The 458,221-nt window shown below is 57.9% G+C and carries 444 protein-coding genes, 3 tRNA genes, 1 other RNA gene, 1 pseudogene and 2 riboswitches (2 of these 451 only partly in view); of the genes and pseudogenes, 247 read left to right on the top strand and 202 right to left on the bottom strand.

All coding sequences use genetic code 11. From position 1 onward, the window contains the following. Positions 1-1,433, top strand: partial view of a putative bifunctional diguanylate cyclase/phosphodiesterase gene (locus PG871_RS06855; protein ID WP_270727577.1) — the 3' portion only. 166 nt of this gene lie to the left of the window's left edge; only the last 1,433 of its 1,599 coding nucleotides appear in the window; its start codon lies beyond the left edge, outside the window; its stop codon occupies positions 1,431-1,433. A 40-nt stretch (positions 1,434-1,473) separates the two neighbouring features. On the opposite strand, the gene PG871_RS06860 is transcribed toward PG871_RS06855, so the two are convergent. Further along, positions 1,474-2,583, bottom strand: coding sequence for a M24 family metallopeptidase (locus PG871_RS06860; protein WP_270727580.1), 1,110 nt, complete (start codon positions 2,581-2,583; stop codon positions 1,474-1,476). Between the two features lie 159 nt (positions 2,584-2,742). Between PG871_RS06860 and PG871_RS06865 the strand changes: the two genes are divergently transcribed. The 18 genes from PG871_RS06865 (at position 2,743) to PG871_RS06950 (ending at position 24,050) form a co-directional block, all read left to right on the top strand. After that, a complete protein-coding gene (locus PG871_RS06865; protein ID WP_270727583.1) occupies positions 2,743-3,429 on the top strand; it encodes a D-lyxose/D-mannose family sugar isomerase in 687 nt (228 codons plus the stop codon). 288 nt (positions 3,430-3,717) lie between these two features. Next, the gene (locus PG871_RS06870) at positions 3,718-5,307 is read left to right on the top strand and encodes an arylsulfatase (protein WP_443020480.1); all 1,590 of its coding nucleotides are present in this window, start codon (positions 3,718-3,720) and stop codon (positions 5,305-5,307) included. A gap of 66 nt (positions 5,308-5,373) precedes the next feature. Then, the gene (locus PG871_RS06875; RefSeq protein WP_270727587.1) at positions 5,374-7,065 is read left to right on the top strand and encodes an alkaline phosphatase family protein; all 1,692 of its coding nucleotides are present in this window, start codon (positions 5,374-5,376) and stop codon (positions 7,063-7,065) included. A gap of 26 nt (positions 7,066-7,091) precedes the next feature. After that, positions 7,092-8,069 (top strand): AAA family ATPase, encoded by a 978-nt coding sequence (locus PG871_RS06880; protein ID WP_270727589.1) that lies wholly within the window; start codon positions 7,092-7,094, stop codon positions 8,067-8,069. A 9-nt stretch (positions 8,070-8,078) separates the two neighbouring features. Further along, positions 8,079-9,023 (top strand): DUF58 domain-containing protein, encoded by a 945-nt coding sequence (locus PG871_RS06885; RefSeq protein ID WP_270727592.1) that lies wholly within the window; start codon positions 8,079-8,081, stop codon positions 9,021-9,023. Next, positions 9,023-9,505, top strand: coding sequence for a DUF4381 domain-containing protein (locus PG871_RS06890; RefSeq protein ID WP_270727594.1), 483 nt, complete (start codon positions 9,023-9,025; stop codon positions 9,503-9,505). The genes PG871_RS06885 and PG871_RS06890 overlap by 1 nt, the downstream gene beginning before the upstream one ends. Further along, positions 9,502-10,488, top strand: a complete 987-nt coding sequence (locus PG871_RS06895; RefSeq protein ID WP_270727596.1) for a VWA domain-containing protein — start codon at positions 9,502-9,504, stop codon at positions 10,486-10,488. Before PG871_RS06890 ends, PG871_RS06895 begins: the two co-directional genes overlap by 4 nt. Next, positions 10,485-12,029: a vWA domain-containing protein gene (locus PG871_RS06900; RefSeq protein WP_270727598.1), complete on the top strand. Its 1,545-nt coding sequence runs from the start codon at positions 10,485-10,487 to the stop codon at positions 12,027-12,029. The genes PG871_RS06895 and PG871_RS06900 overlap by 4 nt, the downstream gene beginning before the upstream one ends. Then, positions 12,026-13,276, top strand: a complete 1,251-nt coding sequence (locus PG871_RS06905; RefSeq protein ID WP_270727601.1) for a hypothetical protein — start codon at positions 12,026-12,028, stop codon at positions 13,274-13,276. The genes PG871_RS06900 and PG871_RS06905 overlap by 4 nt, the downstream gene beginning before the upstream one ends. A gap of 182 nt (positions 13,277-13,458) precedes the next feature. Beyond that, on the top strand, positions 13,459-15,393 hold the full coding sequence (locus PG871_RS06910) for a multiheme c-type cytochrome (protein WP_270727603.1): 1,935 nt from the start codon (positions 13,459-13,461) through the stop codon (positions 15,391-15,393). Positions 15,394-15,550: 157 nt separating this feature from the next. Continuing rightward, complete coding sequence (locus tag PG871_RS06915; RefSeq protein WP_270727606.1) at positions 15,551-16,654, top strand: MHYT domain-containing protein; 1,104 nt, start codon at positions 15,551-15,553, stop codon at positions 16,652-16,654. Positions 16,655-16,801: 147 nt separating this feature from the next. Beyond that, positions 16,802-17,656 carry an FAD binding domain-containing protein gene (locus PG871_RS06920; RefSeq protein ID WP_270727608.1) on the top strand — a complete coding sequence of 285 codons (855 nt, stop codon included), beginning with the start codon at positions 16,802-16,804 and terminating at the stop codon, positions 17,654-17,656. 22 nt (positions 17,657-17,678) lie between these two features. Then, entirely contained in the window at positions 17,679-18,173 is a 495-nt protein-coding gene (locus tag PG871_RS06925) for a (2Fe-2S)-binding protein (protein ID WP_270727611.1), read from the top strand. Next, a complete protein-coding gene (locus PG871_RS06930) occupies positions 18,170-20,596 on the top strand; it encodes an aerobic carbon-monoxide dehydrogenase large subunit (RefSeq protein WP_270727614.1) in 2,427 nt (808 codons plus the stop codon). Before PG871_RS06925 ends, PG871_RS06930 begins: the two co-directional genes overlap by 4 nt. Positions 20,597-20,651: 55 nt before the next feature. Continuing rightward, complete coding sequence (locus PG871_RS06935; protein WP_270727616.1) at positions 20,652-21,527, top strand: AAA family ATPase; 876 nt, start codon at positions 20,652-20,654, stop codon at positions 21,525-21,527. Next, entirely contained in the window at positions 21,524-22,711 is a 1,188-nt protein-coding gene (locus tag PG871_RS06940) for a vWA domain-containing protein (protein ID WP_270727620.1), read from the top strand. The genes PG871_RS06935 and PG871_RS06940 overlap by 4 nt, the downstream gene beginning before the upstream one ends. Beyond that, positions 22,708-23,487, top strand: coding sequence for an XdhC family protein (locus tag PG871_RS06945; RefSeq protein WP_270727623.1), 780 nt, complete (start codon positions 22,708-22,710; stop codon positions 23,485-23,487). The genes PG871_RS06940 and PG871_RS06945 overlap by 4 nt, the downstream gene beginning before the upstream one ends. A gap of 110 nt (positions 23,488-23,597) precedes the next feature. Beyond that, positions 23,598-24,050, top strand: coding sequence for a CoxG family protein (locus PG871_RS06950; RefSeq protein WP_270727625.1), 453 nt, complete (start codon positions 23,598-23,600; stop codon positions 24,048-24,050). 155 nt (positions 24,051-24,205) lie between these two features. On the opposite strand, the gene eda is transcribed toward PG871_RS06950, so the two are convergent. Genes eda through gap form a run of 4 tightly spaced genes read right to left on the bottom strand, consistent with a single transcriptional unit; the run spans position 24,206 to position 29,176 of the window. After that, positions 24,206-24,853 (bottom strand): bifunctional 4-hydroxy-2-oxoglutarate aldolase/2-dehydro-3-deoxy-phosphogluconate aldolase, encoded by a 648-nt coding sequence (eda, locus tag PG871_RS06955; RefSeq protein ID WP_270727626.1) that lies wholly within the window; start codon positions 24,851-24,853, stop codon positions 24,206-24,208. A gap of 4 nt (positions 24,854-24,857) precedes the next feature. Beyond that, a complete protein-coding gene (edd, locus tag PG871_RS06960) occupies positions 24,858-26,666 on the bottom strand; it encodes a phosphogluconate dehydratase (RefSeq protein ID WP_270727629.1) in 1,809 nt (602 codons plus the stop codon). 41 nt (positions 26,667-26,707) lie between these two features. Further along, on the bottom strand, positions 26,708-28,162 hold the full coding sequence (gene zwf, locus PG871_RS06965) for a glucose-6-phosphate dehydrogenase (RefSeq protein WP_270727632.1): 1,455 nt from the start codon (positions 28,160-28,162) through the stop codon (positions 26,708-26,710). 6 nt (positions 28,163-28,168) lie between these two features. Then, positions 28,169-29,176: a type I glyceraldehyde-3-phosphate dehydrogenase gene (gene gap / locus PG871_RS06970; RefSeq protein ID WP_270727633.1), complete on the bottom strand. Its 1,008-nt coding sequence runs from the start codon at positions 29,174-29,176 to the stop codon at positions 28,169-28,171. A gap of 157 nt (positions 29,177-29,333) precedes the next feature. Here gap and PG871_RS06975 point away from each other — a divergent pair, with 157 nt between their 5' ends. Beyond that, the gene (locus PG871_RS06975; RefSeq protein WP_270727636.1) at positions 29,334-30,323 is read left to right on the top strand and encodes a LacI family DNA-binding transcriptional regulator; all 990 of its coding nucleotides are present in this window, start codon (positions 29,334-29,336) and stop codon (positions 30,321-30,323) included. On the opposite strand, the gene PG871_RS06980 is transcribed toward PG871_RS06975, so the two are convergent. From PG871_RS06980 to PG871_RS07000, 5 genes are all read right to left on the bottom strand, one after another. After that, a complete protein-coding gene (locus tag PG871_RS06980; protein WP_270727641.1) occupies positions 30,320-31,030 on the bottom strand; it encodes a CbiX/SirB N-terminal domain-containing protein in 711 nt (236 codons plus the stop codon). The genes PG871_RS06975 and PG871_RS06980 overlap by 4 nt on opposite strands. After that, the gene (locus tag PG871_RS06985) at positions 31,027-31,587 is read right to left on the bottom strand and encodes a DUF4202 domain-containing protein (RefSeq protein ID WP_270727643.1); all 561 of its coding nucleotides are present in this window, start codon (positions 31,585-31,587) and stop codon (positions 31,027-31,029) included. The genes PG871_RS06980 and PG871_RS06985 overlap by 4 nt, the downstream gene beginning before the upstream one ends. A 151-nt stretch (positions 31,588-31,738) precedes the next feature. Then, positions 31,739-33,952 carry a hybrid sensor histidine kinase/response regulator gene (locus PG871_RS06990; RefSeq protein WP_270727645.1) on the bottom strand — a complete coding sequence of 738 codons (2,214 nt, stop codon included), beginning with the start codon at positions 33,950-33,952 and terminating at the stop codon, positions 31,739-31,741. A 1-nt stretch (position 33,953) separates the two neighbouring features. Next, entirely contained in the window at positions 33,954-35,135 is a 1,182-nt protein-coding gene (locus PG871_RS06995) for an FIST N-terminal domain-containing protein (protein WP_270727648.1), read from the bottom strand. 68 nt (positions 35,136-35,203) lie between these two features. Next, entirely contained in the window at positions 35,204-35,872 is a 669-nt protein-coding gene (locus PG871_RS07000) for a response regulator transcription factor (protein ID WP_270727651.1), read from the bottom strand. 179 nt (positions 35,873-36,051) lie between these two features. Here PG871_RS07000 and PG871_RS07005 point away from each other — a divergent pair, with 179 nt between their 5' ends. Next, positions 36,052-36,801 carry a YbaY family lipoprotein gene (locus tag PG871_RS07005; protein ID WP_270727652.1) on the top strand — a complete coding sequence of 250 codons (750 nt, stop codon included), beginning with the start codon at positions 36,052-36,054 and terminating at the stop codon, positions 36,799-36,801. 93 nt (positions 36,802-36,894) lie between these two features. Continuing rightward, positions 36,895-37,080, top strand: a complete 186-nt coding sequence (locus PG871_RS07010) for a CTP synthetase (protein ID WP_270727655.1) — start codon at positions 36,895-36,897, stop codon at positions 37,078-37,080. On the opposite strand, the gene PG871_RS07015 is transcribed toward PG871_RS07010, so the two are convergent. Beyond that, positions 37,065-37,835 (bottom strand): alpha/beta fold hydrolase, encoded by a 771-nt coding sequence (locus PG871_RS07015; RefSeq protein WP_270727657.1) that lies wholly within the window; start codon positions 37,833-37,835, stop codon positions 37,065-37,067. The two genes, PG871_RS07010 and PG871_RS07015, sit on opposite strands and share 16 nt — an antisense overlap. Before the next feature lie 74 nt (positions 37,836-37,909). Here PG871_RS07015 and PG871_RS07020 point away from each other — a divergent pair, with 74 nt between their 5' ends. Next, positions 37,910-38,284, top strand: coding sequence for a hypothetical protein (locus PG871_RS07020; protein ID WP_270727659.1), 375 nt, complete (start codon positions 37,910-37,912; stop codon positions 38,282-38,284). Here PG871_RS07020 and PG871_RS07025 read toward each other — a convergent pair. Together PG871_RS07025 and PG871_RS07030 are read right to left on the bottom strand one after the other, a co-directional pair. After that, the gene (locus tag PG871_RS07025; protein ID WP_270727661.1) at positions 38,281-39,129 is read right to left on the bottom strand and encodes a DUF817 domain-containing protein; all 849 of its coding nucleotides are present in this window, start codon (positions 39,127-39,129) and stop codon (positions 38,281-38,283) included. The genes PG871_RS07020 and PG871_RS07025 overlap by 4 nt on opposite strands. Next, positions 39,129-40,313 (bottom strand): winged helix-turn-helix domain-containing protein, encoded by a 1,185-nt coding sequence (locus PG871_RS07030; protein WP_270727663.1) that lies wholly within the window; start codon positions 40,311-40,313, stop codon positions 39,129-39,131. Before PG871_RS07030 ends, PG871_RS07025 begins: the two co-directional genes overlap by 1 nt. Positions 40,314-40,647: 334 nt before the next feature. Between PG871_RS07030 and PG871_RS07035 the strand changes: the two genes are divergently transcribed. Beyond that, positions 40,648-40,842: a hypothetical protein gene (locus PG871_RS07035; RefSeq protein ID WP_270727666.1), complete on the top strand. Its 195-nt coding sequence runs from the start codon at positions 40,648-40,650 to the stop codon at positions 40,840-40,842. Positions 40,843-41,013: 171 nt separating this feature from the next. Here the strand turns inward: PG871_RS07035 and PG871_RS07040 are convergent, their stop codons facing one another. Together PG871_RS07040 and glyA are read right to left on the bottom strand one after the other, a co-directional pair. After that, entirely contained in the window at positions 41,014-41,802 is a 789-nt protein-coding gene (locus tag PG871_RS07040) for a GNAT family N-acetyltransferase (RefSeq protein ID WP_270727668.1), read from the bottom strand. Positions 41,803-42,063: 261 nt separating this feature from the next. Further along, the gene (gene glyA, locus PG871_RS07045; protein ID WP_270727671.1) at positions 42,064-43,356 is read right to left on the bottom strand and encodes a serine hydroxymethyltransferase; all 1,293 of its coding nucleotides are present in this window, start codon (positions 43,354-43,356) and stop codon (positions 42,064-42,066) included. 182 nt (positions 43,357-43,538) lie between these two features. Between glyA and PG871_RS07050 the strand changes: the two genes are divergently transcribed. After that, positions 43,539-44,300 (top strand): NAD kinase, encoded by a 762-nt coding sequence (locus PG871_RS07050; RefSeq protein ID WP_270727674.1) that lies wholly within the window; start codon positions 43,539-43,541, stop codon positions 44,298-44,300. Positions 44,301-44,518: 218 nt separating this feature from the next. Beyond that, complete coding sequence (locus PG871_RS07055; protein ID WP_270727677.1) at positions 44,519-45,691, top strand: DUF3179 domain-containing (seleno)protein; 1,173 nt, start codon at positions 44,519-44,521, stop codon at positions 45,689-45,691. Between the two features lie 33 nt (positions 45,692-45,724). On the opposite strand, the gene PG871_RS07060 is transcribed toward PG871_RS07055, so the two are convergent. Further along, positions 45,725-46,597 carry a helix-turn-helix domain-containing protein gene (locus PG871_RS07060; protein ID WP_270727680.1) on the bottom strand — a complete coding sequence of 291 codons (873 nt, stop codon included), beginning with the start codon at positions 46,595-46,597 and terminating at the stop codon, positions 45,725-45,727. Between the two features lie 95 nt (positions 46,598-46,692). On the opposite strand from PG871_RS07060, the gene PG871_RS07065 reads away from it, so the two are divergent. The 6 genes from PG871_RS07065 to PG871_RS07090 all read left to right on the top strand — a co-directional run bounded on the left by PG871_RS07065 (position 46,693) and on the right by PG871_RS07090 (position 54,733). Next, on the top strand, positions 46,693-48,336 hold the full coding sequence (locus tag PG871_RS07065; RefSeq protein ID WP_270727684.1) for a sulfatase-like hydrolase/transferase: 1,644 nt from the start codon (positions 46,693-46,695) through the stop codon (positions 48,334-48,336). Continuing rightward, positions 48,333-49,601 (top strand): alkyl/aryl-sulfatase, encoded by a 1,269-nt coding sequence (locus PG871_RS07070; protein ID WP_270727687.1) that lies wholly within the window; start codon positions 48,333-48,335, stop codon positions 49,599-49,601. The genes PG871_RS07065 and PG871_RS07070 overlap by 4 nt, the downstream gene beginning before the upstream one ends. Beyond that, the gene (locus tag PG871_RS07075) at positions 49,598-51,712 is read left to right on the top strand and encodes a TRAP transporter permease (RefSeq protein WP_270727690.1); all 2,115 of its coding nucleotides are present in this window, start codon (positions 49,598-49,600) and stop codon (positions 51,710-51,712) included. Before PG871_RS07070 ends, PG871_RS07075 begins: the two co-directional genes overlap by 4 nt. Positions 51,713-51,714: 2 nt before the next feature. Next, on the top strand, positions 51,715-52,695 hold the full coding sequence (locus PG871_RS07080; protein ID WP_270727693.1) for a TAXI family TRAP transporter solute-binding subunit: 981 nt from the start codon (positions 51,715-51,717) through the stop codon (positions 52,693-52,695). A gap of 106 nt (positions 52,696-52,801) precedes the next feature. Next, the gene (locus PG871_RS07085) at positions 52,802-53,569 is read left to right on the top strand and encodes an SDR family oxidoreductase (RefSeq protein WP_270727696.1); all 768 of its coding nucleotides are present in this window, start codon (positions 52,802-52,804) and stop codon (positions 53,567-53,569) included. Positions 53,570-53,836: 267 nt separating this feature from the next. Next, positions 53,837-54,733 (top strand): sterol desaturase family protein, encoded by an 897-nt coding sequence (locus tag PG871_RS07090; protein WP_270727699.1) that lies wholly within the window; start codon positions 53,837-53,839, stop codon positions 54,731-54,733. Positions 54,734-54,784: 51 nt separating this feature from the next. On the opposite strand, the gene PG871_RS07095 is transcribed toward PG871_RS07090, so the two are convergent. From PG871_RS07095 to mdh, 9 genes are all read right to left on the bottom strand, one after another. Next, positions 54,785-55,270 carry a hypothetical protein gene (locus PG871_RS07095; RefSeq protein WP_270727703.1) on the bottom strand — a complete coding sequence of 162 codons (486 nt, stop codon included), beginning with the start codon at positions 55,268-55,270 and terminating at the stop codon, positions 54,785-54,787. A gap of 188 nt (positions 55,271-55,458) precedes the next feature. Continuing rightward, the gene (gene lpdA / locus PG871_RS07100) at positions 55,459-56,856 is read right to left on the bottom strand and encodes a dihydrolipoyl dehydrogenase (protein ID WP_270727705.1); all 1,398 of its coding nucleotides are present in this window, start codon (positions 56,854-56,856) and stop codon (positions 55,459-55,461) included. A 227-nt stretch (positions 56,857-57,083) separates the two neighbouring features. Beyond that, positions 57,084-58,577 carry a 2-oxoglutarate dehydrogenase complex dihydrolipoyllysine-residue succinyltransferase gene (odhB, locus tag PG871_RS07105; RefSeq protein WP_270727708.1) on the bottom strand — a complete coding sequence of 498 codons (1,494 nt, stop codon included), beginning with the start codon at positions 58,575-58,577 and terminating at the stop codon, positions 57,084-57,086. Positions 58,578-58,580: 3 nt separating this feature from the next. After that, positions 58,581-61,541: a 2-oxoglutarate dehydrogenase E1 component gene (locus PG871_RS07110; protein WP_270727711.1), complete on the bottom strand. Its 2,961-nt coding sequence runs from the start codon at positions 61,539-61,541 to the stop codon at positions 58,581-58,583. Further along, the gene (locus PG871_RS07115) at positions 61,538-62,368 is read right to left on the bottom strand and encodes a sulfotransferase family 2 domain-containing protein (RefSeq protein WP_270727713.1); all 831 of its coding nucleotides are present in this window, start codon (positions 62,366-62,368) and stop codon (positions 61,538-61,540) included. Before PG871_RS07115 ends, PG871_RS07110 begins: the two co-directional genes overlap by 4 nt. Continuing rightward, the gene (gene sucD, locus PG871_RS07120; RefSeq protein WP_270727715.1) at positions 62,310-63,197 is read right to left on the bottom strand and encodes a succinate--CoA ligase subunit alpha; all 888 of its coding nucleotides are present in this window, start codon (positions 63,195-63,197) and stop codon (positions 62,310-62,312) included. The genes PG871_RS07115 and sucD overlap by 59 nt, the downstream gene beginning before the upstream one ends. A 5-nt stretch (positions 63,198-63,202) precedes the next feature. Continuing rightward, complete coding sequence (gene sucC / locus PG871_RS07125) at positions 63,203-64,399, bottom strand: ADP-forming succinate--CoA ligase subunit beta (protein ID WP_270727719.1); 1,197 nt, start codon at positions 64,397-64,399, stop codon at positions 63,203-63,205. A gap of 235 nt (positions 64,400-64,634) precedes the next feature. After that, positions 64,635-65,426 (bottom strand): hypothetical protein, encoded by a 792-nt coding sequence (locus tag PG871_RS07130; protein WP_270727721.1) that lies wholly within the window; start codon positions 65,424-65,426, stop codon positions 64,635-64,637. Between the two features lie 119 nt (positions 65,427-65,545). Further along, on the bottom strand, positions 65,546-66,508 hold the full coding sequence (mdh, locus tag PG871_RS07135) for a malate dehydrogenase (RefSeq protein ID WP_270727726.1): 963 nt from the start codon (positions 66,506-66,508) through the stop codon (positions 65,546-65,548). A gap of 212 nt (positions 66,509-66,720) precedes the next feature. On the opposite strand from mdh, the gene PG871_RS07140 reads away from it, so the two are divergent. Further along, positions 66,721-66,924, top strand: a complete 204-nt coding sequence (locus tag PG871_RS07140) for a hypothetical protein (RefSeq protein WP_270727728.1) — start codon at positions 66,721-66,723, stop codon at positions 66,922-66,924. Positions 66,925-66,973: 49 nt separating this feature from the next. Next, on the top strand, positions 66,974-67,714 hold the full coding sequence (locus PG871_RS07145; protein ID WP_270727730.1) for a sulfite exporter TauE/SafE family protein: 741 nt from the start codon (positions 66,974-66,976) through the stop codon (positions 67,712-67,714). Here the strand turns inward: PG871_RS07145 and PG871_RS07150 are convergent. Next, entirely contained in the window at positions 67,711-68,022 is a 312-nt protein-coding gene (locus PG871_RS07150; protein WP_270727732.1) for a hypothetical protein, read from the bottom strand. The two genes, PG871_RS07145 and PG871_RS07150, sit on opposite strands and share 4 nt — an antisense overlap. Before the next feature lie 237 nt (positions 68,023-68,259). Between PG871_RS07150 and PG871_RS07155 the strand changes: the two genes are divergently transcribed. From PG871_RS07155 to PG871_RS07220, 14 genes are all read left to right on the top strand, one after another. After that, on the top strand, positions 68,260-69,114 hold the full coding sequence (locus PG871_RS07155; protein ID WP_270727733.1) for an HpcH/HpaI aldolase/citrate lyase family protein: 855 nt from the start codon (positions 68,260-68,262) through the stop codon (positions 69,112-69,114). 39 nt (positions 69,115-69,153) lie between these two features. After that, the gene (locus PG871_RS07160; RefSeq protein WP_270727736.1) at positions 69,154-69,705 is read left to right on the top strand and encodes an NnrU family protein; all 552 of its coding nucleotides are present in this window, start codon (positions 69,154-69,156) and stop codon (positions 69,703-69,705) included. A gap of 4 nt (positions 69,706-69,709) precedes the next feature. After that, positions 69,710-69,913 carry a DUF1737 domain-containing protein gene (locus tag PG871_RS07165; protein WP_270727738.1) on the top strand — a complete coding sequence of 68 codons (204 nt, stop codon included), beginning with the start codon at positions 69,710-69,712 and terminating at the stop codon, positions 69,911-69,913. Further along, positions 69,913-70,944, top strand: a complete 1,032-nt coding sequence (locus tag PG871_RS07170; RefSeq protein ID WP_270727740.1) for a MaoC family dehydratase — start codon at positions 69,913-69,915, stop codon at positions 70,942-70,944. Before PG871_RS07165 ends, PG871_RS07170 begins: the two co-directional genes overlap by 1 nt. Positions 70,945-71,028: 84 nt before the next feature. Next, a complete protein-coding gene (locus PG871_RS07175) occupies positions 71,029-71,658 on the top strand; it encodes a DUF1194 domain-containing protein (RefSeq protein ID WP_270727741.1) in 630 nt (209 codons plus the stop codon). A gap of 264 nt (positions 71,659-71,922) precedes the next feature. Continuing rightward, a complete protein-coding gene (sdhC, locus tag PG871_RS07180) occupies positions 71,923-72,306 on the top strand; it encodes a succinate dehydrogenase, cytochrome b556 subunit (protein ID WP_270727744.1) in 384 nt (127 codons plus the stop codon). Positions 72,307-72,317: 11 nt separating this feature from the next. Next, complete coding sequence (gene sdhD / locus PG871_RS07185) at positions 72,318-72,689, top strand: succinate dehydrogenase, hydrophobic membrane anchor protein (RefSeq protein WP_270727746.1); 372 nt, start codon at positions 72,318-72,320, stop codon at positions 72,687-72,689. Positions 72,690-72,700: 11 nt separating this feature from the next. Then, on the top strand, positions 72,701-74,506 hold the full coding sequence (gene sdhA / locus PG871_RS07190; RefSeq protein ID WP_270727748.1) for a succinate dehydrogenase flavoprotein subunit: 1,806 nt from the start codon (positions 72,701-72,703) through the stop codon (positions 74,504-74,506). Positions 74,507-74,515: 9 nt separating this feature from the next. Beyond that, a complete protein-coding gene (locus PG871_RS07195; RefSeq protein ID WP_270727751.1) occupies positions 74,516-75,346 on the top strand; it encodes a hypothetical protein in 831 nt (276 codons plus the stop codon). A 57-nt stretch (positions 75,347-75,403) separates the two neighbouring features. After that, entirely contained in the window at positions 75,404-76,183 is a 780-nt protein-coding gene (locus PG871_RS07200; RefSeq protein WP_270727754.1) for a succinate dehydrogenase iron-sulfur subunit, read from the top strand. 241 nt (positions 76,184-76,424) lie between these two features. Further along, positions 76,425-76,574: a hypothetical protein gene (locus PG871_RS07205; RefSeq protein ID WP_270727756.1), complete on the top strand. Its 150-nt coding sequence runs from the start codon at positions 76,425-76,427 to the stop codon at positions 76,572-76,574. A gap of 114 nt (positions 76,575-76,688) precedes the next feature. Further along, complete coding sequence (locus PG871_RS07210) at positions 76,689-78,329, top strand: FAD-binding dehydrogenase (protein ID WP_270727759.1); 1,641 nt, start codon at positions 76,689-76,691, stop codon at positions 78,327-78,329. Positions 78,330-78,352: 23 nt separating this feature from the next. Further along, positions 78,353-79,207, top strand: coding sequence for an urea carboxylase-associated family protein (locus PG871_RS07215; protein ID WP_270727762.1), 855 nt, complete (start codon positions 78,353-78,355; stop codon positions 79,205-79,207). Between the two features lie 252 nt (positions 79,208-79,459). Next, entirely contained in the window at positions 79,460-79,981 is a 522-nt protein-coding gene (locus PG871_RS07220) for an NADAR family protein (protein ID WP_270727765.1), read from the top strand. 263 nt (positions 79,982-80,244) lie between these two features. On the opposite strand, the gene deoD is transcribed toward PG871_RS07220, so the two are convergent. The 3 genes from deoD to PG871_RS07235 all read right to left on the bottom strand — a co-directional run bounded on the left by deoD (position 80,245) and on the right by PG871_RS07235 (position 83,572). Beyond that, positions 80,245-80,949 (bottom strand): purine-nucleoside phosphorylase, encoded by a 705-nt coding sequence (gene deoD, locus PG871_RS07225; RefSeq protein ID WP_270727767.1) that lies wholly within the window; start codon positions 80,947-80,949, stop codon positions 80,245-80,247. 135 nt (positions 80,950-81,084) lie between these two features. After that, positions 81,085-81,405, bottom strand: coding sequence for an H-NS histone family protein (locus PG871_RS07230; protein WP_270727770.1), 321 nt, complete (start codon positions 81,403-81,405; stop codon positions 81,085-81,087). A gap of 187 nt (positions 81,406-81,592) precedes the next feature. Further along, positions 81,593-83,572 carry a protein meaA gene (locus PG871_RS07235; protein ID WP_270727772.1) on the bottom strand — a complete coding sequence of 660 codons (1,980 nt, stop codon included), beginning with the start codon at positions 83,570-83,572 and terminating at the stop codon, positions 81,593-81,595. Between the two features lie 195 nt (positions 83,573-83,767). Here PG871_RS07235 and PG871_RS07240 point away from each other — a divergent pair, with 195 nt between their 5' ends. Both PG871_RS07240 and ccrA read left to right on the top strand, forming a co-directional pair. Continuing rightward, positions 83,768-85,129: a 1-acyl-sn-glycerol-3-phosphate acyltransferase gene (locus PG871_RS07240; RefSeq protein ID WP_270727775.1), complete on the top strand. Its 1,362-nt coding sequence runs from the start codon at positions 83,768-83,770 to the stop codon at positions 85,127-85,129. A 148-nt stretch (positions 85,130-85,277) separates the two neighbouring features. Beyond that, on the top strand, positions 85,278-86,564 hold the full coding sequence (gene ccrA, locus PG871_RS07245) for a crotonyl-CoA carboxylase/reductase (RefSeq protein WP_270727777.1): 1,287 nt from the start codon (positions 85,278-85,280) through the stop codon (positions 86,562-86,564). A gap of 110 nt (positions 86,565-86,674) precedes the next feature. On the opposite strand, the gene PG871_RS07250 is transcribed toward ccrA, so the two are convergent. Then, positions 86,675-87,298 (bottom strand): hypothetical protein, encoded by a 624-nt coding sequence (locus tag PG871_RS07250; protein WP_270727779.1) that lies wholly within the window; start codon positions 87,296-87,298, stop codon positions 86,675-86,677. A 174-nt stretch (positions 87,299-87,472) separates the two neighbouring features. Between PG871_RS07250 and PG871_RS07255 the strand changes: the two genes are divergently transcribed. The 3 genes from PG871_RS07255 to PG871_RS07265 are packed head-to-tail and all read left to right on the top strand — an operon-like array spanning position 87,473 to position 89,950. Beyond that, positions 87,473-89,005, top strand: coding sequence for an ATP-dependent DNA helicase (locus PG871_RS07255; protein WP_270727782.1), 1,533 nt, complete (start codon positions 87,473-87,475; stop codon positions 89,003-89,005). After that, entirely contained in the window at positions 89,002-89,730 is a 729-nt protein-coding gene (locus PG871_RS07260) for an SDR family oxidoreductase (protein WP_270727785.1), read from the top strand. Before PG871_RS07255 ends, PG871_RS07260 begins: the two co-directional genes overlap by 4 nt. Before the next feature lies 1 nt (position 89,731). Continuing rightward, positions 89,732-89,950, top strand: a complete 219-nt coding sequence (locus tag PG871_RS07265; protein WP_270727787.1) for a DUF6500 family protein — start codon at positions 89,732-89,734, stop codon at positions 89,948-89,950. An 11-nt stretch (positions 89,951-89,961) separates the two neighbouring features. On the opposite strand, the gene PG871_RS07270 is transcribed toward PG871_RS07265, so the two are convergent. The 15 genes from PG871_RS07270 to PG871_RS07340 form a co-directional block, all read right to left on the bottom strand. Then, positions 89,962-90,729 carry a TIGR02186 family protein gene (locus tag PG871_RS07270; RefSeq protein ID WP_270727789.1) on the bottom strand — a complete coding sequence of 256 codons (768 nt, stop codon included), beginning with the start codon at positions 90,727-90,729 and terminating at the stop codon, positions 89,962-89,964. Further along, positions 90,729-91,643 (bottom strand): sulfite exporter TauE/SafE family protein, encoded by a 915-nt coding sequence (locus PG871_RS07275; RefSeq protein ID WP_270727790.1) that lies wholly within the window; start codon positions 91,641-91,643, stop codon positions 90,729-90,731. Before PG871_RS07275 ends, PG871_RS07270 begins: the two co-directional genes overlap by 1 nt. Positions 91,644-91,823: 180 nt before the next feature. Then, positions 91,824-92,834 (bottom strand): ABC transporter permease, encoded by a 1,011-nt coding sequence (locus PG871_RS07280; RefSeq protein WP_270727792.1) that lies wholly within the window; start codon positions 92,832-92,834, stop codon positions 91,824-91,826. After that, on the bottom strand, positions 92,834-93,928 hold the full coding sequence (locus PG871_RS07285; RefSeq protein ID WP_270727795.1) for an ABC transporter permease: 1,095 nt from the start codon (positions 93,926-93,928) through the stop codon (positions 92,834-92,836). The genes PG871_RS07280 and PG871_RS07285 overlap by 1 nt, the downstream gene beginning before the upstream one ends. Beyond that, entirely contained in the window at positions 93,921-95,498 is a 1,578-nt protein-coding gene (locus PG871_RS07290; RefSeq protein WP_270727798.1) for an ABC transporter ATP-binding protein, read from the bottom strand. Before PG871_RS07290 ends, PG871_RS07285 begins: the two co-directional genes overlap by 8 nt. Beyond that, a complete protein-coding gene (locus PG871_RS07295; protein WP_270727799.1) occupies positions 95,495-95,851 on the bottom strand; it encodes a molecular chaperone GroEL in 357 nt (118 codons plus the stop codon). Before PG871_RS07295 ends, PG871_RS07290 begins: the two co-directional genes overlap by 4 nt. 84 nt (positions 95,852-95,935) lie before the next feature. Beyond that, a complete protein-coding gene (locus PG871_RS07300) occupies positions 95,936-96,925 on the bottom strand; it encodes a BMP family lipoprotein (protein ID WP_270727801.1) in 990 nt (329 codons plus the stop codon). Positions 96,926-97,082: 157 nt separating this feature from the next. Then, positions 97,083-97,505, bottom strand: a complete 423-nt coding sequence (locus PG871_RS07305; RefSeq protein ID WP_270727803.1) for a GNAT family N-acetyltransferase — start codon at positions 97,503-97,505, stop codon at positions 97,083-97,085. Then, positions 97,498-98,088 (bottom strand): tRNA (adenosine(37)-N6)-threonylcarbamoyltransferase complex dimerization subunit type 1 TsaB, encoded by a 591-nt coding sequence (gene tsaB, locus PG871_RS07310; protein WP_270727805.1) that lies wholly within the window; start codon positions 98,086-98,088, stop codon positions 97,498-97,500. Before tsaB ends, PG871_RS07305 begins: the two co-directional genes overlap by 8 nt. A 9-nt stretch (positions 98,089-98,097) precedes the next feature. Then, positions 98,098-98,538, bottom strand: coding sequence for a GFA family protein (locus tag PG871_RS07315; protein WP_443020470.1), 441 nt, complete (start codon positions 98,536-98,538; stop codon positions 98,098-98,100). Further along, positions 98,528-99,091: a NifU family protein gene (locus tag PG871_RS07320; RefSeq protein ID WP_270727810.1), complete on the bottom strand. Its 564-nt coding sequence runs from the start codon at positions 99,089-99,091 to the stop codon at positions 98,528-98,530. The genes PG871_RS07315 and PG871_RS07320 overlap by 11 nt, the downstream gene beginning before the upstream one ends. Positions 99,092-99,197: 106 nt before the next feature. Next, positions 99,198-99,653 (bottom strand): universal stress protein, encoded by a 456-nt coding sequence (locus PG871_RS07325; RefSeq protein WP_270727812.1) that lies wholly within the window; start codon positions 99,651-99,653, stop codon positions 99,198-99,200. Positions 99,654-99,777: 124 nt separating this feature from the next. Then, complete coding sequence (locus PG871_RS07330; protein ID WP_270727814.1) at positions 99,778-100,641, bottom strand: branched-chain amino acid aminotransferase; 864 nt, start codon at positions 100,639-100,641, stop codon at positions 99,778-99,780. A 192-nt stretch (positions 100,642-100,833) separates the two neighbouring features. Further along, positions 100,834-102,720, bottom strand: coding sequence for a PhoX family protein (locus PG871_RS07335; RefSeq protein WP_270727816.1), 1,887 nt, complete (start codon positions 102,718-102,720; stop codon positions 100,834-100,836). A gap of 165 nt (positions 102,721-102,885) precedes the next feature. Further along, positions 102,886-103,371: a VOC family protein gene (locus tag PG871_RS07340; RefSeq protein WP_270727818.1), complete on the bottom strand. Its 486-nt coding sequence runs from the start codon at positions 103,369-103,371 to the stop codon at positions 102,886-102,888. 250 nt (positions 103,372-103,621) lie between these two features. Here PG871_RS07340 and PG871_RS07345 point away from each other — a divergent pair, with 250 nt between their 5' ends. The 4 genes from PG871_RS07345 to PG871_RS07360 all read left to right on the top strand — a co-directional run bounded on the left by PG871_RS07345 (position 103,622) and on the right by PG871_RS07360 (position 107,299). Next, complete coding sequence (locus PG871_RS07345) at positions 103,622-104,431, top strand: amidohydrolase family protein (RefSeq protein WP_270727821.1); 810 nt, start codon at positions 103,622-103,624, stop codon at positions 104,429-104,431. Next, positions 104,428-104,820 carry a hypothetical protein gene (locus tag PG871_RS07350; protein WP_270727824.1) on the top strand — a complete coding sequence of 131 codons (393 nt, stop codon included), beginning with the start codon at positions 104,428-104,430 and terminating at the stop codon, positions 104,818-104,820. The genes PG871_RS07345 and PG871_RS07350 overlap by 4 nt, the downstream gene beginning before the upstream one ends. 68 nt (positions 104,821-104,888) lie before the next feature. After that, on the top strand, positions 104,889-105,953 hold the full coding sequence (locus tag PG871_RS07355) for a cytochrome-c peroxidase (RefSeq protein ID WP_270727825.1): 1,065 nt from the start codon (positions 104,889-104,891) through the stop codon (positions 105,951-105,953). Positions 105,954-106,375: 422 nt separating this feature from the next. Further along, positions 106,376-107,299 carry an alpha/beta fold hydrolase gene (locus PG871_RS07360; protein WP_270727828.1) on the top strand — a complete coding sequence of 308 codons (924 nt, stop codon included), beginning with the start codon at positions 106,376-106,378 and terminating at the stop codon, positions 107,297-107,299. Between the two features lie 61 nt (positions 107,300-107,360). On the opposite strand, the gene trpS is transcribed toward PG871_RS07360, so the two are convergent. Continuing rightward, a complete protein-coding gene (gene trpS, locus PG871_RS07365) occupies positions 107,361-108,398 on the bottom strand; it encodes a tryptophan--tRNA ligase (RefSeq protein WP_270727830.1) in 1,038 nt (345 codons plus the stop codon). Positions 108,399-108,505: 107 nt separating this feature from the next. On the opposite strand from trpS, the gene PG871_RS07370 reads away from it, so the two are divergent. Further along, the gene (locus PG871_RS07370) at positions 108,506-109,192 is read left to right on the top strand and encodes a rhomboid family intramembrane serine protease (RefSeq protein ID WP_270727831.1); all 687 of its coding nucleotides are present in this window, start codon (positions 108,506-108,508) and stop codon (positions 109,190-109,192) included. Between the two features lies 1 nt (position 109,193). On the opposite strand, the gene PG871_RS07375 is transcribed toward PG871_RS07370, so the two are convergent. The 4 genes from PG871_RS07375 to PG871_RS07390 all read right to left on the bottom strand — a co-directional run bounded on the left by PG871_RS07375 (position 109,194) and on the right by PG871_RS07390 (position 115,282). Continuing rightward, complete coding sequence (locus tag PG871_RS07375) at positions 109,194-109,718, bottom strand: HdeD family acid-resistance protein (RefSeq protein WP_270727832.1); 525 nt, start codon at positions 109,716-109,718, stop codon at positions 109,194-109,196. 89 nt (positions 109,719-109,807) lie between these two features. Further along, on the bottom strand, positions 109,808-111,352 hold the full coding sequence (gene murJ, locus PG871_RS07380) for a murein biosynthesis integral membrane protein MurJ (RefSeq protein WP_270727834.1): 1,545 nt from the start codon (positions 111,350-111,352) through the stop codon (positions 109,808-109,810). Further along, positions 111,349-114,156 (bottom strand): [protein-PII] uridylyltransferase, encoded by a 2,808-nt coding sequence (locus PG871_RS07385; protein WP_443020471.1) that lies wholly within the window; start codon positions 114,154-114,156, stop codon positions 111,349-111,351. The genes murJ and PG871_RS07385 overlap by 4 nt, the downstream gene beginning before the upstream one ends. Further along, positions 114,116-115,282, bottom strand: a complete 1,167-nt coding sequence (locus tag PG871_RS07390; protein WP_270727836.1) for a penicillin-binding protein activator — start codon at positions 115,280-115,282, stop codon at positions 114,116-114,118. Before PG871_RS07390 ends, PG871_RS07385 begins: the two co-directional genes overlap by 41 nt. A gap of 94 nt (positions 115,283-115,376) precedes the next feature. Here PG871_RS07390 and rsmI point away from each other — a divergent pair, with 94 nt between their 5' ends. The 3 genes from rsmI (at position 115,377) to gshB (ending at position 117,699) form a co-directional block, all read left to right on the top strand. Beyond that, positions 115,377-116,243 carry a 16S rRNA (cytidine(1402)-2'-O)-methyltransferase gene (gene rsmI, locus PG871_RS07395; protein WP_270727838.1) on the top strand — a complete coding sequence of 289 codons (867 nt, stop codon included), beginning with the start codon at positions 115,377-115,379 and terminating at the stop codon, positions 116,241-116,243. 45 nt (positions 116,244-116,288) lie between these two features. Continuing rightward, a complete protein-coding gene (locus PG871_RS07400) occupies positions 116,289-116,702 on the top strand; it encodes a YraN family protein (RefSeq protein WP_270727840.1) in 414 nt (137 codons plus the stop codon). 61 nt (positions 116,703-116,763) lie between these two features. Beyond that, positions 116,764-117,699: a glutathione synthase gene (gshB, locus tag PG871_RS07405; RefSeq protein ID WP_270727842.1), complete on the top strand. Its 936-nt coding sequence runs from the start codon at positions 116,764-116,766 to the stop codon at positions 117,697-117,699. Here the strand turns inward: gshB and PG871_RS07410 are convergent. The 4 genes from PG871_RS07410 to cobU all read right to left on the bottom strand — a co-directional run bounded on the left by PG871_RS07410 (position 117,696) and on the right by cobU (position 121,310). Then, positions 117,696-119,207: a YifB family Mg chelatase-like AAA ATPase gene (locus PG871_RS07410; RefSeq protein WP_270727843.1), complete on the bottom strand. Its 1,512-nt coding sequence runs from the start codon at positions 119,205-119,207 to the stop codon at positions 117,696-117,698. The genes gshB and PG871_RS07410 overlap by 4 nt on opposite strands. 84 nt (positions 119,208-119,291) lie before the next feature. Next, positions 119,292-120,158 carry a glutathione S-transferase gene (locus tag PG871_RS07415; RefSeq protein ID WP_270727844.1) on the bottom strand — a complete coding sequence of 289 codons (867 nt, stop codon included), beginning with the start codon at positions 120,156-120,158 and terminating at the stop codon, positions 119,292-119,294. A 58-nt stretch (positions 120,159-120,216) separates the two neighbouring features. Beyond that, the gene (locus tag PG871_RS07420; protein WP_270727845.1) at positions 120,217-120,792 is read right to left on the bottom strand and encodes a histidine phosphatase family protein; all 576 of its coding nucleotides are present in this window, start codon (positions 120,790-120,792) and stop codon (positions 120,217-120,219) included. After that, positions 120,789-121,310, bottom strand: coding sequence for a bifunctional adenosylcobinamide kinase/adenosylcobinamide-phosphate guanylyltransferase (gene cobU / locus PG871_RS07425; RefSeq protein WP_270727846.1), 522 nt, complete (start codon positions 121,308-121,310; stop codon positions 120,789-120,791). The genes PG871_RS07420 and cobU overlap by 4 nt, the downstream gene beginning before the upstream one ends. A gap of 136 nt (positions 121,311-121,446) precedes the next feature. Between cobU and PG871_RS07430 the strand changes: the two genes are divergently transcribed. The 5 genes from PG871_RS07430 to PG871_RS07450 all read left to right on the top strand — a co-directional run bounded on the left by PG871_RS07430 (position 121,447) and on the right by PG871_RS07450 (position 127,210). Continuing rightward, positions 121,447-122,253 carry a ChaN family lipoprotein gene (locus tag PG871_RS07430; protein ID WP_270727848.1) on the top strand — a complete coding sequence of 269 codons (807 nt, stop codon included), beginning with the start codon at positions 121,447-121,449 and terminating at the stop codon, positions 122,251-122,253. 71 nt (positions 122,254-122,324) lie between these two features. Continuing rightward, positions 122,325-123,515, top strand: coding sequence for a bifunctional phosphopantothenoylcysteine decarboxylase/phosphopantothenate--cysteine ligase CoaBC (gene coaBC, locus PG871_RS07435; RefSeq protein ID WP_270727849.1), 1,191 nt, complete (start codon positions 122,325-122,327; stop codon positions 123,513-123,515). A 49-nt stretch (positions 123,516-123,564) separates the two neighbouring features. Beyond that, the gene (dut, locus tag PG871_RS07440) at positions 123,565-124,032 is read left to right on the top strand and encodes a dUTP diphosphatase (RefSeq protein WP_270727851.1); all 468 of its coding nucleotides are present in this window, start codon (positions 123,565-123,567) and stop codon (positions 124,030-124,032) included. Continuing rightward, the gene (locus PG871_RS07445) at positions 124,032-125,093 is read left to right on the top strand and encodes a HesA/MoeB/ThiF family protein (RefSeq protein ID WP_270727852.1); all 1,062 of its coding nucleotides are present in this window, start codon (positions 124,032-124,034) and stop codon (positions 125,091-125,093) included. Before dut ends, PG871_RS07445 begins: the two co-directional genes overlap by 1 nt. Positions 125,094-125,197: 104 nt before the next feature. Continuing rightward, on the top strand, positions 125,198-127,210 hold the full coding sequence (locus PG871_RS07450; RefSeq protein WP_270727853.1) for a M3 family metallopeptidase: 2,013 nt from the start codon (positions 125,198-125,200) through the stop codon (positions 127,208-127,210). A 71-nt stretch (positions 127,211-127,281) separates the two neighbouring features. Here PG871_RS07450 and PG871_RS07455 read toward each other — a convergent pair whose 3' ends face one another. From PG871_RS07455 to PG871_RS07480, 6 genes are all read right to left on the bottom strand, one after another. After that, on the bottom strand, positions 127,282-127,908 hold the full coding sequence (locus PG871_RS07455) for an inner membrane-spanning protein YciB (protein ID WP_270727854.1): 627 nt from the start codon (positions 127,906-127,908) through the stop codon (positions 127,282-127,284). Between the two features lie 10 nt (positions 127,909-127,918). Further along, positions 127,919-128,821, bottom strand: a complete 903-nt coding sequence (locus tag PG871_RS07460; protein ID WP_270727856.1) for an EamA family transporter — start codon at positions 128,819-128,821, stop codon at positions 127,919-127,921. Between the two features lie 10 nt (positions 128,822-128,831). Further along, on the bottom strand, positions 128,832-130,088 hold the full coding sequence (gene ftsY / locus PG871_RS07465; protein WP_270727857.1) for a signal recognition particle-docking protein FtsY: 1,257 nt from the start codon (positions 130,086-130,088) through the stop codon (positions 128,832-128,834). A 50-nt stretch (positions 130,089-130,138) separates the two neighbouring features. Continuing rightward, positions 130,139-130,816, bottom strand: a complete 678-nt coding sequence (locus PG871_RS07470) for a lysoplasmalogenase (protein WP_270727859.1) — start codon at positions 130,814-130,816, stop codon at positions 130,139-130,141. Between the two features lie 117 nt (positions 130,817-130,933). After that, the gene (locus tag PG871_RS07475) at positions 130,934-131,185 is read right to left on the bottom strand and encodes a DUF6552 family protein (RefSeq protein WP_270727861.1); all 252 of its coding nucleotides are present in this window, start codon (positions 131,183-131,185) and stop codon (positions 130,934-130,936) included. Then, positions 131,175-131,879: an SDR family oxidoreductase gene (locus PG871_RS07480; RefSeq protein ID WP_270727864.1), complete on the bottom strand. Its 705-nt coding sequence runs from the start codon at positions 131,877-131,879 to the stop codon at positions 131,175-131,177. Before PG871_RS07480 ends, PG871_RS07475 begins: the two co-directional genes overlap by 11 nt. Before the next feature lie 99 nt (positions 131,880-131,978). Here PG871_RS07480 and PG871_RS07485 point away from each other — a divergent pair, with 99 nt between their 5' ends. After that, a complete protein-coding gene (locus PG871_RS07485) occupies positions 131,979-132,851 on the top strand; it encodes a LysR substrate-binding domain-containing protein (protein WP_270727866.1) in 873 nt (290 codons plus the stop codon). Positions 132,852-132,899: 48 nt separating this feature from the next. On the opposite strand, the gene rnpB is transcribed toward PG871_RS07485, so the two are convergent. From rnpB to PG871_RS07525, 8 genes and pseudogenes are all read right to left on the bottom strand, one after another. Beyond that, positions 132,900-133,274, bottom strand: an RNA gene (rnpB, locus tag PG871_RS07490) — RNase P RNA component class A. A gap of 53 nt (positions 133,275-133,327) precedes the next feature. Beyond that, positions 133,328-133,804 (bottom strand): annotated as a pseudogene (locus PG871_RS07495) (N-acetylmuramoyl-L-alanine amidase); the annotation flags it as partial. 3 nt (positions 133,805-133,807) lie between these two features. Beyond that, complete coding sequence (locus tag PG871_RS07500; protein ID WP_270727869.1) at positions 133,808-134,632, bottom strand: hypothetical protein; 825 nt, start codon at positions 134,630-134,632, stop codon at positions 133,808-133,810. Between the two features lie 39 nt (positions 134,633-134,671). After that, positions 134,672-136,159, bottom strand: coding sequence for an Asp-tRNA(Asn)/Glu-tRNA(Gln) amidotransferase subunit GatA (gatA, locus tag PG871_RS07505; protein WP_270727870.1), 1,488 nt, complete (start codon positions 136,157-136,159; stop codon positions 134,672-134,674). A 46-nt stretch (positions 136,160-136,205) separates the two neighbouring features. Continuing rightward, positions 136,206-136,493: an Asp-tRNA(Asn)/Glu-tRNA(Gln) amidotransferase subunit GatC gene (gene gatC, locus PG871_RS07510; RefSeq protein WP_270727872.1), complete on the bottom strand. Its 288-nt coding sequence runs from the start codon at positions 136,491-136,493 to the stop codon at positions 136,206-136,208. A 269-nt stretch (positions 136,494-136,762) separates the two neighbouring features. Then, positions 136,763-137,452 (bottom strand): glutathione S-transferase N-terminal domain-containing protein, encoded by a 690-nt coding sequence (locus PG871_RS07515; protein ID WP_270727875.1) that lies wholly within the window; start codon positions 137,450-137,452, stop codon positions 136,763-136,765. Positions 137,453-137,478: 26 nt separating this feature from the next. Beyond that, a complete protein-coding gene (locus tag PG871_RS07520; protein WP_270727878.1) occupies positions 137,479-137,883 on the bottom strand; it encodes a hypothetical protein in 405 nt (134 codons plus the stop codon). A gap of 35 nt (positions 137,884-137,918) precedes the next feature. Then, positions 137,919-138,386, bottom strand: coding sequence for an alpha/beta hydrolase (locus tag PG871_RS07525; protein WP_270727880.1), 468 nt, complete (start codon positions 138,384-138,386; stop codon positions 137,919-137,921). A gap of 111 nt (positions 138,387-138,497) precedes the next feature. Next, a riboswitch (SAM riboswitch) is annotated at positions 138,498-138,575 on the top strand. 65 nt (positions 138,576-138,640) lie between these two features. On the opposite strand from PG871_RS07525, the gene metZ reads away from it, so the two are divergent. The 4 genes from metZ (at position 138,641) to PG871_RS07545 (ending at position 144,309) form a co-directional block, all read left to right on the top strand. Next, positions 138,641-139,828 carry an O-succinylhomoserine sulfhydrylase gene (gene metZ, locus PG871_RS07530; protein ID WP_270727883.1) on the top strand — a complete coding sequence of 396 codons (1,188 nt, stop codon included), beginning with the start codon at positions 138,641-138,643 and terminating at the stop codon, positions 139,826-139,828. A gap of 175 nt (positions 139,829-140,003) precedes the next feature. Next, on the top strand, positions 140,004-141,101 hold the full coding sequence (gene folE2, locus PG871_RS07535; protein ID WP_270727886.1) for a GTP cyclohydrolase FolE2: 1,098 nt from the start codon (positions 140,004-140,006) through the stop codon (positions 141,099-141,101). 143 nt (positions 141,102-141,244) lie between these two features. Continuing rightward, on the top strand, positions 141,245-142,693 hold the full coding sequence (locus PG871_RS07540; RefSeq protein WP_270727889.1) for a TrkH family potassium uptake protein: 1,449 nt from the start codon (positions 141,245-141,247) through the stop codon (positions 142,691-142,693). Next, positions 142,693-144,309, top strand: coding sequence for a 5-guanidino-2-oxopentanoate decarboxylase (locus PG871_RS07545; RefSeq protein WP_270727891.1), 1,617 nt, complete (start codon positions 142,693-142,695; stop codon positions 144,307-144,309). The genes PG871_RS07540 and PG871_RS07545 overlap by 1 nt, the downstream gene beginning before the upstream one ends. A 247-nt stretch (positions 144,310-144,556) precedes the next feature. Here PG871_RS07545 and PG871_RS07550 read toward each other — a convergent pair whose 3' ends face one another. From PG871_RS07550 to PG871_RS07560, 3 genes are read right to left on the bottom strand one after another with little or no spacing between them, the layout of a single operon-like run. Continuing rightward, positions 144,557-145,966, bottom strand: coding sequence for a TRAP transporter large permease (locus PG871_RS07550; protein ID WP_108816869.1), 1,410 nt, complete (start codon positions 145,964-145,966; stop codon positions 144,557-144,559). Then, a complete protein-coding gene (locus PG871_RS07555) occupies positions 145,966-146,631 on the bottom strand; it encodes a TRAP transporter small permease (RefSeq protein WP_108838290.1) in 666 nt (221 codons plus the stop codon). The genes PG871_RS07550 and PG871_RS07555 overlap by 1 nt, the downstream gene beginning before the upstream one ends. Positions 146,632-146,687: 56 nt before the next feature. Then, on the bottom strand, positions 146,688-147,689 hold the full coding sequence (locus tag PG871_RS07560; RefSeq protein WP_108816905.1) for a DctP family TRAP transporter solute-binding subunit: 1,002 nt from the start codon (positions 147,687-147,689) through the stop codon (positions 146,688-146,690). Positions 147,690-147,860: 171 nt separating this feature from the next. Between PG871_RS07560 and PG871_RS07565 the strand changes: the two genes are divergently transcribed. The 4 genes from PG871_RS07565 to PG871_RS07580 are packed head-to-tail and all read left to right on the top strand — an operon-like array spanning position 147,861 to position 151,657. Continuing rightward, complete coding sequence (locus tag PG871_RS07565) at positions 147,861-148,766, top strand: alpha/beta fold hydrolase (RefSeq protein WP_108838289.1); 906 nt, start codon at positions 147,861-147,863, stop codon at positions 148,764-148,766. Further along, on the top strand, positions 148,763-150,142 hold the full coding sequence (gene leuC, locus PG871_RS07570) for a 3-isopropylmalate dehydratase large subunit (protein WP_108838288.1): 1,380 nt from the start codon (positions 148,763-148,765) through the stop codon (positions 150,140-150,142). Before PG871_RS07565 ends, leuC begins: the two co-directional genes overlap by 4 nt. Next, entirely contained in the window at positions 150,139-150,753 is a 615-nt protein-coding gene (gene leuD, locus PG871_RS07575; protein WP_108816873.1) for a 3-isopropylmalate dehydratase small subunit, read from the top strand. The genes leuC and leuD overlap by 4 nt, the downstream gene beginning before the upstream one ends. Positions 150,754-150,772: 19 nt before the next feature. Beyond that, positions 150,773-151,657 carry a LysR family transcriptional regulator gene (locus tag PG871_RS07580; RefSeq protein WP_108816874.1) on the top strand — a complete coding sequence of 295 codons (885 nt, stop codon included), beginning with the start codon at positions 150,773-150,775 and terminating at the stop codon, positions 151,655-151,657. 348 nt (positions 151,658-152,005) lie between these two features. On the opposite strand, the gene PG871_RS07585 is transcribed toward PG871_RS07580, so the two are convergent. After that, positions 152,006-153,769: a serine protease gene (locus PG871_RS07585; RefSeq protein ID WP_270727911.1), complete on the bottom strand. Its 1,764-nt coding sequence runs from the start codon at positions 153,767-153,769 to the stop codon at positions 152,006-152,008. Positions 153,770-153,921: 152 nt separating this feature from the next. Here PG871_RS07585 and PG871_RS07590 point away from each other — a divergent pair, with 152 nt between their 5' ends. The 9 genes from PG871_RS07590 to glmM all read left to right on the top strand — a co-directional run bounded on the left by PG871_RS07590 (position 153,922) and on the right by glmM (position 165,713). Further along, positions 153,922-154,851, top strand: coding sequence for a glycine--tRNA ligase subunit alpha (locus PG871_RS07590; protein WP_270727913.1), 930 nt, complete (start codon positions 153,922-153,924; stop codon positions 154,849-154,851). Beyond that, positions 154,848-155,375 (top strand): DUF6446 family protein, encoded by a 528-nt coding sequence (locus PG871_RS07595; protein WP_270727914.1) that lies wholly within the window; start codon positions 154,848-154,850, stop codon positions 155,373-155,375. Before PG871_RS07590 ends, PG871_RS07595 begins: the two co-directional genes overlap by 4 nt. A gap of 4 nt (positions 155,376-155,379) precedes the next feature. After that, the gene (gene gltS / locus PG871_RS07600; RefSeq protein WP_270727916.1) at positions 155,380-156,594 is read left to right on the top strand and encodes a sodium/glutamate symporter; all 1,215 of its coding nucleotides are present in this window, start codon (positions 155,380-155,382) and stop codon (positions 156,592-156,594) included. 9 nt (positions 156,595-156,603) lie between these two features. After that, positions 156,604-158,829 (top strand): glycine--tRNA ligase subunit beta, encoded by a 2,226-nt coding sequence (glyS, locus tag PG871_RS07605; RefSeq protein WP_270727918.1) that lies wholly within the window; start codon positions 156,604-156,606, stop codon positions 158,827-158,829. A gap of 81 nt (positions 158,830-158,910) precedes the next feature. Beyond that, positions 158,911-161,451: a putative PEP-binding protein gene (locus PG871_RS07610; RefSeq protein WP_270727920.1), complete on the top strand. Its 2,541-nt coding sequence runs from the start codon at positions 158,911-158,913 to the stop codon at positions 161,449-161,451. A gap of 150 nt (positions 161,452-161,601) precedes the next feature. Next, positions 161,602-162,243, top strand: a complete 642-nt coding sequence (locus PG871_RS07615) for a cell wall hydrolase (protein WP_270727922.1) — start codon at positions 161,602-161,604, stop codon at positions 162,241-162,243. 143 nt (positions 162,244-162,386) lie between these two features. Beyond that, on the top strand, positions 162,387-163,319 hold the full coding sequence (locus PG871_RS07620; protein ID WP_270727924.1) for a dihydroneopterin aldolase: 933 nt from the start codon (positions 162,387-162,389) through the stop codon (positions 163,317-163,319). A 38-nt stretch (positions 163,320-163,357) separates the two neighbouring features. Next, a complete protein-coding gene (gene folP / locus PG871_RS07625) occupies positions 163,358-164,377 on the top strand; it encodes a dihydropteroate synthase (protein ID WP_270727926.1) in 1,020 nt (339 codons plus the stop codon). Next, positions 164,367-165,713: a phosphoglucosamine mutase gene (gene glmM, locus PG871_RS07630; protein ID WP_270727929.1), complete on the top strand. Its 1,347-nt coding sequence runs from the start codon at positions 164,367-164,369 to the stop codon at positions 165,711-165,713. The genes folP and glmM overlap by 11 nt, the downstream gene beginning before the upstream one ends. Here the strand turns inward: glmM and PG871_RS07635 are convergent. The 3 genes from PG871_RS07635 to ilvC form a co-directional block, all read right to left on the bottom strand. Then, positions 165,710-166,630, bottom strand: a complete 921-nt coding sequence (locus tag PG871_RS07635; protein ID WP_270727931.1) for a DMT family transporter — start codon at positions 166,628-166,630, stop codon at positions 165,710-165,712. The genes glmM and PG871_RS07635 overlap by 4 nt on opposite strands. A gap of 1 nt (position 166,631) precedes the next feature. After that, positions 166,632-166,976: a hypothetical protein gene (locus tag PG871_RS07640; RefSeq protein WP_270727934.1), complete on the bottom strand. Its 345-nt coding sequence runs from the start codon at positions 166,974-166,976 to the stop codon at positions 166,632-166,634. Between the two features lie 160 nt (positions 166,977-167,136). Further along, the gene (ilvC, locus tag PG871_RS07645; RefSeq protein WP_054004008.1) at positions 167,137-168,159 is read right to left on the bottom strand and encodes a ketol-acid reductoisomerase; all 1,023 of its coding nucleotides are present in this window, start codon (positions 168,157-168,159) and stop codon (positions 167,137-167,139) included. Between the two features lie 142 nt (positions 168,160-168,301). Between ilvC and PG871_RS07650 the strand changes: the two genes are divergently transcribed. The 4 genes from PG871_RS07650 to PG871_RS07665 all read left to right on the top strand — a co-directional run bounded on the left by PG871_RS07650 (position 168,302) and on the right by PG871_RS07665 (position 171,244). Further along, positions 168,302-168,757 (top strand): Lrp/AsnC family transcriptional regulator, encoded by a 456-nt coding sequence (locus PG871_RS07650; RefSeq protein ID WP_270728743.1) that lies wholly within the window; start codon positions 168,302-168,304, stop codon positions 168,755-168,757. Continuing rightward, complete coding sequence (locus PG871_RS07655) at positions 168,754-169,212, top strand: Lrp/AsnC family transcriptional regulator (protein WP_270727937.1); 459 nt, start codon at positions 168,754-168,756, stop codon at positions 169,210-169,212. The genes PG871_RS07650 and PG871_RS07655 overlap by 4 nt, the downstream gene beginning before the upstream one ends. Before the next feature lie 149 nt (positions 169,213-169,361). Beyond that, positions 169,362-170,021: a GGDEF domain-containing protein gene (locus PG871_RS07660; protein WP_270727940.1), complete on the top strand. Its 660-nt coding sequence runs from the start codon at positions 169,362-169,364 to the stop codon at positions 170,019-170,021. Positions 170,022-170,119: 98 nt separating this feature from the next. Further along, a complete protein-coding gene (locus PG871_RS07665) occupies positions 170,120-171,244 on the top strand; it encodes an aminotransferase class V-fold PLP-dependent enzyme (RefSeq protein ID WP_270727943.1) in 1,125 nt (374 codons plus the stop codon). Here the strand turns inward: PG871_RS07665 and PG871_RS07670 are convergent. From PG871_RS07670 to PG871_RS07685, 4 genes are all read right to left on the bottom strand, one after another. Beyond that, the gene (locus PG871_RS07670; protein WP_270727946.1) at positions 171,241-171,945 is read right to left on the bottom strand and encodes a M50 family metallopeptidase; all 705 of its coding nucleotides are present in this window, start codon (positions 171,943-171,945) and stop codon (positions 171,241-171,243) included. The two genes, PG871_RS07665 and PG871_RS07670, sit on opposite strands and share 4 nt — an antisense overlap. 3 nt (positions 171,946-171,948) lie before the next feature. Beyond that, a complete protein-coding gene (locus tag PG871_RS07675) occupies positions 171,949-173,160 on the bottom strand; it encodes a UbiH/UbiF family hydroxylase (RefSeq protein WP_270727948.1) in 1,212 nt (403 codons plus the stop codon). A gap of 74 nt (positions 173,161-173,234) precedes the next feature. Then, positions 173,235-173,414: a hypothetical protein gene (locus PG871_RS07680; protein WP_054004013.1), complete on the bottom strand. Its 180-nt coding sequence runs from the start codon at positions 173,412-173,414 to the stop codon at positions 173,235-173,237. Positions 173,415-173,550: 136 nt separating this feature from the next. Next, positions 173,551-174,195: a pyrimidine 5'-nucleotidase gene (locus PG871_RS07685; RefSeq protein WP_270727952.1), complete on the bottom strand. Its 645-nt coding sequence runs from the start codon at positions 174,193-174,195 to the stop codon at positions 173,551-173,553. Between the two features lie 101 nt (positions 174,196-174,296). Between PG871_RS07685 and PG871_RS07690 the strand changes: the two genes are divergently transcribed. Beyond that, complete coding sequence (locus PG871_RS07690; protein WP_270727954.1) at positions 174,297-174,935, top strand: GntR family transcriptional regulator; 639 nt, start codon at positions 174,297-174,299, stop codon at positions 174,933-174,935. Here PG871_RS07690 and PG871_RS07695 read toward each other — a convergent pair whose 3' ends face one another. Together PG871_RS07695 and carA are read right to left on the bottom strand one after the other, a co-directional pair. Next, positions 174,936-176,849 (bottom strand): glycosyltransferase, encoded by a 1,914-nt coding sequence (locus tag PG871_RS07695; RefSeq protein WP_270727957.1) that lies wholly within the window; start codon positions 176,847-176,849, stop codon positions 174,936-174,938. Positions 176,850-176,922: 73 nt separating this feature from the next. Beyond that, entirely contained in the window at positions 176,923-178,080 is a 1,158-nt protein-coding gene (carA, locus tag PG871_RS07700) for a glutamine-hydrolyzing carbamoyl-phosphate synthase small subunit (RefSeq protein WP_270727960.1), read from the bottom strand. Between the two features lie 199 nt (positions 178,081-178,279). Between carA and PG871_RS07705 the strand changes: the two genes are divergently transcribed. Further along, entirely contained in the window at positions 178,280-178,744 is a 465-nt protein-coding gene (locus PG871_RS07705) for a GatB/YqeY domain-containing protein (protein WP_270727962.1), read from the top strand. 75 nt (positions 178,745-178,819) lie between these two features. On the opposite strand, the gene PG871_RS07710 is transcribed toward PG871_RS07705, so the two are convergent. From PG871_RS07710 to PG871_RS07725, 4 genes are all read right to left on the bottom strand, one after another. After that, positions 178,820-180,133: a calcium-binding protein gene (locus PG871_RS07710; protein ID WP_270727964.1), complete on the bottom strand. Its 1,314-nt coding sequence runs from the start codon at positions 180,131-180,133 to the stop codon at positions 178,820-178,822. A 124-nt stretch (positions 180,134-180,257) separates the two neighbouring features. After that, positions 180,258-181,055, bottom strand: coding sequence for a phytanoyl-CoA dioxygenase family protein (locus PG871_RS07715; protein WP_270727968.1), 798 nt, complete (start codon positions 181,053-181,055; stop codon positions 180,258-180,260). A gap of 116 nt (positions 181,056-181,171) precedes the next feature. Continuing rightward, positions 181,172-181,999 (bottom strand): IclR family transcriptional regulator, encoded by an 828-nt coding sequence (locus PG871_RS07720; RefSeq protein WP_270727970.1) that lies wholly within the window; start codon positions 181,997-181,999, stop codon positions 181,172-181,174. A gap of 38 nt (positions 182,000-182,037) precedes the next feature. Next, positions 182,038-183,690, bottom strand: coding sequence for a long-chain-fatty-acid--CoA ligase (locus tag PG871_RS07725; RefSeq protein WP_270727972.1), 1,653 nt, complete (start codon positions 183,688-183,690; stop codon positions 182,038-182,040). A 219-nt stretch (positions 183,691-183,909) separates the two neighbouring features. Here PG871_RS07725 and PG871_RS07730 point away from each other — a divergent pair, with 219 nt between their 5' ends. The 4 genes from PG871_RS07730 to PG871_RS07745 are packed head-to-tail and all read left to right on the top strand — an operon-like array spanning position 183,910 to position 189,039. Further along, the gene (locus tag PG871_RS07730) at positions 183,910-184,665 is read left to right on the top strand and encodes an SDR family NAD(P)-dependent oxidoreductase (RefSeq protein WP_270727974.1); all 756 of its coding nucleotides are present in this window, start codon (positions 183,910-183,912) and stop codon (positions 184,663-184,665) included. Between the two features lie 21 nt (positions 184,666-184,686). Further along, complete coding sequence (locus tag PG871_RS07735) at positions 184,687-186,774, top strand: 3-hydroxyacyl-CoA dehydrogenase NAD-binding domain-containing protein (protein WP_270727976.1); 2,088 nt, start codon at positions 184,687-184,689, stop codon at positions 186,772-186,774. A 4-nt stretch (positions 186,775-186,778) separates the two neighbouring features. Continuing rightward, complete coding sequence (locus tag PG871_RS07740; protein WP_270727977.1) at positions 186,779-187,966, top strand: acyl-CoA dehydrogenase family protein; 1,188 nt, start codon at positions 186,779-186,781, stop codon at positions 187,964-187,966. 2 nt (positions 187,967-187,968) lie between these two features. Beyond that, the gene (locus tag PG871_RS07745; RefSeq protein WP_270727980.1) at positions 187,969-189,039 is read left to right on the top strand and encodes an acyl-CoA dehydrogenase family protein; all 1,071 of its coding nucleotides are present in this window, start codon (positions 187,969-187,971) and stop codon (positions 189,037-189,039) included. Between the two features lie 61 nt (positions 189,040-189,100). Here the strand turns inward: PG871_RS07745 and PG871_RS07750 are convergent, their stop codons facing one another. The 4 genes from PG871_RS07750 to PG871_RS07765 form a co-directional block, all read right to left on the bottom strand. Further along, positions 189,101-189,556: a YHS domain-containing (seleno)protein gene (locus PG871_RS07750; RefSeq protein WP_270727982.1), complete on the bottom strand. Its 456-nt coding sequence runs from the start codon at positions 189,554-189,556 to the stop codon at positions 189,101-189,103. Positions 189,557-189,643: 87 nt separating this feature from the next. Then, positions 189,644-190,402: a hypothetical protein gene (locus tag PG871_RS07755; RefSeq protein WP_270727984.1), complete on the bottom strand. Its 759-nt coding sequence runs from the start codon at positions 190,400-190,402 to the stop codon at positions 189,644-189,646. A gap of 109 nt (positions 190,403-190,511) precedes the next feature. Next, a complete protein-coding gene (locus PG871_RS07760; protein ID WP_270727989.1) occupies positions 190,512-191,714 on the bottom strand; it encodes an acetyl-CoA C-acyltransferase in 1,203 nt (400 codons plus the stop codon). A 91-nt stretch (positions 191,715-191,805) separates the two neighbouring features. Then, positions 191,806-192,288 carry a MaoC family dehydratase gene (locus PG871_RS07765; RefSeq protein ID WP_270727991.1) on the bottom strand — a complete coding sequence of 161 codons (483 nt, stop codon included), beginning with the start codon at positions 192,286-192,288 and terminating at the stop codon, positions 191,806-191,808. Positions 192,289-192,582: 294 nt separating this feature from the next. Here PG871_RS07765 and PG871_RS07770 point away from each other — a divergent pair, with 294 nt between their 5' ends. From PG871_RS07770 to uvrC, 8 genes are all read left to right on the top strand, one after another. Beyond that, a complete protein-coding gene (locus PG871_RS07770) occupies positions 192,583-193,443 on the top strand; it encodes a crotonase/enoyl-CoA hydratase family protein (RefSeq protein ID WP_270727994.1) in 861 nt (286 codons plus the stop codon). Positions 193,444-193,533: 90 nt separating this feature from the next. Next, on the top strand, positions 193,534-194,052 hold the full coding sequence (locus PG871_RS07775) for a CoxG family protein (RefSeq protein WP_270727996.1): 519 nt from the start codon (positions 193,534-193,536) through the stop codon (positions 194,050-194,052). A gap of 188 nt (positions 194,053-194,240) precedes the next feature. Further along, positions 194,241-195,170 carry an ABC transporter ATP-binding protein gene (locus tag PG871_RS07780; RefSeq protein ID WP_270727998.1) on the top strand — a complete coding sequence of 310 codons (930 nt, stop codon included), beginning with the start codon at positions 194,241-194,243 and terminating at the stop codon, positions 195,168-195,170. Further along, positions 195,167-195,928: an ABC transporter permease gene (locus tag PG871_RS07785; RefSeq protein ID WP_270728000.1), complete on the top strand. Its 762-nt coding sequence runs from the start codon at positions 195,167-195,169 to the stop codon at positions 195,926-195,928. Before PG871_RS07780 ends, PG871_RS07785 begins: the two co-directional genes overlap by 4 nt. A gap of 100 nt (positions 195,929-196,028) precedes the next feature. Further along, a complete protein-coding gene (locus PG871_RS07790; protein WP_270728007.1) occupies positions 196,029-196,826 on the top strand; it encodes a S49 family peptidase in 798 nt (265 codons plus the stop codon). A 173-nt stretch (positions 196,827-196,999) separates the two neighbouring features. Continuing rightward, positions 197,000-197,956 (top strand): calcium/sodium antiporter, encoded by a 957-nt coding sequence (locus PG871_RS07795; protein ID WP_270728009.1) that lies wholly within the window; start codon positions 197,000-197,002, stop codon positions 197,954-197,956. A gap of 22 nt (positions 197,957-197,978) precedes the next feature. Beyond that, complete coding sequence (locus tag PG871_RS07800) at positions 197,979-198,758, top strand: SDR family oxidoreductase (RefSeq protein ID WP_270728011.1); 780 nt, start codon at positions 197,979-197,981, stop codon at positions 198,756-198,758. Between the two features lie 366 nt (positions 198,759-199,124). Then, a complete protein-coding gene (uvrC, locus tag PG871_RS07805; RefSeq protein ID WP_270728014.1) occupies positions 199,125-200,999 on the top strand; it encodes an excinuclease ABC subunit UvrC in 1,875 nt (624 codons plus the stop codon). Positions 201,000-201,009: 10 nt separating this feature from the next. On the opposite strand, the gene PG871_RS07810 is transcribed toward uvrC, so the two are convergent. Next, complete coding sequence (locus tag PG871_RS07810) at positions 201,010-201,924, bottom strand: tyrosine recombinase XerC (RefSeq protein ID WP_443020472.1); 915 nt, start codon at positions 201,922-201,924, stop codon at positions 201,010-201,012. Continuing rightward, positions 201,921-202,631 (bottom strand): DUF484 family protein, encoded by a 711-nt coding sequence (locus PG871_RS07815; protein WP_054004036.1) that lies wholly within the window; start codon positions 202,629-202,631, stop codon positions 201,921-201,923. The genes PG871_RS07810 and PG871_RS07815 overlap by 4 nt, the downstream gene beginning before the upstream one ends. A 189-nt stretch (positions 202,632-202,820) precedes the next feature. On the opposite strand from PG871_RS07815, the gene PG871_RS07820 reads away from it, so the two are divergent. The 5 genes from PG871_RS07820 (at position 202,821) to PG871_RS07840 (ending at position 209,305) form a co-directional block, all read left to right on the top strand. Further along, positions 202,821-205,028: a primosomal protein N' gene (locus PG871_RS07820; RefSeq protein ID WP_270728746.1), complete on the top strand. Its 2,208-nt coding sequence runs from the start codon at positions 202,821-202,823 to the stop codon at positions 205,026-205,028. Positions 205,029-205,185: 157 nt separating this feature from the next. Then, the gene (locus tag PG871_RS07825) at positions 205,186-206,418 is read left to right on the top strand and encodes an MFS transporter (RefSeq protein ID WP_270728017.1); all 1,233 of its coding nucleotides are present in this window, start codon (positions 205,186-205,188) and stop codon (positions 206,416-206,418) included. Positions 206,419-206,421: 3 nt separating this feature from the next. Next, complete coding sequence (locus PG871_RS07830; protein WP_270728019.1) at positions 206,422-207,789, top strand: MATE family efflux transporter; 1,368 nt, start codon at positions 206,422-206,424, stop codon at positions 207,787-207,789. A gap of 30 nt (positions 207,790-207,819) precedes the next feature. Then, positions 207,820-208,689 (top strand): 50S ribosomal protein L11 methyltransferase, encoded by an 870-nt coding sequence (locus PG871_RS07835; protein ID WP_270728022.1) that lies wholly within the window; start codon positions 207,820-207,822, stop codon positions 208,687-208,689. Positions 208,690-208,957: 268 nt separating this feature from the next. After that, positions 208,958-209,305, top strand: coding sequence for a hypothetical protein (locus PG871_RS07840; protein ID WP_270728024.1), 348 nt, complete (start codon positions 208,958-208,960; stop codon positions 209,303-209,305). A 171-nt stretch (positions 209,306-209,476) separates the two neighbouring features. Here PG871_RS07840 and PG871_RS07845 read toward each other — a convergent pair whose 3' ends face one another. Beyond that, positions 209,477-209,665 carry a DUF1127 domain-containing protein gene (locus tag PG871_RS07845; RefSeq protein WP_270728027.1) on the bottom strand — a complete coding sequence of 63 codons (189 nt, stop codon included), beginning with the start codon at positions 209,663-209,665 and terminating at the stop codon, positions 209,477-209,479. Between the two features lie 333 nt (positions 209,666-209,998). Here PG871_RS07845 and ruvC point away from each other — a divergent pair, with 333 nt between their 5' ends. The 19 genes from ruvC (at position 209,999) to folD (ending at position 227,633) form a co-directional block, all read left to right on the top strand. Next, the gene (ruvC, locus tag PG871_RS07850; RefSeq protein ID WP_270728029.1) at positions 209,999-210,505 is read left to right on the top strand and encodes a crossover junction endodeoxyribonuclease RuvC; all 507 of its coding nucleotides are present in this window, start codon (positions 209,999-210,001) and stop codon (positions 210,503-210,505) included. Next, positions 210,502-211,209: a Holliday junction branch migration protein RuvA gene (ruvA, locus tag PG871_RS07855; protein ID WP_270728031.1), complete on the top strand. Its 708-nt coding sequence runs from the start codon at positions 210,502-210,504 to the stop codon at positions 211,207-211,209. The genes ruvC and ruvA overlap by 4 nt, the downstream gene beginning before the upstream one ends. 3 nt (positions 211,210-211,212) lie before the next feature. Beyond that, complete coding sequence (gene ruvB, locus PG871_RS07860) at positions 211,213-212,238, top strand: Holliday junction branch migration DNA helicase RuvB (RefSeq protein WP_270728034.1); 1,026 nt, start codon at positions 211,213-211,215, stop codon at positions 212,236-212,238. A gap of 65 nt (positions 212,239-212,303) precedes the next feature. Further along, positions 212,304-212,633 (top strand): hypothetical protein, encoded by a 330-nt coding sequence (locus tag PG871_RS07865; RefSeq protein WP_270728037.1) that lies wholly within the window; start codon positions 212,304-212,306, stop codon positions 212,631-212,633. Beyond that, positions 212,630-213,256, top strand: coding sequence for a hypothetical protein (locus PG871_RS07870; RefSeq protein ID WP_270728040.1), 627 nt, complete (start codon positions 212,630-212,632; stop codon positions 213,254-213,256). Before PG871_RS07865 ends, PG871_RS07870 begins: the two co-directional genes overlap by 4 nt. 258 nt (positions 213,257-213,514) lie before the next feature. Continuing rightward, complete coding sequence (locus PG871_RS07875) at positions 213,515-214,696, top strand: mechanosensitive ion channel family protein (protein ID WP_270728042.1); 1,182 nt, start codon at positions 213,515-213,517, stop codon at positions 214,694-214,696. Between the two features lie 72 nt (positions 214,697-214,768). Beyond that, positions 214,769-215,155, top strand: coding sequence for a tol-pal system-associated acyl-CoA thioesterase (gene ybgC, locus PG871_RS07880; protein ID WP_270728043.1), 387 nt, complete (start codon positions 214,769-214,771; stop codon positions 215,153-215,155). A gap of 111 nt (positions 215,156-215,266) precedes the next feature. After that, positions 215,267-215,941: a protein TolQ gene (tolQ, locus tag PG871_RS07885; RefSeq protein WP_270728046.1), complete on the top strand. Its 675-nt coding sequence runs from the start codon at positions 215,267-215,269 to the stop codon at positions 215,939-215,941. A gap of 3 nt (positions 215,942-215,944) precedes the next feature. Continuing rightward, the gene (tolR, locus tag PG871_RS07890; RefSeq protein ID WP_270728049.1) at positions 215,945-216,415 is read left to right on the top strand and encodes a protein TolR; all 471 of its coding nucleotides are present in this window, start codon (positions 215,945-215,947) and stop codon (positions 216,413-216,415) included. Positions 216,416-216,429: 14 nt separating this feature from the next. Then, positions 216,430-217,524, top strand: a complete 1,095-nt coding sequence (locus tag PG871_RS07895; RefSeq protein WP_270728051.1) for an energy transducer TonB — start codon at positions 216,430-216,432, stop codon at positions 217,522-217,524. Next, positions 217,521-218,846 carry a Tol-Pal system beta propeller repeat protein TolB gene (gene tolB, locus PG871_RS07900; protein WP_270728054.1) on the top strand — a complete coding sequence of 442 codons (1,326 nt, stop codon included), beginning with the start codon at positions 217,521-217,523 and terminating at the stop codon, positions 218,844-218,846. Before PG871_RS07895 ends, tolB begins: the two co-directional genes overlap by 4 nt. A gap of 75 nt (positions 218,847-218,921) precedes the next feature. Then, positions 218,922-219,422, top strand: coding sequence for a peptidoglycan-associated lipoprotein Pal (gene pal, locus PG871_RS07905; RefSeq protein WP_270728058.1), 501 nt, complete (start codon positions 218,922-218,924; stop codon positions 219,420-219,422). 18 nt (positions 219,423-219,440) lie between these two features. Further along, entirely contained in the window at positions 219,441-220,277 is an 837-nt protein-coding gene (gene ybgF / locus PG871_RS07910) for a tol-pal system protein YbgF (protein WP_270728060.1), read from the top strand. Then, positions 220,274-221,506 carry a tRNA lysidine(34) synthetase TilS gene (tilS, locus tag PG871_RS07915; protein ID WP_270728062.1) on the top strand — a complete coding sequence of 411 codons (1,233 nt, stop codon included), beginning with the start codon at positions 220,274-220,276 and terminating at the stop codon, positions 221,504-221,506. The genes ybgF and tilS overlap by 4 nt, the downstream gene beginning before the upstream one ends. A 107-nt stretch (positions 221,507-221,613) precedes the next feature. Then, complete coding sequence (gene ftsH / locus PG871_RS07920) at positions 221,614-223,536, top strand: ATP-dependent zinc metalloprotease FtsH (RefSeq protein ID WP_270728064.1); 1,923 nt, start codon at positions 221,614-221,616, stop codon at positions 223,534-223,536. An 85-nt stretch (positions 223,537-223,621) separates the two neighbouring features. Next, on the top strand, positions 223,622-223,963 hold the full coding sequence (locus PG871_RS07925) for a nuclear transport factor 2 family protein (RefSeq protein WP_270728066.1): 342 nt from the start codon (positions 223,622-223,624) through the stop codon (positions 223,961-223,963). Positions 223,964-224,133: 170 nt separating this feature from the next. Beyond that, complete coding sequence (locus PG871_RS07930) at positions 224,134-224,733, top strand: MOSC domain-containing protein (RefSeq protein WP_270728068.1); 600 nt, start codon at positions 224,134-224,136, stop codon at positions 224,731-224,733. Between the two features lie 177 nt (positions 224,734-224,910). Beyond that, the gene (locus tag PG871_RS07935; RefSeq protein WP_270728070.1) at positions 224,911-226,587 is read left to right on the top strand and encodes a formate--tetrahydrofolate ligase; all 1,677 of its coding nucleotides are present in this window, start codon (positions 224,911-224,913) and stop codon (positions 226,585-226,587) included. A 143-nt stretch (positions 226,588-226,730) separates the two neighbouring features. Then, positions 226,731-227,633, top strand: coding sequence for a bifunctional methylenetetrahydrofolate dehydrogenase/methenyltetrahydrofolate cyclohydrolase FolD (folD, locus tag PG871_RS07940; RefSeq protein ID WP_270728072.1), 903 nt, complete (start codon positions 226,731-226,733; stop codon positions 227,631-227,633). A 66-nt stretch (positions 227,634-227,699) separates the two neighbouring features. Here folD and PG871_RS07945 read toward each other — a convergent pair whose 3' ends face one another. The 14 genes from PG871_RS07945 to PG871_RS08010 all read right to left on the bottom strand — a co-directional run bounded on the left by PG871_RS07945 (position 227,700) and on the right by PG871_RS08010 (position 241,185). Next, positions 227,700-228,128, bottom strand: coding sequence for a PaaI family thioesterase (locus tag PG871_RS07945; RefSeq protein ID WP_270728074.1), 429 nt, complete (start codon positions 228,126-228,128; stop codon positions 227,700-227,702). 118 nt (positions 228,129-228,246) lie between these two features. After that, positions 228,247-228,909 carry a ligase-associated DNA damage response endonuclease PdeM gene (pdeM, locus tag PG871_RS07950; RefSeq protein ID WP_270728075.1) on the bottom strand — a complete coding sequence of 221 codons (663 nt, stop codon included), beginning with the start codon at positions 228,907-228,909 and terminating at the stop codon, positions 228,247-228,249. Between the two features lie 108 nt (positions 228,910-229,017). Beyond that, the gene (locus PG871_RS07955; protein WP_270728078.1) at positions 229,018-231,441 is read right to left on the bottom strand and encodes a ligase-associated DNA damage response DEXH box helicase; all 2,424 of its coding nucleotides are present in this window, start codon (positions 231,439-231,441) and stop codon (positions 229,018-229,020) included. Then, complete coding sequence (locus tag PG871_RS07960) at positions 231,438-231,773, bottom strand: ArsR/SmtB family transcription factor (protein WP_270728080.1); 336 nt, start codon at positions 231,771-231,773, stop codon at positions 231,438-231,440. Before PG871_RS07960 ends, PG871_RS07955 begins: the two co-directional genes overlap by 4 nt. Positions 231,774-231,833: 60 nt before the next feature. Beyond that, positions 231,834-233,063, bottom strand: coding sequence for a mandelate racemase/muconate lactonizing enzyme family protein (locus PG871_RS07965; RefSeq protein WP_270728083.1), 1,230 nt, complete (start codon positions 233,061-233,063; stop codon positions 231,834-231,836). 3 nt (positions 233,064-233,066) lie between these two features. Next, complete coding sequence (locus PG871_RS07970) at positions 233,067-233,435, bottom strand: hypothetical protein (protein ID WP_270728084.1); 369 nt, start codon at positions 233,433-233,435, stop codon at positions 233,067-233,069. 23 nt (positions 233,436-233,458) lie between these two features. Further along, complete coding sequence (locus tag PG871_RS07975; RefSeq protein WP_270728085.1) at positions 233,459-234,550, bottom strand: Zn-dependent alcohol dehydrogenase; 1,092 nt, start codon at positions 234,548-234,550, stop codon at positions 233,459-233,461. 88 nt (positions 234,551-234,638) lie between these two features. Beyond that, a complete protein-coding gene (locus tag PG871_RS07980) occupies positions 234,639-235,841 on the bottom strand; it encodes a TCR/Tet family MFS transporter (protein WP_270728087.1) in 1,203 nt (400 codons plus the stop codon). A 118-nt stretch (positions 235,842-235,959) separates the two neighbouring features. Further along, positions 235,960-236,670: an alpha/beta fold hydrolase gene (locus tag PG871_RS07985; protein WP_270728088.1), complete on the bottom strand. Its 711-nt coding sequence runs from the start codon at positions 236,668-236,670 to the stop codon at positions 235,960-235,962. Then, entirely contained in the window at positions 236,663-237,451 is a 789-nt protein-coding gene (gene pcaD / locus PG871_RS07990) for a 3-oxoadipate enol-lactonase (protein ID WP_270728090.1), read from the bottom strand. The genes PG871_RS07985 and pcaD overlap by 8 nt, the downstream gene beginning before the upstream one ends. Further along, complete coding sequence (locus PG871_RS07995; protein WP_270728091.1) at positions 237,451-238,650, bottom strand: endonuclease/exonuclease/phosphatase family protein; 1,200 nt, start codon at positions 238,648-238,650, stop codon at positions 237,451-237,453. The genes pcaD and PG871_RS07995 overlap by 1 nt, the downstream gene beginning before the upstream one ends. A 29-nt stretch (positions 238,651-238,679) precedes the next feature. Then, on the bottom strand, positions 238,680-239,654 hold the full coding sequence (locus PG871_RS08000) for a threonine ammonia-lyase (protein ID WP_270728093.1): 975 nt from the start codon (positions 239,652-239,654) through the stop codon (positions 238,680-238,682). 12 nt (positions 239,655-239,666) lie between these two features. Next, entirely contained in the window at positions 239,667-240,497 is an 831-nt protein-coding gene (locus tag PG871_RS08005) for an alpha/beta fold hydrolase (RefSeq protein WP_270728095.1), read from the bottom strand. A 4-nt stretch (positions 240,498-240,501) separates the two neighbouring features. Continuing rightward, a complete protein-coding gene (locus PG871_RS08010; protein WP_270728097.1) occupies positions 240,502-241,185 on the bottom strand; it encodes a haloacid dehalogenase type II in 684 nt (227 codons plus the stop codon). Between the two features lie 139 nt (positions 241,186-241,324). Between PG871_RS08010 and PG871_RS08015 the strand changes: the two genes are divergently transcribed. Then, positions 241,325-241,753 carry an FKBP-type peptidyl-prolyl cis-trans isomerase gene (locus PG871_RS08015; protein WP_270728098.1) on the top strand — a complete coding sequence of 143 codons (429 nt, stop codon included), beginning with the start codon at positions 241,325-241,327 and terminating at the stop codon, positions 241,751-241,753. A gap of 97 nt (positions 241,754-241,850) precedes the next feature. After that, the gene (locus tag PG871_RS08020; RefSeq protein WP_270728100.1) at positions 241,851-242,921 is read left to right on the top strand and encodes an NAD(P)H-dependent flavin oxidoreductase; all 1,071 of its coding nucleotides are present in this window, start codon (positions 241,851-241,853) and stop codon (positions 242,919-242,921) included. A gap of 210 nt (positions 242,922-243,131) precedes the next feature. On the opposite strand, the gene PG871_RS08025 is transcribed toward PG871_RS08020, so the two are convergent. The 5 genes from PG871_RS08025 to fabA form a co-directional block, all read right to left on the bottom strand. Next, complete coding sequence (locus PG871_RS08025) at positions 243,132-243,923, bottom strand: enoyl-ACP reductase FabI (RefSeq protein ID WP_270728102.1); 792 nt, start codon at positions 243,921-243,923, stop codon at positions 243,132-243,134. Positions 243,924-243,930: 7 nt separating this feature from the next. Then, entirely contained in the window at positions 243,931-245,160 is a 1,230-nt protein-coding gene (gene fabB / locus PG871_RS08030) for a beta-ketoacyl-ACP synthase I (protein ID WP_270728105.1), read from the bottom strand. A 124-nt stretch (positions 245,161-245,284) separates the two neighbouring features. Then, complete coding sequence (locus PG871_RS08035) at positions 245,285-246,091, bottom strand: crotonase/enoyl-CoA hydratase family protein (protein ID WP_270728106.1); 807 nt, start codon at positions 246,089-246,091, stop codon at positions 245,285-245,287. Between the two features lie 151 nt (positions 246,092-246,242). Further along, positions 246,243-246,734 carry a DUF3124 domain-containing protein gene (locus PG871_RS08040; protein ID WP_270728108.1) on the bottom strand — a complete coding sequence of 164 codons (492 nt, stop codon included), beginning with the start codon at positions 246,732-246,734 and terminating at the stop codon, positions 246,243-246,245. A gap of 405 nt (positions 246,735-247,139) precedes the next feature. After that, complete coding sequence (gene fabA, locus PG871_RS08045) at positions 247,140-247,646, bottom strand: bifunctional 3-hydroxydecanoyl-ACP dehydratase/trans-2-decenoyl-ACP isomerase (RefSeq protein WP_270728110.1); 507 nt, start codon at positions 247,644-247,646, stop codon at positions 247,140-247,142. Positions 247,647-247,842: 196 nt separating this feature from the next. Here fabA and irr point away from each other — a divergent pair, with 196 nt between their 5' ends. Together irr and PG871_RS08055 are read left to right on the top strand one after the other, a co-directional pair. Continuing rightward, positions 247,843-248,259: a Fur family transcriptional regulator Irr gene (gene irr / locus PG871_RS08050; protein ID WP_270728113.1), complete on the top strand. Its 417-nt coding sequence runs from the start codon at positions 247,843-247,845 to the stop codon at positions 248,257-248,259. A gap of 96 nt (positions 248,260-248,355) precedes the next feature. After that, on the top strand, positions 248,356-249,342 hold the full coding sequence (locus PG871_RS08055) for an NADPH:quinone reductase (protein ID WP_270728116.1): 987 nt from the start codon (positions 248,356-248,358) through the stop codon (positions 249,340-249,342). Here the strand turns inward: PG871_RS08055 and PG871_RS08060 are convergent. Both PG871_RS08060 and PG871_RS08065 read right to left on the bottom strand, forming a co-directional pair. Continuing rightward, positions 249,332-250,027, bottom strand: a complete 696-nt coding sequence (locus PG871_RS08060; protein WP_270728119.1) for a hypothetical protein — start codon at positions 250,025-250,027, stop codon at positions 249,332-249,334. The two genes, PG871_RS08055 and PG871_RS08060, sit on opposite strands and share 11 nt — an antisense overlap. Positions 250,028-250,126: 99 nt before the next feature. Beyond that, on the bottom strand, positions 250,127-250,996 hold the full coding sequence (locus PG871_RS08065; protein ID WP_270728120.1) for a hypothetical protein: 870 nt from the start codon (positions 250,994-250,996) through the stop codon (positions 250,127-250,129). 123 nt (positions 250,997-251,119) lie between these two features. Here PG871_RS08065 and miaB point away from each other — a divergent pair, with 123 nt between their 5' ends. The 8 genes from miaB (at position 251,120) to metK (ending at position 259,035) form a co-directional block, all read left to right on the top strand. Further along, entirely contained in the window at positions 251,120-252,457 is a 1,338-nt protein-coding gene (gene miaB, locus PG871_RS08070) for a tRNA (N6-isopentenyl adenosine(37)-C2)-methylthiotransferase MiaB (protein WP_270728123.1), read from the top strand. 228 nt (positions 252,458-252,685) lie between these two features. Further along, entirely contained in the window at positions 252,686-253,261 is a 576-nt protein-coding gene (locus PG871_RS08075) for an OmpA family protein (RefSeq protein ID WP_443020473.1), read from the top strand. Between the two features lie 12 nt (positions 253,262-253,273). After that, on the top strand, positions 253,274-253,570 hold the full coding sequence (locus PG871_RS08080) for a hypothetical protein (RefSeq protein ID WP_270728125.1): 297 nt from the start codon (positions 253,274-253,276) through the stop codon (positions 253,568-253,570). Between the two features lie 184 nt (positions 253,571-253,754). Beyond that, entirely contained in the window at positions 253,755-254,780 is a 1,026-nt protein-coding gene (locus tag PG871_RS08085; protein ID WP_270728126.1) for a PhoH family protein, read from the top strand. Between the two features lie 48 nt (positions 254,781-254,828). Then, entirely contained in the window at positions 254,829-255,320 is a 492-nt protein-coding gene (ybeY, locus tag PG871_RS08090) for an rRNA maturation RNase YbeY (protein WP_270728128.1), read from the top strand. 30 nt (positions 255,321-255,350) lie between these two features. Continuing rightward, the gene (locus tag PG871_RS08095; RefSeq protein ID WP_270728131.1) at positions 255,351-256,235 is read left to right on the top strand and encodes a hemolysin family protein; all 885 of its coding nucleotides are present in this window, start codon (positions 255,351-255,353) and stop codon (positions 256,233-256,235) included. Further along, entirely contained in the window at positions 256,228-257,760 is a 1,533-nt protein-coding gene (lnt, locus tag PG871_RS08100; protein WP_270728134.1) for an apolipoprotein N-acyltransferase, read from the top strand. The genes PG871_RS08095 and lnt overlap by 8 nt, the downstream gene beginning before the upstream one ends. A 36-nt stretch (positions 257,761-257,796) precedes the next feature. Beyond that, positions 257,797-257,845, top strand: a riboswitch (SAM-SAH riboswitch). A gap of 8 nt (positions 257,846-257,853) precedes the next feature. Next, positions 257,854-259,035 (top strand): methionine adenosyltransferase, encoded by a 1,182-nt coding sequence (gene metK, locus PG871_RS08105; RefSeq protein ID WP_270728137.1) that lies wholly within the window; start codon positions 257,854-257,856, stop codon positions 259,033-259,035. A gap of 179 nt (positions 259,036-259,214) precedes the next feature. Here the strand turns inward: metK and PG871_RS08110 are convergent, their stop codons facing one another. Continuing rightward, positions 259,215-259,433, bottom strand: a complete 219-nt coding sequence (locus PG871_RS08110) for a hypothetical protein (RefSeq protein ID WP_270728140.1) — start codon at positions 259,431-259,433, stop codon at positions 259,215-259,217. Between the two features lie 417 nt (positions 259,434-259,850). On the opposite strand from PG871_RS08110, the gene PG871_RS08115 reads away from it, so the two are divergent. From PG871_RS08115 to PG871_RS08130, 4 genes are all read left to right on the top strand, one after another. After that, positions 259,851-260,711, top strand: coding sequence for a bile acid:sodium symporter family protein (locus PG871_RS08115; RefSeq protein WP_270728142.1), 861 nt, complete (start codon positions 259,851-259,853; stop codon positions 260,709-260,711). A 62-nt stretch (positions 260,712-260,773) separates the two neighbouring features. Beyond that, positions 260,774-261,496, top strand: coding sequence for a tRNA (guanosine(46)-N7)-methyltransferase TrmB (gene trmB, locus PG871_RS08120; protein ID WP_270728145.1), 723 nt, complete (start codon positions 260,774-260,776; stop codon positions 261,494-261,496). Between the two features lie 126 nt (positions 261,497-261,622). After that, on the top strand, positions 261,623-262,969 hold the full coding sequence (gene aroA / locus PG871_RS08125) for a 3-phosphoshikimate 1-carboxyvinyltransferase (protein WP_270728149.1): 1,347 nt from the start codon (positions 261,623-261,625) through the stop codon (positions 262,967-262,969). 4 nt (positions 262,970-262,973) lie between these two features. Next, positions 262,974-263,582: a (d)CMP kinase gene (locus PG871_RS08130; RefSeq protein WP_270728151.1), complete on the top strand. Its 609-nt coding sequence runs from the start codon at positions 262,974-262,976 to the stop codon at positions 263,580-263,582. Positions 263,583-263,586: 4 nt separating this feature from the next. Here PG871_RS08130 and PG871_RS08135 read toward each other — a convergent pair whose 3' ends face one another. Next, a complete protein-coding gene (locus tag PG871_RS08135) occupies positions 263,587-263,976 on the bottom strand; it encodes a winged helix-turn-helix transcriptional regulator (protein WP_270728153.1) in 390 nt (129 codons plus the stop codon). 146 nt (positions 263,977-264,122) lie between these two features. Here PG871_RS08135 and PG871_RS08140 point away from each other — a divergent pair, with 146 nt between their 5' ends. From PG871_RS08140 to PG871_RS08160, 5 genes are all read left to right on the top strand, one after another. Continuing rightward, positions 264,123-264,758, top strand: a complete 636-nt coding sequence (locus tag PG871_RS08140) for a nitroreductase family protein (RefSeq protein WP_270728156.1) — start codon at positions 264,123-264,125, stop codon at positions 264,756-264,758. Positions 264,759-264,882: 124 nt separating this feature from the next. Next, positions 264,883-265,128, top strand: a complete 246-nt coding sequence (locus PG871_RS08145) for a DUF6525 family protein (RefSeq protein ID WP_270728157.1) — start codon at positions 264,883-264,885, stop codon at positions 265,126-265,128. 364 nt (positions 265,129-265,492) lie between these two features. Then, positions 265,493-266,428 (top strand): aminotransferase class IV, encoded by a 936-nt coding sequence (locus PG871_RS08150; protein ID WP_270728160.1) that lies wholly within the window; start codon positions 265,493-265,495, stop codon positions 266,426-266,428. Positions 266,429-266,899: 471 nt separating this feature from the next. Then, complete coding sequence (gene rpsA, locus PG871_RS08155) at positions 266,900-268,564, top strand: 30S ribosomal protein S1 (RefSeq protein ID WP_443020481.1); 1,665 nt, start codon at positions 266,900-266,902, stop codon at positions 268,562-268,564. A 162-nt stretch (positions 268,565-268,726) separates the two neighbouring features. Beyond that, positions 268,727-269,137, top strand: a complete 411-nt coding sequence (locus tag PG871_RS08160; protein ID WP_270728163.1) for an SMI1/KNR4 family protein — start codon at positions 268,727-268,729, stop codon at positions 269,135-269,137. Positions 269,138-269,173: 36 nt separating this feature from the next. On the opposite strand, the gene PG871_RS08165 is transcribed toward PG871_RS08160, so the two are convergent. Both PG871_RS08165 and PG871_RS08170 read right to left on the bottom strand, forming a co-directional pair. Continuing rightward, entirely contained in the window at positions 269,174-269,947 is a 774-nt protein-coding gene (locus tag PG871_RS08165) for an isocitrate lyase/PEP mutase family protein (protein ID WP_270728166.1), read from the bottom strand. Next, positions 269,944-271,017 carry a bifunctional transcriptional activator/DNA repair enzyme AdaA gene (locus PG871_RS08170; protein WP_270728168.1) on the bottom strand — a complete coding sequence of 358 codons (1,074 nt, stop codon included), beginning with the start codon at positions 271,015-271,017 and terminating at the stop codon, positions 269,944-269,946. The genes PG871_RS08165 and PG871_RS08170 overlap by 4 nt, the downstream gene beginning before the upstream one ends. Positions 271,018-271,353: 336 nt before the next feature. Here PG871_RS08170 and ihfB point away from each other — a divergent pair, with 336 nt between their 5' ends. The 5 genes from ihfB (at position 271,354) to PG871_RS08195 (ending at position 274,593) form a co-directional block, all read left to right on the top strand. Beyond that, positions 271,354-271,635 carry an integration host factor subunit beta gene (gene ihfB / locus PG871_RS08175; protein ID WP_054004158.1) on the top strand — a complete coding sequence of 94 codons (282 nt, stop codon included), beginning with the start codon at positions 271,354-271,356 and terminating at the stop codon, positions 271,633-271,635. 3 nt (positions 271,636-271,638) lie between these two features. Then, entirely contained in the window at positions 271,639-271,989 is a 351-nt protein-coding gene (locus PG871_RS08180; protein WP_270728170.1) for a lipopolysaccharide assembly protein LapA domain-containing protein, read from the top strand. Between the two features lie 38 nt (positions 271,990-272,027). Continuing rightward, the gene (locus PG871_RS08185) at positions 272,028-272,699 is read left to right on the top strand and encodes a phosphoribosylanthranilate isomerase (RefSeq protein WP_270728173.1); all 672 of its coding nucleotides are present in this window, start codon (positions 272,028-272,030) and stop codon (positions 272,697-272,699) included. Positions 272,700-272,862: 163 nt separating this feature from the next. Next, positions 272,863-274,119: a tryptophan synthase subunit beta gene (gene trpB / locus PG871_RS08190; protein WP_270728176.1), complete on the top strand. Its 1,257-nt coding sequence runs from the start codon at positions 272,863-272,865 to the stop codon at positions 274,117-274,119. A gap of 153 nt (positions 274,120-274,272) precedes the next feature. Continuing rightward, positions 274,273-274,593 (top strand): hypothetical protein, encoded by a 321-nt coding sequence (locus PG871_RS08195; RefSeq protein WP_270728178.1) that lies wholly within the window; start codon positions 274,273-274,275, stop codon positions 274,591-274,593. Between the two features lie 12 nt (positions 274,594-274,605). Here PG871_RS08195 and PG871_RS08200 read toward each other — a convergent pair whose 3' ends face one another. Further along, the gene (locus PG871_RS08200; protein ID WP_270728180.1) at positions 274,606-274,986 is read right to left on the bottom strand and encodes a DUF2237 family protein; all 381 of its coding nucleotides are present in this window, start codon (positions 274,984-274,986) and stop codon (positions 274,606-274,608) included. A 125-nt stretch (positions 274,987-275,111) separates the two neighbouring features. Between PG871_RS08200 and PG871_RS08205 the strand changes: the two genes are divergently transcribed. Further along, complete coding sequence (locus tag PG871_RS08205; RefSeq protein ID WP_270728182.1) at positions 275,112-276,476, top strand: FAD-dependent oxidoreductase; 1,365 nt, start codon at positions 275,112-275,114, stop codon at positions 276,474-276,476. 75 nt (positions 276,477-276,551) lie between these two features. Here PG871_RS08205 and PG871_RS08210 read toward each other — a convergent pair whose 3' ends face one another. The 3 genes from PG871_RS08210 to pth all read right to left on the bottom strand — a co-directional run bounded on the left by PG871_RS08210 (position 276,552) and on the right by pth (position 279,556). Then, positions 276,552-277,718: a serine hydrolase domain-containing protein gene (locus tag PG871_RS08210; protein WP_270728184.1), complete on the bottom strand. Its 1,167-nt coding sequence runs from the start codon at positions 277,716-277,718 to the stop codon at positions 276,552-276,554. Positions 277,719-277,784: 66 nt separating this feature from the next. After that, on the bottom strand, positions 277,785-278,849 hold the full coding sequence (locus PG871_RS08215; protein WP_270728186.1) for a DUF2332 domain-containing protein: 1,065 nt from the start codon (positions 278,847-278,849) through the stop codon (positions 277,785-277,787). Then, positions 278,846-279,556 carry an aminoacyl-tRNA hydrolase gene (gene pth, locus PG871_RS08220; protein WP_270728188.1) on the bottom strand — a complete coding sequence of 237 codons (711 nt, stop codon included), beginning with the start codon at positions 279,554-279,556 and terminating at the stop codon, positions 278,846-278,848. The genes PG871_RS08215 and pth overlap by 4 nt, the downstream gene beginning before the upstream one ends. 90 nt (positions 279,557-279,646) lie before the next feature. Here pth and PG871_RS08225 point away from each other — a divergent pair, with 90 nt between their 5' ends. Beyond that, positions 279,647-280,336: an FkbM family methyltransferase gene (locus PG871_RS08225; protein WP_270728190.1), complete on the top strand. Its 690-nt coding sequence runs from the start codon at positions 279,647-279,649 to the stop codon at positions 280,334-280,336. Positions 280,337-280,373: 37 nt separating this feature from the next. On the opposite strand, the gene PG871_RS08230 is transcribed toward PG871_RS08225, so the two are convergent. The 4 genes from PG871_RS08230 to PG871_RS08245 form a co-directional block, all read right to left on the bottom strand. Then, positions 280,374-281,522 carry a M24 family metallopeptidase gene (locus tag PG871_RS08230; protein ID WP_270728193.1) on the bottom strand — a complete coding sequence of 383 codons (1,149 nt, stop codon included), beginning with the start codon at positions 281,520-281,522 and terminating at the stop codon, positions 280,374-280,376. Positions 281,523-281,669: 147 nt separating this feature from the next. Continuing rightward, positions 281,670-282,317 carry a 50S ribosomal protein L25/general stress protein Ctc gene (locus PG871_RS08235; RefSeq protein ID WP_270728195.1) on the bottom strand — a complete coding sequence of 216 codons (648 nt, stop codon included), beginning with the start codon at positions 282,315-282,317 and terminating at the stop codon, positions 281,670-281,672. A gap of 130 nt (positions 282,318-282,447) precedes the next feature. Beyond that, entirely contained in the window at positions 282,448-283,062 is a 615-nt protein-coding gene (locus PG871_RS08240) for a hypothetical protein (protein WP_270728197.1), read from the bottom strand. A 68-nt stretch (positions 283,063-283,130) separates the two neighbouring features. Next, the gene (locus PG871_RS08245; RefSeq protein WP_270728200.1) at positions 283,131-284,297 is read right to left on the bottom strand and encodes an alpha-hydroxy acid oxidase; all 1,167 of its coding nucleotides are present in this window, start codon (positions 284,295-284,297) and stop codon (positions 283,131-283,133) included. A gap of 145 nt (positions 284,298-284,442) precedes the next feature. Between PG871_RS08245 and PG871_RS08250 the strand changes: the two genes are divergently transcribed. Together PG871_RS08250 and PG871_RS08255 are read left to right on the top strand one after the other, a co-directional pair. After that, a complete protein-coding gene (locus PG871_RS08250; protein WP_270728202.1) occupies positions 284,443-284,988 on the top strand; it encodes a heme NO-binding domain-containing protein in 546 nt (181 codons plus the stop codon). A gap of 95 nt (positions 284,989-285,083) precedes the next feature. Next, the gene (locus tag PG871_RS08255; protein WP_270728203.1) at positions 285,084-286,361 is read left to right on the top strand and encodes an ATP-binding protein; all 1,278 of its coding nucleotides are present in this window, start codon (positions 285,084-285,086) and stop codon (positions 286,359-286,361) included. A 146-nt stretch (positions 286,362-286,507) separates the two neighbouring features. Here PG871_RS08255 and trpA read toward each other — a convergent pair whose 3' ends face one another. Both trpA and PG871_RS08265 read right to left on the bottom strand, forming a co-directional pair. Next, positions 286,508-287,299: a tryptophan synthase subunit alpha gene (gene trpA, locus PG871_RS08260; RefSeq protein ID WP_270728205.1), complete on the bottom strand. Its 792-nt coding sequence runs from the start codon at positions 287,297-287,299 to the stop codon at positions 286,508-286,510. 183 nt (positions 287,300-287,482) lie between these two features. Next, entirely contained in the window at positions 287,483-287,896 is a 414-nt protein-coding gene (locus PG871_RS08265) for a VOC family protein (protein ID WP_270728208.1), read from the bottom strand. A gap of 96 nt (positions 287,897-287,992) precedes the next feature. Between PG871_RS08265 and ychF the strand changes: the two genes are divergently transcribed. Both ychF and PG871_RS08275 read left to right on the top strand, forming a co-directional pair. Continuing rightward, positions 287,993-289,090: a redox-regulated ATPase YchF gene (gene ychF / locus PG871_RS08270; protein ID WP_270728211.1), complete on the top strand. Its 1,098-nt coding sequence runs from the start codon at positions 287,993-287,995 to the stop codon at positions 289,088-289,090. A gap of 259 nt (positions 289,091-289,349) precedes the next feature. Next, a tRNA-Ser gene (locus tag PG871_RS08275) sits at positions 289,350-289,439 on the top strand. Between the two features lie 61 nt (positions 289,440-289,500). Here PG871_RS08275 and PG871_RS08280 read toward each other — a convergent pair. The 11 genes from PG871_RS08280 to PG871_RS08330 form a co-directional block, all read right to left on the bottom strand. Continuing rightward, on the bottom strand, positions 289,501-289,851 hold the full coding sequence (locus PG871_RS08280; RefSeq protein ID WP_270728214.1) for a hypothetical protein: 351 nt from the start codon (positions 289,849-289,851) through the stop codon (positions 289,501-289,503). Between the two features lie 393 nt (positions 289,852-290,244). Further along, complete coding sequence (locus PG871_RS08285; protein WP_270728218.1) at positions 290,245-291,231, bottom strand: aldo/keto reductase; 987 nt, start codon at positions 291,229-291,231, stop codon at positions 290,245-290,247. Positions 291,232-291,319: 88 nt separating this feature from the next. After that, positions 291,320-292,609 carry an L-fuconate dehydratase gene (locus tag PG871_RS08290; RefSeq protein ID WP_270728220.1) on the bottom strand — a complete coding sequence of 430 codons (1,290 nt, stop codon included), beginning with the start codon at positions 292,607-292,609 and terminating at the stop codon, positions 291,320-291,322. Beyond that, entirely contained in the window at positions 292,609-293,451 is an 843-nt protein-coding gene (locus tag PG871_RS08295; RefSeq protein ID WP_270728222.1) for a fumarylacetoacetate hydrolase family protein, read from the bottom strand. Before PG871_RS08295 ends, PG871_RS08290 begins: the two co-directional genes overlap by 1 nt. Before the next feature lie 18 nt (positions 293,452-293,469). After that, on the bottom strand, positions 293,470-294,222 hold the full coding sequence (locus PG871_RS08300) for an SDR family oxidoreductase (protein WP_270728225.1): 753 nt from the start codon (positions 294,220-294,222) through the stop codon (positions 293,470-293,472). A 1-nt stretch (position 294,223) separates the two neighbouring features. Next, positions 294,224-294,556, bottom strand: a complete 333-nt coding sequence (locus PG871_RS08305; protein ID WP_270728226.1) for an L-rhamnose mutarotase — start codon at positions 294,554-294,556, stop codon at positions 294,224-294,226. Further along, positions 294,553-295,662, bottom strand: a complete 1,110-nt coding sequence (locus PG871_RS08310; protein ID WP_270728229.1) for a mandelate racemase/muconate lactonizing enzyme family protein — start codon at positions 295,660-295,662, stop codon at positions 294,553-294,555. The genes PG871_RS08305 and PG871_RS08310 overlap by 4 nt, the downstream gene beginning before the upstream one ends. Before the next feature lie 4 nt (positions 295,663-295,666). Beyond that, entirely contained in the window at positions 295,667-296,755 is a 1,089-nt protein-coding gene (locus tag PG871_RS08315) for an ABC transporter ATP-binding protein (protein WP_270728231.1), read from the bottom strand. Between the two features lie 5 nt (positions 296,756-296,760). Further along, positions 296,761-297,624 (bottom strand): carbohydrate ABC transporter permease, encoded by an 864-nt coding sequence (locus PG871_RS08320; RefSeq protein ID WP_270728234.1) that lies wholly within the window; start codon positions 297,622-297,624, stop codon positions 296,761-296,763. Between the two features lie 5 nt (positions 297,625-297,629). Further along, a complete protein-coding gene (locus PG871_RS08325; protein WP_270728237.1) occupies positions 297,630-298,523 on the bottom strand; it encodes a carbohydrate ABC transporter permease in 894 nt (297 codons plus the stop codon). A 70-nt stretch (positions 298,524-298,593) separates the two neighbouring features. Further along, on the bottom strand, positions 298,594-299,916 hold the full coding sequence (locus PG871_RS08330; RefSeq protein ID WP_270728238.1) for an extracellular solute-binding protein: 1,323 nt from the start codon (positions 299,914-299,916) through the stop codon (positions 298,594-298,596). A gap of 183 nt (positions 299,917-300,099) precedes the next feature. On the opposite strand from PG871_RS08330, the gene PG871_RS08335 reads away from it, so the two are divergent. Continuing rightward, entirely contained in the window at positions 300,100-300,897 is a 798-nt protein-coding gene (locus PG871_RS08335) for an IclR family transcriptional regulator (RefSeq protein ID WP_270728241.1), read from the top strand. Between the two features lie 43 nt (positions 300,898-300,940). Further along, positions 300,941-301,771 (top strand): amidohydrolase family protein, encoded by an 831-nt coding sequence (locus PG871_RS08340; RefSeq protein WP_270728244.1) that lies wholly within the window; start codon positions 300,941-300,943, stop codon positions 301,769-301,771. 139 nt (positions 301,772-301,910) lie between these two features. Here the strand turns inward: PG871_RS08340 and uxuA are convergent, their stop codons facing one another. The 8 genes from uxuA to PG871_RS08380 all read right to left on the bottom strand — a co-directional run bounded on the left by uxuA (position 301,911) and on the right by PG871_RS08380 (position 310,762). Beyond that, on the bottom strand, positions 301,911-303,110 hold the full coding sequence (gene uxuA / locus PG871_RS08345; protein ID WP_270728246.1) for a mannonate dehydratase: 1,200 nt from the start codon (positions 303,108-303,110) through the stop codon (positions 301,911-301,913). Further along, positions 303,107-304,210, bottom strand: coding sequence for an ABC transporter ATP-binding protein (locus PG871_RS08350; protein ID WP_270728248.1), 1,104 nt, complete (start codon positions 304,208-304,210; stop codon positions 303,107-303,109). Before PG871_RS08350 ends, uxuA begins: the two co-directional genes overlap by 4 nt. Before the next feature lie 14 nt (positions 304,211-304,224). Continuing rightward, positions 304,225-305,277 (bottom strand): carbohydrate ABC transporter permease, encoded by a 1,053-nt coding sequence (locus tag PG871_RS08355; protein WP_270728251.1) that lies wholly within the window; start codon positions 305,275-305,277, stop codon positions 304,225-304,227. Beyond that, a complete protein-coding gene (locus PG871_RS08360) occupies positions 305,270-306,238 on the bottom strand; it encodes a carbohydrate ABC transporter permease (RefSeq protein WP_270728254.1) in 969 nt (322 codons plus the stop codon). Before PG871_RS08360 ends, PG871_RS08355 begins: the two co-directional genes overlap by 8 nt. Positions 306,239-306,313: 75 nt before the next feature. Next, on the bottom strand, positions 306,314-307,600 hold the full coding sequence (locus tag PG871_RS08365; RefSeq protein WP_270728257.1) for an ABC transporter substrate-binding protein: 1,287 nt from the start codon (positions 307,598-307,600) through the stop codon (positions 306,314-306,316). Between the two features lie 29 nt (positions 307,601-307,629). Beyond that, a complete protein-coding gene (locus tag PG871_RS08370; RefSeq protein ID WP_270728258.1) occupies positions 307,630-308,709 on the bottom strand; it encodes a Gfo/Idh/MocA family protein in 1,080 nt (359 codons plus the stop codon). Then, positions 308,706-309,725, bottom strand: coding sequence for a Gfo/Idh/MocA family protein (locus PG871_RS08375; RefSeq protein WP_270728260.1), 1,020 nt, complete (start codon positions 309,723-309,725; stop codon positions 308,706-308,708). Before PG871_RS08375 ends, PG871_RS08370 begins: the two co-directional genes overlap by 4 nt. Then, entirely contained in the window at positions 309,722-310,762 is a 1,041-nt protein-coding gene (locus PG871_RS08380; protein ID WP_270728262.1) for a Gfo/Idh/MocA family protein, read from the bottom strand. The genes PG871_RS08375 and PG871_RS08380 overlap by 4 nt, the downstream gene beginning before the upstream one ends. 179 nt (positions 310,763-310,941) lie before the next feature. Between PG871_RS08380 and PG871_RS08385 the strand changes: the two genes are divergently transcribed. From PG871_RS08385 to PG871_RS08400, 4 genes are all read left to right on the top strand, one after another. Then, complete coding sequence (locus PG871_RS08385; protein ID WP_270728263.1) at positions 310,942-311,679, top strand: GntR family transcriptional regulator; 738 nt, start codon at positions 310,942-310,944, stop codon at positions 311,677-311,679. Further along, the gene (gene uxaC, locus PG871_RS08390; protein ID WP_270728266.1) at positions 311,676-313,073 is read left to right on the top strand and encodes a glucuronate isomerase; all 1,398 of its coding nucleotides are present in this window, start codon (positions 311,676-311,678) and stop codon (positions 313,071-313,073) included. Before PG871_RS08385 ends, uxaC begins: the two co-directional genes overlap by 4 nt. Before the next feature lie 8 nt (positions 313,074-313,081). Further along, entirely contained in the window at positions 313,082-314,383 is a 1,302-nt protein-coding gene (locus tag PG871_RS08395) for a mannitol dehydrogenase family protein (RefSeq protein ID WP_270728268.1), read from the top strand. 152 nt (positions 314,384-314,535) lie between these two features. Continuing rightward, positions 314,536-316,239: a thiamine pyrophosphate-binding protein gene (locus PG871_RS08400; RefSeq protein WP_270728271.1), complete on the top strand. Its 1,704-nt coding sequence runs from the start codon at positions 314,536-314,538 to the stop codon at positions 316,237-316,239. Between the two features lie 100 nt (positions 316,240-316,339). Here PG871_RS08400 and betC read toward each other — a convergent pair whose 3' ends face one another. The 9 genes from betC to PG871_RS08445 form a co-directional block, all read right to left on the bottom strand. Beyond that, the gene (betC, locus tag PG871_RS08405; protein WP_270728273.1) at positions 316,340-317,875 is read right to left on the bottom strand and encodes a choline-sulfatase; all 1,536 of its coding nucleotides are present in this window, start codon (positions 317,873-317,875) and stop codon (positions 316,340-316,342) included. 260 nt (positions 317,876-318,135) lie between these two features. Continuing rightward, positions 318,136-319,548: an HlyD family efflux transporter periplasmic adaptor subunit gene (locus PG871_RS08410; RefSeq protein ID WP_270728276.1), complete on the bottom strand. Its 1,413-nt coding sequence runs from the start codon at positions 319,546-319,548 to the stop codon at positions 318,136-318,138. Then, on the bottom strand, positions 319,545-321,620 hold the full coding sequence (locus PG871_RS08415; protein WP_270728279.1) for an ATP-binding cassette domain-containing protein: 2,076 nt from the start codon (positions 321,618-321,620) through the stop codon (positions 319,545-319,547). Before PG871_RS08415 ends, PG871_RS08410 begins: the two co-directional genes overlap by 4 nt. A gap of 11 nt (positions 321,621-321,631) precedes the next feature. Next, positions 321,632-324,052 (bottom strand): calcium-binding protein, encoded by a 2,421-nt coding sequence (locus tag PG871_RS08420; RefSeq protein ID WP_270728281.1) that lies wholly within the window; start codon positions 324,050-324,052, stop codon positions 321,632-321,634. Positions 324,053-324,465: 413 nt separating this feature from the next. Continuing rightward, positions 324,466-326,307 carry a glycosyltransferase gene (locus PG871_RS08425; protein WP_270728282.1) on the bottom strand — a complete coding sequence of 614 codons (1,842 nt, stop codon included), beginning with the start codon at positions 326,305-326,307 and terminating at the stop codon, positions 324,466-324,468. Beyond that, positions 326,304-327,836 (bottom strand): hypothetical protein, encoded by a 1,533-nt coding sequence (locus tag PG871_RS08430; RefSeq protein ID WP_270728283.1) that lies wholly within the window; start codon positions 327,834-327,836, stop codon positions 326,304-326,306. Before PG871_RS08430 ends, PG871_RS08425 begins: the two co-directional genes overlap by 4 nt. Before the next feature lie 82 nt (positions 327,837-327,918). Then, positions 327,919-329,130: an NAD-dependent epimerase/dehydratase family protein gene (locus PG871_RS08435; protein WP_270728284.1), complete on the bottom strand. Its 1,212-nt coding sequence runs from the start codon at positions 329,128-329,130 to the stop codon at positions 327,919-327,921. Positions 329,131-329,275: 145 nt separating this feature from the next. Further along, a complete protein-coding gene (locus tag PG871_RS08440) occupies positions 329,276-331,786 on the bottom strand; it encodes a hybrid sensor histidine kinase/response regulator (RefSeq protein WP_270728287.1) in 2,511 nt (836 codons plus the stop codon). Positions 331,787-331,816: 30 nt separating this feature from the next. Then, positions 331,817-332,290, bottom strand: coding sequence for a molybdopterin-dependent oxidoreductase (locus PG871_RS08445; RefSeq protein ID WP_270728290.1), 474 nt, complete (start codon positions 332,288-332,290; stop codon positions 331,817-331,819). Between the two features lie 160 nt (positions 332,291-332,450). On the opposite strand from PG871_RS08445, the gene PG871_RS08450 reads away from it, so the two are divergent. From PG871_RS08450 to PG871_RS08475, 6 genes are read left to right on the top strand one after another with little or no spacing between them, the layout of a single operon-like run. Continuing rightward, positions 332,451-333,068: a response regulator transcription factor gene (locus PG871_RS08450; protein WP_270728293.1), complete on the top strand. Its 618-nt coding sequence runs from the start codon at positions 332,451-332,453 to the stop codon at positions 333,066-333,068. Positions 333,069-333,093: 25 nt separating this feature from the next. Then, the gene (locus PG871_RS08455) at positions 333,094-333,642 is read left to right on the top strand and encodes a hypothetical protein (RefSeq protein WP_270728296.1); all 549 of its coding nucleotides are present in this window, start codon (positions 333,094-333,096) and stop codon (positions 333,640-333,642) included. Next, entirely contained in the window at positions 333,639-334,292 is a 654-nt protein-coding gene (locus PG871_RS08460; protein WP_270728298.1) for a MotA/TolQ/ExbB proton channel family protein, read from the top strand. The genes PG871_RS08455 and PG871_RS08460 overlap by 4 nt, the downstream gene beginning before the upstream one ends. Next, on the top strand, positions 334,285-334,650 hold the full coding sequence (locus PG871_RS08465; RefSeq protein ID WP_270728301.1) for an ExbD/TolR family protein: 366 nt from the start codon (positions 334,285-334,287) through the stop codon (positions 334,648-334,650). Before PG871_RS08460 ends, PG871_RS08465 begins: the two co-directional genes overlap by 8 nt. Before the next feature lie 4 nt (positions 334,651-334,654). Further along, positions 334,655-335,032 carry an ExbD/TolR family protein gene (locus PG871_RS08470; protein WP_270728304.1) on the top strand — a complete coding sequence of 126 codons (378 nt, stop codon included), beginning with the start codon at positions 334,655-334,657 and terminating at the stop codon, positions 335,030-335,032. Next, positions 335,029-336,162, top strand: a complete 1,134-nt coding sequence (locus tag PG871_RS08475; protein WP_270728307.1) for a cell envelope integrity protein TolA — start codon at positions 335,029-335,031, stop codon at positions 336,160-336,162. Before PG871_RS08470 ends, PG871_RS08475 begins: the two co-directional genes overlap by 4 nt. 174 nt (positions 336,163-336,336) lie before the next feature. Here PG871_RS08475 and PG871_RS08480 read toward each other — a convergent pair whose 3' ends face one another. Together PG871_RS08480 and PG871_RS08485 are read right to left on the bottom strand one after the other, a co-directional pair. Beyond that, entirely contained in the window at positions 336,337-336,519 is a 183-nt protein-coding gene (locus PG871_RS08480) for a hypothetical protein (protein WP_270728309.1), read from the bottom strand. Positions 336,520-336,879: 360 nt separating this feature from the next. Beyond that, positions 336,880-336,954 (bottom strand) — tRNA-Gln (locus PG871_RS08485). A gap of 198 nt (positions 336,955-337,152) precedes the next feature. Between PG871_RS08485 and PG871_RS08490 the strand changes: the two genes are divergently transcribed. The 3 genes from PG871_RS08490 (at position 337,153) to hisD (ending at position 342,418) form a co-directional block, all read left to right on the top strand. After that, positions 337,153-338,382 (top strand): acyl-CoA dehydrogenase family protein, encoded by a 1,230-nt coding sequence (locus tag PG871_RS08490; RefSeq protein ID WP_270728312.1) that lies wholly within the window; start codon positions 337,153-337,155, stop codon positions 338,380-338,382. A gap of 245 nt (positions 338,383-338,627) precedes the next feature. Then, complete coding sequence (locus PG871_RS08495) at positions 338,628-341,063, top strand: GcvT family protein (RefSeq protein WP_270728315.1); 2,436 nt, start codon at positions 338,628-338,630, stop codon at positions 341,061-341,063. A gap of 77 nt (positions 341,064-341,140) precedes the next feature. Beyond that, on the top strand, positions 341,141-342,418 hold the full coding sequence (hisD, locus tag PG871_RS08500) for a histidinol dehydrogenase (protein ID WP_270728318.1): 1,278 nt from the start codon (positions 341,141-341,143) through the stop codon (positions 342,416-342,418). 15 nt (positions 342,419-342,433) lie between these two features. On the opposite strand, the gene PG871_RS08505 is transcribed toward hisD, so the two are convergent. The 3 genes from PG871_RS08505 to carB form a co-directional block, all read right to left on the bottom strand. Continuing rightward, positions 342,434-343,678: an Hsp70 family protein gene (locus PG871_RS08505; RefSeq protein WP_270728320.1), complete on the bottom strand. Its 1,245-nt coding sequence runs from the start codon at positions 343,676-343,678 to the stop codon at positions 342,434-342,436. Positions 343,679-343,805: 127 nt separating this feature from the next. Next, positions 343,806-345,974 (bottom strand): methyl-accepting chemotaxis protein, encoded by a 2,169-nt coding sequence (locus tag PG871_RS08510; RefSeq protein ID WP_270728323.1) that lies wholly within the window; start codon positions 345,972-345,974, stop codon positions 343,806-343,808. A 256-nt stretch (positions 345,975-346,230) separates the two neighbouring features. Next, a complete protein-coding gene (gene carB / locus PG871_RS08515; RefSeq protein WP_270728325.1) occupies positions 346,231-349,572 on the bottom strand; it encodes a carbamoyl-phosphate synthase large subunit in 3,342 nt (1,113 codons plus the stop codon). 442 nt (positions 349,573-350,014) lie between these two features. Here carB and aspS point away from each other — a divergent pair, with 442 nt between their 5' ends. From aspS to PG871_RS08535, 4 genes are all read left to right on the top strand, one after another. Further along, positions 350,015-351,871: an aspartate--tRNA ligase gene (gene aspS / locus PG871_RS08520; protein ID WP_270728328.1), complete on the top strand. Its 1,857-nt coding sequence runs from the start codon at positions 350,015-350,017 to the stop codon at positions 351,869-351,871. A gap of 163 nt (positions 351,872-352,034) precedes the next feature. Next, the gene (locus PG871_RS08525; RefSeq protein WP_270728330.1) at positions 352,035-353,429 is read left to right on the top strand and encodes a DUF1800 domain-containing protein; all 1,395 of its coding nucleotides are present in this window, start codon (positions 352,035-352,037) and stop codon (positions 353,427-353,429) included. A gap of 23 nt (positions 353,430-353,452) precedes the next feature. Beyond that, positions 353,453-354,682, top strand: coding sequence for a DUF1501 domain-containing protein (locus tag PG871_RS08530; protein ID WP_270728331.1), 1,230 nt, complete (start codon positions 353,453-353,455; stop codon positions 354,680-354,682). Positions 354,683-354,757: 75 nt separating this feature from the next. Next, the gene (locus PG871_RS08535; RefSeq protein WP_270728332.1) at positions 354,758-355,483 is read left to right on the top strand and encodes a GNAT family N-acetyltransferase; all 726 of its coding nucleotides are present in this window, start codon (positions 354,758-354,760) and stop codon (positions 355,481-355,483) included. A 6-nt stretch (positions 355,484-355,489) separates the two neighbouring features. Here PG871_RS08535 and PG871_RS08540 read toward each other — a convergent pair whose 3' ends face one another. Then, positions 355,490-356,209 carry a response regulator gene (locus tag PG871_RS08540; protein ID WP_270728335.1) on the bottom strand — a complete coding sequence of 240 codons (720 nt, stop codon included), beginning with the start codon at positions 356,207-356,209 and terminating at the stop codon, positions 355,490-355,492. 165 nt (positions 356,210-356,374) lie between these two features. Here PG871_RS08540 and mce point away from each other — a divergent pair, with 165 nt between their 5' ends. Together mce and PG871_RS08550 are read left to right on the top strand one after the other, a co-directional pair. Then, on the top strand, positions 356,375-356,779 hold the full coding sequence (gene mce, locus PG871_RS08545) for a methylmalonyl-CoA epimerase (protein WP_270728337.1): 405 nt from the start codon (positions 356,375-356,377) through the stop codon (positions 356,777-356,779). Positions 356,780-356,833: 54 nt separating this feature from the next. Next, entirely contained in the window at positions 356,834-357,133 is a 300-nt protein-coding gene (locus tag PG871_RS08550; RefSeq protein WP_270728340.1) for a DUF1467 family protein, read from the top strand. Here PG871_RS08550 and PG871_RS08555 read toward each other — a convergent pair. Genes PG871_RS08555 through PG871_RS08565 form a run of 3 tightly spaced genes read right to left on the bottom strand, consistent with a single transcriptional unit; the run spans position 357,084 to position 359,538 of the window. Next, positions 357,084-357,800, bottom strand: coding sequence for an EI24 domain-containing protein (locus tag PG871_RS08555; protein ID WP_270728342.1), 717 nt, complete (start codon positions 357,798-357,800; stop codon positions 357,084-357,086). The genes PG871_RS08550 and PG871_RS08555 overlap by 50 nt on opposite strands. Then, positions 357,785-358,363 carry a nitroreductase family protein gene (locus PG871_RS08560; protein ID WP_270728344.1) on the bottom strand — a complete coding sequence of 193 codons (579 nt, stop codon included), beginning with the start codon at positions 358,361-358,363 and terminating at the stop codon, positions 357,785-357,787. The genes PG871_RS08555 and PG871_RS08560 overlap by 16 nt, the downstream gene beginning before the upstream one ends. Before the next feature lie 53 nt (positions 358,364-358,416). Then, positions 358,417-359,538 carry a class II histone deacetylase gene (locus PG871_RS08565; RefSeq protein WP_270728751.1) on the bottom strand — a complete coding sequence of 374 codons (1,122 nt, stop codon included), beginning with the start codon at positions 359,536-359,538 and terminating at the stop codon, positions 358,417-358,419. A 73-nt stretch (positions 359,539-359,611) separates the two neighbouring features. Here PG871_RS08565 and PG871_RS08570 point away from each other — a divergent pair, with 73 nt between their 5' ends. Then, complete coding sequence (locus tag PG871_RS08570; RefSeq protein WP_270728345.1) at positions 359,612-359,869, top strand: DUF167 domain-containing protein; 258 nt, start codon at positions 359,612-359,614, stop codon at positions 359,867-359,869. Here the strand turns inward: PG871_RS08570 and PG871_RS08575 are convergent. Next, on the bottom strand, positions 359,866-360,105 hold the full coding sequence (locus PG871_RS08575) for a hypothetical protein (protein ID WP_270728348.1): 240 nt from the start codon (positions 360,103-360,105) through the stop codon (positions 359,866-359,868). The genes PG871_RS08570 and PG871_RS08575 overlap by 4 nt on opposite strands. A 102-nt stretch (positions 360,106-360,207) precedes the next feature. Between PG871_RS08575 and PG871_RS08580 the strand changes: the two genes are divergently transcribed. The 5 genes from PG871_RS08580 (at position 360,208) to PG871_RS08600 (ending at position 362,167) form a co-directional block, all read left to right on the top strand. Then, positions 360,208-360,942, top strand: a complete 735-nt coding sequence (locus PG871_RS08580) for a M48 family metallopeptidase (RefSeq protein WP_270728351.1) — start codon at positions 360,208-360,210, stop codon at positions 360,940-360,942. 2 nt (positions 360,943-360,944) lie between these two features. Then, positions 360,945-361,298, top strand: coding sequence for a YigZ family protein (locus PG871_RS08585; RefSeq protein WP_270728354.1), 354 nt, complete (start codon positions 360,945-360,947; stop codon positions 361,296-361,298). Between the two features lie 64 nt (positions 361,299-361,362). Continuing rightward, positions 361,363-361,626: a DUF6455 family protein gene (locus PG871_RS08590; RefSeq protein ID WP_270728356.1), complete on the top strand. Its 264-nt coding sequence runs from the start codon at positions 361,363-361,365 to the stop codon at positions 361,624-361,626. Further along, positions 361,623-361,898, top strand: coding sequence for a DUF6455 family protein (locus PG871_RS08595; protein ID WP_270728359.1), 276 nt, complete (start codon positions 361,623-361,625; stop codon positions 361,896-361,898). The genes PG871_RS08590 and PG871_RS08595 overlap by 4 nt, the downstream gene beginning before the upstream one ends. Then, complete coding sequence (locus tag PG871_RS08600) at positions 361,895-362,167, top strand: DUF6455 family protein (protein WP_270728361.1); 273 nt, start codon at positions 361,895-361,897, stop codon at positions 362,165-362,167. The genes PG871_RS08595 and PG871_RS08600 overlap by 4 nt, the downstream gene beginning before the upstream one ends. A 12-nt stretch (positions 362,168-362,179) precedes the next feature. On the opposite strand, the gene PG871_RS08605 is transcribed toward PG871_RS08600, so the two are convergent. The 5 genes from PG871_RS08605 to PG871_RS08625 all read right to left on the bottom strand — a co-directional run bounded on the left by PG871_RS08605 (position 362,180) and on the right by PG871_RS08625 (position 365,840). After that, positions 362,180-362,560, bottom strand: a complete 381-nt coding sequence (locus PG871_RS08605; RefSeq protein WP_270728362.1) for a thiol-disulfide oxidoreductase DCC family protein — start codon at positions 362,558-362,560, stop codon at positions 362,180-362,182. Positions 362,561-362,600: 40 nt separating this feature from the next. Further along, a complete protein-coding gene (gene rimO, locus PG871_RS08610) occupies positions 362,601-364,013 on the bottom strand; it encodes a 30S ribosomal protein S12 methylthiotransferase RimO (protein ID WP_270728363.1) in 1,413 nt (470 codons plus the stop codon). 140 nt (positions 364,014-364,153) lie between these two features. Then, complete coding sequence (locus PG871_RS08615; protein ID WP_270728364.1) at positions 364,154-364,798, bottom strand: SDR family NAD(P)-dependent oxidoreductase; 645 nt, start codon at positions 364,796-364,798, stop codon at positions 364,154-364,156. A gap of 30 nt (positions 364,799-364,828) precedes the next feature. Continuing rightward, positions 364,829-365,293: a DUF1178 family protein gene (locus PG871_RS08620; protein ID WP_270728365.1), complete on the bottom strand. Its 465-nt coding sequence runs from the start codon at positions 365,291-365,293 to the stop codon at positions 364,829-364,831. A 73-nt stretch (positions 365,294-365,366) separates the two neighbouring features. Continuing rightward, positions 365,367-365,840, bottom strand: coding sequence for an NUDIX hydrolase (locus tag PG871_RS08625; RefSeq protein WP_270728368.1), 474 nt, complete (start codon positions 365,838-365,840; stop codon positions 365,367-365,369). 702 nt (positions 365,841-366,542) lie between these two features. Between PG871_RS08625 and mraZ the strand changes: the two genes are divergently transcribed. The 9 genes from mraZ to PG871_RS08670 all read left to right on the top strand — a co-directional run bounded on the left by mraZ (position 366,543) and on the right by PG871_RS08670 (position 376,178). Next, complete coding sequence (mraZ, locus tag PG871_RS08630; protein ID WP_270728753.1) at positions 366,543-367,034, top strand: division/cell wall cluster transcriptional repressor MraZ; 492 nt, start codon at positions 366,543-366,545, stop codon at positions 367,032-367,034. A 2-nt stretch (positions 367,035-367,036) separates the two neighbouring features. Further along, a complete protein-coding gene (gene rsmH / locus PG871_RS08635) occupies positions 367,037-368,023 on the top strand; it encodes a 16S rRNA (cytosine(1402)-N(4))-methyltransferase RsmH (RefSeq protein ID WP_270728372.1) in 987 nt (328 codons plus the stop codon). After that, positions 368,023-368,370 carry a cell division protein FtsL gene (gene ftsL, locus PG871_RS08640; RefSeq protein ID WP_270728374.1) on the top strand — a complete coding sequence of 116 codons (348 nt, stop codon included), beginning with the start codon at positions 368,023-368,025 and terminating at the stop codon, positions 368,368-368,370. Before rsmH ends, ftsL begins: the two co-directional genes overlap by 1 nt. Beyond that, positions 368,367-370,151, top strand: coding sequence for a peptidoglycan D,D-transpeptidase FtsI family protein (locus tag PG871_RS08645; protein ID WP_270728376.1), 1,785 nt, complete (start codon positions 368,367-368,369; stop codon positions 370,149-370,151). Before ftsL ends, PG871_RS08645 begins: the two co-directional genes overlap by 4 nt. Positions 370,152-370,169: 18 nt before the next feature. Next, the gene (locus PG871_RS08650; RefSeq protein ID WP_270728378.1) at positions 370,170-371,651 is read left to right on the top strand and encodes a UDP-N-acetylmuramoyl-L-alanyl-D-glutamate--2,6-diaminopimelate ligase; all 1,482 of its coding nucleotides are present in this window, start codon (positions 370,170-370,172) and stop codon (positions 371,649-371,651) included. Next, a complete protein-coding gene (locus tag PG871_RS08655; protein ID WP_270728380.1) occupies positions 371,648-373,090 on the top strand; it encodes a UDP-N-acetylmuramoyl-tripeptide--D-alanyl-D-alanine ligase in 1,443 nt (480 codons plus the stop codon). The genes PG871_RS08650 and PG871_RS08655 overlap by 4 nt, the downstream gene beginning before the upstream one ends. Further along, on the top strand, positions 373,091-374,173 hold the full coding sequence (mraY, locus tag PG871_RS08660; protein ID WP_270728382.1) for a phospho-N-acetylmuramoyl-pentapeptide-transferase: 1,083 nt from the start codon (positions 373,091-373,093) through the stop codon (positions 374,171-374,173). It begins immediately after the preceding gene. A 165-nt stretch (positions 374,174-374,338) separates the two neighbouring features. Continuing rightward, a complete protein-coding gene (murD, locus tag PG871_RS08665; protein ID WP_270728384.1) occupies positions 374,339-375,739 on the top strand; it encodes a UDP-N-acetylmuramoyl-L-alanine--D-glutamate ligase in 1,401 nt (466 codons plus the stop codon). Between the two features lie 121 nt (positions 375,740-375,860). After that, positions 375,861-376,178: a hypothetical protein gene (locus tag PG871_RS08670; protein WP_054001858.1), complete on the top strand. Its 318-nt coding sequence runs from the start codon at positions 375,861-375,863 to the stop codon at positions 376,176-376,178. A 5-nt stretch (positions 376,179-376,183) separates the two neighbouring features. Here PG871_RS08670 and PG871_RS08675 read toward each other — a convergent pair whose 3' ends face one another. Beyond that, on the bottom strand, positions 376,184-377,365 hold the full coding sequence (locus PG871_RS08675) for an NAD(P)/FAD-dependent oxidoreductase (protein WP_270728390.1): 1,182 nt from the start codon (positions 377,363-377,365) through the stop codon (positions 376,184-376,186). A gap of 172 nt (positions 377,366-377,537) precedes the next feature. On the opposite strand from PG871_RS08675, the gene ftsW reads away from it, so the two are divergent. The 16 genes from ftsW (at position 377,538) to PG871_RS08755 (ending at position 395,117) form a co-directional block, all read left to right on the top strand. Next, positions 377,538-378,704: a putative lipid II flippase FtsW gene (gene ftsW, locus PG871_RS08680; protein WP_270728392.1), complete on the top strand. Its 1,167-nt coding sequence runs from the start codon at positions 377,538-377,540 to the stop codon at positions 378,702-378,704. Continuing rightward, on the top strand, positions 378,701-379,795 hold the full coding sequence (locus tag PG871_RS08685) for a UDP-N-acetylglucosamine--N-acetylmuramyl-(pentapeptide) pyrophosphoryl-undecaprenol N-acetylglucosamine transferase (protein ID WP_270728395.1): 1,095 nt from the start codon (positions 378,701-378,703) through the stop codon (positions 379,793-379,795). The genes ftsW and PG871_RS08685 overlap by 4 nt, the downstream gene beginning before the upstream one ends. 4 nt (positions 379,796-379,799) lie before the next feature. Then, complete coding sequence (murC, locus tag PG871_RS08690) at positions 379,800-381,206, top strand: UDP-N-acetylmuramate--L-alanine ligase (protein ID WP_270728398.1); 1,407 nt, start codon at positions 379,800-379,802, stop codon at positions 381,204-381,206. Positions 381,207-381,280: 74 nt separating this feature from the next. Further along, a complete protein-coding gene (locus PG871_RS08695; RefSeq protein ID WP_270728400.1) occupies positions 381,281-382,486 on the top strand; it encodes an APC family permease in 1,206 nt (401 codons plus the stop codon). Continuing rightward, positions 382,483-382,740 (top strand): DUF2484 family protein, encoded by a 258-nt coding sequence (locus PG871_RS08700; RefSeq protein WP_270728403.1) that lies wholly within the window; start codon positions 382,483-382,485, stop codon positions 382,738-382,740. Before PG871_RS08695 ends, PG871_RS08700 begins: the two co-directional genes overlap by 4 nt. Further along, positions 382,737-382,982: a DUF2484 family protein gene (locus PG871_RS08705; protein ID WP_270728406.1), complete on the top strand. Its 246-nt coding sequence runs from the start codon at positions 382,737-382,739 to the stop codon at positions 382,980-382,982. The genes PG871_RS08700 and PG871_RS08705 overlap by 4 nt, the downstream gene beginning before the upstream one ends. Next, positions 382,982-383,290 (top strand): hypothetical protein, encoded by a 309-nt coding sequence (locus PG871_RS08710; RefSeq protein ID WP_270728409.1) that lies wholly within the window; start codon positions 382,982-382,984, stop codon positions 383,288-383,290. Before PG871_RS08705 ends, PG871_RS08710 begins: the two co-directional genes overlap by 1 nt. Before the next feature lie 69 nt (positions 383,291-383,359). Next, positions 383,360-384,286 carry a UDP-N-acetylmuramate dehydrogenase gene (gene murB, locus PG871_RS08715; protein ID WP_270728411.1) on the top strand — a complete coding sequence of 309 codons (927 nt, stop codon included), beginning with the start codon at positions 383,360-383,362 and terminating at the stop codon, positions 384,284-384,286. A 160-nt stretch (positions 384,287-384,446) separates the two neighbouring features. Beyond that, a complete protein-coding gene (locus tag PG871_RS08720; RefSeq protein ID WP_443020482.1) occupies positions 384,447-385,325 on the top strand; it encodes a D-alanine--D-alanine ligase in 879 nt (292 codons plus the stop codon). Next, positions 385,313-386,182, top strand: a complete 870-nt coding sequence (locus PG871_RS08725; protein ID WP_270728416.1) for a cell division protein FtsQ/DivIB — start codon at positions 385,313-385,315, stop codon at positions 386,180-386,182. Before PG871_RS08720 ends, PG871_RS08725 begins: the two co-directional genes overlap by 13 nt. Position 386,183: 1 nt before the next feature. Further along, a complete protein-coding gene (gene ftsA, locus PG871_RS08730; RefSeq protein ID WP_270728418.1) occupies positions 386,184-387,518 on the top strand; it encodes a cell division protein FtsA in 1,335 nt (444 codons plus the stop codon). Between the two features lie 350 nt (positions 387,519-387,868). After that, entirely contained in the window at positions 387,869-389,557 is a 1,689-nt protein-coding gene (ftsZ, locus tag PG871_RS08735; RefSeq protein WP_270728420.1) for a cell division protein FtsZ, read from the top strand. A 205-nt stretch (positions 389,558-389,762) separates the two neighbouring features. Further along, entirely contained in the window at positions 389,763-390,686 is a 924-nt protein-coding gene (lpxC, locus tag PG871_RS08740) for a UDP-3-O-acyl-N-acetylglucosamine deacetylase (protein ID WP_270728422.1), read from the top strand. 109 nt (positions 390,687-390,795) lie between these two features. Next, positions 390,796-391,650, top strand: coding sequence for an outer membrane protein assembly factor BamD (locus PG871_RS08745; protein ID WP_270728425.1), 855 nt, complete (start codon positions 390,796-390,798; stop codon positions 391,648-391,650). 36 nt (positions 391,651-391,686) lie between these two features. Next, complete coding sequence (recN, locus tag PG871_RS08750; RefSeq protein ID WP_270728426.1) at positions 391,687-393,333, top strand: DNA repair protein RecN; 1,647 nt, start codon at positions 391,687-391,689, stop codon at positions 393,331-393,333. Positions 393,334-393,428: 95 nt separating this feature from the next. Then, complete coding sequence (locus PG871_RS08755; protein ID WP_270728428.1) at positions 393,429-395,117, top strand: chloride channel protein; 1,689 nt, start codon at positions 393,429-393,431, stop codon at positions 395,115-395,117. A gap of 27 nt (positions 395,118-395,144) precedes the next feature. Here PG871_RS08755 and PG871_RS08760 read toward each other — a convergent pair whose 3' ends face one another. From PG871_RS08760 to metF, 7 genes are all read right to left on the bottom strand, one after another. After that, entirely contained in the window at positions 395,145-395,795 is a 651-nt protein-coding gene (locus PG871_RS08760; protein WP_270728431.1) for a DUF3299 domain-containing protein, read from the bottom strand. Between the two features lie 36 nt (positions 395,796-395,831). Then, positions 395,832-397,154 (bottom strand): ABC transporter permease, encoded by a 1,323-nt coding sequence (locus PG871_RS08765; RefSeq protein WP_270728432.1) that lies wholly within the window; start codon positions 397,152-397,154, stop codon positions 395,832-395,834. Next, a complete protein-coding gene (locus PG871_RS08770) occupies positions 397,148-397,834 on the bottom strand; it encodes an ATP-binding cassette domain-containing protein (protein WP_270728433.1) in 687 nt (228 codons plus the stop codon). Before PG871_RS08770 ends, PG871_RS08765 begins: the two co-directional genes overlap by 7 nt. A gap of 49 nt (positions 397,835-397,883) precedes the next feature. Continuing rightward, a complete protein-coding gene (locus PG871_RS08775; RefSeq protein WP_270728434.1) occupies positions 397,884-398,228 on the bottom strand; it encodes a DUF427 domain-containing protein in 345 nt (114 codons plus the stop codon). An 81-nt stretch (positions 398,229-398,309) separates the two neighbouring features. After that, entirely contained in the window at positions 398,310-400,118 is a 1,809-nt protein-coding gene (locus tag PG871_RS08780; RefSeq protein WP_270728436.1) for an aminopeptidase P family protein, read from the bottom strand. A gap of 214 nt (positions 400,119-400,332) precedes the next feature. Beyond that, the gene (locus PG871_RS08785; protein WP_333559660.1) at positions 400,333-400,749 is read right to left on the bottom strand and encodes a PaaI family thioesterase; all 417 of its coding nucleotides are present in this window, start codon (positions 400,747-400,749) and stop codon (positions 400,333-400,335) included. A 150-nt stretch (positions 400,750-400,899) separates the two neighbouring features. After that, positions 400,900-401,766 (bottom strand): methylenetetrahydrofolate reductase [NAD(P)H], encoded by an 867-nt coding sequence (metF, locus tag PG871_RS08790; RefSeq protein ID WP_270728442.1) that lies wholly within the window; start codon positions 401,764-401,766, stop codon positions 400,900-400,902. Positions 401,767-401,864: 98 nt separating this feature from the next. Here metF and PG871_RS08795 point away from each other — a divergent pair, with 98 nt between their 5' ends. After that, positions 401,865-402,770, top strand: a complete 906-nt coding sequence (locus PG871_RS08795) for a LysR family transcriptional regulator (protein ID WP_270728755.1) — start codon at positions 401,865-401,867, stop codon at positions 402,768-402,770. Between the two features lie 155 nt (positions 402,771-402,925). Next, entirely contained in the window at positions 402,926-403,960 is a 1,035-nt protein-coding gene (locus PG871_RS08800; RefSeq protein ID WP_270728444.1) for a Hint domain-containing protein, read from the top strand. Positions 403,961-404,079: 119 nt separating this feature from the next. Here PG871_RS08800 and PG871_RS08805 read toward each other — a convergent pair whose 3' ends face one another. Beyond that, the gene (locus PG871_RS08805; RefSeq protein WP_270728446.1) at positions 404,080-405,120 is read right to left on the bottom strand and encodes an NADP-dependent oxidoreductase; all 1,041 of its coding nucleotides are present in this window, start codon (positions 405,118-405,120) and stop codon (positions 404,080-404,082) included. A 184-nt stretch (positions 405,121-405,304) separates the two neighbouring features. Here PG871_RS08805 and PG871_RS08810 point away from each other — a divergent pair, with 184 nt between their 5' ends. Then, positions 405,305-406,096 carry an inositol monophosphatase family protein gene (locus tag PG871_RS08810; protein ID WP_270728449.1) on the top strand — a complete coding sequence of 264 codons (792 nt, stop codon included), beginning with the start codon at positions 405,305-405,307 and terminating at the stop codon, positions 406,094-406,096. A 50-nt stretch (positions 406,097-406,146) separates the two neighbouring features. On the opposite strand, the gene PG871_RS08815 is transcribed toward PG871_RS08810, so the two are convergent. The 3 genes from PG871_RS08815 to putA form a co-directional block, all read right to left on the bottom strand. Then, positions 406,147-406,515: a GFA family protein gene (locus PG871_RS08815; RefSeq protein ID WP_270728452.1), complete on the bottom strand. Its 369-nt coding sequence runs from the start codon at positions 406,513-406,515 to the stop codon at positions 406,147-406,149. Beyond that, positions 406,512-407,258 (bottom strand): rhomboid family intramembrane serine protease, encoded by a 747-nt coding sequence (locus tag PG871_RS08820; protein ID WP_270728757.1) that lies wholly within the window; start codon positions 407,256-407,258, stop codon positions 406,512-406,514. Before PG871_RS08820 ends, PG871_RS08815 begins: the two co-directional genes overlap by 4 nt. A gap of 693 nt (positions 407,259-407,951) precedes the next feature. Continuing rightward, complete coding sequence (putA, locus tag PG871_RS08825; protein ID WP_270728454.1) at positions 407,952-411,380, bottom strand: bifunctional proline dehydrogenase/L-glutamate gamma-semialdehyde dehydrogenase PutA; 3,429 nt, start codon at positions 411,378-411,380, stop codon at positions 407,952-407,954. A 104-nt stretch (positions 411,381-411,484) separates the two neighbouring features. Here putA and PG871_RS08830 point away from each other — a divergent pair, with 104 nt between their 5' ends. The 3 genes from PG871_RS08830 to PG871_RS08840 all read left to right on the top strand — a co-directional run bounded on the left by PG871_RS08830 (position 411,485) and on the right by PG871_RS08840 (position 412,696). Then, complete coding sequence (locus tag PG871_RS08830; RefSeq protein WP_270728457.1) at positions 411,485-411,958, top strand: Lrp/AsnC family transcriptional regulator; 474 nt, start codon at positions 411,485-411,487, stop codon at positions 411,956-411,958. 36 nt (positions 411,959-411,994) lie between these two features. Then, complete coding sequence (locus tag PG871_RS08835; RefSeq protein ID WP_270728460.1) at positions 411,995-412,543, top strand: tetratricopeptide repeat protein; 549 nt, start codon at positions 411,995-411,997, stop codon at positions 412,541-412,543. A gap of 66 nt (positions 412,544-412,609) precedes the next feature. Beyond that, positions 412,610-412,696, top strand: a tRNA-Leu gene (locus tag PG871_RS08840). 7 nt (positions 412,697-412,703) lie between these two features. Here PG871_RS08840 and PG871_RS08845 read toward each other — a convergent pair. The 4 genes from PG871_RS08845 to PG871_RS08860 all read right to left on the bottom strand — a co-directional run bounded on the left by PG871_RS08845 (position 412,704) and on the right by PG871_RS08860 (position 416,824). Beyond that, positions 412,704-412,856, bottom strand: a complete 153-nt coding sequence (locus PG871_RS08845) for a hypothetical protein (protein ID WP_270728463.1) — start codon at positions 412,854-412,856, stop codon at positions 412,704-412,706. Positions 412,857-413,021: 165 nt separating this feature from the next. Beyond that, complete coding sequence (gene metG, locus PG871_RS08850; protein ID WP_270728466.1) at positions 413,022-414,737, bottom strand: methionine--tRNA ligase; 1,716 nt, start codon at positions 414,735-414,737, stop codon at positions 413,022-413,024. 92 nt (positions 414,738-414,829) lie between these two features. Continuing rightward, a complete protein-coding gene (locus PG871_RS08855) occupies positions 414,830-416,122 on the bottom strand; it encodes an MFS transporter (protein WP_270728468.1) in 1,293 nt (430 codons plus the stop codon). Positions 416,123-416,209: 87 nt separating this feature from the next. Next, positions 416,210-416,824 (bottom strand): ImuA family protein, encoded by a 615-nt coding sequence (locus tag PG871_RS08860; RefSeq protein WP_270728472.1) that lies wholly within the window; start codon positions 416,822-416,824, stop codon positions 416,210-416,212. A 110-nt stretch (positions 416,825-416,934) separates the two neighbouring features. Between PG871_RS08860 and speB the strand changes: the two genes are divergently transcribed. From speB to PG871_RS08875, 3 genes are all read left to right on the top strand, one after another. Next, positions 416,935-417,894, top strand: coding sequence for an agmatinase (speB, locus tag PG871_RS08865; protein WP_270728474.1), 960 nt, complete (start codon positions 416,935-416,937; stop codon positions 417,892-417,894). A 63-nt stretch (positions 417,895-417,957) separates the two neighbouring features. Then, complete coding sequence (locus PG871_RS08870) at positions 417,958-419,001, top strand: aldo/keto reductase (protein ID WP_270728477.1); 1,044 nt, start codon at positions 417,958-417,960, stop codon at positions 418,999-419,001. A gap of 15 nt (positions 419,002-419,016) precedes the next feature. Next, positions 419,017-419,508 carry a hypothetical protein gene (locus tag PG871_RS08875; protein ID WP_270728479.1) on the top strand — a complete coding sequence of 164 codons (492 nt, stop codon included), beginning with the start codon at positions 419,017-419,019 and terminating at the stop codon, positions 419,506-419,508. 58 nt (positions 419,509-419,566) lie between these two features. Here the strand turns inward: PG871_RS08875 and PG871_RS08880 are convergent, their stop codons facing one another. From PG871_RS08880 to PG871_RS08890, 3 genes are read right to left on the bottom strand one after another with little or no spacing between them, the layout of a single operon-like run. Further along, positions 419,567-420,130, bottom strand: coding sequence for a TadE/TadG family type IV pilus assembly protein (locus PG871_RS08880; RefSeq protein ID WP_270728481.1), 564 nt, complete (start codon positions 420,128-420,130; stop codon positions 419,567-419,569). Beyond that, entirely contained in the window at positions 420,130-420,654 is a 525-nt protein-coding gene (locus PG871_RS08885) for a TadE/TadG family type IV pilus assembly protein (RefSeq protein ID WP_270728484.1), read from the bottom strand. Before PG871_RS08885 ends, PG871_RS08880 begins: the two co-directional genes overlap by 1 nt. 8 nt (positions 420,655-420,662) lie before the next feature. Continuing rightward, positions 420,663-422,390 carry a TadE/TadG family type IV pilus assembly protein gene (locus PG871_RS08890; RefSeq protein WP_270728485.1) on the bottom strand — a complete coding sequence of 576 codons (1,728 nt, stop codon included), beginning with the start codon at positions 422,388-422,390 and terminating at the stop codon, positions 420,663-420,665. A gap of 401 nt (positions 422,391-422,791) precedes the next feature. Here PG871_RS08890 and PG871_RS08895 point away from each other — a divergent pair, with 401 nt between their 5' ends. The 18 genes from PG871_RS08895 (at position 422,792) to ribD (ending at position 439,891) form a co-directional block, all read left to right on the top strand. Beyond that, complete coding sequence (locus PG871_RS08895) at positions 422,792-424,222, top strand: Glu/Leu/Phe/Val family dehydrogenase (RefSeq protein WP_270728488.1); 1,431 nt, start codon at positions 422,792-422,794, stop codon at positions 424,220-424,222. A gap of 3 nt (positions 424,223-424,225) precedes the next feature. Further along, on the top strand, positions 424,226-424,819 hold the full coding sequence (locus PG871_RS08900) for a DUF6151 family protein (RefSeq protein ID WP_270728491.1): 594 nt from the start codon (positions 424,226-424,228) through the stop codon (positions 424,817-424,819). A gap of 78 nt (positions 424,820-424,897) precedes the next feature. Beyond that, positions 424,898-425,497 carry a hypothetical protein gene (locus tag PG871_RS08905; protein ID WP_270728494.1) on the top strand — a complete coding sequence of 200 codons (600 nt, stop codon included), beginning with the start codon at positions 424,898-424,900 and terminating at the stop codon, positions 425,495-425,497. Positions 425,498-425,641: 144 nt separating this feature from the next. Beyond that, positions 425,642-426,898, top strand: a complete 1,257-nt coding sequence (locus tag PG871_RS08910; protein WP_270728496.1) for a sarcosine oxidase subunit beta family protein — start codon at positions 425,642-425,644, stop codon at positions 426,896-426,898. An 11-nt stretch (positions 426,899-426,909) separates the two neighbouring features. Then, on the top strand, positions 426,910-427,182 hold the full coding sequence (locus PG871_RS08915) for a sarcosine oxidase subunit delta (protein WP_270728499.1): 273 nt from the start codon (positions 426,910-426,912) through the stop codon (positions 427,180-427,182). Beyond that, positions 427,179-430,109: a sarcosine oxidase subunit alpha family protein gene (locus PG871_RS08920; RefSeq protein ID WP_270728501.1), complete on the top strand. Its 2,931-nt coding sequence runs from the start codon at positions 427,179-427,181 to the stop codon at positions 430,107-430,109. The genes PG871_RS08915 and PG871_RS08920 overlap by 4 nt, the downstream gene beginning before the upstream one ends. Further along, complete coding sequence (locus tag PG871_RS08925; protein ID WP_270728506.1) at positions 430,102-430,653, top strand: sarcosine oxidase subunit gamma; 552 nt, start codon at positions 430,102-430,104, stop codon at positions 430,651-430,653. The genes PG871_RS08920 and PG871_RS08925 overlap by 8 nt, the downstream gene beginning before the upstream one ends. Positions 430,654-430,687: 34 nt before the next feature. Next, positions 430,688-431,035, top strand: coding sequence for a hypothetical protein (locus PG871_RS08930; protein WP_270728509.1), 348 nt, complete (start codon positions 430,688-430,690; stop codon positions 431,033-431,035). An 88-nt stretch (positions 431,036-431,123) separates the two neighbouring features. Next, a complete protein-coding gene (gene dnaG / locus PG871_RS08935; protein WP_270728512.1) occupies positions 431,124-433,091 on the top strand; it encodes a DNA primase in 1,968 nt (655 codons plus the stop codon). A gap of 115 nt (positions 433,092-433,206) precedes the next feature. Then, positions 433,207-435,195, top strand: a complete 1,989-nt coding sequence (gene rpoD, locus PG871_RS08940; RefSeq protein WP_270728514.1) for an RNA polymerase sigma factor RpoD — start codon at positions 433,207-433,209, stop codon at positions 435,193-435,195. Between the two features lie 265 nt (positions 435,196-435,460). Further along, positions 435,461-435,859: a hypothetical protein gene (locus tag PG871_RS08945; protein ID WP_270728516.1), complete on the top strand. Its 399-nt coding sequence runs from the start codon at positions 435,461-435,463 to the stop codon at positions 435,857-435,859. Positions 435,860-435,906: 47 nt separating this feature from the next. Continuing rightward, positions 435,907-436,293: a hypothetical protein gene (locus tag PG871_RS08950; RefSeq protein ID WP_270728518.1), complete on the top strand. Its 387-nt coding sequence runs from the start codon at positions 435,907-435,909 to the stop codon at positions 436,291-436,293. Positions 436,294-436,361: 68 nt separating this feature from the next. After that, positions 436,362-436,763 carry a hypothetical protein gene (locus tag PG871_RS08955; RefSeq protein WP_270728519.1) on the top strand — a complete coding sequence of 134 codons (402 nt, stop codon included), beginning with the start codon at positions 436,362-436,364 and terminating at the stop codon, positions 436,761-436,763. A gap of 49 nt (positions 436,764-436,812) precedes the next feature. Continuing rightward, a complete protein-coding gene (locus tag PG871_RS08960) occupies positions 436,813-437,202 on the top strand; it encodes a hypothetical protein (RefSeq protein ID WP_270728521.1) in 390 nt (129 codons plus the stop codon). Positions 437,203-437,253: 51 nt separating this feature from the next. Further along, entirely contained in the window at positions 437,254-437,700 is a 447-nt protein-coding gene (locus PG871_RS08965; protein WP_270728524.1) for a secondary thiamine-phosphate synthase enzyme YjbQ, read from the top strand. Continuing rightward, entirely contained in the window at positions 437,687-437,962 is a 276-nt protein-coding gene (locus tag PG871_RS08970) for an HlyU family transcriptional regulator (protein WP_270728526.1), read from the top strand. Before PG871_RS08965 ends, PG871_RS08970 begins: the two co-directional genes overlap by 14 nt. A gap of 361 nt (positions 437,963-438,323) precedes the next feature. Beyond that, positions 438,324-438,791: a transcriptional regulator NrdR gene (nrdR, locus tag PG871_RS08975; protein ID WP_270728528.1), complete on the top strand. Its 468-nt coding sequence runs from the start codon at positions 438,324-438,326 to the stop codon at positions 438,789-438,791. Between the two features lie 20 nt (positions 438,792-438,811). After that, positions 438,812-439,891, top strand: a complete 1,080-nt coding sequence (ribD, locus tag PG871_RS08980) for a bifunctional diaminohydroxyphosphoribosylaminopyrimidine deaminase/5-amino-6-(5-phosphoribosylamino)uracil reductase RibD (protein WP_270728759.1) — start codon at positions 438,812-438,814, stop codon at positions 439,889-439,891. A gap of 11 nt (positions 439,892-439,902) precedes the next feature. On the opposite strand, the gene PG871_RS08985 is transcribed toward ribD, so the two are convergent. The 3 genes from PG871_RS08985 to PG871_RS08995 all read right to left on the bottom strand — a co-directional run bounded on the left by PG871_RS08985 (position 439,903) and on the right by PG871_RS08995 (position 444,462). After that, entirely contained in the window at positions 439,903-441,921 is a 2,019-nt protein-coding gene (locus PG871_RS08985) for a capsular polysaccharide biosynthesis protein (RefSeq protein WP_270728530.1), read from the bottom strand. Positions 441,922-441,936: 15 nt separating this feature from the next. Beyond that, the gene (locus PG871_RS08990) at positions 441,937-443,073 is read right to left on the bottom strand and encodes a polysaccharide biosynthesis/export family protein (protein WP_270728533.1); all 1,137 of its coding nucleotides are present in this window, start codon (positions 443,071-443,073) and stop codon (positions 441,937-441,939) included. A 96-nt stretch (positions 443,074-443,169) separates the two neighbouring features. Further along, positions 443,170-444,462 (bottom strand): capsule biosynthesis protein, encoded by a 1,293-nt coding sequence (locus tag PG871_RS08995; protein ID WP_270728535.1) that lies wholly within the window; start codon positions 444,460-444,462, stop codon positions 443,170-443,172. A 158-nt stretch (positions 444,463-444,620) separates the two neighbouring features. On the opposite strand from PG871_RS08995, the gene PG871_RS09000 reads away from it, so the two are divergent. The 5 genes from PG871_RS09000 to PG871_RS09020 all read left to right on the top strand — a co-directional run bounded on the left by PG871_RS09000 (position 444,621) and on the right by PG871_RS09020 (position 448,108). Further along, a complete protein-coding gene (locus PG871_RS09000; protein ID WP_270728537.1) occupies positions 444,621-445,211 on the top strand; it encodes a riboflavin synthase in 591 nt (196 codons plus the stop codon). 325 nt (positions 445,212-445,536) lie between these two features. Continuing rightward, positions 445,537-446,658: a 3,4-dihydroxy-2-butanone-4-phosphate synthase gene (ribB, locus tag PG871_RS09005; RefSeq protein ID WP_270728539.1), complete on the top strand. Its 1,122-nt coding sequence runs from the start codon at positions 445,537-445,539 to the stop codon at positions 446,656-446,658. A 3-nt stretch (positions 446,659-446,661) separates the two neighbouring features. Continuing rightward, positions 446,662-447,213 carry a 6,7-dimethyl-8-ribityllumazine synthase gene (locus PG871_RS09010; RefSeq protein ID WP_270728541.1) on the top strand — a complete coding sequence of 184 codons (552 nt, stop codon included), beginning with the start codon at positions 446,662-446,664 and terminating at the stop codon, positions 447,211-447,213. Further along, a complete protein-coding gene (nusB, locus tag PG871_RS09015) occupies positions 447,210-447,680 on the top strand; it encodes a transcription antitermination factor NusB (protein WP_270728542.1) in 471 nt (156 codons plus the stop codon). The genes PG871_RS09010 and nusB overlap by 4 nt, the downstream gene beginning before the upstream one ends. 89 nt (positions 447,681-447,769) lie before the next feature. Further along, positions 447,770-448,108, top strand: a complete 339-nt coding sequence (locus tag PG871_RS09020) for a hypothetical protein (protein ID WP_270728545.1) — start codon at positions 447,770-447,772, stop codon at positions 448,106-448,108. A gap of 10 nt (positions 448,109-448,118) precedes the next feature. Here PG871_RS09020 and PG871_RS09025 read toward each other — a convergent pair whose 3' ends face one another. From PG871_RS09025 to PG871_RS09035, 3 genes are read right to left on the bottom strand one after another with little or no spacing between them, the layout of a single operon-like run. Beyond that, positions 448,119-448,556 (bottom strand): SRPBCC family protein, encoded by a 438-nt coding sequence (locus PG871_RS09025; RefSeq protein ID WP_270728546.1) that lies wholly within the window; start codon positions 448,554-448,556, stop codon positions 448,119-448,121. Beyond that, positions 448,531-448,875 carry an ArsR/SmtB family transcription factor gene (locus PG871_RS09030; RefSeq protein ID WP_270728549.1) on the bottom strand — a complete coding sequence of 115 codons (345 nt, stop codon included), beginning with the start codon at positions 448,873-448,875 and terminating at the stop codon, positions 448,531-448,533. The genes PG871_RS09025 and PG871_RS09030 overlap by 26 nt, the downstream gene beginning before the upstream one ends. Before the next feature lie 12 nt (positions 448,876-448,887). After that, positions 448,888-449,331 (bottom strand): hypothetical protein, encoded by a 444-nt coding sequence (locus PG871_RS09035; RefSeq protein ID WP_270728552.1) that lies wholly within the window; start codon positions 449,329-449,331, stop codon positions 448,888-448,890. A 158-nt stretch (positions 449,332-449,489) separates the two neighbouring features. Here PG871_RS09035 and PG871_RS09040 point away from each other — a divergent pair, with 158 nt between their 5' ends. Continuing rightward, positions 449,490-449,915, top strand: a complete 426-nt coding sequence (locus tag PG871_RS09040) for a GFA family protein (protein WP_270728554.1) — start codon at positions 449,490-449,492, stop codon at positions 449,913-449,915. A 153-nt stretch (positions 449,916-450,068) separates the two neighbouring features. Continuing rightward, positions 450,069-450,482, top strand: a complete 414-nt coding sequence (locus PG871_RS09045; protein WP_270728557.1) for a hypothetical protein — start codon at positions 450,069-450,071, stop codon at positions 450,480-450,482. Between the two features lie 445 nt (positions 450,483-450,927). Here the strand turns inward: PG871_RS09045 and PG871_RS09050 are convergent, their stop codons facing one another. Next, the gene (locus PG871_RS09050; protein ID WP_270728558.1) at positions 450,928-451,329 is read right to left on the bottom strand and encodes a hypothetical protein; all 402 of its coding nucleotides are present in this window, start codon (positions 451,327-451,329) and stop codon (positions 450,928-450,930) included. Positions 451,330-451,434: 105 nt separating this feature from the next. Here PG871_RS09050 and PG871_RS09055 point away from each other — a divergent pair, with 105 nt between their 5' ends. Further along, on the top strand, positions 451,435-451,917 hold the full coding sequence (locus tag PG871_RS09055; RefSeq protein ID WP_270728559.1) for a MarR family winged helix-turn-helix transcriptional regulator: 483 nt from the start codon (positions 451,435-451,437) through the stop codon (positions 451,915-451,917). 95 nt (positions 451,918-452,012) lie between these two features. Here the strand turns inward: PG871_RS09055 and PG871_RS09060 are convergent, their stop codons facing one another. The 5 genes from PG871_RS09060 to PG871_RS09080 form a co-directional block, all read right to left on the bottom strand. Continuing rightward, positions 452,013-452,861, bottom strand: a complete 849-nt coding sequence (locus PG871_RS09060; RefSeq protein ID WP_270728560.1) for a ferredoxin--NADP reductase — start codon at positions 452,859-452,861, stop codon at positions 452,013-452,015. Positions 452,862-452,982: 121 nt separating this feature from the next. Then, positions 452,983-453,390, bottom strand: coding sequence for a DUF934 domain-containing protein (locus tag PG871_RS09065; protein WP_270728563.1), 408 nt, complete (start codon positions 453,388-453,390; stop codon positions 452,983-452,985). Then, complete coding sequence (locus PG871_RS09070) at positions 453,387-454,184, bottom strand: phosphoadenylyl-sulfate reductase (RefSeq protein ID WP_270728566.1); 798 nt, start codon at positions 454,182-454,184, stop codon at positions 453,387-453,389. Before PG871_RS09070 ends, PG871_RS09065 begins: the two co-directional genes overlap by 4 nt. Then, on the bottom strand, positions 454,174-455,856 hold the full coding sequence (locus tag PG871_RS09075; RefSeq protein ID WP_270728568.1) for a nitrite/sulfite reductase: 1,683 nt from the start codon (positions 455,854-455,856) through the stop codon (positions 454,174-454,176). Before PG871_RS09075 ends, PG871_RS09070 begins: the two co-directional genes overlap by 11 nt. A 21-nt stretch (positions 455,857-455,877) precedes the next feature. Further along, complete coding sequence (locus PG871_RS09080; protein WP_270728570.1) at positions 455,878-456,180, bottom strand: DUF2849 domain-containing protein; 303 nt, start codon at positions 456,178-456,180, stop codon at positions 455,878-455,880. A 140-nt stretch (positions 456,181-456,320) separates the two neighbouring features. Here PG871_RS09080 and PG871_RS09085 point away from each other — a divergent pair, with 140 nt between their 5' ends. Continuing rightward, complete coding sequence (locus PG871_RS09085) at positions 456,321-456,782, top strand: Lrp/AsnC family transcriptional regulator (RefSeq protein WP_270728571.1); 462 nt, start codon at positions 456,321-456,323, stop codon at positions 456,780-456,782. A 96-nt stretch (positions 456,783-456,878) separates the two neighbouring features. Here the strand turns inward: PG871_RS09085 and PG871_RS09090 are convergent, their stop codons facing one another. Beyond that, positions 456,879-458,060 carry a cytochrome P450 gene (locus tag PG871_RS09090; protein WP_270728573.1) on the bottom strand — a complete coding sequence of 394 codons (1,182 nt, stop codon included), beginning with the start codon at positions 458,058-458,060 and terminating at the stop codon, positions 456,879-456,881. 159 nt (positions 458,061-458,219) lie between these two features. Here PG871_RS09090 and PG871_RS09095 point away from each other — a divergent pair, with 159 nt between their 5' ends. Next, positions 458,220-458,221, top strand: a 2-nt sliver of a protein-coding gene (locus tag PG871_RS09095) for a sensor histidine kinase (protein WP_270728574.1). It continues 1,756 nt past the right edge of the window; only 2 of the gene's 1,758 nt are visible here; its start codon straddles the right edge of the window (only 2 of its three bases are visible, at positions 458,220-458,221); its stop codon lies off the right edge, out of view.

The raw sequence follows: 458,221 nt of genomic DNA on the forward strand, positions 1-458,221 counted from the left end.
TTGCGCTCTTGATTCTCAATCTGACAATCGCACTGGGTGCATCGGTTTGGTACAAATCCCGCAGCCTGAAACTGGTTTTGCAAGCACGCGAGCTGGAACGGGAGCGGGCCGAAAAAAATGCTCGCCACGACCCGCTGACCGGTCTGATGAATCGCCGGGCCTTTTACGAGATGATCGAAAACCTCTCAAATAGGGGCGGGACATCCAAGGCCTCTCAGTTTGTTGGGTTGGTCGATCTGGATCGGTTTAAGCCCGTGAATGACGTGCATGGGCACGCGGCTGGCGATGTGACGCTGTGTTCGGTGGCAGATCGGTTGCGCAACGAGATCGGGCAAGGTGGGCACGTGGCACGCCTTGGCGGCGACGAGTTTGTGATTGTGTTTGCACCAAAGATGAACGCGGCAGACGTTGAGCGCGTTTCGCGCCGGATGCTGTCGACGATTGCACAAGCCATCCCGTTTAACGGGCAGAGCGTTTTTGTCGGCGCCAGCATCGGGTTGGTACATTGGGACGGCTCGCTTGGATTGTCTGAGATGATGCGCCGCGCTGATCATGCACTTTATCAAGTGAAACTCAGTGGTCGCGGCAGTTTTGCATGGTATGATTCCGACGCTGACAAACAGGCGCTGGAGCGGGCTGAAATCGCGGCCGAGCTGAAGTCAGCGGTCCAGTCCGACAAGATTACCCCGTATTATCAACCGATTGTGAAAATCGGGACGTCGGAGCTTGTGGGATTTGAAGTTCTGGCGCGTTGGACCCATCCGACCCGCGGAAACGTCCCGCCGTTCACATTCATCCCGATTGCCGAAGACAGCGGACTGATTGGTCAATTGGGCATGAGTATCCTCCGCCAAGCTTGCGCGGACGCGGCGGACTGGCCTGAAGAGTTGTCGATTTCGTTCAACGTGTCTCCGATCCAATTCCGCGATCCGGCTTTGGTAGAGAGCATTCAGAACGTTTTGCATGAGACAGGGTTCAAACCGGAACGGCTGACCATCGAGATCACGGAAAGCTCGGTCATCGATGACGTGCTGATCGCCCGCCCGAAAATTGAAGCGTTCAAAGAGTTGGGCATACAAATTGCGCTGGATGACTTCGGTACGGGATACTCCAGCCTGTCCTGTCTGCGCAGTTTGCCGTTTGACCGCATAAAAATTGACCGCAGTTTTGTGACGGACATTTCGTCCAACCAACAGAACCAGCAGATTGTTTCAGGGATCCTGTCGCTGGCAAACGGACTGGCGCTGGATGTGACCGCCGAAGGCATCGAAACCAGCGACGACCTTGCCTACCTTCAGGGGTCGACGTGTTCTTTGGGGCAGGGCTACTACTTTGAAAAGCCGATCCCCGCAGATCAGATTTCGTGGCTTTTGGAGACGGAGTGGGCGGAACACCTCGTGCATGCGGTGCCAGCGGTCAAAGCCGTCGGATAATCACCTTTACTGACAAATAGATGTGCCGCCTCGCGTTTGACTATGCGGGGCGGTTTACCATTGCGCGGGGCATTTCGGAAAAGACCTCGTTGCCGCTCTCGGTCAGGATCACGATTTCTTCCAGCCGCACGCCGAATTGGCCCGCCACATAGATGCCGGGCTCGATGGAAAAAACGTTGCCGGTCTCCAGCACGACATCGGATGTCGCGGTGATGTATGGCGGCTCGTGCACGTCAACACCGAGGCCGTGGCCGGTGCGGTGCAGGAAAAGGTCCCCATAGCCGGCGTCCGTGATCACGCCGCGTGCAGCACCGTCGATGTCGCGGGCTTTGGCGCCGGGTTTGGCGGCGGCCACTGCGGCCTGAACTGCCAGTTCCACAACTCCGAAAACCTTTTGATATTCTTCGCTTGGCGTGCCGAAGAAGCCGCAGCGGGTCATGTCAGATGGATACCCGTCAAGGCGACAGCCCGTGTCGATCAGCACTGCCGTATCACGACCCAGATTGGTGTCGCCGGTGTGGTGATGCGGGAAGGCGCCGTTGGCGCCAAAGCCGACGATCGTGAATTCTGGCGTGGCGCCGTTGGCCTTGTAGTGGGCGCGGATGATGTCTTGCACGTCGCGCTCTGTCATGCCCTCGCGCAAGCTATCAAAGGCGATCCGAACGGCGTCGTCGTTCAACAGATGTGCAGCCTTAATTGCGGCTTTTTCGCTGGCGTCTTTGCGGCTGCGCAACAGGCCAACGGTGTCGTCGGTAAAGCGTCGGTATTGCGTCGGTAACGCGTCGGTGAGCCGGAAGGCAAAATCGGCGCGCATGGTTTCGTCGATGACGATGGAGGGATCTGTGAGCACGTCGGTGCCAAGGTAAGCCAACAGATCCGCCAAAGCCTCGGCCGGGCCTTCGTCATCGCGCCAGGTAAAGAACGGCAGGTCTGTCATTTGGGCTGCACTGTCTGCGTTGAGAGATGGCATCAGGAAGCCTGCTTTGTCACGGCTCACCAGCAGCATCACCGGACGCTCGTCGCCATGCGGGTTGACGCCGGAGAGCCATTCCATGTGGGTCGACGGACCAAGTGCCACGAGGTCGGTGTTGGTCTCGGCCATGCGGGTGCGCAGGGCGTCCATGCGGGTGGTGAAGATGACGTCAGGCATTAGGGGCTCCATTGAACGATCATTCAGTTGTCGCGCAACTGGGCGTCCAGCGCAATGGGGGGTGAAATCTGCGGGTGAGAAATTGCCGCAAGGGCACTGTTAGCGCTGACAGGGGGCAGGTAGTTTGCTAGAGATGAGGCAAGCAGAGGAGGCAGCCCGATGAAACGTTCCCGCATCAATGAGATCATGTCTGAGGCGGATGAGATGATCCGTCACTATGGCTTTGTGTTGCCGCCTTTTGCCAAGTGGACTCCGGAAGAGTTTGTCGCCAACAAAGACGTGGCGCGTCACGTGATTGATGCGCAATGCGGCTGGGACATTACGGACTATGGCGACGGGCGGTTTGATGACATGGGGCTGTTTCTGTTCACGCTGCGAAACGGCCTTTTGGCGGATTTGCGACGCGGCGGTGGCATGTGCTACGCCGAAAAATTGCTGATCTCCCGACAAGACCAGCTGAGCCCGATGCACACCCATGTGATCAAAGCCGAAGACATCATCAACCGGGGCGGCGCGACGTTGGTGGTGGAGCTGTTTGGCAGCGATGATGCCGGGAATTTCGCGGAGGATCGCGGTGGCGTTGTGATGTGCGACGGACTCAAGCGGCCTTACGCGGCAGGAGAGAAATTGCGGTTTGCACCGGGAGAAAGCTTGACCCTGATGCCGGGCGATTGGCACGCGTTTTGGGGTGAGGGAGGCGACGTGCTGATTGGGGAGGTGTCGACCGTGAACGACGACAGGACCGACAATATCTTTCGCGCACCCATTGGCCGGTTTGCGGACATCGACGAAGACGTGGCGCCGACACATTTGTTGGTGAGCGACTACGAGACGTGGTTGGCCTAATTATATTTTTGGAGCGTTTAAGCCTTGTCGGCGCCAAGAGCTGCGTTTTGTTAGTGGATTGGACAATTCCAAGATTTTTCGAGATGCACATGTATAGGTCGCAAACCGAGATTAACTGCCTTCTTGTGGGCTTTCCGAACCGGATGCCCAGATAAAAAATGTCAAAAAATTCATTTGTTTCAATCTGGGATCGGGCTAGGCTCGTACAGCGTGTTAGATGTGTTTTTGGCACACGACTATTTTTGCGGCCAATTCACCGCGTGTGTATTAATTAGGGAGACAGAGATGATGGACTTTTCCGCTTCTAAGGCAGTGAGGGGGCTCGCATTGGCGACTGCGGTGCTGACCTCAGGTGCCACGGGCCTGTTGGCGCAAGACAGCCCGAATATTCTAGTCATATGGGGAGACGATGTCGGCAGATCCAACATCTCCGCCTATACGATGGGTATGATGGGATATCGCACGCCCAATATCGACCGCGTTGCCAACGAGGGTATGATTTTCACCGATTACTATGGTGAGCAGTCGTGTACCGCTGGCCGGTCCTCTTACATCATGGGCCAGTCTGTGTTTCGGACCGGTTTGTCGAAAGTGGGCCTACCCGGTGCGGACCTTGGGATGCAGGAAGAAGACCCGACCATCGCCGGTCTGCTGAAGGCAGAAGGCTACATGACCGGTCAGTTCGGCAAGAACCACCTAGGCGATCAAGATTCCCATTTGCCGACGAACCACGGTTTTGATGAATTTTTCGGAAATCTCTATCACCTGAACGCAGAGGAAGAGCCCGAGAACGAAGATTATCCAGGTGATACAATTTTGGCAGATGGCCGCACCTTTCGGGAAGCGTTTGGTCCGCGTGGTGTGATCAAATCCTCTGCCGACGGTGAGATCGAAGACACTGGTCCGTTGACCAAGAAACGTATGGAAACCGTTGACGAAGAAACCGTCGCGGCCACTATTGATTTCATCAAGCGTGCTAATGAACAGGGTAAACCGTTTTATGTTTGGTGGAGCGGAACACGAATGCACTTCCGCACGCACGTAAAAGACGAAATGCGTGCAAAAGCCAATGAAATCGTTGGTAAAACGGTGGATGAGTACACCGCCGGTATGATCGAACATGACATGCATGTCGGGCAGTTGCTGGACGTGCTGGACGAGCTTGGCATTGCCGACAACACAATCGTGCATTATTCGACCGACAATGGGCCACACTACAACACCTGGCCGGATGCCGCATCGACGCCTTTCTTTGGTGAGAAAAACACTAACTGGGAAGGCGGCTGGCGTGTGCCATCGATGGTGCGTTGGCCCGGAAAAATCGAAGCGGGCGCGGTTTCCAACGAAATCATGCACCACATGGATTGGCTGCCGACGTATCTTGCAGCAGCAGGTAATCCAAACATCAAGGAACAGCTGAAAGAAGGCGGTGTTCAAGCTATTGGGCGTGAATACAAAGTTCATCTGGACGGCTACAACTTCCTTCCGCATCTGACCGGTGAGGAAGATGCTGGCCCGCGCGACGAGATCTTCTATTTCTCGGATGACGGTGATCTGACGGCGCTGCGCTATCAGGACTGGAAGATGATCTTCCTTGAGCAGCGCCAGTACACCACTTTGCGTGCTTGGGCTGAACCTTGGACCGAACTGCGCGTTCCACTGGTCTTCCACCTTCGTCGCGACCCTTACGAGCGCTCTTATCGCACGTCCAATACTTATTATGATTGGTTGATTGACAGGGTTTTCCTGCTGGTACCGGCGCAGCAATATGTGGCGCAGTTCCTGGCAACTTTCCAGGAATTCCCACCGCGTCAAAAAGCAGCCAGTTTCTCGCTTGAGCAGGTCATGGACCAAATGACCCAAGCGGTGGGTGACTGATCTAAAAATGTTTTGGCGGCCCCTGATTGGGGCCGCCTTTTTTTGTTTGTTTACGGGACTATTGGAATGGTTATGCCAAAACCGCTTTTGACCGCTTTGGGCTGCGTCGGATTGTTCATTTCTCAGCCATCATATGCGCAGCAAACACCCCCCAAACTTGTTTTGCAGATTACCGTAGACCAGTTGCGCGGCGATCTGATCGAACGCTACGGCGCCGAATTGGGCGGCGGCGGGTTCAACCGTCTGCGCGCGGCAGGGGTGACCTATGTGAATGCCCACCATCGCCATGCCAACAACGAAACCGTCGTGGGCCACACCACGCTTTCAACCGGCGCGGATCCTGCGATGCATGGGATGGTTGCCAACCTCTGGTATGACCGCGAAACCGGCAGTCAGTTTTATAATGTTCAAGACGCTGATTACCCTTTGGTGGGGGCGGCCGGCATTGACGCGGGCAGCGAGATTGACCCGACACAGCGCGCCGCGACCACGGATGGACGCTCCCCGGGCAATATTCTGGTGAGCACAATCGCGGACGAAATCCAGATGTTTTTCGGCCCCAAGGCCAAGGTTTTTGGCGTTTCAGTCAAAGACCGTGGCGCAATCGCCATGGCGGGCCACAGTGGGCAGGCCTACTGGTTTTCCAAAGCCGAAGGGCGGTTTGTCACTTCGACGTTTTATCGTGACGACTACCCGCAATGGATGCAAGACTGGAACGACAGCGGCAAGGTTGGCGCTTATGCGAACACTTGGTGGACGTTGCGCGACGCGCGCGACACTTATCTGTTTGGCGAACGCGATGATCAAACGTGGGAGACGGATTTCCCCGGATATGGGCGGATTTTCCCGCACGACTTTGGACCGGCTGACAGCAAGTATTTTACCACGCTCCTGACGCTGAGCCCTGCGGGGGATTCCCTGACTGCTGATTTTGCCAAGACGCTGATGGATGCGGAAGACATTGGGCAAGATGACATCACCGACTACCTTTCGGTCAGTTTCAGCTCCACCGATTACGTCGGCCACATCTTTGGTCCTTCCTCGCTTGAGGCCGAAGACAACATTCGCAGGTTGGACGACACGCTTGCTGATTTTCTGGCGCATGTAGATGCCAAGGTGGGGCTGGATAACACGCTCGTTGTACTGTCCGCTGATCATGGTGCGCCAGACCATCCGGCCTATTTGGCGGAACATGGGATTATGGCCGACACCTTTGATTTTGAACGAACCGATATGCAGCCCGGGACAGTGCGGTTGCGGGCAAAACTGGGCAGCACCGGTGGGCTGGTGCGTAATTTTTCAAACCCTTACGTTTATCTGGATCGCAGGGAAATCAGCAAACAGGGGCTTGAGTTCGCCACCGTCGCCGACGAATTGGCCAAAGAGCTGGCGCTGTTGCCGGGGATCGCTCGGGCAATCCCGAGTTGGCGGTTGCGCGATGCCAAACTCGGCGACGATTCCATCTCGCAAGCTGTAAGGGCGAACTTCCATTCAGATCGGTCTGGCGACATCTACATTGTATTTGAGCCGCATTGGTTCATTGCAGATTTTGATGGTCTGACCGTGGCCAGCGCGCATGGCTCTCCGTGGGCGTATGACTCCCATGTTCCGATCATCGTCGCAGGCCCGGGCATCACACAGGCTCGCGTTTCGCGGCGGGTGGAAACCGTGGATGTGGCCGCCACCATTGCGACTTATCTTGGTACAAAACTGCCCTCCGGCGCCTTTGGTGCGCCGCTGGTCGAAGTCTTTCCCTAAATCCGCACGACAGCAGGAGTAAGCGCATGTCCCCCCTTGATCAGATCGCAGCCCTGCGTACGCGTATGGGCGAAAGCATTATTGGCCAACGCGACGTGATCGAGCGGTTGATTATTGGATTGCTGGCAAATGGCAACTTGTTGATTGAAGGTTTGCCCGGGCTCGCAAAAACGCGCGCGGTCAAGGCTTTGTCCACCAACCTTGAGGCCGAATTTTCCCGCATCCAGTTTACGCCTGATATGCTGCCCGCTGATGTGACCGGCACCGAGGTGTATCACCAAACGTCGGAAGGCGCCGAGTTCCGCTTTGAGGCCGGACCGATATTTGCCAACGTTGTTTTGGCGGATGAGATCAACCGCGCCCCTGCGAAAGTGCAGGCCGCCCTTTTGGAAGCGATGGAAGAGCGGCAGGTCACGGTTGCGGGAACGACTCACAAAATGCCCCCGCTTTTTATCGTGATGGCGACACAAAACCCGATTGAGCAGGAAGGCACATATCCATTGCCCGAAGCGCAGATGGACCGCTTCCTGATGCATGTCCAGGTGCTTTACCCGTCCGTTGAGGACGAGGTGGAGGTGATCCGGCTGGTGCGGCGCGAAGAGCAACAGACGCATGACAAAAGTGGAGCAACGGCACCCGAAGCGATTGCGCAGGACATCGTGTTTGCAGCACGGGCCGAGATCGGCAAAACCCACGTATCGGACGCGATGGATCGGTATATGGCCGATCTGGTGCAAGCAACGCGCACGCCGGCCGCGCTGTCGGAAGATCTTGCACGGTGGATCGATGTGGGTGCCAGCCCGCGGGCGTCGTTGGCCTTGGACAAATGTGCGCGGGCGCATGCGTGGTTGCAAAGCCGGGATTATGTCGATCCGGTGGATGTGCGCGCCATTTTGCATGATGTATTCCGGCACCGTTTGACCTTGTCGTTTGAGGCACAAGGCGACGGTGTGTCAGCCGATCAGGTGATCGACGAGATCGCGGCGCAAGTCGCTTTGCCCTGAGGCGAACGCATGGCCGAAAAAACACGAGATTTTGATCCAAGGATACACGCCGATCACGCCCACCTGCGACGGCTGTCAGGCGCCGCGCGGGGCTTGTCTTTGCTGCCGCGCCAACCGGTGCGGTCTGTTTTGAACGGGCGGCATACATCGCGGTTGCGGGGGCGGGGACTGAATTTCGAAGAGCTGCGGAATTACCAAATCGGGGATGATACGCGCACCATCGACTGGAAAGTCACAGCGCGTACAGGCAGCCCTTATGTGCGGGTTTATACCGAAGAACGGGATCGGCCGGCCTTGTTGGTGGTTGATCAGCGGATGAGCATGTTTTTTGGCAGCCAACACACGATGAAATCGGTGACTGCCGCAGAGGCTGCGAGCTTGGCTGCATTTCGTATTCGGGCACAGGGTGACCGGGTTGGCGGCATCGTGTTTTCTGATGAATCCGTCGCAGAGTTACGGCCCAAAGCGTCCGACATGGCGTTGAGCCGGGTTGTGTCTGCTATTGCCGATGCCAACTGTGCGCTGCGGGCGGACCGGATTGTGGCGCAGTCCATGCCGCTTAATCGCCCGCTGGAAGCGGCCGCGAGGATTGCCACAACCGGCAATCTTATCTTGGTGTTCTCTGACTTTGCCGAAGCGGACGGCAAAACCGAAAGCCTGGTGCGGCGCATGGCGGCGCACAACGATGTGATGCTGTTTCCTGTGACGGACCCCACAGAAAGCCGTTTGCCGGATGACCTTCGCATGGTGGTTTCGGACGGGCAGTTGCAGGCGGATTTGAACCTTCGCGAGGGCGAGAGTGCGGCCCGTCTTGGATCGTTCACGCGTGGGAGGGTGGCCCAATCTATCGGGTGGGCCGGCAAATATCGCATTCCGGTTCTGCCGCTGACCACGTCTCGCGACACGGTGCCGCAAATGCGGGAGCTGTGGGGGCTTAGAGGTGGTGGGCGCTGATGGCGGATACCCCTGACACCGATGGGCTTGGCCTTGTTGATATGCTGGACCTGCTCAAGCCGGTTCCGGAGCCCGAGGCGATTTCGATGATGCCGCAAACGCAGGGATGGATCTGGTTGGCGGTTGCGGTCGTGATCGTTTTGATCTGGGGCTGTGTGATTTTGGTTCGGCGTCGACACGCGTCTGCCTATCGCCGCGAAGCGCTTGCAGAATTGCGCTCCGCCGCGGCAGATCCTGTGAAGATGGCGAGCATCGTGCGCCGTGCGGCGTTGGTGGCTTTCCCGCGCCGGCAGGTTGCGGCTTTGGTGGGGCAGGATTGGGTGCGGTTTCTCAATGGCAGCTGCCCCGACGCGCCTTTCACGGGCAGCGCAGCGGAGGCATTTGTTGCGGCGCCTTATCAGCAAAACCCGCGCGCAAACCCCGAATTGGAGGGACAATGCCGTGTATGGCTGAGGACGCATAAAGCAGGGGCGGTGAAATGACTTATGCGCTGGCCTTTCCTTGGGCTTTTTTACTTTTGCCATTGCCGTGGTTGGTGTGGAAATTTGCGCCGCCACATCGCGAACAAAGCAAAGCCATTCGCATCCCGTTTTTTCGGCAAGTGACCGAGGCAGCAGGCGTCGAGGCCAAGGCGGGGGCTGCGGTTTTGGCGCGGCGGCGGGTGCAAATTGTGGTGGCGGTGCTGGCTTGGGGGCTGCTCGTGCTGGGATTGGCACGGCCTGAACAATTGGGCCAACTGACCACGATTGAAAAGGCTGCACGGGATCTGGTGGTAGCGGTTGATATCTCCGGATCGATGGACGCGCACGACATGAAAAGCGACGACGGGAGCCCGCAACAACGCCTTGAGGTTGTCAAAGACGTGGTGGGAGAATTTATTGAGGCGCGCGCCGGCGACCGTGTGGCGCTGATTGTGTTTGGCACCCGCGCTTTTGTGCAAACGCCCTTCACCGAAGACCTTGCGGTGGTGCGCGATCTGCTTGACGCAACGACGGTCGGCATGGCGGGTCCGGACACGGCAATTGGCGATGCCATTGGCCTTGCGATCCGTACTTTTGAAGCGTCCGAAGTGGAGCAGAGGCTCATGGTTTTGCTGTCTGATGGGGCTGATACATCGAGCCGCATGTCGCCGGTGAACGCGGCCGAAATCGCCGCAGACAGAGGCGTGCGCCTGTTTACGGTTGGGGTTGGTGATCCAAAAGGTCGTGGAGATGATCGGGTTGACTTGCAGGCATTGGACGACATCGCGCAGCGCACCGGCGGGGCGTTTTACTATGCCACCGGCAAGGAAGGTCTGCGGGATATCTATGACGAGATAGAACGGTTAAATCCGCGTGTCACGGAGACGCTGAGCTTTCAACCCAAGCGCCCGCTTGCGTGGATTGCGTTTGGCAGCGCGGCGGCCTTGGCGGTGTTGACGTTGTTGGGTTTGCTCGGGGTGGGATTTCGGAGGGCCAAAGCATGATGGATGTGTTTTGGGACGCTGTGAGCGCGTTTCGGTTTCTGCGTCCGGCGGTTTTGGCGATGCTGCTGCCAATCGGTTTGCTTTGGTGGGGCATTCGGCGACGAATGGTGCGACCTGAGCAAGCGACACAGGGCATGGCACCACATCTGGCGCGCGCCCTGACAGTTGGCGAAGGTGCAAGCCAGCGTATTGTGCCGATTGACGGCGTTGCGATGTGCCTGATCCTACTTAGCCTTGCTGCGGCGGGGCCGTCGTGGAGTCGTGTGCCCAATCCGTTGCTGGCACAAACCGCGCCGTTGGTTGTCGCGCTGGAAGTCAGCCGGTCGATGGAGGCGCCGGATTTGCCACCCAGTCGGCTTGAGCGGGCGAAATTCAAAATCCTTGACCTTGTGCAAGCGCGCGCAGGGGCGCGAACGGGGTTGATTGCCTATGGTGGAACAGCCCATCAGGTGGCGCCGCTCACCGAAGATCCGAATGTGTTGCGTGTGATGTTGGAGGCTTTGTCGCCCGCGGTCATGCCGACGCCGGGGGAAAACGCGACCGACGCGCTTGCGCTGGCAAAAGCCGCTTTGGAAAGCAACCAGACGCCCGGCGCGATCTTGTTTGTGCTGGACGATTTGAGCGCGACGGATGCCCCAGCTTTCGCCGCAGAGATGGAGGCCGATGGCGTGCCGGTGATCTTTTTGGTGGCAGCACCAAAAGGCGAGGCGATCGGTGCTTTGGAACGGCTACCCGGCGCCACGATCGTACCACTGAGCGCGGATGACGCGGATGTCAAAGCCATAGAGCGGGCGACGGCTTCGGCATATCGGGCTGCGCTTTTAGGAGACGAGCGTCTGGAGTGGGATGATCGGGGCTGGGTTTTCGGCTGGTTGGCGATGCCGCTGTTGCTGATTTGGTTTCGGCGCGGATGGACGATGCGCTGGGCGGTTTATGTTTTGCTGTTGGGGGGGGGCATAGCGCCGTCACCGGTGCGGGCAGATGTGCTGGATTGGTTTTTCACGCCGGACCAGCGCGGCATGATGGCCTTTCGCGATAAGAACTATACCGACGCGGCGGAGTTGTTTCAAAACCCGATGTGGCGTGGCTATGCGCTCTTCAAATCGGGCAATTATGAAGAGGCCGCCGAGCATTATGCCCGCATCGACACGCCAGAGGCCGCATTTGCCGAGGGCATGGCGCGCCTTAGAAACCGCCAATACAGGCCTGCGATTGCAGCCTATGAGAAGGCTTTGACATTGCGTCCGGATTTCGCTGAGGCCGAATGGAACCTGCAGGTCAGTCGCGCAATTCTGGAATATGTGGAAGCGACGCGTGAAGCAGGCGACACCGGCGAAGAAGCAGGCATCGGTGCGGATGACGTTGTGTTTGACAATGAAGCCAAACGTGGGGCGCAGACGGACTCGGATTTTTCCGAACAGGAAGATGCGCCGGCGCCGATGCAGACTGCCGAGCAGTGGATGCGGTCGGTGGACACCGATATGGGGGATTTTCTGCGCACCCGATTTGTGCAGGAGAATGCCGCGAGGGATCAGCCATGATCCGCGTGTTGTTAGCCCTGTTGATGTTCGGATTCGCCGGCGAAATCCACGCGCAGGACACGTCTCAGCCGCCGGTGATCGTGCGTTCGGTGTTGCCCGAGGAAACGCCGGTTGTGGGTCAGGCGATACTTCTGAGAGTGACGGTTTTGGTGCCCACATGGCTGCCGCAGCCGCCGCAATTCCCGTCACTCGAAACTCCGAACCTGATTGTGCGCTTGCCATCGCGCGCCACCAATCCGGTCAGTGAAACCATTGAGGGAGAAACCTGGTCGGGTGTCAGCCGCGCCTATCGCCTCTATCCTATGGTGCCTGGCAGGTTTTCGGTTGCCCAGAAGACAGTGAGCGTGACCTATGCCGACCCCAAAACACGCGCGCCGGTCTCAATAGACGTGCCGTTAGAGCCAATTGCCTTCGAGGCAACGGTCCCAAAAGGCGCCGAAGCGTTGGACCCCCTGATCGTCGCGCAAGGGCTCACGTTAACGCAAGATTTTGAGGGCACCGACGGGGTGCTCAGTCAAGGCGATGCCGTCACGCGCAAGGTCACAGCCAAGATCACAGGAAGCTCAGCCCTTTTCTTGCCCCCGCTGATTGCGCCGATTGCGGGGGACGCAGCGCGCGCTTATTCCAAAGAACCCGCGGTGTCGGAAAGTGAAGATCGGGGCGTGCTGTCCGGCACACGAACCGAGACCACCAGCTATGTCGCGCAATTCGGTGGCGTGCTGGAACTCGCCCCGATCGCAGTGCAGTGGTTCAGCACCGAGACGAACAAGGTCGAAACGACGCAACTGGAGGGCGCAACGGTCAAAATCGATGCGCCCACAGCGCCACTGGAGCCGGTGATCAGCCGACGGCAAATTGTAGCGGTTGTGATCGTGTTGGCCATTTTGGCGGCGACGCTGCGCATTCTGCAGCGGTTTGTTGCGCCGCCCGTGATTGCGGGGATGCGGCGCCGTCGGGATCGTCGGCTCAGCAGTGAAGCCTATGCCAGCTCATTGGTATCCAAGGCGATCCGCGCCCATGATCTTTCACGGGTTTATCGCGCATTGCCGCTTTGGGAGACACGCTGCCCCGGTCAATCCGGACACGGCTTGAAAATCGCCTTGGCGGCGGTTGGGAAGGGACTTTATGGCAATGAAGCAGGCGACACCCGCGCATGGCGCGCACTGTCCGAAGCCTTCGATGCAGACCGCAACAGGCGACTGGCGCGGTCGCGACCTGGCGCTTTGCCACCGCTTAATCCGACTTAGCCGCATGCAACGCCAGAAAAGTTTCTCACTTTGTTTGCCAATGCGAGCTTTGCGTCCCTTTCATGCTAACGCATAGTTTGCGAGTGATTGAATTGACCTCCCGCGACGCCAAACAGGCGATGCTCAAAGCCACATGTCGGTGGCCAAAAAGGAACACTATGGTTTTCAGGCGTTGTAACAGCGTGTTTCTTTGGATCTTTGCCTTATGCGTTGGTGTGGTTTTTGGATCGGGCGGGCCCGTAGTCGCGCAACAATTGAACGGCGAGACGCCAGCTTATCTCGGGTCCAAAGCCTGTGCGGACTGCCACACGGAGGCTTACTCGGCATGGCAAGACTCACACCATGCAAATGCTTGGCGGCTTCCGGGACCTGACACTTTGGTGGGCGCTTTCAAAGGCGAGACGTTTTCCGACAACGGTATGCAAGCGACCTTTGCCAGAAATGCAGATGGCTTGGCTGTTACCGTGCAGGAAAGTGATGGTAGCACCACCATTTACAGGGTGCATTCTGTCGGTGGCGTGCATCCGTTGGAACACCTGATACTAGAGACCGGCGATGGCTTTTTGCAGAGTTTTGATATTGTCTGGGACGTGGAGCAGCGGCGTTGGTACCATCTTTACCCGGATCAGGATTTGCCGCCTGTTGATGGGTTTCACTGGTCGGGCGCGTACAAAAACTGGAACGCACGTTGCGCGGAATGCCACGCCACGGGATTTGAAAAAAACTACGACTTCGGAAACCGCAGCTACGCCTCAACACAAGTTGAAATCGGTGTGGGGTGCGAGGCCTGTCACGGCCCTGGATCGGCCCATGTGGCCATTGCCGAGACGCTCGCAGCTGACGCGTCAATGAGCGGACCGGAGTTCTGGGGATTTGCCGAAGTGTTGTCCAATCCGCAAGGTCAGATGGCGCAATGCGCGGGATGTCACGCGCGGCGCGAAGCTTTTGGCAACGGCAACCCAGTACCGGGCGTAGCTTTTGCAGACAGCTATAATCTCGCGATGTTGCGCCCGGGGCTTTACCACGCGGATGGGCAAATCCTCGACGAGGTCTACGTCTACGGGTCGTTTTTGCAGTCAAAAATGCACCAAAAGGGCGTAACTTGCGCCAATTGCCATACACCGCACGCCGCGACGACGGTTGCTGACGACAATGCGGTTTGCACGCAATGTCACTCCGAAGCGGGCAATCCGGATTTCCCAAGCCTGCCCTTGGCCGAGTATGACAGCGAGGCGCACACCCATCATCCACAAGACAGCGATGCCGCGAAGTGCGTGAATTGCCATATGACGGATCAGGTCTATATGGGCATCGATGCTCGACGCGATCATAGCTTTCGCGTGCCGCGTCCGGATCTAAGCGACGTGCTTGAGACGCCAAATGCCTGCACAACCTGCCACACCGACCAAGCCGCCGCATGGGCCGCAGACAAGATCAAAGCATGGTTCCCTGACGGACAATGGCAGCAGCCTCATTATGGCGAGGTTCTTGCCAAAGGGCGGCGAAGCCCGACGTCGGCCGCGCCCGAATTGTTGGGGTTGGCCCAAGATTTTGCACAGCCTGACATCGTGCGTGCGACCGCGCTGTGGCTCCTGCGCGACGGGGCCATCAGCCTTGACGTCTCCGACTTAGGTGCCTTCATGGATGATGCGGATTCACAAGTGCGCGTCGCAGCTATTTCGGCATTGCGCCAACGCGCGTCGGTGATCTCGGAGCCCTATTTGATCCGCGGATTGAACGACAACACCCGCGCTGTTCGGATTGCGGCCGCGCGCGCGATCCTAAGCCAGCAGCCAGGGCGTATGTCTGACGGCATTCGCGCACAGGTCGGCAAGGCCTATGCGGAGTTGGGCAGCGTTTTGCGGCATCAAATGGATTTCGCAGAGACCCACCTGCAAGTCGGCGGGTTTTCGATGGTCGCGGGCAACGTTCCGGCGGCAATTTCCGCATTGAGCGAGGCGGTGCGCATTAACCCGCAAAATCCGCAAGCCTGGCACAGCCTTGTTCGAATGGTGGCGCAGACAGAAGGTCTGGAGGCCGCGCGAGAGCTTATGCGACAAGCGCTGTCGTTCAATCCAAACGACATCAGCTTGTTGTCTTTGGCGGCTGAATTTTAGCGGGGCAGGCTTTTTTTGAAACGCTGGACCTGACAAAATGACGGCCTGCGTGTGACGTGGGAATTTGGCGGCGGGATTTTGCAGGACTTAGCCCTAGGCAAAAAGGGCGCGTAAGCGGTGATTGAATAATGCAATCCGCTGCTGCATTGTCCGCGCTATGGAATTTTTAGACTTCGGACATAACCCGTGGCTTGTGGCGGTTTCTTTTGTCGTGGCACTGGTCGCAGGCGCCACTGGTCTTTCGTTGACGCGGGACCTTTCGGAAAAGTCGGTGCCACAACGTAAGTTGGCCATCGCGTTAGGGGCCATCGCGTTGGGCGGCGGGATCTGGTCAATGCACTTTGTGGCGATGCTGGGTCTGAAGCTGCCGATCTTGTTTTATTATGACGCGGCTATCACGCTGGCATCCGCGTTAATCGCAATCTTGATGGTGGCGCTTGCGTTGGTGCTGCTGCATTTCGTGCAGCGCACACCGGTCACCATTGGGGCCGCAGGGGCGATAGTTGGCGCAGGCATTCTCACAATGCATTATGTCGGCATGGCGGGAATGCAGTTGTGCCGCCCAATTTACACCGTGTCCGGCGTCGTTGGATCGTCGGTTTTGGCCATTGCGCTTTGTGTTCTTGCGATCGGGGTTGCCTATGGTGTGCGGTCTAACCGGACCATAGTGATCGGCACGTTATGTTTCGGCGCGGCGGTGTTCTCGGTGCACTTTCTGGCAATGCAGGGGACCAATTTCGTCGCGCTCGACAATATTCGCGAATTTGGGCCGATGATTAGCAATGAGGTCATGGCGGTCGGCGTGATCCTGTCGAGTTTCGTGATCTTTGGCGCCTTCTTGTGGGTTGGGACGACCTATCTGGTTCCTGCACAAGGGGGGGCGTCGGAGACCTCTCTGTCAGACCCAATCGATCCTGATACCTTTGAGCCGGCGGTGGCGCGTATTCCTTGTGAACGGGATGGCGGCAAAGTCTTTATCGCGGCGACGGATGTGGTGTTCGTGCGCGCCGACGGGCACTACACCCAAGTCTACACGAAGACGGACAAATACTTTTGTGTTTGGCCGATCACCGAAGCGGTCAAACGGTTGGTGCCATGTGGGTTCTTGCGGGTGCATCGCAGCTATCTCGTGAACCCAAAGAAAGTCGTGCGGTTTGAGCGCAGCAAAGACAAAGGGCAATGCACCTTTGGCGAGGGAGATTTGCCTCCGGTGCCGGTCAGTCGCTCCAACCTCAAAGAGGCGCAGACCGCCTTCGGGTGAGTAAGGCCAGCCGTGCAGGCGCAATTCGTGCGGGTTGAGGCGCATTTCGTGCAAAATGCGCGAAAACAAGTTGCTATCTAAAGATTTGATCCAGCTGCGGATGCAGCCTCCTGACAGCCAGAACAATTGCTTAAGGGAGGAGAGGCAATGATTCCAGCTGCCTTTGAATACTATAGACCCAAGGATATGGCGGGCGTCTTGTCCGTCCTTGAGGAGCATGGAGATGATGCGCGCGTCGTGGCGGGAGGGCACAGCCTGATCCCGATGATGAAGCTGCGCATGGCCGAGGTGCCGCACCTGATCGACTTGCAGGATGTGGCGGGATTGACCGGCATTTCAATCGATGCAGGACGCGTTCGCATCGGTGCGATGACGACCCAGCATGAAATCATCAATCACGCGGGCCTGTCCGACGTCGCACCCATCATGCGTGAAGCGTCGCTTCAGATCGCCGATCCACAGGTTCGCTACATGGGCACTGTTGGCGGCAACGTTGCCAATGGGGATCCGGGCAATGACATGCCGGGATTGATGCAGTGTCTCGATGCCACTTTCATTTTGGTGGGGCCGGACGGTGAACGTTCGGTTGCCGCACGCGACTTTTATGAAGCCGCCTACATGACAGATCGCGCGGACGATGAAGTTCTGACAGCGGTCGAGTTTGCGGCATCAAAGGGCGGGTACGCCTATGAAAAGCAAAAACGCAAGATTGGTGACTATGCCACCGCGGCGGCGGCTGTGCTGATCACCAAAGACGGCGGGACATGCGCGTCAGCCTCGATTGCAATGACCAACCTTAGCGACACGCCGGTCTATTCGGTAGATGCGGGCGCGGCCCTTGTTGGGACGTCTTTGGATGAAGCGTCCATGAAAGCCGCTGTCGACGCGATGTTGGGAGACATCGATCCGACAGAGGACAACCGTGGCCCGATTGAATTCAAACGCCATGCAGCGTCGGTCATCCTGCGTCGCGCCATCGAAAACGCCTGGGACAGGGCCTGACCTGAGCCTGAGGAGAGAGAACATGTCGAACAAAAAACACTTTAAACTGACCGTGAACGGCGAGGAGCAAGAGTTTCTGGCTGAGCCGCGTGAACTGTTGATCCACACATTGCGTGAGCGCCTGCGTCAAACAGGTCCTCACATTGGGTGTGAGACGTCACATTGCGGTGCCTGCACGGTGACGATGAACGGAAAATCGGTGAAAGCCTGCACCGTGTTTGTTGCCCAAGCCGATGGGGCAGACATCACCACCATCGAAGGTCTGGGCAACCCTGACAGCCTGCACGTTCTGCAGGAAGCGTTCAAAGAGCACCACGGGTTGCAGTGCGGTTTCTGCACGCCGGGTATGATCACCCGCGCGTCCAAACTTCTGGAAGAGAACCCGACGCCAACCGAAGAAGAAGTTCGGTTTGGCATGGCCGGCAATATCTGCCGCTGCACCGGGTATCAGAACATTGTGAAATCCATCCTCGCTGCGGCGAGTGAGATGAATGCAGCCAAGGAGGCGGCAGAATGAACAAGGAGCTAACCCGCGAGGAACGCACCGACGCGCTGGGCGGCATGGGCTGCAAGCGCAAACGCGTTGAGGACGCCCGTTTCACCCAAGGCAAAGGCAACTATGTCGACGACATCAAACTGCCCGGCATGTTGCAGGGTGATTTTGTGCGCTCGCCCTATGCGCACGCTCGGATCAAATCGATCGATAGCAGCGCTGCAATGGCTTTGGACGGTGTGATTGCCGTTCTGACTGCCGAAGATCTTGCGCCGCTTGGTTTGCATTGGATGCCAACTTTGGCGGGCGACAAACAGATGGTTCTGGCTGACGGCAAAGTGCTGTTTCAAGGTCAGGAAGTCGCGTTTGTGGTCGCTAAGGACCGTTACATCGCAGCGGACGCTGTGGAACTGGTTGAAGTGGACTACGAAGAGCTGCCGGTTCTGACAGATCCGTTTGCGGCAATGGAGTCCGACGTGGTTCTGCGCGAAGACCTGCTTGGCGAAGGCGGTAGCCTGCCGGACGGGGCTCATGGCCCGCGCAAACACCCGAACCATATTTTCACGTGGGAAGTTGGCGAGAAAGACGCCACCGAACAGGTGTTGGACGAGGCTGACGTGGTGGCCGAAGAAACGGTTTACTACCACCGCACGCACCCGTGCCCGCTTGAAACTTGCGGCTGCGTGGCGTCGATGGACAAGGTCAACGGCAAGCTGACATTGCATGGCACTTTTCAGGCACCGCACGCGATCCGCACCGTGGTCAGCCTGATTTCCGGCATTGAAGAGCACAACATCCGTGTGATTTCGCCCGACATCGGCGGCGGCTTTGGCAACAAGGTTGGGGCCTATCCCGGCTATGTCTGCTCGGTGGTGGCTTCTATCGTGACCGGCGTTCCGGTGAAGTGGGTCGAGGACCGGATGGAGAACCTGATGACCACGGCATTCGCGCGGGATTATCACATGACCGGCAAGATTTCGGCCACCAAAGAAGGCAAAATCACTGGCCTGCATTGTCACGTGACAGCGGACCATGGTGGCTTTGACGCCTGCGCCGACCCGACCAAATTCCCGGCGGGTTTCATGAACATCTGCACGGGCTCATATGACATCCCAACTGCTTATTTGGCGGTGGACGGTGTCTATACCAACAAAGCGCCGGGTGGGGTCAGCTATCGCTGTTCCTTCCGCGTGACGGAAGCGGCCTATTTCATCGAGCGCATGGTCGAGGTTCTGGCGATCGAGTTGAATATGGACGCGGCAGAGCTGCGCCGGATCAACTTTATCAAGAAAGAGCAGTTCCCGTATCAGTCCGCGCTTGGGTGGGAGTACGACTCCGGTGATTATCACACCGCTTGGGACAAGGCGCTGAAGGCTGTGGACTATGACGGTCTGCGGGCCGAGCAAGCCCAGCGTGTCGAGGACTTCAAAGCTGGCAAGACCCGCAAGTTGATGGGCGTTGGCCTGACGCATTTCACCGAAATCGTCGGGGCAGGTCCGGTCAAGAATTGCGACATTCTTGGGTTGGGTATGTTTGACAGCTGCGAAATTCGCATCCACCCGACAGGGTCTGCGATCGCGCGTCTGGGGACAATCTCGCAAGGTCAGGGTCACGCCACAACCTTTGCGCAGATCCTCGCAACCGAGATCGGCCTGCCTGCCGACAGCATTACGATTGAGGAAGGCGACACCGATACGGCGCCGTATGGTTTGGGCACCTATGGGTCACGATCTACACCGGTTGCTGGTGCGGCCACGGCGATGGCTGGTCGTAAAATCCGCGCCAAGGCGCAGATGATTGCGGCCTACTTGCTGGAAGTGCACGATGACGACGTCGAATTCGACGTGGATCGGTTTGTGGTCAAAGGCGCGCCTGAGAAGTTCAAGACGATGAAGGAAATTGCCTTCGCCGCCTACAATCAGGCCATTCCGGGCATCGAGCCAGGTCTGGAAGCGGTCAGCTATTATGATCCGCCCAACATGACCTATCCGTTTGGCGCTTATGTCTGTGTGATGGACATCGATGTGGATACCGGTGTGACAGACATTCGCCGCTTCTACGCGCTGGATGACTGTGGCACGCGCATCAACCCGATGATCATCGAAGGGCAGGTGCATGGCGGTTTGACCGAGGCGCTGGCCGTCGCGTTGGGGCAAGAGATTGCTTATGACGACATGGGTAACGTCAAGACCGGCACATTGATGGACTTCTTCCTGCCGACAGCGTGGGAAGTGCCAAACTATGAAACCGATCACACCGTGACCCCCAGCCCGCACCATCCGATCGGTGCCAAAGGTGTGGGTGAAAGCCCCCATGTGGGCGGTGTGCCGTGTTTCTCCAATGCGGTGAATGACGCCTTCCGGGCCTTTGGGCTGCGTCACACCAACATGCCGCACGACCATTGGCGCATCTGGAAGACCGCCAACGATCTGGGCCTGCACGGCTAAGAAAATGGCGCGCGCGGCCTTGGCCTGCGCGCGCTTCAAAAGACTTGAGGCTCTCATGACCTGGACCGATCTGCAAACTGCCCTGGCGGCACAGAACTATGTGGCATCTGACGATTTGGCAGTGTCTTTGCATCTTGCTTTGTCGTTGCAACGTCCATTGCTGCTTGAAGGCGCAGCCGGTGTTGGCAAGACAGAGGTTGCCCGCGTGTTGGCCGCCGCTCAGGACAGCAAGCTGATCCGGTTGCAGTGCTATGAAGGGCTCGATGCGGCGCAGGCGATTTATGAATGGAACTATCAGCGTCAATTGCTGGCAATCCGCGCGTCGGCTGAGGCGGGCGAGACCGGTAAAGACGTCGAAGACAGGATTTTCTCCCGCGACTACCTGCTGGAACGCCCTTTGCTGGCGGCGATTACGCAAAAAACGTCACCGGTCTTGTTGATTGATGAAATCGATCGTGCGGATGAAGAGTTCGAGGCGTTCTTGTTGGAGGTCCTTGCTGACTATCAAATCACCGTGCCGGAATTGGGCACAATCCCCGCGACCAGCGTGCCGACCGTGATTCTGACGTCAAACGGCACCCGCGACTTGTCGGATGCGTTGCGGCGTCGGTGTCTGTTTGCCTATGTCGAGTATCCCGACCGCGCGACGGAATTGGCGATCCTGCAAGCACGGTGTTCAGGGATTGAAGCCCGGCTTGCGGATCAAATCATCGGCTTTGTGCAGAACCTGCGCAAAGAGGAGCTGGAAAAAACACCGGGCATTGCGGAAACGCTTGATTTTGCCGCCGCTCTGGCAGGGCTGGGCATAGCGGATCTGACCACAGATCCCGCCACCTTGCAGGCCACGCTGACAACGCTGCTGAAAACTCAAAGCGACCGCGCCCACATTACCACCGAAGTTGCACAGCGCCTTGCCGGGAAAGCGGCATGAGCCGTGTTACCCGCTTTGCGGGTCGTGACCCCGGTGCCTCGGCGCGTATGGCGGGATTTATGGCGCATTTGCGCGACAACGGTCTGCGTCTCGGTGTGCAGGAAACCGAGGCGGCGCTGTCGGCGTTGACCTTCGTAGACGCAGCCAATCCGGACCAATCACGCCATGCACTCAAGGCCGTCTGCACCGGCTGCAAGGACGAGGCGCTGCGGTTTGATGCGCTGTTTGACGCCTTTTGGATGGATGCGGGACGTGTCCGTCAAAAGGTGGTGCCCAAGATGATGCCCGCTGCCAAAGGCGATGACAGCGTAAAATCCTCACGCGACGCCAAAGGTCAGGACGCTGGAGGCGCCGGAGAGGCCACCGCGCCTGAAGGTGGCGACGGTGACGCGGACAGTGATGGAGAAGGCAAGCTGATTGCCACCGAGGTGCGCAACTTGTCGCGCCGCGACCTGCGCGATCTGGTGCGCGCCGAAGAAATTGCCGAGGCGGAAGCCGTTGCCCGTCGCCTTGGTCTGGCGTTGCGCGACCGCCGCTCACGCCGTCGGATCGCAGCCCGCAAGGGTGACCGCCTGCATTTCCGCAAGACCATCCGCCGCAGCCTTGCGACGGGCGGCGAACCGGTGCGACTGATCAAGCGCAAACGTCCGGACCGCAGCCGAAAGATTGTCACGCTTTGTGACGTATCTGGATCGATGAGTGTTTATGCGCAGGTGTTTCTGGCGTTTCTCGCAGGGCTGATGCGCAGCGATCCCAGTGCGGATGCCTATCTATTTCACACCCGGCTTGTGCGGATCACCGAAGCGCTGCGCGACAAAGATGCGATGCGCGCGATTGGGCGTATGTCGTTGATGGCGGACGGGTTCGGGGGCGGCTCAAAAATCGGCGAAAGCCTTGAAAAATTTGCCAACACTTATGCGCGAAAGTTTGTCGATGGCCGGTCCGTGGTCATGATTTTCTCGGATGGCTATGATACGTCGGATCCGGATCGGCTTGGCGCTGCTTTGGCCACATTGCGCAAACGAGGGTGCCGCATCATTTGGCTCAACCCCCTAAAAGGTTGGAATGACTACGCCCCTGTGGCTGCGGGCATGGCCGCCGCGCTTCCCCATCTGGATCGTTTTGCCGCCGCCAACACTTTGGCGGACCTTGCGGCATTGGAAAAGGAGCTGGTGACACTATGACCCCTGCAGAGTTTCTAGACACCGATCTTGCGCGAACCGTCAGCGCCCTGCGCGATAAGGAAGAACCGTTTGCCTTTGCCACCATTGTGCGCACGGCGGGCACCACCGCGGCCAAACCCGGTGCGAAGGCCATTATTGGCGCCGAAGGCGTGATCCTTCATGGTTTTCTCGGCGGCGGCTGCACCCGCGGTGCGGTCAAACGCGCCACCCTCGCAGCGCTCAACTCCGGCGAGCCGCAACTGGTGTCTGTTGCGCCTGAAGATTTTTTGAACGAGATCGGGGTCAGTGCAGGCGCGATGGTGGACGGGGTGACGTATGCGCGCAACGGCTGTCCGTCTCGCGGCACAATCGACATTTTCATTGAACCCTGCCTGCCGATGCCCGAATTGACCGTGCTTGGCGCGTCGCCTGTGGCCGAGGCGCTTGCCGAGTTGGCGCCGCATTTTCACTGGTCTGTTTCCAGAGCTGTTGAGACGCCTGTCTTGGCCGGGAAATTGCAGGCGACTGTTGTTGCCACGCAAGGACAAGGCGATCTGGTTGCGCTGCAAGACGCGCTGCAACAAGGCGCGCGTTACGTAGCTTTTGTGGGTAGCCACAAGAAATATGCCTCTTTGTCGAAGAAACTCGCAGACGCAGGCGTGTCGCAAGATGACATCAAACGCGTGGTCGCGCCTGCGGGGCTCGATATAGGCGCCGTAACGCCTGAAGAAATCGCGCTCTCGATCTTGGGTGAATTGATCCAAATACGCCGAAGGCATCTGGAAAGGGGGGCATGATGCGTAAACTGCTGAAACGTATAGCTCGACGTTTGACGCCTTCCGCGGAGCAGGCCGAAGTTCTGGCCAAGATAAAATTTCCCTGTTGCTGACGAAAGAAAGGAAACGCCATGGAATTGGCTGATGAAATCACAATCAACGCGCCCAAAGAGGCGGTGTATGCGGCCCTAAACGATCCTGAGATCCTGAAGCAGTGTATCCCCGGTTGCGAGGAGTTGATCAAGAAGTCTGACACGGAGTTGGAGGCCAAAGTTGTCCTCAAGGTCGGGCCGGTCAAAGCCAAATTCACCGGCGATGTGGTGTTGAACACAGAAGGCGCGCCGGACGCATTTTCCCTGACGGGACAAGGCAATGGCGGCGCAGCCGGACACGCCAAAGGAGGCGCGGATGTTGTCTTGGTCACCGATGGTGATCAGACTATTTTGAGGTATGAGGCCAAAGCCCAGATCGGCGGGAAACTGGCACAGCTCGGCAGCCGCTTGATTCAAAGTACGGCCAAGAAATTGGCGGCTAAGTTCTTCAAATCGTTTGCGGATGTAATGGCGGAAGATCCTGTCGCCTGATCCGTTCTCTGGCGGGGCGGACCCGGCCTTAGGTTAAAGGCCGGGCCGTCGCGGTCAGGGCTCAGTCACAAAAGACGAGAGGCTTTGCCCCTTTTGGCCTTTGGCCAATTCACCCCAGGATATTTGAGGCAAAAAGAAGAGGTTGGTGGCCCTGATCAGCGTGGAAGCACGGCGGCGGCGCGGGCGAGGGCTTCGATTTCGTCCCATTTGCCGTCCCTGACCAAAGCCGAGGGGGCGACCCAGCTGCCGCCTGCGCAAATGATGTTGGGAAGGCTCAGGTAATCCGTCGCGTTTTGCGGGTTTACGCCGCCTGTGGGACAAAAGCTGATTTGTGGCAAGGGGCTGGCGAGAGAGCCAAGAAATTTGGCGCCGCCTGCGGCCTCGGCCGGAAAGAATTTCAGCATGTCGTAGCCGCGTTCCAGAAGCGCCATGGCCTCTGATGCGCTGGCGGCACCCGGCAACAGTGGAAGGCCTTCGGCCTCGCAAGCATCCAGTAGAGTATCGGTTGCGCCCGGGGATACGCCAAAAGTGGCGCCTGCGTCCTTGGCAGCTTTGACATCATCGGGTGTCAACAATGTGCCCGCGCCAACCATGCCGCCTTTGACCTCGGCCATGGCGGCGATTACGTCCAATGCGGCTGGCGTGCGTAGGGTGACTTCGAGGGCAGGCAGGCCACCTGCAACCAGCGCCTCCGCCAGCGGTTTGGCGTGGGCCACGTCATGCACCACGAGCACAGGAACGATGGGGGCGGCTTCGCAGATTTTGCGGGCCTCGATCGAGGCTTGCTGCGGGGTGATGGGCATAGTGTCAGGCTCCAAATACGGTTGCGCCGGTGTCGGCAGATGTCACGGCGTTGCGGAACAGGCCAAAGAGTTCGCGGCCGGTGCCATGTTGATAGGCAGAAAGGTCGGCAGTGACCACATCACGCTCAAGAAAACCCTCAGCAAGCACTTCGAGCGCGCCTGTGGTGGCGTCCACCCGCACCATGTCGCCGTCGCGCAGTTTGGCGATTGGGCCACCATCGAGCGCTTCGGGGACCACGTGGATCGCGGACGGAATTTTGCCTGACGCACCGGACATGCGCCCGTCGGTGACAAGAGCCACTTTTTGACCGCGACCTTGCATGATCGACAGGAACGGCGTCATGGAATGCAGCTCAGGCATGCCGTTGGCTTTCGGGCCTTGGAAACGGACGACAATCACCACATCCTCAGTCAGCTCGCCAGCTTTGAATGCCTCTTTGGCTTCGTTCTGGTCGTGGAATATGCGGGCAGGGGCCTCGATCACCCGGTTTTCAGTCGCCACGGCAGAGACTTTCATCACACCGGTGCCGAGGTTGCCGGTCAGGCGCGACAGACCGCCGGTCTCCTGAAACGGGTTGTCGGCGGGCCGCACGATTTGCTCGTTCAGGCTGTCTTTGGGGCCTTCGCGCCACGTGAGCGCGCCGTTATCCAAGAAAGGTTCAGACGTGTAGCTGGCAAGGCCTGCGCCGGTGACGGTCTTGGTGTCGCCGTGCAGATAGCCTGCACCCAAGAGTTGGCCGATCATGTAGCCAAGTCCGCCGGCGGCGTGGAAATGGTTCACGTCTGCCAAGCCGTTGGGATAGACGCGCGCGATCAGAGGCACCACGTCGGACAGGTCTGCAAAGTCCTGCCAATCCAGAATGACGCCGCCGGCGCGGGCCATGGCGATCAGGTGGATCAGAAGGTTGGTAGAGCCGCCCGTGGCCATAAGACCAACAATGCCGTTGGCGTAAGCTTTCTCGTCCAGCACGTCACAGACCGGCGTATAATCGTTGCCAAGGGCCGACAGCGACAGAGCACGTTTGGCGCCTTCGCGGGTCAGAGCGTCGCGCAGGTCGGTGCCGGGATTAACGAAGGAGGAGCCGGGCAGGTGCAGGCCCATGAACTCCATCAGCATCTGGTTGGTGTTGGCGGTGCCGTAGAAGGTGCAGGTGCCCGGGCCGTGATAGGCGGCCATTTCGGATTTCAGCAGTTCGTCGCGGCCAATCTCTCCGGTCGCGAATTTTTTACGGACTTCGGATTTCTCGTCGTTGGAGATGCCGGAGGTCATCGGACCTGCAGGCAGGAAGACCGCCGGAAGGTGGCCAAATGCTTGTGCGCCGATGATCAGGCCGGGCACGATCTTGTCGCAAACACCAAGGAAGACGGTTGCGTCAAACACATTGTGCGACAGGGCCACGCCAACGCCCATTGCAATGGCGTCGCGCGAGAAAAGAGAGAGCTCCATGCCCGCTTCACCTTGGGTGACGCCGTCACACATGGCCGGAACGCCGCCCGCGACCTGTGCGGTGCCGCCAATGGTGCGGACTGCTTCCTTGATGGCGGCAGGATAGGTTTCAAACGGCTGGTGCGCCGAGAGCATATCGTTGTAAGCGGTAACGATGCCAAGATGACCAGCGCTTTGCGTTGCGAGCGCGTCTTGGTCTTCGCCGGTTGCCGCATAAGTGTGGGCCTGACCGGAACACGACAGATGCGCGCGGGCGGGGCCTTGTTTGCGGGCCTGGGCCATCCGCGCGAGATACGCGCCGCGGGTTGGCGCGCTGCGGGCGATGATGCGGTCTGTGACCGCCTGCAAAGTTGGGTGGATCGGCATGGGAGCCTTCCTTCCTGATAAATCGCGTCTGTTTGGTGGCGTCAGGCGCCAATTGGGCGCCAGCGGCGTCCGTCGCGGTGCAAGAGCATAAGGGCTTCTTCGGGGCCGGAACTGCCGACATCATAAGGCACAGGGCGTTTGCCACTTTCTTGCCAATTGGCAATCAACGGGTCTGCCCAGCTCCAGGCAGCTTCGACTTCGTCTCCACGCATGAACAGCGTCTGATCGCCGCGGATCACGTCCATGATCAGCCGCTCGTAGGCGTCCTGCGTGTGCAAATCGGAACCAAGCGCGTCGGCGAATGTCATGTCCATATCGACCTCAGTCAGGCGCATGCCGCCGGGACCGGGTTCTTTGATAGTGGTGCGCAGCGTGATGCCTTCGTCCGGTTGCAGACGGATGATCAGGGCGTTGCCTTTGCGTCCCTCCATCGGATTGGGAAATATCATGTGCGGCGGATCGCGGAAAACCACAGTGATCTCGCTGACGCGGTCGCGAAGGCGTTTGCCGGTGCGCAAATAAAACGGTGTGCCGGCCCACCGCCAGTTGGCTATTTTGAGCTTCATGGCAATAAAGCTCTCGGTGCGGCTGTCGTCGTTTTCTACGTCTTCAAAATAGCTTGGTGCGTCGCGCCCTGCACGATATTGCCCGCGCACGACGTCTTCGCTTTTGACCGGATCGAGCGCTTCGATCACCTTGACCTTTTCGTCGCGCACAGAATTGGAGGCAAATTTGGAAGGCGGCTCCATCGCGGTGAGGCACAAGAGCTGCATTAGGTGGTTTTGCACCATGTCACGCATTGCGCCGGATTGATCGTAGTAGCCGCCACGTCCGCCGACGCCGAGGCTTTCGGCGACGGTGATTTGGACATGGTCGATGTGTGTCGAATTCCACAACGGCTCAAACAAAGAATTGGCAAAGCGCAACGCCATGAGGTTTTGGACGGTTTCTTTGCCCAGATAGTGGTCGATGCGATAGATTTGGTGCTCGGAAAAGTGGCGCAACAAATCCGTGTTCAGGGCTTGGGCTGAGGCGAGGTCGTGCCCGAAGGGCTTTTCCACAACAATGCGACTTTCGGGCGTGGCGACGCCGTGGATGCTGAGCCGTTCAGCGATGGCACCAAAGAGCGATGGTGACACTGACAAATAGAACGTGCGGATCACATCTTCGCGCAAGATACCTTTGAGCGCGTCCCAACCAGTGTCACCCATAGCGTCGATGTGGACATATTCCAGCCGGTCAAGAAAGGCTGTGAGCATGTCGGCAGGACGATGTTCTTCGTCGAGGAATTCGGTGAGGGCCGCGCCAATCACTTTGCGGAATTCGGCGCTGTCAAAGTCGGAGCGGGCGGACCCGATGATGCGCGCGCCTTCGGGCATTTGGCCCGATTTGAAGCGCAGGAACAGGCCCGGCAGGATCTTGCGCCGGGCCAGATCACCCGTCGCGCCGAAGATCACCAGATCGAATGGGGATACCGGGATGACGCGAGCGACCATGTGTTCTTACCCTTTAAGCAATGCGGCGATGCGCCGGCCGGTGTCGAGCATGCGGTTGGAGAACCCCCACTCGTTGTCATACCAGCTTACCACACGCACGAGGCCTTCGTCTGTGACGCTTGTTTGCGCCGGGGCAAAAATAGAAGAATGCGGATCGTGGTTGAAATCGATCGACACGAGCGGCGCGTCTTCATACCCAAGTACGCCCTTGAGGGGGCCTTCGGCGGCGGCTTTCATGGCGGCGTTGATGGCGTCCGTGGATGTGGTTTTCTCTGGTACGATCACCAGATCCACCATCGAAACATTGGCTGTGGGCACACGAATGGCGGAGCCTTCGAGTTTGCCTGCGAGTTCTGGCAGCACCAGAGAGATCGCGCGGGCGGCGCCGGTGGACGTGGGGATCATCGACAATGCCGCGGCGCGGGCGCGGTAAAGATCCTTGTGGTTTGTGTCATGCGTCGGCTGATCCCCGGTATAGGCGTGGATCGTCGTCATGTAGCCGGTTTTGATGCCGACGGTGTCCTTAAGGACCTGCGCGACGGGCGCCAAACAGTTGGTGGTGCAGGATGCGTTGGAGACGATAATGTCATCCGCTGTGAGCGTGTCGTCGTTCACGCCAAACACGATGGTTTTGTCAGCATCTTTGCCCGGCGCGGAAACCAGCACACGTTTCGCGCCGCTTTTCAGGATCAGCTCTGCCTTGTCTTTGGCCGTGAAAATACCAGTACATTCAAAGGCAACATCCACGTCGGACCAAGGCAGTTCTTCGGGGTTGCGGATCGCGGTGAGACGGATCGATTGAGCGCCGACGGTCATGACGTCGCCGTCCAGCGAGACATCGGCGTTCAGGCGGCCGTGTACGCTGTCGTATTTCAGAAGGTGAACGAGGTGGTCGTTGGGGGACAGATCGTTGATCGCCACAACCTCGATATCATTTGCGCCGCTTTCGATCAGGGCCCGCAAAACGCCGCGGCCGATGCGGCCGAAACCGTTGATTGCAATCTTCGTGGTCATCCTAAAACTCCTAACCCGTAGACAAGCGCAAATCGATTGCGCTACCGTTAGCGCTATCGGTATACGCGTCCGAATTAATAATCAAGGGGATTGCGGCACAGTTTCCATCACAAGTTTTAAGCTTGCGGTTTGGGGGCAGGTGTCAGAGCATCGCGCCATGGGGAAAAAGCTTCTTTTGAAAGACATCGCCAATTTGGCTGGTGTGAGCGAAATGACCGCGTCGCGGGCGTTGCGGGGCGCACCGGATGTGTCTGTACGCACACGCGAAAAAGTCGAGCAGATCGCCAAAGACGTTGGGTATGTGCCCAATCGCATCGCGGGCGCGCTGGCGTCTAATAAGGTCAATCTTGTTGGTGTGGTGGTGCCGAGCCTGAATTCGTCGGTGTTCCCTGAGGTTTTGTCCGGTATTTCTTCGAAGCTGAAAGACACGCCGCTTAAGCCGGTGATCGGAGTCACGGCTTATGATTTGGACGAAGAAGAAGAAGTGATCCGCGAGATGCTGAGCTGGCGTCCGGCGGGCATTGTTGTTGCCGGGCTGGAACATACAGACGCCGCGCGCAAAATGATGGCGAATGCGGATTGTCCGGTGGTTGAAGTAATGGATGTCGACGGAGATCCGGTCCGCCATTGTGTGGGCATTTCCCATCTGGCGGCCGGTCGGGCAATGGCGCGGGAAATTCTGGACGCAGGGTATCGGCGGATCGGGTTCATCGGGACAAAGATGCCGCAGGATTTCCGGGCTGAAAAACGTTTGGCCGGTTTTTTGCAAGAACTTGAAAAGGCGGGTGTTTTGCTGGCCGATCAGGAATTGTACTCGGGTGCCTCGTCGATCGAAAACGGGCACCTGCTGACCAAAGACTTGTTGGCGCGGACGCCGGATCTGGAGTGTTTGTATTTCAGCAGCGATGTGATGAGCGTTGGCGCCTATATGCATTGCGTTGCCGCCGGAATCTCGGTGCCGGATCAATTGGCTTTGGCGGGGTTTAATAACTTGAACCTGCTGCGCGGGCTGCCGATAAAGCTTGCAACAACGGACGCGCATCGGCTTGCGATTGGTGAGGCGGCGGCGCAAATTATTCTGGACGCGCCCAACGCCGCGCAATTGGTCCAGTTGGAGCCTCAAGCCATTCGCGGTCAATCGCTCTAGGCGTTTTTACGTGACTCTTTAAGGGCTTGTGCGACCAACGCGGGCAAAGCTGCTGCGTGGCCCAATGGCGGTAGGCGAAGACCGGAAAAGCCGGCTGCGTCGAGGGCTTGTGGGATGTCAAACTTGCAATGCCCCCCTTCGAGGGCGAAAAACGGCAGGCACATGGCACGGTCGCCAAGGTCGCGGGCGGCGTCAAATATGAAGGGGCTTTCTTCGATAAGTCCCTGAACAATATCAATTTCTGGCAGCAACTCAGCGAGAGTACCGGCGAAATTTCGGGTAGATAGCGCGGCCTTGTCACCTTTGGCGGAGCCATGACCTGCGAGCAGGAGGTGCGTTTCGGATTCGGCCCAGTTTTGCGCGCTGAGATGATCTTGGATCAAAGCGGCGGCGAGGGGAGGCAGTTCGGAGTGGAACCCCAGCGGCGGTAAAATGCGCAGGTTCTGCCCCTTCAAGCGCCGCGGCAGGACGCGGCCGACAAACCATCCGTCAGCCATGAACATCGGAAAGACCATTGCACCGTCATTCAAATTAAGCGCTTGATTTTCAAGGGCTTCCGGCTTGGCGATGGTGGCAGATTTTATGGCCCAATCCGGTAGCAAAGCGGCGACTTGCGCCGCAAATTCAGCCAGCCAAAGTTCGGGCGGTTCGGGATCTGAGGGCTGGCCGTGCGCTACGATCAGCGCCTGTTTTGGGGGTGTGGTCATACGTCGAAAGCGGCCGCCAGATCAGCAGGCAGGTCGAATTCCGCAAGCGCGCGGACGCGGGCTTCGGCGGACATTTTGCGTGCAGTCTTGGCAACGATATCGAGAATTTTTTCAGGCGAATGCTTACCGGAAAACGGAGCGAAATACCATTTGATGAAGACAAAACAGATAATGTCCTCAAGGGCTTGCACCTGATCGTTGCGCTTGATGCCTTCTTTGCGCAACATGGCGGAAGCCTCGGCAATCTCATCTTCGCCATATCCGGCCTCGGCCATGAGTTCCCCCACACGTGTGGCATGATGCGCGCCAAGGTCGCGGCGCCATTTCAGATAGCCAGCGCGGCCTTCGGGGAAATCGGCGCGTTTCAGCACCCAGCGCTCGGTGTGCTGACCGCGGGCCGCAATCTGTAACACCTCGGAAGCATTGGGAAAAAGTCGATCACACTCGGCGCTCATGCGTTGACCGTAAAGCAAATCTTCGGGCTGACCTTCGTCCATGCGGTGGTCTTTTGCATTGGCAGCATCAATGGCGGCGAGGACGGTGTCTAACTTGGACATGGGGCGCTCCGGTTGAAAGGTTTGGGGTGAATTTAGAGCGTGACGGAGACGGGCGAAAGGGCTGTCTGCATCGCGTCGGTATTGCCTCGGTAACGCGACGTTGTCGTTTGGCAGCTTTCTGAGCGCGGCGGAGGGCGAGCAGTGGCCGACTTTAGGTTTTTAAATCTGGAGCAACATGGGTTTCGAGCGCGGCCCGCAGAGCATCGAGATCCAGGGGTTTGTAGAGCAGCGGGGCGTTGAGCGCGGCGGCATCGGATTGCACGATGGGGTCACGGTTGGCGGTGATCACCACAGCCGGCAGCGCGCCGTAGGTGGCGCGCAAATCAGCGATCAGGCCAGTGCCGGTTGCGCCGTCGTCCAGCTGATGGTCGGCAAGGATCACGTCCGGGGCGATGTCGATTTCTTGAAGAAGCGCGACCGCCTCAGCATACCCTTCGCAGGCCAGCACATCCGCCCCCCAGTTCTCAAGTGTCATGGATATGGCGTTGCGCAGGTCGGTGTCGTTTTCCACCAACAGCACAATCCGGTGTGTCAGCGGCGTTTCTGCGATGCGGTCTTCTACCGCAGCGACGGACGCATGGCTGGGGGCAGCCAAAGGCAAATCGACAGAGATCCGGGTGCCAGAACCGGGGGTGGATTGCAGCGTTAACGGGTGATCCAGCAGGCGGCAGGCGCGGTCGACAATCGCGAGACCGAGGCCAAGCCCCTCGGCGGGGCTGGCGGCGGCGTTGACGCGGTGAAATTCGTCAAAGACTTTGTCCTGTTGTTCCGGTGGAATGCCGGGGCCAGTGTCGTGGACGGTGACCACGACGCGATTGCGTTGGTGTCTGACGGTCACCGACACGTTGCCTTGATCAGTATAGCGCAAGGCGTTGGAGATCAGGTTTTGCAAAATGCGGCGCAGGTAGGTGGCGTCGGACGTCACATGCGCCGCCTGCGAATTCACATCAAAGCGCAGTCCCTTGACAGCGGCCAGCGGGGCCATTTCATCGTGGAGTTGATGCAGCATCACGTCGATCGGGATTTCGGTGACATGCACCGCGGCGCGGCCTGAATCCAGTCGCGAGATGTCCAGCAATGCGCCAAGGATGTGTTCGACGCTTTGCAAGGCGTTGCTGGCTTTGGAGAGGCGTTCGCGTTGGTCCGCGTCGGTCAGATCGGTGTCAAGCGACGCCATATATAGTTTGGCGGCGGACAGAGGTTGCAGCAGGTCATGACTGGCGGCGGCAACGAAGCGCGACTTGGAAGCATTGGCGCGTTCGGCCTCGGCCAGAGCGGCCTCCAGTTCCAGCGTGCGTTCGGTTACACGCTGCTCCAGTGTTTCATTGACCTGTGAAATTGCGCGTATGGCGGCGCGTTCGGCGGTGATGTCGGTGAAGGAAATCACAAAGCCGCCGTCTGGCATTTGTTGGGCAAAGACCGCAAGAGTGCGGTCCTGACCTATTTCAACCTCGAAGTTGAGCGGCGCACGGCGGCCTTTGCGGGCGGTCCAATGCGGGAGAGCTTCGGCATCTTGCGCAGAGGCAAAGGACACTTTGCGACGGAGTTGGTCAAAGATGGAGCCAAAGGTCTGCCCGACACGGAAGCGGCCGATCTGTATGGAGAGCAGTTCGCTCATGCGGCGGTTCCAGCCCACAAGGCGGGCCTCAGAATCAAAGATGCCAACGCCTTGGTTGAGATGCTCCAGCGTGGCTTTGATCAGCTGAGCCTGATCGTCCTTGAGACGTTCGCGTTCCTGACGTTCCAGCAACATCATGTCGGTCACGTCGGTTTGCAAAACCACAGTGCCGCCGTCGCGCGTGCGATGTTCGCTGACTTGTAGCCAGCGATCGCCTGCCATGCGGGCGTTGAACACCACGTGTTGTTCTTTGTGGCGTGCCATGCGTTGGGCGGCCCATTGCGCGGGGGTCTCGCCGTCGGGCAATTCCAGGTGCGGGCTTTGGGAGACAAGGTGCACGTAGTCACGGAAGGGCAGGCCTGGCTGAAAGCGGGTGTGCACGTCGCGCATGTGTTTGCCGAAGCGCGAGTTGCACATGACGAGGTTTTCGTCGGCGTCAAAAAGAGCAAAGCCTTCTTGTACCGTTTCGATGGCGTTTGCGAGGTTGGCGCGGGCGGCTTCGGCCTCGGCGTTGGCTGTGGCCAGCTGGGCGTTGGAGGAATTGAGCAGGTCCAGCGCGTGTTCGAGTTCGCGGGTGCGGGCGCGGACTTCTTCTTCGAGCATCACGGCGCGCTCGAACTGTGCGTAGGCCATGCCGGAGGTGTCGGGACCTTGTTCGGCGCGGCGCATCAGCGTGTCGACAATGGTGAGCAGTTTCTCGTTTTGCCGCACAAGCGTGTCGGTTGGATTGATCAGCGAATTGGCCATATCAGGCGCTTTCGGGCGGGTAGATCGCGACGCCGGTGAAGGTCTGGTTCACGTGCATCGAGTTGAGCTGTTCGCCGTAGGTGGAGAAGCCGACAACGTTGTGGCGGGCCATGACCTCAGAAAGGCCGGTGGTCATCTGTTTCTGTGTGGCCTCGACCCGGCGCAGCAGGCAATCACAGCCGAGGATCATGTCGGGCGATCTGGCGTTGGATAGGGCGGAGAGTTCGCGGTCCAGATGGGCGACCATGTCTTCGGGTTCAGCCAGCGTCAGCACCATGCCTTCGTCGATGGCAGAGAAGAACACCAGATCGCCATTGTCCGCCACGCGCTGAATGGCGCGGACGTGGGTTTGATCGCCGATGCGCACCACAACGGGGTGGGCCGCAAAGGTGAAGGTCGAGAGTTGTTCCGGGTCTTTGCCGAGAATGCGGGCGTATTCGCGGGCGGCGGGTTCGGCGTTGATGTCGTGCACCAACCGTTTGGCGGGGTCGGCCGCGGTGACAACCATGCGGGCGTCGGTGGGTTGCAGGTGATCGGTTTTAAAGACGCGCACCGGACAATTGGAGCGCACCTGCACAAGGATTGCGGCGTTGTCGTGGATTTGGCCGCCATGGATCAGGTGGGTTTGGTCGAAGTCTTCGCCGTCGCCGGCAGATCCGCCAAAAAGGGGCACAGGGCCGAGGCCGAGCGCGATTTCATTGACCAAAGCGTCTTCGCGCAGCGACAGGCCGTCAACCATCAGAAAGGCAAATTCAGATTGCCAGTCAGGGTGGCTGGTGGCCAGAGCGTTGCGGTTCTGGATCATCTGCGAAATGCGGTCTGAGGCGCGGATGTCGTTGAGGTCGTCAATCAAGAGCGTGCTGGCGGCAAAATGCGCATTAGGGAAGCCGATGGCGACGATTTCACCTTCGGTATAGCCTTCGGCGCCAAGCTCGCCTGCCGTGGTGCAGCCGACCACTTGCGCTGCGCCGAAACGGCCTTGAGCGGACTTCAGAAACGCGGGCAGGGGTGTTTGCGGGGAGAGGAAGAGGATCACCAGCGCCAGCGGGTCGCTTCCGAGCGCGGTCACCAGACGATCTATGGCGTCCGGCGCCTCGCAGGGGGCAAACCCACGACGCACAAGTCCAGCGGCCTCCTCCTTCCGCTGAACAGGGTGGCGGGACTGGTCGGTCACGCCGTCCATTATGTGATCTCCTCCCTTTGGCGGTCTCTCCCCAGGACCGCCCGCGCAGCTTAGGCGCGTGATGTGGCTTAGCGCAAGTACTCGTCGAAGCTGGCTTCTTTGGCGATCAGCACCGCTTGGGTGCGGGAATGAACGCCAAGTTTACGCATGATTGCAGTGACATGGGCTTTGACCGTGGTTTCGGCAATCGACAAGTCAAAAGCGATTTGTTTGTTGAGTTTGCCTTCGCATATCAATTCGAGGATGCGCGACTGTTGCGTGGTCAACGAGGCAAGGCGGGCGACCGCCTCTTGGGTGGCGGTGTCGGCCTCGGTCATATGGTCTTCGGGCACGAAAGTTTCGTTTCGCCCGATGGTTTCAAGCGCGCGGCGGAACATGTCACGTTGGCTGTGTTTGGGCACAAAACCGGCCGCACCTGCAGAGAGCGCGGCATTGATTGTTCGGGCGTCGGCCATGGAGGACACCACAAGGATCGCGGCGCGGGTGGCCTTGCGCAGACGGATCAGCCCGTCAAAGCCGTTGACGTCCGGCAGATTGAGATCAAGCACGACGATGTCTGGTGTGCTGTCGTCAAGTGCGGTCAGAGCCTCTGCCAAGCTGGCGGCGGTGGTGACGATCTCGACTGGCGAGACCGCCTGTAAGGTCATCACCAATGCGTCGCAAAACAGCGGGTGGTCGTCGACCACGAGGGCTGTTTTGAAGCGGTTACGCAACGATTGGCGAGCAAGATCAGGCATTTGGGTCATGTCACAAGAGTTAGGCGGTCAGCCTAACAAAGTGCAAGGCGAATCCAAGGGGGCCAAAGGTCGTAGCGGTCAGGTGGTGTTGGGCGGGAAGACGCGTATGGCGCGACGGGTTCTTGTCTGGTGCGAAAGCTGGGTTAGGGTGGCGTAGGTTGTGTGAGAAAAGGTGCGAGATGGCTCAGTTTTGGAAAATCGGTCTTGTGGCGGCGGCATTGTTTGGCGCGGCGGGTGTGGCAGTGGCGGAGATCCGGGACCTGAGCGGCAGCGTGAGCTATCGCGAGCGGATTGCGATGCCGGAAGGTGCGAGAGTCGAGGTGTCGTTGCAGGATATTTCTCTAGCCGATGCGCCGTCGGTTGAGTTGGCGCGGATTGTGTTGCGTCCTGAGGGCAATGTGCCGGTGGCGTATCGAATGAGTTATGACGATGCGATGGTGCGCGACGCGCACAGCTATGCGGTGCAGGCCAAGATCGTGGTGGACGGCGACGTGTTGTGGCGCACGACATCGGTGTTTCCTGCCTTAACGCGAGGGGCACCGGAGACCGTGGATGTGATGTTGGAGAAGATGCCGATGCAAGAAGCCGCAGAAATGCCAGATGTTTTAACATCATCGGAGTGGCTGGTGGTGGTCCTTGATGGCAAAGAGCTGCAGTCCGAAAGGCTACCGCAGATGCGCTTTGACGCGGATGGGCGCGTGAGCGGCAGCAGTGGGTGCAATCGCTTTACCGGCAGCGTGGACATAAGCGCAGGAGGTTTTGCGTTTGGGCCGTTGGCCAGTACGCGCATGGCGTGCCCCGCGGCATTGGGCGCGCAGGAAACGCAGTTCTTTGCCGCGCTGGAGCGGGTGACAGGATATAACGTGCAAAACGGTGCCGCGTTGGTGGATGCGGATGGTCGCGAGGTTATGCGGTTGATGGCGGAGTGAGCGGCGGTTTGCGTTGACATGTCGCGCCATAAGGCCGCGTTGCGTGCACGTGGTTTTGGCAGCTAGGAAAGGCTCAGAAAAGGGAGCGACACCATGCTGCAATTGAGCCTGATCCTGCATCTGTTTATTGGCGCCACCCTGTCCGGCGTGGCCATCGTGGTTGCATTGGTTGCCGGATTTGGCGGGCTGTGGACCATCCTTGGAGCCGCCGTCGCAGGCTTTCTGATCGCCTTTCCGATCAGCTGGGTCATCGCCAAACGGATTTACGACGCAGAGTGAGACAGCCATGCCTCGACCGAGGCGACAAATTCGCGCGGCTTTTCCGCGTGCAGCCAGTGGCCCGCGCCAGTGATTTTGGCGAAACGGGCCTTGGGAAATTTTTCGCGGATCGTTGGGCGGTGTTCGGGTGCCACATAGTCCGAATTTGCGCCGGACAGAAACAAGGTTGGACCCTCGAACCGACCTGAGATGTCCGGAAAAGAAAGAATCTTCGGCATCTCGGTGTCCAGCACATCAAGATTTAGACGCCAGCGCTGTTCTTTGACATCCAGCGATTGTGTGAAGAAGCTTTGTAATGTGGTGTCAGGAATATGAGCGGCCAATTGTGCCGAAGCATCGGCCCGTTTTGTGACTTTGGTGAGATCAACCGACCGCATGGCTTGGATGTTTTGGTTCTGATCGTGGCCGTAGGTCACTGGGGCGATGTCAGCCACGATCAGGCGGTTGACGAGATCAGGGCGGGTGAGCGCAAGAACCATGGCTGCCTTGCCGCCCATTGAATGCCCGCACACGTCCATGCGTCCGCCAAAATGCGTGATGACCTCAGCCAGATCGGCGGCCATATCTTCGTAGGTGTGACTGTCAAACCATGGCGAGTTGCCATGGTTGCGCTGATCCACGGCGATCACGCGGCGGTTTGGCGACAGCCGTTTGGCAATCGCGCCCCAGTTGCGGCCAGAACCAAACAGGCCATGCACAATCAGGAGCGGCGGTTCGTTGGTGTTGGCGGGACCGTGGTCAATAACATTCAGCATACGGCAATGAATAGTGCGCAATGGTGCGGGGTTCCAGAGTTGAGTGTGACGCGGCAAGGCCTTAAACAGGCGGGATGATGGATGCAGAGACTCTTGATCAAGAAACGCGCGCTGTGCTGGCTTTGGCAAAGGCCAAGTTCGGCGTGCGCAGCAAGTCATTGACCAAAGCGATGAAAAAGATCGGGCGACGGGTTCCGAACTGGCTGCACAAAGAGGCCGCAGTGATCGAGGAGGCCCGCGGGTTGATCGGCCATCCCAAGCTGGCGCGTCAGATGGATGACGCGCGGGTGCGAAAAGCGTTTGAGTCGATCTCGGCGCATCTGAAAACCGTGGATCGGCGTGAGCGCCGTGTTGACCGGATACTGGATGTGCTCGGCTCGCTGAGCTTTAACCTGATTGTGTTGACGGCGCTGGTGATCCTGTTTCTGCGCTGGCAGGGCTATATTTAGGGGCGCCTGTGGTCGCGCATGAGCGCATCGCGGAAGACCACTGTGACCGTGGTGAAACTGACATAAAGCAAGAGATACCAGCTGCCCATTTTGGCGAGGCTGACCCAGTCGTTGGCGGATTGGCCGTGATAGAGCCAAACCTTGGTGGCAGTGCCAATGTTTTCAGCGAGCCACAGGAAGATGCTGGAGAGAAATGCTGCGAGTGGCAGTGGCATCCAATACCAGTTTGCGCCGATGCGGAAGTAAATGCGGGTCTTGAGAAAGAGCAGAACGGTGGCCGCAAACAATGCCAGCCGGATGTCCGGCAGGAAGTGATGCGCGAAGAAGTTGGCATAGATCGCGCAGGCCAGCAGCATGGTTGCCCAGAAAGGCGGATAGGGTGTGAAGCGCATGTCAAACAGCCGGATAGCACGGGCCATGAACGAGCCGACAGACGCGTACATGAACCCTGAATACAGCGGCACGTTCCAGAGTTTGATCAGCCCGTCACCGGGATAGGCCCAGCTGCCGGCGTTGACCTTGAAGATCTCCATCGCGGTGCCGGTGAGGTGGAAAAGAAGGATCACGCGGGCCTCGCGCCAGCTTTCCATGCGCAGGGACAGGAACAAAACCTGCAAAGCGATGGCGTAAATCAGCAGGGCGTCGTAACGCGCGATCGACCAATCCGGTTGCCAGATGCGATTGGTTGCGATCATGCCCAGGAGCAGCGCACCACCAAACAGACCCGCCCAAAGCATCTTGAGGCAGAACATCACAAGTTCTGTGAGTGCTGTAGGCAGGCGCGCGCGCATCCAGTCGCCTAGGGCGCGTTCCAGCAGGCGGGTGTTTGACAGCGTGCGGGTCATTATGCGGGGGCGGGCTCGGGGGTTTTGTCGCAGGACCACAAGATGTCACGCACGCCAATAAAACGGCTCATGCGCTCCAACTCGGCGTCGAGTTTTGCGGCACGGGCGTCGGTCCATTTCACGCCGCCTTCGGCCCAGAGACGGGTGATGGAAAGCGTACCTTTTTTGCGGTCGGCTTTTGCTTCCAAGCGTCCCACGAAACGGTCCCCTTCCAGAAGCGGATAGACGTAGTAGCCCCAGATGCGTTTGGCGGCGGGCACAAAGATTTCAATGCGATAGTCCATGCCAAAAAGACGGGACAGCCGGTCGCGATCGCGGATCACCGGATCGAAAGGGTTGAGAATGCGCAGGCGCGATGTTGGCGCGGGCGTGTCTGCGATACGGTCAGCGATTTCGGGCGGGGCCAGCATCGGCAACCATTGGCGGTTGGCGGTTTGTACCTCGACCTCGATCAGGTTCGAGTTGGCCACCCAATCTTTGACGTCGGCGGTGTCTACGGCCTCCCAAAACCGTTTGATGTCGCCAGTTGTGGCAAAGCCAAGACGGGCGACGGCCTCGGTGCAAAGCCAGTCTTGCTGCGTGGCCGCTGGCATATCGGCGTCGCGGATGTGGTCGGGAATGACCCTGTCAGGCAGGTTGTAGAACTTTTTGAAGTTCTGGCGATAGCAGGTGGCCAAGTCACCCGCGTACCACATGTAATCCAGCGCCTGTTTGTGCGGCGGGCGCGACCACATTTCCTTGGGGCCTTCGATTTTTGTGTCAAAGGCCTCGGTCGAAAGGGCCCCTTCGGCGGCGATGCGGCCTTTGATCTCGTCCAGATCCACCTTGGACAGCGCGGTTTTGAACCAGCCTTTGGCGTCCATACGGTCTTTGCGGCGGCTAAATTGCGCGCGCCAGTAGGGATAGGTTTCGATTGGTAAAACGCTAGCGTCATGGGTGAAATGTTCAAAAACCGCGCGATCTTCGGCCAAGAGTTTGTCCAGCATCGGCTCGCGGTAGTTTTGGTTGCGCGACCAAAGAATATGGTGATGCGCGCGCGACAGAACTTGAATGCTGTCGAGCTGAACAAAGCCGAGCTTTTGGATTGTGGCCAGCGGGTCAGCGGGGCCTGTAGGGGTTTCAGAAAGACCTTGATTGGAGAGCCACAAGCGGCGCGCGTCGCGGTTGAAAATTCGATAAACCATCGCGGCACGCTAGCGCGGTGTTTGGAACAAAGAAAGAGCAATTTTGCCGTGAAAGAGAGGTGTTATGAGGCGGGGCGCGTGGGGTGCATGAGCCAACTTGTCGGCAAAAAAAAGGGAACACTTCGGCAAAGAGATGCCGGTCGCCGTCGCGCAGATGATGCTAGGCTTTTTCTTGGCCGCGATTTTGTTAAGACCGCCCAACAGGCCAGCACCAGTTCGCAACTATGTGCGGTGCCTATGTCCAAAATAATGACATTCAAAGTGAAAGAAGTCTGCTGTGGGAGCCATCGCGTGGTGCCTGCTCTTTGCCGCTTTGAAATAAATAAGGTGAAGAATGGAAGATACTTTGTACGTTGCTGAAACGGATGAATTCGGCGAGTTGGCTTGCGTTTGGGTGAGGCCCAAGGGCGCCAAGAGCGCACGGGTTTTTAACCCGTCCAAGGATTCATATGACCCGCAAAAGGCTGCCAATTTTTCAGGTTCTGCCGCTGCCAATATTATTGGTTGGTTGAAGGCCCAGTCTGAATAGACATTGGACCAATAAGTCGCCTCGGCAGTGTGCAAAGAAAGACTGTGCCCGCATTCTATGTTGGTCCTAGCAATCCCGGAAACAGACAGTGGGTCGATTTCGGTGAATTCTCATGCTGAGCTCTTTTTGGCCGAATATCGCGCCTGGCTCGGACGACTGCTAGAATACCTGTTACAACGACAGGCGCATTTCAGACTGCACGATAAAGCGATGAGCCCCAAGCTCCTGCAGAAGGGAAAACAAGGCGCTGTCAGCGGAATCGACATTGACCAAGGTTAGCGACCCGACTGTGGCTGCCGTAGCGATGACGTCTTCCAAAGCCGAAGTTTCGCTGGCGGCAATCTGATGCACGAGGCCACCTGCACCGATGATGACGCCGCCTCTGTCATGCAGGAACGACGTCAGCTGTGCGCCGCAAATGGTTTCCTTGGCATTCTGCCAAGTTGGCTTCCATGACGAATACCGCTGAATGATATTGGCAACGGTGCCGAAATCCGACAATTCGCATGAGGACCGATCGGGAGATGGATGATCAAGCCGGTAGCAATCGAGCTTTCTGGTCACAGCAAAGCCCAGCTTCCGATAAAGACGCTCCGCGCCAGTATTTCCCTCGATGACCTCGAGCCAGAAGCTATCGGTTCCGGAATTTTGCGCCGCTTGGATCGCCGCCTTGCCCAAACGGGACGCCAATCCCTGGCCTCTGGAGCCAATCCGAGTTCCGCTGCCGATCAGATACCGTTTGGTGCCGCGCTTTGCGACATTCCAAAAGCCCACGATGTCACCTTCTTCGACGGCGACAAAAGATGCTTCGGGGTCAAAGCCCCTCGAGGTCAGTGCGGCTCTGAACGTTGCCGCATCCGGTTGTAAGGGAACGATATAGTCAGAAAACGCGGCAAGCATGGCGCCGTGCAAGTCACCTAGATCAAGACCGGATTCAGAAAAGGAAACAATTCGTGTCATCTTCGTGCTTTCTTTAGACCTGCATCTAATTCTCTAACTAAACTCGGTCAACTCGGCATTTCTTGTTTATGGTTCGACACGTTTAAAACGGACACTCGCACAATCGCAGCGTAAGGGCGCCTAGAGCCGCAAAGCAGACTTAAGTTCAGTCCGCGGCGATTGTTCGGTTTCCTGTTCCCAGCACCGTTTGCGGACATACCCAAAAGAAAAGGCCGCCTCCAGTTTACCTAGAGACGGCCTTTTGATTTTCGAACGCCGTTTTTACAGGTTCGGGTACATCGGGAATTTGGCGCAAAGGTCTGCGACCTTGGCTTTGACGGATGCCTCAACCTCGGCATTGCCTTCTTCGCCATTAGCGGCCAGCCCGTCGACCACTTCGACAATCATGTCGGCAATTGCGCGGAACTCGTCTTCGCCAAAGCCGCGGGTCGTCCCTGCGGGCGTGCCAAGGCGAATGCCGGAGGTGACCATCGGCTTTTCGGGATCAAACGGGATGCCGTTTTTGTTGCAAGTGATGAACGCGCGCCCCAAGGCTTTCTCGGTGGCGTTGCCTTTTACGTTTTTGGGGCGCAAATCGACCAACATCACGTGGGTGTCGGTGCCACCGGTGACGATATCAAGGCCACCTTTCATCAGCTGATCGGCCAGAGCCACAGCGTTAGCGCGGACCTGCTTTTGATAGGTTTTGAACTCGGGACGCAGTGCTTCGCCAAAGGCGACAGCTTTGCCAGCGATCACGTGCATCAAGGGACCACCCTGAATGCCTGGGAAGATCGCGGAGTTCACTTTCTTGGCGATGGCCTCATCGTTGGTGAGGATCATGCCGCCGCGCGGGCCGCGCAGGGTTTTGTGGGTAGTGGTGGTGGCCACGTCTGCGTGCGGGAACGGCGAGGGGTGCTCGCCTGCCGCAACCAGACCGGCGAAGTGCGCCATGTCGACCATCAGATAGGCGCCCACGCTGTCAGCGATTTCGCGGAACTTGGCAAAGTCGATCTGACGCGGGATGGCGGAGCCACCGGCGATGATCAGCTTGGGTTTGTGTTCGGTCGCAAGTGCCTGCACCTGATCGTAGTCAAGCAGGCTGTCTTGTTGGCGCACGCCGTATTGGATGGCGTTGAACCATTTGCCGGATTGGTTTGGCTTGGCGCCGTGGGTCAGGTGGCCACCGGCGTCCAGCGACATGCCCAGAATGGTGTCGCCGGGCTGCAGAAGGGCGGTGAAAACACCTTGGTTGGCTTGGCTGCCGGAGTTGGGTTGTACGTTGGCGAAGTCGCACCCAAAGAGTTGTTTGGCGCGGTCGATGGCGAGGTTCTCGGCCACGTCGACATATTGGCACCCACCGTAGTATCGGCGACCGGGATAGCCCTCGGCGTATTTGTTGGTCAGCACGGAGCCCTGCGCCTCCATCACCGCCGCGGAGACGATGTTTTCGGAGGCGATCAGCTCGATCTCGTCGCGCTGGCGGCCCAGCTCGTCGGTCATCGAGGCAAAAAGCTCGGGGTCACGGGAAGACAGGGACTCTGTGAAAAAGCCGGCGTCGCGGGTCGCAGTCATGGATGCATCTCCAGATCAGGTGTTCACGTTGGCCGCTAGGTAAAGGAAAGATGACAGAGACGGAAGGTCATAAAACGACGCAATGTCTTGTCTGAACGCCGCGAATGGTGCAGGGGATAAACATATGCCGCCATAGGAAACATTGGCGCAGCTCGGAAACGATCTCGGCGGATTTGGTAGAGATGCAGAAAAGAATCGCCTTTTTGGCCAGCCGTGCCCCCGTGGCACAGACTGCGCGCGCGGCTTTGATCGGTCGATATGGCGATTGTGCGCCGGATGGTGCGGACGTGATTGTCGCCTTGGGAGGCGACGGTTTCATGCTCGCAACTTTGCATGACACACAGCATTTGCCTGCGCCGGTTTATGGCATGAACCGTGGCACCGTCGGGTTTTTGATGAACAGCTATGGCGAAGGCGATCTGTTGGAGCGGCTTGAGGCGGCAGAAGAAGAGGTGTTGAACCCGCTGTCGATGCGCGCGACCTGTGCGGACGGGACCATCCATGAGGCGCTTGCGATCAACGAGGTTTCGCTTTTGCGCGCGGGTCCGCAAGCGGCCAAGCTGCGCATAACGGTCGACGGACGGTTGCGCATGGAAGAGCTGGTTTGTGACGGCGCTTTGGTGAGCACGCCAGCGGGATCGACCGCGTATAACTATTCTGCACATGGACCGATCCTGCCGATCGGGTCGGATGTGCTGGCGCTGACAGCCATTGCGCCGTTCCGCCCGCGTCGCTGGCGCGGTGCGTTGTTGCCCAAGGCAGCACAGGTGCAATTTGACGTGGTGGAGCCGGAAAAGCGTCCAGTGATGGCGGATGCCGACAGCCGGTCGTTTGAAAACGTGACCTGCGTGGAAATTCGCTCCGAACCCTCGGTTGCGCATAAGATCCTGTTTGATCCGGGCCACGGCTTGGAAGAACGACTGATCCGCGAACAATTTGTGTAAGCCAAATGTGCGCCTTGCAGGCGCGCCGGTTGCCCTTGGGTTTTGCCGGCGACAGGCGCCTTTAAGCTAAGCGGTTCATCTGGTGAACAGGTGTATAGTGTGGCAATTGGCCATTTGCCAAGATCGACCGACGAATCGGGAGGACTGCGCGCGGTGTGGCGTCGAATTTCGGAGGCGTTGATTGCTGATCATGCAGCACCACTTGGAGGCCGTATCACATGACGACACTTTTCTTTGTCACCTTTCTGCTGCTGATATTGGTCGAACTGATCAAGGGGCTTAGCGCCAACGGTACGCCGCCAATTTTGCAGAAATTTGCGTGGCAAATGGATCTGGCGCATTTCATGTGGTCCAACATTCGGATGTTCCGCATAATCTTGGCCATCGCGCTGGTGGTCTTTGCATCACAAGCCATGGCCGTGGCGCCGGTGGCTGTGGTGTTGGGCACGCTCATTTTGGGCGCAGTTTGGGCGGGCATCTATTGGGTCTTCAACCACTTTTGGGTGGGTAAGGTGAAGTTCCTGCCGATTTCGCAAAAAGTGTTTGTGGGCGCGGGTGAGAACAAGGTTGATCCGCAGTTGCAAGTGGTCGGCGTGGAGCGCGATGGCGTGCAGAAGGCTTATCCGGTCAACATGCTATTTTATCACCACCAGATCACAGACGAGATCGCGGGTAAGCCGATCTGGGTCACTTATTGCGGGCTGTGCCGCTCGGGGCGGGTCTATGACATCGATGTGGACGGAGGCGGGCTCGCGTTCTCACTGGTCGGTGCAATCAGTTTTAACGCGGTGTTCAGTGACACCCGAACCGGCAGTTGGTGGCGTCAGGAAACAGGTGAGGCGGCCAAGGGGCCGATGCAAGGCCGGCAGTTGGAGGACATCGCCTTTGAGCAGATGAGTTTGGAAAACTGGCTGGCCAAATACCCGGACAGCACTGTGTTGCAATATGATCCGGCGTTTGTAGGCAAATACAACTTTTTGGCCAAGCTGCTGAACTATGAGGCGAGCTTGCCGGGTTGGCACCGGCAGGAGACGCCGCCACTGGTGATCGGGGTCGAAACCGGAGGTGCTGTGCGAGGGTATGACTGGGGCGAGTTGCAAAAAGCGCGGATGGTGATGGATCAAGTTGGTGAGACACCGCTGCTGGTTATGAGCGATGCGGCCGGCACGTCGGGGTTTGTTTATGATCGGCGCATTGACGGCGCTGCGCTGGAGTTTGAACGCGCAGACGGCGAACTGCGGGATTTGGGGACGGGGTCGGTCTGGGATGATTTTGGGCGCTGCGTTTTAGGCAAGTTGCAAGGCAAACAGCTTGGACAACTGCAAAGCTATCAGCAGTTCCTACGGGCCTGGATCACCTTTCACCCAGAGACCACGTTTTATACTTTCTGAGTGATACAGCCGAGGCAGGACGATGCTGCCCCGTCATTTCCCGGCGCCAAACGTCGGGGCCGTGATGCCATGCCGGTCCAGCGCTGCACCAATGCGAGAGGCGGCCTGACGCATGTCGTTCAAGCTGTCTAAGGCCAACACTTCTTCGAGGTTGGTGTCTTCGCGCAGCCAGAGGATGCTGAGCGTGCCGTGAATGCCGGACCGCGACAGGATCGGTACAGCAATTGCGGTAATGTCGGGGCCGGGGTCAAAGGCGTAATGCAGGAAGTAATCCGCGTCGCGAAGGCCATAGCCACGTTGGCGCGTTCGGTCCAGTTCTTCTTCCAGTCGGCCAGAGTCCAGCCATGGCCGGTTTTCCTTGATGTCCTGCAAGCGGATGGTTTGCACGTGAAATTCCCGCACTTCTGGGCTTGAAAACGCCAGAAAAGCGCGGCCGTGGGCAGAGCGCAGCATGGAAGGCCGAATGCCCAAGGAGGTACGCCCTGGCGCCATGGGGCCGCGAATTCGCGTGCTTTCGACGATTTCCATCTTGCCGGGCCCTATCAAAGCACAAAGGTCTGAGGGAAAGCCCAGCAATCGGCCCTTCATTTCCAACAAAATCGGCGCGGCGATTTCCGCCAGTGGGTGGGCGCGGGCGTTGGCGCCAAGCACCTCACCAAGCGAATGGGCGAGTTCGTAGTGACCTTCGACGATGTTGCGGCGCACCCATCCGCGGTCCTGCAAGGTTGCGAGATTGCGCAGCAAGGTGGCGTTGCTGAGTCCGGTCGCTGCCCGTAGATCCGCGAGCGTGGACAGTCCGAAATTTGACAGGTGTTCGACAATCGACAGCCCGCGATCGAGCGCGCGAATACGCTTTGGTCCGTCGAGGTCAGTCAATGGGTTCTCCGGTTCATCTGGTGAACTCATGAATAGCGTAGGCCAAGTCGGCTTGTCAAAGTGAGGAAACGAATCAGAAAAATGACACTGCGGGATTGCCCCCGCGACGGGGAAATTTGAAAGCCATGAATATCCTGTTCATCATGTATGACCAGCTGCGTTTTGACTATTTGTCCTGCGCGGGTCATCCGCATTTGCACACACCGAATTTTGATCGGGTCGCGGCCATGGGGGTGCGGTTTTCCAACGCTTATGTGCAATCTCCGGTCTGTGGCGGGTCGCGCATGTGTTTTTACACTGGGCGCTATGCGTCCAGCCATGGTGCTCAGTGGAACGGGTTTCCTTTGCGGGTGGGCGAACAGACGCTTGGCGATCATCTGCGCCGCGAGGGCATGGATTGCTGGCTGATTGGCAAGACGCATATGAAGGCGGATGCCGAAGGCATGGCGCGGCTGGGCCTGGCAGCCGACAGTATGATCGGCGCGCGGCAGGCGGAATGCGGCTTTGACGCTTGGGTGCGCGATGACGGGCTGTGGGGCTATGGGCCAGACGGTTTTTATGACGAAAAACGCTCGCCTTATAACGAGTATTTGAAGTCCAAAGGCTATGAGAGCGAGAACCCTTGGGCGGATTTTGCCAACTCCGGCGTTGAGGGCGATGAGATTGCCTCGGGCTGGATTTTCCGCAACGCCGACAAGGCAGCCAACATTCGCGAAGAAGATAGCGAGACGCCTTGGCTGACCACCAAGACAATCGAGTTCACCGAACAAGAACACGCGCGCCCGTGGTTGGCGCATGTCAGTTTCATCAAGCCGCATTGGCCCTATATCGTGCCCGCGCCCTATCATGACATGTATGGGGCGAACCACGTGCCTGCCGCAGTGCGCCACGATGTCGAGCGCGAGGACGCTCATCCGGTGTTTGGCGCCTATCAGGGCAACAAGATCGCACAGGCGTTTCAGCGCGATGAGGTGCGCCAAAAGGTGATCCCGGCCTATATGGGGCTGATCAAGCAATGCGACGATCAACTGGGCCGGCTGTTGGACCACTTGGAAGCGACGGATCAGTTGAGCAGCACCATGATCGTGCTGACGTCCGATCATGGCGATTACCTTGGCGATCATTGGTTGGGTGAGAAAGATCTGTTCCATGAGCCATCGGTCAAGGTGCCGATGATCATCTATGATCCGCGCGTGCAAGCGGATGCGAGTCGAGGCAGCACCTGTGATGCGCTGGTGGAATCCATCGACCTGGCTGCGACATTTGTTGAGGCCGCAGGCGGCAAAGTGCCGGACCATATCATCGAGGGTCGGTCGTTGATGCCGTGGTTGCGGGGCGAAACTCCGGATTGGCGGGATTACGCGATCAGCGAGTTTGACTATTCCGCCACGCCGCAAGCCGTGAAGCTGGGGTTGGAACCGCGCGATGCACGGCTGTTCATGGTGTTTGATGGCCGTTTCAAGCTGATGCATGCCGAAGGTGGGTTCCGCCCAATGTTGTTTGATCTGGCCGAAGACCCCGAAGAATTCCACGATCTGGCCAAGGGCGACGCCCATGAGGCCGAGATCGACCGGCTATATGACCATTTGGCGGAGTGGGGTCGACGGATGAGCCAGAGGGTGACCCGTTCGGACGACGACATCCGCGCGATGCGCGGCCGTTCCATGCGACGGGGTATTTTGCCGTTTCTGGCTGACGGCACGGAAGTCGATGAAGAGCTCTTGTCCAAATATCGGGGCAAGGCAAAGCAGAGGTACACACCGCAATGACAGCCCATCCTGATCTGATCGCGCAAGGCGAGCAAACCCGCAAAGACATCATAGAGCTGGCGCCCGGTATCTGGACCGCTGTCGGCTATGCGGCATCAACCGTGCACATGATCGAAGGGGCGGAGACCGTCACCATCATCGATACAACCGAGACCACGAAGGCGGCGGAGAACGTCTTCGCCGAGTTTCGCAAGCTGACTGACAAACCGGTGGGGCGGATCATCCTGACCCACAGCCATCGGGACCATATTTCAGGCGCAAGCGTGTTTGCCGAAGGGCGCGATGTTCCGGTGATTGCGTCGCATCTGTTCAAATCCGATCTGGTGGATGTGGACGAGAGCGCGATCGCCGCCAATAAAGCGTTGATGCGGCGCACGATGATGCAATTTGGTATCGGGCTGGCACCTGAGCAGCGCATCAGTCTGGGAGTTGGCCCCGGAGATCGTCCGATGGAAGGCATGGGGGCAGGCTTCATCGCGCCCACACAGTTGATTTCGCAGGATTGCGAGATTGACCTGGACGGAGTTGCCGCGCGTCTGATGCATGCGCCGGGTGAGACAGACGACCATTTGGTGGTCTGGTTGCCAGATTTGAAAATCCTGTTTTCCGGGGACAACTGGTACCACGCCTTTCCTAACCTCTACGCCATTCGCGGCACGCCGTACCGCGATTTTCAGGCTTGGGCCGACAGTCTGACGCTGATGGCCGACCTTGGGGCCGAGACTATGGCGCCAGGCCATACGCGTCCGGTTGTGGGCGCAGAAAACGTGGTTGATGTGCTCACATCAACCCGCGACGCAATCCTGTACGTGATGCGCGCCACCGCCGACGGCATGGACGCAGGTCAGTCGCTGGATGACATCTGCGCGGCGATGGCCTTGCCTTCCGAGATCGCAGACAAGCCGTGGCTGAAAGAGTTTTACGGCAAGGCCGCGTGGTCGGCGCGGGCTTTTGCGACGGGCACTTTGGGGTGGTATGATGGCAACCCGACCCACCTTGGCACGCTGTCCAGCGCGACGCGGGCAGGCCATGTGGCGGAGCTGGCAGGTGGCGTTGAGGCCTTGATGGCCAAAGCGCAGGACACGGACGACATGCAATGGCGGTTGGAGCTTTGTGATCACCTGATCGCGCTGGGCGCACCCGCAGAAACGCTCAAGGCCGACACGATGGAAGCGCTTGCAGAAATCGAGATCAATGCCACTGCGCGCAACACGTATTTTTGGGGTGCAAAACAACTGCGTGACAAGATTGAGGGCCGAGGATGAGCCATCCGATCCAAGTTCCGGGTTTCCACAAAAAGGTAGCCGACATTGCGTCGTTCCTGTTTGTGCTGCTGATCCTGATCTTTGCGGCATCGGGGCCAATCAGCGATTTGGTTCGCTGGGTGATTGAGACGACCACGCCGGGGTTTGACGAGCTGTCGCGTCGCGATCAGCGCCTGTTGCTCAAGACCCATTGGCTGGGCGCGGCATACCGCACGATCGAGCAATCGCTCCTAACCCCGACAGGAATGATACTGGGTCTGCCGTTGGCGTTTGGTTTTGTGATTATGTCGCTGACCATGCACAAAACCGCTTGGATCAACTGGGCGCTGGCCGGTGTCTCAATTGTGGTTTTTGCGTTCTGGATCTCTAACCTGTTTGCCATCGACGGCGGGCTGTTGCCCACGGCGCGGTCGATAGATTACCTGCTGTTCCCGCTGATAACAGCGATCACGCTATATATGACATGGCGCGTCTATGGAACGTTCATCGTCGGGTTCTGTCTGTTCTGGGTGATCTATTTCTTTGTGCGTGGCTACCTGCCTGAATGGACCGGAATTTTTGCGGGATCCGAAAGCACATTTGCGCAGAGCATGCGCTCGATGGTGCTGAATTTCTGGGCCCAGACGGGTGGCATGTTTGGCCAGCCAATCCAGGTTGTGTCGGGCAATGTGTTGATCTTTATCGTCTTCGGGTCTGTGTTGATGGCCAGCGGGGCGGGGGACTTGTTAATGAAGGTCGCCAACCGGCTGACCGGTGGTTTGACCGGCGGTGCAGCGCACGCGGCGGTGGCGTCTTCCGCACTGTTTGGCACCCTGTCGGGCGCGGCGATTTCCAACGTCGTTTCAACCGGTGTGATGACTATTCCGGTCATCAAGCGCTCTGGTTTCAAACCGGCGTTTGCCGCAGCTGTTGAGGCTGCGGCGTCGACCGGTGGGCAGGTTATGCCGCCGGTGATGGGGGTCGTGGCCTTTTTTGTCGCCGGCCAAATCGGGCTGGAGTATCGCTATATCGTTATCGCGGCGATCATTCCCGCGGCGTTCTACTACCTTGGCACCTTTATGACGGTCTATTTCGAGGCCCGCCGTCAAGGTGTGGGACCGCTGCCCAACGATCAGCGGCCAAAGTTGAGCCGACCGGATCTGTTGCAATGTCTGGTGTTTGTCGTGCCGATCTTTGTGCTGAGCTACTTCCTGTTTGCGCAGCCATCAGTGCCCAAGGCCGGTTTCTTTGGTTTTGTGGCCGCGATCCTGAGTGCGCTGATCCTTTTTCCATCCTTTCGGGACCGCAAAAAGGTCTATCGGGCCTTTGTTGAAGGCGGGCGGATGTCGGCCTCGATCATCCTGATCGTTGCTGCTATCGGCCTGATCGTCGGGCTGATCCAAGTCTCAGGGTTTTCGGGGCGGCTGTCGCTTTTGCTGGCGCAATTGTCCCAAGGACCGCTGTTTTTGACCCTTGTTGTGGTTGCGCTGGGCTCGATCGTTTTGGGCATGGGCCTGCCGCCGGGGGCGACCTATTTCATCATCGTTATCGCGCTGTCCTCGGGCATCGAGGCGGTCGGCGTGGCGCCTTTGACGCTGCATCTGTTTGTGGTGTTCTTCGCGGTAATTTCCACGGTAACGCCACCTGTGGCGCTGGCCGCCTTTGCCGCGGCCCCGATTGCGGGCGCGGATCCGGTGCGCACCGGATTTCAGGCCGCAAGGCTGTCGCTTGCGGGGTTCCTGATCCCATTTGTTTTCGTTTATCACCCCGCGATCCTATACAAACTTCAGGTCATGTTTGCGTGGTTCGGAGAGGAGTTACCGCAATCGCGCGCCATGATCGATATCACCACAGTCACATGGTTTGACCTTGGATGGATCGTGCTGGCCATGACCATTGCCCTTTGGCTTTTGACCTCAGCCCTGACGGGATTTGAGAAAAACCGCCTGAACCCCGTTGAAAGGGTTTTGCGTGCGGGCGTTGGTTTGTTGCTGCTTGTGCCGAACATGGCAATTGCCGGTTCTGCGCTGGGTGCAGCCATCGCATTGATCGTTGTGCATCGTTTCTTGAAAGGCGATCCGTCGCCGATTGACGCGATGACGAAAGACTACGCATTAAATCAGGGAGGATAATCATGCGTACTACAATCCTGGCGGCGACTGCCGCGATGGCCCTTGGGCTCGCTCCGCTTCAGGCGGAAGAGGAAACGTTGAAAATGGCCACGATCGCGCCCAGCCTGAGCGCCGCGATTACCATGGCCACGTTTGCCAACATCGTGAATGACCACGTGGAAGGCACCGAGATCGAAGTGTCCGGCGGTGGCGCAGCGACGCTCCACATGGTCGAAGTGGCGCGCGGCAACCTTGATCTGTCGATGACCAGCCCGGTTGTTTACAACCTGATGTCCAGCGGCAAGGCGATGTATGCCAAAACGCCCGAAGCACCGGAGCTGGCAAAGAACCTCAAGCTTTTGATGTGGTACCCTTACGGCGCTTATCACTTCACCGTACGGGCAGACAGCGACATCAAAACGCTGGATGATCTTGAAGGCTCGACCGTCTTCTTGGGGCCAACTGGCGGCGGAGCCTATAATGGCGCCAAAGGCTGGATCGCGTCCACAACCGGGCTTGTAGCCGGTGAGGATTATGAAGCGATCAAAGCCAATTGGCAGACAGGTTTCCAAGCCTTTATGGACGGCAAGATCGACGTCTACGTCACCGGCTGTCTTGATCCTTGTGGTCAGTTCATTCAGATCACAGAAACCGAGGAAATCCGTTTCCTTGAGCCGGAAAGCCATGAAGGCGAAGCGGTCGACAAGTTTCTGGGCAAGTTCCGCGCACGTGAAGATATCCCGGCCGGACTTTATGATAGCCAGATGAACGAAGGGCCTGTCACGTCTTGGGGCACCCATGTCGGTGTTGGCGTCCGCGCTGATCTGGATGAAGAGATTGTTTATAAGATCACCAAGGCGTTTTGGGACAATGTCGGTCAGGTGTCATCTGACGCACCTTGGGCCAAACGTTTGAGCGTGAAAGAAGCGGCGCTGAAACTGGGTATGATGGAGTTGCACCCCGGTGCGGCACGCTATTACCGCGAAGTTGGCGTGATCGACTAAGCCAAATTCCGGCGCCGGTCACCTCCGGCGTCGGATTATTCGATTTACGACATCAAAGATCCCGTAGGGGATTCCCACAACATCCAATTACATGAGGCCTTGACCCATGCGCGTTGCATTGACGGGAGGCGCCACCGGTATCGGCGCGCAAGTGGCGGAAAAACTCAAGGCTGGCGGTCATGAGGTGACGGCCTTTGACATTTCCGAGCCTGCGGCGGCAGTTGATCGCTGGATACAGACCGACCTTAGCGATTCGGCGTCGATTGCGGCTGCGGTTGCTGCTGCGACGGGGCCTTTTGATGCGCTTATCAACAACGCGGGTTTGCCTCCGCGCGAAGGCCTGGAAGAGAAGATCTTGCAGGTGAACTATTTCGGATTGAAGGCCTTTCTGGATGGCATGCTCGAAAAGCTCGCTCCAGGTGCGGCCATCGTCAACACGGCCTCGCGCGCTGGGGCGATGTGGCGTCAGAACCTGGATGAAGTCAAAGCCTTGATGGCGATTGGCCCTGACGATGTGCCGAAATTCATCGCCGAGCGGTCGATGGGGGCCACCCGCGCCTATAACCTGTCAAAAGAGGCGGTGATCGTGCTGACCATGGCGGAGACCGAGACCATGATAGCCCGTGGGATCAGAATGAATTCGGTCAGCCCTGCTGCGGTCAGCACCGGTATTCTTGATGATTTTGTTGCCGCATTTGGTGAGAAGGTCGCGCAAAATATCGCCCGCGTCGGACGACCCGGGCTGCCGGAAGAAGTGGCTGATGTGATCCTGTTTCTTATCAGCCCGCAGAGCAATTGGCTGCGCGGCACGGATATCGTGATTGATGGCGGCATGGGTGCTTTGGCGCAAACCGATATGCTTGGGCTGAAGTGAAGGATGCTCTTTTCTTTGATTGCTCAGAGCTGCGCGGATGCATGGCACGCTGGCATTGGCAAAAAACAATCAGCCAGATCGTGACCCGCGCGCGTTAATGATTTAAGCTCTTTGAAAACTAAATGTGGGCATAAGATCCACATCCGACAAAGAGGTATAGCAGTCGTGCAGGATTTTATTGCGAATTACCTGGACTATGTCCGGGGTTTCTTGGGGTCGATTTTTAACCCAAGGCAGCGAATATTTGTGCTGTATTTGGCGACGTCGATGATCTTTGCCTTCGGCGTCTACCTCGCGGCTCGAAAAGCGAAGCAAACCGAAGCCGCGTCATTCCTGAGCTTTCTGTTCCCCAAGTCGGTTTGGAGCCATCCGTCGGCTTGGCTGGATGTACGCTATTTCTTCTTTCACAAACTGATTGGTCATTTCCTTCTGTTGGGCGTTCTGGCGGCGGCGATGGCCTATGTCTTCAAAGGTATCACCGGTTCGCACATGACCCAATTGCCGGCCACGGTGGATGGCGGCGTGGGGCTGGGCATTGTGCTGATCTATATGTTTGTCACGGTTCTGGTTGGCGATTTGATTGGCTATATCGTGCATTATTTACAGCACAAGGTCCCGATCCTGTGGGAATTTCACAAGGTTCACCATTCCGCCGAGGTGATGCATCCGCTGTCCAATTATCGGGAACATCCGGTCGACAACCTGTTCTATTTGCTGGCGATTGGTGTCGGATATGGGGTGGTCACCGGTGTGACGTATAACCTGATTGGTGTGTTGCCAAACAAAATCACCATCATCGGCGTGCCGGTTTTGATGTTCCTTTTCAATGCCTTCGCCTACAATCTTCGGCACAGTCACATCTGGCTGCGTTGGCCGGGCAACTGGTCCAAGGTCTTCCCGTCTCCGGCGCATCATCATGTGCATCACAGCTGTCATCCCGATCATTGCGACAAGAACTTTGCCTTTATGTTTCCGATGTGGGACGTGATTTTTGGCACCTACACCATGCCCGAGGACAATAGGGACGTGAAATTTGGTGTTCTGGGAATGAAGTCGATGGAGATGGACAGCGTCTGGAAGCTTTACGCTATGCCGTTTGCCAAAGCGGGTCGCAGACTTAAGCGCGGGGCGGCGGAGAAGAAACCGCGCTCGCCCGCAGAATGAGGACATAGTCCAAGGGCGGCGCGGGGCGCGGCCTTTGGAGGTCGCTATGGTTTAGGCAGCTGCTCCGGCTTCTTCTTCGGCCGCCAAGGTCTCATAGTATCGGCGTACTGCCGCCCGTCGGCGAAGAATGACGAAAACGACCAGCCCCAGCAGAACAATGACGCCGCCAACAAGGGCCATGAAGGTGTAGCCGCGGGCGCGGTCGATGATTTGTGCTGCGGTCATTTCTGGCGCAGCGGGCACGTCTGCGGCGATGTCGCCGTCGGCTTGTGCCTGCACCAGTTGGAGGCCGGTGAGGGTAAAGTAGTCGTCAGACAGACATTGGTTTGGGGCAAGCACATAGCCTTTGGAAGTCACCCAAACGCCCTGTCCCAAGAGGCTGCGGCCTTGGGCCAGATGACACAGATCCAAGGCGGCACCGTTCATGTCGGTCAGGCCGGTTTCATCCACAAATGTCAGCGACAAAGAGGTTCCAAACGTGGGCGTGTCCTGCGCCACGGCCTGTGTTGGTCCGGTGACGGCAAAGAGAATTGTCAATAAAAACAGTCCGAACGCGCGCATAGATGCCTCCAATTGATGAAAGTGTCCTGCGACCGCAAGTCGGAGAACGGGTTTGAAGTAGTCTGCGACAGATTGGCCGGGCACTGTGCGATGGCTGAGGCGGGATCGTGAAAAAACAAAGGCGGGCCAAAATGACCCGCCTTTTCATAGGTATGTTGTGCAAATTAGCTGTGGATCGCGCCGTCACCACAGGCAAGTGCCGCTTCGCGCACGGCTTCGGAGAAGGTCGGGTGCGCGTGGCAGGTCAAGGCGATGTCCTGCGCCGATGCGCCGAATTCCATGCCGACACAGATCTCGTGGATCAGGTCGCCAGCGCCGGGTCCGATGATCGCGGCGCCAAGAATACGGTCGGTTTCTTTGTCCACGATCAGCTTCACAAAGCCTTCGCCCTGATGCACAGCCTTTGCGCGGCCGTTGCCCATGAAGTTGAACTTGCCGACCTTGATCTTGCGACCTTCGGCTTTCAACGCGGCCTCGGTGGCGCCGACAGTGGCCACTTCAGGCGTGGTGTAGACCACGCCGGGGATCACGCCATAGTTCACATGGCCATGTTTGCCAGCGAGCACTTCGGCCACGGCCATACCTTCGTCTTCGGCTTTGTGGGCCAGCATCGGGCCTTCGATCACATCACCGATGGCGTAGACGCCGGGCACGTTGGTGGCCCATTTGGCGTCCGTGGCGATCTGGCCGCGTTCGGTCAGCTTCACGCCCAATGCGTCAAGGCCAAGGCCCTCGGCATAGGGTTTGCGACCCGTGGCAACCAGCACAACGTCAGCGTCCAGTACCTCTTCGGTGTCCGGTGCTTTCTTGGTAGCGTATTTGACTTTGGCTTTGGTTTTGGTGGTTTCGACACCAGACACAGCCGCGCCCATTACGAACTTAAGACCTTGTTTTTCAAGGATACGCTTGAAGGTGCGTTGCACGTCCGCGTCCATGCCAGGGCACACCGCGTCCATGTATTCCACGACCGTTACGTCAGCGCCAAGACGCGCATAGACTGAGCCAAGCTCGAGGCCGATTACGCCCGCGCCGATCACGGCCATCTTCTTGGGCACTTTGGGCAGTTCCAGCGCGCCGGTGCTGTCCACGACGATGCCTTTGTCGTTGTCGACCTCAACACCCGGCAGGGATGACGGCACGGAGCCCGAGGCAATCACGATGTTTTTGGTGGCGTGGACGTCATCGCCAACTTTGACCTGACCTGCGGCAGGGATCGAGGCCCAGCCCTTGAGCACGGTGATCTTGTTCTTTTTCATCAGAAAATCGACGCCGGATGTGTTCTGGCTGACCACGTCCTGCTTGTAAGATTTCATCTGGTTCCAGTCGACCGACTGGGTTTTGCCCTTCAGGCCCATCGAGGCGAAGTTGTGCTCTGCTTCGTGCAGCATGTGGGTCGCGTGTAAAAGCGCCTTTGAGGGGATACAGCCGATGTTGAGGCAGGTGCCGCCGAGCGTTTCGCGGCCTTCGACGATGGCCGTCTTGAGGCCCAGTTGGGCGCAGCGGATGGCGGACACATAGCCGCCGGGGCCAGCGCCGATGATGATGACGTCATATTGGGACATGGGTCATTTCCTTTGATTTGGGACGGACGAATTCTGGGGTCTGCGTCGCGTCGGTATTACGTCGGTATCGTGACTGTGGAGGTCACGTCAATTCTAGGGAGGGAAAGACAGCTTTTCGCTTTGGTCACAGCAGACATGTCTTGCTACCGAATGAGGTGCCGCTGACAAAAATGAACGGCGGAGAAAAAGAGGGGCGCCAGATCAAGTGATCGGCGCCCCGTATCAGATCAGAGATCCATCAGCAGGCGGCGTGGATCTTCGAGCGCTTCTTTCACGCGTACGAGGAAGGTCACGGCGCCTTTGCCGTCGACGATGCGGTGGTCGTAGCTGAGTGCCAGATACATCATCGGGCGGATCACAACTTCGCCGTTGATCGCCATCGGGCGGTCCTGGATTTTGTGCATGCCAAGGATGCCGGATTGTGGCGGGTTCAGGATCGGCGAGGACATCAGCGAGCCGTAGACACCGCCGTTGGACAGGGTGAACGTGCCGCCCTGCATTTCCGCCATCGACAGTTTGCCGTCACGGGCGCGGCGGCCTTTTTCAGAAATCGCTTTTTCGATCTCGGCGAAAGACATGCTGTCGGCGTCTCGGATCACAGGCACAACCAGACCGGTGGGCGTGCCAGCGGCGACACCCATGTGCACGAAGTTTTTGTAGACGATGTCGGTGCCGTCGATTTCGGCGTTCACTTCGGGCACTTCTTTCAGTGCATGACAGCAGGCCTTGGTGAAGAAGGACATGAAGCCCAGACGCACTCCGTGCTTTTTCTCGAACTGGTCTTTGTACTGGCTGCGCAGCGCCATGACCTCGCCCATGTCGACCTCGTTATAGGTGGTCAGCATGGCGGCGGTGTTCTGGCTCTCTTTCAGACGCTTGGCGATGGTCTGACGCAAACGGGTCATTTTCACGCGCTCTTCGCGGGATGCGTCGTCGGCGGAGATCGGTGCGCGTGGTGCGGCAGCGGCGGCAGGTGCCGGGGCTGCGGCTGGGGCCAGTGCGGCTTTCATCACGTCTTCTTTCATGATGCGGCCATCGCGGCCTGTGCCGGTGACAGCAGCCGAATCGATGCCTTTTTCCGCCATCATCTTGTTGGCAGAGGGCGCGTTTTCGACATCTGCGGACGCCGCAGGCGCGGCAACAGCGGCAGGCGCAGCAGCCGGGGCGGCGCTTGCCGTGGCGCCGCCGATCACGGCGAGTTTGGCAGAGGCGTCAACCGTGGTGCCTTCGGGCGCGACGATCTCGCTCAGCACACCGGCCGCAGGGGCAGGCACTTCGACGGAGACTTTGTCGGTTTCCAGCTCACAGAGCATCTCGTCTTGTGCGACGGTGTCGCCCACAGCTTTGAACCAAGTGGAGACGGTGGCCTCGGTCACGGATTCGCCAAGGGTCGGGACCATCACGTCGACTGCGTCGCCGCCAGATGCTGCCGCACCCGGATTTCCGGTGTCTGTGCCTTTGGCGACAGGAGCCGGTGCCGCGCCTTCGCCTGCGTTGATCATCGCGAGCAAAGCATCAACGCCCACGGTTTCGCCTTCGGCTGCAACGATCTCGCCCAGAACGCCAGCAGCAGGGGCAGGGACCTCAACGGTCACTTTGTCGGTTTCCAGCTCGCAGAGCATTTCGTCGACAGCAACCGCGTCTCCGGGTTTTTTGAACCAAGTGGCGACGGTGGCTTCGGTGACGCTTTCGCCAAGGGTGGGGACTCGTACTTCGGTCATGGATCAGTTTCCTTCCATGGAGAGCGCGGCATTCACCAGCGCTGCTTGTTGGGCTTTGTGTTGGCTTGCGAGACCGGTTGCGGGCGACGCCGAAGCGGCGCGGCCTGCATAGACCGGACGGGTGTGTTTGGCTTTGATGCGTGTAAGCGCCCATTCGATGTTGGGTTCGATAAAGGACCATGCACCCTGATTTTTAGGCTCTTCCTGACACCAGACCATCTCGGCGTTTTTGAAGCGTTCCAGTTCCTTGATCAGCGAATGCGCCGGGAACGGGTAATACTGTTCAATCCGCATCAGATAGATGTCGTCGATGCCGCGTGCGTCGCGTTCTTCGAGCAGGTCATAGTAGACTTTGCCCGAGCACATCACGACACGTTTGACGTCTTTGTCTTTCTTGAGCTTGGTGTCGGAGTGACCTTTTTCGGCGTCATCCCACAGCACGCGGTGGAAAGAAGACCCGTCAACAAAGCCCTCGGCCTCCGAGATCGCCAATTTGTGGCGCAGGAGAGACTTGGGTGTCATCAGGATCAGCGGCTTGCGGAAGGTGCGGTGCAGCTGACGGCGCAGGATGTGGAAATAGTTCGCCGGTGTGGTGCAGTTCGCCACGATCCAGTTGTCGCCACCACACATCTGCAGGAAGCGTTCCAGGCGTGCCGAGGAGTGCTCGGGGCCTTGGCCTTCAAAGCCGTGTGGCAGAAGCACTGTCAGGCCCGACATGCGCAACCATTTGCTTTCGCCGGAGCTGATGAACTGGTCGAACATGATCTGCGCGCCGTTGGCAAAGTCGCCAAACTGCGCTTCCCACAGGGTCAGTGCGTTGGGTTCTGCCAGAGAGTAGCCGTATTCAAATCCAAGCACCGCATATTCCGACAGCGCGGAGTCGATGACTTCGTACTGGCTTTGGCCTTTGCGGATGTTGTTGAGCGGGTAGTAACGCTCTTCGGTGTCCTGGTTGATGATGCCGGAGTGGCGTTGCGAGAAGGTGCCGCGGGTGGCGTCCTGACCGGACAGGCGTACCGGATAACCTTCCGCCATCAGAGACCCAAATGCCATTGCCTCAGCTGTGGCCCAGTCGAAGCCGGTGCCGGTTTCAAACATCTTGCCGCGGGTGCCCAGCAGGCGGCCGATGGTTTTATGAACCGGGAAGCCTTCGGGAACGGTGGACAGGGCTGTGCCAATCTCGGCCAGCGTTTCGGGCTTGATCGAGGTCTGGCCGCGATCGTAGTCGTCTTTCTGTTTGTCCAGATGCGACCAGCGCCCGTCCAGCCAGTCGGCCTTGTTGGGTTTGAAGTCTTTGCCCACTTCGAACTCTTCGTTCAGGTGCGCTTGGAACGACGCCTTCATATCCTCGATTTCGCCTTCGGGGATCAGACCGTCTTTGACCAGACGTTCGGTATAAAGCGTCAGCGTGGTCTTATGCTTTTTGATGTTCTTGTACATCACCGGGTTGGTGAACATGGGCTCGTCGCCCTCGTTGTGACCAAAGCGGCGGTAGCAGAACATGTCGATGACCACGTCCTTGCCGAACTTCTGGCGGAACTCGGTGGCGACTTTGGCCGCGTGTACCACGGCCTCGGGATCGTCGCCGTTGACGTGGAAAATCGGCGCCTCGACCACCAACGCGTTGTCGGTGGGATAAGGCGAGGAGCGCGAGAAGTGCGGCGCGGTGGTGAAGCCGATCTGGTTGTTCACCACGATGTGCATGGTACCGCCGGTTTTGTGGCCACGCAGGCCAGAGAGCGCGAAGCATTCCGCCACAACGCCCTGACCGGCAAAGGCTGCGTCGCCGTGCAGCAGGATCGGCATGACCGAGGTGCGGCTGTCGTCGTTGCGCTGGTCTTGCTTGGCGCGCACTTTACCAAGCACCACAGGGTTCACCGCCTCAAGGTGCGAGGGGTTCGCGGTCAGCGACAGGTGCACGGTGTTGCCGTCAAATTCGCGGTCAGAGCTGGCGCCGAGGTGATATTTCACATCGCCCGAGCCGTCGACGTCTTCCGGTTTGAAGCTGCCGCCCTGAAACTCGTTGAAGATCGCACGGTAGGGTTTGGCCATCACATTGGCGAGCACCGACAGGCGGCCACGGTGGGGCATGCCGATGACGATTTCGCCAACGCCAAGGCTGCCGCCGCGTTTGATCACCTGCTCCATCGCCGGAATGAGGCTTTCGCCGCCGTCCAGACCAAAGCGTTTGGTGCCCATGTATTTCACATGCAGGAATTTCTCAAAGCCCTCGGCCTCAACCAGCTTGTTGAGGATCGCCTTGCGGCCCTCGCGGGTGAAGGTGATTTCTTTGTCGTAGCCTTCGATGCGTTCTTTTAGCCAGCCCGCTTCTTCGGGGTTGGAGATGTGCATGTATTGCAGCGCGAAGGTGCCGCAATAGGTGCGCTTCACGATGTCCATGATCTGGCGCATCGTGGCGATGTCCAGTCCGAGAACCTTGTCGATAAAGATCGGGCGATCCATGTCGGCGTCGGTGAAGCCATAAGATTTCGGGTCCAACTCTGGGTGCGGGGTCTGATCGCGCATGCCCAGCGGATCAAGGTCGGCAACCAAGTGGCCGCGAATACGGTAGGCGCGGATGATCATCAGCGCGCGGATGCTGTCCAGAACGGCACGTTTGATGGCTTCGTCTGAGACCTCAACGCCTTTCTCGGCGGCTTTCTCTTTGATCTTTTTGCCTGCAGCTTTGGCTTCGACAGGCTCTACCCATTCACCAGTCAGGGATTGGGTCAGATCATCTGCAGGCTGCGGTGGCCAATCGGCGCGGGCCCAGCTGGGGCCAGCGGCCTCGGCCTTGACGTCGAGTTCGGCATCGCCAAGCTGGCGGAAGAACTCTTGCCAAGCCGCGTCGACCGCATTGGGGTCGGCGGCATAGCGGGCATACATCTGTTCGAGATATTCCGCATTGTGCCCCTGCATGAAGGAGGAGGCGTGGAAGATGTCGTTCGGGCTTTGATCTGTCATTGTTTTGACCCCTGGGTTGGGATGGGCTGATGCAGTTGGGTTTGGGCGACTGGCTGCATCACGTTGTCGGCAGGTTCGGTTTGATCGGGTGAAGGCGCATAGCCAAACCGCTCGAAACTCCAGTCATAATTGCGAAGGACCGCGTCGACAGCACGGGGCGTAAAGAAATCCGCTAGTGCAAAATCGCCACGAGCGGTGCCGGTCGCTTTGGTGCGGGGCAGCGAGGTGTTTGCGGTCTCGATATTGTGCGCGTCGCATAGGGCGGCGAGATCACTTTCGAGATGTTCATAGCGAAGGCACTGATCCGGTACAAAAGAACCGTTGTCGAAAAAAATGTCACGGTCATCGGGGAAGTCGCTGTTGAGAATGAAATCTTCAACAGCGGCGCGCAGTTCGGGCAGAGCGGCTGGAGCCTGGCGATCGGCTTTGCGCAGACGCCAGTAAAAACCAGAGAGCATCCGGTCAAATGGATTGCGCACGGTGGTCACTTTACTGGCGCTTTGCCAGCGGGGTTCGCCCAGATAGGCACGCATTTGGGTGGAAGACAGGTGATTTTGCCACTTGTTGCGCCACCAAAGCAGGTTTGGTCGGGCGTTTTTACGACGCCCGACAATGCCGCGTTGATTGACAACAGCAGCAGTTTTTTCAGAAGGCGGGCCTTGGGTGATACCACAAACCTGTTGCAGGAACATCTCGACGGATGTTCCCGCTGTTTTCCTCGATTTGAGGAAAATAAGGTTATGGGTATGAGAGACCAGCACCGACGCTTTAGCCGAGCTCGATCGCTTTGAGCACAGCTTCGCCCAAACCGGCGGGGCTGTCGGCAACCACGATGCCGGCTTCTTTCATCGCGGCGATCTTGTCGTCCGCGCCACCTTTGCCGCCAGCGACGATTGCGCCAGCGTGGCCCATGCGGCGGCCGGGAGGGGCCGTGCGACCAGCGATAAAGCCAGCAGTTGGTTTCCAGCGACCTTTCTTGCGCTCGTTGGCGAGGAAGTCAGCAGCTTCTTCTTCTGCAGAGCCACCGATTTCACCAATCATGATGATCGACTGGGTTTCTTCGTCGTCAAGGAACATGTCGAGGATGTCGATGTGTTCGGTGCCTTTGATCGGGTCGCCGCCGATGCCCACAGCAGTGGACTGGCCCAGACCGATGTCGGCAGTCTGTTTGACGGCCTCATATGTCAGGGTGCCGGAGCGGGACACAACACCAACCGAGCCACGTTTGTGGATGTGGCCGGGCATGATGCCGATTTTGCACGCATCAGGCGTGATAACACCGGGGCAGTTGGGGCCGATGAGGCGGCTTGCGCTGCCTTGCAGGGCGCGCTCAACCTTCATCATGTCCAGCACGGGAATGCCTTCGGTGATGCAGATGATCAGTTCCATTTCAGCGTCAATCGCTTCGAGGATCGAGTCTGCCGCGAAGGGGGGCGGGACGTAGATCACCGACGCGTTGGCTTCGGTCACGGCCTTGGCTTCGTGCACCGAGTTGAAGACGGGCAGGCCAAGGTGGTCAACGCCGCCTTTGCCGGGTGTGACGCCGCCAACCATTTTGGTGCCATATGCGATGGCTTGTTCAGAGTGAAAGGTACCCTGCGAGCCGGTGAAGCCCTGACAGATAACCTTGGTGTTTTCGTCTACGAGAATAGCCATGGGTGTTATCCTTTCACCGCTTTGACAATTTTTTCTGCACCGTCGCTGAGGTTGTCAGCGGCGATTACGTCAAGGCCGGAGTTGTTGATGATGGCTTTGCCTTCTTCAACGTTTGTGCCTTCCAGACGTACAACCAGTGGAACCTGCAGGCCGACTTCTTTGACCGCAGCGACAACGCCCTCTGCGATCACATCACAGCGCATGATGCCGCCGAAGATGTTCACAAGGATGCCTTTGACCTGTGGGTCGGAGGTGATGATCTTGAAGGCTTCGGTCACTTTCTCTTTGGTGGCGCCGCCACCGACGTCGAGGAAGTTGGCAGGTTCAGCACCGTAGAGTTTGATGATGTCCATGGTGGCCATTGCGAGGCCCGCACCGTTCACCATGCAGCCGATTTCACCGTCCAGAGCGATGTAGTTGAGGTCATACTTGGAGGCCTCAAGCTCTTTGGAGTCTTCTTCGGTTTCGTCACGCAGTTCAGCCACGGCGGGCTGGCGGTACATGGCGTTGCCGTCAAACGCGACCTTGGCGTCGAGCACTTTCAGATCACCGGAGCCTTCCAGAACGATCAACGGGTTGATCTCCAGCATCTCCATGTCACGCTCGATGAAGGCTGTGTAGAGTTGGCCCATCAGTTTCACACATTGTTTGACCTGCGCGCCTTTGAGGCCGAGGGAGAATGCAATGCGGCGGCCGTGGTAGGCTTGGTAGCCTGTGGCCGGATCAACGGAGAAGGACAGGATTTTCTCGGGTGTGGCTTCGGCCACTTCTTCGATGTCCATGCCGCCTTCGGTGGAGCAGACAAACGAAACGCGCGATGTGGCGCGGTCTACCAGCAGAGCGAGGTAGAGTTCGTTTTCAATGTCTGAGCCATCTTCGATGTAAATGCGGTTGACCTGTTTGCCAGGGGCGCCGGTCTGGTGGGTCACAAGGGTGCGGCCCAGCATCTTTTTGGCTTCTTCAGCGGCTTCTTCAACCGAGAAGGCAAGGCGGACACCGCCCTTTTCGCCTGCGTCGGCTTCTTTGAAGGAGCCTTTGCCGCGGCCACCAGCGTGGATCTGAGCCTTAACAACCCAAAGTGGGCCGTCAAGTTCACCAGCTGCGGATTTGGCGTCTTCTGCTTTGAGAACTACGCGACCTTCGGACACCGGGGCGCCGTAGGAGCGAAGCAGGGCTTTCGCCTGATATTCGTGGATGTTCATGGAACTGTCCCATCTTGCTGCGATTGGCGGAGTTTTGCCACGAATCTCAGATGGGAATATAGCGATTTCTTTAATGTTAGCGCATTTTTGCCGTTTTGTGATCACAGTCGAAAAAAGTGTGATCACAAATTTGGTGGAGTCAGCGGTTTCTTGGTTTCCGCTCGGTAAACAAAGCCTGTCAGGCTTGATAGGTATTGGTCCAATTCGGAATCGGCGAAACGTGGAACGGTGGCCGCTAGGTTGGATAGATCGCTGACAGGGGGCTATCTGTTTGGGCCTCGCGGGTGAAGGCAGCATCGGTCGGCGACAGAAGGTCAAACCGAGCCTGACGTGCCGCCGCGGCGTAGTCGGTTCCAAAGCTTTGGCGGCGGGCAAAGCCTCGGGCGTCGTTGCCGGGAAGCTTGGTTTGAGGCGGAAGTGCGATGCCAATTTTAGCAAGTGTGCCGGTCGGGTCGCTTGCGAGGTCTTCGTAGCGAATTAGGCTGCTGTTGGCATATCGGGACAGAAGGTTTGAGTATGCATTTGCTTTTGCGGCATGAAGGCGAGGCAAATTTGGCAAACTGCGCTGCTCAAGGCTGTCGCGGCCGACGCAAAGCCATTCCTGACGGATAAATCGGGAAAAATCGCGCGGGACCGGCTTCAAGGTATGAAATGGGTTGCGGTGCATAGATCGTAGCCAGACCGCTGGGTGGCGCAGGATGATCAAGACCGCCGGTTGATGGTGATCGAGGAATTCGGTGTGAAAAGCTTCATTTGGTGCGGCGTGTTTCCAGCCGCCTGAAGTTGGCAGATCGCGCAAGTGCCAGCGATCCAGCGTTTCCTCTCGTGCGGCGGTGTAGGAGGTCAGGGCCTTCCATGGACTGTGAAACCGGGCCAAATCGCGCCATGTGAGCATTGGCAGATTGGGGTAAAGATGCAGGCCCGAAATCTGCGACAGGATCCCGTCAAGCAGGTTGGTGCCGCTGTTGCGCTCGCCCAGAAGTTTGAGGCCGTTTGAGGTGTCCAGTTGGCGGTTCAGGCCGAGCATGCAAAGGGCGTGCTTTCATTAAGTCCAAAGGTGGCGCGAGGATGCACCCGCGCCCAATGCGGCGCAACAAAAAAGCCCGCCGTAGTGGCGGGCTTTTTCGATTGTTTGTCGGCTGCGGCTTAGGTCAGCGAGCCGTCGATGCCTTTGCACGCATCAACGAGACCCTGAACGGCCTTAACGGAAACGTCGAACATGTCCTGCTCTTCTTTGTTGAGCTTGATGTTGACGATTTTCTCGATGCCGCCGGCACCGATCACGGTGGGCACGCCCACATACATGTCTTTCACGCCCAAATCGCCGTCACAGTAGGCAGCGCATGGCAGAACGCGTTTCTGGTCTTTGAGGAAGGCTTCGGCCATCTCGATTGCGGACGCGGCGGGCGCATAGAACGCGGAGCCGGTTTTCAGCAGGCCAACGATTTCGGCGCCGCCGTCACGTGTGCGCTGAACCATAGCGTCGAGTTTTTCCTGTGTGGTCCAACCCATGTCGATCAGGTCAGGCAATGGGATACCAGCAACGGTGGAGTAACGTACCGAAGGCACCATTGTGTCGCCGTGACCGCCGAGAACGAAGGCTGTCACGTCGCGCATGGAGACGTTGAATTCTTCAGCCAAGAAGTGACGGAAGCGCGCGCTGTCCAGAACACCCGCCATGCCGCAAACCATGTGTGCGGGCAGGCCGGAGAATTTCTGCAGAGCCCAAACCATCGCGTCCAGCGGGTTGGTAATGCAGATGACAAAGGCGTTTGGCGCGTGGGCTGCAATGCCTTCGCCAACCGACTTCATGACTTTGAGGTTGATGCCGAGCAGGTCATCGCGGCTCATGCCCGGTTTGCGCGCAACACCAGCGGTCACGATGCAGACGTCGGCACCGGCGATGCCAGCGTAGTCCGAGGTGCCGGACATGGCAGCGTCGATTTTCTCAACGGGGCCGGATTCTGCGATGTCGAGCGCTTTGCCCTGAGGCAGGCCGTCTGCGATGTCAAAGAGAACAACGTCGCCGAGTTCTTTGAGAGCGGCGAGGTGAGCGAGCGTGCCGCCGATGTTACCTGCGCCAATGAGGGCGATCTTGGGTCGTGCCATGGGATCAGTCTCCGGTCCGTGTGAATTGTCGCGGGTGGCTTAAGGCGAAATCGGCGTTGACGCAAGGGTTTGCAGGTGCAGCGAGGCTTCCCGTCGCACCCTGGACCGTCGATTCAAATTTATATGTTCGATTTCAACGCTCGCTTGCATTGTCGTTTCAGCAAGGGATAAAGTTGGATGAAATCTATACCGAAAAATGAGGACAGACGAATATGAACTCTGCTGCAAAAACGCTTATGGTTCTGGCTCTTGCGGGGATGACATTGTCAGCTTGCGGTAATGGCGGAAACACCACCAACGAGGTGTCGACCCAGACATTGGGACAGGAATTGGCGGACCTTGAACGGGCCTATGCGGGCGGGTTGTTGTCCGAAAAAGAATACAACGAACAGCGCAAAAAACTTTTGAAAAAGTGATGCTGTTTCCTCCAATGGCGCGGCTTGATGGGCTGCGCCTGAGCGACGGATGATTGATTCTTTTCAAGTGTTTGCGCTAGCGGCGTTGGCCGTTGGTTTCGCAGGTATTTCCAAAGCTGGATTCGGATCTGGCGCCGCCTTTGCCTCGGCGGCGCTTTTGGCGTTAGTGATGCCGCCCAAGGTGGCGCTGGGCATCATGTTGCCGTTGCTGATGCTGATCGATCTGGCCGCTTTGCGCCCCTTTTGGGGCAAGTGGAGCTGGCCCGACGCAAAGGTGCTGATTCTCGGTGGGGTTCCGGGGGTCGCGGCGGGCGTCTGGCTCTTTTCAGTGGCCAATGACGACGTACTTCGCCTTTTGATTGGTTTGGTGTCCGTAGGATTTGTGGCGTGGCAGCTGTGGACCGGCGCAACCAAGCAGCGGGTGGTGCCGATTTGGGGTGGGCTTGTCGCGGGGTGCGTCGCAGGATTTACCAGCTTTATTAGCCACGCAGGTGGGCCGCCAGCAGCTGTTTATTTGCTGTCGCGCGGGCTCGGAAAAACCACGTATCAAGCCACCACGGTTTTGGTGTTTTGGGTCATCAACATTGCGAAATTTGTGCCTTACGCCTTTTTGGGCGCGTTCTCGTTGCAGACGCTTTGGGCAGATATCATCTTGGCGCCATTTGCAGTGTTGGGCGCGGTCGTCGGCGTGAAGGCCCACTACGTTTTGCCGGAGCGGGCCTTTTTTGCAGTGACCTATGTATTGCTAACGCTCACCGGCGCGAAACTGATTTTCGATGCGCTAACTTAGGCGCCGTCGTCTTGAGCCGGCAACGCCTCGGCGAGGTGTTCGTACGCCTGACCGCTGGCCACGAGGCAAGTGCTGCCATTGGGCAGGGTGACTGTGATTGTCCAGCTGCCGGAGATTTCGGAGGCAAAGACCTCGATGACCGCGCCTTGTTGGGCAATACCGAGTGCCTGACGGGTTTCGCCGTAACGTTCGGCAAGCTGGGTCAGAACGGTGTCGCGGGCTGCACAGTTTTCCTGGGCTTCGGAATGCGTGGCGGCCATGATCATAAGACCAAAGGCCATCGCCATTTTGAGATTGAAGTGTTTCATATGCCTGTCCTTTCAAATGTCCTTGGCGCACGGCCATTGATTGGTGTTGGCTGGCTCTGTGTGCGCAAACGATGGGAAAATTCTGCGGGTCGGGGTGGAAATATTGGTTAATGCGCCGCGCGGCTGGCCCGAGGAACGGTGCGTCACCTGTGGTTTTTCTGCGATGCGGCAATTTTGATCTTGAACTTATCTGAGAAAAATGCCCCATTCTGCGCAACAAAATTACGGAGAGAGATCATGGATCAGCGCGCACGCCCCTTTCGGTCAGTACTTTATATTCCAGGATCGAAAGATCGGGCGCTGGAGAAGGCGCGCGGATTGCCGGTGGATGCGATCATCTTTGATCTTGAAGACGCCGTGTCGCCGGATGAGAAAGACAACGCGCGTGCCACATTGGCTGCAGCGCTGGACCAAGGCGGATACGGCAGCCGGATGCGGATTGTGCGGATCAACGGGTTGGACACGCAATGGGGCGAAGCTGATGCCATAGCGGCGGCCGATATGGATTGTGATGCCGTGCTGTTGCCAAAGGTTGAGAGCACCGAACAACTGGACGCTCTAGTGGCGCTGATTGGCGACAAACCGATCTGGGCGATGATGGAAACGCCGCGCGGTATGCTGAAGGCGGCTGAGATAGCGGCCTATCCGCAGCTCACAGGGTTTGTCATGGGTACCAATGACTTGGCCAAAGAATTGCAGACGCGTTTTCGTGCCGATCGCCTGCCAATGATGGCTGGGTTGGGGCTGTGCCTGTTGGCCGCCAAGGCGGAAGGCATTGTGATTGTGGACGGGGTATATAATGCGTTCAAAGATGCCGACGGGTTGAAGGTGGAATGCGATCAGGGCCGCGATATGGGTTTTGACGGCAAAACGCTCATTCATCCGGCACAAGTCGATGTGGCCAACGCGGCCTTTGCGCCAAGCGACGCTGAGATTGATCTCGCCAACCGGCAGATTGCTGCGTTTGAAGAGGTTGAGGCAAGCGGGCAGGGCGTCGCCGTGGTTGACGGCAAGATTGTCGAGAACCTGCATGTTGTCACGGCCCGCGAAATTTTGGCGAAGGCGGATGCAATTGCCGCGCTGGAAGGGTAACTCTGGTCCCATAACCAAATAATCCAGCGAGGGAGCGAGATGACTTTATTGGTTTTGGGAGTACTTTTGTGGGCCGGAGCCCATTTCTTTAAACGCGCGATGCCCGGTGTACGGGAGCCGATGGGAGACAAAGGCAAAGGCGTTGTTGCGCTGGCGCTTGTGGTGTCGATCGTGCTGATGGTGCTTGGCTATCGGGCCGCAGAGGTTACGGACACGCTGTGGTCGACGCCAAGTTTTGCGAAACATATCAACAACCTCGTGGTGCTGATTGCGATCTTTATGATGAGTCCGGCGCCACGCAAAGGCAAACTCTTGAATGGTGTGCGCCACCCGATGCTGATCGGTTTTGCGCTTTGGGCGGCGGCACATGTGTGGGTCAACCCCGACATGCCGTCGGTGGTGCTGTTTGGCGGGCTTTTGCTGTGGTCGCTTATTGAGATTGTTGTGATCAACAAGGCGGAAGGGCCTTGGTCGCCAACCGAGACCGGCACAATCGCCAAGGACGGCATGTTCATGGTTGCCTCAATCATCCTTTTGGTGGTGATCGGTCTTATTCACGGGCTGCTAGGCCCATCTCCATTTGGAGCGTAACGGTATGAAACTCTATCGTTTTCTCTCCGAAGAGGACACATCTGCGTTCTGTCACAAAGTGACAGACGCGCTTAACAAGGGGTGGGAGCTGTATGGCTCCCCGACCCAAACCTTTTGCCACAAGACCGGCGTGATGCGTTGCGGCCAGTCCGTGGTGAAAGAGGTGGACGGTACCTACACCCCGGAGACCAAACTGGGAGAACACTAATGGCCAAGACCAATCCGGGCCGGTTTTTTGAAGACTACACGCTGGGTCAGGTGATCGAGCATGCGGTGCCGCGCACCGTGGGTGCAGGTGAACGCGCGCTCTATCATGCGCTCTATCCGGCGCGGCATGCGCTGTATTCCAGTGACGAATTTGCGCGGGCCTCTGGCCTGCCGCAGTCGCCGCTGGATGATTTGGCGGCATTTCACGTGGTCTTTGGCAAAACTGTTCCGGATGTGTCGTTGAATGCGGTGGCAAATTTGGGCTACGGCGAGGGCCGGTGGCTAAAGCCGGTTTATGCGGGCGACACGTTGCGTTCGTCGAGCGAAGTGATTGGTCTGAAACAGAACTCCAATGGCAAAACCGGCGTGGTTTATGTGCGCACGCGTGGCATGAACCAGCGCGACGAGGTTGTGATGGAATACGTGCGCTGGGTGATGGTGCGCAAACGCGATGTGGATGCGCCGGCACCGGAAACGGTGGTGCCTGAGTTGTCCAAAGTGATTGCCGCCCAAGATTTGGTGATCCCTGAGGGGCTGGATTTTTCAGGCTACGATTTTGCCCAAGCCGGTGAGACGCATCGCTGGGGCGACTATGACATTGGTGAAACCATCAACCACGTCGATGGTGTGACGCTTGAAGAAGCCGAACATATGTTGGCCACGCGCCTTTGGCAGAACACGGCCAAAGTGCATTTCGATGCCACGTTCCGTCCCGATGGGCAGCGCCTGATCTATGGCGGGCACATCATTTCGCTGGCGCGGGCTTTGTCGTTCAATGGCTTGGCGAACGCGCAGATGATTGTGGGTCTGAACGGCGGCGCGCATGCCAATCCGGCGTTCAGCGGCTTGACCGTAAAAGCGTGGTCCGAAGTGTTGGACAAGGCCGAAACCTCAGCGCCCGGCGTTGGTGCGATCCGGTTGCGGCTGGTGGCGACGAAAGGCGGGGCGCCGTTTGAGCTGAAGGGTGAAGACGGGAAATACCTGCCGGATGTGCTTCTGGATTTGGACTATTGGGCGTTGATGCCAATGTAGGTCGCACACATCAAAGTGACAGCGCAGATGAGAAACTGGGCATAGAATGCGGTCATGATTGGCCGCATTTTTTCATTTTGGGTTATGGGAGCAGCACCCGTCGCCGCCTGTGACATCGCTCTTTTGCTGGCGGTTGATGTTTCGGGCAGCGTGGACGCGCGCGAGTACCGCGTGCAGATGGATGGGTTGGCCGCGGGATTGCGCGACGGCATTGTGGTTGAGGCCTTGATCAAGGCCGAGGCGGCCGTGGCGTTGATGCAGTGGACCGGTACGCGGCGACAGCAGGTGTCCGTGGGTTGGACCCGCGTGCGCTCTGCGGACGACTTGGACACTTTGGCACAGGCTGTCGAAGCAATGCCGAGGGCCTGGTCGAAATATTCAACGGCGATAGGGGACGCCTTGTGGCGAGGGGCGGATTTGATGGATCAGGCGCCTGAATGTCGGCGCAGGGTGATTGATGTGTCCGGCGACGGTGTTTCCAACGAAGGGATTGAGCCAGCACAAGGGCGGGCCCGTTTGGCCGCGATGGGTGTGACTGTGAACGCCTTGGTGATCGAGACCGATGACACCGACCTGACCGGCTATTTCTGGGAAAATGTGATCACAGGCTCCGGGGCATTTGTGGTGACCGCAAACGGGTTTGAGGAATACCCGGCACGCATCCGGCAAAAGCTGATCCGCGAAGTGGCCGAGCAGTTTGCTGGAAATCCCTGAGATAAGTGCAGATATGTGAGCGCAAACAGTTTCCGACCGCTTGGATTCGCGATATTCTATGTTGGAATAAGCCGGATTTCCCCGAGGTTAATCCGACAAAAACCATTGGAATTGAATTTTGTGATCACGAATTATTCCGCGTGATCACAAAGGTCAAATAAAGCGCAAACTGTGCCAAAAAAGCGCGGATTTTTGCGGGCCTAAAAGGTGACAGCCCGCAAAAAAACGTTAGTAAAGTGGCAAGGGAACCTGAAAGGATTCAATATGGCTGACGCGAAAAGGGTCGAGCGCCCGCTTTCACCTCACCTGACGATCTATCGCCCGCAGCTGACGTCGATGACGTCGATCCTGACTCGGATCACGGGCAATGCGCTGATCGTCACCACTTTCATCATCGTCTGGTGGCTTCTGGCCGCTGCGGTAGGACCGGAGCATTTCGCCGTCGCAGACGGGTTTGCCACAAGCCTGCTGGGCGACGTGATCTTTGCCTTGTCGGCGTTGGGGCTGTGGTATCACTACCTCGCCGGTTTGCGTCACCTGATCTTTGACGCGGGTCGCGGACTTGATATCCCGACCGCAGAAAAGCTCGGCTGGGCCTGCATCATCGGATCGGTTGTTCTGACCGTTCTGACAATCATCATCGTCTGAGGGGGCTGATCATGCGTTTTCTGACCGACCGCAAGCGTGCCGAAGGGCGTGGCGCCGCACATGCCGGCACCGAGCATCACTGGTATATGCAAGTGAGCGCCGTGGGCCTCGCGTTCATCGTGCCGGCGTTTATCTTTTTGTTCGGCTCGTTGCTTGGCGCGCCGTATGAGCACGTCATCGCTGTTCTGAGCCGTCCGTTCCCTGCGATCCTGTCGGGTCTGGTTCTGGTTTTCGGCCTCGCGCACTTCCGCAAGGGCGCGCAGATGATGATTGAGGATTACACCCGCAAGTCCACCCGCAAGGCGTTGGTGATGCTGGTGATCATCTTGACATACGGCCTGACCGCCGCCGGCCTGTTTGCGCTGGCGAAAATCGCGCTTTGAGGATTTGAGACATGGCTGAGTACGAATACGAAACACATGACTATGACGTTGTCGTGGTGGGGGCCGGCGGTGCCGGTTTGCGCGCCACGCTCGGCATGGCCGAACAGGGCCTGCGCACCGCTTGCGTGACCAAGGTTTTCCCGACACGGTCCCACACGGTTGCCGCGCAGGGTGGTATCGCTGCCTCGCTAGGAAACATGGGCCCGGACAGCTGGCAGTGGCATATGTATGACACCGTCAAAGGCTCTGACTGGCTGGGTGACACGGATGCGATGGAGTACCTCGCCCGCGAAGCGCCCAAGGCGGTTTATGAGCTTGAGCACTACGGCGTGCCGTTCTCGCGGACTGAGGAAGGCAAGATTTACCAGCGTCCGTTTGGTGGTCACACCACCGAATTTGGCGAAGGCCCAGCGGTGCAGCGGACCTGTGCAGCGGCGGACCGGACCGGTCACGCGATCCTGCACACGCTTTATGGTCAGTCGGTCAAAAACAACGCTGAGTTCTATATCGAGTATTTCGCGATCGACCTGATCATGTCCGAGGATGGACAGTGTCAGGGTGTGGTCTGCTGGAAGCTGGACGACGGCACCATGCACGTATTCAACGCCAAAATGGTGGTGTTGGCGACGGGTGGCTACGGCCGTGCGTATTTCTCGGCCACTTCGGCGCACACCTGTACGGGTGATGGCGGCGGTATGGTGGCCCGTGCGGGCTTGCCGATGCAGGATATGGAATTCGTGCAATTCCACCCAACAGGTATCTACGGCTCTGGCTGTTTGATCACCGAGGGCGCCCGCGGCGAAGGCGGGTATCTGACGAACTCCGAAGGCGAGCGGTTCATGGAGCGCTATGCGCCTCAGTATAAGGATCTCGCGCCGCGCGATTACGTGTCACGATCGATGACAATGGAGATCCGCGAAGGTCGTGGTGTGGGCGACAACGGAGACCACATCTTCCTGAACCTCAACCACTTGCCTGCCGAGGCATTGGCAGAGCGTCTGCCGGGTATCTCGGAAAGCGCGAAAGTGTTTGCCGGTGTGGATGTGACGAAAGAGCCGATCCCGGTTTTGCCAACCGTGCACTACAACATGGGCGGCATTCCTACCAACTATTGGGGCGAAGTGCTGAACCCGACCGCTGATGATCCGACGGCCGTTGTGCCGGGTCTGATGGCTGTGGGCGAAGCAGGCTGTGCGTCCGTGCATGGTGCGAACCGCCTGGGGTCGAACTCGTTGATTGACCTTGTGGTGTTTGGCCGCGCGTCGGCCATTCGTGCTGGCAAGGTTGTGGATGCGGATGCGCCAAACCCTGTGCTAAACCAAGCCTCTGTTGATAAGGCGTTTGATCGCCTTGACGGGCTGCGTAATGCCAAGGGCGGCACACCAACTGCGGAATTGCGCCTTGAGATGCAGCACACCATGCAGGCAGATGCGGCTGTGTTCCGCACGGACAAAACCCTCAAAGAGGGCGTTGAGAAAATGACCGCGATTGCGGCCAAGATCGACGATCTGCACGTCACGGACACCTCGCTGGTGTGGAACAGCGATCTGATGGAAACATTGGAGCTGACCAACCTGATGCCAAACGCTTTGGCCACCATCCACGGTGCCGAAGCCCGTAAGGAAAGCCGCGGCGCGCATGCGCATGAGGATTATTCGACGCGGGATGACGAAAACTGGCGGGTACACACGCTGAGCCGGATTGACGGCAACGCGGTTGACCTGAGCTATCGTCCGGTGATCGAAGATCCGCTGACGACGGAAACCGAAGGCGGCATCAGCCTCAAGAAAATCGCGCCCAAAGCGCGGACCTTCTAGGGCAGCGGCTTGGGCGCAGCGCGCACCATATCGGCCACCCGCCGGGTCATCGTTCATATCGGTGCCCAGAAAACCGGGTCGACGTCGTTACACCGGTTCCTGACACGCAATCGGGACGCGCTGGCGGCGCGTCTTGACGTTCGCGTGCCCGAGAAGGGCACGTTGACGCGGGAATTGGGTCGGACCTGCGCATTGTATAGTTTGAAGCCTGCGGCGCATGAGGCGTCTCTGGTGGATCTTTTGACGCAGTTGCGCGCCGAGCTTGAGAGCGAAGACCGTGTCTGCATCATCAGCCACGAGAACATCGTGGGCGCAATGATGGGGCGGCGCGGGGTGCGTGACCTTTACCCACGTGCGGGTGAGATCGTGTCATTGATCGAGACCCATCTTGCGCCTTTCAAGCCCGACTATGTGCTTTATACCCGCGAGCGGGCCAGCTGGTTGCGCAGCGTTTATAATCAAGCGGTTAAGTCAGATGGCTATGCCGGAACACAGGCCGCGTTTGAGGCGGAAACCGCCAAGGCACGCGACTGGGCTGCGGTTGCAGCCGAAGTGGCGCAAGTGGTCGGTGACGACCGTCTGCGTGTGTTTGCGCTTGAGGATGAGTCCACTGCAGACCGCCCCGGTCGTCAGCTTTTGCGTCTCGCGGGCCTGACGGATCCAGACATCGACGCGCTGACGCCCCTTGAGGGGCGCAGCAACCAGAGCCTCAACAAGGGCTCTTTGGAATTCATGCGCCAGCTTAATGGTTTGGGCCTTGCCCAACCGGCCCGCAAAAAAGTGGCCGCGCTGGTGAAAGACAATCAATCGCTTTTTGACACGGATCGTCAAAAGGCCTGAGACAGGACGAAGGATGGTGTGAGTGTCACATCCATCCACGGATAGGAAGGAAAGACCATGGTCGAATTTGCCCTCCCCAAGAACAGCCGGATCACCACCGGCAAGACCTGGCCCAAGCCGGCAGGGGCCACCAATGTGCGCAAGTTCCAGATTTATCGCTGGAACCCGGACGACGGCAAAAACCCTAGTCTGGATACGTATTTCCTCGACATGGACAAATGCGGCCCGATGGTTCTGGACGCGCTGATCAAGATCAAAAACGAGATTGATCCGACGCTGACTTTCCGCCGGTCTTGCCGCGAAGGTATCTGCGGCTCCTGCGCGATGAACGTCGACGGGATCAACACGCTGGCCTGTATTTATGGTCTGGATGAGATCAAAGGCGACGTGAAGATTTATCCTCTGCCGCACATGTCCGTGGTCAAGGATTTGATCCCCGACCTGACGCATTTCTACGCGCAGCACGCGTCGATCATGCCGTGGCTCGAGACCAAGACCAACCGCCCCGCCAAGGAATGGCGCCAGTCGATTGAGGACCGCAAGAAACTTGACGGTCTGTATGAGTGCGTGATGTGCGCGAGCTGCTCGACGTCTTGTCCAAGCTATTGGTGGAACGGCGACAAATACCTCGGCCCAGCGGCGTTGCTGCATGCCTATCGCTGGATCATCGACAGCCGTGATGAGGCCACTGGTGAGCGTCTGGATGATCTGGAAGATCCGTTCAAACTGTATCGCTGCCACACAATCATGAACTGCGCCAAGACCTGTCCCAAAGGTCTGAACCCGGCCCAGGCGATTGCCGACATCAAGAAGATGCTGATCGAACGCCACGTTTGATCGCATCGGCAGAGAGTTTCAAAAAGGCGGTCCTTTGGGCCGCCTTTTTCTTTCGCCCACAGAGGCCTTAGTAGGCGGTTTTTTCCCAGTTGTTTTTGCGGTTTTCCGCCAATGGTGTTCCTAAAGATGCCAATGCGCTCTCTGCATAACACCTTTGCTTTCTGAGCCCTTTTCGGCGGTGCGACACCTGCCTATATCGCGGCCAGATGAGATCATCACAATTCATTTTGGAGCAAAATTCATGTCGCCTTCTGACAATGCAAAAACCGAAGATTTCGCTGCCCGTGCTCTGGAGCTGTTGGAGCAGTCTTATTCCTATTACAACTTGCCACTGCGCACGGTGAACACCAGTGCCAGTCAAACCTACTATGAGTATGTGAAGGCCGCCTAAAGGCAGCTTGCGCCGCTTGTTGTGCGCTTTGTGACGCTAGGTGTCTGACGCAAGGTAGCGCTTGGAGCCGCTGAGTGCTTTGACTAGCCTCTCCTGAAACGGGGAGGCTTTGTCATGTTTGATGTAATTGTTGTGGGCGGCGGATTGTCTGGATTGGTTGCGGCCAATGAAGCGGCGGACCGGGGTCGCAAGGTTTTGATTGTCGATCAGGAAGGTGAGCAAAGCCTTGGTGGGCAGGCATTCTGGTCGTTGGGCGGTCTGTTTATGATCGACACACCAGAACAGCGCCGCATGGGCATCAAAGACAGCCACGCGCTTGCGTCAGGTGACTGGATGGGTTCGGCGCAGTTCGATCGGCCCGAAGACGCCAACCCGCGCAAGGTTGCGGATGCCTATCTTGATTTTGCTGCCGGTGAAATGCGTCCGTGGTTGCACTCGATCGGCATGCGCTGGTTTCCAATTGTCGGCTGGGCCGAGCGCGGTGGCGAGATGGCGCATGGGCACGGCAATTCTGTACCGCGGTTCCACATCACGTGGGGCACCGGGCCGGGCGTGGTTGCGCCCTTTGAGCGGTTGGTGCGCGCCCATGCGGCAGCGGGTCGGATCACCATGGAATTCCGGCGTAAAGTCAACGGCTTGATCGTAGAAGGTGGCGTTGTCAAAGGTGTGCAAGGTGATGTGTTGTCGGACGACGGTGCGGATCGCGGAAAATCCACGAGTCGCGACGTTGTCGGCACGTTTGAACACCGCGCCGAGGCCGTTGTCATCACCACAGGCGGCATTGGCGGCGATCATGACATGGTGCGGCAATACTGGCCCGAAGATCGACTGGGCAAAGCGCCAAAACGCATGGTGGCAGGGGTGCCGGACTATGTGGATGGTCAGATGCAGCGGGTTGCCGAAAATGCAGGTGCGGGCATCATCAACGGTGACCGGATGTGGCACTACACCGAAGGGCTGGCAAATTGGGATCCGATCTGGCCCAACCACGGCATTCGTATTCTGCCGGGGCCGAGTTCTATGTGGTTTGACGCGCTTGGTGAGCGTATGGAAGCGCCTTATTTTCCTGGTTTTGATAGCCTTGGCACGCTCAAGCGGATCTTGCAGACTGGGCATGAGCACAGCTGGTTTGTCTTGACGCAGAAGATCATCGAGAAGGAATTTGCTTTGTCAGGGTCCGAGCAGAATCCCGACCTGACATCTGGCAAATGGTCCGAAGTTTTGCGCCGCCGCATGATGAACAAAGGCGCCCCTGCGCCGGTGGAAGCGTTCAAAGAGCATGGCGAGGATTTTGTGGTGGCGGACAGCTTGGAAGAGTTGGTCGCGGGTATGAACAAGATCACGCCGCAAGTGCCTGTGGATATTGCGAAAATTCGGACCCAGATCGAGATGCGGGACGCCCAGATTGAAAACGAATTCAGCAAAGACGGGCAGGTCACGGCCATTCGCGGCGCGCGCAATTATCGCGGGGATCGATTGATCCGGACAGCCAAGCCGCACCGGATTCTGGATGGCGAAAACGGCCCACTGATTGCGGTGCGTCTGAACGTGTTGACGCGCAAGTCGCTCGGTGGTTTGCACACCGACATCACCGGTCAAGTTCTGCGCCCCGATGGCAGCGCCTTTGAAGGACTTTTTGCGGCAGGAGAGGTCGCGGGCTTTGGCGGCGGCGGCTATCACGGCTATAACGCCTTGGAAGGGACATTCCTTGGCGGCTGCATTTTCTCGGGTCGCGCAGTGGGACGGTCTGTTTAAGCACATAATCAAGGAGATAGCTGATGACACAGATGCCAGACGACGCCAAAGAACGGCGGGCTATCAAGCCGGTGATCTGCTATCCCAATGACACGCTGCATGAGGTGCCGATGGCGCTGTATCAGGCTGCGCGGCAAGGCGCGAGAAAGGTGTCGGAAACTTTGGTTCCTGCCCGCGATGCGCGTTGTTTTGAAGTGCCCGCTGGGCATTTCGTGCGGATCACCTCGGTTGAGGGTCCGCAGGTGGGGGACCTGAACTTTTGGAACCTGAACGACCTGTCAGAGCGGTTTTATTCCGGCAAGACGCGGGCGCTGCATGGCACACATGTGACGACCGGTGAGCAGTTGTGGTCGAGCTTTCCGACATTGCGCCCCATGGCGACAATCGTTGCGGATACGCTGGGTTGGTACGGCATCGATGAATACGGTGGATCGGTGCATGATGTGATCGGAACGCGGTGTGATCCCTATACGTCTAACCTGTTGAATGAAAACCAATATCACCATTGCTGCCATTCCAATCTGACACGGGCCTTGGCGGATCACACGGGATTGCCTTTGCACGAGGCAGAAGGGCACGTACATGACGTTTTGAACGTATTTATGTGCACAGGTTTCACCCGCGACACCGGACAATATTTCATGAAATCCAGCCCGGTGCGGCCCGGCGACTATCTGGAGTTTTTGGCCGAGATAGACCTGTTGGGTGGGCTGAGCGCCTGTCCGGGTGGCGATTGCAGTGCCGAGCACAGCTCTGATGTGGCGGCTTGTCACCCGCTGTTGGTGGAGGTTTTTGCACCGCCCGTCGGTGCTTTGGAAGGTTGGAGTTCTCCGCGGGTCAACGCCTATGATCGCAGCCACGGAACATCGCAAGGTTAACAGCGGAATTTACACGATCTGGCCTATCGGCATGGCGTCGGCACCACGTCGGTGAGTGTGCGCCAAAGAACAAGGGTGTATCCGCAAACAGAGTTGTTCACAGGGGGCTGGTCATTCGCCACAGTTTGGACTTAGTTGCGTTTTGCGGACAAACCGTAAATTCGCTGCGGCTACGCGAAGGACTGCTGAGGTAAAAATCCTGCGTTTTAAACAAGCTAGAGGTTTGCCCACAGAACTGGTAAACGATGCGGCATGAATTCAACCGATGGCAAATATCATTTTTATTGGTCTGGCCCCTTTAGTCAGTGGCAGCGTTCCGAATTTGAGCTCGACGGCGTCAGCTTTGTAACGGCTGAACAAGCCATGATGTATTCGAAGGCAATCTTATTCGACGATGAGGAAACGGCCGCACTGATATTAGAAACCGCCGATCCTGGGCGGCAAAAAGCGTTGGGGCGGCGGGTGGAAAAATTTAGCGAAGCGGTATGGAATGATAGCAAATATGAGATTGTCTACCGAATTAACCTAGAGAAGTTTCGGCAGAACAAAGGGCTTCGGCGAAAACTGTTCCAGACCGGAGAACGCAAACTAGTGGAAGCCAGTCCGGTAGATACCATTTGGGGTATCGGGCTCGAAGCTTCCGTCGCCGATGTAACACCCGAGGCGCATTGGCCTGGGCAAAACCTTCTGGGGGACATCCTAACCAAAGTACGAGATGAGTTAAGGGCAACCTTTCCCGATGAGATTGTCCAGATTTCATCAAACTCATTATAAGGTGATTGAAGAACTCCAGCTCAGTGACAAAAGCGGTCACTGGTGTATTCCACAGCATTAAGCACAAAGGGCTCAAAGTGAGAGTTCGCCGCGGTTAGCCCAATGTCTGCTTTTGAGATTGCCGGGGCCAACGCCAAATGAGGCATAGCGAAAAACAACCGCCCGCACCGGTAAACGGGGCGGGCGTTGTCGTGTCAGGATGCGTCAGGCTCGTCTCCGGTAGGAGATGAGCCATGCCCAACCGGAGAGCGGGAGCGCGTGGTTTAGGCGAAGGCCGCCTCGAGCGCGATTTCGACCATGTCGCCAAAGCTCTTTTCGCGGTCCTCGGATGGCAAGGCCTCACCGGTCAGAAGGTGGTCGGAAATGGTCAGCACTGCGAGACCACGCACGCCGTGACGGGCCGCGAGGTTGTAAAGCTCCGCGGCTTCCATCTCGACGCCCAAAATGCCGTGGCGCACCATCTGTTCGTTCAGGTCGGGACGTTCGTCATAAAACACGTCCGAGCTGTAGATGCCGCCAACGTGCGTTGGCGTGCCCTTGGCAGCCGCTGCATCCGCCGCCGCGCGCAGCAGGCCGTAGTCGGCACAAGGGGCGAAGTTGAGCTCTTTGAAGATGCCGCGTGAGGGGGTCGACAGGGTCGAGGCGGTCATTGCGATGACCACGTCGCGCACGTTGACATGTTTTTGCATGCCACCTGCTGAGCCGATGCGGATCAGGGTTTTGGCGCCGAAGTCTTTGATGAGCTCGTTCACATAGATCGACAGTGACGGCATCCCCATACCAGAGCCGTGGATGGTGACACGGTTGCCCTTGTAGGTGCCGGTAAAGCCCAGCATGCCGCGCACTTCGTTTACGCAGACCGCATCCTCAAGAAAATTCTCCGCTGCCCAGCGGGCGCGATAAGGGTCGCCCGGCAAAAGAACGGTTTCTGCGATGTCGCCGGGTTTGGCGCCAATATGCACTGTCATGGGTCGACCCCTTTTGTTGACGTTTTATCCAGAGTGACCAGATGCCGCAAAGCGCCGCCGGTGTTCAAGCCCTAATTCGGCAAGAGACTTGCAGGAACTCCGACGTAATTGCGTTAGACGACGCCAAAGGCGGGATCAGATTTCCATCTGATCGGGGGCCACGCCTGCGGCCAAAGCCTCGTCAAACCACTTTGGTTTGCGACCTTTGCCGGTCCAGGTGCGTGTCTTGTCCTTGGGGTCGGCGTATTTGGGCACACCTTTGTTCAGGGAGCCACGGCGTTTTCCAAGGCCGGTGGCTGCGGCCAGATCGGCCAGAGAGTAGCCGAATTTTTCGGCGGCATCTTCGACGGCTTTAAGCGCATCTTTGCGACGGTCCGCTTCGCGCTTTTTTAATTCGACGTCGATTTCCGCCAACATCAATTGCAATTCTTCATAAGATTTTTTGCCCAGATTCATGCCAATACCATCCTTTTAATTGACCTTACGTCCATTTCGACGATTCCGCTTGGAAGGCACAAGTTGTTATTTGTGTCAGTTTCTTTCGGAAAGACGCGTTTTTCTGTTATTTTTGCAAAATAGAACGCCCCGCTACGATCAGATTGCGAGGCGTTTCAAAATTGCATATCGGATTTGGGTAACCGGCCTATTCGGCGGCGACTGATTTGGGATCAGCCAATGTCACGATATCGGCCATGATCGTATTGAGTTCAAAATCCTTGGGCGTATAGACCCGCGCCACACCCATTGCCCGCAGACGATCCGCGTCTTCGTCGGGGATGATGCCGCCAACGATCACCGGTCTGTCGCCCAGCCCGGCCTCACGCATGCGCTGCATCAGATCCTCGATCAACGGAATGTGGGAACCAGACAAAATAGACAGGCCCACCACATGCGCCTCGTCTTCCAGCGCGGTGGCCACGATTTCCTCTGGTGTGAGACGAATGCCGTCATACGTAATGTCCATACCGCAGTCACGCGCCCGGAAAGCGATCTGTTCAGCGCCGTTGGAATGGCCATCAAGACCTGGCTTGCCGATCACGAATTTCAGGCGACGGCCCAGTTTGTCGGACACGGTGTCGACCGCTGCGCGCAACTCGTCCAGACCTTCGGTTTTGTTGGACGGGGCGCCGGAGACCCCTGTGGGGCCACGATATTCTCCGTGGACCATGCGCATCTGCGCGGCCCATTCGCCGGTGGTGACACCGGCCTTGGCTGCTGCAATAGAGGCGGGCATGACGTTGTCGCCATTGGCCGCAGCTGCCCGCAGATCGGCGAGGGCTTTTTCCACAGCGGCAGTGTCACGCTCAGAACGCCATGTATTTAGGCGAGAGATCTGTTCCTGCTCCACTGCGGGGTCCACAACCATAATGCCGCCATCGCCGGTCATCAGGGGCGAAGGTTCGCCCTTCTGGAATTTGTTCACGCCTACGACGACGGTTTCGCCGGCCTCGATGCGGCCAAGGCGGTCGGCGTTGCTGTCCACGAGGCGGGACTTCATATAGTCGATAGCGCCAATTGCGCCGCCCATGCTTTCCAGATTGGACAATTCATGGCGCGCACCCTCTTTGAGGTCTTCGACTTTGGCGTCGACGGCGGGATTGCCGTCAAACAGATCGTCAAATTCCAGCAAGTCGGTTTCAAATGCCATGATTTGTTGCATCCGCATGGACCATTGCTGATCCCATGGACGCGGCAGGCCAAGGGCTTCGTTCCACGCGGGCAATTGCACGGCGCGGGCCCTCGCCTTTTTGGAGAGCGTTACCGCTAGCATTTCAATCAGAATGCGATAAACGTTATTTTCGGGTTGTTGTTCAGTGAGACCCAAAGAGTTTACCTGAACTCCATATCGGAAGCGGCGGTATTTAGGGTTTTCCACGCCATAGCGGGTTTCCAGAATTTCATCCCACAAATCAACAAAGGCGCGCATTTTGCACATCTCGGTAACAAATCGAATACCGGCATTCACAAAGAAGGAAATACGCCCCGCGAGCGCGGGGAAGTCTTCGGCAGGTACGCGCGGCTTGAGCGCGTCCAGCACGGCGATGGCGGTGGCCAGCGCAAAGGCCAGTTCCTGCTCGGGCGTCGCGCCAGCCTCTTGCAGGTGGTAGGAACAGACGTTCATCGGGTTCCATTTAGGCACGTTGGTATAGCAATACTCGGCCACATCCGCGATCATCTTGAGGCTGGGTTCAGGCGGGCAAATGTAGGTGCCGCGGCTGAGGTATTCCTTGATCAGGTCGTTTTGTACGGTGCCCTGAAGCTTGGTGACATCGGCGCCCTGTTCTTCGGCGACAGCGATATAAAGAGAGAGCAACCAAGGCGCGGTGGCATTGATTGTCATCGAGGTGTTCATCTGCTCAAGCGGGATCTGGTCAAACAGCGCGCGCATGTCGCCCAAGTGGCTTACGGGCACGCCGACTTTGCCCACCTCGCCGCGCGACAGGATGTGATCGCTGTCGTATCCGGTCTGTGTGGGCAGATCGAACGCCACCGAAAGGCCGGTCTGACCTTTTTCCAGATTAGAGCGGTAAAGCGCGTTGGACGCGGTGGCCGTGGAGTGGCCGGCATAGGTGCGGATCAACCACGGGCGGTCCTTGGTGCGGTCTTGCTGCGTCTGCGACATCTGGGGCCTCCTGAATCACTGTGAAGAACACGGTGGGCAATATTGTTGCGTGAGAACCTAGTTGCACGAAATTTCATATGCAAGCGATTTTGCTGCATTGCGGCGAGGTGAGACGTGGGGTCGCGCGGGCGCGCGCGCGAAAGCTAACGGAGATTTCTTGTTTACTGCGCGCACGAAGCGTTGCAAGGGTGAGCCATGACGCAGACTGTCGAATTACCTATCTGGCTGTTTATCCTGATCATGCTGTTTGCGGCGGTCACGGCGGCGAGTCACTTTTTGTTTCCCTCCGTGCGTTGGTTTTTCCGCCGCCGGATGGAGAAGGCTGTGGCGCGGCTGAACGAGCGGTTGGAGCGGCCGATTGAGCCGTTCAAGCTGGCGCGGCGCTACGACATGATCCAGCGGTTGATTTATCAGCCCGATGTGGCGCAGGCGGTGACCGAACATGCGGCGGAAACAGGCGTGCCGGAGAACGTCGCCTTTGAAGAAGCCAAACGGTATGCGCGCGAGATTGTTCCGTCGTTTTCGGCCTCGGCCTATTTCGGGTTTGCCATTCGGTTGGCGCGGTTTCTGAGCCGGGCCTTGTATCGAGTGCGGCTGGTGCATTTTGACGAGGACGGGATCAACGCCATTCCCAAAGACGCCACCGTGGTCTTTGTGATGAACCACCGCAGCAACATGGATTACGTTCTGGTGACCTATCTGGCGGCGCAGCGGTCAGCCTTGGCTTATGCGGTGGGGGAATGGGCGCGGGTCTGGCCGTTGAGCCGGTTGATCAAGGCGATGGGCGCCTATTTCATCCGGCGCAAGTCGCGCAATGCACTGTATCGCAAGGTTCTGGCGGCCTATGTGCGGCTGGCCACGCAAGGTGGTGTGTCGCAGGCCATGTTCCCCGAAGGCGGGTTGAGCTTGGATGGGGCGCCGCAGCAACCGAAGCTGGGATTGCTCAAATACATCACCGATACGTTTGAGCCTGGTGGGCGGGACGTGGTGTTTGTGCCGGTGGCGCTCAATTATGACCGCGTGCTGGAAGACCGGATTTTGCTTAATGCCAACGCGTCGGGCGGGCGGAGGTTTGACGCCAAGATCAGTGTTGTTGCGGGCTTCTTCTTCAAACAGATCTGGTTGCGGCTGCGGGGCAAGTATCACAAGTTTGGCTATGCGGCGGTGAGTTTCGGGCGGCCTTTGTCGCTGTCGGAGTTTAGCGACGGCCTTGACATGGAATTGGCGAAACCTCTTGCGCGCGAGTTGATGGGGCGGATCAACGACGTGGTGCCGGTGCTTCCGGCGCCGATGGTTGCCGCGATCATAGAAGCCAGCGACGGCCCTTTGAGCCGAAGTGCGATTGAGGCAGCCTATGACGGCTGGATGCAAAAGCTGGCCAACGAGCACATCCATTTGCCACGCGGCGATCTGAGCTACGCGACCGAAGCGGGGTTGCGCATATTGGTAGAACGCGGCGTCATTTTGCGCCAAAACGGCACATTTGAAGCCAACCCCGAACGGCGCGATTTACTTTCTTTTTATGCCAATTCCATCGCGCATCTGCTGAAGGAATAGTGCAGATGCAGCATTAATTGCTGCGACTGCTGGGTTATAAAATTTCAAAATTGCATCAAGTGTAGTTGCAATATTACCTTTCCGTCGATATTTCATGGTCAGACAGCGCGATTCTGCATCGCGGCAACATCAACAGTTGGAGGCACTCATGGCTCTGGATACCGATAGCGCAATTGCGTCTTATGACGCTCCCAAAAAAGACCTCTATGAGGTGGGTGAAATCCCACCGATGGGATACGTGCCCAAGCAGATGTATGCATGGGCAATCCGTCGTGAGCGTCAGGGCGAGCCCGACAAGGCGATGTTGCAAGAAGTTGTAGACGTGCCAACGCTGGACAGCCACGAAGTGCTGGTTCTGGTGATGGCTGCCGGTGTGAACTACAACGGCGTTTGGGCCGGTCTGGGTGTTCCGGTGTCCATGTTTGACGTGCACAAGCAGCCGTATCACATTGCGGGATCCGACGCAGCGGGCATCGTTTGGGCCGTTGGTGATAAGGTGAAGCGCTGGAAAGTTGGCGACGAAGTTGTGATCCACTGCAACCAGGATGACGGCGACGACGAAGAGTGCAACGGCGGCGATCCGATGTATTCCGACAGCCAGCGCATCTGGGGCTATGAGACACCTGATGGGTCGTTCTCGCAGTTCACACGTGTGCAGGCGCAGCAGCTGATGCCACGTCCCAAGCACCTGACTTGGGAAGAGAGCGCGTGTTACACGCTGACACTGGCGACCGCTTACCGTATGTTGTTTGGCCACGAGCCGCACGACCTGAAACCCGGCCAGAACGTTCTGGTTTGGGGCGCGTCCGGCGGTCTGGGCTCTTATGCGATCCAGCTGATCAACACCGCAGGTGCAAACGCGATTGGCGTGATCTCGGATGAGGACAAACGCGAGTTTGTGATGGATCTGGGCGCCAAGGGCGTGCTGAACCGCAAGGACTTCAACTGCTGGGGCCAGTTGCCCACAGTGAACACACCGGAATATGCGGAGTGGTTCAAAGAGGCGCGCAAATTCGGCAAAGCCATCTGGGACATCACCGGCAAAGGCGTCAACGTCGACATGGTGTTTGAGCACCCCGGCGAGGCGACCTTCCCTGTGTCCACCTTTGTTGTGAAAAAGGGCGGCATGGTTGTGATCTGCGCCGGTACCTCGGGCTTCAACTGTACGTTTGACGTGCGTTACATGTGGATGCACCAGAAGCGTCTGCAGGGCAGCCACTTTGCCCACCTCAAGCAGGCGGCATCCGCCAACAAGTTGATGGTAGAGCGTCGTCTGGACCCATGCATGTCCGAAGTCTTCCCTTGGGCGGAACTGCCGGATGCGCACATGAAGATGCTGCGCAATGAGCACAAGCCGGGCAACATGTCGGTTCTGGTGCAGGCACCCAAGACGGGTCTGCGTACGCTGGAAGACGTGCTCGACGCTGGCAAGTGAGCCATATGAGATTGGTCTGAACGGTTTTCCCCCGTTTGTTGACTTACCCCCGGGTCGCAAGGCTCGGGGGGTTTTTGTTTTTGGGGAAATGGGGAATTTGGGAAAGATCTTTAGTGTGGAATCTGTAACTCGCACCTGCCAGAATAGACAGGATGGAGGATCCAATTCAAGTTTCTGACTACGAGCAAACGGTCATAAGCCATCATTGCGATTTCGTACCAAATGGCATCAGAAGACAGTTTGGCTTCAATTTCCCTCATCCGAACCTTTCGTTGGCCTTTTGGGTTTGAGTGAAAAAGGTCTTCACCAAACATGGCTTGCAAAAATTGATTTGCCGAGAATTCGTTGCTCCAACCTCGCAAAACGCCAGCCTCCCTCCAATGATTTTGGTTCTCATCCAACAAAGCCGTCACGTCAGCATCACGACAACGCTGACGGATTTTGTTCACAATTGAATTGAAATATGCGGGTTCATTTTGATGATCAAAGTGCCGGTAATCCACCAAAAAACCCTTTAGTCGAAATCGGGAGACACCCAAATCTGCAGTAGTTTGAATTTTGTTGTGTTTGTCTCGATAATGACCGCCGTTCAAATTAAACCCCATCGCTTTTAAGTCTTCAAAGTTTTCCCACAGCTCAACGAAGCGGCTATGAAAAACTTGAAGGTTCTTCAATTCTTCGTCTCTGAAGTGGTCGGAAAGTGGAATGAGTTGGGAGCGATGAGTTTGGATCATAGTTCAAGCCGAGCATTTTTCAAAAAGGTTGCAAGTTTCCGCGTTTGAGAGGCGGCGATTCTTGTGTCGACTTCGTTAGTAACACGAAGCTTCCTGGGTTCTGAATTAAGGCTCCTTTCCGTGCAGGCGAGAAACCCGCTGGCCCCCATCCGCCGCCCAATATAGGGTCGCGCCATGAGCAGCACTTCCGTTACATTCAGCCACGATCAGGCCGAGGCCTTTGACAATATCTCTTCCATGCTCAAGGGGCTTGGGGTGGATTTGGACGATGGCATTCTGACGCCCGCCACCGAAGGCAAACAGGCGATTGCGGCGGTGACTGGCAAAGCCGGATCGGGCAAGACGCTGTTGTTGGCCGAGATGGTCAAAGCGCTGGAAGCGGCGGGCGTGGACATCGTGTCGGGCGACTATGAAGGCAAGCGCAAGAAAGACAAACGCACGCTGGCCATTCTGGCACCCACCAACAAAGCAGCAAGTGTGTTGCGGATGCGCGGCGTGCCAGCGACGACGATCCACCGGATCATCTATACGCCCGTCTATGACCCAGAATACGAAAAGATCGCGGAGTGGTTGGCGGAAAATGGTGAGCGGCCCGAGATTGAGGGGCTGACGGATGACGCGCTGGACCGGGCGGCGGCGTTTTACAAGCTGCACAAATCCATCCCCGGAGCGCTGGCGGCAGCGGGGTTGCGGGGCAGTGATTTCATCACCGGCTGGAAGCGGCGCGATGATCCGCTTGATATCGGGTTCATCGACGAAAGCTCGATGCTCGATGACAAGCAGTATGACGATCTGAAAGAGATTTTCAGCACGCTGGTGTTGTTTGGCGATCCGGCGCAGTTGGCGCCCGTGAACCAGTCCGGCGCAATGGTGTTTGACAAGTTGCCAGCGCCGGCGGTCTACAATCTGGAGCGCATCCACCGGCAGGACGCGGACAATCCGATTTTGGATCTGGCGCATGCGCTGGCTGATCCGGAACTGACGTTTCAGGATTTTGAACGCATGATTGAGGACGTGTCACGCAAGGATGATCGCGTGATACTGGGGCAGCGGGTTGAAGTGGACCTGATGGCGCGCAGTCCGGTTCTGGTGTGGCGCAATGCGACGCGCATTCGGTTAATCGAGGCATTCCGGCGGGTGCATCACGCACCCGAGGATGAATTGCTGGAAGGTGAGCCGTTGATTTGCGACGGCATTGAGTTGCCGATGAAACACCGCAAAAAGCGGCTGGATCTTGAGGCACGCGGGCTGATCAAAGGGGCGCAGGTTGTGTACCTCGGCCCCGGGCGCAAACCGGGGTTTTCGCGGCTTCACGTGATGGGCGCAGAAGACCCTCGGGTGTCGGCGGCGTCGATTGTGAAGATCGAAAAACCGGACGAGGAAGAGCCGTTTATTCCATTTGCGGCCCGCATGGGGGCGACGTTTTTGCATGGGGCTGCGGTGACGATCCACAAGGCGCAGGGGAGCCAGTGGGAAAACGTACAGGTGTTCGCGCCGGACCTGTTTGTGGCGGCCCGCATGAACCGGATTGAGGCGGGCCAACCGTTGTGGAAGCGGCTGGCTTATGTGGCGATCACGCGGGCGAGTGAGCGGCTTTATTGGGTCGTCAGGAACCGGTTGGCCAAGCCGACCTATGATTTGCAGGTCGATGATCTGGCGGTGGCGCCGGTGCCGTTGACTTTGGAAGTGCAGGAGGACGCGTCATGAAAAGCATTATCATCACTGGGGCCAGTCAGGGGATTGGCCGCAAGACTGCTGAGATGTTTCTGGATGCGGGCTGGCGTGTGGGTCTGTTGGCGCGAAGTACGGAGAGGCTGGCGGCGGTGGCCGAGGGGCGTGAGGGTGCCGTGGTGCTTGAGGCCGATGTGAGCGATGAGGCGGCGATGGCGGCGGCGTTTGAGCGCTTTGTCGGCAAGGCCGGCCGGCTGGATGCGCTGTTTAACAACGCTGGCCTGTTTGGCCCTGCCGGCAGCATCGATGAGGTACCGCTGGCCGGTTTTGACGAGGTGATGTCCGTCAATGTGCGGGGCATGTTCGTGGCGGCGCAATTGGCGTTCAAACAGATGCGCGCACAATGCCCGAAGGGCGGGCGGATCATCAACAACGGCAGCCTTTCTGCGCATGTGCCGCGTGAAGGATCGGTCTGCTACACAATGAGCAAACACGCCATTACCGGCCTGACGCGCACGTTGTCGCTTGACGGACGGCCCCATGACATCGCCTGCGGACAGATCGACATTGGCAATGCCGCCACGGATATGGTGGCGGGTTTGAATGACGCTTTGGCGGCTCAGGGCAAAGACCCGATTGCCACTATGGACGTAACGGATGCGGCGAAATCGGTTTTGCATATGGCGGAGTTGCCATTGGCTTCCAACGTGCAGTTCATGACGGTGATGGCGACCAAAATGCCCTTTATCGGGCGGGGTTAGAATGCGGGAGAGTTTGCGCGCAAAGGCTATTCAAATTTGTGACCGCAAAATAGTGGCAAAGGGCGATGCAGTGGGATTGTCGTTCTATGCATTTTTTGCCAACAAAAACGACGACCCGGATTTGCTATGGGAAGCTGCGCATTGGTGGATTAAAACCCACCAGCTTGATCACTTTGAGAAGGCTGTAAAAATTCGGGCTTTGATTGTCGCAGGACAATAGCGCCTTAGGGGCTATCCGCGCCTTAGCAGCGAAAACGCAGCAGATGCGCCCCAGCCGGCAGCGATGGCGATGGCCAGCGACATCAGGCCGTACCACAGCGGGTTTTCACGTGACAAATCGTAAAGCCAGCGTTCCAGCCCAACTTTGTTGACGTTGATCACGGTTTCAAATTGCGACACCACATTGCCGCCGCGGGTCAGGAAAATCCGCGTGGGATAATTTCCTTCGGTCAGGTTTGCGGGCATCTGGATGGTTGTGCGAAACAGGGTTTGTTCGTCAAACCGCACCGCGCCGTCGAGCTTTTGATAAAGGCCCTCGTTCTGGCGAATGCGGATCACGGCTTCGGTGAAATCTTGGGGGTTGGCGACATCCATTGGCGCGCCGACAGAGCGGATCGCAAGCGGGATGGAGATTTTGTGGCGCTGATCTTCAACGTTGGAGAGCACCTCGGAGAAGGGCGCGGATGTGGCCACGGCATAAAAGCTCGGCGCGGTGTCGACTTCGACGGCGTCGGTGTTGACCCAGATGCCAAACCGGCGCTCCTTGCGGCGCACAGTGATAGGGCCGGTTGGGCCGGAGACCGCAATCACCACCTGCAGTGGCGGGGTTTCCTGAATGGCCTCTTCACGTTTGACCGCGCCAAACAGCAGGATTTCCTTGCCGTTGAACGTGGCCGTGATGGCGACTTTGTCTTGGCTGAGGCCCAGCACGACTTGTTCGGCACGGGCCGGAAGGGTCACGAGTGTCAGCAACAGGAGGATAAGGCTGCGCAGAAGCATCAGTGGCCTCCTGACGCGCCGAGCGAAAACAGCTCGGTGGGTTGCAGCAAGAGATCAAGGCCCAGTTTGGCACAGACGGCAATCACCAGAAGCGCCAGAAGGATGCGGAGCTGTTCTGCTTTGAGATAGGTGCCAAGGCGCGTGCCGATCTGCGCGCCGATCACGCCGCCAACAAGTAAGAGCACCGCAAGCGCGATATCCACAGTGAAGTTGGTGGTGGCGTGCAAGAGCGTGGTGAATGCGGTGACAAAGATGATCTGGAAAAGCGAGGTGCCGACCACAACTTTGGTCGGCATGCCCAGTAGATAGATCATCGCGGGCACCATGATAAAGCCGCCGCCAACGCCCATGATGGCAGACAGGATGCCGACAAAGACGCCGACGACCATCGGGGGGATCACGGAGATATACAGGCCAGACACGCGAAAGCGCATCTTAAACGGCAGGCCGTGGATCCAGTTGTGTTTCTTGCGGGTGGGCGGGACGTTGTTGCGCGACTTGCGCAGGGCGTTCAGGCTTTCGACAAACATCAAAGAGCCGATCACGCCAAGAAAGACCACGTAACAGAGCTTGACCAGCAGATCGACTTGGCCCTGCGATTTCAGGTAATTAAAGACCACAACCCCAAGCGCGGCCCCGAAAAGGCCTCCGACAAGCAACACAGTGCCCATCTTGAAGTCCACGTTGCGTCGCCTGACATGCGCCAGCACGCCCGAAAAAGACGAAGCCACGATCTGGTTGGCTTCGGTGGCCACAGCCACAGCGGGAGGGATGCCTATAAAGAACAGGATCGGCGTCATCAGAAAGCCGCCACCTACACCAAACATGCCCGACAAAATGCCAACCAAGCCGCCCATGCCCAAGAGCAGAAAGGCGTTCACAGAGACTTCGGCGATGGGAAGGTAGATCTGCATAGTTTTTGATAGCGTTAGCGGGCGGGGCTTTGCAACCACGCGGGACAGAGAAAACGCCCACAGGACAGATCATTGGGGTCAATCTGGACTTATTTGTGCGTATCAGAGCGCTGCCAGTTCAAAAAGCCCCGCCTGCAGTGCCGCGGGCGGGGCTTTGTCGAGTAAATTGTCGGTCAGCTGTCAGCGTTCCTTGATGTAGGGCTCGGCGCTGGCCTTTGGCGGGATTGCCTTGCCGATAAAGCCCGCGAGGATCACCACGGTCAGGATGTAGGGCAGGGCGCCCAGCAGCTGAATCTGAACCTTGAGACCGGTCAGGTTTGTGATGATGTCAGGCCGCAATTCCAACGCTTGGAACAGACCAAAGAGCAGGCAGGCCCAAAGTGCGTAAACCGGACGCCATTTCGCAAAGATCAGGGCGGCGAGCGCTATAAAGCCACGACCGGCGGTCATGTCTTTGACAAAGCCGGCCTGAAGAGCAGTCGACAGGTAAGCACCGGCGACGCCGCACAGCACGCCGCAAATCAGCACCGCGCTGTAGCGCAGCCAGACCACTGACACGCCAGCGGTGTCCACGGCGGCCGGGTTTTCGCCCACAGCACGCAGACGCAGACCAAAGCGCGTGCGGAACAGTAACCACCATGTCAGCGGCACGGTGAGCACCGCCAGATACACCAAAATCGAGTGGCCCGAGATCAGTTCGGAGTAGAACTGTTGCAGGGGACCGGCTTCGGCGATCATCTGGCTCAGCGGTCGGCCTGCCGCCTCGGCGTCAGGTAGGCCAATGGCGAAGGGCAGGTCGATTGGTTCAAACCTTGCAGAGCCTGTCAGGGACGGGGTACGTCCGCCTTGTTTGAACCAGCTTTGCGCAACCAGAACTGTCATGCCTGCGGCGAGAAAGTTGATCGCAACACCTGAGATCAGTTGGTTGCCACGGAAGGTGATCGATGCCAGACCGTGCACTGTTGCCAGCGCCACGGAAGCGCCGATGCCTGCGAGCATGCCGACCCAGGCGTTGCCTGAGTAGAAGGCAGCAGCTGCCGAGAAGAACGCCGCAGCGAGCATTTTGCCCTCAAGCCCGATATCAACAACGCCGGAGCGTTCCGAATAGAGACCGGCAAGACAGGCCAGCAGAAGCGGAGTGGCGAGGCGGACGGTGGTGTCCAGAACCTGAAGTAGTGTCAGAAAGTCCATCAGGTGTTCCTCCGGCGCATCGCGATGAAGATTTTTTCAACGGGTTCGCGCACCATATTGTCCAAGGCTCCGGTGAAGAGGATCACCAGCGCCTGAATAACCACGATCAATTCGCGTGGGATCGATGTCCAAAGCGCCAGTTCTGCGCCGCCTTGGTAGAGGAAGCCAAACAGGATCGCGGCGAGGAACACACCGAACGGGTGATTGCGGCCCATCAGCGCCACGGCGATGCCAATAAAGCCGGCCCCTTCGGTGGAGTTCAGGATCAGGCGTTCCGTTTCACCCATGGTGGTGTTGACCGACATCATGCCCGCCAGCGCGCCAGAGATCAGCATGGCAACCACGGTGATCTTGACCGGGCTGATGCCCGCATATTTGGCACCAGTTTCCGATTGGCCAAAGGCGCGGATCTCATAACCCAGACGGGTGCGCCAGATCAGCACCCAGACAAGCACACAAGCCGCCATCGCAAGGAAAAAGGTCACGTTGGCCGGTGCACCGCGGAACATCGGGGTTTCGGCGGTGGAGAACATGTCCTGAAACGAGGGCAGGTGGGTGGCGGCAGGGAATTTGGCCGAGGCCGGGTCCATCGCCCCAACAGGGCGCAGCAGTTCCACCAGAACATAGTTCAGGAGCGCGGCTGCGATGAAGTTGAACATGATCGTGGTGATCACGATGTGGCTGCCGCGTTTGGCCTGAAAATAGGCGGGGATCAACGCCCAGAGAGCGCCAAAGCAGGCGGCGCCAACGGAAGCGCCCAGGATGGCAAGCGACCAGTGTGGCCAAGGTATGTAGAGGCACACCAGCGCCACGCCGAGACCGCCGATCATCGCCTGACCTTCGCCGCCGATGTTAAACAGGCGGGCGTGAAAGGCGACCGACACAGCAAGGCCGGTGAACAGGAAGTTGGTGGCATAATAGAGCGTGTAGCCCCAGCCAGCCGAGCGCATCAAAGCGCCGTCAATCATCAGCTTGAGCGCCTCGATCGGGTTTTCACCGATGGCCAGAATGACCAAAGCCGAAAAAAACGCGGCCAGAAGCAAGGAGATGAGCGGGATCAGGACGATGTCGGCCCATTTAGGCATCTTATCCATCGTTGAGAGCCTCCTCAGCAGCGCCATCACCGGCATCGGCAACAGCGGAGGTGTCAGTAATACCGGCCATCAGGAGGCCGAGTTCGCGTTCGTTGGTCTGAGCAGGGTCGCGCTCGCCCATGATGTGGCCGTCAAACATCACCGCAACGCGGTCTGACAGCGACATGATCTCTTCCAGTTCCACCGAGACAAGCAGGATGGCTTTGCCCTGATCGCGCAGTTTGACGATCTGCTGGTGGATGAATTCAATGGCGCCGATGTCGACGCCTCGGGTCGGCTGACCAATCAGGAGCAGGTCCGGGTTGCGCTCGATTTCACGGGCCAGAACAATTTTCTGCTGGTTGCCACCGGAGAAGTTTTTTGCAGCGAGTTTGGGGTTTGGGGGCCGCACGTCAAAGCGGTCCATTTTTTCCTGCGCTTCGGCCTGAATTCCGGCGTTGTCCATCACGGGGCCGTTCTGGATCGCGGGGTCGCGATGATAGCCAAACACGGTGTTTTCCCAAGCGGAAAATTCCATGATCAGGCCTTCGCGCTGGCGATCCTCGGGTACGTGGCTGATGCCGGCGGCGCGGCGGGCTTGCCCATCAGCACCGTGACCCGTCAGAGGGATTTCGGCGCCGTTCACTTCGATCACGCCTGTGCCGTGGGCAAAGCCGCCGAGCACTTCGAGCAGTTCGGTTTGACCGTTGCCAGCCACACCGGCGATGCCGAGGATTTCTCCGGCGCGTACGTGCAGGTCGATGCCTTTGACTCGCTCGACGCCTTTTTCATCAACGACCCGCAAGTCTCTGATATTGAGTACAGTTTCTTGAGGGTTTGCCGCAACTTTGTCGACGCGCAGAAGCACTTTGCGGCCCACCATAAGCTCGGCCAGTTCTTCGGGCGAGGTGTTGGCGGTCTTTACAGTGGCGGTCATTTCGCCACGGCGCATCACCGACACGGTGTCGGTGGTGTCCATGATTTCACGCAGTTTGTGCGTGATCAGGACGATGGTTTTGCCTTCTTCACGCAGCCGGTCCAGGATGCGGAACAGCTGATCTGCTTCGTCCGGTGTCAGAACGCCGGTGGGCTCATCGAGAATAAGGATTTCAGCCTTGCGATAGAGCGCCTTGAGGATTTCAACGCGCTGCTGGTGGCCAACGGACAGATTTTCGATCACCGCGTCAGGGTCGACGTTAAGACCGTATTCTTCGGCCAGATGCTTGAGTTCCTTGCGGGCCTTGCCCAGCGAGGTTGTGAGCATCGCGCCGTCTTCGGCACCAAGGATGATGTTTTCCAGAACCGTGAAGGTCTCGACCAGCTTGAAGTGCTGGAAAACCATGCCGATGCCGGCCTTGATGGCGGCTTGGCTGTCGGGGATCAGGGTTTTCTGGCCCTTGATGAAGATCTCGCCAGCGTCGGCTTTGTAAAACCCATAAAGGATCGACATCAGCGTGGATTTGCCCGCGCCGTTTTCGCCGATGATCCCGTGGATCGTGCCGGGCTGGACCGAGATCGAGATGTCCTTGTTGGCCTGAACAGGGCCAAAGGCTTTGGAGATGCCTTTTAATTCAATCGCCGGTGCGGTCATTCAGGTGCTCCGATTCCTGCAAAGCCAACCGCGCGGGAAATCCGGGATTGGTCATCGAGGTCTATATAATATTGGCCCAATTGCTCGGTGCCGTCCGCCATACGGAAGGCGACGGTCGCACGCAGGTGTCCTGCGGTCTCGCTTTGCGCCACCACTTCAGCCGTCGCGCCGGGGGCGAACTGGCTGTACGTGCCGACGTAGTCGATGACCGCTTGGATGTCGGTGATCGGGTCGGGCGCGCGAGGATCGGCATAGGAGATCTGGGAGGACAGCGTCTGTTTCAGCTGCGTGCTGCGGATGTCCGCGTCAGCTTCGCCCCATGCGGCGAAGAAGCTTGCAATCGCGTGTGTCATGGCGGGCCTTTGTGAGTGGATGGGGCCGCGCCGCAGTGGCACGGCCCCGATTTTCAACCCCGGCGCTAGGCCGGTGAGCGTGTCTTATTCCACCGGGCAGGTGTTGTCGGACATGTAGTCGTGCACTGCCAGCTCGCCGGAAGCGATTTTGCCTTTGGCCATGTCCACGGATGCTTTCATGTCAGCAGACACGAGCGACGCGTTGTGCTCGTCCATGGCGTAGTCGATGCCGCCGTTGGCAACGCCCATGACGTTGAAGCCTGTTTCCAGATCAACACCAGCGGTCATTGCGTCATAAACAGCATTGTCCACGCGCTTCATCATGGAAGTCAGAACCTTGCCGGAGTGGAGGTAGTTCTGGTTGGAGTCCACGCCGATCGAGAGGATGTTTTCATCCGCTGCGGTCTGCAAAACACCAACGCCTGTGCCACCGGCCGCTGCGTATACAACGTCTGCACCTTGCGCGATCTGCGCTTTGGTCAGCTCGGAGCCTTTTACCGGGTCATTCCATGCGGCAGGTGTTGTGCCGGTCATGTTCTGGATCACGGTTGCGTCTGCATTCACGGCTTTGACGCCCTGAACGTAGCCACAGGCGAATTTGCGGATCAGAGGAATGTCCATGCCGCCGATGAAACCAACGGTGCCGGATTTGGAGGCCTGAGCGGCCATCATGCCAACAAGGTAGGAGCCTTCGTGCTCGTTGAATACAACGGAGCGAACGTTGGGGCTATCTACAACCATGTCGATGATTGCAAATTTGGTGTCAGGATAGTCAGGTGCAACTTCGGACAAAACGTTGCCGAAGGCAAAACCGGTCATGACGATCGGGTTGGCGCCAGCTTCAGCAAAACGACGCAGAGCCTGCTCACGCTGAGCTTCGGACTGCAGTTCGATTTCGCGGAACGTGCCGCCGGTTTCTTCGGCCCAACGGGTCGCGCCACCAAAGGCGGCTTCGTTGAACGATTTGTCGAATTTGCCGCCAAGGTCAAAGATCAGCGCTGGCTCTGCCAGAGCTGCGCCTGCGGACAGGGCAACGGCAGCGGCTGCGCCGAGGAATTTGTGCATGAGGCTCATGAATGTCTCCCATTTGAGTAGCGGGGCGGTCGTTTATTTGCCGTCCCAATTGTTCAATCCCGAAGGATCATCGTGCAAGTAAGGCCACAGCGCCCCGAAGGGTCAACTGAATTTTGACTATTTGGCCAAAAAATTGGTCCGCGAATCGGGCCTGTGCTTAGTTTAGCGTCTTTTCCATAAGGCTGGCAGCTATTTGGCCGCCATTGTCGCGACGGTAATAGTCAGGCCGATTGGCGGTGATTTGGTATCCCGAGGCCTGATAGAGAGCAAGGGCTGCGGTGTTGTCCTCGGCGACTTCGAGGAAGGCGCGGGTGGCGCCGCGCATTTGCGATTCGCTCTCAAAGGCCTGAAGAAGTGTGCGGCCCAGACCGTTGCGGCGGCGGACGGGGTGCACGGCGAGTGTCAAAAGCTCGCTTTCGTCGGCAATGCAGCGCCCCAATGCAAAGCCCCCGTCATCTGAGACGCAGAAACAGTGCGGGCTGGATAGAAGGCTTGAGAATTCGTCGGTCGACCACGCGCGGGTGTCTGAGAAAGCGGCGGCATGTAGGGCAGCGAGTGCGGTGCAGTCAGGGTCAGTCATCGAGGATCACCGGCGCCGGATCGCGGGGCGGGGCGGCGTCGGCAGGCTTTATATACAGCGGTGCCGGACGCGGCGGGTTTTGATCGAACTGCGTTGCGGCGATGCGCGCGATGTTGCGGACCTGCGTTGCCGGGTCGACAAGCGGACGTATCAGGTTTGCGTCCAAATCGTCGGCCGGAACAAGTTTCGGGGTCGGGTATCCGTCGCCAAGGACATAGGCCTGATCGCGCGGCGCAGGGACCATAGCGATATGGGGGGCGGTTTCGTCCAGTGAGGTGGCTGCAAAAGCTGACACGCCGACCGCGGGAATGGCGAGACCAAGCGCAAGACCACGGGCCGCCGATACAGAAATCCGAATGCCGGTGAAGTTACCAGGCCCGACGCCAACGCCGATGGCATCCAGATCGGCAAAAGTTGTGTTGGCCTTAGTCAGGACCTCTTGCAACAGAGGCATCAGGCGCTCGGCCTGACCGCGTTTCATATCTTCGCTGATCACCGCCTCAATGCTGTCGCCGCGCAGCAGGGCGGCGGACACGTGCGGGCCGGAAGTGTCAAAAGCAAGGATCAGGGGAGCAGGGGTCACAGGCGTCTCTTAGGTGGCGTTGTTCAACGTTTTGCGGGCGCTGCCGGTGATGCGGGGCGCATCGTCTTGGATGTGCAGCCAAGGGTAGGCGGCATCCGCATGACAGTGCAGCGCGGGAGGCAGGTCGGCGGCCTGATCGATCAGACCAAGCGGAACATAGACCTGATCGGGCAGATACTCAAACCGTACCATCACCGGAGAGCCGCAAGCCGCGCAATTCCAACGAGTGACACCTTGGGTGTGGGAAATGCCGGTGCCCTGGTCCGGTTTTGCCGAAAGGTGATCGTCATCAAAGGCGGCAAAGGCCGGCAAGGGGGCGCCGGTCCAGCGGCGGCAGTCCGAACAGTGGCAATAAGCAACTGTGGCGGGCAGGTGGTCAGAAACCAAAAGGACGGCGCCGCAATAGCACCGTCCTGTAATCTTGTGAGGTGTGGTGCCGTCAGACGGCAACCGGGCGAACCTCGGTCACTTCGGGAATGTAGTGGCGCAACAGGTTCTCGATGCCCATTTTCAGGGTCAGTGTAGACGATGGGCAACCGGCGCAGGCGCCCTGCATGTGCAGATAGACAACGCCGCGGTCAAACCCGTGGAAGGTGATGTCGCCGCCGTCTTGTGCCACTGCCGGACGCACGCGGGTGTCCAGAAGCTCCTTGATCTGGCCAACGATTTCGCCGTCTTCTCCCGTGTGTTCGGCGTGACCCGATGGTGCAACCGCGTCGCCTGCCATAACCGGTTGGCCGGACTGGAAGTGTTCCATAACCGCGCCGAGGATTGCGGGTTTGATGTGGTCCCACTCAATGTCGTCGCCTTTGGTCACGGTGACAAAGTCATTGCCGAAGAAAACGCCGGACACGCCGTTCACCGCAAAGATGCGGGTTGCGAGCGGCGAGGCAGAGGCGCCGTCCGCCGTCGGGAAGTCGGCCGTGCCTGTTTCCAGCACGGTCTGGCCGGGCAGAAATTTCAAAGTGGCCGGGTTCGGCGTGGATTCAGTTTGAATAAACATATGGCAGACCTTTCCTATCAGGAATGGATATGCGCCCGCGCAGGCCGCGTGTCAAGGATTAGAATGGTTCTAAGGTTGAGGCGCGCGCAGCATCGCGCGCTTGTGATCAGGTGATCGCTTCAAGTTGTTCTTTGGTTAGGTCGCCGGGCACCACCGTCATCGGCACCGGCATGGAGCCGGAGTTGCGCGAGAGCTGCGTGACCAGCGGGCCGGGGCCTTTGCGGTCGTTGTTCGCGCCCAGCACAAGAACGCCGATTTCGGTGTCTTCTTTGACTTCAGACAGGATTTCCGCGACGGCCTCGCCTTCGCGGATCTTGAGTTCAGGGTCCACACCCTGACGGTCGCGCATCCATTTGGCAAAGACCTCAAAATGCACTTCGATGCGTTCGCGGGCTTCTTCGCGCATCAGGTCGCTGACACCGATCCAGTGGTTGAACTCTTCGGGCGCAATGACGGACAGCACTTTGACACCGCCACCAGTGTTGGCGGCGCGCATTGCGGCAAAGCGCATGGCGTTCAGGCATTCGCGGCTGTCGTCCAGTATCACAAGGAACTTGCGCATAAGGTGTCTCCCGTTTCGGGGGATATTGGCGGGAAGGGCGCGGTGGCGCAACAGATTTTGGAAACGTCCGCTGCGGCCCCTTGGCGGCGTCCCCTAAAAGCGAGGGGTTTTGGAGGGGTCTGCATCAGGCGCTTGAGGCCGCCCAATCCCAGTACATATCTCGCACGCGGCGCGTGACCGGACCAACCTGATACTGGCGGTCGTCAAAGGCCGAAACCGGAGTGACTTTGTTCATGTTACCGGACATGAAGACCTCGTCGGCGGCTTCAAAATCGGCGTAGCCCAGGACGGTTTCATGTACGGTCACGCCATCTGCGCGCAGGTTTTCGATGTGCCGCGCGCGGGTGATGCCCGACAGGAAGGTGCCGTTGGGCACGGGCGTAAAGACCTCGCCGTCGCGCACCATAAAGATGTTTGCGGTGGCGGTTTCGGCGACGTTGCCCATGGCGTCGGTCACCAGCGCATTGCCAAAGCCCTTGGCGCGCACTTCGCGCAGCATGCGGGCGTTGTTGGGATAGAGACAGCCGGCTTTGGCGTTGACCACAGAGCTTTCCAGTACCGGGCGGCGGAAGCGGGTCTTTGTCAGAGTCGTTGAGGCGGTTTCCGGCGCCATCGGAATTTCTTCGAGGCAGATCGCAAAGCCGGTTTTGTCGGCGCTTGGCACGATGGCGGTCACGTCGCCGTCGATGCCCCAATACATCGGACGAATGTAGACAGCCGTGCCGGCATCATAGGCCTTGAGGCCTTCGAGTGCGATCTCGACCATGTCCTCTGTGGAGACGGTGGGCGTGAGCATCAGCGCTTCGGCAGAGCGGTTGGTGCGGGCGCAGTGTTTGTCGAGATCGGGCGTGAGGCCGTTCACCATTCGGGCACCGTCAAAGATGCCCGAACCAAGCCACGCGCCGTGATCGGCCGCCGAAATGATCGGCGTGTCGCCGTCATGCCAATTGCCGTTGAAATAGGTGCGGATATCTTTGCCGGTGGCCATTTGCGGAAACTCCCCTCGCTCGCTGGCGTGCAGACTATGCCCGCGCTGACGCAAGGTCCAGAGGGGGAGACATTGAGATTTGTGATGTCAGAATTCAACAAAAGACGGGGGTCTTGGGGACGCCTATGAAATAGCCCCCGACGCAAAGGTCGAGGGCTGTTTTAGCTGCTGAAATTACCTTGGATAAAACGGTTAGCCGATCAGGCCGCCATCGGTGCGGCGCACGGCAAAGACGCCAGAGCGTGGAACCGACGTGCCGCCACCAGGGAAATGGCTGTCGCCGCGCTCGCCGGGATGCTGGATGCCGACAAACATCGTGCGACGATCCGCGGACCAGCAGATGCCGGTGACTTCGCATTCGTTTGGACCCACCAAAAAGCGGCGGATTTCGCCGGTCACGGTATCGCCTGCCAACATTTGGTTGTTGCCCATGCCGGCAAAGTCACCTTCGTTGGAGTATTTGCCGTCGGTCTGGATCCACAGCAGGCCGGTGCTGTCAAACGCCATGCCATCAGGTGAGTTGAACATATTGCCCGAGTTGATGTTCTCCGATCCCGCATATTCGTCGTCGTGCACGTCGGGATTGCCTGCCAGAGCAAAGAGGTTCCAGTTGAAGCCTTGGGCCGCGTGATCGTCATTGTCGGGCATCCAGCGGGCGATTTGGCCATAGTGGTTTTCAACGCGCGGGTTGGGGCGGTTCGCCGACGTGTCATCACCGCCGGCATTTGGTTTCTTTCCGCGGTTCTTGTTGTTGGTGAGCGCGACGTAGGCTTCTGCCTTTGTCGGGTTCACCGCCACCCATTCTGGGCGGTCCATGGTCGTCGCGCCAACTTTGGACGCGGCCTGACGTGTGTGGATGCGGATTTCGGCGTCGCTCATGCCGGTGGTGCCCGGTGTGAGCGCCAGCCATTCGCCGCGCATGTCGTCGTTGAATTTGGCCACGAAGAGATCGCCGTTCTCCAGCAGATCAGAGTTGTCACCGGTGGCGGAGTAGATGCCATGGGAGACAAATTTGTAGAGGAACTCGCCCCGTTCGTCGTCACCAAGGTAGACAACCGCGTGACCGGAAGGCGCGAGAACCACAGCCGCGTTTTCGTGTTTGAAACGGCCCAGAGCGGTGCGCTTCTTAGGGGTTGATGTTGGGTCAAAGGGGTCGATCTCTACCACATAGCCAGCGCGGTTCGGCTCGTTCGGGTTTTTGGCGACATCGAAACGGTCGTCGATTTTGGCCCAGCCGTACCCCCAGTCTTTTGAAGATACGCCGTAGCGTTTGAGCTCGGCTGAGACCTCGTGGGCTTCGTCAGCAGCGGAGAAGTAGCCGTTAAAGTTTTCTTCGCAGGTGAGATAGGTGCCCCAAGGGGTTTCGCCGTTACCACAGTTGTTCCATGTACCTTTGGTTGTGGTGCCAGACGGATCCGCGGCGGTTTTCAGCATGTCGTCGCCAGCAGCCGGACCGGTCAGGTCCATGTCGGTCTGCGGCGTGATGCGGCGGTTCAGGTCGCTGTCTTTCACGACCTGCCAATTGCCTGCGTCGTCGCGCGCGACCTCAAAGACCGAAACGCCATGCGCCATCATGCCTTTGGCGATGTCGTCATCGGAGGCCGGTTTGCCGTCGGGGTTGTTGCCCCACATGATCTTGCGGTTGGTGTATTCGTTGTTCACGGCCAGAACGGTGCGCCCGCCCTTGGTGAAGATCGACATGCCGTCGTTGTTGTCGCCAAAGGCCATCGCCTGTGTCGCAGCCGTGCCGCGGGTTGCCTCATCAAAGTCTGGTGCGTCTGCGGTGATCGGGTCGCCCCATGCCACAACCTGCTCCCACTCAAAACCATCAGGCACGGTGATGGTGTCGTTGGAGTTGGCCGGAACGGCGGCAAAGCCGAAGCGATCGCCGTCAGCCAGAGCGTCGCGGGTCAGGGCGGTGGTGCCAACAAGGAAGGTGCCCAGACCAAAGGTCATAACGCCGCCGAGAAAACCGCGACGGGACAGAGCGGTGTCCACAACACGGTCAAAATCTGTTTCTTCAGCGCGGGGGCTGATGATTTCATCGATCTCGTCAAATGACAGGTCTTCGTGGGACATTGTTGGCTCCATAGCTATCGATTCAGTAAGTCCGGGTACGGACAGCACGCAGGCTAGGCCCATTCGGAATCGAATTCGTGACGCTGATATATCAGTTATGTGACCGGTTCGTCTTTTGCGACGCCACGTTTGGGAGCGATGATGGAGGGCGCCAGCAGAGGCGCTTTAGCTGGCCTCAGCCAGAAGAGCGGCGAGATCAAGGCGACGGGTATACATGGCAGGGCTGTCGTCGGGATTTCGGGGCCAGTCGGCTTGAGGGCGGTCGCGGTAAAGCTCGACGCCGTTCCCGTCGGGGTCCGTGAGATAGACCGCTTCGCTAACCCCGTGATCAGATGCGCCCTCCAAAGGACATCCGGCGTTGATCACACGTTGCACGGCATCCGCCAGCTCCGCGCGGTTTGGATAGAGAAACGCGGTGTGAAACAGGCCCGTGTGGCCGGGCGGCGGCGGTGTGGCGCCTTTGGAGGACCATGTATTTAGGCCAATGTGGTGGTGATAGCCGCCCGCGCCGAGGAACGCGGCATCATCGCCGATGCGGACCTGAACTTCAAAGCCCAGAACGCCTGAGTAGAAGGCGATTGCACGGTCGAGGTTGGCGACCTTGAGATGAACGTGGCCGATTTGGGCGGCGGGATGCACGGGGGTGGTCATGATGCGTCTCCTTTTGTTTGGGCGAATGTAGGATGGTGAGGTTGCGCACAAAACAGGCATCAGAGCGCGGGCGGTGTGCGTGGATGCGCAGGGGTGAAGTTGTGCAGTGGCACCTCCATCAACCTGGTACTGCAATTGTCCGGCGGTGAGCCCATGTCTTGCGAGTTTCTGTAGGATAACTAAAGTCTGGTTTGCGTATTGGAGACCCAACCGCAATCGCGTTAGATGCCCTTAAGGGATTGGAGGCACCATGAAGGTTAGTTTGCAGATTCTTGCGGTTCTTGGGGTTTTGGCAACCTCAGCACATGCTGAGGAATTGCCCATTTTTGACGCCCATATGCACTATAGTCACGATGCTGTGTCGTTTGTGCCGCCAAATGAGGTTGTGAAAATTCTGCGCGACGCAGGCGTGCGCAAAGCGCTGGTCTCAAGCTCGGATGATCGCGGCACCCAGTTGCTGAAAGCTGCTGCGCCAGACATTATTGTTCCCGCCTTACGGCCTTATGAGCGTCGGGGCGCGATTGGCACCTGGATGCATGACCCAAGTGTCATCGATTACCTGGCAAAGAAGCTGGCAAAGTTTGAGTATGAAGCCATCGGTGAATTTCATGCCTATGGAGACGATATTCAAACTAAAGTGATCCAGACCATGATCGGTATGGCCCGCGAACGGAACCTTCTCTTGCACCACCACGGCGACCGTGAAGCTCTGGACCAAATTCTTGCAACCTGGCCAGAGGCGCGCGTGCTGTGGGCCCATTCCGGTTTCGCGCCGCCAAATGAAGTGGCTAATGCTCTGCGCACGTATCCGAGGGTCTGGGCAGATCTGGCCTATCGCTCTGATATGGCGGACAGCAGCGGGGTAGATGAAGACTGGCGCAAGGCTTTTGAAAAATTTCCTGATCGTTTTATGGTTGGCACCGATACTTTTGCGCCTGAACGCTGGCATTACGTTGGTCGCCATGCAGAGTTTTCGCGTAGCTGGCTGGCACACCTTCCGGACGATATTGCGCGCAAGATTGCCTTTGAAAATGCCGAGGCGATGTTGGCCGCCAAATGATCGCCCGCACAGCTTTTCTGGCGAGTTTTGCTCTGTCTTCAAGCGCGCTGGCCTGCCCAACGCCACCTGATGCAACGCAATTGATACCGGAAGCGGATCACGCTCCCGCGGCCTATGCGGAGATGAATACGCCGCCCTTATCCGCACCATTTGCGATGCTCGTCACCTTTTGTGACCCAGCCCAAAAGATCGAGGCACTGATGTTCGACGCACTTATGCCTGCGCATCGACATGGAATGAACTTTACCGTTGATGTGAGCAAGATCGCAGACAATAGGTTTGAGGTGTCCAATATTGTGTTCCACATGCCGGGTCTTTGGGAACTCCAGTTCGGGGCTGAGTTCGCCGGGAGAGCTTACACCTACATTGCAGAGGTGCAGGTGAAGTGAATTGGGTTGTTCGATTGGTTGGGGTCCTTGTTTGCCTGCTTTGCGGGCTATCATCTGCTCAAGCTGACGTGATCCTGAGCAAGGCCGAAATAGACCAGACCTTGCGCCATGGACCCTGGCCGCCCGAGGTGGTTTTGGACCCCAGCAATCGGGTATCAGGTGACACAACTGCCATTTCGCTTGGCGAGGTGCTTTTTTCGGACCTGATGTTGTCGCGGGATCGCACAATCAGCTGCGCCAGTTGCCATGACCCTGAGCAAAACTTTACCGACGGGTTGCCGCGCGCCGAAGGGCGTAAAACGTTGGACCGAAACACTCAGGCCCTTTGGAACCTTGCCGTGCAGCGCTGGTATGGCTGGTCTGGCGACAGCGATAGCCTTTGGGCACAGAACCTGACACCCCTTCTGAACCCGGACGAGTTGGGACATGATGAGAACTCTTTGCGTGCCGCCCTTGTGGCCAGCGTGCATCGCCCCGCGTATGAAGCGCTTTTTGGTGAGATGGACGCAGAGCCGGCCGTTGAAACTACGGTGAATGTCTCAAAGGTGCTCGCCGCTTACATCGAGACGCTGCGCAGTGGGAAAACCTCCTTTGATCAGTTTCGGGACGCCTTGGCGAGTGGCGATATGAAGAAGGCCGCGCAGTACCCTTTGTCGGCACAGCGCGGTTTGCAGATCTTTGTCGGTCGAGGAAATTGTGCCTTTTGTCATTCGGGTCCGGCTTTCACCAATGGAGAATTCCACCATGCGGCAGTCCCCTTTTTTTTGGAGCGAGGCGGGGTTGATCCAGGTCGGGCAGAGGGGATCGACCGGCTTATGGAAAGCCCCTTTACGCTGGCTGGGGAATTTTCCGATGACGGAAGCAAGGCGGGGGCCTGGGCAGTTCGAAACGTTAGGTTTCAGCATGGGAATTTTGGCGCCTTCCGCGTGCCGACGCTGCGGCGGGCCGCCCGCACGGCGCCTTATATGCATGACGGCAGCCTGCGGGACCTTGCAAGCGTGATACAGCATTATAATCAAATCGATATGGAACGGCTGCACAGCGATGGTGAAGCGATTTTGCGCCCGTTGGGGCTGAGCGATCAGGACGCTGAGGATTTGGAGGATTTTTTGAGAACTCTGTCTGACGATTGACGTTTATCTGAGCCCGGAACGCCTGCGCCATCGCCAATTCTTGGGTGAACATCAATACCCAAAACATCGGAGTAAGAGTCGGTGGCGCGGTAAAGATCGGCATTCTTGAGGTGAACGTGCCCAATGCGGGCTTCGGGGTGGACGAGGGTGGTCATAAGAGGTCTCTTTTGGTCAAAGCCAATGCAAAGCTGTGACCCCGCGTGCGAAGTCGGCATCAGGGCGCGATTGGTGCGCTTGAATGCGCAGTGCTTTGCGTAGTTTTTGGAAGCCGGAGCGTGAAAACGGTCCGCTTGAGGGTGACGCTGCGTTGCGCAGCAACGGGATTGATTTGGCGGGACCAACGCCGATATTGCGACTTTATCGGGGCAATATGCGTTTGATAACACTAACTGAATTTTGAAGGTTTTGACGTGAAGAGACTAATGAAAAGCTTTGTGGCTGCTTTTGTCATCGCAGTTGGGGGTGGTTTTGCAGCAACTGTTGTGTGGCCTCAAAAGGCGGCGAATGTGATGCTTTCGGGTTTCGTGGCGTCCGCAGGATTGTCCAAACGTGAGGTCGCCATGCCGTTTGGGACGGTTCACTATTTGCAGGGCGGCGAAGGCGAGACAGTGGTCTTTTTGCATGGTATTTTTGCGCTTAAGGAGCACTGGGTGGACATGTCGCGGCAGGTGTCTGGTGACTATCAGGTGATCTTGCTGGATTTGCCAGGTTTCGGGGGAAACCCGCGTCTTGAGGCTACTGCTTATGACCTGAATCAGCAGTCAATAAACGTTTCCGACGTGCTGGAAGCGATCGGCGTGGAATCATATCACATTGCAGCAAACTCAATGGGAGCACAGATCGCATTTGACCTTGCGTTGGCTGAACGTGACCGCGTCAAAAGCGTTGCGTTGATCGGTAGCCCGATCAATGTCACGTCGCCTGTGCCAAGCGAAATGGAAGTAGCAATGCAAGCAGGGCAGGCGCCTTTGGTTGTGACGTCAGAGGAAACATATGACGCGCGGATGGATTGGTTGTTTCCAAAGGTGCCATTCCTGCCAAAGCCGATCATGGACAAATGGAAGGCGGAAGAGGTTTCCTTCGCCGCCATCAATGCGCAGATCTGGGACGCTGTGGAGGGCTCGGATGTGGAGATGTTGGAGGTCATCGCTCCGGATATCAGCCAACCTACATTGATTGTCTGGTGTCAGGATGACAGAATTTTTCATCCGTCAGGCGCGGCAGTGCTGGGTGCTGCATTGACTGAAAGTACAGTCATTGAACCTGAAGGATGCGGGCATTTGCCTATGTTGGATCGGAAAACACAGACCGGTCGGGACTATGTTGAATTTTTGAACGCTCTGTAGGCCGCATGTAACAAAAAAGCCCCGCAGATTACGCGGGGCTGTTCTTCTTGGTTGGAGCTGATTATGCCCCAACCATACCTACGATTTCGTAAGTTTTCTTGAGGATCGGTGCCGCCAGTTCGCGGGCTTGGCCCGCGCCTTGGGCAAGGATCTTGTCGATCTCGTCCTGTTCCTGCATCAGGCGGGCCATTTCGGTGCTGATCGGCGCCAGCTTGGCGACCGCCAGTTCCGACAGCATTGGCTTGAACTCCGAGAACTGCTTGCCGCCGACGTCTGCCAGAACCTGATCCACCGTTTGGCCGGACAGGCCAGCGTAGATGTTCACGAGGTTGCGGGCCTCCGGACGGTCTTCCAGACCTTTGGATTCCGACGGCAGCGCCTCGGGGTCGGTTTTGGCCTTGCGGATTTTCTTGGCGATGGTGTCGGCATCGTCCGTCATGTTGATGCGAGAGGCATCGGAGGGATCGGATTTCGACATTTTCTTGGAGCCATCGCGCAAGCTCATCACGCGCGTGGCCGCTCCCTCGATCACTGGTTCGGTGACAGGGAAAAAATCCACGCCGTAGTCGTGGTTGAACTTGATCGCCACATCGCGGGTCAGCTCGAGGTGCTGTTTCTGGTCCTCGCCCACGGGCACGTGGGTGGCGTGGTAAATCAGAATGTCTGCCGCCATCAGGGCAGGGTAGGCAAAGAGGCCCAGAGACGCGTTTTGCGTGTTCTTGCCGGCCTTGTCCTTCCATTGGGTCATACGCTGCATCCAGCCCATGCGGGCGACGCAGTTGAAGATCCACGCCAATTGCGCGTGCTCGGGCACGGCAGACTGGTTGAAAAGGATCGATTTGGCAGGATCAATGCCCGCGGCAATGAAACCGGCGCAGAGTTCGCGGGTGGCGCGGCGCAGCTTGTCGGGGTCTTGCCAGACGGTGATCGCGTGCAGATCAACCATGCAATACACTGTCTCGTGCGTGCCGGCCTCTTGCATGTCAACAAAGCGCTTCATCGCGCCAAGATAATTGCCCAGCGTCAGGCCGCCCGAGGGTTGGATCCCGGAAAAGACGCGTGGGGTAAAGGTGGAGGACGTTTGGACCGCCTCTGTCATTGGAGTTACTCCGTCTGGATTTAAAGGTGAGAGTGCCTTACTCAGGGCGCATATCCCCGTCAAGAAGTCATGCACGGGGGCATGGGGAACAAGAAGGAACGTGCCATATGAGCCATCCCGACGATCAAAGTCCGGTCAACCCGCTGCCGCCCGTTGTGGTGGCGCTTTTTCTTTTGATTGTCGGCGTGGAGGCGATGCTTTGGGCCGGGGCCAAGGGGCTTATTGGCGGGCCGAGTGCAGTGGGGTGGCGCTTGGCTGCGTTGCAGCAGTATGCATTTTCAGCTGAAATCATGGACTGGATGCTGGCGACGGGAAGTTGGCCGATTGAGCATGCGAAACGCTTTGTGACCTATTTGTTTGTCCACGTCAGCTTTACCCACGCGCTGTTTGGCGGGGTGCTGCTGCTGGCGATTGGCAAAATGGTCGGCGAGGTATTTTCGCAACTTGGCACTTTTGTGGTGTTTGTCGGATCGGGCATTGCGGGCGCGATTGGCTATGCGGTGATCCTTGATCCGGACCTGCCGTTGGTTGGCAGCTATCCTGGTGTTTATGGCTTGATTGGTGCCTTTACGTTCCTGATGTGGACACGGTTGGGAGCGCTGGGCGCGCCGCAAGCGCGGGCGTTTTCCTTGATCGGCGTGCTGGTGGGCATTCAGCTGTTGTTTGGTTTGCTGTTTGGCGGCAACCCGGATTGGGTTGCCGACGTGATTGGTTTTGGCGCCGGATTCTTGATGAGCTTTGTCTTGGTGCCGGGTGGCTGGCAGCGGATCCGCGAAAAGATCCGCCGCGACTAGTTCAGGCGTTTCGGTCCATATCCCGTGCAACAAGTGCGAGGGCTATGGCGCTGATGCCGTTGGACAAAAGCTCCACCGCCAACAGAACACCGAGGATCACGGCGGCGGATTGCGGGAAGTTGGACAGCACCATGGCGCCCAGCACCAATGAAACGATGGCCGACAGATAAAGAGCGGCGCGTGGGGTGCCTTCTGCGCCGGAAAAGCCGAACCAGGCTTTGGTGATGCCGGACAGCAAGAACATAATGCCGGCAACGAAGGTGAGGGTCAGCATGCCTTGAAGCGGTTCTTGCAGGATATTGATACCGATGGCGAGGGCGATGAGGCCAAAGATAACACCAAAGATTTTGCCACCGGCGCTGGGCGCGCCGAAAGAGGCAATCACCTGAATGCCACCGAGAAAGACGAAGCTCCACCCGGCGATGAGCGTAGCGGTGACCGAAGCGCCAAATGGGTTGGCGAGGGCGACGAGGCCCAAAACGACTGATAAAATGCCGATGATCAGCATGACGATCCAATTTACCATTTCAATTTCCCTTTTGCGGTTATGTGGGGATGTAACGTCGTACAAAGGGTGTATGGCAATGGTTTTCTTTGTTCGGTGCCTTCCGCGGGTTAGCCGCCGCGTCGGGCCGCACCGCGCAGATCGGACATAGAAAATGCTCCGGTGACACGGGCAACGGCAAAATAGATCAGCCCGCCAGCCACAATTAGCATGGCCAAGGCCAGATAGCGCCATCCCGGACTGCCAAGCCAAGGTATCAGGACAATCCACAGCATCCAAAGCACGGCGCCCATTAGCGCGCTAGAGAAAACGATCCGCCAAAGACGCTTGCGCAGGCGGATGTCAAATTTTGCGGTGTCGCCAAATTTCCGGGCGCCAAAACCAAGTTGCGCGATCATCACCCATGCCGACACCGTGGCGGCGATGGCCGGTGCCAGCCATTCGATGAAGGGGGCAAGGCCAAAGGCCAGTGCGGCGTTTACCACCATCGCCCAGACCGCGTATCGGAAGGGGGATTTGGTGTCAGACCGGGCGAAATAGAGCGGCTGCAGTAGTTTTTGCAGCACGAACGCGGGCAGACCAACGGCGTAGATCGACAGGGCCACCGCAATTGCCGCGCTGTCATCCGGGCCGGTTTGTCCGCGCTCAAACAACACAGACACGATCGGCAACGGCACCACGAGGAAGGCGACCGCGCAAGGAATTGTCAGGAACATGGCGAATTCGGTTGCGCGGGAGAAGGCGTTTTTGGCGCCCGCGTCGTCGCCCGCCTTGAGACGGCGAGCGAGATCAGGCAGCAAAACGATGCCCACCGCGATGCCAATCACACCTAGCGGGAGTTGATAAAGCCGGTCGGCGGCGTAGAGCCAGCTGACCGCGCCTTCGTTGGCGGAGGCCACGATCTGGCCGACCACTAGGTTGATTTGCATGACGCCCGAGGCCAGCGCGGCGGGGACCGCGACCCTGACCATTTTTCCCATCTCAGGCGACGGACGCGGCAAGCGCAGAGAAATGCGTGCTCCGGCACGATAGGCGGCGGTCCAGACCAAAGCGAGCTGGGCGACACCGGCGGCAGGAATGGTCCAGAGCAGCCAGTAGATGACGTTATCGCCCATCCAGCTGCCAAGAATCAGTGCCGGTATCACCATGATATTGAGCAGCACCGGCGCGGCAGCAGCAGCGGCGAAATGGCCGCGTGCGTTCAGCACGCCGGAGAACAGAGCGGCGAGGGACATAAAGACGATGTAGGGAAATACTATGCGGCCATAGCCAACCGTCAGGTCAAACCGCGCGTCATTGGAAAACCCTTCGGCTGTGGCCCAGACCAGCGCGGGCATGAAGATCATGGCGAGCGCCGTCAATGTGAACACGACCAGCGCAAGCCACGAAAAAGCATCGCTGGCAAAGCCGTCGGGATCTTCGTCGCCCTCGTATTTTTTGGAATACATCGGCACGAAGGCGGCGTTGAAGGCGCCTTCGGCGAAGAAACGACGGAACATGTTGGGCAGGCGGAAGGCCGCGACAAAGGCGTCCATCACGGGGCCGGGGCCGAGATAGCCAAGCAGAAGGATTTCGCGCACAAAGCCGAGGATGCGGCTGGCGAGTGTCCAGAATCCAACGGTCAGAAACCCGCGTATCAGGCGGATCGGCTTCAAGCTGTGGCCCTTTCGACGCCCTGCTCAATCGCTTCACGCAACTTCTTCTCCAAGGCTTTCTGTTTGTTTGCCGAGTGGAACTTGAGGCCAAACATGTCTTTTACGTAGAAAGTATCGACCACCTGTTCGCCGTAGGTCGCGATCACGGCGGAGGCGATATAGACGTTGGTGTTGGCCAGCGTTCGGGTCAGATCAAAAAGCAGACCTGGCCGGTCGCGGGTGTCGACCTCGATGATGGTGTAGATCTCTGAGCCTTCGTTGTCGAAGGTGACGGTGGTGGGCACCTTGAAAGCGCGCTCGCGCTTTTTGATCACGTCACGCGTGCGCATGGCGTCGCGGGTGACAACCTCCCCTTTGAAGGTCTTTTCAATCATCTGGCGCAAACGCGGGAGGCGGCCGGATTCGTAAGGTTTGCCTTCGGCGTCCTGTATCCAGAAGGCGGCAGTCGCGTGGCCGTCTTTGGAGGTGAAGGTGCGGGCATCTACGATGTTGGCGCCCACAAGCGCCAGCGCGCCGCACATACGGGAAAAGATGCCGGGATGGTCGGCCATCGCAAAACACGCCCGCGTGGCGTCGCGGTCGTCGTCAGGGTGCAAATCGATGCGGATTTCATCGTTGGGGATGTCGCGCAGCAGTTCGGCAAAGACTTTGTGTGCGGTGATGTGCAGACCTTGCCAGTAAGGATCATAATGCCGGCCGGTCTCTTTCTTGAGATCCTTGGCAGGCCAATCCGACAACTCGGCGCGCAACAACTTTTTGGCGTTGGTGCCACGGTTTTCGCGAGTGATGGCTTCCATGCCGTCCTCGAGCACCAGTTTGGTTTGGCCGTGCAGCGCGCGCAGTAGAACAGCTTTCCAATTGTTCCACGTGTTGGGGCCAACGCCGCGAATGTCACACACTGTCAGAACCGTCAAAAGGTTGAGGCGTTCCACGGTTTTCACCGCTTTGGCAAAGTCGCGCACAGTGCGCGGGTCGGCGATGTCGCGTTTCTGCGCCATGTCCGACATCAAAAGGTGATGGCGCACCAGCCATTCAACCGTCTCGACCTCGGATTTGTTCAGGCCCAGACGCGGCGCCACTTTGCGCGAGATCTGCGCTCCGAGAATGGAGTGGTCGATGTCGCGCCCCTTGCCGATGTCGTGCAGAAGCATCGCGACCATCAGGACCTTGCGGTTGATGCCGGTTTTCAGGATTTCCGAGCTGAGCGGCAGTTCATCTTGCAGCTCTTCTTTCTCGATATGGGTGAAATTCGCGATCACCTGAATTGTGTGCTCATCCACCGTGTAGGAGTGGTACATGTTGAACTGCATCATCGCGACGATGGGTTCGAATTCAGGAATAAACGCGGAGAGTACGCCCAATTCGTTCATCCGGCGCAGGGCGCGTTCGGGGTTGCCGTGCTTTAGCAGCAGATCAAGAAAGATGCGCCGCGCTTCTTTGTTGGCGCGCAGATCATCGTCGATCAAATGCAGGTTGGCCGTCACCAGACGCATGGCGTTTGGATGGATCAGCATGCCGGTACGCAGGCCTTCTTCAAAAAGGCGCAACAGGTTGAGCGGATCGGCAAGGAACGTGTCGGCGTCCGCAACGTCCAGACGGTTGTGGATCACCTGATAGCCGGCTTTGGCGCGTGGGCGCCGGCGGAAAATGCGTTCCATCAGCGGTGCTGCCTTGGCGTGGTCTGCCTCCAGCTTGGTCAGGATAATACGTGTCAGATCGCCCACGGAGGTCGCGTGGCGGAAAAAGTCCTGCATGAAGTGTTCGACCGCACGGCGTCCACCGGTGTCTTTGTATCCAAGCGCATCGGCGACCTCGACCTGTACATCAAACGTGAGCTGCTCTGAGGGGCGGCCAGCAATCAAGTGCAGGTGACCGCGCACGGCCCAAAGGAAGCTTTCAGCCGCGATGAAGTGTTCCAGTTCGTCATCGCTCAGCACATCCAGTGCGACAAGTTCCTGCACCTCGGAGACGTGGTAGACGTATTTCGCAATCCAGAAAAGGGATTGCAGATCGCGCAGCCCGCCTTTGCCTTCTTTGACGTTGGGCTCCACCACATAGCGTTGCCCCTGTTTCAGGTGCCGATTGTCACGTTCTTCAAGCTTGGCATCGATGAATTCACGCTCGCTCCCTTTGAAAAGTTCATTTTCCAGCCGTTCTGCCAGCTCTTGGGCCAGCCGAGCGTCCCCCAACAGATAGCGATGTTCCAGCAGTGCTGTTCGGATGGTGAAATCCTCGCGTCCCAGACGCAGGCAATCGCGGACAGTTCGCGACGCGTGCCCGACCTTCAGGCGCAGATCCCATAGGATATAGAGCATGGTTTCGATCACGCTCTCGGCCCAAGGGGTGATCTTGTAAGGCGTCAGAAATAGCAGATCGACATCAGACTGCGGTGCCATTTCGCCACGACCATAGCCCCCCACAGCCAGCAGCGACAACCGCTCGCCCTCTGTCGGGGTGTGCGCCGGATGCAGACGTTCGGTGGCGACGAAAAAGGCGCAGCCGATCAGACAGTCGGTCAGCCAGGTATAAGACCGGGTCATCTCGCGTGCGGCCAAAGGCTTGGCGCGGAAGGCGTCGGCGATGGTGGTCATCGCCGCCTTACGCCGCGCCATGAGCACTTTGACCACATCGCCACGCTGACCATTCACGCCATCCTGCGCAAAGATTGCCTCAAGTTCGGCAATCACCGCGGCACGGTCAAAGATCTCGTCAGCGGCGCAGATCAACCCGGCTGCTGGCACGGGTGGGACAATGGAGCCGGTCTTAGAGGCCGGCGCCTCCGAAACGTTGTGGAGCTGGGTCAATGATTACCACCTTCTTGTCGCGGATCGTGGCCACAGCCAGCCCGCGTTCATTCGTACCATCGGCGCGCAGGCGGAAGATGCCGTTCACGCCTTGAAAACCAGCGCCCTGTGTCAAGGCGCCCGTGGTCAATGCATTGCTTTTGCCAGCCTTGACCAGTGCGCCAATCGCCGCAATGCCATCATAAGCCAGCCCGCCAATCGGGTGCGGCAGGCCGCCATAGGCCTGCGCATAGCGGGTTTGGAATTGCTGCGTCAGGTTCGGGTCAGGCAGCGCAAACCAGCCGTTCTGCACACCCGGCAGTTCCAGCGTCTGGCTGGGGATGTCCCAGCGGGTCAAGCCCATGAACTGGGTTGTTGCGGGGCTGAGGCCGGCCTCTGGCAGAAGCTGTGACATCAAAGGCAAGGCGCCCGACGTGTTGGAGGTCAGGAAAATCGCATCCGCGTTGTTGGCGTCTGCAGTCAGTTTGATTTGCGACACCGCAGCAATCACGCCTTCTTGGGAAAATTGGTAGCTGACTGACCCTGCGGCCTGCGCCTGTTGACTGGCGATGGCGGCGTCGATGGCGATCTTTCCAAGACGGCCGGATTCGTTTTGGGCGTGCACCACAAGTATGTTGGGTTTGCCGCCGCGCACCGAATAATTGACGAGACGGTCAGCCGTGTTCTGAAACGTTGGGCCGAGAACAAACAGATTGCCGCCGGCGATTGAGGTGTTGTTGGAGAACGACAAAACGTTGATGTTGCGGGTGGCAACGGCCTTGGCGGCGGCGTTTGCTGCTTCACCAAATACCGGTCCGATGATGATCTTGGCACCCTCGTTCACGGCCTGCACCGCCGAGGCGTGCGCCGTGGTCGGATCACCGGCTGTGGGGTAAACGCGCAGGTCGATCTGAACGCCCTCAAGGTCCGCGATTGCCAATTTGGCCGCGTTTTCAAGGCTTTGCGCCAACACGGCATCGCCGGAGTTGCTTGACCCTTGAGGGACCAAAAGTGCAACCGGCACCGGATTTGAGGTTGATATGGTTGGACCGCCGCCATCCGGCAGACAGGCGGCAAGCGTGAGTGCGGACAATCCGAGAACCGCCCCTTTTAGAAAACGTTGGGCGGGTTTAAAAAAAGACAACATCGGAATAACTCCATTCCCTGCTTGGGTGCGTTTGCTTGCGCGGTCGGCTATAGGTTTTGCGAGCGGATAATAAACGGATGAAAAGGCGGGTCCAGTGGGGAATCACAAGACAGAGAAATTGCAGCCCGGTTTGTACTTTGTCGCCACACCCATTGGGTCGGCGCGAGATATCACCTTGCGGGCGCTGGATATTCTGGCGTCTGCAGATGTGATTGCCGCCGAAGACACCCGCTCGATGAAGCGTTTGCTGGAGATCCATGGCGTTTCGTTGGGAGATCGGCCGGTGTTAAGCTATCACGACCATTCGGGTGAAAAAACGCGGGCGAAACTGGTGGCGCATATCGCCGCCGGGCGGTCGGTGGCCTATGCGTCAGAGGCGGGCACGCCGCTGATTGCTGACCCGGGTTATCACTTGTCACGTGCGGTTGCGGAGGCCGGACATTTGGTGACATCCGCGCCCGGACCCTCGGCGATCATCACGGCTTTAACTCTGGCTGGCCTGCCAACGGATGCGTTTTTCTTTGCAGGCTTTTTGCCCAATGCCCGGACTGCGCGACGCAAGGCGATGCAGGCTGTGGCGGCGGTTCCGGGGACGTTGGTTTTTTACGAATCCCCCAAACGGGTTGGTGCCATGTTGGCGGATGCGGTGGAGGTTTTTGGCCCGGAGCGGCGCGGCGCGGTCGCGCGCGAGTTGACCAAGAAATTTGAAGAGGTGCGAAGAGGTTCATTGACGGACTTGGTGTCCAGCATTCAAGAGGCGCCGCCCAAGGGGGAAATTGTCGTCTTGATTGAGCGTGCACCTACCAAAGAGGCCAGCCCGGAAGAAATAGAGGCGGCATTAAGCGAGGCATTAAAGACCCTGTCGGTACGGGATGCGTCAGCCGAAGTGGCTGAGACATTTGGTGGGCATAAACGAAATATTTACCAGATTGCTTTGCAATTAAAGAAGGATCAGGAGTGATGTGATACCCTTCTGAGACAGGTTTTGTTTTGGCGAGGGTTTGCCGTGTTTGATTTGATTGCAGAAGATGTTGGCGCAGCCGGGCCTTTGCCATCTCGTCAGCGCCGTGGGCATCGCAATTTTTTATCTGGAATGGCGGCCGAGGCGGCAGTGGCGCGGACGTATGAAGCGGCTGGAATGGTGGTTGTTCAACGCCGTTGGCGCGGACGCAGTGGCGAAGTTGATTTGATTGTGCGCAACGGTGCGGAAATCATCTTTGTCGAAGTCAAGAAAAGTCGGGATTTTGCACGTGCGTCTGAACAGCTTCGGCCAAAACAGATGGCCCGGTTGATGCGGGCTGGCGAAGAGTTTGTTGGTCAAGAACCGGCAGGGTCTCTGACGCCGATGCGGTTTGACGTGGCGCTGATGGATGAACGGGGCGGTATTCAAATTCTTGAGAGCGCCCTACAAGCTGCCTGAGCAGGCATTGCACCTATCGACAGCTTGGGCCATGAAGAGGCATCAACGGAGGGTGCCGCCCATGAAAATCGCATTCCAGATGGACCCGATCCAATCTGTGGACATCAACGCCGATAGCTCGTTTCGTATCGCCGAAGAGGCGCAGGCGCGTGGCCATGAGCTTTTTTATTATTCGCCAGACAAGCTTGCCTATGAAGAAGGTCAGATCACCGCGCGCGGGCACTGGATGACAGTACAACGGGTTGAGGGCGATCATGTCGCGCTGGGTCCGGAAACGGTTATCGCGCTGAGTGATGTTGATGTGGTCTGGCTGCGGCAAGACCCGCCGTTTGATATGCACTATATCACGTCGACGCATCTTTTGGACCGACTGATGCCGGACACTTTGGTTGTGAATGACCCATTCTGGGTGCGTAATTATCCGGAGAAGCTCTTGGTGTTGGATTTTCCGGACCTGACGCCACCCACGACGATTGCGCGTGATCTGGACACCATCAAGGCGTTCAAGGAGAAGCACGGGGATGTTATCCTGAAGCCACTTTACGGCAATGGCGGCGCAGGGGTTTTCCGGCTGGATGCCGGCGATCGCAACCTGACCTCGTTGCATGAACTTTTCACCGGATTCAGCCGTGAGCCTCTGATTGTGCAGAAATTCCTGCCGGATGTAAGCAACGGCGACAAGCGCGTGATTCTGGTGGATGGCGAGCCGGTGGGTGCGATCAATCGCGTGCCTGCAAAAGGTGAGACGCGATCGAACATGCACGTTGGCGGGCGTCCGGAAAAGATCGGACTGTCCGAACGGGATTTGGAGATTTGTGCCGCGATTGGCCCGCTTTTGCGTGAGAAGGGCCAAGTATTCGTCGGGATCGACGTGATTGGTGACTACCTCACGGAAATCAATGTGACCTCGCCCACCGGCATTCAGGAGCTGGAGCGGTTTGACGGGATCAACGTTGCGGCTAAAATCTGGAATGCTATCGAAGCCAAACGAGCCTAAGCGGTTTTTGTGGTCAGTCGAAAGCTGACGGCCTCGGCCACGTGTGGGCGACGCACTGTGTCTGATCCTGCGAGATCGGCAATTGTGCGCGCCACGCGCATCACACGGTGATAGCCGCGAGCCGTGAGGCCGTAGGTCTCGGCCACTTTGAGAAGCAAGGCGCGCCCTTGTTCATCGGGTGTGGCGATATCCTCAAGCATTTTCCCATGGGCGTCGGCGTTGGCGCGAATGCCTTCTGTTTCGGCAAACCGCGCCAGTTGCAGGTCGCGTGCGGCAAGCACGCGGGCGGCGATGGTTGCAGAGGTGTCGCCATCGGCAGGTAAGTCAAGGTCGGTGAAGCTGACCGGAGGCACTTCGATGCGCAGATCCAGCCGGTCCACCAACGGGCCGGAAAGACGACCAAGGTAATCCTCGCCGCAATCGGGCACACGGGCGCAAGCTTGTGCGGGGTCAAACATATGGCCGCAGCGGCAAGGGTTTGCGGCGGCGACCAGCATAAAGCGGCAGGGGTAGGTCACATGCGCATTGGCGCGCGCGATCATGACTTTGCCGGTTTCAATTGGTTGGCGCAGGGTTTCCAGCACAGGTCTGGCGAATTCGGGCAACTCGTCCATGAACAAAACGCCGTTGTGCGCGAGCGAAATTTCACCGGGCGTTGCGCGGCGGCCACCGCCAACAATTGCGGCCATTGAGGCCGTGTGGTGGGGTTCGCGAAATGGGCGCGCCCGCGAAATGCCGCCCTGATCCAAGATACCCGCGACCGAGTGGATCATTGAGGTTTCCAGTGCCTCTGCGGGGCTAAGCGGTGGCAAGATTGTTGGCAGGCGGGCGGCAAGCATGGATTTTCCGGATCCCGGCGCACCTACCATAAACAGGTGGTGACGACCGGCAGCCGCGATTTCCAATGCGCGTTTGGCGCGCTCCTGACCTTTGACGTCGCGCATGTCCAGAACGCTGGCGGGGTGGTGCACTTCGCCGGGGGTGGAGGGCGGCAGGGGCGACTGTCCGGAGAAATGACGGACCACATCGGCAAGCGTTTTGGCGCCAATCACCTGAGTGGCGGAAACCCAGGCGGCTTCGGGGCTGGAGGCGCTCGGGCACAGCAGCGTGCGGTCGTCTTCCGCGGCGGCCATTGCCGCTGGCAACGCGCCAGTCACGGCGACAAGTGTACCGTCCAGCGACAATTCCCCAAGGCTGACGGAGCCTTCGGAGGCGTCTTCAGGGATTATGCCGAGGGCGGACAAAAGTGCGACGGCGATGGGGAGGTCAAAATGGCTGCCTTCTTTGGGCAGATCGGCGGGCGAAAGATTGATGGTGATGCGTTTTGAGGGCAGCGCAATGGCCATCGAGGCCAGTGCCGAGCGTACGCGATCGCGGGCCTCGGAAACAGCTTTGTCGGGCAGGCCGACGATGGAGAAAGCCGGCAGCCCCGGGGTTACGGCGCATTGCACCTCAACCTGATGCGCCTCTACGCCTTCGAACGCCACGGTATAAGCCCGTGAAACCATGACAAAACCCGCCCACCAATTAACGATTAACACTCGTTAATAAGGTTAGGCGGATCATGGTTAGCGAAGGGTTAATGCAAGGCGTTAAAGCAGCGCCATGAAGGCTGGCCAAGCTTCGGGGTCCGCCACGGTTTTGTCCCGACAAAAGGCGTTACACATGCCGAAGGTGCGCCCGTCTATCTGCAAGAAATGCGTGGAGGGCTTGCCGGAATAGGGGCACGTCGCGTTTTCCGCAGGGCCGGTTTCTACAGGTGTGGCGTTCATTGCGTCTGGCCCGGGCCATGGGCGGGTTTCAAAGTCCTTGGCATACCACGGCAGGGTTGCACCGTGTACCATCCCCATTGCCCGCCAGCGGCGGAATGCAGGGTCGGCCAAGTGTGCAGCGACATAAGATTGGGCTTCAGGCCCAACGGGGAGGTTGTAGCCCGCGATGCGTGCTGCAACGGGGGCGAACATGGCGTCAGCAACCGAATAGTCGCCGCAAAGCCAAGGGCCGGTCGGCGCACAAGTGTCGCGGGCATGGGACCAAATGATTTCAAGCCGCGCGAGGTCGTCGCGGACCGCGTCGGACGGGGCGGCATCCTGATATGACAGGCGCAGATTCATCGGGCAATCGGACCGCAACGCCATGAAGCCCGAGTGCATCTCTGCCGCGAGTGACCGTGCAGTTGCACGGGCCTTGGGCTCGGAGGGCCAAAAACCGGCCTCGGGGTGGCGGCTGGCCAGCTCTTCGCCGATGGCGAGGCTGTCAGAAACCACTGCACCCTCGGGTGTGATCATTGTGGGCACTGTGCGCGCGGGCGCAAATTGGGCCAGCTGTTCGCCGACCGATTTATCGGAGAAATCCACCATGGTTTGCGCACGGGAGAGTCCAAATTTTTCAAACAAGAGCCAGCCGCGGAGCGACCACGAAGAATAGGCGTAATCGCCAAGAAGAAGCTGATAGGTCATATCCTTAACCTAGCGCCAGTTCATCCATCGCCAAAGCCAAAGATTGTGGCGACTTGCATCACGCGATGTGATTAATGCGTTTGAGGGACCAGTCATCATCGATATGGATCGAGGTCACCGACAGGTTGTCGATGCGGTGCCCGAACGCCTCAGACGCGGTCAGGCGTTCGGCACGCTGGATCTGGGTGAGGATGACCCCGAAATGCACAACAACGATGAGCTTTTGCCCTGCATGGTTGGTGACTAGACGGTCGATGCCGCGATCAACGCGTGTGGTGACGTCATTCCAGCTTTCGCCGTTGGGAGGGCGCACATCGCCCGGGTGCTCCCAGTAGGCACGGATGCGGTCAGGGTCTTCGGCTTCGATGTCTGTGAACTTTTTGAGCTCCCAATCGCCGAAGTGGATTTCACGCAGGTCGGCGTCGTGGGGCAAACGAGAGCGGCTGCCTTGAATTGCGTCAGCCGTTGCTATCGTTCGGGTCAGATCCGAGGAAATGACTATGCCATCAGCAGGCAACATATCCGACAAGCGTGCGAGCGCAGCGGTGTCTGAAAGATCCGCTGGCAAGTCGGACCAGCCAACCATGGTTTTGGCATGGGTCGGCCCGTGGCGCACAAGATGCAGTTCCGTCATGGCAGGTCTCCTTTGAGGACCATTGGCAGACCGGCCACAACCAGAACCGCAAGGTCGGCCTGCGCGGCGACGGCCTGGTTCAATTGGCCTTGGGCGTCGCGGAATTGGCGGGCGAGTTTGTTGTCGGGTACAACATCCAGTCCGACTTCGTTTGAAACCACAACGACGCGGCCTTTGCAGGTCGCGAGTGCATCCAAGAACTTGTTGGTTTCTACTTCTAGATCGCTTTCGGCGAGCAGGTGATTGGACAGCCACATCGTGGCGCAGTCCAGCAAGACCACTTCGGATTCCGTGAGTTGCGTGAGATCATCGGCGGTGTTCAGCGGAGTTTCGATGGTGCGCCAGTTGGTGCCACGCTGCGCCAAATGCGCGGCCACCTTGGCGCGCATTTCTTCGTCAAATGCTTGCGCTGTCGCGAGATACACACGCGGCGCGCCGGTGCTCACCACCAGCGACTCGGCAAATTCGGATTTGCCGGAGGAGGCGCCTCCTAAGATCAGGCTCAGTTTTGGCAGCATGTGTCATCCGTCTGTTGCGCTGGCGCGTAGATTGTCAAAAGATGGCGCAAGTGCAAGGGGCTGTGTGTTAGCAACCCTGTGGATGTGCTTGTCGGTCGTTAACTCTGCGTGGTGTTTGGCCCGCGAAAGGAGCCATATGAAACAGAGTGTCGCGTTGATGGCATTTGCCGTGTCGGTCATCACAGGTAGTGCGGGCGCGGAAGAGATATTTGTGGCGGATTTCGGGGACTTGCCTCAGGCGCAGGTCGTTTTTCTAGGCGAAGTACACGACAATCCGCACCATCATGACAACCAGGCGGCGGCGGTGGTGGCGATTGCCCCCACGGCTGTGGTGTTTGAAATGCTGACGCGTGAGAAGGCCGCAGCGGTAACGCCCAGTCTGCTAAAAGATCCGGCGCAATTGGCTACGGAGCTGGATTGGGCGAACACCGGCTGGCCGGATTTTGAGATCTATTATCCGGTGTTTGCTGCCAGCGCGGGGGCGGAGATTTACGGAGCGCAGGTGCCGCGTGCGGCGGCCCGTGCGGCGGTGATGGGCGAGGATTTGGCCGAAGCCTTTGGCGAAGGGGCCGAGCGGTTTGGGTTGCTTGCAAAATTGCCCGAAGCGCAACAGGAGGAGCGCGAAGCCAAGCAGATGGCGGCGCATTGTGATGCGTTGCCTGCCGAAATGTTGCCGGGAATGGTTTTGGCCCAGAGATTGCGAGACGCGTCATTGGCGCGCGCCGCAATGTCCGCGTTGGCCGAAACGGGCGGGCCCGTCGTGGTGATCACAGGAAACGGACATGCGCGGACGGATTGGGGGGCACCTGCCTTGTTGCCACAAGAGGTTTCTGTCTTATCCATCGCCCAGATTGAAGCTCAGTCGGAGGGGCAGGAACCGTTCGACAAGTGGTTGGTGACCGCAGCGGCAGAGCGTGAAGACCCCTGTGCGGCCTTCAAATAGCGCTAAGGTCGGCTTGTGTCGCAGGGACGCGCAGCATAGGTTTGCATCACGTGACACAAAAGGCCGACAACATGCTGACGGATAAGCGCATTCTATTGATTATTGCAGGCGGCATTGCCGCCTTTAAATCGCTTGATCTGATCCGGCGCCTGCGGGAGCGCGGCGCATGGGTGACACCTGTGCTGACACGTGCGGCCGAAGAGTTTGTGACGCCTTTGTCCGTGTCGTCGCTGGCGGGAGAAAAGGTTTATCGCGATCTGTTTGACCTGACCGATGAGGCAGAGATGGGGCACATTCAGTTATCCCGTTCAGCGGATTTGATCGTGGTTGCGCCGGGTACGGCGGACTTGATGGCCAAGATGGCGAACGGGTTGGCCAATGACATGGCCTCGACGTTGCTTTTGGCGACAGATACCCCGGTTCTGGTGGCGCCCGCGATGAACGTGCGCATGTGGGAACACCCCGCAACACAGCGCAATCTGGCGACTTTGAGGGCGGACGGGGTGAGCTTTGTTGGTCCCAATGAAGGCGATATGGCCTGCGGTGAATTTGGACCGGGGCGGATGTCGGAACCCCTTGAAATTGTTGCGGCAATCGAAGGCGCGATGAAGGTCGGTCCGTTGTCAGGACGACGTATTCTGGTGACGTCGGGTCCGACGCATGAGCCGATTGATCCGGTCAGATACATCGCCAACCGATCCTCGGGGTCGCAAGGTACTGCCATCGCTGAAGCACTGGTGGCGCAAGGAGCAGACGTGGTGTTTGTGACCGGCCCTGCGGATGCCGCGCGGCCGCATGGGGTGCATCTGGTCGAGGTCGAAACCGCCCAAGAGATGATGCGGGCAGTGCAGGGCGCGCTGCCGGTAGACGCTGCAGTTTTTAGCGCGGCCGTGGCCGATTGGCGGGTCTCTAGCGCCTCTGACAGCAAGATAAAAAAGACCAAGGACGGCTTGCCGACTTTGGAGTTTGCAGAAAATCCGGACATCCTTGCCACAGTGAGCCAAATGGCGGAAGGGCGGCCAGATCTGGTGGTTGGCTTCGCGGCGGAGACGGATGACGTGATTGAAAACGCAACCGCGAAGCGTTTGCGCAAAGGCTGTGACTGGATTGTGGCCAACGATGTGAGCCCGGAAACAGGGATCATGGGCGGCAGCGAAAACGCGGTGACGTTGATTTCCGATAAGGGCGCGGAGAGCTGGCCGCGCATGAGCAAAGGCGAAGTCGCGCGTCAATTGGCGGAACGGATCGCAAAAACGCTTTGAGATCAAGATTTTGCGCTGATGGCGTTGGTGTTTTGGGGGAAGAAAAGTCATGACCGAGGTGCCCATCAAATTGCGCTGGTTGGACGGGGCAGATCAAACCGTGGGCCTACCGTCTTATGAGACAGCGGGGTCTGCAGGGGCGGATGTGCGTGCAAATTTTCCCGAAACCCAACGCGATGGCATAACTTTGGCACCGGGAGAGCGGGCCTTGGTGTCCACTGGTTTGTCGCTTGAAATTCCGGCTGGATATGAGGTGCAGATGCGTCCCCGATCCGGTTTGGCGCTGAAGCATGGGATCACGCTGCCCAATAGCCCGGGCACGATTGACAGTGACTATCGCGGGCCGCTTGGCGTGATCGTGTTGAACGCGGGACAGGAACCGTTTGAGATCGACCACGGAATGCGCATAGCGCAGATGGTCGTTGCCCCGGTTTTGACTGCAAAATTTGAAATGCATCAAGACCTTAGCGCCAGTGAGCGTGGAAGTGGCGGGTTTGGCTCGACGGGTGTTCGCTGATGCTTATGGTGTTGGCGATGGCGGCCGCAATCTGGGGCGTTGGGGCCTTGGCTGGCGCCCCAAAGAGGCTGCGCTGGACGATGATTGCTGTGCTGTACTTTGCGGTTCTCGGTCTGCATCTGGTGCTGGAAGAGGGCCACCCCTTGCGGATGGCAACCGGGGAATCCTCAGCGCTTTGGGCGATTTTGGGCGGTGCCGCCGCGTTGGTTTTGGTTTACCGAGAGGTGCTAAGTCTGTTGCGCAACAAGGCGGACGCCAATGCAAAATCCGCAGAGCCACTAGTCGCGGACGGACCATTTTCTGACACCGAGTTGAACCGCTATGCACGTCATATTGTGCTGCGTGAAATCGGCGGATTGGGGCAGAAAAAACTGAAAGATGCCAAGGTGTTGGTCATCGGCGCTGGCGGGTTGGGATCGCCTGCGCTGCTGTATCTGGCAGCTGCGGGCGTTGGCACAATCGGGGTTGTGGATGATGATGTTGTCGACAACTCCAACCTGCAGCGGCAGGTGATCCATCCGGATCGGATGATTGGCGAACCCAAGGTGTTTTCCGCGGCTGAGGCCATGACTGCGCAGAACCCGTTTGTCACCGTGAACCCCTATAACCGCCGCCTGAGCGCGGATGACGCAGCATCCTTGATTGGTGACTATGATTTGGTGCTGGATGGGACAGACAATTTCGACACTCGTTATCTCGTCAACCGGACCTGCGTATCATTGGACAAGCCTCTGATTTCAGGTGCACTTTCGCAATGGGAAGGGCAATTGAGCGTGTTTGATCCGGCCAATGGCGCGCCCTGTTACCAGTGCATTTTTCCGACTGCCCCCGCGCCTGAACTGGCGCCCAGTTGTGCCGAAGCCGGCGTGATAGGTCCCTTGCCAGGCGTTGTCGGTACGATGATGGCTGTGGAGGCGGTCAAGGTCATCACTGGCGCGGGCGCGGTGCTGCGCGGTGAAATGATGATTTATGACGCATTGTGGGGCGAAACCCGTAAAATCACGCTGCGGCCACGAGCGGACTGTCCGACCTGTGGTGGGGCAAAATCGGCTTCTGTATAGCGGCTGTTTCACGTCGGTATCGCGTCGGTGCGGAAATGTGATGCGCACTCGATTGCAGCCCGGTGATTGGCGACATAGGGTGGCGGCAAAAGGAGACTTTCGCCATGACCAACCCGCTGCTGAGTGACTGGACCACCCCGTTCAAAATCGCGCCATTTAATAAGATTGGCGATGCGGATTTTGCGCCGGCCTTTGACGTGGCACTGGCAGAGCATCAGGCGGAGGTCACGGCGATTGCGGACAATCCAGAGGCTCCGACGTTTTCCAACACAGTTGAGGCATTGGAAGCGGCGGGCGTTGCGCTGGACAAAGTGTTGTCGGTGTTCTTTTCCGTCGCGGGGGCGGACAGCAACCCCGAGCGCGAGGCCTTGCAACGTGACTTTTCACCGAAGCTCGCAGCCCATAGCGCGGAGATTTCGTCAAACAAGGCGCTGTTTGACCGGATCGCCACCGTTTGGGGGGCACGCGATGAGTTGGACCTGACAGAAGAACAGCAACGCGTTTTGATGCTGACCCATCGTGGGTTTGTGCGCGGTGGTGCCGCGCTTGATGGCGCGGAAGAAGCCCGCATGAAAGACATCAAATCGCGCCTTGCTGTGCTGGGCACTGAATTCACGCAGAACCTTTTGGCGGATGAGCGCGAGTGGTTCATGCCGCTGACTGAGCAAGACCTAGAGGGTCTGCCGAACTTTGTGGTCGATGCAATGCGGGCGGCCGGGGAAGAGAAGGGCGCGGATGGGCCGGTTGTGACGTTGTCGCGATCAGTGATCGTGCCGTTTTTGCAGTTCTCGCCGCGTCGGGATTTGCGAGAGATTGCCTTTGCAGCTTGGGCAGCACGTGGGGCCAATGGTGGGAAAACCGACAATCGGGCGATCGCGGCGGAAACACTGGCTTTGCGCGAGGAACGGGCAAAGCTGTTGGGCTACGACAGTTTTTCGGATTTCAAGTTGGAGACCGAGATGGCCAAAACGCCCGAAGCAGTGCGCGCGTTGTTGATGGCGGTTTGGGAACCGGCGAAAGCGCGGGCCGAAGCGGATGGCGCTGTTTTGACGGACATGATGCACGGCGACGGGATCAACGGCGATCTGGAGCCTTGGGATTGGCGGTATTATGCGGAGAAACGGCGCAAGGCCGAACATGATCTGGATGAGGCGGCGCTTAAGCCATACCTGCAGCTGGAGCGCATGATTGAAGCGAGCTTCGCCTGCGCGACGCGGTTGTTTGGACTAACGTTTAAGGAGCTGGACGTGCCGCTTTACCATGCGGATTGCCGGGCATGGGAAGTGACGCGTGACGGGTCGCACGTGGCTGTGTTCATCGGTGACTATTTTGCGCGCGGCGGAAAGCGGTCCGGGGCGTGGTGTTCTGCGATGCGCGGACAAGCGAAATTCCCTGAGGTGCAGGGGCCGGTTGTGATCAATGTTTGCAATTTCGCAAAGGGTGATCCGGCGCTGCTGAGCTACGATGATGCGCGCACGTTGTTCCATGAGTTTGGGCACGCGCTGCATCAGATGTTGTCAAACGTGACCTATGAAAGCGTGTCGGGCACATCCGTGGCACGTGATTTTGTGGAATTGCCAAGCCAGCTTTATGAGCATTGGCTTGAGGTGCCGGAAGTGCTGGCAGAATTTGCCACACATGCCGAGACCGGTGAGGCGATGCCGCAGGACATGTTGGAGAAAGTCCTCGGCGCTGCGAATTTCGATCAGGGGTTTGCGACGGTGGAATACGTCGCTTCGGCGTTGGTGGATCTGGCGTTTCATGACGGGGCGGCGCCAGCTGATCCGATGGCGAAACAGGCGGAGGTTCTGGCCGAACTGGGCATGCCGCGCGCCATCACAATGCGCCACGCAACGCCGCAGTTTGCGCATGTCTTTGCTGGCGATGGCTATAGCTCCGGCTACTACAGCTATATGTGGTCCGAAGTGATGGATGCGGATGCGTTCGAAGCCTTTGAGGAAGCAGGCAGCCCGTTTGATGCGGCGACAGCCAAAGCGCTGGAAACCCACATCCTGTCGACCGGCGGCACCGTCGAAGCAGATGCGCTTTATGAGCGGTTCCGCGGGCGGTTGCCGGGCGTGGAGGCTCTGCTTAAGGGGCGTGGACTGGCGGCTTAAAGCCCACTCCCGTCCCTGCGGGTTGGGCATGGCTCACGTCTGACGATGTGAGCCTGACGGGGCGAGCCCCTTTAGGACGCTTCGTCTGTCTCTTCTGCGTAGTCCTGAAACACTTTGCCCTGCGTCATGAAGAACGCAAAAATCGCCGCTGTGAGGCCGAAGGTTTTGAAGTTCACCCAGGCTTGCTCGCTCATCAGGCGCCAGACCAGTTCGTTGGCGATGGCGAGGCCAAAGAAAAACATCATCAGGCGTTTGGTCAGGATCATCCATCCCTCGTGTTTGAGAGGCATCATGCCTTCCATCACGTGACGCAGATAAGATTGGCCGCGCATCAAACCCACCGCAAGGATGCCGCCAAACATCACATAAAGGATCGTGGGCTTCATTTTGATAAAGCGTGGATCGTTCAGCCAGACCGTCAACCCGCCAAAGACCACCACAAGCACAAGCGTCATGACCTGCATCTTTGACAGATGGCCCGTGAGTTTCCACAAGATACCTGTTGTGAGGATCAGCAACGGCACAAACATCGCGGTCACAAGGATGAAGCCCTGATACTCGGTGCCACCCAAAGTGAAGGTGGCGTCTTTCAGGCGCATGTAGCCGATGAAGAACAGGACTATCGGGCCGAGTTCCAGACCCGTTTTAAGCCACGGGTTGATCTTCTTTTGGGTCGGTTCCGGCGTTTGCTCAGACATGGGCGCTCCTTTATCCTCCGAACTCAACTATCACAGCGCCGAGTGCGATCAATGCCATAAGAGCAATGCGGCGCGGGCCTACGGTCTCCTTTAGCACCAGCCAGCCGATCAACGCGGCAAAAACCGGAGAGGTTTCGCGCAGCACAGCGGCTTCGCCAACGCTGTCCAGTCGGGTGGCCATCATGACAGAGCCAAAGCTGGCAAAAGCCACCAGTCCGCCGATAAATCCCCGCACCATGAGAGGCCCCGGGGTGGGGGCGTCGACCATGGATCGCCAGCGCAGATACGCCAGCACCGGAAACACCAACCCGTCGATGAAAAAGAACCACGCGAGGAAGGTGAAAGGGTTAGCGGTGGCACGGATGCCGTAGGCGTCAAAGGTCGTATAAAGTGCGACAAAAAAGCCGGTGAAGACAGCGATCACCATCGCGGAGACCAGAGTGTCGCGACCCTCGGTCATGAAGAACATGTTGTAGATGGCAAGGCCGAGGATGCCGGACATCAGAACCAGCACGCCCAACCATTGCGTGCCGGTAAATGTCTCACCAAATATCAGGTAGGCGCCGATTACGGTGAAGAACGGACCGATGCCGCGCACCACCGGATAGACCACGGTATAAGCGCCTTTGGTGTAGGCCCAGCTTTGCAGAAATTTGTAGCCCAAGTGGATCACGAAGGCGCCAGCAAAGATTGGCCACATGTGCGGTTCGGGCCACGGCACCAGAAAAAAGGCAAAGGGCGCGGCCATAGCGGCGTAGCTGAAATCAATCGCACCGCGGGTGAGCCAGGGATCGTGGCGGCCTTTTTGCAGGGCGCCAAAGACCGCGTGCAGGAAAGCGGCCAGCAGGGCGAGGGCCAGAGCAAGCTGGGCGCCGGCGGGCGTGCCCTCCAGAGAGACCAGCCATTCACTCATCGGTGCGCGCTCACCCTTTTTCCAATCCGGTCAATGCCGCTGCAAACTCTTCAGGATCAAAGGGTTGCAGGTCATCGATTTGCTCGCCGACGCCAATGGCGTGGATCGGCAGACCGAATTTGTCGGCAAGGCTGACGAGGATACCGCCTTTGGCGGTGCCGTCGAGTTTGGTCATCACAAGGCCTGACACATCGGCGAGCTTCTGGAAGGTTTCGACCTGAGAAATCGCGTTCTGGCCGGTTGTGGCGTCAAGCACCAGCAAGGTGTTGTGGGGTGCGTCTGGGTCTTTCTTGCGGATCACGCGTACGATTTTGGCGAGCTCCTCCATCAGATCCTGACGGTTTTGCAGGCGACCTGCGGTGTCGATCATCAAAAGGTCAGCGCCGTCGGCTTCGGCCTTGGTCATGGCGTCAAAGGCGAGGCTGGCGGGATCAGAGCCTTCGGGGGCGGTCAAGACGGGCACGCCGGCTCGGTCACCCCAGACTTGCAGCTGCTCAACGGCTGCGGCGCGGAAGGTGTCGCCAGCTGCGATCACCACCGATTTTCCGGCGTTGCGGAACTGGCTGGCGAGTTTGCCGATGGTTGTGGTTTTGCCGGAGCCGTTCACGCCGACAACCAGCACCACCTGCGGCTTGGTTGGATAGAGCGGCATGGGGCGGGCGACTGTGTCCATGATGCGGCTGATTTCGCCCGCAAGCAGTTCCTTGATCTCGCGAGACGACACGCGGCGGCCCATGCGGCCTTCGGCGATGTTGGCGGTCACGCGCAAGGCGGTGTCCACGCCCATATCCGAGGTGATGAGCAGCTCTTCGAGTTGCTCGAGCATGTCGTCGTCGAGTTCGCGTTTGACCTCAGTGGGGGCTGTGGTGCGCCCTGTCAGACGGGCGAGCAGGCCGGGTTTGGCGGCAGGTGCCGGTTCGGGCGTGGGGGCGGGTTGCGGCGCAGGGGCCGGTTTGGCGGTTGGTGCAGGTGTTGGCTGGGGCGTCGCTGGGGCAGGCGCCGGTTTGGGGGTCGCAACGGGCTGGGGCGCTGGCTCAGCGACTGGCGTTGGGACGACGGGTTCCGGGGGTGGGGCTGGCGTTGGGTCGGGCGTCGGCTCAGGCTGCTTTTCCGCCTGTGGTTCAGGTGCGGGTTCAGGCGCCGCCGCTGGTTCAGGTGCCGCGACCGCCTCTTCCGCGCCGCCGTCTTCGACAATGGCGTCCAGCCCTTCTTCGAGTTTGGAGCTGGATTTGAACAGCCGGTCTTTGAGCTTGGAAAAAAACGCCATCGGGGCCTCCGAAAAAAGTCTTCACTCCACTTAGTCTTATTCGCAAGGACTTAAAAGAGTGGCGTGGCCCAACCGCTGCCGGCAAGGATCAGGAATTGACCGCCTGCATAAAGCAGCCAGAGCGCAACGGAGGCTGGCCGTTGCAAGCGGGACTTGTCGGATATGCGAAACAGCTGCAGTGACAGGATGGTGTCAGACGCCAGAAAGGCAAACGCGCCAAAGGTGGCGAGCGGAAGTGCGGGCAAGCCAAGTGCGGTGAGCCCCATAAGCGATATCAGGATGACATAGATGCGCACCGGCCAGCGCATGTCGCCGGTAAACGGGATTAGCCAGCGTTCGGTTGAGAGCGCAAAAACGACGATGGCGGCGATAAAGGGCCACGGCGCGTCCAGCGGGCCAGTGCCGAGCGTCCAAAAATGCACAACGTAGCCGACGTGGGCGGCAGCAAACGCGATGAGGCCGATCAGGAAGGGGCGCTCGCCGTCGCGCGCCAGCGCGATGTCCCCCACAGCGGAGAGCAAAAGAGCAATGACAACGGCGGGGTGGCCGAAGCTGATCCATGCGGCCGCCGCGAAAGCGGGCATTGGGATGGCTTTGACGATGGTTTTGGCACGGCTAGGTGGGCGGTGGCAGAAAAACACCGCATAGATCAGAGCCGCAAGCAGGCCGACCCCGATGAAGACAAATTTTAGGGTCTGTCGCAGGGCGATGATTTCAAATGGTGTCATGAGGGCCTTGGATGGCTGGTTTTCGGTGACCTTAGCGGTGACACGCTGAGGTGCAAACGAAAAGGACCGCACCAAGGCACCCCAGATGTCGTGTTTCCAAGTTGTGGCGAGAGGACGTCAGCCGCTTGCCATACCCGCGATCATTGCGCCCAAAGCAACCAGATGAACCAACATCAACGCTTTGTCGTTCCACATCGCACCGACCGCGAACCATCCCAGCACGCCGATCAAGAACAGGTAGAGGTTCCAAGGTGTCCATCCGAACCCTGTTGCGGTGTAGCCCATAATTTGAATGATGGACGCGCCCCATTTGACCGCAAATACGATGCGGTCATGTTGAGGTTTTAGGATGGCGACGTCAGACGGCACGGGTCAATCCGCCGTCTATGCGCAGGTTTTGGCCGGTCATGTACCCGCCACCACTGGAGGCCAAGAGGGAAATCACGGAAGACACTTCTTGCGTATTGCCATAGCGCCCCATCGGGATGCGGGCTTTGCGGTCTTCGGTTTCGGGCAAGCTGTCGATGAAGCCGGGCAGGACATTGTTCATTCGAATGTTGTCGGCGGCATATTTGTCGGAAAAGAGTTTGGTGAAAGCAGCCAATCCCGCGCGGAACACGCCAGACGTCGGGAACAGTGGGTCGGGTTCAAAGGCCGCAAATGTTGAAATGTTGATGATTGCGCCTCCCCCTTGGGACTGCATCAAAGGTGTGACCAGTCTGGTCGGGCGGATGATGTTCATCAGGTAGACCTCCATACCCGTGTGCCAGTCGTCGTCCGAGATTTCCAGCACCGGACCTTTGGGGCCATGGCCTGCAGAATTGACAAGGACGTCGACACGGCCCCATCGTTTTACAGCGCCGTCAACCAATGCGGATAGGGCGTCAGGATCGGTGTTGGACCCAGTCACGCCAAAGCCGCCCAATTCGGTTCCAAGCGCCTCGCCTTTGCCGGAAGAGGATAGGACGCCTACCTTAAATCCATCCGCGGCCAATTGGCGGGCGGCGTCTGCGCCCATTCCGCTTCCGCCAGCTGTGATGAGCGCAACTTTTACTACAGTCATTTGGTCTCTCCATTCTCAAGTACCCATAATTATATGCCATTCCGGAGGGGTGCGCTCTTGAGAATTGATGTTTCGTGACTGTAGGGATACTATTGTCAAATGAGCCAACTTCCTCCTTTGAACGGATTGCGCGCTTTTGACGTGGCTGGCCGCTGTCTGAATTTTCGGGCGGCTGCCGATGAATTGGGCGTTACGCAGGGGGCGGTTGCCCAGCATGTGCGTCAGCTTGAAGCTTATCTCGGCACCAAGTTGTTTGAGAGATTGCCCAAAGGGGTCGCGCTTACGTCTGTTGGGCGGCGGTATCACGGGACGGTTGCGACTGCGTTTGAAGCGCTGCGCACTGCAACCGATGACTTGAAGCCCGAACCGGGCAAAGTGCTGGTCAGTGTCACGCCGACGTTTGCGGCAAAGTGGCTGATCCCCAACTTGCCGGATTTTTCGGCCAAGCATCCCGAGATTGACCTTCGGATATTGGCGACAGAAAAGGTATCAAGCTTTCACAGCGACGGGATTGATCTTGCTGTGCGGCAAGGAGAGCCCCCTTTTGGTGCGGTGCTGGAGGCCCATCTTTTGTTTCGGCAAGAGGTGATTGCGGTTGCCGCGCCCAGTCTGGTCGAGGGGCAGGCGCTGCCAGTTGATGCAGAAGGATTGGCGAAACTGCCAAAGTTGCATGACACCCATGATCTTTGGCCGGAATTTCTGAGACTAAAGGATGTGGAAGACAAGAGCGGGCGCGGGTTGCGATTGAGCCAGACGTCTTTGGCCGTGGACGCGGCGCTTTTTGGGCAGGGGGTGGCATTGGTAAGTCGTTTTCTGGTGGCGGGCGATCTCGCTGCCAAACGGCTGGTGCAGGTCACGCCGGACACCATGCCCGGCAAGCAGGATTTCTATTTGCTTGCGGCGCGTAAAACCAAACACAACGCGGCAATCAACACTGCCATCACGTGGCTTTTGGCGCGCGCGGAAGAGTAGGGTGGCTTGGATGGCGGCCAAGATTTCGGATCGGGGCTTTAGAGTGAAACGCGCAGAGGGCCTATAAGCCGGATTTTGTTCTCCGGGTTGCCCCGGTTCGATGACCATTCATCTTGAGCGCCTGTTGCCAGACGCCCTCTAGCTGCCAACCCGGACCTGCTCGGGGCAAGGCGCCCCTGTGCTTGCGCACACGCGATCCCTATTTGGCATTGCTCCCGGTGGGGCTTGCCGTGCCGTCCCTGTTGCCAGGGCCGCGGTGGGCTCTTACCCCACCGTTTCACCCTTACTCCCGCAAGCGGGAGCGGTCTGTTCTCTGTGGCGCTTTCCCTTGGGTTTCCCCAGCCGGGCGTTACCCGGCACCGTTGCCTTATGGAGTCCGGACTTTCCTCGGACGTTGCCGCCCGCGGCCATCCAGCCCTCTGCGCTTGGCGGGTTTAGGAGGTATGAGGTGTGGGGTCAATGACGCGCGGCCAAGTCGCCAGTCCCTGCAATGCCAACCTTTGCCAGTCAAATCGCGGGCCGGGATCGAATTTCCGACCGGGTGCCATGTCGGAATGACCGATGACGCCTGCGGCGGGAATGCTCCAGCGGATCATGATGTTAGGCAGCAGGGTTTCGAGCGCGCTCATTTGAGGTTCGGAAAACGGATGAGTGCCGCGATTGTCCAGTTCAATGCCGATGGAGCGCGAGTTGATGTCGTTCTTGCCTTGCCATGATCCTGCACCCGCGTGCCATGCGCGCATGTCTTCGTCTACCAACTGGAAAATGCGACCCTTTTCACAGATCAGGTAATGGGCGGACACTTCGGGCACGGGATCGCAGAGACGGTCCAACGCGGCCTCGGCTGTGTCCATCGCGGTGTAGTGTACGACAATGAATTCAGGCTTTAGCCCATCACGACGCGGGCCGAAATTGGGGGAAGGGCGCGCGATGATCTGCGGCGCAGAGGCCATGGATCAGTTGCCGGAAACTGAACGGAACGGGGTTGGGTCCCAATCGCAGGCAAATCCGTCACCATCCGGGTCCAGGCCAAGGCGGTCGCGTTTAGGGCCACCTTTTTCCAAAAATGCGATCTGGGCGAGGTCGGGACTTGCGAATTTGTTGCAGGCCGCTTGATGCTGCGCCGCGGATTTGAGATTCAATCGGTTGTAGGCTTTGGCACCCACCGGGTGGGAGGTGGAGAGGGCGTAGGCCACGATGTTAGGGCCTGTCGCGCCACTGCGGGTGGGTACAGTGCCGGTTTCCACCACAGTGTATTGCGCTTTGTTGCGTTCGCGTCGGGCGGCGTCGGCCTCCAGCGAGCGGCGGTCCTCGACGGCGTCAAAGTTGTTTTCGTCCGAGATGCCGGGGTTTGAAAACACTTCCGGTGCCGGATTGGACGGGCTGGCCTGCAGCGGTTCCTGACCGGAGGTGGTGGCGGAGGTTTTGAGCGCGGCCTGTGTTTCGGCAGCGATATCTGCGGCTTCCGATGTGGACGGAGCGGCGGTTGCGGTGGTCGGAAGCGGCGCGGTTTGAGTTGCGGGCGCTACTGGAACCGCAGCGGCGGGCTGGGTCGCGCTCAGGGGAGCGGCGGCGACTGTGGGTGCAGGCGGCACGGTTTCTTGCGACACGGCAATTGGATTGGGCAGGGCGGTGCCTGTCAGTTGAGACTCGCGTTTGGCGCGTGCCTCAGGTGAGTTGTGAACGTTGTCAAAGCCCACACCCGCCGCGCTGTCGGGAATGGCGGGCTGGCATGCTGCCAGCGCCACCAGGGCGCATCCTGTCAGGAAAATCCGAGTCATGTCTGCCGTGCCTGCTGTTTTTTTAGCTTTGGCAGAGTTTTACCACCATTGCGCCGGTTTGGCTACAAAGCCTGCGGCCTCTTCCAGTGCGTAGGCTGTATTCAGCAGATCACCTTCTTCCCATGGGCGGCCAATCAGCTGCAGACCCAGCGGCAAACCTTGGCTGTCCAGACCGGTCGGGACCGAAATACCCGGCAATCCGGCGAGGTTCACGGTGACGGTGAAGACGTCATTGAGATACATCTGGATCGGATCAGCGTCGGTCATTTCGCCAAGGCCAAACGCCGCAGATGGCGTGGCTGGCGTCAGGATTGCGTCGATGCCTTGGGCAAAGACGGTTTCGAAATCCTGTTTGATCAGCGTGCGCACACGACGGGCGCGGTTGTAGTAGGCGTCATAAAAACCCGCAGACAACACATAGGTGCCCACCATCACGCGGCGTTGCACTTCGTGGCCGAAGCCTTCGGCGCGGGTTTTCTCATACATTTCGGTGATGCCGTCGCCTGCACCCAAAGTGGCGCGGTGACCATAGCGCACGCCATCATAGCGCGCGAGGTTGGACGAGGCTTCTGCGGGCGCGATCACGTAATAGGCAGGCAGCGCGTATTTGGTGTGGGGCAGCGAGATGTCGACGATCTCGGCGCCGGCAGCTTTGAGCATTTCGGTGCCGTCAGCCCAGAGCTTTTCGATCTCGGCAGGCATGCCGTCCATGCGGTATTCAGCCGGAATGCCGATTTTCTTGCCGCGAATATCGCCGGTCAGCATGGCTTCAAAGTTTGGCACCGCCAGATCAACCGAGGTGCTGTCTTTGGCGTCGTGGCCACACATGGCCTCTAGCATGATGGCGGCGTCGCGCACGTCTTTGGCCATTGGACCCGCCTGATCGAGCGAGCTGGCAAAGGCAACAACGCCCCAGCGCGAGCAGCGGCCGTAGGTCGGCTTGATGCCGGTGATGCCGGTAAACGCAGCAGGCTGGCGGATCGAGCCGCCGGTGTCGGTGCCGGTGGCGGCCAGACACAAGTCTGCGGCCACCGCGGAGGCGGAGCCACCTGACGAGCCACCCGGGGTCAGCTGGGCGTCGTCGTTTCCGCGACGCCACGGGTTTACGGCGTTGCCATAGACCGAGGTTTCGTTGGAGGAGCCCATGGCGAATTCGTCCATGTTGAGCTTGCCCAACATCACAGCGCCCGCGTCTTCCAGTTTCTGGGAGACTGTTGATTCATATTCCGGCTTGAAGCCTTCGAGGATGCGGCTCGCGGCTTGTGAGGGCACGCCCTTGGTGCAGAACAGATCTTTGATGCCGATCGGCAGACCACACATATCCGGCGCATCGCCTTGTTTGATCCGCACGTCCGCAGCCTTGGCACGTTCAAGCGCGAGCTCGGGCGTTTTGTGCGCAAATGCGTTCAACGCATCGGCCTTGTCGATGGCGGTCAGGAACGTTTCGGTCAGTTCCACCGAGGACACGTCGCCGCTGCGCAATTTGTCGCGTGCGCCAGCAAGGGTGAGTTTGGTCAGATCAGTCATACGGGTGCGCCTTCTGAATATCGGGCAAAATCAGGGAAGGGGGACGTCAGTCAACCACCTTGGGAACAGTGAAGAAACCTTCACGGGCGTCGGGCGCGTTGGACAGGACTTTTTCCTGTTGGTCACCGTCGTTCACCACATCTTCACGACGTTTCAGGCGCATCGGTGTGACAGAGACCATGGGCTCAACACCCTCAACGTCCACTTCGTTGAGCTGTTCGATAAAGCCAAGCACAGCATTGAATTCCTGCGCCAGCGCGGGCAGCGCATCTTCTTCGACTTTGATACGGGCCAGTTTGGCCACTTTTGCGGCGGTGCTTTCGTCAATCGACATCGCTCAGACTCTCCGGGTTGCAACTTGGCTACAGCCTTTAGCGCGCAGGGGTAGGCGGTGCAAGCGGTGAGCGGCCAAGAAGCGGCTTGGCGCGTGCTCCCGCCCGATCTTTGCGCATCAAAAATGCACGCGACCGGTTGGGCGTGGCTCAAGGCATCCGCCTTGAGCCTGAGGCGCTGCTTTGCCGGCTTTTCTGTTACAGGCTCAGCGAAGCTGAGCCACGCCAAACATCTGGCAGAGGCCGTCAGGCATCGAAGATGGCGGGAGCGCTATGTCTGAGGGCCAAACAGATCGGCTTGCACCCAAGTGTCAGAGCGGTCTCCGCGCAGGTCCGCGTGAAGCGCGCGCCCTCGGCGCAAAGCGGGGCGATCCCAGAGGGTTTTGAGCCAGCGGGCGAGGTGAGGTTTGTCCTCCAACGTCTGCTCTTGCCCCTGCCAGAGCGACGCCCAGCCCCAGATCGACATGTCGGCGATGGAGTAGAAATCGCCTGCCACAAACTCGGTTTCTGCCAGTCGTCGATCCAGCACGCCATAAAGGCGCGCTGCTTCATTGCGGTAGCGGTCCTTGGCATAAGCGATGTCTTCGGGCGCGTATTTTAGGAAATGATGGGTTTGTCCGGCCATTGGGCCCAGCCCGCCCATTTGCCACATCAACCATTCCTCAACAGCAATGCGGTCGCGCTCGGTTGTGCCCATAAAGGAGCCGGTTTTGCGCGCGAGATATTGCAGAATGGCGCCGCTTTCAAAAATCGACACCGGTGCGCCTTCAGGACCATCGGGGTCCACAATCGCGGGCATTCTGTTGTTGGGCGCAATATTCAGAAAATCGGGCGCAAACTGGTCACCTTTGCCAATGTTGATCAGGTGGGTTTTGTAGGCCAGCCCCATTTCTTCCAGAGCGATAGAGATTTTCCAGCCGTTTGGCGTGGGCCAATAGAAAAGGTCGATGGGGGCGGTCATGGCGTGTCCTTAAAGTCAAGTTGCGGTCATGATGCCTGTTTCAGGCCGAGGGGCAAGGGCTGCGCATTTTTGTCGGGTAGATGCTGTGCAACCTGCGGAGCACCATCAAGCAGGGACTGCAGATAAGGGAGCGGCGTGCGTTCCGGCGCAGCCAGCAGGGCCGCATAGAGATCAAACACCCCGGGACGCAGGTAGGTGGACCAGTGGCAGTACCAGTGTTTTGGTGGCGCGATCTGGTAGCCCACACTGGCCAATCGCGCCAGAGCTTGGCGGTTTTCGAGCCTTATGGTTAGCGCGTTGTGCGCAGAGAAGCCTCGACCAAGAGCGTCGTCTTTGCGGCGCAAGGCGCGTTTTAACAGGAAGTCGTAGACTGCGTTTTCACCGCTCACCATGTTTATCAACTCGGCGCTTTGGCCCGCGGGGGTTGCCATTGCCCGACCGGCGCAGCCTCGGAACACCGCAGCATTCAGCCGATGATCCGATGCACGTCGCCTGCCGACAGATGGCGCAGCGCTTTTAGGGCGACGTAGCCGCCCATCGAATGCCCAATCAGGTTCACAGGACGATGAGGTGCAATGTGACGAAGGCTTATGATCAGCTTGGCCAGTGCTATAGAGGCCTTGCCAGCGGAGCGCAGCGCCTGTTTCAGCGTGCCCCGCGCGTTCCAGCCAAAGGCGATGCCAAGACCGCCATCCTCCAGTAAACCAAGCGCGTTCGGCCAGCTTTTGGCCTTGTGGCAGGCGGTGTCCTGTTCCGCGAAAATATGGCGGTGTGGGCAATGCTGTGGATCATGCGGGTGGAACTTGTAGCCATGCAGCATGATGGTGATGGTTCCGGATCCTTCCAAAGCTGCGTTTAATGCGGGGAGGAATGAATTTTCGCCGCCATGGGGAACTGGCGTGCGGCCTGCTGCGTTGATCCGTATGAGGGGCATCCCGACTCTCCCACAACATGTTGTGTGCAGTTTCCCGAATGTTTGTGCATGTGGCGTGAAAAACTTGTAACGGCCGTGTGACGGCCTTGACCTTTTTGCACCTGCAGCGTAATCCGCTGGCGTGGCGATTTGTTACCGGATTGCGGGCCACGTTAAACATGCCGCTAAAGAGGTCGAGACGAAGGAGCCCCTTCCGCTTGGCCGGAACGGGGCTTTTTATTTGGGCCGCTCATATCGGCCCGGGAGAGACAAAGATGAGCGATTGGAACACACGCACAAAACTGGTGCACGGTGGCACGCGACGCAGCCAATACAATGAAGTCAGCGAAGCGATTTTCCTGACCCAGGGGTTTGTTTACGACAGTGCCGAGCAGGCTGAGGCACGGTTTATCGAGACCGGGCCGGATGAGTTCATTTATGCACGCTACGGCAACCCGACCGTGGCGATGTTTGAAGAGCGGATAGCCCTACTGGAGGGCGCAGAAGACGCTTTTGCCACCGCAAGCGGCATGGCGGCGGTCAGCGGTGCGTTGACCTCTATGCTGAAGGCGGGCGACCATGTGGTCAGCGCCAAGGCGTTGTTCGGCTCGTGTCTTTATATTCTCGAAGAGATCCTGACACGCTACGGGGTCGACGTGACATTTGTGGACGGCACCAACCTTGATGAATGGCGCGCGGCTGTACGCGACGACACCAAGGCAGTGTTTTTCGAAAGCATGTCCAACCCGACACTTGAAGTGATCGACGTGGCTGCGGTGGCCGAGATTGCACATGCCAAAGGTGCAAAGGTCGTGGTGGATAACGTGTTTTCGACGCCCGTGTTCAGTGGCGCAATTGCGCAAGGCGCGGATGCGGTGATTTATTCCGCAACCAAACACATTGACGGGCAGGGGCGGTGCCTTGGCGGCGTGATCCTTGGCTCGCAAGAGTTCATACGCAAGACCGTTGAGCCTTACATGAAGCATACCGGCGGCAGCATGAGCCCGTTCAATGCCTGGGTTTTGCTAAAAGGTCTGGAGACCATTGATCTGCGCGTTCGGGCGCAAGCGGCGAGCGCTTTGGCAATTGCAGAAGCACTTGAAGGCGATGCGGGGCTTGAGCGGGTGATTTATCCCGGACTAAAGGGCCACGCGCAGAACGCATTGGTGCAGACCCAATTGGGTGGCAAAGGCGGCACCGTTTTGTCGCTGGACCTCAAGGGCGGCCAAAAGGCGGCGTTCAAGTTTCTGAACGCGCTGGAGATTGCGGTGATTTCCAACAATCTTGGCGATGCGAAGTCTATTGCGACCCATCCGGCAACCACGACACATCAGCGTTTGCCTGAAGATCAGAAAGTTGCTCTGGGCATCACGCCGGGATTGGTGCGCTTTTCCGTGGGATTGGAAGACGCCGATGATCTGATCAAGGACATCAAACAGGCAGTTGCTGCGTCGAAGGCCTAAGTTCCGCAATAACGGAACATTAGAAAAAAGCGGTGCCTGGTCGGGTACCGCTTTTTCTATTGTTGGAAGACTGAACCGCAACGTCGTATTGGGCGTAATAGAAAGCGTAATTGGCATTTGGCCAGATCAACTATTAGGTTAGACAAGCGCAATGGACGCGAAAGGCGGTTGGATCATGAATATGCAGACTCCGAAAGCACATGATGAGATCACACGGGACGACGCAGCTGCGGCGCTCGAGAAGCTGCGCGCTTGGGCTGCTGACGCGTCAGTTACCGAGATCGCCGAGCTGGATCCGGCCATTGCCCGTCTCTTGCCCGATCAGCCCAAGGCGAATTATCCGGCGCTGTCGCGCGCATATGATCCGGAGTTTGCGGTCACGCCCGAGTACCGCGCGACGTTGCCGGACTTGCAGAACGGTCCATCAAGCCTGATCAAAGGCGAAAAGCAGCAGATCCAGCACGTCGGCATCTCGAATTTCCGCTTGCCCATCCGGTTTCACACACGGGACAATGGCGACATTGCTTTGCAAACCAGTGTCACCGGCACGGTTAGTCTTGAAGCGGATAAGAAGGGCATCAACATGTCCCGCATTATGCGCTCGTTTTACAAACACGCAGAAAAGACGTTCAGTTTTGAGGTCATGGAGGCCGCTTTGGCGGATTACATCACTGATCTGGAGAGTTTTGATGCGCGGTTGCAGATGCGGTTTAGCTATCCGATGAAGATCATGTCGCTACGCTCTGAGCTGGAAGGGTATCAATACTACGACATCGCCTTGGAAAAAGTGCAGCAGGACGGTGTGCTGCATAAGGTGATGCATCTGGATTATGTGTATTCGTCGACATGCCCATGTTCGCTGGAGTTGAGCGAACATGCGCGGTCAGAACGCGGGCAGTTGGCGACGCCGCATTCGCAGCGATCAGTCGCGCGGATTTCGGTAAAGGTCACCGACGGCATGTTGTGGTTTGAGGATCTGATTGACCTGGCGCGCGCGGCAGTGCCGACCGAGACACAGGTTATGGTCAAACGCGAAGACGAGCAGGCATTTGCCGAGCTCAATGCAGCCAACCCAATTTTTGTCGAAGACGCGGCGCGGCTTTTCTGTGAGCAGCTCAAGGCCGACCCGCGGATCGGTGATTTTCGCGTGATCGCGAGCCATCAGGAAAGCTTGCACAGTCATGATGCAGTGTCAGTATTGACGGACGGGCGGTTTTTTGAGGCACAAAGCCTTGATCCAAAACTGTTTACCACTCTGTTCCATGTTGGCTGAGGGTTCGGTCCTGCCAAAAGGCGTCGCGACCGGTCTTTAAGGGGGCGATTTCGCAGATCTTCCCCAAGGGCAAGGCGAAAACCGCTGTTTGAGGCCATGGATCACGCTTGACAGGGGCTAAGAGTGCGGCCAACCCTGCGGCCATGCTGGACCTGAGACCCGTTGGATATTTGATTGGCATGTTGGTGGCCAGCCTTGGGCTGACCATGCTGTTGCCGATGGCGGTTGATCTCTATGATGGGGACGCCCATTGGAGCGCGTTTTTCTTTAGCGGATTGATTTCGTTTCTGATTGGCGGGCTTGTGGCGCTGTCATGCCACAATGCGCGGGCCTCGCGTCTGACGTTGCAGCAGACCTTTTTGCTGACGACCGGTGTTTGGCTGGCGTTGCCGATGTTTGGCGCGTTGCCGTTTGTGCTGGGCGCCACCGAGGCGCGGGTGGTGGATGCGTTCTTTGAAGCCATGTCAGGTCTCACGACCACCGGCTCGACGGTGTTTTCCGGCCTTGAGGATTTGCCACGCGGGATCCTGTTGTGGCGTGGGTTGCTGCAGTGGCTGGGCGGTATTGGTATTATTGTTGTCGCAATGGTGTTCCTGCCGGAGTTGCGGGTTGGCGGCATGCAGATCTTCCGCAGTGAAGGCTTTGATACGCTTGGAAAAATTCTGCCGCGTGCGACAGAGATTTCCAGCCGTATTTCGATCATTTATCTCGCGCTGACGGGCATTTGCGCGTTGGCTTATGCGATCACTGGTATGGGGAAATTTGACTCGCTTGTACATGCGATGACGACCATCGCCACAGGTGGGTTTGCAAATTACGACGCCTCCTTCGGGGCCTTTGGGGCCGGGGCAGAGTACGTCGCGGTTGTTTTCATGTTTCTTGCGGCGTTGCCGTTTGTGCGGTTTGTGCAGTTGACCGCCGGCAGCGCTAAACCGCTGTTTCTCGACAGCCAGATCCGGACGTTTTTCTTCGTGGCGGGCTCCATCGTTTTGATGCTGGCGTTGTGGCAAGTCATGGTGATGGGCATTCGGTCCGAAGAAGGCCTGCGCAAGGCGCTGTTCAACTCGATCTCGATCATGACCGGCACCGGCTATGCCAGCGCGGATTATATGTTGTGGGGCGGGTTTCCGGTTTCGGTGCTGTTTTTTGCCGGGCTGATTGGCGGCTGCGCGGGATCGACGGCCTGTTCGATCAAGGTCTTTCGTTACCAGCTGTTGTTTGCGTCGATCAAAGTACAGATCCGCAAAATTCAGCACCCAAGCGGTGTGTTCATGGCGACCTATCAGGGGCGCAAGATCGAAGATGATGTGCTGAGCTCTGTGATGAGCTTTTTTGTGTTCTTCACAGTGTCGCTTGGGGTTTTGGCCGTGTTGCTGGGATTGACCGGGCTGGATTTCACTACAGCCCTGTCCGGCGCGGCGGCGGCTTTGGCAAACATCGGACCCGGCTTGGGAGATATCATCGGACCAGCGGGCAATTTTGCGACACTTAACGACTCGGCCAAATGGCTTTTGGCGGCGGGCATGTTGATTGGCCGTCTGGAGCTTTTGGCGGTCTACGTACTATTCACAGTTCAATTCTGGAGGGCCTGATGGGTCAAAAAGATGAAGCGATGCGCCCCTTGGGAGCGCAGATCTCGCATATGTTGAAATCACGCGGTGTGGACGTGATTTTTGGCATTCCGGGTGTGCATAACGTCGAGATGTATCGCGGCATCGAAGAAGCCGGCATCACCCATGTTCTGGCGCGTCACGAGCAGGGGGCGGGTTTCATGGCGGATGGCTATGCGCGCGCCAGCGGCAAGCCGGGGGTGGCTTATGTGATCACCGGCCCCGGGCTGTGCAATATCATGACGCCGATGGGGCAGGCCTATTCCGACAGCGTGTCGGTGCTGACGATATCCAGCTGTCTGGATGAGCACGTGGGCCATCGCGGCCAGTTGCACCAGATGCGGGATCAGCGCGCGGCGGCGGCGACAGTCTGTGACTGGTCAGAAGAGGCGCGCACGCCTCGGGCGGCCTATGATTTGATTGATCGGGCATTCACCGAGTTTGAGAGCCAGCGGCCACGATCCAAGCACATTCAAGTGCCGATTGGGTTGCTGGGCACGATGGCGCCTGAGGCACCAGAGGCGCGGCCCGGCGCAATGGAAAGCCATTCAGCGTTTGCCGCAGGCGATGTGCGAGGCGTGGCGCAGGATCTGGTAACTGCCAAAAAGCCTCTGTTCATCTTGGGCGGTGGGTTGGCGGCGTCTGGTCAGGCGGCGGGGCTTCATATGCGGCAATTGCTCTGCAGAAGCGGTGCGGCTGCGTTCATGACCTATGCGGGCTCGGGCCTATTGGCATCTGATGACGAAATGAGCTTTGGCACCTATCTGGGGCGCGGTGAAAGCAAACGGATTATTGGCGAGAGCGATCTGGTCATCGCAATTGGCACAGAGTTGAGCGAGAACGATCTGTGGCGCGATGAGTTGGGCCACACAGGACGTCTGGTGCGGGTGGACATTGATCCCGAAGTGTTGGCGGACCGGCACCGGGCTGACACCACGTTGCAGACGGAGGCGTTTGCCTTTGTATTGGCGCTAAAGGCCGCGATGCCAGAAAATGATGTCGCGCCCAAATGGGCGGCAAAAGAGGTTGCTGCGGCCAAAGCGCGGTTCCGTGCCGAAAGCGATGCGGAGAGGCCAGGTATCGCGCGTATCTGTGATGCGCTTCGCCATGTAATGCCGCAAGATGCGATGATTTATTCCGACATGACGCAGTTTGCCTATGTCGCTAAAGAAGTCTGGGATCTGGACCGGGCGGGCCATTGGCACCACCCCACGGGATTTGGCACGCTGGGCTACGCGTTGCCGGCCTCCATTGGCGGCGCGATGGCGCGACGGGGCAAACCGACGGTGTGCATCGCAGGCGACTATGGGTTTCAGTACACAGTGCAGGAATTGGGCGCGGCGGTGGAGATGAAGCTGCCGATCCCGATCTTGTTGTGGGACAACCATAAGCTCAAGGAAATCGAGGACAGTATGGTCGAAAGCCAGATTGCACCAAATGCGGTGGTCGCGCTGAACCCGGATTTTTGCAAGCTGGCAGAGAGCTATGGCTGTTTGGCGACGGAGCCTGCGACATTGGAAGAGTTGCAGGGCGCGTTGAGCAAGGCCTTTGAGGCGGACCGGCCGACAATGATCCGCATGACGGCAGCGATGTCGTAGGCACCGGCAAGGCGCTTTGGAAGCAAAAAAGGCGATGTCCGCATCTGGTGTTGGTCACAACAATCCCAGAAGCGGACATTGGGCCGACTGCGGCGAAATCTCACTTTGAGCCCATATTGACCAATGCTGCAACTTGTATGAATGGCTGCTTCGCTTGGCGAAGACGGAAAGTTCGGTTTCGCAAAAGTTAGAAGAAAAGCGGCGATGCCAAAACTGACACCGCCGTTTTTTGCTCGCATTGCTACATCTAGTTCGTGATGATTTCTGGCCCCATGAACGTATTTGGCAGTATGGTCGAAATCCACGGCACATAGGTCACCAGGATCAAGAAAACAAAGAGCACCGCGAGGAATGGTAGTGCCGCACGCACTACGCTCATCATTGGCATACCGGCGACACCGGAGGTAACAAAGAGGTTCAGTCCAACCGGAGGTGTAATCATACCGATCTCCATATTGACGACCATGATGATGCCGAGATGGATCGGATCAATGCCAAGCTCGATCGCGATTGGGAACACCAGTGGCGCTACGATCACCAGCAGTCCCGACGGTTCCATGAACTGGCCGCCGATCAACAGGATGATGTTGACGACTATCAAGAACATAACCGGCCCGAAGCCCGCAGAAAGCATCGCATTGGCGATATGTTGTGGGATTTGTTCGTCTGTTAGAACGTGCTTCAAGATAAGCGCGTTTGCGATCACGAACAGCAACGTGACTGTCAGCTTGCCGGCATCGAACAAAGTGCGTTGTGTATCTGGATGGAAAAACGCGGTCACGATGGCCCATGGGCGGCTCCGCAACGGAATGCTGCCGGGGGTTTCGTTCACCGCTGCAGCGGAAAGACTACGTGGCTGTCTATCTGCGAGTGGCCCCATATCCTTGTAGACGAACGTCGCGATGAAGAACGCATAGACTGCGGCGACTGCGGCCGCTTCGGTTGGGGTAAAAATGCCCCCGTAGATGCCGCCAAGGATGATGACGATCAGGAAAAGTCCCCAGCCCGCCTCACGGCCAGAGGCAACGATTTCGCCCCAACCCTGCCACTCACCCTTGGGCAAATTCTTAATTCTTGCGATGACATAAATGGTCGTCATCAGCATGAAACCGGCTAGCAATCCGGGGATGACCCCAGCCAGAAACATACGACCGACTGAAACCTCAACCGACGCAGCATAGACCACCATCACGATGGACGGTGGGATCAAGATACCCAATGTCCCTGCTGTACAGATGACGCCTGCGGCAAAGTCTTTGGTATACCCGACCTGTCGCATACCTCCGATCACGATGGTTCCGATTGCCACAACAGTCGCAGGCGAAGATCCTGAAAGAGCCGCAAACAGCATACAGGCGAAAACGCCAGCAATTGCCAGCCCACCGGGCAGGTGCCCGACACAGGCAATTGAGAACCGAATGATCCGTTGGGCAACGCCGCCTGTCGTCATGAAGGAAGACGCTAATATAAAGAACGGGATAGCGAGCAGGGTATAGTGCCCCTCAAACGCGCTGAATAGGGTTTGTGCCACTGATGCCAGTGAGCTGTCTGAATAGACCAACAGAAAAAGAACCGATGACATGCCAAGCGAAATGGCAATCGGAACACCGATCAGCATGAGGCCGATGACCATTGAAAAGAGAAGTGCGACTTCCATTAGCTTTCTCCCTGCCTCTGTTCGCGGATTTCTTGAATTTCGTCTTCAACCTCGTGGCTGGCCACAACGCGGTCGGTTTTGCCAGACCAAAGCGCCCAGCCAGCTTGGACAAAGCGCAAAAGTAACAGCGCCATTGATAATGGCAGAACAACGTAGGGCAGCAGGCGGGGGATTTTTTCGTAGCTTTGGCCGTCGTTGAACACGGTTTCCATCCAGCCCAAAACAGCGGGATGCGGGATGTCATTGACCTCGTACCATCCCTTGCCGCGGAAGCTCTCCTCAAACCCAAGCGGGAACCAGCGCCCATCGGTGCCAGGAAGGTTCGCGAAGTTGGCCCAGTAGTCCCATGCGCCTTTCAACATTAGAAAGCTAAAAGCGATACAGACGGCAACCGCAGCCAGCCCCATCATGCGACGTGGTTTTGGTGTCAGTGCATTGATGACGATGTCGACGCCCAAATGCGCGCCTTTCTTGACCGCATAGGATGCACCGAGTAGAACGAGCCAACCGAACAAAAAGACGGTCAGCTCCAACGCCCAAAGAATATTCTGATTGAAGCCGTATCGCATGACGACATTGGCGAATGTGATTAATGTCATCACGCCAAGGATGCCCGCAATTAGGGTCTCTTCTATCCGATCAATGAACGATCTCGTGTGATCCATGTCGGACCTCCCTTTGCGTGCCGAGGGCAGATCAACCGCCCTCGGCTACTTCTGATTTAGGTGCCGCCGTTGAACGACTGTGCCGCGTCGATCATGTCTTGGCCGACGTCGTCAGAGAATTGCTCCCAAACCGGTTTCATCGCATTGACCCACGCCAAACGTTCTTCTGCTGTGAGGGTGCGCACCTCGCCACCGGCATCGATGATGGCCTGACGATTGGCCTGGTTCACCGCAAAGGACTCTGCGTTTCGAAGCTCTGTGACTTCATCCAAGATCGTCAAGAATTGGTCACGGACATCGGCATCCAAGCCTTCAAGCCAATCGACATTCGTCACGACCAAATAGTCGATAACACCGTGGTTGGTTTCGGTAATGCCATCCTGAACCTCGAAGAACTTTTTGCCATAGATGTTGGACCAAACGTTCTCTTGGCCGTCGACAACGCCTTGTTGAAGTGCGCCATAGACCTCTGAGAAGGCCATCTTTTGCGGCGCGCCACCGATCGCTTCCATCTGCGCGACAAGAACGTCGGATGACATCACGCGGAACTTGAGCCCGTCAGCGTCTGCTGGTGACATTAAAGGAACATTGGCGGACATTTGCTTCATGCCATTGTGCCAGAAGGTCAGACCCTGAAGACCTCGGTTCTGCATGCTGTCTAGCAGTGCCTGCCCAGCCTCAGATGCTTGAAACGCATCAACAGCCTCGATGTCTTCAAACATGAAAGGCAGGTCGAAAATACGGAATTGCTTGGTGAATTTTTCAAACTTTGACAGCGACGGTGCGGCGAGTTGAACGTCACCCTGCAGTAGCGCCTCTAGCACCTTGTTGTCATCATAAAGGGTGGAGTTCGGAAAAACCTCCATACAGGCTGTTCCGTCCATCTCGGTGTTGACGCGCTCGGCCAGCAAAGTGGCCGCGATGCCCTTGGGGTGCTTGTCTGTGTTCGTGACGTGGCTGAACTTGATGACGATCTCGCCTTCGTCGCAAGCCGCGAAAGCTGACGAAGCACTTGTCGCCAATGTCAGGGATAGTGCAGTGGTTAGCAGAAATTTCATGGTATCCTCCTCTGATCCGGTTCGCGGCACCATGCGATGCTGCAAATGTCGTTAAAGACTATCGAGGTTTCACATGAGGATTAGTCGGCATTACTGATCAGATTTGCCGATTAAACCTTTTGATTTAATCTGAGATAGTGGATAAAAATTCATGTCCTCAGGGGGATCGAAATGTTCAAGGACTTCGTGGAAGAGCGTATCGTAGGCGATGGTGCGACCCTGTTCCTCCGCCGCGCAGGACCTGTCGGTGCGCCGCCGCTTGTTCTATTGCATGGGTATCCGCAGACGTCCGCCATGTGGCACGGTGTGGCCCCCATTCTGGCCCGTACGTTTCAGGTTATTTGCCCTGATCTGCGCGGCTACGGTCGGTCTGACAAGCCAGCGTCCGATGCAGCACACGCGCCTTATGCAAAGCGGGCTATGGCGAACGACATCGTCGCTGTCATGCGGCGCTTGGGCCACGAGCGGTTTCTTGTTGGTGCCCATGATCGCGGTGCGCGGGTCGCGCATCGGTTGGGTCTGGACCATCCTGACCGCGTCTCAGCCATGGCATTGCTCGACATCGCTCCGACCCGTGAAATGTATGCCGGGACAAGCGCCGGATTCGCACAGGCATACTGGCACTGGTTCTTTCTGACACAGCCTAGCCCGCTACCTGAACGCATGATCGGTGCAGATCCTGAAGGGTTCTGGAAACTGAAATGCTTCAATCAGGCACGCGGCGATAATCCGTTTTCACCTGAAGCTTTGGCAGAATACCTAAGTGCCTTCGCAGACCCCGACGCTATTCATGCAAGCTGTGAAGACTATCGGGCCGCCGCCACGATCGACATCGCACATGATGATGCGGATCAGGGCCGCAAACTTCGCATGCCCGTTTTGACCCTTTGGGCGAAACGTGGCGTGATTGAGACGTGCTTTGACGCGCTTGCCCTATGGCGACAGCGGGCTGAAAGGGTTGAGGGCGAAGCGCTCGACACCACACATTACATGGCCGAAGAAATCCCGGATGACATAGCTGCGCGCATGTCGGATTTCTTTGCCCGCAACCCAATTCACGCAAAGGCAACCGCATGAGCCGGACACTTTATGACAAACTGGTCGACGCCCATAAGGTGTGCGATCTGCCAGATGGCGACATGCTGATCTATGTCGATTTCCACATCATGAATGAATACACCAGCCCGCAAGCCTTCTCGGGGCTCGACGCAAAGGGCTTGGACGTTTGGCGGACCGAGGCGCATCTTGCCGTGGTCGATCATGTGAACGCAACCCGCAGCAATGAACCGCATGATAAGGCTTCCAAGCTCCTAATCGACAATCTGGAATCCAATTGCACCAAGCACGACATCGCTTTTTATGGTCTGGGCGACCCGCGACAGGGCATTGAACACGTCGTGGTTCCCGAACAGGGGTTGGTCATACCCGGCATGTTAATTGCCTGCGGTGACAGCCACACGACAACCTATGGCGCATACGGCGCGCTGGGGTTTGGCATCGGCACCTCGGAAGTGGAACATGTTCTGGCAACCCAAACGCTACGCTACAAACGTATGAAAACGATGCGTGTTTTGATCGACGGCGAAACCGCACCCGGCGTGACGGCGAAAGACATCATCATGAAAGTCGTGCAAGTCGTGGGCGCTGGCGGGGCCAATGGATTTGCGGTGGAGTTTGCAGGTTCCGCCGTTCGCCACCTCGACATGGCCGGACGCATGACCGTTTGCAATATGGCGGTTGAGTTAGGCGCGCGTGCGGCTTTGATCGCAGCGGATGAGGTCACCGAAGCGGCATTGCAAGGCCACTCTCATAGCGGTCGGTTTGCGTTCTACGGGGAGAGTTGGCACAGCGACCCCGAGGCCGTCTTTGACAATGAGGTCGCAATAGCAGGGGGCGATATCGAACCGCTGGTCACATGGGGCACCAGCCCGGATCAATCGGTGCCGATCACTGCACATGTGCCGGTCGCGTCCGACTATGTCTCGCCGAAAGCCAAGGCCGCTTTGGCGCGGTCGTTGAATTACATGGGGCTAACCGAGGGGCAGTCAGCCCAGTCGATCGCAATCGACACGGCCTTTATCGGTTCTTGCACCAACAGCCGGATTGAAGACCTGCGCGAGGCGGCCAAGATACTCGAAGGTAGGAAGGTCGCGGTGGGCGTCGAAGCCATCGTCGTGCCCGGCTCTGCCATGACACGGATCAAAGCCGAAGCCGAAGGCCTGCGCGCGATCTTTGAGGCTGCAGGTTTTGAATGGCGACCCGAGGCGGGCTGTTCCATGTGCCTTGCAATGAACGACGACATCGCCATGGATGGTGAACGCGTCGCATCATCCACCAACCGAAATTTCGAAGGCCGACAGGGTCGCGGCGCACGCACGCACCTTATGTCACCTGCAATGGTCGCGGCGGCTTCTGTCGCGGGGCATCTGGCAGATGTGCGAAATTTCAAATGAAAGACCAACAGATGAAAAAGATGATCAAAGGGATCGCAGCACCTTTGCCGCTGGCCAATGTCGATACTGATGTGATCATGCCCAAGCGGTTTCTGATCACGATCACCCGCGAAGGATTGGCGGATGGCACATTCGCCGATTTGCGCTTTGACAATGCTGGGGGTCCTCGCCCAGACTTTATCTTGAACAAAGCACCTTGGACGCAGGCCAATATTTTGGTTGTCGGCGACAATTTCGGCTGTGGGTCCAGTCGCGAACATGCTGTCTGGGGTATGCGCCAACTTGGGATTGATGCCTGCATCGGCACAAGTTTCGCCGGTATTTTCTACGACAATGCCCGCAAAAACGGTTTGGCATTGCCGATTGTCTCGCCGGAGACGCGGGACTTGCTTTTGCAGGCCGCAGGCAACGGTGCCGAGATAACAATCGACCTTAGTGGCCGCACGATCACAGCTGGTGACATTCGCGCGCCATTCGAGATGGACGCCGCGACACAAACAGCGCTGATCCGAGGTCGCGATGATACGCTAGACTCGTTAGAACATGCAGGTGCGATCCGAGACTATGAGGCGGGATTGAAAAGCCAGATGCGGGTCAGCGTCATCAAATAGACCAATAAGGGAACACAGATTGGATATCAGACAGCTGGAATGCTTCGTCGCCGTGGCGGAAGAACTTCACTTCCGGCGAGCAGGCGAACGTTTGGGGCTAAGCCAATCGGCTCTTTCTGAACGGGTCTCTGCGTTGGAACATGAACTTGGTGCGCGACTGTTTTTCAGAACGACACGGCAGGTCAGCCTGACCCAAGCTGGGTCAGAGTTCGTCCAGGATGCCAAAAGGATACTTGCCGATATCGAAAGGGCGGTCTCAAATGTTCGCCACACCGCCGAGTCTGACCTACGCCACATCCGTGTGAGCGGGGTAGATGAGGCGATTTCGATGCTGCTGCCCAAAGCTCTGCTAGCTTTTCGCAGGACGGACCCGAAGGTTCACGTGCAGGTACTGGAAACCTCATCTTCTGAACAACATTCGCAAGAGTTGATTGGCCATCGCACCGATGTGGCCTTTGTCAGAACGCCGCAGCAAGACGATTTCATCACCAGTGAACTGCTTCACCGGCAGCCGGTTTTGGTGGTTCTTGCGGATACAAACCCTCTTTCAAGCTCTGTGTCTCTATCGGCGTCCGATATCGTCGACCAACCGATCGTGGGCTACCCCAAACACGCACGCCCAATCTTGCACGAAGCATTATGGAGCGGCTTTCGCCGAATAGGCGCGCAGCCCAACATTGTCTGTGAGATTATTGATAAGTCCACAATGTTGCAGTTTGTAGCTCAGGGCCTCGGAATCGCATTGGCACCTGCTTGGGTCCGGAATATCGCCCCCTTAGGTGTTTCCTTCGTCCCATTTGAGCCATGTGAAAACCTCATTGACCTATACGTTGCATTTCGCAAATCGGGAAATTCAGACACCGTCAAAAGATTCGTCGATGCAGTTAGAAAAACCACGGTCTAAGGGTCCGAGACCGTGATTTTCCTCGATGGTATGGTACCGCTGTTCAATGCAGCACTTAACAAACGCGCGGCCGCCAAACTCTGGAAGCAGCCGTTAACAAAGAAAGCGTCAAAGTCTGGAATGTCCGCTGACCGGACCTTCACGCACGTTGCAGCTTAAGGCAGCTTTGAGCTGGGAACTGCCGCTGGTTCAAGTTTGGCGAACAGCAGACAAGTCCCGCTCAGCAGACGTAAACCCAGTTCGCAGTGACTGACGGATTTCCCGTCCCCAACACCAATTGTGGACATACCCAACAAAAAAGGCCCGAGGCGGAAACCTAGGGCCTTTCTCAATTTGACGACGGGGTGCTTACCAGCAGCTGACGAGAACAGTCATACCACTGGCTTGCTTGGTCAGGTCTTCGGGCGCCAGTGCGGAGCCGCCATCTGCCACCTGAGCGGTGATGCCTTCCTGTTCCAGAAGCGCGCGGATCGCGTCTGCATTGACGGCAAAGTTAACTTCGACCGGCAGCTGCTGAGCGCCATCCGTTGCGCGGGGCAGCAACATGCCCAATACGGAGCCTGCGGTGTCAAACACAGGACCACCGGCATCACCCGGCTGTGGCGCCAGAGCGAGGCGGGCCAGTTCCTGTTCGCCGCGCAATCCGCGCACGTCAGACAGCTGGCCAAAGGTCATCGTGGGTGCGCCAAGCACGCCCTCGTAGCTGTAGCCGGAGACTGCGACATCGGATTTCAGACGCGGTGCTCCGGACCGCAAAGCAGCGACGCCCATCGGTGCCAAGCTCGACTTCGGGCTCAGAATGGCGATGCCCAACCCTTCGTCGAGGTAGCTCACTTCGGCGTCATAGTCGCCTTCTATGGTGATTTTTTCACAGGCATTCACGGCCTCGATTGTGGTGACCACATGACCGGTGCTGTCGACGAAGAAGCCGGAGCGCGACAAGCGCGGTTTGCGCACTTGCAGGCCTGCGATCAGGTTGATGCTTTGCGCTGTTTCGTCACCTGCGGCCGGATCCAGAACGCCGTCGATGCGTTTAAAGCTGGCTTTCATTTCGTCCAGAATGCGGGTGCGGCGCTCTTCGTCGCCGGCGGGCCAGACAAGGGTAAAGCCCTTGATCTCACCATCCTCAAGGCTGGCTTGCGTATAAGAGATCACGTCGGCGTTTTCACCAACCAAGGTGAAGGACGATTTGAGACGTTCGCGCGGGCCATTCAGCGGCACAACTTCGAGCGTCTGCATGATGTCGTAAAGGCCAAAGAGCGTGTTCTGATCGCCCGACTGGCTGATCATCAGCACCGTGGCAGGCAGATCGCCTGAGGCCTCAAAACGCACAAAGGGGTACTCGGTGGCGGCTTTGCCCACAACACCGGTCGGGATCTGCATCTCGATACCTGCGTCTGTGCTGGTCACCAGTCGCAAGTCCATGCCTTTAAGCACGGCAAGGTATTGCTGACGGATGGTGTCGCGCTGACGGGTGGTCATCACGCCTGTGGGTTCGGCGCCATTGTCAGCCTGCCACGCGGCCATAGAGTTGCGGGTGCCGCGACCAAACGCGCCGTCGATGGCGGAATTATAATAGCCGCCCCATTGCAGATATTCCTGCAGGCGCTTTTTCTCGTCCCGAGTCAGTGCGGCCTCAGAAGCGCGGGCTTCGCGAACTGTTTCGTCCGGCTCTTGCGGAGCTTGTGTAGCAACTTCGGCCTCGGCCGGTTGCTCGGATGGTGCGGGTTGTGCCTCAGCCACTTGTGATGTGGCAGGCGCGACACCGTTGAGCAGGTTGGCGCCAACCGGCCAGAATTGGCTGCGGTAATCGCCGCTGCGCGCGATATAGGCGTCGATCGGGATCAGCCCCTCGGAGCGGTAGACTTGCAAAACGCGTTCGCCGTCTTCGCGGCGGTATGGCCCAAGCGCGACGGCGTACCATCCGCCGCCAAGCGAAAAGCCGTTCACATCCTGCATGCGGGTGGCGTAGCCGCGAATGCGGTCTTGGGCCACGGTCAAGCTGGGTTGGGCTTCGAGTTGCACCCAAACGGTGTCATCAGAAGATTGTGCCATAGCGGCGGAAACGGAGAAGGTGATTGAAAAAATCAGCGACAGAAGTATGCGCAACATGTTCGGAGAAGCCCCTGGAACTCATGACGTTATTATTGTCCGCCCTATTTATCAGGTTCCACGCACGTTGCACGTCTATTTTGCGTGAAGGCCCAATTGACCCCAAGGGCGAGTGCGCATAAGCAAGACCCGCGTTTCCAGAGGGACCAAGCATGACACAATTTGACGGCAAACCCCGCAGCTTCCAGGAGATCATCCTGCGTCTTCAGGCCTATTGGGCCGACAAGGGCTGCGCGATCATGCAACCTTATGACATGGAAGTGGGTGCAGGCACCTTCCATCCGGCGACGACCTTGCGTTCCCTGGGCAGCAAATCATGGGCCGCGGCCTATGTGCAGCCGTCGCGCCGTCCGACCGATGGGCGCTATGGTGAGAACCCGAACCGCTTGCAGCATTATTACCAGTATCAAGTGTTGATCAAACCGAGCCCGCCCAATTTGCAGGAGCTGTATCTTGGCTCGCTTGCGGCGATTGGCATCGACATGGAGATGCACGACATCCGTTTCGTCGAGGACGACTGGGAAAGCCCGACGCTTGGCGCGTGGGGGCTTGGCTGGGAAGTCTGGTGTGACGGTATGGAAGTCAGCCAGTTCACATATTTCCAGCAAGTTGGCGGCCATGACTGCCACCCTGTGTCTGGCGAATTGACCTATGGTCTGGAACGTCTGGCCATGTATGTTCTGGGCGTGGATCACGTGATGGACATGCCGTTCAACGATCCACAAACCGAGATCGCGCTGACTTATGGCGATGTGTTCCGCCAGACCGAGCAGGAATACAGCCGTTGGAACTTTGACGTGGCCAACACGGATGTGTTGTTCAAACAGTTCGAAGAGGCCGAGGCGGAATGCGAAAAGATCCTATCGCTGGATCACGAAGACCCCAAGACCGGCAAGCGCATCATCATGGCGCATCCCGCCTATGATCAGTGCATCAAAGCCTCGCATCTGTTCAACTTGTTGGACGCGCGTGGCGTGATTTCGGTTACAGAACGTCAGGCTTACATTGGCCGCGTGCGCGCGTTGGCGAAACAATGCGCGGATGCGTTTGTGCAAACCGAAGCTGGGGGATACGCTGCGTGACGGGCAAAATCCTAGGAGTTTTCATCGTGTTGTCAGCTTTGGTGGGAGGTACGGCCCTCTATTGGCTGCAGGTTTACGGGTTTTATGAGCCCGTCGAAGTGTCGGGCGCGAATGATGACGTGCAACTGACGCTGTTGGTGACCGGAGAGCCGGAGCCAATTTTGTACGAGAATTTCAAAGCCATCGACGCAGACAGTTCACCGATCCGCTATCGCGCGTGTTTCACAACCAATATGAGCGCTGCTCTGTTGACCGAGACATACGAGATGATCGAGCATGCCGAACCGCGCAACGCGCCGAAGTGGTTTGATTGCTTTGACGCCAAAGAGATCGGCACCGCATTGGAAAACGATGAGGCGCTGGCCTTTATGGGCACAAAAGACGTCATGTATGGCATCGACCGGCTGGTTGCGATTTTGCCGGACGGGCGCGGGTTTGTCTGGCACGAGATCAACGAATGTGGTGAGCTTGCCTTTGACGGTAAGCCGTTGCCAGCGCATTGCCCGCCACAACCAGAGAGATAAGCCCATGGCCGACCCGATTGTCATACCGGAATTCATTACGGCGACGCTCGGGTTTGCTGTGTTTTTGCTGGGTGCCCGGCTGACACGCAACGTGGCCTTTTTGCGCAACTTCAACATTCCGGAACCGGTGACGGGCGGGTTGATTGCGGCGATCGTTTTCACCCTTGTGTCGCTCGCATTGGGTGAGGCGTTTCAATTCGAACTGGAAGGGCGGGACTATTTCCTTGTGCTGTTCTTTGCCGGTATCGGGCTGAATGCGCGGCTGAGCGATCTGGTGGCGGGCGGGCGACTTTTGGCGCTTTTGTTGTTGCTGACGTTTGTCGCCATCGTGGTGCAAAACGGCATCGGCGTCGCCAGCGCATTGCTGTTTGATTTCCCGCTGCAGTCGGGGGTGCTGTTTGGCTCGGCGGCCCTTATTGGTGGGCATGGAACGGCCATTGCTTGGTCCCCGAATGTGGCTGAGGCGACAGGTTTTGCCGGCGCGCCAGAACTTGGTGTGGCGATGGCAACAATGGGATTGATTGCCGCCGCGTTGGTGGGCGGGCCGATTGCGCGCTATCTGGTGGACCGGCATAAGTTGAAATCCACCGCCGACGAACATGATGACGTTGTGGGCATGTCGTTTGAGGACGAGGACACAGAAGATAGCGATATATCGCATGAATCGTTGATGCGGGTCTTGTTGATGCTGCATCTGGCGATCCTGCTTGGTTATCTTCTGCATGAGGCGCTCGAAGGCGCTGGCCTGTTGTTACCACTGTTTGTGCCGTGCCTGATTGTGGGCATCGTTCTGGGAAATCTGCACAGCCGGTTCTTTCCAAAAGACGTGCAGGTCGCACGCACGCCAACATTGGCGGTCATGTCTGAATTTGCGCTTGGTACATTTCTGGCGATTTCTTTGATGACTTTGGACCTGCTGACGCTGGGTGGTTTGGGTGTTGCCATTCTCGGCACGATAGCGCTGCAGACGGTTGTGACTGTGGCGCTGGTGATCCTGCTGCTCTTTCCGCTTTTGGGACGGAACTATGATGCGGCGGTGCTGGCGTCTGGATTTGCCGGCTTTTCGCTGGGTGCTACGCCGACAGCCATCGCCAATATGACCGCCGTGACCAAACATTATGGCCCTGCACCCATCGCGTTTGTGGTTTTGCCCTTGGTTTCGGCCTTTTTTGTGGATATCGCCAACGCTGTCGTCATCCAGGCGATTATGAACTTCTAAGGATCCGTCATGCCCGACTTGCTGATCGAACTGTTTTCCGAAGAAATCCCCGCGCGCATGCAGGCGCGGGCCGCTGATGACCTGCGCAAAAAGGTCACAGACGGATTGGTGGAGGCCGGTTTGACCTATGGCGGAGCGCAGGCGTTTTCGACGCCACGCCGCTTGACGCTAGCACTCGAAGACCTGTTGGCAGAAAGCCCGACCATCAAGGAAGAGCGCAAGGGCCCCAAAGTTGGCGCGCCCGAAAAAGCTCTGGAAGGTTTTTTGCGTGGTGCAGGTGTAGCGCGCGACGCGTTGGAGGAACGCGACACCCCCAAAGGCGCTGTGTATTTCGCAACGATCACCAAGCCGGGCCGTCCTGCTGCTGAGATCGTGGCAGAGGTGTTGGAAGATGCGATCCGCAACTTCCCTTGGCCCAAGTCGATGCGTTGGGGCGCGGGCAGCTTGCGTTGGGTGCGTCCGTTGCATTCGATCTTGTGCGTGTTGTCTTCGGAAGAGGGCCACGAGGTGGTGGCAATGGACATCGATGGCATCACATCCGGTGACACCACCGAAGGCCACCGCTTTATGGGCAGCGGCCGGTTTGTTGTGCATGGCTTTGAGGATTACGAAGCCAAGCTCAAGCGTGACCGCGTAATTCTGAACGCCGAAGACCGCGCCGAAACGATCTGGTCCGAAGCGACCAACATGGCCTTTGCACAGCGCATGGAAGTTGTTGAAGACAAAGGTCTGCTGGCAGAGGTTGCCGGTCTGGTGGAGTGGCCAGTCGTGTTGATGGGAGATATTGCCGAGGACTTCCTTGGGTTGCCGCCGGAGGTGTTGCAGACCTCGATGAAAGAGCATCAGAAGTTCTTTTCTGTGAAAAACCCCAAGACCGGCCGGATTGAAAAATTCATCACTGTGGCCAACCGCGAAACTGCGGACAGTGGCAAAACCATTCTGGCGGGTAACCAGAAGGTGCTGTTTGCGCGTCTGTCAGATGCGAAGTTCTTTTGGGAAAACGACGTTCGCGTTGCCAAAGGCGGCGCGGCGGAGTGGCTTGAAAGCCTTGAGAATGTGACCTTTCACAACAAATTGGGCAGTCAGGGCGACCGCATCGGTCGCGTGGCGTCGCTGGCGGCGGAATTGGCGCCGGTAGCACAGGCAGACGTGGATCTCGCGGACACCGCCGCGCGCTGGGCCAAGGCTGATCTGAGTTCTGAAATGGTGTATGAATTCCCGGAACTGCAGGGCTTGATGGGCCGGTATTATGCCGAGACCGTAGGCCATCCGGCGGAAGTCGCGGCGGCGGCAGAGGAGCACTACTCTCCGCTTGGACCCTCTGATGATGTGCCAAGCGCACCGGTGTCGGTGGCAGTCGCGCTGGCGGACAAACTGGATACGCTGACCGGATTTTGGGCGATTGACGAGAAGCCGACGGGCTCGAAAGACCCATTTGCATTGCGTCGCGCAGCGCTTGGCGTGATCCGGTTGGTTCTGGAGAACGGATTGCGGTTGAAACTGGATGCACATTTTGAGCACCAGTTGCTGCGTCATGAAGCACATCAAAGCGAAGACGATTTGCTGACCGATGCGCTGGCCAAGGATTTACAAAACGAAATCGCCGACCACGGCGTTTTGGGGGCGGTGTTTCATACGGTCAAAGCCGCTGTGGATGGCGAGTTGCCCAAGCACATTGAGACCCTGCGGGACAGTCTGCCTGATACGTCTGGCGATTTGTTATCGTTCTTCCACGACCGTCTCAAAGTCTACCTGCGCGATCAGGGCATTCGCCACGACGTGATTGATGCCTGCATTGCGATGCCGGGCAATGATGATCTGACGCTGTTGGTGGCGCGCGCGCGGGCGTTGCAGGACTTTATGTCCACCGAGGACGGTGAGAACCTGTTGCAGGGCTTTAAGCGGGCCAACAACATTCTCAGCCAAGCCGAAGAAAAAGACGGCGTCGAGTATTCCTATGGTGCGGATGTGAAATTTGCCGAGGACGACACCGAGACCGCGTTGTTTGTCGCACTTGATAGCGCAGAAGCGGCGATCTCTGCGGCCATCGAGACTGAGGATTTCGCGTCAGCCATGGGCACCATGGCCTCTCTGCGCGCGCCGATTGATGCGTTCTTTGAAGCCGTGCAGGTCAACAGCGACAACGAAGTGGTGCGCCGCAATCGTCTGAACCTGTTGTCTCGCATTCGCGGCATTTGCCTGCAGGCGGCGGATTTGACGCGGGTCGAAGGCTGACACTTAAGTCGCAGCGGGGCAGCAAAGGCTTGCCTCGCTGGCTTTCCAGCGTATTCTGCGCTCTCAAAGCGAGGTGCCGCAGTGCAGCAGAACGATCCTGACATCACCCTGATTACACCAGAGGCGCCGGTGGCGGTTGCCACCCATGGCGGGCGGGCAAAGTGTTTGCAGCGTCTGGTGCGGCTGGACTTGCCGGTGCCGGCCACTGTTGCGCTTTCTTTCGGAGCGGTACATCAGATCGCGGCAGGTGAGACACCCGACATCGCGGAGATTTCCACGACGTTTGAGGATGGTCAGTTGCTGTGCGTGCGGCCCAGTTCGGAAGATCCGGATTGGGGTGGACCCGGAGCGATCCTCAACATCGGAATGAACGCGGGGCGCCATGCGGCCTTGTCTGACGAGATCGGCGCGGAGACGGCGACGCGTCTTTATCTGAAGTTCATTCAGTCCTATTCGACCCATGTGGCGCGACTTGATCCAGACATCTTTGATGACATTGATCCGCGCAGTGCGGGCGCGTTGCAAGATTATCTGGATGCCTATGAGGATGAGGCCGAAGAAGAATTTCCGCAGGATCGCAATGTGCAACTGGCTGGCGTATTGAAGTCGATGGCGCGGGCATGGGAAGGCACAACTGCGCGCCTGTTGCGGCAAGCCAAAGGCGCACCTGCGGATGCCGGTCTGGGACTGGTGATCCAGTCGCTGGCGTTGGGCGTCGGCAATGGTGAAAGCGGATCTGGCGTGTTGCAGTTGGTGGACAGCGGCAGCGGCTATCCGCAGATCACGGGACGCTATTTGAGCCAATCCCAAGGACGGGACGCCATGCAAACTGGTGCCGAGGCGCTTTTTCTGCAGGCGGATGATCGTGGTCCGTCGCTGGAAGAACATGCGCCGGAGGTGTACGCCAAGCTTCAGGAATACGCTGCGCTGATGCGGGTCAAACTGCGCGAGGAAATGCAGATTGAATTCACGCTGGAAGACGGCGTGATCCATATTCTGGATGGCGTACGGGTTAGCCGGACTGCGCGGGCAGCGGTGCGGATTGCCGTGTCGTTGGCGCAAGATGGTGTCATTCCACAGCAGGAAGCGGTGATGCGGATCGAGCCGCGCGCGTTGAACGAATTGTTGCACCGCCAAGTGGATCCCGCGGCAGAGCGCGACATGATTGGAGACGGCATCGCTGCCAGCCCCGGCGCGGCGACCGGAAAAATAGTCTTTACGGCGGCCGAAGCGCAGGCCAGCCAAGCCCGTGGTGAAGCTTGTATTCTGGTGCGTCGAGAAACCAATCCTGAGGATATTCGCGGCATGCACGCGGCAAACGCTGCACTGACGGAACGCGGAGGTATGACCAGCCATGCGGCTGTGATTGCGCGTGGATTGGGGCTGCCTTGCGTTGTTGGGGCGTCGAGCCTTCGGTTTCAAACGTCTAAGAAGCGGCTGCTGGCGCAGGACGGACGGGTGTTCAACGAAGGCGATGTGATCACTGTGGATGGCACCAACGGGCAGGTGCTGGCTGGTGAGCCGTTGATGATGGAGGCTGCATTGGATGAGAGCTTCCAGACGCTGATGAGCTGGGCCGATGAGAGCCGCGACATCGGTGTGCGCGCGAATGCCGATACGCCTGCGGATGCGCGCACGGCGTTGATGTTTCAGGCCGAAGGTATCGGGTTGGCGCGCACGGAGCATATGTTCTTTGAGGCGGACCAGCTGATTGCAATGCGCGAAGTCATCTTTGCGGATGATCCGGAAGGACGCAGTGTTGCCTTGCAGGCATTGTTGCCGATGCAGCGTGAAATGTTCGTCGAACTGTTCACGATCATGGGCAAGCGGCCTGTGTGCATTCGTCTGTTTGACCCACCGCTGCATGAGTTTTTGCCCACTGACCGGGCTGGCTTGCGTGATCTCGCGGAAGCGTTGAACCTGCCGCTCAGCGATGTCACGCTGCGCGTTGAGGAGCTTGGTGAATACAACCCGATGCTCGGTATGCGCGGGGTTCGGTTGGGCATCACCGTGCCAGAAATCCTTGATATGCAGGCGCGGGCGATTTTTGAGGCGATGCTGGATGCCGCTGGTGAGAATGAGCCGGTTGTGTCGGAAATCATGATCCCGCTGGTGTCTGCCAAGCGCGAGGTGGAGCTTGTCAAAACCCGCATTGATGCGGTGGCAGCGGCGGTTCGCACGGAACGCGGGCGCGACTTTGATTACCGTCTTGGTGTGATGGTCGAGACACCGCGCGCAGCGTTGCGTGCAGAAGACATTGCGCAGCATTGCGAATTCTTCAGCTTCGGGACCAACGATTTGACGCAGATGACATATGGGTTGTCACGCGATGATGCCGGACGGTTCATGTCGCCTTATGTGCAGCAGGGCGTCTTTCCCGAAGATCCGTTCCACACGCTGGATCAGGAAGGCGTGGGCGAATTGCTGCGACTTGGCGCAGAACGCGGTCGCAAGGCGCGGCCTGATCTGACATTGTCGGTTTGTGGGGAGCATGGTGGCTCACCCGAATCGATTGCGTTCTGTCGCACCATCGGCATGGACTATGTGTCGTGTTCGCCGTTCCGGGTGCCGGTGGCGCGACTGGCGGCGGCTCAGCTGGCAATCCTTGACAAAATAGAGTAAAGACAAGCGCTTAGGTGGTTTGTGGTTGGGCGAGTTCATTCCGCCATTTACCAGAAACAGTCCAAATGTTTACCATTTTAGCATTTTGCGCTAATACAGCCCGCGTTGCTATGCGGGGGGCTATCCGCATTTTAATTCTGTGAGGTTGATATGCGGACCGTATTTACTGCCATTTTGGCGGCGACATTGTCGACGTCCATTGCTGCTGCTGACACGTCGGCGACGGGTAAAGATGGCGCGGAACAGCCAAAGACGATCGTGCTTTTTGACGGAAAATCGCTTCGGGAAATTTTTGCGCCGAAGAAAAACGCGCCAACCAAGATTACCTATAGCCGTGCATTTGTTGACAGCCTGCCCAAGGTCGAGACCAAGCTGCGCAGCGACGCGGTGGTTTGTCTGGCGGAAGCGCTTTACTTTGAAGCTCGGGGCGAAAGTGTCAAAGGGCAGTTTGCCGTGGCTGAGGTCATCATGAACCGTGCCGAGCATGGCAGTTTTCCTGACAGCGTTTGTGGCGTGATCAAGCAGGGCACCGCGTCTGGGCGTAAATACCAGTGTCAGTTCACCTATAATTGCGATGGCGTCACCAACCGCATCCACGAAAAAGACGCCTATGAACGTGTTGTGAAGGTTGCGCATGTGTCGCTGGATGGTGCGCCGCGCGGATTGACGGATGGCGCCACGCACTATCACACCAAAGCGGTGAACCCGCGGTGGTCACGGACGTTTCCGCGGACCACGACCATTGGGGTGCATCATTTTTACCGGATGCCGACGCGCCTGACGCAAAACTAGGCTAAACTTGTCGATGTTACGCGATGGCGTTGCTTTGGCTTGCGGCGCGTGACGCCTTTGGGCTATGGCGTGCCGCCTGTGGCTCTGTTATGGCCGCGACCGGACCGTAGTTTGGCAGAACAACACAACATGGGAACGGCGTCATGACCAACGAAATTCGCCTCGCGTTTGCACATCCATCTGAGCGCTCGGAAGCTATGGCTGACGGGGTGCCACTGGACAGGATTTCGTTGCGCGATCACATTGTGGAAGTGGAGATTGGCGCGTTTCAAGCCGAACGCGGTACCACGCAACGGGTGTGTTTCAATGTGGTGGTCGAAGTACGCCCGATTTCAGCGCCGGTGGACGACGATGTGGACCGCATCCTGTCTTATGACCGTGTGACGGACGCGATTGCTTTTGAGTTGGCGGCGGAGCGGCTGAACCTCTTGGAAACTCTGGCGGCGCGGGTGGCCGACCGTATTTTGCTTGAACCGCAGGCAATGCAGGTGTTCGTACGTATTGAGAAACTCGATCGTGGCCCCGGTGCCTTGGGGGTCGAGATTGTGCGCAGTCGCACGGCCCATCTGGCACCGGTTGAAGAGATCGAAGAAGAAGCCGCACCGCATCCGCGCGTGGTTTATGTGTCCAATGCAGCGATGGCTGTCGCGCATCTGACCGGCTGGATTGATCAGCTTGAGGCAAAAGGTGCGCCATTGATTTTTTGCGTGGGCATGCCGGATATCGATGTGACGCAAACTGGCCATGTGATGACCCAACGGCGGGTTGATTTGCTGGCGATTGAACAAAACGCCTGGTGTCTGGCGGCGCGGGACGAACGCTGCGTTGTCGTTGCGACGCGTACCGAACTCGATTGGGCAATGAAAAACGGGCAGATTTGCGTGTGGGCACCGTCCAAAATTGTCTTGGATTCCGTCGAAGGCCCCGGCGATGTGGCGCAGACAGATGGCCTTGCTCTCAGCCAGTGGTTTGCGGCCGAAATGGATGCGCTCCAGCTTTGCGTGATCGGTGAGGCGGCCCCCGAAGCGGGCGATGTGCCCGTACGGGCCGTGGCGTTGGAACAACGGACGCTCTGAGCCTTGAGTTTTGCCGCGTTTGGCCTCATTGAACCAACATGACGACCTATTTTCGCGCGATCCCGCAAACCGACGCCGCCCGACCTGACACAGCGTTGACGCTTGCCGGTGGATGGTGCTGGTTCTCTAATGTCGAAGTTCTCGAACGTGGGCAAGCGCCGCGTGTTGCGCCTATTGCCGAGGTGCCAAAGGCTGTTTTGGCGCGCATGACAGCGCAACGGGTGGCGGTGGCCGGTCTCGTTATGGCGACGCCTCAAATTATGGGCATCCTCAATGTCACGCCTGACAGTTTTTCCGATGGCGGGCAGCACGAAGGCGCCGAAGCGGCACGGGTGCATGCCACACGCATGATTGACGCAGGCGCGACCATCATTGATGTGGGCGGCGAAAGCACGCGGCCCGGCGCGCAAGAGGTGGTGGTAGACGCGGAAATCGCACGCACGGTTCCGGCGATTGCCGAGATCCGCGCAGAGAGCGATGTGCCAATCAGCATCGATACCCGCAAGGCTGTTGTCGCGGCAGCGGCGTTGAAGGCGGGCGCGACGTTGATCAATGACGTGGCCGGATTTACCTTTGACCCCGCCTTGGCGACATTGGCGGCGGAGAAAGGCGTGCCGGTGTGTGTGATGCACGCGCAGGGGGATCCGCAGACGATGCAGGCTGATCCGCAGTACGACAATGTGTTGTTGGATGTTTATGACTTTCTTGAAACACAAGTTGAGGCCCTTGTGGCGCTCGGCATTGAGCGCACTCAGATCGTCGTGGATCCCGGTATCGGGTTTGGCAAGACGTTGCGCCATAACCTTGCCTTGTTGGGCCGGATCAGCCTTTTCCACAGCCTTGGATGTCCAGTTTTGTTAGGTGCGTCGCGCAAAAGGTTTGTCGGGACGATCGGCAAGGCACCGCTTGCCAGTGATCGCGCGCCCGGTTCTATTGCCGTCGCGCTTGAAGCGGTGGCGCAAGGCGTTCAAATTGTGCGTGTGCATGACGTGGCCGAGACCGCGCAGGCGCTGGGCCTTTGGTGGGCCGTGACGACAGGAGATTTTGATGACGCGTAAGTTCTTTGGCACCGACGGGGTTCGGGGCACAGCAAACATTTATCCGATGACCGCTGAAATGGCGCTGCGCATTGGCACCGCGGTGGGGCGGTATTTTCGCAACGATGGTACCAACCAGCACCGCGTGGTAATTGGCAAAGACACGCGGCTTTCCGGTTATATGTTTGAGAACGCGCTGACAGCGGGGCTGACCTCCACTGGAATGAACGTGTTTCTTCTGGGGCCGGTGCCAACGCCGGCGGTGGGTCTTTTGACCACCAGTATGCGCGCCGATTTGGGGGTGATGATTTCCGCCAGTCACAATCCTGCGCAGGACAACGGTATCAAGTTTTTCGGGCCGGACGGGTTCAAGCTGTCTGATGAAGCCGAGCTTGAGATCGAAAAGCTGATTGAAAGCGGTGTTGAGCCGGCACAGGCCAACAACATTGGCCGCGCTACGCGGATTGATGATGGCCGGTTCCGCTATATCGAGCGGGTCAAAAGCTCATTGCCACGGGCGTTGCCGCTGTCTGGCATCAAGGTTGTCGTAGACTGCGCCAACGGTGCGGCTTATCGCGCAGCGCCTGAGGCGTTATGGGAACTTGGGGCCGAGGTGATCCCTGTTGGCGTGTCGCCGAACGGGCTGAACATCAACGAGAACTGCGGGTCTACCCATCCGACTACGGCTTCTGAAACAGTTGTGGCGCATGGTGCGGATGTGGGCATCTGTCTGGATGGGGACGCGGACCGCGTGATGATCATCGACGAAACCGGCCGTGTGGCGGATGGCGATCAGATCATGGGTCTGTTGGCGGCGCGTTGGGCGGAAAGCGGGCAGCTTAAGGGCGGCGCGTTGGTGGCGACGGTGATGTCCAACCTTGGGCTTGAGAAATTTCTAGACGGCAAAGGCCTGCGCCTGGAACGCACCGCGGTGGGGGATCGCTATGTGGTTGAAGCCATGCGTAAGGGCGGGTTCAACCTTGGCGGAGAACAGTCCGGCCATATCGTGATGACGGATTATGCCACCACTGGCGACGGGCTGATGGCTGGGTTGCAGTTTGTGGCCGCTATGGTCGAAACCGGCAAAAAGGCGTCTGAGTTGGCACGTGTGTTTGAAACCGTACCGCAGATGCTCAAGAACGTGCGTTACGGAGAGGGACAGGCGCCGCTTGAGACCGCGGCCGTGCAAGCGGCAATTTCCAGCGCTGAGAGCGCCCTTCAAGGCGCAGGTCGGCTGTTGATCCGCAAGTCCGGCACTGAGCCCTTGATCCGCGTGATGGCGGAATGTGAGGATGCGCAACTGTTGGAGCGGACGGTCGACAGTGTGGTGGATGCCGTAAAAACAGCAGTGACTTAAGATCTGCGACTTCCGAGAAGGCCACGCAGGCTGTTCCATTGGCTGACGGCGAGGCCTGTCAGCACCAGTGCCAGCGCGATGAAAAAGCGGAATGGTAGGTCTTCGGACAGGACGACTGCGCCGAAGATCATCGACCATATCGGCACCTGATAGTTGACCAATGTCATAAAGACAGAGCCAGCGGTTTGGATCACTGTAACCCGCAAAAGTGTTGCGGCGGCGGTTGGGATCAGACCGAGGAAGAGGATGGCCGTGCCGGTTCGTGCGCCTTGCCAAGTTGGTATGCCGTCCACGATTAGCATTAGAGGCACCAAAGGGATGGCGCCGATAAGCAGCGTTAGCGCCGCAAGCACCAATGGATCGATTGGCGGGCAACGGCGTGTGAGGGTAGAGGAAATGGCGTAACATAGTGCGGCTGCGAGGCAGGCGATTTGCGCGAGTGGTTCGGCGCCGGTGCCGATGGCCGCAAGGCCGGGGCCGATCAATACAAGCGCGCCGGAAAAGCCGACCAGAACGCCAACAAGGCGGCGCGGGATCAGCTTTTCGTCGGAAAAGAAATGCGCCAGCGGCAGGACAAACAAAGGCACAGCTGCCATCGACACGCCTGCAAAGGCCGAAGCGACATGCGAGATGCCCCAGCTGAGAAGCACAAAGGGGATGGCGGTGGAGAACAAGCCGATCCATGTGATGCTTGAAAGCAACCCCGGTGTAAGCGTTGGAATTTTGCGCCCTGTGAGAGGCAGCAGCGCCAGCAATCCCAACGCGCCTAACACTGTGCGCGCGCAAGCGACCGTCAGCGGGGGGTAATCTTCGAGCGCGATGGCCATGACCATAAACGTGCCGCCCCAGACGAGGCCGAGCAACAATATCATCAACCAGCTTTGCGCTGTGGGTGTTGGAGCGGTCTGTGGGGTCATGTCAGATGGATAATGTCATGGCGAGCGCGGCAAAGGCGCCTGCATTGAGCAATGTGAAAATGACGCCCGCAACTTTCCAGCCAATTGGAGTGGCCACCTTTGGGTGTGAGCGGATTAGGGCGACGACGAGTAAGAGCTGGTAGACAAACAGGAGCGCGGCAAAGAAGCCGGGAAGCACACCAGTTCCGGGAAGAACCAGCAGCAAGGCCAGAACCGGTTGGTGAAACAGCGCGGTGCCATAGTTGCCGACCCAAAACGTTTCACCGCTAGAGCGTTGCCCGCGCAAAAGCGCCATGAGCCAAGCTGGCGAAAATAGCGCGATTTCGGCGGAGGTCTCTTGCTTCATGGTCCATCTCCGGAATGCGTGGCCCGATCAAAGACTTTGCGATGCGTGAAGGTGTTAGGTGCGGGCAGAAATGGACGGCCAGCGTGCAGCCCAAGATATCAATGAAGGAGGAGAAAAAAGGGGCGCCCGAAAGCGCCCCGTTCCAGTCTGATCGGGGAGATCAGTTCTTTTCTTTGTCGACCATTTTGCCAGCAGAGATCCAAGGCATCATGCCGCGTAGTTTGGCGCCAGTTGCTTCGATCATGTGCTCGTCGTTGGCACGACGGGACGCTTTGATTGTTGGCTGACCAACTGCGTTTTCCAGCATGAAGTCACGCACGAATTTACCTTGCTGGATGTCGGTAAGAACATCTTTCATCCGGGCTTTGGTTTCGTCGTAGTTCAGGATACGTGGGCCGGTGACGTACTGGCCGTATTCCGCAGTGTTGGAGATCGAGTAGTCCATGTTGGCGATGCCGCCTTCATAGATCAGGTCAACGATCAGCTTCACTTCGTGCAGGCACTCGAAATAGGCCATTTCAGGTGCGTAACCTGCTTCGACCAGAGTTTCGAAACCACAGCGGATCAGTTCAACCAGACCACCGCAGAGAACAGCTTGTTCACCGAACAGGTCGGTTTCGCATTCTTCGCGGAAGTTGGTTTCGATGATGCCAGAGCGGCCGCCACCGATGGCGGAGCAATAAGACAGGCCGATTTCCAGCGCTTTGCCGGATGCGTCGTGATCAACAGCAACAAGGCAAGGCACGCCGCCGCCTTTAGTGTATTCGCCGCGTACAGTGTGACCAGGGCCTTTAGGCGCCATCATGATCACGTCTACGCCTTCTTTAGGCTCGATCAGGCCGAAGTGTACGTTCAGGCCGTGGGCAAACGCGATGGCAGAGCCGGGCTTGATGTTGTCGTGGACGTATTTCTTGTAGGTTTCAGCCTGAAGTTCGTCGGGCATGGTGAACATGATGACGTCACACCAAGCAGCGGCTTCGGCGATGCCCATCACGGTCAGGCCTTCGCCTTCGGCTTTCTTGGCGGAGGCAGAGCCTTCGCGCAGAGCCACAACAAGGTTCTTGGCGCCGGAGTCGCGCAGGTTCAGCGCGTGGGCGTGGCCTTGGGAGCCGTAGCCCAGAATGGCGACTTTTTTGTCTTTGATCAGGTTAATGTCGCAATCGCGATCGTAGTAAACGCGCATGATGGGCGCTCCTCTTGTTGGTGTCAGTGTGTCTTTGAGGGGATCATAAGGCGGAAGTGGGCAAAAACGAGCGCAGTCACGCCGATAATTCCTTAATTTTTGCCGATAGTCATTCTCCAATATGCGTGATAGTGATTTTTTCATGCTTGATGATCTGGATCGGCGCATTTTGCGCTATATGCAAGACGACCCGACTCAATCTCTGCCGGATCTGGCGGACCGATTGACCGTGACCGTGTCGCGGTTGACGCGCCGGTTGGACAAATTACGTGAAGCCGGGATCTTGCGCGGTCAGCGCGCGGTGATCGACTGGCAGGCGTTGGGGTATGCCGTGGAGGTGTCGTTGCGTGTGACGTTGGACAAAACGCAATCACGGGCGTTTGACGATTTCATCGAGGCGGCACGCGACATTGCCGAGGTGACAGAGATTCAAACCTTTCTGGGTCGCGTTGACGTGCGTTTGTCGGTGATTGCCAAAGATATGCGTCACTATCAGGAGGTTTATCGTCGGCGGATTTTGACGCTTCCGCATATCGCGGACATTGAGTCATTGATGCATGTGGCGCGGATCAAATCCGATGAAAGCCTGCCGCTATGATTGACCTAGATGACATCGATCGAGGCCTGCTGGCGGCCTTGGCAGAAGACGCAACGCAAAATGCGGGCGCGTTGGGGCGTAAGTTTGGATTGAGCCAACCTGCGGCGTGGCGACGGATCAAGCGTCTGACGGACAGCGGAGCGATTGCCGGGCGCAAGCTGGATTTGGATCGGGAAAAACTGGGATTTGGGGTGACCGTGTTTTTGGGGGTGAAACTGGCCACCAAGGGGCGGGTCAGCCTTGAGGATTTCGAGCGCGCCGTCAGTGCCATTCCAGAAGTGCAGACCATCGAGCATGTGCTTGGGATGTATGATTATCGCTTGCGTGTGGTGGCGCGAGATATTGCCGATTTTGAACGGGTTCTGCGTCGGCGGGTGATGACCTTGCCCGGAGTCGGTAATGTGGAAGCCAACGTTTTGCTAAGTGAAGAGCGCCGCCCTGGACCGTTGTTGTGATCAATTGTCCGTCGAAAACCAAACTTTAACGGCTTACCGATATTCCATGCAAAAAACCTAGTAGGGCAGAACTTATGCAAGCGGAAAAACGAGAAATACTCACTAAGGTTGCCGCGGTCACCTTGTTTGCAAATGCCAGTGTTTTCATCGTGGCAGCTGTTTTGACCGAACGGGATGAATGGGCAAGCGCGTTTCCGGTTGTGATCTTGCTAGTGAGTGTGCTGACGATTGGCATCTCTTGGAGTTTTGGGCGCTTGGTGCAGAAATCTCAGGCTTTGTCGGGCGAGCTGAAGCGCCTTGAGAACCACGACAAACTAACAAACGTTGCGAGTCGAGAGTTTTTCTTTGCGGAGATGGAGCGTCGGCCTTCGGTTCACGGTGTGATCCTGATGGTGGATTTGGATCGGTTCAAATCAGTAAACGATACATATGGACACCTTGTCGGGGACGTTGTGCTGCGGGACGTAGCGACACTTTTGGCGGGGAACATTCGCGGAGAAGACCTGATCTGTCGCTTTAGCGGAGAAGAGTTTCTCATCTTTTTGAACCGTCAGGACGAGACAACCGGTGCCTCAATCGGAGAGCGCCTGCGGTCGGTGGTTGAGAAACGCAAAATTCCGATTGGCGCCACTGATCCGGTGCGGATTACAGTCTCGCTTGGTGCGGCACGCATGGATAGCATCAGCAACTTGAAGGTTGCGATCACAGCGGCCGGCGAGGCGCTTTGCCGCGCCAAAAGCGGTGGGCGAGACCGGCTGGTCGTTGGCTGGAGTGATATAGAGACCAGTGCAATGGAGGACGCGGCCTGAGCCTGTCTTGATGGGCTGAAGCAGTTTCTCGACAAAGTGCAGTTTTCTTTTTCTGGTCACCCTCATAGGGTGGCCAGAACTTTGCAAGGAGAGTGCCAATGGCCCATTCATCAGTGGTTGATCCCGACGGACTTCAGGAATTTTCCGTGGTCTTTACAGACCGGTCTTTGAACCATATGAGCGCGACTTTTCAACAGGTTATGCGCGATATCTCTGACATGCTGAAAGAGGTGTACAACGCGGATGGCGTGGTGCTTGTGCCCGGTGGCGGAACCTATGGCATGGAAGCGGTTGCGCGTCAGTTTGCACGCGGTGCACGCACTTTGGTAGTGCGCAATGGTTGGTTTTCATACCGTTGGAGCCAGATTTTCGAAACTGGCGGATTTGCCGCTGAAAGCACGGTGATGAAGGCGCGTCAGGCCGGAAACGACGTGAGTGCACCTTTTGCTCCGGCACCGATTGCCGACGTGGTGGCCCGCATTCGCGAGGAAAAGCCGGACGTTGTTTTTGCGCCGCATGTGGAGACCAGCGCGGGGGTTATTTTGCCGGATGATTACATCGCGCAGATGGCCGCCGCCGCCCATGACGTGGGGGCGTTGATGGTGCTGGATTGCATCGCGTCGGGCTGTGTCTGGGTCGACATGAAGGCATTGGGAGTGGATGTGTTGTGCTCGGCCCCGCAGAAAGGCTGGAGCGCGAGCCCCTCGGCCGGTTTGGTGATGATGTCGGATAAGGCTTTGGAACGGCTGGAAAACACTCAGTCAGACAGCTTTGCAATCGACCTAAAAAAATGGCGCGATATCATGGCGGCTTATGAAAATGGCGGTCATGCCTACCACGCGACACTGCCAACGGACGCGTTGCGGGACTTTCGCGACACGATGGCGGAAACGCGGGACTATGGCTTTGACAAGTTGCGCGATGCGCAATGGGCGCTTGGCGATGGCGTGCGCGCTATATTGCGGGACAAGGGTGTGACGTCGGTGGCGGCGGACGGCTTTGGCGCGCCGGGCGTTGTCGTAAGCTATACCAGTGATCCGGGCGTGCAGAACGGTAGCAAATTTGCCGCCAAAGGCATGCAGATTGCAGCGGGCGTGCCGTTGGCTTGCGATGAGCCGGACGGGTTCATGACCTTTCGGTTGGGCCTCTTTGGGCTGGACAAACTCTATGACGTTGACGGAACCATTGCGCGGTTGAAGGCCGTGCTGGATGAGGTCCTTTAGCGACTGCGAAGATACGGTCCGCGCAGTGCGATGTTGCTTGGGCGGACCAATCCGAACCGTAGGGTTAGGCCAATGGCGGCAAGGCTGATCATCAGCCACAATCCGCCCCACATCATCGTGGTTCCGCCAAATTCTTCGGCCAACATGCGCGCGTCTGATCTCAGGTGCGCGCGGGCGATGGTGTCATCGAAAATGTCGAGTGGCGCGTAGATCATACTGGTCAACCCAATCGTGCGCAAAACCATGTCATTAATTTGCAAGCTGAAATACCTTGCGGAGGCCAACATGGCGAGCCCCGTGCCGGTCACAAAAACAAGCGCAAACAAGTCACGGACGTAGAAGGCGGCGACGAGCAGCGTCACGACGCCGAAGAGCCCGACCACGGTTCGATCCCAATGCGTGCGCATGGCAATCAGAAACAGGGCTGAGCCGATCACGAGAGACCCAAGATAGCCGGCGGACAGCGACAGGAAGCGGCTTCCGCCACGGGCCATCACCAGCCCGCCTTCGTTTGGGTTCAGTGTCAGGCTGAGCACTTCGCCACCGGTCGCGAGCACCGTGATCGCGTGGGAGAGTTCGTGGAGAAAGACTGTCAGGAGCCGCAAGGGCAGCACGAAGTCCGTGTGCCACAAGAGCGCGACAGCCAGCGTCAGACCCAGCAATTGCCAATGGCCCAGAAAGAAGGTCCAGAGCTTGCGCATGCCTTATCGCACACCCAATCCCATTTGCATGAGGGTCTTGCGCACAGGGGCAAGCGAATAGAGCGCGTTCAGCCCCATGGCGCGGGCGTCGCGCAGCGGGCGGGACTCGACCATGGAGGCGCGGTTGAGCATGTCGATGCCTTGCACCCTCAGTTTCACCTCGGCAAAGCGGCGGCGGTGATAGGTCTCAAGCATGGTTGCGTCGCCGAGTTGTGACGGATTGGCCGTCGCCAGATCAAGCAACACGCGCATGTCGCCAAGGCTCATGTTCAGCCCTTGCGCGCCAATTGGAGGGACAACATGCGCGGCCTCGGCCACAAGTGCGAGGCGTTCGCCATGAAGACGCTCGGCGGACTGTGAGATGATTGGCCAGATGGTGCGGCGTGAGGCAAGTTTCAGAGGGCCAAACAGCGCGCAGCTGCGCTCGGTCATTTCGGCTTCAAATTCGGCTTCGTCCAGGTCGAACAGTTGGGTTGCCCTTGCGCTGCGCTCCATCCAGACTAGGGCGGAGGAGGGCATTCCGTTGTAATCTGGCAGGGGCACCAACGTGAAGGGGCCGCCGGAGCGGTGAATTTCTGTGGAGACATTGGCGTGTGGGATCGGGTGCGTGACGGCCAGCGCCAACGCTTTTTGGCCATAGCGCGTGGTGTGTACTTTGATGCGCGCTGCCTCTCGCATGGGGGAGTTGCGCCCGTCAGCGGCGATCACCAATCGCGCGGTTGTCTGGCTGCCGTCTGAAAGGCCGACGCGGGCCTCGTTGGTGCGCGTAAAAAGCGTGGTTGTCGCGGTTCCGAGCCGCAGATCAACGTTTGGCAGGTCTGCGAGCCGCGCCAGCATTTCGCGTCGCAGCAACCAGTTGGGCAGGTTCCACCCGAAAGGCTGGTCTGACAGGTCGGCGGCGTCAAAGTTTTTGATGATCCGCGGTTCCGGCACATCACCGCCGGCATCTACGATGCGCATGACTTGCAAAGGCGCGGCATGAGGCGCCAAGCGGTCCCACAGACCAGCCTGATCCAGCAGGGTGCGGGCCGGTTGCAAAAACGCCGTTGTGCGCAGGTCTGATCCGGCAACGTCGCGTTCGGTGACAGGCGGCGTGGGATCGACGCATTGCACAGAAAACCCGGCATTGCCAAAGGCGGCAGCAGCCGTCAGGCCAGCGATGCCGCCGCCGGAGATCAGGATATCAACAGTCGCCGAAGTGGGGGATGTGCTCATGCTTGGGGCCTCCTGCGGCAACACTACGCCGGACGGCGGGGGCTTTAAAGGGGGCGAAGTGTCATCCGCAGCCGTTATCCGCGCGAAATCATGAGCAGGATGATCCCGATCACAGGAACGGCGCAGACGGCAGGGATATAGAGTCCGGGAATGCCAAAGAGCGCGATTGATGTGCCCCAAAGCACGACGATGAGCAGAACCAATGCGTAGATCGCGACGAGGGTTTTGGTGGATGTGGGTTCGTAAGAGGCCATTGGGCAAATTCCTTTGTTCGCGGCCTGAATGCGGCAGCGGTTTTTAACAGCGGGTGACTGTTGGAATTGCCTATGCGATAGCGCGCCACGCGCGATCAGTCAGTTTGTCGCAATGGCGACAACCCGCCGACATCGATCAGGTCAGTTTGCCAAGAAAGTCGGTCAGATCGGCCGTGTGGTGGTGCACATGATCCGCTTTAGTATCTGCGGGCGCAACGTGCACTGTGCGCATGCCCATTTGGTGCGGCACTTTGAGGTTGCGCAAGTCATCCTCAAACATGGCGGCGCGGGTGGGTTCGACGTTGGCCTTGTCAAACACGGTTTCAAAGGCGGCGCGTTCCGGCTTGGGCAAGAAATCCGCGTTCTCGACGCCGTAGATTCCGTCAAACAGGCCCTCAAGGCCACGCGCGTCCAGCACGCGCTCGGCATAGGGCGCGGTGCCGTTGGTGTAGACAATGCATTGACCAGGCAGCGATTTGATATGCGCCGCAAGCGTCAGATCCGCGCTGAGGTGATCCAGAGAGATCTCGTGGACCTCATGCAGGTATGGCGCGGGGTCCACATCATGTTCGCGCATCAGCCCCGTGAGCGTTGTGCCATAGCGCGCCCAGTAGTCCTTGCGCATCTGATCAGCAGTGGGTCGATCCACACCCAAAGCGGTCATCACGTAGTTGGTCATGCGCACTTCGATTTGGTCGAAGAGGCGCATCTGCGGCGGGTAGAGGGTGTTGTCGAGGTCAAACACCCATGTGTCGACGTGGGCAAAAGAGGCTTTGGGCATGCCTGTCTGTAACGTGCTACCGCCTGTACGCGCAATGGCGGGGTTGCAACAATTGTCGTTGCGCGTAGTCTGGCCTGCAGTGCGACGCGGAGACAACTGACATGCCCCAAGGCCAGCGGCCCAACAAAGATGCCTATTCCCTGATCCTGGAAGCGATCGATGTGGGCGAGTACAAACCGGGTGACCGGCTGGTGGAAAGCGATCTTGCGGATCGGTTTGGCGTGTCGCGCACCCCGATCCGTGAGGCGTTGCAGCGGCTGGAGACCCAATCGTTGCTGGCGCGTGATGGCCGCAGTTTGATTGTCAGCTCACTGGATCACAACCAGATGGCCGAGCTTTACGTTGTACGCACCGAGCTTGAGGGGTTGGCCGCAAAATTGGCTGCGCGTCATGCTACCAAAGAAGAAGTGCGCGTGTTGCAGGATATGGTGGCAGCGGATCAGAGGCTGGTGAATGACCCTTCGGCGCTGGCGCGGTCCAACCGGCGGTTTCACAAGCAGATCCATCTGGCGAGCCACAACCGGTATCTGGTGCAACAGCTGGATCTTGTGCATCGGTCGATGGCGTTGATGGCGACCACATCTATTGCTGCCGAGGGGCGGGGTGAAGATACGGTTGTGGAACATCAGGCCATTGTTGATGCAATTGCCGCGCGTGATGAAGACGGCGCCAATGAAGCGTTGCGCCGCCATATCAGCACCGCGTTTGTCACCCGATTGAAAGCCGAAAACGAGGAGTGATCATTCCGGATCTGCTTGCGCCATTGGGGCGGGGTGGCCGCTATACTTCAGATCGGTGGCTTCGGCAGTTTTGCCATGTTCGGTTTTGTCCCAGTAGTAAGGCGCAACGACCAGTTCGATCAGCGCCTTGTAGGAGGCAAGTGTGGCCAGCGGGAAATAAAACACCATGGTTGGCGCCCAAGCGATCAGCTTTGAGCGGTTGGTGATCACCGCTGCGGTGATCCATGTGGCCAGGTTTGACAGCGTCGCGCAGATCAGGCCGAGACTGAGCCAGAAGGATGGGCCAGACAGGCCTGCCTGCCAGTTTGGCAAGGTAAGGCCAAAAGTGGCACCCCAAAGAATCCAAAGCAGGGGCGCGAGAAGAAACTGGCTTAGCGTGCTGAGAAACACCAATTGGAACCCGAGGAACTGTCGCGCGCCGAGATCGCGCCAGAGTCTATGTGGCGTTCGCATGTGCACGAGATAGGTCACCATAAACCCCTTGAGCCAGCGCGAGCGTTGCCGCACCCACGCGATGGGGCGGCAATTGGCTTCTTCCATTGTGACTGTGTTTATCAATTCACTGCGATAGCCATAGCGCGCCAAACGGTAGCCAAGGTCAGCGTCTTCGGTGACGTTGTGCGCGTCCCAGCCGCCGACCTCTTCGATCACATGTCGCCTAAGAAACAGGGTGGTGCCGCCCAGCGGAATGGCGAGTTTGAGGCGGGACAGGCCGGGTAGGATGATACGAAACCATGTGGCATATTCGATTGAAAAACAACGAGATAGCCAGTTTGTGTAGGGATTGTAGTAATCAAGGATGCCTTGCAGGCAAGCCACGTCTGACGGGGCGGTCGCAAAGTGATTGGCCACGCGTTCAAGCTGATCCGGAGCAGGGGCATCTTCCGCGTCCCAAATGCCGATGATGTCGCCTTTGCAGAAATCCAGTGCGTAATTCAGGGCGCGCGGCTTGGTTGTGACGCCTGTCCCTTTGGGCACGACAACCACGCGCATCCATTTGGGCAAGGCGGTGCGGGCAACGGTGGCGTGTGTGAGCGTGTCTTTTTCTTCCAGCACCAAGACCACATCCAGCAAAGCACGGGGATAGGTGAGGCGGGTCAGGCGGCGGATCAGCGCGCGGGCAATCTCTTTTTCTTTAAACAGGGGCACCATGACCGAAATGCGTGGCAAGGGTGCGGTACGAATTGGCGGTGGCGCGCGGGCAGAGCGGCGGAAAAAAGCGACCATGGCGGCGATGCGAAGGGCGGTGGCGGCGCCAAGGGAAATGAGTGCCCAGCTGGTTGCGATCAAAAAGAAGGCTTTTGAGGCAAATGCGAGCGAAAACAAAAAAGCCACGAACGAGCAGGCGAGGGCTAGCTTTTGTAGCAGCGAACGCCGATCCCAACCTCGACTGCTGTAATGAGGATGCAAGCGATGTTCAGCCAGCGTGGTCAGACTGCGGCGGGATTGGCGCGCGATAAGCCCGGTGACCTGATCCTCCGGGGCAATCACAACAGGCGCATTGGCATATTGCAGCGGCAGGTTGCAGCGCGCCTTGGCCAGCCTGTCCGGTCGTCCGGTAGCCAAACAGATGCGATCGCCGAACCTGCGCCATGGCAGGATATTGTGTTTCAGACAGACCTCGGGTGGCAGCAGCGCGAAAAGACCCGGTTCCGGGGGAAGGCGGTCCAAATCGATCAGTCGCATGCCCGTGCGTTCCGCATGCAGGCGCCAATAGCGGTCGCGTGACAGCCAGCCGCGTGACAACAGGATTTCGGGTAGAGTGGCATCCCAGAGTTTTTGGCGATGCAGTGCAAAGAACAGCTGCCATGGCGTGATCCAAGCGCGCTCCACCAGAGTGCGCCCCAGCGGCAGGGGCGGTAGATCTTGCGTTGGAAGTCGTCGCGGTTCCAGATTGGGTCGCGGCTCATTCATCTGCGTCACCCCGTTGAACTGTCAGAACAATTCTGGGGTGGCTTGGTTAACAGTTGGTTAATTGAGCCGTTGGTCAGGCAGCCTTAGCGGCCATATAGGCGGCAAATTTTTCAAACAGGTAAAAGCTGTCTTGCGGGCCGGGGCTGGCTTCGGGGTGGTGTTGGACGGAAAACACCGGCTTGTCAGCCAGACGGATGCCGCAGTTGGATCCGTCAAACAGCGACACATGGCTTTCAACGACGCCTGCTGGCAACGTCTGGGCATCAACAGCAAAACCATGGTTCATCGACGTGATCTCAACCTTGCCGGTGTCGTGGTCTTTGACCGGGTGGTTGGCACCGTGGTGACCGTGGTTCATTTTCACAGTCTTGGCGCCTAGCGCCAGCGCCAGCATTTGGTGGCCGAGGCAGATACCAAAGACAGGAATGTCAGCTTTGAGCACATCCTTGATCATTGGCACAGCGTAGACACCTGTCGCCGCCGGATCGCCGGGGCCGTTGGACAGGAATACACCGTCGGGATTGTGCGCCAATACCTGTTCGGCGGTCGCGGTTGCCGGCAATACAGTCACGTCGCAGCCAGCCGATGCCAAGCAGCGCAGGATGTTGCGTTTGGCGCCAAAATCAACGGCGACAACTTTGTACTTGGGATCTTCCTGGCGTGCGTAGCCGTCTGGCCATGCCCAGCGCATCTCGTCCCAACGATAAGATTGCGCGCAGGTGACTTCTTTGGCCAGATCTACGCCTTCGAGACCGGAAAAGGCGCGAGCTTTTGCCACCAGTGCGGCGGTGTCGAAATTGCCGTCCGGATCATGGGCCAGCGCCACATGGGGCGCCCCTTGTTGACGGATGGCGCGGGTCAGCCGGCGCGTGTCGACCCCGCCAATCGCGATGCGCCCGCGCGCCGCCAGCCAATCAGACAGGGTGCCAGCCGAGCGCCAGTTGCTGGGTTCAGTCGGGTCCCATTTCACCACCATACCGGCGGCCACTGGATCGGCGGTCTCATCATCTTCGGGTGTGACGCCGGTGTTGCCGATATGGGGAAAGGTAAACGTGACGACCTGACCGGCATAGGACGGGTCCGTCATGATCTCCTGATATCCGGTCATGGCGGTGTTGAAGCAAAGCTCTGCGATGGTGTCGCCGGTTGCGCCAAATCCGCGCCCGTAAAACAGGGTTCCATCAGCAAGGGCAAGGCATGCGGTCGGGTGGGATGGGGCTTTATGGGCCATGGCGCGACTCTCCGGCTGACAAATTGTCGGGAAACTATGTCGGGGGCCGAGTGGCGTCAAGGCGAAGCGTGTTTCCGCCGAAAAATAGCGTGAAACCCCTTATTTTTATGGCGATGTTTGCGCAACCTTTCGACGTTGCGAGTCGCGATGACTTTATATAGTGTCTCAATCTTATGTTTGGCAGTGAACGGCAATGCACATGACCCTGAGAGAAGAAATTTCCGCAGCCCTGAAGCAGGCGATGCGGGACCGCGCAGCAGAGCGGCTGTCGACCCTTCGGCTGATCAGCGCGGCGATCAAAGATCGCGACATCGCTGCGCGTGGCGAAGGTGAGGATGCAAGCGGCGTCAACGACGCGGAAATACTGGCGATCCTGGCCAAGATGGTCAAACAACGGCAAGAAAGCGCGCGCACCTATGAAGAGGGTGGGCGGCTTGATCTGGCGGAACGCGAGATGAACGAAATTCCGGTGATTGAAGAGTTCCTGCCAAAGCAGCTGAGTGATGATGAAGTTGTTGCTGCGGTTGAGGCGGCAATTGCCGAGGTCAGTGCTGAGTCGATCCGCGATATGGGCAAGGTGATGGGGGCGCTGAAGTCCAAATTCACCGGCCAGATGGATTTTGGCAAGGTGGGACCGAAGGTCAAGGACCTGCTGAGCAAGTAAGGTCCAGAGGTTTACCAAAAAAGGCCCGGAGTGCAGTCGCGCTCCGGGCCTTTTTGATGACGTGTCGTGAGTAGATCAGACGAAAAGGAAGTCGTCGTCTGAAATGTCTGTGGCGGCAACACCGGACAACAGGAACGAGATGCCGTTGTCCATTTCGACCAATGCGCCATCTGCAGTGTCGGTCACCGAATAGGTGGTGGTGTCACTGTCGATGCGGATCAGGTCCACGCCGTCCTCAAAATCGAGGATGGTGTCGAGGCCATTGTCGACGCTGTCAAAGAACACAAATTGGTCCGCGTCCGCGCCGCCGAGAAGCGTGTCATCGCCTACACCGCCGCGAATAGTATCTTCGCCGTGGCCGCCAAACAGTACGTCTGCGCCGCTGCCGCCGGTGACATAATCATCGCCGTTCTGGGCGTAGATGTTGTCGTCGCCGTCCCCGCCATGCAGAGCGTCGTTGCCGTTGCCGCCGCGCAGGGTGTCGTTGCCGTCGCCGCCAAAGCCCGTGTCATCGCCGTGGCCGCCGTTTAGCAAGTCATTGCCATTGCCGCCGGAAAGGAAGTCGTCGCCATCCTCACCAAACAGTTGGTCGTTTTCGTCGTTGCCATACATGCGATCGTTGCCTTCGCCACCGATCAGCGTGTCGTCGCCGCGCCCGCCACGCACAAGATCATGGCCGTCGCCGCCGGACACAATGTCAGCGCCATTGCCGCCGTACATGCGATCGTTGCCTTCACCGCCAACAAGTACGTCGGCACCGTTGTCGCCGCGAAGGGTGTCGGATCCAGTGCCGCCAAAGACGGTGTCACTGCCGTGGCCTCCCCAGATGTTGTCGCGGCCACTTTGGCCACCGATGACGTCATGACCGTTGCCGCCGCTGATCCAGTCGTTGCCGGCACCGCCAAGAATGATGTCGTGGCCGTTGTCACCATACAGGCGGTCATAACCGTTGCCGCCATCGATGAAGTCGGAGCCGGAGCCGCCATGGATGATGTCCGCGCCAAAGCCGCCGAACAGGGCGTCAAAGCCGCCGCCGCCATCCATGACGTCGTTGTCGTGCTCGCCAAACAACAGATCGGAGCCGCCATTCCCATACAGCGTGTCGTCCCCGTCATCGCCAAATGCGATGTCTACTCCGCTGCCACCGTCCAGCATGTCATTGCCATCCCCGGCAACAAATACAACCCGTCCGTCTGAGACGGTTACGGTTTCATCTCCACCTGTACCGATTGCGAGGACAACCTCGTCAAAAATCAGGTCGAGCAATCCGGAAAAGAAAGCGGTGAAGTCGTACGGCCCCGCAGCAATGATGATGTCTTCTTCGGTCACCTCGGGTGGGGCGACAAACAGACTTTCGAGCGTCGGAACGCTGGGTGGACTAATAGGCATGTGAAGGCCCCCAAATGGCAATGTGACGTAGAAGTGGTGGAATCTTGTCAAGAATGGGGCGAGATTCCCTTGAGAGTCAACGCAGGCCTTAACTGAAAATTAACTGTTTCCTGAATGGCGACAATTAACCATTTCTGGGAATCAGCATCGGAAACCAGTCTTTGCGCAGCTTCTGACCTTCAATCATGTCATGCCCGGGGAAAGGCGGAGAGGTGGGGCCAGGGCGTGTTGTGTAACGTGCATCTTCGCCCAAAAGCCTAAGGGAGAAAGCGCGCCGCCGGGTGGTGGCGTGGTTGCCACGGGCACCGTGCAACACGTGAAAATTGAAGGCAACCGCATCGCCGGGTTGCATCGTCCACTCTACGACCCGCATATCCTCGGCGTCAGGATCTGGCACAGGGATGTAGTCATCGGCGTTGGGAAAGAAGCTTTCTTCGCTGGTCCAGCGGGTGGGCAGCACCGGCTTTTCCCACAAGTGCGAGCCTGCCACGAGGCGTAGCGTGGCCTCTTCCACCGGATCCAAGGGGGACCAGAAGCTGAGCGTCTGGCTGCCTTGCACAAAGTAGTAAGGCCCGTCCGTGTGCCAAGGCGTGGCCATCGAGGTGCCGGGCTCTTTGACTAACACATGATCGTGGAACAGTTGCACGCTGGGCGACTGCATCAGTTTGGCCGCAACTTGTGCGGCGTCGCTGTTTTTGATCACGTCCTGAAATTCGGGAATGCGTTGCCAATTGCAGTAGTCGTCAAAGAAGCGACCAGTTTCGCCGTCTCTTTTGTTCTCAGATGCATAGGGGCCGGGTTCGTCCATGTTTCGCGCAACACCTGCACGCAGGGTCTCAAGGTGGTCGGTAAACAGCCCGCGGATCACCACCACCCCGTCGCGTTGAAACGTGTCGATATCCTGTTGTGTGACCGTGACCATTGGTGGCTCCCCCTAATTTGATCGCAGGGCAGCTTGCGCGTGGGTCGCGGCAAGGTCAAATGGTAAAACGCGGGCGTTCGCTCTGACGCAGGATGCGCCATGACGCGGGGAATAGGTCAGAACGCAGAGTTGTGACGTTGCAAGCTTTGCGCCATTGCCACGAGGCGTGGTCCCAAGTCGTTTTCCATTCGTTCTGGCGGCAGAAAGTGTGCTGGGCCACCGAGATTGAATGCAAGGTTGGGGGAGCCTTCGTCGCGCACAGGAAATGGAACGGCAAGGGAATGCACACCGTCGTGCCAATCGCCGTAGTTCACGTAAAACCCGTTGGTCGCGATTTGAGCCTCGGCGTCTTCGATGCCAGCTTGGGTTTCAGGCCAGTCCTGTGGTCCGTAATAGGCCGCCAGCAAATCGAGGATCTCGTCTTTTTCTTCGCCTATGCAGCCGGCAATATAAGCGCGTCCCATGGCCGAGCGGGCCAGTGAGATGCGCGACCCGACACCGAGTTGCAGCGAGACCACCCCGTTGGCCGCGCGGGCGCAGGCGAGGTAGGTGACGGTCGGGCCGTCACGCGCGCCAAGCGCAACTTGCACGCCGTCACCGGCGTAGTCCGCCAAATCCTGCATCAGGTCTTTGGCAGCGTCCCGCATCGGCATGGCGCCAAGGCAGGAAAACCCAAGACTGAGCACCGGGACGCCAATGTTGTAGCGGCCCGTGGTCTCATTATAGAGCAGGTAGCCGGTGGTCATCAGCGTGTAGGTCAGGCGCGAGATTGTCGAGTTCGGCAAGCCGGTGCGCTGGGCCAGTTCGCGGTTGGAAAGTCCGGCGCGGTCTGACGGCTTAAAGGCGCGCAGCACTTCGAGACCACGCGACAGGGCCGTGACGAACTGGCGGTCGTTTTCGGGGGGCGTTGTTGGCTCGCCGGGCGTTTGGGCGCGTTTTCTCATTGGTCAATCGTATTTCCGCATGGTGGAATTTCTATGCGTCATGTGAGGTTTTTCCACAAGACCTTGCCGGCACCGGATCGGGGCAGGTCGTCAACAAATTCCACAATGGAGGGGCATTTGTAGGCGCTCATCTGGGTGCGGCACCAATCGATGATCTCTTGCCCGGTGAGTGTGTTGCGGGCCTCGGCGCGGGGAATGATCACGGCTTTCACGCATTCACCGCGTCGGTCGTCTTTGGCCGCGATCACGCAGCATTCGGCGATGTCGGGATGGTGCAGCATCAACATCTCGATCTCGGCGGGCCAGACTTTGAAGCCAGCCGCATTCACCATGCGTTTGACGCGGTCCACCATAAAGAAATATCCATCCGCGTCGCGGTAGCCAATGTCACCGGAGCGAAAGAACGGCACACCATCGATTTCGACAAAAGCCTCTTTGGTTTCGTCGGGGCGCTGCCAGTAGCCCAGGAAGTTCTGTGGCGCGTGCATAACGATTTCGCCAACTTCGCCGTGCGGCATTTCGGTATCGCCGCCGATTTCCAGCACACGGCTGTCGACCTCATAAACCGGTTGCCCAAGGCATTGGCGCTTGGGTGCGTGGATTGGATTGACGTGCGTGGCGGCCATGGTTTCAGACAGGCCATAGCCTTCTACGTAATCCAGTCCAGTCATCTCCTTGAGTTTGCCGGCGATGGCTTCGGGCATCGCAGCCCCGCCGCCGCCGATCATTTCAAGAGAGGACAGATTGTAGGTCTCGAAATTCGGATCATTCACCAGATCGATGGCCATTGTGGCGATGGAGCGCCAGCGGGCAATTTTGAAGCGTTCAATCAGGCCAGCGGCGAGCTTGGACGACCAGCGCGGCAGGATTACGTTGCGCCCGCCGGTCATCAGCGGCGCGTGCATGCCGTTCATCATCCCTGTGACATGAAAAAACGGCAGTGCGCCGAGATGTACAGTAACTTCCGTGGTCGGGTTCCAAATCACGCCGGCCACCAGCGAAGCCATCACTGTGCGATGCGTGTGCACACAGCCTTTAGGGTTTCCGGTGGTGCCGGAACTGTAGGGGATCACTGCCAGATCGTCAGAAGTGGTGTCGCGCGGGGCAGGGATGTGGTCAGCGTCGATGGCGGATTGAAAGCCAGTCATGCCAAGCGCTTCGGCCTCGGTTTCGCTCATGGCTTGGACCATGTTTTCAGGTACAAGGTCAAACCCTTTGAGCCCCATGTCGGTCATGCGAGTTCCGATCAGGGTTTGCAGATCGCCGCGATTAAGCGCGGGCAAAATGCTGGCGGACAACTCCAGCGCACAGATTGCGATTTTGGCCCCGGTGTCCTCCACTAAATAGTCGATCTCGGCCTGTTTGTTCATCGGGTTCACAGGCACCACAGCGCCGCCCGCGCGTAAAATGGCGTAAAACGCGATGATGTATTGCGGGCAATTTTGGGTATAGAGCAGCACGCGGTCGCCTTTGGTCAGGCCGACATGTTGCAGATACCCCGCGAGGGCCGACACGCGCGTCGCGATGTCCGTGTATGTGTAGTCAGCACCATTGTAAGTGATGCCGATCCGGTCGCCCCATTTGGTAGCGGTTTTGTCCAGATTGACGTCGACCGGCGTGTCCGGGCGATCAAAGGTCCAAGGCTTTTCGGTGGGCCAGAAATCGGGAATGCGGGCGTTTGGATGAGGCATGTGGCGTTCCGGTCTTAAGAGTGCTGCGGAGGGTCCGCGATGAGGTAGCCTAACGTCAAGCGGCGTTTCGTCATGCGGAATTTCACCCAAGTGTCGTCGCGTCGTTTTTGGCCGCATTGCAGCGAAACGCGTTTCCGCGATGCGGAAGCAGCCGTAGGATACAGACAAATGGACTTGGTGCGTTTGGTGAGTCTCAGCGCACATTCGGGAGGAAATCTGATGTTTGATCTGACTGGCAAAGTTGCCGTTATCACGGGCTCTAGCCGCGGTATTGGCCGCGCAATTGCCGAAATGTATGCCAAAGCGGGCGCCAAGGTTGTGATCTCTAGCCGCACCGCCGAAGCGTGTGAACCGGTGGCCGAAGCAATCCGCGCCGATGGTGGCGAGGCGCTGGTGGTGCCGTGTAACGTCAGCCATCGTGCCGAAGTTGAAGCGCTGGTTGAAAAGACGCTGGCAGAATGGGGTCAAATCGATGTTTTGGTCTGCAACGCCGCGATCAATCCGGTTTTTGGCCCGCTGAGCAATCTGGATGACGAAGCTTTTGCCAAAATCATGACGGCGAACGTGCTGTCGCCGTTGCAGCTGTGCAATCTGGTTCTGCCGGGGATGGCGAAACGCGGTGGCGGCAATGTCGTGATCCTGTCGTCGATTTCTGGCATCACAGGCAACGCCGTGATTGGCGCCTACGGGATTTCCAAAGCCGCCGACGCGTCGTTGGCACGCAACTTGGCTGTAGAGTGGGGCCCGAAAGGCATCCGTGTAAACGCTATCGCGCCAGGTCTGATCAAAACCGACTTCGCCCGCGCTTTGTGGGAGAACCCGGATTATCTGGCCAAAGTCGAAGGCCAGAACCCGCTGCGCCGGATTGGCCAGCCTGAAGACATTGCAGGAACCGCCTTGTTCCTTGCCACCGACGCCAGCGCCTATATCACCGGCCAGACCATCGTGGCCGATGGCGGCGAGACAATTTGCTAAGAGATTTGAGGGAGAGACGAGATGAGTGAGACACAAGTTGTAAGCGTCGAATATGTGGGCGACGTCGCCCTGATTTGCATCAACAATCCGCCGGTAAACGCAGGCAGCGCGGCGATGCGCCAAGGTCTGCAGAAGGCCGTTGCCGATCTGAACGCTGAGGGCAAAGTCAAGGCGATTGGTCTGTATTGCGCGGGTCGCACCTTTGTTGCTGGCGCCGATATTTCCGAATTTGGCAAACCGCCTCAGATGCCGATGATGCCGGATCTCTATAACGAGGTCGAAGCATCCGAGATTCCGCTGGTGGCGGCCATTCACGGTACTGCGCTGGGTGGTGGTCTGGAACTGGCCGTGTCCTGTCACGCCCGCATTGCTGTGCCAACCGCCCGTGTGGGCCTTCCGGAAATCCATCTGGGTCTGCTGCCCGGTGCTGGTGGCACGCAGCGGGTTTCGCGCTTGGCAGGCATTCCGGTGGCGCTAGACCTGTCGCTGTCGGGCCGTCAGATGCCCGCCAAAGAAGCTTTGGCAGCCGGTATTGTTGATCGCATTGAAGACGGCGAGCCGCGCGACATTGCGCTGGCTGCCGCACAGGAAGTTGCTGCCGGTACATTGCCAACCCGCGTAACGCGCGACATCGAAACCAAGCCTGATGAAGCGGCTCTCGAAGCGGCCAAAGCGATGGTTGCCAAGAAAGCCCGCGGTCTAAATGCTCCGGTGCAGGCGATCAATGCTGTTGCGGCATCGACCTTGCCGTTTGACGAAGGTCTCGCGGCGGAGCGTGCGGCTTTCATGGCCTGCATGGGCACAGATGAATCTCGCGGCATGATCCATGCGTTCTTTGGCGAGCGCGCCGTGGCAAACATTCCGGAGAAGAAAGAAACCCCGCGCGATGTGCAATCGCTGGGCGTGATTGGCGGCGGCACGATGGGGTCGGGCATTTCGACATCTGCCTTGATGGCGGGTCTGCCTGTGACGCTGATTGAAGTCTCGCAAGAGGGTTTGGATCGCGGTGTGGCGACGATCACCGGCAATCTGGCCGGCGCAGTGAAGCGCGGCAAAATGTCGGAGGCAAAACGCGATGCGGCACTGGCGAACCTGACGGCTTCAACCGACATGAACGCGCTAAGCGATGTGGACCTTGTGATCGAGGCTGTCTTTGAGAAGATGGAGATCAAGAAAGAGATCTTTGGCAAGCTCGACACCATTTGCAAAGAGGGTGCCATTCTGGCGTCCAACACCAGCTATCTCGACATCAACGAGATTGCCGCGATGACCAACCGTCCGCAGGATGTGTTGGGTCTGCACTTCTTCTCGCCTGCGCATATTATGCGTCTGCTCGAAGTTGTGGTGGGTGAAAAGACTGATCCTGCCGTTGTGGCGACGGGCTTTGCTCTGGCGAAACGCATGAAAAAGGTCGGCGTTCGCGCAGGCGTTTGCGATGGTTTCATCGGCAACCGTATCCTTGGGCACTACCTCAAGGTCGCAAGCTATCTGGTGCTGGACGGAGCGCATCCCGATCAAGTGGACAGCGCGCTTGAAGGCTTTGGTTTTGCCATGGGTCCGCACCGCGTCGGCGATCTGGCAGGGCTGGACATTGGCTATATGACACGCAAACGGCTTGAGGCGACACGCCCTGCCGAGGAACGTTATGGCGGCGCGATTGCGGATCGTCTGAGCGAAAATGGCTGGAACGGGCGCAAGACTGCCAAGGGCTATTACGTTTATGAAGGTCGTGAGACGTTGGAGAACCCCGACCTGAACGGGATCATTGATGACGTGCGAGCCGAAGCTGGTATCACGCCCAAAACGTTCACGGATGAGGACATCGTAGACCGTTATATGACGGCGATGATTTCCGAGGCGGCGCGGGTTCTGGAAGACGGCATCGCGTTGCGCCCAGTGGATGTCGATGTGGTGTTCTTGATGGGTTACGGGTTCCCACGTCACCGTGGCGGGCCGCTCTGTTATGCGGATACCATTGGCGCCAAGAAACTTGTCGCGCGCATTGAAGCCTACGCCAAGGAAGACGCGCATTACTGGAAAGTGCCTGCGTTGTTGCAAAAGATGGCAGACGAGGGCGGCAGCTTTGACAAAATGAATAAGGGGAAGTGATCCAATGGACCTGAGTTATTCAGCAGAGGACCTTGCGTTTCGCGACGAGGTCCGCGCCTATCTGGCGGAAAACCTGCCTGAGCGTATCAGCGATGTGGTGTGCTCTGGTGCAGAGTTGACCAAGGAAATTATCGAAGAATGGCATGCCATTTTGAACAAACGTGGCTGGCTCGCGACGATCTGGCCCAAAGAGTTTGGCGGGCCGGGTTGGAGCCCTGTGCAGAAGCACATCTTTGAGGAAGAATGCTGTCGCGCCTATGCGCCGCGCATTGTGCCGTTTGGCTTAAATATGCTGGGTCCGGTGTTGCAGGTATTTGGTTCCAAAGAGCAGCAGGACCATTATCTGCCCCGCATTCTGGACGGCACCGATTGGTGGTGCCAGGGCTATTCCGAGCCGGGTGCCGGATCGGACTTGGCGTCGCTTAAGACCCGCGCGGAACGTGATGGTGATGAGTGGGTGATCAACGGTCAGAAGACGTGGACCACGTTGGGCCAGTTTGCGGATTGGATTTTCTGCCTGTGCCGCACTGATCCCGATGCCAAAAACCAAGAAGGCATCAGCTTTATCCTTGTGGATATGGCCACGCCGGGCATCGAAGTGCGCCCGATCAAGTTGATCGAAGGCGGCTATGAGGTGAACGAAATCTTCTTTACTGACGTGCGGGTGCCGGTTGGCAACCTTGTTGGCAAGGAAAACAAAGGCTGGACGATTGCCAAGTTCTTGCTGACGCATGAGCGCACAGGCATCGCCGGCGTTGGCTTCTCGATGCAATCGCTAGAAGAGGTCAAAGCAATCGCGCGCAAGACCATGCGCGGAGGCAAGCCGCTGATCGAAGATCCGTTGTTTGCGGCGCGTGTCGCACAGGCCGAGATTGATCTTGAGGCGATGAAAATCACCAACCTGCGCATGTTGTTTAAAGCGCAAGAACAAGGCGCGCCGGGACCGGAGACGTCGCTTTTGAAGATCAAAGGCACGGTGATCAATCAGGAACTCAAAGACCTCGCACGTCGTGCGCTGGGACCAGCGGCTGCGCCGTTCCCTGGCCACATCACCGAGGGCAACCTGATGTTTGGCCCAGCCGATACCGAACACAATGCGGCGCGATATTTCAACAACCGCAAAACCTCGATTTTCGGTGGGTCCAACGAGATCCAGCGCAATATCGTGACCAAGACCATGCTGGAGCTGTAACGATGGATTTCAATCTGACTGAAGACCGTCAAATGCTGGCGGACACATTAAACCGGTTCCTTGGAGAGCAATATCCCGTCGAGCACCGCATAAAGGTCGCTTATGACGCGCCATACCACGATCCCGCGAAGTGGGATCAGCTGGTTGAGCTGGGCGCGCTTTATGCTCTGGCGTCTGAGGAAGCGGGTGGAATGGGCGGTACGGGATTTGATATTTCCGTGGTGTTCGAAGCGCTTGGGAAAACACTGACACCTGAACCGTTCCTTGGTGCGCTGATGGCCTCGCGGCTTTTGGCGGCGGCAGGCGGGGATCAGGACGCGTTGCTGACTGGGGCAACCAAATACGCCGTGGGCATTACCGAAATCGACGCGCCGTATGAGTTGGACCAGATTGCCACGCAAGCCACGGCCAAAGGCGACGGGTTCACCCTGTCGGGTCGCAAGTCGACCGTTTATGGTGGCCAGATCGCGGATGTGATCCTTATCGCCGCAAAACATGACGACGGTTTGGGCGTTTTTGCAGTCAATGCGGCGGATGCCAATGTGACAGGGTATGGCTTGATGGATGGCGGCGGCGCGGCGGAGATCCTGATGGATGATGCGCCAGCGACTTTGGTGTTGGCCGATGCTGAAGCCGCGTTGAACGACGCAGTCAACGCGGGCATTGTGGCGCTATGTGCTGAAGCTGTGGGGGCGATGGAAGTCACCCATGCCACGACTGTTGAATACTTCAAACAGCGCAAACAGTTTGGTGTGCCGATTGGCAAGTTTCAGGTTCTGCAACACCGTGCGGTGGACATGCTGACCGAGATCGAACAGGCGCGCTCGATTGTGATCAAGGCAGCGGCCGAGTTGGGCGGGGATGACGCATCCAAATACGCCTCGATGGCCAAGAACCTGATTGGCCGTGCGGCACGTTTGATTGCCGAAGAAAGCATCCAGATGCACGGCGGGATCGCGATGACGTGGGAATACTCCGTCAGTCATTATGCCAAACGCCTGATCATGCTGGACGCGCAGCTGGGGGATACTGATTATCACCTGTCGCAGGTGATGAAAGGCTATGCGGCGTAAGTTGAATTTTTGAGTTAGTTTAGGGCGCGCCTCCGATGGGGGCGCGCCCTTTTTGATTGCCTTAGCCCAGAATGCCGGGCCAGTTTGCCAAGCCTTTTTCGATGTTGCCGGGGATGTCTTCGCGCCAGAGTTCTTGAGCGCGGAGCGAGAAGTTCAAGTAGAGTTTGTTTTCGTGGATGGTCCACGCCTCAGGCACTGTCGGAGCTAGGGAACCTTTGGACGCCGCATAGGCGCAATAGCCACCGAAAACGGGGGCGAATGCCTCTGGGTTTTCGAGGAATTTGGCTGCGTTTCGTGCTGTGGCAAAATGCCAGTTCGCGCCATTCCATTCGACAACATTGGCGCCGGAACCTTCGACGGGTTTGCCTTCGGTGAAATAGGCAACGGGGTCATATCCATTGATCGCAGTGGGGTTCTGGAAAACCTCGGGTTCAGCGGCTAGTGCCACATTCGATGTCAGCGCATAGGCGATGGGGGCGGTTGCAAAAAGGCCAAGAGCGGCGCGGCGTGTGATCATTTTCAGTCCTCCTGTTTGAGAAGACTATAAGACGCGATTGTCGCCTGTTGCACCCACCTGACCAGAGTGTGATCGAGGCGTGAGGCGTCAACAGATGGGCACCAAGGCGGAGGGCAAGTGGGTGACGATGCCAGAGGTAATCTTGGCCTCGTTCAAGGTGATATCAATGAGTGCCAAAAACAAGGACCCGATGAGGACAGCGTAGCCATAGCCCCAATAGTCTTGGAAAAGGATGGCGTAAAACCAGTCGGTACCGAACACGTAAATGGACGCGCTGGCAACAAGCGCGATGCTGAGCAATACAAGGGGATAAACCAACATTGGCCCCTTGCCGTTGCGGACAAACGTTGCCGAAAAGATGGCGAAAAATGCAGCCAAGTTGGTGCCAAGAAAGATCGACACGTCCCGCAACAGAGCGTTGGTTAGACTGTCGTATTTTCCTTTGATGGCTCCTTCTAGTCGCTCGCGGACGGCATCGAACTTTGCGCTCCTTTCTTGCATATAGGTTTGCAAGCCAGTGGCGATTTTGACCTCGGATTCATCTGCGTTGTCACATGCACAGAGTCCTGCGACTTGCTGAGCAACAAACAAATGCACGCCTTCGGAAAGCCCGATTGATATCGCGTCGCTGCGGGTTTTGTAGCGTTGTGAAAGTTTGGACAAACCTTCGGTGAGAGGCCTGTCGGTCAAATCAGGGAAACGCTCGGCGATGTCTTTTTGAATTTGTGCCTTGGTAAAGCCGAGGGCAGACTTTTTGATCAAGTCGGGCTGGCTGAGCACCATGGTCAGAAGCGCGGCCATAAAAAGCGCACCGAGGGCTGAGAACATTCTGAACTTCAGGATCATTGGTGGCGGTCCCACGGCTAATAACCCGCATAGGTTGTCAGCGCCGTTCGGAAACGTCAACAAAAAAGGCGGCGCAAATGCACCGCCTTATGGAAATAGTTTCAGTGGCTTACAGGACTTCGAAGAGACCCGCTGCGCCCATGCCGCCGCCGACGCACATGGTGCAGACGACGTATTTGGCGCCGCGGCGTTTGCCCTCGATCAGCGCGTGGCCGACCATGCGCGCGCCGGACATGCCGTAGGGGTGGCCCACCGAGATCGCGCCGCCGTTGACGTTCAGGATCTCGTTAGGGATGCCCAGAACGCGGGCCGATTGCAGCACCTGACAGGCGAAGGCCTCGTTCAGCTCCCACAGGCCGATGTCGTCCATTTTCAGGCCGTGAGCCTCAAGCAATTTTGGCACGGCATAGATCGGACCAACGCCCATTTCATCAGGTTCCAGACCTGCAGCCATCACGCCAACATAGCGACCGAGAGGCTCAAGTCCTTGTTTTTCAGCCATTTTTGCTTCCATGATCACGGAAGCGGAGGCGCCGTCAGACAGTTGACTGGCGTTGCCGGCGGTGATGAACTGGCCTTCTTTGACCTGCTGGCCGCCCTTGAACACAGGGTTCAGGCCTTGCAGGTTCTCCAGTGTCGTGGAGGCGCGGTTGCCTTCGTCTTTGGCCAGAGTGACCTCCTTGAAGGAGATCTCTTTGGTTTCGCGGTCCATCACGCCCATAGTCGACGTCAGCGGCACAATTTCGTCGTCAAACTTGCCGGCGTCTTGGGCGGCGGCGGTGCGCTGCTGAGACTGAAGCGCGTAGGCGTCCTGATCTTCGCGGGTTACGCCGTACCGTGCCGCGACGATTTCAGCGGTTTCCAGCATCGACATATAGAGCTCGGGTTTATGTTCCTTGATCCAAGGATCCCCCGCGCGGTCCATGCGCATTTTTTCGTTTTGAACCAAAGAGATAGATTCAACGCCGCCACCGATGGCCACGTCCATGCCGTCGTGCACAACCTGTTTGGCAGCCGTCGCAATCGCCATCATGCCCGAGGCACATTGACGGTCGAGCGACATGCCGGCCACGGTCACAGGCAGGCCCGCGCGGATGGCGGCTTGACGCGCGATATTGCCGCCGGATGCGCCCTGTTGCAGGGCGGCGCCGATGACGCAGTCTTGAACCTCGTGGCCTTCAAGTCCAGCGCGGGAGACGGCGTTTTTGACGGCGTGACCGATCAGTTCCTGAGGTTGAGTGTTGTTAAAAGCACCGCGGTAAGCTTTGCCGATCGGCGTGCGGGCGGTGGAGACGATAAGGGCGTCGCGCATCTAAATAGTCCTGTTTTTCACGTTCTGTATGACGGTGGTATCACGTCGGTATCGCGTCGGTGGCGATGCGTCCCGTTTGGGACGCAACGTCCTAGCCGGCTTTCTTGAGAGGTTCTTCGGCGTTTTCAAAACGCAGGTTCTTCCACTGGGCGATCAGCGCGGGTTTGTCTTCGCCGCGGATTTCCACGGTGACGTTCCATTGCATCTCGATCACGCCGGGTTGTGGCTCGGCATATTTTGCCAAGGTGAAGCGGCCGCGGATTTCGGCACCTGCCCGAACAGGGGCCACGAAGCGGACCTTGTCAAAGCCATAGTTGACGCCGGTGGATTCTGCTTCGGTTCGCGGAACTGCGTCTGCGATCATTTGCGACAGCAGTGACAGCGTTAGGAAGCCGTGCGCGATGGTGCCACCAAACTGGCTGTCCTTCGCGGCCTCCGGGTCCGTATGAATATACTGGCTGTCGCCGGTGGCCTTGGCGAAGGCGTCGATCATGGCCTGATCGATTTTGACCCATTTTGACAAGCCGTATTCGCAGCCAACACCGTCTTTAAGCTTAAGAATTCTCGAAATCATCTTATGTCCTCCCACCATGGCTTTCGCCAATAATTCCGCTATGCGGAAAGTTGTTCCGCGTCTTGAGGGTAGGAAACCGGATTCGCAGGGCTGTGTCAACTTGCGGAACGTTATTCCGCATAGCGGAATATTGTGGCGCCGATTAAGAAAACAAAGGATTTGGCGGATGTGTGGAGAGTGGCGCTTATCAAGACGTTACGTAAGCTGCATTTACGTCATCCCGAAGGACGTGACGCCGCGCTCTGCTTGTCAGCAGGCGCCGGGCGGGCTGAGGTGGGGCAGGGAGGATAGACTATGAGCCATGTGGCATATGAAAAAGACGGGCGGATCGCGCGGATAACGCTGAACCGACCCGAAGTGATGAACGCGATTTCCATGCGCATGCCAGCCGATCTGGCGGCAGCGGTTGCGGAGGCGGAACAAGACCCCGAGGTGCACGTCATGATTTTGGCAGGCGCGGGGGATGCGTTCTGTGCGGGCTATGATCTGACCGAGTTTGCGCAAACCGAAGGACCAAATCCCGGCGTGCAGGAGATGCCGTGGGATCCGATGCAGGACTATCGGTTTATGTGGCAGAACACGCAGGATTTTATGTCGTTGTTTCGGGCAATGAAACCCGTCGTAAGTAAGATCCACGGTTTTGCCGTTGCGGGCGGCAGCGATATCGCACTGTGCGCGGATATGACGATTATGGCTGAGGACGCGTTGATCGGATACATGCCCGCGCGGGTTTGGGGCTGTCCGACTACCATGATGTGGGTGGCACGCTTGGGACCGGAAAAGGCCAAACGCATGTTGTTGACGGGTGACAAAATAACGGGACGGGAGGCCGCCGAAATGGGGCTGGTACTAAAAGCCGTGCCCGCGAGCGAACTGGATGATGAGGTCGAAGCCCTGGCGGGGCGCATGGCGTCGGTGCCGATCAACCAGTTGGCGATGCAGAAGATGGTGGTCAATCAGGCGATGGAGATGGCGGGCTTGCAGCAAACGCAGCGATTGGCGACGGTGTTTGACGGGATCACGCGGCATTCGCCAGAAGGGATGAGTTTCAAAGCGCGTTCTGAGGAAATGGGGTGGAAGCACGCGGTTCGAGAGCGAGATGAAGGCACTTATGATTGGACGCGAAACGAGCCGTTGCCACGTCGCAATCGGTGAAGTCTACGACGTTGGTACGCTTGCGGCTCTGGTTTTGGCTGCATAGGGTGCGCGAAAGACCACGATGGCTCAAGTCCGGAGGATCAGCCCATGCATATGAGTGACGAACGTGAGATTGCCGCCCCGGTGGCAGAGGTTTGGGCGGCGCTGCTGAGCGCGGACACGTTGATGGCCTGTGTTCCCGGTGCCAAAGAGGTGACCGGCAATGCCGAGGACGGGTTCGAGGCCACTGTGGTTCAAAAGGTCGGCCCAGTTAAGGCGACGTTCAAGGGCAACGTAGTTCTGTCCAATCTGGTCGAAGGGGAGAGCCTGACGCTAACGGGAGAAGGCAAAGGCGGCGCGGCCGGTTTTGCCAAGGGCGGCGCGGATGTGAAGCTGGCGGCCACTGAGGTCGGTACCCTGTTGTCCTATGAAGTTGACGCCAAAGTAGGTGGCAAGTTGGCGCAGCTGGGCAGCCGGTTGATTGACGGCTTTGCCAAAAAGATGGCCGATCAGTTTTTCACCAATTTTCAAGAAAACTTGGAAGGCCCAGCGGAAGCTTCGGAACCTGGGGAAGCGCCCGAAGGGGGCGAGAAAAAAGGTCTGCTGAAACGCCTCACCGGCGGGTAGGGCGCAATTAGGACAGACAAGAACATAATCGGATCAATGCCGGCCCCGCCTTTCAAAGCGGGGCCGGTTTGTTTTTGGATGCGGATGCACAGATGACTCTGCATTGGCGCACAAAGTCTGCGTTAGGTTTTGCTCTTGGACTCAGAATTCTGCCTGATAGGCTGCGCCGGTGAGAAAGAGGGGGAGCCATGACAGCGATTGTGGACATTCGAGACCTGCGCAAAGTGTACGATGGCGGGTTCGAGGCGCTTAAAGGTGTGACTTTGAGCATCCGGGAGGGCGAGATTCTGGCCTTGCTTGGGCCGAATGGCGCGGGGAAAACCACCCTGATCTCAACGATTTGCGGCATAACCAACCCCAGTTCGGGCGAGGTCACTGTGGGCGGGTTTGACGTTGTCGAACACTATCGCGGTGCGCGGTCCTTGATCGGGTTGGTGCCGCAGGAAATGAGCCTTGAGCCGTTCACCAAGGTCAGGGATGCGGTGTCTTATTCACGGGGTTTGTTTGGTAAGCCGCGCGATGATGCGGCGATTGATAAAATCCTGAAACAGCTGTCGTTGTGGGACAAACGCAATGCGCGCGTTGTCGAGCTTTCGGGCGGTATGAAGCGGCGTGTTCTGATCGCCAAAGCATTGAGCCATGAGCCGAAAGTGCTGTTTCTCGATGAACCGACGGCAGGCGTGGACGTGGAGTTGCGCAAGGATATGTGGGACGTGGTGGCTGACCTGAAGGCGCAGGGCGTGACCATCATTCTGACGACGCACTACATCGAGGAAGCCGAGGCGATTGCGGATCGGGTTGGTGTGATCAACGGCGGGCAGTTGTTGCTGGTCGAAGAGAAAGATGAGCTGATGCGACGGTTGGGACAAAAGACGTTGCAGATCGAATTGCAGGAGCCGACGCAGGCCATTCCGGACGCGCTGGCGGGGTATGATCTTGAACTGGTCAGTGGCGGGCAGGCGTTGCGCTATACCTATGACACGCGCGGTGAAAGCACCGGCATCACCCGCCTGCTGGGCGATCTGTCGGCAGCGGGCTTGCAGATGCGGGATCTGCTCACGGAGCAATCAAGTTTGGAAGATATTTTTGTCGGTCTGGTCAAGGAGGGCGCGGCATGAACTGGGCAGCAGTTTCAGCTATGTATGTCTCTGAGATGACGCGGTTTTTCCGCACCATCGCGCAGAGTTTCATTTCGCCGGTGATTTCGACGTCGCTGTATTTTGTGGTCTTTGGTGCGGCCATTGGCAGCCGGATTGATCAGGTTGAAGGCGTGAGCTACGGCGCATTTATCGTGCCGGGTTTGATCATGTTGTCGGTGATGACGCAGGCGATTTCGAATGCGTCCTTTGGCATCTATTTCCCGAAGTTTATCGGCACAATTTACGAGCTGCTTTCAGCACCGGTCAACTTTCTGGAGGTGGTTCTGGGCTTTGTCGGGGCCGCGGCCACCAAAGCCCTGTTCATTGGGGTGGTGATTTTGGGCACAGCGTCACTGTTTGTGGATATACAAATCCAACACCCGATGGCGATGGTGCTGTTTTTGCTGCTGACGTGCCTGAGTTTCGCGCTGTTTGGGTTTATCATCGGTATTTGGGCGCAGAACTTTGAACAGCTGCAGCTGATCCCTTTGTTGGTGATCACGCCTTTGGTGTTTCTAGGTGGGTCGTTTTATTCGATCTCGATGCTGCCGCCGATCTGGCAGAAAATCACGCTGTTTAATCCGGTGGTCTATCTGATCTCGGGCTTTCGCTGGAGCTTTTTCGGCACGGCTGATGTGCCGGTTGGCTTGAGTTTGCTGGCGATTGCGGGGTTCACCGCCCTGTGCATGGGTGCGATTTGGTGGATCTTCCGCACCGGTTGGCGCATTCGCAGTTGACCGACACGGATCAGTAAAAGACTTGGCAAATGGGCAACGCCTGCGCTTTCCTGCTGGCGTTGTCTTGTTTAACCCTTAGGCGCGCTCTACATCCGAACATATGAAACGTTGGATACCTTTTCTGAAATCTGAACCGACTGTTGCAGTGGTGCGCCTGAATGGTGTTATCGCCAGCGGCGCGCGCGGTCAGCTCAACGATCAGGCGCTGGGCCCGATTCTTGAGAAAGCCTTTCGTCGTGGCAAGCCGGCAGCGGTGGCGCTGGAAATCAACTCGCCCGGTGGCAGCCCTGTGCAAAGCGCGCTGATTGGTGCGCGTATTCGCCGGCTTGCGGAAGAAAAAGAGGTTCCGGTTCTGGCGTTTGTCGAGGATGTAGCCGCGTCCGGCGGGTATTGGCTGGCGGCGGCAGCGGATGAGATATTTGCGGACCCCAATTCGGTTGTGGGATCGATCGGGGTTATTTCTGCGGGCTTTGGCGCGCATGTTTTCCTGTCGCGACAGGGGATTGAACGGCGGGTGCATACGGCGGGCGGTAGCAAGTCAATGCTGGACCCGTTCCGTCCCGAAAAAGAAGAGGACGTCGCACGGCTGAAGCGGCTATTGGGCCAGATTCATGGCAATTTCATTGACCATGTGCAAAGCCGCAGGGGCGACAAACTCGACAAGAGCGAAGATCTGTTTACCGGCGAAATCTGGGCTGGTTCGGATGCGGTTGATTTGGGGCTGATCGATGGGATCGGTCATATGATGCCGGTGTTGAAAGAGCGGTTCGGAAACAAAGTGAAGCTGCGTCGCTATGGAGTGCGGAAATCGGTTTTCCAACGGTTTGGTGCAACACTTGCGCAGGATGCGCTTTCGGGTATCGAGGAGCGTGCAGAATACGCGCGCTTTGGGTTGTAGGCGTGATCTCCAAGATTGTCCTTTTGTTTCTGGCTGGCATGGCCGTGCTGGCGATGTTCGGCAAGTTGCGCTATCCGGGGCAGGCACGATTGAACGCGGCTAAGTGCAAGAATTGCGGACGTTTTAAGATCGGCAAAGGCCCGTGCGGCTGCCGAAAAGGCAAAGGGTAACGCATGGAGTGGCTGTACATCTCGCTCGGACTTGTGATCCTACTTTTGGCGGGTGACGCACTTGTACGAGGGGCAGTGAACCTGTCTTTGCGGATCGGCATTCCGGCGCTGATAGTGTCGTTGACGATTGTCGCGTTTGGCACGTCGGCACCTGAGCTTTTGATTTCTTTGCAGGCGGCGCTAAAGAACGCGCCGGGCATTGCGCTTGGCAATGTCGTGGGCTCCAACATCGCCAACGTTTTGCTGGTGCTGGGTGTGCCAGCGGCGATGACTGCCTTGCACACATCTGGCAGTGACACGCGCCGCAGCTTTGCGTTTATGATCTTTGCGACGCTTTTGTTCATTGGACTGGCAGCTTGCGGAGTCTTTACCTTCTGGTCCGGTGTGATCCTGTTGATTGCCTTGGCGGTGATGCTCGGGGACGCGATGCGCAGTGCGTATAACCACCGCAAAGAGGTCGCGGCGGCCTGCGCGGTTGAAGACGATGAGGACGTCGAGGGCGCGGACCCGGATATGCCCTGGTGGCGCATTATTGTCTTTTTGCTGCTTGGTCTGATCGGTTTGCCATTGGGCGCGGACCTAATGGTGGACAACGCCGAAATCATCGCGCGGCGCTATGGTGTGAGTGACACGGTTATTGGTTTGACGCTGGTGGCGCTGGGCACGTCCTTGCCTGAGTTGGCCACAACGGTAATGGCGGCCCTGCGCCGCCAAGCGGATGTGGCATTGGGCAACGTGATCGGGTCCAACATGTTCAATCTGCTTGCGATCATCGGGATCACCTCGATTGTACATCCGATTTCGGTGGATCCGAGTTTCCTGAAGTTTGACATGTGGGTGATGTTGGCGGCATCGCTAATGCTGATCCCGTTTGTGTTTATGAAGCGTGACATCACCCGTGTTTGGGGTGTCACCTTTACCGCACTTTACGTGTTGTTCGTTTTGATTACGCTGAACTGACCCAGCGGAGGCAGGAGGCGACATGACACGCGCATTGGTGACCGGAGCAGGCAAACGACTTGGCCGCGCGATGGCGTTGTATCTGGCGGACCGCGGGTTTGATGTGGCCGTGCATTTCTCCAGTTCAGAAGGGGCCGCGGAGGACACCGCGGCGGATATTCGTGCAAAGGGACAGAAGGCGGCCACGGTACAGGCTGATCTTTTGGTGGAAAGTGAGATGCAGACGCTTTTGCCCCGCGCGAGCGCAGCGTTGGGCGGGCCAATCACCTGTCTGGTGAACAACGCGTCGATCTTTGAGTATGACACAGTGCAAACCGCGTCTCGTACAAGCTGGGACCGCCATATGGAAAGCAACCTGCGCGCGCCTTATGTGTTGACACAGGCGATGGCGGCGCAGGGGCTGGTCCCTGTGCAGGACGCGGCCGGTGAGCCGACTGCTGCGGCACTGGTGGTCAATATGCTGGACCAGCGGGTGCGCAAGCTGACGCCGGAATTTTCAACTTACACATTGGCCAAAATGGGGCTTTGGGCGTTGACCCAAACGGCGGCGCAGGGGCTGGCGCCCGCAATCCGGGTGAATGCAATTGGACCGGGGCCGACCTTGCAAGGCGTGCGGCAGTCTGAGGCGCAGTTCAAGGCGCAACGGCAGAGCACGGTTTTGGGACGCGGTGTTGATCCAAAAGACATCTGCGCAGCGCTTGGTTACCTGTTGGAGGCTGCGACGGTCACAGGGCAACTGATCTGTGTCGACGGCGGGCAGCACCTTGGCTGGCAAACACCGGATGTGATGGGGCCAGAGTGAAGCGAGGGCAGTTTTCTGCCAGTGGAAGGAAGACGCAATGTGGACCTTGAACCGCTGTGCAGATGCAGCAAAACCTGTACGTGCGCTGCAAGTTTTGCACCCGTTAAGAAACTGTTAGGAAACTGTTACCTTTTTTGCAATGTTTTCAGATGTTTGGATGGTAAGTAAAAAAATATCACGTATTAACAATGGGTTACAATCTTGCCTATTTTTTAGGCATTTCGTTGAAATGGGCCGAAAACAAAGAAAAAATCAAGATGCGGGAAAGTTATCTCCAAACTTATCCACAGGTTCGGTGGATTTGTTTTCTCTTGAAACTAAATCCCGAAGATTGCAGCCGCCCTCAAAGAATCATATTCCAAGGACATGAGTGAGCAGACCCCCAAAGAGACCAACACCCCGACAGGCTATGCCCGCATTCAGGGCTATTTGAAAACGTTGGACGGCTCGCCGGGCGTCTATCGGATGCTGGATGCGGAAAGCCGTGTTCTTTATGTTGGCAAAGCGCGCAATCTGCGGGCGCGGGTGAGCAATTATTCCAGACCGGGAAATCACACTGGTCGGATCGCGCGGATGATTTCGGAAACCGCGTCGATGATGTTTCTTACGACAAAGACGGAGACCGAGGCGCTGCTTTTGGAGCAGAACCTGATCAAGCAGCTTAAGCCGAAGTACAACGTGCTGCTGCGGGACGACAAAAGCTTTCCCAATATTCTGGTGAGTGGCGCGCATGACTTTGCCCAGATCAAAAAACATCGCGGCGCCAAAAAGGAAAAGGGCAGCTATTATGGCCCCTTCGCCAATGCGGGGGCGGTGAACAGAACGCTGAACCAGTTGCAGAAGGTTTTCTTGCTGCGAAACTGTTCGGACTCGATGTTTGAGAGCCGCACGCGACCGTGCCTATTGTATCAGATCAAGCGCTGTTCAGCGCCTTGTGTCGGCAAGATCAGCATCGAGGATTATGCAACCAGCGTGCATGACGCGGAGCGGTTTTTGTCGGGGCGGTCCACGCAGATCCAAGAGGCCTTGGCCGAGCAGATGCAAGACGCATCAGAGGCGATGGAGTTCGAGCGGGCGGCGGCATTGCGGGATCGAATTCGGGCGCTGACGGCGGTTCAAGCCACGCAGGGGATCAATCCGCGCGGGGTGGCCGAAGCCGATGTGATCGCGCTTCATCTGGAGAATGGGCAGGCCTGTGTGCAGGTGTTTTTCATTCGCGCCAACCAGAACTGGGGCAACCACGATTATTATCCGCGTGTGGGTGCAGATGTGGACGCCGCCGAAGTTCTGGAAGCCTTTGTCGGGCAGTTTTACGACACCAAGGAACCGCCACGGCAATTGATTCTGAGCCATCCGATCGAGAACGCGGACCTGATGGCAGAAGCTTTGAGCGGCAAGCTGGGGCGGAAGGTGGAAATTCTGGTGCCGAAGCGGGGTGAGAAAGCCGAGTTGGTCAGTGGGGCCGCGCGCAATGCCCGCGAAAGCCTTGCGCGGAAAATGAGCGAGACAGCAACGCAAGCGAAGTTGCTGCGTGGCGTGGCAGAGGCGTTTGATCTCGACAGCCCGCCGCAGCGCATCGAAGTGTACGACAACAGCCACATTCAGGGGACCAATGCGGTGGGCGGCATGATTGTCGCTGGCCCCGAGGGGTTCATGAAAAACAGCTATCGCAAGTTTAACATCAAAGGCGAAAGCCTGACGCCTGGCGATGACTTTGGCATGATGAAAGAGGTGCTTGAGCGGCGGTTCAAGCGGCTTCTTAAGGAAGACCCGGATCGGGACAAAGGCATGTGGCCGGACTTGCTGTTGATCGACGGTGGTGCAGGGCAGGTGAGTGCTGTGCATGAGATCATGGCAGAGTTTGGCGTGGAGGACATCCCGATGGTCGGCGTGGCCAAGGGGGTGGACCGAGACCACGGCAAAGAGGAATTCCACCGGATCGGTAAGAGCGTAATGGCGCTTCGGCGCAACGATCCGGTTTTGTATTTTGTTCAGCGCCTTCGGGACGAAGCGCACAGGTTTGCGATTGGCACACACCGGGCCAAGCGGGCGAAGGCCATCGGGGCAACGCCGTTGGATGATGTGCCTGGCGTGGGCGCGACCCGCAAGCGGGCGTTGTTGGCGCATTTCGGCAGCGCCAAGGCGGTGAGCCGGGCTAATTTGGCGGATTTAAAGGCGGTGGACGGGGTGTCTGATGCGCTGGCGGAAACGATCTATGACTATTTTCACGAGGGCGGTTGAGGTCGCTGGCTTAGGCCTTGGGATGCGCTTTGTTGTAAACATCCATCAGGCGGGCGGTGTCGACCTGCGTATAAGCTTGAGTTGTTGACAGAGACGCGTGGCCAAGAAGCTCTTGAATGGCGCGCAGATCACCACCAGCCGCCAAAAGATGTGTCGCAAAGCTGTGGCGCATGGCGTGCGGTGTCGCTGTGGCGGGCAGGCCAAGTTGCATGCGCGTTTGCTGCATCGCCTTTTGCACGGCACGGGGGCCGAGGGCCGCGCCGCGCACACCGCGAAACAGTGCCATTTCTGCGGTGATTTCAACCGGACAGAGGCGTACGTAGGCATCAACCGCATCACGGGCTGCATCGATCACCGGCACCACGCGCTCTTTGCCGCCCTTGCCAATAATACGCAGAGAAGCAGGTAAGGGCACGTCGGCGCCGGTCAATCCAAGCGCTTCGGATATGCGCAAGCCGCAGCCATAGAGCAGGGTGATCACTGCGGTGTCACGCGCGCCCACCCAATCACTTTGGGATTGCAGCTCGACCGTGTCGATCACTGCTTTGGCTGCGTCTTCGGCCAGCGGACGCGGCAATTTGGCCTGAAACTTGGGTGCGCGGGTGGACAGAACGGCGGTTGGGTCGAACCCTTCGCGGTCCGCCAGCCAGCGATAGAAGCTTTTGACGGCAGACAGTTTGCGCGCCAGCGAGCGCGCAGAAAGTCCATCGGCGCGTTCGGATGCCATCCAGCTGCGCATGTCCGGAACACCGATCTGTGTCAGCGGGCCAAGGCCTTGTTGCGCGCCTTTGTGCAACGTCATGAACGTTAAGTAGTCGATGAGATCGCGTTGATAGGCAGTCAGAGTGTTTTCCGACGCGCCCGCCAGCGCGGCCCGATGGGTCAGGAATGTGGCAAGTGCATCGCGGGCAGCGGGGCTGATCACGACAACCAGCGACGCATGGCCCGTTCAAACACACCGGCAAAGAACGCCAGCAGATCCGCGCCTTGTTGTGGCGTGAACTGATGCGGGTCCTCGGCACCCATCACGAGCATGCCGGGCAGGCGGCCCTCGCCGAGGTCAAGCCGCAGGCAAGCTTCGGACCGGATCCAGTCGGCGTCTTCACCATAGACAGCTTCGGCGCCGGTTTGCAGTTGGCGCAGGGTAATCTGGCGCGCGGGCATAGAGCGCCCGCCAGTCAGGTAGCCGTCAATAAAGCCGGGTTCCGCCACTGAGAGCACATCGCCCAAGCTTTGGATATTGGCATCCGTGGTGGTGTCCTGTTCGGTTTCCAGCACCAAACGCACGGAGTCGACGCGCAGAATATCGGCAACTTCGCTGCCAAGTTCGCGTAGGAAACTTTCGAAATCTACGGGATCAAGCATGCGCAGAATGGCGCGGTGCACCTGATTGGTGCCGGCCAGATTGTCATAAGCGGCCGCAATCACGCTGCGGTGGGTGTCTTCTAGACGGTCCAGCCGCGCCTCAAGCCGCTCCATGGCGATGCCACGCAGATCGACAATGTTGCCGCCCATGGTTTTTTCATTCGCGGCAATCAGCGCGCGCATGAGATCTCGGTCTTCGAGAATCACATCGGGTTGCGAAATGATTTTATCACGCAGGGTGTCGTCAATCTGTGGAGTGCTGCTCATGTCGGTGCCATTTTAGGTCGTTGGCCGCACTTTAGCAGAGCCGCGCCGCGAATGCCGCAACTTTTTTGGCCTCGGTTAATCGGCTTGGCGGAGGATCGCTGTCTTGCGTTTGCGGTCCAGATCGCCATGCTTGAAATTCCGCTGGGAATGACGTTTCTGGCGGTTGAAATCAAACCGGATCGAACAGCGATGTCAGAGCCCGACGCGGGACCAGAATTCTATGAACAAGGCGCGCTGGTGGCGGTTCTGACCACGCAGCCGTTGGATCGTTTTTTGGACTATAAAGCGCCGGAAGGCGGCTGTTTTCTCGGCGCATTTGTCGAGGTTCCGCTAGGTCCGCGCCGCGTGTTGGGCGTGGTCTGGGGACCAGGGAAGGGCGATTTTGACATTTCACGCATTCGGGCGGTGCAGCGTGTGTTGGATGTGGCGCCGATGGGCGCGGATATGCGGCTGTTTCTTGAACGCGCGGCGCAATACACGCTGACGCCGCTGCATGCGATGTTGCGGTTGGCGACCCGCGCGCCCGGGCTGAGCGGCCCGCCTTCGATGCGTAAGATCTACCGGTTGGGTGAAGGGGAGCCTGAACGCCAGACCGATGCGCGACGGCGGGTTTTGGAAACGCTGCGCGATTATGGCGGCCTGAGTTTCACGATGGGTGAGCTGGCAGAGATGGCCGGTGTCACCAATTCGGTGGTGAAGGGGCTGGTCAAGCAAGGCGTTGTCCGCGAGGAGGACGCGCCGCGCGATGTGCCTTTCATGCGGCTTGATCCGGACTATGGCGGCAAGGCGCTGACCGAAGCGCAGGCAGAAGGCGCCGAGGCGCTGCGCGTTGGGGTGCAGTCCGGCACGTATGGCACAACTTTACTGCGGGGCGTCACGGGGTCGGGCAAGACCGAAGTTTATCTTGAGGCGGTTGCAGAATGTCTGCGCAAAGGACGGCAAGCGCTGGTGTTGTTGCCTGAAATTGCCCTGACCTCTGAGTTTCTGACCCGTGTAGAAGCGCGGTTCGGAGCCAAGCCTGCCGAATGGCATTCCGGTGTCACGATCACCGAGCGGCGGCGGGCCTGGAAGATGGTCGGACAGGGCGGGGCGCAGATGGTGATCGGGGCGCGGTCTGCACTTTTCTTGCCATATCGCGATCTGGGGCTGATCGTTGTCGATGAGGAACACGACACGTCTTACAAACAGGAAGACGGCGTTCTTTATAACGCCCGCGATATGGCTGTCTTGCGGGCCTCCATGGCCTCAGCACGCGTGGTGCTGGCCTCGGCAACGCCAAGTCTTGAAAGCTGGACTAATGCCGAGGCGGGCAAATACGAAAAGCTGGAACTGACGTCGCGCTATGGCGCGGCGGTGTTGCCGGAAATGCGCGCGATTGACATGCGCGTTGAGGATTTGCCGCGGGACCGGTGGATTTCGCCAACGCTCAAACGGGCCGTGGACAAGCGGATCGCGGCCGGTGAGCAGGCGCTTTTGTTCATCAACCGGCGTGGCTATGCGCCAGTAACGATCTGTCGTGCTTGTGGTCATCAGGTTGCTTGTGATCATTGTGATGCGCGCATGGTGGAGCATCGGTTCCTCAAGCGGTTGGTTTGCCACCAATGCGGCGAAACCAAACCTATGCCGGATGCCTGCCCAAGCTGCGAGGTCGAAGGTAAGTTGGCCCCAGTGGGACCCGGGGTTGAACGATTGGCCGAAGAAGCCGAAAAGCTTTGGCCAGACGCGCGCCAAGCGGTGTTGTCATCGGACCTATTTGGCTCAGCACGTGCCCTGAAAGAAGGCATTGAAACCATTGCCAATGGCGGTGCAGATATCATCATCGGAACGCAGTTGGTGGCCAAAGGCCACAATTTCCCGTTGCTCACGTTGGTGGGGGTGATCGACGCTGACCTCGGTCTGCAGGGCTCTGACCTGCGCGCCGCCGAACGCACATTCCAGTTGATGCGTCAGGTCGCAGGCCGTGCAGGCCGGTCTGAAAAACCCGGCCAGGCCTTGTTGCAAACCTATCAGCCGGAGCATCCGGTGATCCGCTCAACGCTGGCGGGGGATGAGCTTGGGTTCTGGCGTGCCGAGGCTGATGAGCGCCGCATTGCGGGTGTGCCGCCGTTTGGGCGCATGGCTGGGATCATCCTGTCCGGCGAAGACGTCACGCAAGTGTTTGATTTGGGCAACGCTCTGGCGCGCAACGCTGGCATACTGCGCGCTATAGGGGCAGAGGTTTACGGCCCCGCCCCGGCCCCGATTGCGCGTGTGCGTGGCCGTCACCGCGTGCGCCTTTTGGTCAAAGCCGACAAAGGCGCGCCCTTGCAGGCAGCCCTTGCGAAATGGGTTGGACAATTCAAACTCAAAGGCGATCTGCGTCTTGCGGTGGATATAGATCCGCAGAGTTTTTACTGACCTTCCTCTTGCCTCAAATACCCCAGAGCGCGAGGCAACGCCTCGCACCAAACTGACATGTGCGCCAAGGGCGCGCGGCGTGATCGTGCGTCTGCCTCACAGGCTCTGTGCAAAAATGGCTCTCGCCAAGTCCGTGCCACAGGCGTACACGCGTCTTATGTTTGAAAAGATCTCCCTTGATGATGCGCAAAACCTACCGGTCTGGCGTCGGCCGATTGCGCTGTTGGTGTTGATGGCGATTGGCATGCCGGTTGCGTTTAACGTCTGGTCTGCCTTGCTCAATAATTTTGTGATTGAGGTCGCAGGATTTGACGGCGCTGACATTGGCCTTTTGCACACGGTTCGCGAAATTCCCGGGTTTCTTGCGGTTCTCGTGATCTATCTGCTGTTTTTGTTCCGCGAACAGACCCTTGGGCTTGTTTCTTTGCTGCTGCTTGGCGTGGCCACGGCGGTGACCGCCTATTTCCCGTCGATGGCGGGCATTTTGATGATCACCATGCTCAGCTCGATTGGCTTCCACTATTATGAAACCGTGAACCAGTCGCTACAGTTGCAATGGCTCGACAAAAAGACAGCACCCAAGACGTTGGGCTATTTGCTTGCGGTTGGCTCGGCGGCGACGCTGGTCGCTTATGGCCTGATTGTTCTCAGCTGGAAGCGGTTCGATCTGAGCTATGAGGTGGTCTATATGGTGGGCGGCGGTGTCACTGCGGTGATCGCGCTTTACTGTATGTTCGCCTTCCCGCAGTTTGAGAGCCGCACTCCGCAGGCGCGCAAGATGGTGCTCAAGAAGCGCTATTGGCTATATTACGCCATGCAGTTCATGGCCGGCGCGCGCCGCCAGATTTTTGTGGTCTTCGCGGGCTTCATGATGGTCGAACGGTTTGGCTTTGATGTGCACGAAATCACCGCTCTCTATCTGATCAATCTGGTGGCCAACATGGCGTTGGCGCCGCTGTTTGGACACGCGGTGTCGCGGTTCGGGGAACGGCGCACGCTGATTTTTGAATACGCGGGTCTGGTGATCGTGTTCCTCGCCTACGGCGGCATCTATTTCTTTGGCTGGGGGCTGGTGCTGGCCTGCGTGCTATATGTGATCGACCACATGCTGTTCGCGCTGGCCTTGGCGCTCAAGACCTATTTCCAAAAGATTGCGGACCCTGAAGACATCGCGCCCACGGCGGCCGTTGCATTTACAATCAACCATATCGCGGCGGTGTTCCTGCCGGTTTTGTTGGGCCTTTTGTGGCTGGTGTCGCCGGGTGCAGTTTTTGCCTTGGCAGCGGTTATGGCGGGAATCTCACTGTTCCTCGCGACGTTGATCCCACGCCACCCGGAAAAGGGAAATGAGACCCGACTGGTGCGCTATTCGCCAACACCCGCGGAATAGCGGATGCAGGCGCGGGGCAGATTTCTGGACGGCTCCACCATGGGGCATGTGGTGCGCATGACGCTCACGGGTGCTGCGGGCATTACATTTGTTTTTCTGGTTGATCTGGCAAATCTGTTCTGGCTGTCCCAATTCGGCGACCCCAAGATGGTCGCCGCCATGGGGTTTGCGTTTGCGATCCAGTTCTTTTCGGTTTCAAGCGGCATCGGGTTGATGATTGCCACCACGGCGCTGGTGTCGCGGCGCATAGGCATGGGGGAACGATCCCGCGCGCGCGAAGACGCAACAGCGTCGATGCTGATCACAGTCGGATTTCAGGCGCTGGCGGGGGCTTTGATCGTCGCCTTTCGCTATCCGTTGCTGGAATTGGTCGGGGCCGAGGGCGAGACGTTGCAATATGCCGCGCGGTATTTGTTGATCACCATCCCGTCGCTGTCGGTCATGGCCGTTGGCCTTGTGGGCACAGCTGTGTTGCGGGCCGAGGGTGACGGGAAGCGGGCCATGTTTGTCACGCTCACGTCTGGCACGATCTCGATGGCGGTGGATCCCTTTCTGATCCTGTACCTTGGTTGGGGTATTGACGGTGCGGCATGGGCCTTGGTGCTGTCGCGCGTGGTGCTGGCGATCATGGCGCTGCGGTTTGCGATTGGCACACACAACCTTTTGGCGCGGCCCGCGCTTTGGGCTGTGCGGAGATTGGCCGGTCCGTTTTTTGCCGTGGCCTTGCCTGCGATGTTGACGCAACTGGCCGCGCCTTTTGGCAACTACCTTCTGACCGGCGTGATTGCCGGATTTGGCGACAGCGCCGTTGCGGGCTGGGCGGTGATGAACCGGCTGACGGTTGTGGCCTTTGGCGGCATCTTTTCGCTGTCCGGTGCAATTGGTGGTATCTTTGGACAGAACTATGGCGCCAAGCAATATGACCGCTTGCGCAGCACCTTTCGCGACGCGTTGGTGTTTTCCATGGGATATACGCTTGTGGCATGGATCCTTTTGGCGAGCACGGCGGGATTTGTGATTGAGGGCTTCGGGTTGGATGGCAAAGGCGGCGAGGTCTATCGTGCGTTTGCCTATGTCGGGGCTGGGGGCTTTCTGCTGGTTGGCGCGCTGTTTGTGTCAAACGCAACATTTAACAATCTTGGCAAACCTGGCCGGTCCACTGTGATCAACTGGTTGCGCGACGGGGTTTTGATCCTGCCGGCGGCGATGCTGGGCGCGGCGTGGTATGCGGCGCCCGGGGTTGTCTATGGCCAGACCGTAGTAGGTGTCGTCGTCGGTGTGTTGGCGGCGCTATGGAGCGGGCTGTTTTTGCGCAGTTTCGGCGAAGGCATCGAGGCCAGCGAACTTGACGCTGCATCTGAGAGCGCCTAAGCGCAGCGCAGCGACATTTGGAGAGCTGTCATGCCCACATTCACCGCATTAACCACATTGCCCGGCAAAGATCAGGCCGACAAGCTTGGCGACGCCATGGAGCGGCTGATGCCGGAACCCACTGGTGTGGGGGTTTTTGAAATCGAGGACGGCTCTGGTCTTTGGGAAATCGGTGGCTATTTCGTGGAAAGCCCCGATGAGGCCGGTCTGGCGGTTTTGGCGGCGGCTTTTGGTGCGAAACCGTTTGTGGTCAGCGAATTGCCTGAAACGGACTGGGTCGCGCATGTGAAACGCGAGTTGGCGCCGGTGGAGGCCGGGCGGTTCTTTGTTTATGGCAGCCATGACGCGGATCAGGTGCCAGAAGGGTCCGAACCGCTGTTGATTGAAGCGGCGATGGCTTTTGGCACCGGTCACCACGGCACAACGCTAGGCTGCCTCAAAGCGCTGGATCGGCTGGCAAACGCAGGGTTCGTTGGCAAGAACGTTGTAGACATCGGGTGCGGCACCGCGGTTCTGGCGATGGGTGCGGCACGGATCTGGCCTGATGTGGTTCTGGCAAGTGACATTGATGAGGTCGCCGTTGAGGTGGCTGAAGCCAACGTGAAGGCAAATGCGATGGAGGGGCGGGTTGTCTGCCTTGAAGCTGCGGGATTTGGCCATCCGGACCTGGCGGCCAAAGCGCCATACGATCTGGTGTTCGCAAATATCCTGAAGGCGCCGTTGATTGATCTGGCGCAGGACATGGGCGGCAATATCTCGGCGCAGGGTCACGCCATCCTGTCAGGCATCCTGAACGAGCAAGCCGATGATGTGGTCGCGGCTTATGACGCATCCGGGTTTGACGTGCACACCCGTGAAGAAGTCGGGGAATGGACGACGTTAACCTTAACAAGACGCTGACAAGTGTTCGTTTAACGTCATCTTAAGACTTGATGAGAATCGGGCAGCTTCGGCTGCCCTTTTTTGTGGTTGTCGTAACGGTATTGTTGGGTAAGTCTGAACAGTAAGTGAGTGGCCAAAAGACTGTTTCCTAGCGGTCCAAAAGAATGGGGCATTCTCGCCAGATTTGTCCCGATTTTGCCGTATTTTCGGCTACTTGCCTTACTTTCGCCACATTTCGGCACGAATTTGAACTTGTTTGGTGGGGGCCAAACGCAGAGCTAGTGCCATGAGTGAATCCTACGCAGAATTTCACGACCGTCTTGCCAAGATTTATCGTCAGCAAGCAAAGACCGGCCGCCTTGGGCGCAAATCCGTGGCGATTGACCGCAATGGGTATGTGATCGTCAAAGGTAAGGCGAACCGTCGCAGTTTTCCCTGGACAGGTTTGATGATGGTTGTGGTGGCATTCTTTGCTATCAAAGGCGTAATGATCGCTCAGTTTGGTCCCGATTTTTACTCACAGAACGTCGCACGGATGGCGGATGCCTCTGTTGCTGAGCAGGCGGCGGCCTGGACAATGAGCCCGGATCCTGTGAGCCGTTGGGTCGCGTTGCAGCTCAAATCCGTGTTCTGAAACACAAAAGAATTCGCTGATCCCTCCAAGATCGCACAAAACAGCCCCGGGTCTCTCTCCCCGGGGCTGTTTTGTAATTGGCGTCTGGGTGGCAGACAAAGAAAAACCGTGGTGCGGCGCACCACGGCTTCCAAAGCGGTCTTTAGGTTGCCTTGCGGCAGACGTCTTCGATCAGCGGATCGAGAAAATGTCGTCGCGGGACAGGCCGATGTCTGTCAGTTCGCGGTCGCTGAGCTGGCTCAGGGCATTGCGTGTCAGACGCGCGTCGTTCCAAGCAGCAACTGCGGCGACTGTGGAGGAGACAAACTGGCCAAAATGGCCAAGTGTTGCGGTGTTTGCAGTGTTATCAATCGAGGCCATTTTCCGAATTCCTTTTGTTGGTGTTGCGTGGTCCGCGTTGTGATGAGCGGCAAATAGGGATCAGAGCCGAACAAGACAAGCAGCATTTTTCACATAGGAGAGATGCAATTTCTGCATAGGTGGAAAACCGCCGATCTGCCTTAAAAATATAGCCAAAAACGACCCACCAAAGAGTCGTTTTTAGAACGCAAAACGGATGTGGATGTCGCATTTTGTCGTCCGCCGCGGTTTGGGTGTCGCAAAAGGGATATGCGCGAATGTCTTGGTGTTTGTTCTCGTTTCGTGCTACTGCAGAAAAAAATATGAAAAACTTTGTGGCAGTGGGGCAAAAAGATGCGGGTTTTGGGAATCGATCCGGGGTTGCGTAACATGGGTTGGGGCGTGATTGACGCGAATGGTAGCCGGCTTAGTCATGTAGCAAACGGGATTTGTCATTCGGTTGGGCAGGAATTGGCGGTGCGGTTGTTGTCGCTACACACCCAATTGACCGACGTAATTGAACAGTTTCAGCCAGATCACGCGGCCATCGAGCAGACCTTTGTCAACAAAGACGGGGCTGGCACACTGAAACTTGGTCAAGCGCGCGGTGTTGCGCTGCTGGTGCCTGCGCAGGCCGGACTGGTGATCGGAGAATATGCGCCTAACAAGGTGAAGAAGACCGTAGTTGGCGTTGGCCATGCAGAAAAGCATCAGGTGGAACATATGGTGAAGCTGCAATTGCCAGGCGTGAGCATCAACGGGCCGGATGCGGCGGATGCTTTGGCGATCGCGATTTGCCACGCGCATTATGCGAAGGCGGGCGCGGGATATGAAGCGGCGTTGAAGAGGGCTTCGGCATGATTGGCAAGATTTCCGGCATCGTGGAGTACCGTACAACGGATCACGTTCTGATCGACGTGCGTGGCGTGGGCTATGTTGTCTATTGCTCTGATCGCGTATTGGCGGCGCTGCCAAGCAAGGGCGAGGCGGTTGCGCTGTATACCGACTTGTTGGTGCGCGAAGATTTGCTGCAACTCTTTGGGTTCACGACGCTATTGGAGAAAGAGTGGCACCGCTTGCTGATGAGTGTTCAAGGCATAGGCGCCAAGGCATCGTTGGCCATTTTGGGCACCTTGGGCGCCGAAGGCGTTGGTCGGGCAATCGCGTTAAGCGATGTCACGGCGATCAAGGCGGCAAAAGGTATAGGGCCAAAAACCGCGCAGCGGGTAGTGATCGAGCTAAAGGACAAAGCGCCGGAGATTATGGCGTTGGCGGGAAGTTTGGCGGATGCCATGGGAGAGACCCCTGCGGCGCCGGCGTCTGAGGACGTGATTGACGAAGGCGACGGAGCGCCGGCGAAGGTGAGGCCGGGCGCGGTTGCCAGCGGGGCTGCCGCGCAAGCTGCGGCGAGCGTTCAGGCGGACGCTTTGTCAGCATTGGGTAATCTGGGCTATGGCCCGTCTGACGCAGCGCAGGCAGTGGCGCAGGTGTCCGGAGAAAATAGCGAGGCAGACGCTGCCACGCTGATCCGGCTGGCGCTTAAGCTGTTGGCGCCTAAGGGGTAAATCATGGATCAGCCTGACCCCACATTGCGCCCTGAAGCGCGGCCAGAAGATGCGGATCGTGCGCTGCGGCCGCAGGTGTTGGAAGACTTCATCGGTCAACGCGAGGCACGCGCCAACCTGCGCGTGTTCATCGAAAGTGCCAAGCGGCGTGGCGAAGCAATGGACCACACGCTGTTTCACGGCCCCCCGGGGCTGGGTAAGACCACGCTGGCGCAAATCATGGCGCGCGAATTGGGTGTAAGCTTTCGCATGACATCTGGTCCGGTTCTGGCCAAAGCTGGAGATCTGGCCGCCATTCTGACCAACCTTGAAGCGCGAGATGTGCTTTTTATTGATGAAATTCACCGCCTTAACCCAGTTGTTGAAGAGATCCTCTATCCGGCGATGGAGGATTTCGAGCTGGACTTGGTGATCGGTGAAGGACCGGCGGCTCGGACGGTGCGGATTGAATTGCAGCCGTTTACCTTGGTTGGGGCGACCACGCGGTTGGGGTTGTTGACAACGCCATTGCGGGATCGCTTTGGGATTCCCACGCGATTGCAGTTTTACACCGAGGATGAGCTCAACGAGATTGTCACCCGGAATGCGCGCAAGTTGGGGGTGCCAGCAGATGATGCGGGCGCACGCGAGATCGCGCGCCGGTCGCGTGGGACGCCCCGGATTGCAGGGCGGCTTTTACGTCGGGTGGTGGATTTTGCGCTGGTCGAGGGTGACGGAAGTATCTCAAAAACCCTTGCAGACGGGGCGCTTACACGACTTGGGGTGGACAGCATCGGGCTTGATGGGGCGGACAGACGCTACCTCATGTTCATTGCAGAGAACTACGGTGGTGGGCCTGTTGGCATCGACACAATTTCGGCAGCACTGTCAGAAAGCCGCGATGCGCTTGAAGAGGTGATTGAGCCGTTTTTGTTGCAACAGGGACTGGTGCAGCGCACGCCTCGCGGGCGGATGTTGGCGCCCAAAGCCTGGCAGCATCTGGGGCTGGATGCGCCCAAGCGACCGGATCAAACCACCCTGTTTGAGTGATGCTGTATTGCGTCGGTATCGCGTCGGTAACGCGACGGTGTCAAAATTAGGTTCAGGAGAACGGTTTGAAGGACTTGCAGGAGCTTGGCGCGATGGCGCAGGCGGTTGGCGATATTTATGCGGATCGTTTTGATGTGGAGCGCGACGCCACCTTTTATCTGGGCAAGATGATGGAAGAGATGGGCGAGGTCAGCGCTGCCTATCTGAAGCTGACGGGGCGGGCGCGGGGCGCTGATGGCGCGCCGGAGATGCTGAAAGCAGAGCTTGAGGACGAGTTGGCCGATCTTTTCGGGTTTCTGTTGTCGTTTGCATGCTGGCAAGGGGTGGACCTCGGCGCGGCTTTGCACAAAAAGTGGGGTGCTTATTTGCCAGAGCCAAAGGATGCCGCACCATGACCCCTGAAGACGTGCAAGAGTTGTTCACCCGCCAAGACGGCAGCTATGGGTTTGCCCGTTGGGGCCGCCCGATTGCGCCGATTGTGTTTGGCGTGGAAGACGAGTCTCTTGCGGTGGTCAAAGGCGCCGTGGAAGCGGTGGCGACGTTGGTTGGGCATCAGATGGCGGAGACGGATCCGGAGCTTGGCAGCAATCTGATGGTGTTTTTCTTCCGTGAATGGGACGAACTGGTCGCGGTGCCTGATCTTGGGCGGATGATACCGGAGCTTGAGCCCTTGGTGGCGCGGCTGAAGGCGGCGGAGGCGACGCAGTATCGGGCATTTCGGTTTGATGACACGGGGGCCATTCAGGCAGCCTTTGTGTTTTTGCGCATGAATGAGGCGATGGCGGCGATCCCTGCGGAGGCACTGGCGTTGGGCGAAGCTGTGCAGACCATTGTCACATGGGGGCCGAAAGCCTTTGCCGAGCGCTCGCCCTTGGCGAAGGTACCGGAGACGGGGGCGACGGTGTTGCGCCCGGAAATTGCAGCGGTGATTGCGGCGGCTTATGATCGGATGTTGCCGGTAGCGGCAGATGACGCAAGCCATGCACTGCGGCTGTTTGCGCGCCTGCGCCTGGACTAACGGTTCACGCCACGTCCGGGTCTGAAATTTGCGATGTGCATGTCGTTTCGCACCACAGTGGTGACGTGTGCGACAGACCGACGGTGCCAAAACTTGAATTTTCGGCATCTTAACGTGAAACTGTGGTTAGGTTTCCGTTTTTAAGAGGTCATTGCTGTGAAGATATTGGTCAGTCGCGGTCTCGTCGCGTTGTTTCTTTGTTTTGGGCTAACGTTGAGTTTGTTCAGCGGCGGCGCTCAGGCCGCCTCTGACGAGATAGTGTCTAAGGCCAGCAGCCTTGATGTATCTACAGAACGGCTCGAACTGTATGTCGTTCCCCTGACCAATGAGCAGCTTTCGGAATTGGCGGTTGTTTGGCAGGGGCATATGTCCTCTGTTATGTCGACTTTTGTCGACCAGAGTGAACAGGCCCAAAGGCTGACGGGTGCGCCTGCTGAGGCAATGCGTGCCAAAGTCGAGAACACGGTGAGCGCACAAGTGCGTATCGCTGAGAATTACAGAAACGTTTTGTCGAGCTGGGCCGCAAAGGGTGGCAAGGCTGAAGATATCGATTTGCATCAAAAATATCTGGCCGTGGTCGGAGGCGCGACTCTTAAGGCGACGGACCCGAGAACCTTGGTCGCGGTCGCCTTGGAGTGGTTGGGATCGCGCGATGGCGGTGTTGGCCTTTTGATCCAGGTCCTTGTGTTTGCCTTTGCGCTTTTTGTGCTGCTGTTTATCGCGCGGTTTGTGAAACGGCTTGCAGGACGGGGTTTGGACCGCTTGCCTGCCATGTCGCGTCTTTTGAAAAACTTCGTTTTGACTGTTGTGTATTGGATCACCGTGATCGTCGGCTTGATGATCTCTTTGGGCATAGCGGGTGTGAATGTGACGCCGCTTTTTGCAGTGTTTGGCGGATTGAGTTTTATTCTGGGTTTTGCGTTGCAAGACACGCTTGGCAATCTGGCAAGTGGTTTGATGATCATGGTTCTCAAGCCGTTTGATACCGGAGATTTCATCGAGATTTCCGGAGCCAGTGGCGTTGTGGACGATATGTCGGTGGTTTCGACCCAGATACGGACGTTTGATAACCAGATCATCGTCGTGCCGAATTCCAAGATTTGGGGGGACGTGATCACCAATGTCAGTGCTGCCAAAACCCGACGGGTCGATTTGGTCTTTGGAATTGCCTATTCCGACAATGCGCCGCGTGCTGTCGAGGTCCTTCGAAAGCTTGTCGAGGCGGATGAGCGGTGTTTGAAAGATCCCGTGGCGGAAATATTCGTCGGTGAATTAGGGGACAGTTCGGTCAACATTTTTTGCAGGCCTTGGGTCGCAACCGAAGACTATTGGGAAGTCTACTGGGGTTTAACCGGCTTGGTGAAAGAGCAGTTTGACAGCGAAGGGATTTCGATCCCGTTCCCGCAACGCGACGTGCATATTATCGCCGCAGAGAGTTGAGTGGCCGCGGGTCTTGCCCTGAATAAGATCTTGCCCTACGCATTTTCACAAAGACATTTCGGAGCGCCCTCAATGATTTTTACCCTGCCGATCCGCGTTTATTATGAAGACACTGACATGGCGGGGATTGTCTATTACGCCAACTATCTCAAATTCATCGAGCGCGGGCGCAGCGAATGGGTGCGCGAGATCGGGATGGATCAACTCAAGATGAAGGCCGAGGGCATCGTGTTTGCGGTGCGACGGGTGGAGTGTGACTATCTTGGAAGCGCGGTTCTGGACGATCAGTTGACGGTTGAGACCAAGGTGACAAGCGTGTCAGCTGCGCGGCTGGTGATGGACCAGTGGGTGAAACGTGGCGAAGAGCTCTTGTTTCAGGCGACCGTTACGGTTGTGTGCATGAACGAAGCAGGGCAGCCGGTGCGTTTACCGGCGGATATCCGCCAAATGGTGCATTAATGCGGGCGCAATTCCGGTTATGACGCCAAATTGATAGCTTTCCCGCTGGACCTGCGTTAACTTTCAGTCACACAAAAGCCCCACAAGAGGGCCGAAAGCAGAGCAGGCATTATGGAAGCAGCAGTCGATTTTTCGATGTGGGCGTTATTTGCGCGCGCAACTCTGACCGTGAAACTGGTGATGGTGATGCTCATCGTGGCGTCATTCTGGTCGTGGTCGGTGATCATTCAAAAACACATCATGTATCGCAAAGCGCGCCGTGAGGCGGCGCAGTTTGACCGGGCGTTCTGGTCGGGCGAGCCGTTGGACAAGCTTTTTGAAGAGCTCGGACCGGAGCCAGAGGGCCGCTCCGCACGGGTTTTTGCCGCCGGAATGGTCGAATGGCAACGCAGCCATCGCCAAGATGGTGAGCTGATTGCCAATGCCACCAGCCGGATCGACCGGTCGATGGATGTGGCGATTGCCAAAGAAGCAGACGAGATGCAGCACGGATTGCCGATTTTGGCGACCGTCGGGTCGACCGCGCCGTTTGTCGGTCTGTTTGGCACCGTCTGGGGCATCATGAATGCCTTTATTGAAATTGCAGCCCAGCAAAACACCAACCTTGCCGTAGTGGCGCCGGGCATTGCCGAGGCGCTTTTGGCCACGGGTTTGGGATTGCTGGCGGCGATACCGGCGGTGGTGTTTTACAACAAGCTGAGCGCGGACAGTGACCGCATCATCGCGGGCTATGAAGCCTTTGCCGATGAGTTCGCCACCATTCTTAGCCGCCAGCTGGACGCCTGAGCCATGGGCGCGGGTGTGATGAAATCTGGCGGAGGTGGCGGCAAGCGGCGGCGGCGCAGCCGGCGTGGCAGCCAGCCGATGAGCGAGATCAACGTGACGCCGTTTGTGGACGTCATGCTGGTGTTGCTGATCATCTTTATGGTGGCGGCACCGCTGCTGACCGTGGGCGTTGAGGTAGAGCTGCCCAAAACGGCGGCCAATCCATTGCCCGGAGAGCAGGAAGAGCCGTTGACGGTGACCATCGCGGCGGATTTGTCGATCAGTGTGATGACGACTGAGGTGGCCGCAAGCGAGCTGGTGCCGATGCTGCGCGCGGTGGCGGCGGAACGTGACAGCGACCGGGTCTATCTGCGCGCGGACGGCGCGATCCCTTATGAGGCGGTTGTGCAGGTCATGGGCGCGCTGAATGCGGGCGGGTTTTCCAATGTGGGTCTGGTGACTGACGTTGGCGGGCCGACGCTCGACGGACAGTAAGCCGGAGCGCGCGGGTGCATATCGGACAATATATCTCTGGCGCGGCCCATGTAGGGCTGATCGGCTGGGTGCTTTTGGGCGGTGTGTTCCGCCCCGACGCGCCGCCGGTTGAGGTATCGGAGGTGGCGATCATTTCGGCTGAGGAATTTGCCGCTTTGACACCGACGACTGACGCGCCTGATCTGAGCACAGATGTTGTTGCGCCAACCCCGCCAGAAGACACGACCTCGCCGGAGGTGGCTGCCGCGATTGATGAAGCCGTGCAACAAGCCGCGCCCCAGGAGGCTGAGGTTGCGGAGCCGGATGTGACGCCGGATGTGCCGGACCCGCAGCCACCAGAGCCGCAGGATGTCACGGATGAAGCGCCGGTATTGCCGACACCAGAGGTCGACACTGCCGTGGTTATTCCAGACACGCCCGTCAGACCGGATCCGGTGCCAACCGAGCGGGTTGCGCCCGAACCTGTGGCGCAGCCAAAGCCGGAAACCACCATCGCGGATGAGTTGCAGGAAGCCACCAAGCCCGACGAGGCGGGGCAGGCTGCAGAAGAGGTCACCGAAGACACCGCGCCCGAAGCTGCGTCCAGCGAGATTGTCACCGAACCCAAACAGGACGAGGTTGCCAGCGCCGCGCCGACAACCTCGGTGCGCCCAAAAGTGCGCCCTGCGCGGCCCGCCGTGGCCGAGCCAACGCAGCCCATTGCCACAGACGACGCGGTGGCGGCAGCCTTGGCTGAGGCCACCTCTAGCGAGGCCAGCGAGGCCACACCCCAGTCCAGCGCGCCATCCGGCCCGCCGTTAACCGGTGGCGAAAAAGATGGGTTGCGCGTGGCTGTGCAGCAATGTTGGGTTGTCGATGTGGGCAGCCGCGCAGCAGACGTGACCGTGGTTGTGGGAATGGAATTGGATCGCAGCGGCAAGGTGCAAGGCGATGTGCGCCTGATTGATGCGACCGGCGGAGACGATGCTGCCGTGCGCACGGCCTTTCAGGCGGCGCGGCGTGCCGTTCTTCGGTGCCAAAAAACCGGCTATGATCTGCCGGAAGAGAAATACGACCACTGGAAAGACGTGGAAATCACATTTAACCCTGAGAAAATGAGGCGCAAATGAAGAACCTTGCTGCGACCCTTCTTATCGGACTTTGTGCCTTTGGCGCTTCCGTGCATACGGCGATCGCCCAAAGTGGTCCGCTCAGGATCGAGATTACGGATGGGGTGATTGAGCCGCTGCCGTACGCGGTGCCCAATTTTGTGGCAGAAACGCCAGGATCGAACCAAATATCCAAAGACATGGCGCGGGTGATTGCGGCGGACCTGAACGGCACGGGCTTGTTCCGCGAAATTCCGGCCAAGGCGCATATTTCGACCATCACGCATTTTGGCAATCCGGTACAATTTTCGGACTGGAAGGCGATCAACGCGCAGGCGCTGATCACCGGCGGAGTGTCGGTGTCAGGCAACGAGCTTGAGGTCAAATTCCGCGTGTTTGACGTGTTTGCCGGTCAAGAGCTTGGCAATGGGTTGCGGTTCAAAGGGACGACCGATGGCTGGCGGCGTATGGCCCATAAAGTGGCCGATGCGGTTTATGGCCGGATCACCGGTGAGGGTGGCTATTTTGACAGCCGCGTGGTGTTTGTCAGCGAATCCGGTCCCAAAAACGACCGCAAAAAACGGCTGGCGGTGATGGATTACGACGGGGCGAACCTGCAGTATTTGACCGACAGCAAAGACATTGTGTTGGCGCCGCGGTTCTCGCCCACCGGCGATCAGGTGCTTTATACCAGCTATGAAACCGGCTTTCCGCAGGTCTATGTGCTCAACGTTGGTTCGGCCCAGCGGCGGGTACTGAGCAACCAAAGTGGCACGATGAGCTTTGCGCCGCGGTTCTCACCGGATGGTAAGAGCGTGGTGATGTCGGTCACGGATGGCGGCAACACTGATCTTTATAAAATGGACATTGGCAGCGGCAAACGCACCCGCCTGTCGCAATCGCCGTCGATTGAGACCGCGCCGAGCTATAGCCCGGATGGTAGCCAGATCGTGTTTGAGAGCGATCGTTCGGGTACCCAACAGCTTTATGTGATGAGCGCAAATGGTGGCGAGGCCAAGCGGATCAGCTTTGGGCAGGGGCGGTACGGCACACCGGTCTGGAGCCCACGTGGCGATCTGGTCGCCTTTACCAAGCAAAACAAAGGCCGGTTCCATATCGGCGTGATGCGCACCGATGGCAGCGAGGAACGGCTGTTGACGGCATCGTTCCTGGATGAGGGGCCAACATGGGCGCCAAACGGGCGGGTGATCATGTTTACGCGTGAAACCCGTGGCGCGGACGGGGCGTCGGCGCTTTACTCTGTCGATGTGTCCGGTCGCAACCTGAAGCGGGTTGAAATTGGCGGGGGCGGCTCTGATCCGAGCTGGTCGCCGCTGCAATAAGGTAAGATTTAATCGCTGCGCCATCTGTGATAGGACTGGCGCAACAACAGGCAACGAAACAAGAGGCACTTCGAGATGAAACACCTGAGCAAAGCGGCACTGGTCGTAGCAGGTCTGGCTCTGGCCGCCTGTAGTCAACCTCATTTGGACGACGGCTACCAAGGACCGGGTGCTGGCACGGGCGAGGCGGGCAGCGTGTCTGACCCCACTTCGGTGGCACATTTTAACGAAGCGATTGGCGACCGGGTGTTGTTTGCGGTGGATCAGTCCACGCTGGGTGAGCAGGGCCGTTTGGTGGTGCTGGCGCAGGCGAACTGGCTGTTGGCAAACACAGAATACACCGCAGTGATCGAAGGCCATGCCGACGAGCAGGGCACACGGGAATACAACCTTGCGCTTGGCGCACGGCGTGCTGCGGCAGTGGAAGAGTTGTTGGTCGCCCAAGGCGTGTCCGCAAACCGGTTGCGCACGGTCAGCTTTGGCAAGGAGCGTCCGCTTGAAGTTTGCTCGCAAGAAAGTTGTTATGAGCGAAACCGGCGGGCAGTCACAGTGCTGGCGGCTGGCTTGTCTGGATAATCGGCGGAGAAAAACCACATGAAGAGCTCGGTATTTGGCGCAGTGACCGCCTTGGCGCTGGTGATGGCACCGGTGAGTGGCAAGGCGCAGGACAATAGTGAAACGCTGGCGGACATCCGCCAGCAGTTGACCGTGCTTTATGTCGACATACAGCGTCTGAAGCGGGAACTGTCGACCACAGGTTCAGCGGGAGGCACAACGTCAGGGGCATCCACGCTTGAGCGTGTCGATGCGATTGAGCAGCGTTTGAGGGAGCTGACGGGTAAAACTGAGCAGCTGCAATATCGCGTGGAGCGGGTTGTAGAGGACGGCACGAACCGGATTGGCGATCTTGAATTCCGGCTGGTCGAGCTGGAAGGCGGCGATTTGAGCGCGTTAGGTGAGACCACAACGTTGGGCGGTGATGTCGGATCGGTGGAAATCATCGACAACGGCGAAGATGGGTCGGGCGACGGCGACACCACCGAGTTGGCAGTTGGCGAAGAGGCGGATTTTTCCCGTGCCATGTCTGCCTTGGATGGCGGCGATTTCCGCGCGGCGTCGGATCAGTTTGAGACCTTTGTGCAGACTTATCCCGGCAGCCCGCTGGAAGCGGAGGCGCATTTGCGCCGTGGGCAGGCGCTGGAAGGGTTGGAGGAACACACCCGCGCCGCGCGTGCGTTTTTGGAGGCCTATTCCGGTGGCCCAAATGCCGGCACCGCACCTGAGGCGTTGTTTCGTTTGGGCAAATCATTGGGAGCCTTGGGGCAATCCAACGAGGCCTGTGTAACGCTGAACGAGGTGGCTGTGCGGTATCCGACGTCCGGATTTGTGACGCAAGCACAGGGCGAAATGACCTCATTGCAGTGTTCGTGAGCACACAAAACGCGCCTGAGGACGTAATCGCAGAGGCGCTGGAACGCGCCTTTGGTGGGGCGGTTCCCGAAAGAATTGGCGTGGCCGTAAGTGGCGGCAGCGACAGCATGGCATTGCTGGACCTGTTGCGCCTGTCGGGTGTGGTGGAGATTTGCGTCGCGAGCGTGAACCATGGTTTGCGGGCCGAGGCGGCAGAGGAGCTGGCGTTGGTGGCAGCCTATGCCGCGCAGCACGGACTTTCCCATGACATTCTGGATTGGCACTGGGACGGCACTGGCAATTTGCAGGCCGCCGCTCGGGACGGGCGACGGGCCGCATTGCACGATTGGGCGGTTCGCCGTGGGATTGCGCATGTGGCGTTGGGCCATACGGCGGATGATCAGGCGGAGACGTTTTTGATGCGGCTGGCGCGTGGGTCCGGTGTGGACGGGCTGGCGGGCATGGCAGAGGCGCGGCCGGATGGTGCGGTGACATGGCTGCGGCCGCTGTTGGGTGCAAGGCGGGAGGCCCTGCGGGAGCATTTGCGGGCTACTGGCATTCTCTGGGCAGATGATCCCAGCAACAAAGATACGCGGTTTGATCGCGTGAAGGCGCGGCAGATGATGCAGACGCTGGCGCCGCTCGGGCTGACGGTCGAGCGATTGGTTAAGACTTCGCAGCATATGGCGAGACAGAAAGACGTTCTGGACGGTTTTGCAGAGCTCATCGAGCCCATTGCCGTGGACTACGACGGGCCGGATGTGATGCTGGATCGCGGCGCGTTGTCCGACCAGCCGGAAGCGGTGCGGACCAAGATCATGGCGGATGCCCTCTGTGAAGTGTCGGGGCAGGCGTATCGCCCGCGGTATCGTGCGCTGGTTGGAGCGATGTCTGCGGGCGCGCCAACGGCGTTGCACGGTTGTTTGGTGATGCCGGGTTTGACGCATCTGAGGATCACCCGGGAATTCGCGGCCGTGAAAGATCTACGGTGCGCGATCGACGGTATCTGGGATGGCAGATGGAAACTGATGGCTGGTCCAGGGATCACGCAGGACGGATTGCACATCGCGGCTCTTGGCGGTTCTGGCCTGGCCCTTTGTGAGAATTGGCGAGACCTGGAGATCCCGCGCCAGAGCCTTTTGGCCACGCCCGCTGTCTGGCGGAACGCAGAATTGATTGCCGCCCCGCTGGTGGGATTCGGGGAAGGCTGGTATGCTGAGTTGGTCGATGGGCGGACTGTGTTTGGCTGATTGAGGGCAAACATGCGAAAAACGCATTGAACTGTGCTCTGTGATGTCTATTTAACTCTAATCGCCGTCATGTTAGGAACCGCGGCGGTTTTTACGGGAGATTTGCCTTGGGCAACGCGCGAAATATAGCTTTTTGGGTCATCATCTTTTTGCTGATCCTGGCTTTGTTCAACCTTTTTGACAGCAATGGGTCTGCCATGCAGAGCCGCGATCAGAGTTATTCTGAGTTTGTGGCCGCAGTGGAAGGTGATCAGGTAACGTCGGTGACGCTGGATGGTGAGAAGGCGACGTACTCCACCACCGATGGCACCAGCTATGCAGTGATCATGCCAGCCGATGCCGAAGTGACCAAGCTGTTGATCGACAATAATATTCCTCTGACGGCGAAGAGCCAGGAGACCTCCGGTTTCCAAGCGTTGCTGTTTAGCATGTTGCCGGTTCTGTTGCTTGTGGGTGTGTGGATTTACTTCATGAACCGCATGCAGGGCGGCGGCAAAGGCGGCGCGATGGGCTTTGGTAAATCCAAGGCCAAAATGCTGACCGAGAAGCAAGGTCGCGTGACGTTTGATGATGTTGCGGGCATTGATGAGGCCAAAGAAGAGCTGGAAGAGATCGTGGAATTCCTGCGCAATCCGCAGAAATTCTCGCGCCTTGGCGGCAAGATTCCCAAAGGTGCGTTGCTTGTTGGCCCTCCCGGCACAGGTAAAACGTTGCTGGCGCGCGCAATTGCGGGCGAAGCGGGCGTGCCGTTTTTCACCATCTCCGGTTCCGATTTTGTCGAAATGTTTGTTGGCGTTGGCGCAAGCCGTGTGCGCGACATGTTTGAGCAGGCCAAAAAGAACGCGCCTTGCATCGTGTTCATCGATGAAATCGATGCTGTTGGCCGCTCACGTGGTGCAGGCTATGGCGGTGGCAATGATGAGCGCGAACAGACGCTCAACCAGTTGCTGGTCGAAATGGATGGCTTTGAAGCCAACGAAGGTGTGATCATTTTGGCGGCGACAAACCGCAAAGATGTTCTGGATCCGGCCCTGCTGCGTCCCGGTCGTTTTGACCGCAACGTGACCGTGGGCAACCCCGACATCAAAGGCCGCGAAAAGATTTTGGGCGTTCATGCGCGCAAAACTCCGCTGGGCCCCGATGTGGATCTGCGCATCATCGCACGTGGTACGCCGGGCTTTTCCGGTGCCGATCTGGCGAACCTTGTGAACGAGGCGGCCTTGATGGCTGCGCGTGTGGGGCGTCGGTTTGTGACCATGGAAGACTATGAGCAGGCCAAAGACAAAGTCATGATGGGCGCTGAGCGTCGGTCGATGGTGCTGACCCAGGCCCAGAAAGAAATGACGGCTTACCACGAAGCGGGCCACGCAATTGTCGGCATCACGCTGCCTAAGTGTGATCCGGTTTATAAAGCCACCATCATTCCGCGCGGTGGCGCTTTGGGCATGGTGATGAGCCTGCCCGAGATGGACCGGCTGAATATGTTCAAGGAAGAATGTCATCAGCGCCTGGCTATGGCGATGGCAGGCAAAGCGGCCGAGATCATCAAATATGGTGAAAACGAAGTGTCCAACGGTCCTGCGGGCGACATCCAGCAAGCATCCGGTTTGGCGCGCGCCATGGTGATGCAGTGGGGCATGTCCGACAAAGTTGGGAACATCGACTACCAAGAGGCTGCGGCTGGCTATCAGGGCAGCACGGGTGGTTTCTCGGTGTCGGCGTCGACCAAGGAAATGATCGAGTCCGAAGTGAAGCGTTTGATCGACGAAGGCTATGAGCGGGCTCTTGAGATCATTAAAGACAAGAACGAAGAGTTCGAACGTCTGGCGCAGGGCTTGTTGGAATACGAAACCCTGACGGGCGACGAAATCAAACGTGTGATGAACGGCGAAGCGCCGAGCACAAATGACGACGACGACGACAAGCCGGACGAAGGAAGCGCGCCAAGCGTAACTGCCGTTCCTAAGACCAAACCCCGCAACAAACCTTCGGGTGATGATGGCGGGATGGAGCCGGAACCCACCGGCTAAGCCGAGGGACAGACCCTGAAAAGGGGCTCAAGACTTAACCCCCGGTGCGTGAGGGCGCCTCGGGGGTTTTCTGTTGGCGATTTGATTGCTGACCGCATCCGACATCGACGGGATTATCGCGATGTTTGAGCCGGACGGATTTGTTGTGTCGCCTTTTTTGGGCACCTTGGGGGCCGCGGAGTTTTACCGGAAGCTGGAGCAAGCTTCGAGCGCGAGCAAGCTGACGGTGTTTGATGTGTTGCTCGGGGAGGGGGGCGACTCGGCTGCTGCGCATTTCGAGTATGACTGGACGTTGGCGAGCGGCGACAAGCTTGTGTTTCAGGGCGTGGACTATTTTAAGTTTGGCCCAAATGGCAAGTTTGCCTCGATGTCGATTTTCTATGACACGCATCCGGTGCGGGAAGATGTGGGGGACAAATACGGCTGAGGGGCCGCGCGTAAGTGGTTGCAAGGGCGACGTGCGTTTGGCTTGCGGCCCCGTTCGGATCATTCAAGGATCACGTGTGCTGATACCCTCCGTCACCAAACTTGCGTTGTTTGTGCAGCGTCTCTTGGCTACTCATTCCGGCAAACGCATGTGGAACAGGGAGAGGCACGATGCCCGCACTAAAGGCAACAAAGTTTGAGGCCGAAATCGTCTGGTTGGGCCGCGTGGCGGACAGAGGACAGACTTTGCAGGCACAGAGCGCCCAAGCGCTGCCTCTGGCGTTTGGCGGCGCGGACAATGAGTGCCACGCCGGTGTGACGCGGGCGTCATGCAGCCGCGTGTCGGCGCTTTATGAGACCGGAACAGAAATCTCGAATGTGCGGCAGTTGTCGGTGCTTAGTCAGGAAGAGCTGGATCAGATCGCGGCCAATATGGGGCTGAAGAGCGTCGATCCTGCATGGGTCGGGGCATCGTTGGTGATCAAGGGTATTCCCGATTTCACCCACGTGCCGCCAAACGCGCGATTGCAAGGGCCGGATGGGGCGACCATCACCATCGATATGGAAAACCGGCCCTGCGTTTTCCCCGGTCGTGTGATCGAAGGTGAGCACGAAGGATTTGGCAAGACATTCAAACCGGCGGCAAATGGTTTGCGGGGCGTGACCGCTTGGGTCGAGCGGCCTGGCACGTTGACGCTTGGCGACAAAATGCGGCTGTTTATTCCGGATCAACCGGTTTGGAGCCAGCTTGAGGTAGCACGCGGCCATTAGGGGCCGCGAGTCGCGAAAGAAATGCGCCTAAGGTGACGCTGCGTTTCCAAAAAGAAACCGGCGCTGCCTATGCCGACGCAACAAGCGCCGGAAATGTCGGAAATGCATCTCGCCGTTGGAAATTGGGGCGCTACAAAAGATTGAGAGAGCGCCACCATTTTGTGACAGGGATCCGTCATGAGTTTCAAAACAGACATCGAAATCGCCCGCGAAGCCAAAAAACGCCCGATCCAAGAGATCGGCGCCAAACTTGGCATCAGTAGTGACGACCTGCTGCCTTATGGCCACGACAAGGCCAAGGTGAGCCAAGAGTTCATCAACTCGGTTCAGGGAAAAGAAAACGGCAAGCTGATCCTTGTCACCGCCATCAACCCAACGCCTGCGGGCGAGGGCAAGACCACCACAACCGTGGGTCTGGGCGATGGCCTGAACGCGATTGGCAAAAAGGCCGCGATTTGTATCCGCGAAGCTTCACTTGGGCCAAACTTTGGTATGAAGGGCGGCGCCGCTGGCGGTGGCTATGCGCAAGTTGTGCCGATGGAAGAGATGAACCTGCACTTTACAGGGGATTTTCACGCCATCACCAGCGCGCACAATTTGCTGAGCGCGATGATTGATAACCACATCTATTGGGGCAACGAGCTTGAGATCGACGAGCGTCGTGTCACGTGGCGACGTGTGCTGGATATGAACGACCGCGCGCTGCGCGATACCGTGACGTCGCTCGGCGGTGTGTCCAATGGCTTCCCGCGTCAAACCGGGTTTGACATCACGGTGGCGTCGGAAGTTATGGCGATCCTGTGTCTGGCAAACGATTTGCAGGACTTGCAGAAACGTCTGGGCGACATGATCGTGGCCTATCGCCGTGATCGCAGCCCGATCTATGCGCGTGATATCAAGGCAGATGGCGCGATGACCGTGTTGTTGCGCGATGCGATGCAGCCCAATCTGGTGCAGACCCTGGAAAACAACCCGGCGTTTGTGCATGGCGGTCCGTTTGCCAACATTGCGCATGGCTGTAACTCTGTGATTGCCACCACGACGGCGCTGAAAATTGCCGACTATGTCGTGACAGAAGCTGGTTTCGGGGCCGATCTGGGTGCCGAGAAGTTCATGAACATCAAATGCCGTAAAGCAGGCCTTGCGCCGGATGCGGTTGTGCTGGTCGCGACGATCCGCGCGATGAAAATGAACGGTGGTGTGGCCAAAGCGGATCTGGGTCCGGAAAATGTGGATGCGGTTAAGGAAGGCTGTGCCAACCTTGGGCGTCACATTGGCAACCTGAAACAGTTTGGTGTGCCAGTTGTGGTTGCGATCAACCACTTTGTCACCGACACAGACGCCGAAGTGCAGGCGGTGAAGGATTATGTAGAGAGCGAAGGATCTGAAGCGATCCTGTGTCAGCACTGGGCCAAAGGCTCGGAAGGCACCAAAGAACTGGCGACACGCATTGCCGAGATCGCGGACGCCGGTGTCAGCCAGTTTGCGCCTTTGTACAAAGACGAGATGAGCCTGTTTGAAAAAATCGAGCGGGTGGCAACGTCGATTTATCGCGCCGATGAAGTGCTCGCGGACAAGAAAATCCGTGATCAGCTAAAGACTTGGGAAGATGCCGGATATGGGCATCTGCCGGTCTGCATGGCGAAGACGCAGTATTCTTTCTCGACCGATCCAAATCTGCGTGGCGCCCCAACAGGGCATTCTGTGCCGGTGCGTGAAGTGCGGCTGAGTGCGGGGGCAGGCTTTGTCGTGGTGATCTGCGGAGAGATCATGACGATGCCGGGTCTGCCGCGCCATCCGGCTGCGGAAACCATTGGCATCAATGGCGAAGGACTGGTTGAAGGTCTGTTCTAAGAGCATGTACCGATGCCTGCAGTGCGCAGGCATCGGGTTTTTGCACTTAGGCGGTTTTTGAGGACACACAAGATGGGCACGGGGGTTGATTTCACCGGCCCGATCGCGGACACCCGCGATGAATTGACCAGCGAGGACATGACATGACGGCGACAATCATCGACGGAAAAGCCTTTGCGGCCACAGTGCGGGAAAAAGTTGCCGGCCACGTGGCGCGTCTGGAAGAAGAAAACGGCATCACACCCGGACTGGCGGTGGTTCTGGTAGGCGAAGATCCTGCGAGCCAGGTCTATGTGCGCTCAAAGGGCAAGCAGACCGTCGAAGTGGGCATGAACAGCTATGAGCACAAGCTGGAAATCGACACCGCCGAAGCGGACTTGCTGGCGCTGATTGATCAGCTCAACAATGATCCCGCAGTGCATGGCATTCTGGTGCAATTGCCGTTGCCGGGTCATCTGAACGAGGACTTGGTGATTAACGCGATTGATCCCGCCAAGGACGTGGATGGGTTTCACATTTCCAACGTTGGGCTGCTGGGCACGGGCCAGAAATCCATGGTGCCGTGTACGCCGCTTGGGTGCTTGATGATGTTGCGTGAACATCACGGGTCTCTGTCAGGTCTGGATGCCGTGGTGGTTGGCCGGTCAAACATTGTCGGCAAGCCAATGGCGCAGCTGCTGCTGGGTGACAGTTGCACCGTGACGATTGCGCATTCGCGCACCAAGGACCTGCCGGATGTGGTGCGGCGCGCTGACATCGTTGTCGCCGCTGTGGGCCGGCCTGAGATGGTGCCGGGGGACTGGATCAAAGAGGGTGCAACGGTGATCGACGTGGGCATTAACCGCATTGACGCGCCGGAACGTGGCGAGGGCAAAACCCGTCTTGTGGGTGACGTACACTTTGAAAGCGCGGCGGCCGTGGCGGGCGCGATCACACCTGTGCCGGGTGGCGTGGGGCCGATGACCATTGCATGTCTTCTGGCCAATACCGTGACGGCCTGCTGTCGTGCCAACGGGCTGGCTGAGCCGGAAGGCCTTACTGCATAAGTGGCAGATTTGTTAATGGGTTAAAGGGCGGTCCTGATGTGGCCGTCCTTTTGCTTTTACCGAGCACTACTTCGGCAGAACCGGCACCATGGTGCCTGTCATCAGCGCAACTTGCGTTCGTGTGTCGCCTGAGATGGCAAATACTTCGGCTTGTACAATGACCAGCCGGCGTCCCGGTTTGATGACTTTTCCAACGGCTTCAAGGTGGTCGCCTTGGGCTGGCGCCAAGAGGTGAATCTTCATCTCGCTGGTGAGAACTTCGGCTTCTAACGGCATGACGGACAAGGCAGAATAGCCCGCAGCGCTGTCGCCCAAACCAAAAGTCAGCGCCGCGTGAGCGAACCCGTGCTGCTGCTTGCATCCTTCAAGGATCGGAGCGCGGAGGGTGACAAGACCGGCCGCGATCTCGTCGATCTGAGCACCAAAGGTCGTCATCATCGACTGTTTCGCGAAGCTGTCGTGCAGTTTTTCCGAGATGTTTTCAGGAAGTGTCATAGGCGTCACCCGTGTCTTGCAGCGTGCTTAATCAGAGCCGCAAAGAAAGCACCGCGTCAATGGGGGCTGCAGCGCTGATTGGCTTTTTTGTTTTTGATTAGGACGTTGGCCCCAGAGGTTAACGTGGCATTGGGACCAAACGAGGTGTTTGCCCTGTGATGATTGCCGCAGCCTCGGGCCGCATCAGAGTATCGAGTACATCCTCTGAGCTGCGCAGGCCACCGGTGTAGGTGCCGTAGGCCGGCATGATCACGCGGTCGCTGTCAATCAGAAAGGCAGGTCGGGTGATGCTGCGCAGTCGCGTTTGCACACGAACTTTGGGGTGGTAATGCCCAGATATTTCGCCACTTTTTCCGGTTTCTGCAATGTGGCGAAACACCAGTGGAGGCAGGGGCAATTCCGCCAGATGGGTGCCGCCAAGATCCACGGGACCGGGATCATGGTTGCCTTCAATCCAGACCCAACGACGTCCAGCTTGTAGGCGGTTGATCCACAGGCGGTCAGCTTCGGGCAATGTGCGGGCTGCTTCGACGTCATCAAAGCTGTCGCCGAGGCAAATCACAGTCGCAGCGCCTGTTGTCGCGAGGTCGTTTTCCAGCCGTATCAGCGTGTCCCGGGTCTCGTACGGAGGTAAAGAAGGGCCGCCACGGCGCAGAATTCGTTCGGTTTTTCCCAAGTGCAAGTCAGAGACAACCAGCAGCCTTTGGTCCGCCCACCAAAGCGCGCCGGAGCCCAGTGCGGTGAGGCCTGCGCCCGCCAGAGAGAAGTCTAGACCGTTCATGGTACGTTCCTATCTCGTCGACCCGCATCAAGCAAGTTTCGGACTCAAATTCTTGCACAATTCTAACAAAATTTGATGAAAATATCTCGTTAGAAGCAATTGGTCAGGTTATTTCCCGATATTGAACAGGCCGCTGTCTTTCATTAGGGCTTCGGTCTCCTCCGCCAGCAGGCGTTCCTCGGCGCTGCCGCTTTGAACCGGGACTTTGCCGACTTCGAGGAAGAGCGGCGCGGAGAGTGGGGTTACATGTGTTGTACGGCTGTGGTCAATTCGGCCTTCGATGCGGGTCAGCATGTCCTCGATGCGGGCAAAATCCACCAGGCCACGGAGGGCCTCTTCACGCGTGACTTGCATCAAAAGGTGGTCAGGATCGTATTTCGACAATGTGTCGTAAAGAATGTCGGAGCTGAAGGTGGCTTGCCGTCCGGATTTACGGGTCCCCGGCGTGTTGCGCTCAATCAATCCGGCGATGGTGGCCGCGCCGCGAAAGGTACGTTTCATCAGCGCATTGCCAGCCAGCCAGCCATCAAGTCCGTCTCGCAAGGCATTGAGGTCAAATAGAGACTCGACGTCCGAGACTTGATCCAACCCCCAGATCAGGGTGGCGTAGTCAGTGGAGACAAACCCCATTGGCGCAAGGTCGCGGTCTTCCATGCGCTTGGTCAGCAGCAGTCCCAAGGTCTGTTGCGCGTTGCGGCCTGCAAAGCCGTAGACCACCATGTTTTCCCGCCCATCTTGGGGGAACGTTTCGACCAGCAAGCGACCGGGTTCCGGGAGACGGGACATGTCACGTTGCAAACGCAGCCAGTCTGCGGTGTGGGCAGGCAACTCGGGCCAATCGTCTTGTTGCAAATACCTGAGGGTGCGTTGGCTGAGCTGGGTGGAGGTTGAGAATTTAGTACCGGAAAACACAGCGATACGCGGCTTTCTTGCAGCGTTGCGTGAGACCTCGACCGTCATTTCGCGCAAGCCTTCGTAGCGTACGATCCGTCCGCCGATCAAAAAAGTGTCTCCGGGTGAAAGAGACGCGGCGAAGGCTTCTTCGACCTCACCCAAGGCTTTGCCGCCGCGATTGCGTTTGAGGCGGACTTTGAGAGTGTCGCTGTCTTGGATAGTGCCGGCGTTCATGCGGATGCGGGCGGCTGCGCGGGGATCACGCAGATGCCAGAGGCCGTCACGTTCCTGAAGGCGCTGCCAGCGGTCGTAGGCGCGAAATGCATAACCGCCCGTGGCGCAGAATTCGAGGCAGGCGTCAAATTCGGTGCGGGAGAGATCTGCAAAGGCGCCAGCGGAGGTCATTTCCGTGAAAAGGTCATCGGCCTTGAAAGGCGCTGAGGCGGCGGCGAGCAGGATGTGTTGACACAAAACATCTTGCGGACCGCGTCCGCGCGGATCGCCATCAAGATCATTCTCACGCACAGCTTGCAGCGCGGTGACGCATTCCACGACTTCCCAGCGGTTTGCGGGCACGAGAATCGCCTTTGAGGGCGCGTTGTAGCGGTGATTGGCGCGACCGATACGTTGCACAAGTCTTTTGACGTTTTTTGGCGCACCGACCTGGATCACAAGGTCAACATCGCCCCAATCGATCCCGAGGTCGAGACTGCCGGTGCAAACGATGGCACGCAGATCGCCGCGTACCATTGCGGCTTCGACCCGCTCGCGTTGGGTGCGGTCCAAACTGCCGTGGTGGATGCCGATGGGCAGACTTTCGTCATTGGCGAGCCACAAGTTGTGAAAGAAAATTTCCGCCTGCGCGCGGGTGTTGTGAAAAATGAGTGTCGTCTTGTGTCGTTTGACCTGTTCCAGCACGGCCGGGATCGCATAAGCCGCGCCGCCACCGGACCAAGGCGGGGCGTCTTCGGTCTGCAGCATCGCAATGTCGGGCGCAGGGCCGGGATCGGCGGTAACGATGGCGCAGGGATCGGGATGGCGGGCAAGCAGGCTGGCGATGTCGTCGGGGCGGTCAACGGTGGCCGAAAGGCCCACACGGCGCAATTCAGGGCAAAGAGTTTGCAGGCGGGCGAGAGCAAGGAAGAGCTGGTCACCACGTTTGGACTCGGCCAACGCATGAATTTCGTCGACGATCACCCGCTTGAGCCCAGCAAAAATCCGCGGTGCGTCCTCGTAAGACGTCAGCAGGGCGAGGCTTTCGGGAGTGGTCAGCAGGATGTGCGGCGGATCAGCGCGCTGACGTTTCTTGACGGTGTTCGACGTGTCGCCGGTGCGGTCCTCGATACGGATCGGCAGGCCAATGTCGTCCACCGGTGTACGCAAGTTGCGTTTGATGTCAGCGGCAAGCGCCTTGAGCGGGGAAACATAAAGTGTGTGCAGGCCCTCGTGGTTTCCGTCAGCCAACTCGGCCAGAGTGGGCAAGAAACCGGCCATAGTTTTGCCGCCGCCGGTGGGGGCAATCAGCAATGTGCAGGGGTCATGCGCGCGCGCGAGCATGTCGCGTTGATGGGGGTGAATGTCCCAGCCGCGCGCGGAGAACCAGCCTTCGATCTTGGCAGGCAGCTTGGGCGGTGTCACTTGGTTTGTGGGCCGCAAAAGAGATTATAAAGCAACGAGATAACCTGTGACGTGTTGTCGTCCGCAAGGGTGTAGTAGACCGTTTTGCCGTCGCGCCGCGTCGTGACAAGACCCTCGTCGCGCAGGCGGGCGAGCATCTGGCTGACTGCGGCTTGGCGCAAGTCCAAAATCTCTTCGAGTTCGCCAACGGATTTCTCACCTGAGCCAAGGTGGCACAAGATCATCAAACGGCCTTCGTGGGCCAGCGTTTTAAGGTACGCGGCCGCGGCTTCGGCGTTTTTCGCCATCTCGGACGGGGGTGGGGCGATTGGTTTTTGAAGGGTCTCGGTCATCACGTCTGCTCTCTTGCTTGGTAGAGATATAACACTGCTAAACGCGGTTTTCGAGACGTCTCAAGTTTTTGGTGGTGCGCCGCCCTCAAAACTATTGCCGTTGACGTAATCGCAGGGTGCGTCCTGCATCTGAAGGTGCAGGCCGGTGTCGGTGTAGGGATGCGCGCGGGCGAGGGCTTCGTCGACCTCAATACCGAGTCCTGGGGCTGTTGGCGGTGTCACAAAGCCGTCCTCGACTGTGATGGCAGACTGGATGAGGTCGTTGTGGAACGGCGTTTCGATGGTTTCAATCATCAAGAGGTTTGGAATCGAAGCGGCGAGATGGATGTTCGCAGCCCATTCAACCGGTCCGGCATAAAGATGCGGCGCCATTTGCGCGTTAAAGCATTCGGCAATCGCGGCGACTTTCTTCATTTCCCAGATGCCGCCAGCGCGTCCCAGAGCCGGTTGCAGGATTTCGGCGGCGCCGGCGCGAAGGACAGCCGCGAATTCGGCTTTTGTTGTCATGCGCTCACCCGTCGCGACGGGAATGCGCACGTTGCGTGCAACGCGCGCCATGTCGTCGATGTTGTCAGGCGGCGTAGGTTCTTCGAACCAAAGCGGAGAATAGGGTTCAAGCGCCTGACCCAAGCGGATGGCGCCTGCGGTGTTGAACTGACCGTGGGTGCCGAATAGGAGGTCGGCCTTATCACCGACCGCTTCGCGGATGGCTTTGCAAAAGGCGACGGACATGGTGATATCAGACATCGCAGGCATGTGGCCGCCACGCATGGTGTAAGGACCGGCGGGGTCGAATTTCACGGCTGTATACCCTTTGTCGACCATCGCGGCGGCTGTCTCGCCAGCCAGTTCCGGAGAGGTCCAGAAGTCTGAGACGTTATGGTGTTCAAGAGGATAGAGGTACGTGTAAGCGCGCAGACGTTCGTTCATCAAGCCGCCAAGCAGCGCATAGACGGGGCGGTCGCGGTCTTTGCCGACGGCGTCCCAGCAGGCGATTTCGAGACCGGAGAATGCGCCCATGACTGTCAGGTCTGGGCGTTGGGTGAAGCCGGATGAATAGGTGCGACGGAAGAGGCGTTCGACGTTTTCCGGGTTTTCACCGAGGAAGTAGCGCTCAAAAACGTCGCGGATCACATGGGTCATGGCGTCGGGGCCGACAGAAGACGCGTAGCATTCCCCCCAACCGACGATGCCTGTGTCGGTGGTCAGTTTGACCAAAATCCAGTACCGACCACCCCAGCCCGGGGCGGGCGGGGCGGTGACGATGACGTCGAGATCGGTGAGTTTCATGGATTAAGTCTCCTGCGCTTCGTCAAAGGCAATCAGTTCGCGGTCAATTTCGGCCACAACAGCCTCGGTGCCATAAAAGGTCATTTCGGGCGCGGCGGGCGCGTCCATAAAGGCTTCGATGTCGATGGTGGTCATGTCGCCGTCAAACGCGCCTTCGATGGTCCAGCGACGGGTTTCGTCAAGCGCTATGTCGGAAAGCTGATCCGCGATCATGCCTGCCGTGTTGATTGGCAGGCCAAAGCGCGGGTTGTTCATGAGGCGGGTTAGAAACGGCGCGACCTCGATTGCGCTAAAGGTCATGCCGGTTTCAGAAGTGATGGGCGGTGCCTTGGGATCTGTTGGCTTAAAAAGATCGGCCACGAATTTCAGCATTGGCACCGCTTTCTTTGTTTGGGTTAGTTGCGATCAAACAAGATCACGTTGCGTTTGGCGCTGCCGGTTTTGGTATCGGCAATGGCTTCGTTGATCTGATCCAGCGTCCAGCGACCGGAGATCAACTCATCGAGCTTTAGGCGGCCTTGTTTGTAAAGGTCGACCATCCAAGGGATATCGCGTTTGATCACAACGTCGCCCATTTTGGATCCCTGCATGCCTTGGCCGATGGCCGCGAGAACCACTGGTTCATAGGTGGATTTCGCACCGGAATGCGGCATGCCGACCATGATGACCTTGCCGCCCGGCGCGAGGTAGCGGGGGGCTTCGTCATATGCCGGAATTGCGCCGACGGTGACGATCACCGCATCAGCCCCACGGCCCATGGCGCGCATGGCTTTGACGAATGGTTTTTTTTCGGTGGCGAGAACGCCGTCCGTCGCCCCAAATTCCTTGGCGATTTCAAGCTTTTCCTCGCTCATGTCGACGGCGACGATGCGGCGCGCACCTGCGATGCGCGCACCTTGGATGGCGTTGAGGCCAACGCCGCCGGCGCCGATCACCACGACGTCCTGACCTGCGCGGATCTGGGCGGCGTTCACAACCGCGCCAACGCCGGTGATCACGCCACAGGCAATCAGGCTGGCAGCTTCTTTGGGGATGTCGTCGGAAATTTTCACCACTTGTGATTGGTCAACCACAACTTTTTCGGCAAAGGCACCGCAGGCCATAGCCTGATGCAGTTTACCGCCATCGGTAGTCGTCAGGGGGCCTTTGTCGCCGTCGTACGGCGTGGAGCAAATCACCGGTTTGCCCTCGGAGCAGGTCGGGCAGGCGCCACAGGCGCGGATCAAGGTCACGACAACGGCGTCGCCTTCGGCAAGACCGGTCACACCGCCACCAACACCGGAGATGCGGCCCGCTGCCTCGTGACCGTAGACCGCGGGCAGGCTACCCCCCCAGCCACCTTCGGCAAATGAGATGTCGGAATGGCATATCGCCACCGCATCAAGTGTGACTTCGATCTCGCCCATTTGGGGCGCGCGCAAAGTGACGTCTTCGACGACGAGTGGTTGGCCAAATTCGTGGCACACGGCGGCTTTGATGGTGGTCATATGAACCTCTTTTGTCCTGTCGGAACTCAGTTTGGATCACGTTAACGAACTGCGCGCGCCAATCCAGACACCAAGCGTCGTTTTTTTGCTATTTGCCGCCACGTGAGTTTTGAAACACCACGATTGAAAAAACCATCAGCAGGGCGGCGAGTATGAAAGGTGCGCCAGGCAGGTAGAGAATCGCGTGGTCAGAGGAGAAATAGGCAAAAGTTTGCGTCATGACCAAAGGTGCGAGGATATGCGCAAGCGAGGTGAGCGAAGAGGAGATGCCCTGTAGCTCGCCTTGGGAATCGTCAGGCACGCGGCGGGACATGATGCCTTGCAGTGCAGGCAGGCCGACGGTGGACAGCGCCGCAATCGGAATCCCGATAAAGAGCAGCAGGCCCGTATCGATAATGCCCAGATACACCAGCGCGACCACTTCCAGCGCGAGGCCGACAACCACCGTGCGGCGGTTCCCCATCCATTTCACGGTGGGGCCGATGAGCGTCGCCTGCACAATGGCGTAGCAGAGCCCGTAGGCGGTCAGCGAGAGGCCGATCATGCCTTCGCCCCAGCCGAAACGCTCGATGATGAAATAGGGCCAGATCGCCGGATAGACGGCGGCGGCGATCTGATAAAGGAAGAACACCACCAGAAGTTTGCTCATGGATGGCAGGCGGCCAAGCGCTTCTAGTGCGCCAAGGGGGTTGGCTCGGCGCCATTCAAAGGCGCGGCGGTTGGCCTCGGTCACTGTTTCTTTCAGCACAAACCAACCCAATAGCGCGTTGCCGCCCGCAAGTATGGCTGCGGCCCAGAACGGCGCACGGGTGCCAAACTGCGCCAGCAGACCGCCCAGAGCGGGGCCAAGTACAAAGCCGATGCCGATGCCTGCGCCGATGAGACCAAAGGCTTTGGCCTTGTCTTCTGGTTTTGAGATGTCGGCCATATAGGCGAGGGCGGTTGCGTAGGTGGCCGCCGTGATGCCAGCGATGATGCGCCCGACAACCAAGAGCCACATCGAGTTGGCCAGTGCCATGATGACGTAATCCGCCGACATAACGGCCAGTGAAACCAGCAGCACTTTGCGTCGCCCGTAGCGGTCGGAAAGGTTGCCCAGAAGCGGGCCGCAGAGGAACTGCATCACCGCGAACACTGTGGCGAGGATGCCACCCCAGATCGCGGCGTCTGCCAGATCGCCGCCCATGACCTCGCCAATAAGGTAGGGCATGACCGGAATGATCAATCCAATGCCCATCGCGTCGATGGTGACGGTGGCCAGAATGACCAGAATTGGCAGGCGGTTTGTCATCTCGGGTTCCGTGTCGCGTCTCGCGTCTGTTTGCGCGCGCTACAGGAATACATGGGTGGAAATGAAATAAATGGAAAGTGCGGAGAACCCTATTTTTTGAAAGATTTCAAAACGCGGCTTAGCGGGTGAGGATTTGATCCAGCTGCGCGGCAAGCCCTTTTGGGTCGGCCAGAAATGGCGAGTGGCTGGTGGGCATGTCTAAAACATCCTCGCGCGGCCAGCCCTCGGTCATGGTGCGTTGAAATTCCGGTGGGATCGTCTGGTCATCGGTGCAACGGATGTAGGATTTGGGTACCTGTGCGAAACCATTGCCCAGTGAAATCGGGGTCTCCTGCGGCAGGATTGGCTGCGGGCACAGGTGCGTATTTGCGAAATCTTCGGTGCCAGCCGGCGTGTCGTGATAAAACACGCGGCGGGTTTTGGCGGGATCAATGGTGTAGCTGAGGCCATCGTCTGATTTGATGACAGCATCCAAAATCGGTTGGCGCGGTGCGGCGCGGCGCATGTCGGCCAGCGAATACCCATCCCACGGCGCATAGGCACAGAGAAAGATCAGGCGGGAAATCTGGCCGGGCGCAAGGTCTGCCGCGCGCGAGATCGGAAAGCCGGCCCAGCTGTGACCAACAACAACGGTGTCTTTGCCGAGCGCGTCTGCGACGGCTTGGCCGCATGTATCGAGCGTGACGTCTGCGATTGGCGTCGGATCCGCGCCGTGGCTGGGAAGGTCGATAGCACGGGCGCTGTGGCCAAGATCGGCGAGCGCCGGGATCAGGTCGCGCCAGCACCATGCGCCGTGGCAGGAGCCGTGCACCAAAAGAATGTCAGACATGGGCGGTGTCCTTGAGGAAAGTGTTGATAAGTGTGGCATAGGCCTCGGGCTTTTCGGCGCAGGGCAGGTGGCCCGTGCGGCGCATCAATTCCATGTGTGCGCCCGGGATCAGCGCGACGGTTTCGCGCACCAGATCGGGCGGCGTGGCGCCGTCCTCGGATCCGGCGATGCCCAGTGTGGACAGGCGCAGGCCGGAGGTAGGCGTGTAGAAATCAGTGCCTTTGATCGCGGCACAACAGCCCATGTAGCCCTCGGGCGGGGTGTTTTCGAACATGGCTTTCCAATGGGCCAATTCAGGGCGGATCAGGAAATCACGGCTGAACCAGCGCTGCATTGTAGCGTCTGACAAGGCAGTGAGGCCGTCTTTGCGCACCTGTTCGATGCGGTCGTCCCAGAGTTTGGGGGATCCGATTTTGGCGGCTGTGTTGGACAGCACCATGGCGCGCACCTGATCGAGGCGTTTGACGGCCAAACCCTGCGCAACCATGCCACCAATCGACAGACCGACGACCATGGCGTCCTTGATTTTGAGATGGTCCAGCAAGGCCTCCGCATCTTTGACAAGCGTCCCCATGGAATAGGGTGCGGGAGGCACGTCGGTCTGGCCGTGGCCGCGCATGTCATAGCGGATGATCCGCAGGCCGTTTGTCAGGTGCGGCAGGATCGGGTCCCACAAGCCCATTGTGGTGCCGAGCGAATTGACAAAAAGGACTGGCGCACCGGAAGGGTCGCCGTCTTCGCGGTAGTGCACGGAAATCCCGTTGAGATTGGCGAGGGGCATCAGGCGTCCTTTAGGCGGATATGGGCCATGATCTGTCCGTGATCAGAGGCAAGTTTGTTATAGGGCGCTTCGGCGTGGCTTCCGTCGGTGAGGTGGTCGTTGAGGACCGAGAAATATTCCATCTCACCAATGGCTTGCAGGCTGTCGGGCTGGAAGTGGCGTGACAGATAGATCTGGTCGATGCTTTCGTAGACGCCGCCGAAGGCCGTTGTGTAGACCATGTCACGCATGGATTTGCGCACAAACAGCGATTCCGCCGAGGTCAGACGGACCTTGTTGACCGCGTCCTGAATGATGTCGTTTTCTTCGCGGCTATACCTGTCGGCGCCGTGTTTGGCATCATGGCGCAGCATCCACGAATAGTTGCGGAACGGCACCTCGCCGGAAATGATTTCGGAGCTGACCGCGTGTTCGCCGTCGTTGAAGTCGCCCATGACCATGACGGGGTGGCCTGCCTCCAACTCTTCTACGATGGCGCGGCGCAGCACCCATGCCTCGGCCATGCGGCGCAAAGCGGCGCGCATTGCGCCCATTGCGCGACCAACAGGGTCGTAGTTGGTGAGGTCTGCCTCGGGTGCGTGGTCTGCACCATCGGGGCGCGGGAATTCACCAAGTTTGGATTTCAGATGGCAGTTGAAAACGGTGATCGTGGTCGTGTCGCTGACTGGAATGCGCGCCTTGAGGATCGGGCGAGAGAGGCGGGACACGCGATAATGGCCGCCGTCTTCGCCAGTGAGTTCGCGGAACGGGATGTCCAGAGGCTCTGGCAGGTTCTGGATGATCTCGGGTGTGCCGGCAAACCCAAAGCGCGAAAGGATCGCGACGCCGGGGCGGCGGTTGCCGGGGGTGCCGGTGTCATTGGTGTTGGGAGCCACAAAAAGGCCGCCGGTGCCATATGGCGTGTAGCCGAGTTTGCGAAAGATCGCTTTGCGATGGTAACGCTTTGATGTGTCAGGGATCACGGCGTCGTTTGACGCCTCGCCAATGCGGTCAGCTTCGGCAATCACATCGCGCAGGGCGCCTTCTTCGAAGATTTCCTGAAAGCCAACGATGTCGGCGTCCATCGAGAACAGTTGGCTTGCGGTCCAGTCTTCCTTCCAAGCGTATTCCTCGGGCGTGTAGGATTGGAAGGTGTAGTATTCCTGATCTGGCCCGATGAGGTTTTTGACGTTGAAAGAGGCGATTGTGAAACGGGTCATGTCACTGTCCTATTGGAGCTGTCGTGAAGTCAGTCAAAGCGGGTGATGGCATTGGCAAAAACGTCGGCATCGACGTTGCCGCCAGTACAGACAGCGACAACTGCGTCGCCTTCGATCTGATCGCCGTGAAAGAGCGCGGCGGCGAGGGCCACGGCACCACCCGGTTCGATCACGATTTTGAGGCGCTTGAAGGCAAGGGCCATCGCCCGCAATGCATCGTCTTCGCTGACCACCATGCCGGGGCCGCAGAGGCGCGACAGGATCGGGAAGGTTATGTCGCCCGGTTTCGGCGTGATGATGGCATCGCAGAGAGATCCGGATTGCGTCAAGTTGGACTGGATTGTGCCAGACGCGAGTGAGCGGGCGACGTCGTCAAAGCCTTCAGGCTCAACCGGACGGGCCCGCATGGCGGGGGCTTCGGCCTCTAGCGCCAGCGCGATGCCGGATGTCAGTCCGCCACCGCCGCAACAGGCCAGAACGTCGCCGGATGTCACGCCCAACTCGGCGGTTTGTTCCGCGATCTCAAGACCGGTGGTGCCTTGACCGGCGATCACCTGCGGCTCGTCATAGGGACGGATCAATGTCAGGTTGCGGTCTTCTGCGATTTTGCCACCGACCGCTTCGCGGTTTTCGCCGCCCGCGCGATCATATAGCAGCACCTCGGCGCCCAAAGCGCGGGTGTTGTCGATTTTCAATTTGGGTGCGTCCTGCGGCATCACGATCACCGCCGGAGCGCCGTGCTGTGCTGCTGCCAAGGCCACGCCTTGGGCATGGTTGCCCGATGAATAGGCGATGACGCCGCGTTTGCGGGTTGCTTCGTCAAGAGCGGACACTGCCGACCAGCCTCCGCGGAATTTAAAGGATCCGGTGTGCTGCAAGCATTCAGGTTTGATCAACACACGGCGGCCAGCAATGTCGTCCAGAAACGGAGAAGTTAGCATTGGCGTGCGGCGGGCGTGGCCCATGAGGCGGTCAGCGGCGGCGCGGATCATGTCGATATTCATGAGCGTTTCCAATCAAGTGAGCTGTTGGGTCCAATCGTTTAGAACTTTGACGGCCTCTGGTTCATCCAGAAAAGGGACATGGCCGCGATTGGCGATTTCGACGGCCAGCATAGGTTGACGCTTTTGCATTTCTGCAAAGGTTTCTTGAGAAAGGATATCGGAGTTGGCCCCACGGATCACCGCGAGCGGCAGGCCCTTGAGGGCATCCAGCAGCGGCCAAAGATCCGGCTGGGGACCACGGGGATCGAATTGGGACAGCACTGCGTTGCGCAATTTGGGGTCGTAATTGATCGTCAGCCCGTCAGGCGTTTGGATGAAGTGTTTCTCAACCTCTTCGCGCCAGCGGCTGGCAGGCACACCATCAAATCCGGGCACCCGCTCTGCAAAGGCGGCGGCGGCCGCGTCATGGGTTTTCCAGATCGGATTTCGGCCGATAAACACCAGAATGATTTCCAGCCCGCTGGTTTCGATTTTTGGCCCCACGTCGTTAAAACAAACTCCGGTAAGTCGGTCGCGCGCGGTGTCGGCCAAGTGAAGGGCAAGCAGTCCGCCGCGTGAGGTGCCAAGGATGGCGGCCTTTTCAAGTTCGAGATGGTCGAGAAGTTCGAGCGCGTCTTGTGCTTCGCGGTCGATGGAGTAGGTCGTGAAATCCTCCGCCCATTCCGATTTGCCGCGCCCACGATAGTCCATCCGGATCACGCGCGCATCGCGAAGGGCGGGCAGGGCGTAGTCGAAATCCGTGCTGTTGCGGGTCAGGCCGGCAAGGCAGAGCACCGCAGGACCATTGCCACCGGTGTCGTCATAGTAAATCGAAAGGCCGTCGGAAGTTGTGAATGTGGGCATGGGTTCACTTTGCGTGGTCGGGAATAGACGTCAGGTCGGACAGCACAACTGCGGGTGTCCAAGGCATGCGGTCCACCGGTTCGTTGGCGCGGTTGACCCAAGCGGTTTTAAAGCCATAGCCGGTCGCACAGGCGGCGTCCCATCCGTTTGACGACACAAAAAGCACTTCGTCGCGGGCACAGCCAAAGCGTTTGGTGACAAGTTCGTAAACCACATCGGCAGGTTTGAAGATGCCAACGCTTTCGACGCTTAGCACATCATCCAGAAATTCCTGCACGCCCGCGCTTTGAACGGCGCCATTGAGCATGTCGGGCGAGCCATTGGACAGAATCGCGGTGTTCATGCCGCGGGCTTTGAGATCGGCCAGCATTTGCGGCACCTCAGGATAGGCTGTCAGTTCCCAGTAAAGCGCGAGAAGGCGTTCGCGCAGCTCGACGTCCCCATCCAGGCCCGAGGCCTCGAGGGCCCAGTCCAGACCGTTTTGCGTGACCTCCCAAAAATCGGTGTGCGCATTGGCGACCGCGCGGAGCCACGTGTATTGCAGCTGTTTCAGACGCCAGTCATTGGCAACTTTGGTCCAGTGTTTGGCAAAGGCGTCGCGCCCCGGCTCTGACGCGGCTTCGCGTGCGGCGGCGGCGACGTCAAAGAGTGTGCCGTAGGCATCGAAAATGCAGGTGGTGATGGCCATGTGATCCTCCCAGTTGGGTGCAGAGTGGCAGGTTTCAGGTGGGTCGAAAAGGGTCGTTTGCCATTTGGCAGCTACGACTTTAGGGTGCGGCCTTTATGAGCCCCGGATGGGGTGGGTATATTCAGAGATGGGACAGGCCATGACAGCCGCAAAATCGGGCGACACGGTTCGCATTCACTACACAGGCACCCTGAGCGACGGGTCGGTTTTTGACAGCTCCGAAGGGCGCGATCCGCTTGAGTTTACACTGGGCTCGGGTCAGGTGATCCCCGGGTTTGACAATGCTGTGGACGGCATGAGCGTCGGCGACAAAAAGGTTGCTGAGATTCCGGCGGATCAAGCATACGGTCCACGTCAGGACGACGCCATGCAGGACGTGCCGCGCGAACAGATCCCAGCCGAAATTCCGCTTGAAGTTGGTTTGCAGCTGCAGATGCAGGCGCCCACGGGTCAGGTTGTGCCGGTCACTGTGGTTGAGATCACGGACGAGACTGTCAAGCTGGATGCAAACCACATGCTGGCTGGCAAGGATCTGACGTTTGCGATTGAGCTGGTGTCGATCAACTGATCTGAGTGCACAGCCGAGTTTGAAAGCCCGCCCGTAGTTTGGCGGGCTTTTTCTTTGCGCGCGCGGCCGTTAGCCTTACTGCAAAGGGAGGCGTACGATGGACATTGTGACACGGCTCGGCCTGAAGTGGCCAATTTTTCAAGCACCTATGGCGGGGGTATCAACGCCCGAGATGGCAGCGGCGGTAAGCAACGCCGGTGGATTGGGCGCGCTGGGCCTTGGCGCTGCGGGCGTCGCCGGTGCGCGCGACATGCTACGGGCAACCCGTGCGCTGACAGACAAGCCTGTGAATGCCAATGTGTTTTGTCATGCGCCCGCGACGCGGGATGCCGCCAAAGAAGCCGCGTGGATCGACGCGCTGCGCCCTACATTTGCGCAATTTGGTGCAGAGCCGCCTGATGAATTGGACGAAATCTATCGCTCTTTTGTGCAGGATCGCGCGATGATGGATATGCTTGTCCAAGAGCGTCCGGGAGTGGTGAGTTTGCATTTTGGATTGCCGGATGCGGGTTGGATCACGGAGCTGCAATCCGCAGGCAACTTGGTATTTGCCAGCGCCACATCTGTGGCGGAGGGCAGGGCCTGCGTTGCGGCGGGTGTTGACGCGGTTGTGGCGCAGGGGATCGAAGCGGGCGGGCATCGCGGAATGTTTGACCCGGCTGCCGCGGATGCGCAGTTGTCGACGCTGGCCTTGGTGGCAGACTTGCAAGCCGCGCTGGACGTGCCGGTGGTCGCAACCGGCGGGCTGATGGACGGCAAGGATGTGGAACGGGCTTTGGCATCAGGGGCGGTGGCGGCTCAGCTGGGAACAGCGTTCATTGATGCGGATGAGACAGCGGCGGATGAGGCATACAGAGACGCTTTGCGTGCACCTGCCGACCAGCCAACCGTCATGACCCGCGCGATTTCTGGTCGCGCCGCTCGGTGTTTGAGCAATCGTTTTGTTGCTCTGGGCGCGGCGTTGGGCCCGGAAAATGCGCCGGAATATCCGGTGGCGTATGACGTGGGCAAAGCCCTAAATGCGGCGGCCAAGGCCGTGGGTGAAACCGGGTATGGTGCGCAATGGGCTGGCATCGGTGCGACACGGGCTCGTACGGGGTCGGCCGGCCAAATTCTGAAAAAGATCGGAGCGGAGTTCGACGCGGCACAATCTGGTGGAGCGCCCTGACGGGCGCCCATGTTTTGCACTGCGTGCGGGTATGGGTATTTCGGCCAGAAAGAAGACGGGGCCGTCTGAATCTTAATGGCCGAAAATATCCCGGGGTAGGACCAGCTTTGCTGGGCCAGGGGCAGCGCCCCCTTTGCCGCGCAAAGCGCGGCTTGGCCCAACCGGCGTGGCCGGGCAGCGGCGCACCGAAACTGGGCGCGCCTCTTAGCGTCAGAGGTTTTCCGGCTGTGGCATGCCCAGCACGTGATATCCGCCGTCAACCCGCAGGATTTCTCCTGTGGTGCAGGCACCCGCATCGGATGCCAGATAAACCGCTGTACCGCCAACGGCTTCCAGTGTGGCATTGACGCGCAGTGGCGCGTTTTGCTCGGTTTGGCGGAAGGTCTTACGCGCACCACCAATCACGGCTCCGGCCAATGTTTTCATCGGGCCGGGAGAGATTGCGTTCACGCGGATGCCGTCCGGGCCAAGGTCGTTGGCCAGATAGCGCGTGGCGCTTTCCAAGGCAGCTTTGGCGACGCCCATGACATTGTAAAACGGCGTCACGCGGTTTGCGCCTTGGTAGGTCAGCGTCAGGATCGTTCCGCCATTTTCCGCCATCATCGGGTGCGCGCGCCGCGCCACTTCGATCAGTGAATAGCAAGAGATATCCAGCGAATTTTTGAAGTTGGCGCGCGTCGTGTCGACAAAGCGGCCGGAAAGCTCGTTCTTGTCGGAATAGGCAATCGCGTGCACGAGGAAGTCGATGGTGGGCCACTTGCCGGACAACTCGTCAAATGCGCGGTCCAATGAGGCGTCATCGCTGACGTCGGCGTCAACGAGAAACTCGCTGCCGAGACTGGCAGCCAGTGGCGCCACGCGTTTGCCAAAAGCTTCGCCCTGATAGGTGAAGGCCAGTTCGGCGCCAGCTTCGTGCATCGCCTTGGCGATGCCCCATGCAATCGAGCGCTCGTTGGCGACGCCCATAATCAGGCCGCGTTTGCCTTGCAGTGTTTTTGACATGTCTTCGTTATCCCTTGAACTTCGACAGCAGCATCGAGCCATTGGTGCCACCAAAGCCAAAGCTGTTTGTCATCACCGTATCAAGACCGGCGTTTTCAATTGTTTTTGTTGCAATTTCGTCCGGTTTGATCGCCGGATCCAGCGTGTCGACGTTGATCGACGGCGTGATAAAATCACCGTCCAGCATCAACAAGCAGAAGATGGCCTCAAGTGCGCCAGCGGCGCCTTGGGCGTGGCCGGTCATCGATTTGGTCGAGGAAATCGGCGGTGTCGTGCCTGTGCCAAATACGCGGCGGACGGCTTCGACTTCGCCAACATCACCCACAGGCGTCGAGGTGCCGTGCGCGTTGATGTAGCTGACCTTGCGGCCCTCAGGCAGGGAGGCAGTCGCCAAACGCATGGCGCGTTCGCCGCCTTCACCGCTGGGTGCGACCATGTCGTGGCCGTCTGAAGTGGCGGCAAAGCCGGTGACTTCGGCGTAGATTTTTGCGCCGCGAGCCTGTGCGTGTTCGAGATCTTCCAGCACGACAATACCGCCACCACCAGAAATCACAAAGCCGTCGCGGTTTTCGTCAAATGCGCGGGAGGCTTTGTCGGGTGTGTCGTTATACTTGCTGCTCATGGCGCCCATGGCGTCAAACAGGCAGCTAAGCGTCCAGTCGAGTTCTTCGCCACCGCCAGCAAACATCACGTCTTGTTTGCCCATCATGATTTGCTCAGCCGCGTTGCCGATGCAGTGCAGTGAGGTCGAGCAAGCGGATGTGATGGAGTAGTTGATGCCCTTGATCTTGAACGCCGTTGCGAGGTTGGCGGAAATTGTCGAGCTCATGCATTTTGGCACTGCAAACGGGCCGATGCGCTTGGTAGCGCCGGTTTTAAGCACGGTTTGATGCGCGGTCAGCATGGCGGATGTGGACGGACCACCGGAACCAGCCACAAGCCCGGTGCGCTCGTTGATCACCTGATCGTCGGAAAGGCCCGCGTCTGCGATGGCCTGTTGCATGGCGATATGCGCGTAAGCTGCGCCCGCGCCCATGAAACGCAGGGCGCGCTTGTCGACATGTTCTTTCACGTCAATGTCGATATGGCCCGCGATCTGGCTGCGAAACCCGTGCTCCGCCATTTCCGCGCTGGCGGAAATGCCGGACTTGCCCGCTTTGAGCGAGGCGGTGACTTCTTCGGCATTGGTGCCGATTGAGGAAACGATACCCAGTCCGGTAACGACGACGCGACGCATGTGCGCTCTCCCTTAGATGTGTTGGGGACTATGTAGGGGATTTAGGCGTGGAGACGCAAGCTATGGTGTTGCCAGGCGGAGGGAATGAGCAGGGATCTTGCGGGGAACCCTGCTTGGAAGCTGTTTAATCGGTTGGGCGGACGCGGGCCGCGCTTTTGTCGGCAAAGGCTGCCAAACGGGCGCGGGCATCGGGTTGGGTGTTGACCACACCGGCCACAACAGCCTCGGCATAGGCGCCGTCCATGGCCGACATATTCTGGATATGGCTCACAGCAGAGCAGATGGCGAAGTTGGACAGTGGTAAGTTTTCTGCGACACGGTTGGCAAGTTCCATCGCGCGATCAAGGCTGGATCCATCCACGATGTATTGTGCCAAGCCAAGGTCGACGGCTTCTTGACCTTGATAGACGCGCCCTGTCAGCATCATGTCGATCATGCGGGCTTTGCCCACCAGATCGGTGACGCGAATGGTAGCGCCGCCGCCTGTAAACAAGCCGCGCTGGCCTTCTGGTAGGCCAAAATACGCGGTTTGATCCATAACGCGAACATGCGCGGAACTGGCCAATTCCAAGCCACCGCCAACCACGGCGCCTTGAAGCGCTGCGATGACCGGAACGCCGCCGTATTCCATTTTGTTGAAAGCTTCATGCCAACGCAGGCAGACGTGCATAAAGTCGGCCGGGCTGCGGTCTTCATCGTGGTGTTCAATGAGGTCGAGGCCGGCGCAGAAGTGATCACCGGAGCCAGCCAATACAACCACGCTGACGCCCGCACGCGGCGCGACAGAGAAAAAGTCGACCAGTTCGTCAATCGTATTGATATCAAGCGCGTTGCGTTTGGTGGGACGATTAAGGGTCACCACCCATACGCCGTTGTCGTGTTCTTCGATGGCAAGGTTGGTGAAGCGGGATTTGTCGATCTGGATTGCCATGCGCGGGCTCCGAAATTGGAAGGAAACTTCGGTAGACTGAACAGGTTATTGACCGAAGGGCAACGCGCAAATTTCGCGACGTCGCGGCGCAAACCCGGCGCGAGATATCTTGGCTTTGACAGGTGCCATGCCCGAAGCCGAGGTCCCGACTTTAGGGCGACTGCTCGATTACGCGACCACGGCTTGTTAACGAAATGCCTTGCACGCCACTGCCACCTGTCATCACCGTTTCCACGATCGGGGGTATTGCAGGCTTGGACGACGTCCACGTGACGATAAAGTTCGCGCCGATTCCGTCTTCGGAACTTCCGATTGGAACCAAGGTACGTGTGGATTCAAATCCCACCAGTTCCCGAGACGCGGTCGCAAAACTCTTTAGCAGCGCGCCGTTTTCAGCAAAGTAGTCGACCCCGGTGATCATTATCGGTTGATTTGGATCGACATTGTGAATGAAAAGCATTGCCGCCAAAGGTTCACTTCGCCCTTCTTTCGTCAAAACCTGTGTGTAAGCTGGCACGTAGACAGTCTGGCCGCTTGCTTTCTCAACCGTCTGCGCCAGTGCGCTGTTGGAGGCGCAGAAAGCGGCCACAAACAAAACCAGAGCGAACCCCAAACATTTAGGGTGTTCAAATTGGAGTCTCATTAGGCGTTGTCCTTTGCAGATGAAAGCGTCGACATTGAAATCGTTTTTGTCTTTCTTGGGGGGTAGGGTAGTCACAGAAAAGAACCCAGCCAAGGCCTTATATGTCGTGGTGATCTCTCAATCAGGCGTGTCTATTGTTACCCTCTAGGCAAAATTTGGCAGTGCTTCTGGAATAGCGCTTGCTGGAGTATCGATTGGTTTCCATGGTCAATTCGCCGCCGGCTAAATAGAAACTCCGACCAAAAAGGGCGCATCTGTTGATTTAGTCTGCAGCACATGAGCGTGCTTTTTGGTCTAAATGTGCGTGCCCATCAAAAATCGTGTTTGGCGTTGAGAATTTGGAAAACTCCGGACAACAAAAAAGAGGCCCGCAGGCCTCTTTTCCAATTCCAAATGTCGCGCAGATTATTCCGCGGCGAGACCGACGCGCATGTCTTTGACTTCGTAGATCACTTCGCCGTCGGCGAAGACAGTGCCGTTCGCCACGCCAAGCTTCAACTTGCGGTCGATGATGCGGGTAAAGTCCACGTTGTAGGTCAGCATGGTGCGGTCGGGTTTGACCATGCCTTTGAGCTTCACTTCGCCCACGCCCATCGCCATGCCTTTGCCGGGCATACCGCGCCAACCGAGGTTGAAGCCGGTCAGCTGCCACAAACCATCAAGTCCAAGACAGCCGGGCATAATCGGGTTGCCGGGGAAGTGGCAGTCAAAGAACCAAAGGTCGGGCGTGATATCGAATTCAGCGACCACGTGGCCTTTGCCAAATTCACCGCCGTCCGCAGAAATGTCGGTGATGCGGTCCATCATCAGCATAGGGGGCATCGGCAACTGTGCGTTGCCGGGGCCAAATAGCTCGCCACGGGCGCATTTCAGAAGATCCTCTTTGTCAAAGCTGGTAGGGTGATCGGCCATGCGAGGGTCCTTGTCTCATTCTAAGTCAGGTGTCGTGTTGTGCCCCGTCTAGCACCTGCATCCTTGGTCCTGCAAGATGGCTGTGACAACGCGTCCGGTCAGTTGCAAATCATTTTCAATTGAAACAAGGAGGCGGAGCGGGGTATAAGCCCTTAAAGGCAGGCGCAAACGCGCAGCAACCCTATGGGATATCAAGATGATTGACCAAGTGACCCGCATTGGCTCTGAGTGGCTGGCTTCGGCCGGATTGCGCCCCACGCGACAGCGTGTGGCCTTGGCGTCACTGTTGGTGGGGGATGGCAACGACCGTCACGTCACGGCGGAAAGCCTGTTTGACTCGGTGCGCGTCAGCGGCGACAGCGTATCGTTGGCCACAGTCTATAACACGTTACGCGCGTTTTGTGACGCTGGTCTGATGCAGGAAATCACGGTGGATGGCTCAAAGAGCTATTTTGACACCAACACCCATGATCACCCGCATTTTTTCTGGGAAGATGATCGCATGCTGACGGATGCTCCTGCGGAGCAGTTGCAGATTGCGCAGTTGCCGGATGTGCCGGAAGGCGCGGAGATCGCCAAGGTGGATGTGGTGATCCGCCTGCGTCGCACCTAGCAAGCGTTTTCCCGCGACGTCGGGTTTTTCCATTCTATCAGAATTGTACCTTTGAGCGGGCTGTGAGACTGTGCGCGCAAAGAGGAGATTTGTGTCATGAAAGCTGTGACTTGGCGGGCATTTGGACCCGCACGCGATGTGGTGTTGGTGGAAGACCTAGCAACGCCGGTGGCTGGCCAAGGCGAGGTTCTGGTGCGGGTGGCATTTTCAGGCGTAAACCCGTCGGACTGTAAGGCGCGGGGCGGATCGCGTCCCGGCGTGACCAAGCCACCGTTTGACGTGATCGTGCCACACAGCGACGGCGCGGGCGTGATCGAAGCCGTCGGCGAAGGCGTAGATGCGGCGCGGATCGGTGAGCGCGTGTGGCTGTGGAATGGACAGTGGCAGCGCCCTTTTGGCACCTGTGCAGAGTATATATCAGTGCCCGAGGCGCAGGCAGTTGTCCTGCCGGACAACGTGTCACTAGAGGACGGCGCTGTGCTGGGAATTCCCGGTCTGACGGCGGCACAGACAGTGTTTGGCGGCGGTGGCGTTGACGGCAAGACTGTTCTGGTCTCTGGCGGCGGTGGGTCTGTTGGTTTTCTGGCGGTGCAGCTTGCGGCTTGGGCCGGCGCGCGCGTCATAGCGACCTGTGGCGCACGGGATATGGAACGGGTCAGAGCCGCAGGCGCCGACGTGGTGTTGGACTACCGCAGCGAGACGCTGGTGGCGGACATTATGGCGGCCACTGAGGGGGCCGGAGTGGATCGGGCGGTGGAGGTTGAGTTGGGACCAAACCTGTCGATGCTGTGTGAGGTGATGAAACCTTTGGGCACAATCGCCGCTTATGGATCGGCCAAGAATATGGCGCCCCAAATGCCGTTTGGCCCAATGCTGTTTAAGGCGCTGAAGCTGGACATCACGTTGATTTACATACTGCCACTGGCAGAGCGTCAGATGGCGCTATCTAAGCTGCATGAGGCGCTGACGGCGGGCGCATTGCGCTTTGAACCGCCGCATGTGTTTGAAATGGCCGACGCCGCCAAGGCGCATGAGATGGTCGAGGCCGGAGGGCGCACGGGCGCGGTTTTGGTTAGTACTTAGAGAAAAGTCGCATTGGCTTTCGGATCAAGTCAGTCTGTTTGCAGGCCATTGCGTTGTCGGGGTTGCCGTAGATTGCGCCTGCCTCCACGAACGCGTTTTCTTTGAAGCTCCAGTATTTGAACCCGTCGCCCACTATGACGAGGGTGTGCAAGCTGTTTTGATACCCGACGTCCGCGACAGAAAACACACCGTGCAAAGTGTTGATATTGATGCAAGTTGCGCCGGCTTGTATGGCGCGGGCATGTAAGAAACTCTGATAGGGGCGATTGGCTGCAAGAATTCCGACATGCGTCCCGAAATAAAGCGCAGCGCAAAGTATCGCTGTTTTGGTGATGGCAGACATATGGCGTCGCAGGGACAAAGTCGTCGCTAAAACAGGGAACAACACTGCGCTTAGACCAAAGAAAAAATAAGTGCGCATCTTGGGGATCGCGTCGACACCTTCGAAAGGCATCATAGCGATAAATGCAAAGACAGGTGGGAAAGCGGCTACGATCAGGGTGCTCACGGGGCCGACAATGAACGTCAGCGCTATGGCGGTCAGGGATAAGATGAGGGCGATGGTCGCGTAGGTGTGGCGCTTTGGCGAAACCCTGGCGCGCCAAATCAGCGGGAAGAAGATGTGGCCCCACCAAAGGGCGAGGGACAGAAAGCCAATGAAGATAACGAAAATGAATTCAGCCACGATATTGGCGCTTTCTTCTTCGTAAAAAAAAACTCACGGGACTTTGCTGTGCACTCTCCTGCCGGGCAACGGGTTTTTGATCCTGAAGGATCACAAACCCTAGAACCATTGCCCCGGCTCCATAAGCCCAAGGTCCAGCAATTGACGGGAGTGCCATTCAAAGGGCACCGAATTGTGCCAGCGGTAATCGCGAACCTCAAACGTGCTTCCGGGGTTGGATTTCAGCGCCTTGGCGGTGCGGAAAGAACACACGGCGGCAGTCAGGTTGTTGTGCCACGGGCAAGCGTAGGTGTTGTATTCTTCGTCGCTGAATGTGAAATCTTCGCGCAGTTTCAAATCCGGTTGCGCCCGGAAAAACGAAATTCGGTCGATTTTTCGTTTGTCGGCCGGAATGTGCTCTTCGAACCGCCAGCGCAGGCCGCCAAAGAAATTGAGCTGTCGCTCTTTGGGATGGTTGTGGTTGTCGGGGTCATTTCGCGCAAGTGCGTAGTAGCCGGAGCGGTCGAGTTGGGCTTTTTCCAGCGAGACTGCGTTTGGGGTTTCATCCAGATTGGGCGCATAAAGGTCAACCACATAGGTCAGCATGGCGTCGCGACGCTCTTCGGTGTGGAAGGTGAGCATTTCGCCCACGGTGCGCGTTTCGCAAAACGGGAAAAACAGGTACTCGGCGTTGAAACAGTAATATACCCACTGACCGATCATAAGATCATTTACAGTCGACACGGCCTGCATGACCTGATCGCTGCGGGTGTTGTCCATGCGCACGCGCGGACATATTTCAGCCAGATCCTCGGCCAGCTCAAAAGCATTCGGCATAAAGACGACAACCTTGAGAAAGCCCAAATCAAGGTGGTGACGGATGGTGCTGTCGATTTCCACGTCGTCTTCGACAAAAATCAACGCGATGGGGCCTTTGGCGAATTCGGATTTACCCGTGCGGATCAATTGGTTGAGAGAGTCGTATGTCATGCCCGGCCTTTGGATGCAGTTCTTGCGCCTGTTGTCGCCAAAATCGGTTAAATCGCCGTGCATTGCAAGCCGCCCCGCTTTTGATGTAGGGAGGCGCCTTGAAACCGCAGCGGGAAGCGTTCCATGTCCGATACCGTCTCTGAAAAGAAGAAGCTCTTTATCAAGACCTATGGCTGTCAGATGAATGTTTATGACAGCGAGCGTATGGCCGAGGCCATGGGCGGAGCGGGTTATGAGACGACCGAAACGCCGGATGATGCGGATATGATCCTGCTCAACACTTGTCACATCCGCGAAAAGGCCGCCGAAAAGGTCTATTCAGAACTGGGTCGTTTCAAGGTGTTGAAGGCCGAGAAGCCGGATCTGAAGATCGGTGTGGCGGGCTGTGTCGCGCAGGCCGAGGGCCAAGAAATCATGCGCCGGCAGCCGATGGTAGATTTGGTGGTTGGGCCGCAGGCCTATCACCGCTTGCCCGAGATGGAAGCCAAGACCCAAGAAGGCGCCAAGGCGCTGGACACGGATTTTCCGGAAGAAGACAAGTTTGAGCGTCTGAAAAGCCGCCCCAAAGCCAAGCGTGCGCCGGCGGCGTTTCTGACGGTTCAGGAGGGGTGCGACAAGTTTTGCGCCTTCTGCGTGGTGCCATATACGCGCGGCGCGGAGGTCAGCCGCCCCGTGGATCGCGTGCTGAGCGAAGCGCGGGATTTGGTGGAACGTGGTGTCCGCGAGATCACCTTGTTGGGGCAGAATGTGAATGCCTATCACGGGGCGGGGGCCGGTGGGGATATGACGCTGGCAGGGCTGATTTGGGAGCTCGACAAGGTCGATGGTCTTGAGCGCATCCGCTTTACCACAAGCCATCCCAACGACATGATGGATGATCTTATCGAAGCGCATGGCACCTGTGAAAAACTGATGCCGTACCTGCATTTGCCGGTACAATCCGGGTCAGACAAAATCCTGAAGCGGATGAACCGCAATCACGACCGTGACAGTTATTTGCGGCTGGTGGAGAGGATTCGCGCGGCGCGGTCGGATATTCTGTTGTCGGGAGATTTCATCGTCGGTTTTCCGGAAGAAACCGAGCAGGATTTTCAAGATACGATGGATCTGATCGAAGAGGTCAAATACGGGCAGGCGTTCAGTTTCAAATATTCCACGCGTCCGGGTACTCCGGCTGCGGAACGGCCATTGGTGGATGATGCCGAGGCGAGTGACCGGTTGTATCGCTTGCAGGCGTTGATCACTCAACAGCAGCGCGCCATTCAGGAAAGTATGGTGGGTCGCGATGTGCAGGTGATGTTTGAACGGGCGGGACGGCTTGAAGGCCAAATGGTTGGAAAATCAGAATATCTGCACGCGGTTCACGTTGCCGATGCGGGTGCAAAAGTGGGCGATATTGCCAAGGTGAGAATCGTAAAAAGTGAAACAAACTCACTTGGCGGCATTCTCGCGTCGGATTGATCGCGACTTGGAAACAATTTTTGCGCGTGGGTTGGATTGACCCGAGGCGCAGATGTTTCGCCGCCCTTCACGACATAAATTTGCCACTTTTCTGTTTCCTGTCCCGACGGATGGGGCATTAGTCCTTGGAAAATCTAGGATTTCCGGTAATCTCCAATTCACTGATTGGGCGTGATGCGAGGCTGCTTTCGCAAATGCGTCGTTGGGGGATTGTGAGAGGAAGTCGTTTTGGCGGAGAAAATCAAAAAAACCGTCCGCGCTATTTGTGCGGGGCTAGCCGTGGCGTGTATTGCGGTCGTTGCCGTGACGCAACCGGCGGCGGCACAGAATCAGCGGACCGTTCTGGGACAGAAATACATTCCGACTGTTTGGGTCGATCCGGATGGCTGTGAGCACTGGGTTATGGATGATGGTGTCGAAGGTTACATGACGCCGCATGTGAACCGGCAGGGTATTCCGGTGTGTCGTCGTGGCAATGTCTGTGGTGTGATGGATTCGGACCAGTTCTTTGCGACGGACAAGTTTTATATCAACGCGGCGAACCGCCAACAGCTGGCGGAGTTCTTTAAGACCTCTCCGGCGTCGGCCTTTATCATTGCCGGTCATACCGACAGCCGCGCCAGCGACGAATACAACATGCGCTTGAGCTACAATCGCGCGAATGCGGTGGCCAAAGTTGGCAAACAGTCCGGAGCTCGGATTGTGGATGTTCGGGGATATGGCGAGCGTATGCCACGTGCCACCAATGGCACCTCGGCTGGTATGGCGCAGAATCGCCGCGTCGAAATCATCTGTTTGCGCTGAGGGGAGACGGACATGAAACTTATTAAAAGCGCCGTACTTTTGGCAGTCGTTGGCGGTCTTGCCGCTTGTGACAACAAGGTGGACAAGACCGTGGATAACGCGCGGGACAGTGGCCATCTGAGCAACCTGACCGCGGGCATTTGGGTGGATCCAAATGGCTGCGACCACTGGATCATTGATGATGGTGTTGAAGGCTATCTGAGCCAGCGGCTCGATCCTTATGGTAAGCCGGTGTGTTCCGGTACAGCCCCTCCCGGCGTGGCAACTGGCCCGTTCAAGGGTGGCTCCACCTTCCCGGACATCATCTAAGTCAACGGGCTGACAATTTTAGAGCCGCGCATCCCTGGATGCGCGGCTTTTTCGTGCCGCACCGGCAGATTTTTGCACCTGTCACAGAAATTTCGCGGGCGAGCGCTTGCGCCTGCCTGAGCAAGTTGGCACCATCAGGGACACAACATCTAGTTTGCAGGAGATCTGTTTGCCCACAGGTGCGATGACCCCGCCGCCAGCGTCCGAAACAGCCAAAGAGACTTCGGTCGAGTTTCCGGACAACCGTCTTTTGATCGAGCTTTGCGGGGAGTTTGACCGCAACCTTGCGGATATAGAGCAAAAAAAGGGTGTTCAGATCCTTCGCCGCGGCAATCAGCTGGCAATTTTTGGTGAGGATGCGCCTCGGGCCGAGGCCGTGGATGTGCTGCAATCTCTGTATGATCGACTGGAAAGCGGCAAGTCCGTGGAGAGCGGTGACATTGATCGCGAGATTCGCATGGGTGGCTCGGAAGAGGGCACCGGCGTGCGCGATGGCGATCAGATGGAGATGTTCAAAGGCGGTGCGGTTGAGATCAAAACCCGCAAGAAGCTGGTCGAGCCGCGCACTGATGCCCAAAAAACCTATGTTCAATCGCTGTTCAAAAATGAACTCGCCTTTGGCATCGGCCCTGCGGGCACTGGTAAGACGTATCTGGCTGTGGCCGTTGGCGTGAACATGTTCATACAAGGCCATGTGGACAAGATCATTCTGTCGCGTCCGGCGGTGGAAGCGGGCGAAAAGCTGGGCTATCTGCCAGGTGATATGAAGGACAAGGTCGATCCCTATATGCAGCCGCTTTACGATGCGCTGAACGATTTTTTGCCGGCGAAACAGCTTGCCAAGTTGATCGAAGAAAAGAAGATCGAGATTGCGCCGCTGGCCTTTATGCGGGGACGGACGCTGGCCAACGCCTTTGTCGTGCTGGATGAGGCGCAGAACGCCACCACGATGCAGATGAAGATGTTCCTCACGCGTCTGGGCGAGGGGTCGCGTATGGTGATCACCGGCGACCGCAGTCAGATCGATTTGCCGCGCGGGGTGCCGTCGGGCCTAAAAGATGCAGAACGCCTGTTGGCAGGCATCAAAAACATCAGCTTCAACTATTTCACTGCCGATGACGTTGTGCGCCATCCTCTGGTGGCGGCGATTATCAAGGCTTATGAGGCGGATGCGATCAAGGCGCTGGCGGCGAAAGAGAAGAAAACGTGACACGTCATTCGAGCCACGGCGTGTCCGGTTCCGCAGGCGGGCCGAGCTGTGCTGACTGACACGATCATCGAGGATGACCGTTGGACCGAGATCGGTTTTGAGACGCTGGCGGAAACGGCGGCCGAGGCCGCTTTGGTGCATCTCGGGTTGTCGACGGGCGATTTTGAAATCGCCGTGCTGGCCTGTGATGACGCCCGCATTTCTGAGTTGAACACTGAATTTCGCGACAAACCGACGCCGACCAATGTTCTCAGTTGGCCGAGTGATGAGCGTGGGGCGGTGGAAGACGGCGATGTGCCATCCCCACCAGAGGGGTTTGATACTGAACTGGGCGACATTGCGATTGCCTTTGAAACCTGTCTAAAAGAGGCCGAAACAGCAGGCAAACCATTGGCGGATCACGTCATGCATCTGGTTGTACATGGGGTGCTGCATCTTTTGGGGTATGATCATATCCGTGACAAAGATGCCACTTTGATGGAAGGGCTGGAAACAGCCATACTTGGCAAAATGGGTCTTTCGGACCCATATGAGATATGAACGGGGGCGCATCCCCAACGGAAAGGGCCAATGGGCGACACCATCGACGGATCCTCTAACGCGGCGCTTAGCGCGCGGCCGGAAGGTCAACCAAAGAAAAAAGGCAGTCTGATCAGACGGCTGTTTTCGAAATCCGCAGAGATACCGGCGGCCAGCGATGGCACGCAGGTGACTCCCACTCCTGCACCCCAGTCACATGGCATGATCAACCTGCGCCGTATGCGCGTGGAAGATGTGGCTGTGCCCAAGGCCGACATCGTGGCGGTGCCCAACTCCATCAGCGAAGCCGAGTTGTTGCAGGTGTTTCGGGACAGTGGAATGACCCGCTTGCCGGTGTATGATGGGACGTTGGACACGCCCATCGGGTTTGTTCACCTCAAAGATTTTGCCCTGCGGCACGGGTTCAACGGCGACGCGGGCAGTTTGAAAATCGATCAAATGTTGCGGCCTTTGCTATTTGTGCCGCCGTCCATGGCGATTGGCGTGCTCTTGGCCAAGATGCAGGCCGAGCGGCGCCACATGGCGCTGGTGATCGACGAATATGGCGGCGTGGACGGTCTGGCGACTATTGAAGACCTGATTGAACAGGTGATCGGCGAGATCGAAGACGAGCACGATGTTGAAGAGGCTGATTTCTGGGTACAAGAGCGCCCCGGAAGCTATCTGGCTTTGTCCAAAACCCCCCTGGAGGAATTTGAGGCTGCGATTGGCCGCTCGCTGACACACCATGAGGACATTGACGGCGAGGAGATCGACACGCTTGGCGGGTTGGTCTTTATGCTGTGTGGCCACGTGCCTGCGCGCGGCGAAGTGGTGGAATTACCTGACGGTGTGGCCTTTGAGGTGGTGGATGCGGATCCGCGCAGGATCAAGCGCTTGCGGGTGCTATTGCCGACGGAAGCCGCCAATGGCTGACAGCGCTGTTGTGCAGCGCTGGCGGGTGTCGGGCTGGAAGCAAGTAACGCTATGTGTGGTATTGGGCGCGCTGGGCGCGCTGGGACATCCCCCGTTTGATCTTTGGTTTTTGACTGTGGCCGCATTTGTTGCGGTGTTTGGATTGGCCTTGCGGTGTGAGAGCAATCGCGACTGGGCCAAAACCGGCTTCTGGTTCGGGTTTGGCTACTTTGCGGTGGCGCTGCACTGGATAGTCGAGCCGTTTCTGGTGGACGTGGCGCGACATGGATGGATGGCGCCGTTTGCTTTGGTGATGATGGCAGCGGGTGGGGCAGCATTCTGGGCTGTAGCGTTTGGCATCGCGGGTTGGTTGCGGCGTGGACTGGGCGGGGTTGCGGCCTTGGCTGTGGCGATGACCGCCACCGAGTTGCTGCGGGCCTATGTGTTGACCGGATTTCCATGGGCCATGCCGTCCTATGTGTTGGTCAACCAGATGGCAGGGCAGATGGCGGCCTTTGTAGGCCCGCATGGGGTGAATTTTTTGCTGTTTCTGTTGGCAGGCGGTCTGGCCTTTGGCGCGGTGCGCCGGTGGCGATGGATCTGGGGCGTGGCCGGTGCGGTGATGTTGGCGCTGTGGGTGCCTGTGCCGGCTCAATTGCCCGAAGCTAGAAAGCATGCGGATGCCGCTGTGGTGGTGCGGCTGGTGCAGCCCAACGCCCTACAGCATCTGAAGTGGCATCCTGACCATGTTTTGAAATTCTTTCAGCGTTCACTTGCTTTGACTGCCCAAGCGGCTCAGGAGGCCGATGCAGCGGTGCCGGATCTTGTGGTCTGGCCGGAAACCTCGGTGCCGTGGACGTTGGACAATGCGGAGAATGCGCTGTTGGCGGCGGCGGGCGCGGCTCGTGGTGCGCCGGTTGTGTTGGGGTTGAACCGTTATGAAGGGGAGCGGGTTTTTAACACAGTGGCGGTTGTGTCGCCGGATGGTGCAGTGACCGATGTCTATGACAAACACCATCTTGTGCCCTTTGGTGAATACATTCCGCTTGGCGATTTTCTTGGCCGGTTTGGGCTGCGGGGATTGGCCAGCCGGCATGGCGGGGGCTATTCTGAGGGCGCGGGGCCTGCGCTGATCGATCTTGGCGCCTTGGGGAAGGCTTTGCCGTTGATCTGCTATGAGGCGGTATTCCCGCAAGACACGCGCGTCAGAGGTGAGCGGCCTCGTGTGATGCTGCATATGACCAATGATGCGTGGTTCGGAAACTTTTCCGGCCCGTACCAACATCTGGCGCAGACACGCATGCGCGCGATCGAGACCGGCGTGCCGGTGTTACGGGCGGCCAACACGGGTGTGTCAGCGGCGATTGATGCGAAAGGGCGCGTGCTGGCAATGCTGCCTTTGGGCGAGGCAGGCTATTTGGATGTCGCCTTGCCGGACCTCGGCCCCGACACGCTTTATGCACGTTGGGGCGATCTGCCTATGGGCTTGTTTCTGGTTCTGCTGATTGTTGCTGGCGTGGCGGTGCGGCAGCGCGAAACCGATTGACCCGCCTGCCAGTTCCACGTATTTGCTGACTCTGAATTTCCGTCACAACGGCTTCCTGACGTGACGGTTTTAATCCAATGGAGCACCACCCCCATGGCACGTAAGAACTATACTTTTACTTCCGAGAGCGTCTCGGAGGGCCACCCAGATAAAGTTTGCGATCGCATCTCGGACGCGGTTTTAGATGCGTTTCTGGCCGAAGAACCCGAAGCGCGTGTGGCCTGTGAGACCTTTGCCACGACGAACCGTGTGGTTATCGGTGGGGAAGTGGGGCTGTCGGATCAGGACAAGCTGCACGAATACATGGGGCGGATCGATGAGATCGCGCGCGCCTGCATCAAAGACATTGGCTATGAGCAGGACAAGTTTCACCACGAGACCGTGGAAATCACCAACCTGTTGCACGAGCAATCCGCACATATCGCACAAGGTGTCGACGCCAGCGGCGAGAAAGACGAGGGGGCGGGTGATCAGGGCATTATGTTTGGTCATGCCACCACCGAAACCGACGCATTGATGCCAGCGCCCATCCAATACTCCCACGCGATCCTGCGCCGTCTGGCCGAGGTGCGCAAATCGGGGCAGGAGCCGACGCTGGGGCCGGATGCGAAATCGCAACTTTCCGTGGTTTATGAGGATGGCAAACCGGTGGGCGTGAGCTCAATCGTGTTGTCGACGCAGCATTTGGACGAAGCTATGACAAGCGCCGACGTCCGCGCGGTGGTGGAACCTTACATTCGTGAGACCCTGCCAGCGGGCTGGATCAGCGACGCCACCGAATGGCACGTAAACCCGACCGGCAAGTTCGTGATCGGTGGCCCCGATGGGGACGCGGGTCTGACGGGCCGCAAGATCATTGTCGACACCTACGGTGGCGCAGCGCCACATGGCGGCGGCGCGTTCTCCGGCAAAGATCCAACCAAAGTGGACCGATCGGCAGCCTACGCGGCGCGATATCTGGCAAAAAACGTGGTGGCGGCCGGTCTGGCGGAACGTTGCACCATTCAGCTGTCTTATGCGATTGGCGTAAGTGAGCCGCTGTCGATCTATTGCGACCACTATGGCACGGGCGAGATTGATCCGGCCAAGATCGAAAACGCGATCCGGCAGGTCATGAGCCTGACACCGCGCGGCATTCGCGAGCAGTTGCAGCTCAACAAACCGATCTATCAGCGCACGGCGGCCTATGGCCACTTTGGCCGCGCGCCTGAGGCGGACGGCGGTTTCAGCTGGGAACGCACGGATTTGGTTGAGGATCTGAAATCCGCGCTGTGAGACGAAGGCCAAGAGGTCACTCGAAAGCCGAAAGGTTTGATGGTGTTATCCTGTCTTGAGGTTTCGAAAAAAAGGCGCTGCCCGTCCGATGACCGGCAGCGCCTTTTGTAATTGACGGGATCTTTCGCCAACACTGGAATGCGCGCCACCAATTCCTGCGTCTTTCCGGCTCAAATCGTCTAGTCGCCGGAATTTGACGTTTCTGCTTTCTTGAACACCATTAGTGTAATGAACAAGCCCGCGATCAGAAGCATGTGTGCAGACGCGGTCAAGCCGAATACGAAATAGCTGCCGACCATTAGAGAAAATATGGAACTCCACATCCACGCCAGCATTTGCATCATCAAATGAGCGGTGGACAGAGAATGGTTTTTCAACGGATTTTTGGTTTCATCCATGACAGACGTCCACGTTGAATTCGTTTTGGCATTATTAATCATTGTTTTCCTCCTGTTACCTCGTGACCCAGACCTTACGTTTGACACGTAAGCGATCGCCTCTGCGAGTGTGCTAGACCTCATGAAGGATCAAGGGGCCTTCTTGAGTGGTGGTCTCTAAACTACGCTACGGCGAAGCAAGCGGACCATTTTTAGATCTCTTTGCAGCAATCTTGCATTGCAAAAATACCCGAATGGGATTTGCTAAACTCACAAAGCATCGTTGCGAGTTTGTTGTAAGATAGCGCAATGCGTCATGGGCGGTTCCTGTGCACGAGCCAGGTCAGTTTTGTAACCCGACGGCACTTCCCTTACGAAATCTTTGGTACTGTCGGGAAATTGTGCGACGGTCTCCCCCGCGAATAGGGAGGAATATCTATGCTCATCGACGTGGCTCTGCCGCTATCACTTGCTTTCATTATGTTTTCACTTGGCTTTGGCCTGACGTTTGCCGATTTTGGCCGGGTCTTGACCATGCCAAAGGCGGTGCTGACGGGCGTAGTGATGCAGATCGGGGCGGTGCCTTTGGTGGCGTACCTCTTGCTCATTGTCTTTAATTTGCCGCCTGCGATGGCTTTTGGCGTAATGATCCTCGCCTTTTGTCCGGGCGGTGTGACATCCAATATCCTAACGAAACTGGGCGGCGGCACTGTGGCGCTTTCAATCACTCTGACGGCGGTGGTGAGCCTTTTGTCGGTGATTACCGTCCCGATTTTGGTTGTATGGGCTGGCGCGACCTTTCTCGGCGAGGCCGCACCTGAGGTGAACGTGTTGGGCATCGGCATGTCGATGTTCGCCATCACAGCGGTACCGGTTTTGATTGGCTTGCTGACCCGTTGGGTGGCCAGTGGCGTGGCCGACAAAATCGAAAAAGTCGTGTCAGCGTTGGCGCTGGTTCTGTTTTTGGTGATCGTGGCTGCTGCCTTGGCGACAAACTGGGACCTGTTCATGGCCAATATCTGGACGCTTGGTCCGGTTCTGATGCTGTTGAATGCTTTGCTTCTGGTGCTCGGTGTCGGTGTGGCGCGGCTTTTGGGCCTGTCAGGACCAGATGGCTTGTGTATCTCGGTGGAAATGGGCGTGCAGAATGCAACTCTGGGTATCACTGTGGCGGGCATGGTTGCACAGGCGTCGGGCATTCCGGAATTTGCGGTGCCAGCGGCGCTCTACGGGATTACCATGTACATCGTGACAATTCCGGGCATGTTCATTCTGCGGTCGATTTTTGGAAAAAGCTGAGCGCATCTTGACCCGAAGGGCAGGGTGCGGCAAAGGCACGGGCGATCCAAGCGAGAGAACTCATGTCCGAGAAGCCGACAGATAAACACCCTTCGGGCGCCCCTTGGCGCAACTTTTATGGCCGTTTCAAAGGCAAAGGGTTGCGTTCTAGCCAAGAGGCCTATCTGGAAGAAGACCTTGCCAAGCTGAGCCCTGGCAAAGTCACCTGGGACGAAAACCCGGACCGTACCAATCTGGACCTGGAAGCGCTTTTTGGCGATCGCGATGTCTGGCTGGAGATCGGGTTTGGCGGCGGCGAGCACATGGTGCATCAGGCCGTGGAGAACCCGGATGTAGGCATCATTGGGTGTGAACCTTATATCAACGGCGTGGCAATGCTGTTGGGCAAGATCCGAAAAGCGGGGGCCGACAACATCCGCGTGCATCCCGGCGATGCACGCGACATGTTTGACGTGCTGCCCGACCAGAGCCTTAGCCGTGCGTTTTTGCTGTACCCTGATCCGTGGCCCAAGAAGCGCCACCACCGGCGTCGTTTCGTGACGCCCGATCACCTTGAGCCGCTCGCGCGCAAGCTAAAGCCCGGCGCCATTTTCCGAGTGGCGACTGATATTCCCGACTATGTGCGCCAGACGTTGGAACAGGTGCCCAAGCAAGGGTTTGACTGGCTCGCGGAAAGTCCTGAGGATTGGCGCGAGCCATGGGGGGACTGGATTTCCACACGGTATGAACAGAAAGCGTTTCGCGAGGGTCGCACGCCGCACTATCTGACGTTTAGGAAAGCGTAAGGGGCCGGCCCCTCGGCCTGCGGCCTCACCACGGGATATTTTTGGCAAAAGGAAGCGGCGTGCGGATTTACGGGCGGCACGTGTTGCGCTAACAGCGTAACCAAGAGCAAGAAGGATACGCGCACTATGTCCGGCCACGGCACTCCTATTCCGATGACATCCCGCCCCTGCGGGCCTCTCCAAGGCGAGGCCAATGTGCCTGGCGACAAGTCGATCAGCCATCGTAGCCTGATCCTTGGCGCGATGTCTGTAGGTGAGACTAAGATTTCCGGCCTGCTGGAAGGCGAAGACGTTCTGGACACGGGCAAGGCGATGGCGGCTTTCGGGGCTGAGGTGATCAACCACGGCGGCGGCAATTGGTCGGTGCATGGCGTGGGCGTTGGCGGCTTTGCAGAGCCGGACAACGTGATTGACTGCGGCAACTCGGGCACCGGTGTGCGCTTGATCATGGGCGCTATGGCGACCTGTGATATCACGGTGACATTCACTGGCGACGCGAGCCTTAACGGGCGGCCTATGGCGCGGGTGACCGACCCGATTGCGCTGTTTGGCGCGCAAGCCGTTGGTCGCGCCGGTGGGCGTTTGCCGATGACAATAGTGGGCGCAAAAGATCCGACACCCGTGCGTTATGAGGTGCCGATGCCTTCGGCGCAGGTGAAGTCGGCTGTCCTGCTGGCGGGACTGAATGCGCCGGGTCAGACAGTTGTGATCGAGAAAGAAGCCACGCGTGACCATACGGAGCGCATGTTGGCGGGCTTTGGGGCCGAAATTTCAGTTGAGCAAACCGATGAAGGGCGGGTCATCACGCTGACCGGTCAACCCGAGTTGAAGCCACAGGTGATCGCGGTACCAAGGGATCCAAGCTCGGCGGCTTTTCCAGTTTGTGCCGCGGTGATCACGCCGGGGTCCGATGTGTTGGTGCCCAATATCGGCTTGAACCCAACCCGCGCGGGACTGTTCACCACACTGCGCGAGATGGGCGCCGATCTGACTTATGAAAACGAGCGCGAAGAGGGTGGGGAGCCAGTGGCGGACCTGCGGGCGAAGTTTTCGCCTGATCTTAAAGGCATCGAAGTCGATCCGGCGCGCGCGGCGAGTATGATTGATGAATACCCTGTGCTGTCTGTGGTGGCGTCCTTTGCCCAAGGCGAAACTGTGATGCGCGGCGTGAAAGAGCTGCGGGTCAAGGAAAGCGATCGGATTGACGCTATGGCGACGGGGTTGCGCCTGAATGGCGTGGAGGTCGACGAAGGTGACGATTGGTGGATTGTCAAAGGGCTGGGCCATGGCAATGTGCCGGGCGGGGCGACCTGCGCAAGCCATTTGGATCACCGCATCGCCATGAGCTTTATGGTGATGGGCATGGCCGCGCGAAGCCCGGTCAGCGTGGATGACGGCAGCCCGATTGCCACGTCTTTCCCGATTTTTGAGCCGTTGATGGCGGGTCTGGGTGCTGACGTGGTGCGGGGCTAAGCGGATGGCCTTTACCATAGCGATTGATGGGCCTGCAGCGGCAGGCAAAGGCACGATTTCCAAGGCCGTGGCTTTGCATTTCGGCTTTGCGCATTTGGACACCGGGCTGCTGTATCGCGCGGTTGGGGCCAAGACGCTGGACGGGACCGATCCGATCGCGGCGGCACAGGCCTTGGTCGCAGAAGACCTTGAGGCGCAGGATTTGCGCACGCCCGACGTGGCACAGGCAGCCAGCCGTGTCGCGGTGATTGGCGATGTGCGTGCGGCGCTGGTGGATTTTCAGCGAGCTTTTGCGCGGCGTGCCGGCGGAGCGGTTCTGGATGGGCGAGATATCGGCACAGTTATTTGCCCACGTGCGGAGGCAAAGCTATTTGTGACGGCGAGCGCCGAAGTGCGGGCAGAACGGCGGTATCAGGAATTGGTGGGTAATGGCACACAGACGTCGTTTGAGACTGTGTTGGCCGATGTGAAAGAGCGCGATACGCGTGACCGTGATCGCGCCGAAGCCCCGATGGTTGCGGCCAAAGACGCGACGGTGATTGATACCTCTGCGCTGTCAATCGACGATGCAATTTCTGCGGCAATCACAGCGATCGAAGCTGCACGCGGCTGACCCCTTAGGCGGATTTTTTGTCGGGGTTTTGCCGATCGTAGTCCTCGCGGGAGGCGTCGATGTTGGGTAGATTTTCAAGGGCCCAGAGGCCAAGCGCTTGCACCGGTTCGCGGAAAGATTTGCCAAGATCCGTCAGCGAATACTCCACCTTGGGCGGGATCGTCGGGTGGTATTCACGGTGCACCAACCCATCACGTTCCAGTTCACGCAAGGTCAGCGACAACATGCGCTGCGAAATTCCCAGATGCCTTTTGAGTTCGTTAAACCTTAGGGTGCCATATTCCGCCAGCGATATAACGATCAAAACCGACCAACGGTCGCCAACCCGTCCCAAAACCTCGTTGATGCGTGAACACTGCGGGCAGTTGCCGGCTTTGGCGGTGTCCTTGGGCATGGGGCGGTTCCCTTCGTGTGACCAGGTTTACGTAATGTGCCTTCTTGCGACGTTTGTCGGTTCCTCATATATCGCCGGTTACATAAATATACCACCCCGAAACGCGACTCATGGGGAGTGCGGGTGGGGGATAAGGAAAGACCAAGATGACCACGTTGAAAGAGCTGATGAACTGGCGCTATGCCACCAAGAAAATGGACCCTGCGAAAGCCGTGTCCGAGGAACATGTGGAGGCCATTCTTGAGGCGGTTCGCATGGCGCCGACGTCGAGCGGCACGCAGCCGTTTGAAGTGTTCGTGGTGACCAACGACGAAATGCGTGAGAAAATCCGCAAAGTTGGTTGGGACCAGAGCCAGATCACGGAAGGCAGCCACCTGCTGGTGTTTGCGGCTTGGGACAATTATTCGGCTGAGCGTATCGACGCAGTGCGTGCGCAGATGGAAGAGCTGCGCGGTGAGAACCCAATGCTGAGCCAATACTACGAAAACCTGAAATCTGTTTATCTGCCACGCGACGAGACCGTGAACCACGACCACGCGGCGCGTCAGGCTTATATTGCGTTGGGCTTTTCAATGTTGGCAGCAGCCGAATTGGGCGTGGATACGTGCCCGATGGAAGGCTTTGACTCCGACGCCGTAGATGAGATCATGGGCCTGAAAGAACTTGGCCTGAAGTCTGTGACTCTGTTGCCGCTGGGCTACCGTCAGGAAGGCGCTGACTGGCTGTTGCCGATGGCGAAAGTGCGCAAATCCAAGGATGAGATGGTTAAGACCATCGGCTAAACTTGCCGGTTTTTTGGTGTTTCAGGCGCTCCGCTTGGGGGCGCCTTTTCTTTTGGCTTGTGGGTTCGCACGGTAGAGATGTAATAACATTACAAAATGACAAACGGCGAATCCGCGAGGGCGCATGAATAGAAATCTCCAGAGCAGCCTTCGTCGGCGCCGGCGGCAGTGCAACCCCATGACAGAATTCGACGCGCTGCCGCCGGAACTGCGAACTTGGCTTCGGACCGCAGCCCTGCCTTGGAGCCCTGTCTCGGCCAAAGGGGTTTGGCTAAGGGCCGGCGGAAAGCGCGACCCAGAAGCGGCGCTGGCGCGTTTGGCGGCGGTGGAGGCGGCGACGTTGCAAAAGGATCGGGTCCAAAGGGCGTGAGGCTGGGCTGGGGAATATCCGGCTCGTCCCATTCACGAGTTTGGAAGCCGTTGATCGCGAAATAGAATAATCAAACTAATTCCGTAGCGCGGTTCTGGCGTGTCCAAACAGCATTTCCTTAACTAGCGAGACGCCTGAAAGGGCAAGCCGGATTATTTGGTGGCTATGCGGACGAAGTTACCCTTCGCTGCACATGTACCAGTGGCTGCTTTTACATTCTGCTTGCCAGCATGGTTATCTGAGGCGGTGACTTCGCGATGATCATTGTCATATAGATTAGGGCACGTATGCATAGACATTCGACGCGCTCATTGCTCTGTTGCTGAGGCAAGATTCAAATTTACGATCATTGGAGTTGAACAACATGTATAAATTGCCTGCGCTGTCTGATCGTCATTCTGACCCGGCAAACTACCCTCCCGGCATTGCCTTCATGGATGGCCAATATCTTCCGATCAGCGAGGCAAAGATTTCAGTGTTGGACAATGGCTTCCTCCACTCAGATGCGACATACGATGTTGTGCATGTGTGGAAGGGAGCATTTTTCCGGCTTGATGATCATCTTGACCGCTTCTTCGCAGGGATGGAAAAGTTGCACATGTCGATCCCGTACGGTCGGGCTGAGATGATTGAGATTTTGCACAATTGCGTCGCTCTATCAGGCCTCCAGAATGCGTATGTCGAGTTCATCTGCACACGCGGTACATCTCCTACATTCAGCCGCGACCCTCGCGATGCTATCAACCGCTTCATCGCCTTTGCAATTCCATTTGGGTCGGTTGCCAACCCAGAACAAATGAGACGAGGATTACACGCAGCTGTCACCGACCTTGTCCGAATTCCACCCAGCTCCGTTGATCCAACTGTAAAGAACTATCACTGGCTGGACTTGGTCAAAGGTCTGTATGCGGCGTATGCACAGGGAGCTGAAACAGCCATTCTTTTAGACGCCAACGGCAACATAGCAGAAGGGCCCGGTTTCAACGTCTTCGCCGTGAAAAACGGCAAAATGTCCTCGCCCAAGTTTGGGGTGCTGATGGGAATGACACGCCAAACAATTTTTGATCTTTGTGACGAATTGCAGATCACTTGCGCGACGGATGATCTGGCACCAATTGACTTAAGGGCGGCAGATGAAGTGTTCGTGACCTCCACAGCTGGCGGCGTCATGCCCGTCACCAAGATTGATGAAAATTCAATTGGAACCGGATCGGTCGGCCCAATAACCAAGGAGATTACTGAAGCGTATTGGCGGATGCACGAAGATGACCGTTTTCGGAAAAAGATCCGTTATCCTTGATACGGTTTCTCGCTAACCAGACATTGTGACTACTCCGCAGCAGTGGTCACAAAGGGCTCAAAGCCGACATTGGCTGCGTTGCATCCCCAGCGGCCTCGCTTGCGCCATGTGAGGGATATGCCTCTCAACTCCTGAAAGGATGCTCCTGTCTGCCGACGCTGTGAGAGGGCGCTGTCAACGCGGGGAAACAGACATCAGCGGGGCAGGGGTCTGTAGCACAATCGACTTGCTCCGATAGGGGAATGTGTCTATAGAGCCCCTGTCTATAAGGCGCATATGCCATAAAACAACGAGACGAGCAGGGTCAGGCAATCGCTGGCCCTCTTTGTTTTTTGTGTGTTTTCTTGTTGTTGGCGCGTCCAAGACCAATCCGCACGTCGCAAGGCGGGCACCAACTTAGACCGGCGGAGACAACCGTTCGGCCAGATAAAACGTTTGAAAAGGAAATGACGCCACATGGCTGATACAACTATGGAGGAATTCGAAGCCCTCCTGCAAGAAAGCTTCGAAATGGACACACCCGAAGAGGGATCTGTTGTCAAAGGCACGGTCATCGCAGTTGAAGCGGGCCAAGCCATCATCGACGTCGGCTACAAAATGGAAGGCCGCGTTGATCTTAAAGAATTCGCAAATCCTGGTGAACCTGCTGAAATCGCTGTTGGCGACGAAGTAGAAGTATTCCTGCGCTCGGCTGAAAATGCCCGCGGCGAAGCGGTTATCTCTCGTGAGATGGCACGCCGTGAAGAAGCATGGGATCGCCTCGAAAAAGCATATGCCGACGAAGAGCGCGTTGAAGGCGCAATCTTTGGTCGCGTCAAAGGCGGCTTCACAGTTGACCTCGGCGGCGCCGTGGCCTTCTTGCCCGGTTCGCAAGTTGACGTGCGCCCCGTGCGTGACGCTGGCCCATTGATGGGTCTGAAGCAGCCGTTCCAGGTTCTGAAAATGGACCGTCGTCGTGGTAACATCGTTGTATCGCGTCGTGCGATCCTCGAAGAGTCCCGCGCAGAACAGCGTGCAGAAGTTATCGGCAACCTGTCCGAAGGCCAAGCGGTCGACGGTGTGGTCAAGAACATCACCGAATACGGTGCGTTTGTTGACCTTGGTGGCGTAGACGGTCTGTTGCACGTGACTGACATGGCATGGCGTCGTGTGAACCACCCATCCGAGATCCTGACAATTGGCGAGACCGTCAAGGTTCAGGTTATCAAGATCAACAAAGAAACCCACCGCATCAGCCTTGGCATGAAGCAGCTGCAGGAAGATCCATGGGATCTGGTGGCCGGCAAGTACCCACTGGAGTCGGTGCACAAAGGTCGCGTGACCAACATCACCGATTACGGTGCCTTTGTTGAGCTCGAGCCCGGTGTTGAAGGTCTGGTTCACGTGTCCGAGATGTCTTGGACCAAAAAGAACGTACACCCCGGCAAGATCGTTTCCACCTCGCAAGAAGTGGACGTCATGGTGTTGGAAATCGACGGTGCCAAGCGCCGCGTTTCCCTTGGTCTCAAGCAGACTCAGCGCAACCCATGGGAAGTGTTTGCAGAAACACACCCCGAGGGCACCGAAGTCGAAGGCGAAGTCAAGAACATCACCGAATTCGGTCTGTTCATCGGCCTGCCTGGCGAGATCGACGGTATGGTTCACCTCTCCGACCTGTCTTGGGACGAGCGCGGCGAAGAAGCCATCCAGAGCTACCACAAGAACGACATGGTTTCGGCCGTCGTATCCGAGGTTGATGTTGAGAAAGAGCGTATCTCGCTCTCGATCAAAGCGCTGGGCGGCGACAAGTTTGCAGAAGCGGTTGGCGGCGTGAAGCGCGGCTCGATCGTGACCTGTGAAGTGACCGCAATCGAAGACGGCGGCATCGAAGTGGTTTATGAAGGCATGAAATCCTTCATCCGTCGCTCCGACCTGTCGCGTGACCGTGCAGAGCAGCGCCCAGAGCGCTTCAATGTTGGTGACAAGGTTGACGTGCGCGTGACCAACGTTGACAGCAAGACACGTCGTCTGGGTCTGTCGATCAAGGCGCGTGAGATCGCGGAAGAGAAAGAAGCCGTAGAACAGTATGGTTCTTCGGACTCCGGTGCATCGCTGGGTGATATCCTTGGCGCCGCACTGAAGACGGGCGACGAATAAGATCAGCCCGATCATCTCTGACAAAAAGAAACCCCGCCGGAGACGGCGGGGTTTTTCTTTTGGTCAGGTGGTTAGAAGAGGCAGCAGGCTATCTGATTATACTGGGGGACGGTCGCTCGACAGCTTAGGGCCGTGGTTCTATGGTCTCTTTGAAAAGCTAAAGTGGAAGCCTATGAGATGCCGTGGCCGGTCGATGAAAAGTTTATTGAGGCTTGCGAAGCCACCCTCGGCGTCAAGCTACCTAGCGAGTACCGAAAGAGTTTGAAGACGGAAAACGGCGGTGAAGTTGTCTGTGATGGTGACAACTGGGATCTGCATCCAGTTTGGGACAAGTCGGACAAAAAACGCCTGAAACGTACTGCAATGGACATCGTTCGGGAGACCGCAGCACTAAAAGATTGGGTCGGTTGGCCAGACAACGCGATATGCATCGGGGCAAACGGGATGGGAGACGCCTTGGCGTTTCTATATGAGAGTGGTGTTTGTACACCGTCCGTGTACCGTTGGCAGCATGAGACCGGAGAAATCGCGATGGTCGCGCGAGACTTTGGTCGTTTGACTCGGTCTGAGTGAAGCCTCCCACAGACCGCAGGTGTGTCCACTAGATGTTCAATAAAACGCCTGCGCCTGTTCGGTGATGCCTTTCATCGCCGCTGCGTAAGGCGTGGGGCCAAAGCTGATGCGGCCCACACCAAGAGCCGCGAGAGGCGCGACTTGGGCGCTCACATCGCGCAGCATCACGTTCACCGGCAAGGGACAATCGGTGCAAACCTTCTGGATCAGGTCGGCATCGGACAGGCCGGGAACAAAGAAGCTGTCGCCGCCCGCCTCGGCATAGGCGGCTGCGCGGTCAAGCGCTTCGGAAATGTGGCTGGCGTGATCTTCGGGCTTGGATTGCAGAAACAGATCGGTGCGGGCATTGATAACGATTGGTGTGCCGGTCTGATCACCAGCTGCGCGCACGGCCCGTATACGGGCGGCTTGCTCGGTGATGGTGTGTAGGCCTTTGCCCTTGACCACACGGTCTTCGAAGTTGAGGCCTATGGCACCAGCGGAAATCAGGCGCTCGACGTTGAGTGTGACCTCCTCCGGCGCAACTGCATAGCCGCCTTCGAAGTCGACGGTCAGGGGCAGGGTGTTGGTGGCGACGATACGCTCCACAATGGAAAGAAGGAATTCCATCGGCAGGGCTTCTCCGTCGCGATAGCCCTGTGCCTCGGCCACAGACCAGCTGCCGGTGGCGAGGGCTGTGGCGCCGGCCTTGGCCACGGCACCGGCGCTGCCCGCGTCCCAGATGTTATAAAGTACAACCGGTGTGCCCGGTGTGTGCAGGGCTTTGAAGGTGTCGGCCTTCTGGATCGAAGACGGGTGTGTTTCACTCATGCGGGGAGCCTTTCGGATTTGGGTCGGTACTGACGTTCGATGTCCAACAGTTTTTGTTTGCGCCAAAGGCCGCCGCCGTATCCGGTAAGCGCGCCGTCTGCGCCAAGGACACGGTGACAAGGAATGGCGATAGCGATTTGGTTGGCGCCGTTGGCGCGGGCAACAGCGCGGGTGGCCGATGGACGGCCCATATGATGCGCAATCTCGGAATAGCTGTGGGTTTGGCCGGCGGGGATGGTCAGAAGGGTGAGCCAAACGTCTTTGGTGAAAGCTGTGCCATGAAGAGCAAACGGGGTGGCGAAAGACGGGCAGGCGCCGTTGAAATAGTTTGTCAGTTCGGACTGGATTTGATCGGTGGGGTCGTATCGGCCCAAACCCAGATCGCCTTTTGCGAAGCTCCGCAAGCGGGCAAGTTCGCGGGGGAGGGCCTTGCGGTCGACAAACTCCAAAAGATGAAGGTGGCTGGCCGACGAAACGACGATCATGTCCCCCAAGGTCGTTGGTATCCAGTCCGCACGCAGCAGTCCTCCGGCTTTTAGTGCTGACGGCGCGCAGCCTAGGAGGCGCGCGAATGCTGATCGAAATGCCTGTGGGCTGTCAAAGCTGGCGTCCTGTTGTGCGGCAATCACGTTGTCACCGCTGGCCAGCGTTTCGAACCCCTCGCGCAGACGGCGTTGGCGGGCCATGTCCAAAAAAGTCATGCCAAACTGACGTTTGAAACTGCGCCGAACGGTGGAAAGGTCAAACCCCATTTGGGTGATGTGGCGCTCTGACCAGCGAATGTCGGGGCGATCGTCCAGTGCTGCCAACAAAGTTGCAATCGCGGGGTCAGACTCTGCCGCAGGCGCCAATGGGTGACACCGCTTGCAGGCACGATAGCCGGCTTCGATGCACTCACCGATGGTGGCAAAGAAAGTGCAGTTCTCAGACTTCGGTTTGCGGGCAGGGCAGGTCAGCCGACAAAACACGCCGGTGGTCGCGACGCACACATAAACCTGCCCGTCATAGCGGTCATCGCGGTCAAGCAAAGCCTGATACAAATCGGAATGGGACGGCAAATCAAAGAACATGCGACGACATTAGCACGTGCTTTGGTTCGGTCAGCCTGAAATCAGGCGTCTATTGATACGCAAGGCTCAATGTGGCTATGAGGCCAAAACGGGGCAGAAAGCGCGCTAAGGCTTTTCTTTGCGAATCAATGGCTTCTCTGCACTGCGGCGGCACTGTTGCGGAAGCTGGACAGGTCAAAATGAGGCCTGAAGCCATGATCAGGGCCCAAAAATCGGCGGAATTGAGCAAAAACGAGCGGTCAGGCCCGCCTTTCCATTTCCGTTTTGAGCGTTTCTACCTATAGTCGGTTAAATGCATGCGCAAAGACCTGCACGCCGTTAGGGAGACATATGCCGATGATCCGTTCGGAATTGATTCAGAAGATTGCCGATGAGAACCCCCACCTGTACCAACGTGACGTTGAGCGTATCGTGAACACGATATTCGACGAAATCACGGACGCTATGAGCGGCGGTGACCGCGTTGAGCTTCGGGGTTTTGGTGCATTCTCAGTCAAGAAGCGCGACGCCCGTACAGGGCGCAACCCGCGCACAGGAGAGTCGGTGCAAGTGGAAGAAAAACACGTGCCCTTCTTTAAGACGGGCAAGTTGCTACGAGATCGTCTGAACGGGAAGTAACCCATGCGCTATTTTCGCTATGCCTTTCTCGGCGCCCTTGGCGTCGCCCTTATCTCTGTTTGTCTGGCAAATCGTGACTTTGTCACTTTGACTTTGTTGCCGGCGGCTTTGGGTGATTTGTTGGGTCTGAACTTCTCTATCAGCTTGCCGCTGTTCGTGGTGATCCTTGGCGCGATTGTTGTGGGCCTTTTGGTCGGCTTTGTCTGGGAATGGCTGCGCGAGCACCGCCACCGGGCGGACAAAACCAAGGCTGAGAAAGAATTGCACAAGACCAAACGCGAAGTGCGCCGTCTGAAAGGCAAGCAGGCGGAGAACAAAGACGAAGTTCTCGCGCTGTTGGACGAAGCCAGCTGAAGCTTTGCATTCGAGCGCGGCTCTTGTAGGGCTTTCACATGGATATTCGTGTCAAGATTTGCGGGCTGAAAGAGCCTGAACACGTGGCGGCGGCAGCTGAGGCTGGCGCGGCTTACGTTGGGTTTGTGTTCTTTGAGAAATCGCCACGCAACGTTGGCCTTGATCTGGCACGTGACCTGGCGCTAGCCGCTCCGGTTGGTTTGGCAAAGGTTGCATTGACGGTGAATGCGGACGATGCGTTTCTGGACAATTTGGTTGAGACGGTTCCATTGGACATGTTGCAACTGCACGGCAAAGAAAGCCCTGCGCGGGTGGCAGAGGTCCGAGCCCGCTACGGTTTGCCGGTGATGAAGGCGATTGGCATTGCGGAGGCAGCCGATGTGGCCCAGATCGATCTATATGGCAGTGTCGCGGACCAGCTGTTGGTGGACGCAAAGGCGCCGAAGGATGCAGATCTTCCCGGTGGCAATGGGCTGGCGTTTGACTGGCGTCTCGTGAACCGCAAATACTGGCCTGCGCCGTGGATGCTGGCAGGTGGGCTGACACCGGACAACGTGGCCGAGGCCGTGCGCATGACCGGAGCGCGGCAGGTCGACGTGTCGTCGGGCGTGGAAAGCGCGCCGGGGACCAAGGACGTCAATCTGATCCGGGCATTTGTCAAAGCTGCTAGAGGGTTTTCTGAGGAAAAGCTTCCTCCAAAGCTCGTTTGAGAGTGTTGATTTTTGGTCTGCATGAGCGGGTTTTGCGTAAGATCTATAGGCAGGGTAGGCGCGAAAATCGCGAATGCACGTGTCGTGGTGGCGGTGGGCAGTTTGCGCTGGCAAATCTTGGTTCCCAGCCCTAGAACATTTGAAACACCGCGGGAGAGGCAAAATGTCTAACGACCTTTTCAACAGCTTTATGAATGGCCCTGACGAAAAAGGCCGGTTCGGCCAGTTTGGTGGCCGGTTTGTCAGCGAAACCCTGATGCCCCTGATCCTTGATCTTGAGGCGGAATACGAAAAGGCAAAGGACGATGACACGTTCTGGGCCGAGATGAACGATTTGTGGAAGCACTATGTCGGTCGTCCGAGCCCGTTGTATTTCGCATCCCGCATGACCGAGACGCTGGGTGGCGCAAAAATCTACCTTAAGCGTGACGAGTTGAACCACACGGGTGCGCATAAGGTGAACAACGTGTTGGGTCAGATCATTCTGGCAAGGCGTATGGGTAAGACCCGTATTATCGCTGAAACCGGTGCCGGTCAGCATGGCGTTGCCACCGCGACAGTCTGTGCAAAGTTTGGCCTCAAGTGCGTGGTCTACATGGGCGCGCATGATGTGAAACGCCAAGCGCCCAACGTTTTCCGTATGCGATTGCTTGGCGCCGAAGTGGTGCCTGTGACCTCAGGTCGTGGCACTCTCAAGGACGCAATGAACGACGCGCTGCGCGACTGGGTGACCAACGTGCGCGACACATTTTATTGCATCGGGACGGTGGCTGGGCCACATCCTTATCCGGCGATGGTGCGGGATTTCCAATCGATTATCGGCAAGGAAGTCCGCTGGCAACTGGAAGAACAAGAAGGCAAAGGCCGCCTTCCTGATACCGTGATCGCCGCGATCGGCGGCGGCTCCAATGCGATGGGCCTGTTTCATCCGTTCTTGGATGACAAGTCCGTCAACATCATCGGCGTTGAGGCCGGTGGTAAAGGTGTGGACGACAAGATGGAGCACTGTGCGTCGCTCACAGGTGGGCGTCCGGGGGTGCTGCATGGCAACCGTACCTATTTGCTTCAGGACGACGACGGGCAAATTTTGGAAGGTTATTCGATTTCGGCTGGTCTGGATTATCCGGGAATCGGGCCGGAGCACAGTTGGTTGAATGATACGGGCCGCGCGGAATATGTGTCGATCACCGACAAAGAAGCGCTTGAGGCGTTCCAATTCTCCTGCGGGCAAGAGGGCATCATTCCAGCGCTGGAGCCCTGCCACGCGTTGGCGCATGTGATGAAAATTGCGCCAAATCTGCCTAAGGACCACATTCTTGTGATGAACATGTGCGGTCGCGGTGACAAAGACGTCCAGACCGTGGCGCGTTATCTGGGTTTTGACATGTCCGACACCGAAGAGGGTCGCTCAGCCGACTAAGATCAGCGGCAAAATTATCAAAAAAGGGCGCCTTGTTTGGGCGCCTTTTCCTTTTGGACTAAGCGGTAATGAGAATTTCTGCTGTCACTTCCCCTTGCGGGTCTGGGCACTGATTGCCACCTTGGCACTATGCTGTGCAAGGGCGGACCTACTATGCGAATGATGAGACCTGTTGTTGGTGCCTTGGTAATCGGGGTGTTGGCTGTGTCGTCGGCGCTGGCGGAGAGCGTGTCTGTTGCCCGAGAGCGTGCCATCCAAAAAATGTCGGAGGCGGGCGTTCATCGGGTCAAAATCGACCGTCGTTTGAATGGCAACACCAGAATCCGCGGGTTCTCCGAGACGGATCTTCATGTGGTCATTATTGACAAGAAGACCGGCCAGTTTGTGACGGATGTTGTGGTGCCAATGGCTGAGATGCCGCAGCAACATTGGGCGGATCAGGGACCTGATTTTTCGGACATCGAAGGCAACTAGCCCCAATAAGTTTTACTGCGCATCCAAAGCGTGATGCAGCAGCACAGCGTGGGGCACGATATCAAGAGCAGACTTGTGCGTGCTGGCCAGACGCACTTTTGGTGCGCAGCCTTCGTCATGGGCCTGCAGGAAACGCGCGGCGCATAGGCACCATTGGTTTCCGGGCTTGAGACCCTCAAAGCCAAATTCCGGTCTTGGCGTGGAGAGATCGTTGCCCACATATTTGGAAAAGGCGAGGAATTCCGCAGTCAAGACCACGCACACGGTGTGGCTGCCAGAGTCTTGCGTACAAGTGTTGCAGGCGCCGTCCCTAAAATATCCTGTAAGCGGATCATGGGAGCACGGTTTCAATGGGTCCCCAAGGACGTTCACGGAAGGGTCTTTTTCTATCATGGCGCCAGTTTGGCACGTTGGTGTAGGCGCGCAAAGGATTGAAATCCCGTCGGGGACATGAATTTTTTGAATGAGCATTTAGGAATGCGATTGACCGTTGGTTTCGCGTCGCGCAAATCTGCGGAATGAAACAGATTTATGAACCGTCCCGCCAGATAGATGTCATCCATGAAACGGACGTGCTCGTCGTGGGCTCAGGCCCCGGCGGGTTGTCTGCTGCATTGGCGGCGGCACGGGCTGGTGTGGCAGTAACATTGGTGGAGCGCTTTGGCTGCTTTGGCGGCAACATTACGGTTGTCGGGGTCGAAGGCATGCACTGGTACCGCCATCAGAAAACTGTGGAAAGCATGGGTATTCCCAAGGAATTTGAGGACGCTGCCAAAGATGCGGGCGCCGCGGTGCCGGAGAGCCAATCGCTGAGCTATGAGATTGACAGCGAAGGCTTCAAGCTGGTCGCGGATCATATGGTTGAGGCGGCGGGCATTCACCCGATGCTGCACCGTCAGTTCGTTGCACCGATCATGGAAGGCGATGAAATCAAGGGCATTGTCACCGAATCCAAAGCCGGACGCGAAGCGATACTGGCCAAGATTGTGATCGACGCCACCGGTGATGCGGACGTGGCCCATCGCGCAGGGTCGCCGACCCAAATGGCCCCGCGCGAAGACCTGATGGCGGCCTCGGTGATGTTTCACCTCGCAGGTGTGGACAAGCGCGCCTTTGTTGAGGGAGTGAATTCTGATCCGCAGACCTATGCCGATTGGGGCGGCGGCGGTGAATGGAACATCGAGACCTCCGGCAAAGAGGACACGATGTTCTCACCATTTCTGCACAAGCCGTTTGCACAGGCAATCGAGGCTGGGCTCATTCCGCCGGCGCTTAACACCATTGCGGGTACATGGGGGGCAATGCATGACACCGGTGAGTTGACCTACATGAACCTTGTGCACCTTGCTGGCATTGACGGTACTGACCCAGACAGCCTGACCCAAGGTGAAATCGAGGGCAGGAAACAGGCGATGTTGGCGATTGAAGCGCTGCGGCGATTCACGCCGGGCTGTGAAAACGCGCGGCTTAGAAACTTTGGTATGAGCCTGGGTATTCGCGACACACGTAAGGTGGATACGCTTTATGAGATGCGCGAAACTGACGTGCGTGAACAGGGCCGTTTTGAAGACAGCATTGGAATTTTCCCTGAATTCATCGATGGGTATGGTGTTTTGATCTTACCCACGACAGGGCGCTATTTCGAAGTGCCATACCGCAACCTATTGCCGAGGGGTGTAAAGAACCTGCTGATCTCGGGGCGGGCCACTGCGGCCCAAAAGATCGCGCATGCTGCAACCCGCAACATGGCATGCTGCGCAGTGATCGGGCAGGGGGCAGGCGTTGCGGCGGCTTTGGCGGTGAAACAGAGCCGCGCCCTAGACGCGCTCAATATCACTGACATTCAATCGGCGATCGAGGCACAGGGCGCGCGCGTCCACTGACTATTTGTTCCGGACTTACCTGCGATTGTATGGGGGCGGCGCGCCCCCATTCTCTTCAATCTGCAACCCTTGGCGCTAGTCTAGTTCTTCAGAGATTTGGCGGAAAAGCGTGATGCTGTAGTCCTTTACGTCGCCTTCCTTGAACTGGCGGTCAGCCGAGGTCACCACAATCAGCACCCCTTTGGGCCGGTTGACATAAAGGTACTGGCCATAAATCCCATGTCCGTAAAACTCCCCCTCGCGCGGGTCTTTGGGCATCCACCACTGGTAGCCATAGTTCAGCGCACCCGTTTTGGTTTTTGCGCTGGGAATGGTAGACGCAGCCAGCCAATCGGCCGGCACGATCTGTTGTCCATTGAACTGACCGTCTTGCAGGATCATCTGTCCGAACCTCGCATAATCGCGTGTAGTCACGTTCAGCCCGCCTAAAACGAAGGCAACGCTTTCTCCGTCGGTGAGATAGTATGGCGAGACTTCATAGCCGAGTTTGGAGATGATTTTCTCCGACAAGAGCGAGGCCACATCGCGACCAGTGGCGCCGCGGATCACCATGCCCAACACATGCGTGTCGATCGAGACGTATTTCATCTCGTCACCCGGCGCGGCGAACGTGTCTGACAATGCGGCAGTGAATCCGTCCATCGTTCCGCCAAGCGCCAGCACGCGGCCCATGCGGTTGATGTCTGAGTTGGAGTCTAGATAGTCCTCGTCAAAGGTGACGCCAGAGGACATCTGCAGCACGTTCTTGATGCTGGCACCGTCGTAGGCCGTCCCGATCAAGGCCGGTACGTATTTGGTGACCGGATCGTCGATGCTGTCGATGTCGCCGTCTGCCAAGACGACGCCCATAAGTGCTGACAAATATGACTTGGCCACGGACCAGCTGATGCGCAAATCGGTGTCCGTGGTGTCCTTGTAATATGCCTCATGCACAATCGCGCCGTCCTTGAGCACAAGCATGGATGTCACGCTGCGGTCTTTGACATATTGCGAGACGCCCGACGGTAGATCTGCGGGTGGCCCTTTGGGCAAGTCGATCACCGGCGCGTCGCCGCGCGGCACCTCACGCCACAGGAAAGCGGCGTTCATGTTGGAGAAGTTGTGGACAATTTTTCCTTCGGAAAACAGCGAGTTGACCGCAAGAAGTCGTGTGAGTTCATCCCGTTTCAGAAAGCCGACCACTGCGGCCGCCAAAACAAGCATCAACAGAATTCGACCCAGCCATTTACCAAAAGTACGCATCAAAACATCCTCCCCATTTTGAAGGAGGAGTTGACCACTTTCGGCGGCTTTTGGGCAAGCGAAACCTTAGGTCAGTGCAGCTGGTCCACGCCATTCAATCCAGCGGCCGTGAAAATCTGCGCGCCCTAAATCAAGGCGGACATCTCCGGGCCAGAGGCGCAGGGTTATTGCCGCCCCCGGGGTCTGGTCGTCGGCCTCATAGCTGAGCCAGGCAAGCGGCGAGGCGTCCGTGGCTTTGGCGCCTGCAGCCTCGATCAAGGCGGTGCCGCGCGCTTGTGTTTCCGGGGGGAAATATTGCCACGCGACAGTGTGATAGATCAGGTGCAGCAGGCCGTGGGTTGTCGTTTGCAAACGGTCTTGGAGCCAGTCAATGGCATCGCCTTTGTCGACCTGTGCATCCTGCAGTTCTATGGCGGCGCGGGTGCGGGTGAGCCGCTCGGTCTGATCGGGCCAGAGATAGGCGAGAAGACGGAGCGCGTCGGCGGGATCGTGGGCGTTTAACGGTGTCAGATCGACGCCCCGACGTTCAGCCACGGGCAGTGAAAAATCACTGTCGGCATCGCGGCTGTATTGCGTCGGTATCGCGTCGGTCCACTTTGGCGTGAGAACAACCGGACTTTGAGGAACCGCGTGGAGGTCAGTCACGAGGTCAAAGCGATCAAACATCAAGTTAAGACCAGCAGAGGCACCAAGCTCGGAGAGCTGGAAGGGCAAGCCGAACCGCGTGAACAAGAGATGCGCGGTGGCGATCAGAACGGCGGACCGACGCACCTCGTTTGTTTGAGGCGGGCGGTCAATCCAATCGCAGAGAAAAGCGTCGTGCGTGAGAAGCGCCTGTTTGATGGTTTCGGCAAACTTTGCATCTGGCGCGGAGTGGGGCGGGTAGACGGCGGCGAGCGCGGCGTCGCGGTCTTGCAAAACCAGCGCGTGCAATCCGCTGGCGATGCGCAGAGGCAGGCTGTGGCCGGAGGGGCCGATGTCACCTGAGAAACTTGCGCTCTTTTCCGCCAATGCGGTGCCTTCGGGCCAGTCCTGCGAAAGGAGACGCAGCAGGCGTGCCATGAATGGGCTGCCGAGGTCGTCACACTGGCCGGCTTGATCCAGAAACGCGGCCCGCAGGGAGGCGCTCATGAAAACTTGTCCATGAGCTTTTGCAGCGGGTTCCGGGTGTCTTCGATGGGTTCCGGTTTCGGATCCGGTTTTGGCGTGGCTTTGGCCTTTGGTTGGTTTTGTGGCGTCTCAGTTTTGGGTTTTGAGGTGGATGAGCGGGGTGGATTGAGGCGCAGAGCCACCGCGTTGGAAAACTTGGCGGTGTCGTCGGCAGCCAGATGGGCGGCGCCGTCAGAAATCCCGCGCAGCATGTCATCAAGCCAGTCCTGATCCATCTTGTGAAAATCGTGCAGGACGTAGTGGCTCACCAGATCCTTGCGCCCCGGATGGCCTATGCCCATGCGTACGCGACCGTAGGTTTCGCCGATGTGCTGATGCATCGAGCGCAGCCCGTTGTGGCCGGCGTGGCCACCGCCCTTTTTGTATTTGAGTTTGCCCGCCGCCAGATCGAGTTCGTCGTGAAACACCACCACGTCTTCGGCCGCAAGTTTGTAAAACCGCATGGCTTCGCCCACCGATTGGCCGGAGAGGTTCATGAAGGTTTCGGGCTTAAGCAGAAGTACCTTTTCAGAGCCAAGCCGTCCCTCGGTGAGGGACCCCTGAAACTTGCCTTTCCACGGGGCAAAACCGTGGTCGTCCGCAATGCGGTCGAGCGCCATGAAACCGATGTTGTGTCGGTTGTTCTGGTATTTGGTGCCGGGATTGCCCAGGCCGACAAAGAGTTTCATGAAGGGCTGCCTTTGCTGCTCACGGTTGCTCTATAGCGGCCAAGCCCCTAGGACTCAATGAATTGACAAGAACAAACGGGCAGATCGGGCATGACAGTTTACACGCTCAAAGGCATTGAAGTTGGCATTCCGGACTGGCTCACCGACACGAAGATCGCCGCCAAATTGGCCTCTGGTGAGTATGAAAACAAGGAAAGTGCTGCGGCGTTGCAGCGGATCAAGAAGGGCTGGCGCGTGCTGGAGATCGGCGCGGGGCTTGGCTATGTCAGTGCGATCTGTGCGCAAGCCGCCGGAGCCGAGAACGTGATGAGCATTGAGGCCAACCCCAAGATGTTGGAGCCGATCCGCGCCAACCTTGCGCGCAATGGGCAAAGGGACGTGACGCTTGTGCACGGCGCGGTGGTTGGCAATGCGCATGACGCAGAGACGGTGAAATTCCGCGCGGGGGCTTTGTTCTGGGGCGGCGGTCTGGTGGAGGAGGGCACATCGCCTGAGGACATGGTCGAAGTGCCCGCAGTTCCGATTGGGCATCTGCTGGCGATTCATGAGCCGCAGTTTGTGATGATGGACATTGAAGGTGGAGAGCAATTTCTGTTTGACGAGAAATGGCCCAAATGCGTCCGTCACGTGGTGTTGGAACTGCATCAGTCCAAGTATCCGCGCAAGGTGATCAAGAAGATCGTTGATTGCATGAGCCAGTCCGGCCTGACCTATGATCCGGGCACCAGCAGTGGGCGCACGTTAGGATTCATGCGCGTTGGTCGTGTGAAGAAAGGGTAACTCGCTAGTTTGTTCCGCGCTTTGGCTTGGTCGCCCGCTAGAGAGACACAAGATCCAGAGGGCTGCGGGACAGCCGCTCGACTCCGGTTTCGGTGACCAGCACGGAATGGCCGTTGCACATGGCATAACCGGTGTCCGAATCCATCAGGATCATATGCAGGAAGAACACCTGTCCGGCCGCCATTTGCAAAGGGTTGCCCTCGTAAAACATCGGAAAGTCGACCCAGATCGGATTGTAGACAGCGCCCATGCCGTAACCGCAGGCCTGCAGGCGGGCATCTTGAAAACCATGGGCGTCGAACACGCGGGCATGGGCGTCAAACACATCTCCCATCGGCGCGCCGGGGCGGATGGCGGCCTCGCAGGCTTCAAGCGCCTCAACCGTTGCGGCGTGCATACGCTTTTGCACATCGCTGGCTGGCCCTATGATCAGCGTGCGCATCATCGCCGCGTGGTATCGCGCGTAGGCGCCGGACCATTCCAATGTGATCTGGTCACTCGCATCAAGATGACGCCGACCAGAGTAGTAGCGACACAGAAGTGCGCCTGGTCCGGAGCCAATGATGAATTCGTTGCCGGCATAGTCGCCGCCGCCCTCAAACACCGCGCCCTGCATCGCGCTGAGGATGTCGCCTTCGAAAGCGCCGGCCTTGGTGGTTTTGAGCGCTGCATCAAGCGCATCATCGGACAAGGCCGCAGCGCGGCGGTGCATGTCGATTTCAGCGGTGGATTTTATGCGGCGACAGTGGCGGATAACATCCGAGGCTTCGATCAGGTTGGGGAGAGCGTCGCGGACCTGTTGGCCGTTCCACATCGTCAGGCCAGCGGTCTGGGTTTCCCAGCCGATGCGGGCGTTTGACAGGCCGCGATCAGCAAGCAGGGCAACGAGATCCTTTTGCGGCTGCGCGCCTTCGAATTCGGGCCAAATGTGGATCTGGTCGTCTTGTAGAATGGATGTGTGTTGGGCCTGACGCTGATCTGGCGCGCGGGTTAGCAGGTCAATGCGGCCATCGGCGCCAAGTACCATGCACTGAAACATTGCAAAGCCGAATGTGTCGTAGCCGGTCAGCCAAAGGTGGCTTTCGGGCGCGAACAGCAGGATCGCATCGAGGTTTGCGCGCTGCAATGCTGCGCAGGCCTGTCCGCGGCGGGTGGTGAATTCTTCGGCGGTGAAATGCAGGGACATACGCGTGAGCTTTCTGTGACCAATGCGAAAGCCTAGCGTGGCGTTGGAAGCGTGACCATCCCAATGGTTGCACGGCTGTGTCGGGCTACAAAAAAAACGCGGCGCCCCGAGGGACGCCGCGCCTGCCACACACCTTGCGGTGGGGTCTTATTCTTCGGCAGCTGCTTCTGCAGTTGCTTCGACTTCTGCTTCGCCTTCTTCGTCGTCGCTGTCAGACGAGCGCAGGCTCGATGGTGCGGACAGGTTCGCGATCACGAAGTCACGGTCGATGGTCGGCTTGGCGCCAGCAGGCAGATCGATCTGGCTGATGGTGATGGTGTCGCCGATGTCTTTGCCGCTCAGGTCAACAACCAGACGCTCAGGAATGTCGCCTGCGGTCACGTTGAGCTCAACCTCGGGACGGACAACAGTCAAAACGCCGCCCTTTTTGATGCCAGGTGCTTCTTCTTCGTTCTCAAAATCAACGTGGATGAACAGGCTGATTTTCGACGTGCGGCGCAGGCGCAGCAGGTCGATGTGAGTTGGAAGGTCTTTGACAACGTCACGCTGGACGCCGCGGCAGATCACACGAACGTCTTCCTGGCCTTCAACTTTGAGGTTGAAAAGAGTCGACAGGAAACGGCCGTCTTTCAGCTTTTTGAACAGGACGTTGAAAGGGATCTGGATCGACACAGGGTCTGCGTCGCCACCATAAACAACACCAGGTACGAAGCCGTCACGACGTGCTTGACGAGCGGCGCCCTTGCCTGTCCCCGTGCGTGCTTCGGCGATAAGATCAGGAATCTGACCAGCCATATTGAATTCTCCAATTATCTAGGGCGAGGATCCTCCAAGGCTGTATCCTCGCGTGAAGCCGCGCGTATAGCGAGGTTTGCGCTGAATGCAAAGGGGATTCGGGCGACTGATGCGGGAAAATCGCCGAAGATCAGCCTGCGTGGTCTCGTAAGACGCCGCCAGCCTGAACAATCTGGTCATACAGTGCGAATTCCCGACCGCGGGCCTTGCGCAATTTGATCTCTACCTCGGGTGACAGCGGCGCGTCAAAGTAAGGCGAAACGTTGCGCGGTTTGGGGGTGATGTCCTCGCCAAAACGCTCTGAAAGCCATTGTCGCAGAAGGGGCTGACGATCATAGGCAAACAGATGATGCACCGGCACGCTTTTGTCCTTGAGGGACAGAAAGTTGACCTGTGTGCCAACGCGCGCCACCGGCGAGGGGTGCTCGGAGATCACGTCCAGAACAAAGGTGTCAAAGCTCATGTTTTGTGTGCTTAGAGCTGTGCTTTCGCTGCGGGCACGAAACCGATACCAGCTGCGCAGTTGCTCAATGGGATCGCGCATCACGGCAACGCGGTCAGGACGCAGATCAAAGGTGCGATCCAGCATAGGTGCCACGCGCCGGTGATATTTACCAACCGTGAGGTGTTTGACACGCTTTTGAAATGAGATGTCGGCAAAAGGGCGCAGCACATGCCCAAAGGCCGTGGAGCCGGTTTTCGGCACCGCGAACAGCGCCAGGGATTGTTCGAAAAAGATCAGCACGTCAGAAGCCTCCTGCGGGCCGCACTATTGCGCGGCCCGCGAGGGCTGTCCAGTTGGAGGCAGCAGGGTTACGCCTGCCACCGGCCTTCAAAATCTTCGGGGATAAGCAAAACGTCGCGACCAAGTTCGTCGATGCGGCGACGTCCACACAGGGCCATCGAGGTGTCGAGTTCTTTGTGCAGCACTTCGAGCGCTTTGGTCACGCCCGCTTCGCCCATGGCGCCGAGCCCATACACAAAGGCGCGTCCGATGTAGGTGCCGCTGGCGCCCATCGCGAGGGCCTTGAGAATGTCCTGACCCGAGCGGATTCCGCTGTCCAGATGAACCTCGACCTGATCACCAACGGCCTCAAGGATAGAGGGCAGGGCGCGTATTGAGGACATCGCGCCATCCAATTGGCGGCCACCGTGGTTGGACACAATGATGGCGTCGGCCCCAACCTTGAGCGCCATTTTGGCGTCCTCGGCGTCCAGAATGCCTTTGAGAATGACCTTGCCGCCCCATTCTTCTTTGATTTTGGCGACCTTGTCCCAATCCAGCGTCGGATCAAAGCTTTCGGCGGTCCAAGCGCCAAGATCCTTGGAGTCGGAAATGCCGTCGACGTGGCCCACGATGTTGCCGAAATTGCGACGCTTTGCGCCCAGCATTTCGATACCCCAACGCCATTTGGTCATCAGGTTGGCAATGGTGGAGGGGGTCAGTTTGGGCGGGGCGGAGAGGCCGTTTTTCAGATCCTTGTGGCGCTGGCCGAGGATTTGCAAATCCAGCGTGATCACCAGGGCCGAGCATTTCGCGTCTTTGGCGCGCTGGATCAGGCGGCTGACATAATCGGTGTCGCGCATAGTGTAGAGCTGAAACCAGAAAGGGGCGGTGGTGGCTTCGGCCACGTCTTCGATCGAGTTGATCGACATGGTCGAGAGCGTGAAGGGAACGCCGAATTTTTCGGCCGCGCGGGCGGCTTTGATTTCGCCATCAGCGCATTGCATGCCTGTAAGGCCAACGGGGGCCAGAGCGACCGGCATTGCCACGTCTTGGCCAATCATTTGCGACGCGGTCGAGCGGCCGGACATGTCCACGGCGACGCGTTGACGCAAGTAAATATCTTCGAAGTCCGAGGTGTTCTCGCGAAACGTTTGTTCCGTCCAGCTGCCGGATTCGGCGTAGTCAAAAAACATCCGCGGCACGCGCCGTTCGTAGATGCGTTTCAGGTCATCGATACAGGTGATTACCGTCATTTTGGTTTTGACTCCCTCATATTGGTAAAGGTTCCTTACCAATACCGCCAGTTTGGTGCAATCACAATTCTGGTTGTTAGGAACTCGTTTACGGCTCTGGCGTATTCTGGCCGCAGTTTAATGAGTTTTTTTGTTGGAGGTCCTGATGAAGGGCGTGGTGTTTGTGGAATTGATCCGCATGGCTGAATCCGTGATGGGTGAAGAGGCCGTAGACGATATTCTTGACAAGGTAAATTTGGAGTCCGACGGCGCATTCAGCTCGGTTGGCAACTATCCCTGCAGTGAATTGATGACGCTGGTGGGCGCGTTTGGCGCGCATCTGAACGCGCCGGTGGAGGCGCTTCAGGTCCAGTTTGGCGAATGGATGTTCGAGCGTTTCGTCGAAGGATACCCGGCGTTCTTTGTTGGCAAACATGACGGTTTTGACATGCTGGATTCCATCGAGAACGAAGTTCATGTCGAAGTGCGTAAGCTGTATCCCGAAGTGGAGTTGCCAACATTCGCCACGGAACGGCCTGCGGAACAGCAGCTAAAGATGGTCTATTCGTCAGAGCGCCCCTTGCAGCATTTCTGCCGTGGAATGGTTGAAGCCTGTATGACGCATTTTGGGCACGATTTTACGGTGGATATGCAGGAAGCCTCGGAAAACGGCCGGTTTCGCGCGGAATTCCTCGTACAGAAGGTCGCCTAATGTTCTTGGGGGATCAGGTCGGTACGCAACCGGACGGCGTCTCCCGCCGGCGGTATCAACGGGAACGAAAAGGCCGGGAAGAGGCGGAGCGGCTCTTGGAAGCCAAGAGTCGCGAACTGTATGAAGCAAATCAACGGTTGACCAAACTGGCGGAGTCCCTTGAAACAGCCGTTCACGAGCGGACGGTTGAACTTGATAGTGCGCGGGTGTCAGCCGAAGCTGCGAATGAGGCAAAGTCGGTGTTCCTAGCGTCGATGAGCCACGAAATTCGCACGCCCTTGAACGGCATTCTTGGTATGGCTCAGGCGTTAGATGACAGTGGCTTGAGCGCGGAACAATCGCGGCTGGTCGCGGTTTTGGGCGAAAGCGGGCGTCTTTTGTTGGCGATCATCAACGATGTGTTGGACATTTCCAAAATCGAAGCGGGCAAGTTTGATCTCGAGACCATACCTTACGCGTTGCCGGAGCTGGCGCGTGTCATGCGGCAGCATCACCAAATGAAGGCGGAAGAAAAAGGGTTGGAGTTTGAACTTACTGTCGAACCCGCCGCCCGGATTATGGCTGAAACCGATCCGACGCGGTTGCAACAGATTGTCGGCAACTTGTTGTCCAATGCTATCAAATTCACCGAGTCCGGACGGGTTTCATTGCAATTGAATGTCTGTCCCGCACCCAATGATAAAGCCTGGCTTGAGATCGTCGTGACCGACAGCGGACAGGGCATCGCAAAATCGCAGCAGCCTCGGCTTTTCCAACGGTTTTCGCAGGCCAACTCCTCGGTGACGCGCATGCACGGTGGTACGGGATTGGGATTGGCAATTTCACGGCGGATCTGTGAACTGATGGGGGGCTCCATCAGCGTAAAAAGTGATGCGGGCAAAGGCGCTACATTCAAAGCCAAAGTTCTGATCGTTCCGTTGGAAGATCGCACACCGGCCGAGGTGCTTGCGGACAGTGAAAAAGATGTCATCAGCCTTGAGGGGCTAAGGGTGCTAGCGGCGGAGGACAACAAGACCAATCAGCTCGTGTTGCGGCATATGTTGAAAAAGGCGCTTGTTGATTTGACCATCGTGCCTGATGGCAAGCAGGCTGTGGAAGCGTGGAGTACCGGTGCATATGACATGGTTCTGATGGACATCAACATGCCAGTCATGGATGGCTTGGAAGCCACCCGTCTGATCCGTGAGGCCGAGACCGTTGCGGTGAAAGACACCACGCCGATCATTGCTGTTTCGGCCAACGCTATGGTGCATCAGGTGGCTGGCTATTTGTCCCAAGGTATGACCGGGCACGTGTCAAAACCGGTCAGCCGATCCGTTTTGGTTGAAGCAATGACCCGCGCGCTCGAAGAAAAGCGCAGTAGGGGCCATTGATGCCCCGATCCTTTTGCGGCGCGGATATCTGCGAGGCACCCGCACCCGTCTTGCAGCTTGTACGCTGGACATCTGGCTGCGCACTACACGCTACAAAAGGAGAGCCGCGCGGCGGCTGCATGTCCCGGAATACCGCCCCCTCGCTCTTAAGCGGAATGTGCGCCGCCAGCCAATGAGGCGACAAAGGCCAGCACGTCGGCAACAGGCTTGCCTGCGCCGATCTGGCTGACAATCGCGGAGCCAACAACGGCGCCGTCTGCCACGCTCGCAATTGCCTTGGATTTTTCGGGCGTATTGATGCCAAAGCCGACAATTACCGGCAAATCCGTGGCGGCCTTGATGCGGGCAACTTCCGGGCCCACGTTGGTGGCTTCTGCTTCCGCCGCGCCGGTGATGCCGGTGATCGACACATAATAAACAAAGCCAGATGTGTTTTGCAGCACTTTGGGCAAGCGTTTGTCATCTGTTGTGGGGGTCGCAAGGCGGATGAAATTCATTCCGGCGGCCTGCGCTGGAATGCACAACTCTTCGTCCTCTTCTGGAGGCAGGTCGACCACGATCAAACCATCAATACCGGCAGCTTTGGCATCGACCAGGAACTTGTCCACGCCGCGAGAGAAAATCGGGTTGTAATACCCCATCAGCACGATCGGCGTTGTGTCGTCGTCTTTGCGAAATTCCGTAGCGAGGTCCAATGTGCGCTGCAATGTCATGCCGCCATCCAAGGCACGCTGCCCAGCCAATTGGATCGTCGGACCATCCGCCATAGGGTCGGTGAAAGGCAAACCCAATTCGATCACGTCCACGCCCGCACCGGGCAAACCTTTGACGATCTCAAGTGACGTGTCGTAGTCGGGGTCTCCCGCCATCACATAGGCCACAAATGCTTTTTTCCCGTCTGCCTGAAGCGCGGCGAATTTGGCGTCGATACGTGTCATTGGCAAGTCCTTGTCGTTGGTCTCATCCCATGTGCAGGATGCGCACGAGGAAATCAATCCTGACACGGCGAAAAGGGCAGGCTTGTCCGAAACGTTTGCGACCTCAATGGGTTTGGCGCACACAACAATGGGCACCGCAGGTCAAGTTCATTTCACAAACAAACATGTGCGGCGTAACTTTTGTCACGCGTCTATTTCAGGCGGCACACCTATCATCCAGTTTGTGCCAAATCGATCGCGGACCATGCCAAAGGACTTTGAAAAGAACACAGGACCGTATGGCCTGGTCACTTGTCCCCCTTGTGCGAGCGCGTCAAATATTGACTGGCCGGTTTCAATGTCGCGCACGGAGTGGTTGATCGACACGGATTCCTGCGGCTTGGCCTCTGAGCCGGGGAAAAAATCCGAGGCCATCAAACAGGCGTCACCCAGCATGATGTGGCCGTACATGATCCGGTCGGATGCAGGCATATTCTCCTCCGGCGGCGCCTCATGGTAAGGCATAAGGGTGAGGTCCGTCGCGCCAAAAAGGTCTGCGTAAAATGTGAGGGCTTCGGCACATTGGCCGTCGAAGTTGAGATAGGGATTGAAGGTCATTTGAACGCTCCTCCGATGGGGCAGGGTAACACATGCCTTGCGCAGCGCCCAAACTCTGCATAAGAGCAGCGACAAACATGTGACAGGAGTCCGGCCATGGGTTTCAAGATGGGTATCGTGGGTTTGCCAAATGTGGGCAAATCGACCTTGTTTAATGCGCTGACCAAAACCGCCGCCGCGCAGGCGGCCAACTTTCCGTTTTGTACAATCGAGCCCAATGTGGGCGAGGTTGGCGTGCCGGATGCGCGGCTTGATAAGCTAGCAGCAATTGCCCAGTCCAAGCAGATCATTCCAACGCGGATGACGTTTGTAGACATTGCCGGTCTCGTGAAAGGGGCGTCCAAAGGCGAAGGTCTTGGAAACCAGTTCCTTGCCAACATCCGCGAAGTGGACGCCATCGCCCACGTGCTGCGTTGCTTTGAAGACGGCGATGTGACCCACGTTGAAGGGCGCGTGGACCCGGTTGCTGACGCGGAAACCATCGAGACCGAGCTGATGCTGGCCGACATAGAAAGCATTGAAAAGCGTCTGCAGGGGCTGGTGCGAAAAGTGCGCGGTGGCGACAAGGAAGCGGTGCAACAAGAGCGCCTTTTGAAAGACGCGCTGGCTGTTTTGGAAGATGGCAAACCCGCGCGGGTGATCGATGTGGACGCAGATGACGCTAAGGCGTGGAGCCTGCTGCAACTGCTGACCACCAAGCCGGTCCTGTATGTCTGCAACGTAGGTGAAAACGAAGCGGCCGAGGGCAACGCGCATTCCACCAAAGTGGGTGAATTGGCGGCCTCGCAGGGCAACAGCCACGTGATCATTTCGGCGCAAATCGAAGAAGAAATCAGCCAACTCGAAGATGAGGAAGCAGAGATGTTCCTCGACGAAATGGGGTTGGACGAAGCAGGCTTGGATCGCCTGATCCGCGCGGGCTATGAATTGCTGCATTTGGAAACCTATTTCACCGTTGGCCCCAAAGAGGCGCGCGCCTGGACCATCCGCACCGGCACTATGGCGCCGCAAGCGGCTGGCGTGATCCACGGCGATTTTGAAAAGGGCTTCATCCGCGCAGAAACCATTGCATATGATGACTACATCGAAAGCAACGGCGAGCAGGGCGCCAAAGAAGCGGGCAAGATGCGGGCCGAAGGGAAAGGCTACACGGTGCAGGACGGCGACGTTATGCACTTCCTTTTCAACACCTGATTTCGTCGCTAACAGCGTGTCGCGTTTGCATGGCGTCGCGGATCCAGGGGATGGTTCTGCGGTCCTAAGGCTATGGGTCTTTGACGACGTGGTTCAGATGGCCACGCCCCGAAATACCCGGGTTTTTCCGGCTCAGATGTGAAGAAGCAGTTGAAAATGGCACGCAAATCGGTGGGTGTCGCCCGCATCCCAAATTTGTCAGCTTTGACGTCTTTTTTGCACTTGTCCTTCCGACCAATTGGCTGATACACGCGTCGACGGAGACGTGGCCGAGTGGTCGAAGGCGCTCCCCTGCTAAGGGAGTATACCGGGAACGGTATCGAGGGTTCGAATCCCTTCGTCTCCGCCACTAGGCTTTGATTTTGTTAGAAAATCTTACCAGATGACTTCATGCCCGCCGAAAGCGAGGGTCATTGTTTTTTGGGCTTGAAGCGCCATTTGCGAAACGGCCCGACTTCCATGAAAGGGCAGTTATTTCCAGAATAATCAGTACGAACAACCGTGTCATTCGCGTCCACTTGCAAAATGCGCTTACAATTTACGAGATTTCCAAAACCGTGGTTGTCATCGTGCCAAGTATATAGCTTACGGCCCGCGATTATTTTTTCCTCCGCAGGAAACCCCCATTGGTCGATAGCTTGACCAAGATTTGCTCCGACCCACAACTGCATAATGCTGTCCATCAACTTGCCCGCGAAGGCTGGCGAGCTAAACCCAACAAAGCAAAAACAAACGGTCGCCAAACCGAATTTGGATTTCAATGAACTTCCCTCCAACATGCGAACACCAACCAATGTTAGGTGAATTGCGCACCCTACGGAAACGGCAAATGGACGAACCAATTCCCTCGCGCGCGTAATGACCGAAAAAGGGGTAAGATTACGGCCTCGAAGACAAGGCTTGCCGCACTGGTGCTCTTAGTTGATGACACTGCTAATCAACATCATCTAACTATGGCTTAGATGTATATATGTCATCGATTTTGGGACGCAATTTTCGCGATTTTCGGAAACCGCGTCCCAAGCTCGATGCCGCTTGGGCAGGTTGAACGCTTGGCTTGGTCGGCTTTGTCACCGATTTTGCGACGGAGTGGGCGGCCCGCTTTCCGATGTCTCGATGCCAAAACAATGACTGCCCTTTGGTGATCGAGAAATTCAAATATGCGCTGGTTTGGAGTTTCGGAAAATCTCGCCAAACCCATCCGGTGGTGGTGTCTTGAGCGCCATCAAATTCCGCTTGAGTGTTGAGGCCTTCGCGGTTCCCATTAACACCGAAGCTGCCAGCTCGTGTTGGTGTGCAAAAAGTAGTGCAGCAGTTGCCAGTGGAATTTCGAGCGAACGCGCCGCCGCTTGAAGTCGAGTGACCTGAGAGCGAACTTCGGGACTCGCGGGTGCGTAATCATAGGTCGCATCTTGGGTTGGCCCAGTAGCCAAAATGCCTGAATTGAATACGCCACCCAGAATAAGGCTGGTGTCTTGCTCGCGGCACATATCCGTCAGGCGGTCTTCTGCAGACCGATCCAAAAGCGTCAGGCGCCCAGCCAAGAGAATGACATCAATTCTTTCCTGAGCCATCACCTCAATGCACACTTCGTTTTCGTTGACACCAAGCCCAAACGCCCGAATGCGCCCTTTCTCTTTCAAGCGCACCAAACGCTCGTGTCCGCTGCCCAAAAAATCTTCCATATGTGCGTCATTGGCCGCGCCATGTGTGTAGCGCCCGAGGTCATGAACAAATGCGATGTCAATCGTTGTGGTTCCCAATCGTTCCATGCTGGTTTCCAGAGACGCCTCAATCCCGTCTCCGGAATAATCGTAGCGGACGTCATTTGGCAGTGGCTCTAAAAACCCATCGGCCTGCGCCATCGGTTTCCCAGGGGACAGAACACGTCCCACTTTCGTGGACAGGACAAAGGCTTCCCGAGGTTTGGTGCTTAGCGCGCTACCTAGCCTCTGTTCCGAAAGCCCACGCCCGTAGTGGGGAGCGGTGTCAAAATATCGAATTCCCGCGTCCCAAGCCGCCGCAATCACATCTTGGACCTGCGTTTCAGGAACTGCCTGATATAGGTTGCCGATGCTGGCACACCCAAAAGAGACTTCGGTTACCCGCACATCTGTTTTGCCAATGGGATTTAGTTTCATGAGACACCTTTGATTAGACAGGTTCGCGGGGCAGGCATTTTTAGATCACGGCACATTTCCGCATCGGGATCGGTTGGATGATAGGCGATTACTCTGCAGCCAAGGAGGGTCGATGTTGATAGGACCGGATCGACTCAGGCTTCATCTCAATCGAAAACCCGGGGGCAGTGGGCGCCTGATAGGCACCATTTTGCACGATGCAGGGATCCACAAAGTGTTCGTGGAGATGATCAACATATTCAATTCGGTTACTGTCTTTTTCGCCCGTCACCGCAACGTAGTCGATCATCGACAAGTGCTGCACATATTCGCATAGCCCAACGCCGCCCGCATGCGGCCAGACTGGCAATCCGAATTTGGCCGCCATCAGCTGTACAGCCAACACCTCATTAAGCCCGCCGAGGCGACAGGAATCGATTTGCACGAAATCAATCGCTTTGTGAGCGATGAACTGTTTGAACAGTATGCGGTTTTGGCACATTTCACCGGTCGCCACCTTGATCGGGGCCACGCCATCACGGATTTTGCGATGCCCCAAAACGTCGTCAGGGCTGGTGGGTTCCTCGATAAACAGGGGCTTGGCGAAGGCAAGTTTTTTGACCCATTCAATCGCCTGATCCACTTCCCAAACTTGGTTCGCGTCGATCATGATGTTCATGTCGTCGCCCAGCTCTTCGCGTGCGATTGTGAGACGGCGAATGTCATCCTGCAGATCGCGCCCTACTTTGAATTTCGTGTGGGTAAATCCGGCCTCTCGCGCCTCTCGACACAGCCGCCGCAGTTTTTCGTCTGAATAGCCCAACCAACCAGCAGAGGTGGTGTAACAAGGATATCCCTCAGCCCGCAATTTTGCGATGCGATCGAGTTTACCGGGTTCCGCCTTGCGCAGAATGTCCAGCGCTTCGTCTGGGGTTAGAACGTCGCTAATGTAGCGGAAATCAATCAGGGCGACGATTTCCTCAGGCGACATTTCCCCGACCAGTTGCCAGACGGGTTTACCCGCTTCTTTGGCCAAAAGATCCCAAACCGCATTCACGACGGCACCTGTCGCGAGGTGGATGGCACCTTTGTCCGGACCGATCCAGCGTAGTTGGCTGTCTCCGGTGACATGACGCCAGAACCGGCCCATGTCTTGCCGGATCCACTCAAGGTCCACGCCCACCAAAAGATGTTGCATGGCATTGATGGCTGCAACACAGATGTCGTTGCCGCGCCCGATTGTGAACGTAAGACCGTGACCTTGGTGCGCGCCGTCGGTCTCAAGCACAACATATGCCGCAGAGTAGTCGGGATCGGGGTTCATAGCATCCGACCCATCGAGGGAATCCGATGTCGGGAACCGCAGATCGTGGGTTCGCAGGGCGGTGATTTGAACCATCAGCCCGCCACCACTGTCTGTGTTTGAACCCCCAACCCTTCGATGCCCAATTCCATTTTGTCCCCGGGTTTGAGGTAGGTTTCAGGGCTTTGCCCCATGCCAACGCCGGGAGGCGTGCCGGTAGAGATCACGTCTCCGGGCTGTAGGCTCATGAATTGTGAGAGATGCGAGATCACGGTGGCGACGTCAAAGTGCATCGTGTTGGTGGCGCCGTTTTGATAGCGGTGGCCATTTACCTCAAGATACATCGCCAAGTTCTGCGGATCTGCCACCTCGTCGCGGGTCACCAACCAAGGGCCAATTGGACCAAAGGTGTCGCAGGATTTGCCTTTGACCCATTGACCAGAACGATGCAGCTGGAAGTCGCGCTCGGAGAGGTCGTTGACGACGCAGTAGCCTGCGACATGATCCAATGCGTCTTCTTTGCTGACGTATTTGGTCTGTTTGCCAATCACCACGCCCAATTCGACCTCCCAGTCGGATTTGACCGAATTTCGTGGAATTTCGACGTCGTCGTTGGGACCGCAAATGGCGGAGGTCGCCTTGAAAAAGATCACCGGCTCTTCCGGGAGAGCCATGCCAGATTCAGCGGCGTGGTCCGCGTAGTTCAATCCGATGCAAATGAATTTTCCGACCTGCCCAACACAGGCCCCGATACGGGGATTGCCGGAGACCAAAGGCAAGCTGGTTGGATCCAACGCGCGCAATTGCTTCAGAACGTCATCGCCCAGTGCGTCACCGGACAGATCGGCAACTTCGGCCGAAAGGTCACGGATGTTTCCGTCTGTATCCAGAAGGCCAGGCTTCTCTGCCCCCAATGGGCCAAATCGCAACAGTTTCATTTCTTGTTCTCCTTGAATTCAAATGGTCCAGCCGCCATCGATGGCGAGGGCCTGTCCTGTGGTGAAAGCGCTGTCATCGGACGCCAAATATAGCGCCAATGCCGCGATTTCCTCGGGTGTTCCGATCCGCCCCATGGGTTGGCGCGCGATAAAGTCTTTTAGTGCAGTTTCATAGTCACCGGTGGCCCGTAATCTGTCGTGCATCGAAGGGCTGTCCACAGTGCCTGGGCAAATCGCGTTACACCGCACGCCCTTGGTGATGTAGTCGGCCGCCACCGCTTTGGTCAGTCCGATCACGGCCGCCTTGGATGCGCCATAGGCAAAGCGATTGGGCACGCCGAGCATGGAAGACGCCACCGAAGAAATGTTGATGATCGAGCCGCCACCATTTTCCAGCATCGCCGGCAAGGTTAGCTTGATCAGCCGATACATGGATTTCACGTTGAGCTCGAAACTGAAGTCCCAATCCTTCTCGGAACACTCCAAGATATCTCCGTGGGCGACATATCCTGCGCAGTTGAACAAGACATCCAACGCCGGCAGATCCGCGACCGCCGCGGAGACCGCTGCCCCGTCAGTGACGTCCAACTTGTAAGGGGTGATCCCCTTGATTTCCGAGAGCTCTGCAAGTGCATCGTCATTGATATCACTTGCAATGACCTTGCCCCCCTTTGCTGCAAAGAGCTCGGCAGTGGCGCGCCCGATGCCTTGACCGGCTGCAGTGATCAATATGGTTTTTCCGGCCAGTCGGCCTTGTGTTTCAGTCATCATCTCAATCCGTGTGAAAAACTTCTTCCATCATCGCCCACTGCTCGCCATCGGCGCGCGAGGCGAGTGGAGATTGGCAAGGGTCCGTGTAGGTCCACCATTCCTGAGTGCGCGGATCTGTGGCCATTTTCGCCATATCTGAGGCAAAATCGCTGCCGTGATACTCCCAGTAACCGAAAAGGATGTTTTCCGGTTCGCGCAGAAAGATTGTGTAGTTGCGAATGCCGCTGGCTTTTATTTTGGCCAAGACATCAGGCCAGACAGCCGCGTGCAGGCGTTTGTATTCGGCGATCATCTCGGGCTTCACCGCGATCACCATACCCATACGTTGCATCATGCGTGTTCCTTGATCGTGATCGGACTTGCTAGTGCATCAAGGCGCGCCCAATCCCACTTGATGCCAAGGCCGGGAACGTCGCTGACATGGGCCACACCGTCTTCGATCCGCATACCCTCTTCGGTGATGCCATCAAGTTGCGGGATGTACTCCAGCCACTTGGCATTCGGGATGGCGCAGACCAACGGCAGGTGCAGCTCCATCAGGAAGTGTGGACAGACCATAACGTTGAAGGCTTCCGCCATATGCGCCACCTTGAGCCAGGGTGTGATACCGCCGATCCTTGCCACATCAACCTGTACGATCGAAGCCGCACCGGCCTGCAAATAGTCCTTGAATTGGCTGAGGGAATACATGCTTTCACCCACGGCAATCGGCACAGACGTACTCCGCGCCAGTTGGGTGTGGGCGGCAACATCATCTGCGGGCAACGGTTCTTCGAACCAGCCGATGCCAAGCTCTTCGAGCATAGGGGCGCGCCGGATTGCCTCGGAAAGAGTGAAGCCCTGATTGCCGTCCGTGAAGATTTCGTAGCCGGGTCCAACCGCCTCACGCACCGCCGAAAGGCGCGCTGCATCTTCGGAAATATGGGGACGGCCAATCTTGATTTTGGATCCCTTAAAGCCCGCATCCTGCATTTCCAAAGCGTCATCGACCAAAGCCTCGGGGCTAAGATGTAGCCAGCCGCCTTCTGTGGAATAAAGCGGGATTTTGTCTCGGCTACCACCTGCGGCCTTCCAAAGTGGCAATCCTTGCTTGCGGCACTTCAAGTCCCAGAGTGCGGTGTCGATTGCCGCCAACGCAAGGGATGTGATTGCGCCCACCGCTGTGGCGTGGGTGACAAACAAAAGATCGCGCCAAATACCATCGATCCGGTCTGGATCCTGACCGATCAGGCGAGGTGCAAGCGTGTGTTCCAGCAGCGCCATAACAGACGGACCACCTGTACCAATGGTGTAGCTGTAACCCGTCCCGACGGCGCCGTCGCTGTCATAGATGGTCAGTATCGGTGTTTCTTGAGAGACAAAGGTTTGGATCGCGTCAATCCGCTCCACTTTGGGAACCAGATCGACCATCCGCAACTCTACGTGGGTAATGACTGACATTTACTCACCTCCGAATAGCGTGCCCGGACTGGGCATCAAAAACATGACATTTGTCCAGCATCAGGCGGAAATTCATTTTCTCACCCGGACGTACAGGACGCGGGTTGAACATTTTGCCCTGCACTTCGACACCGGCCATGTTGGTAAACAGAAGCGTTTCAGTGCCCAGTGGTTCCGTGAGTGTGACCGCAAGATCAAGTTCATAAACCGCGCCGTCTTCGTCGACGGCATGGCCGGCTGGCATCAGGTTGTCTGCCCGAAACCCGAACTTAATGGCTTGCCCCTCACTAAGCCGCCCTGCAGTGGTGGGCACGGGCAAAGTCACGCCACCGTCCAGCACGATCTGGCCGTCCTCAACAACCCCGTCAACTAGGTTCATAGGTGGCGAGCCAATGAAGGTCGCGACGAACGTATCAACCGGTGCGTTGAACAATTCCAGCGGGGTGCCAACTTGAACGATGTGACCGTCCCGCATCAACACAATCCGATCTGCCAGCGTCATGGCCTCGATTTGGTCGTGCGTCACATAGATGATCGTGCTTTCGACCTTCTGGTGCAGCTTTTTGATTTCGACCCGCATCTGCGTGCGCAGCTTTGCGTCCAAGTTAGACAAAGGCTCATCAAACAAGAACACATCGGGGTGGCGCACAATCGCACGGCCCATGGCGACGCGTTGGCGTTGACCACCGGAGAGGGCTGCGGGTTTGCGGTCCATCAACTCATCCAAGCCGAGGATCTGCGCGGCCTCGTTTACCGCCTCGGTGATTTCGGCCCCGGGCCGTTTGGCGATCTTCAAACTAAACCCGAGGTTTTCACGGACTGTCATGTGCGGGTAGAGCGCATAGTTCTGGAACACCATTGAAATATTGCGCTCGCGGGGCGGCAGGTCATTCACCACCCGACCTCCGATGGAAACTTCACCACCCGAGATATCCTCAAGCCCTGCAATCATCCGCAGGGTCGTGGACTTGCCGCAGCCCGACGGCCCGACCAGCACGACGAACTCGCCGTCCTGAATATCAAGGTCAATTCCGTGCACCGCCTGAAGCGCGCCGTACTTTTTTACAACATTGGAAAGGGTTACTTCGGTCATTTCGGTTATCCTTTGACGCCGCCGAAAGTCAGGCCGGCGATCAAGTGTTTTTGCACGATAAAGGTGAGGATCAGGGCAGGGACGATCATCAAAACCGCCAAGGCACACATGCCGCCCCAGTTGATTGTGAATTCTGCCGTAAAGTCGAGCAGGCCTACGGGCATGGTCTTGGAGCCGACCGAGCGGGTCAGTTGCGATGCCAATGCAAATTCGTTCCAAGACGTCAGGAAGGCAAAGATGCCTGCCGAAGCGACACCAGAGCGCGCCACAGGGAATTCCACCTTCCAAAACGCCTGCCAGCGGGTGCAGCCGTCTATTTCAGCGGCTTCGTGCAATTCTTTTGGGATCTGCCTGAAGAACCCGTCCGTTAGCCAAATGGTGAAAGGCACGTTCATCGCCACGTAGGCCAGGATCAGGCCGAAGTGCGTGTCGATGATGCCGACCTTTGCAAAGACGATGAACAAGGGCAGCGAAAGCGCCACACCGGGCACTGCCCGAAAGAGCATAAGCCCGACAAAATAGCTGTTTTTGCCCCAGAAACGGTACCGCGCAAAGGCGTACCCACCTGACATCCCGATCAGAATTGCGATGAATGTCGACGTCACCGACACGATCAGGGAGTTCCTGAAGTAACTGAAGACCGGAACGCCACCTTCGCCCGCGCCAGCGAACATGGCGCGGTAGTGGTCCAGAGTGAAGCTGGGCACCCAAACGGGCGGTTTTGCCATGATCTCTACCGTGGGACGGAAGGAGTTCAGGACAATCCACAGCCCCGGCACACAGATGACCAACATGGTTAGGAACAGGCCGATGAAGTGCGCTGTCTTGAGCAGGCGGCGGCGATTGCGATGTGCTTGATTACGATCCATGTGACTTACCCCGCCATGCCCAACTCGGCGCGTGCGGCACTGAGTTTGCGGAAGAAATAGACGGTGAAAAGGATGGACAGGATAATGGAGACATAGCCCATGGCATTGGCAAGCCCCATTCGGGCGTCCACATAACCGGTGCGGCTCATTAAGGTCCAAAGAAGCTCTGTCCGGCGCGCGGGGCCACCACCGGTCATGATCTGCACAATGTCATAAGCGCGCGCCACATCGAGGCTGCGAATGGTCATCGCGATGTAGATAAACGGCATCAGGAACGGCAGTGTTATGTGGCGAAAGCTCTGCCATGGTGTGCACCCGTCGACCTTGGCGGCCTCCAGCGGATCGCGCGGCATGGCGAAAAGCCCAGCCAAGATCAGGATTGCAAACACCGATGTGCTCATCCAGATTTCGGCAAACATGATCGAAAACATCGCCAGCTTTCCATCCACGAGCCAAGGCAAAGCGGCGTTGAACCCCATGGATTGCAGGACGTTGTTCACGAGACCAATGTTGTCATTAAAGATGAACTTGAACTGAAACCCGACGAGGATCGGCGAAAACATCATCGGGAACATCAAAATGGTGCGCAGCGTGCGCTGCCCCCAAGTTACCTTGTTCATCATCAAGGCAATGCCGAGCCCAAGAAGCAGTTCGAGGTTCAGAACGATGGTCAGGAACAAAACGGTCCGACCAAAAGCCGCCCAGAACTTGGCGTCGCTCAGGATTTTTTCGTAATTATAGGTTCCGACCCATTTCCACAGCGTGGACGGGCGCGTCAGCTTGTAGGGCGTAAAGCTGGAATAGAGCGAGAACAGGAGCGGGATCAGGACGACTGCGGCGATCACAATAATCGCGGGCAACAGTAGGACTAACCACTCGGGCAAGCGGCGACGGGTCATTTCACACCTTTGTGTAGATCTAGGGTCGGATCAAAAGCAGGACACCCCGCTTTTGATCCTAGAGGGCGACTTAGTAGTAGCCCGACTCTCGCATCAGTTCGTCTACGGCCTCTGCCGCATCGTCCAACGCTTCTTTTACAGTTTTGTCGCCCACAATGGCCGCCTGCAGTTCAGGGAAAACGATATTGGTGGTTTCGCCCCATTCCGGAATTGGCGGCACGGCGAAGGCATATTCGGCGCCTTCAGCAAAGGCTGCCAAAGCTTCGGCACGGAATGCGTCGTCTCCGGATTTTGCTGCAGCCACGTTTGCTTCCCAAACCGCTGAGCGTGTGGGCAACGATCCACCGGCGCTTTCAGCCAGCTGGCTTTCTTCGCTGGTCAGAAACATCACCAGAGAGGCCGCGGCCTCTTTGTTGGCGCAGTCGCTCGTGACAGAGAAGCCGTGGTGACCGGACCAACCCGTGCGCGTGACCGAGCCCATAGGCTGAACGGCGACGCCAACATTGCCCGCTGCTTTGGACGATTCCGGATCATTAAAGAACCCGGCCCAGCCTGGCCAATCCAGATTTAGGGCCACTGTTCCTGAGGCAAAGCCTTGCCCCAAATCATCCCAGACATAGGACGTTGTTCCGGCAGGAACCGCCTTGGCGGTGTAGAGATCAACAAACCACTGCAAAGCGCGCTGACCGGCATCCGAGTTAAAGATCGGCTTGTTGTTTTCATCAAGGTAGTTGCCACCCTCGGCGACAACCATCTCATAAAAACGGCCTACGATGGCTTCGTCTTTGCCGGCATACTGCGTGCCGTAGAAGTTTGGCGGATCGGCAAAGAAGATCGCCTGATCCTTCACTTGCTCCCATGTGTCGGGAACCGCGAGATCATATCCGTACTCAGACTTAAAGGCTGCGGCTTTTTCTGCGTCTTCATAGTTGGACTTCAAATAATACAGCACCGACACATCAAACTGCGCGCGCGGCAGCATGAGCAATTCGCCACCAACGGTAGACGCGCCAATGTTGCCCGCAACAAATCCGGCTACCACGTCTGATGGCACCAGATCGTTCAGGTCCACATAAAGACCCTCATACTGGGGCGCGAAAGACGAATGGTTGGAGCCAACGCACCAATCGGTGGTTCCCGCAGCCATGTCAGATTTAATCTCTTTGTCGATCTCAAAGTGGCTCTTCTTGGAGATGATGCTCACACTCGCGCCGGTTGCTGCTTCCCACTCAGCAATGCGGCCATAAAGCCCCTCGTACTGCTGACCCCCAATGAGTTTTGCTTCGACGGTCACGCCAGCGTGGTCACCCCAGTCGGCCGCCAAGACCGATTCGGATGCGGCGACAAGCGCCGAGCACGCCATCAAACCCCTAAAAATAATAGATTTTTGCATCATTTCCTCCCTTTGATGCCGGTCCTAGTCGCCGTCTCCTTCGACAACTTGTATTTGCATGTAAAACATTTGTTCATAAATAAATCAACCTTGACTTGGGCTCCCACTAAAGCAAAACTCCCTTATAAGGATGGCGCAGCCCTACATGTGGGGGCTGGATGAACGTGGATGACAGGGAATGGAATGGCTGAGAAAGACGACAAATACCGCGCGCCGGCATTGGAAAAAGGCTTGGACATCATTGAATTGCTGGCCAGCCACGGCGAAGGCCTGACGCAGGGGGAATTGGCCAAGGCATTGGAGCGCTCTCCCAGCGAAATCTATCGGATGCTTTCCACGCTTGTTCGGCGGGACTATGTGATCCGGTCCCTTTCCGGTGATCGTTATTCCCTAAGCTTGAAGATGTTTTCGATCAGCCAGCGCCATCCACCGATCGGCCGCGTTATTGAGGCCGCGTTGCCCCGCATGAGGGCGGTCACACGCAAGGCTTGGCAATCCTGCCATATGGGCATGGAAAGCAACGGCGACATCGTGATCGTCGCTTCAGCCGAGTCGCCGGGTAACTGGGGATTAGCCCTGAAAACCGGAACTGTAATTGGCTTGTGGAACACTGGCACGGGGCGGGTTCTCACCGCATTTCGTCCCGACGAGGAAATTGAGGATCTGGTCGCAAAGCACCGCCCCGCTGTTGGGGAGCCTGCTTTGAACAGGGCTGATTTTGACTCCCACATCGCGCGTATCCGCGCAGCGGGATTTGAAAAAATGCCGTCGGACACAGCGATTGGCGTCACCAATATCGCCTTTCCGATCTTTGGTCCTTCCGGAAACGCGGCAGCCGTTCTTTCATGCCCGTACTTGGAACGCGTCGACGACCTCGAGGTGCCCAGCGTTGACGAAGTCGTTGAGCTATACGGAGCCTTGGCCTTGGAATTGACGGCGATTTACGGCGGCAAAGCACCGAACTTTCAATCGCATACCTAAGCCCGCGGTTCGCGGAAACCCGCCAGTCGAAGGGACACAAGTTATGATCATTGACGCACACCAGCACTTTTGGAAGCTCGACCGAGGCGATTATTCTTGGCTGAAACCCGAATTTACGGCCCTGTATCGTGATTTTGAACCGCATGATTTACGGCCACTTCTGGATGCTGCTGAAGTAGATGGCACCATTGCGGTTCAAGCCGCCGACACCGAAGCCGAGACACGTTTCCTTTTGTCGCTTGCAGATCAGCACGAATGGATCGTCGGGGTCGTCGGGTGGACGGACCTGGAAGCAGACGACGCATCTGCGGCCATCGCAAATTTGGCGCAACGCGGGAAACTGGTCGGCCTGCGCCCAATGATTCAGGACATTGCAGATGATGCATGGATGCTCAAGGAGAGCCTGCGTCCGGCCATTCGGTCAATGGTCGAGCACGATCTGACGTTTGACGCATTGGTGCACCCTCGCCACCTTGATCACCTAGCGACGTTTCTGAATAGATACCCGGACCTGCGCGTCGTGATTGACCACGGAGCAAAGCCGGACATCGGAGGTCAACGATTTGAAGGCTGGGCCGAGAAATTGTCTGCAATAGCTGATCGTCAAAATGTCTTTTGCAAACTGTCGGGGCTTGTCACCGAGGCAGCCACTAACTGGCAGCCAAGCGACCTCGCGCCTTATATCTCGCATATCGAACAAATTTTTGGACCGGATCGTACGTTGTTTGGTTCAGATTGGCCGGTTTTAAATCTGGCTTCTGACTACGCCTCTTGGAAAGAGATTGCGGACAAATCCTTTGGTGGAAATGTGGTGGATATCTACACGTCATCAATCGAAGCCGCGTACCCTCGTGTAGGGGAAGTTAGCACTTAACCACTGTTTTGAAGCCAACATCTGATCCCGAAAATCTTTCTTAAGAAAGACGCCGGGCTCGGTTGGGGCGGAAAGATCACCCCCCCTCAATCGACATTTGAAGTGGATTTGCGCAGATGTGTTACGCGCAACTTATTGTTTATGCAGACAAGGAAGCCATAATCCCTCGCAGTTCTGCCAATCCCTTTGCACGGCCAACGAGCGGGTATCCGGGCATGCTGTCAGTGTTGAGATCGTGCAGAATATCCTGACCGTGATCGGGGCGCATGGGGATTTGGCTATCAGTGCGGCCTGCTGATTTTCGGCGGGCTTCTTCAGCCAGCAATGCGCGGATCGTTCCGACCATGTTGGTATCACCTTCAAGGTGCATTGCCTCATAAAAGCTGGTTTTGTCACCGTCGGTTGGCGCGTGGCGGGTGGTGTTGCGCAGGTGGGCAAAATGGATGCGAGGGCCGAGGCGGCGCACGAAGTCGGGGCCGTCGAAGGTGGGGTCGACGCCAAGCGAGCCTGTGCAGAGGGTGGCGCCATTGGCGATGCTGTCGATGGACCCAATCACGGTCTCATAGTCCTTTACGGATGACATGACGCGGGGCATTCCCAAAAGGGGAAAGGGCGGGTCGTCGGGGTGGCAGCACATGCGCATGCCTAGCTCTTCGGCGAGGGGCACAACTTGCGACAAAAAGTCGATCAGATTGCTGCGCAGCTTGTCGGAGTCGATGTCGCGATATGTGTCCAAAAGGGCGGCGACCTCGGTCACCGTCCAGTTGTCGTTGGCGCCGGGTAGGCCCGCGACAATGTTGTTTTGCAAAGTTTTTCTGGCCATTTCATCCATGGACGCAAAGCGGATTTCGGCGATGGATAGGGTGTCTGATGTATAGTCGTCGCGCGCCGCGGCCCGTTTGAGCAGAAACAGATCGAAGATCGCGAAATCAATCACGTCAAAGGACATCGCAGTGCCGCCATGCGCCATTTTTGCGGCCAGATTGGTGCGGGTCCAATCCAGCACTGGCATGAAATTGTAGCACACAGTCTGCAAGCCACAGGCGGCCAAGTTGCGCAGGCTGTCCTTATAGGATGTGATGTGGGCGGCGTAATCCGCGCCCTGCGTTTTGAGAGTCTCTGATACTGGAAGGCTTTCGACAACCTCCCATGAAAGACCCGTTTCCTGACCGTTCGGTGTGGCAATTTCGGCCTGCCGTTTGCGGATTTCAGGCACTGTCCAAACCGCGCCGGGCGGGATGTGATGCAAGGCGGTGACGATGCCTTCGACGCCGATCTGAGGCAGATCTGCGACGTTGATTGTGTCCGCCGGGCCAAACCAGCGCCATGTCTGTTTCATGTCGGTATCCCGTCGGTATCGCGGCGGTGTGATTTTCCGCTGTCGGTATCAAAAAGATGCAACGCATCTGTGGCCACAGCCAAGGCAATTTTGTCGCCTTCCCGGATCGTGGTCTGCCCCTGTGAGTGCACCGTGATTTTCTCACCCTCTGCCGTGAGAGCATACAAATAGCTTTCGCCGCCAAGTTTTTCGACAGTGACCACTTCGGCGTGGATGTCATGCGGGCCAGTGGCGTCGGCGCTCACAACTTTCAGCCCATCGGGACGCACGCCCAGTGTCACGGCGGCACCTTCGGTGATGTCAAAGCCGGTGGCGGGCAGAGCGAGGCGGTCGCCTTTGGGCAAAATCAAGTCGGCGCCGGAAACTGTGCCGGCAAAGAAGTTCATGCGAGGCGAGCCGATAAAGCCCGCGACAAACATATTGGCGGGTGTGTTGTAAAGATCGAGCGGGCGGCCGAACTGTTCGACCTCGCCGGCGCGCAACACGGCGATTTTGTCGGCCATAGTCATCGCTTCGACTTGATCGTGGGTCACGTAGATCATGGTGTTGCCAAGGCGGCCATGCAGACGGGAAATTTCACCGCGCATTTCCACACGCAGCTCGGCATCAAGATTTGAGAGCGGTTCGTCAAACAGGAACACACGCGGTTCGCGCACCACGGCGCGGCCAATAGCGACTCGCTGACGCTGACCGCCCGACAGGTCTTTGGGGCGGCGGTCCAGCAGCTCGTCGATTTGCAGCATCTTGGCGACCTGATCGGTTTTGGCGGTGATCTCGGCCTTGGCGGTCTTGAGGTTCTCAAGGCCGAAGGTCAGGTTCTGGCGCACCGACATATGCGGATAAAGCGCATAAGATTGGAATACCATCGCGAGGCCGCGATCGGCTGCGCCAAGATTGTTGACCACTTCGCCGTCAATTTCACAGGTGCCGTCGGTGATGTCCTCTAGGCCCGAGATCATCCTCAGCAACGTAGATTTGCCACAGCCAGAGGGGCCGACGAAGACGCAGAATTCTCCGTGTTTGACCTGCATGCTGACGCCTTTGATCACCTCTACGGCGCCGTAGGATTTTTTCACGTTGTTGAGTGTGAGGTCGGCCATGTCGGGTCTCTCTTCTATTTGCCGCCGGTGGAGGCGATGCCGGTGGCGATGTATTTTTGCAGGAAGGCAAAGACCAAGGCGATGGGCGTGAGCGTCAGGATGGTCATGGCCAGCAGGTTGGACCATTCGGTGTCCAGCTCGCCTTGAAAGGAGTTGAGCGCCAGTTGCAGGGTGTAGTTTTCATTGCGGCTGAGCGCGATCAGGGGCCAGAGGAAGTCGTTCCAGCGCCACATGATGGCGAGGATCGCCAGAACGGCAATCGCGGGGGCAGAGAGCGGCAAGATAATACGCCAGTAGATTTTCCATTCGCTGGCTTTGTCCATGCGGGCGGCATCAAGGATTTCATCGGGAATGGTCAGCATATATTGGCGCAGTAGGAACACGCCCGTGGGTGTGGCGGCACCGGGCAGGATGACGCCCCAGAGCGTGTCGATGAGGTAGAGTTCCTTGGCGATCATAAAGAGCGGCACAAGCACCACGGTTTGCGGCACCATCAAAACGCCGATCACCAAAGCCAACACAAGCGTGCGGCCACGGAATTCGTATTTTGACAGGGCAAAGGCGGCCATCGAGTTAAAGATCAACATGATGATCGTGGCCGTCAGGGTGATGAAGGTCGAGTTCCAGAAGTACCGCAGGAAATCGAATTTCTCAAAAAGTTCGGTGTAGTTTTCGGTGGCCAAAGCGACGCGTTCGACCGCCTCGCGTTCCGAGGTTTTGATTTTGAACGTCTCGGTCGGGTTTTCAGGGTCCACCACCTTGGCCGACAGCCCGATGCGTTTGACCTGTGCCACGGTGCGGCCTGCGTGCTCGCCCTCGGTCACGGTGTAAAGCGGCAGCGGGTCGTCATAGCCGGTGACAGTGATCATTTCCTGTTTGTAGGGCAGCAGGCGCGGCGGGAAGGAGTTGAGTTCGGCTTCGGTTTTGAAAGAACTGGCCAAGAGCCACAGCACGGGGCCGAACATCAGCGCGACGCCAAGAAAGAGATAGCCGTAGGTCAGCCAATCCATGATGTCTGGGCCGTTGCGACCGCGGGTGCGGGTGAGGAAAGTGTTAATCTTACCCATCGGCGTTTTTCCTTGTGGCCCAGAGTTGCAGGCCGGTCAGCACCACCAGCACCAGCGCCAGCATGATCGAGGCAGCAGATGCGAGGCCAAAGAGGCGCGGGGCACCAGCGAAGCCGGTTTCATAGACGTATTGAATGAGCAGCGTGGTTGCAGAACCGGGTCCGCCTCCGGAGAAGGCATAAACTTCGTCAAAGGTTTGCACGCCTTTGATCAGCGCCAGCACCATGACCACGAGCATTGTGGGCATCAGCAGAGGCAAGGTGATGCGGTAAAACGTGCGGAAGGGCGTAGCGGCGTCCATTAAGGCGGCCTCATAGACATCGCGGGGGATGGCTTGCAAGCCAGCCAGAAGGATCAGGGTATAAAACCCCATATGCGCCCAGATCGACAGGAAGACCGACCAGAAGAATGTCCATTCCCGCTCGAGCATCCAGAGAACGGGTTCAAGTCCTATTGCGTCCAATCCAGCGTTCATCAGCCCGTGGCGTTGCAAGATCCATTTCCAGATTAGGGCCACCACAACAGGCGACAGCAGAACGGGAAAGAAGAAGACAGAGCGGAAGAAACCACGTGCGCGAATGTCGCGGTTCAGCACCAGAGCAGTGAGCAGCGAAAAGCCGATCATAAAGCCGACCTGCAACACGATGAACCAGCCGGTGTTGTGCACGGCGCGCCAAAAGAGATCCTTTTGGCAGGTATTGGGATCAAGGTAGTTGTCACAACTCGCCAGCACGGCGAAGTTGTCCGCCCCCACAAAGGCACGGTCGCGCAGCAGGATCTGATCGCCGCCGGTCAGGGCATAAACCACGTTCAGAAACACCGGAAGAAAGGCAAAAAGAAAGAACAGGATCAGGTTCGGGGCCAGAAAGACCCAGGCGAGGTGTTTGATACCGAGGATGCGTTGCAAAAACGCCATCGGGATTTCAAACACGCGCATGATGGATGTCAGCAGTCCGAGCATCTGAGTGACCTGTTGTAAAAAGGGTAGGGTGCGCGCCCGCGCAGGGAGTCGCGGACGCGCGCTTGGTTTTTGAGTTTACTCTGTTGCGGCCATGGCTTCGGCCAGATCAGACTTGGCGCGTTCCATGGCTTCTTCGACGGTCAGTTCGCCAACAATCGCCTGGCTCACACGCTGCAGCGTGATGTTGAACATCGCGCGGTTGTGCTTGTAGCCTTGGTATTTGATCGCAATTGGGGAAATTCCCGCAACCTGTGCGGCAAACGCGTTCAAAGCCTGAGATGCGGCCGGGGTGGCGTCGATGTAGTCCACAGGAGCGGAGGCAACACCAGCGTGAGCCGGGATGTTGAGCGTCTTGGCAGTCAGGTGGTTATAGTTGTCCTGTTGCGCGAGGAAGTCGATGACTTTGGCCACCGCTTCGGGGTGCTCGGTCTGTTCAAAGCCAACCACGCCAGCGCCGCCGGGCATGCCGGTACAGCCGCCTGTGCCACAGGGGGAGCCGACAACTTTCCAGTCAAAATCGTCGCCGATGCTTTCGCTCATTTTCTGGATCTGCCAGGAACCGGAGAAGTAATAGACCAGATCGCCGGAGATGAATTCAGCCTTGGCGTCCTGATAAGACGAGCCGCCCGAGCCGCCCCAGACGTCGCGCGCCATGGTGCCGTCGTTGTGCCAGCCGACAAATTTCTCGACATAAGCGGTAAAGGCATCGTCCACCAACATCGCGTCGCCGTTGTCGTCAAACAGCTTGGCACCATAAGAAATCGCGGGGCCAGCAATGCGGTGGCCGGAGCGGTCCATCGCCATCGGATAGGTCACGCCTGTGGCTTTGGCGACCTTATTTGCAGCAGCGGCCCATGTGTCCCAATCGGCGTCGTTGCCGGGGACCTCTACGCCTGCTTGTTCAAACAAGGTCAGGTTCACAAAGGGACCGGTGACGGTCAGCTGGCTGTGCATGCCATAGATGCCGGCGTCGTCTGCGGATTTGCGGTACCACGGCTGGGTCGCGCCGAAGTTGGCGTCCCAATAAGCGCCGTCCACATAGGGCGATAGGTCGAGGTAGTATTGGCTCAGGCCGCCGAGGTCGGTGACTTTGGCGATGTCGGGGCCGGTGCCCGCGGCCAACTGAATCGGCAGGTTTTCGAGAATTGCTTTGTACGGCACGTCCTCGATCAAAACGGTGATGCCGTCGTTGGCGGCTTCAAATTTGTCAAGAATCTCGCGGTAGGTGTCACATTCGTTGCCGTCAGAGGAGCACATAAAGCGCACTTCTTGCGCCGAGGCGCCGGTTGAGACGGTCCCAAACGACACGGCCAGCGCGCCAAGGGCCAATGCGCCCTTCATTTTGGAAATCGTTGGTTTCATTTAATTTTCCTCCCAGAAAGTGATCCTAATTATGGGTGTCGGGCAGGCGCCCAACCTTGATACAGCGGGGTGGATCGACCCAGCGGTAATGTGATGGCACGTCCCTCGCGTGCCGATTGATAGATCGCTGCCACCAATTCGATCGAGCGGCGGCCATCCATTATGGTCACCGCGCGATGTGGCGCGCCGTTGATGTGGTTTGCGAGTTCGGCGAAAAAACCGGCAAAGCCCGCACGCACGTCGCCGACTGAAGCGACGACGGCATCAACTTGTGCCTGATCCGCCGGATCGCGGGCGGTGAACGTCCATGTGTCGGTGGCAGGCGCATAGGGGGCGGAACCGCTTTCGGCGGTCAGTTTTTCAAAGACAATGCGCAGGCGGCTGGTGTCTGAGGCGGCGCCCAAAGTGATCGAACTGGTGGCGACACTGCCGTTTTTCATGCGAAATGAAATGGCAGCGCAGTCCTCGACTTCGATGGCATTGACCAAGGTGTTGGTAGTGGCCGACAGGCTCTCGATGGGGCCCATGATCGTGGTTAGCAGGTCGTGGTTGTGAATGGCGTGGCCCAAAACCGCACCGCCATTTTCCCCTTCCCATGTGCCGCGCCACGGCACGGCGTAATAGGCCGCATCGCGGTTCCAGTGGGTTTCAAGGCTTGCGGCATAAGCCGCACCGGTAAGCCCTGCGTCTTGTAGAGCTTGCAGTTGGCTCATGGCCGGGCCAAAGCGGTACTGAAAAACCGGTGACAGGATACGATTGGTGTCTGCGGCGATATCGATTAGCGCGTCTGCGTCAGCCAGAGACGGCACAAGCGGTTTTTCACACACCACGTGTTTGCCCGCCAGCATCGCGTCGCGGGAGACGGGAAAGTGCAGGTGTGGCGGCAGGCAGACGTCGATCAAATCCACGTCTGCATCGGCCAGCACGGACTGCATGTCTGAGCTGACGGTTATGGAGTTGGTGTCGCCCGTAACCTCGTCCAAAACATCGTGGGCACGCGCCTCGTCCAGATCGCAGAGGGTTTTCACGCGATAAAGATCGGGCAGCGCCAGATAGCCGTTAAGGTGCTCGCGGCCAATACCTGCGCCGATGATGGCAACTGTGATCATGCGCTGAGGCTCCCCTCGGCCATCATCTGTGCGGTGATGCCAAGTTCCATGACCTTGAACACGTGCGCTTGGGGGGCGGCTGTTTCAGTGCGGTTGCGGATATCGTTGATAAGGCGAGAGAAATAGGGAAGGCCCGCATCAGAGCAGTCGATTTTCTCGCAGCGGTCTCCGTTGACCAGATAGAGGTGATCGATGCCATCATCACGGGCCACGTCCACGTATTTCCGCAACTCGATATAGCCTTCGGTCCCGAGAATGGTCAGGCGGCCATCACCCCATGTGGGCAGAGCGTCAGGCGTGTACCAATCCACGCGTACATATCCGTGGGCCTGATCGCTCTTGAGGCTCATTTCGCCAAAATCCTGAAGGCCCGGCGTCTGTGGATTGGCGTAATTGGCAACATTTGCCATGGTGATTTCGGCGTCGGTCGAGCCGGTGAAATAGAGGAACTGGTCGATTTGGTGGCTGGCAATGTCGGTGATAATGCCACCATAGGCCTCACGGTCAAAAAACCAGTCGGGGCGGGTGGGTTTGTTGAGGCGGTGCGGGCCCATGCCGATGGTTTGCACCACTTTGCCGATGACGCCTTTGGCCACCAGTTCGGCGGCCTTGGTCACTGAGGCGACCTCAAAGCGTTCGGAAAAATCCACCGTCCAGATGCGGCCGGTTTCGGCAACTGTTGCCTTGATTGCCTCTAGTTGTTCAAGCGTGGTGCAGCCGGGTTTGTCGGCCATGACGTCTTTGCCCGCGCGCATCGCTGAAATCGCGCGATCCGCCCGCAGCGCAGGAATGTCTGCCGTGAGGATAAGGTCAATGTTTGGATCGTCCAGCAAGGTCTGCATCGCGTCGACACGCGGCACATTGGGAAATTTCTCGCCGAATTTCTCGGAGACACGGGTGTCATGTGCCGTCCAAACGCCAACAAATTCGGCGCCTGCGTCGATCAGGTTCTGGGCCATGCCAAAGATGTGGAAATGCTCAAGGCCGATGGCTGCAAATTTGAGGGGCGCGTTCATGGGTGCTCCGTTAATGGAAGGTCGAGGGCGCGGCCTTGTCGGGAGGAGGCCACAAGCGTGTCGATGAGACGTTGGACGGCAAGCGCATCACGGCCCGAGACAGCGGGCGCGCGGCCTTCTGTCAGGGCGTCGATGAAATCCTGATAGATGCCTTGGTGCCAGGCGTGGGTGAAGGCCATCGGGTCGGCGCCACCGCCGGACGTGACGGGTTGGCCGATGGTTTCACGGCGACCGTCCTGATACGAGATATCGAGCGCTCCGGGGCTAAGTACCGCTGAGCCCAACGTGCCATGCACGGTGATGGTTTCGGCCGCGCCCGGGAAGCTCGCGGTGCTGGCAGTCAGCGAGCCAACTGCGCCGCTTGCGAATTCCAGACCGGCGGACACAAAATCTTCGGCTTCCATGTGGTGCAGGTCTGTGGTGCGGGCCATGGCCTGCACGCGGGTGACTGGCCCTAACAGCGCGAGCATCAGGTCCAGTGTGTGAATTGATTGCGAGATCAGCACACCACCACCGTCGCGACCATAGGTGCCGCGTCCGGGCTCGTCGTAGTAAGATTGCGGGCGCCACCAGGGGACCGAGACCTCGACCAGAGCAACTTTGCCAAGGCTGCCGGCGTCCAGTTGGGCCTTCAGCGCCAAGGCAGACTCGCGCATGCGGTGTTGCAGAAAAATGCCAAGGGAGACGTTGGCTGCCTCGCAGGCGGTGACGATGTCTCGGGCCGCGCGAAAGCTGCGCTCGACCGGTTTTTCCATGAGAATGTGTTTGCCGGCCGCGGCCAGAGTGTCGACCAAGTCCTTACGTGCATCGGGCGGTGTGCAAATGGCGACAATGTCGACATCCCGCGCAGCGGCGAGGTCGGCGGCGGTGGTGTAAATTGTCGGCGGCGAGTCGGGGTCGCAATGATCAGCCGCAAATTTGGCTGCCTTATCGGGATTGCGCGACATTACGCCCGTTAGGCGTGCGCAGGAGGCGTCGCGAATCGCCTGAACGTGTGTTGCGGCCACCATACCGAGGCCGACAAGCGCAATATTCATTGGCGTTTCCCTCCTGTTTTGTCCGGCGTTCTGCACGGGTTCTAGTTGATTACCATACCGGTATACCGGTTGTAAACAAAATGGATACCGGTATACTGGCGCTGCGTCACTTTCGGGCACGGTCCCCTTGTGCGCGCTGGAAAGGCGCACATCACGTGATGCAGAGAGGCAGGCAGCGTATGCGACAACCCGGGCAGGGCAAAACTGAGGGCCATGAGGCGGCCCCTTTGGCGGTTCTGGACGCCGCGCAGATAGATTTGGCAGCGCCCGCGGGCGACCAAGTCTATCAGCTGCTGCGCGGGCCTATTCTTGAGATGCAGTTGCCACCGGGCTGTCCAGTTTCGGAAGCCGAACTTGGCAGCCGGCTTGGGGTCAGCCGTACCCCTGTTCGCGAGGCCCTGATGCGGTTGCGCGAAGAGGGTTTGATCAACACCTATCCGAGCCGCGGGAGTTTTGTCGCCACCCTTAGCCGGGAGCGGATTTTAGGGGCGCAGTTTTTGCGTGAAGCCATAGAGCTTGCCATTGTCCGGCGCGTGATGGCTGAGGGGTTGCAGGCGGATGATCTGGACGCGCTAGAGGGCAATTTGGCGGCGCAATCCCTCGCGGCGGAAGCTGAAGATTTTCCACGTTACCACACGCTGGATGATCAGTTTCACAGGTTGCTGGCAGCTGCCACGGGCCTGCCACGTACTGCCGTGGTTTTGGAGCGGGAAAAGATACAGTTGGATAGGCTGCGTTGTCTGTCGCTGAAAGTGGACGGCCAATTGCAGTCGCTGCTTGTTGAGCATCAGGCGATATTGGACGCCATCACAAGCGGCGACGAAGCGGCGGCGGTGACCAAAATGCAGGCGCACTGCCGGACCGTCTTGAACGTACTTGAAACATTGTCACAGCAGCATCAGGACTATTTTGAATGACCTCTGAGACCGACCAAGCGCCGATTGGCACCGCATTGCATCTGCCTGACACGGCGCGCGCGCTTTATGACACTGTGCGCGATCTGCCAATTGTCTCGCCGCATGGGCATTGCGACCCGAATTGGTTTGCCACAAATCAACCGTTTCCCGACCCCGCGTCACTGTTGATTGTGCCGGATCATTACCTGTTTCGGATGCTTTTCAGTCAGGGCGTGGATTTGCGCGACTTGGGCGTGGGCGTGCCAGAGGAGCAGCGCGACGGGCGCGCTATTTTCCGCTTGTTCGCCAGCCATTGGCACAAGTTTCGCGGCACACCAAGTTGGCTTTGGATGAATGGCACCCTGCGGCAATTGTTTGGTATCAGCGAGCGGCTGACTGTTGAGAGTGCTGACCGGATTTACGATGCGATTGATGCGCGGCTGCACGGCGCCGACATGTTGCCAAATGCGCTTTTGAAAAGTTTCAAAATTGAGGTTCTCGCAACAACCGATGGCGCGTTGGACGACCTTGGGCACCACAAGATCGCACAAGGCCAGGAGCTTGCCGCACGTGTCATTCCGACCTTCCGGCCGGATAGCGTGATCAATCCCGAGCACCCGGATTATCAACGCGATCTTGTCATATTGGGCGAGATCACGGGCGAAGACACGGGTGATTTCGTCGGCTATTTGCGTGCTCTACAAACGCGGCGGGCATATTTCCGTGATTTGGGGGCAACCGCGACAGACCATGCAGTGCAGGACTTGATGACCTGCTGGTTGGATTGGTCCGAGGCTGCAGAGCTTTTCGCAAAAGCCCGCCTTGGTCAGCTGGATGTCGCAGAGGCCAACCGATTGCACGGCCACATGTTGACCGAAATGGCGCAAATGTCGGTGGATGATGGCATGGTGATGCAGCTGCACGCCGGGTCGCGCCGCGGCACCAATCATGCCCTTAACAAGGCCTTTGGGCCGGATATGGGTGCGGACATTCCGACGCGCACCAATTGGGTTGCGGGTCTTGAGGCGCTGCTTAATCGCGTGGGCAATGCGCCGAACATGCGGCTGTTGGCATTTACGTTGGATGAGAGCAGCTATGCCCGCGAGTTGGCCCCGATGGCTGGCCATTGGCCCGCGCTGCGCCTTGGTCCTCCGTGGTGGTTTCACGACAGCGCCAACGGTATCGAACGCTATCTGGAACAGGTGGTGGAAACCGCCGGGTATTGGAACCTTGCGGGATTTAACGATGACACGCGCGCCTTTATGTCGATCCCCGTTCGGCATGATCTGTGGCGGCGCGGGGTGTGCAGGCATTTGGCCTCACAGATGGAGAAACGTTTGTTTGACCGTCGCGATGCCGAAGAAATTGCCCGCCTTCTCAGCCGCGATCTTGCGGTGGACGCCTATAGACTGTGAGAGCAAATATGAAACGGATTTTTCACATCGGCGTCGGCAATTTCTTTCGTGCGCATCAGGCGGCTTTCACACAAGGCCTGGCAGGTTGGGAAATTGTCGGAGCGTCGCTGCGTTCACCACACATGGCCAAGATGCTGGCCTCTCAGGGTGGCAGCTACACCCTGGCCGTCAAGGATCGCTCAGGTACAAAGTTTCAAAAGATCGATGTGCTCAAGGACGTTTTGGTGGCGCCGCAGAATCCTGACGCGGTTTTGCAAATGATTGCCGAACCGGCCATCGCCATCGTAACGATCACGGTCACCGAAAACGGGTATTGCCTTGCGCCGGACGGCACACTTGATCTTAGCCACGACGAGGTGGCGCAGGACTTGGCGACTGGCACGGCCGTGACCTTACCAGCTCTTTTGGCGCGCGGGCTTGAACGTCGCTGGCTTGCCAAGGCGGGGCCAATCACGGTGATGTCTTGTGACAACCTGCCGGAAAACGGGCGTAAGTTGGCTGCGGCTGTGACGGCTTTTGCAAAAGCAACGGGGATGGAATTGGCGGCATTCTCGCCGGATTTTGTGCGTTTCCCAAACGCAATGGTGGATCGCATTACGCCTGCGACAACAGATGCTTTGCGCCAAGAAGTCGCCGAGCAGACCGGATGGGTAGACGCCGCTCCGGTGGAAACCGAGGCATTTGCAGAGTGGGTGATCGAGGACAGGTTTGCCGGACCGCGCCCCGCGTGGGAGAGCGCTGGCGCGCAGTTTGTGTCGGAAGTGGCGCCGTTTGAGATGCGCAAATTGCGGATGTTGAACGGGGCGCATTCTTATCTGGCTTACGCGGGGCAGCTTGCGGGCCACACGTATGTGCATGAAGCCATCGCCGATCAGGCCTTGCGCGCAGATGTGCAGGCGTTGTTTGAGGCAGCGCAGGCGACCTTGCCGCCGGCGTCGGCGCAAGACGCGGTGGCCTATGGTCAGTCACTTTTGACGCGTTTTGAGAACCCCGGATTGAAACATGCCCTGGCGCAAATCGCCATGGATGGCAGTTTGAAAATTCCGATCCGGTGGGGCGGCCTTATAGGGACCAACGCAGGTGAAGCGGTAATGTGCAAAGGGCTCGCGGCTTGGGTCATTTGGGTGTGGGGAGTTATCCAAAACGGCGACACACTGGCGGACCCGGCGGCGGAACGCATTGCGAAAATTTGCGCCGCAGCAGACGACGCCGCGGCCGCGGCGGTGCCTTTGTTGGACTTGATCGCATCCGGCATCGATCGACCGGATCTTGGGCGAATGGTGCAGGAAACGGTGAGGCGGGCGCTCTGACACCCGCGAAGGGACGGTGTTTTGAGCCTTTGCGGTGTATCAGATTTAAGGGCGGCAAAAACATCGGGGTCGGGTGGCTGTTTTCGGGTTGCCGCGGATGATCTGCGCTGATCAGATGGCGGCAATTGATGGCCCAAAAACCGGAGCGCCCTATGCCCAATTCGACTTTTGACACAGCTGCTGTACCACGTCACGGCGGGCGTATTTTGGCAGATCAACTGGCCATTCTGGGCATTGAGAAAGTGTTCTGCGTGCCGGGTGAAAGCTATCTTGGTTTGCTGGACGGTCTTTATGATCACGCGGATCAGATTGACGTTATCACTTGCCGCCACGAAGGCGGCGCGGCGAATATGGCGGACGCTTATGGCAAATTGACCGGCAAACCGGCGATTTGCGCGGTGACGCGCGGACCCGGCGCGACCAATGCGTCCAACGGCGTGCACACTGCGTTTCAAGACAGCACGCCGATGATCGTGCTGATCGGGCAGGTGGCCACCTCGATGATAGACCGCGAAGCTTTTCAGGAAATCGATTATCGCCGGATGTTTGGCGAAATGGCAAAGTGGGTGGCGCAAATCGACGACATCAGCCGTATTCCCGAGTACATTTCGCGGGCATGGCATGTGGCCACATCCGGACGGCCCGGACCGGTGGTTTTGGCATTGCCAGAAGACACGTTGTCGGCTGTGGCGGCGGTAAATGATGCGCGGCCCGCCAATGTTGGATTTGGCGCGCCGGCGCCGCAGGACATGGCTCAATTGGCTGAAATGCTGGCAACTGCGCGCAAGCCTATGCTTGTGGTGGGCGGTCCGGGATGGAGCGCCAAGACCGCCGAATTGACGCGGCAGGTGGCGGAAAAATTCGATCTGCCCGTGGCCACGACCTTCCGCTGTCAGGATTACTTTGACAACGGCCACCCGAACTATGCCGGCGTGATTGGCATCGCTGCATTGCCGTCGCTTTTGCAAAATGTGCGGGAGGAGGCGGATCTGTTGATCACCATCGGTAGCCGTTTTGGCGAGATGACGACCCAGGGCTATGAATTGATCGACAGCCCGGTGCCGCAAATGCCCTTTGTGCATGTGCATCCCGGCCCGGAACAGCTGGGCCATGTCTATGCGCCTGATCTTTCGATTGTGTCGTCTGCCGAGAATTTTCTGAGCGCAATGCTGGGTATGGCTGCACCGGACATGGACCGGTCTGACTGGACCCCCAAATTTCACGAGCGGTATCAGGCGTATCGTATTCCCACAGAGGTGCTGGGGGACTTGAACATGGGGCATGTGATCCGGCATGTGTCTGACACTTTGCCCGCGGACACAGTTTTCACAAACGGGGCCGGAAATTACGCAGTCTGGCTGCACCGGTTTCACGCCCATCGCGCCTATCGCACGCAGTTGGCGCCGACCAGCGGGTCGATGGGATACTCGGTTCCGGCCGCGGTGGCCGCTAAGATCGAAAACCCCGACCGCACTGTGGTTAGCGTCGCGGGAGACGGTTGTTTTCTGATGACCGCACAGGAAATGGCGACCGCCAAAAAATACGGGGCGGGGGTCATCTATCTGGTGGTAAACAATGGCATGTACGGCACAATCCGAATGCATCAGGAACGCCACCATCCGGGGAGAGTTATCTCCACCGATTTGGTGAACCCGGAGTTTGTGACCTATGCCAACTCCTTTGGCATTCCGGGCGAAGTGGTGTCGCGCACCGAGGATTTCCCGGGCGCCTTGCAGCGCGCACAGGCGTCTGACGCGGGATATTTGATTGAGCTGCGGGTCGATCCGGAAGCGTTGACGCCAGCGCAATCGCTGTCGGATGTGCGCGCGCAGGGTGTGGCGGCACAAAAGGGATAAAGCCGGCATCCGGCGCGCCTCAGCCGTCAGCCCATCGGCTTTGACCGGATTTGGATAGGGCGACACGCTGTTGCGTGTGGCCGGCCGAGTTTTTTTGTACCTAACCGTCGTCTTTGAGAGGCGGGAAGCGGTAAAAGTTGTTCGCCTCGGCCCAATCCATGTGATTGCGCACATATTGTTGGGATGCATCGGACGGCGGATTGTAGTCCCAATGCTCGCCTGCGCCTGCTTCCATCGCTGCATGAAGAGCGCGCCGTGATTTTTGGGTTGCGATAACCTTTTTGCGCAGGGCCTCACCGTCCCAGCGGTCCGCTACTTCTTTGGCAAAGGTTGCCGCCGCCTCGGCATGGTCAGGCAAGGCTGCAAGGTTCACGCGTTCCTCCGGGTCGGCGACCACGTCATACATTTGCGGTGGATCAATGTCGCAATGCACGTACTTCAAAGGTCCGCGCCGGATCATGAACACCGGGTACGGCGTCATTTCGGCGCAGTATTCGCCAATGGCCTCGTCTTTGGGGTCATTTTCGCCGCGCGCCAAGGGCATCAATGACCGACCGTCGATAGGTTCTCCGACGATGTCGGGTGTGCCGCCTGCGATGTCGAGCATGGTTGGCAGCATGTCGACCAGTGAGCACGCGTTGGGCGCGCGACCTTGTGCGATCCCGGGGCCGGCCATCACCAAAGGCACCCGTGCGGAATGTTCAAAGAAGTTCATTTTGTACCACAAATCCCGCTCACCCAGCATGTCGCCGTGGTCAGCAGTGACAATCACAATGGTGTTGTCGAGTTCCCCCATCTCTTGGAGGGTTTGCGTTAATTCGCCGATTTTGCTGTCAAAATAGCTGACGTTGGCCAAATAGGCGCGCCGGGCGCGCAAAACTTCTTCGTCAGTCAAAGGTTTATAACTTGCCTCAATCCCGTCCAGCAGGCGTTTTGAAAAGGCATCTTGCTCTTCCATTGGGGGCACAAACGCGGGCATGTCCACGTCGTCGTCCGAATATAGGTTCCACCATTCCGGCCGGGCAACGTATGGGTCATGCGGGTGAATAAAACTGGCGACCAATGCAAATGGCGCGTCCTTTCCTTGACCGCGCCCACGGGCGACATCAATCAGCCAACGCTTCGCGGCAAAGCCGACCTCATCGTCATAGTCGATCTGATACGTGGCCTGCGCGACGCCGCTTTCTTTGACGGTCTGCATATTGTGATACCACTTGTCGATGCGTTCATCGTGGGCTTCCCAATCCGGGGTCCAGGCAAAATCGGATGGATATATGTCGGTTGTCACACGATCCTCAAACCCGTGTTTCTGGTCGGGGCCAACGAAATGCATTTTGCCCGACAGGCACGTACGGTAGCCGAGAGCCTTGAGATAATGTGCAAATGTGGGCACCGAAGCGCGAAATTCGGATGCATTGTCATAAGCGGCAATCCGGCTGATCAGCTGGCCTGACATAAACGAAAACCTGGACGGTGCGCACAGAGGTGAGTTGCAGTAGGCGGCGTCAAAACGCATGCCGCGTGCGGCCAATGCGTCGAGGTGGGGGGTCTTGGCAGTTCGATGGCCATAGGCACCGGTGAAATGGGGTGCAAGTTGGTCGGCCATGATGACCACGATGTTTGGACGGTCTGTCATAAGAAGCTCCGGTCAAAAAAATGTACGTGATGGCGAGAGTGTCACGTCAAACCGGAGGCGGTTGGTAATGCATCACTTTGCAGTGGGGTTTTCGGGTTTGCACAGACCGAATGCCATGTTCCTTGCGCGCCCCAAAGGGCAAGCGGGTCAGGGCACAGTGGTGGCACATTGCGAGAAATCCTTGTGTCGATGTCGGCCACACTGCGCGCTTGGCGCGCGCTTTCAAAGTGAAATCTTGCAGGCGCGCTTTCGGCCAGCCTTCAATCTTGGAGGGCTTTGGCCAGGAAGTCCAAAAAAGGTCCAATCAAATAGTCGGAGAAAGTTGTCTCGCGTCCGGCGAAAATCAGCGACACGGGCATATCAATCGATAATGTCAGGCCCTCACCCATCTGTGCGCGCAGCTCCTTCATGTCTGCCGCATTAATCGTTGCGACACCGTCATAGCCAAGAACCATGCCGTCATTGTTGCGTCGTGCCTCGGGCGACAGGGATAGGATTTGAACCCGCACCTTGGGGTGGTTGCGTTGAGGCAAGCTTGAAACCGTCAGGTGACCTTGCATCCCGATGCGTGTTTGGTCGATGGCGTGGGGTGGCACCACAAAGGAAACGCGATGGGATTGGGTCGGGCGCGTCAAGGTCAACACGGTTTCGCCGCGCGGCACAAACATTTGGTCGGTATCATAATGCAGACGCGTGATCGTGCCGTCCGTCGGCGCACGTAATTCCGCGCTGCGCACTTGAGCGTCCAGTCGCAGAATTTGCATACGAATGCGCGGAATGGCTTCCGCCACTTGCCCTTGGCGGTCCAGAAGCTTCTGGCGCAGCTCCAACTCTTCGGCTTTGATTTGCAATGCGACTTGTGCGGTTTGGGTTTGCAGCGCATTCACTTCAGCCCGTTCCGCGCGCATGCTGGCATCCAGATCCAGCATGGCCTCAAGCAATGTGTCGTTGTCCGACGCGCGCAACGCTCCGGTTTGGACCAATGTGCTGTAGCGGTCAAACCTGGCTTGCATCGAGGCCCTTTGCTGGGTTCGGGCCAGCAAACTGTTCTCAAGCCCGGCCGCCCGGTTGCGCATTGCTTCGGCGGTTTGCGTGGTCGCGTCGCGCCGGACATGCAAAGCCTCCATCATATTGCGGATGCGCCTCGCGGATTGGGTGGTGCTGCGCGAGGTCTGTTCTGTGGCCTGAGGGGCCGGGAGAGGTTGGTCGGATTCAAACGACAACTCAGGTCTGTGATTGAGTGTTTGCAGGGGGGCGTCAGGGCGCGCAGGCGCCACCGATTCACCCGCCTGCAGGTTCAGTGCCCAAGCCAAGGCGTCCCGCTGATCAAGCAGCAATTGCAGGCTTTTTTGCAACTGCGCCCGTTGTGCGATTTCGTTGGAGACGTCCATGTGCACAAGGATCTGACCGGCCGTCACTGATTGATGTTCCTTGACCAATACCGCCTTTATGTCGCCGCCAAACGGGTGTTGGATGTCGAAGTTTGGCTGCGGGGCGTTGAGGTGACCGGTGGCGTGGATGGACGTGGCGAGCGGCGCAAGCGCGGCCCACCCAGTAAAGATCAGCACGAACAAAAGCACAGAAGCAAAGCCGGCCCGCAGCGGGCGAAGCACCTGGGCGGGTAATTCGCTGCCTTGGTGGGCGGGGTTTTCAGATATGGCGGGAGTGCTCAATGTGGCGCCCTTCCATTGAGTGTTCCCTCAGGGATAGAGAGGGCCGCACGAAAGACGGTTTGGCCGTCCGCCGAACGGATATCAAAGGCATCGCTCATACTGGAAATAGCCGCGATTGCGGACTCATCCGGAGGTAGCTCGGTTGGAGCGACATGTGAGGTTTTGAGCAACGAGGCCACCTTGTGCACTTTGGGAGCAACGGAGGAAGGCCGATCCTCGGTCATGGAGATTTCGCAGCTGTTCTCGTTGAGGAACCGAAAATGGAAACTGGCGGCGCGTAGCTCCTCCTTTGGGCCGTCGGCCAAGGCGAGATTGAAAATTTCAGCCGCGAGGCGTTCGGTTTTTTTCGACAAATCCGCATCGCCGCTGCGTGTAAATTGGGCGCCGACCCAATCCGTCAAATCTTGTAACGAGGTTTCCATCAATGGCAGTTCAATTCTCCGTCGGCCCGCATGCATGCGCTCAAGCACTTCTGTTCTAGGTCCAAAATCGACCATGCGCCCCTGTTCAAGGGAAAGGACATAATCCGCCAATCCCATAAGTCCGGATCTGTGGATCACCATAACGATGGTTGTTTCCATCTTTTTCAAGCGCGCCAACGCTGCACATAGCTGCCGTTCCCCGGCCGCGTCCAGCAGGGCGTTGGGTTCGTCCAGAAACAGGTATCGTGGCGAGTGGTAAATGGCGCGTGCCAAAGCAACACGTTGTTTCTGGCCAGCAGACAGAAGATGAGGCTGTGATCCTATGTCGGTATCGTAGCTTTGCGGAAGCGCGCTTATCAGCCCATGAACGCCGGCGGTTTTGGCAGCGGCCACAATGCACGTGCTGTCCGCGTCTGGGGAAAACCCACTGATGTTTTCAGCCAAAGTGCCGTGAAACAAATGCGCATGTTGCGGGAGGTAGCCGACATGAGCGCCCAAGCTGGGAACGGGCAGAGTCTTTATATCGGTTTCCTCGAGCAACACTGAGCCGATGGGGCAGGGGGCAACACCGCTCAGAGCCTCCAAAAGCGTGGTTTTCCCGCCGCCCGACGATCCGACAACCGCAAGACAACTTCCTGGCGGTAACGCAAAGCTGATTTTTTCGAGCCGCGGCGGCGCCCCGCCACCGCGCGGAAAAATCAATCCTTTGCAGCTGAGAGCCCCGGATAAATCCGGGATTTCGGTGGCTGACGCGGTGGCTATATCCGCAATTGCCTCCAACCGATGAAACGCGCTGCGGGCGGTGATCATTTGCGGCCATTGGATCAGCACCTGCTCAACGTTGGCGACGCTGCGGGCAAGGATCAGGCTGGCGGCGATCATGCCACCGGCGCTCAGATCGCCGGAAACAACCAAAGCCGCACCCAGACTTAGTCCCAAGAGTTGCGTCGCCCCCCTTAGGAAACCGGACAAGCAGGTGGTTGCCACGGTGGGGCGCGTCATTTGTTCTGCGACCGACAGGCGGCGTGACAGCGTGGCGGAAAACCGATCAAGCAGGTTGCGGAACAGGCCCGGCATACCTGATCCAGCAATCACCACCTCGGCATCGCGCAAAGTGGTGGCCTCCTGCTGCAACAACTGCGCATGTTGCGAACGCACACCGCCCAGAAGACTGTCGCCAGCCAGTCTTACGGTCGCGGTCAGTCCAGCGAGCCCCAGTGCCAAGGCCAGAAACCAAGGATGGATGATCCAGAGAACCATTAGAAACAGGGGTATCCACGGCAGCATTAAGGCTGTGACCGCTGCGCCGCCGGACAGAGCGTTGGACAGCTGGTTTCGATCCGCCATCAGTTCGTCGCGCGCATCTGAAGGTCTGGCAAGAACCGCAGGCAAGCTGGCACGTTCCAGCCAATGGGCGGCGCGATGAAAGCTCACGTCACGCAGATACTCCACCATGGCTTGAAGAACCAGCGCAGCCAATGCCACCGCAAGCAACATCGCCAGCGTGTGCATGTTTCCGGTGGGCACTACGCGATCGAGAACCTGCATCATGAAGATCGGGTTGACCAGAATGGCAAGATTGGTGATCAGACTCAGGGCGACAAGCGGCACGGAAAGCCGCTTGAGCTGGCCAATGTTCGGGCTCGACAATGGCGGTCTCCTCAGAGCAAAAAGTTGCTTTCGTCCAAATCATCGGGCGACACGGATTTGAGGATCAGCCGGTCGTTGACTTCGCCGCCGGTGAGCGCACTGAGATCAATAACGGTTGCCCAGCCCTGATCCTGAATGTGCGATTGCAGATCGGAATAGTCGATGCCGTAGGCCGTCAGATCAATCACATCCTGTTCGGTTTCAAAGTCATGGATCATGTCGCTGCCACCGCCCGCCGCAGACACAAACGTGTCGGCGCTGCCGTCCTGATACCAATTGCCGCCCCACAAATGGTCGTTGCCTGCCCCGCCGCTGAGCGTGTCCGAGCCGGTGCCGCCCACGAGCTTGTCTGAGCCATCGCCACCTTCAAGCTGATCGTTGCCTGTGCCACCGTTCAAAAAGTCACGCCCCGTGCCGCCGGACAGGGTGTCGTCACCGGCGTTGCCAAGGAGCTTGTCGTTGCCAGCCCCGCCTTGAACGATGTCGTCTCCAGCGCCTCCAAACACACGATCAGACCCAGTGTCGCCAGACAGAACATCGTCATCGGCCCCGCCATGCAGCGTGTCATTGCCGCCGCCACCAAACATGGTGTCTTCTCCCTGGCCGCCGCGCAGCTTGTCATTGCCGCCGGAGGTCGGCTCAATTGACGGGTTGCGTACCAGAACAGAGCCCGTCGGGTCGACTTCGGCAAACGGGTCGGGCGCACGGGGGTCTACCGCGCCGTCATTGCTTCCGGTGGACTGGGCCTCAGCCATGTATTCGCTATAGGCCGCGCCTTCGGCCCAATCGATGTTCACCTTATAGATCCCGCCTGCCGCATCCGAGGCCCCATCAAGATCATGGTCGCCCCGGTTAAGGCCGAAGTAGAGGTTGCCATCACCGTCCAGAAATACCGCGCCATAAGCCCCTTTGGGCATTCCGGCGGTCATACCGCCGTCATAAAGCGTCGCGGTGATGGGCACCGAGGTGATAACCGGGGTGGCTCCGTCCTCAAGGCCGGTCAAATCAATGCGATGTACGGTGCCGCTGCCGCCGTTGGTTCCGGGGCTCTCGACAGCGTAAAACACGTCTTCTTCGGCGTTGTAGGCGATGTCATAGGTGCGCCCTTGAAACAGGCCATTCGGCAGGTCGAAATTCGTCGCCTGCGGATTGCCGTTCTCATCCAGAGTGTCGACGTCGATCCGGGTCACGCGGTTGAGGCTGGACTGGAAGGTCCAGAGATTGCCGTCGCTGTCAAAATCACCCACATAATCACCAACCGGTGTCGCCCCGACCCGATGGGCTTCGCCGTTTGCATCAACCATGACCAGATCCCGCACGGACACAGGATTGCCTTGTGCATCCACCCCGTCGGCCTTGGCAATGCCATAGATCAAGTCGTCTTCGGTGTTGAAACCAATCGCGTTGATGCGCAGACCCGTGGGGTCGCCCGCGATTTCATATTGTTCGGTTTGCGTGTCAAATACGTTCAACTGTCCGTCGATCATTTGGTACAGCTTGGACTGGCCGGGCGCGAAAGCGGCAACTTCGATGTCTTCGCCGCCAATCTGCACCTCCTTGGGGTAGGTGCAGATTGGTCCACTGGTGTCGTATTTGGGGCCGGTGTCGGGGGGAGGGAGTTCGCGGAAGGTCAAGGTCCCCTCACCATCTTTGCCGACCACGTCCAGAGTGACTGTTTTGTAGCCGCCGGAATGCGTGTCCATCACGCAGACAACCTCACCCTCCCACAGAACCTCCATCACACAAGAGGAGGATCCGCCCGACAGGTTTGCGGCCATGTCAAAAGACAGGGAATAGGTTTCGCCTTCAACAGTTTGAATTGTTTGTGAAATTTCCGGTGTTCCACTGCTGTCGCCAATGCTCCAACGGCCGCCACCCGCAATTTGTGCGAAGGTGCCGCCGCTGTTTTCGACACCGCCGCTCAGCAGATTTCCATCGGCCAGGTCGCCATGTACAAGATCGTTGCCAGCGCCGGCATTGATGGTGTCGGCGCCAGTGCCGCCCTGACCGGTGTCGTCCCCGCTTTCAAGGTTGACGACATCATCACCCGCGCCACCGTCCGCACGATCGCGCCCTGTGCCGGCGTTGATGCGATCGGCGCCGGCCCCCGCGCTCAGGTCGTCGTTGCCGCCATTTCCGAGCAGCACATCGTCGCCGTCGCCGGTTGTGATGACATCGTTGTAGTCGCGCGACACCGGCTTGCTGGTGGTGTTGATGGCGTCGGGATTGAAGACCCATTGCCCGTCTACAAACGCCCATTCGTCCCCGACCATGTCCCCGGCTGCAAGGTCATTGCCGCTGCGACTGTCGATGGTGTCGCTGCCAGCGTTGCCGTTGATGGAATCGACCAACCCGTCCGGCGACAGGATCGTGTCGTCACCGGTGGTTCCCGTTACGGAATTCACGCCGGCGTCAGGGCTGTTTTGTGCCATAACCAATACCTTTTGAAACAATCAATTTGCGGTCATGGTGCGGCCACAGTGATAAAGAAACGTTAACAGTTCCCCTTTTGTTCAGCTGAGTGCGTCGAGCCGCCTGTGCCTTGGCGCACCAGAACCACCGGCATGTGGTTTGGTTTCAACGGCTTGGGCGGCTCAGTGAAGGCCGGCCTCTATGTGCATGATGGGGAGATACCAATTTAGGAGAGATTGCGCGTCGACAAGGCTATGCGCCCTTTCCGGAGCTGATGTCAGCCACACCGACTCGCCCGTTAGGCGGGGGTGGGGGCCGTGCAGCTCTCCGATCACAGTACGCCGGTGACTTTCGGCTTCAGAATGAAAGTGAGCAGCTGCGTCGAGCCGTGTCAGACCTGACTTTGGGCAGGTTGCTGCTGTGTCATCAGACATTAGGCAATGCCGATCGGTCCCGACTTTTGAATGTCGCGGGTCGTTGCGCGCTCAAGGTTTTCCGCCTCAACATCGATCAGGATACTCAACATGGATTCGAGCGTGAAATAGGCCCGCATCACCCGAAATATCAGGTACTCCGGCAGCGCAAGAATTCCTTTCGGAACTCCGTTCAGGAGGGTCGCACAAACGGCCACAACGGATGGCGCCCCCGTTGTGACGGCCACAACGGATTGCCAGACAATTGGGCTCATTGGGTTAAAGGCAAACAGACATTCGATACCGCCGAAAATGATGAGCGGGACGAGCATCGCCCGGCGGGCTGAATTCACCAACATGTAGGGTAAAATGACCTTGCCGCGCAGCGACCGGTTCTGAGAATAGATCAGATCCCGACACCGCGACGAGATATGGTAGACGGAGCGAAACCAGCGCATTCTTTGCTCTCGCATGTGTTTGTATGAGGCCGGCACCTCAGACACATAGCGCAGCTTTGGATCAACAACAGAATGATATCCAAGCTCGCCAATCCGGAGCGAAAGGTCGGTGTCCTCACCGTTCATTCCCTCAACGAAACCACCAAGATACCTTGGATGCTCCGTCCGCATGACGACGAACATGCCGGGGATGCCGACAACGCCGTTTACGGCCCCCATCGCGACTGAGTAAAAGCCGTGCTTCACCAAGACTTCGAGTAAGCGCGCTCGATCGAAGAGGGCGCCACCCGGAGGTACCGGCACACCGCCGACAACACCGACACTGGGGTCGGTGAAGAACGACATTGCCCGTGAAAAATTGTCTTCACCTACCAGTGTATCCGCATCAACACGCACGAAAAACTCGGTCTGCACCGCATCTAATCCGGCGTTTAAGGCATTGGATTTACCCGCTTTGGGAACGTTGATTACCGTGCCGCTTGCGGCCTCACATGCGGCAAGCGTTGCGCGGGCGATCTCTTCGGTGTCATCTGACGAGTTGTTGTTCATGATCAGGATTTCCACGCCCCCGCCATAGTGTTTTGCGGCCGTGTCCATCGCGCGAATGGTGTCCTCGATTATATATTGCTCGTTGTGCGCTGGGACGATGACCGAAATCGGCGGGCGGAATTTAGCGGTTTTTCCCACCACAACATCCCAGATGGCCAGAAAATAGAGTTGTCCGAACAGCACGGGCAGGAACAGAAAGACGCCCGGACCGATCCCGCCCAAAAGGGTCCAGCTCCGCATGGTTTTAACTGCGTCGATATCCATTGCACCGACCCAAAGTGAAACAGATGCCGCGATCGCCAATGCGACAGAGAGTCGAACAACAGCGCGCGTCGATTTGACGGCTCTGTGCTCAATTCTGATCCTTGAAGGCATGAAACCGCGTTCAAGAAGCTTGAAAGAATAGACCGCAAAACCGACCAAGCCGGAAATAATAGCGCTAAAGTGCAGCGAAAAAGACACCCCAAGCCAGTGATGTGCCGAGAGGTTCGCCAGATCCAGAAAGCCACAGATTGTTAGGTAGGTGATCGCCATGTCTGCGGCAAAAGACAGGCGGGCAATCCATGTGCCTGAGCTAAAGGCCCCAAAGGCAATGTAGAAAGAGATCAGAAAAATCCGGATCGCGATGGCATGGTTGCCGTCATAGGGCGAAAACACCAAATCCCGATTTGGAAATATCCGCGCTCCCACCGAAGAGTTCACCATCCAAAGCAGCGAAACCGCGATTAACGTGAAGGCAGCCAGAGTGGAAGGCGCGCGCCAGACAGAGATTAAACCGGCGAATTTTTTGGGGGCACTGTCGACAGAAATGAAGTTGATCTGGTCGCGGTTGTCGTTTTGGGTTTCCGTTGTCACGTTGCCACCTCGGTCAAATCTACCAGCACAGTGACGGCGCGCGTTTCGGAGACCGGATAGTCAGGAAGCATCTGCGCAAACGCGATCCCGTTCTCGTCAAAAGACACCAGCCAGACGGTGTCCCCAGTTGACCCACTCCAGCGGGCCAAGGACGCGCCCCGAGGGAGCGCGTGGACCGAAATGCCCTTAGCCGATTTGGGCTTTTGGGCCGCGTTCGAAAGAAGATTGGACAACAGCGCGACGGCAACCGTTGCTTCTGGTGCTGTCAGCTCGGGGGCGACCTCCAGGTGCAAGCCTTCTGTTTGCGCGAAGGCGCGGCGCAGAAACAAAAGTGGAGACGAGAATGTCTCACCACTCGCTGAGAGGGTTGTGTCGTCTGTTATCTCAGCAAGAAGGTCAGGGCCTTCCGTGCATGTTTCTGAAGTTCCCACTTGCGACCACGCAACGATTTCGATGACGTTTTCCCGAGCTTGTCGGGCTTTGGAGAGGTCAATTGTTCGGGTCAGATTTGATGCACCTTGAGACAAGGTCACGTGATCAACGAGACGGTTATTATGCGTCACAGACAAGTTCCACGAGGCCTCTAGTGGTGTGGTTCCGAGGATCATGTCCAAAGTGAATGTCGCGGGGATATTTGCTTCCTCTGCGTCCATCAAGTCATACCGGATGCGCCACGAGTTCATGCTTTTAAACCGGCGCAAACCGTAGATGGTGCTTGTCGCCGCAAGAGCGCGAGACCAGGCGTATTTCGGCTTTTGTGTCGCGCTGCCAGACGGCAAACCTGAAATGGCCGTTTCCGGAGTTATGGCGCCTGAGCCGCTGCCGAAATGCACCTTCCAGCTCGCATCTGAGAGAGTATGTGCGGTGCGCAACGCCTCGGCACGTTCTTTGGGGTCTTCACTCCAAAACAACGTGACTTGTCGACCAGCCAAGTTGGCTCGGTCCCGGACACTCAAAGCTTCGGTGTCCAGAGCCAAAAATAAGGCGCTGGTCGTTTCGATCTCGACGATGGCTTCTAAGCCTTCGTCTTTGCCGCAAGGGGTGAGTGGGCTTTCCCCTTGGAGACTGAAGGAAACGACCAGCTGCTCTCTCGTGAGATCTTCCGTGGTGAGGTCAATCCTGAGAGAGCGCCCTGCCTCTCCTGAACGCAGCAACAATTCGGCACGGCGGGAGTTTCCGATTGAGACGCGCAAGACGCCTTCAACCCCAGCCGACACTTGAACCGTCACATCAAGTTGGAGGTGTCCAGAAGTAGGGCGCGCATCCGTCGGTAAGAAAAACGTCGCGCCCTGATAGGCAGGTAAACCGGTAAGAATGATGGGCTCATCCGGGTTGATGCGCTGGGCAATCACGTGGGATCGCCCAGATGCGCCTTGTGGCGGCCGATGCGCGGTTTCAAATCGCAATTGTGGACCCTGAAAGGCTTCGACAAGCGCTTGCTTGCCGAGTTGCAGGGCTTCGGATCGTGAGAGAAAAAGAGAAATTCCTGCCAAAAGGAAGGCAAGAAGGCCCATGCCAATCAATCGCATTTGAGGTCACCACACATTTTGCCTGAACAAACCGGAATGGCCTTGAGCGCACCTCCAAGCGCACCCAAGGGCCAGGTCTGGGTCAGGCGGCTTTCTTAACCACGCCGGGGCGCTGATTGTCGGTCCATGTCGAAACACAGGGGATCATCTTGTGGATGCACCTGTGGGCGTATTTGGCCGCGATCTCTTGTGTTTCTTCCATCAGGCCATCAGCAAGCGTCGTGGGATTTAGGCCCAGATCAAGGAAGGTTTTGTTTGAAACGCGGAGGTCATTCTCGGCGGCCTCATTCCGAGGATTGTCGACGTAGGCGACTTTGGCGCCGGACACCCGTGCGACAAGGATCGCCAGATCGCGCACAGTGTGGGTCTCTGTCATCTGGTTCAAAATAGCGACCTTGCCGTCTGGCATTGGCGGATTTTCGACGGCCAAGGCGATACAGCGGACTGTGTCTTTGATGTGGATAAACGCACGTGTCTGTCCGCCGGTGCCGTGAACCGTCAATGGATGTCCAACTACGGCTTGCATCAAAAAGCGGTTCAAGACCGTGCCATAGTCGCCGTCGTAGTCAAACCGGTTGACCAAACGCGCGTCCATCTTGGTTTCATCCGTTTGTGTTCCCCAGACGATCCCCTGGTGCAGGTCGGTCACCCGCAACCTGTCATTCTTGGCGTAGAACTGGAACAGGATCTGATCCATCGACTTCGTCATGTGATAGACACTGCCGGGATTGGTCGGATACAGAATGTCGCGCTGGAAAATGCGTTTGTTGTCGCCTGGGATGTAGACGTTGAGATAGCCTTCGGGGATTTCCATGCCGTCATCGTCATACCCGTAAACGCCCATCGTGCCGAGGTGTACGATATGAGGGTCGATCCCCAGTTCAGTGACGGCCGCCAGAACATTATGGGTGGCCGAAATATTGTTGTCGACCGTATAGCGTTTTTCCGCGATCCCCTTCATCGAGTAAGGCGCGGCGCGTTGCTCGCCGAAGTGGATGACTGTGTCCGGCTTGACCGACGCGAGAAGCGCGGTAAAGCGGTCAAATTCGCGCGCCACATCGATGCATTCGAAGTCAATGACAAGACCGGTCGCATCGGTCCAAGCTTGCAAGCGCTCTTCTACAGTGGCAATCGGCGTTAGGCTATCCGCGCCCATTTTCTTGTCGATCCAGCGACGCGACAGGTTGTCGACGATTGTCACCTGGTGGCCAAGTTTGGACAGGTGAAGCGCAGTGGGCCAGCCACAAAAACCATCGCCACCGATCACAATAATCTTTTTTACGTTGTTACCCATTTTGGTTTCTTTCCCATAATCAGAGCGCCTGAAGCGCGTTTTGAAGATGGGTTAAGAATAGGTTTATTCGTGGCGTTGATGGGGGCGGCGAAGGGATATCGTGAGGGTCTGAAGCATGGGGTGCCTATGCTGAGGTATAGGCGGCTTACTCGTCTGACGCTGACAAAAGCGACCTGACGGCTTTGGCCGCTGTGTCGGCCGCCTTTCCGATTTGGCTCAGCGCATCCGCGTACTTCGCGGGGTCGTCGATTGTGCTTGCTTGTGCCAGGGCATTTTCGATGTCTTGCAAACCCAAAAGTCCCGCTGAGCCGCGCAACTTGTGCAGCATTTCGGAAATCACCGTGGCTTCGCTTGCCGGTGATTTTTGGCCGAGGCTGAAAAGGCCTTCCTCCAACTCCGCGAAAAAGCGGTTGGCCGTTTCTTGAGTTTTCGTATCCCCAAGCGCTTTGCGGAGATCGTCGATGACGTCCACTAAAATCGGACCGGACACGCTGGCCGCTGATTGTCCTGTGTCCTTCATTCCTTGCAGCGTCTCTTTCAACTCCGACAGGCGTAGGGGCTTCGTACAAAACCCATCCATGCCAGCGTTCTTAGCCTTGAGCCGGTATTCTTCCCGACCGTGGGCAGTGAGACCCAAAACATAGGTTTGGCAATTGGGACCGTTTCCTTGCCGAATTCTGCGCGTCGCTTCGATACCGTCCATGAACGGCATGCTGATATCCATGATGATAAGATCGAACTCGGCGCCATCGGCCTTTTTCAGACCTTCCAGCCCGTTGTCGGCCTCAGTCACGGCATGGCCGAAACCCGCGAGCATCTCGCGCAGGACAGAGCGGTTAATGGCATTGTCTTCAACGATCAGAATTGATTTCGAAGCATCGTCGGTAACATTACGTACGTCAGGCGCTGGCTCATCTGATTTGGTCACGACCCGTTGTAGGGGGACCGACAGCGTAAAGCTGCTGCCATTGCCTTGCTGGCTGTCCACATTAAGATCCCCGTCCATCAGCCTCGCGATTTTTCGCGCGATAGACAGGCCAAGACCGTCGCCGCGGCTCTGCCGGCCTTCCGAGCGGGCCAATGCTACAAAATCTTCAAAAATCGCCTCAAACTTGTCCTCGGGGATGCCGCTCCCCGTGTCCAGGACCTGAATCCGGGCCATCGTTTCGTTCGGGCCGTGGATTCCGTTCACAGTGACGGTGACACCGCCCTGATCGGTGAACTTGATGGCGTTGCCAATCAAATTGGTCAAAATCTGATTGATCCGCCCACCGTCGCCCCAAAAGTCCCCTGTCATCGAGGCATCTATTTCGACGTGCAGAGTGAGGCCTTTTTCCGTTGCCAGAGTCCGGAGAACGTCGGCGACCCGTTGCACGGTGTCACGCAAGGAGAACACTTCGGGAGACAGCGACATGACGCCGGACTCGATGCGGGTGATATCCAGAGCCTCGTTCACGTTTTCCAAGAGGATTTCGCTTGAGGCCGCCGCAACTTGAACGAAACGCTCTTGTTTCTTGTCCAAATGCGTCGTTTTGAGCAAATCCAGAACACCCAAAATTCCATTCAACGGCGTGCGCATTTCGTGACTCATTACGGTCAGGAACCGGGATTTGGCATTGTCGGCACGTTCAGCCCGATCCCGCGCCTCGACCAGTTTCTGTTCATTGATTTTCCGCTCACTGATATCCCTGATGTAGGCGATAAAGACGTTTTCGCCTTCTTGATGGGTTGAGGTGATGTTGAGTTCTATCGGAAATTCTTCACCGGATTTGCGAAGAGCCGTTAGTTCGATGCGACCGGCGTCAATCACATGCGGGGTTCCGGTTGATAAAAACCGTTGCATGCCGGCCTCGTGCGCGTCGCGGTGTTGGTGCGGCACGAACGTTGTCGACATTTTTTGACCGAGAATTTCGGCGCGCGACCACCCAAATATTTCTACGGCCGCTTCGTTGAATTCAATGATTTCACCCAGTTGATTGGAAATCACAATGCCATCGAGTGACGCGGTTACTGTTGATGCCAGCCGATCGGCTGTGACTTGCAAATCGTCATCCTTACGACGTGCACGCGCAAGAAGCCGATCAAGGAAAAATAGCGCTCCTACAAGACCCGCAATCAAAACAATTGCCAAAAACCCCACACTGCGAAGCTGGGTTGCAAATGCGACCCTTTCGGCTTCCTTCGCTTGTGACCCAAGGGTCACTCCTAGAATGGCAAGGCGCCGGACATCCGGTCTCAGGTCGTCGGTCAGGTCACGCAGGCGACGTATGTCGGTTCCAGTTAGGGCGCCTGGCTGATCGATCAACGCAGTTGATGCAGCGGTGAAACCTTCCAGCTTCGCAATTATTTCACGTGCTTCTGCACTCCCGGCCCAAAGGGAGCGTCTCAACCCATTGCTCACCAAACCAACGCGGCTCAGCGTTATGTCGGTTCTAAAGCGGATCTCTTCGCTGTCGGGCTCAGAGGTATTTTCGACATTGGCCAATAAAGCGTTGAGGTTGGCAAACTCTGTTTCGAGTTGGAAGACTGTCCATTGGGTGTCGTCCGTCTCAGTGGTCATAACCGCGCGGAGCTGACCCGGCAGGCCGAACCACAGCAGGATCAGCAAAGCGATCAGGGCCGAAATCACCCCATAGATTGCAAAACGTTTGATCAAATCGATTATCCGTCCAGAACGCGTTATGTCCTATTTTATGACGGAAAGCAGGCTCAGCTGCCAGACAGAACGCGCATAAGCCGTTTCTGAACGAAAAGACGAAGCTGCATCATATGGAAAAACCACCCAAAACGGTCCCTTGTCACGTATCGGCATCACCGCACCATCCATACGTGTGGCAACAATCGGATAGTCGTCCCCGATTTCAGACATCGGCATATCCACAGCGTAGTCGTTTAACGCGGTCATACGCAGCGTCGTGCCGGAAACCTCGGCAGCTTGCAGCAGGGCACTCAATGAGACGCCGGAGAACACGACATCTTCGTCCGTCCAGATGGTGGACGTCTCAAACGAAGTTTGTGGTAGGTCGTCGAGGTCTTTTATCGAGAACTCCACAGCCTTTCCGTCCATCCCCTCGATCCGTAACATCGAGCCATTGGCCAAGGCCGCATTTGGGACAAAAAACAAAGTAAAGATTGCTGCCAACACCACTGAAAACTTCATTGCACACCTCCAAGTTTGCGAGGCGCTGTTTGACAGAAATTAACCTAGCGGTGGAAAGGCATTAGAGTAGAGGGCTATACTGAAGTATAGGAGCGGGCTGGATATGGCGCTCTTAATGCGGCTTATGAAAGAAGGGTGGGTACCCTGAAGGAGTAACGATTTGTCGAATTTACTTATTGTAGACGACCACGATCTGGTTCGTGATACGATTGCGGCCTATTTAGGTCGATCGGAGGGGTTTGTGATTGAAACCGCTTCGAGCTTGGATGAGGCTTTAGAAAAACTGGCGGGAACAACGCCTTTTGATCTGTGCATTTTGGATTACCACATGCCTGGGATGAACGGTCTGTCAGGTTTGGAAACTGCCGCGTCAGCTCATCCTGCGGTGAAGTTTGCACTGATGTCAGGAGTGGCTGCGCCAGACGTTGCGCAGCAGGCTATGGGGATAGGGGCGGTTGGATTTTTCCCCAAGTCTCTTGGCGCTCCAAATCTGTTAAACGCTGTGCGTTTTGTCTTGTCTGGTGAGCGCTATTTTCCGTTCGATCTGGCTGTGGAAGCAGCCCAGACCACAACAACTATAGATTATCGAGGATTGACCGAGCGCGAACGCGAAACGCTTCGGGGTATTTGTGAAGGTAAATCCAACAAGGAAATCGGTCGCGACCTTGACCTGCAAGAAGTCACGATCAAGCTGCATGTTAAGAATATTCTATCGAAACTTGGCGTAAAGAATCGCACGCAAGCCGCCCTTCGAGCGCGGGAAGACGGCTTCAAATAGAGCGGTTTCTGGCTTCTGTCGACAGATGCACCTTGATCGTAGGTATCTTCCGCTCAATCTTCGTCTAAGTTATCAAAACGAAGATTTCAGTGGAGAGGTGCAGCCAACCAACCGCTGTTCTGTCCGTCATTTAGGAATTGCCATGCCTGTAAACCCACGCCTTCTTGCAATCGCCGTGACGGCGGCTTTGGCCGTATCACAAGCCCACTCTGATGAAGCCCCACATTCTGAGCTGTCGCTCGAACTCAACGCAGTCCAAGAAGTCGAAGGCGCCTGCAGGGTGACTTTTGTGGCCAATAACACCACGGGGGCCGCCATCGACAAGGCGGTGTTTGAAACTGTGATTTTTGACTCCACTGGCGCCGTGGTGAGGCTATCGTTGTTTGATTTCCGCGCGTTGCCAGAGGGGCGACCGCGGGTGCGCCAGTTTGACGTGCCAGGGATGAGGTGCGAGACCATTTCCCAAACCCTGATCAACGGGGCAAACACTTGCATCGTGAATGGTGCAGAAAGTGATATTTGCGGCGACGGACTGACGCTCAGCAGCCGTATCAGCATTAAGCTATTGGGATGAATACGATGAATGGTTTACGTGATGTGGTCGCCTTAGGTGGGCCGGTGGTGGCAATTCTGTTGGTGATGTCGGTTCTCACGGTTGCCGTCACCATCTATAAGCTTTGGCAATTTGCCGCCTCAGGCGTTGGGCGGCACAAGGTGTTGTCAGGCGCGCTCGCCGCTTGGGACGCAGGTGATGAAAGCGGTGCACGCACGCAACTTGTCAAAAGCCGCAGCTATCTTGCGCCCCTTGTTGAAACCGCGATTAAAATGCCAAAATCACAAGCCCTGAGCGATCGTTTGGATGCGGAGGCCGGGCTGGCGCTGGCCCGTTTGGAGCGGGGTTTTCGATTGCTGGACACCATCGCTCAATTGGCGCCATTGCTTGGGCTTTTCGGCACGGTCTTGGGCATGATCAAAGCCTTTCAAAGCCTACAGACCGCTGGTGCGTCGGTAGATCCATCGTTGCTTGCCGGTGGGATCTGGGTCGCATTGGTCACCACCGCCGTTGGGCTCGCCGTTGCAATGCCCACCTCGATGGTGCTTTCCTGGTTGGAAAGCCGGACCGCGCGCGAGCGTGTCTTTGCGGACAAGGCGCTGCGCACGGTCTTGATGCCACATGAAACGAGTCCCCTTACTCTTGGTGACGGGACCGAGGAACATGCGTAACCTCGCCCCCTTTGTGCGCCGCCCGTTGGCGCTCACCCCGCTGATCGACGTGATCTTTCTGTTGCTCCTGTTCTTTATGCTGACCTCGACGTTTTCCACCTTTGGCGAAATCGAACTTAGCAACACGCGCGCGGGTAGCGGCACAGTGGATTCATCGGTTGACCGGTTTTTTGTGCAATTGGGAGCGGAGCGGGTGACCCTGAACGGGCAGCCCATATCGTTGGATGATGTCGCCACAGATGTCCAAACCGGGCAGGTTCTAGTCAGCCTTGATGACGACACAACGGCACAGCGTCTTGTTGATCTTCTGCATCGGCTTCGCGGGCGTGACGGGCTGGATGTGTTGGTGTTGGAGTAAGCCGATGATAGGCCAACCACCGCCGCGCAAAAAACGAGATTCGACCATTCCCTTGATCAACGTCGTTTTCCTGATGTTGGTCTTTTTCCTGATCGCCGGGACAGTCGCGCCGCCACTGGATTCGGATCTGAACCTTGTGCAAACCAGCGACTTGGAGGGACGAGAGCCGCCGGACGCTTTGGTTCTACATGCCGATGGCAGCCTTAGTTTTCGTGGTCAAGTCACTGCGCCTGAAGCGCATATTGCTGTCCACGGCACAGGCCCCACCCGTATTGTGCCAGATCGAGACGTCCCTGCGCCACGTTTGATGGCCGTCACCGGCGCTCTGAGGCGGGCGGGTGCAAGCTCGGTGATATTGGTAACCGAACGGGCGCTTAAGTGATCCGGCGCTCGCTCCTCATTGCGCTAGTTGCGCTCCTGTTGTCGCTTGGTGTGCACCTGTTGGGGCTTGGCGTTGCGGTGCGTATTGACCGCGCGGGGCCGCCCCCTGAAACAATCGGTGACGTGGTCGCTGTGGGCAACGCTTTTGAAGACATCGCAGAAACACTTGAGGACGCGGTGGAGCCGGAACTCGCGCCGGAGCCGGAGCAAGTTCAGCCAATCGAACCAGTGCCACCACCGAGCGAGTCAGACGTGCCCGAAACCGAAGTGCTTGTGGCGTCAGAGAACCCTCAGGAGTCCTTTGCCCCTGACACGGGCACGGCCGAAATCGTAGAGCCGGTTCCGCTTGCAGGTACCCAAGGCGATTTTGTGCCCGAGCCGGACATAACAGAGCCGACCACCCAACCCGACGAAGCCAAGCCCGTACCCCCACAAGCCGAAACCGCGCCACCCATCGAGTCCGAGACAAACACGGTAGAGGTGGGAGCCCCGGTGCCGACGCAACCAACACCGCCCCCAATAGCAACCGAACAGTCGGAGCCGGTGGAAGACGTGATTGCCTCGCTGCCTGACGCGTTGCTGCCGGTTGCTCCAACCTCTCCGTTGACGGATCCAGAAACGCCAGTGTTGACGGAGTCCACACCCGTCGAGCCAACCGAAAGCGAAACCGAAGACCCCCTTGAGGACAGCACCGAAGTCGAGCCACAGCCTCTATTCCCTAGTTTGCGAGATGGGTTTGCAGACCTGCGCAACCCATCGCAAGCCGTTGAGTCGCCACTGGAAACCTTTCGGCGCGAGGGGTCTTCTGCTGCGATTGGCGGATTTGGCGTGCAGTCCGGCTCCGCAGCTAATTCCCGTGGCCCAGGCAATTCTGACACAACCAATTATGCTGGGCGCGTGCTCGTACATCTCAACCGCACCCCGGAAGTCCACGTCAAAGCGCCTGGCTTTGCACGAGTGTACTTTGAGATAAACCCCGACGGTTCCCTCAATTGGGTTGAAGTTATCGACAGCTCAGGCAGCCCTGACGTCAATCGCGCGGCACGGCTGCAAATTCAGAGCGGCGCGCCCTTTCCGAAACCGCCCAACGGCGAGCCTCGTCAGCTGTCCTTTTGGTACCGTTCCAGATAGGTTTGATGAAACACATTTTTTATTCCGTGGTTGCCGACGTCACCGTCACGGAAGTCCGATCTGAATCGGACAGTAGCGCCACTGTTACCAAAACGCGATCTAGGGCATGACCCAAATCGAGAGATCGTTGACTGAGATCGGGACAATTGCCCAAGTGGCCGACAAATTCGCCTTTCAAACAAACCTGCCGGGATTGAACGCGGGTGTGGAAGCTTCAGGAGCAGCGATCCGTTTGCCAACATCCACATGGGTTGCCACCAAGTCTTGTTCTTCAATGAGCATGCGGACCAGTTCCTGACACATAGCTTCCATCAACACTGCTTTGACGGTTTCGGGTGCCAGGATTCTAATGGTCACTTCGTTCAAGAATTCGCTCTCGTTTCGCTCGTAGACCGTGAGGAGCCTTGCAGCGCTTCACGGCATCGAGTGGGAGATGTGTTTGCACAGAAAGACAGAGAAATTGGTTTGAACCAGAATTTGCCAACTCCGACGTAAGCCGCTTGCGGAAAAATATCACGCGACCTCTACGCATCAGGTATGGGCCTGCGTGATGCATGGGCATTCGTCTGGGTTTTTGGCGAGCTGAGGCGCTTTGCCTGTAGGTATAGCGCGCGAAGCCATGTGTTACACTCTGCGCTACAGTTTTAGGGGGCTATGACACGCACGTGGATTCGGGCGAGTCTAAGTTATTGGTTTATTTAAATTTTCTATGAAAAGTGGCTGGGATGGTAGGATTCGAACCTACGGTACACTGTACCAAAAACAGTTGCCTTACCACTTGGCTACATCCCAACGTGAGCGCGTATTTACTGGCCGATGGAGGCAGGTGCAAGACCCGAATCGAGTTTTGTTGCGTAAATTTTCTGTTTTCTGTTCAGGCAATCTTCAGGAACTTCTTAAAGGTACCCAGCGTCATTTTCGCAGAGCACCGATGGACAAAGACAAGTGCCGCGCGGCAATGTTGCGGCAGATAAATTGAGGAGAGAGACGATGTTCCTGGGAATACGTCCAGAGATGGAAAGCCTGCTGGAGCAGGTACGCGATATGATCCAGAACGAGATCATGCCGCTGGAAGCAGAGTATCATAAGGAAATCGGCACAGGCGATCGCTGGACGTTCACGGAACGGCAGACAGAAATTCTGGAAGGCTTGAAAGCCAAAGCCAAGGAACGTGGCCTGTGGAACTTCTGGCTGACTGACAGCGAGCGCGGCTTTGGTCTGACGACCGTGGAATATGCCTTCTTTGCGGAAGAGATGGGCAAGACGCCATTGGGCGCGGAAGTGTTCAACTGTGCAGCGCCTGACACCGGCAATATGGAAGTGTTTGAGCGCTATGGCACCGAGGCCATGAAAGAAAAGTGGCTGACGCCGCTGCTCGAAGGTCAGATCCGGTCAGCTTACCTTATGACAGAGCCTGATGTGGCTTCATCAGACGCCACAAACGTCTCCATGGAATGCGTGCGCGATGGCGATGAATATGTGCTGAATGGCGAGAAATATTGGTCTTCTGGCGCAGGTGATCCACGCTGTAAGGTCTATATTGCAATGGTGAAAACCGGCGGCGACGACCTTCCAGTTCACAAGCGCCAATCGATGATTGTGGTGCCGTCAGATGCCGAAGGTATCGAGATCCTGCGCCCGATGATGGTTTATGGTCAGGACGACGCACCACACGGTCACATGCACATCAGATTTACAAATGTTCGCGTGCCTGCAGATGCCATTTTGCTGGGCGAAGGGCGTGGATTTGAGATCGCGCAAGGCCGGCTTGGGCCAGGCCGCATTCACCACTGCATGCGGGCCATCGGTCAGGCGGAATCGGCGCTGGCGCAGATGATCCGTCGCTCGTTGGACCGCGAGGCGTTCGGCAAACAGCTGGCGCATCTGGGGGCGAACTATGACATCATCGCGGAGTGCCGGATGGAGATCGAGCAAGCACGTCTGTTGTGTTTGAAAGCCGCCTGGATGATGGATCAGGGCGATGCCCGCGCGGCAGCGCCGTGGATCAGTCAGATTAAAGTCGTTGCCCCGAACGTAGCGCTCAAAGTCATCGACGAAGCGGTGCAGATGCATGGCGGCACCGGTGTGAGCCAGGATACGCCGTTGGCAGCAGCCTGGACCGGCATCCGGACATTGCGTCTGGCAGATGGTCCGGACGCCGTGCACCGCCGTCAGGTGGCACGGGCGGAACTTCGCAAATACACCCAACAAAAGGTGTAAAAACCGCGGTCGGTATCGCGTCGGTATTACGGCGGTATCGCGACAGTGCGAAAATCGGGGCCTTTCGGGGCCCCTTTTTGCGTTTCAGAGACGCTCAGGTGCGGTTTTTGGCCCTGCGCTCACAGCACATTGCTTTGGAAAAACCGAAAACAATATTTGGTGTTTTTGAATTGTCGGTCTTGAGCATTGCAGTGGCCACATATTTGCGCCTCTTTCAGCGGAACACTTGGCTGGAGGCATGTCATATGAAATCGCGCACCAAAGTGGTCGTCATTGGCGGCGGCATCGCGGGTTGTTCAACATTGTATCACCTTACTCAGGAGGGGTGGAGCGATGTGGTGTTGGTTGAGCGCAATGAGTTGACCAGCGGCACCACGTGGCACTCTGCGGCTCAGGTGACAAATTTTGGCATGAACCAGACGATGGTCGGGCTGAAAACCCATTCGATCGATCTCTACAAAGAGCTGGCGGAGGATCCGGAATATCCGATCAACTATCACCATGGGGATGGTGGTATTCGTCTGGCCAACACCGAAGCGCAGATGCAGGGCTATCGTCATTTCGCGTCGATGGCGCGGGGGATGGATGTGCATTTTGAGGTGCTCGATGCCGAGGAATGCGCGCGGCGCCATCCACTGATCTCGACCGACAATATGATCGGCGGGCTGTGGGATCCACTGGATGGCGACATTGATCCCGCACAGTTGTGTCAGGCGCTGGCGCGGCGGGCCCGCAAGGCCGGGGCCGAAGTTTATCGCAACACGCCAGTGACCGGCCTGACCCAACACAAAGACGACACATGGACGGTACATACCGAGCACGGTGATATTGACTGCGATATTGTGGTCAATGCGGGCGGGTATCGGGTGAATGAAGTCGGCGCGATGATGGGTGTGCATCATCCGGTCGCGTCGATGGAGCATCAGTATTTTCTGACGGAAGACATTCCTGCCATCAAAGACGCGGGGCATCGGATGCCGCTGATCCGCTGTCCGATCAGCGACTATTATTGCCGACAGGAAAAGAACGGCCTGTTGGTCGGGTTTTATGAACAGGATTGCAAGACATGGGGCATGGACGGGATTGACCCGAACTTTGTGAATGCGCTGTGTCCGGATGATCTGGAGCGCGTCATGGATGTGCTTGAGGGGGCGTTTGCGCGTATGCCCGCGCTGGCGGACGTCGGTATCCATACGGTGGTTAATGGGCCGATCACTTATACAATCGACGGCGCCCCCCTGGTTGGGCCAATCCCCGGCAAGCGCAATGCGTTTTGCATCATCGGGCTTCGTGCAGGATTGGGCGAGGGGGGCGGTCACGGCTGGCTTTTGGCGCAACAGATCGTACATGGCGAGGCGCAGTATGACACGTGGTGCATTGATCCGCGCCGGTTTGCGGGCCACACCAATGTCGAGTTGACCGCGTTGAAAGCGATCGAAGATTACCAAAACGAATTCCGGTTTCATTTTCCGCATGAGCACCGCCCAGCGGGGCGCAACGCGCGCACCACACCTTTGACGCCGGTTTTCGCAGCCGAAGGTGCGGAATTCACCGTGGTGAATGGTTGGGAGCGGGTTGAATACATCAAGCCGACACCAGATTTTCATCCGACGCTTGGATTCGGGTTTGACGAAGCTTTTGATGTCGTCGCGGCCGAGGTGAGGAACGTGCAGGACAACGTTGGTCTGTGCGAGGTCAACGGATTCAACCGGTTTGAGATCACCGGCGCGGATCGCCATGCGTTTTTGGATCGGATGTTTTGCGGCACCGTCACGAAACGGGACGGACGTGTTGGGCTGGGGTATTTGTTGAACCCTCACGGCATGATCAAGGGCGAGGCAACGATTGCCAATATCGCCGCCAGCGAGCGCGGCCCGGGTCGGGTTTGGTATGGATCGGCGGCGGCCAGCGAGTTGCACGACATGGATTGGCTGCAAAGCCATTTGGGCGCGGATGAGGACGTTCAAATCCGCAGTTTGACCAATGATCAGACCATCCTTGTGTTGGCCGGGCCTAAGGCGCGGGATGTGTTGTCGTCCTGTGCGCGTGGCGATTGGTCCAAGGAGGCGTTTCCTTGGTTGTCGGTGCGCGAGTGTTTCATTGGATATGCACCGGCCACCGTGTTGGGCGTCAGCTTTTCCGGTGAGCTGGCATATGAAATCCATGTTCCCAATGCCTCGCTTTATGCGGCGTATCTGGCCTTGCGGGAAGCCGGTGAAGCCCACGGGATGACGCTGTTTGGCGCCCGCGCGGTGGATGCGATGCGCATGGAGAAAGGCTTTTTGCACTGGAAGGCTGACCTCTTGACCGAGTTTGACCCGTTTGAGACCGGACTTGAGCGGTTTGTGAAGCTCGACAAAGGCGACTTCATCGGCAAGGCCGCGTTGCTGGAGCGTCAGGCGGCGGGACCGCGCAAAAAGCTGGTCACGCTCAAGATTGATGCGAGCCATGCGCCTGCGCATGGCGGGGCGTCGCTGATGCGGGGTGACGCTGTGGTGGGCACGGTGACTTCAGGTGACTGGGGGCATCGGACGGGTCTGAACCTTGCCTATGCGTTTGTTGATCCCGAAATGGCAGTCGATGGAAATTCGGCGCAGTTGGACCTTTGCGGGACACTTGTTGAGGCCACGGTCATTGCGCCGTCGCCTTATGATCCGGAGTTTTCCCGGATCAGAGGGTAGGGGGAAACCCCGGACAGAATTGATGGCGCAGCCCGAACGGGGGGCGCGGCGACACGCAAACAAAGTGAGATGACGAGATGGCGATTACCTATCTGAAAAAAGCCGGTCCGCGTCCTGTGTCGGAAGGCAGTGACATCCGTGACATCGTGCAAATCATGTTGACCAACATTGAGCGCGAGGGTGAGGACGCGGTCCTGCGATATGCAGAGCAATTGGATGGGTGGACCGGCGACATTGTGTTGTCTGGTGCGGAACGCAAAGCCGCTTGCGCGCGGGTGCCGCAGGATTTGAAAGACGACATCCAGTTTGCGCATGCCAACATCCGCCGGTTCGCGCAGGCGCAGCTTGCCACGATTGGCGAGTTTGAAATCGAGGTGAGGCCCGGGCTGATTGCCGGACAAAAACAGATCCCGGTGTCCAGTGCGGGTTGTTATGTGCCCGGCGGGCGCTACAGCCACATTGCCAGCGCTCTGATGACGATCACCACGGCAAAAGTTGCCGGTGTTGCGAATATCACCGCAGTGTCACCGACCCGACCTGAGGCAGGAATTCCCGACGCGATTGTGTATGCGATGGATCTGAGCGGCGCTGATGTGATCCTGAATTTGGGCGGGGTTCAGGGCATTGCCGCGATGGCACAGGGGTTGTTTGGCGCCAAGCCCGCCGACATTCTGGTAGGTCCTGGAAACTCGTTTGTGGCGGAAGCAAAACGGTTGCTCTTTGGCAAAGTGGGCATTGATATGTTTGCGGGCCCAACGGATTCACTGGTGATTGCGGATCATACGGCATCGGCGGAAACGGTGGCTTGGGACCTCGTCAGTCAGGCGGAACATGGCGTTGATAGTCCGGTCTGGCTTGTCTGCACCGATAGGGCGTTGGCCGATGAGGTCATGGCGCGCCTGCCTCGGCTTTGTGACAGCTTGCCCGAGCCAAATGCGATGGCGGCGCGGACTGCATGGGCCGAACGCGGCGAGGTTATCCTGTGTGACACAAGAGAGGAAGCGGCGCAGGTTTCTGACAGCTATGGGCCGGAACATCTTCAGGTACAGGCAGGTGATTTAGACTGGTGGTTAGGTCGTTTGTCGACATATGGATCGCTGTTTCTGGGCGCGGAGACCACGGTGTCATTTGGTGACAAGACGTCCGGCCCAAACCATGTTTTGCCGACAAATGGCGCGGCAAGGTACACAGGGGGGCTGTCGGTTCATAAGTTCACCAAGACCGTTACGTATCAACGATGCACACCGCAGGCGTCGCATGATTTGGCTGTGCGGACGGCCAAGATTAGTCGCATCGAAGGTATGGAAGGCCACGCGCGGGCGGCTGAGTTGAGGCTTCTTCCAACATCATCGTAGGGGCGCTGTTCGGGCCTAAATTGGCCGATCTGTTGCGCGCGCCAGCCCGTCGGTCACTGCTGTAAATACCTCGGAGAAACTGTGCGCAGCGTTTGGCGTTACGGTTTTCACCGCATCAGAGACCACGGTGAGCAAACTTGATCCGCCAACATAAATCACACGGTCGATTTTGTCGGCCTTAAGCCCTGCGATGTCCAGCGTGTCAATCACGCCTTGGCGCATGTCGTCCCCGAAAGGCGAGAGGATCTCGGTGAGTTTGGCCGGGGGTAGGGCGACGGTTAGGCCGGATTCCACGGTGGTGAGCGAAATCAAAGGATCGTTCGCGTTGCCGTTGGCAGCGATTTTGCCGGTTTCTGTGGCAAAGGCGATGTCGTGGCCCAGCTCATCACGCAACACATCGGCGAGGCGGGAGAGTTTTTGCGGCTCCTCCGCTTGCTTCAGCATCTCGGCGACTTTGCGTTGGGTTTGCGCGGTGTAAAGAAACGGAATTTTCTCCCACGTGGCGAGGTCGTTGAAAATCGCGTTGGGGGTCGGGAAACAGCCGGGTCCGAAGTGGTCGCGCAACAGGCTGCCTTTGCCAAGATGGGGCATGACTTCGCCAAAGCTCAGCGCGCGGTCAAAATCGGTACCGCCAATGCGCACGCCGTGATTGGCAAGGATGTCGACGGCGCCATGGTGGCTGCGGAACAGCGAAAAATCCGAGGTGCCACCGCCGATATCCACGATCAGGCCAATGCCGTCGCCGTCCACCAAAGCGCCATCCGCGATGGCGGCGGCTTCGGGCTCAGCCACAAAAGTGACTTCGGTAAATCCGGCAGCGAGGTAGCAGGCGCGCAGGTCATCTTCGGCCTGCTGCTCGCGCGGGTCGTTCGTGCCGTGAAACACCACCGGCCGACCAGAAATAGCATGTTCAAACGTCAGGCCGGTCTGTGCTTCGGCTTGGGTTTTGATGTGACGCAGGAAGCGGGCGATGATGTCGACAAAGGTGACGCGGGTGTTCAGGATCTGTCGCGGCTCATGCATCAATGTGGTGCCTAACACACGTTTGAGTGCGCGCATAAAGCGGCCTTCCAGTCCCTCTAGAAGCGCCTGATTGGCGGGCTCGCCCAGAAGGGTTTTGCGGGTCTCATAGTCGAAAAAGAACGTGGTGGGCAAAGTGGTGTGGCCGCCGTTAAATGTGATCAGACGGGGGTGGCCGTCCTGCATAAAGCCGGCAGCGGAGTTTGACGTGCCAAAATCGATGCCCAACGCGCGTGTCATGGCCTTGCCTTTTGCGGTTTTGAAGGCGGCGAGACCTACGATTGTCGCTGCCGTGTGTCAAGCGGGCAGCGCCACGAAAAAGGACAGCCACGAGTGGGCTGTCTCATAGTTGTTAATTTGGGCAGACTTAGCTGGCCAAAGCGCGCGGCGTCGCGTTTTTTGCGCCGGATTTGGGCGTGACGACGAACTGTTGGCTGGTATCGACAAGGTCGTCTGTCAGCATGTTGAGCGAGTCGATGGACGCGGCGGTTTCTTCAAACATCGCCGCGTTTTGTTGGGTCACGCCTTCCAGCGAGTTCACCGCAGTGTTGACCTCATTCAGGCGGCCGCCTTGGTCTTTGGTCTGGGAAGCGATGCTGCCGATTGTGCCCTCAAGTTCAGCGACATAGCCAGAGATTTGCTGAATGGAGTCCCCGGCCTGCGCAATGTGTTGCGCGCCTTCGTTGATTTCGGCTGCGCTGGTGCTGATCAAATCGTTGATGTCCTTGGCCGCGTCTGAAGACCGCAACGCAAGGGCTCGCACCTCAGATGCCACAACCGCAAAACCAAGGCCGCTTTCACCTGCGCGGGCGGCTTCGACGCCGGCGTTGAGCGCCAGAAGATTGGTCTGGAAAGCGATGTCTTCGATCATTTCGGTGACCGTGGAAATCCGCGCGGAGGTGTCGACGATCTTGTCCATGGCGATGACGGCGTCGGCCACGACGGCCGCTCCGGTTTGGGCCACCTCATGCGCCGCGTCAGCCTGGCCGCGGGCTGCGGTCACGCGCTGGGCGACGTCTTGTACCGACAGGGTGAGGTCTTTGAGCGCTGATGTGGAGGAGGCAAGGTCGTTGGCTTGCTGTTCGGTGCGGTTGGACAGGTTGCCGGTTTCCGAGGAAATGCTGTCTGTGTAGGTGCTGATTTCGGAGGCGTTTTTGACCACGCTTTGGATCAAGCCGGAGATGGAGGACAGGGCGTTGTTGAGCGCGCTTTGCAATTCGGCAAACGCTCCATGGAATGTGCCGTCCATGCGGTGTGTCAAATCGCCCTGCGACATGGCTTGGCTCACTGACATAACGGCTGACAGGCCGGTTTCCGTATTGGCCATGAGCCGATCGAGGTTGGCCGCCGCAGACGACAGGGTGTCGTCCTCAAACTCTGTGGCAATGCGCTTGGAGAAATCCCCCTCGCTGGCAGCCTTGGCCATCGCAGAGATCCGTATTTGAAACTCCTCACCCTCCTTTTGCAGGAGAGCCGCCTGAGCGTCGGCGCTTGCTTGTTTGTCCACCACACCCCGGCGCAGGATGGTGCGCGTGAGCACTGCGATCAGAAGGCTGAAGAGAACCACGAAAGCGCCAGCTATTGTAAGCCGCGCCTGAAACTGACTCTGTTCTGTACGCAACCGCGTGGAGATGGCAGTGGCTTCGGATGCGACGGCGGCATCAAGCACGGAAAAAGCGGACAGCGCGACAGCGTCGTCGACCACAACGGCCTTGTCGATTTTTTCGACCCGTGCCTTGTCGCTGATCATCGGGGCGGCCACGTCCAGCATGGCTTCGTAGCTGTCAAGCACGCTGGCGATATCGCTCACTGCCTGGATTTCGGCTTCGGTCAGGTCAAAGCCGCGCAGGTTGGAAATCTCGGTGCGGGCAGAAGTGATATCTGCGCGAACTGCGTCGGCTTGTGACAGGTCAGAGCGCAGAACCATGTTCTTGAATTTGAAGATCATACCGCCGTAACCAAGATGCAGACGCAGAGTGGCGAGCGTTTCTCCTTTGGTGGGGAGCGCGTTGTCAGGGCGGTTGGCCGCCGCCGCTTGTCGCAGGGCAGCGAGGGCGGTGAGGGCTTGGGTGTCGTCGATTTTCACAGAGCGGTCGATGTTGGCGGCGGATTGGCCAAATTTGCGCATGTCACCGATTTTGTCGAGGTGCGCAACGTAGGTGTTGATCAGGTCACGGATCGGCGCGACCTGTTCTTCTGGTGCAGCGCCGAGGTTGACGATGCGCTGAAGAGCTGCAAGCGCGGCGCCCGCGTTCTGGTTTGCGGTGCGCTTGTAAACTTCATCTTTGCGCAGGACGGCATCTTTGAATCCATGGATCATGCCACCATAACCAAGCGCCTTTTCCAGATCTATTTTGGCGATGGCAGCGGGGTCCGCCCGCAATTCTACGTCTCGCATCAATGTGACGGCCTTGTCAGCGCGCGTGACCGCCCAGGCGGCCATCGAAGCGGTCATGATGGCCATGGCGACGATGGAAAGCACAACCAGGCGGCTGAGCGCGCTGACGGAAAGGGATTTCAGGGCAGTCATATTCATGTATCCGGCACAATTTTTGTTGGGATGGCGCCACGAGAGCATCGTGCGCCTTTCGATCCGCAGAGACCCTAGAAGTCGTTGGTTAACGATGGCTAAAACCACTTTGGATATCAGGCAAGATCGGGGCTCAAATTCTAAGAAACCTGAAAAAAGACGTGCAGCTTAGTCTCAAAGTTTTCTTAAATTTGAGGTCACCGTGCAAAAAAGCCGGGCGCGATGCACCCGGCTTTTTGAAGTATTTAAGTTTGTGGGCGCGCTAGCCTTGCAGGCTGCGCACTTCCAGATCCTCTTCGCGCATCGCCTGCATGGCCTGCGCAGCGGCGTGGCTGGCGGCGGCGGTGGTGAAGTAAGGGATCTTGTCATAAAGCGCGACAGCGCGGATTTCACGGCTGTCTTCAACGGCTTGCGTGTCCTCAGTGGTGTTCATCACCAGCGAAATTTGACCGTCTTTGAGCATGTCGACCACGTTGGGGCGGCCTTCATAAACTTTGTTGACGGTCTCACAGGCGATGTTTTCGCCGTTGAGGAACGAGGCTGTGCCGCGGGTCGCGACGATGCCAAAGCCCAAGCCGATCAGGGTCTGTGCAGTCTCCACAAGATCCGGTGTTTTGTCGGCATCTTTGATCGAAAAGAAGACTTTGCCGGACTCTGGCAAGTGCATCCCAGCGCCCATCTGCGCCTTGAGGAAGGCACGCGGGAAGCTGCGATCCCAGCCCATGACTTCGCCGGTGGAGCGCATTTCCGGCCCCAGGATGGTGTCCACGCCGGGGAAGCGGGCAAAGGGCAGCACGGCCTCTTTGACGGAGAACCACGGCATGTTCGGATCGGCCAGCGTCATCTGATCCGCAATGGGTTGATCCTTGGTTGTGTCGCCTTCTTTGTAGGGCGCGCGTTTCGGGAAGTCGGCGAGCTTTTCGCCCGCCATGATGCGCGCGGCAATCGAGGCGATCGCGCTGTCAGTGGATTTCGCCACAAACGGCACAGTGCGCGAGGCGCGCGGGTTGACTTCGATCAGGTAGATCTCGCCGTTTTTCACGGCGAACTGCACGTTCATCAGGCCCACAACATTCAGCGCGATGGCGAGCGCATGAGATTGGCGCTCGATCTCGACAATAATGTCCTTGTCCAGCGAGTAGGGCGGCAGCGAACAGGCGCTGTCGCCGGAGTGCACGCCGGCCTCTTCGATGTGCTGCATGATGCCAGTGATGTGCACGTCTGTGCCGTCACAGAGCGCGTCCACGTCGAGCTCGACGGCGCCATCAAGGTAGCTGTCGAGCAAGACCGGACTGTCGCCGGACACAACCACAGCCTCGGCGATGTAGCGTTCCAGTTGCGCCATATCGCGTACGATTTCCATCGCGCGGCCACCCAGCACATAAGACGGGCGGATCACCAGCGGGAAGCCGATGTCGCCGGCAATCGCAAGTGCCTCGGCGTCTGTGGAGGCGATGCCGTTGTTGGGCTGCTTCAGGCCAAGTTCGTTCACGAGGGCTTGGAAACGTTCGCGGTCTTCGGCGAGATCGATGGCGTCTGGCGTGGTGCCAAGGATCGGGATGCCTTCGTTTTCCAGCGCGTTTGCCAACTTCAGAGGTGTCTGGCCGCCGAACTGCACGATCACGCCATGCAGCGTGCCGTTGTCCTGTTCGACGCGCAGGATTTCCATGACGTGTTCAAACGTCAGCGGTTCAAAATACAAGCGATCCGATGTGTCATAGTCGGTGGACACGGTTTCGGGGTTGCAGTTGATCATGATGGTTTCATAGCCCTGCTCGGTCAGCGCATAGCAGGCGTGACAGCAGCAGTAGTCAAACTCGATACCCTGGCCGATACGGTTCGGGCCACCGCCAAGGATCACAACTTTTTTGCGTTCCGATGGCCGCGCTTCGCATTCCACATCGCCCATCATCGGAGCCTCGTAGGTGGAGTACATATAAGGTGTTTGCGCCTCAAACTCGGCGGCACAGGTATCGATGCGTTTGAAGACCGCCGTCACGCCAAGGTTCTGGCGGGCGCGGCGCACATTGTCTTCGTCGCGGCCGGATAGGGTGGCGAGGCGGGCATCGGTGAAGCCCAGCATTTTGAGGCGGCGCAGGCCGTCTTCGGTCACGGGCAGTCCGTTGGCGCGCACGTCTTCTTCGGCGTCGACAATTTCGCGGATGCGGTCAAGGAACCACGGGTCAAACATGGTGACGTCGTGGATTTCCTCGTTGGTCAGACCGTGGCGCATGGCCTGCGCGATGGTGCGCATGCGGTCCGGGGTGGCGACGCTGATGGCTTTGATGACCATGGCGCGGCCAAGCGAGGTGTCGTCGGCGCCTTCGATTTCCACTTCGTCAAATCCTGTTAGCCCGCTCTCCATCGAGGCCAGAGCTTTTTGCAAGGACTCGTGGATTGTGCGGCCGATGGCCATTGTCTCGCCCACGGATTTCATCGCGGTGGTCAGATATGGCTCGGCGCCGGGGAATTTTTCGAAGGCAAATTTCGGGATCTTGGTGACGACATAGTCGATTGTCGGCTCAAAGGACGCAGGGGTCACTTTGGTGATGTCGTTGTCGAGCTCGTCCAGCGTGAAGCCGACAGCCAGTTTCGCAGCGATCTTCGCAATCGGGAAGCCAGTGGCCTTGGAGGCCAAAGCGGACGAGCGCGACACACGCGGGTTCATTTCGATCACAACCATGCGGCCGTCAGCAGGGTTCACCGCCCATTGCACGTTGGAGCCGCCGGTTTCCACGCCGATTTCGCGCAGAACCGCGATCGAGTGGTTGCGCATGACCTGATACTCTTTGTCGGTCAGCGTAAGCGCCGGGGCTACGGTGATGGAATCCCCGGTGTGCACGCCCATCGGGTCAACATTTTCAATGGAGCAGACGATGATGGCGTTGTCGGCGGTGTCGCGCACCACTTCCATCTCAAATTCTTTCCAGCCCAGCAACGATTCATCGACAAGGATCTGGTTGACGGGGCTTGCGTCCATGCCGGTGCGGCAGAAGTGCATGTAGTCTTCGCGGTTATACGCCACGCCGCCACCAGTGCCGCCCATGGTGAAGGCGGGCCGGATGATCGCCGGAAGACCGATGTCTTCGAGTTCTGCCAGCGCCAGACGCACGCCTTCGTCAAGGTCGGTCGAGCCGTCGTCGCGTTTCGGTGCTGTCACAATCGAGGCGCGCGGGTTTTCGATGCCAAGCCGGTCCATGGCTTCGCGGAAAAGCTTGCGGTCTTCGGCCATCTCAATGGCGTCACGGTCCGCGCCGATCATTTCGACGCCGAATTTTTCGAGCACGCCCATTTCCTCAACCGCGAGCGCGGTGTTGAGACCGGTCTGCCCGCCCATGGTGGGCAGGAGCGCGTCGGGGCGTTCTTTTTCGATAATCTTGGCGACAAACTCGGGGGTGATCGGTTCGATGTAGGTTGCGTCCGCCATGTCGGGGTCTGTCATGATCGTGGCGGGATTGGAGTTCACCAGAATGACACGGTAGCCTTCTTCTCGAAGGGCCTTACATGCCTGAGCGCCGGAGTAGTCAAACTCGCAGGCTTGGCCAATCACAATGGGGCCAGCCCCGATGATCATGATCGAGGAGATATCTGTTCTTTTTGGCATGGTGGACCTCGGGCTTGGAGGCGACGGGCAGTTGTCGCCGTATGCGCAAATTGTCGTGGGTTATACGGATCATAAAGAAAGGCGCAAGAGGGATCGCATTAGGAGAGGTATTTTGGGGGGTTTCTTTGTTTTTTGGGCGTCGAGACACGTGGACGTGCCGAAATTGGGCCATGCAATAGACGGGGTGGCGGCCCGAAGATTCGCCCGGCCAGATGAAACTGTCCGGAACACTGACGCACAAAATGAGGCCGTGACGAAGGCTTTGGATGCTTCTTGCATGGGATCGCAATCGGCTTTTGTACGGGGCTGGGCGTGTTTTTCCGATCCGGCACCGTGATCAGGCCGTTTTGAGCCACTTTGGCGGGCTGTTGGCTTGACTTTGGCGGCTCAAACAGGTGTATCGGCGCGACTGTAGTAATTCACCCTGAAAGAGGGCCCGCACATGCACGCCTTTCGCAGCCATACCTGCGCCGACCTGAACAAATCCAACGTGGGCGAGACCGTCCGCCTGTCCGGCTGGGTGCATCGCATCCGCGATCACGGCGGCATCCTGTTTGTCGATCTGCGCGACCACTATGGCATCACACAGGTTTTGTGCGATCCCGACAGCCCGGTGTTTGCGGACATGGAAAAGGTGCGCAGCGAGTGGTGTATCCGCATTGACGGCAACGTCAAAGCCCGTGACGCCGATCTGGTGAACGACAAGATCCCAACCGGTGAGGTTGAAGTCTTTGTGCGTGATCTCGAAGTGCTGGGCGCGGCTGACGAGCTGCCGCTGCTGGTGTTTGGTGATCAGGAATACCCTGAAGAGACCCGCCTGAAGTATCGCTTCCTTGATCTGCGTCGTGAGCAGATGCAGCAGAACATGACCATGCGGTCGGATGTTGTGACCAGCATGCGCAAACGTATGTGGGGCAACGGCTTCCGCGAGTATCAGACGCCGATCATCACCGCATCGAGCCCTGAAGGTGCGCGCGATTTCTTGGTGCCGTCGCGTATTCACCCCGGCAAATTCTATGCGCTGCCGCAAGCGCCACAGCAGTTCAAACAGCTGATGATGGTTGCGGGCTTTGACAAGTATTTCCAGATCGCGCCGTGCTTCCGTGATGAAGACCCGCGTGCGGATCGCTCGCCCACAGATTTCTATCAACTCGATATGGAAATGTCCTTTGTGGAGCAGCAGGACGTTTTTGACACGATCGCGCCAGTTCTGGCGGGTGTCTTTGAGGAATTCGGCGGTGGCCGCAAAGTGGACGCGCCTGAAAGCTGGCCGCAGATCCCCTATGCCGAGGCCGCGTTGAAGTATGGGTCGGACAAGCCCGACCTGCGCAACCCGATCGAGATGCAGGTCGTGTCCGAGCATTTCGCCGGTTCCGGCTTTGCGATCTTTGCCAAGTTGCTGGAACAGGAAGGCACCGAAGTGCGCGCCATTCCAGCGCCCACAGGCGGGTCGCGTAAGTTCTGTGACCGCATGAACAAATTCGCACAGCAAGAAGGGCTGCCCGGCATGGGCTATATCTTCTGGCGCAAACAGTCCGCGGACACCATCGCGCAGGAGCAGGGGGTCTCTGTCAAAGAGGTGAATGCCAAGATCAAAGCCGGTGAAATTGTGCTGGGCGAAGAGGCCGCTGGTCCGTTGGCCAAGAACATTGGTCCGGAGCGCACAGAGGCGATCCGTCAGCAGCTGGGTCTGAAAGTCGGCGATGCGGCGTTCTTCTTGGGTGGTAAACCCAAGGCGTTTGAACCGGTTGCGGGGCGTGCGCGCAACGTGATTGGCGATGAGCTTGGCCTGACGGACACAAACCGGTTTGCGTTCGCATGGATCGTGGACTTCCCGATTTATGAAGCAGATGAGGAGACCGGCAAGGTCGACTTTGAGCACAATCCGTTCTCGATGCCGCAGGGCGGTTTGGACGCGTTGAATGGTGATCCATTAAAAGTCTTGGGCTATCAGTATGATCTGGCATGTAACGGTTACGAACTGGTGTCGGGTGCGATCCGGAACCACAAGCCGGACGTGATGCTGAAAGCGTTTGAGATTGCAGGCTACGATGAGGCCGAAGTGAAAAGCCGGTTTGGCGCGCTTTACAAAGCCTTCTCTTATGGTGCACCGCCCCACGGCGGGTGTGCTGCTGGTGTGGACCGCATCGTGATGCTGCTGGCAGATCAGCAGAACATCCGCGAAGTGATGCTGTTCCCGATGAACCAGCGTGCTGAAGATCTGATGATGAATGCCCCGAGCGAGCCTGCTCCGGATCAGTTGATGGAGCTGAGCCTGCGGGTCATTCCGCAGGACTGACGCTGCTTTTTTTGACTAAAGCTGAAAGCCGCCCCTCTTGAGGGCGGCTTTTTGCTTGGGGTGGCGGAAAGCTGCAAACTTCGCGTGATGACGAATTTCTGACTTTGCCAAGATATGGTTTCGCGTAGACTGGGGTCAGCGAATTTTTTTACTGGTACGCGTCATGTCTTTTTCTTCCACCTTGGCTGCCCATCGGTTTGGGTATGGGCTGTCGCCGGAAATCGCCCCGCCAAAATCTGTAAATGCGATGTTGCGCGCTCTGCGAGGGCGGGATCGCGCTGCGAAGCAATTCGCTTTGCCGCCTGTTTCGGACGTTCACGCGCTTACCGACGAAATTCGCCAATTGCAGCGGGCACGACGCAAGGCGCAAAAAGCGGGTCGGGACAACGGGCCGGAGCATGCGGCGTTTGAGGCGTTTAAGAAAGCCAGCCGGCCGGAGATTTTGCGATGGACGGCGCAGGGTGTTTTGCGGCGGGTTTGGTCGGAGGACGGGCTGCGGGAGCGGCTGGTGGATTTTTGGGCCGACCACTTTGCCGCAAGAGGCAAAAATTATAGTTTTCGCACCAATGAGGCTCATTACGCTGAGACGGCGATCCGACCTTATATAAGCGGAAAGTTCGCTGACTTGTTGGAAGCGGCGGTGTTGCATCCGATGATGCTGCATTTTCTGGATCAGAATGCTTCGGTGGGGCCAAACAGTCCGTTTGCACAACAACGGCCCAAGCAAGAACGCGGATTGAATGAAAATCTGGCGCGCGAAATTCTTGAGCTGCACACGCTGGGCGTTGGCGGGGCTTATGAGCAAAAAGATGTGCGCCAGCTGGCCAAGTTACTGACAGGTGTGCGGGCGAACTTTGACATTGCGTTGCAGTTTGAACCACGCCGAGCGGAGCCGGGGGCGGAAACTGTGTTGGGGCGCAGTTACGGTGGCGCGGAACGGGCAAAACTGGAGGACGTGCAGGCGGTGCTGCGCGATCTGGCCGTGCATCCTGACACGGCGGCGCATTTGGCGCAAAAAATGGCGGTGCATTTTGTAGCCGACACGCCCGATACGGACTTGGTGGCGTCGATGAAAGCCGCCTATTTGGAGACTGACGGGGATCTGTCTGCGATGACAGAAGCAATGTTGCGCCATCCAGCTGCGTGGCAGGTGGCGCGGCACAATTTCAAACAGCCGATGACATTTCTGTGCTCGGCCCTGCGCGGGTTGGCGGTGCCGGTTGCCCGTCTGGAAGCGCTGCAGGGTGGTGGGTTACAGAGGTATGTCGGCGCGCCGCTGCGCACTATGGGGCAGCCGTTGGGAAAACCGCTGGGGCCGGACGGATTTTCGGAAACCGACGGACATTGGTTGAGCCCGCAGGGTTTGGCGGCGCGGTTGCAATGGAGCTTGTCGGCGCCTGTGGATCTGGCGCGGCCTTTGCCGGACCCGCGGCGGTTTGTGCTGGACGTGTTGGGCGAAGACGTTCCGAAGGAAGTATTGTTTGCCGCCAAAGCCGCAGAAAGCCGGCGGGAGGGCGTGGCGCTCGTGCTGATGTCCCCAGCGTTTCAACGGATGTAAGGCGATGTCGGAGAGGGCGCGAAATGTCTAAGAGACTGACACGAAGAAATTTTCTGACGCAGGGGGCGGCTATTGGCTGTTCCGTGGCAGCATCGCCTTTGCTGACGCCGGTGAGCTTTGCGGCCGCGCCAACCGACAATCGGTTGGTGGTGATCGTGCTGCGTGGTGGCTTGGACGGGCTGGATTTGCTGCGACCCCGCCAAGAAGCGCTTTTGCCGGTGCTGCGGCCCACACTGTCGGCGGGAAACAAGGGAGAAATCCCTCTGGAGGGGGGCTTTGGGCTGCATCCTGAGTGCGCGCCGCTGTATCCATTATGGCAGGCTGGGCAGCTGGCTTTCGTGAACGCAGTGTCCACGCCTTATCGTGACAAACGCAGCCATTTTGACGGGCAAGACCTGTTGGAAGCAGGGATCGCTTCGATCGAAGGCGACGGGGTGCGGGATGGCTGGCTCAATCGCGCCATCGGCACCATGAAAGGTGTGGACGTGCAGACAGCCTATGCAATCGGAACCGAGCCGATGTTGTTGAGCCGCGGAGACGCAGAGATCACAAGCTGGTCGCCGGATGTTGATTTTATCCTGTCCCAGCAGGGCGTTGCCTTGATGCAAAACACCCTGCGTGGTGATCCGGAGATGTCGGCGGCGATGGCGACGGCAATGGGATTGGCCAGTAAGAGCGGCGAAGGAACAATGGATGCCACCGAGCTGGAAGAGGCGATGGACATGATGATGGACCCCGCAGGCAAGGGCGCGCGGGGGGCACATGTTCGGGTGGCGGAGTTTGCGGCGGACAGGTTGCGCGAGGATGCGCGGATCGCCTGTTTCTCGCTTGGCGGATGGGACACACATTTTCGGCAGAGCAACACCTTGCGGACGCCACTTCGCCGATTGGTAAACACGCTGTTGACGCTGCACAACCGCATGGGCGCGGCGGCGTGGCAACGCACAACCGTGGTGGCGATGACCGAATTTGGCCGCACAGCTGCGGAAAACGGCACGAAGGGCACGGACCACGGCACAGGCGGCGCGATGGTTTTGGCGGGCGGTGCGCTGCGCAAGTCGGGCGTGTACGGGCAATGGCCAGGGATGGACGAGGCCGCACTTTATAAGCGTCGTGATCTGATGCCGACAGATGATGTGCGGCGCTGGGCAGCCTGGGCCTTGCGATCGAGTTTTGGACTGGAGCGGAGCCTGTTGGAAACCGAGGTCTTCCCCGGCATAGAATTGGGCGACGATCCCCGCTTGCTGGCCTGAGCGGGCTTTGGTCTGCCATCTTGGCAGGGGCCATCCTTTGTGCGACAAATTGTTGAAAACCAAGGAGCAGCCCGCATGACAGACCAGCGTAAAGGCGCGAGACCTGTGGGCTTCGCGGTGCCGAACTGGACCCCGCCGCCGGCCCCGAGAGGTGACATTCTGGAAGGTCGGTACGCCCGTTTGGAACCGTTGGATGCGGAAAAACACGCGGCGCTTTTGTTTCGGGCTTATCAGGGCGAAGACGCGGTTTGGGACTACTTGCCTTATGGGCCGTTCAATTCCGCTGCGCAGTATCACCGCTGGATGCGCGAAGCGGTGTCGGCGCAAGACCCGTATTTCTATGCGATCTATGACAAACAGGTCGGCGCTTATGGCGGCGTTGCGTCTTATTTGCGGATCAAGCCCGAGGCGGGTTCGATCGAAGTGGGCAACATCAATTTTGCGCCGCGCCTGCAAGGCACTGTCGCGGCCACGGAGACCATGTTTCTGATGATGAAATGGGCCTTTGAGGCCGGGTATCGGCGCTATGAATGGAAATGCGATGCGCTCAACACGCCGTCGCGTCGGGCGGCGCAACGGCTGGGATTGTCCTACGAGGGCATTTTCCGGCAGGCGCTTGTTTATAAAGGTCGCAACCGCGACACTGCGTGGTTCGCCGCAATCGATAAGGAATGGGCCGCGTTGCGGGAAGCTTTCGAGTTGTGGCTGTCCCCCGGAAACTTCGACGCAGCAAGTCAACAGCGCGAGCGGCTGTCGGATCTGACGAGGTTGGTGCGCGCCGCAGATGACCCGACGCTTTAGGCGCGCTTAGATCACCACCGGTTCTTGCAGGCGGGATTTTAGCAGATCGCTTAGCGTCGCCACGTTTTGGGAAAGTTGACCCGCGGAGTGATGCGTGACGCCAACCGACTTCACCGCGCCAAGAAGATCCTCGTCACGCGCGCTGCGGGCAATGCTGGAGAGGAACTGCGCCACATAGTCTACAACCTCCCTGTCGTCAGGATAGGTCGACAAGGTGTCCGAGGCGTGCAGCAGGTCATCACGCAGAGCGACAGGATCAGGATCCACCACATCCGTTGGCAAGGCACGTGGGCCTTTAAATTGACGTTCCTGAGGCAGGCGCGACAGAATTTCGGACTGGAACTGCGCCAAGCCGGCGAGCGGTTTGGTCAGAAACCCGTCTGCACCAGCGGCCATTGCGGTATCTTCAGAAAAATCATCACCAGAGGTTGCCAGAAGCACATCGACCCGTGGGGTGGCTTGTGCAAGTTCTTCGATCAGATCGGTGCCGGAGCCGTCAGGCAGGCCGAGATCGACAATAACCACCGAGGGCATGTAGGTTTTAAGATGGCGGCGCGCGGCGGAAAGGCTATCGGCGCGGCGGATGCGGGCACCGGAGCGCACACACATCATGCGCAGTGCGTCGGAGGCAAAACGGCTGTCCTCAACAACAAGCACGGCAATGCCCAGCAAAGGGCGTTGCGACGTAGGAGTAAACAAGGGCGACAGCGGCAGCGGGTCGTTCATATTGGTTTCCTGACGTTCTGACAGATAAATGGATTCGCGATAGACATTAGAGATTCGTACCTAACGGGACGTTAACGCGGGCGCGACCCTGTGCCGCTTGCACCAAGACCTGCTGCACCGCATAAGAAGCGCCAACACGAGACCCGTATTTTTTTGGAGGAAACCATGATTGGACGTTTGAACCACGTCGCGATTGCCGTGCCCGATCTTGAGGCCGCATCAGCGCAATACCGCAACGCGCTTGGCGCCAAGGTTGGCGCGCCGCAGGATGAGCCGGATCATGGCGTGACCGTGGTGTTTATCGAGCTGCCCAACACCAAAATCGAATTGCTGTATCCGCTTGGCGATGACAGCCCGATTAATGGGTTTCTGGAAAAGAACCCCGCCGGTGGTATGCACCACGTCTGCTATGAAGTGGATGACATCATCGCGGCGCGGGATCATCTGAAAGAAACCGGCGCGCGGGTGCTGGGAAATGGCGAGCCCAAGATCGGTGCACACGGCAAACCCGTGTTGTTCCTGCATCCCAAAGATTTCAACGGCTGTCTGGTCGAGCTGGAACAGGTATAAGAACCAAACTGCTGCGCCCTGTGTATCCGCGTGGGGTGATCAGAAGGGAATGATATGAGTATTACATCTGTGCTGGTGTTGTTTGCGGTCTGCTGGTTCATGATCTTTCTGATCGTGATCCCGATCCGCCTGCAAACCCAAGGTGATTTGGGCAAGGTGATGCCCGGCACGCAAGCAGGCGCGCCGGAGCATCATTACCTGAAGACCAAAGCCAAGATTACCACGCTGGCGGCGGCGGTGATGACAGCCATTCTTGTTCTCATCATCACATCAGGCGTGATCTCGGTGAGGGATCTGGACTGGTTCAACCGGATGTCGCCGATTGAGGCTCCAGTCGATGGAACAGATGGGTAAAGGTCGCCGCGCCTAAGATCGGTATTACAAGGTTGATCAGTGGGATCGACAGAGGCATCGCCATCAGAGTGCCGGCAAGCCAGATCGTGCCGCCGTGTTTATTGCGCAACCGTTTGGCGCCATCGCGTCCCAAGTGACGCATGGCGGCGAGGGTGAAGTATTCCCGCCCAAGCAGAAACCCGTTCAGGCCCCAGAAGATGAACAGGGCGAAGGGTGGAAAAAAGGCATAAATCACCAACGCCACGACATTGGCGAAAACAACAACGCCAAAATGATTCACGCCGTCTTTCAGACCCTCTGAAAACGGCACGTTGGCCATTTTAGGCAAATGGCTGTAATGCCGCACCTCTACCGCAGCGGCCACTTCGTCCAGAAAGATGGAGGCGAAGAGAGAGGCGACGGGCATCATGAGAAAGAAGGACAAAACAAGCATTCCCGCGATGGCAGTGCCAGTGAAAATGTTCAAAACCCAACTGAAGTTGCCAAAGAAGTCCTGAGTCTCGGCAACTCCGCCAAGCCACGAAATAAGATGAAAAAACCCAAAGTTGACCGCAACCAACAAGGCGATCGAAAGGCCGACACCTTTGAACATCACGCGGCGGAACCGAGGGTCGCCGAGTTGGCTAAGGGCTGCGGTGAATGAGCCGAGGACTACTGTGATTGCCATGTGACCTTGGTCTCCATGTCCGGACGTGGGCGTTCCGGCGGGGCGATTTTTTCCGTGCCGATGTGGATGAAACCGGCGACTTTTTCGCGAGGTGTAAGGTCGAGACCTTCTTCGACAAAGGCACGGTCATGGCTGGCCCAGCCAGACAGCCAGTTGGCGCCCCAACCAGCTGCCAGAGCGGCGTTCAGCAATTGCAGGCAGACAGCTCCGGCGGAGTAGGTTTGCTCAATTTCAGGTACTTTTTCGGAGATCACCGGCGCCTCGATCACGGCTACTGCCAAATCGGCGTTGGCAAACTGCGCGTGTGCCTTGATGATTTTGTCGTCGTCCATACCAAGCGCTGCGCCGCGTGTCTGTGCCAGTGTGGCCAACCGATCAAGCCCGGCACCGGTCAACACAATCAGCCGCCAGGGTTCCAACTTGCCGTGGTCGGGGCTGCGCAGGGCGGCCTGCAAAAGCGGTTCAAGCTCTGCGCGGGTGGGGGCAGGCGCGACGAGCGTCTTGGCCGGCCGTGAGCGGCGCGTTTGCAGAAATTCCAGAGCCGCTGGATTAGGGGTGGGCATATATGTCTCCCTCAAGAACGTTGCGGGTTAGGTCAGTGCTTTCCAGCGGATTTTCAACCATCTTGAGGAGGTTTTGCAAAGAAATCAGCCATTTCATCAATCAAAGTGGCATAGAAAGCCTCGACACGCGGGTTGGGCTGGCGGATGGCGAGAGAGGCCGCCATCGGGTCGGGGGCCGTGATAGAGGACCCAGCAAGTTCCTCGATGACCGCATGGCCGCAGAACGGCACGTAGGCTTCGGAGTAGCCGCCTTCGTGCACCAGAACCAACTTGCCGTCGCAGAGGTCAGCAGCGGCGGCCATGACCTGTTTGGTCATCTGGCGGAAGGTGTCAGCGGTGGCCAGCATACGCGAGAGCGGATCAAAAGCGGAGGCGTCAAACCCGCAGGCGACGATGATCATGTCAGGCTTGAAGTCGGCAAGCGCAGGCAACACGATTTTCTCCATCGCGTGCAGATAGCTGTTGTGGCCGGCGCCGGGGGGCAGGGGCACGTTGATGTTATAGCCCAGACCCACGTCCGTGCCGCGATGTTCGAGATCGCCGGTGTCGAGCGGGTAGTTTCTTTCTTGGTGCAACGATAGCGTCAGCACGTCGTCACGGTCATAAAAGATCGCTTCGGTGCCGTTGCCGTGGTGCACGTCCCAATCGAGCACGGCAACGCGATGCGCCAGACCTTCGGCCTTGGCGGCTTCGATGGCGATCGCGATATTGGCAAGCAAACAAAATCCGTTGGGCCAATCGGGCAGGCAATGGTGGCCGGGTGGGCGGGACAGCGCGTAGGCGTTTTGCAGGTCACCTGTGGCGACAGCGCGGACGGCTTCGGTAGCAAGGCCAGCTGAGAGGGCGGCGATTTCATAACCCCCTTTGCCAAACGGGGTGCGCAGACCGATTTCGCCGCCGCCTGCGTCAGACATTTCTTTGAAACGGTCCAGCAGAGAGGCAGGGTGGACCCGTTCCAGTGCCGTGCGATCCGCAGAGGGCGCGCTGCGCAGGTCAAGTTCCTCGGACAAGCCACTGACGTTTAACAGGTTTTTGAGGCGACGTTTGGTTTCCGGGCTTTCGGGAAGACCACCGGCGGCCAAAGGTTGCACCAGATCGCCGACAGGGAGGGTCAGTGCATAGTTGCCGCCGCTGTGCCAGAAACAGCGTTCGTCAAAAAAGAAACCGGTGGCCATAGTGTCCTCGCTCACAGATGATTTGGCGACACTGTTGCCCGTGTTGCGGGTTTTGTAAATTGATGGATGACGTATGGCGGGAAAGCTGGCCGCTTTGGCTGCGATTGGCACGGAAATTGCAGTGCGCGTGACGCCCAAAGCGTCGCGAAATGCGGTGGTCGTGCAAGACGACGGCATACGCGTTTACGTGACCGTGGTGCCGGAGGGGGGCAAGGCCAATGCGGCGGTGATGAAGCTGTTGGCAAAAGAAATCGGCATCGCGAAATCGCGCTTGAAGCTGATCCGGGGCGACACTGCGCGAGACAAAGTGTTTCGGGTTGTGTCGCGCTAGGAGTCGTCGCGATTGATCATGTAGACACCTTCGGGAAGATCCAGCGCGGCGGCGAGATCTTGGACCTGATGGAGCGACAGGGTGATCTTTTGCATCGTGTCGGTGCGGGCGTCGAACTGTTCGACGGTGACACAATCCTCAAACATATTGATGACGATATCTTCGCCAAGTGGCTGTGCCCCCTCATCCACGAGGGTGACGACGGTTGAATCAAATTCGTGCTCGATGCTGAACATATGGACAGCGTAGCGCGGATGAGACAAAGCGCAAGGTTTTCCCACTGGAACCTTGGCACCTGTGGGCATAGTTTGGGATTTGTAGTTTTCGGGGAGGAAGGTATGGCTTTTGCTCAGAGTGGTTTGAAACCGTTGTTTGTTTGCGGCGCGATGGCGCTGGCGAGTTGCGTCAGCACGACAACAGACACGCAACCGACCCCACAATCTCAAACCCCGGCAAAAACATCAGTTCAGTCGATATCGCTGTCACAGGCCAAATCCAAATTGGCACCGATCTCGGCCCGAATGGAGAGTGTGGCAGAACGCGAATGCCGCGCGCGGACATCAAAAGGCACAAATTGTGATTACAAGATTTCCGTGGATGAGCGGCCCAATTTGCCAGCCAATGCTTATCAAACGCTGGACAAAACGGGGCGTCCGCTGATCATCTTTACGCCTGCGTTGATTGCGCAGACCCGCAATCAGGATGAGCTGGCCTTTGTGATGGGCCACGAGGCGGCGCACCATATCGCCGGCCACATCGGCAAGACCCAGAACAACGCAGCGCTCGGCGCGATCCTGATTGGGGTTGCGGCTGCCGCGGCGGGTGCGGAAGGCAGTTTGCTGGACATGGCTGTGAACACCGGTGCGCAGGTGGGCTCACGGGCTTACTCCAAGAATTTTGAGCTAGAGGCGGATGCGCTGGGCACTGTGATTGCGCATAAATCGGGGTTCAATCCGGTGCGCGGCGCGGAGTTTTTTGCGCGCATCCCTGATCCCGGCGATCAGTTCCTCGGCACACATCCGCCCAACGCGTCGCGTATGAAAATAGTCAAAGAGACGGCGGCCAAGCTCTGAGGATGTTGCAACTATTGAATGTGGTCAGCGACCGCGGCTCAAAATACGCGGTGTCGGGCGGGCCGGTGAGTGGACGCGCCGACGTCGACGCTTTTTTGAAATCACTGAAGAAAAACAAGAAGTTTGCCAAGGCGACCCACAATACATGGGGGGTCGTTTTTGCGGATGGCACGCCACTTAAGGGTGACGATGGGGAAAGCGGCGCGGGTCTGGTGATTGTGCGCATGTTGGAGCGGCAGAAGCTGACAGGGCATCTTGTGGTGGTGACGCGCTGGTATGGCGGCGTGAAGTTGGGCGGAGATCGGTTTCGCCGAGTGCAGGATTGTGTCGCGGCCTATTTCGCAGAGCTGAGTTGACCCATATCAAGGGTTTCAAAAAACCATCGTGTTAGACCCTCTCCTGTCTTTGCAGGAGAGTGCGATGCCCCATATCCCCAAACTGAGACGCCACGTGGCCTTGATGGACGAGGCTGCTAAGCGGATTGGCATGGATCTTCAGGAAGCTGCCCTTTGTGGCGCGCTGGAAGTGAGAGAGATCGAGCAGGCGGTTGAGAGATGCATGCGGTGTCCTTTGCCGGACACGTGTGAAACCTGGCGCCTCACTGCGGAGAACAAGGCGCATGGATTGCCGCCATTTTGCCGAAACAAGGACCTGTTTAACCGCATTAGCGAGACGTTGATATGAAACCACTGGGTGATGTGAATGAGCACCTTATGAAGGTGCATGGCATGGCAAAGGCTGCTGGAGCAGACTTGGTCAGTGCTGCAAAAACCGGCGAATTGACCCAAGAAGAATGGGCGGGAATTGTCACAAGGTGCCGGAGCTGTGATTGGGACGAAGGGTGTGCCCGGTTTTTGACGCGCGGGTGTCGTGAGACACCTGTGGAAATTCCAGAGGCCTGTTTGAACCGTGTGCGTTTGGCGGAGCTGGCAGCAGCGACAGGAGGAGACGCATGACTGCGCAGATTGCCTTTCTTGGAGACCCGGCGACGCATTTTTGGTTGACCCGTTCGATGGCTCGAACGCTGGGTGTAAGCCTGTCTGAGGCGATGGCTTGCGACGCATTGAGTGCGACAGACTATGCGGAAATGGTAACGCGGTGCCGGAGTTGTCCTTATGTTGAAGACTGTCAATCGTGGTTGAGCGAAGGCTGCACAAAAAGTGCCCAAGCGCCCGGGTTTTGTTGCCACGCGGACGTACTGCAGGCGTTGACGAAAATAGTTTGATCCGGTGTCGGGCTACAGTGAAGTGTTGCCGGATTTCTGACGCCAAAGGTGGCGACGGTAGATCAGCGGCGCCAAAATGTAGTCGTATCCGATTGACGCCAGTTGGCGTATGCCCGGAAGGCCAACGAGTTTGGCGAGCGTTCTGTATCGGGGCATTTCTTTCCAAAGCACAAGAAAGGCCGGAATGCCGGCGAACAGGTGACCTTCGTGGACGACGTGCAGGCGCCGCGCCGCTGTGTCTGCGTCGATGTTCCACGCCGCCAACGCGTCGGAGTTCAAATCATCAAACCCTATTTCCAGACCGCTGTCTTCGGCGTACGCCTTATAGTGGCAGATTTCCGCATTGCAGATGGGGCAATCAGCGTTAAAGAGCACACGGGTTTCTGTCGTCATGATGTTGGCACCTATTTGTTATCGGTGTTGCCGTCCTTGATCATGATTTACGCAGGTGGCGTCCCCACAGATCATACTCTCCCGCTTCGTCCACTTCGACGGCGACGATATCGCCGACGTTTAGGCCAGCGGTGTCTTCGTCAATGAACAGGTTACCGTCGATTTCTGGCGCGTCTGCTTTGGTGCGGCAAGTGGCGATGCCGTCCTCATCGATGTCGTCGATGATCACATCCATGATCTGACCGACTTTCTGCGCCAATTTGGCTTCGGAGATTGCCTGCGCTTTTTCCATGAAACGGTTCCAGCGGTCCTGTTTCACCTCTGCGGGCACGTGATCGGGCAGAGCGTTTGAGCGCGCGCCGGCGACGTTTTCATATTGAAAACACCCCACGCGGTCGAGTTGGGCTTCGTCCATCCAATCCAGCAGGTGCTGGAACTCGGCCTCGGTTTCACCCGGATAACCGACAATGAAAGTCGAGCGCAGGGTGATGTCGGGGCAAGCGTTTCGCCATGCGGCGATCTCGGTCAGGGTCTTGGAGGTATGGGCGGGGCGCGCCATGCGTTTCAGCGTGTCGGGGTGGCTGTGTTGAAACGGAATGTCCAGATAGGGCAGGATCAACCCATCCGCCATCAGCGGGATCAAGTCACGCACATGCGGATAAGGGTAGACATAGTGCAGGCGCACCCACGCGTCGAATTGGCCAAGCTCGCGCGCAAGATCGGTGATGTGGCTGCGCACATCGCGGTCTTTCCATGGGTGGGTGGAATACTTGCGGTCCAGACCATAAGCCGAGGTGTCTTGCGAGATCACCAGCAGCTCTTTGACGCCGCTTTCAACGAGCTTTTCCGCTTCGCGCAGGATGGCGTGCACGGGGCGGGAGGCAAGCTTGCCGCGCATATCGGGAATAACGCAGAACTTGCACTTGTGGTTACAGCCCTCGGAAATCTTGAGATAGCTGAAGTGGCGTGGCGTTAGGCGCACACCTGAGGCGGGCAGCAGGTCTACAAAGGGGTCCGGCGCGGGCGGCACTGCGCCATGCACAGCATCAAGCACCTGCTCGTATTGGTGCGGTCCGGTGACAGCAAGCACTTTGGGGTGGGTGCCGGTAATATATTCCGGTTCGGCCCCGAGGCAGCCGGTGACGATGACTTTGCCGTTGGCCTGAATGGCCTCGCCAATGGCTTCAAGGCTTTCGGCTTTGGCGCTGTCAAGAAATCCGCATGTGTTTACGATCACTGCATCCGCGCCGGCATAGTCGGGCGAGATGCCGTAGCCTTCGGCGCGCAGTCGCGTGAGAATGCGTTCGCTGTCGACCAGTGCTTTGGGGCAGCCGAGGCTGACCATGCCGATGGTTGGCTGTCCCGGCCGCGTGGACGTGCGGGAATCCCCTGCGAGCGAGGCGCGGGCGAGGTCAGGGCGAAGGTCGGGCGGATTGCTGGAAGACTGGCTCATGGCCGCGATATAGGGCAGCGCGTGGCATTTGGCAAAGGGAGATGGGGGCGGCCTTGGCTTCGGGCGGGGGATGCGGGGCGCAACAGGCTCAGCGCAGCTGAGCCGGGCCCAACCCGAAGGGGCGGGAGTGCGTTGTTGGTTTAGTAAGGGTGCTGGCGCCCGTCCCAGGTTTCAAAACAGCCTGTTGTGTCCAGAGAGAGCGCGAGACAGCGGTCTGCCAATCCATGCGCGGAGTCTGTCACCGTGATGTCGGCGGCATCCCCGCCCATATCGGTTTTGACCCACCCGGGGTGATAAATGCCCACGGCAATTCCGATTTTCTTGAGGTCTGTTGCCAGATTTCGCCCCAGATTGAGCGCGGCCGCCTTGGAAGCGCGATAAATATATGAGCCGCCTGGTGCACGGGTGTCCGACCCCATTTGAGATGAAATGATCGCGATCTTCGGGGCCTCGGACAACTGCAAGTTTGGCAGAAGCGTTTGTACAGTGAGAAACACGCCGGTCACGTTGGCGGCAAAGCTGTCAGCCCACATCTGCGGCGGGAAGCCGTCCGCCAGATTTTGGGATTTGTCCAAGTAGACGCCCGCGTTGCAGATCAGCAGATCGACCGGTTTTGCATCCAGCGCGTGCGCCATCGCGGCCTGGCTGTCAGCAGAGGTCACATCCAGTCGCAAGAATTCATCTTCGGCGCGGGCGGTGCCGGTGACTTCATGTCCCAAATCGCGAAACCGGTGGTCGAGCGCCTGTCCAATGCCGCGATTGGCGCCTGTGATGACAACATGCATGGGAGGTCTCCGAATTTGGTTTGGGAAAAGTCAGTTGGTCTTGCGTCCGATATTGAAGGGCAGGGGCGCCACCGGAACGCCATCCTCGACAAGCGCTTTGGCGTCTTCCAGTTTGGCCTCACCATAGATGGCGCGTCCGGGTGTGGTGCCTTCGTGCATGGCGCGGGCTTCGGCGGCAAAATCCTTGCCGACGTAGTCTGAGTTATCTTCCACCTGTTTGCGCAACTTTTTCAGTGCGACCTCCGCCTCGGTGGCGGGTTGCGACAGCGAGGCGGCCGCTGGTTCTGCTGGCGCAGGCTCTTGTGACGACTTGGCGGTGGCGGCTGTGCGGGCAGGGCGCACGCGCGGCGACATCATCGCCTTCTCGACATGGCTGTCTCCGCAGATCGCACAGGTCACCATGCCTGCGGCTTTGAGCTTGTCAAAGGCGTCGGCGGATTGGAACCAGCTGTCGAACCGGTGGTCGTTGGCGCATTTTAACGTGTAATTGATCATGCCTGCATCACAGAGTGTGCCGTGTCGGTGTGTTGAGCGAACATATGGCCGGGGAGGGGCGGGATCAAGCGGATCAGTCGATGTGTTTGCAATCAAACGTACGCACGATTTTCGCGAGATCGGGATTCAGGATGCGTTTGGCAGCCTTTTTCGGGGTCAACCATTTGCGTTGACGTTGACCGTGTTCCGGAAAGGCATTGACGCTTTTGGTCACCTCCAGCGGGTAGATGAGCACCGTGAACTTTTTGCCCCGGTGGATGCCGCGGGATTTTCGATACGTATAAATGCCGATGCAACGCTTGTGGGCTTTGCCAATGACGCCGGCTTCTTCCCACGCTTCCTGAGCCGCCGCTTTGTGAGGCTTGAAGTTGGCCATCGGCCATCCTTTGGGAAGCAGCCATTGTTTGGTGCCGCGCGAAGTGATCAGCAGGATTTGGGGTTTGCCCTTGTGCATCCGGTAAGGCAACGCCGCAAATTGAACGCGGGATCCGGTCTTGGTGGACTTGCGCAACATTGTTGCGACGGCTTTGGGATCGTGTTGGCCCATATCTTTGCTTATCGCGCCTCAAGATTCTTAGCAGACAGTTTAATCAGCCGAGCGACCGGCGCAAGTGAAAGGACGGGTTGTTCGGTGACGTTCAAATGACACGGGATCCGGCCCGGAGATCGTCTTGTTGGGAATTTATGGGAAATGAGGCGAGAGGAGCGGGATTGTTTGGGGAAATGGCTAGTGTCCCGCGTGGGAATCGCTCTAGAAGGCCGAATTCTTCCGGGATTGGAAAATTTTATGGGAAATATGGCGCTGCCATTGTGAGAGGTGAATTTGTCGATATGTTGGGTTAATGTGGGAGATGTTAACCATATGTGGTGTTCGTCTTTGGGTTTTCGGCACATCATCTTGTTTTTCAGGCGCCTTGGGAGCAACATTTTGTCGTGCGTGGTGAAAATTCCTATTGATTTCCATAAATTCCCATGGCATCCCTATAAGCATGATGAGGACGGGAGTTAAGGGGCGCCAAACGACCCCGAATAAAAAATCCCAAGAGCAGGTTTCATACAGGCCCCGCCTTCATCGAAATTAGAGATCCGGCGCGCGGGCGAACAGAACATCCCCCCAGGTGGCGCGCGCAGCTGGACACCCGCAAAAAGCGGGACGAGGATGGCGGATTGATCAGTGGCAGCAGATCAATCCGCCGTTTCGTTTCCGCACCAAGTTAGGCAATGAGAAGGGCCATTCATCGTGGCGCTTATGTTCAGAGGCGAGAGCCGCAACAAGGTTGATACGAAAGGTCGGATGTCAATTCCGGCTAAGTTTCGCCGCGTGCTTGAAGCTGGTGACCCTGACTGGAAAAGCGGTGAAAACCCCAACATTATGATCGTCTACGGTGGCCGCACTCGGCATTTCCTTGAGTGCTTTACCGTTGAGGCGATGGACGACGTTGTGAGCCGCATCATGAAGATGCCACGTGGTTCCAAGAAACGTCTCGCACTGAGCAAACTGTATTTGACGCAGTCGATCGAAGTTTCGGTAGATGACACCGGCCGTCTGGTCCTGCCCAAAGAACAGCGTGACAAGATCGGCCTTGATGACATGGCGTTTTTCGCCGGCAAGGGCGACACGTTCGAGATCTGGAACCCTGAAAGCTATGAGGCTGCTGAGGCGGAAGCGCTTGAGGCGGATGATGATTTCGATCCGGATGCTGATCCGTCCATTTATCTGGACGGGGACGAGGATTTCTGACGATGAGCGCGCAAGAGAGTTCATCGCGTCCTCACATTCCGGTTCTTCTGGCCCCACTGCTGCGTGAAGTTTCCCCCGTTTCCGGTGTTTGGCTGGACGGCACGTTTGGTGCCGGCGGCTACAGTCGTGGATTGATCGAGGCCGGGGCCGAGAAAGTTATCGGCGTGGATCGTGATCCGCTGGCCTTTGAAATGGCGGCGCCCTGGATTGGCGACTACGACGGCAAAATCGAAATGGTTGAGGGCGTGTTCTCCAAGATGGATGAATACGCGCAGGGCCTTGATGGGGTCGTGTTGGATTTGGGCGTGAGTTCGATGCAGCTTGATCTGGCGGAGCGCGGATTTTCGTTCATGCGAGACGGGCCGCTCGATATGCGCATGAGCCAGGATGGCATGTCTGCGGCAGATATTGTGAACGAGGCCACCGAGGCTGAGATTGCAGATATTCTCTATCACTATGGCGAGGAACGGGCGAGCCGGCGGATTGCCAAGGCGATTGTCCGCGAGCGGGCGCAAGACCCGATCACCAACACATTGCGACTGACAGAGATTGTCGAAAGCTGTTTGCCACGTGCCAAGCCTGGACAGAGTCACCCTGCGACGCGGTCCTTTCAGGGGCTGCGGATCGCGGTGAATGATGAATATGGCGAGCTGTTTCGCGGTATGATGGCGGCAGAGCGGGCGCTAAAACCCGGCGGTCTGCTGGCGGTTGTGACGTTTCATTCTGTCGAAGACCGAATGGTGAAACGGTTCTTGCAGGCGCGGGCGGGAAAACAGGGCAACGTCAACCGCTATGCGCCGGAAACAGAAAAAGAAACGCCAGCGTTTACCTTGGTGACACGAAAGGCTGTGGGGCCTGATCCGGAGGAGTTGGATGACAACCCGCGGGCGCGGTCGGCCAAGTTGCGTGTTGCACGGCGCACTGATGCGCCGTCAGGGGATGTGAGCGGCAGAGCCATCGGAATGCCGACGGTTGGGGGCAAAAAGTAATGCGTACCATCATGTTTATCGCGACCGTGATTGCGGTGATTGCCGTGTCGGTTTGGGCCTATCAGGAAAACTATCGCACGCAGCGCATGATCTCCGAGACGGAAAAGCTCGAGCGTCAAATTGGCAACGCGCAAGCGCGGTTGGCTGTGTTGCGGGCGGAATGGGCGTATCTCAACCGGCCGGACCGATTGCGGGATCTTGCGGAAATCAACTACGACGACTTGCAATTGTTGCCTCTGCGCCCGGATCAATTCGGGATCGTTGAACAGGTGGGATATCCTGAGGACGATGTTATGGAAGGCATTGAAAACGCGACGGAAGTTCTCGCTGATGAGGTGCGGCCATGATCCGTAAACCGCTACGCCCTTTGGCATCGATCCTGAAAGCGCGCCAAGATGGAGAAAGCGCCGAAGCGATTGAGCGCGCCAACCTGCGGGAACGTCACGAAGAGATGCAAAACAAAGGCCGTGCCCGCGCAGAGGGACGGCTTTTGGTGATGTCAGTGCTGTTTATGGCGGCCTTCGGTACGGTTGGTATGCGCATGGGGGCGGTTGGGATGACCGACGCGACCGAGCCGCGCCGCATTTATAGTGCGAGCCATATTCAGGCGGAGCGGGCCGATATCGTTGACCGCAAAGGCCGCATTCTGGCAACCAATCTGGAAACCCATGCGATCTATGCGCAGCCACCGCATATGATTGATAAGGAGCGCGTCGCGCGCGAACTGGCGGCGATTTTTCCTGATCTGGACGAAGACCGGCTGATCAAACAGTTCACCGGCAAGCGAAAGTTTCTATGGGTCAAGAAAAAGCTGAGCCCAGAGCAAAAACAAGCTGTGCATGACATCGGAGATCCCGGACTGAATTTCGGGCACCGCGAGATGCGGCTTTATCCCAACGGCCAGTTGGCGGGCCATGTGCTGGGCGGAGCGACGTTTGGCGATGAGGACGTGCATGCGGCCGAGTTGTTGGGTGTTGCTGGTGTCGAAATGTACTTTGACGAAGTGCTGCGGGATCCGGCCAACGGTGGGCGGGCGCTGACGCTGTCGCTGGACCTGACGGTTCAGGATGCCTCTGAGCGGGTGCTTTACGGCGGCATGAAGTTGATGAACGCCAAAGGTGCGTCGTCGGTTTTGATGGATGTTCACACTGGCGAAGTGATCTCGATGGTGAGCTTGCCGGATTTTGACCCCAATGACCGGCCGGTTCCGCTTACATCGGGGCAGGCGGCTGACAGCCCGTTGTTCAACCGTGCGGTGCAGGGGCTTTATGAGCTCGGCTCGACGTTCAAGATTTTCACAGCGGCGCAGTCGATGGAATTGGGATTGAGCAATCCCTCAACCCTGATCAACACCGCAGGGCCGTTGCGCTGGGGCAAATTTAAGATCCGCGATTTCCGAAACTATGGTCGCGAACTGTCGGTTACGAAGGTGATTGTGAAGTCATCCAACATTGGCACCGCGCGAATGGCGCAGATGATTGGTGGTGCACGTCAGCAATCTTTCCTCAAGGATCTTGGTTTCTTTGAGCCAACCCCAGTGGAGTTGGTCGAAGCGAAAGGTGCGCAGCCACTATTGCCAAAGAATTGGTCGGAACTGTCGACCATGACGATCTCTTACGGGCACGGCATGTCGGCGAGCCCGCTGCATCTGGCGGCTGGTTATGCGGCCATCGCCAATGGCGGCACACAGGTCAAACCGACTATTCTGAAAAATGATCGGGTGCAAAACGGACCGCGCGTGATGAGCGAGACCAGTGCGGCCGCTGCGCGTAAAATGCTGCGCAAAGTGGTCAGCGAAGGTACCGCGTCCTTTGGTGAAGTGCCGGGATATGCCGTCGGCGGCAAAACTGGCACAGCGGACAAACCGAAGGAAAACGGGCGCGGATACCATGAAGACAAGGTGATCGCGACCTTTGCTGCGATGTTCCCTGCACACGACCCGAAATACGTGCTGATCCTGTCGTTGGATGAGCCGGTGGAGACCTCTGGTACCGAGCCGCGTCGCACGGCGGGGTGGACCGCTGTGCCGGTGGCTGCAGAAATGATTTCGCGGGTGGCGCCCTTGTTGGGACTGCGGCCGCAAGTTGAACCTGCGGAGCTTGCTGATATAACGCTGACATCGAATTAAGCCGAAAAGGCAGAGCAGATGACAGCGGGCGGAAAACAGCTTTCAGAACTGGGACTTGCGGCTGCAAGTGGTACGAATCCCACAATAACCGGTCTGGCGGTCGACAGTCGCGAAGTGCGGGACGGCTTTTTGTTTGCCGCTTTGCCCGGCACGCGCGTGCACGGTGCGGAGTTCATTCAATACGCTTTGCGCCAGGGTGCGGTGGCGGTGCTGACCGACGTTGAAGGCGCGCGGATCGCGAGCGATGTGTTGACCGAAAGCGGCGCGGCCGTGGTTGTAACCGAAGATCCCCGCATGGCGCTGGCCTATACTGCCGCGCTTTGGTTTGGAGCGCAGCCCGGAGTGATGGCCGCTGTAACCGGCACCAATGGCAAGACCTCGGTGGCCACATTTTTGCGCATGATTTGGCAGGAAATGGGGTTAGAGGCTGTGAACCTTGGCACCACAGGTGTCGAAGGGGATTTTACCGCGCCGCTAAACCATACAACGCCAGAGCCGATCACATTGCACCGCACATTGGCAGCTGCGGCTGATGCCGGAATAGCCTTTGGCGCAATGGAAGCGTCCTCACATGGGCTGGCGCAGCGACGTTTGGATGGTGTGCAGTTGCGTGCTGCCGGGTTTACCAATTTTACGCAGGACCACCTCGATTATCACGAGACGTTTGAAGACTATTTCAACGCCAAAGCGGGGTTGTTTGATCGCGTTCTCGCGGACGACGGCACGGCCGTTATCAATGTCGAAGACTCGCGCGGACCAGATATGGTTCTGATTGCCAAGGGGCGCGGTCAGAAGGTGATCACTGTGGGCCGCGAAGGCGCGGATCTGGAACTGCTTGGTCAGCGATTTGATTCAACCGGTCAGGAAATTCGGTTCGCCTTTCGAGGTCGCACATACATGGCGCGACTGAACCTTTTGGGTGGGTTTCAGGCGGAAAACGTTTTGTTGGCGGCGGGTTTGGCAATTGCGTGCGGGGCCGAGCCAGAAAGGGTGTTTGAAGTATTGGGCGCGTTGACAACGGTTCGCGGGCGAATGCAGTTGGCGGCGACGCGTGAAAACGGGGCTGCGGTGTTTGTGGATTATTCTCACACTCCAGACAGCGTGGCGACTGCGCTGAAGGCGTTGCGGCCGCACGTAATGGGACGTTTGATCGTGATCGTTGGCGCAGGCGGTGATCGCGACAAAGGCAAGCGTCCTTTGATGGGGCGAGCGGCGGCAGAAAACGCCGATGTGGTTTTCGTGACGGATGACAACCCGCGCAGCGAAGTGCCGGCAGATATTCGGGCAGCGGTCATGCAAGGTGCACCGGAAGCAACCGAAGTGGGTGATCGCGCCGAGGCGATCCTGCGCGGCGTGGATGCGTTGCAACCCGGAGATACGCTGTTGATTGCCGGCAAAGGGCACGAGACCGGTCAAATCGTCGGCGATGACGTGTTGCCGTTTGATGATGCCGAGCAAGCCAGTGTGGCTGTGGCGGCGCTGGATGGAGGTTTCGCATGAGTTTGTGGACTGCACGTGAGGCAGCTGCCGCCACCGGCGGTCGCGCGGTTGGCGATTGGCAGATCGACGGCGTCTCGATTGATACGCGCACCATTGAAGCGGACGATCTGTTTGTAGCCTTGACGGCGGCGCGGGATGGACACGAGTTTGTCGCGCAAGCGCTGGAAAAGGGCGCGGCGGCGGCATTGGTCAGCCGCGTGCCGGACGGGGTGTCAGACGACGCGCCGCTGTTGGTGGTGGACGATGTGCTGGCGGGACTCGAAGCTTTGGGTCGGGCGGGACGTGCGCGCACCAAGGCGCGGGTTTTGGCGGTCACCGGATCGGTTGGCAAGACCTCGACCAAGGAAATGTTGCGGGCGATGCTGTCGACGCAGGGCCGAACGCATGCAAGTGTCGCGAGCTACAACAACCATTGGGGCGTGCCGCTGACGTTGGCGCGCATGCCAAAGGACACAGAATTCGCCGTCATTGAGATCGGCATGAACCACCCTGGAGAGATCGCGCCCCTGGCCAAGATGGCGCGACCCCATGTGGGATTGGTAACCACAGTTGCCGCGGTACATCTGGAAGCGTTTGATGATGTGACGGGAATTGCTGCGGAGAAGGCGGCGATTTTTGACGGGTTGGAACCGGACGGGGTCGCGGTGATCAACGCAGATATAGAAACGGCGGATGTGCTGCGCGCGCGCGCCGATGCGCTTGGCTGTAAGCGGGTCGAGTTTGGCGAAACCAGCGATGATTGGCATTTGGCCGACGTCTTGTTGAGCGGCAATGTGACCGTGGCGCGGGCAACCGCGCATGGCGCGGCTTTGATGTTCAAGGTGCAAAGTGCCGGTCGCCATTTTGCAATGAACGCGCTTGGCGCGTTGGCAGCCGCAGAGGCGTTGGGGGCAGATTTGGCGCTTTCGACGGCGGCATTGGGCAGTTGGGCACCCTATAGTGGACGCGGTGCACGCGAGACCATTGTGCTTGATCCGGTGGAAACCGATCGGGTGATTGACCTGATTGACGATGCGTATAATGCCAATCCCACATCGCTGGGTGCCGCGCTGGAGGTTCTGGCAGCGGCGGAGGTGCAAAACGGTGTTGGACGCGTTGGCGCGGGCCGTCGGATTGCTTTTGTTGGGGATATGAAAGAGCTCGGGCCGCAAGAATATGCCATGCATGCCGCATTGGCCGACCATCCGGCGATTGAGAAGATCGACACTGTGCATTGTGTAGGGCCACTGATGCGGCATCTGTATGAGGCCTTGCCCGAACAAAAACGCGGCGAATGGACCGAAACCAGCGACGAAATGGCGACGGATGTGCGCCGTTTTGTCGACGCTGGTGATGCCGTTTTGGCGAAAGGGTCTTTGTCGATGGGGTTGGCCAAGGTGGTTGACGCAATCCGCAAACTGGGCCATCCCGCCCCGAAGACTGTAAATGAGGACGTTTGAATGCTGTATTGGTTGACCCAACTTTCAGAAGGCGGGGATTTCTTCAACCTGTTCCGCTACATCACCTTTCGGGCTGGTGGGGCCTTCATGACGGCCTTGATTTTTGGCTTTCTGTTCGGGCGGCCATTGATCAATGTGTTGCGCCGCAAGCAGGGCAAAGGCCAGCCGATCCGAGATGACGGGCCGGAGGGGCACTTTGTCAAAGCAGGCACGCCGACTATGGGTGGCCTGTTGATTGTGGGCGCACTGGTGACGTCAACTTTGCTGTGGGCGCGCTGGGACAACGGGTTTGTCTGGATGATCCTGTTTGTGACGCTGGCTTATGGTTTGATTGGCTTTGCCGATGATTACGCCAAGGTCAGCAAGCAAAACACCAAGGGCGTGTCGAGCAAGGTGCGGCTTTTGCTGGGGTTTGTGATTGCAGCGATTGCCGGTGTTTGGGCCACGTTCTTGCAGCCAGAATTGTTGCAGCAAAGACTGGCCGTGCCAGTGTTCAAAGAAGTTCTGTTCCACATGGGTATCTTTTACATCCCGTTTGCAATGTTTGTGATCGTGGGCGCGGCCAATGCCGTGAACCTGACAGACGGACTGGATGGGCTGGCGATTATGCCGGTGATGATCGCCGCAGGTGCTTTGGGCGTGATTGCCTATGCGGTGGGCCGTGTCGACTTTACCGAATATCTGGACGTGCATTATGTACCGGGCACAGGTGAAATCCTGATCTTTGTTGCCGGGCTGATAGGCGGGGGGCTTGGATTCCTTTGGTACAACGCGCCGCCTGCGGCAGTGTTCATGGGCGACACCGGATCGCTGGCATTGGGCGGGGCTTTGGGGGCCATCGCGGTGGCCACAAAGCACGAATTGGTGCTGGGCATCATCGGGGGTCTGTTTGTGGTGGAGGCACTGAGTGTGATCATTCAGGTGCTGTATTTCAAACGCACCGGCAAGCGGGTGTTCCTGATGGCGCCGATCCATCACCACTACGAGAAGAAGGGCTGGTCAGAGCCGCAGATCGTGATCCGTTTCTGGATCATCGCGGTCATTTTGGCGATGGTTGGTCTGGCGACGCTGAAGTTGCGTTAAGCTGGCGGCAGGGCTCCCGCGCTTTCTCCATCACAGGCAACCTGTGACATTCAAAACCTTGGGCATGGCCCGCGCTGACGCGCGGGCTGTTGCGTTTGCGGCGATGCCTTGTGCCTGTCTGCGTCCCAAGGCACTCTGTGGGCAAAGATAATATGGGGACGAGCGATGATTCCGGTTCAGGGGTATGAAGGCGCGCAGGTGGCTGTGCTGGGGCTTGGGCGCTCTGGGTTTGCCACCGCGCGGGCGCTGCGTGAAGGCGGGGCGGAGGCTGTCTGTTGGGACGACAATCCGGTCGCGCGGGAAAAGGCGGAGGTCGAAGGGTTTGTCTGTAGGGATTTGCTCAAGCAGGGCGCGTTTGAAGGCGTAGCGGCCTTGATTGTCAGCCCGGGCATTCCGCACCTCTATCCGGAGCCGAACCCGGTGGTGAAGGCGGCCATGCTGGCCGGTGTGCCGGTGGACAACGACATCGGCCTGTTCTTCCGGTCGTTTGCGACGCGTGAATGGGACATGTTTGAAACTGCGCCACGCGTGGTGGCGGTGACAGGATCAAACGGTAAGTCCACCACGTCAGCCCTTATCCATCACGTGCTGAGCGAGGCCGGACGGCGCACGCAATTGGCAGGCAATATCGGGCGTGGCGTTCTCGATCTGGAGCCTGCGGCGGATGGCGAGGTCGTTGTGCTTGAGTTGTCGAGCTATCAGACGGACTTGGCGCGCAGCCTGACGCCCGACATTTGTGTATTCACCAATTTGGGGCCGGATCATTTGGACCGGCACGCGGGCGTGGGCGGCTACTTTGCGGCCAAGCGGCGTCTGTTTGCCGAAGGCGGGCCGGATCGCGCCGTGGTGGGTGTGGACGAGGACGAAGGGCTGTATCTGGCAGGACAGCTGAGTGAAGGCGCGGCAGATGATCGGGTGATCCGCGTCTCTGTCGAACGCAAGCTGACCGAAGCAGGGTGGAACGTGTTTGCCCGCAAAGGGTTCTTGAGCGAATACCGCAAAGGACGGCAAGCTGGATCGATCGATTTGCGGCCGATCAAAGGTCTGCCCGGAGCCCATAATCATCAGAACGCCAGTGCGGCGTACGCAGTGTGTCGCGCGCTTGGGCTGGCGCCCAAGGTGATTGAGGCGGCGTTCGCAAGCTTTGGCGGCTTGCCACATCGCAGCCAGATCATTGCAGAAGCCAACGGCGTGACTTTTGTGAACGACAGCAAAGCCACCAATGTGGATGCGGCAAAGATGGCCTTGTCGGCGTTCAAGCGCATCCGCTGGATTTGCGGCGGCTTGGAGAAAGAAGGCGGTCTGGGCAATTTGGCAGAAAGTGCTGACGAGGTGGTCAAAGCCTATGTGATTGGGCGGGAGGCCGCGGGGTTCGCGATGCAGCTCAAGGGCGTTGATGCCGAGGTCTGTGGCACGATGCAAAGGGCCGTGGCGCGCGCCATTGAAGACGCGAAGGATGGCGATGTCGTCTTGCTGGCGCCTGCTGCTGCGAGCTTTGATCAGTATGACAGTTTCGAGAAGCGCGGCGATGATTTCGCGACTCTGGTGACAGCCGCGATCACGTAGGCAATAACTGGCCGCTTTAAGATTGTTTCGGGTGAATTTTAGTTTGATTTCATCGGCCTAATTCTTGTTTTGCATGAATCCAGTACATACCTTTTTAAGGCAACAAGGAAAGGATCCAACGATGCAAATCCAGGTGAATACCGACAACTTCATTCATGGTGATGAACGGGTGATTGAGGTGGCCAAAGCGGCCGTTCTGAACGACTTGGGACATATGGACGAGCGTTTGACCCGTATCGAAGTGCATTTGAAGGATCAGAACGCTGAGAAGCACGGGCCGGATCATATTCTGTGCACAATAGAAGCGCGCCCGCGCGGTATGGATCCAATGTCAGCCCATCATGGGGCGGCGGATATTCAAGCGGCTTTGAAGGGTTCCGCCAAGAAGTTGCGGACCCGTTTGTCTAGCGTGTTTGAGAAGGCGTCTGCGCACCGTTGAAGGCGTCAGGAACGTTCGGAGATGGCCTGGCCTGCGGCCCAACCTGAGCTCCAGGCCCATTGAAAATTGAAGCCACCGAGCCAGCCGGTGACGTCGACGGCCTCTCCGATTGCGAAGAGGCCGTTTCGGGTTTTCGCTTCCATGGTTTTTGAGGACAAATCGTTGGTGTCGATGCCGCCAAGCGTGACCTCGGCGGTGCGGTAGCCTTCGGTGCCGGATGGAGACAGTTGCCAACTTTTGAGATCATCACACAGCGCGCGCAGCCGTGTGTCGGATTGATCAGCGAGGTTGCCGGACAGATCCATGTGCTGACCTAAATGATCAACCAATCGGGTGGGCAACAAGGTGGCAAGTTCGGTTGTCAGGTTGCGGCGGCCATAGTCCTGCCGCCGGGTGCGCAGCTCTTCAAAGGGATCGTTGTCCGGAAAGAGGTCTATCGAGATTGGCTGGCCTTCATGCCAATAAGAGCTGATTTGCAGCATCGCGGGGCCGGAGAGGCCGCGGTGGGTGAACAGCATCGCCTCGTCAAACTGTGTGCCATTTGCGGTGGCGCGCACTGGATGCGCCACGCCTGAAATGTCTTTGAAACGGCCATCGGAAAACGTGAACGGCACGAGGCCCGCGCGGGTGTCGGTCACGCTGAGGCCAAACTGGCGGGCGATGTCATAGGCAAGACCGGTTGCGCCCATTTTGGGGATAGACTTGCCGCCCGTGGCAAGCACGAGATTGGTGCACGTCAAGATTTGGCGTTTGCCCGAGGCCTCGACGGTCACGCTGTAGACTGTTCCGTCGTGGCCGACGTTGATGACCGAGGTTTCTAGCCATAGCTCGGCGCCAGCTTTGGTCATCTCGGCGTGCAGCATGGAGATGATTTCTTTGGCCGACGTGTCGCAAAACAGCTGGCCAAGGGTTTTTTCGTGATACGCAATGCCGTGTGCGGCCACCAGTTCGATGAAATCCCACTGGGTGTAGCGGCTGAGCGCGGATTTGCAGAAATGCGGATTGCCGGACAGAAAATTCTCGGGACCCGCATAGATGTTGGTGAAATTGCATCGTCCGCCACCGGAGATGCGGATTTTCTCGCCAGCTGCTTTGGCGTGATCGAGTACCAGTGTGCGGCCACCGCATTGCGTGGCGCACATCATGCCAGCAGCGCCGGCGCCAAGGATGATTGTGTCCCAAGTCATGCCAGCGGGGTGCCTGATGCGACACAAAGCGTCAAGCGAAAGGGTATCGTTGTCTGCTTCTCTTTACTTTCCTTGAAAGGTTTTGAGTGTTAAAGTGCCCTCAGACCCGGCAAACGGGCAGCCCGTCGCATTAGCGTTTGGGCAATCAGAGGCAGAGATCGGCGGTTATCCGATGACAGAGATGGTGTATGGCGCGCTTCCGGCGCGCGAGCGTGAGCCCGTGTTGCCCAAGTGGTGGCAAACGCTGGACAAATGGACGATGACGTCCATTCTTTTGCTGTTCGTGATTGGCATTATGCTGGGCATGGCGGCGAGTCCTCCCTTGGCGGCGAAAAACGGGTTTGAGCCGTTTCACTATGTGAAAAAGCAGGCGATTTTTGGCGGCGCGGCGATGGTCGCGATGATGCTGACGTCGATGATGTCACCCAAATTGGTGCGCCGTTTGGCGGTGCTGGGATTTGGGGTGACGATGGTGGCGCTGTTGTTGCTGCCGGTGTTTGGCACCGATTTTGGCAAGGGCGCGACGCGCTGGTATTCGTTGGGGTTCGCCTCAATCCAGCCCTCGGAATTTCTGAAGCCCGGCTTTGTGGTGGTTTGTGCGTGGTTGATGGCGGCTAACGAAGAGATTAATGGTCCGCCCGGGCGCATGTGGTCGTTTTTGTTGATGGTCTCAATCGTTGTGGTTTTGGCGTTGCAGCCGGACTTTGGTCAGGCCTGTCTGATCCTGTTTGGCTGGAGCGTGATGTATTTTGTGTCTGGTGCACCAATGGTTCTGATTGGCGGCATCCTGTTGGCGCTCATTCCTGCGGCGCAGCTTGCCTATAATGGCTCTGAGCACTTCGCCCGGCGGATTGACGGGTTTCTAGATCGCTCGCTTGACCCAACAACCCAGATTGGCCATGCCACCAATGCGATCCGCGAGGGCGGCTTGTTTGGGGTTGGGGTCGGCGAAGGCACAGTGAAATGGTCGCTGCCGGATGCACACACGGATTTCATCATTTCGGTGGCGGCGGAGGAATATGGTCTGGTCCTCGTGATGGTGATCATTGCGCTTTATGCCACGATTGTTTTGCGCTCATACTTCCGGCTGATGCGCGAGCGTGATCCGTTTATCCGTCTGGCCGGTACAGGCTTGGTGAGCATCTTTGGCGTGCAGGCAATGGTAAATATGGGCGTCGCTGTGCGACTTTTGCCGTCCAAAGGCATGACTTTGCCGTTTGTGAGCTATGGCGGGTCTTCCCTTATTGCTGGGGGGATTGCAGTTGGCATGATTTTGGCGTTTACCCGCAGCCGGCCTCAGGGCGAGATCGGTGATATTCTGCGGGGACGCGTGAGATGAGTAAACAGCGCCTTCTGGTGATTGCAGCAGGTGGTACAGGCGGGCACATGTTTCCGGCGCAGGCATTGGCGGAGGTCATGTTGCGCAAAGGATGGCGGGTCAAACTGTCAACGGATGCGCGCGGCGCCCGCTATACTGGGGGATTTCCCCATACGGTTGAGATCGAAGAAATGAGCAGCGCGACCTTTGCGCGGGGTGGCGTACTTGCCAAGCTGGCGGTGCCGTTTCGCATTTTGGGCGGTGTTTTGGGAGCAATGCGCAAGATGCGCAAAGATCGCCCTGACGTGGTGGTCGGTTTTGGCGGCTATCCAACCATCCCTGCCATGGGTGCGGCCTGGCTTATGAAGCTGCCGCGCATGATCCACGAGCAGAACGGCATTTTGGGGCGGGTCAATGAAGTTTTCGCCAAACGCGTAAGCGTGGTGGCGTGCGGCACGTGGCCGACGACATTGCCGGACGGCGTTCAAGGGCTGCATGTGGGCAATCCGGTGCGCAAGTCAGTGATGGACCGCGCAGGGGCGGGTTATATTTCCCCCGGTGATTATCCGATGTCGGTGCTAGTTATTGGCGGCAGCCAAGGTGCGCGTATTCTGAGTGACGTGGTGCCAACCGCGATCGCAGGATTGCCTAAGCCGATTTTGCAAAACCTTAGGGTTAGTCATCAGGCGCGGGATGAAGATTTTGATCGTGTGACCGCTTTTTACGCTGAGCACGGAATTTCCGCTGATGTGCAGCCATTCTTCACCGATGTGCCCGCACGCATGAGCGAGGCGCAGTTGGTTGTGTCGCGTTCCGGCGCCTCAAGCGTCGCGGATATCAGCGTCATCGGACGGCCTTCTATTCTGATCCCATTTGCAGCGGCTGCGGGTGATCACCAGACAGCCAATGCCAAGGGCCTTTCGGAGGCCGGCGGGGCGATTGTTATCCCCGAGAGCCTTTTGACGGCTGAAAGCATGACAGAACAAATGGCGCTTATTCTTGGCAGCCCTCAAGGAGCGAGCCAGATGGCGACGGCAGCTCTGAGTGCGGGCAAGCCGGATGCGACCGAGGCGCTGGTGGCGCAGGTCGAAGCGCTTGCGAACAAGGAATAAGATTATGAATGCGGCGACGAAACTTCCCGGAGACGTTGGCTCCATCCATTTTGTGGGCATCGGCGGCATCGGCATGAGCGGTATTGCCGAAGTGCTGATCAACCACGGCTATCAGGTGCAGGGGTCGGATCTGAAAACAACCAAGATCACCGAGCGTCTCGTTGGATTGGGTGCGACCGTATTTGAAGGGCAGCGCGCGGAAAACCTCGAGAATGCCGAAGTCGTGGTAATTTCGTCTGCTATCAAACCGGGCAATCCTGAACTTGATGAGGCCCGAGCGCGTGGCCTTCCGGTGGTGCGTCGCGCCGAGATGCTGGCAGAGTTGATGCGGTTGAAATCCAACATCGCAGTGGCCGGAACGCACGGCAAGACAACCACGACTACGATGGTCGCGGCGTTGCTGGATCATGGCCATTTTGACCCCACAGTGATTAACGGCGGCATTATTCACGCCTATGGGTCCAACGCCCGTGTTGGGGAAGGCGAATGGATGGTGGTTGAGGCGGATGAGAGCGATGGAACATTCAACCGCTTGCCCGCAACCATCGCGATTGTGACCAACATCGACCCGGAACACATGGAGCATTGGGGCACTGAAGAGGCGCTTCATCAGGGCTTTTATGATTTTGTGTCCAACATTCCGTTCTACGGGTTGGCGGTCTGTTGCACCGACGATCCTGATGTGCAGACGCTGGTTGGTAAAATCACCGACAGGCGCGTGGTGACCTTTGGATTCAATGCCCAGGCTGATGTGCGGGCAATGAACCTGACGTATAAAGCGGGTGTCGCGCATTTTGACATTCAGTTGCAGGCCGAGGGCCAGGTGATCGAAGGATGTAGCTTGCCAATGCCGGGCGATCACAACGTGTCCAATGCGCTCTCTGCTGTGGCGATTGCCCGCCATCTGGGCATGAAGCTGGATGAAATCCGTGACGCGCTGGCCGCTTTTGGTGGCGTGAATCGTCGGTTTACCAGAGTTGGTGAGGTGCTTGGTGGCGTGACCGTGATTGACGACTATGGTCACCACCCTGTGGAGATCGCCGCTGTACTAAAAGCGGCACGCCAGTCATTGGGGGAGGCTGGAGGCCGCGTGATTGCGGTGCACCAACCGCACCGTTTTACCCGCCTGCAATCCTTGTTTGAAGATTTCTGCACCTGCTTCAACGAAGCGGATGTGGTCGGCATCACAGATGTCTTCGCCGCTGGTGAGGCGCCGATTGAAGGCGCGGACCGGGATGATTTGATTGCGGGTCTGGTGTCGCATGGTCATCGGCACACGGTCGCAATCAGCAACGAGGAAGAGCTTGCCGCAATGGTCAAAGACGTCGCGCAGCCGGGCGACATTGTTGTCTGCCTTGGCGCGGGCTCAATCAGCGGCTGGGCCAATGCGTTGCCTGAACGGCTTGCCTAAGGGCGGCGCGTCAAAAAATCGCTGGAAATTTCCTGTCGTCTGGCTTCTTTTAGGGAAAAGACCAGAGGGCAGACGTGTCAGAACATCTTAAACGAAGTGTGGGTTTGGGCCTGCTGACCGCTTATGGCGTCGGTGTCATGGTGGGGGCGGGCATTTACGTGCTTGTCGGCGCTGTCGCGGGAGAAGCCGGAATTTACGCGCCGTTGGCGTTTCTGCTGGCCGGATTGGTGGCTGCGCCCACGGCCCTGAGCTATGGCGAGTTGTCCGCCCGCATTCCCGAAGCTGCGGGAGAGGCCGCATTTGTTGAGAAAGCCTTTGGGTCACAAGCATTGGCGGTGCTTGTGGGGTTGGCGATTGTGGCAACAGGGGTGGTGTCGGCAGCTGCCGTTCTGCGGGGCGGGGCCGGCTATCTTTTGACGCTGGTATCGCTGCCACAGGTGGTGGCAATAGTTGGTCTGGCGATCGTTTTGATAGGTGTCGCACTTTACGGCGTTATGGAAAGTCTGGCGCTGGCGGCAGTGTTCACAGTGATTGAACTGGCGGGATTGGCGCTGGTTGTCTGGGCCGGAAGTCAGGCCTCTGTGACCACGGACTGGGCGATGGCCGAGAGCACGCCCTTTGTGGATTTGCCGTGGGGCGCGATTGGCGCCGCGGCGGTTCTGGCGTTCTTTGCCTTTATCGGCTTTGAAGACATTGTGAACATGGCGGAGGAAACCCAACGCCCTGAGCGCAATGTGCCTTGGGCGATCATTCTGTCTCTGGGTATCACGACGGTCGTGTATGCCTTGGTGACATGGGTAACCGTACGGGTTGTGCCGATTGCCGATCTGGCCGAAAGCGAGCGGCCATTGGTGCTGGTTTTGCAATCGCGAGGCGGTGCGAACAGTGGGACGGTTTTGGCGGCAATTGCGGTGTTTGCAGCGCTCAACGGTGTGCTGGCACAGATCGTCATGGCCAGTCGTGTGTTGTTTGGCCTTGGTCGCAGGACACAGCTTTTGGCGATGTTTTATCATGTACACCCGCAACGTGGCACACCGTATGTTGCGACCTTGCTGGTCGGCGGCCTTGTCATCCTGGCGGCAATGAGCGCAAATGTCTCAGCACTTGCGGAGATCACGTCGATCATTTTGCTGACAGCATTTGTGGTGATGAACGCCGCCCTGATCTTACTTAAACTGCGCAGCCCGGAGGCGCCTTTTCGGGTGCATATGGCGGTGCCAGTCACGGGAATGGCGCTCGCCTTAGGCGCTTTGGGGCTTTATTTGGGGGTATTCGGATGAGCTTATCACTGGTTTTGGCATGTTTCTGGGTGCTGGCGGCCACGGGCGTCGCGATGCTGCCGATGCGACGGCAGTATGTGCCTGGCGTTGCGCTGCTTTTGGCAGCGCCGGTTTTGATAGGCGTGATCTGGTATGAGCACGGCATGTGGATCGGGGGTGCGGCCTTGTTCGGCTTTGTCTCGATGTTTCGCAGGCCATTGATGTTCTTTGGCCGCAAAGCCCTGGGTTTGCCAACGGAAGACATCCCGAAATGACGCTGTCGTTGGCATTGGCCTGTGTCTGGCTCGTGGTGGCCAATTTTCGCGCGATGTTTCCGAGCAAGGACCATCTGTGGCGCTTTGCATATGTCATGATCGCGATTGCAGTGCCCATTCTGATTGGTGTTTATGTGCAAAACGGGCCATGGATTGCATTGATCCTGTTGATAATGGGCGGTTGGGTTATGCGTTGGCCGGTTTACTATCTTTGGCTCTGGATCAAGAAAAGGGTGACCTGATGCTGGATCTGGCTTTGGCGCTGAGTGCGCTGATCTGGTTTTGCGTGTTTCTGTTTCCGGTGTACGGCTTTGTGGCGGGCCGGCGGGACAGGCAAGAACATCTCAAGCGCGCACAGGGGATATTGTTGAGCCTTGTTGGCTTGTTGGTGCTGTTTGATCTGACGTTGGGCGTCATGGTGACTGAGACCGAGATGGTAGAGCTGGAACGGTTGCGCAGCTATCGCTGGTGGATGCTAGGCGCGGTTGCGGTGTCATTGGCCTGCGCGTGGACCTTGTTCAAGGTGGCCCACAAAGCGCGCGCGACCTAAGCAGTCGGTGGCTTGCCCAAGGACGCATGCTTCGGTATCGCTGTGCCTGAGATTTGAAGGAATTTTGCCATGACAGCCATGCCTCAGACACGTGGAAAGCTAACTGAGAACCGTGCGTTGTCGGATTTGACGTGGCTGCGCGTGGGCGGGCCGGCGGATTATCTGTTTCAGCCAGTGGACATTGAGGATCTGGCGGCGTTCTTGAGGGCCTTGCCGGAAGATGTGGCTGTATTTCCGATGGGGGTGGGCAGCAACCTGATCGTGCGCGATGGCGGTTTGCGGGCCGTGGTGATCCGTCTGGGGCGCGGATTTAATGGCATCGACATAAAGGACAACCGCGTGCGGGCAGGCGCGGCAGCACTGGATGCGCATGTGGCGCGCAAGGCCGCGACGGCGGGCGTGGATTTGACTTTCCTGCGCACCATTCCCGGCGCAGTGGGCGGGGCCGTGCGGATGAACGCGGGATGTTACGGCGCCTATACCGCAGACGTGTTTGTTGAGGCGACGGCTGTGACGCGACAAGGTGAGGTCGTCACGCTGACGGCTGAGGATTTGATGTTTCAGTATCGCCAGACTGAATTGCCCGAAGGATGGGTTTTGGTTGAAGCGGTGTTTGAGGGACCAGATGGCGACGCGACCGAGCTTGAGGCGCGTATGGCCGATCAATTGGCGAAACGCGATGCGAGCCAACCAACAAAAGAACGCAGCGCCGGCAGCACATTTCGCAATCCGGCCGGGTTCAGCTCGACCGGTAAGGCCGATGATGTGCATGATTTGAAAGCATGGAAGGTCATCGATGACGCCGGAATGCGCGGTGCCAGAGTCGGCGGCGCGCAGATGAGCGAGATGCATTCCAACTTTATGATAAATGCAAAGGATGCAACTGCCGCCGATTTGGAAAATCTGGGGGAGGAAGTGCGAAAAAGGGTTTTCCAAAACAGTGGAATAGAGCTACAGTGGGAAATTATGCGCGTAGGCGAAAAGTCGACGTCATAATAGCCAAACTGACCCGGCGGCAGGCAAAAATACAGCTGGGCAGTGAACGCAGGTAACGGGCAAAACGCCCCAAACAACAAGAGCCAGACAAAAATCGGCTCGGGACATTGAGGCACATAGGGTTATGTCGAGCAGGACAAGCCCCAAAGTTGCGGTATTAATGGGCGGACCTTCGGCTGAACGCGAAGTGTCGTTGTCCACTGGGCGTGAATGCGCGGCCGCACTACGGGAAGCAGGCTATGAAGTGGTCGAGGTCGATGCAGGCCCCGATCTAGTAGTGCGCCTTGGCGAAGTTTCTCCGGATGTTGTGTTTAATGCCTTGCATGGCCGTTGGGGTGAAGACGGTTGCGTGCAAGGTCTGCTAGAATGGCAGAGAATTCCTTATTCGCATTCCGGTGTGCTGGCATCCGCTGTGGCGATGGACAAGCAGCGCTCCAAGGATGTGTTCAAGCAGGCCGGACTGCCGGTGGTCGAAAGCGTGATTGCGGCGAAGGCCGATGTGTCCGCGCGCCACGTGATGGCGCCGCCCTATGTGGTCAAGCCCAACAATGAAGGCAGTTCGGTTGGCATATATATTGTCAACGATGGCGCCAATACGCCGCCGCAGCTGGCGGACAGTATGCCCGATGAGGTCATGGTGGAAACCTATGCGCCGGGGCGGGAGTTGACGACAACCGTGATGGGAGACCGCGCGCTTGGCGTGACCGATATTATTACGGACGGTTGGTACGATTATGATGCGAAATACGCCGAAGGCGGGTCGCGGCACGAAATTCCGGCCAATGTTCCACAAGACATTTATGACGCCTGCATGGACTATGCGCTTCGGGCGCATGCGGTCCTTGGGTGTCGCGGTGTCTCGCGCACCGATTTCCGCTGGGACGAAGCCCGTGGGTTGGATGGCTTGATTATCCTTGAGACTAACACGCAGCCGGGCATGACCCCGACATCTTTGTCGCCTGAGCAAGCCGAACATGCGGGCATCACCTTTCCTGAGTTTTGCAGCTGGATTGTGGAGGACGCGTCATGCGACAGGTGACGGGCCGCGCCGATCCGGCGCCATCGCGCTGGAAATACCGTATGGAGCGGCTGTTTCTGACGCCATTGTTCCGACTGGCCTTGCGCACGGTGTTGCCGTTTGCGCTGGCGATGGGGGCGGTCTTTTGGTGGCTGTCTGACGAGGGGCGGCGTGAGCACCTAAATCTGGCAGTGGTCGAGTTTCGCCGCGAATTGGCGACGCGGCCTGAGTTTATGGTCAAGGCAATGGCGATTGACGGGGCTTCTGAAGGCACCGCTGAGGATATCCGCGAAATCCTTTCGCTGGATTTTCCTGTCTCCAGTTTTGATTTGGAGTTGCCGCAAATCCAAGAGCGCGCGGAAGAGTTGCCTGCGGTTGCTAAGGTCGCCGTGCGGGTCCGTCCGGGTGGGATTTTGCAGTTCAATGTTGTGGAGCGTACCCCGATTGCATTGTGGCGCACACATCACGGGCTGGCGCTGGTTGATATCGACGGGCATGTGACTGCTCCGATGGTCGCAATGTTGGATCACCCGACAAAGCCCTTGATTGCCGGTGACGGTGGCGACGGCCATGTCGCCGAAGCGATGCAGTTGTTCGCGGCGGCAAAACCTTTGGGCGCACGGGTGATTGGTTTGGTGCGTGTGGGCGAGCGGCGCTGGGATCTCGTGCTGGATCGACAGCAGCGCATCCTTTTGCCGGAGACGGGCGCAGTTCAGGCGTTGGAGCGGGTGATTGCCCTGAACGGAGCACACGACATGTTTGAGCGCGACTTGATGGTGGTGGACATGCGGCTTTCGGCGCGGCCGACGATCCGCCTGACGCAAAACGCAATAGAAGAATGGTGGCGCATCAGCCAGATCTCCGTGGAGAAAAATTGAGATGACAGAGCTTTATGAATCCCAACGTGCAATGCGCAACATGCGCAAAGCGGCGATGCAGCGCGGCGTGGTGGCGGTGTTGGATGTGGGCAGTTCAAAGATCGCCTGTCTGGTTTTGCGGTTTGACGGTACTGATCGCGCAGCGAGCGCCGATGGCATCGGCTCGATGGCCGGTCAAAGCGGGTTTCGGGTGATTGGGGCCGCGACCACGCGGTCTCGGGGCGTACGCTTTGGTGAAATCAGCGCGATGCAGGAAACGGAACGCGCCATTCGCACCGCTGTTCAAGCGGCGCAGAAGATGGCGAAGATCCGTGTCGATCACGTGATTGCCTGTTTTTCCGGCGCGGAGCCGCGGTCTTATGGTCTGGACGGCAGTGTCGAGGTTGAAGCGGACGTGGTGTCTGAGCAGGACGTGGCACGCGTATTGGCAGCGTGTGAGGTTCCGGAATACGGAGCGGGGCGCGACGTGCTGCACGCGCAGCCGGTGAATTTCGCGTTGGACCACCGTTCAGGGTTGGGCGATCCGCGCGGGCAGGTGGGGCAGAGACTCACCGCGGATATGCACATGTTGACGGTTGATGAGGCCGCCATCGACAATCTGGCCTACTGCGTGAAGCGCTGCGATCTTGAACTCGCGGGCATTGCCAGCTCGGCCTATGTGTCGGGCATGTCGGGGCTGGTCGAGGACGAGCAAGAACTTGGCGCGGCGTGTATCGACATGGGCGGTGGGGCGACAAGCCTGTCGATATTCATGAAGAAACATATGATCTATGCCGACACGGTGCGCATGGGCGGTGAGCATGTCACCAGCGACATTTCGATGGGGCTTCAGGTGCCCACGGCAACAGCGGAGCGCATCAAGACGTTTTACGGCGGGGTGCATGCCACGGGTATGGATGATCGCGAAATGATCGACCTTGAAGGCGACACGGGCGATTGGGAGCACGATCGCCGCTCGGTCAGCCGCGCGGAGTTGATTGGCATCATGCGCCCTCGTGTCGAGGAGATCCTCGAAGAAGTGCGCGCGCGGTTGGACATCGCGGGATTTGAACATTTGCCAAGCCAGCAGATCGTGCTGACTGGCGGCGGCAGCCAGATCCCCGGACTGGACGGATTGGCGTCCAAAATTCTCGGACAGCAAGTGCGACTTGGGCGTCCGATGCGGGTGCATGGTCTGCCGCAAGCCGCGACCGGACCCGCATTTGCGAGCGCGGTGGGCATGTGCCTGTTTGCGACCCACCCGCAGGACGAATGGTGGGATTTCGATCTGCCAGTCGAGCGCTATCCGGTGCGCTCTCTCAAGCGGGCAGTGAAATGGTTCAAGGACAATTGGTGAGAGTGCATTTTCGGGGGTGACGCCGACTCGCCTGTGGGTTAATCTGTGGATAACTGTGCAAAAGCACAGGTACGCGGGCCGAGCAGTGGCCTCCAAATGTGACTAGTTTCTTCTTCTGCGAGTAGTATTTTCCGCGGACTGTTTTTTGCGTCTTGTGTGCAGAGGTCCGCGATCCCCCAAATCTGCCAAAATTGGCGAAATACCGCGAATTTTGCGGTTTTTTGGCCCACATTTTGTGTTGAATTGCGCTTTTGGGGATGACGGTTCCCGAAAGCGTGGGTAATAATATTCGTTGAGAAGGCAGAATAATTTCCTGCGAATGCGGGGACAACAAACAGGCGGACAGTTTTATGGCTTTGAATCTGACGATGCCCGATGAGGGTGATCTGAAACCCCGCATCACCGTATTCGGTGTTGGCGGTGCTGGTGGCAACGCGGTCAACAACATGATCGAAAAAGAGCTTGAAGGCGTTGAGTTCGTTGTGGCGAACACCGATGCACAGGCTTTGCAGCAAAGCGACGCGGAAAAACGCGTTCAGCTTGGCGTAAAGGTTACCGAAGGTTTGGGTGCCGGCGCCCGCGCAACCGTTGGGGCGGCTGCTGCAGAAGAGAGCATCGAACAGATTGTCGATCACCTGGCGGGCGCACATATGTGCTTTATCACCGCGGGTATGGGCGGCGGCACCGGCACAGGCGCCGCGCCAATCATCGCGCAGGCAGCGCGTGAATTGGGCGTCCTGACCGTAGGTGTTGTCACCAAGCCATTCCAGTTCGAGGGCGCAAAACGTATGCGTCAAGCGGAAGAGGGCGTTGAGCAGCTTCAGAAGATGGTCGACACGCTGATCATCATTCCGAACCAGAACCTGTTCCGTCTTGCGAACGAAAAAACCACATTTACCGAAGCCTTCTCGATGGCAGACGATGTTCTGTACCAAGGTGTAAAAGGTGTGACGGACCTGATGGTACGTCCTGGCCTGATCAACCTCGACTTTGCAGACGTCCGCGCCGTGATGGACGAGATGGGTAAAGCGATGATGGGCACCGGTGAGGCCGACGGCGACAACCGCGCCATTCAGGCTGCCGAGAAGGCCATAGCCAACCCGCTGCTGGACGAGATTTCGCTGCGCGGCGCGAAGGGCGTTCTGATCAACATCACCGGCGGGCACGACCTGACCCTGTTCGAACTGGACGAGGCGGCCAACCGCATCCGTCAGGAAGTGGACGAAGACGCAAACATCATCGTTGGCTCGACTATGGATCCGGCTCTCGAAGGCGGCATGCGTGTGTCGGTTGTGGCCACAGGCATCGACGCACTGGAAAGCACCAGCCCGATGCCATTGCCACGTCGCTCGATGGCGCAGCCCTTGCCAGGTGCCGAAGTTGCGGCCCCCGAGGGTGTCAGCGTTGAAGCACCGACCATGACGGCGGCTCCGGCGCAGGTTAGCGTTGAAGTGGCAGCGGCGCCAGCTGCGCCAACAGTTGCGGGTGAGCCGGGTCTGTTTGACACGATTGATCCACAGTCCGCTGCGGCCGAAGATCAGATGGAACACATTTTTGAGGATGCGGCGGCCCCTACAGCCCCGGCAGCCCCCGTATTTGATGCGCCTGCAGCAATTGCGGATGAGCTTCCGGCGCCAGCCTATCGGCCAGCTCCAGCTGAGCAGGCTGTTGTGCAGGCCGAGGAAACCGACGAATTCGTGGCTCCTCAGCGTCCGGCACCGGGCACGCCAACACCACAACTGATGGCGCGTTTGCAAGCTGCAGTGGAAAAAGCACCGGCTGCTCCGGCCCGTCCTGTGGTTCCAGAAGCAAGCGCAGAACCAGCGCAAGAAGAGCGGTCTCGCTTTGGCATCAACAACCTGTTCCACCGCATGTCAGGTGGACAACAGGTGGAAGGCCAGCCCACACGTCAGGCGCAACAACCGCGGGTTCAGCCTTCGGTGCAACCTGTCGCTCAGGCGGCGGAGCCTGCTGCTCAGGCGGACCCGGAGCAAGAGCGGATCGAAATCCCCGCTTTCCTGCGCCGTCAAGCAAACTAATCGAGAAAAAAACGTTAGACGACCGCCCCCAATCGGGGGCGGTTTTTCTATTTTAAGCAATGACTTAAGTGTGTCTGCGCGACGTTTCGCCTATTTGTTTCAGGCATGTTTCAGACCGTTACAAAGATTGAATTGTGATGACGGCGGGAACCACATAGTTCAAGGTTGCGGCCAATGGGGTGTGCCGCGTCACTCGGGGACTACTGTGCAAACCACGCTGAAAACAAACGTTACATTTACTGGAACCGGACTGCATTCCGGCAAGACCGTGCGCATGACCGTGCAACCGGCCTCTGCGGACTACGGCATTTGGTTCCGGCGCAGTGACGTGATTGGCAAAGACGCGATGGTTCCGGCCCGTTGGGACGTAGTAGAGCAAACGGCTTTGTGCACCCGTATCGTAAATGATGCTGGCGTGACAGTAGGAACGATTGAGCACCTTATGGCGGCATTGGCCGGCTGTGGCATTCACAACGCTCTCATTGAAATCGACGCAGCCGAAGTGCCGATCATGGATGGTAGCGCGGCGGATTTTGTACGGGGATTTTTGCGCGCCGGACTGGTTCAGCAAGACGCAGCGGTGCGCGCCATTCGCATTCTGAAACCTGTGTCTGTTGAGCGTGGTGATGCGCGTGCAGAACTGCTGCCGGATCAGGACATGCGCATGGAATTCCATATCGATTTTGAAGACGCAGCCATCGGGCAGCAGACCAAAGGTATGACATTGGCCAATGGCAGTTTTGTGCGTGAGCTGAGTGACAGCCGGACGTTCTGTCGGCAGGCGGATGTCGAAACAATGCAGGCCAATGGCCTCGCGCTTGGCGGCAATCCCGAAGAAAACGCTGTGGTGTTTGACGGCGAGAAAATTTTGAGCCCCGGTGGCTTGCGCCACTTGGACGAACCCGTGCGCCACAAAATGTTGGATGCGGTGGGTGACCTCTATCTGGCTGGTGCGCCGATTCTGGGGCGGTATCGCGGGATCCGCGCTGGCCATTCGCTCACCAACGAGCTTTTGCGCACACTTTTTGCCGATCCTGAGGCCTGGTGTTTTGCGGATTGCACGGATGATCTTGCGTCCCGATTGCCCGGTGCTGGTGTACATATCGGTGAAATTCCGGCTGTTGCCTGATCCAACGCCCTCAAAAAGTGCCAAATCCATTTTGCACCGCAATTTTCTGTGCTAACAGCTTGTCTAAGGACGGCGAACTGCCGTGAGGAAGATCAAGAGGTTGAGCACTATGGCAGGCATCAAGACACGGGGTCGCATTGTCGGGTCTATTCTTGCGGTTTTGGTGGCGGCATCTTGTGGCGACACGACGACGGATAAAGTCAAGCGCGGCGACTTCTCTCTTGATGGGTTTACCGCTGAGCAGATTTACGGTCGGGCCGAATGGGAGCTGGGGCGTGGGCGCGGCGAAGACGCGGCGTTTTATTTTTCCGAGGTGGAACGCCAGTATCCGTACTCTGAGCTGACCGAGCGCGCGATTATCATGCAAGCCTTCAGCTATCATCAGGAACAACTTTATCCCGAAAGCCGTGCGGCTGCACAACGATACATCGATTTCTATCCTGCTGCTGAGGACGCGGCTTACGCGCAGTATTTGCTGGCGCTTAGCTACTACGACCAGATCGACGAAGTGGGCCGCGACCAGGGACTGACGTTCCAAGCGTTGCAGGAGTTGCGTAAGGTGATCGAGATCTACCCAGACACCGAATATGCGCGCTCTTCGATCCTCAAGTTTGATTTGGCGTTTGATCATTTGGCGTCCAAGGAAATGGAAATCGGGCGTTACTATTTGCGTCGGGACCACTACGGCGCCGCGATCACCCGGTTCCGTGTTGTTGTCGAAGACTTTCAGACCACCACACACACCGCCGAAGCACTGCACCGCTTGGTCGAAGCTTATCTGTCGCTTGGTTTGAATGCCGAAGCGCAGACTGCGGGCGCGATTTTGGGTCACAACTTCCAAGGCACGCAATGGTATGAGGACAGCTACAAGCTTCTGCTCGGTCGTGGATTGGAACTTGAAGCCGCGAGTGATGGCTGGCTGAAACGGGTCTATCGCCAGACGTTGCAAGGTAAGTGGCTGTAAAGGGCGGCGGGGCTGTGCTCTGCCGGATGACGGACAATGCTGCGCGCGCTTGATATTCGGGACATGCTGATCATCGATCGGTTGGAGCTTGCGTTCCAGCCGGGCCTGAATGTGCTGACCGGCGAGACCGGTGCCGGTAAATCCATTTTGCTCGACAGTTTGGGGTTTGTGCTTGGATGGCGCGGCCGCGCTGAATTGGTGCGGGCCGGGGCCGAGCAGGGCGAAGTTGTTGCGGAGTTTGATCTGCCCGAAGGACATCCTGCGCACGCTGTACTCGAGGACGCGGGGTTGCCGGGTGGCGATGAGTTGATCCTGCGGCGGGTGAACCGCTCTGATGGGCGCAAGACGGCGTGGGTGAATGACCGCAGATGTTCAGGCGAGGTTTTACGGCGGCTGTCTGAGACGCTGATTGAGTTACATGGTCAACATGATGACCGCGGTCTGCTGGACCCAAAGGGGCACCGTGCCCTGCTGGACAGCTACGCTGAAACGGACCCACTTCGCCAGAATGTTCGCCAAGCCTGGTCAGGCGTTGCTGCTGCCCGCAAGACGTTGGCGACTGCCGAAGCGGAGCTAAAGGCCGTGCAGGACGAGGAAGATTTTCTGCGGCACGCGGTTGGAGAGCTGGACCAATTGGATCCCGAACCGGGTGAAGAGGCGGAGCTTGATACCCGGCGGCGGATGATGCAAGGCGCAGAAAAGGTGCGCGAGGGCGTGGCGCGGGCGCATGAAATGTTGGGCTCGGGCGGCGCCGAAGGCACAATGAGCGACGCGCTGCGCTGGCTTGAAAGCGCATTGGCGGAGACAGGGGATCATCTGACAGCACCGATTGCGGCGCTGGAACGCGCGCTCAACGAGCTTGGAGAAGCCGAAGACGGCGTTGCGCGCACACTGGATGCTTTGGACTTCAATCCACATGAATTGGAGCAGGTCGAGGAGCGTTTGTTTGCGATCCGGGCTTTGGCGCGCAAGCATGATGTGGCGCCAGACGAATTGGGCAATTTCGCGCAGGACTTGCGAGGCCGCCTAGCAGCGTTAGATGCCGGTGCCGGCAACATTGCGGCGCTGCGCAGCGAACTGGAGCAGGCGCAAAAGGGCTATGATGCGGCAGCGGACAAGTTAAGTCAGGCCCGCAAAGGGGCGGCGGGCGCCTTAGACAGCGCCGTGATGTCCGAGCTGGCCCCGCTGAAAATGGAGCGGGCGGTGTTTGAAACCCGCATTGCCGATGCCGACGCAGGACCGGATGGAACCGATCAAGTGGAGTTTGTGGTCGCCACGAACCCCGGAGCACCGGCAGGGCCGTTGGGCAAAATCGCATCGGGTGGCGAACTGAGCCGCTTCCTGTTGGCCCTCAAGGTTTGCCTCAGTTCGGAAGATCAGGGCGTGACGATGATCTTTGACGAGATTGACCGTGGCGTAGGCGGGGCAACTGCGGATGCCGTGGGTCGCAGGCTTAAGGCGTTGGCGAGTGACGGACAGGTTTTGGTTGTGACGCATTCTCCGCAAGTGGCCGCTTTGGGCGCGCATCACTGGCGGGTGCAAAAGCACGTGGTGGATAACGCCACATTGAGCCAGGTGGTGCCGCTTGATGCTGCGGCCCGTGTTGATGAGGTCGCGCGCATGTTGTCGGGTGACACGATCACGGATGAGGCGCGCGCAGCGGCACGGGCCCTGTTGGACTAGTCCCAAAAAGTTGAGGCCTCACAAGGGGTTTCCTCTTTGCGCCAACGCGAATTTCGGATTACATCAGAAGAGAACTCCGAAAGCACCGAGGCACTATGGCGAAGTCCGTTGGATCCTTCCTTAGGGAGAGCGCCCGAGAGGCGGCAGAGACCTGCCGCGGCGGATGGCGTGTCCTGGTGGAAAAAGGACCTAGTCAGTTTCAATTTTGGCTGATTGCGTTGGGTATCGGGATCGGCGCTGGCTTTGCCGCGCTGGCTTTTCGCAAAGCCATTCGGTTTCTGCAGTCGACTCTTTACGGCACCAAAGACCTGAGCCACCTGCACAGTTTTGCAGACACGTTGCCCTGGTTTTGGTTGCTGGTCATCCCGACGGTGGGCGGCTTGGCAGTTGGCTTGATCCTGCACCATTTCACGCCGGATGGGCGGGTGCGGTCGGTGGCAGATGTCATTCAGGGCGCGGCGCTTTATGAAGGGCGGGTGGAGCGTAAAGCGGGCATCGCCTCGGCTCTGGCTTCGCTGATCACGCTAAGCTCTGGAGGCTCCACTGGACGCGAAGGGCCGGTGGTTCACATGGCCGGCGTGATCGCCAGCTGGGTGAGCGACCGGATCAAGGCGAACGGCATCACAGGGCGCGATCTGCTGGGCTGCGCGGTGGCTGCGGCTGTCTCAGCTTCCTTCAATGCGCCTATTGCGGGGGCATTGTTTGCGTTGGAAGTGGTGTTGCGCCACTTCGCGGTACACGCATTTGCACCGATAGTGATCGCCTCCGTGGCGGGAACTGTGATCAACCGGCTGGAATTTGGCGATGTGACCGAGTTTTCCTTGCCGACGGCAACGGCCCTTCAGTTCTATCAGGAACTTCCAGCATTCTTGATGCTCGGCGGGCTGTGCGGGCTGGTGGCCGTGGCCTTGATGTGGACCATTTTTTGGTCCGAAGACATGGCCAGTCATCTGCAGCAGGATTTGAATATTCCGCGATGGTTGCGGCCAGCGATTTCCGGCGCCTTGCTGGGTGGCATTGCGATCTTTTTCCCGCACATCATTGGCGTTGGCTATGAGACAACCTCGGCGGCGCTGACCGGGCAGTTGGTGTTGCACGAGGCGGTTGTTTTTGCGGTGCTCAAAGTGATTGCCGTGTCGATCACCATGGCGGGACGTATGGGGGGAGGGGTATTTTCTCCCGCGCTGATGGTTGGGGCGCTGACCGGATTGGCGTTTGGCCTGATAGCAACCGCAATTTTTCCGAATGTGTCGGGCACTACAACGCTTTATGCCTTGGCCGGTCTGGGCGCAGTGGCCGCCGCGGTGCTGGGCGCGCCGATTTCCACCACATTGATTGTCTTTGAAATGACCGGGGACTGGCAAACCGGACTTGCGGTCATGGTGGCCGTGTCGGTTTCAACGGCGCTGAGTTCAAGACTGGTAGATCAGTCGTTCTTTCTGTCGCAACTTGAACGTCGCGGGGTTCATATCGCGGCTGGCCCTCAAGCCTATCTTTTGTCGATGTGCAGTGTGGCTGGGGTGATGCGCTCTAAAGATGACCCGAAAGCTGCACCGGAGGAGCGCTGTTGGGAAATGATGTCAGAGGGTAGCTATGTGGACGGCAGCGCGACGCTGGAAAGCGTGATGCCGATGTTTGAGGCAACGGGTACGGCCTTTGTGCCGGTGATCAGTCTAGGGCGCGAGGATGAGCCACCTGAGCTTTTGGGCGCCGTGTTTCATGTGGATGCGTTGCGGACGTTCAACAAAGCATTGGCGGCCACGGCGGCAGAGGAACATTCCTGACCCCCCAAAAGGCCGGGGGGCATTGATTTATTGCACAACGTAAGGTTCGACCACCGCTGCGTCCATCGTGTAGGTGATGTCGACATTGGCATTGCCATCAACCATCCAAAGAGATTTTTCCTGCGGCTCGCTTTTGATTTCGCCGGAAATCCAGATCGGTGCGTAAAGGCCAGATGTCTCAAACCCTTGAGGATACGAAACATGCACAATCTGATTTGCGGGGGGGGGTGGCGTATGGATGCAAGCGCCAACCGTGGGCACCAGCAGAAATTCGACCGCTTTGCCGTCTTTGATGTCCAAGGGCAGCAGATAACCGGGAATGCGGATGTTGCGCCCAACGATGTCGGCGTTCGGATCGGTGGCTTCGCGGGTCCGCAGTTCGATGATACGCAGGCGTTCAGCAAACAGAAAATCCACATCCAAGCCATCTGCCTTCAACTCTTTGCGCAGGCCGGCGGCATCCTCGGCTGCGGTGGCGTCGGTGCCGGTGTCCGCAAGTGTCTCAAGCTGCAAGAGATGCGCAAGGCGGTTCATCTGAGCGCTTGAGAGAGCGGCAAACGGGTTTTCGTAGGACGTAAAGGGCGGCGTCAGGTCGACCCAGCCAACGCTCTCAGGATCAGACGCCTGTGCAAATGTGGCAGAAAGCAACAAGGCGGCAGCGAGAGCGTGAATTTTCATGGTATTCCCTTGGTTCGTTAAGCGCGGTTCACCGGCCTAGAGTTTGGCCGCCAGCCCGTCAGAGAGAGTCATTCGATATACCCGCCATGCTGGCAGAAGACTGGCGAGCGCGGCAACACAAAAAACCGCGAGCAACAACGTCAACTCGGAGAAGCTTGGTAAGGCCAGCCCCATGCGGAAGCCGTAGTTGGCAGACAGGATTGGGTTGGCAAGCGCCGTGGACAACAGGAGCAGGGCAATCCCTATAAGAATGCCAACGACGGCCATCATGAGGGCTTCGGAGACGATAAGGCCAAAGATTTTGCCTGGTGTCGCACCGACGGACCGAAGGATCGCAAATTCTCGTCTGCGCGCTTCCAGCGTGGCTGACAGCATCACCACCATGCCGATGAGACTGGCGGCAGCCACAGCAACGGACATCAGGCGCAATGCGTTTTCTGCGGTGCCGGTGATGGACCAAAGCTGCAGGAGCGCGACGTTGGGCATAACCGCGCTGAGTGCTTCTGTGGCATCGGTTTGCAATGCGCGCTGAATGCCGAGTATTGCACGGCGTTCAGTCAGGCCTACGTAGATTGCGTTGATCTGGTTCGGCTCATAGCCGTGGTCCTCGTGGTTGTCGTCGTCATGCCCGCGCGCGTCCTGCGCTTGATCTTCGTCAGTGCCGCCCAAGGAGCTGGATGCGTCGTCGTTCTCTTGGGCCGCAAATGGGTCAGCAGCAGGTGTCTCATAGCTTGCGTGCAGCCCATCGAATCCTTCGGTGGAAATAAACACCATGCGGTCCACGGCGGTGCCGGTTGGCGCAAGGACACCGGTCACGGTGAAAGGTGCATCGTCATGCATGTCAAAGGACACGTTTCCGGCGCCGTGGGCGTTCACAAACACCGTGCCAATGCCGTAGCCGAACCGTGTCGCAACCTCGGCGCCCATAACCGCGCTGTCTGCTGCCTCAAAGTCGCCTCCTTGGGCAAATTCCAGCGACTGTCCGCCGCTGTGTCGGAAGTGTTCAAAATAGGCGCGGGAGGTGCCCATCACGGGATATCCGCGATGGTTGTCCCCCATCATTAGTGGCACTGCCCAGTCTACGGCAGGCAAGTTTTCGACCCGCTCAAAACTGTCCCAGCTCATGCCGGTGCCAGTGGAGCCGACGCCAAAGACGGTCGCCATCAGAATTTGCACGTCGTTGCCACGTGGCGCGACAATCAGATCGATACCGGACGCGGAATTGGCAAATGAGCCACGCGCACTGTCGCGCAAGCGCTCAACCCCAAGAATGAGCGCCACCGCAAGGGCAATTGACAGAACCGTCAAGCTGGCAACAAAGCGGCGGTTCCAGAGGCTGTACAGAGCGAGGTTCAACATGTGACGCCTTCCGGAAAGTTGATGTCGGACATGTTGATGACACGGTCAAAATGGTCCTCAAGTCCCGGATCGTGACTGACCACCAACAATGCCGCTCCTGTGCGGGCGGCCTCACCACTCAGCAGGCGCATAAAGGTCTGTTTGGCGTCTGGATCCAACGCGGATGTCGGTTCATCCGCCAGAATAAGCTCGGGCCCGCCGATCAACGCTCTGGCGGCTGCTACACGTTGTTGCTGGCCGTAGCTGAGAGCGCTGGCGGCAGTGCTGGCCATTGACGCTAACCCAAGAGCCGCCAAGAGTGCGTCTGCGTCCTCTCTGGGAGAGGCAACCAATTGGCCCCGCCGTCGTGCGGAGAACGTGCAAGGCAACGTAATGTTGTCGCGCGCGCTGAGCCAGGGGATCAGATTGAAGGCCTGAAAGACAATGCCGATGTGGTCCACGCGAAACGAGTCGCGTCGGCTTGGGGGCAGGGACGCGACATCGGTTCCAGCCACCTCAACAGCGCCAGTGGCCACATCAATCACGCCGGCCAGCGCCGCCAGAAGGGTGGATTTTCCACAGCCGCTAGGGCCGCGCAACAAAAGCCGCTCTCCGGCACCAAGTGTGAGTTCAGGAATGTTTAAGACCGGTTCCGCGGCATCTGGCCATTGGTAGGAGAGGCCGCGCAAAATCAGGGTCATTCAATTCTCTTTCTGTCCCGCTGTGCGGTGCTGTTTTGCCTAACTCGTTTTAGACACGCTCCACGGCGACCAGTTCATTGGTGTAAAAAGCTATGTGGTCCTTGATGCGCTCAACGTCCTGAAGCGGCGTCTCATAGCTCCATCCAGCGTTCTGGATGGTTTGGCTTTTGGTCACGATCGAAAAATAGGTCGCGTCACCTTTATGCGGGCAATGCGAGGTGTGATCGCTGTCATCCAGAAAGGCCATCGCGATGTCGGCGCGCGGGAAATAAATCACTGGGGCATACTCGCCTTCACTAAGTTCCAAGGCGTTGCTGCTTTCGCCAATGACGGCGCCACCGGCCCGCACGGTCCAGTTTCCCGGCGCTTTGCGAATGCTGATCAGAGTTCCCATGGTCGTTCCTTTGATGTGTCGCGCCACCATTTCGTTACAACATAACGGTTCGATGACAATCAAGTGTAATTGTAGACGCTATTACAATGGTTCTGTGGCACGTTCCAACCATTGCAAGGTGTCCTTTGTGACCTTGTCGCGCAAAACGTCGCGGCATGTCGCGTGATATTCGTCTATCCAGTCCACTTCGGCTCTGGTGAGCATATGTTGGACAATCAGCGTCCGGTCAATTGGGACAAAGGTCAAAGTCTGAAACTGTAGCATTGCCCGATGCGCGTCTGACCCGGCAAGAGGCGGGGCTTTCTCGACCACCACAAGGTTTTCGATGCGAATTCCGAAGGCACCCGGACGATAGTATCCCGGTTCGTTGGATAAGATCATGCCGGGTTCGAGAGGAATGTCTCCGGCGCGCGACAGACGTTGCGGCCCTTCATGCACGCAAAGGTAGGCGCCAACGCCATGGCCAAGGCCGTGATCAAAATCCTGACCTGCTTTCCACAAAGGCGCACGTCCCATGGCCTCGATGTGTGATCCGGCGAGTCCGGCAGGCCAGCGCAAAGCAGACACCGAGATCATGCCTTGCAGAACGCGGGTAAAGGCTTCGCGCGCGTCTTGTGCGATGTCGCTCACGGCAAGAGTGCGGGTGATGTCGGTGGTGCCATCCCGATACTGCCCACCACTGTCCAAAACGATGAGATTCCCGTTTTGTAGTTGTCGATTGGTGTCTTCGGTGACGCGGTAGTGCATGATCGCCCCGTTTGGGCCCGCGCCCGCGATGGTGTCAAAGCTGATCTCTAGAAGGGCGTTGGTTGCGCGGCGGCTTTCTTCGAGTTTTGTTACGAGGTCGATTTCCGTTAATGCCGTTTTGTCTTGTCCGTCAAACCAGCTCAGAAAAGTCACAACCGCTGCGCCATCTCTGAGATGAGCGTCCTGCATGCCTTTGATTTCAGTTATATTTTTTCGTGCCTTTGGCAATGCACAGGGCGCGACATCAAATACGGTTGCGATGTTGGCGTTGGTCAAACTTTGTTGCACCGCAAAGGGCACGCTGTCTTTGTCCAGGCGGACCGGGGCTGTGGCGTTGCTTAGGGCCGTGGTCAATGTGGTCCAAAAGCTATCCTGAGCATGAAGTGTCACGTCAGGCCCCAAATGGGAGGTCAAGTGCTGGACTTTGTCCGGTCCCATCCAGAGATCAACCTTCCCATCGGCGTGAAGTGCGGCAAAGCCCTGTGCAAGCGGGTTGCGGGCAATATCTGATCCGCGAATGTTCAATAACCAGCAGATTTCATCGGGAAGGGTGATCACGGCCGCGCTATGTCCTGCGTCGGCCAACGTATTGCCAAGTCGCGTGCGTTTGTCGGCGCTGCTTTCGCCGGCAAAGTCCAAAGGCTGCGCCACCACAGGATTTGAGGGCGCGTCCGGGCGTTGTTCCCAAATTTGATCGACCAGATTGGGGCAGGGCTCCAACGTAATTTTGGTGTCCTTTAGAGCGGCTTTCAGTGCACTGATCTGGCCTGCTGTGTAGAGACGGGCGTCGAACCCGACGCGGCCCTCGGAAAGGTGTTGCGCAATCCAAGGTCCTGGCAAAACCTCAGGCCAATTGACCGGCGTGAAACACTGCGCGACTTGCTCTTTGACTTGCGTTCGGTACCTGCCGTCAACAAAAACACCGGCAATGTCGGGCAGAACCACACAAAAGCCAGCAGAGCCGGTAAAGCCGGTGAGCCAAGCCAGACGTTCGTCGCAGGCCGCGACGTACTCGCCCTGATGCGCATCCGCGCGTGGGATCAGGAAGCCGTCGATCTTGGCATCGGCCATAGCTGATCGCAGCTTTTGCAAACGCGCCGGTCCTTGTTCAGGTCTGGCGGTGACCTTGAAGTCCTGAAACATGTAATGTCGCTCCTGTGGTCTGCCTGATGGGGTGTTTCTGACAACAGGCGTCGGTCCCATTTTTCGAGTGATGGTCGTCGCGCGTTTCGAGGCGCCCGTCACCGCTGGCAGAATAACGCCCTGTCCTTAGAAGTGACCACCCCTTTTGCGCGCCAAAGGCGCGCGGGGCCCAAGCGCGTGGCGTGTGGGAGCAATTGGCGTGTGAAAAACCGCGTTAGCCGCGCTTGGGGCCATCCATCACAATGCATGTGGTGGATCCGGTCGCATAAAGGCGCCCATCATCGCGTCCCCGGATTTCTCCGTTCGCCACACCTGTTGACCGACCGCTGTGTTGTACCGTTCCGACCGCGTGCACGGTGGTGCCCACGGGGATGGGGCGGATGATATTCACCTTATATTCCAGTGTGGTATAGATTTGTCCGGCCTTTAACGTGGTTTGCACCGCACAGGCCATACAGCTGTCCAGGATCGTGCCGTACCAGCCCCCATGAACGGTGCCGAGCGGGTTCATGGTGCGAAATTCCGGTGTGCCTTCGAAGGTAACAGTGCCTTCCTCGGCCACGATGGGCCGGAACCCAAGAGCTTGCCCAATGGGCGGGCCGGCAATGTGGCCGTCAATGATGTCACGCATAAATTCTAGACCTGACTTGGACAAAACACTGTCCAAAGTCGCAAGATCTTGTGGACCCTGCGCATAGTGGTGTTGTGACATGAAAAGACCTCCCGCGTTTATTGCAGGAGGCCGGAATTTATCAGGACCCGCAAGAGGCGTGAGAGCGCGTTACGCCACGTTTTCCAATCGCACTTGCGGTGTAACACCAAGCGCGTGGCAGACATCGCGCGTCAGCTCAGGGCGGTTTAGCGTATAAAAGTGCAAAGCATCGACACCTTCGTCGAGAAGGTCCGAGCAAAGCTCGGTGCAAACGGCTGTTGCGAGTAGGTCCTCACGGTTGTCGCGGGTTGCCTTTTCAAACGCGTCCTCAAGCCAAGTCGGCACAGTTGTACCGCAGCGGCGCGCAAAATTGCGCACGCCTTTCCAGTTCTCGATCGGCAATATACCGGGAACGATCGGGGCCGTGATACCGGCTTTGGCGCAGGCATCGCGGAACCGCAGAAACCCTTCGGCCTCAAAGAAGAACTGGGTGAGAGCTTCGTCGGCGCCCGCATCTATTTTGCGTTTCAGCCAGTCGATGTCAGCCTGCATGTCCGCCGCCTCGGGGTGTTTTTCGGGGTAGGCGCCGACGCGGATTGTGAAATCGCCAGACCCGGACAGGGCTTCAATCAACTCAACGGAGTTGGCAAATCCTTCGGGGTGGGGCTGAAATCCGTTGCTGCCTTTTGGCGGATCGCCTCGCAAAGCGACAATCTCGTTCACGCCAGCATCGGCAAAATCGCGGGCGATCTGCAATGTCTCGGCCTTGGACGCGTTCACGCATGTCAAATGCGCCGCGACGTTTAGGCCAGACGATTTGTGCAACGTCGCCACGGCGTCGCGCGTCAGATCACGGGTTGTGCCGCCCGCACCATAAGTGACTGAGACAAAACGTGGATCAAGTGGGGCCAACGCTTGCACGGTGTCCCAAAGCCGAAAGGACGCTTCCAGAGACTGCGGCGGAAAGAATTCAAATGAAACTTGAGGCGTGGTCATGGTTTTCGGTCCTTAACTTGCGGTTGTCCTCAAGTCTCATACATGGCAATTATAAGCAAATTCATAATCCTCAAGAAGGTCATGAGCTTGATATGAAGATGCACATTGAGTTCCGGCATTTACGCACAGTGCGCGCCATACATGAATGCGGCGGGTTGGCGCGGGCGGCTGAGCGGCTCAACATCACGCAGTCGGCTTTGTCTCATCAAGTCAAAGGGCTGGAAGAGCAAGCGGGCGTCGAGCTGTTTGTGCGCCGCTCAAAGCCGATGACCCTGTCGGCGGCGGGGCTGCGGCTTTTGCGGCTGGCCAATCAGGTGTTGCCCGAGGTGGAAAAACTGGAGGCGGAGTTTAACGGCCTGCGGGATGGTCACTCGGGGCGCCTGCATATCGCAATTGAATGCCATGCCTGCTTTGAGTGGTTGTTTCCGGTGTTGGAACAGTTCCGCAAGGATTGGCCGGATGTGGATGTGGATATTCGCCCCGGACTTGCCTTTGATGCAATGCCAGCTTTGCAAAAGGAAGAGGTCGATCTTGTCGTGAGTTCAGATCCGGAAAACCTCGCAGGAATCTCGTTTTCGCACTTGTTTGACTATGCCCCTGTGTTTGTGGCCGCAGCACAGCACCCATTGGCACAGAAAAAATGGATTGAAGCTGAGGACTTTCGGGGGGAAACGTTAATCACGTACCCTGTGGAACGGGCGCGATTGGATGTTTTTTCTCAACTTTTGTCGCCGGCGAAGGTGGAACCGGCAGCGGTGCGTCAGGCGGAACTGACTGCCGTGATCCTGCTGCTTGTGGCGTCTAATCGCGGGGTTTCGGTGTTGCCAGACTGGGTTGTGCGTGAAGTGAAGTATTCATCAGATTACGTGACAAGACCGCTGACAAAACAAGGCCTTACGCGGCAACTTTATGCTGCGACCCGCAACACTGATTTGGACAAACCCTACATGAAGGATTTGATTCGATTGGCCGGCGCCGAGGCCCGACGTTTACAGGACGCTTAACTCTTTTTTGACGCCTAAATGGTAAATCTCCCCCTGACGAAGGCTCTGTCGTTGCGGCAATAAGGGCCTGTTCTGTTCTAGCTAGGGGGCAAGGGCCGGACTGTAATTTGATCGGCTGCCACCGGTCCGCAGGTCCGCGCTTTGCATAAGGTTACATGCCAACGACGTTTAATGTTATTTCAATTGGTCAGCTGGCCGACATCGACACCATCGAAGGCAACACCACCGCCGAAAATGCCAATGCTCTGGTTGGGCTGACGTTTGGCGGCGAGGGGGACGCGCTGGTCAATGATTTTGTAGAGCTCAGCCCGGTTGGAAATCCCGGTTCGGCCTATAACATGAACAACTCGCCAAGCGAGCAGTTCAGCATTGATGGCGGACCGGCGCAAACTTTTGATGCGACATCGGTGTACAACGCCACCATTACCTACATCGATGGCACGACAGCGACCTTTACCGCTGTTGTGATGCAGGATGTGAATGGAAACACCTATATCGCGCCCGAATTCTCCAATAATGCTGACCAGGCCGCGTTAGAGGCCGGGGCCATTCGTTCCATCAGTTTCGACAGCTTGCTGGGCAATCGCTACAGCGGCACCACAGCCAACCGAGAAGAGTGGGACTTTGTCCCTTGCTTTACGGCGGGCACTGACATTGTCACGCAAAAAGGCATGCGCAAGGTCGAGGAACTGCAGCCCGGCGACCGCGTGCTGACAATGGATCACGGCTATCAGGATGTCCGGTGGGTTGGACAGCGCGCAGTGGTCGGCCGCGGGTCTTTGGCGCCCGTGCAGTTTGATGTCGGCGCGATTGGCAATGACGAGGTTCTGCGCGTGTCTCCTCAGCACCGTATGCTGGTGACAGGGTGGCGTGCGGAAGTGAATTTCGGTGAGCGCGAAGTGCTTGTGCCAGCCATTGCGATGGTCAACGGCGACACGGTTCGACAGATCGAAAGCCAGCGCGTCACCTATGTTCACGTGATGTTTGACAGCCATGAGATCATTTATGGCGCAGGAGTGCCTAGTGAAAGCTTTATGCCCGGTGAAATGGGGCTCACGGCGCTGGGTGAAACTGTGCGCGATGAGATCTACGCGATTTTCCCCGAACTGAAGGACGAAGGCGTGGCCGCCTACGGGTGTGATGCCCGCCCAAGCCTGCGGAAGGGTGAAGGGGCGCTTTTGAGCCACTAAGGCAAAACAACGAGTTGATCGGTCTGGTGGTTTGGGCCGCCTGGCATCACTCGTCCAACTTCACAAAACAAACGGCACCTCAAATTTTAAGGTGCCGTTTTCACATTCAAAGCGTGAATCTAGATCACTTTAACCAGCTGTTTGCCCTTGTTGCGCCCTTTGAGCAGACCGCGGAATGCTTCGGGAGCGTTTTCCAATCCTTCGGCAACGTCTTCGACAAAGGCGATTTTGCCTTGCGCCATCATTGGTCCAACGTCACGCAAGAAATCCGGATAGCTGTCGAAGTGGTTTGAGATGATGAAGCCGTTCACAGACAGGAAGTTCACCAGAATGGATCGCCACATGCGCGGCCCAGTCAGCGCCTCGGCGGAGGCATCGGCACCAAGTGCACCGGCGTTGTACCAGGCGATCATTCCGCAGAGCGGAATGCGCCCATGCGGGTTCATCATTGGCAAGACCGCATCCAAAACTTTACCGCCGACGTTCTCAAAGTAGATGTCGATGCCTTTGGGACACTCGGCCTTGAGGGCCGCGCGCAATTCGCTGGCTGTTTCAAAGGCATAGTGGTCGACACAGGCGTCAAACCCGTAAGTCTCGAGGGCCATTTTGCATTTCTCAGGGCCGCCTGCGATACCAACAACGCGCAAGCCACGCGCCTTGGCAACCTGACCTACCATTGACCCCACAGGTCCGGTTGCGGCGGCCACCACAAGCGTTTCACCTTCTTTGGGTTTGCCGTATTCGATCAGGCCGAACCAGCCGGTGAAGCCGGGCATGCCCAAAACGCCAAGCGCGGTTGTGATCGGAGCCAGCTTTGGGTCAAGTTTGCGCATTTCGGCACCTTTGCCCACACCATGTGTCGCCCAGCCAAGCATGCCAAACGCAAAGTCGCCGGGGGCAAACCCGGGATGATTGGAAGCGATGACCTCACCAACTGTGCCGCCTTCCATGGTGCCGCCAATTGGCACGGGGGCAGCGTAGGATTTGGCATCGTCCATTCGACCGCGCATATAAGGGTCTAGCGACATATAGTGGTTGCGCACCAGAACTTCGCCATCGCCGATTTCGGGGATGTCCAAAGTTTCTAGGGTGAAGTTTTCATCGGTTGGTTCGCCAACAGGGCGGCTTGCCAAGACGATCCGCTGCATTTGTTCAGACATGGGTCGCTCCGTTTTGTGATCTGGCAAAATCTTGCGACTGGCGGGGCTATGACGCAAGGGTGGGCATGAAATCACGTGCTTTGGTGACGCCGCGTTTCGATTGGTGCTTGCCAGCACCGAAATGGCCTTGGCAAAAAGGGAATGGGGGCGTATACGCGCGCTCTTAGCCACAAGGAGCCGTGCCATGCCGGGCAGCGCAAATCTTAACATCATGATGAAGGCCGCCCGCAAAGCGGGCCGTTCGCTGGTCAAAGACTTTCGCGAGGTGGAAAACCTGCAGGTGTCGATGAAAGGCGCAGGCGACTTTGTCAGCCGCGCCGATATCGCCGCTGAAGAGACCCTGAAAGAAGAGCTGTTGGGTGCGCGACCAACCTATGGCTGGCTTGGTGAAGAAGGCGGCGAGCTGCCGGGCAAAGACCCGACACGCCGTTGGATCGTTGATCCGCTGGATGGCACCACGAACTTTCTTCATGGTATGCCGCATTGGGCGATTTCGATTGCTCTTGAGCACAAGGGCCAGATCGTGGCCGGCGTTGTGTTTGATGCGGCCAAAGACGAAATGTTCTATGCCGAAAAAGGCGAGGGTGCCTGGCTGAACGACAGCCAACGCCTGCGTGTGTCGGGGCGCCACAAGATGATTGAATCGGTGTTTGCGACCGGCTTGCCGTTTGGCACCCGCCCGGGTCTGCCTGAAACGCTTCAGGACCTGGCACGCGTGCTGCCGGTGACCGCTGGTGTGCGCCGTTTTGGCTCTGCCGCGCTGGACTTGGCTTATGTGGCTGCAGGGCGCTACGAGGGATATTGGGAGCGCGGGTTGCATTCTTGGGATCTGGCAGCGGGCATGTTGATCGTGAAAGAGGCCGGTGGCCTTGTGGAACCAATCAATCCGGATGCTGATATTCTGGAAGATGGCGAAATTCTTTGTGCAAACGAGCCGGTGTTCACCCAGTTCGCGAAAGTCATTCGCAAAGGGTGAAGCGAGGCGCTGCATCGGCGCCTCGGCAAACCGTTTTTTCTAAATCAAACCTAAGCGTTGCGGTCTGACGGGTGATTCACACCGTCGACCCAGCCTATGTGTCCAAGGTCGCGTGGGTTCACACCTTCGAGGGCGCCCAGATTGACGCCATATTCATTGGGATTTGATCGCCGTTTATGGTGGGTGTAGATGCCGCAGGTTTTGCAAAAGTAATGCTGAGCCGTGTTGGTGTTGAACTGATACAGCGTCAGATTGTCCGCGCCTTTTAGGATCTTTAGGCCATCTAAAGGCGCGCTTACGGCGGCGGCCCCACGACGGCGGCAGAAAGAACAGTCACAGCGCCGCGCCGTCGCCAGTTCATCGCTCAAGGTCACTTCAAGCTCCACAGCACCGCAATGGCATGTCAATTTGTGGCTCATTTTCTCCTCCGGACTGTTGGGACCTTGGACTGGCTAAGACGGTATTTGGTTTCCGGATGGGGCGGGTGGCCCTCAGTGCGTTGCCAAAAGGTGGTGGCACCGCGGCGCAGCCAGAGCGGCAAGCACAGTATCGCCCCGACAATGAAGCCGCCCGCGTGCGCCCAATGCGCGACGCCTCCGCCTGTGGCATCGGAAGCAATCCCGTTCAGCAATTGCAGGCCGAACCAGAGACCGAGCATTACCCAAGCCGGCACAGTGAAAATGCGGATGAAGATGATGATGATCAGCAGAATGTCCACCCGCGCCTTTGGGAACAGCAGCAGATAGCCACCCATCACGCCGGCGATGGCGCCAGAGGCGCCCACCATGGGGATCGGGCTGGCAGGGTTGGCCGCGATCTGTGCCGCGGCGGCGCCAACTCCGGACAGGAGGTAGAACACGAGAAAGCCGATGTGGCCCATTTCATCTTCTAGGTTGTCGCCGAAAATCCATAGAAACAGCATATTGCCAGCCAGATGCAGCCATCCGCCGTGCAGAAACATCGAGGTGAAGACACCATGCAGGTCGTCGCCACGCATAACTTCTTGAGGGACCAAGGCCCAGTCATTGAAGAAGGCACTTATCAGTCGCGGATCACCCATAATCGGTTGATAGGACAGGAAAATGACGATGTTGAGCACCAAAAGTGCATAAACGACATAGGGCGTACGGCCTGACGGGTTGTGATCGCGAATTGGAAAAATAACGGGCGGTCCTTCTTCATGCAGATCAGGCAGTTAAGCCGATCTTAGGTAGCGCGAAGGTAGCGGGCAACTTTGAAATCAATCTTATCCACAGCCAACCGCCCCTTGAAAGCCGCCTGACTGGCAAAAGGCACCATAGTGACCAAAGAGATGTTCTTGAACCTTTCTACTATAAACACAACATGTAGATGCGCCTGCGGGCAATTGCACAAAATACGGGTGCGAAAAGTTATCCACAGGTGTTACACACAAAAATACAATTTGCCCACATCGGGAGGGCTTGTGTAACTTGGGGGAGCGTAAAGGGAAGCCACTAGATTTAGTGGCTCCCTCTATCGCTGGCTCCGGCAGACCTGCCGAACGCTCAGCTCGTCGTCGCACAACGAGCATACGCGCTTGGCAGGTCATCGGGCAAGCCAAATTGAAGCTGACTTTGAGCCGATGTTCAGGGTCGAAAAAAGCGAGGTAAGATCATGGATATTAGTACCCTTGCCGATGTCAGTAATGTTGTTGCTGCGGTGGTATCTGTTGCCACTTTTGCGATGCTGTTTCTGGCATAGGCACCTAAGCCGCCCTTCGGGGCGGCTTTTTTGTGTCCATGGACTTCAAACGGCGAAAGCCAACGTGAGAAAGGCACTCAAATTTGTGTAACGTTTTGGTGCTCAACATTCGTTGAATTTGGAAAAAGTGGCTTTAGGACCCCGCGCCGCCCAGAAGCGCCGCATTGCCGCCAGCAGCCGTGGTATCCACGCAGATGTGTCGCTCGGACAAGGCGCGTGTCACATCCGGCATTTCTGTGATGAGGGGGACCAGTGCGCCATCTCGAGCCGCCAGGGCCACATCGTAGTCGCGCGCGGTGTTTGCCTCCCCCCAAAAGATGACGCCGCTGATGTTGGTCAGCTCTGCCAGCGCTTTGGCGTCGACGCCCGTATCTGCCGTGACGGCGATGCCGCCGAGCCCTTCGATGATGTGCGCCTGGGTCTGTGCAGCTTCCTCGCCGGGGCCAAGGCAAAGCACAGGCGAGCGGGCTTCCGTCGTGTGGCGGTTGGACTCACCAGTTGGCCCGGGCAAGATGGTGCTGGTCTGCGCTTTGCTTCGAATGGCTGCTGTTATGCGGTTTTGCAAATCGGTCGCCGCCGCAGGGCTTGACCAGGCCGACGCAGGGAGAGTTGGGGCAAGGTCTGGAGCGGTGAAGCGGGTCAGATAGTGCGGGCCACCAGCCTTTGGTCCAGTGCCCGAAAGGCCTTCACCACCAAAAGGTTGACTTCCAACAATGGCGCCAATTTGGTTGCGGTTCACATATATATTGCCTGCGCTTATCCGCTCGGAAACGTATTGAACCCTGTCGTCAATCCGAGTTTGAAGGCCAAATGTCAGACCGTAACCCGTAGCATTGATTGCATCGATCACATCGTCCAGCTCCTGAGACTTGAACGTCGCGACGTGCAAAACAGGGCCGAAAATTTCTTCTTTCAGATCGGCGATACCGCCAACCTTTATCAAAGTCGGCGCGATGAAGGTGCCGTTTTGTGGGATGGGCAATTGGTGCAGCAGGCGACCGTCCGCTTTGGCCTGCGCGATGTGGGTCGCGATGCGACGCTGTGCGGTGGTGTCGATCACCGGTCCACTGTCCGTCGAAAGGTCCCAAGGGTCGCCCAAGCGCAGTTCTTTCATTGCGCCACGCAACATGTCCAGCAACGTCTCTGCGATGTCTTCCTGCACATAAAGGCAGCGCAGCGCGGAGCACCGCTGTCCCGCCGACTGAAAGGCGCTTTCTACGATAGCGGTGACCGCTTGTTCCGGCAGGGCGGTGGAGTCCACTATCATTGCGTTTAATCCGCCAGTTTCCGCGATCAAAGGCGCTCCTGGGGTAAGGTTCTGCGCCATCGCGCGACGGATGCGCTGTGCCGTGGCTGTGGAGCCTGTGAAGGCAACCCCATCGACGCGTGAGTCCGAGGTCAGCGCCGCGCCGACGGTGGCGCCATCACCGGGAAGCAACTGCAATGCGGATCTGGGTACGCCGGCCTCGTGCAGCAGAGTCACGGCCAAATGCGCAATGAGAGGTGTTTGGTCGGCGGGCTTCGCCAAAACCGCATTGCCAGTCGCCAGCGCCGCAGCGATCTGGCCTGTGAAGATTGCCAGCGGAAAGTTCCACGGGGAGATGCAAGTAAAGGTGCCAACCGGGGTCGATCCAGAACTGCGAGCCGCATAATAGCGCAGGAAATCGACAGCCTCACGCAGCTCGGCGACTGCATCCATCGGTGTCTTGCCAGCCTCTCTCGCAAGCAAGGCAAAGATCGCGCCATAGTGTGCTTCATAGAGATCGGCGGCGCGGTTAAGCACAATTGTGCGCTCGGATGCGTCGGCGTCCCACAGAGTTGAACCGGACAACGCCGTCTCGACATCCTCAAGGCTCGCCTGTGACACGGTCCCGGGTGAATCCTCTTCCGAAAACGGGTTCCCGACCGGGATTGGCGTGTTCGGATTGGCCGGCGCAGCCAAAAGCGGGGCCGCGTGATATTGCGTTTTACGGTGCGGTTCGCGGTCGGTCTGCAAGGTATTTAAGGTCGGAATATCGGTCAGGTCGAAACCCTTGGAGTTTGGGCGCTCCGGCAAAAACAGCTCGGGGCCACGGCTCAACTTTGGGGCTGGATCCTTTAAGGCTTCGAATGGATCGCGTGCAATGACGGCTTCTGGCACGTCTTCGTCCACGATCTGGTTCACAAAAGAACTGTTGGCGCCGTTTTCCAGCAAACGCCGCACCAAATACGCCAGCAAATCACGGTGTGCGCCAACCGGCGCATAGATTCGACAGCGCGTGGATTCTTCCGTCAACACGATGTCGTGCAACGCTTCGCCCATTCCATGCAGGCGTTGAAATTCAAAGGCGGACTTGTCGTCCGCCATATGCAGGATCGCTGCAACCGTATGGGCATTGTGGGTGGCAAATTGCGGATAGATGCGATCGGTCATGGTCAACAGCTTGCGGGCGTTCGCGATGTAGGAGACATCGGTTGCCGGCTTGGTTGTGAATACCGGAAAGCTCTCAAGGCCTTCCACCTGAGCGCGTTTGATTTCTGTGTCCCAATAAGCGCCCTTGACCAGGCGCACCATGATGCGACGGTCAAGCCGCGTGGCAAGTTCATAAAGATAATCCAGAGTGGCCCCAGCGCGTTTGCCGTATGCCTGTACAACAATTCCAAATCCTTCCCATCCGGCCAGCGCGGGCTCGGCCAGAACGTCTTCGATCACATCAATCGAGAGCGACAGCCGATCAGCCTCTTCGGCGTCGATATTGAGCCCCATGCCCGCCGATTTCGCCAAAAGGGCCAAAGAGCGCAGACGTGGCACGAGTTCGCTCATCACCCGGTCTTTTTGCGCGATCTCATACCGTGGATGCAGGGCGGAAAGCTTCACGGAAATGCCGGGGTTGTCACGAATGTCTGGTCGGGTACAAGCGGTGGCAATAGCCGAAATCGCACGAGAGTAGGCAAGGTGGTACTGCATCGCGTCGGCATCAGTCTTTGCCGCTTCGCCAAGCATATCGTAGGAATAGCTGTAGCCCTTTTTTTCCATACCTTCAGCGCGTTGCATGGCGGAATTGATGTTTTCTCCCAAAACAAATTGACGTCCCATTTCTTTCATCGCACGGGCGACGGCGGTGCGAATGACAGGTTCACCCAGACGCTTTACCGCACCGCGCAAAGTGCCGATCAGACCGCCGTCACCTTCGTCCATGACCCGACCTGTCAGCATCAAGGCCCAAGTGGAGGCGTTTACCAAAGATGAGGTCGATTGGCCCAGATGACGACCCCAGTCTGAGGGAGCAATCTTGTCTTCTATCAGAGCGTCGATGGTGTCAGCATCCGGAACTCGCAATAGGGCTTCGGCAAGGCACATCAGCGCGACACCTTCGTCCGTGGATAGGCCGTATTCGGCAAGGAAGACTTCCATCATACCCGGGTTGGTGGCCGCGCGGATCTTGCGCACAAGGTCGGCACCTTGCTCTGAGATGGTCTTGCGATCAGCGGGCGAAAGCGCGGCCGCCTGAAGCAATGTCTCGATGACCTGCTGCTCCGCGGCATAAGTTGTTGCGTCGATCAATTGGCGTGACTGAGACATTGTGCGCTCCCTATTTGTGAATAGTATATCGCGTCATGACCAGTCGATTTCCCTAAAATTGTGCGGTAAGACGGAATTATTGATAAGAAATGGAGGGAATGTCAGTGCAAAACGATCATCAAGGGTTGGACCGATTGGATCGCGCGATTCTAAGCGTGTTGGCGCGGGATGGGCGCATTTCGATTACCGATCTGGCGCAGGAGATCGGGTTGTCAAAGAGTCCAACGCAATCTCGCCTGCGGCGTTTGGAGGCGTCTGGTGTGATCAAAGGCTACCACGCTTTGCTTGACCCAATTCGACTGGGGATGGATCACGTCGCTTTTGTCGAAGTTAAGTTAACGGAAACACGGGAGCAGGCGCTTCAGGCCTTCAATGCAGCTGTTCGCGAGGTGCCTGAGATCGAACAGGCGCATATGATCGCCAGCCATTTTGACTATCTCCTGAAGGTACGCACCACATCGATGAGCGCGTATCGCACTGTATTGGGAGAGAAAATTTCGACTTTGCCCTATGTCGGGAGCACCTCGACATACGTCGCGATGCAGGCTGTTAAAGAAACGGGACTCGCAGAGATGTGACTTTGTTGGCCGCCGAATTCGTGGCAGCCTCGGGTCATGAAGCACCTTGTTTTCCTCATTTGTCTTGCATCGCCCGTCTGGGCAGAAACACAGCCGTGTCCCGCGTCGCCGGACCATACCGGCTCGGTGGCCGAGCTTTTGTTGCGGGTTCAAAAGGCCAAAGACGAGACAACTGCCAAGATTATTTCCAATGAATTATGGGAGTTTTACGCGGATGCGCCGGACGCTGTTGCGCAGGAAATCCTGGACCGCGGCATGCGCAAGCGGGCGGCTTGGGATTTGTTGGGTGCACGGGAAGATTTTGACGCGTTGGTGGATTACTGTCCGCTCTATGCGGAGGGCTACAATCAAAGGGCGTTTGTAAATTTTTTGCGCAGCGATTTTCAGGCAGCACTTCCTGACTTGGAGAGGGCAATTGTTTTGTCACCTCAACATGTTGCGGCTATGTCTGGTCGCGCGCTGACGTTGATTGGTCTGGGGCGACAAGAAGAAGCGCAAGACGCATTGGCTGAGGCGTTGGCGCTCAATCCCTGGCTGCCGGAGCGCAGTTTACTACAAACGCCCGAGCCTGATCAGGAACTCTGATTTCCAGACTTTACACCTTTGCGCGAAACGCTATGGTCTCGCGGCTGGTGGGCTTTGCCTGCCGGAGCCCGCGTGGTGGAATGGTAGACACAGGAGACTTAAAATCTCTAGGCCGAACAGGCCGTGCCGGTTCGAATCCGGCCGCGGGTACCACCCTGAATTAGACGTTTTCTTTGCGCATCGTGATCAGCCCGACCACAAACAGCAGGATAAATGCCGCAAAGGCGCTGATACCGATCATCAACAGGGAAGCCGTCAGCAGTGGTGGCAGAGCGTCGATCAGAGCCCAGATAAAGTTTAGGATGGTTTCCATAGCGCGAATTCCTTTTGGAATAGACGGGTTGTGGCGTGAGCCGTTCCTCTGAAGTTAACAACTATCCAAGCGGCTGTCACTGAGGCAGATCAAATATCAAACGGTCCAAAGGCACGGTGGAGGCACATGAATACGGGCCCGTAAAGGCCCGTATTATCATGGAAATTAGGCCTCACGTTTGCCTGCAAATTTTTCAGACCATTCTTCGCGTTCGTCATCCGTGATTTTTCGGAACGTCACATCAGGCACGGCAAACGCGTGACCAGGGGCCAGAATTTCAAGTGCGGTGGCCACATCGTCAGGCCAGTTGGTATGGTCTGACTGCATTGCGGCCATCAATGTGGCTGAAGCGTCAGGGATAAACGGCGCGGAAATAACGGCGTAAAAGCGGATCAGGTTCAGCGCCAAACGGATTTGCGCGGCTGCTTTGTCCGGGTCTTCTTTGAAGGTCGACCAAGGCGCGGCGTTTTGCAGGTATTCGTTGCCAGCAACCCAGATCGCACGAAGCTCTTGCGCAGATTTGCGCACTTCCATGTCTTGCATGTGCTGTTCATACGCACGCATACGGGCTGAAAGGTCTGCGATAAGCGCCTGTTCCGTCTCACCAAATTCCCCGCCGGCGGGCACCTCTTCGCCAAACTTGGAGCGGCAGAATTTTGTGACGCGGCTAACAAAATTGCCAAGCACGTCGGCGAGGTCTTTGTTGGCGGACTGCTGGAAATTTTCCCACGTGAACTCGCTGTCAGAGCTTTCCGGTGCATGGCTGAGCAGCCACCAGCGCCAGTAATCAGATGGCAACAATTCCAGCGCCTGATCCATAAACACGCCGCGCCCACGAGAGGTTGAGAACTGACCGCCGTCATAGTTCAAGTAGTTGAAAGACTTGATGTAATCGACAGCTTTCCAAGGTTCCTCGGAGCCCAAAATGGTCGCGGGAAATGACAGGGTGTGGAACGGCACGTTATCCTTGCCCATGAACTGGGTGTAGGTCACGTCGTCCGCGCCTTTGTCGGTGCGCCACCAGCGTTCCCAGTCGTCGCCTTTGCCGGCGTCGACCCATTCTTGGGCGCAGGCGATGTATTCGATGGGGGCGTCAAACCAGACGTAGAAGACTTTGCCTTCCATGCCGGGCCAGTCTTCGCCGCCTTTTTTTACCGCCACACCCCAGTCCAAATCCCGTGTGATTCCACGGTCTTGCAGGCCGTCTCCGTCGTTGAGCCATTTGTTGGCGATCGACGTTGTCAACACAGGCCAGTCTGTTTTGCTGTCGATCCATGTCTGCAGTTTTTCGCGCATTTGCGACTGGCAGAGGAAGAGGTGTTTGGTCTCGCGTTCCTCCAGATCGGTGGAGCCGGAGATGGTGGAATAGGGGTTGATCAGGTCGGTTGGATCAAGCTGTTTGGTGCAGTTGTCACACTGATCTCCGCGCGCGCTTTCAAAGCCGCAATTGGGGCAGGTTCCCTCGATGTAACGATCTGGCAAGAAGCGTCCGTCAGCGTTGGAATAGATCATCTTTTCAGAGACTTCGCGGATCAAGCCCATGTCGGCAAGGCGGCCTGCAAAGTGTTGTGTAAGCGCATGGTTTTGCGGGCTTGAGCTGCGGCCATAGTGGTCAAAACTCAGGCGGAAGCCTTCGGCGATTTTGGCCTGCACATCATGCATTTCGGCACAGTAGTCAGCGACATCTTTACCGGCTTTTGCAGCGGCCAATTCGGCGGGTGTCCCGTGTTCATCAGTGGCGCAAAGGAACAGAACTTCGTGGCCGCGCGCGCGCATGTAGCGGGCAAACAAATCCGCCGGAAGCTGGCTACCGACGAGGTTGCCGAGGTGTTTGATGCCGTTGATATACGGCAAGGCCGAGGTGATCAGATGACGCGCCATGATGTTGTTTCCAAACTATGTGTTGGCTCTCATCTAGCCCAATCTGCGGAGCGGTTCTAGGGGCAGAAATTGGTCTCGGTATCGCGTCCGTATCACGTCGGTTTCGCGTCGGTGTCGTTTTCGTCATCTGGGGGTGCGTCGTTTTGCGGCTCTTGGGTGCGTGTCGGCTTTTCCCGCTGGCGGCGGGTGATGCGCCCGATGGTGAAAGATGTGCGTGGCGCATAGACGTAGCGTGTGCGGTTTTCGACGGTCGGACGTGCCAGCATGCGCGACAGGCCAAAGATGATCAAAAGCGCATGCCCGACAGCGATCATGATGAAGAGCGCGCCGGGGCCAAATTGCTCAATCAGGCGGGAGGCAAAAAGGGGCGCGCCAATCGCGCCGACTGCAAAGAAGAACATCAGCGCCGCTGAAAGTTCGACGCGTTCCTCGGACGTGGCAAAGTCATTCGCGTGGGCAGCTGCGACCGAATAGATCGGAAAGGCGGTGAAGCCAAAGAAGCTGGCGTTGAGCATCACGGCGGTGGTGGAGCCTCCGCCGATCATCACGGTGGTGCCGCAGGAGATCACAGCGGCGGCCGAAAGCCAGATCAAGACCCAGCGACGGTCAAATTTGTCGGCCAACCAGCCGACTGGGTACTGTGCAATCGCGCCGCCAAGCACGAAGGCGGCCAGAAACCAGGCGATCTGGCTGGTGGCCAGCCCAACTTCGGAGCCATAAACCGGGCCAACCATACGAAAGCTGGCGGAGCTGAGGGCGGCAACGATTACGCCTGCCACCGCGAGTGGAGAGCGCGCCCATGCGAGTTTGGGGCGCAAGCGCGGGGCGTCGGGGGTTTTGGGTTGTTGCGACGTGGTCAGGGTGATGGGCAGGATCGCGGCACAGCAGATCAGCGCAAGAATGTTGTAGGAGACATATTCAGCAGGCGCGAGCACGCTGATCACCAGCTGGGCTGCAAGCGATGCCCCCATATCAACCACGCGATAGGTGCCCATGGCGCGGCCACGGGTTTCGTTGGTGACTTTGGATTGCAGCCATGCCTCTACCACGGTGAAACATCCCGCGACGCACAGTCCCGACGCGATGCGCATCACGGCCCAAGCCGTGGGATCAACAATGATGAAGTGGCCCAGAATGCCGATGGCCCCAGTGGCTGTGAACGTCGCGAAAGCGCGGGAGTGACCAACCGAGCCCATCAGGCGTGGTGCCCACCAGCAGCCAACAAAGAAGCCAAGGAAGTGGGCCGAGCCCAAAAGACCGATTTGCGCAGTGGAAAAGCCCAGCGTCAGGCCTGAGAGCGCATCCATTGGACCCAAGCCTCCAGAGCTGAGTTGCAACAAGATGACCGAGAGGAACAGGGCCGAGAAAGAGATGATCATGCGCATAAGGCCAGCATGACAGCATTTGTGGCATGCGCCAGAGGGGAAGCGACAAGGTGGCGTCGTTTTTGCCTCGCTTTTGAAAAGGCGACCTTATGCAGTCTCGTGCAGAGTTTCCGGTGTCAGCCGTGGCGCATCGGGCAATCCTGTGACCTGCCAGCTGGCAGGGGCGGCGGTGCGGGCGCGCAGGCGGGTGAGGCGCCATGCGTCACCGCTCTGGCTGTGGGCGGGGGCCATGTGCCAGCGGCTTTCGATGCCTTGCGCGCCACCTTCGGCGGGGGTCAGGATCAGGCCGAGCGGTTTTTGCCCGGTTTCCGCCGCGCCGGTTTCGGCGGCCAGATGCAGGCGGCGCACAGGCGTCAGGCCGGGCGGGCCGGGTAGGTCGGCCACCACCAAAGGCACGATGCCCGCGCGCAGGATTTCCTCCATGCACCACAAAAGTTCGTCGGGGCGGCGGGGGGCGATAAAGGTGACGCGTCCGGGATGAATAAAGCGCAGCATGCCGTCAGGATTGAGTGGTGCTGTGCCCCAATCGGGTGCGATCCAAAAAACCGGCCCTTGGGTGTGCCGCGCCAGCCAAAGCGCGAAGGTATGGCGCGCATTGCCGCAGGCCTCGTGCAGGCGCGTGAGGGTCAGCGACACCTCGGGCGCGGGGGCAAGCGCGGGGCGGGGGCGTTCGGAGCGGCGGGAGAGCAGGTGAGTCGACATGAGATACGCTAGCATGTTCCCTATTTGTTCTCAATATGCAGCATCGGGTTTCATGGCTTTACCGAGGCGCGGTTTTCCGCCACGTTTGATCGAAACTCGGGGAGATCAAAATGAGCACACATGGCTATGAGGGCGGGCGGTTGGATCTGCCGTTTGTCGGGATTTCGACCTTTGCCAAAAAGCCCTATGTGCAGGATTGGAGTTTGATCGAGGCAGATGTGGCCGTGTTGGGCGCGCCGTTTGATTTTGGTACGCAATGGCGTAGTGGGGCGCGGTTTGGGCCGCGTGGGGTGCGCGAGGCCAGCACGTTGTTCAGCTTTGGCCATGCGGGTGCCTATGATCACGAGGATGACGCGACCTATTTGCCGGGATCGGTGCGGATCGTGGATATGGGCGACGCCGACATCGTGCACACCGACACGGTGAAAAGCCACGCCAATATCGAGGCAGGCGTGCGCGCGGCTTTGACGGCAGGCGCGATGCCGGTGACGATTGGCGGCGATCATTCGATCAACATTCCGGCGATCAATGCCTTTGACGGGCAGGGGGATATTCACATCCTGCAGATCGACGCGCATCTGGATTTTGTCGACGAGCGCCACGGCGTGCGGTTTGGGCATGGCAACCCGATGCGGCGCGCGGCTGAGAAGGGCTATGTCACCGGATTGACGCAGGTGGGCATTCGCAATGTGAGTTCGACCGCCAAGGAGGGGTATGCCGATGCGCGCAGTATGGGCAGTGACATCCTAAGTGTGCGCCAAGCGCGCAAGCTGGGGCCGGAGGCGGTGATTGAGCGCATTCCCGAGGGCGCGCGGGTGTACGTCACGATTGATATCGACGCGTTTTGCCCGTCGATTGCGCCGGGCACCGGCACGCCGAGCCACGGCGGGTTCCTGTATTACGACGTGCTGGAGATGTTGCAGGCTTTGGCCAAACGCAACGATGTTGTCGGGATTGATCTGGTCGAAGTGGCGCCGGATTACGACCAGTCGGGATCGACCTCGATTTTGGCGGCACAGGTCTTGTTGAACTTTCTGGGGTTCATTTTTCATGCGCGGGGCTTTCGGTGAGGGCTTTGGCTTGCGCCTGTGGCCGCAGTGCGTAAAGTCGCGCGCGACAACAGGAGCGCATCAATGAAAACCATTCCTCTCGGGCAAAGCGGCATCATGGTGCCGGAATTCTGCCTTGGCAGCATGACTTTTGGCACCCAGACCAGTGAGGCCGACGCGCACACCCAGATCGATATGAGCATCGCGGCGGGAGTGAATTTCGTCGACGTGGCCGAGATGTATCCGGTAAACCCAATCAGCGCCGAAACCCAGGGGCGCTCGGAAGAGATCATCGGCAGCTGGATCGCCAAGAGCCGGCGCGAGGATCTGATCGTGGCGACCAAACATTCCGGTGCCGGGCTCAAGCATATTCGCGATGGCGCGCCGATCACGGCAGCCAGTGTGCCGGAGGTGATCGAAGGCTCTTTGCGGCGGCTGCAGACCGATGTGATTGACCTCTATCAGCTGCATTGGCCCAATCGGGGCAGCTATATGTTCCGCCAAAACTGGACCTACGATCCGTCGAGGCAAAACAAGGCTGATACGCTGGCCAATATGGCTGAGGTTTTGGAGGCGCTTCAACGTGAGGTCGAGAAAGGCACCATTCGCGCCTTTGGCCTGTCCAACGAAAGCGCTTGGGGCACGAGCCAATGGCTGCGCCTTGCGGATGAGGTGGGGGGACCACGGGTTGCGTCCATTCAGAACGAATATTCCCTGCTGTGCCGGATGTTTGACACCGATCTGGCCGAGATGAGCGTGAACGAGGATGTGACCTTGCTGGCGTTTTCGCCGCTGGCGACTGGATTGCTGACTGGTAAGTATCAGAACGGAGCAAAGCCGGATGGCTCGCGGATTTTGGCGGGCAATGGCGATCTGGGCGGACGCGTGTCGCCACGTGTGTTTGGCGCGGTGGATGCCTACTTGCATATCGCGCGGAAGCACGGGCTTGACCCGGTGCATATGGCGATGGCCTTTACCGTGCAGCGCCCGTTTGGCTGTAGCTCTATTTTCGGGGCCACGACGGTGGCGCAGTTGGAGCACATCCTTGCGGGGCGTGATCTGCGCCTGAGCGATGAGGTGCTTGGCGAAATCAACGATGCGCATCGCGCGCATCCGATGCCTTATTGAATTGGAACAGACGATATGACGGACGAGTTAAAACCCGGTGAGGTTCTGGCGATTGTTGCGGCAAGCGGGCCGCGGCGCTGGATGGGGGTGGGCGCAATGGGAGCGCTTGGGGCGATATTGATCTATTTCGCCTTCACCACTGCGCCGGCGTTTGGCTGGCAACTGTTTTTGATTGTGATCGGAGCAGGCGCGCTCGTGCTGGCGGATGCCACGCGGCGGGCAACTGAGAATGTGATCCAGCTGACGCCTGAAGGGCTGCAATTGTCCACCGGTGAGGTGATCGCGACGCTGGATCAGATCGAATTGGTGCGGCGCGGGATGTTTGACATGAAGCCGTCTAATGGCTTTGCCCTAAAGTTGAAAAAGCCCCGGACGCGCAGATGGCAGCCGGGACTGTGGTGGGCCATTGGTCGTCGGGTTGGCATAGGCGGCGTGACGCCGGGGTCGCATTCCAAGACAATGGCGCAGATGCTTGAGGCTTTGTTGGTGCAAAACGCGGCCAAATAAAACGAAACGGGGCGCGAAATTCGCGCCCCGATTGCTGTGTATCTTTTTGTTGAGCGCCTTAGGCGCCGTCCCAGACCAGTTGTGGCGCAAAGCGGGGACGGGTGAAGACAAACGTGTCCATTGGCACATCACCGGTTCCGATGTTCGCCGCCGGTTCATACGTTCCGAAGGTTTCCACCAGGATCAGACGCTCGCCAGAAACCAGAATAGGCAAGTTGTCCGCCAAGAGCAGCAGATCATCGTTGGTCAAGTGATTGGGCAGCATACCCGTCATGTAAGACCAATCCAGAAAGTACTCGTTTGAGGTTGCATTAAACGCGATCACCGACACACGAAGTTCGCCACCGTCTTCCAAAGTGGACATGGTGTTGTACAGCTCTTTGACGCTGCTCATGTAGTTCTCGTCAATCGCAGCGGTCTCGCGGGACAGGATGTCTGAGATGGTAAACGCCGCCTTTTCCGTTGTGGATTTGGCGCGGTACATATCAAAGAAGATCGCCATCGACATGAACGCCCAGAATAGGACAGGCATCATGATGACCGCCTCGATCGCAACAGTGCCCCGCGTGTCGTCGCGGAAGGCTTTGGTCGCGGAGTGGATTTTGCGCAACAGTGTCTGCATCACTTCGGCTCCTGAACAAATGCGCTGGTAACGACGAGTGCATAGTCGCCGGCAGCATCGGTTTCAAAATGTGAACCAAGTCCGGTTGTCGGGAACAGCGGCTCCAGTTTTGCGCAGGCGCGCAGCACCATCAGCTCGTTTTCGACACCAGGTGTGAACGTGGTCACCGGCTGGGTTTCTTCGGAGCTGTCGGTACAAACCGTATTTTGCGGAATGCCGGTCCAGTTGCGCGGGTCCAAGGTGACCATCTCAAGCTTCAGATTGTTTTCGCAATCCGGCAGGATCGTCGCCGTGTCACAGACGCGGGTCACGATCTCGTCGTGATCCGGTGTGTAGCCCGTGGTTAGACGGATATCGCGCACCACGATGTCCAACGCCCGTTCCAGCATCGAATAACGCAATGTCATTACACCCAGCTCAACCGCTGACAGCATTGTGACCAAAAGCAGGGGCACCATGATCGCGAATTCGGTCGTTACGTGACCTTCTTCACGTCCGCGGAAACGGCGGAATAGAGATGTCATGCGCGTGATCATTGTGTCAACCTCAGTTGGCGGATGGATGTGGCGATGGCCGCAAACGCATCGTTGATTTCCAAACCGTCCACATCGAAGTAGTGGCTGTCAGAGCTTGCACAGTCCTTGAGCACAACTTCGGCAGCTGTTGGTGCTTCGAAGCCAATTGCAAAAACAATAGACCCTGCATCTTTGGCCGCGTCGCAGATCTGTTTGGTACGGGTGTCTTTGCCACCGTAGTTTACGTCACCGATGGCGTCATAGTACCACTCGTCCCATGCATCCGAACTGCCAACCAGAGGTTTGTAGATGTACTCTGCGATGTAGCCTGCGGATGTGTAGGCCCAAAGATCAGGGTAGGTCACAACTTCGGCGTGGCCAGGTTCGTTGATAGTCACGGTCTGTTCGATCATGCGATAGTTGGTGCAGCGATAGCCTTTGCGACGGGACCATTTCCAAGACAGACATTCGTCTGTTTCGGTATACTCGGTATGGTCATAAGAGCCTTCACCATAGGCATGGTCGACATAAAGCTCTTCGGAGGGCCAATAGTACATAGGCTCTTGCGTGATGTCGTCGTCATCTTTGTCTTCGTCATCCAGGCCAAGGTAAATTGAGTAGAAATCTTCCTGCTCATTGTACCAAACCGGGCTGTCACCTTCGCGGTAGCCGTTTTCGATGTAGTGCTGGTACGTGTTTTGACCATCCGACATTACGACAATGACTTTGAGCGATTCATTGGTACCGTAGTCGTACGGACGATCCGCGAACACTTTTTGAACCATACCATTGTCGGTTTCTTCGTCCTGGTCGACCAGCAGTTCAACAACTGGGCGGAAGTCGGGATCAACCAGAGCCGCGCCCCACTTCATACCCACATCAATCGACGTGTTGCCTGCTGCGGACATGTTGTCGATGTAGGTTTTCAGAGCGTCGGTGTCGTTCTGCAAGATCGCAACTTCGCGGCTGCTGCCAGTGTTACAGTCGATATAGCCGTCGTCGACTTTGGTCTTTGGGTTGTTGTCGCGGTTGTCGTAAGTCGAGCTCGACCAGCTGAAGTGCATCGTACGATCGTAAGAAGAGGTCGGCGAGATTCCTGCTTCGTCGTAATCGTTGGAGCTAAAGTTCAGGCAGTTCGCGAATGCGTTTTCGCCACTTACGTTCATGTGGTCGAACACACCGTCAGGCAGGGACACCTGCGCCGCGTAGGGCACAATCGAGATCGAAAGCGTGTCGTCTTCGGTGTTGTCATCCATTGTCGTGACAAACTGCTTGGCTGCTGTCTTGAGGTTCGTCAGGCGGCTGTTGCTGCCCATTGAACCCGAAACATCGAGCACCATGGAGATTTCCACGTTGCCGATCCGCTCTTCGGCGGTGCTGGCCGCATACACGTCCAGTTGATCCACACCCACCATTTTCATGAACTGGGTCTGATGCGGCTGGGCTGCTGTTGCAGCAACTGTGCGATAGGTCAGGTTGTCAGAGGAGGGGTCCACGTCAGGCGCATAGCCGGACATGCCGGATTTCTCGAAGTAGTCTGCGACAACCTCAGTTGCGTCTCGGGTCTGTTCGAGGTCCGCTGCTGCAAGAACGGCGCGGTCCAGCGTATGCTGAAGGCGCGTGCGCTTCATTTCGGAGTGCATGACATCGACGCCGATACCACCGACCATCAAAATCAATAGGAATAGGAAAATGCCGAACCCAACGATCACACCATCTTCGTCACGGGCAAATGCCCGGGACATGTTCTGGACTCGTGCCAGAACAGGGGGGGATGCGTTCGGGGGCCGGGGGGCCTCGAACTGTTTCATCTTAACGTACCTCGCCTCGACGCTAGTTAAAAATCGCCCCACTAAAGGGCAGAATGCGTCCCCACCTTTATTGGGGTTGAATACGGCGGAATTGGGGCGCAATAAAGCGTAATGTATGACTGAATCGTAGATTTTTTCGTGTATTGTCAATGGCTTGGAGACAATGCTGTGCTTTTGAGCCATTCTGTTTCCAAAGCTCATACATCGACGGCATTCCTATCTTGGAATCAGAATATTAAGATCGCTCTCGTATCTGGGTACAAAATGGTCCTAGTGTGACTTTAGGTCAGGCTGCGGCGGTGAGTCGCAGGCTGTGAATGTGCGGGGAGTGAATTATGAGCGCAATCAAAGAGCCCAGTTTTCGTGAAAGTGTCGATCTGATGTTCAATCGCGCGGTGGCGCTGATGGACCTGCCGCCCGGACTTGAGGAGAAGATCCGGGTCTGCAATGCGACCTATACGGTGCGTTTTGGCGTGCGCCTGCGCGGCGAGATCAAAACCTTTACCGGATACCGGTCTGTGCATTCTGAGCATATGGAGCCCGTAAAGGGCGGCATTCGGTTTGCGACCTCGGTCAATCAGGACGAAGTCGAAGCGTTGGCGGCGTTGATGACCTACAAATGCGCCCTCGTAGAAGCGCCGTTTGGCGGCTCTAAGGGGGGGCTTTGCATTGATCCGCGTGAATATGACGAGCACGAGCTGGAGCGCGTGACGCGCCGGTTTGCCTATGAGTTGGCGAAACGCGATCTGATCCATCCGTCCCAAAACGTGCCGGCGCCCGATATGGGCACGGGCGAGCGTGAGATGGCGTGGATTGCGGACCAATATGCGCGGATGAACACCACGGATATCAACGCGCGGGCCTGTGTTACGGGCAAGCCTTTGAACGCTGGCGGCATCTCGGGGCGGGTCGAAGCCACGGGGCGCGGTGTGCAATATGCGCTGCGCGAGTTTTTCCGCGATCCGCGGGATTCCGAGAAAGCCGGTCTAAGTGGCGGGCTTGATGGCAAGCGGGTCATTGTGCAGGGGCTGGGCAACGTGGGCTATCACGCTGCGAAGTTCCTGAGTGATGAGGATGGCGCGATCATCGTTGGCATCATCGAGCGTGACGGGGCCTTGGTGAACCCGTCGGGGTTGGATGTAGATGCTGTGCAGCAATGGCTGGCAAAACACGGTGGCATCGCGGATTATCCGGATGCGACGCATCACGCCGAAGGCGGGGCCATTCTGGAGGAAGAGTGCGATATTCTGATCCCGGCTGCGCTTGAGGGCGTCATCAACATCTCCAACGCGGCGCGTGTCAAAGCGCCGTTGATCATTGAGGCCGCCAATGGGCCCGTGACCGCCGGGGCCGACGAGATCCTGCGCAAGAAAGGCACCGTGATCATCCCTGACATGTATGCCAACGCCGGTGGTGTGACCGTTTCTTACTTTGAGTGGGTCAAAAACCTCAGCCATATCCGCTTTGGCCGGATGCAGCGCCGTCAGGAAGAGGCGCGCCACCAGTTGGTCGTGGACGAGCTTGAAAAGATCAGCGAAGCCATGGGGCCGCAGTACAGCCTGACCGACCGTTTCAAGCAGAAATATCTGCGCGGCGCGGATGAATTGGAGCTTGTACGTTCTGGTCTCGACGACACGATGCGCATTGCCTATCAATCGATGCGGGACGTCTGGCATGACAGGGCGGATGTCGAGGATTTGCGCACGGCAGCCTATCTGGTGTCGATTGACAAGGTTGCGGCGAGCTACAGAGCGAAGGGGCTTTGAAACATGGCCAAGACAGATATTGCGATTGCTTGCCGGTGCGGTGAGTTCGGCGCAGTTCTGAAAGATGCGAGCCCGAAAACGGGCTCGCATGTGCAATGTTATTGCAAAGATTGTCAGGCGGGCGCGCATGCTCTCGGCGCCGCAGACACTTTGATGCCGCGCGGCGGCACGGACATTTTCCAGACCACGCAGGCAGGTATTGAAATCACTAAGGGGGCGGAGCATCTGGCTGCGTACCGACTGTCGCCACGCGGGTTGATCCGATGGTATGCCGCCTGTTGTGACACGCCGGTGTTCAACACGCTTGGCAGCACAAAGCTCTCCTTTGTCGGGCTGTTCGTAAACACAATGCAAGGCGACGCGGTGGACAAAGCCGTGGGCAAAGTGATCGCGGTGAATTCGGCCGAAGGCGCCGAACCCGGGCCGGCGATCAAGAACTATGGGTTCAACAAGGCCGGTTTCAACGTTCTGGCCCGCCACTTCGCGGCCGTTTTGCGTGGAGACGCCAAAAAGGGCCCGTTTTTTGACTCCGAAGGCGCGCCGGTGGTCACGCCGCGTGTCCTGAGCAAAGAAGAGCGTAAAGCAGCGACGCCCTGACTGGGCGAACCGGCGATTTTGATCCTTTTTTAAGGTGGGCGCGATATTTGCAGTGAGGCATCCAGAAGGATTCTTACTGTGAACAAGCTTGTCGTAGTCTCTTTTGTCACTGTTGCCAGCCTTGCCGCGTTTGTATCGGGGGCTGTTGCACAGTCCAGAACCGCGACCTCGTCAGGCCAGGCGGTCAAGATCGAAGTCGCATTGCTTGCGACGCGGGTTTTGGCGCGCGCACCTGCGACAAGTTGGAAACTGAGCGACGGTGGTAGTTTGTCGTTTGGATCTGATGCGTGGGGCACGCTTGGCTACGCAGCTGATTTTTCACAAGACTTGGGGCTTTCCGAACAGGTGAGCCTGAGCAACGAGATGGAGCTTGGTGGCAGCCTGTCGAAAAACATGTCGCTTCGTTTTGATATGTCTGAGGACTGGGGGCTGTCTTTCTCGGCCCACAGCCAAAAAACGGACGCAACCTCGGAGGCTGAGGCAAGCCAACAGGGCGGCGCGGTTCCGGTTGTGCTGAGCCTGAGCTATGAACCCAAACCGGGCACACAGTTCACGATCTTTGCCGGAGCCGAGCTTGAGAATGCGCCGAAGGCTGACCATGGTGTCAGATCAAGCTCAGGCGCGCGCCAAATTACGGCAGTTCCCTTGGCGGGCGTTGGCCTGTCATTCTCATTCTAAGCGAGCGATTGCAAATCTGTCCTTTGCGACGCAGTCTGTCGCAGAGGGGCCATTCTTTGTCGAAAAACCGCAGAAGTGCGGGAGGGTATGGTCCTAGCTTTTTAACAGCAGGTCCTTAGCCCTGCGAGAAGCAAAGGATAGCAGATGCGGTTTTCCGGCCTAAAGGTGCTGGCGGAGGGGTTGAGCGGCAACAAGGGATGGACCGCGCATTGGCGCGATGCCCAACCCAAGCCGGAATACGATATGGTGATCATTGGCGGCGGCGGGCATGGCCTGTCGACGGCCTACTACCTTGCCAAAAACCACGGCATGACCGACATCGCGGTGCTGGAAAAAGGCTATCTTGGCGGCGGCAATGTCGGGCGCAATACCACGATCGTACGCGCGAACTACTTTCTTCAGGGCAATTCCGAGTTCTATTCCCATTCGCTGAAGCTGTGGGAAGGGCTGGAAGAAGACCTGAACTATAACGTCATGCATTCCCAGCGCGGCTTGATCAATCTGTTTCACAGCGACGGGCAGCGCGACGCCTTTGCGCGGCGTGGAAATATGATGATCAACCAAGGCGATGATGCGGTGTTGCTGGATCGCGAAGGCGTGCGCAAACATTTGCCGTATCTTGATTTCGACCAAACACGGTTTCCGATCTATGGCGGGCTTTACCATCCGCGCGGCGGCACGGCACGCCATGATGCGGTGGCTTGGGGCTATGCCCGCGGCGCGTCCGATCGCGGAGTGGATCTGGTGCAGAACTGCGAAGTCACTGGCATTGATATCGAGGGGGGCGTTGTAAAAGGCGTGCAGACCTCCCGTGGGCCAATTCGGGCCAAGAAAGTCGGGATTATCACAGCTGGGCGTTCGGGCCTTGTGGCGGCTATGGCGGGGCGGCGATTGCCCATTGAGAGCCACGTGTTGCAGGCCTTTGTGACCGAAGGGCTGAAGCCGGTGATCGACCATGTGATCAGCTTTGGCATGGGGCATTTTTATATCAGCCAGTCCGACAAGGGCGGTTTGGTCTTCGGCGGGGATCTGGATTTCTATGCCTCTTATGCGCAGCGCGGCAACCTGCCGATGAAGGAACACGTCATGGAGGCGGGCATGACGCTGATGCCAATGATTGGCAAAGCCAAAGTGCTGCGCAGTTGGGGCGGGAGCATGGATATGACACCGGATGGCAGCCCGATCATCGACAAGATGGAAGGCATTGAGGGTCTGTTTATCGATTGCGGCTGGAATTACGGGGGCTTTAAGGCCGTGCCTGCGTCTGGTTGGAGCATGGCGCATTTGATGGCGACCGATCAGCACCACGATGTGGCCGCGAAATTCCGTCTTGATCGCTTTCGCACTGGCGTTGGCATCATGGACGAAGAGGGCACCGGCTCTCAACACAACTTGCACTAGGGGGACGCGCAATGAGATTGACCTGTCCAAATTGCGGAGAGCGCGACCGGCGCGAGTTTTACTATGTCGGGGATGCGGTGGCTTTGCAGCGCCCTGATGCGGATGCGAGCGACGTTGTCTGGGACGACTATGTGCACAATCGTGACAATCCGGCGGGCGTGACGCGGGACCTTTGGTATCACGAAGGCGGCTGTGGCGCGTGGATTGTTGTCACGCGCAACACCGTGACGCACGAGGTTTTGGGATGCGAATTGGCCTCCAAAGTGAAGGAGGCAAGCGCATGAGGATCGCAGACAAGGGCTTGGTGGATCGCACCCAGCGGGTGACGTTTACCTTTGATGGCCAACCGGTGCATGGCTATGCGGGGGATACCGTGGCGTCGGCTTTGTTGGCGAGTGATGTGAAATTGGTGGCGCGGTCGTTTAAGTATCACCGACCGCGTGGTGTGATGGGGGCAGGTTCGGAAGAGGCCAATGCGTTGATCACGGTGGGCAGTGGCGCGCAACAGGACCCGAATATCCGCGCCACACAGCAGGAGATTTTCGCAGGCCTTGAAACGCGCAGCCAGAACCGCTGGCCCACGCTGGATGTCGATCTGTTGGCGGCGAATGATTTTGCGGCGCCGTTTCTGGGGGCCGGGTTTTACTACAAGACGTTCATGTGGCCCAAGGCGTTCTGGGAGAAAATTTATGAGCCTGTCATCCGGCGCGCGGCCGGTTTGGGCGCGCTGAGCAGACAGCACAATCCCGACAGCTATGAAAAGGCTTTTGCTTTCTGCGACCTGTTGGTGATCGGGGCAGGGCCTTCCGGCCTTATGGCGGCTTTGACAGCGGCGCGCGCGGGCGCGGAGGTGATCTTGGCCGACGAAGATAGCATTATGGGCGGGCGTCTGAACGGGGATGCGGGTGACGTTGGCGGCATGGGTGGCGCGGACTGGGCGGCGAAAGCCGTCGACGAATTGGAGGCGATGCCAAATGTGCGTCTGATGACCCGCACCACGGTCACAGGGGCCTATGATCAGGGCACATTCGGCGCGATTGAGAGGGTGAGTCATCACCTTGCCAATGCGGGCGGGCGGCCAAAGGAATGCTTTTGGCGCATTGTTGCGAAACGCTCGGTCCTTTGCGCGGGAGCGATTGAGCGCCCTATTGCCTTTGAGAACAACGACCGGCCGGGCATCATGATGGCGAGTGCGGTGCGGACCTACGTAAACCGCTATGGCGTGGCGCCGGGCAAGGCGGTGACGGTGTTCACCAACAACGACAGTGGTCATCAGACCGCGCGGGAATTGATCGCGGCAGGGGTGCATGTGGCCATGGTGATCGACAGCCGCCGCGATGCGCCTGACAGCGGCGATTATCCGATGGTCAAAGGTGCCGAGGTCTGTAACGCCGGTGGGCGCAAGGCGCTTGAGAGCGTGACCTATCGCACGATGATCGGCGAGGAGAAGGTGGCGACAGATTGTCTGGCCGTGTCAGGCGGTTGGAACCCGAGTGTGCATCTGACGTGCCACATGAACGGACGGCCTGTTTGGCGGGAGGACATTCAGAGCTTTGTGCCGACAGACGGCATGATCCCCGGCATGACCACAGCAGGGGCGTGTCAGGGCAGCTTTTCAACCCATGCAGCGTTGCGCGAAGGCGCGGCGGCTGCAGGCGCGGCGCTTGAGGCGCTGGGCATGGATGCGGGTGCGATTGAGGTGCCAGCGGCCGAAGACGCGCCGTATAACGTGACACCCTTGTGGGCGGTCGGCGGCAAGGGGCGTGCGTGGCTAGATTTTCAGAACGACGTGACCGTCAAAGATGTGAAGCAGGCCGCGAAAGAAAACTTCCGCTCGGTCGAGCATATGAAGCGCTACACCACGCAGGGCATGTCGCCAGATCAAGGCAAGAACTCCAACGTCGGCGCGCTCGCGGTGCTGGCGGACGCAACCGGACGCGGCATTCCCGAGACGGGCACCACCACGTTCCGCCCACCCTTTGTGCCGGTGAGCATTGCTGCGCTGGGCGCAGGAGCGCAGGGCGACGGGTTTGCGCCCCAGCGGTTCACCACCAGCCACAAGGCCAGCGTCGACGCAGGTGCGCCCATGATCGAGGCTGGGCTGTGGTATCGGCCGAGCTACTATCCGGCGGCTGGCGAAACCACGTGGCGGCAGAGCTGTGATCGCGAAGTGACCATGGTGCGCGAGGCGGTTGGCGTTTGTGACGTGTCCACATTGGGCAAGATCGACATTCAGGGGGCTGATGCGGCAGAGTTCCTTGATTTTGTTTATTGCAACATGTTCAGCACGCTCAAAGTTGGGCGGGTGCGTTATGGTTTGATGCTGCGCGAAGATGGCACTGTGATGGATGACGGCACCACAGCAAGGTGGGGTGAAAGCCATTTTGTGATGACCACCACCACCGCGGCGGCAGGGCCGGTGATGCGGCATCTGGAGTATGTGCATCAGTGCCTGCGGCCCGAACTGGACGTGGCGATGATTTCGACCACCGAACAATGGGCGCAATTCGCGGTGGCTGGCCCGAAGTCTCGTGAACTGTTGAATACGCTGGTGGACGAAGACATCGACAACGACAGCTTCCCGTTCATGGGCTGTGGCGAGATCACCGTGCAGGGCATCAAAGGCCGGCTGTTCCGCATCTCGTTCTCAGGCGAGCATGCCTATGAGATCGCGGTGCCTGCGCGGTATGGCGAAAGCCTGTATCGCATGATGGTTGCCAAGGCTGCGACTATGGGCGGCGGGGCGTACGGGATGGAAGCGCTCAATGTGTTGCGCATCGAGAAGGGCTTTATCACCCACGCGGAAATTCACGGGCGGACGACGGCGTTTGATGTGGGCATGGGACGCATGGTCAGCGCCAAAAAAGACTGTGTCGGCAAGACTATGAGCGAGCGGCCCGGATTGCACGGCGATGAGCGAGAACAACTGGTGGGGTTGAAACCGGTTGGACCGGTCAAACAACTCACAGCTGGCGCGCATCTTTTTGACGTGGGTGCAGAACCAACGCGTGAAAACGAGCTTGGCTATACGACCTCGGTCGGGTTCTCGCCCACGATGCAGAGCTTTCTTGGGTTTGGCTTCCTGCGCAACGGGCGAGCACGGCATGGCGATGAGGTGATGATGGTGGACCATCTGCGCGGCGTGACGACCCGATGTGAAGTTTGCGATCCTGTATTCTTTGATCCTGAAGGAGGGCGCGTACGTGGCTGATTTGATTGCGGAGACGCCCTGTGCGGGACTGTTGCCGGTGAAGGCGGGCGGTGTAACGCTAAGCGAAGTGGATGCAGGCGCGATGACGTCGCTGGCGCCTTTCAAAGGACAAGAGAAAGCCCTGTCTGGCGCGCTAAAGGCGGCGCATGGCATGACGTTTCCGGCCGCCAACCGCGCGACCGGCAAAGGGGGCGCGCGGGCGATCTGGTTTGGCCAGGGGCAAGCGATGTTAATCGGTCCGGAATGCGACGCGGCGCTGGGCAGCTTGGCCGCGATCACCGACCAGAGCGACGCATGGGCAGTGGTGCGGCTGGATGGCGCGGGAGCTGAGGATGTGTTGGCGCGATTGGCGCCAGTGGATTTGCGGGTCGCAGCATTCAAACGCGGACATACTGCGCGCACAATGATGCAGCATCTGATGGTGTCGATCACGCGGGTTGGCGACAACGCGTTTCAGATCATGGCGTTCCGGTCGATGGCGGTGACGTTGGTTCACGAACTTGAGACTGCGATGAAAGGGGTTGCGGCGCGCGGCGCGGGCTGACATTTTTGCGCGTGCAATAGGTGAAGGACGACCCATGACTATTTCTGTTTTTCTACGCGGTACGGCGGCTTTGGCGCTGGGCGCATCTTTGGCGGGGCCGTTGATGGCCGGTGAGAAAGAGGACGCGTGCAAGCTTCAAGGTGAGATCATGGGTGCAGTGCAGCAGGCGCGGCTGGACAAGGTCAAGAAAGACGATGCGGCCGAGACCGTTATGGGGGCCAATCCGGAGTGGCCAGAAGGTTTGGCCGAGGCGATGCCGCAGGTGGTGGATTTTGTTTACAGCCAGAAAAAGCGTGACCTGAAAAAGGTTGATCTTGGCGAAACAGCCGAGGCGCAATGCCTTGAAGCCTGGGACCGTATTCAGGCCATTCAAAAGGGCTGATCGCGAGGCGGTTATCCACAAGTTTCTGATATGACGCGCGGCCGGGTTCTATGGACTTTGGCCGCGCCAGCACTTTATGATGGCGCGCATGAGCCTGCCTCCCGGATTTCTAGATGAACTGCGCAGCCGCACCAGCCTGACACAGGTGGTCGGGCGCAAAGTGATGTGGGATCAGCGCAAATCCAATCAGGGCAAAGGCGACATGTGGGCGCCGTGTCCGTTTCACCACGAAAAAACCGCGTCGTTTCACGTCGATGACCGCAAGGGGTTTTATTACTGCTTTGGCTGTCACGCCAAAGGTGATGCTATTGGATTTGTTCAGGAAACCGAGAACGTCGGGTTTATGGAAGCGATCCGTATTCTGGCGGATGAGGCCGGAATGCAGATGCCTGAGCGTGACCCGCAGGCACAACAAAAGGCTGACAAACGCACCCAGTTGGCCGAGGTCATGGAGATGGCGGTGCAGCATTATCGCCTGATGCTGAACACCGGTGCTGGCAGTGGCGCGCGCGAGTATCTTGATCGGCGAAAGCTGGCGCAGCAGACACGGGACCGGTTTGAGATCGGTTTTGCGCCGGACGGCTGGCAAGGCTTGTGGGACCATCTGACTGGCAAGGGTGTTGATCCTGAGCTGATTATGGGCGCGGGGCTTGCAAAGCCGTCGAGCAAGGGTGGCAAGCCTTATGACGTCTTTCGCAACCGGATCATGTTTCCGATCCGCGATGCGCGGGGGCGCTGTGTGGCATTTGGCGGTCGTGCGATGGACCCAAACGACAATGCGAAATACCTGAACTCGCCGGAAACAGAGCTGTTTGATAAAGGGCGCAATCTTTATCACCACGGCCCCGCGCGCGAGGCGGCGGGCAAAGGGCAGCCTTTGGTTGTGGCAGAAGGCTACATGGATGTGATTGCTTTGGCCGAAGCCGGTTTTGGCGCGTCGGTGGCACCGCTGGGCACGGCGGTGACGGACAATCAGTTGCAACTGTTGTGGCGCATTTCCGATGAGCCGATCATCGCGTTGGATGGCGACAAGGCGGGTATCCGCGCAGCGATGCGGGTGGTGGATTTGGCTTTGCCACTGCTTGAGGCAGGCAAGTCGCTGCGTTTTGCGGTGATGCCTGAGGGGCAGGATCCTGACGATCTTATTCGGGCAAAAGGTCCAAGTGCCGTGCAGAAAGTTCTGGATCAGGCAATGCCAATGGTCAGCCTGCTGTGGCAGCGTGAGATCGAAGGTAAGGTGTTTGACAGTCCAGAGCGTAAAGCGGCTTTGGACAAGACGCTCAGGGAAAAGATCAAGCTGATCAAAGACCCGTCGATCCGACAGCACTATGGCGATGCAATCAAAGACTTGCGCTGGCAACTTTTTCGCGGGCAACGCGGCAACAGCGGCGGCGGTGGGCGCACGTTCAAACGTGATGGCGGTCGCTGGAAGACCGGGCCGATTGTGCAGGCGCATACCAAAGCCTCGATGCTTGCAGGCGGACAAGGCGCAGTGGAACATCGCGTACGCGAAGCGGTGGTTCTGGCAGTGGCCTTGGTCACGCCGGAGGTTCTGGATGACTTTGATTACGCCATAGAAACGATGGATTGCCTGAGCGATGACACCGCGCGAATGCGCGACGTTCTGATGCGCAATGCCAACACGCCCGATCCAAGAGCCGCCGTTGAGGCCGCTTTGGGGCATGAGGCAGTTGAAAACCTGTTGCGCCAACCCTATGTGGCCATCACCCCTGCCGTGCGAAACCCCGGCGATATGGAGCTTGCGCGTCTGACGCTGACCGAAGAGTTGGCGAAGCTCAAGACCGAACGGGGGCTAACTGCGGAAATCGCGGATGCCGAAGAAGACCTGCAAGGCGTGGCTGATGAAGCTGTAACTTGGCGGTTGGGGCAGGCCGCGGAAGCCCGAAACAACGCGTTGCTCAGCCGTCAGGAGGACAACGCAGACTACGCCGTAGGGGATAATGGCGCCTCGATAGACAAGGATGAACGCGCAGCACTTGATGCGCTGAGAGACACGATTGATTTCACCAGAGGCGGCCGGCCGCGACGCAATTAGGCCGCACTGTTGAGAAACACGTAAGCGACTCAGTGTTATCGGGTTGCGAATCACCTCACACCAAGGTTGATTCGGTGCAAACGAATCACCTAGCCCGAACTCGTAGGAGTACTACATGGCCGCCAAGGACACCGACGACCAGAAGCCCGCCGATCAGGACGCTGAACACTCGCTCGATATGAGCCAGACTGCCGTCAAGAAGATGATCGCCGAGGCCCGGGAGAAGGGCTACATCACTTACGATCAGCTGAACCAGGTTCTGCCGCCCGATCAAGTGAGTTCCGAGCAAATCGAAGACGTGATGTCGATGCTGTCCGAAATGGGCATCAACATCATCGAAGACGAGGAAGCCGAAGACGAAGAAGCCAAGTCCACCGCCGTTGTTGACACGTCCAATGCCAACCGTGGCGTTGCGCTGTCGTCGGGTGGTTCTGAGAAGCTGGACCGTACAGACGATCCTGTGCGGATGTACTTGCGCGAGATGGGGTCGGTTGAGCTGTTGAGCCGCGAGGGCGAGATCGCCATTGCGAAACGCATCGAGGCAGGCCGCAACACGATGATCGCCGGGCTGTGCGAAAGCCCGCTGACCTTCCAGGCGATCACGATCTGGCGGGACGAACTTTTGTCTGAAGACATTCTGCTGCGCGATGTGATCGATCTTGAGACCACGTTCGGCAACCAGATGGGCGACGACGAGGAAGAAGAAACAACACCGGTTGCGGAAGCGGCCAATGTGACGTCAGCTCCGAAAAAAGAAGAAGAGACCCAGGAACTGGACGCGGATGGCAACCCGATTGCCAAAGAAGACGACGATGATGAAGACGAGCAGGCCAATATGTCGCTTGCGGCAATGGAAGCCGCGCTGAAGCCACGTGTGCTTGAGACGCTCGACATCATCGCACGCGACTTTGCCATGCTCAGCGAAATGCAGGACGCGCGTATTTCGGCGACTTTGAACGAGGACGACAGCTTCTCGGACAAGGCCGAGGCAACCTATCAGAAGCTGCGGTCGGAAATTGTGGAGTTGGTGAACGAGCTGCACCTGCACAACAACCGTATCGAAGCGTTGATTGACCAGCTTTATGGCATTAACCGCCGCGTGATGCAGATTGACAGCGCGATGGTAAAGCTTGCGGACCAAGCCCGCATCAACCGTCGCGAATTCATTGAAGCTTACCGCGGTCGTGAACTCGACCCGACATGGCTGGACGACATGCGCCAGAAAGAAGGCCGCGGCTGGCAGATGTTCATGGAGCGCTCGGTCGAGAAGGTCGAAGAACAGCGCGCTGACATGGCTCAGGTCGGTCAGTATGTTGGTCTGGATATTCCTGAATTCCGCCGCATCGTGCAGCAGGTTCAGAAAGGCGAGAAAGAAGCCCGTCAGGCCAAGAAAGAAATGGTCGAGGCCAACCTGCGCCTCGTGATTTCGATCGCTAAGAAATACACCAACCGTGGCCTGCAGTTCCTTGACCTCATTCAAGAAGGTAACATCGGCCTGATGAAGGCTGTGGACAAGTTTGAATACCGTCGCGGGTACAAATTCTCGACCTATGCGACATGGTGGATCCGTCAGGCGATCACCCGTTCGATTGCTGACCAAGCCCGTACCATCCGTATTCCGGTGCACATGATCGAAACGATCAACAAGCTGGTGCGGACCGGACGTCAGATGTTGCACGAGATTGGCCGTGAGCCAACGCCGGAAGAACTGGCCGAAAAGCTGCAGATGCCGCTTGAGAAGGTCCGTAAGGTGATGAAGATCGCCAAGGAGCCGATCTCGCTCGAGACGCCGATTGGCGACGAGGAAGACAGCCAGTTGGGTGATTTCATCGAGGACAAGAATGCCGTGCTGCCGCTGGACAGCGCCATTCAGGAAAACCTCAAGGAAACCACAACCCGCGTGTTGGCGTCGCTTACGCCTCGCGAGGAGCGTGTGCTGCGGATGCGTTTTGGCATCGGCATGAACACCGACCACACTCTTGAAGAAGTTGGTCAGCAGTTCAGCGTGACGCGCGAACGTATCCGTCAGATCGAGGCCAAGGCACTGCGCAAGCTCAAGCACCCAAGTCGCAGTCGGAAACTGCGCAGCTTCCTCGACCAATAAGTCAGCCGAACCTTAAGTGAAGGCACGCGCAGGAAATTGCGCGTGCCTTTTTTGTTGCGCGTTGTTAGCGGCGTTTGTGCAAATTGGTGCCAGTTCAGCGTCGCAACTTGAATAATTCGCGAAGGGCGGAGCAAATCACGTAAACCTGACAGGGTGTTCATAGCGAAGTGCCGCGAAAACACCTAGGTATGGGGTATTCACAGTTTTGTGCGTGCGTCATCCAGATTGCGATCCCGCGCGTACTCCTGACATAGGAGGATTTAATATGATCAAACGCAATATGATTGCCGTTGTTGCCGCGTTGACGGTCGCGACGCCCGTTCTGGCGCAAAAATCGTTGTACAATAACCCGGTCGCTGACGCTGGTGCAGGCACCTTTGCGATTGTGAACAAGTGGGCGCATCGCGATGATGACATCTGGTGTGCGGCCGCGCGCGCTGCGCGTGAGCGTGGTGCTGCCTGGAGCAGTCGGTTGTATGTGGTGGACGTGGCCAGCGCCGCGCAGTCGCAATACGGCTCGGAAACATTCACGTTTACGTTCAACCCAACGCAACAGCAGCTGGATCAGGCACAATCGGGGCGCAGCAGCGTGCGCGGGATCGGAAACAATCTGACCATTAACTCGGCGAACCGCCGGTGTGTGCGGGAATTGGATTTCTTTTGAGGCTTTTCGTCGGAAATTTATTGGAGGTAGTGAACATGTGGAAATCAATGGCAATCGCTCTTACGGTCGCGGTTTGGGCAGCGCCCTCTTCGGCTCAGAATTTGCAGGCACAAAATAGCCCTACAGCTGATATCGGGCCGGGTACTTTTGCGGTCATCGACAAATGGGCGGGGCGGGACGACGATCTCTGGTGTGCAGCAGCGAGAGGCGCGCTCCAGCGGGGTGCAAGTTGGAAAGAACGACTTTATGTAACAGACGTCACCGGAGCGCGTGAGTCACAGTACGGGTCCGAGACAATCACCTTCACCTTCCGGCCCGGTCAGGACCTTTTGGCGCAGGGGAAAACAGGAAGCAGTGCAGTTCGCGGAATCGGAAACAGTTTGACGCTGACTGCTGCCAACCGGCGCTGTCAACGCGAACCCGATTTCTACTAAGTGATCGGCGCTTGTCCGAACACATTAACTTATCGGGTTTTGGCCAATTTGCAGAGGAAAGGTCAGGGATGAGAAAAGAACTTGGGGTTTTGGTTTTGGGTCTGGCGATTGTCGCCGGGCCTTTGGCCGCGCAGCAGAACAGCAGCAAGCGCAACCCGGTGGCTGACGCAGGATCGGCGACTTTTGTGTTGGTCAACAAATGGGGCTCGGGCGACCAGAGTATCTGGTGCGCGGCGGGAAAGGGCGCGCTTGACCGCGGTGCTGCGTGGAAAGATCGCATCTATGTAGTCGACGTTCAGAGCGCCGCGCAATCGCAATACGGCGCGGAAACTTTTACGTTCACTTTCCGCCCAACACAGGAGCAGCTGGCGCAGGCAAAATCCGGCACCAGCGCCGTGCGCGAGATCGGCAGTAATCTTACAGTCAACTCTGCCAACCGTCGCTGCCAGCGGGACATGGGTGCCACTTAAAACCATCTGCATGCTGTCTGCGTTCGTAGTCTTGAAAAAGGAGGTGAACATGAGACTGGTTATGACAATCGCGGCAGCGCTGGGGGTTGGCTCGGCGGCTATGGCCAACACCAATGAACTCAACAACCCGGTGAACACCTTGCCGGAAGCGGGCAGCTTCGAGGTGGTGAATAAATGGACACCGAAAGTGGACTATTTTTGGTGCTCTGCCGCTCGTGAAGCGCTCAAGAGAGGCGCGAGCCATAGAGATCGGCTGTATGTAAGCGCAGCCATGGGGCCAAGCAGAACCGAGACTGGAGAACGGGCTGTGGCGTTCACTTACCGACCGGATTCGGGCCTTGTTGCCCGTGGTCTTGCCAGCTCGGATGTGACCCAAATCGGCAGCAACATGTCGGTGAGTCAGGGCAAAAGGCGATGCGTAAGAGAGATTGACGGCTAGTCTGTTTCAAGAAGCGGTTGAAGAAATGGATCACCGCAATAAGCTGCGTCAATGCACAGGGTTTTTGATATTCCGACAAACGGGGCGGGGCTTTATGAATTTACCGCCAACATTGCGCGTTGGGTGGCAAACTCCGGCGTGCACGACGGTGTTTTAACGCTGTTTGTTCAGCACACCAGTTGCAGTCTTTTGATTCAGGAAAACGCGGATCCAGACGTGCAGCGTGACTTGCAGGCATTTTTTCACCGATTGGTGCCGCCGACCACGGATCCGACTATGTCTTATCTTGTGCACACCTACGAAGGTCCGGATGATATGCCCGCTCATATCAAGGCGGCGATGATGCCTGTTAGCCTGAGCGTGCCTGTTCAGGCTGGACGTATGATGTTAGGCACGTGGCAGGGAATTTACCTTTTTGAACATAGGAACGCACCGCACGTGCGGCATGTGGTTGCCGCGTTGACGGGGAGTCCGGGAGACGAGAATGAGCTTGTTTAAACGTTTGTTTGGCGGTGGCAGTCCTGAGCCTGCACCCATGGCTGAAAGTCAGGAGTATGAAGGGTTCACCATCACGCCGACTCCGATCAGCGAGGGCAGTCAGTTCCGTATTTCTGCCCGCATCGAAGCCGTGATCGATGGTGAGGAAAAACGCCACGACCTAATCCGAGCGGATGTGATCCGGGATTTAGATGAAGCCACAGACATGTCCGTGCGCAAAGCAAAGCAATTGATCGATCAGATGGGCAAAGCGTTGTTCTGAAATCTTGACGCCTGTCGTGGTATCTAAAACATATGATCCCTTGAGACGCATAAGGGCCGGTTTGCGGGCGCTCGGTGAGCGGATTTACAAAAGAAAACGCCGTCATATCGCAAATATGACGGCGTTTTTTCATGAATTGAAGGCGGGGAAGCGCCTTTGATTTCTATATAGGTGCGGTACGTAAATTTGTAACAGGGGAATGGCGGAGAATTTTTCCCCCTAGTCAGAAAAATGGCTTATCTTGAGGTGGGCGATTGCCTCTACACAAAGAATTGTAGCTGCCCTATAGTGCCTGTGGATAAGTGGGGAAAAACCCCAACACAGGCGGTAAACTAAGAGCAGACGAACGAAGGGAAGGCCCATGCGCTGTCCGTTTTGCGGAAATATCGATACACAGGTAAAAGATTCCCGACCCGCGGAGGATCATGTTTCGATCCGGCGACGCAGGTTTTGTCCAGCGTGCGGCGGGCGATTTACCACCTATGAACGTGTGCAGTTGCGCGATCTGGTAGTTGTAAAATCAAACGGTCGACGCGAAGATTTTGACCGCGACAAGCTTGAGCGGTCAATCCGGATATCTATGCAGAAACGGCCCGTCGAGCCTGAGCGCATTGATCAGATGATCAGTGGCATCGTGCGACGATTGGAAAGCATGGGTGAAACCGATATTCAAAGCCACATGATCGGCGAGATCGTCATGGAAGCGCTCGCGCGGATCGACACGGTGTCATATGTGCGGTTTGCCAGCGTCTATAAGAACTTCCAGGCGGCCGATGATTTTGATAAATTCGTCTCAGAGTTGCGTCCGAACACAACACCTGAGGAGTGAACTTGTCCGACAATCGGTACATGGCGCTTGCGCTGTCCTTGGGGCGGCGCGGGCAAGGCCAATGCTGGCCCAACCCGGCCGTGGGCTGCGTCATTGTGAAGGATGGCCGCGTCGTGGGCCGTGGGTGGACCCAGCCCGGTGGGCGGCCGCACGCGGAACCGGTGGCCTTGGCACAAGCCGGCGAGGCAGCGCATGGAGCGACCGCCTATGTGACGTTGGAGCCCTGCGCCCATCACGGCCAGACACCGCCCTGCGCAGACGCACTTATTGCTGCGAAAGTGGCGCGGGTTGTTGTTGCGGTTGAGGACAGCGATGCACGGGTTTCGGGCCGTGGCCTGGCGATGTTGCGCGACGCGGGGATCACGGTTGAGACCGGCGTTATGGCGGACGAAGCTGCCCGCGATTTACAGGGATTTTTCCTGAAAACTGATTTGGGTCGTCCTTTTCTGACGCTAAAGCTTGCCAGTACGTTGGATGGCTGCATTGCCACCGCCACAGGCGAGAGCCGGTGGATTACCGGTGCGGCAGCCCGACGTGAAGTGCATGCGATGCGTATGCGTCATGACGCGGTCATGGTCGGCGGCGGCACTGCGCGGGTCGACGATCCGTCCCTGACCGTACGCGACATGGGCGTGTCCCGTCAGCCGGTGCGCGTGGTTGTGTCACGGCGTTTGGATTTGCCCTTGATGAGCACATTGGCGCGCACGGCAAAAGACATCCCGCTCTGGATTGCGCATGGCGCGGATGCGGACCCGACTTTGCAAAAGACATGGCAAGATTTGGGGGCGGAACTTTTGCCGTGTACGCTGGAACGTTCACAGCTTTCGCCAGCTTCGGTGTTGACAGCTTTGGGCGCCAAGGGGCTGACACGGGTCTTCTGCGAAGGCGGTGGCACGCTGGCGGCGTCGCTGTTGGCAGCAGATCTGGTGGATGAGCTGATCACCTTTAGCGCCGGCATGGTGATGGGGGCCGAAGGCCACCCTGCAATTGGCGCAATGGGGATTGAACGGTTGGCCGAAGCGCCGCGGTTCGATCTGGTGACACAAAGGCCTGTGGGCCAAGACGTGATGTCGGTGTGGCATCGGGTGGAGCCGCGTTAACGGCCCTTCGGTCAGCGCCGCCAGATCCAACTGTAGCTTGCCAATGCGCCCTGCAATTTGGAAAGCGTCCGGTTGGACCAGCCGGGATGCGGGATATCACCGGTTGCAAGGCGATCCACAGCCACTTCGACAGAGCAGGGCAGACCGCTCACCGGATCACGGTAGCGTGGATAATCAATCAATGTGGCATGAACCAATCCTTGCAAGCTCGGTCGGGCTTGGCGGCGGGGGGGCACCGCACCGCGATCATCCGTCAGCCCCCAGCCAGCATAAAACGGCGCGCCAAAGGTGGTGACAGATTTGCCGCGCAGCAAGGCTTCAAACCCGGTGAGCGATGTCATGGTCCAGACCTCATCAACCTGTTCCAGAAGCGTGGCCATATCCACGTTGGACAGCACCAGATCAGCAGGTCCAGTTGCGTCGGGCGATATGGCGCCGCTTCGCAGACCCGCGTCCACGTCGGGGTGCGGTTTATAGAGGATCACGGCATCGGGATTGGCGGCGCGGGTGGCGTTCAAAAGATCAAGGTTGGTGCGCATGTCCGTTGTGCCGGTAAGTATTGAGGCGTCGTCCTCGACCTGACCGGGCACAAGTATGCGGTGGCCCTCGGGCAGGGCGGGCATGTCGCCACCCAGATTATACTTGCTAAGGCCTCGTTTGCGCAGGGCGGCGATAAGCGCATCGGCGCGACGCGTCTGTTCTGGGCGCAGGTCGGCGCGTTGGGCGATCAAGCGTTCCAGCCGGCTTTCGTGAGTTGGGTCGTAGTAGATGCCGAGATCGTCACAGACCAACGACAGCGGTGGCACAAGTTCTGCGCCAAGCCCGCGCGAGCGCAGAAAGCCGTCTTCGACGCGCGTCGCGCCGTCCGGGCCTGACTTGCTGGCCCAGACCATCGCTGGGCGATCGTCGCGGGTACGGTCAAATATCAGAGGTTTATGCGCGCCAAAGAAACCTTGCAAAGGTTTGCGTTTCCAAAGCCGCATGCCGTGGGCGGTCCAGCCGTGACGGTCTTCCCGCCACGTGCGGGTTTGTGCGGCGAGTTGTTCGAGTGCGTCTTCCAACTCGCAAAGCTGATCACGGCAGGGATCATACCAAGTGGGATATAAGATCATAGCGGCGGCAAAAAGCTGCGAGCGGGTCAATTGCCGCTGACGACGCGGTACGGGGTATTCATCGGACGTCAGACCCCAACCGGCATAGAAAGGCTGCCCAAAGACGCGGGGTTTGTGGCCCGCGTATATCGCTTCAAACCCGAGTTGAGAAGAAAACGTATAAACGCCCACGGCACCTTCGAACAAATGCCACGGGCTGATGGGGTCAGAATAGAGTGACACGCGCGCGGTTTCATCATCGGGGCCAAAGTAGCCTTGGCGCGCGCCATGTTGGGTCTCTGGGTGGGTCTTGATCAGCACAGGGCAGCCCGGGTGCTCTTCCTGCGCCATGATCAGCATTTCGCGAAAGCGGCTTTGGGCGATGTTGTCACCTGGGGCGGAGGCCGTGACCGAGGCGTCGCCAAAGGTCTGGTCAATCACCAAGACATAGCCGGGCTCGGGTAGGGAGAGATCGGTTTCCACCGCTGCGTATTTGGTCAGATGCGCCTCTTTTATGCGCGCCGCCGCGCCGCGCGCGCGGTTGAGCAGGGCAGTGTCGTCCAGCGGATGTGTGGCCAGCAGCGTTTCCAGATCAGACGGTATGGTAGGATCAAAGTGAGGGGCCTTGGTGTCGATCATCAGGCCAATTGGCGGTTCTTTGGCGGCACGACCGGGATGCAGGGAGCGCAGCAGCGCGTCTTCAAAAAACACACGCTCAGCACCCGTGTGCTCAGACACAGTAGCGCCGCGATGGCTGGTCGGGCTTTGGCCCCAGATGGCGATCAGATCGTCGGCCGAGGGTTTGCCAAAGCGCAGGTCAAAGCCTGCCAGTGCAATCATCCGGCGCAGGCGCTTTTGCTGAAAGAAGCCGCCGTTGAATGCAAAAAGCCGCCGGGGATGGGCGTCCCCGGCGGCTTTGATTTTGGTTTCGTCACTCACGTCAAGGCGGGCCTCTTAGAGGCTGCCAAGCGAGCTGAGCGTGTCAGCCGAAGTGGCCGTGCCGGTGATGGCGGCAATGGTTTTGTTCCACGTGGTGATCGGTGCTTCGGTGACGTAAAGTGTGTCGCCGTCGCGGATCACAAAGTCGCGCGCCATGAACATGCCGTTGGGCTTGGTCAGGTCAAGCACATAGACCATGCGCTGCGCGCCGCTCAGATCGCTGCGTCCCAGCACCTGATTGGACACGGGCTCAGCCTCGTTGCGGAATACAAACACACCCGTGGGATCGCTGGTGGTGGCCAGCAGGCCGCCGACCTGTGCGATTGCCTCAATGGCAGAAAGGTCTTTGGTGAAGAAACTCACGCGGCTTTGCGTGCCTGTTGCACCAAGTGCGGTGAAGGCGCGGGTGTCTTCTTCGACAAGGATGCGGTCGCCACCGCGCAAGGCGATGTCGAGTTCGGGATGCTCATACAGATCCTGAAACCAAATTTTGCCCGATGTACCGCTGCGCAGCACCGTGATTTGCGCGATCTCGGGCACAATCGTCACACCGCCGGCATGGGCCAGCATTGTCGACAGCGTGCGTGTGGGGCGCTCGATTGGATAGACGCCTTGAGCACCGACGGTGCCGACCAGCGAAACAGTGGCGCCATCGCCAGCGGCGCGGCGCACTTCGACCTGTGGATCAGGCGTCTGTTCTTCGAGTTTGGCGGAAATGATGCGGCGGATGCCTTCGGGCGTGTTGCCCGATGCGCGGATGCGACCCGCATAAGGCACAAAAATGAACCCGGCGCCGTCAACCTGAACTTCTTCGAGGATCGCCGCGACCTGACCTTCGGGGCCAAGCAGAGGTTTGTCCACGTTTTCCCAAATGGTGAGCGATAGGATATCGCCGGGACGAATTGTATCAGATCCGAGCTGTCCGGCGTTCTTGAACGCGTCATTAAAACCAAGTGCCGGCACCACAGCTGTGGCGCGCGTCACGCGATCATTGACGGCAACAACAAAGGCGTCGCCTTCTTTTTGCACTGATCCAGCGTAGATTTCGCGCTTGTTCGGACCAGGACGTGGGATGATAGAGCAGGACGCGACCAATGCTGTAACCGCAAGGACCGCGACGGACTTCGCCCATCGTGTTTCTAAGGATTTCACTGCTCGGTCTCCTCGACCTGTTATTATTCTGCCTCAGGTTTTGACTGCAACTTAGCGGAATCCAAACCAAAAATCCAGCGCTAGACTTTGTGTCTGCTACTTCACAAGCCGCAACTGTTGCCTTGGTGCCGCTGTTCCCGCGTCAAGCGCTTCATAGGGATCATGCGGGGAGAGCATCATGTCGACAACCTGTCGAAGCAGCTGACGCCGCCCGCCCGAGGAGTAAAATCCGCCAGCAACTTGGCTGGTTTCAAGCAAATAACGGCGAAAGACCTTGTACGCCTGATTGTCCGGACGGCCCGCACCTGCAAAGAAATCCGAAAGAGGCTGGGTGCTGACAAACTCGGGCTGATTGTAGACCGCATCGCCAAATACCTTGAGCGGAATGCCGCGCCAAAGCACCTGTTGCGCGGCCGTGGAGTTCACAGTCACAGCCGTGCGCGCGTCGTTCAAAAGCTGCGCCAGCTTGCCGCCGCGCACCCAATGGACGCGACCGGTAACGCCGTGTTCACGAGCCAGTTTCTTGATTTCGCGCCGCAGTGGCGCACGCCCGTCCTCAAGCGGGTGGGCTTTGAACACAAGATGATGGTGCTTGGGTGCGCCTTGCGCGAAATTCTCAATCACAAGGGCAAGAAAATCGGTCATGCTGTCAAAGGGCGAGTGCTGCTGAAAGCTGCTGTCGTGTTCCAGTTGCAGCAAGGCGAGATGATACGGGAACCCGCCAAAGCGAATGCGCAACGTCGAGATGCGGCGGTCTATGGCGAGAAACGGCATCAGGATCAGACGTTTGATATAAAGCTGGAATTCCTGAGCCACGCTGAGCGCGCGGTGTGGGCGAAAGTTACGATAACGCCGGTTCGCGAACATCACAAAGAAATGGTAGAGCGCGCCGTAAAAGACGTGCTGACGCATGTCCCCCCAATGACCGGGTGGCATCGGTGTTTCCAGATCGGCCCCGTCCAATGCAGTCTGCATCTGAGGAATTGACATCGACATCAAACGGGAATGGCCGTTGGATCCGCCACGCTCATAGGTCACCCAGTAGGGGCGCAAGTAGCCTTCTTCAAAGACATGAATGCCGAGCCCCATGTCCTTTGCAGCCGCAATCGCTTGGGCGTGTATCGGGCGCACGTCGCCGTAAAGAACAATATCCGTGATGCCCTTGTCAGCGGCCAGTTCGCGGAAATGCCCCTGCCATGCCTCAAGCGTCCCGCGGTAAGGCAAGAAGGTCGCGCGGTTGGGCCAAAAGACGCTGTCGCCGGCGTTAAAGCCAACACGCCACACGTCTGCGCCGGAGCGTTGCAGCATCCGGGCAAGCCTGCGGAAAAACGGACCATGCGGTCCTTGCAGGAACAGAAATACGCGTTTTGTGTCGTCTTTTTGGGTCATTGCGCTCAGGTTATAGAACAAAGTGATGCGCGACGTTAGCCTTCCGGTGCGGCAAAATTAGGGCATGAGGCGCGGGTCCGTGTGCCGCGAACGGGTTGCCTCCTTGGGGCCGCGGGAGTAGGTCTGGTCGCAACAAAGTCTTTAAGCGAGGAGCCCTTATGTTCACCGGAATCATCACCGACATCGGCGAGGTGCGCGCGCTGGAAAAACGCGGCGATCTGCGGGCACGCATTGGCACGGGCTATGACACTGCTGGTATTGATCTGGGAGCTTCGATTGCCAGTGATGGCGTCTGCCTGACGGTCGTTGAATTGGGGTCGGATTGGTATGACGTTGAGATCAGTGCTGAAACCGTATCCAAAACCAATCTCGGGAGTTGGGTTGAAGGCAAGGCCGTGAACCTTGAACGCGCGCTGAAAGTCGGTGACGAATTGGGCGGGCACATTGTGTCCGGTCACGTGGATGGCGTGGCAGAATTGGTTGCGATGCAGGATGAAGGCGACAGCACGCGCTTTACTTTTCGCGCGCCAGAGGCTTTGGCTAAATTCATCGCACCCAAAGGATCGGTGGCGCTTAACGGCACCTCGTTGACAGTAAACGAAGTCGATGGATGTGAGTTTGGCATCAACATCATTCCGCACACCAAAGAAGTCACCACATGGGGCGCAGCCAAGGTCGGGGATGCAATCAACCTCGAAATTGACACGCTTGCGCGCTATGTGGCCCGGTTGGCCGAAATGGGCGGCTGATCAAAAAAGGCAAATGGGGGCCAGCCCCCTCGCGCTGTCGCGCTCGCCCCCGGGGTATTTTGAGCCAGAAAGAAGAAGGCACGGCCTTTGGTTTTTTGTCTGGCTTTTCTTTCTGGCTCAAAATACCCAATCAGGCTCAACGCCAGTTGAGCCGGGCCCAACATCTTAAGGTCTTCTGAAAGAAGGACGTAGATGGCGGGAGTGTTGTTGTGGGCCGTGCGGTGAAGCACTGTTTCGTTGCGTTTTTGAACAAAATCCCGTCGCGAGCGCACTGGCAATCGTGGCGGGCATGGTCTATCTGAGCGGCAACAGACGGAGACTGCTTATGTCCTTTGAAAATCCCGGCCCCGTTGAGCAAAGCCTGCGCGATGCCATCAGCCCCATTGAAGACATCATTGCCGATGCCCGCGCCGGCAAGATGTACATCCTTGTGGATCACGAGGACCGTGAAAACGAAGGTGACCTGATCATCCCGGCGGAGTTTGCCGATGCGGATGCAGTCAACTTTATGGCCACCCACGGTCGTGGCCTGATCTGTTTGCCGATGACGGCTGAGCGTATTGACCGTCTTGGATTGCCGATGATGGCGGTGAACAACTCGTCGCGCCATGAAACGGCCTTTACTGTGTCCATTGAAGCGCGGGAAGGCGTCAGCACGGGGATCTCGGCGGGCGATCGCGCGCTGACCATCGCGACTGCGATCAACGAACAAAACACGATGGCCAGCCTTGCAACGCCTGGCCATGTCTTTCCGCTGCGTGCCAAGCGGGGCGGTGTATTGGTGCGGGCCGGCCATACCGAGGCGTCGGTTGACATTTCCCGTCTGGCGGGCTGTCACCCGAGCGCGGTGATCTGCGAGATCATGAATGACGATGGCACCATGTCGCGCCTGCCGGAGTTGGTCGAATTTGCCAAAAAACACGACCTTAAGATCGGCACAATCAGTGATCTGATCACGTATCGCTCCCGCAATGACAACGAAGTGGTCGAAACCAAACGCGAAACCGTGTCCTCCGAGTATGGCGGTGAGTGGGACATGCGGATCTTCACTGACCAGATCCACGGCGTAGAACATGTGGTGATGATCAAAGGTGACATCACAACAGACGCGCCGGTTTTGGTGCGTACGCATGCCATGCACGAAGCCAGCGACATTTTGGGGTTGGGTCCAAAATCAACCCGCGAATTGCCCGCAGCGATGGAAAAGATTGCGGCCGAAGGCCGAGGGGCAATTTGCCTGTTCCGTGAGCCGCGCCACAGCCTTTATGCTGATGAGGATGAAGGCCCCCGCACGGTCAAGCGCACCGGTTTGGGAGCACAAATTTTGTCCAACCTCGGCGCGACGGAGCTGGTTTTGCTGACAGATAGCCCGCAGACCAAGTATCTCGGGCTGGACGCTTACGGGCTTTCTATTGTGGGCACACGCCCGATTTTGTCGGAAGGATAAGTCATGGCCGGTGCCGAAAAACACTACATCATGCCGCGCGCGGAATTTGACAAGTCGGTCAAACTCGCCGTCGTTATGTCGCCTTACTATAAGGACATCGCCGACAATATGTTGGCCGGTGCCGTGGCCGAAATCGAAGCCGCTGGCGGCACTTATGAGGTTGTCCAAGTGCCCGGCGCGTTGGAAATTCCGACGGCCATCGGCATTGCGGAACGCATGTCCAACTTTGACGGCTACGTTGCGCTTGGGTGCGTTATTCGCGGTGAAACCACGCATTATGAAACCGTCTGCAACGACAGCAGTCGTGCTATCCAGTTGCTTGGTCTTCAAGGACTGTGCATCGGCAACGGAATCCTGACCGTGGAAAACCGCAAACAGGCGGAAGTGCGCGCAGATCCGGCGGATCAGAACAAAGGGGGCGGCGCGGCGGCTGCGGCCTTGCATCTTATTGCATTGGGCCGTAAGTGGGGCGCTCAGCGAAAAGGAGTCGGGTTTTTACCAGACTCTGAGGAATACAAACTCGCTGGTGAGCTCAAGGACAATCCAACCGCATGACTATTTCCGGCAACCAGAAACGTAAGATGAAATCCGCGTCCCGCCTCTATGCAGTGCAGGCGCTGTTTCAGATGGAATCTTCCAGCCAGACCGTAGAACAGGTGCGGGTTGAGTTTCTGGATCACCGGTTTGGCGCCGAGATTGATGACGCCTCTGACATGATCGAGGGCGACCACGATCTGTTTGTGAAAACCCTTGGCGATGCAGTGAACTATCAGGCGCAAATTGATCAGATGACCGACCGCGCGTTGGCGACAGCTTGGCCGATCGACCGCATTGACCCAACTTTGCGGGCCTTGTTCCGCGCCGCGGGTGCCGAATTGGTGCAAAGCACCACGCCGCCCAAAGTGGTGATTTCGGAATATGTGGCCATCGCGACGGCGTTCTTTCCTGAAGGCAAAGAACCTAAGTTCGTGAACGCGGTGCTGGATCATATGGCGCGTGAGGCCAGACCCGAAGCCTTCTGAACAAGCTGCCGCGCGGCTTTGTCGCGGCGAAGTGATTTTGTCCGGTAGCGAATAGGGCGTAGTGTTTCCTTAGAAAAAAGGGGGCCGTCGTGCCAAAGCTCATTCGACTTTATATCACCCAAGTTCTGATTGGTTTTGCACTCTCAGCTGCGTTTGTCGCCCTACTTTTGTGGGCCAATGTGGCCAATCTCACCCATTTGATAACCAACACATCCGGCGGCTTTATCGCGCTCTTTATGTTGTGGTTTCTCAACGGGATCGTTTTTGCCGGGGTGCAGTTCGGTATCTCGATCATGCGCATGGCGCGTGATGACGATAAACCGGGCGGCGGCAAGCGCGATGCGCTTCCGGTTGTTTTTACAAGCGCTGTGCCGGTGAAAATCAAACCAGAGCGCCCCGTGCGTCAGCGGGATATTCACCGCCGCTGACGCAAGTCGGTCATTCCATGCCGTGCAGGTTTGACAGGAACCCGTGCCAACCTTTGTCGAGCGCCATCACAAGGCCGAAAGCGTCCGCATTTTTTGGCAACCCGCTGTGCACCAGCGATAAGCGTGTGCCGCCTGGTGCCTCATGCAGATGCCATTCCACAGTTGTCATCGCGCCTTCCATCGGGCCGACGGTAAAGCTCCATTTCATGTAGTCGTGCGGCGTGGCCTCTTCGACTTTGCCCCAGCACATCCGATCGCCGTCTTTTTCTGAGCGCAGCATGTAGTCCTCGCCTTCCGCCAAGTCGGCATCAGCAGGATGAAACCAGTTTCCGAGCAGATCGGCCTTGGTCAGAAAGTCCCACACGCGGGCTTTGGGCGCGGCCAGAAAGACGGATTTGCGAATGGTGGTGTCGAGCGATACTTCAGTCATTGTTGCGTCCAGTGTCATGTGATTGATCCTTTTCAATGGCAGTTTTCAAAGCGTCGAGACGGTCGTCCCAGAATTTGTCAAACCAGCTGAGCCATTCAAAAACCGGTTTCAGCGCCGCAGCGTTGAGGGAATTCACTTTTTCCCTCCCGCGGGGTTCCACGTTGATCAACCCGCCATCAGACAACATCACCAGATGCTTTTTGACGGCGGCGCGAGTCATGTCGAAGTGCTCTGATACTTCGGCAATGGTCATTGGTTCCTGTCCCAACATGCGCAGGATATCGCGGCGGGTTGGGTCGCCCAGGGCGCGGAACACGGGTTGTAGGTTTGGCGGCATTTTGGGCTCCGGTTACTTGGTTTCGGGGGCGGGGGTGCCGCCGGATAAATGTGCCTTGAGGCTGGTTTCAAAGAAGCTTTCCCAGCCGCGGGTGCAGACATCGAGGCAGGCGAGATTGGCGTTCAGCCCCACATGTTCCAAGGTGATGTCGCATCCGGTTTGTGTTTGGGCGATGTCCCATCGCAAGTGCGTGCCAATCCATTCGGCAGGATCATAGTCGTTGATGATCATATGCGCGTCGGTGCACAGCCACGTCAGGGGATTTTCAGCGTCAAAAGCAAAGCTGGCATGGCTGTCGTTGAACCGTACGGTCACGCCAGTTGGCGTGCGCTCGGCGCGAGTGGTCCACCAAATATGCATGTCGTCAAACAATGCAGCGCGGGCGGTCGCGACATCAGTTGGAACCGAAATCGTGGCACTGTAGTTTGCGTCGGTACTCTGTGTTTCGAGCGGCATTCTGACCTCCTTAAGTGATACTATTTGGTATCCTATATATGATACCTAAAAGTATCACGTCAATGGTGGGCGCAGCGCTCTGCGAGTTTGAGGTGTCGTTTTTGACGGGCAAAGTCCAATTTTGGTGTCTTAGCCTTTTGAAAACATTGGGGGATGCCATGACAACGCGCGGATTTTGTTTTTGCAGGAAAACTACGTGGGAATATGAGGGCGCAAGCACGTGGGAGTGCTATTGCCACTGCGACGACTGCCGACGCAATTGTTCCGCGCCTGTGGTGGCGTGGCTTGGTGTGCCGCTTAGAAACTTTCGCTGGACGGGGCAGGCGCCCAGAACGCTGGAAAGCTCAAAGGGTGTTTACCGCCACTTCTGCGCCGACTGCGGCGCGCCGATGGGGTTTGAGGCGGATCACTATGCGGGAGGGATGCACCTTTACGCCGCGTCGTTAGAGGACCCAACCAAGTTCAATCCGACCTTTCATGTGAACTGGAAGGACAAGTTGCCTTGGTTGGCGATGGAAGATGGTCTGACGAAGTATGACACAACGCTTTTGCATGCGCCGGAAGATTTGAGCGCGTTTGAGTGAGACACGGCGAGGACCATAAATATCACGGCTTCAAAACTGTTTTTCCCGCCGAGGCATTGGCCTAGGAACGCGGATGATGCTGATTGATAGAACATCAGGTTTGAGCCCATAGCGATACTTGAAACACCACTATTGATTTAGTTAGAAATTTGTATGGCTTGGAAACGGTTCTTCACAAGAAAATACCCAACAGAAGTACTTCCTGACTGGGAGCCTGTCCCGTGGCCGATGGAGGTGAAGGCTGCCGAGAAGCAAAAAAAGGGCTTCTTGAAACGAGCAGAACGCGCCATTCGATGGAACCCTGTGCTCTGGGAGAGCTTTCCGGCAGAAGGCATATTTGGCAAGAAAAGGGCTTGGTTCCAATCACATGACATTGCTTATGTAGCGTCACTCGAGGACGAATACTTAATACTCATGGATAATGTATATTTTGGTTGGCCTGATCCTCCACGATGGGGCCTAGCCTCACGGTCCAAAGCACAAAGCTATGATGACTGGAGCCACTGGGGGCACTTCCCGGATATACCTGAAGCTTGGGAATTGCCAAAAAAACGGGAAGAACACTAAGCCGCAGGCTAGATTGCGGACGGCAGAAAGGTCCCGCCAAGCGGACAATCAATGTGGCCAGAACAATCCAGAGCTCCTCCATTGCCAAAGCTATGCTTTGGCAGCGCCCGAACCGCCCCCACGGGGCGGGCGCTTCGCTTCCACCCCTCGGTTCGGACGCGGTGGGTCCCGCTTATGGTGCAACGGCAGCTTAGTCCCGCAATGCCGCCGTTCGATGTTTGGGCGCTGAAATTGGCCGATGCTGGCCACTTTGACCTCTATTACAAGTCACGCGATGTGGAACCGTCCGCAGATGGAATGGCCGCTTGGTTCAATGCTCACATGTGAGCTCGACTATATTTTTTGGAGATTGATCTCATGACTGATGAAACCAACACACCGGCCCCAACACTCCGGGCGGTTCTGACCGGAGCGGTATTTGGGAATTTGTTAGCCTGCGTTGGCTTTATGCGGGGGCAGGCTTTTCACGCCCGCGCAGAACAGCCCACATAAGGCCGACTGACAACAGGCCAAACACCAACCCCATCACGGATCCGGGTTTCAGACCGCCATAGGCTCCCACAAATATCGCGTCGTGAAAGTTGATGGCGGCAATGCCAAAAGCACCGATCAACAAAGATTCGGTTGTGCCGCGAATAGCGGCGTAGAGCGCGATCAAGGCGACCGTCAGTTGCCGGCCCAGAAAAAGTCCAGCGACCGAACCGAGCGAAGCGGCCTCGCCGGTCAGTGATTTCAAACCCGGATTGTTTGCGGGGTTAAGGTAGGCCGGAATGGTGAACAGCAGGATGATCGTTGCGAGGGCGCCCAAGGCGATCCTGATCCACAAAGCATGTTTGTAAGTTGTCATTGTTTGCAATCCTATCAATTTATCTTTCCGGAAAGATAAATTGCTCTATTGTGATCGGCAAGAAGAATCTTCAGGTTCAGGAGAGTAGCAAGAGCGGAGAGATGTGTGGCGGCTTCTGACAATGACACGCAAGTACCCGATGTGCCCGTTGCCGCGCGGATTGTTCCGGCGCTTTTTCGCAGCAGAAACATCATCTGGGACAATGATCATCGCGTTGTTGAGGCGCATGGGGTGACATGGTCGCAGTTTGTGACACTGATTTCGTTACAATCTGCCGGCCCTGAATTGGTCTTGTCACCCACCCAACTGTATTCCGCGGCGCAAGTCAGTTCTGGTGGTCTCACAAAGATGCTGAACGGGCTTGAAAAGGACGGTTACGTCGATCGCATCCCAAACCCTCAGGACAAGCGCAGCCGGTTGGTCAAACTGACACCGACGGGAGATGGCAAAGCGCGAGCTATTTCAAAGGAACTTGTGACGGCGAACCAGACACTGATCGGTGGAATTTTGTCGGAAGCCGAAACGGAGCAACTGGCGGTGCTTCTGAGGAAGCTCTTGATTGGGCTGCAGCAGTCGCCCTTGTCGTAAGCTGTCTTTTTTGGGTGGACTGAAAATGGCGTGTTTCAAAAGAAAAGCGCCCGCGATCTCGTGACCGAAGGCGCTTTAATTGCTTCTCGTAAGCCTCAGTCGAGGAAGGCTTTTTCCACCACGTATTGCGCAGGTTTGGAGTTCGCGCCTTCTTCAAGACCAGCCGCTTCGAGCATGGCTTTGAGTTCGAGGTTGAACGCCAAATTGCCACAGATCATCGCGCGGTCGTTTTGCGGGCAGAGCGGTTCCACGCCGAGATCTTTGTAGGCTTCGCCCGAGTTGATCAGGTCAGTGATCCGGCCCATCTTGGCGCTCTCTTCGCGGGTGGTGGTGGGGTAGTATTTGATCTTCTTCCAGAAGCCTTCGCCGATCACCTCGTTCAGAAGTTCGTCTTCTTTGAGCGAGTCGATGATGTTGCGGCCATAGATCAGCTCATCCGCCTGACGGCAGGTGTGGGTGATGATGATTTCGTCGTAATCCTCATAAGTCTGCGGTTCGCGCAGCAGGGAGGCAAAGGGCGCAAATCCGGTGCCGGTGGCAAAGAACCACATGCGCTTGCCAGGGATCAGCGCGTCGTGCACCAGCGTGCCAACGGGCTTGGGCTTCATAAAGATTTCGTCGCCCACTTTGATGTGCTGCAATTTGGAGGTCAGCGGACCGTCCTGCACCTTGATCGAGTAGAACTCCATTTCCTCTTCCCAGCTGGCGGAGGCGATGGAATAGGCGCGCAGCAGAGGTACCTGTTTGCCGGTCTTGGGGTTCACATCGCCCATCAGGCCGATCATCACAAATTCGCCCGAACGGAAGCGCAGCGATGCGGGGCGCGTGCATTTGAACGAAAACAGACGGTCGGTGTAGTGCTTCACCTCGGTCACGGTTTCGGTGTTGGGCAGCTTCGGGGCCTTGGCGGCGGGCGCGGTTGTCACGGGTGTTTGCTCGTTCATAATCACATCTCGGGCAGGAGTAACCCTTGCCCCTCATCTAGCAGTTTCAGGTGTCATTTAAAGGCATATCGGCAATGCGGCTTTGATTTAACGCAAGGTCGCATTACGATTTTGCTATGTGTTAGCCGCGCATGCGGGCCTGATAGTCATGGGCTTTCCAGCCGGCTCGGAAGGTCCATTCGGCCTCGGGCTGACGTTTTGCGAGGTCGTCGGAAATTTCCACTTCGTCAAAGCCGACGCGACGGGCCATGGCGTATTGGTCAGAAATCACATGGCCCCTGGCCCGCAGGCGGCCTTGGTAGCCGTTCAGGCGCAAATGGCGTGCGATGGTAAAGCCGCGCCCGTCAGCGAATGACGGAAAATCGACGCGGATCATTTCGACGCCGGCGAGATTTTTGATCAGTTCAGCAGGGTCAGTGTCAGAGGGCACGTCCAGAGCGGAGACGTCGTTGGCGGCTTCGTCCAGCGGCACAAAGGCGCCTGTGTAGTCGTCCGCGCCAAAGCCGGTGTCGGTTACAATCACAGTCATGTTGTTTCTCCTGATCGCACCATTTTGCCGTTCACAAAATGGATGCCACATTCGTCTTTTTCCTGTCCGCGCCAACGGCCAGACCTAGGGTCTTGGCCTTCGGCCACTTTGGAGGTGCAGGGCGCACAGCCAATGGACGGGTAGCCTTGTGCCACAAGTGGGTGACGGGGCAGGCGGTTTTCTTCCATGTAGTCGCGTACGTTTTCCGGAGCCCAATGGGCCAGCGGGTTGACCTTGATGCGGCCGGTAAAGTCTTCGACCTCAAAGAAATCAAGTGCGGCGCGGGTGCCGGATTGAAATCGTTTGCGCCCGGTGATCCAGCCGTCAAAGCCGCGCAGGGCCTTTTGCAGCGGGCGGGTTTTGCGCAGGCTACAGCAGGCGTCGGTGTCGCGTTGGTGCAATGTGCCGTCCGCATCTTCAGCCGCGATTGTGGCGTCAGAGGCGCGGATGATCTGCACATTTTCAAGATGCAGACGCTCTGCGAGTTCTTGTTGGTAAGCCAACGTTTCGGCGAACAGCATCTCGGTGTCGACAAAGATCACCGGAAGGGTGCGGTCCACAACAGCAGCCATGTGCAGCAACACCACAGATTCCGCGCCAAAAGACGACACCAGCGCCAGTTTTCCGGCCTGCGGATCCTTGAGCGCGGCCTGCATCACCGAAGTCGCCGAGTGGTGGCGGTAGCGCAGGTTCAGTGCATCCACTTTGGCTTGCAGCGGGTCAACGCGCGTGGCCCCCGGCGCAAGGCCGGTGGTCAGCGGAGAGGTGAGTGGGGACAGCCCATCATGCTGCATTGGCCCGAACCTTAGCGTCTTGTGCCTCTGGATAGAGGTAAGCTTTGAACGGGGCCAAGCCAAGGCGACGGTAGGCCGCTAGGAAGGTTTCCGCCGGACTGTCGCGCAGCTCCAGATAGCCGTTCACAAGCCGTTCGATGGCCGGAACGATTTCGTCATAGGCAAAACCGGGGCCTGCGCGCTCGCCAATAGCGGCATCCCAAGTGGCGTCGCCACCCAAGGTGATCTGGTAGTTTTCCACGCCAGCGCGGTCCAGACCCAGAATACCGATGTGGCCCACGTGGTGGTGACCACAAGCGTTGATGCAGCCCGAGATTTTGATCTGCAGATGGCCGATGTCATGCTCGAGCTTCAACTCGTCAAAACGCGTCGCGATCTGTTGCGCCACTGGGATCGAGCGAGCCGTTGCCAGCGCGCAGTAGTCCATTCCGGGGCAGGCGATGATATCGCTGATCAAACCGATGTTGGCGGCGTGGAGGTCAACGTCGCGCAGGGCGGCGTAAACTGCGGGCAGGTCCGATTTGTGCACATGCGGCAGGATCACGTTCTGCTCGTGGCTGATGCGCAGCTCGTCATGGCCGAAGTCACGCGCGATTTGCGCCAGCGTGCGCATCTGTTCGGATGTCGCATCGCCCGGCGTGTCGCCTTGTTTTTTAAGGGACACGGTGACAATCGCATACCCGTCGATGCGGTGTGCGGCCAAGTTGGTGTCGACCCAGCTGCGGAACAGAGGGTTGGCCTCGTATGCGCTGTCAAATTCCACGGTCGGCGCGTTGCGGAAGGCAGGCGCGGCAAAGTGGTTTTGGATGTCGGCGAACAACGCTTGATCCACACCGGTAAAGGTCGGACGGATTTGCGCATAGCGCTCGTCCACGCGGGCGCGGATGTCTTCAAGACCGTGCTCGTGCACGGTGATCTTGATACGGGCCTTATATTTGTTGTCGCGACGGCCAATCTGGTTCCAGACCGAGACTGTGGCCTCGATGAAGGGCAGCAGGTCTCCGCGAGGCAGGAAGTCGTGCAGGACTTTGCCAATCATTGGCGTGCGGCCAAGGCCACCACCAACAAGCACTTGATAGCCCACAACGCCGGCGTCGTTTTTGACGATGCGCACAGCCAAGTCATGCGCCTTGAGCACGGCGCGATCTGCGGCGGCACCGCTGACAGCGATCTTGAACTTGCGGCCCATGAACTGAAATTCGGGGTGATCTGTCGACCATTGGCGGATCAGCTCGGCCAACGGACGCGGGTCTTCGATTTCGTCCGCAGCGGCACCGGCGAAGTGGTCCGCCGTTACGTTGCGGATGGTGTTGCCCGAGGTCTGGATCGCGTGCATGCCAACTTCGCCCAAAGCGTCGAGCATGTCAGGCACGTCGGTCAGTTTGGGCCAGTTGTACTGGATGTTCTGGCGGGTGGTGAAGTGGCCGTAGCCCTTGTCCCACTTGTCCGCCAGCAGCGCGAGTTTGTCCATCTGTGCCGACGACAGCGTGCCGTAAGGAATGGCGACGCGCAGCATGTAGGCGTGCAGTTGCAGGTAGAGACCGTTCATCAGGCGCAGCGGCTTGAATTCATCTTCGGTCAGGTTGCCGGCCACGCGGCGTTCGACCTGTGCGCGGAACTGACGGTTGCGCTCGGCCAAGAAAGCTTTGTCGAAGTCGTTGTAATGATACATGGGTGCGCTCCTGCGTGCCTGTTACTGGCCGACAGCCTGTTTGCCGTGGAAATAGTTCGAAGGGCCGGTGCGGCGGAAATCCTCGCGGAAGTGGGTCGGCTCAGGACCGTTGCCGCTGGCCACCGCGTCTGCCAGATACGCGCCGACGATCTCGCCAACTTGCTGCTCCGCCTCAAGCAGACGCAGCTGGGCGTGAGCCTCGTCGGTCAGCAACTCGGCCTGTGGCAGGTCGCGAGTCCAGCCGTTGTTGGCAGTCAGGTAGATTACATCGCCTTCGATCAGGGCGTTTGCGGTGACAACTTTGGGTGTGAATGCACGTGGCACTGTCTCTCTCCCGTTTAAGAACTTGAGTGATATATAGGAAATATTCCCGTATATGCGCTAGATGCGGAGGGAAATAGAAACGCTTGTTCCTTGGTCGTGGCCGTGCTAGGCCGGAATTCCGAAAATACGAGGGAATTGGGATGGCATTGCGCATCGACGACATGGATCGGAAAATTCTTGGCGAATTGCAGCGCGACGCGGCGCAATCGTTGGACGAAATCGCCAAGCGGGTGGGGTCAAGCAAGACACCTGTGTGGAACCGGATTCGCAAATTGCGCGAAGCAGGCGTGATCAAACAGCAGACGGTGTTGCTTGATGCCGAAGCGCTTGGTTTTGAGGCGTGTTTCTTTGTGCTGATCCGCACCAGCGAACATGAATCCGATTGGCAGGCAAAGTTCCTGACGGCGCTTCGCGAACGTCCCGAGGTGCAGGAAGCGCATCGGTTGGCCGGTGATATCGACTATATCCTCAAGGTTCAGGTGCAGAACGCGCGGGCCTACGACAGCTTTTATCAGGCGCTGATTTCAGAGGTGAAGGTGCACAACGTGACAGCACTTTTGTCGATGGAAGAAATCAAATCGACGGCCATGCTGCCGCTGTGAGCCCAAAAAGACCCGTCTGTAAGGCGGTGGTATCGCGTCGGTATTGCGTCGGCGGTGTTTGCGCATCGCCAGGCCGGACGTTGGCCAGGCCTGACATTAGACTGTGACGTCCAGCCGTTCCAATCCGTGGAAGTGGTATGCATTGGCGTATTGCGGTGTGCCTGCAAGCGCCAAGTTGGGGCAGCGATCAAACAGGATTGGCAGCGCGATTTTCAACTCCAGTCGGGCCAGCGGCGCGCCGACGCAGAAATGCAGACCGCCACCAAATGCTGTGTTGGTTTGGATCGGGCGGGTCGGATCAAACGTGTTGGGATCGGACCAGCCTGCAGGGTCACGGTTGGCAGCACCCAGCATCAGAGCGATCTGATCACCCCGTTTGAAGGTGTGGCCTGCGACTTCGATGTCCTCATAGGCATATCGGGTGAACATGTGCAGCGGTGGATCATAGCGCAGGATTTCCTCGACCGTTCTGTCGATGCCCTCTGGCGTTAGCCAAGTCGGGTTTGTGCCTGCTTCCAAAAGCGTTTTCACGCCGTTGCCCATCGAATGCACTGTTGCCTCATGCCCCGCGTTTAACAACAGAATACAGGTGGTGATCAGCTCATCGGTAGAGAGTTTCTCGCCTTCTTCCTCGGCAGCGATCAGACGTGAGATCAAATCCTCGGACGGGGTTTTGCGACGACCGTCGATGTAGACTTTCAGATAGTCCATAAAGTCGCGGGCAGCAGAGTTGGCGGCGTCCTCATCTGAACGGGTGCGGCCGGCGGTGTACATCTTCACCATGTCATTGGACCACTTGAGGAACTGCGGGGCCATCTCGTCTGGCACGCCAAGCAAGCGAGCGATTGTGATCAGCGGCACTTGTGTACAATAAGTGTCCAGCAGGTCGAATTGATCGTCCGGAAACTGATCGATCAATGTGTGGCACAGGGTTCCGACGCCATCGGCAAGGGCTGCGATGGAGCGCGAGGTGAACGCGCGAAGCACCAAAGAGCGCAGGCGGGTGTGGCGAGGTGGCTCCAGCTCGAGCATGGAGTGCGCTTCGACCTTGTAGAAGTCGGCAACATGTTCCGGAATGTCCGGAGCGAACTCTGGCGGAACCTCGCGACCAAACTTGCGGTTCTTAAACAGCGCGCTGACCAGATCGTGGGACATAGCAGCTGGCATTTTGTAGTCATCCCAATGCACCAACGGACCAACGTCGCGGGCCGTGTCATAGAAAGGGTAGGGATTTTGAACAAAATCCGGTGCGGTCGGGGATTGGGTCAGCGTCTTCATGCGGCAGTTTTTGACCAGATGGACAGGAAAGGCAAGAGGAGCGCTGCGGTAGAAGGCGCGAAGAGAGGTTGCCGGTATTATGGCAGCGGGCGCGGGCAATTTTGAAGGTCAACATGCGCCGACTCGCGGCCAAATCCAAAAGCCGCTAGCTTGTCCTCTAT

Source organism: Shimia sp. Alg240-R146 (assembly GCF_947331465.1).
Taxonomy (GTDB): Bacteria; Pseudomonadota; Alphaproteobacteria; order Rhodobacterales; family Rhodobacteraceae; genus Shimia.

Coding starts and splice junctions, on each gene's coding strand:
- PG871_RS06860 (WP_270727580.1), bottom strand. CDS start 2,583: ATGCCTGACGTCATCTTCACCACCCGCATGGACGCCCTGCGCACCCGC.
- PG871_RS06865 (WP_270727583.1), top strand. CDS start 2,743: ATGAAACGTTCCCGCATCAATGAGATCATGTCTGAGGCGGATGAGATG.
- PG871_RS06870 (WP_443020480.1), top strand. CDS start 3,718: ATGGACTTTTCCGCTTCTAAGGCAGTGAGGGGGCTCGCATTGGCGACT.
- PG871_RS06875 (WP_270727587.1), top strand. CDS start 5,374: ATGGTTATGCCAAAACCGCTTTTGACCGCTTTGGGCTGCGTCGGATTG.
- PG871_RS06880 (WP_270727589.1), top strand. CDS start 7,092: ATGTCCCCCCTTGATCAGATCGCAGCCCTGCGTACGCGTATGGGCGAA.
- PG871_RS06885 (WP_270727592.1), top strand. CDS start 8,079: ATGGCCGAAAAAACACGAGATTTTGATCCAAGGATACACGCCGATCAC.
- PG871_RS06890 (WP_270727594.1), top strand. CDS start 9,023: ATGGCGGATACCCCTGACACCGATGGGCTTGGCCTTGTTGATATGCTG.
- PG871_RS06895 (WP_270727596.1), top strand. CDS start 9,502: ATGACTTATGCGCTGGCCTTTCCTTGGGCTTTTTTACTTTTGCCATTG.
- PG871_RS06900 (WP_270727598.1), top strand. CDS start 10,485: ATGATGGATGTGTTTTGGGACGCTGTGAGCGCGTTTCGGTTTCTGCGT.
- PG871_RS06905 (WP_270727601.1), top strand. CDS start 12,026: ATGATCCGCGTGTTGTTAGCCCTGTTGATGTTCGGATTCGCCGGCGAA.
- PG871_RS06915 (WP_270727606.1), top strand. CDS start 15,551: ATGGAATTTTTAGACTTCGGACATAACCCGTGGCTTGTGGCGGTTTCT.
- PG871_RS06920 (WP_270727608.1), top strand. CDS start 16,802: ATGATTCCAGCTGCCTTTGAATACTATAGACCCAAGGATATGGCGGGC.
- PG871_RS06925 (WP_270727611.1), top strand. CDS start 17,679: ATGTCGAACAAAAAACACTTTAAACTGACCGTGAACGGCGAGGAGCAA.
- PG871_RS06930 (WP_270727614.1), top strand. CDS start 18,170: ATGAACAAGGAGCTAACCCGCGAGGAACGCACCGACGCGCTGGGCGGC.
- PG871_RS06935 (WP_270727616.1), top strand. CDS start 20,652: ATGACCTGGACCGATCTGCAAACTGCCCTGGCGGCACAGAACTATGTG.
- PG871_RS06940 (WP_270727620.1), top strand. CDS start 21,524: ATGAGCCGTGTTACCCGCTTTGCGGGTCGTGACCCCGGTGCCTCGGCG.
- PG871_RS06945 (WP_270727623.1), top strand. CDS start 22,708: ATGACCCCTGCAGAGTTTCTAGACACCGATCTTGCGCGAACCGTCAGC.
- PG871_RS06950 (WP_270727625.1), top strand. CDS start 23,598: ATGGAATTGGCTGATGAAATCACAATCAACGCGCCCAAAGAGGCGGTG.
- eda (WP_270727626.1), bottom strand. CDS start 24,853: ATGCCCATCACCCCGCAGCAAGCCTCGATCGAGGCCCGCAAAATCTGC.
- edd (WP_270727629.1), bottom strand. CDS start 26,666: ATGCCGATCCACCCAACTTTGCAGGCGGTCACAGACCGCATCATCGCC.
- zwf (WP_270727632.1), bottom strand. CDS start 28,162: ATGGTCGCTCGCGTCATCCCGGTATCCCCATTCGATCTGGTGATCTTC.
- gap (WP_270727633.1), bottom strand. CDS start 29,176: ATGACCACGAAGATTGCAATCAACGGTTTCGGCCGCATCGGCCGCGGC.
- PG871_RS06975 (WP_270727636.1), top strand. CDS start 29,334: ATGGGGAAAAAGCTTCTTTTGAAAGACATCGCCAATTTGGCTGGTGTG.
- PG871_RS06980 (WP_270727641.1), bottom strand. CDS start 31,030: ATGACCACACCCCCAAAACAGGCGCTGATCGTAGCGCACGGCCAGCCC.
- PG871_RS06985 (WP_270727643.1), bottom strand. CDS start 31,587: ATGTCCAAGTTAGACACCGTCCTCGCCGCCATTGATGCTGCCAATGCA.
- PG871_RS06990 (WP_270727645.1), bottom strand. CDS start 33,952: ATGGCCAATTCGCTGATCAATCCAACCGACACGCTTGTGCGGCAAAAC.
- PG871_RS06995 (WP_270727648.1), bottom strand. CDS start 35,135: ATGGACGGCGTGACCGACCAGTCCCGCCACCCTGTTCAGCGGAAGGAG.
- PG871_RS07000 (WP_270727651.1), bottom strand. CDS start 35,872: ATGCCTGATCTTGCTCGCCAATCGTTGCGTAACCGCTTCAAAACAGCC.
- PG871_RS07005 (WP_270727652.1), top strand. CDS start 36,052: ATGGCTCAGTTTTGGAAAATCGGTCTTGTGGCGGCGGCATTGTTTGGC.
- PG871_RS07010 (WP_270727655.1), top strand. CDS start 36,895: ATGCTGCAATTGAGCCTGATCCTGCATCTGTTTATTGGCGCCACCCTG.
- PG871_RS07015 (WP_270727657.1), bottom strand. CDS start 37,835: ATGCTGAATGTTATTGACCACGGTCCCGCCAACACCAACGAACCGCCG.
- PG871_RS07020 (WP_270727659.1), top strand. CDS start 37,910: ATGATGGATGCAGAGACTCTTGATCAAGAAACGCGCGCTGTGCTGGCT.
- PG871_RS07025 (WP_270727661.1), bottom strand. CDS start 39,129: ATGACCCGCACGCTGTCAAACACCCGCCTGCTGGAACGCGCCCTAGGC.
- PG871_RS07030 (WP_270727663.1), bottom strand. CDS start 40,313: ATGGTTTATCGAATTTTCAACCGCGACGCGCGCCGCTTGTGGCTCTCC.
- PG871_RS07035 (WP_270727666.1), top strand. CDS start 40,648: ATGGAAGATACTTTGTACGTTGCTGAAACGGATGAATTCGGCGAGTTG.
- PG871_RS07040 (WP_270727668.1), bottom strand. CDS start 41,802: ATGACACGAATTGTTTCCTTTTCTGAATCCGGTCTTGATCTAGGTGAC.
- glyA (WP_270727671.1), bottom strand. CDS start 43,356: ATGACTGCGACCCGCGACGCCGGCTTTTTCACAGAGTCCCTGTCTTCC.
- PG871_RS07050 (WP_270727674.1), top strand. CDS start 43,539: ATGCAGAAAAGAATCGCCTTTTTGGCCAGCCGTGCCCCCGTGGCACAG.
- PG871_RS07055 (WP_270727677.1), top strand. CDS start 44,519: ATGACGACACTTTTCTTTGTCACCTTTCTGCTGCTGATATTGGTCGAA.
- PG871_RS07060 (WP_270727680.1), bottom strand. CDS start 46,597: ATGAGTTCACCAGATGAACCGGAGAACCCATTGACTGACCTCGACGGA.
- PG871_RS07065 (WP_270727684.1), top strand. CDS start 46,693: ATGAATATCCTGTTCATCATGTATGACCAGCTGCGTTTTGACTATTTG.
- PG871_RS07070 (WP_270727687.1), top strand. CDS start 48,333: ATGACAGCCCATCCTGATCTGATCGCGCAAGGCGAGCAAACCCGCAAA.
- PG871_RS07075 (WP_270727690.1), top strand. CDS start 49,598: ATGAGCCATCCGATCCAAGTTCCGGGTTTCCACAAAAAGGTAGCCGAC.
- PG871_RS07080 (WP_270727693.1), top strand. CDS start 51,715: ATGCGTACTACAATCCTGGCGGCGACTGCCGCGATGGCCCTTGGGCTC.
- PG871_RS07085 (WP_270727696.1), top strand. CDS start 52,802: ATGCGCGTTGCATTGACGGGAGGCGCCACCGGTATCGGCGCGCAAGTG.
- PG871_RS07090 (WP_270727699.1), top strand. CDS start 53,837: ATGATCTTTGCCTTCGGCGTCTACCTCGCGGCTCGAAAAGCGAAGCAA.
- lpdA (WP_270727705.1), bottom strand. CDS start 56,856: ATGTCCCAATATGACGTCATCATCATCGGCGCTGGCCCCGGCGGCTAT.
- odhB (WP_270727708.1), bottom strand. CDS start 58,577: ATGACCGAAGTACGAGTCCCCACCCTTGGCGAAAGCGTCACCGAAGCC.
- PG871_RS07110 (WP_270727711.1), bottom strand. CDS start 61,541: ATGACAGATCAAAGCCCGAACGACATCTTCCACGCCTCCTCCTTCATG.
- sucD (WP_270727715.1), bottom strand. CDS start 63,197: ATGGCTATTCTCGTAGACGAAAACACCAAGGTTATCTGTCAGGGCTTC.
- sucC (WP_270727719.1), bottom strand. CDS start 64,399: ATGAACATCCACGAATATCAGGCGAAAGCCCTGCTTCGCTCCTACGGC.
- PG871_RS07130 (WP_270727721.1), bottom strand. CDS start 65,426: ATGCTCGGCCTGAACCGCCAACTGGACACCTCAAACGGCCTCAAACTT.
- mdh (WP_270727726.1), bottom strand. CDS start 66,508: ATGGCACGACCCAAGATCGCCCTCATTGGCGCAGGTAACATCGGCGGC.
- PG871_RS07140 (WP_270727728.1), top strand. CDS start 66,721: ATGAACTCTGCTGCAAAAACGCTTATGGTTCTGGCTCTTGCGGGGATG.
- PG871_RS07145 (WP_270727730.1), top strand. CDS start 66,974: ATGATTGATTCTTTTCAAGTGTTTGCGCTAGCGGCGTTGGCCGTTGGT.
- PG871_RS07150 (WP_270727732.1), bottom strand. CDS start 68,022: ATGAAACACTTCAATCTCAAAATGGCGATGGCCTTTGGTCTTATGATC.
- PG871_RS07155 (WP_270727733.1), top strand. CDS start 68,260: ATGGATCAGCGCGCACGCCCCTTTCGGTCAGTACTTTATATTCCAGGA.
- PG871_RS07160 (WP_270727736.1), top strand. CDS start 69,154: ATGACTTTATTGGTTTTGGGAGTACTTTTGTGGGCCGGAGCCCATTTC.
- PG871_RS07165 (WP_270727738.1), top strand. CDS start 69,710: ATGAAACTCTATCGTTTTCTCTCCGAAGAGGACACATCTGCGTTCTGT.
- PG871_RS07170 (WP_270727740.1), top strand. CDS start 69,913: ATGGCCAAGACCAATCCGGGCCGGTTTTTTGAAGACTACACGCTGGGT.
- PG871_RS07175 (WP_270727741.1), top strand. CDS start 71,029: ATGGGAGCAGCACCCGTCGCCGCCTGTGACATCGCTCTTTTGCTGGCG.
- sdhC (WP_270727744.1), top strand. CDS start 71,923: ATGGCTGACGCGAAAAGGGTCGAGCGCCCGCTTTCACCTCACCTGACG.
- sdhD (WP_270727746.1), top strand. CDS start 72,318: ATGCGTTTTCTGACCGACCGCAAGCGTGCCGAAGGGCGTGGCGCCGCA.
- sdhA (WP_270727748.1), top strand. CDS start 72,701: ATGGCTGAGTACGAATACGAAACACATGACTATGACGTTGTCGTGGTG.
- PG871_RS07200 (WP_270727754.1), top strand. CDS start 75,404: ATGGTCGAATTTGCCCTCCCCAAGAACAGCCGGATCACCACCGGCAAG.
- PG871_RS07205 (WP_270727756.1), top strand. CDS start 76,425: ATGTCGCCTTCTGACAATGCAAAAACCGAAGATTTCGCTGCCCGTGCT.
- PG871_RS07210 (WP_270727759.1), top strand. CDS start 76,689: ATGTTTGATGTAATTGTTGTGGGCGGCGGATTGTCTGGATTGGTTGCG.
- PG871_RS07215 (WP_270727762.1), top strand. CDS start 78,353: ATGACACAGATGCCAGACGACGCCAAAGAACGGCGGGCTATCAAGCCG.
- PG871_RS07220 (WP_270727765.1), top strand. CDS start 79,460: ATGAATTCAACCGATGGCAAATATCATTTTTATTGGTCTGGCCCCTTT.
- deoD (WP_270727767.1), bottom strand. CDS start 80,949: ATGACAGTGCATATTGGCGCCAAACCCGGCGACATCGCAGAAACCGTT.
- PG871_RS07230 (WP_270727770.1), bottom strand. CDS start 81,405: ATGAATCTGGGCAAAAAATCTTATGAAGAATTGCAATTGATGTTGGCG.
- PG871_RS07235 (WP_270727772.1), bottom strand. CDS start 83,572: ATGTCGCAGACGCAGCAAGACCGCACCAAGGACCGCCCGTGGTTGATC.
- PG871_RS07240 (WP_270727775.1), top strand. CDS start 83,768: ATGACGCAGACTGTCGAATTACCTATCTGGCTGTTTATCCTGATCATG.
- ccrA (WP_270727777.1), top strand. CDS start 85,278: ATGGCTCTGGATACCGATAGCGCAATTGCGTCTTATGACGCTCCCAAA.
- PG871_RS07250 (WP_270727779.1), bottom strand. CDS start 87,298: ATGATCCAAACTCATCGCTCCCAACTCATTCCACTTTCCGACCACTTC.
- PG871_RS07255 (WP_270727782.1), top strand. CDS start 87,473: ATGAGCAGCACTTCCGTTACATTCAGCCACGATCAGGCCGAGGCCTTT.
- PG871_RS07260 (WP_270727785.1), top strand. CDS start 89,002: ATGAAAAGCATTATCATCACTGGGGCCAGTCAGGGGATTGGCCGCAAG.
- PG871_RS07265 (WP_270727787.1), top strand. CDS start 89,732: ATGCGGGAGAGTTTGCGCGCAAAGGCTATTCAAATTTGTGACCGCAAA.
- PG871_RS07270 (WP_270727789.1), bottom strand. CDS start 90,729: ATGCTTCTGCGCAGCCTTATCCTCCTGTTGCTGACACTCGTGACCCTT.
- PG871_RS07275 (WP_270727790.1), bottom strand. CDS start 91,643: ATGCAGATCTACCTTCCCATCGCCGAAGTCTCTGTGAACGCCTTTCTG.
- PG871_RS07280 (WP_270727792.1), bottom strand. CDS start 92,834: ATGGACTTTCTGACACTACTTCAGGTTCTGGACACCACCGTCCGCCTC.
- PG871_RS07285 (WP_270727795.1), bottom strand. CDS start 93,928: ATGGATAAGATGCCTAAATGGGCCGACATCGTCCTGATCCCGCTCATC.
- PG871_RS07290 (WP_270727798.1), bottom strand. CDS start 95,498: ATGACCGCACCGGCGATTGAATTAAAAGGCATCTCCAAAGCCTTTGGC.
- PG871_RS07295 (WP_270727799.1), bottom strand. CDS start 95,851: ATGACACACGCGATTGCAAGCTTCTTCGCCGCATGGGGCGAAGCTGAC.
- PG871_RS07300 (WP_270727801.1), bottom strand. CDS start 96,925: ATGAGCCTCATGCACAAATTCCTCGGCGCAGCCGCTGCCGTTGCCCTG.
- PG871_RS07305 (WP_270727803.1), bottom strand. CDS start 97,505: ATGACTGACCCTGACTGCACCGCACTCGCTGCCCTACATGCCGCCGCT.
- PG871_RS07320 (WP_270727810.1), bottom strand. CDS start 99,091: ATGTTTATTCAAACTGAATCCACGCCGAACCCGGCCACTTTGAAATTT.
- PG871_RS07325 (WP_270727812.1), bottom strand. CDS start 99,653: ATGCGCAAGTTCCTTGTGATACTGGACGACAGCCGCGAATGCCTGAAC.
- PG871_RS07330 (WP_270727814.1), bottom strand. CDS start 100,641: ATGGCCACCGGCAAAGATATCCGCACCTATTTCAACGGCAATTGGCAT.
- PG871_RS07335 (WP_270727816.1), bottom strand. CDS start 102,720: ATGTCCCACGAAGACCTGTCATTTGACGAGATCGATGAAATCATCAGC.
- PG871_RS07340 (WP_270727818.1), bottom strand. CDS start 103,371: ATGACCACCCCCGTGCATCCCGCCGCCCAAATCGGCCACGTTCATCTC.
- PG871_RS07345 (WP_270727821.1), top strand. CDS start 103,622: ATGAAGGTTAGTTTGCAGATTCTTGCGGTTCTTGGGGTTTTGGCAACC.
- PG871_RS07350 (WP_270727824.1), top strand. CDS start 104,428: ATGATCGCCCGCACAGCTTTTCTGGCGAGTTTTGCTCTGTCTTCAAGC.
- PG871_RS07360 (WP_270727828.1), top strand. CDS start 106,376: ATGAAAAGCTTTGTGGCTGCTTTTGTCATCGCAGTTGGGGGTGGTTTT.
- trpS (WP_270727830.1), bottom strand. CDS start 108,398: ATGACAGAGGCGGTCCAAACGTCCTCCACCTTTACCCCACGCGTCTTT.
- PG871_RS07370 (WP_270727831.1), top strand. CDS start 108,506: ATGAGCCATCCCGACGATCAAAGTCCGGTCAACCCGCTGCCGCCCGTT.
- PG871_RS07375 (WP_270727832.1), bottom strand. CDS start 109,718: ATGGTAAATTGGATCGTCATGCTGATCATCGGCATTTTATCAGTCGTT.
- PG871_RS07390 (WP_270727836.1), bottom strand. CDS start 115,282: ATGTTGTCTTTTTTTAAACCCGCCCAACGTTTTCTAAAAGGGGCGGTT.
- gshB (WP_270727842.1), top strand. CDS start 116,764: ATGAAAATCGCATTCCAGATGGACCCGATCCAATCTGTGGACATCAAC.
- PG871_RS07410 (WP_270727843.1), bottom strand. CDS start 119,207: ATGGTTTCACGGGCTTATACCGTGGCGTTCGAAGGCGTAGAGGCGCAT.
- PG871_RS07415 (WP_270727844.1), bottom strand. CDS start 120,158: ATGACCTATCAGCTTCTTCTTGGCGATTACGCCTATTCTTCGTGGTCG.
- PG871_RS07420 (WP_270727845.1), bottom strand. CDS start 120,792: ATGACGGAACTGCATCTTGTGCGCCACGGGCCGACCCATGCCAAAACC.
- cobU (WP_270727846.1), bottom strand. CDS start 121,310: ATGCTGCCAAAACTGAGCCTGATCTTAGGAGGCGCCTCCTCCGGCAAA.
- PG871_RS07430 (WP_270727848.1), top strand. CDS start 121,447: ATGAAACAGAGTGTCGCGTTGATGGCATTTGCCGTGTCGGTCATCACA.
- coaBC (WP_270727849.1), top strand. CDS start 122,325: ATGCTGACGGATAAGCGCATTCTATTGATTATTGCAGGCGGCATTGCC.
- dut (WP_270727851.1), top strand. CDS start 123,565: ATGACCGAGGTGCCCATCAAATTGCGCTGGTTGGACGGGGCAGATCAA.
- PG871_RS07445 (WP_270727852.1), top strand. CDS start 124,032: ATGCTTATGGTGTTGGCGATGGCGGCCGCAATCTGGGGCGTTGGGGCC.
- PG871_RS07450 (WP_270727853.1), top strand. CDS start 125,198: ATGACCAACCCGCTGCTGAGTGACTGGACCACCCCGTTCAAAATCGCG.
- PG871_RS07455 (WP_270727854.1), bottom strand. CDS start 127,908: ATGTCTGAGCAAACGCCGGAACCGACCCAAAAGAAGATCAACCCGTGG.
- PG871_RS07460 (WP_270727856.1), bottom strand. CDS start 128,821: ATGAGTGAATGGCTGGTCTCTCTGGAGGGCACGCCCGCCGGCGCCCAG.
- ftsY (WP_270727857.1), bottom strand. CDS start 130,088: ATGGCGTTTTTTTCCAAGCTCAAAGACCGGCTGTTCAAATCCAGCTCC.
- PG871_RS07470 (WP_270727859.1), bottom strand. CDS start 130,816: ATGACACCATTTGAAATCATCGCCCTGCGACAGACCCTAAAATTTGTC.
- PG871_RS07480 (WP_270727864.1), bottom strand. CDS start 131,879: ATGACTGTAGTAAAAGTTGCGCTCATCACAGCTGGCGGAAGCGGAATG.
- PG871_RS07485 (WP_270727866.1), top strand. CDS start 131,979: ATGAGCCAACTTCCTCCTTTGAACGGATTGCGCGCTTTTGACGTGGCT.
- PG871_RS07500 (WP_270727869.1), bottom strand. CDS start 134,632: ATGACTCGGATTTTCCTGACAGGATGCGCCCTGGTGGCGCTGGCAGCA.
- gatA (WP_270727870.1), bottom strand. CDS start 136,159: ATGACTGATCTGACCAAACTCACCCTTGCTGGCGCACGCGACAAATTG.
- gatC (WP_270727872.1), bottom strand. CDS start 136,493: ATGTCGATTGACGAAAGCACCGCCGCAAAAGTGGCCAAACTGGCCCGT.
- PG871_RS07515 (WP_270727875.1), bottom strand. CDS start 137,452: ATGACCGCCCCCATCGACCTTTTCTATTGGCCCACGCCAAACGGCTGG.
- PG871_RS07520 (WP_270727878.1), bottom strand. CDS start 137,883: ATGGCAACCCCCGCGGGCCAAAGCGCCGAGTTGATAAACATGGTGAGC.
- PG871_RS07525 (WP_270727880.1), bottom strand. CDS start 138,386: ATGCCCCTCATACGGATCAACGCAGCAGGCCGCACGCCAGTTCCCCAT.
- metZ (WP_270727883.1), top strand. CDS start 138,641: ATGAGCGATTGGAACACACGCACAAAACTGGTGCACGGTGGCACGCGA.
- folE2 (WP_270727886.1), top strand. CDS start 140,004: ATGAATATGCAGACTCCGAAAGCACATGATGAGATCACACGGGACGAC.
- PG871_RS07540 (WP_270727889.1), top strand. CDS start 141,245: ATGCTGGACCTGAGACCCGTTGGATATTTGATTGGCATGTTGGTGGCC.
- PG871_RS07545 (WP_270727891.1), top strand. CDS start 142,693: ATGGGTCAAAAAGATGAAGCGATGCGCCCCTTGGGAGCGCAGATCTCG.
- PG871_RS07550 (WP_108816869.1), bottom strand. CDS start 145,966: ATGGAAGTCGCACTTCTCTTTTCAATGGTCATCGGCCTCATGCTGATC.
- PG871_RS07555 (WP_108838290.1), bottom strand. CDS start 146,631: ATGGATCACACGAGATCGTTCATTGATCGGATAGAAGAGACCCTAATT.
- PG871_RS07560 (WP_108816905.1), bottom strand. CDS start 147,689: ATGAAATTTCTGCTAACCACTGCACTATCCCTGACATTGGCGACAAGT.
- PG871_RS07565 (WP_108838289.1), top strand. CDS start 147,861: ATGTTCAAGGACTTCGTGGAAGAGCGTATCGTAGGCGATGGTGCGACC.
- leuC (WP_108838288.1), top strand. CDS start 148,763: ATGAGCCGGACACTTTATGACAAACTGGTCGACGCCCATAAGGTGTGC.
- leuD (WP_108816873.1), top strand. CDS start 150,139: ATGAAAGACCAACAGATGAAAAAGATGATCAAAGGGATCGCAGCACCT.
- PG871_RS07585 (WP_270727911.1), bottom strand. CDS start 153,769: ATGTTGCGCATACTTCTGTCGCTGATTTTTTCAATCACCTTCTCCGTT.
- PG871_RS07590 (WP_270727913.1), top strand. CDS start 153,922: ATGACACAATTTGACGGCAAACCCCGCAGCTTCCAGGAGATCATCCTG.
- gltS (WP_270727916.1), top strand. CDS start 155,380: ATGGCCGACCCGATTGTCATACCGGAATTCATTACGGCGACGCTCGGG.
- glyS (WP_270727918.1), top strand. CDS start 156,604: ATGCCCGACTTGCTGATCGAACTGTTTTCCGAAGAAATCCCCGCGCGC.
- PG871_RS07615 (WP_270727922.1), top strand. CDS start 161,602: ATGCGGACCGTATTTACTGCCATTTTGGCGGCGACATTGTCGACGTCC.
- PG871_RS07620 (WP_270727924.1), top strand. CDS start 162,387: ATGACCAACGAAATTCGCCTCGCGTTTGCACATCCATCTGAGCGCTCG.
- folP (WP_270727926.1), top strand. CDS start 163,358: ATGACGACCTATTTTCGCGCGATCCCGCAAACCGACGCCGCCCGACCT.
- glmM (WP_270727929.1), top strand. CDS start 164,367: ATGACGCGTAAGTTCTTTGGCACCGACGGGGTTCGGGGCACAGCAAAC.
- PG871_RS07635 (WP_270727931.1), bottom strand. CDS start 166,630: ATGACCCCACAGACCGCTCCAACACCCACAGCGCAAAGCTGGTTGATG.
- PG871_RS07640 (WP_270727934.1), bottom strand. CDS start 166,976: ATGAAGCAAGAGACCTCCGCCGAAATCGCGCTATTTTCGCCAGCTTGG.
- ilvC (WP_054004008.1), bottom strand. CDS start 168,159: ATGCGCGTTTACTACGATCGCGATTGCGACATTAACCTGATCAAAGAC.
- PG871_RS07650 (WP_270728743.1), top strand. CDS start 168,302: ATGCTTGATGATCTGGATCGGCGCATTTTGCGCTATATGCAAGACGAC.
- PG871_RS07655 (WP_270727937.1), top strand. CDS start 168,754: ATGATTGACCTAGATGACATCGATCGAGGCCTGCTGGCGGCCTTGGCA.
- PG871_RS07665 (WP_270727943.1), top strand. CDS start 170,120: ATGGCCCATTCATCAGTGGTTGATCCCGACGGACTTCAGGAATTTTCC.
- PG871_RS07670 (WP_270727946.1), bottom strand. CDS start 171,945: ATGCGCAAGCTCTGGACCTTCTTTCTGGGCCATTGGCAATTGCTGGGT.
- PG871_RS07675 (WP_270727948.1), bottom strand. CDS start 173,160: ATGAGCACATCCCCCACTTCGGCGACTGTTGATATCCTGATCTCCGGC.
- PG871_RS07680 (WP_054004013.1), bottom strand. CDS start 173,414: ATGGCCTCTTACGAACCCACATCCACCAAAACCCTCGTCGCGATCTAC.
- PG871_RS07685 (WP_270727952.1), bottom strand. CDS start 174,195: ATGCCCAAAGCCTCTTTTGCCCACGTCGACACATGGGTGTTTGACCTC.
- PG871_RS07690 (WP_270727954.1), top strand. CDS start 174,297: ATGCCCCAAGGCCAGCGGCCCAACAAAGATGCCTATTCCCTGATCCTG.
- PG871_RS07695 (WP_270727957.1), bottom strand. CDS start 176,849: ATGAATGAGCCGCGACCCAATCTGGAACCGCGACGACTTCCAACGCAA.
- carA (WP_270727960.1), bottom strand. CDS start 178,080: ATGGCCCATAAAGCCCCATCCCACCCGACCGCATGCCTTGCCCTTGCT.
- PG871_RS07705 (WP_270727962.1), top strand. CDS start 178,280: ATGACCCTGAGAGAAGAAATTTCCGCAGCCCTGAAGCAGGCGATGCGG.
- PG871_RS07710 (WP_270727964.1), bottom strand. CDS start 180,133: ATGCCTATTAGTCCACCCAGCGTTCCGACGCTCGAAAGTCTGTTTGTC.
- PG871_RS07715 (WP_270727968.1), bottom strand. CDS start 181,055: ATGGTCACGGTCACACAACAGGATATCGACACGTTTCAACGCGACGGG.
- PG871_RS07720 (WP_270727970.1), bottom strand. CDS start 181,999: ATGAGAAAACGCGCCCAAACGCCCGGCGAGCCAACAACGCCCCCCGAA.
- PG871_RS07725 (WP_270727972.1), bottom strand. CDS start 183,690: ATGCCTCATCCAAACGCCCGCATTCCCGATTTCTGGCCCACCGAAAAG.
- PG871_RS07730 (WP_270727974.1), top strand. CDS start 183,910: ATGTTTGATCTGACTGGCAAAGTTGCCGTTATCACGGGCTCTAGCCGC.
- PG871_RS07735 (WP_270727976.1), top strand. CDS start 184,687: ATGAGTGAGACACAAGTTGTAAGCGTCGAATATGTGGGCGACGTCGCC.
- PG871_RS07740 (WP_270727977.1), top strand. CDS start 186,779: ATGGACCTGAGTTATTCAGCAGAGGACCTTGCGTTTCGCGACGAGGTC.
- PG871_RS07745 (WP_270727980.1), top strand. CDS start 187,969: ATGGATTTCAATCTGACTGAAGACCGTCAAATGCTGGCGGACACATTA.
- PG871_RS07750 (WP_270727982.1), bottom strand. CDS start 189,556: ATGATCACACGCCGCGCCGCTCTTGGCCTTTTTGCAACCGCCCCCATC.
- PG871_RS07755 (WP_270727984.1), bottom strand. CDS start 190,402: ATGATCCTGAAGTTCAGAATGTTCTCAGCCCTCGGTGCGCTTTTTATG.
- PG871_RS07760 (WP_270727989.1), bottom strand. CDS start 191,714: ATGCGCGACGCCCTTATCGTCTCCACCGCCCGCACGCCGATCGGCAAA.
- PG871_RS07765 (WP_270727991.1), bottom strand. CDS start 192,288: ATGATTTCGAGAATTCTTAAGCTTAAAGACGGTGTTGGCTGCGAATAC.
- PG871_RS07770 (WP_270727994.1), top strand. CDS start 192,583: ATGAGCCATGTGGCATATGAAAAAGACGGGCGGATCGCGCGGATAACG.
- PG871_RS07775 (WP_270727996.1), top strand. CDS start 193,534: ATGCATATGAGTGACGAACGTGAGATTGCCGCCCCGGTGGCAGAGGTT.
- PG871_RS07780 (WP_270727998.1), top strand. CDS start 194,241: ATGACAGCGATTGTGGACATTCGAGACCTGCGCAAAGTGTACGATGGC.
- PG871_RS07785 (WP_270728000.1), top strand. CDS start 195,167: ATGAACTGGGCAGCAGTTTCAGCTATGTATGTCTCTGAGATGACGCGG.
- PG871_RS07790 (WP_270728007.1), top strand. CDS start 196,029: ATGAAACGTTGGATACCTTTTCTGAAATCTGAACCGACTGTTGCAGTG.
- PG871_RS07795 (WP_270728009.1), top strand. CDS start 197,000: ATGGAGTGGCTGTACATCTCGCTCGGACTTGTGATCCTACTTTTGGCG.
- PG871_RS07800 (WP_270728011.1), top strand. CDS start 197,979: ATGACACGCGCATTGGTGACCGGAGCAGGCAAACGACTTGGCCGCGCG.
- uvrC (WP_270728014.1), top strand. CDS start 199,125: ATGAGTGAGCAGACCCCCAAAGAGACCAACACCCCGACAGGCTATGCC.
- PG871_RS07815 (WP_054004036.1), bottom strand. CDS start 202,631: ATGAGCAGCACTCCACAGATTGACGACACCCTGCGTGATAAAATCATT.
- PG871_RS07820 (WP_270728746.1), top strand. CDS start 202,821: ATGTCAGAGCCCGACGCGGGACCAGAATTCTATGAACAAGGCGCGCTG.
- PG871_RS07825 (WP_270728017.1), top strand. CDS start 205,186: ATGTTTGAAAAGATCTCCCTTGATGATGCGCAAAACCTACCGGTCTGG.
- PG871_RS07830 (WP_270728019.1), top strand. CDS start 206,422: ATGCAGGCGCGGGGCAGATTTCTGGACGGCTCCACCATGGGGCATGTG.
- PG871_RS07835 (WP_270728022.1), top strand. CDS start 207,820: ATGCCCACATTCACCGCATTAACCACATTGCCCGGCAAAGATCAGGCC.
- PG871_RS07840 (WP_270728024.1), top strand. CDS start 208,958: ATGAGTGAATCCTACGCAGAATTTCACGACCGTCTTGCCAAGATTTAT.
- PG871_RS07845 (WP_270728027.1), bottom strand. CDS start 209,665: ATGGCCTCGATTGATAACACTGCAAACACCGCAACACTTGGCCATTTT.
- ruvC (WP_270728029.1), top strand. CDS start 209,999: ATGCGGGTTTTGGGAATCGATCCGGGGTTGCGTAACATGGGTTGGGGC.
- ruvA (WP_270728031.1), top strand. CDS start 210,502: ATGATTGGCAAGATTTCCGGCATCGTGGAGTACCGTACAACGGATCAC.
- ruvB (WP_270728034.1), top strand. CDS start 211,213: ATGGATCAGCCTGACCCCACATTGCGCCCTGAAGCGCGGCCAGAAGAT.
- PG871_RS07870 (WP_270728040.1), top strand. CDS start 212,630: ATGACCCCTGAAGACGTGCAAGAGTTGTTCACCCGCCAAGACGGCAGC.
- ybgC (WP_270728043.1), top strand. CDS start 214,769: ATGATTTTTACCCTGCCGATCCGCGTTTATTATGAAGACACTGACATG.
- tolQ (WP_270728046.1), top strand. CDS start 215,267: ATGGAAGCAGCAGTCGATTTTTCGATGTGGGCGTTATTTGCGCGCGCA.
- tolR (WP_270728049.1), top strand. CDS start 215,945: ATGGGCGCGGGTGTGATGAAATCTGGCGGAGGTGGCGGCAAGCGGCGG.
- tolB (WP_270728054.1), top strand. CDS start 217,521: ATGAAGAACCTTGCTGCGACCCTTCTTATCGGACTTTGTGCCTTTGGC.
- pal (WP_270728058.1), top strand. CDS start 218,922: ATGAAACACCTGAGCAAAGCGGCACTGGTCGTAGCAGGTCTGGCTCTG.
- ybgF (WP_270728060.1), top strand. CDS start 219,441: ATGAAGAGCTCGGTATTTGGCGCAGTGACCGCCTTGGCGCTGGTGATG.
- PG871_RS07930 (WP_270728068.1), top strand. CDS start 224,134: ATGCCCGCACTAAAGGCAACAAAGTTTGAGGCCGAAATCGTCTGGTTG.
- PG871_RS07935 (WP_270728070.1), top strand. CDS start 224,911: ATGAGTTTCAAAACAGACATCGAAATCGCCCGCGAAGCCAAAAAACGC.
- folD (WP_270728072.1), top strand. CDS start 226,731: ATGACGGCGACAATCATCGACGGAAAAGCCTTTGCGGCCACAGTGCGG.
- PG871_RS07945 (WP_270728074.1), bottom strand. CDS start 228,128: ATGACACTTCCTGAAAACATCTCGGAAAAACTGCACGACAGCTTCGCG.
- pdeM (WP_270728075.1), bottom strand. CDS start 228,909: ATGAACGGTCTAGACTTCTCTCTGGCGGGCGCAGGCCTCACCGCACTG.
- PG871_RS07960 (WP_270728080.1), bottom strand. CDS start 231,773: ATGACCGAGACCCTTCAAAAACCAATCGCCCCACCCCCGTCCGAGATG.
- PG871_RS07965 (WP_270728083.1), bottom strand. CDS start 233,063: ATGAAACTCACCGATCTCGACGTCATCGTCACCGCCCCGCCCGCCCCG.
- PG871_RS07970 (WP_270728084.1), bottom strand. CDS start 233,435: ATGCTGAAATTCGTGGCCGATCTTTTTAAGCCAACAGATCCCAAGGCA.
- PG871_RS07975 (WP_270728085.1), bottom strand. CDS start 234,550: ATGACCACCATCAAAGCCGCCGTGTGCCACGAATTTGGCCAACCACTC.
- PG871_RS07980 (WP_270728087.1), bottom strand. CDS start 235,841: ATGACAAACCGCCTGCCAATTCTGGTCATTCTGGCCACCGTCACCATC.
- PG871_RS07985 (WP_270728088.1), bottom strand. CDS start 236,670: ATGTCTGACATTCTTTTGGTGCACGGCTCCTGCCACGGCGCATGGTGC.
- pcaD (WP_270728090.1), bottom strand. CDS start 237,451: ATGCCCCTCGCCAATCTCAACGGGATTTCCGTGCACTACCGCGAAGAC.
- PG871_RS07995 (WP_270728091.1), bottom strand. CDS start 238,650: ATGACCCGTTTCACAATCGCCTCTTTCAACGTCAAAAACCTCATCGGG.
- PG871_RS08000 (WP_270728093.1), bottom strand. CDS start 239,654: ATGAATATCGACATGATCCGCGCCGCCGCTGACCGCCTCATGGGCCAC.
- PG871_RS08005 (WP_270728095.1), bottom strand. CDS start 240,497: ATGCCCACATTCACAACTTCCGACGGCCTTTCGATTTACTATGACGAC.
- PG871_RS08010 (WP_270728097.1), bottom strand. CDS start 241,185: ATGGCCATCACCACCTGCATTTTCGATGCCTACGGCACACTCTTTGAC.
- PG871_RS08015 (WP_270728098.1), top strand. CDS start 241,325: ATGACAGCCGCAAAATCGGGCGACACGGTTCGCATTCACTACACAGGC.
- PG871_RS08020 (WP_270728100.1), top strand. CDS start 241,851: ATGGACATTGTGACACGGCTCGGCCTGAAGTGGCCAATTTTTCAAGCA.
- PG871_RS08025 (WP_270728102.1), bottom strand. CDS start 243,923: ATGTCAAAAACACTGCAAGGCAAACGCGGCCTGATTATGGGCGTCGCC.
- fabB (WP_270728105.1), bottom strand. CDS start 245,160: ATGCGTCGCGTCGTCGTTACCGGACTGGGTATCGTTTCCTCAATCGGC.
- PG871_RS08035 (WP_270728106.1), bottom strand. CDS start 246,091: ATGGCAATCCAGATCGACAAATCCCGCTTCACCAACCTTGCCATCGAA.
- PG871_RS08040 (WP_270728108.1), bottom strand. CDS start 246,734: ATGAGACTCCAATTTGAACACCCTAAATGTTTGGGGTTCGCTCTGGTT.
- fabA (WP_270728110.1), bottom strand. CDS start 247,646: ATGGCCGATCACCCTACCAGCTTTGACAAAGAGGATCTTCTGAAATGC.
- irr (WP_270728113.1), top strand. CDS start 247,843: ATGATTGACCAAGTGACCCGCATTGGCTCTGAGTGGCTGGCTTCGGCC.
- PG871_RS08055 (WP_270728116.1), top strand. CDS start 248,356: ATGAAAGCTGTGACTTGGCGGGCATTTGGACCCGCACGCGATGTGGTG.
- PG871_RS08065 (WP_270728120.1), bottom strand. CDS start 250,996: ATGACATACGACTCTCTCAACCAATTGATCCGCACGGGTAAATCCGAA.
- miaB (WP_270728123.1), top strand. CDS start 251,120: ATGTCCGATACCGTCTCTGAAAAGAAGAAGCTCTTTATCAAGACCTAT.
- PG871_RS08080 (WP_270728125.1), top strand. CDS start 253,274: ATGAAACTTATTAAAAGCGCCGTACTTTTGGCAGTCGTTGGCGGTCTT.
- PG871_RS08085 (WP_270728126.1), top strand. CDS start 253,755: ATGACCCCGCCGCCAGCGTCCGAAACAGCCAAAGAGACTTCGGTCGAG.
- PG871_RS08095 (WP_270728131.1), top strand. CDS start 255,351: ATGGGCGACACCATCGACGGATCCTCTAACGCGGCGCTTAGCGCGCGG.
- lnt (WP_270728134.1), top strand. CDS start 256,228: ATGGCTGACAGCGCTGTTGTGCAGCGCTGGCGGGTGTCGGGCTGGAAG.
- metK (WP_270728137.1), top strand. CDS start 257,854: ATGGCACGTAAGAACTATACTTTTACTTCCGAGAGCGTCTCGGAGGGC.
- PG871_RS08110 (WP_270728140.1), bottom strand. CDS start 259,433: ATGGATGAAACCAAAAATCCGTTGAAAAACCATTCTCTGTCCACCGCT.
- PG871_RS08115 (WP_270728142.1), top strand. CDS start 259,851: ATGCTCATCGACGTGGCTCTGCCGCTATCACTTGCTTTCATTATGTTT.
- trmB (WP_270728145.1), top strand. CDS start 260,774: ATGTCCGAGAAGCCGACAGATAAACACCCTTCGGGCGCCCCTTGGCGC.
- aroA (WP_270728149.1), top strand. CDS start 261,623: ATGTCCGGCCACGGCACTCCTATTCCGATGACATCCCGCCCCTGCGGG.
- PG871_RS08130 (WP_270728151.1), top strand. CDS start 262,974: ATGGCCTTTACCATAGCGATTGATGGGCCTGCAGCGGCAGGCAAAGGC.
- PG871_RS08135 (WP_270728153.1), bottom strand. CDS start 263,976: ATGCCCAAGGACACCGCCAAAGCCGGCAACTGCCCGCAGTGTTCACGC.
- PG871_RS08140 (WP_270728156.1), top strand. CDS start 264,123: ATGACCACGTTGAAAGAGCTGATGAACTGGCGCTATGCCACCAAGAAA.
- PG871_RS08145 (WP_270728157.1), top strand. CDS start 264,883: ATGAATAGAAATCTCCAGAGCAGCCTTCGTCGGCGCCGGCGGCAGTGC.
- PG871_RS08150 (WP_270728160.1), top strand. CDS start 265,493: ATGTATAAATTGCCTGCGCTGTCTGATCGTCATTCTGACCCGGCAAAC.
- rpsA (WP_443020481.1), top strand. CDS start 266,900: ATGGAGGAATTCGAAGCCCTCCTGCAAGAAAGCTTCGAAATGGACACA.
- PG871_RS08165 (WP_270728166.1), bottom strand. CDS start 269,947: ATGAGTGAAACACACCCGTCTTCGATCCAGAAGGCCGACACCTTCAAA.
- PG871_RS08170 (WP_270728168.1), bottom strand. CDS start 271,017: ATGTTCTTTGATTTGCCGTCCCATTCCGATTTGTATCAGGCTTTGCTT.
- ihfB (WP_054004158.1), top strand. CDS start 271,354: ATGATCCGTTCGGAATTGATTCAGAAGATTGCCGATGAGAACCCCCAC.
- PG871_RS08180 (WP_270728170.1), top strand. CDS start 271,639: ATGCGCTATTTTCGCTATGCCTTTCTCGGCGCCCTTGGCGTCGCCCTT.
- PG871_RS08185 (WP_270728173.1), top strand. CDS start 272,028: ATGGATATTCGTGTCAAGATTTGCGGGCTGAAAGAGCCTGAACACGTG.
- trpB (WP_270728176.1), top strand. CDS start 272,863: ATGTCTAACGACCTTTTCAACAGCTTTATGAATGGCCCTGACGAAAAA.
- PG871_RS08195 (WP_270728178.1), top strand. CDS start 274,273: ATGCGAATGATGAGACCTGTTGTTGGTGCCTTGGTAATCGGGGTGTTG.
- PG871_RS08200 (WP_270728180.1), bottom strand. CDS start 274,986: ATGATAGAAAAAGACCCTTCCGTGAACGTCCTTGGGGACCCATTGAAA.
- PG871_RS08205 (WP_270728182.1), top strand. CDS start 275,112: ATGAAACAGATTTATGAACCGTCCCGCCAGATAGATGTCATCCATGAA.
- PG871_RS08210 (WP_270728184.1), bottom strand. CDS start 277,718: ATGCGTACTTTTGGTAAATGGCTGGGTCGAATTCTGTTGATGCTTGTT.
- PG871_RS08215 (WP_270728186.1), bottom strand. CDS start 278,849: ATGAGCGCCTCCCTGCGGGCCGCGTTTCTGGATCAAGCCGGCCAGTGT.
- pth (WP_270728188.1), bottom strand. CDS start 279,556: ATGAAACTCTTTGTCGGCCTGGGCAATCCCGGCACCAAATACCAGAAC.
- PG871_RS08225 (WP_270728190.1), top strand. CDS start 279,647: ATGACAGTTTACACGCTCAAAGGCATTGAAGTTGGCATTCCGGACTGG.
- PG871_RS08230 (WP_270728193.1), bottom strand. CDS start 281,522: ATGTCCCTGCATTTCACCGCCGAAGAATTCACCACCCGCCGCGGACAG.
- PG871_RS08235 (WP_270728195.1), bottom strand. CDS start 282,317: ATGGCTGGTCAGATTCCTGATCTTATCGCCGAAGCACGCACGGGGACA.
- PG871_RS08245 (WP_270728200.1), bottom strand. CDS start 284,297: ATGACGGTAATCACCTGTATCGATGACCTGAAACGCATCTACGAACGG.
- PG871_RS08250 (WP_270728202.1), top strand. CDS start 284,443: ATGAAGGGCGTGGTGTTTGTGGAATTGATCCGCATGGCTGAATCCGTG.
- trpA (WP_270728205.1), bottom strand. CDS start 287,299: ATGACACGTATCGACGCCAAATTCGCCGCGCTTCAGGCAGACGGGAAA.
- PG871_RS08265 (WP_270728208.1), bottom strand. CDS start 287,896: ATGACCTTCAATCCCTATCTCAACTTCGACGGCCAATGTGCCGAAGCC.
- ychF (WP_270728211.1), top strand. CDS start 287,993: ATGGGTTTCAAGATGGGTATCGTGGGTTTGCCAAATGTGGGCAAATCG.
- PG871_RS08285 (WP_270728218.1), bottom strand. CDS start 291,231: ATGAAACTAAATCCCATTGGCAAAACAGATGTGCGGGTAACCGAAGTC.
- PG871_RS08290 (WP_270728220.1), bottom strand. CDS start 292,609: ATGGTTCAAATCACCGCCCTGCGAACCCACGATCTGCGGTTCCCGACA.
- PG871_RS08295 (WP_270728222.1), bottom strand. CDS start 293,451: ATGAAACTGTTGCGATTTGGCCCATTGGGGGCAGAGAAGCCTGGCCTT.
- PG871_RS08300 (WP_270728225.1), bottom strand. CDS start 294,222: ATGATGACTGAAACACAAGGCCGACTGGCCGGAAAAACCATATTGATC.
- PG871_RS08305 (WP_270728226.1), bottom strand. CDS start 294,556: ATGATGCAACGTATGGGTATGGTGATCGCGGTGAAGCCCGAGATGATC.
- PG871_RS08310 (WP_270728229.1), bottom strand. CDS start 295,662: ATGTCAGTCATTACCCACGTAGAGTTGCGGATGGTCGATCTGGTTCCC.
- PG871_RS08315 (WP_270728231.1), bottom strand. CDS start 296,755: ATGACCGAAGTAACCCTTTCCAATGTTGTAAAAAAGTACGGCGCGCTT.
- PG871_RS08320 (WP_270728234.1), bottom strand. CDS start 297,624: ATGGATCGTAATCAAGCACATCGCAATCGCCGCCGCCTGCTCAAGACA.
- PG871_RS08325 (WP_270728237.1), bottom strand. CDS start 298,523: ATGACCCGTCGCCGCTTGCCCGAGTGGTTAGTCCTACTGTTGCCCGCG.
- PG871_RS08330 (WP_270728238.1), bottom strand. CDS start 299,916: ATGCAAAAATCTATTATTTTTAGGGGTTTGATGGCGTGCTCGGCGCTT.
- PG871_RS08335 (WP_270728241.1), top strand. CDS start 300,100: ATGGCTGAGAAAGACGACAAATACCGCGCGCCGGCATTGGAAAAAGGC.
- PG871_RS08340 (WP_270728244.1), top strand. CDS start 300,941: ATGATCATTGACGCACACCAGCACTTTTGGAAGCTCGACCGAGGCGAT.
- uxuA (WP_270728246.1), bottom strand. CDS start 303,110: ATGAAACAGACATGGCGCTGGTTTGGCCCGGCGGACACAATCAACGTC.
- PG871_RS08350 (WP_270728248.1), bottom strand. CDS start 304,210: ATGGCCGACCTCACACTCAACAACGTGAAAAAATCCTACGGCGCCGTA.
- PG871_RS08355 (WP_270728251.1), bottom strand. CDS start 305,277: ATGGGTAAGATTAACACTTTCCTCACCCGCACCCGCGGTCGCAACGGC.
- PG871_RS08360 (WP_270728254.1), bottom strand. CDS start 306,238: ATGCTCGGACTGCTGACATCCATCATGCGCGTGTTTGAAATCCCGATG.
- PG871_RS08365 (WP_270728257.1), bottom strand. CDS start 307,600: ATGAAACCAACGATTTCCAAAATGAAGGGCGCATTGGCCCTTGGCGCG.
- PG871_RS08370 (WP_270728258.1), bottom strand. CDS start 308,709: ATGATCACAGTTGCCATCATCGGCGCAGGTATTGGCCGCGAGCACCTT.
- PG871_RS08375 (WP_270728260.1), bottom strand. CDS start 309,725: ATGAACGCGCCCCTCAAATTTGCAGCCATCGGCCTTGAGCATTTCCAC.
- PG871_RS08380 (WP_270728262.1), bottom strand. CDS start 310,762: ATGAATATTGCGCTTGTCGGCCTCGGTATGGTGGCCGCAACACACGTT.
- PG871_RS08385 (WP_270728263.1), top strand. CDS start 310,942: ATGCGACAACCCGGGCAGGGCAAAACTGAGGGCCATGAGGCGGCCCCT.
- uxaC (WP_270728266.1), top strand. CDS start 311,676: ATGACCTCTGAGACCGACCAAGCGCCGATTGGCACCGCATTGCATCTG.
- PG871_RS08395 (WP_270728268.1), top strand. CDS start 313,082: ATGAAACGGATTTTTCACATCGGCGTCGGCAATTTCTTTCGTGCGCAT.
- PG871_RS08400 (WP_270728271.1), top strand. CDS start 314,536: ATGCCCAATTCGACTTTTGACACAGCTGCTGTACCACGTCACGGCGGG.
- betC (WP_270728273.1), bottom strand. CDS start 317,875: ATGACAGACCGTCCAAACATCGTGGTCATCATGGCCGACCAACTTGCA.
- PG871_RS08420 (WP_270728281.1), bottom strand. CDS start 324,052: ATGGCACAAAACAGCCCTGACGCCGGCGTGAATTCCGTAACGGGAACC.
- PG871_RS08430 (WP_270728283.1), bottom strand. CDS start 327,836: ATGCGATTGATTGGCATGGGCCTTCTTGCCTTCCTTTTGGCAGGAATT.
- PG871_RS08435 (WP_270728284.1), bottom strand. CDS start 329,130: ATGGGTAACAACGTAAAAAAGATTATTGTGATCGGTGGCGATGGTTTT.
- PG871_RS08445 (WP_270728290.1), bottom strand. CDS start 332,290: ATGAAGTTTTCAGTGGTGTTGGCAGCAATCTTTACTTTGTTTTTTGTC.
- PG871_RS08455 (WP_270728296.1), top strand. CDS start 333,094: ATGCACCTTGATCGTAGGTATCTTCCGCTCAATCTTCGTCTAAGTTAT.
- PG871_RS08460 (WP_270728298.1), top strand. CDS start 333,639: ATGAATACGATGAATGGTTTACGTGATGTGGTCGCCTTAGGTGGGCCG.
- PG871_RS08465 (WP_270728301.1), top strand. CDS start 334,285: ATGCGTAACCTCGCCCCCTTTGTGCGCCGCCCGTTGGCGCTCACCCCG.
- PG871_RS08470 (WP_270728304.1), top strand. CDS start 334,655: ATGATAGGCCAACCACCGCCGCGCAAAAAACGAGATTCGACCATTCCC.
- PG871_RS08490 (WP_270728312.1), top strand. CDS start 337,153: ATGTTCCTGGGAATACGTCCAGAGATGGAAAGCCTGCTGGAGCAGGTA.
- PG871_RS08495 (WP_270728315.1), top strand. CDS start 338,628: ATGAAATCGCGCACCAAAGTGGTCGTCATTGGCGGCGGCATCGCGGGT.
- hisD (WP_270728318.1), top strand. CDS start 341,141: ATGGCGATTACCTATCTGAAAAAAGCCGGTCCGCGTCCTGTGTCGGAA.
- PG871_RS08505 (WP_270728320.1), bottom strand. CDS start 343,678: ATGACACGCGCGTTGGGCATCGATTTTGGCACGTCAAACTCCGCTGCC.
- PG871_RS08510 (WP_270728323.1), bottom strand. CDS start 345,974: ATGAATATGACTGCCCTGAAATCCCTTTCCGTCAGCGCGCTCAGCCGC.
- carB (WP_270728325.1), bottom strand. CDS start 349,572: ATGCCAAAAAGAACAGATATCTCCTCGATCATGATCATCGGGGCTGGC.
- aspS (WP_270728328.1), top strand. CDS start 350,015: ATGCACGCCTTTCGCAGCCATACCTGCGCCGACCTGAACAAATCCAAC.
- PG871_RS08525 (WP_270728330.1), top strand. CDS start 352,035: ATGTCTTTTTCTTCCACCTTGGCTGCCCATCGGTTTGGGTATGGGCTG.
- PG871_RS08530 (WP_270728331.1), top strand. CDS start 353,453: ATGTCTAAGAGACTGACACGAAGAAATTTTCTGACGCAGGGGGCGGCT.
- PG871_RS08535 (WP_270728332.1), top strand. CDS start 354,758: ATGACAGACCAGCGTAAAGGCGCGAGACCTGTGGGCTTCGCGGTGCCG.
- PG871_RS08540 (WP_270728335.1), bottom strand. CDS start 356,209: ATGAACGACCCGCTGCCGCTGTCGCCCTTGTTTACTCCTACGTCGCAA.
- mce (WP_270728337.1), top strand. CDS start 356,375: ATGATTGGACGTTTGAACCACGTCGCGATTGCCGTGCCCGATCTTGAG.
- PG871_RS08550 (WP_270728340.1), top strand. CDS start 356,834: ATGAGTATTACATCTGTGCTGGTGTTGTTTGCGGTCTGCTGGTTCATG.
- PG871_RS08555 (WP_270728342.1), bottom strand. CDS start 357,800: ATGGCAATCACAGTAGTCCTCGGCTCATTCACCGCAGCCCTTAGCCAA.
- PG871_RS08560 (WP_270728344.1), bottom strand. CDS start 358,363: ATGCCCACCCCTAATCCAGCGGCTCTGGAATTTCTGCAAACGCGCCGC.
- PG871_RS08565 (WP_270728751.1), bottom strand. CDS start 359,538: ATGGCCACCGGTTTCTTTTTTGACGAACGCTGTTTCTGGCACAGCGGC.
- PG871_RS08570 (WP_270728345.1), top strand. CDS start 359,612: ATGGCGGGAAAGCTGGCCGCTTTGGCTGCGATTGGCACGGAAATTGCA.
- PG871_RS08575 (WP_270728348.1), bottom strand. CDS start 360,105: ATGTTCAGCATCGAGCACGAATTTGATTCAACCGTCGTCACCCTCGTG.
- PG871_RS08580 (WP_270728351.1), top strand. CDS start 360,208: ATGGCTTTTGCTCAGAGTGGTTTGAAACCGTTGTTTGTTTGCGGCGCG.
- PG871_RS08585 (WP_270728354.1), top strand. CDS start 360,945: ATGTTGCAACTATTGAATGTGGTCAGCGACCGCGGCTCAAAATACGCG.
- PG871_RS08590 (WP_270728356.1), top strand. CDS start 361,363: ATGCCCCATATCCCCAAACTGAGACGCCACGTGGCCTTGATGGACGAG.
- PG871_RS08595 (WP_270728359.1), top strand. CDS start 361,623: ATGAAACCACTGGGTGATGTGAATGAGCACCTTATGAAGGTGCATGGC.
- PG871_RS08600 (WP_270728361.1), top strand. CDS start 361,895: ATGACTGCGCAGATTGCCTTTCTTGGAGACCCGGCGACGCATTTTTGG.
- PG871_RS08605 (WP_270728362.1), bottom strand. CDS start 362,560: ATGACGACAGAAACCCGTGTGCTCTTTAACGCTGATTGCCCCATCTGC.
- rimO (WP_270728363.1), bottom strand. CDS start 364,013: ATGAGCCAGTCTTCCAGCAATCCGCCCGACCTTCGCCCTGACCTCGCC.
- PG871_RS08615 (WP_270728364.1), bottom strand. CDS start 364,798: ATGCATGTTGTCATCACAGGCGCCAATCGCGGCATTGGACAGGCGCTC.
- PG871_RS08620 (WP_270728365.1), bottom strand. CDS start 365,293: ATGATCAATTACACGTTAAAATGCGCCAACGACCACCGGTTCGACAGC.
- PG871_RS08625 (WP_270728368.1), bottom strand. CDS start 365,840: ATGGGCCAACACGATCCCAAAGCCGTCGCAACAATGTTGCGCAAGTCC.
- mraZ (WP_270728753.1), top strand. CDS start 366,543: ATGTTCAGAGGCGAGAGCCGCAACAAGGTTGATACGAAAGGTCGGATG.
- rsmH (WP_270728372.1), top strand. CDS start 367,037: ATGAGCGCGCAAGAGAGTTCATCGCGTCCTCACATTCCGGTTCTTCTG.
- ftsL (WP_270728374.1), top strand. CDS start 368,023: ATGCGTACCATCATGTTTATCGCGACCGTGATTGCGGTGATTGCCGTG.
- PG871_RS08645 (WP_270728376.1), top strand. CDS start 368,367: ATGATCCGTAAACCGCTACGCCCTTTGGCATCGATCCTGAAAGCGCGC.
- PG871_RS08650 (WP_270728378.1), top strand. CDS start 370,170: ATGACAGCGGGCGGAAAACAGCTTTCAGAACTGGGACTTGCGGCTGCA.
- PG871_RS08655 (WP_270728380.1), top strand. CDS start 371,648: ATGAGTTTGTGGACTGCACGTGAGGCAGCTGCCGCCACCGGCGGTCGC.
- mraY (WP_270728382.1), top strand. CDS start 373,091: ATGCTGTATTGGTTGACCCAACTTTCAGAAGGCGGGGATTTCTTCAAC.
- murD (WP_270728384.1), top strand. CDS start 374,339: ATGATTCCGGTTCAGGGGTATGAAGGCGCGCAGGTGGCTGTGCTGGGG.
- PG871_RS08670 (WP_054001858.1), top strand. CDS start 375,861: ATGCAAATCCAGGTGAATACCGACAACTTCATTCATGGTGATGAACGG.
- PG871_RS08675 (WP_270728390.1), bottom strand. CDS start 377,365: ATGACTTGGGACACAATCATCCTTGGCGCCGGCGCTGCTGGCATGATG.
- ftsW (WP_270728392.1), top strand. CDS start 377,538: ATGACAGAGATGGTGTATGGCGCGCTTCCGGCGCGCGAGCGTGAGCCC.
- PG871_RS08685 (WP_270728395.1), top strand. CDS start 378,701: ATGAGTAAACAGCGCCTTCTGGTGATTGCAGCAGGTGGTACAGGCGGG.
- murC (WP_270728398.1), top strand. CDS start 379,800: ATGAATGCGGCGACGAAACTTCCCGGAGACGTTGGCTCCATCCATTTT.
- PG871_RS08700 (WP_270728403.1), top strand. CDS start 382,483: ATGAGCTTATCACTGGTTTTGGCATGTTTCTGGGTGCTGGCGGCCACG.
- PG871_RS08705 (WP_270728406.1), top strand. CDS start 382,737: ATGACGCTGTCGTTGGCATTGGCCTGTGTCTGGCTCGTGGTGGCCAAT.
- PG871_RS08710 (WP_270728409.1), top strand. CDS start 382,982: ATGCTGGATCTGGCTTTGGCGCTGAGTGCGCTGATCTGGTTTTGCGTG.
- murB (WP_270728411.1), top strand. CDS start 383,360: ATGACAGCCATGCCTCAGACACGTGGAAAGCTAACTGAGAACCGTGCG.
- PG871_RS08720 (WP_443020482.1), top strand. CDS start 384,447: ATGGGCGGACCTTCGGCTGAACGCGAAGTGTCGTTGTCCACTGGGCGT.
- PG871_RS08725 (WP_270728416.1), top strand. CDS start 385,313: ATGCGACAGGTGACGGGCCGCGCCGATCCGGCGCCATCGCGCTGGAAA.
- ftsA (WP_270728418.1), top strand. CDS start 386,184: ATGACAGAGCTTTATGAATCCCAACGTGCAATGCGCAACATGCGCAAA.
- ftsZ (WP_270728420.1), top strand. CDS start 387,869: ATGGCTTTGAATCTGACGATGCCCGATGAGGGTGATCTGAAACCCCGC.
- PG871_RS08745 (WP_270728425.1), top strand. CDS start 390,796: ATGGCAGGCATCAAGACACGGGGTCGCATTGTCGGGTCTATTCTTGCG.
- recN (WP_270728426.1), top strand. CDS start 391,687: ATGCTGCGCGCGCTTGATATTCGGGACATGCTGATCATCGATCGGTTG.
- PG871_RS08755 (WP_270728428.1), top strand. CDS start 393,429: ATGGCGAAGTCCGTTGGATCCTTCCTTAGGGAGAGCGCCCGAGAGGCG.
- PG871_RS08760 (WP_270728431.1), bottom strand. CDS start 395,795: ATGAAAATTCACGCTCTCGCTGCCGCCTTGTTGCTTTCTGCCACATTT.
- PG871_RS08765 (WP_270728432.1), bottom strand. CDS start 397,154: ATGTTGAACCTCGCTCTGTACAGCCTCTGGAACCGCCGCTTTGTTGCC.
- PG871_RS08770 (WP_270728433.1), bottom strand. CDS start 397,834: ATGACCCTGATTTTGCGCGGCCTCTCCTACCAATGGCCAGATGCCGCG.
- PG871_RS08775 (WP_270728434.1), bottom strand. CDS start 398,228: ATGGGAACTCTGATCAGCATTCGCAAAGCGCCGGGAAACTGGACCGTG.
- PG871_RS08780 (WP_270728436.1), bottom strand. CDS start 400,118: ATGTTTCAGGACTTCAAGGTCACCGCCAGACCTGAACAAGGACCGGCG.
- PG871_RS08785 (WP_333559660.1), bottom strand. CDS start 400,749: ATGCGTGACATCATTGACGGCCACATTGCCGGCCCGCCCATTGGGCAA.
- metF (WP_270728442.1), bottom strand. CDS start 401,766: ATGACCACGCCTCAAGTTTCATTTGAATTCTTTCCGCCGCAGTCTCTG.
- PG871_RS08795 (WP_270728755.1), top strand. CDS start 401,865: ATGCACATTGAGTTCCGGCATTTACGCACAGTGCGCGCCATACATGAA.
- PG871_RS08800 (WP_270728444.1), top strand. CDS start 402,926: ATGCCAACGACGTTTAATGTTATTTCAATTGGTCAGCTGGCCGACATC.
- PG871_RS08805 (WP_270728446.1), bottom strand. CDS start 405,120: ATGTCTGAACAAATGCAGCGGATCGTCTTGGCAAGCCGCCCTGTTGGC.
- PG871_RS08810 (WP_270728449.1), top strand. CDS start 405,305: ATGCCGGGCAGCGCAAATCTTAACATCATGATGAAGGCCGCCCGCAAA.
- PG871_RS08815 (WP_270728452.1), bottom strand. CDS start 406,515: ATGAGCCACAAATTGACATGCCATTGCGGTGCTGTGGAGCTTGAAGTG.
- putA (WP_270728454.1), bottom strand. CDS start 411,380: ATGTCTCAGTCACGCCAATTGATCGACGCAACAACTTATGCCGCGGAG.
- PG871_RS08835 (WP_270728460.1), top strand. CDS start 411,995: ATGAAGCACCTTGTTTTCCTCATTTGTCTTGCATCGCCCGTCTGGGCA.
- PG871_RS08845 (WP_270728463.1), bottom strand. CDS start 412,856: ATGGAAACCATCCTAAACTTTATCTGGGCTCTGATCGACGCTCTGCCA.
- metG (WP_270728466.1), bottom strand. CDS start 414,737: ATGGCGCGTCATCTGATCACCTCGGCCTTGCCGTATATCAACGGCATC.
- PG871_RS08855 (WP_270728468.1), bottom strand. CDS start 416,122: ATGCGCATGATCATCTCTTTCTCGGCCCTGTTCCTCTCGGTCATCTTG.
- PG871_RS08860 (WP_270728472.1), bottom strand. CDS start 416,824: ATGTCGACTCACCTGCTCTCCCGCCGCTCCGAACGCCCCCGCCCCGCG.
- speB (WP_270728474.1), top strand. CDS start 416,935: ATGAGCACACATGGCTATGAGGGCGGGCGGTTGGATCTGCCGTTTGTC.
- PG871_RS08870 (WP_270728477.1), top strand. CDS start 417,958: ATGAAAACCATTCCTCTCGGGCAAAGCGGCATCATGGTGCCGGAATTC.
- PG871_RS08875 (WP_270728479.1), top strand. CDS start 419,017: ATGACGGACGAGTTAAAACCCGGTGAGGTTCTGGCGATTGTTGCGGCA.
- PG871_RS08880 (WP_270728481.1), bottom strand. CDS start 420,130: ATGCAGACACTGTTGCGCAAAATCCACTCCGCGACCAAAGCCTTCCGC.
- PG871_RS08885 (WP_270728484.1), bottom strand. CDS start 420,654: ATGACATCTCTATTCCGCCGTTTCCGCGGACGTGAAGAAGGTCACGTA.
- PG871_RS08890 (WP_270728485.1), bottom strand. CDS start 422,390: ATGTCCCGGGCATTTGCCCGTGACGAAGATGGTGTGATCGTTGGGTTC.
- PG871_RS08895 (WP_270728488.1), top strand. CDS start 422,792: ATGAGCGCAATCAAAGAGCCCAGTTTTCGTGAAAGTGTCGATCTGATG.
- PG871_RS08900 (WP_270728491.1), top strand. CDS start 424,226: ATGGCCAAGACAGATATTGCGATTGCTTGCCGGTGCGGTGAGTTCGGC.
- PG871_RS08910 (WP_270728496.1), top strand. CDS start 425,642: ATGCGGTTTTCCGGCCTAAAGGTGCTGGCGGAGGGGTTGAGCGGCAAC.
- PG871_RS08915 (WP_270728499.1), top strand. CDS start 426,910: ATGAGATTGACCTGTCCAAATTGCGGAGAGCGCGACCGGCGCGAGTTT.
- PG871_RS08920 (WP_270728501.1), top strand. CDS start 427,179: ATGAGGATCGCAGACAAGGGCTTGGTGGATCGCACCCAGCGGGTGACG.
- PG871_RS08930 (WP_270728509.1), top strand. CDS start 430,688: ATGACTATTTCTGTTTTTCTACGCGGTACGGCGGCTTTGGCGCTGGGC.
- dnaG (WP_270728512.1), top strand. CDS start 431,124: ATGAGCCTGCCTCCCGGATTTCTAGATGAACTGCGCAGCCGCACCAGC.
- rpoD (WP_270728514.1), top strand. CDS start 433,207: ATGGCCGCCAAGGACACCGACGACCAGAAGCCCGCCGATCAGGACGCT.
- PG871_RS08945 (WP_270728516.1), top strand. CDS start 435,461: ATGATCAAACGCAATATGATTGCCGTTGTTGCCGCGTTGACGGTCGCG.
- PG871_RS08950 (WP_270728518.1), top strand. CDS start 435,907: ATGGCAATCGCTCTTACGGTCGCGGTTTGGGCAGCGCCCTCTTCGGCT.
- PG871_RS08955 (WP_270728519.1), top strand. CDS start 436,362: ATGAGAAAAGAACTTGGGGTTTTGGTTTTGGGTCTGGCGATTGTCGCC.
- PG871_RS08960 (WP_270728521.1), top strand. CDS start 436,813: ATGAGACTGGTTATGACAATCGCGGCAGCGCTGGGGGTTGGCTCGGCG.
- PG871_RS08965 (WP_270728524.1), top strand. CDS start 437,254: ATGCACAGGGTTTTTGATATTCCGACAAACGGGGCGGGGCTTTATGAA.
- PG871_RS08970 (WP_270728526.1), top strand. CDS start 437,687: ATGAGCTTGTTTAAACGTTTGTTTGGCGGTGGCAGTCCTGAGCCTGCA.
- nrdR (WP_270728528.1), top strand. CDS start 438,324: ATGCGCTGTCCGTTTTGCGGAAATATCGATACACAGGTAAAAGATTCC.
- ribD (WP_270728759.1), top strand. CDS start 438,812: ATGGCGCTTGCGCTGTCCTTGGGGCGGCGCGGGCAAGGCCAATGCTGG.
- PG871_RS08995 (WP_270728535.1), bottom strand. CDS start 444,462: ATGACCCAAAAAGACGACACAAAACGCGTATTTCTGTTCCTGCAAGGA.
- PG871_RS09000 (WP_270728537.1), top strand. CDS start 444,621: ATGTTCACCGGAATCATCACCGACATCGGCGAGGTGCGCGCGCTGGAA.
- ribB (WP_270728539.1), top strand. CDS start 445,537: ATGTCCTTTGAAAATCCCGGCCCCGTTGAGCAAAGCCTGCGCGATGCC.
- PG871_RS09010 (WP_270728541.1), top strand. CDS start 446,662: ATGGCCGGTGCCGAAAAACACTACATCATGCCGCGCGCGGAATTTGAC.
- nusB (WP_270728542.1), top strand. CDS start 447,210: ATGACTATTTCCGGCAACCAGAAACGTAAGATGAAATCCGCGTCCCGC.
- PG871_RS09025 (WP_270728546.1), bottom strand. CDS start 448,556: ATGACACTGGACGCAACAATGACTGAAGTATCGCTCGACACCACCATT.
- PG871_RS09030 (WP_270728549.1), bottom strand. CDS start 448,875: ATGCCGCCAAACCTACAACCCGTGTTCCGCGCCCTGGGCGACCCAACC.
- PG871_RS09035 (WP_270728552.1), bottom strand. CDS start 449,331: ATGCCGCTCGAAACACAGAGTACCGACGCAAACTACAGTGCCACGATT.
- PG871_RS09040 (WP_270728554.1), top strand. CDS start 449,490: ATGACAACGCGCGGATTTTGTTTTTGCAGGAAAACTACGTGGGAATAT.
- PG871_RS09045 (WP_270728557.1), top strand. CDS start 450,069: ATGGCTTGGAAACGGTTCTTCACAAGAAAATACCCAACAGAAGTACTT.
- PG871_RS09050 (WP_270728558.1), bottom strand. CDS start 451,329: ATGACAACTTACAAACATGCTTTGTGGATCAGGATCGCCTTGGGCGCC.
- PG871_RS09060 (WP_270728560.1), bottom strand. CDS start 452,861: ATGAACGAGCAAACACCCGTGACAACCGCGCCCGCCGCCAAGGCCCCG.
- PG871_RS09065 (WP_270728563.1), bottom strand. CDS start 453,390: ATGACTGTGATTGTAACCGACACCGGCTTTGGCGCGGACGACTACACA.
- PG871_RS09070 (WP_270728566.1), bottom strand. CDS start 454,184: ATGCAGCATGATGGGCTGTCCCCACTCACCTCTCCGCTGACCACCGGC.
- PG871_RS09075 (WP_270728568.1), bottom strand. CDS start 455,856: ATGTATCATTACAACGACTTCGACAAAGCTTTCTTGGCCGAGCGCAAC.
- PG871_RS09085 (WP_270728571.1), top strand. CDS start 456,321: ATGGCATTGCGCATCGACGACATGGATCGGAAAATTCTTGGCGAATTG.
- PG871_RS09090 (WP_270728573.1), bottom strand. CDS start 458,060: ATGAAGACGCTGACCCAATCCCCGACCGCACCGGATTTTGTTCAAAAT.